This window comes from Gloeothece verrucosa PCC 7822 (assembly GCF_000147335.1).
Taxonomy (GTDB): Bacteria; Cyanobacteriota; Cyanobacteriia; order Cyanobacteriales; family Microcystaceae; genus Gloeothece; species Gloeothece verrucosa.
Window position 1 is genome coordinate 57,672 of record NC_014533.1, and the last position, 461,373, is coordinate 519,044.

General features: G+C 38.1%; 311 protein-coding genes, 7 pseudogenes and 1 CRISPR repeat array (2 of these 319 running past the window's edge). Of the genes and pseudogenes, 157 read left to right on the plus strand and 161 right to left on the minus strand.

Annotated elements, in window-relative coordinates:
* Window positions 1-239, plus strand: partial view of a helix-turn-helix transcriptional regulator gene (locus CYAN7822_RS27540; RefSeq protein WP_013334251.1) — the 3' end only. 709 nt of this gene lie to the left of the window's left edge; the window shows 239 of its 948 coding nt (coding positions 710-948); its start codon lies beyond the left edge, outside the window; the stop codon is at window positions 237-239.
* Window positions 240-600: 361 nt separating this feature from the next.
* Here the strand turns inward: CYAN7822_RS27540 and CYAN7822_RS27545 are convergent, their stop codons facing one another.
* Both CYAN7822_RS27545 and CYAN7822_RS27550 read right to left on the minus strand, forming a co-directional pair.
* Entirely contained in the window at window positions 601-1,698 is a 1,098-nt protein-coding gene (locus CYAN7822_RS27545) for a M24 family metallopeptidase (protein WP_013334252.1), read from the minus strand.
* Between the two features lie 229 nt (window positions 1,699-1,927).
* The gene (locus CYAN7822_RS27550; protein ID WP_013334253.1) at window positions 1,928-2,812 is read right to left on the minus strand and encodes an HMA2 domain-containing protein; all 885 of its coding nucleotides are present in this window, start codon (window positions 2,810-2,812) and stop codon (window positions 1,928-1,930) included.
* A gap of 478 nt (window positions 2,813-3,290) precedes the next feature.
* Here CYAN7822_RS27550 and CYAN7822_RS27555 point away from each other — a divergent pair, with 478 nt between their 5' ends.
* The gene (locus tag CYAN7822_RS27555; protein ID WP_013334254.1) at window positions 3,291-3,473 is read left to right on the plus strand and encodes a DUF4349 domain-containing protein; all 183 of its coding nucleotides are present in this window, start codon (window positions 3,291-3,293) and stop codon (window positions 3,471-3,473) included.
* Between the two features lie 231 nt (window positions 3,474-3,704).
* Here CYAN7822_RS27555 and CYAN7822_RS27560 read toward each other — a convergent pair whose 3' ends face one another.
* The 17 genes from CYAN7822_RS27560 to CYAN7822_RS27640 form a co-directional block, all read right to left on the minus strand.
* A complete protein-coding gene (locus CYAN7822_RS27560) occupies window positions 3,705-6,176 on the minus strand; it encodes a glucan 1,4-alpha-glucosidase (RefSeq protein WP_013334255.1) in 2,472 nt (823 codons plus the stop codon).
* A 61-nt stretch (window positions 6,177-6,237) separates the two neighbouring features.
* On the minus strand, window positions 6,238-6,909 hold the full coding sequence (locus CYAN7822_RS27565; RefSeq protein ID WP_013334256.1) for a pentapeptide repeat-containing protein: 672 nt from the start codon (window positions 6,907-6,909) through the stop codon (window positions 6,238-6,240).
* A gap of 498 nt (window positions 6,910-7,407) precedes the next feature.
* Window positions 7,408-7,890 carry a hypothetical protein gene (locus CYAN7822_RS27570; protein ID WP_013334257.1) on the minus strand — a complete coding sequence of 161 codons (483 nt, stop codon included), beginning with the start codon at window positions 7,888-7,890 and terminating at the stop codon, window positions 7,408-7,410.
* A 47-nt stretch (window positions 7,891-7,937) separates the two neighbouring features.
* Window positions 7,938-9,053 (minus strand): ferritin-like domain-containing protein, encoded by a 1,116-nt coding sequence (locus tag CYAN7822_RS27575; protein ID WP_041934125.1) that lies wholly within the window; start codon window positions 9,051-9,053, stop codon window positions 7,938-7,940.
* 151 nt (window positions 9,054-9,204) lie between these two features.
* Window positions 9,205-11,064: a GMC family oxidoreductase gene (locus tag CYAN7822_RS27580; protein ID WP_013334259.1), complete on the minus strand. Its 1,860-nt coding sequence runs from the start codon at window positions 11,062-11,064 to the stop codon at window positions 9,205-9,207.
* A 724-nt stretch (window positions 11,065-11,788) separates the two neighbouring features.
* Window positions 11,789-13,204: a Dyp-type peroxidase gene (locus tag CYAN7822_RS27585; RefSeq protein ID WP_013334260.1), complete on the minus strand. Its 1,416-nt coding sequence runs from the start codon at window positions 13,202-13,204 to the stop codon at window positions 11,789-11,791.
* Window positions 13,205-13,397: 193 nt separating this feature from the next.
* A complete protein-coding gene (locus CYAN7822_RS27590) occupies window positions 13,398-14,225 on the minus strand; it encodes a VOC family protein (RefSeq protein ID WP_013334261.1) in 828 nt (275 codons plus the stop codon).
* Between the two features lie 24 nt (window positions 14,226-14,249).
* A complete protein-coding gene (locus tag CYAN7822_RS34900) occupies window positions 14,250-14,963 on the minus strand; it encodes a DJ-1/PfpI family protein (RefSeq protein WP_013334262.1) in 714 nt (237 codons plus the stop codon).
* Between the two features lie 78 nt (window positions 14,964-15,041).
* Window positions 15,042-17,000, minus strand: a complete 1,959-nt coding sequence (locus CYAN7822_RS27600; RefSeq protein ID WP_013334263.1) for a galactose oxidase early set domain-containing protein — start codon at window positions 16,998-17,000, stop codon at window positions 15,042-15,044.
* A 241-nt stretch (window positions 17,001-17,241) separates the two neighbouring features.
* On the minus strand, window positions 17,242-18,249 hold the full coding sequence (locus CYAN7822_RS27605) for a sugar phosphate isomerase/epimerase family protein (RefSeq protein WP_041934063.1): 1,008 nt from the start codon (window positions 18,247-18,249) through the stop codon (window positions 17,242-17,244).
* A 20-nt stretch (window positions 18,250-18,269) separates the two neighbouring features.
* Window positions 18,270-18,671 carry a YybH family protein gene (locus CYAN7822_RS27610; protein ID WP_013334265.1) on the minus strand — a complete coding sequence of 134 codons (402 nt, stop codon included), beginning with the start codon at window positions 18,669-18,671 and terminating at the stop codon, window positions 18,270-18,272.
* Between the two features lie 79 nt (window positions 18,672-18,750).
* Window positions 18,751-19,848: a myo-inosose-2 dehydratase gene (iolE, locus tag CYAN7822_RS27615; RefSeq protein ID WP_013334266.1), complete on the minus strand. Its 1,098-nt coding sequence runs from the start codon at window positions 19,846-19,848 to the stop codon at window positions 18,751-18,753.
* Window positions 19,849-20,641: 793 nt separating this feature from the next.
* Window positions 20,642-21,469, minus strand: coding sequence for an MOSC domain-containing protein (locus tag CYAN7822_RS27620; protein WP_013334267.1), 828 nt, complete (start codon window positions 21,467-21,469; stop codon window positions 20,642-20,644).
* A 287-nt stretch (window positions 21,470-21,756) separates the two neighbouring features.
* A complete protein-coding gene (locus CYAN7822_RS27625) occupies window positions 21,757-22,986 on the minus strand; it encodes an ATP-grasp domain-containing protein (RefSeq protein ID WP_013334268.1) in 1,230 nt (409 codons plus the stop codon).
* A 15-nt stretch (window positions 22,987-23,001) separates the two neighbouring features.
* Complete coding sequence (locus CYAN7822_RS27630; RefSeq protein ID WP_245602807.1) at window positions 23,002-24,216, minus strand: MFS transporter; 1,215 nt, start codon at window positions 24,214-24,216, stop codon at window positions 23,002-23,004.
* A complete protein-coding gene (locus CYAN7822_RS27635) occupies window positions 24,183-24,518 on the minus strand; it encodes a Rieske 2Fe-2S domain-containing protein (RefSeq protein WP_013334270.1) in 336 nt (111 codons plus the stop codon). The genes CYAN7822_RS27630 and CYAN7822_RS27635 overlap by 34 nt, the downstream gene beginning before the upstream one ends.
* Entirely contained in the window at window positions 24,515-25,906 is a 1,392-nt protein-coding gene (locus CYAN7822_RS27640; protein WP_013334271.1) for an iron-containing redox enzyme family protein, read from the minus strand. The genes CYAN7822_RS27635 and CYAN7822_RS27640 overlap by 4 nt, the downstream gene beginning before the upstream one ends.
* Before the next feature lie 979 nt (window positions 25,907-26,885).
* On the opposite strand from CYAN7822_RS27640, the gene CYAN7822_RS27645 reads away from it, so the two are divergent.
* Window positions 26,886-27,248, plus strand: a complete 363-nt coding sequence (locus CYAN7822_RS27645) for a hypothetical protein (protein WP_013334272.1) — start codon at window positions 26,886-26,888, stop codon at window positions 27,246-27,248.
* A gap of 603 nt (window positions 27,249-27,851) precedes the next feature.
* Here the strand turns inward: CYAN7822_RS27645 and CYAN7822_RS27650 are convergent.
* From CYAN7822_RS27650 to CYAN7822_RS27710, 13 genes and pseudogenes are all read right to left on the minus strand, one after another.
* Entirely contained in the window at window positions 27,852-28,343 is a 492-nt protein-coding gene (locus tag CYAN7822_RS27650; protein ID WP_013334273.1) for a DUF1269 domain-containing protein, read from the minus strand.
* An 89-nt stretch (window positions 28,344-28,432) separates the two neighbouring features.
* On the minus strand, window positions 28,433-28,912 hold the full coding sequence (locus CYAN7822_RS27655; protein ID WP_013334274.1) for a hypothetical protein: 480 nt from the start codon (window positions 28,910-28,912) through the stop codon (window positions 28,433-28,435).
* Between the two features lie 426 nt (window positions 28,913-29,338).
* On the minus strand, window positions 29,339-30,841 hold the full coding sequence (locus tag CYAN7822_RS27660) for a YegS/Rv2252/BmrU family lipid kinase (RefSeq protein ID WP_013334275.1): 1,503 nt from the start codon (window positions 30,839-30,841) through the stop codon (window positions 29,339-29,341).
* 37 nt (window positions 30,842-30,878) lie between these two features.
* Window positions 30,879-31,481: a hypothetical protein gene (locus tag CYAN7822_RS27665; protein WP_013334276.1), complete on the minus strand. Its 603-nt coding sequence runs from the start codon at window positions 31,479-31,481 to the stop codon at window positions 30,879-30,881.
* A 45-nt stretch (window positions 31,482-31,526) separates the two neighbouring features.
* Window positions 31,527-32,294 (minus strand): 7-alpha-hydroxysteroid dehydrogenase, encoded by a 768-nt coding sequence (gene hdhA / locus CYAN7822_RS27670; RefSeq protein WP_013334277.1) that lies wholly within the window; start codon window positions 32,292-32,294, stop codon window positions 31,527-31,529.
* A gap of 103 nt (window positions 32,295-32,397) precedes the next feature.
* Window positions 32,398-33,966, minus strand: a complete 1,569-nt coding sequence (locus tag CYAN7822_RS27675; protein ID WP_013334278.1) for an HMA2 domain-containing protein — start codon at window positions 33,964-33,966, stop codon at window positions 32,398-32,400.
* A gap of 23 nt (window positions 33,967-33,989) precedes the next feature.
* Complete coding sequence (locus CYAN7822_RS40255) at window positions 33,990-34,112, minus strand: hypothetical protein (RefSeq protein ID WP_013334279.1); 123 nt, start codon at window positions 34,110-34,112, stop codon at window positions 33,990-33,992.
* Between the two features lie 79 nt (window positions 34,113-34,191).
* Window positions 34,192-34,485, minus strand: coding sequence for a DUF5132 domain-containing protein (locus CYAN7822_RS27680; protein WP_013334280.1), 294 nt, complete (start codon window positions 34,483-34,485; stop codon window positions 34,192-34,194).
* 209 nt (window positions 34,486-34,694) lie between these two features.
* Window positions 34,695-35,366 carry a DUF1345 domain-containing protein gene (locus tag CYAN7822_RS27685; RefSeq protein WP_013334281.1) on the minus strand — a complete coding sequence of 224 codons (672 nt, stop codon included), beginning with the start codon at window positions 35,364-35,366 and terminating at the stop codon, window positions 34,695-34,697.
* Window positions 35,367-35,663: 297 nt separating this feature from the next.
* Window positions 35,664-37,880: a heavy metal translocating P-type ATPase gene (locus tag CYAN7822_RS27695; RefSeq protein ID WP_013334282.1), complete on the minus strand. Its 2,217-nt coding sequence runs from the start codon at window positions 37,878-37,880 to the stop codon at window positions 35,664-35,666.
* 595 nt (window positions 37,881-38,475) lie between these two features.
* Window positions 38,476-38,789 (minus strand): annotated as a pseudogene (locus CYAN7822_RS27700) (DUF5132 domain-containing protein).
* A 384-nt stretch (window positions 38,790-39,173) separates the two neighbouring features.
* A complete protein-coding gene (locus CYAN7822_RS27705) occupies window positions 39,174-39,647 on the minus strand; it encodes an FUSC family protein (RefSeq protein ID WP_049802738.1) in 474 nt (157 codons plus the stop codon).
* The gene (locus CYAN7822_RS27710; protein ID WP_041934065.1) at window positions 39,628-39,873 is read right to left on the minus strand and encodes a hypothetical protein; all 246 of its coding nucleotides are present in this window, start codon (window positions 39,871-39,873) and stop codon (window positions 39,628-39,630) included. Before CYAN7822_RS27710 ends, CYAN7822_RS27705 begins: the two co-directional genes overlap by 20 nt.
* 301 nt (window positions 39,874-40,174) lie before the next feature.
* Here CYAN7822_RS27710 and CYAN7822_RS27715 point away from each other — a divergent pair, with 301 nt between their 5' ends.
* From CYAN7822_RS27715 to CYAN7822_RS27735, 5 genes are all read left to right on the plus strand, one after another.
* Window positions 40,175-41,707, plus strand: coding sequence for a phosphomannomutase/phosphoglucomutase (locus tag CYAN7822_RS27715; protein WP_013334283.1), 1,533 nt, complete (start codon window positions 40,175-40,177; stop codon window positions 41,705-41,707).
* A gap of 1,588 nt (window positions 41,708-43,295) precedes the next feature.
* Complete coding sequence (locus CYAN7822_RS27720; RefSeq protein WP_013334284.1) at window positions 43,296-52,436, plus strand: hemolysin-type calcium-binding region; 9,141 nt, start codon at window positions 43,296-43,298, stop codon at window positions 52,434-52,436.
* The gene (locus CYAN7822_RS27725) at window positions 52,402-55,227 is read left to right on the plus strand and encodes a calcium-binding protein (protein ID WP_157871969.1); all 2,826 of its coding nucleotides are present in this window, start codon (window positions 52,402-52,404) and stop codon (window positions 55,225-55,227) included. Before CYAN7822_RS27720 ends, CYAN7822_RS27725 begins: the two co-directional genes overlap by 35 nt.
* 52 nt (window positions 55,228-55,279) lie before the next feature.
* On the plus strand, window positions 55,280-56,122 hold the full coding sequence (locus CYAN7822_RS27730) for a PEP-CTERM sorting domain-containing protein (RefSeq protein WP_013334286.1): 843 nt from the start codon (window positions 55,280-55,282) through the stop codon (window positions 56,120-56,122).
* Between the two features lie 83 nt (window positions 56,123-56,205).
* On the plus strand, window positions 56,206-56,493 hold the full coding sequence (locus tag CYAN7822_RS27735) for a hypothetical protein (RefSeq protein WP_013334287.1): 288 nt from the start codon (window positions 56,206-56,208) through the stop codon (window positions 56,491-56,493).
* A gap of 287 nt (window positions 56,494-56,780) precedes the next feature.
* On the opposite strand, the gene CYAN7822_RS27740 is transcribed toward CYAN7822_RS27735, so the two are convergent.
* Window positions 56,781-57,260, minus strand: coding sequence for a hypothetical protein (locus tag CYAN7822_RS27740; RefSeq protein ID WP_013334288.1), 480 nt, complete (start codon window positions 57,258-57,260; stop codon window positions 56,781-56,783).
* A gap of 444 nt (window positions 57,261-57,704) precedes the next feature.
* On the opposite strand from CYAN7822_RS27740, the gene CYAN7822_RS27745 reads away from it, so the two are divergent.
* Entirely contained in the window at window positions 57,705-58,124 is a 420-nt protein-coding gene (locus CYAN7822_RS27745; RefSeq protein WP_013334289.1) for an MgtC/SapB family protein, read from the plus strand.
* A gap of 16 nt (window positions 58,125-58,140) precedes the next feature.
* On the opposite strand, the gene CYAN7822_RS27750 is transcribed toward CYAN7822_RS27745, so the two are convergent.
* The gene (locus CYAN7822_RS27750; RefSeq protein WP_157871970.1) at window positions 58,141-60,129 is read right to left on the minus strand and encodes a serine protease; all 1,989 of its coding nucleotides are present in this window, start codon (window positions 60,127-60,129) and stop codon (window positions 58,141-58,143) included.
* A 307-nt stretch (window positions 60,130-60,436) separates the two neighbouring features.
* Here CYAN7822_RS27750 and modA (CYAN7822_RS27755) point away from each other — a divergent pair, with 307 nt between their 5' ends.
* From modA (CYAN7822_RS27755) to modA (CYAN7822_RS27765), 3 genes are all read left to right on the plus strand, one after another.
* The gene (modA, locus tag CYAN7822_RS27755; protein ID WP_013334291.1) at window positions 60,437-61,228 is read left to right on the plus strand and encodes a molybdate ABC transporter substrate-binding protein; all 792 of its coding nucleotides are present in this window, start codon (window positions 60,437-60,439) and stop codon (window positions 61,226-61,228) included.
* 81 nt (window positions 61,229-61,309) lie between these two features.
* Window positions 61,310-63,160 carry a molybdate ABC transporter permease subunit gene (gene modB, locus CYAN7822_RS27760; protein WP_013334292.1) on the plus strand — a complete coding sequence of 617 codons (1,851 nt, stop codon included), beginning with the start codon at window positions 61,310-61,312 and terminating at the stop codon, window positions 63,158-63,160.
* Between the two features lie 11 nt (window positions 63,161-63,171).
* On the plus strand, window positions 63,172-63,981 hold the full coding sequence (gene modA / locus CYAN7822_RS27765; protein ID WP_013334293.1) for a molybdate ABC transporter substrate-binding protein: 810 nt from the start codon (window positions 63,172-63,174) through the stop codon (window positions 63,979-63,981).
* A 21-nt stretch (window positions 63,982-64,002) separates the two neighbouring features.
* Here modA (CYAN7822_RS27765) and CYAN7822_RS27770 read toward each other — a convergent pair whose 3' ends face one another.
* The 6 genes from CYAN7822_RS27770 to CYAN7822_RS27800 all read right to left on the minus strand — a co-directional run bounded on the left by CYAN7822_RS27770 (window position 64,003) and on the right by CYAN7822_RS27800 (window position 71,662).
* Window positions 64,003-64,716 carry a dienelactone hydrolase family protein gene (locus tag CYAN7822_RS27770; protein ID WP_013334294.1) on the minus strand — a complete coding sequence of 238 codons (714 nt, stop codon included), beginning with the start codon at window positions 64,714-64,716 and terminating at the stop codon, window positions 64,003-64,005.
* A 359-nt stretch (window positions 64,717-65,075) separates the two neighbouring features.
* The gene (locus CYAN7822_RS27780) at window positions 65,076-66,119 is read right to left on the minus strand and encodes an SDR family NAD(P)-dependent oxidoreductase (RefSeq protein ID WP_041934132.1); all 1,044 of its coding nucleotides are present in this window, start codon (window positions 66,117-66,119) and stop codon (window positions 65,076-65,078) included.
* Between the two features lie 238 nt (window positions 66,120-66,357).
* Window positions 66,358-67,464, minus strand: a complete 1,107-nt coding sequence (locus CYAN7822_RS27785) for an alpha/beta fold hydrolase (RefSeq protein ID WP_013334296.1) — start codon at window positions 67,462-67,464, stop codon at window positions 66,358-66,360.
* A 259-nt stretch (window positions 67,465-67,723) separates the two neighbouring features.
* On the minus strand, window positions 67,724-68,158 hold the full coding sequence (locus CYAN7822_RS27790; RefSeq protein WP_013334297.1) for a fasciclin domain-containing protein: 435 nt from the start codon (window positions 68,156-68,158) through the stop codon (window positions 67,724-67,726).
* Between the two features lie 44 nt (window positions 68,159-68,202).
* Window positions 68,203-69,342 carry a Gfo/Idh/MocA family protein gene (locus CYAN7822_RS27795; RefSeq protein WP_013334298.1) on the minus strand — a complete coding sequence of 380 codons (1,140 nt, stop codon included), beginning with the start codon at window positions 69,340-69,342 and terminating at the stop codon, window positions 68,203-68,205.
* A gap of 430 nt (window positions 69,343-69,772) precedes the next feature.
* Window positions 69,773-71,662 (minus strand): glycoside hydrolase family 15 protein, encoded by a 1,890-nt coding sequence (locus tag CYAN7822_RS27800; protein WP_013334299.1) that lies wholly within the window; start codon window positions 71,660-71,662, stop codon window positions 69,773-69,775.
* A 529-nt stretch (window positions 71,663-72,191) separates the two neighbouring features.
* Between CYAN7822_RS27800 and CYAN7822_RS27805 the strand changes: the two genes are divergently transcribed.
* From CYAN7822_RS27805 to CYAN7822_RS36250, 6 genes are all read left to right on the plus strand, one after another.
* A complete protein-coding gene (locus CYAN7822_RS27805; RefSeq protein ID WP_013334300.1) occupies window positions 72,192-73,004 on the plus strand; it encodes an SDR family oxidoreductase in 813 nt (270 codons plus the stop codon).
* A 4-nt stretch (window positions 73,005-73,008) separates the two neighbouring features.
* The gene (locus CYAN7822_RS27810) at window positions 73,009-73,980 is read left to right on the plus strand and encodes a VOC family protein (protein ID WP_013334301.1); all 972 of its coding nucleotides are present in this window, start codon (window positions 73,009-73,011) and stop codon (window positions 73,978-73,980) included.
* Between the two features lies 1 nt (window position 73,981).
* Window positions 73,982-74,476 carry a DUF2231 domain-containing protein gene (locus CYAN7822_RS27815; protein ID WP_013334302.1) on the plus strand — a complete coding sequence of 165 codons (495 nt, stop codon included), beginning with the start codon at window positions 73,982-73,984 and terminating at the stop codon, window positions 74,474-74,476.
* The gene (locus CYAN7822_RS27820; protein WP_013334303.1) at window positions 74,473-75,093 is read left to right on the plus strand and encodes a DUF2231 domain-containing protein; all 621 of its coding nucleotides are present in this window, start codon (window positions 74,473-74,475) and stop codon (window positions 75,091-75,093) included. The genes CYAN7822_RS27815 and CYAN7822_RS27820 overlap by 4 nt, the downstream gene beginning before the upstream one ends.
* Before the next feature lie 327 nt (window positions 75,094-75,420).
* Window positions 75,421-75,906, plus strand: a complete 486-nt coding sequence (locus CYAN7822_RS27825) for a cupin domain-containing protein (RefSeq protein WP_013334304.1) — start codon at window positions 75,421-75,423, stop codon at window positions 75,904-75,906.
* 47 nt (window positions 75,907-75,953) lie between these two features.
* Window positions 75,954-76,322 carry a four-helix bundle copper-binding protein gene (locus CYAN7822_RS36250; RefSeq protein ID WP_071881454.1) on the plus strand — a complete coding sequence of 123 codons (369 nt, stop codon included), beginning with the start codon at window positions 75,954-75,956 and terminating at the stop codon, window positions 76,320-76,322.
* A 60-nt stretch (window positions 76,323-76,382) separates the two neighbouring features.
* On the opposite strand, the gene CYAN7822_RS27830 is transcribed toward CYAN7822_RS36250, so the two are convergent.
* Window positions 76,383-76,868, minus strand: coding sequence for a pentapeptide repeat-containing protein (locus tag CYAN7822_RS27830; RefSeq protein WP_013334306.1), 486 nt, complete (start codon window positions 76,866-76,868; stop codon window positions 76,383-76,385).
* 328 nt (window positions 76,869-77,196) lie between these two features.
* Entirely contained in the window at window positions 77,197-78,012 is an 816-nt protein-coding gene (locus CYAN7822_RS27835; protein ID WP_013334307.1) for an SDR family oxidoreductase, read from the minus strand.
* Window positions 78,013-78,154: 142 nt separating this feature from the next.
* On the opposite strand from CYAN7822_RS27835, the gene CYAN7822_RS27840 reads away from it, so the two are divergent.
* Entirely contained in the window at window positions 78,155-79,927 is a 1,773-nt protein-coding gene (locus CYAN7822_RS27840) for a Rieske (2Fe-2S) protein (RefSeq protein ID WP_013334308.1), read from the plus strand.
* A 210-nt stretch (window positions 79,928-80,137) separates the two neighbouring features.
* Here the strand turns inward: CYAN7822_RS27840 and CYAN7822_RS27845 are convergent, their stop codons facing one another.
* From CYAN7822_RS27845 to CYAN7822_RS27860, 4 genes are all read right to left on the minus strand, one after another.
* Complete coding sequence (locus CYAN7822_RS27845; protein WP_013334309.1) at window positions 80,138-81,040, minus strand: choice-of-anchor L domain-containing protein; 903 nt, start codon at window positions 81,038-81,040, stop codon at window positions 80,138-80,140.
* A gap of 143 nt (window positions 81,041-81,183) precedes the next feature.
* On the minus strand, window positions 81,184-86,418 hold the full coding sequence (locus CYAN7822_RS27850) for a calcium-binding protein (protein WP_013334310.1): 5,235 nt from the start codon (window positions 86,416-86,418) through the stop codon (window positions 81,184-81,186).
* Between the two features lie 565 nt (window positions 86,419-86,983).
* Entirely contained in the window at window positions 86,984-87,685 is a 702-nt protein-coding gene (locus tag CYAN7822_RS27855; protein ID WP_013334311.1) for a VIT1/CCC1 transporter family protein, read from the minus strand.
* Window positions 87,686-87,996: 311 nt separating this feature from the next.
* Window positions 87,997-88,848 (minus strand): CheR family methyltransferase, encoded by an 852-nt coding sequence (locus tag CYAN7822_RS27860; RefSeq protein ID WP_013334312.1) that lies wholly within the window; start codon window positions 88,846-88,848, stop codon window positions 87,997-87,999.
* 720 nt (window positions 88,849-89,568) lie between these two features.
* Here CYAN7822_RS27860 and CYAN7822_RS27865 point away from each other — a divergent pair.
* Together CYAN7822_RS27865 and CYAN7822_RS27870 are read left to right on the plus strand one after the other, a co-directional pair.
* Window positions 89,569-89,889: a hypothetical protein gene (locus CYAN7822_RS27865; RefSeq protein WP_245602808.1), complete on the plus strand. Its 321-nt coding sequence runs from the start codon at window positions 89,569-89,571 to the stop codon at window positions 89,887-89,889.
* Window positions 89,890-90,462: 573 nt separating this feature from the next.
* Window positions 90,463-90,819: a hypothetical protein gene (locus tag CYAN7822_RS27870; protein ID WP_245602809.1), complete on the plus strand. Its 357-nt coding sequence runs from the start codon at window positions 90,463-90,465 to the stop codon at window positions 90,817-90,819.
* Window positions 90,820-91,305: 486 nt separating this feature from the next.
* Here the strand turns inward: CYAN7822_RS27870 and CYAN7822_RS27875 are convergent, their stop codons facing one another.
* The 11 genes from CYAN7822_RS27875 to CYAN7822_RS27925 form a co-directional block, all read right to left on the minus strand.
* Window positions 91,306-94,050: a hypothetical protein gene (locus CYAN7822_RS27875; RefSeq protein ID WP_013334315.1), complete on the minus strand. Its 2,745-nt coding sequence runs from the start codon at window positions 94,048-94,050 to the stop codon at window positions 91,306-91,308.
* Complete coding sequence (locus CYAN7822_RS27880; protein ID WP_013334316.1) at window positions 94,019-94,375, minus strand: hypothetical protein; 357 nt, start codon at window positions 94,373-94,375, stop codon at window positions 94,019-94,021. The genes CYAN7822_RS27875 and CYAN7822_RS27880 overlap by 32 nt, the downstream gene beginning before the upstream one ends.
* A 36-nt stretch (window positions 94,376-94,411) precedes the next feature.
* Window positions 94,412-94,819: a hypothetical protein gene (locus CYAN7822_RS27885; protein ID WP_013334317.1), complete on the minus strand. Its 408-nt coding sequence runs from the start codon at window positions 94,817-94,819 to the stop codon at window positions 94,412-94,414.
* Window positions 94,820-94,854: 35 nt separating this feature from the next.
* Window positions 94,855-96,414: a TrbI/VirB10 family protein gene (locus tag CYAN7822_RS27890; RefSeq protein ID WP_245602810.1), complete on the minus strand. Its 1,560-nt coding sequence runs from the start codon at window positions 96,412-96,414 to the stop codon at window positions 94,855-94,857.
* 72 nt (window positions 96,415-96,486) lie between these two features.
* Window positions 96,487-97,182, minus strand: a complete 696-nt coding sequence (locus tag CYAN7822_RS27895) for a hypothetical protein (protein WP_013334319.1) — start codon at window positions 97,180-97,182, stop codon at window positions 96,487-96,489.
* 9 nt (window positions 97,183-97,191) lie between these two features.
* Window positions 97,192-97,974: a hypothetical protein gene (locus CYAN7822_RS27900; protein ID WP_013334320.1), complete on the minus strand. Its 783-nt coding sequence runs from the start codon at window positions 97,972-97,974 to the stop codon at window positions 97,192-97,194.
* A 5-nt stretch (window positions 97,975-97,979) separates the two neighbouring features.
* Window positions 97,980-99,029, minus strand: a complete 1,050-nt coding sequence (locus tag CYAN7822_RS27905) for a hypothetical protein (RefSeq protein ID WP_013334321.1) — start codon at window positions 99,027-99,029, stop codon at window positions 97,980-97,982.
* A gap of 54 nt (window positions 99,030-99,083) precedes the next feature.
* Entirely contained in the window at window positions 99,084-99,890 is an 807-nt protein-coding gene (locus tag CYAN7822_RS27910; RefSeq protein ID WP_013334322.1) for a hypothetical protein, read from the minus strand.
* A 36-nt stretch (window positions 99,891-99,926) separates the two neighbouring features.
* On the minus strand, window positions 99,927-101,294 hold the full coding sequence (locus CYAN7822_RS27915; RefSeq protein WP_013334323.1) for a hypothetical protein: 1,368 nt from the start codon (window positions 101,292-101,294) through the stop codon (window positions 99,927-99,929).
* A gap of 66 nt (window positions 101,295-101,360) precedes the next feature.
* The gene (locus CYAN7822_RS27920) at window positions 101,361-102,314 is read right to left on the minus strand and encodes a hypothetical protein (protein ID WP_013334324.1); all 954 of its coding nucleotides are present in this window, start codon (window positions 102,312-102,314) and stop codon (window positions 101,361-101,363) included.
* A 68-nt stretch (window positions 102,315-102,382) separates the two neighbouring features.
* On the minus strand, window positions 102,383-105,406 hold the full coding sequence (locus CYAN7822_RS27925) for a N,N-dimethylformamidase beta subunit family domain-containing protein (RefSeq protein WP_013334325.1): 3,024 nt from the start codon (window positions 105,404-105,406) through the stop codon (window positions 102,383-102,385).
* A gap of 823 nt (window positions 105,407-106,229) precedes the next feature.
* Between CYAN7822_RS27925 and CYAN7822_RS27930 the strand changes: the two genes are divergently transcribed.
* The 26 genes from CYAN7822_RS27930 to CYAN7822_RS28055 all read left to right on the plus strand — a co-directional run bounded on the left by CYAN7822_RS27930 (window position 106,230) and on the right by CYAN7822_RS28055 (window position 137,515).
* On the plus strand, window positions 106,230-106,670 hold the full coding sequence (locus tag CYAN7822_RS27930) for a hypothetical protein (RefSeq protein ID WP_013334326.1): 441 nt from the start codon (window positions 106,230-106,232) through the stop codon (window positions 106,668-106,670).
* A 714-nt stretch (window positions 106,671-107,384) separates the two neighbouring features.
* A complete protein-coding gene (locus tag CYAN7822_RS27935) occupies window positions 107,385-107,723 on the plus strand; it encodes a hypothetical protein (protein WP_013334327.1) in 339 nt (112 codons plus the stop codon).
* Window positions 107,724-109,286: 1,563 nt separating this feature from the next.
* Entirely contained in the window at window positions 109,287-110,576 is a 1,290-nt protein-coding gene (locus CYAN7822_RS27940; protein ID WP_013334328.1) for a glycosyltransferase family 4 protein, read from the plus strand.
* Window positions 110,577-110,822: 246 nt separating this feature from the next.
* Complete coding sequence (locus tag CYAN7822_RS27945; RefSeq protein ID WP_013334329.1) at window positions 110,823-113,078, plus strand: polysaccharide biosynthesis tyrosine autokinase; 2,256 nt, start codon at window positions 110,823-110,825, stop codon at window positions 113,076-113,078.
* A gap of 41 nt (window positions 113,079-113,119) precedes the next feature.
* On the plus strand, window positions 113,120-113,953 hold the full coding sequence (locus CYAN7822_RS27950; protein ID WP_013334330.1) for an ABC transporter permease: 834 nt from the start codon (window positions 113,120-113,122) through the stop codon (window positions 113,951-113,953).
* A gap of 26 nt (window positions 113,954-113,979) precedes the next feature.
* Entirely contained in the window at window positions 113,980-115,263 is a 1,284-nt protein-coding gene (locus CYAN7822_RS27955; RefSeq protein ID WP_013334331.1) for an ABC transporter ATP-binding protein, read from the plus strand.
* 24 nt (window positions 115,264-115,287) lie between these two features.
* Window positions 115,288-115,797, plus strand: a complete 510-nt coding sequence (locus CYAN7822_RS27960) for an acyltransferase (protein ID WP_013334332.1) — start codon at window positions 115,288-115,290, stop codon at window positions 115,795-115,797.
* 35 nt (window positions 115,798-115,832) lie between these two features.
* Window positions 115,833-116,870, plus strand: coding sequence for a Gfo/Idh/MocA family protein (locus CYAN7822_RS27965; protein WP_013334333.1), 1,038 nt, complete (start codon window positions 115,833-115,835; stop codon window positions 116,868-116,870).
* Window positions 116,867-117,970, plus strand: coding sequence for a DegT/DnrJ/EryC1/StrS family aminotransferase (locus tag CYAN7822_RS27970; protein ID WP_013334334.1), 1,104 nt, complete (start codon window positions 116,867-116,869; stop codon window positions 117,968-117,970). The genes CYAN7822_RS27965 and CYAN7822_RS27970 overlap by 4 nt, the downstream gene beginning before the upstream one ends.
* 143 nt (window positions 117,971-118,113) lie before the next feature.
* Window positions 118,114-118,821: an acyltransferase gene (locus CYAN7822_RS27975; protein WP_013334335.1), complete on the plus strand. Its 708-nt coding sequence runs from the start codon at window positions 118,114-118,116 to the stop codon at window positions 118,819-118,821.
* Window positions 118,811-119,770: an NAD-dependent epimerase/dehydratase family protein gene (locus CYAN7822_RS27980; RefSeq protein WP_013334336.1), complete on the plus strand. Its 960-nt coding sequence runs from the start codon at window positions 118,811-118,813 to the stop codon at window positions 119,768-119,770. The genes CYAN7822_RS27975 and CYAN7822_RS27980 overlap by 11 nt, the downstream gene beginning before the upstream one ends.
* Window positions 119,767-121,050 carry a nucleotide sugar dehydrogenase gene (locus CYAN7822_RS27985; RefSeq protein WP_013334337.1) on the plus strand — a complete coding sequence of 428 codons (1,284 nt, stop codon included), beginning with the start codon at window positions 119,767-119,769 and terminating at the stop codon, window positions 121,048-121,050. The genes CYAN7822_RS27980 and CYAN7822_RS27985 overlap by 4 nt, the downstream gene beginning before the upstream one ends.
* Window positions 121,047-122,264 (plus strand): DegT/DnrJ/EryC1/StrS family aminotransferase, encoded by a 1,218-nt coding sequence (locus CYAN7822_RS27990; RefSeq protein ID WP_013334338.1) that lies wholly within the window; start codon window positions 121,047-121,049, stop codon window positions 122,262-122,264. Before CYAN7822_RS27985 ends, CYAN7822_RS27990 begins: the two co-directional genes overlap by 4 nt.
* A 42-nt stretch (window positions 122,265-122,306) precedes the next feature.
* A complete protein-coding gene (locus tag CYAN7822_RS27995; RefSeq protein WP_013334339.1) occupies window positions 122,307-123,968 on the plus strand; it encodes a glycosyltransferase in 1,662 nt (553 codons plus the stop codon).
* A gap of 13 nt (window positions 123,969-123,981) precedes the next feature.
* Complete coding sequence (locus tag CYAN7822_RS28000) at window positions 123,982-124,932, plus strand: glycosyltransferase family 2 protein (RefSeq protein ID WP_013334340.1); 951 nt, start codon at window positions 123,982-123,984, stop codon at window positions 124,930-124,932.
* Window positions 124,933-125,026: 94 nt separating this feature from the next.
* A complete protein-coding gene (locus CYAN7822_RS28005) occupies window positions 125,027-126,169 on the plus strand; it encodes a glycosyltransferase family protein (protein WP_013334341.1) in 1,143 nt (380 codons plus the stop codon).
* A 30-nt stretch (window positions 126,170-126,199) separates the two neighbouring features.
* Window positions 126,200-127,387 carry a glycosyltransferase family 4 protein gene (locus CYAN7822_RS28010; RefSeq protein WP_013334342.1) on the plus strand — a complete coding sequence of 396 codons (1,188 nt, stop codon included), beginning with the start codon at window positions 126,200-126,202 and terminating at the stop codon, window positions 127,385-127,387.
* Between the two features lie 47 nt (window positions 127,388-127,434).
* The gene (locus tag CYAN7822_RS28015; RefSeq protein ID WP_013334343.1) at window positions 127,435-128,475 is read left to right on the plus strand and encodes a glycosyltransferase family 4 protein; all 1,041 of its coding nucleotides are present in this window, start codon (window positions 127,435-127,437) and stop codon (window positions 128,473-128,475) included.
* Between the two features lie 61 nt (window positions 128,476-128,536).
* Window positions 128,537-129,658: a glycosyltransferase gene (locus CYAN7822_RS28020; RefSeq protein WP_013334344.1), complete on the plus strand. Its 1,122-nt coding sequence runs from the start codon at window positions 128,537-128,539 to the stop codon at window positions 129,656-129,658.
* 59 nt (window positions 129,659-129,717) lie between these two features.
* Entirely contained in the window at window positions 129,718-130,581 is an 864-nt protein-coding gene (locus CYAN7822_RS28025) for a hypothetical protein (protein WP_013334345.1), read from the plus strand.
* Window positions 130,582-130,751: 170 nt separating this feature from the next.
* Complete coding sequence (locus CYAN7822_RS28030) at window positions 130,752-132,002, plus strand: glycosyltransferase family 4 protein (RefSeq protein ID WP_013334346.1); 1,251 nt, start codon at window positions 130,752-130,754, stop codon at window positions 132,000-132,002.
* 28 nt (window positions 132,003-132,030) lie between these two features.
* Complete coding sequence (locus tag CYAN7822_RS28035; protein ID WP_013334347.1) at window positions 132,031-133,287, plus strand: hypothetical protein; 1,257 nt, start codon at window positions 132,031-132,033, stop codon at window positions 133,285-133,287.
* A gap of 59 nt (window positions 133,288-133,346) precedes the next feature.
* Window positions 133,347-134,501 carry a glycosyltransferase family 4 protein gene (locus tag CYAN7822_RS28040; protein WP_013334348.1) on the plus strand — a complete coding sequence of 385 codons (1,155 nt, stop codon included), beginning with the start codon at window positions 133,347-133,349 and terminating at the stop codon, window positions 134,499-134,501.
* Window positions 134,502-134,511: 10 nt separating this feature from the next.
* The gene (locus CYAN7822_RS28045; protein ID WP_013334349.1) at window positions 134,512-135,675 is read left to right on the plus strand and encodes a glycosyltransferase family 4 protein; all 1,164 of its coding nucleotides are present in this window, start codon (window positions 134,512-134,514) and stop codon (window positions 135,673-135,675) included.
* 33 nt (window positions 135,676-135,708) lie between these two features.
* On the plus strand, window positions 135,709-136,911 hold the full coding sequence (locus CYAN7822_RS28050) for a glycosyltransferase (RefSeq protein WP_013334350.1): 1,203 nt from the start codon (window positions 135,709-135,711) through the stop codon (window positions 136,909-136,911).
* Window positions 136,898-137,515, plus strand: a complete 618-nt coding sequence (locus tag CYAN7822_RS28055) for a YdcF family protein (RefSeq protein ID WP_013334351.1) — start codon at window positions 136,898-136,900, stop codon at window positions 137,513-137,515. The genes CYAN7822_RS28050 and CYAN7822_RS28055 overlap by 14 nt, the downstream gene beginning before the upstream one ends.
* Before the next feature lie 19 nt (window positions 137,516-137,534).
* Here CYAN7822_RS28055 and CYAN7822_RS28060 read toward each other — a convergent pair whose 3' ends face one another.
* Window positions 137,535-140,954, minus strand: a complete 3,420-nt coding sequence (locus tag CYAN7822_RS28060) for an Ig-like domain-containing protein (protein ID WP_013334352.1) — start codon at window positions 140,952-140,954, stop codon at window positions 137,535-137,537.
* 707 nt (window positions 140,955-141,661) lie between these two features.
* Between CYAN7822_RS28060 and CYAN7822_RS28065 the strand changes: the two genes are divergently transcribed.
* Together CYAN7822_RS28065 and CYAN7822_RS34905 are read left to right on the plus strand one after the other, a co-directional pair.
* A complete protein-coding gene (locus tag CYAN7822_RS28065) occupies window positions 141,662-142,306 on the plus strand; it encodes an HD domain-containing protein (protein WP_013334353.1) in 645 nt (214 codons plus the stop codon).
* 275 nt (window positions 142,307-142,581) lie between these two features.
* A complete protein-coding gene (locus CYAN7822_RS34905) occupies window positions 142,582-143,544 on the plus strand; it encodes an RICIN domain-containing protein (protein WP_013334354.1) in 963 nt (320 codons plus the stop codon).
* Between the two features lie 355 nt (window positions 143,545-143,899).
* On the opposite strand, the gene CYAN7822_RS28075 is transcribed toward CYAN7822_RS34905, so the two are convergent.
* Window positions 143,900-144,847: a glycosyltransferase gene (locus CYAN7822_RS28075; RefSeq protein WP_013334355.1), complete on the minus strand. Its 948-nt coding sequence runs from the start codon at window positions 144,845-144,847 to the stop codon at window positions 143,900-143,902.
* A gap of 62 nt (window positions 144,848-144,909) precedes the next feature.
* On the opposite strand from CYAN7822_RS28075, the gene CYAN7822_RS28080 reads away from it, so the two are divergent.
* Window positions 144,910-148,386 carry a trifunctional glycosyltransferase/class I SAM-dependent methyltransferase/polysaccharide deacetylase gene (locus tag CYAN7822_RS28080; RefSeq protein ID WP_013334356.1) on the plus strand — a complete coding sequence of 1,159 codons (3,477 nt, stop codon included), beginning with the start codon at window positions 144,910-144,912 and terminating at the stop codon, window positions 148,384-148,386.
* Window positions 148,387-148,672: 286 nt separating this feature from the next.
* Here the strand turns inward: CYAN7822_RS28080 and CYAN7822_RS28085 are convergent, their stop codons facing one another.
* Entirely contained in the window at window positions 148,673-149,686 is a 1,014-nt protein-coding gene (locus CYAN7822_RS28085; protein WP_013334357.1) for a helix-turn-helix domain-containing protein, read from the minus strand.
* Window positions 149,687-149,920: 234 nt separating this feature from the next.
* Between CYAN7822_RS28085 and CYAN7822_RS28090 the strand changes: the two genes are divergently transcribed.
* Entirely contained in the window at window positions 149,921-150,259 is a 339-nt protein-coding gene (locus CYAN7822_RS28090) for a hypothetical protein (protein WP_013334358.1), read from the plus strand.
* A 290-nt stretch (window positions 150,260-150,549) separates the two neighbouring features.
* Window positions 150,550-152,712, plus strand: a complete 2,163-nt coding sequence (locus tag CYAN7822_RS34910) for a bluetail domain-containing putative surface protein (RefSeq protein WP_013334359.1) — start codon at window positions 150,550-150,552, stop codon at window positions 152,710-152,712.
* Between the two features lie 243 nt (window positions 152,713-152,955).
* Here the strand turns inward: CYAN7822_RS34910 and CYAN7822_RS28100 are convergent, their stop codons facing one another.
* Window positions 152,956-154,854: an ABC transporter ATP-binding protein gene (locus CYAN7822_RS28100; RefSeq protein WP_013334360.1), complete on the minus strand. Its 1,899-nt coding sequence runs from the start codon at window positions 154,852-154,854 to the stop codon at window positions 152,956-152,958.
* A 23-nt stretch (window positions 154,855-154,877) separates the two neighbouring features.
* Window positions 154,878-156,140 (minus strand): glycosyltransferase family 4 protein, encoded by a 1,263-nt coding sequence (locus tag CYAN7822_RS28105; protein ID WP_013334361.1) that lies wholly within the window; start codon window positions 156,138-156,140, stop codon window positions 154,878-154,880.
* A 121-nt stretch (window positions 156,141-156,261) separates the two neighbouring features.
* Here CYAN7822_RS28105 and CYAN7822_RS28110 point away from each other — a divergent pair, with 121 nt between their 5' ends.
* The 4 genes from CYAN7822_RS28110 to CYAN7822_RS28125 all read left to right on the plus strand — a co-directional run bounded on the left by CYAN7822_RS28110 (window position 156,262) and on the right by CYAN7822_RS28125 (window position 157,953).
* Window positions 156,262-156,675: a hypothetical protein gene (locus tag CYAN7822_RS28110; protein WP_013334362.1), complete on the plus strand. Its 414-nt coding sequence runs from the start codon at window positions 156,262-156,264 to the stop codon at window positions 156,673-156,675.
* A gap of 85 nt (window positions 156,676-156,760) precedes the next feature.
* The gene (locus tag CYAN7822_RS28115; RefSeq protein ID WP_013334363.1) at window positions 156,761-157,129 is read left to right on the plus strand and encodes a hypothetical protein; all 369 of its coding nucleotides are present in this window, start codon (window positions 156,761-156,763) and stop codon (window positions 157,127-157,129) included.
* Window positions 157,130-157,132: 3 nt separating this feature from the next.
* Window positions 157,133-157,558 carry a hypothetical protein gene (locus CYAN7822_RS28120; RefSeq protein ID WP_013334364.1) on the plus strand — a complete coding sequence of 142 codons (426 nt, stop codon included), beginning with the start codon at window positions 157,133-157,135 and terminating at the stop codon, window positions 157,556-157,558.
* 14 nt (window positions 157,559-157,572) lie between these two features.
* Complete coding sequence (locus CYAN7822_RS28125) at window positions 157,573-157,953, plus strand: hypothetical protein (RefSeq protein WP_013334365.1); 381 nt, start codon at window positions 157,573-157,575, stop codon at window positions 157,951-157,953.
* 356 nt (window positions 157,954-158,309) lie between these two features.
* Here the strand turns inward: CYAN7822_RS28125 and CYAN7822_RS28130 are convergent, their stop codons facing one another.
* From CYAN7822_RS28130 to CYAN7822_RS28140, 3 genes are all read right to left on the minus strand, one after another.
* Window positions 158,310-159,095 carry an SDR family oxidoreductase gene (locus CYAN7822_RS28130; RefSeq protein WP_013334366.1) on the minus strand — a complete coding sequence of 262 codons (786 nt, stop codon included), beginning with the start codon at window positions 159,093-159,095 and terminating at the stop codon, window positions 158,310-158,312.
* A 10-nt stretch (window positions 159,096-159,105) separates the two neighbouring features.
* The gene (locus tag CYAN7822_RS28135; protein WP_013334367.1) at window positions 159,106-159,765 is read right to left on the minus strand and encodes a class I SAM-dependent methyltransferase; all 660 of its coding nucleotides are present in this window, start codon (window positions 159,763-159,765) and stop codon (window positions 159,106-159,108) included.
* Between the two features lie 74 nt (window positions 159,766-159,839).
* Window positions 159,840-161,048 carry an acyl-CoA dehydrogenase family protein gene (locus tag CYAN7822_RS28140; RefSeq protein WP_013334368.1) on the minus strand — a complete coding sequence of 403 codons (1,209 nt, stop codon included), beginning with the start codon at window positions 161,046-161,048 and terminating at the stop codon, window positions 159,840-159,842.
* A 122-nt stretch (window positions 161,049-161,170) separates the two neighbouring features.
* Here CYAN7822_RS28140 and CYAN7822_RS28145 point away from each other — a divergent pair, with 122 nt between their 5' ends.
* Together CYAN7822_RS28145 and CYAN7822_RS28150 are read left to right on the plus strand one after the other, a co-directional pair.
* Window positions 161,171-161,728, plus strand: a complete 558-nt coding sequence (locus tag CYAN7822_RS28145) for an NADPH-dependent FMN reductase (RefSeq protein ID WP_013334369.1) — start codon at window positions 161,171-161,173, stop codon at window positions 161,726-161,728.
* Window positions 161,729-162,321: 593 nt separating this feature from the next.
* Window positions 162,322-164,070, plus strand: coding sequence for a multicopper oxidase family protein (locus CYAN7822_RS28150; RefSeq protein ID WP_013334370.1), 1,749 nt, complete (start codon window positions 162,322-162,324; stop codon window positions 164,068-164,070).
* Window positions 164,071-164,537: 467 nt separating this feature from the next.
* On the opposite strand, the gene CYAN7822_RS28155 is transcribed toward CYAN7822_RS28150, so the two are convergent.
* Window positions 164,538-165,626, minus strand: a complete 1,089-nt coding sequence (locus CYAN7822_RS28155; protein ID WP_013334371.1) for an LLM class flavin-dependent oxidoreductase — start codon at window positions 165,624-165,626, stop codon at window positions 164,538-164,540.
* Window positions 165,627-165,781: 155 nt separating this feature from the next.
* On the opposite strand from CYAN7822_RS28155, the gene CYAN7822_RS28160 reads away from it, so the two are divergent.
* The 7 genes from CYAN7822_RS28160 to CYAN7822_RS28190 all read left to right on the plus strand — a co-directional run bounded on the left by CYAN7822_RS28160 (window position 165,782) and on the right by CYAN7822_RS28190 (window position 172,253).
* Complete coding sequence (locus CYAN7822_RS28160) at window positions 165,782-166,624, plus strand: phosphate ABC transporter substrate-binding protein (protein WP_013334372.1); 843 nt, start codon at window positions 165,782-165,784, stop codon at window positions 166,622-166,624.
* Between the two features lie 10 nt (window positions 166,625-166,634).
* Window positions 166,635-167,447, plus strand: a complete 813-nt coding sequence (gene pstC / locus CYAN7822_RS28165; protein WP_013334373.1) for a phosphate ABC transporter permease subunit PstC — start codon at window positions 166,635-166,637, stop codon at window positions 167,445-167,447.
* Between the two features lie 39 nt (window positions 167,448-167,486).
* Window positions 167,487-168,422 (plus strand): phosphate ABC transporter permease PstA, encoded by a 936-nt coding sequence (gene pstA, locus CYAN7822_RS28170; RefSeq protein WP_013334374.1) that lies wholly within the window; start codon window positions 167,487-167,489, stop codon window positions 168,420-168,422.
* Between the two features lie 54 nt (window positions 168,423-168,476).
* Window positions 168,477-169,295, plus strand: a complete 819-nt coding sequence (locus CYAN7822_RS28175) for a phosphate ABC transporter ATP-binding protein (protein ID WP_013334375.1) — start codon at window positions 168,477-168,479, stop codon at window positions 169,293-169,295.
* A 106-nt stretch (window positions 169,296-169,401) separates the two neighbouring features.
* Window positions 169,402-169,770 carry a hypothetical protein gene (locus tag CYAN7822_RS28180; protein WP_013334376.1) on the plus strand — a complete coding sequence of 123 codons (369 nt, stop codon included), beginning with the start codon at window positions 169,402-169,404 and terminating at the stop codon, window positions 169,768-169,770.
* A 1,133-nt stretch (window positions 169,771-170,903) separates the two neighbouring features.
* Window positions 170,904-171,266, plus strand: coding sequence for a hypothetical protein (locus CYAN7822_RS28185; RefSeq protein ID WP_013334377.1), 363 nt, complete (start codon window positions 170,904-170,906; stop codon window positions 171,264-171,266).
* Between the two features lie 285 nt (window positions 171,267-171,551).
* Complete coding sequence (locus CYAN7822_RS28190) at window positions 171,552-172,253, plus strand: 2,3-bisphosphoglycerate-dependent phosphoglycerate mutase (RefSeq protein ID WP_013334378.1); 702 nt, start codon at window positions 171,552-171,554, stop codon at window positions 172,251-172,253.
* 1,310 nt (window positions 172,254-173,563) lie between these two features.
* Here the strand turns inward: CYAN7822_RS28190 and CYAN7822_RS28200 are convergent.
* The 6 genes from CYAN7822_RS28200 to CYAN7822_RS28225 all read right to left on the minus strand — a co-directional run bounded on the left by CYAN7822_RS28200 (window position 173,564) and on the right by CYAN7822_RS28225 (window position 181,556).
* The gene (locus CYAN7822_RS28200; protein WP_013334380.1) at window positions 173,564-176,014 is read right to left on the minus strand and encodes a response regulator; all 2,451 of its coding nucleotides are present in this window, start codon (window positions 176,012-176,014) and stop codon (window positions 173,564-173,566) included.
* Between the two features lie 259 nt (window positions 176,015-176,273).
* Window positions 176,274-176,729, minus strand: a complete 456-nt coding sequence (locus CYAN7822_RS28205; protein WP_013334381.1) for a response regulator — start codon at window positions 176,727-176,729, stop codon at window positions 176,274-176,276.
* A gap of 6 nt (window positions 176,730-176,735) precedes the next feature.
* Window positions 176,736-178,241 (minus strand): sensor histidine kinase, encoded by a 1,506-nt coding sequence (locus CYAN7822_RS28210; RefSeq protein WP_013334382.1) that lies wholly within the window; start codon window positions 178,239-178,241, stop codon window positions 176,736-176,738.
* A 14-nt stretch (window positions 178,242-178,255) separates the two neighbouring features.
* Window positions 178,256-180,169, minus strand: a complete 1,914-nt coding sequence (locus CYAN7822_RS28215) for a sensor histidine kinase (RefSeq protein WP_013334383.1) — start codon at window positions 180,167-180,169, stop codon at window positions 178,256-178,258.
* Between the two features lie 41 nt (window positions 180,170-180,210).
* Window positions 180,211-180,486: a hypothetical protein gene (locus tag CYAN7822_RS28220; RefSeq protein ID WP_013334384.1), complete on the minus strand. Its 276-nt coding sequence runs from the start codon at window positions 180,484-180,486 to the stop codon at window positions 180,211-180,213.
* A gap of 614 nt (window positions 180,487-181,100) precedes the next feature.
* Window positions 181,101-181,556 carry a cupin domain-containing protein gene (locus tag CYAN7822_RS28225; RefSeq protein ID WP_013334385.1) on the minus strand — a complete coding sequence of 152 codons (456 nt, stop codon included), beginning with the start codon at window positions 181,554-181,556 and terminating at the stop codon, window positions 181,101-181,103.
* 256 nt (window positions 181,557-181,812) lie between these two features.
* Here CYAN7822_RS28225 and CYAN7822_RS28230 point away from each other — a divergent pair, with 256 nt between their 5' ends.
* The 3 genes from CYAN7822_RS28230 to CYAN7822_RS28245 all read left to right on the plus strand — a co-directional run bounded on the left by CYAN7822_RS28230 (window position 181,813) and on the right by CYAN7822_RS28245 (window position 187,501).
* On the plus strand, window positions 181,813-182,721 hold the full coding sequence (locus CYAN7822_RS28230; protein WP_013334386.1) for an exosortase-dependent surface protein XDP2: 909 nt from the start codon (window positions 181,813-181,815) through the stop codon (window positions 182,719-182,721).
* 533 nt (window positions 182,722-183,254) lie between these two features.
* Complete coding sequence (locus CYAN7822_RS28235) at window positions 183,255-184,559, plus strand: PEP-CTERM sorting domain-containing protein (protein ID WP_013334387.1); 1,305 nt, start codon at window positions 183,255-183,257, stop codon at window positions 184,557-184,559.
* Window positions 184,560-185,335: 776 nt separating this feature from the next.
* Window positions 185,336-187,501 (plus strand): multicopper oxidase family protein, encoded by a 2,166-nt coding sequence (locus tag CYAN7822_RS28245; protein WP_157871972.1) that lies wholly within the window; start codon window positions 185,336-185,338, stop codon window positions 187,499-187,501.
* Window positions 187,502-187,700: 199 nt separating this feature from the next.
* Here the strand turns inward: CYAN7822_RS28245 and CYAN7822_RS28250 are convergent, their stop codons facing one another.
* From CYAN7822_RS28250 to CYAN7822_RS28265, 5 genes and pseudogenes are all read right to left on the minus strand, one after another.
* Window positions 187,701-189,476, minus strand: a complete 1,776-nt coding sequence (locus tag CYAN7822_RS28250; protein ID WP_013334389.1) for a DUF8201 family protein — start codon at window positions 189,474-189,476, stop codon at window positions 187,701-187,703.
* A gap of 410 nt (window positions 189,477-189,886) precedes the next feature.
* Window positions 189,887-190,975, minus strand: coding sequence for a glycosyltransferase family 2 protein (locus CYAN7822_RS39715; protein WP_245602830.1), 1,089 nt, complete (start codon window positions 190,973-190,975; stop codon window positions 189,887-189,889).
* 63 nt (window positions 190,976-191,038) lie between these two features.
* A pseudogene (gene galE / locus CYAN7822_RS39720) lies at window positions 191,039-192,031 on the minus strand (UDP-glucose 4-epimerase GalE); the annotation flags it as partial.
* 10 nt (window positions 192,032-192,041) lie between these two features.
* On the minus strand, window positions 192,042-193,532 hold the full coding sequence (locus CYAN7822_RS28260) for an NAD(P)/FAD-dependent oxidoreductase (protein WP_013334391.1): 1,491 nt from the start codon (window positions 193,530-193,532) through the stop codon (window positions 192,042-192,044).
* Window positions 193,533-193,608: 76 nt separating this feature from the next.
* On the minus strand, window positions 193,609-194,637 hold the full coding sequence (locus tag CYAN7822_RS28265; RefSeq protein ID WP_013334392.1) for a glycosyltransferase family 2 protein: 1,029 nt from the start codon (window positions 194,635-194,637) through the stop codon (window positions 193,609-193,611).
* 522 nt (window positions 194,638-195,159) lie between these two features.
* On the opposite strand from CYAN7822_RS28265, the gene CYAN7822_RS28275 reads away from it, so the two are divergent.
* The 9 genes from CYAN7822_RS28275 to CYAN7822_RS28315 all read left to right on the plus strand — a co-directional run bounded on the left by CYAN7822_RS28275 (window position 195,160) and on the right by CYAN7822_RS28315 (window position 207,557).
* A complete protein-coding gene (locus CYAN7822_RS28275; RefSeq protein ID WP_013334393.1) occupies window positions 195,160-197,058 on the plus strand; it encodes an Ig-like domain-containing protein in 1,899 nt (632 codons plus the stop codon).
* 548 nt (window positions 197,059-197,606) lie between these two features.
* Entirely contained in the window at window positions 197,607-198,791 is a 1,185-nt protein-coding gene (locus CYAN7822_RS28280; RefSeq protein WP_013334394.1) for a glycosyltransferase family 2 protein, read from the plus strand.
* A 39-nt stretch (window positions 198,792-198,830) separates the two neighbouring features.
* Window positions 198,831-200,105 carry a glycosyltransferase family 2 protein gene (locus CYAN7822_RS28285; protein ID WP_013334395.1) on the plus strand — a complete coding sequence of 425 codons (1,275 nt, stop codon included), beginning with the start codon at window positions 198,831-198,833 and terminating at the stop codon, window positions 200,103-200,105.
* Window positions 200,106-200,127: 22 nt separating this feature from the next.
* The gene (locus tag CYAN7822_RS28290) at window positions 200,128-201,333 is read left to right on the plus strand and encodes a glycosyltransferase family 2 protein (protein WP_013334396.1); all 1,206 of its coding nucleotides are present in this window, start codon (window positions 200,128-200,130) and stop codon (window positions 201,331-201,333) included.
* Between the two features lie 7 nt (window positions 201,334-201,340).
* On the plus strand, window positions 201,341-202,129 hold the full coding sequence (locus CYAN7822_RS28295) for an ABC transporter permease (RefSeq protein WP_013334397.1): 789 nt from the start codon (window positions 201,341-201,343) through the stop codon (window positions 202,127-202,129).
* 1 nt (window position 202,130) lies between these two features.
* The gene (locus CYAN7822_RS28300) at window positions 202,131-203,405 is read left to right on the plus strand and encodes an ABC transporter ATP-binding protein (RefSeq protein ID WP_013334398.1); all 1,275 of its coding nucleotides are present in this window, start codon (window positions 202,131-202,133) and stop codon (window positions 203,403-203,405) included.
* Between the two features lie 357 nt (window positions 203,406-203,762).
* A complete protein-coding gene (locus CYAN7822_RS28305; RefSeq protein ID WP_013334399.1) occupies window positions 203,763-204,188 on the plus strand; it encodes a GtrA family protein in 426 nt (141 codons plus the stop codon).
* A gap of 443 nt (window positions 204,189-204,631) precedes the next feature.
* Complete coding sequence (locus CYAN7822_RS28310) at window positions 204,632-206,173, plus strand: glycosyltransferase (RefSeq protein WP_013334400.1); 1,542 nt, start codon at window positions 204,632-204,634, stop codon at window positions 206,171-206,173.
* A 16-nt stretch (window positions 206,174-206,189) separates the two neighbouring features.
* Window positions 206,190-207,557: a hypothetical protein gene (locus CYAN7822_RS28315; RefSeq protein ID WP_013334401.1), complete on the plus strand. Its 1,368-nt coding sequence runs from the start codon at window positions 206,190-206,192 to the stop codon at window positions 207,555-207,557.
* 161 nt (window positions 207,558-207,718) lie between these two features.
* On the opposite strand, the gene CYAN7822_RS28320 is transcribed toward CYAN7822_RS28315, so the two are convergent.
* Window positions 207,719-208,642 carry a class I SAM-dependent methyltransferase gene (locus CYAN7822_RS28320; RefSeq protein WP_013334402.1) on the minus strand — a complete coding sequence of 308 codons (924 nt, stop codon included), beginning with the start codon at window positions 208,640-208,642 and terminating at the stop codon, window positions 207,719-207,721.
* 348 nt (window positions 208,643-208,990) lie between these two features.
* Between CYAN7822_RS28320 and CYAN7822_RS28325 the strand changes: the two genes are divergently transcribed.
* Window positions 208,991-209,800, plus strand: a complete 810-nt coding sequence (locus tag CYAN7822_RS28325; protein WP_013334403.1) for a class I SAM-dependent methyltransferase — start codon at window positions 208,991-208,993, stop codon at window positions 209,798-209,800.
* A gap of 183 nt (window positions 209,801-209,983) precedes the next feature.
* Here the strand turns inward: CYAN7822_RS28325 and CYAN7822_RS28330 are convergent, their stop codons facing one another.
* The 6 genes and pseudogenes from CYAN7822_RS28330 to CYAN7822_RS28350 form a co-directional block, all read right to left on the minus strand.
* A complete protein-coding gene (locus CYAN7822_RS28330; protein ID WP_013334404.1) occupies window positions 209,984-211,663 on the minus strand; it encodes a choice-of-anchor Q domain-containing protein in 1,680 nt (559 codons plus the stop codon).
* A gap of 290 nt (window positions 211,664-211,953) precedes the next feature.
* A complete protein-coding gene (locus tag CYAN7822_RS28335; protein WP_013334405.1) occupies window positions 211,954-213,753 on the minus strand; it encodes an Ig-like domain-containing protein in 1,800 nt (599 codons plus the stop codon).
* A 247-nt stretch (window positions 213,754-214,000) separates the two neighbouring features.
* A complete protein-coding gene (locus tag CYAN7822_RS28340) occupies window positions 214,001-214,294 on the minus strand; it encodes a WD40 repeat domain-containing protein (protein WP_041934072.1) in 294 nt (97 codons plus the stop codon).
* Window positions 214,295-214,306: 12 nt separating this feature from the next.
* Window positions 214,307-214,363: pseudogene (locus tag CYAN7822_RS40560) on the minus strand (hypothetical protein); the annotation flags it as partial.
* Between the two features lie 17 nt (window positions 214,364-214,380).
* Window positions 214,381-215,596, minus strand: a pseudogene (locus CYAN7822_RS28345) (ISL3 family transposase).
* A 69-nt stretch (window positions 215,597-215,665) separates the two neighbouring features.
* Window positions 215,666-216,790, minus strand: a pseudogene (locus CYAN7822_RS28350) (transposase); the annotation flags it as partial.
* A gap of 79 nt (window positions 216,791-216,869) precedes the next feature.
* On the opposite strand from CYAN7822_RS28350, the pseudogene CYAN7822_RS40380 reads away from it, so the two are divergent.
* From CYAN7822_RS40380 to CYAN7822_RS28360, 3 genes and pseudogenes are all read left to right on the plus strand, one after another.
* Window positions 216,870-217,305, plus strand: a pseudogene (locus tag CYAN7822_RS40380) (hypothetical protein).
* 117 nt (window positions 217,306-217,422) lie between these two features.
* Window positions 217,423-217,572 (plus strand): hypothetical protein, encoded by a 150-nt coding sequence (locus tag CYAN7822_RS38090; RefSeq protein WP_157871975.1) that lies wholly within the window; start codon window positions 217,423-217,425, stop codon window positions 217,570-217,572.
* A gap of 40 nt (window positions 217,573-217,612) precedes the next feature.
* A complete protein-coding gene (locus tag CYAN7822_RS28360; protein WP_013334406.1) occupies window positions 217,613-218,242 on the plus strand; it encodes a response regulator in 630 nt (209 codons plus the stop codon).
* 362 nt (window positions 218,243-218,604) lie between these two features.
* On the opposite strand, the gene CYAN7822_RS28365 is transcribed toward CYAN7822_RS28360, so the two are convergent.
* Window positions 218,605-218,892 (minus strand): hypothetical protein, encoded by a 288-nt coding sequence (locus CYAN7822_RS28365; RefSeq protein ID WP_013334407.1) that lies wholly within the window; start codon window positions 218,890-218,892, stop codon window positions 218,605-218,607.
* A gap of 739 nt (window positions 218,893-219,631) precedes the next feature.
* Here CYAN7822_RS28365 and CYAN7822_RS28370 point away from each other — a divergent pair.
* On the plus strand, window positions 219,632-220,018 hold the full coding sequence (locus CYAN7822_RS28370; RefSeq protein ID WP_013334408.1) for a hypothetical protein: 387 nt from the start codon (window positions 219,632-219,634) through the stop codon (window positions 220,016-220,018).
* A gap of 231 nt (window positions 220,019-220,249) precedes the next feature.
* Here CYAN7822_RS28370 and CYAN7822_RS28375 read toward each other — a convergent pair whose 3' ends face one another.
* Both CYAN7822_RS28375 and CYAN7822_RS28380 read right to left on the minus strand, forming a co-directional pair.
* Window positions 220,250-220,777 carry a hypothetical protein gene (locus tag CYAN7822_RS28375; RefSeq protein ID WP_157871976.1) on the minus strand — a complete coding sequence of 176 codons (528 nt, stop codon included), beginning with the start codon at window positions 220,775-220,777 and terminating at the stop codon, window positions 220,250-220,252.
* 347 nt (window positions 220,778-221,124) lie between these two features.
* Complete coding sequence (locus tag CYAN7822_RS28380; protein WP_013334410.1) at window positions 221,125-221,457, minus strand: hypothetical protein; 333 nt, start codon at window positions 221,455-221,457, stop codon at window positions 221,125-221,127.
* Between the two features lie 735 nt (window positions 221,458-222,192).
* On the opposite strand from CYAN7822_RS28380, the gene CYAN7822_RS28385 reads away from it, so the two are divergent.
* Complete coding sequence (locus CYAN7822_RS28385) at window positions 222,193-225,933, plus strand: WD40 domain-containing protein (protein ID WP_013334411.1); 3,741 nt, start codon at window positions 222,193-222,195, stop codon at window positions 225,931-225,933.
* Window positions 225,934-226,140: 207 nt separating this feature from the next.
* Here the strand turns inward: CYAN7822_RS28385 and CYAN7822_RS28390 are convergent, their stop codons facing one another.
* Complete coding sequence (locus CYAN7822_RS28390) at window positions 226,141-228,381, minus strand: Ig-like domain-containing protein (protein ID WP_013334412.1); 2,241 nt, start codon at window positions 228,379-228,381, stop codon at window positions 226,141-226,143.
* 446 nt (window positions 228,382-228,827) lie between these two features.
* On the opposite strand from CYAN7822_RS28390, the gene CYAN7822_RS28395 reads away from it, so the two are divergent.
* Window positions 228,828-229,217, plus strand: coding sequence for a pentapeptide repeat-containing protein (locus CYAN7822_RS28395; protein WP_013334413.1), 390 nt, complete (start codon window positions 228,828-228,830; stop codon window positions 229,215-229,217).
* 117 nt (window positions 229,218-229,334) lie between these two features.
* Entirely contained in the window at window positions 229,335-229,781 is a 447-nt protein-coding gene (locus tag CYAN7822_RS28400) for a GNAT family N-acetyltransferase (protein ID WP_013334414.1), read from the plus strand.
* 184 nt (window positions 229,782-229,965) lie between these two features.
* On the opposite strand, the gene CYAN7822_RS28405 is transcribed toward CYAN7822_RS28400, so the two are convergent.
* Window positions 229,966-230,841, minus strand: a complete 876-nt coding sequence (locus CYAN7822_RS28405; RefSeq protein WP_013334415.1) for a hypothetical protein — start codon at window positions 230,839-230,841, stop codon at window positions 229,966-229,968.
* 211 nt (window positions 230,842-231,052) lie between these two features.
* Here CYAN7822_RS28405 and CYAN7822_RS28410 point away from each other — a divergent pair, with 211 nt between their 5' ends.
* From CYAN7822_RS28410 to CYAN7822_RS28465, 14 genes and pseudogenes are all read left to right on the plus strand, one after another.
* Window positions 231,053-231,568: a hypothetical protein gene (locus CYAN7822_RS28410; RefSeq protein ID WP_041934074.1), complete on the plus strand. Its 516-nt coding sequence runs from the start codon at window positions 231,053-231,055 to the stop codon at window positions 231,566-231,568.
* Between the two features lie 810 nt (window positions 231,569-232,378).
* On the plus strand, window positions 232,379-233,368 hold the full coding sequence (locus tag CYAN7822_RS28415) for a polysaccharide deacetylase family protein (protein WP_162052187.1): 990 nt from the start codon (window positions 232,379-232,381) through the stop codon (window positions 233,366-233,368).
* Between the two features lie 42 nt (window positions 233,369-233,410).
* Window positions 233,411-233,794, plus strand: coding sequence for a glycosyltransferase (locus CYAN7822_RS28420; protein WP_049802743.1), 384 nt, complete (start codon window positions 233,411-233,413; stop codon window positions 233,792-233,794).
* Window positions 233,795-234,587: 793 nt separating this feature from the next.
* Complete coding sequence (locus CYAN7822_RS28425) at window positions 234,588-238,730, plus strand: non-ribosomal peptide synthetase (RefSeq protein WP_013334418.1); 4,143 nt, start codon at window positions 234,588-234,590, stop codon at window positions 238,728-238,730.
* A complete protein-coding gene (locus CYAN7822_RS28430; RefSeq protein WP_013334419.1) occupies window positions 238,723-239,700 on the plus strand; it encodes a glycosyltransferase family 2 protein in 978 nt (325 codons plus the stop codon). The genes CYAN7822_RS28425 and CYAN7822_RS28430 overlap by 8 nt, the downstream gene beginning before the upstream one ends.
* Window positions 239,701-239,993: 293 nt before the next feature.
* Complete coding sequence (locus CYAN7822_RS28435; protein ID WP_013334420.1) at window positions 239,994-240,848, plus strand: PEP-CTERM sorting domain-containing protein; 855 nt, start codon at window positions 239,994-239,996, stop codon at window positions 240,846-240,848.
* 145 nt (window positions 240,849-240,993) lie between these two features.
* On the plus strand, window positions 240,994-241,116 hold the full coding sequence (locus CYAN7822_RS40260) for a hypothetical protein (RefSeq protein ID WP_013334421.1): 123 nt from the start codon (window positions 240,994-240,996) through the stop codon (window positions 241,114-241,116).
* A 347-nt stretch (window positions 241,117-241,463) separates the two neighbouring features.
* Window positions 241,464-242,393: an aspartyl/asparaginyl beta-hydroxylase domain-containing protein gene (locus CYAN7822_RS28440; protein ID WP_013334422.1), complete on the plus strand. Its 930-nt coding sequence runs from the start codon at window positions 241,464-241,466 to the stop codon at window positions 242,391-242,393.
* Between the two features lie 56 nt (window positions 242,394-242,449).
* A pseudogene (locus CYAN7822_RS36265) lies at window positions 242,450-242,617 on the plus strand (transposase); the annotation flags it as partial.
* 157 nt (window positions 242,618-242,774) lie between these two features.
* Window positions 242,775-243,620: a PEP-CTERM sorting domain-containing protein gene (locus tag CYAN7822_RS28445; protein ID WP_013334423.1), complete on the plus strand. Its 846-nt coding sequence runs from the start codon at window positions 242,775-242,777 to the stop codon at window positions 243,618-243,620.
* Between the two features lie 360 nt (window positions 243,621-243,980).
* Complete coding sequence (locus tag CYAN7822_RS28450; protein ID WP_013334424.1) at window positions 243,981-244,832, plus strand: PEP-CTERM sorting domain-containing protein; 852 nt, start codon at window positions 243,981-243,983, stop codon at window positions 244,830-244,832.
* 358 nt (window positions 244,833-245,190) lie between these two features.
* On the plus strand, window positions 245,191-246,015 hold the full coding sequence (locus CYAN7822_RS28455; protein ID WP_013334425.1) for a PEP-CTERM sorting domain-containing protein: 825 nt from the start codon (window positions 245,191-245,193) through the stop codon (window positions 246,013-246,015).
* A gap of 226 nt (window positions 246,016-246,241) precedes the next feature.
* Window positions 246,242-246,613, plus strand: a complete 372-nt coding sequence (locus CYAN7822_RS39735; RefSeq protein ID WP_013334426.1) for a PEP-CTERM sorting domain-containing protein — start codon at window positions 246,242-246,244, stop codon at window positions 246,611-246,613.
* Between the two features lie 273 nt (window positions 246,614-246,886).
* Window positions 246,887-247,723, plus strand: a complete 837-nt coding sequence (locus CYAN7822_RS28465) for a PEP-CTERM sorting domain-containing protein (RefSeq protein WP_013334427.1) — start codon at window positions 246,887-246,889, stop codon at window positions 247,721-247,723.
* Between the two features lie 21 nt (window positions 247,724-247,744).
* Here the strand turns inward: CYAN7822_RS28465 and CYAN7822_RS28470 are convergent, their stop codons facing one another.
* Together CYAN7822_RS28470 and CYAN7822_RS28475 are read right to left on the minus strand one after the other, a co-directional pair.
* Window positions 247,745-248,314, minus strand: coding sequence for a M23 family metallopeptidase (locus tag CYAN7822_RS28470; protein ID WP_013334428.1), 570 nt, complete (start codon window positions 248,312-248,314; stop codon window positions 247,745-247,747).
* Between the two features lie 150 nt (window positions 248,315-248,464).
* A complete protein-coding gene (locus CYAN7822_RS28475; protein ID WP_013334429.1) occupies window positions 248,465-249,127 on the minus strand; it encodes a 2OG-Fe(II) oxygenase in 663 nt (220 codons plus the stop codon).
* A 340-nt stretch (window positions 249,128-249,467) separates the two neighbouring features.
* Between CYAN7822_RS28475 and CYAN7822_RS28480 the strand changes: the two genes are divergently transcribed.
* Both CYAN7822_RS28480 and CYAN7822_RS35340 read left to right on the plus strand, forming a co-directional pair.
* Window positions 249,468-250,055 carry a hypothetical protein gene (locus tag CYAN7822_RS28480; protein WP_157871977.1) on the plus strand — a complete coding sequence of 196 codons (588 nt, stop codon included), beginning with the start codon at window positions 249,468-249,470 and terminating at the stop codon, window positions 250,053-250,055.
* Window positions 250,056-250,368: 313 nt separating this feature from the next.
* Window positions 250,369-251,352 carry a hypothetical protein gene (locus CYAN7822_RS35340; RefSeq protein WP_013334431.1) on the plus strand — a complete coding sequence of 328 codons (984 nt, stop codon included), beginning with the start codon at window positions 250,369-250,371 and terminating at the stop codon, window positions 251,350-251,352.
* A 33-nt stretch (window positions 251,353-251,385) separates the two neighbouring features.
* On the opposite strand, the gene CYAN7822_RS28490 is transcribed toward CYAN7822_RS35340, so the two are convergent.
* The 14 genes from CYAN7822_RS28490 to CYAN7822_RS28555 all read right to left on the minus strand — a co-directional run bounded on the left by CYAN7822_RS28490 (window position 251,386) and on the right by CYAN7822_RS28555 (window position 274,841).
* Window positions 251,386-252,072, minus strand: a complete 687-nt coding sequence (locus CYAN7822_RS28490) for a DevA family ABC transporter ATP-binding protein (protein WP_013334432.1) — start codon at window positions 252,070-252,072, stop codon at window positions 251,386-251,388.
* Between the two features lie 70 nt (window positions 252,073-252,142).
* On the minus strand, window positions 252,143-253,324 hold the full coding sequence (devC, locus tag CYAN7822_RS28495) for an ABC transporter permease DevC (protein ID WP_013334433.1): 1,182 nt from the start codon (window positions 253,322-253,324) through the stop codon (window positions 252,143-252,145).
* Between the two features lie 2 nt (window positions 253,325-253,326).
* Window positions 253,327-254,640: an ABC exporter membrane fusion protein gene (locus tag CYAN7822_RS28500; RefSeq protein WP_013334434.1), complete on the minus strand. Its 1,314-nt coding sequence runs from the start codon at window positions 254,638-254,640 to the stop codon at window positions 253,327-253,329.
* A 441-nt stretch (window positions 254,641-255,081) separates the two neighbouring features.
* Complete coding sequence (locus CYAN7822_RS28505; RefSeq protein WP_041934163.1) at window positions 255,082-256,086, minus strand: alpha/beta fold hydrolase; 1,005 nt, start codon at window positions 256,084-256,086, stop codon at window positions 255,082-255,084.
* A 130-nt stretch (window positions 256,087-256,216) separates the two neighbouring features.
* Window positions 256,217-256,762 (minus strand): hypothetical protein, encoded by a 546-nt coding sequence (locus CYAN7822_RS28510; RefSeq protein ID WP_013334436.1) that lies wholly within the window; start codon window positions 256,760-256,762, stop codon window positions 256,217-256,219.
* Window positions 256,763-256,935: 173 nt separating this feature from the next.
* A complete protein-coding gene (locus CYAN7822_RS28515; protein ID WP_013334437.1) occupies window positions 256,936-257,802 on the minus strand; it encodes a hypothetical protein in 867 nt (288 codons plus the stop codon).
* 456 nt (window positions 257,803-258,258) lie between these two features.
* A complete protein-coding gene (locus tag CYAN7822_RS28520; protein ID WP_013334438.1) occupies window positions 258,259-258,651 on the minus strand; it encodes a hypothetical protein in 393 nt (130 codons plus the stop codon).
* A gap of 133 nt (window positions 258,652-258,784) precedes the next feature.
* Complete coding sequence (locus CYAN7822_RS28525; RefSeq protein WP_013334439.1) at window positions 258,785-260,203, minus strand: carotenoid oxygenase family protein; 1,419 nt, start codon at window positions 260,201-260,203, stop codon at window positions 258,785-258,787.
* A 196-nt stretch (window positions 260,204-260,399) separates the two neighbouring features.
* Window positions 260,400-262,214, minus strand: a complete 1,815-nt coding sequence (locus CYAN7822_RS28530) for an NAD(P)/FAD-dependent oxidoreductase (protein WP_013334440.1) — start codon at window positions 262,212-262,214, stop codon at window positions 260,400-260,402.
* A 228-nt stretch (window positions 262,215-262,442) separates the two neighbouring features.
* Window positions 262,443-264,266 (minus strand): NAD(P)/FAD-dependent oxidoreductase, encoded by a 1,824-nt coding sequence (locus CYAN7822_RS28535; RefSeq protein WP_013334441.1) that lies wholly within the window; start codon window positions 264,264-264,266, stop codon window positions 262,443-262,445.
* 57 nt (window positions 264,267-264,323) lie between these two features.
* A complete protein-coding gene (locus tag CYAN7822_RS28540) occupies window positions 264,324-266,075 on the minus strand; it encodes an NAD(P)/FAD-dependent oxidoreductase (RefSeq protein WP_013334442.1) in 1,752 nt (583 codons plus the stop codon).
* 330 nt (window positions 266,076-266,405) lie between these two features.
* Complete coding sequence (locus CYAN7822_RS36270; RefSeq protein WP_013334443.1) at window positions 266,406-266,642, minus strand: hypothetical protein; 237 nt, start codon at window positions 266,640-266,642, stop codon at window positions 266,406-266,408.
* Between the two features lie 92 nt (window positions 266,643-266,734).
* The gene (locus CYAN7822_RS28550) at window positions 266,735-271,756 is read right to left on the minus strand and encodes an SDR family NAD(P)-dependent oxidoreductase (protein WP_013334444.1); all 5,022 of its coding nucleotides are present in this window, start codon (window positions 271,754-271,756) and stop codon (window positions 266,735-266,737) included.
* Window positions 271,757-271,772: 16 nt separating this feature from the next.
* Window positions 271,773-274,841 carry a type I polyketide synthase gene (locus tag CYAN7822_RS28555; protein ID WP_013334445.1) on the minus strand — a complete coding sequence of 1,023 codons (3,069 nt, stop codon included), beginning with the start codon at window positions 274,839-274,841 and terminating at the stop codon, window positions 271,773-271,775.
* A gap of 572 nt (window positions 274,842-275,413) precedes the next feature.
* On the opposite strand from CYAN7822_RS28555, the gene CYAN7822_RS28560 reads away from it, so the two are divergent.
* On the plus strand, window positions 275,414-275,878 hold the full coding sequence (locus CYAN7822_RS28560; protein WP_013334446.1) for a hypothetical protein: 465 nt from the start codon (window positions 275,414-275,416) through the stop codon (window positions 275,876-275,878).
* Between the two features lie 67 nt (window positions 275,879-275,945).
* Here CYAN7822_RS28560 and CYAN7822_RS28565 read toward each other — a convergent pair whose 3' ends face one another.
* The 4 genes from CYAN7822_RS28565 to CYAN7822_RS28580 form a co-directional block, all read right to left on the minus strand.
* Complete coding sequence (locus CYAN7822_RS28565) at window positions 275,946-276,845, minus strand: hypothetical protein (RefSeq protein ID WP_013334447.1); 900 nt, start codon at window positions 276,843-276,845, stop codon at window positions 275,946-275,948.
* Window positions 276,838-277,857, minus strand: coding sequence for a ParA family protein (locus tag CYAN7822_RS28570; RefSeq protein WP_245602813.1), 1,020 nt, complete (start codon window positions 277,855-277,857; stop codon window positions 276,838-276,840). The genes CYAN7822_RS28565 and CYAN7822_RS28570 overlap by 8 nt, the downstream gene beginning before the upstream one ends.
* A gap of 423 nt (window positions 277,858-278,280) precedes the next feature.
* The gene (locus tag CYAN7822_RS28575) at window positions 278,281-278,784 is read right to left on the minus strand and encodes a hypothetical protein (RefSeq protein ID WP_013334449.1); all 504 of its coding nucleotides are present in this window, start codon (window positions 278,782-278,784) and stop codon (window positions 278,281-278,283) included.
* Between the two features lie 154 nt (window positions 278,785-278,938).
* Complete coding sequence (locus tag CYAN7822_RS28580; protein WP_013334450.1) at window positions 278,939-279,415, minus strand: hypothetical protein; 477 nt, start codon at window positions 279,413-279,415, stop codon at window positions 278,939-278,941.
* 536 nt (window positions 279,416-279,951) lie between these two features.
* Between CYAN7822_RS28580 and CYAN7822_RS28585 the strand changes: the two genes are divergently transcribed.
* The 5 genes from CYAN7822_RS28585 (at window position 279,952) to CYAN7822_RS28605 (ending at window position 286,824) form a co-directional block, all read left to right on the plus strand.
* Window positions 279,952-280,725, plus strand: a complete 774-nt coding sequence (locus CYAN7822_RS28585) for a hypothetical protein (protein ID WP_013334451.1) — start codon at window positions 279,952-279,954, stop codon at window positions 280,723-280,725.
* 23 nt (window positions 280,726-280,748) lie between these two features.
* On the plus strand, window positions 280,749-281,612 hold the full coding sequence (locus CYAN7822_RS28590) for an alpha/beta fold hydrolase (protein WP_013334452.1): 864 nt from the start codon (window positions 280,749-280,751) through the stop codon (window positions 281,610-281,612).
* The gene (locus tag CYAN7822_RS28595; protein WP_013334453.1) at window positions 281,612-282,562 is read left to right on the plus strand and encodes an o-succinylbenzoate synthase; all 951 of its coding nucleotides are present in this window, start codon (window positions 281,612-281,614) and stop codon (window positions 282,560-282,562) included. The genes CYAN7822_RS28590 and CYAN7822_RS28595 overlap by 1 nt, the downstream gene beginning before the upstream one ends.
* A gap of 391 nt (window positions 282,563-282,953) precedes the next feature.
* The gene (locus tag CYAN7822_RS28600) at window positions 282,954-285,458 is read left to right on the plus strand and encodes an SBBP repeat-containing protein (protein ID WP_013334454.1); all 2,505 of its coding nucleotides are present in this window, start codon (window positions 282,954-282,956) and stop codon (window positions 285,456-285,458) included.
* Between the two features lie 109 nt (window positions 285,459-285,567).
* Complete coding sequence (locus CYAN7822_RS28605; protein WP_013334455.1) at window positions 285,568-286,824, plus strand: MFS transporter; 1,257 nt, start codon at window positions 285,568-285,570, stop codon at window positions 286,822-286,824.
* A 2-nt stretch (window positions 286,825-286,826) separates the two neighbouring features.
* Here the strand turns inward: CYAN7822_RS28605 and CYAN7822_RS28610 are convergent, their stop codons facing one another.
* The 9 genes from CYAN7822_RS28610 to CYAN7822_RS28650 all read right to left on the minus strand — a co-directional run bounded on the left by CYAN7822_RS28610 (window position 286,827) and on the right by CYAN7822_RS28650 (window position 304,680).
* Window positions 286,827-288,251 carry a hypothetical protein gene (locus CYAN7822_RS28610; protein WP_013334456.1) on the minus strand — a complete coding sequence of 475 codons (1,425 nt, stop codon included), beginning with the start codon at window positions 288,249-288,251 and terminating at the stop codon, window positions 286,827-286,829.
* 57 nt (window positions 288,252-288,308) lie between these two features.
* Entirely contained in the window at window positions 288,309-289,442 is a 1,134-nt protein-coding gene (locus CYAN7822_RS28615) for a sulfotransferase family protein (RefSeq protein ID WP_013334457.1), read from the minus strand.
* Between the two features lie 27 nt (window positions 289,443-289,469).
* Window positions 289,470-290,462 carry an NAD-dependent epimerase/dehydratase family protein gene (locus CYAN7822_RS28620; RefSeq protein WP_013334458.1) on the minus strand — a complete coding sequence of 331 codons (993 nt, stop codon included), beginning with the start codon at window positions 290,460-290,462 and terminating at the stop codon, window positions 289,470-289,472.
* On the minus strand, window positions 290,463-292,361 hold the full coding sequence (locus CYAN7822_RS28625; protein WP_013334459.1) for a TubC N-terminal docking domain-related protein: 1,899 nt from the start codon (window positions 292,359-292,361) through the stop codon (window positions 290,463-290,465).
* Window positions 292,362-292,402: 41 nt separating this feature from the next.
* The gene (locus CYAN7822_RS28630) at window positions 292,403-295,417 is read right to left on the minus strand and encodes a type I polyketide synthase (RefSeq protein ID WP_013334460.1); all 3,015 of its coding nucleotides are present in this window, start codon (window positions 295,415-295,417) and stop codon (window positions 292,403-292,405) included.
* 91 nt (window positions 295,418-295,508) lie between these two features.
* Window positions 295,509-302,078: a type I polyketide synthase gene (locus CYAN7822_RS28635; protein ID WP_162052188.1), complete on the minus strand. Its 6,570-nt coding sequence runs from the start codon at window positions 302,076-302,078 to the stop codon at window positions 295,509-295,511.
* A gap of 298 nt (window positions 302,079-302,376) precedes the next feature.
* The gene (locus tag CYAN7822_RS28640) at window positions 302,377-303,741 is read right to left on the minus strand and encodes a hypothetical protein (protein ID WP_013334462.1); all 1,365 of its coding nucleotides are present in this window, start codon (window positions 303,739-303,741) and stop codon (window positions 302,377-302,379) included.
* 196 nt (window positions 303,742-303,937) lie between these two features.
* The gene (locus CYAN7822_RS28645) at window positions 303,938-304,216 is read right to left on the minus strand and encodes an acyl carrier protein (RefSeq protein ID WP_013334463.1); all 279 of its coding nucleotides are present in this window, start codon (window positions 304,214-304,216) and stop codon (window positions 303,938-303,940) included.
* Window positions 304,217-304,413: 197 nt separating this feature from the next.
* Window positions 304,414-304,680 carry a hypothetical protein gene (locus tag CYAN7822_RS28650; protein WP_013334464.1) on the minus strand — a complete coding sequence of 89 codons (267 nt, stop codon included), beginning with the start codon at window positions 304,678-304,680 and terminating at the stop codon, window positions 304,414-304,416.
* Between the two features lie 903 nt (window positions 304,681-305,583).
* Here CYAN7822_RS28650 and CYAN7822_RS28655 point away from each other — a divergent pair.
* The 10 genes from CYAN7822_RS28655 to CYAN7822_RS28700 all read left to right on the plus strand — a co-directional run bounded on the left by CYAN7822_RS28655 (window position 305,584) and on the right by CYAN7822_RS28700 (window position 320,022).
* Window positions 305,584-307,425, plus strand: coding sequence for a fatty acyl-AMP ligase (locus CYAN7822_RS28655; protein WP_013334465.1), 1,842 nt, complete (start codon window positions 305,584-305,586; stop codon window positions 307,423-307,425).
* A 166-nt stretch (window positions 307,426-307,591) separates the two neighbouring features.
* Entirely contained in the window at window positions 307,592-307,891 is a 300-nt protein-coding gene (locus CYAN7822_RS28660) for a hypothetical protein (RefSeq protein ID WP_013334466.1), read from the plus strand.
* A 161-nt stretch (window positions 307,892-308,052) separates the two neighbouring features.
* Window positions 308,053-311,499, plus strand: coding sequence for a calcium-binding protein (locus tag CYAN7822_RS28665; RefSeq protein WP_013334467.1), 3,447 nt, complete (start codon window positions 308,053-308,055; stop codon window positions 311,497-311,499).
* A 156-nt stretch (window positions 311,500-311,655) separates the two neighbouring features.
* Window positions 311,656-312,990, plus strand: a complete 1,335-nt coding sequence (locus CYAN7822_RS28670; RefSeq protein WP_013334468.1) for an ABC exporter membrane fusion protein — start codon at window positions 311,656-311,658, stop codon at window positions 312,988-312,990.
* Window positions 312,991-313,064: 74 nt separating this feature from the next.
* Window positions 313,065-314,219, plus strand: a complete 1,155-nt coding sequence (gene devC, locus CYAN7822_RS28675; RefSeq protein WP_013334469.1) for an ABC transporter permease DevC — start codon at window positions 313,065-313,067, stop codon at window positions 314,217-314,219.
* 15 nt (window positions 314,220-314,234) lie between these two features.
* Entirely contained in the window at window positions 314,235-314,939 is a 705-nt protein-coding gene (locus CYAN7822_RS28680; RefSeq protein WP_013334470.1) for a DevA family ABC transporter ATP-binding protein, read from the plus strand.
* A gap of 330 nt (window positions 314,940-315,269) precedes the next feature.
* Window positions 315,270-316,220: a cytochrome c oxidase subunit II gene (locus tag CYAN7822_RS28685; RefSeq protein WP_013334471.1), complete on the plus strand. Its 951-nt coding sequence runs from the start codon at window positions 315,270-315,272 to the stop codon at window positions 316,218-316,220.
* A 14-nt stretch (window positions 316,221-316,234) separates the two neighbouring features.
* Complete coding sequence (locus CYAN7822_RS28690) at window positions 316,235-317,890, plus strand: cytochrome c oxidase subunit I (protein WP_013334472.1); 1,656 nt, start codon at window positions 316,235-316,237, stop codon at window positions 317,888-317,890.
* A gap of 101 nt (window positions 317,891-317,991) precedes the next feature.
* Window positions 317,992-318,648 (plus strand): cytochrome c oxidase subunit 3, encoded by a 657-nt coding sequence (locus CYAN7822_RS28695; RefSeq protein WP_013334473.1) that lies wholly within the window; start codon window positions 317,992-317,994, stop codon window positions 318,646-318,648.
* A 9-nt stretch (window positions 318,649-318,657) separates the two neighbouring features.
* Window positions 318,658-320,022 carry an NAD(P)/FAD-dependent oxidoreductase gene (locus tag CYAN7822_RS28700; RefSeq protein ID WP_013334474.1) on the plus strand — a complete coding sequence of 455 codons (1,365 nt, stop codon included), beginning with the start codon at window positions 318,658-318,660 and terminating at the stop codon, window positions 320,020-320,022.
* Window positions 320,023-320,228: 206 nt separating this feature from the next.
* On the opposite strand, the gene CYAN7822_RS28705 is transcribed toward CYAN7822_RS28700, so the two are convergent.
* Window positions 320,229-320,603 (minus strand): hypothetical protein, encoded by a 375-nt coding sequence (locus CYAN7822_RS28705; RefSeq protein WP_013334475.1) that lies wholly within the window; start codon window positions 320,601-320,603, stop codon window positions 320,229-320,231.
* Between the two features lie 474 nt (window positions 320,604-321,077).
* On the opposite strand from CYAN7822_RS28705, the gene CYAN7822_RS28710 reads away from it, so the two are divergent.
* Window positions 321,078-321,653, plus strand: coding sequence for a hypothetical protein (locus tag CYAN7822_RS28710; RefSeq protein ID WP_013334476.1), 576 nt, complete (start codon window positions 321,078-321,080; stop codon window positions 321,651-321,653).
* Between the two features lie 104 nt (window positions 321,654-321,757).
* Here the strand turns inward: CYAN7822_RS28710 and CYAN7822_RS34920 are convergent, their stop codons facing one another.
* Both CYAN7822_RS34920 and CYAN7822_RS28720 read right to left on the minus strand, forming a co-directional pair.
* A complete protein-coding gene (locus CYAN7822_RS34920) occupies window positions 321,758-324,811 on the minus strand; it encodes a DUF3987 domain-containing protein (RefSeq protein WP_013334477.1) in 3,054 nt (1,017 codons plus the stop codon).
* Between the two features lie 950 nt (window positions 324,812-325,761).
* Window positions 325,762-327,213 (minus strand): FAD-dependent oxidoreductase, encoded by a 1,452-nt coding sequence (locus CYAN7822_RS28720; RefSeq protein ID WP_013334478.1) that lies wholly within the window; start codon window positions 327,211-327,213, stop codon window positions 325,762-325,764.
* Window positions 327,214-327,870: 657 nt separating this feature from the next.
* Here CYAN7822_RS28720 and CYAN7822_RS28725 point away from each other — a divergent pair.
* The 5 genes from CYAN7822_RS28725 to CYAN7822_RS39745 all read left to right on the plus strand — a co-directional run bounded on the left by CYAN7822_RS28725 (window position 327,871) and on the right by CYAN7822_RS39745 (window position 336,106).
* Window positions 327,871-329,802 carry a glycoside hydrolase family 2 protein gene (locus tag CYAN7822_RS28725; protein WP_013334479.1) on the plus strand — a complete coding sequence of 644 codons (1,932 nt, stop codon included), beginning with the start codon at window positions 327,871-327,873 and terminating at the stop codon, window positions 329,800-329,802.
* Window positions 329,714-330,814 carry a galactose-1-phosphate uridylyltransferase gene (galT, locus tag CYAN7822_RS28730; protein ID WP_013334480.1) on the plus strand — a complete coding sequence of 367 codons (1,101 nt, stop codon included), beginning with the start codon at window positions 329,714-329,716 and terminating at the stop codon, window positions 330,812-330,814. The genes CYAN7822_RS28725 and galT overlap by 89 nt, the downstream gene beginning before the upstream one ends.
* Before the next feature lie 361 nt (window positions 330,815-331,175).
* Complete coding sequence (locus CYAN7822_RS28735; protein ID WP_013334481.1) at window positions 331,176-331,799, plus strand: DUF4142 domain-containing protein; 624 nt, start codon at window positions 331,176-331,178, stop codon at window positions 331,797-331,799.
* Window positions 331,800-331,875: 76 nt separating this feature from the next.
* The gene (galK, locus tag CYAN7822_RS28740) at window positions 331,876-332,940 is read left to right on the plus strand and encodes a galactokinase (protein ID WP_013334482.1); all 1,065 of its coding nucleotides are present in this window, start codon (window positions 331,876-331,878) and stop codon (window positions 332,938-332,940) included.
* Window positions 332,941-333,214: 274 nt separating this feature from the next.
* Window positions 333,215-336,106, plus strand: a complete 2,892-nt coding sequence (locus CYAN7822_RS39745) for a DUF4347 domain-containing protein (RefSeq protein ID WP_013334483.1) — start codon at window positions 333,215-333,217, stop codon at window positions 336,104-336,106.
* A gap of 423 nt (window positions 336,107-336,529) precedes the next feature.
* Here CYAN7822_RS39745 and CYAN7822_RS28760 read toward each other — a convergent pair whose 3' ends face one another.
* Entirely contained in the window at window positions 336,530-338,689 is a 2,160-nt protein-coding gene (locus tag CYAN7822_RS28760) for a family 1 glycosylhydrolase (protein WP_013334485.1), read from the minus strand.
* A 77-nt stretch (window positions 338,690-338,766) separates the two neighbouring features.
* A complete protein-coding gene (gene glf / locus CYAN7822_RS28765) occupies window positions 338,767-341,193 on the minus strand; it encodes a UDP-galactopyranose mutase (RefSeq protein ID WP_013334486.1) in 2,427 nt (808 codons plus the stop codon).
* Window positions 341,194-341,624: 431 nt separating this feature from the next.
* On the opposite strand from glf, the gene CYAN7822_RS28770 reads away from it, so the two are divergent.
* Window positions 341,625-343,055, plus strand: coding sequence for an MFS transporter (locus tag CYAN7822_RS28770; RefSeq protein ID WP_013334487.1), 1,431 nt, complete (start codon window positions 341,625-341,627; stop codon window positions 343,053-343,055).
* A gap of 222 nt (window positions 343,056-343,277) precedes the next feature.
* Entirely contained in the window at window positions 343,278-343,427 is a 150-nt protein-coding gene (locus CYAN7822_RS38130; RefSeq protein WP_013334488.1) for a hypothetical protein, read from the plus strand.
* 295 nt (window positions 343,428-343,722) lie between these two features.
* On the opposite strand, the gene CYAN7822_RS38450 is transcribed toward CYAN7822_RS38130, so the two are convergent.
* The 12 genes from CYAN7822_RS38450 to CYAN7822_RS28825 form a co-directional block, all read right to left on the minus strand.
* Window positions 343,723-343,863, minus strand: coding sequence for a hypothetical protein (locus tag CYAN7822_RS38450; RefSeq protein ID WP_013334489.1), 141 nt, complete (start codon window positions 343,861-343,863; stop codon window positions 343,723-343,725).
* Between the two features lie 266 nt (window positions 343,864-344,129).
* The gene (locus tag CYAN7822_RS28775) at window positions 344,130-345,749 is read right to left on the minus strand and encodes an acyl-CoA dehydrogenase family protein (protein ID WP_013334490.1); all 1,620 of its coding nucleotides are present in this window, start codon (window positions 345,747-345,749) and stop codon (window positions 344,130-344,132) included.
* A 292-nt stretch (window positions 345,750-346,041) separates the two neighbouring features.
* Entirely contained in the window at window positions 346,042-348,600 is a 2,559-nt protein-coding gene (locus CYAN7822_RS28780; RefSeq protein WP_013334491.1) for a condensation domain-containing protein, read from the minus strand.
* A 261-nt stretch (window positions 348,601-348,861) separates the two neighbouring features.
* Entirely contained in the window at window positions 348,862-349,248 is a 387-nt protein-coding gene (locus tag CYAN7822_RS28785) for an acyl carrier protein (RefSeq protein WP_013334492.1), read from the minus strand.
* 81 nt (window positions 349,249-349,329) lie between these two features.
* On the minus strand, window positions 349,330-352,965 hold the full coding sequence (locus tag CYAN7822_RS37000; protein WP_013334493.1) for an AMP-binding protein: 3,636 nt from the start codon (window positions 352,963-352,965) through the stop codon (window positions 349,330-349,332).
* 7 nt (window positions 352,966-352,972) lie between these two features.
* A complete protein-coding gene (locus CYAN7822_RS28795; RefSeq protein WP_013334494.1) occupies window positions 352,973-354,253 on the minus strand; it encodes a cytochrome P450 in 1,281 nt (426 codons plus the stop codon).
* Window positions 354,254-354,864: 611 nt separating this feature from the next.
* On the minus strand, window positions 354,865-388,893 hold the full coding sequence (locus tag CYAN7822_RS39750; RefSeq protein WP_013334495.1) for a CARDB domain-containing protein: 34,029 nt from the start codon (window positions 388,891-388,893) through the stop codon (window positions 354,865-354,867).
* Between the two features lie 316 nt (window positions 388,894-389,209).
* Complete coding sequence (locus CYAN7822_RS28805) at window positions 389,210-389,932, minus strand: hypothetical protein (protein ID WP_013334496.1); 723 nt, start codon at window positions 389,930-389,932, stop codon at window positions 389,210-389,212.
* Between the two features lie 1,369 nt (window positions 389,933-391,301).
* Window positions 391,302-391,778, minus strand: coding sequence for a DUF6908 domain-containing protein (locus CYAN7822_RS28810; protein WP_013334498.1), 477 nt, complete (start codon window positions 391,776-391,778; stop codon window positions 391,302-391,304).
* A gap of 783 nt (window positions 391,779-392,561) precedes the next feature.
* A complete protein-coding gene (locus CYAN7822_RS28815; protein WP_013334499.1) occupies window positions 392,562-394,415 on the minus strand; it encodes a hypothetical protein in 1,854 nt (617 codons plus the stop codon).
* A gap of 182 nt (window positions 394,416-394,597) precedes the next feature.
* Window positions 394,598-395,437 carry a response regulator gene (locus CYAN7822_RS28820; protein WP_013334500.1) on the minus strand — a complete coding sequence of 280 codons (840 nt, stop codon included), beginning with the start codon at window positions 395,435-395,437 and terminating at the stop codon, window positions 394,598-394,600.
* 167 nt (window positions 395,438-395,604) lie between these two features.
* Window positions 395,605-397,743 carry a CHASE2 domain-containing protein gene (locus CYAN7822_RS28825; RefSeq protein WP_013334501.1) on the minus strand — a complete coding sequence of 713 codons (2,139 nt, stop codon included), beginning with the start codon at window positions 397,741-397,743 and terminating at the stop codon, window positions 395,605-395,607.
* Between the two features lie 340 nt (window positions 397,744-398,083).
* Between CYAN7822_RS28825 and CYAN7822_RS28830 the strand changes: the two genes are divergently transcribed.
* Complete coding sequence (locus tag CYAN7822_RS28830) at window positions 398,084-398,323, plus strand: helix-turn-helix domain-containing protein (protein WP_013334502.1); 240 nt, start codon at window positions 398,084-398,086, stop codon at window positions 398,321-398,323.
* A 334-nt stretch (window positions 398,324-398,657) separates the two neighbouring features.
* A complete protein-coding gene (locus tag CYAN7822_RS28835; protein WP_013334503.1) occupies window positions 398,658-399,431 on the plus strand; it encodes a hypothetical protein in 774 nt (257 codons plus the stop codon).
* Window positions 399,432-399,489: 58 nt separating this feature from the next.
* Here the strand turns inward: CYAN7822_RS28835 and CYAN7822_RS28840 are convergent, their stop codons facing one another.
* On the minus strand, window positions 399,490-400,974 hold the full coding sequence (locus tag CYAN7822_RS28840; protein ID WP_157871978.1) for a hypothetical protein: 1,485 nt from the start codon (window positions 400,972-400,974) through the stop codon (window positions 399,490-399,492).
* A gap of 125 nt (window positions 400,975-401,099) precedes the next feature.
* Between CYAN7822_RS28840 and CYAN7822_RS28845 the strand changes: the two genes are divergently transcribed.
* The 3 genes from CYAN7822_RS28845 to CYAN7822_RS28855 are packed head-to-tail and all read left to right on the plus strand — an operon-like array spanning window position 401,100 to window position 403,019.
* Window positions 401,100-401,708 (plus strand): hypothetical protein, encoded by a 609-nt coding sequence (locus CYAN7822_RS28845; protein ID WP_013334505.1) that lies wholly within the window; start codon window positions 401,100-401,102, stop codon window positions 401,706-401,708.
* Window positions 401,686-402,279: a prepilin-type N-terminal cleavage/methylation domain-containing protein gene (locus CYAN7822_RS28850; RefSeq protein ID WP_013334506.1), complete on the plus strand. Its 594-nt coding sequence runs from the start codon at window positions 401,686-401,688 to the stop codon at window positions 402,277-402,279. Before CYAN7822_RS28845 ends, CYAN7822_RS28850 begins: the two co-directional genes overlap by 23 nt.
* On the plus strand, window positions 402,276-403,019 hold the full coding sequence (locus CYAN7822_RS28855; protein WP_013334507.1) for a PilW family protein: 744 nt from the start codon (window positions 402,276-402,278) through the stop codon (window positions 403,017-403,019). Before CYAN7822_RS28850 ends, CYAN7822_RS28855 begins: the two co-directional genes overlap by 4 nt.
* Window positions 403,020-403,068: 49 nt before the next feature.
* Here the strand turns inward: CYAN7822_RS28855 and CYAN7822_RS28860 are convergent, their stop codons facing one another.
* The 3 genes from CYAN7822_RS28860 to CYAN7822_RS28870 form a co-directional block, all read right to left on the minus strand.
* Window positions 403,069-403,410, minus strand: a complete 342-nt coding sequence (locus CYAN7822_RS28860; protein WP_013334508.1) for an MBL fold metallo-hydrolase — start codon at window positions 403,408-403,410, stop codon at window positions 403,069-403,071.
* A 344-nt stretch (window positions 403,411-403,754) separates the two neighbouring features.
* Entirely contained in the window at window positions 403,755-404,450 is a 696-nt protein-coding gene (locus tag CYAN7822_RS28865; protein ID WP_013334509.1) for a DUF305 domain-containing protein, read from the minus strand.
* Window positions 404,451-404,515: 65 nt separating this feature from the next.
* Window positions 404,516-405,100 carry an HD domain-containing protein gene (locus CYAN7822_RS28870; RefSeq protein WP_013334510.1) on the minus strand — a complete coding sequence of 195 codons (585 nt, stop codon included), beginning with the start codon at window positions 405,098-405,100 and terminating at the stop codon, window positions 404,516-404,518.
* Between the two features lie 137 nt (window positions 405,101-405,237).
* Between CYAN7822_RS28870 and CYAN7822_RS28875 the strand changes: the two genes are divergently transcribed.
* Entirely contained in the window at window positions 405,238-405,543 is a 306-nt protein-coding gene (locus tag CYAN7822_RS28875) for a hypothetical protein (RefSeq protein WP_013334511.1), read from the plus strand.
* Between the two features lie 136 nt (window positions 405,544-405,679).
* Here CYAN7822_RS28875 and CYAN7822_RS28880 read toward each other — a convergent pair whose 3' ends face one another.
* Window positions 405,680-406,633: a DMT family transporter gene (locus CYAN7822_RS28880; RefSeq protein WP_013334512.1), complete on the minus strand. Its 954-nt coding sequence runs from the start codon at window positions 406,631-406,633 to the stop codon at window positions 405,680-405,682.
* A gap of 270 nt (window positions 406,634-406,903) precedes the next feature.
* Between CYAN7822_RS28880 and CYAN7822_RS28885 the strand changes: the two genes are divergently transcribed.
* From CYAN7822_RS28885 to CYAN7822_RS28900, 4 genes are all read left to right on the plus strand, one after another.
* Complete coding sequence (locus CYAN7822_RS28885) at window positions 406,904-410,569, plus strand: hypothetical protein (RefSeq protein WP_013334513.1); 3,666 nt, start codon at window positions 406,904-406,906, stop codon at window positions 410,567-410,569.
* Window positions 410,569-410,979, plus strand: coding sequence for a CDI toxin immunity protein (locus tag CYAN7822_RS28890; RefSeq protein WP_013334514.1), 411 nt, complete (start codon window positions 410,569-410,571; stop codon window positions 410,977-410,979). The genes CYAN7822_RS28885 and CYAN7822_RS28890 overlap by 1 nt, the downstream gene beginning before the upstream one ends.
* A 75-nt stretch (window positions 410,980-411,054) precedes the next feature.
* On the plus strand, window positions 411,055-411,276 hold the full coding sequence (locus CYAN7822_RS28895; protein WP_013334515.1) for a hypothetical protein: 222 nt from the start codon (window positions 411,055-411,057) through the stop codon (window positions 411,274-411,276).
* Window positions 411,277-411,378: 102 nt separating this feature from the next.
* On the plus strand, window positions 411,379-411,582 hold the full coding sequence (locus tag CYAN7822_RS28900; protein ID WP_013334516.1) for a hypothetical protein: 204 nt from the start codon (window positions 411,379-411,381) through the stop codon (window positions 411,580-411,582).
* 64 nt (window positions 411,583-411,646) lie between these two features.
* Here CYAN7822_RS28900 and CYAN7822_RS28905 read toward each other — a convergent pair whose 3' ends face one another.
* The gene (locus CYAN7822_RS28905) at window positions 411,647-412,768 is read right to left on the minus strand and encodes a patatin-like phospholipase family protein (protein ID WP_013334517.1); all 1,122 of its coding nucleotides are present in this window, start codon (window positions 412,766-412,768) and stop codon (window positions 411,647-411,649) included.
* A gap of 214 nt (window positions 412,769-412,982) precedes the next feature.
* On the opposite strand from CYAN7822_RS28905, the gene CYAN7822_RS28910 reads away from it, so the two are divergent.
* Window positions 412,983-413,948 (plus strand): DNA/RNA non-specific endonuclease, encoded by a 966-nt coding sequence (locus CYAN7822_RS28910; protein ID WP_013334518.1) that lies wholly within the window; start codon window positions 412,983-412,985, stop codon window positions 413,946-413,948.
* Here the strand turns inward: CYAN7822_RS28910 and CYAN7822_RS28915 are convergent.
* A complete protein-coding gene (locus CYAN7822_RS28915) occupies window positions 413,922-414,368 on the minus strand; it encodes a nuclease A inhibitor family protein (protein WP_013334519.1) in 447 nt (148 codons plus the stop codon). The two genes, CYAN7822_RS28910 and CYAN7822_RS28915, sit on opposite strands and share 27 nt — an antisense overlap.
* Window positions 414,365-414,880 (minus strand): methylmalonic aciduria and homocystinuria type D protein, encoded by a 516-nt coding sequence (locus CYAN7822_RS28920; protein ID WP_013334520.1) that lies wholly within the window; start codon window positions 414,878-414,880, stop codon window positions 414,365-414,367. The genes CYAN7822_RS28915 and CYAN7822_RS28920 overlap by 4 nt, the downstream gene beginning before the upstream one ends.
* 178 nt (window positions 414,881-415,058) lie before the next feature.
* Between CYAN7822_RS28920 and CYAN7822_RS28925 the strand changes: the two genes are divergently transcribed.
* Both CYAN7822_RS28925 and CYAN7822_RS28930 read left to right on the plus strand, forming a co-directional pair.
* The gene (locus tag CYAN7822_RS28925) at window positions 415,059-415,958 is read left to right on the plus strand and encodes a transglutaminase family protein (RefSeq protein ID WP_013334521.1); all 900 of its coding nucleotides are present in this window, start codon (window positions 415,059-415,061) and stop codon (window positions 415,956-415,958) included.
* Between the two features lie 160 nt (window positions 415,959-416,118).
* Window positions 416,119-418,473 (plus strand): arylsulfatase, encoded by a 2,355-nt coding sequence (locus CYAN7822_RS28930; RefSeq protein WP_013334522.1) that lies wholly within the window; start codon window positions 416,119-416,121, stop codon window positions 418,471-418,473.
* A gap of 353 nt (window positions 418,474-418,826) precedes the next feature.
* Here CYAN7822_RS28930 and CYAN7822_RS40565 read toward each other — a convergent pair whose 3' ends face one another.
* The 4 genes from CYAN7822_RS40565 to CYAN7822_RS28945 form a co-directional block, all read right to left on the minus strand.
* Window positions 418,827-418,961 carry a ribbon-helix-helix protein, CopG family gene (locus CYAN7822_RS40565; RefSeq protein ID WP_083786945.1) on the minus strand — a complete coding sequence of 45 codons (135 nt, stop codon included), beginning with the start codon at window positions 418,959-418,961 and terminating at the stop codon, window positions 418,827-418,829.
* A 209-nt stretch (window positions 418,962-419,170) separates the two neighbouring features.
* Complete coding sequence (locus CYAN7822_RS28935; RefSeq protein WP_013334523.1) at window positions 419,171-420,238, minus strand: DUF6515 family protein; 1,068 nt, start codon at window positions 420,236-420,238, stop codon at window positions 419,171-419,173.
* Window positions 420,239-420,280: 42 nt separating this feature from the next.
* Entirely contained in the window at window positions 420,281-421,048 is a 768-nt protein-coding gene (locus CYAN7822_RS28940) for a DUF2092 domain-containing protein (RefSeq protein WP_013334524.1), read from the minus strand.
* A 22-nt stretch (window positions 421,049-421,070) separates the two neighbouring features.
* Entirely contained in the window at window positions 421,071-421,619 is a 549-nt protein-coding gene (locus CYAN7822_RS28945; protein ID WP_013334525.1) for a DUF2808 domain-containing protein, read from the minus strand.
* 386 nt (window positions 421,620-422,005) lie between these two features.
* Here CYAN7822_RS28945 and CYAN7822_RS28950 point away from each other — a divergent pair, with 386 nt between their 5' ends.
* From CYAN7822_RS28950 to CYAN7822_RS28980, 7 genes are all read left to right on the plus strand, one after another.
* Entirely contained in the window at window positions 422,006-422,377 is a 372-nt protein-coding gene (locus CYAN7822_RS28950; RefSeq protein ID WP_013334526.1) for a hypothetical protein, read from the plus strand.
* A 60-nt stretch (window positions 422,378-422,437) separates the two neighbouring features.
* Entirely contained in the window at window positions 422,438-422,920 is a 483-nt protein-coding gene (locus CYAN7822_RS28955; protein WP_013334527.1) for a glycine zipper domain-containing protein, read from the plus strand.
* A 125-nt stretch (window positions 422,921-423,045) separates the two neighbouring features.
* The gene (locus tag CYAN7822_RS28960; protein ID WP_013334528.1) at window positions 423,046-423,807 is read left to right on the plus strand and encodes a Coq4 family protein; all 762 of its coding nucleotides are present in this window, start codon (window positions 423,046-423,048) and stop codon (window positions 423,805-423,807) included.
* Window positions 423,808-423,880: 73 nt separating this feature from the next.
* Entirely contained in the window at window positions 423,881-424,369 is a 489-nt protein-coding gene (locus CYAN7822_RS28965; RefSeq protein ID WP_013334529.1) for a hypothetical protein, read from the plus strand.
* A 25-nt stretch (window positions 424,370-424,394) separates the two neighbouring features.
* On the plus strand, window positions 424,395-424,880 hold the full coding sequence (locus CYAN7822_RS28970; RefSeq protein WP_013334530.1) for a hypothetical protein: 486 nt from the start codon (window positions 424,395-424,397) through the stop codon (window positions 424,878-424,880).
* Window positions 424,881-425,495: 615 nt separating this feature from the next.
* Window positions 425,496-427,739, plus strand: a complete 2,244-nt coding sequence (locus tag CYAN7822_RS28975; protein WP_013334531.1) for a SulP family inorganic anion transporter — start codon at window positions 425,496-425,498, stop codon at window positions 427,737-427,739.
* 106 nt (window positions 427,740-427,845) lie between these two features.
* Window positions 427,846-428,184, plus strand: a complete 339-nt coding sequence (locus tag CYAN7822_RS28980; protein WP_013334532.1) for an SdpI family protein — start codon at window positions 427,846-427,848, stop codon at window positions 428,182-428,184.
* Window positions 428,185-428,678: 494 nt separating this feature from the next.
* Here the strand turns inward: CYAN7822_RS28980 and CYAN7822_RS28985 are convergent, their stop codons facing one another.
* The 4 genes from CYAN7822_RS28985 to csx18 form a co-directional block, all read right to left on the minus strand.
* Window positions 428,679-429,887, minus strand: a complete 1,209-nt coding sequence (locus CYAN7822_RS28985) for a glutathione S-transferase family protein (protein ID WP_013334533.1) — start codon at window positions 429,885-429,887, stop codon at window positions 428,679-428,681.
* Window positions 429,888-430,007: 120 nt separating this feature from the next.
* Window positions 430,008-431,322: direct repeats of the CRISPR family, unit length 36 nt; unit sequence GTTTCCAACTATTCCTATTTAACCCAATAGGTAGGG.
* Between the two features lie 197 nt (window positions 431,323-431,519).
* Window positions 431,520-431,798, minus strand: coding sequence for a CRISPR-associated endonuclease Cas2 (gene cas2, locus CYAN7822_RS28990; RefSeq protein ID WP_013334534.1), 279 nt, complete (start codon window positions 431,796-431,798; stop codon window positions 431,520-431,522).
* 125 nt (window positions 431,799-431,923) lie between these two features.
* The gene (cas1, locus tag CYAN7822_RS28995; RefSeq protein ID WP_013334535.1) at window positions 431,924-432,913 is read right to left on the minus strand and encodes a CRISPR-associated endonuclease Cas1; all 990 of its coding nucleotides are present in this window, start codon (window positions 432,911-432,913) and stop codon (window positions 431,924-431,926) included.
* A 240-nt stretch (window positions 432,914-433,153) separates the two neighbouring features.
* Window positions 433,154-433,441: a CRISPR-associated protein Csx18 gene (csx18, locus tag CYAN7822_RS29000; protein ID WP_013334536.1), complete on the minus strand. Its 288-nt coding sequence runs from the start codon at window positions 433,439-433,441 to the stop codon at window positions 433,154-433,156.
* A gap of 681 nt (window positions 433,442-434,122) precedes the next feature.
* Here csx18 and CYAN7822_RS29005 point away from each other — a divergent pair.
* Window positions 434,123-435,322, plus strand: a complete 1,200-nt coding sequence (locus CYAN7822_RS29005; protein WP_013334537.1) for a GAF domain-containing protein — start codon at window positions 434,123-434,125, stop codon at window positions 435,320-435,322.
* 224 nt (window positions 435,323-435,546) lie between these two features.
* On the opposite strand, the gene CYAN7822_RS29010 is transcribed toward CYAN7822_RS29005, so the two are convergent.
* The 3 genes from CYAN7822_RS29010 to CYAN7822_RS29020 all read right to left on the minus strand — a co-directional run bounded on the left by CYAN7822_RS29010 (window position 435,547) and on the right by CYAN7822_RS29020 (window position 437,811).
* The gene (locus CYAN7822_RS29010; RefSeq protein ID WP_013334538.1) at window positions 435,547-436,632 is read right to left on the minus strand and encodes a spore photoproduct lyase family protein; all 1,086 of its coding nucleotides are present in this window, start codon (window positions 436,630-436,632) and stop codon (window positions 435,547-435,549) included.
* Between the two features lie 150 nt (window positions 436,633-436,782).
* Window positions 436,783-437,358, minus strand: coding sequence for a DUF922 domain-containing Zn-dependent protease (locus CYAN7822_RS34930; protein WP_013334539.1), 576 nt, complete (start codon window positions 437,356-437,358; stop codon window positions 436,783-436,785).
* Window positions 437,359-437,427: 69 nt separating this feature from the next.
* Entirely contained in the window at window positions 437,428-437,811 is a 384-nt protein-coding gene (locus CYAN7822_RS29020) for a hypothetical protein (RefSeq protein WP_013334540.1), read from the minus strand.
* Window positions 437,812-438,233: 422 nt separating this feature from the next.
* Here CYAN7822_RS29020 and CYAN7822_RS29025 point away from each other — a divergent pair, with 422 nt between their 5' ends.
* The 6 genes from CYAN7822_RS29025 (at window position 438,234) to CYAN7822_RS29050 (ending at window position 444,800) form a co-directional block, all read left to right on the plus strand.
* The gene (locus CYAN7822_RS29025; RefSeq protein WP_013334542.1) at window positions 438,234-439,250 is read left to right on the plus strand and encodes a tyrosine-type recombinase/integrase; all 1,017 of its coding nucleotides are present in this window, start codon (window positions 438,234-438,236) and stop codon (window positions 439,248-439,250) included.
* Window positions 439,251-439,685: 435 nt separating this feature from the next.
* On the plus strand, window positions 439,686-441,089 hold the full coding sequence (locus CYAN7822_RS29030; RefSeq protein WP_013334543.1) for a sugar porter family MFS transporter: 1,404 nt from the start codon (window positions 439,686-439,688) through the stop codon (window positions 441,087-441,089).
* 235 nt (window positions 441,090-441,324) lie between these two features.
* Window positions 441,325-443,064 (plus strand): iron uptake porin, encoded by a 1,740-nt coding sequence (locus CYAN7822_RS29035; protein WP_013334544.1) that lies wholly within the window; start codon window positions 441,325-441,327, stop codon window positions 443,062-443,064.
* Window positions 443,065-443,167: 103 nt separating this feature from the next.
* On the plus strand, window positions 443,168-444,019 hold the full coding sequence (locus tag CYAN7822_RS36295) for a TauD/TfdA dioxygenase family protein (protein WP_013334545.1): 852 nt from the start codon (window positions 443,168-443,170) through the stop codon (window positions 444,017-444,019).
* A gap of 146 nt (window positions 444,020-444,165) precedes the next feature.
* Window positions 444,166-444,552 (plus strand): hypothetical protein, encoded by a 387-nt coding sequence (locus tag CYAN7822_RS29045; protein ID WP_041934082.1) that lies wholly within the window; start codon window positions 444,166-444,168, stop codon window positions 444,550-444,552.
* A 44-nt stretch (window positions 444,553-444,596) separates the two neighbouring features.
* Entirely contained in the window at window positions 444,597-444,800 is a 204-nt protein-coding gene (locus CYAN7822_RS29050; protein ID WP_013334546.1) for a PEP-CTERM sorting domain-containing protein, read from the plus strand.
* Here the strand turns inward: CYAN7822_RS29050 and CYAN7822_RS29055 are convergent.
* Window positions 444,797-445,054, minus strand: a complete 258-nt coding sequence (locus CYAN7822_RS29055) for a hypothetical protein (protein WP_157871979.1) — start codon at window positions 445,052-445,054, stop codon at window positions 444,797-444,799. The two genes, CYAN7822_RS29050 and CYAN7822_RS29055, sit on opposite strands and share 4 nt — an antisense overlap.
* 397 nt (window positions 445,055-445,451) lie before the next feature.
* Between CYAN7822_RS29055 and CYAN7822_RS29060 the strand changes: the two genes are divergently transcribed.
* Window positions 445,452-445,787: a hypothetical protein gene (locus tag CYAN7822_RS29060; RefSeq protein WP_013334548.1), complete on the plus strand. Its 336-nt coding sequence runs from the start codon at window positions 445,452-445,454 to the stop codon at window positions 445,785-445,787.
* Window positions 445,788-446,018: 231 nt separating this feature from the next.
* Here the strand turns inward: CYAN7822_RS29060 and CYAN7822_RS29065 are convergent, their stop codons facing one another.
* The 5 genes from CYAN7822_RS29065 to CYAN7822_RS35350 form a co-directional block, all read right to left on the minus strand.
* Entirely contained in the window at window positions 446,019-447,257 is a 1,239-nt protein-coding gene (locus tag CYAN7822_RS29065; protein ID WP_013334549.1) for a cysteine desulfurase-like protein, read from the minus strand.
* Between the two features lie 2 nt (window positions 447,258-447,259).
* Window positions 447,260-447,955 carry a 2OG-Fe dioxygenase family protein gene (locus CYAN7822_RS29070; RefSeq protein WP_013334550.1) on the minus strand — a complete coding sequence of 232 codons (696 nt, stop codon included), beginning with the start codon at window positions 447,953-447,955 and terminating at the stop codon, window positions 447,260-447,262.
* Window positions 447,956-448,011: 56 nt separating this feature from the next.
* Window positions 448,012-448,914 carry a hypothetical protein gene (locus CYAN7822_RS29075; RefSeq protein ID WP_013334551.1) on the minus strand — a complete coding sequence of 301 codons (903 nt, stop codon included), beginning with the start codon at window positions 448,912-448,914 and terminating at the stop codon, window positions 448,012-448,014.
* Window positions 448,915-449,645: 731 nt separating this feature from the next.
* Window positions 449,646-450,548, minus strand: coding sequence for a M10 family metallopeptidase C-terminal domain-containing protein (locus CYAN7822_RS29080; RefSeq protein WP_245602815.1), 903 nt, complete (start codon window positions 450,546-450,548; stop codon window positions 449,646-449,648).
* Window positions 450,545-451,348 (minus strand): DUF4347 domain-containing protein, encoded by an 804-nt coding sequence (locus CYAN7822_RS35350; protein ID WP_013334553.1) that lies wholly within the window; start codon window positions 451,346-451,348, stop codon window positions 450,545-450,547. Before CYAN7822_RS35350 ends, CYAN7822_RS29080 begins: the two co-directional genes overlap by 4 nt.
* 1,199 nt (window positions 451,349-452,547) lie before the next feature.
* Here CYAN7822_RS35350 and CYAN7822_RS29090 point away from each other — a divergent pair.
* The 4 genes from CYAN7822_RS29090 (at window position 452,548) to CYAN7822_RS29105 (ending at window position 459,925) form a co-directional block, all read left to right on the plus strand.
* Entirely contained in the window at window positions 452,548-453,888 is a 1,341-nt protein-coding gene (locus CYAN7822_RS29090; protein ID WP_013334554.1) for an endonuclease/exonuclease/phosphatase family protein, read from the plus strand.
* A 28-nt stretch (window positions 453,889-453,916) separates the two neighbouring features.
* Window positions 453,917-455,890, plus strand: a complete 1,974-nt coding sequence (locus tag CYAN7822_RS29095; protein WP_013334555.1) for an alkaline phosphatase — start codon at window positions 453,917-453,919, stop codon at window positions 455,888-455,890.
* A gap of 116 nt (window positions 455,891-456,006) precedes the next feature.
* Window positions 456,007-457,416 (plus strand): PEP-CTERM sorting domain-containing protein, encoded by a 1,410-nt coding sequence (locus tag CYAN7822_RS29100; RefSeq protein WP_013334556.1) that lies wholly within the window; start codon window positions 456,007-456,009, stop codon window positions 457,414-457,416.
* Window positions 457,417-457,528: 112 nt separating this feature from the next.
* On the plus strand, window positions 457,529-459,925 hold the full coding sequence (locus CYAN7822_RS29105; protein ID WP_013334557.1) for an ExeM/NucH family extracellular endonuclease: 2,397 nt from the start codon (window positions 457,529-457,531) through the stop codon (window positions 459,923-459,925).
* 39 nt (window positions 459,926-459,964) lie between these two features.
* Here the strand turns inward: CYAN7822_RS29105 and CYAN7822_RS40265 are convergent, their stop codons facing one another.
* On the minus strand, window positions 459,965-461,373 hold the 3' end of the coding sequence (locus tag CYAN7822_RS40265; protein WP_013334558.1) for a bifunctional diguanylate cyclase/phosphodiesterase. The gene runs 2,050 nt beyond the window's last position; the window shows 1,409 of its 3,459 coding nt (coding positions 2,051-3,459); its start codon lies off the right edge, out of view; its stop codon occupies window positions 459,965-459,967.

The following is a 461,373-nucleotide window of genomic DNA, read 5'->3' on the forward strand; positions in this document are numbered from 1 at the left end:
ACTGCATGACAGGCCCTTTAAAAACCTATCAACCCCGTCGGCAAAATGAGCGTGTTATTGAGCGCAATATCGAGAAAGAATATGTAGTAATAGAAACAACAGAAGAGTTTATCTTTTGGTTTAGTCAAAGAATTCTACAATATGGCTCAAATGTTCAAATATTAGAACCAGAATGGTTAGTTCAAGAAATCAAACAAGAACTCATAAAAGCTTATCAAAATTATGAAAATAATTCTTAATACCAATCCTCTATAACGCTGCATTTAATCGATCCACCCAACCCCCTGTGAACTCGGGGGCTTTAAAGAAAAATAAATTGTATTATTAAGGAGAATTGGTATAATTAGCTCAAATCATTTAAATCTCCATTTTCTAGTAGCTAGATTTGACTTAAAAACTCTTTACTTGCAAAGGCAGTAGCTTATTACTATGGCTCTCCCGTACTTGCGGTGATAAGAAAAGGTTATCAATTGTAGGGTGGGTTAGACGCGGCGATGATTTTGATAAGAAAGTGATAACTTTTGATCCGTGCCGTAACCCACCATAGACTATTTTGTATTTATCTGAACATTTTTCCCCACGATGCCGAAAGAGCCATTTTTAACGGGTTAAAGGCACTGGCCGTAATCTTCCTGCTACTTCAACGTTAGGAAAATTGGAATCAAAAGTTAAATTTTCTAATTCTCCGTTCTCCAAAACAATAAAAGTATCTTCTATTTTTGCTCCTGCTAAACTCGGATTCCAAGCTATGGCCATATTTTCGCTTAAAATATCGTCAGTTGTGGGATTTGCCACAATTTCCCTGGCTAGATATCCGGTTGTTCCTCCCTGATGATGTTCGCGGATAGCATTGGAAAAGCCATATTGTTCGTAAGCTTGAGCAAGTTTTTGATAAATAGCGTTGAGTGAGATTCCAGGTTGGCAGGAATTTAAAGCTTGTGCTTCAATTTCTTGGACATAGTGATGTAATTTAGCTTTTTCATCACTTAGCCTCCCAAATGTGATAAAACGAGTCAAATTGGCATATAGACCCGCTCCTCTAGCACAAAATACGAGCATTGCTTCTCGCCCAATCTTTTCACCTGTTGGGGTAGGATGGCGATAAAGAGGTAAGCGCCGCTCTCCGGCTGCCAAAGTTAAAGCCGGATGAAGTCCTCTATTCCACAAAGCTTTTGCTCCCGCCCCTGCTAATTGGTATTCTGTCCAAGTCGGTTGGGCGGCATTTAAAACTTCTGTCATTGCTTCGCTGGCTAAGCGTCCGATCTGACGGTATCGTTCTAATTCACTTGACAAAATTTTTCTTTTATGTATCAAAAAAGATGAAGATAAAGGCTTTTCTAAAGATGAGTTAGGGCGATCACTCTCTAATAATCCTCCTTCAGTCTGCTCAAGCACAAATGTTTCCCGTTTTGGCATATCTGCCCAAGGATTTATCCATAACTTAAAATTACTTGGCAATTCTTCATCTATTAAACGTTGTGCTTCAATCTCATCGGTTAATACCCAAGCATCTTGAGCGGTAATTAGCACTTCGGCAACTCCGGTTTCTGCTGTGAGTAATACGGTATTAGATGCGCCCCCCGTTACCCAAGCAAACCAATCACTACCGCGTAGTCTCACCCCTCGCGCTTCAGTTTTTGCTAGGGTTTGGCGGATTAATTCAAGTTTGGCAGAAACCTCTTCGTGGTACTGATTCATATAAAAAAATAGGTAATAAAAACGGCTCTTGTAGCCGCGCTCATCTGTTGTTTAAACTACTGTTTTAGAAAAAATTTGTTGTTGAATTCAGTCTAACGTCAGAGTTCTTTGCTCCACCTCTTTCTAAAGTAGCATTAGCAATAGCTTAGGAGTTACGCACTCTCGATTAAAAATAAGGATTTTATGTCATCCGCCGTCAGCCCTGAGCCTTTAGCCTTATTCTCAAAAATCAATGACAAAAATTTGCTTGTTTTTTCAGCCAAAAATTTTCTCTAATTTGACCGCCAATTATCCCGCAAATGACGCTCAAGACTATAGAACCTACTTGACCAAATATTAGACTACCTAATATTAATCCGACCATAGCACCTAAAGTTTCTGCTATTAATTCCATACCCGAATGTTCTAAAAAAATTTGTATGCTTAAAGCAGGATGAAGTTTATTTTCTGAAATAGGAGTTATTTCTCCTAACCAGTAACGAATGGTATTTTCTCCTATTTGGCTCCCCATTAATCGTCCAATAACACTAGCCAAAGCGCTACCAAAATGTCCCACTGTAATAAATCCTAAATGACTCAAAAGCAGACTCCCAATAGTAGCACCTATCATCTTACCTCCAAATTCTTGTATTTTGATGGTCAAAATATTTGTTTTCTGAGAGCTAACATCTAATTCATCTAGTTTTTTTTCGGGTAAAGTTACCATTTTATCAAATCCAGAACAAGGTTTATATTCTAGTTCATATATTTGTAAGATATCATCGGTTAAATATTTTAAATTTTCGTTGTTTTGATATTTATTTAAGTTAATTTTTGAATTAAGAATTTCAAGGGTTTTCAAAATTTCATTTTTTATTTGTGTTTCTGAATTTTGGCTGACTTCATAATATATAGTTGCAGAATTGTTAATGTGGCTTAAATAGACTTTTTTGACAGATCCTAAGCTAATAATCAGTTTTTTAAAAGCTTCTCCTAAATAAGGAGACTGTTTTAACCAAGGAACATAAATTCTCATTCTCCCTGGAATTGAATGAATTATTTTCCATTGACCTAAAATATTTTTATCAAAAGACTCTGCATTTAGATAATTGTTTATTTCTTCAGCTATATACATTATTTATGATTTATTTTAGATTTTAAAAACATTTTAAATGTTATTTTAATAGCATAATTTTTTTAGGTTATCTACTTTAGGTATTATTTTTTCTTTTTTTATACAGAAAATGTTTATAAGTTAGATTAATAAAAATAATTATTTGTCGAACTAACAAAAGCACTCAATAATTAAATCTATCTTTTGAAATAAAAATTAACCTAATTTTAGAAAATAAATAAAATATTTTTATATTAATTAAAAGTTTAAGTTAAGAGTTACGCACCATAAGCGAATTATAAGGGTTTGAAATGGTTCGTGATCCTTCGCAAGGCTCGCTTGGGGCATAAAATCGTTGTTTTTAATCAGGAGTGCCTAAACCCTAAAATTAACATTTTTTTAGGTGCGGATATCCGTATCTACATTGGGTAGCGGTTTTTAGATTTTCAACGCCACAATAAGTATATATGAACTCAACTCACCAATAAGGACTAAGCTCATGTTTCCTTTTTGCGGTAATTCCTATCAGTATCAAGATACAACCTCATTAAAGACATCGAGAGAACGTAAACTTCAATTTCTTAAATGGATGCGCGATTCACTTGAAGCTCGATTAGCCGGCTTAAATGCCATGATTGAAACAATAGAAAGGCAGCTTAATACATCTGAAGAGCGGGTTTAGTAAGCTAATTTAATTTCTCCTTGTTAAAAATTTAATTTAACGAGGAGATCTCTGATACTTTTCCTACTTAGATGTCACTGAGAAAAAAAACAAAAAGCTAATGAGGGCTTCTTTCTTGTTATGCTTATACTTGTACTTGCTAAGGCTATTACCTTCATATAAGTATAAGTATAAAATAACGAGACAAGCCACTCATTGCTTATAAGTTCTGGAAAGATGATGAATGTTAGTTTAATATCTTTCCCGAACAATAGAATAAGAATCCCAGATATTCTTATCAGTTAAAGATTTAACTAATTTGATATATTCGGCATGACTCCAAGCTAGAGGCGTTGCACTGTTTGTTCCTTCTCCAACGATATAATGATAGGTGTCATTACTGCCCACTCCATCCCAAACTTGCTCAGGAATCATAAAGCTATCATTAGCAAAATACTCTATTGCTCGAACATAAATATCGCGCAGTTGAGCCACTTGTTGATCGCTAATGCTTCCGCCATTTGTCGCCTTAGCTAATTCTAATTCATAATGTCCTCGTTCACCTGTGAAAATCGGCCAAACTCGTCCTCGTTGATTAGGTAAAACGCCAAGATAGTTAGAACCATCAGTAGTAATTTCTCCATAACCATCATGGCCATAGCGTCTGAAACCTGGATATTCTTTACCATCAAAAGTAAAATTGTACTTAATATTTAAATCCTGCTCTGGCGAATTGTCGCTTATGCCATCAAATTGGCAAATAGTAGAGCTAATATGAGAATCATTAGCCGGTTTAACGCCAAAACGAACTAATTCTAAAAAGCCGCCATCTAAAACCTTTACTTCGCCAATAGGCGTTTTTCCATTGCTGGCATCAATTTGGCCATTGTTATTAGGATTTCCATCTTGGTCAATTCTTAAGAAATATTGACCGGGGTTGTTACAGGGTGTGGTTAGTCCATTGGTAGTAAACATAGACTTATCCACATTGTTTTGAAATTCATCCGCTTTCTGTAAATAATAATTGGCTGCACCTGGATCATTAGCGGCATTTTGGGCAATATCAGCCGCCACGACTAACCCAGTAATAACAGCAGCAGTTGTTGAAGGAGAATAACCATATTGTTCTTCCCATCGTTCTTGGTGAGTAATAGGAGGAGTGATTTGACGAATGTTTTGCTGATTAGGAGTACGAATATTAATTGGCCCTCCATTACTTAAAAACTCGGCGGCTGGTTTCAATGTAGCATGATAGGCATCGCTGATTTGACGATCAGAGAGAATACCCGCTTTCCACAATTTCCAACCCAACATGATCGGCATAGCGGTTTGATCTAGCTGTACGCCAAGCCATTCTAAAGTTCCATCAACGTGAGTTTTTTGCAAAAACCAACCTGTAGTCCCAGAATTTCCCAAAGTTCCGGGCTGTCCATTGGCGGCGGGCTTAACTTGAACTTTAGGTAAATACCGAAAAGCGACAAGAGGAGTTTGTTTATCTCCTAATGCTAATAAAGCCATAGCCACTTGATAAAAATCTCTTGGCCAAACTGCCCGATATCCAGTGGCAAAAATATCTGCGTTCACTGTATTACCCCAAGGCACTGATAAAGAAGCAATTAATGCCCCTGCATTGGCTTTATCTTCCATCGTTTTTAAGGTGAAGGCACTAGCATAAAGCTCTTTACCATTATCCCCGGTATTGGGCACCATAGCCGCTAAATTGCTCAAACTAGAGATATAATCTTCCCATCCAACGGCATTTCCTGTCCCGTTGTATTTGGCCAACACACTCGCGTAACCTTCTTGTAAAGAACCGTCTGCTTCTGCTGTAGCGGTGTTATAACTATTGCCAAATCCCACCACTATATCAAAAGTTCGGGTTTCTCCTGCCTTAAAAGTAGGTAATTGAGCCATCATCGCCACATTACCTGGAGCATTTTGGTCTGTATAATCATAAGTCCAGTCCATCACTCCATTTTGTTGAAGGTCTTGATAGCCATCAGTTCTGCCTACATATCCGGCTGATGTTTTGACAAAAGGCTCGCTGCTTTTTAAGCTTAAATAGACCTTTTCTTGTTCACGAGCATTAAGACTATCTGCGCGAACAAAAGCCACATCATTACTACCCGTATTATTCATGTGAGGATTGATCAAAATGTAGGGCGTGATGTTATCCTCATTGGCCGTAAAAATGACTCGGGTAAATAAAGTTTGACGGTTTGGATCGGTAAAAATATGTTTTTCGATAGTATATTTACCATTTTTACCAGTGTTAACGACTCGATAAGCAGGAGACAATGGCCGACCACTGCTATCTTTATCGAGATAATCTACTTTGCTATTGGTATCTACTTTTTCTTGATCAAAAAATCCATTACCGGTTACTAAAAACTGTAAATCGTTGATCTGAGCAAGGTCAATTTCTCCATAAGCGGTTTCTGTAATAATTCCTTGTGCTAAAGTAAACCAAACTTTGGAAACCACTCCTGTAGCGACATTATCCTGATAAATGTTATTAACATAGTTCTCATAGGATGTGCCAATACCTTGTTTGCCGGCATAAGACCAAACAGAGGGAACTCCGGGGGCCCCAGGTGCTTGACCGCCACCTACTGCCCAAGCAACATTTGTTCCTAGCGATAAAACACAACAAAGGGTAATTAAGTTAACCCATAGCCAACGTTTAACATTCATAAAATTATCTTGATTGTGAAAAATTGACATTGACTTAAAATCCCTTGTAGATTTGTCATTTCTACCCCTCCTCCCCATACGGCAGAATTTTTTAAGACCCTATAGCGCCAAATTGTTCTACTTTTCCGTTATAAACCGTTCCGTCAGGCATAAGCGCATTGAACAGATCGGCTTGAGTTAACTTGGTTTCTGAAAGAGTCGCGCCTCTTAACTTGGTATTTCTCATGTAGCTGTTAGAGAAATTTGCCGAGGATAAATTAGCACCAGTAAGAACGGCTGATCTTAGCTTTGTATTTTCTGCTGAAACATTAGACAAAGTTGCTGTCGAAAGAACAGCTTCTGTTAGGTCTGCTTCGGTTAAATTCGCATTCGACAAGATTGCACCGGAAAACAAAGCATTATACAAATCTGCTTTAGAGAGATCGGCCCCTGTTAAATCTGCATTTGTGAAGTTTGTCCCCATGCCTATTATTCCTGATAAATTAGCATTGGTTAGAATCGCATTGGATAGATTTGCATCATTGAGTAATGTGCCAGAAAGGTTTGCACCTGTCAGGTTAGCTCCATTAAGGGCACTGCCATATAAATCCTTATTCGATAAATCTATTTGTGTGAGATCGCAATCAACACAGGCATTTGTTACAAGCAACTTTGTATAATCTGTGGCCACAAATGCGTTAGCTGGCAAATTAAAAAGCGTTAAGCTAGAGAAAATTAAGAGGGTAATAATTGAAAGTCTATGGAACCAAGATTTGATACTCATATTTGTCCTTAAAAATTAGAAAATGTGTGCGATTAGAAATTAATGAACTTTTTAGACAAAAATTTTGGCAAAAGTCACAATTTTAGGAGTTACGCACCATAACGAAATTATAAGGGTTTGAGATTCTTCGCGATCCTTAGCAAGGCTCAGGACTCGCTTGGGAGATAAACTCGTTAGTGCGCGTTTCTGAGTGCGTAACTCCTAACAATTTCTAGCCAAAAAAGGCCAATGTAAATAGAATCGACAAAAAATTTAATTAGAGAACATCCCATTTTTGTAAACTCATGGTTTAAAGTCAGCACAGGGGATCGGTTTTAGTCCTTTAGGACTTACGCACCATAACCCAATCATAAGGGTTTCAGATTCTTCGCTATCCTTCGCAAGACTCAGGACTCGCTTGGGACATAAAATCGTTGGTGCGCGTTTCTGAGTGCGTACTCCTATGCTTTTGAAAACCGCTAACCTGTTTTTTTTGGGATGTTCCCTTTGGCCCACTGATTAACCTTGATGAAGGCTAACTAAGGGGGGTTCACTCCAAGTCGCATATCCCTGGCCTTTTGCACCGGGTGGGTTAACCCCAAGAGTAGGCCAAATCAAACCTTCAGGATAGGCTTGAGGATCGATAATAAAGGTGTGGTCTTTGGGTTTGGTTCCATAATTATCTCGCCAAGATGTAGGCAAAGCATACCAAGTGGCCATATACCAAACCTTGATAATATTGCGGGCAATGGGGCCTAATTTTTCAGAGGCTAAAATTTCTGCACGAAACTTGTCATTAAAAAATGATTCGCTGATTTTTTCAAGTTCTAGGTGATGAAAAGTATTTAAGAGTTCTCCAAAAATTTCTTCACCAATAATGTCTTGAATGGTTTTAAAGTAAGATTCAGCAAAGCCTGTTCCGAGTAAATGAAACCGAGAGTAACCCGTAAGAACTACTGACAAATTCAAGAAATAATCATATTCAGGTGAATTAATATCCATCGCTTATTGATCTCCACAAAATGTTAGGGTATGCAAGTCAAGGTTAACTAGGTTTGATCTGCACGAAAGACAGGAGCGGCATTAAACCCTGGTTTGCCTGGAATGGGATTACGCATTAAAGCATTAGCCTGTTCTTTGAGACGGAACATACCCCCAACTGCTGGAATTAAGTCTTCAGGATGACCATTAAATGAGTGTTCAATCTTGGCTAAAAAGTGACTATAACCCTGTTGAAACTTTACAGCTTCCTGATAAACTTCTGAGTCTTTAGGATAGTCTTCGAGTGAAGCATTTTCCTTAATGGGATAAACTGCATCCCACTTTACCTCAAAAGTTTGACCTGTAGGATGATTAGGCTGATCGGATTTTGTGGGGTCTTCCTTGTCAATTTTATAATATTGTCCTAAAAGGATTTGCTGAAAACGGTAATCATGAGCGAGTTCTCGTTCTGCATCGTAAATGGTATTTACTCTTGACCCTTCACCCTGTTCTTGAATAATTTTTAGGGCGCGGATGGCTGAACGTAGGTCAGTCACTTTGATGATGTCTCCACCACCGTTATAATAATATTCTGGGCCAATTTGACGAGCGGGATCGCCAGAAAAGAGATTTTGACCTTTTTGTTTATATTCTCGATCAAGGGCATTTAAACCGCGAATGATTTCTGCATAAAATAAGCCAATGCTGAAAAAACTTTTGGTAGGGTCCCAGCCGATAAAGTCAAACAAGAATTGTTCTAACGCCCGAGATTGAACCACCGGCTGACCTTCTTTAACTTCTTCTGAGCGTTCAATCTGACGAAAGGTTTCAATCGTCTCTTGTGAAAATTTGCCTAAACCGACTTTAAAATCTGTAGAACCTGTGGGTAAATAACTAGGATAGATGGGAATAAAATCCGGTGCCGTTAGGACTGGTTCATCAAAGGTTCCGCCTACCGCATTGTAAACGTTAGCCGCTAGACATAGGTGTAGCATTTCTTCTACCGCCACCGCCCGAATAATATGGAACGCTTCTAAATTGGTTCCTGGGTGAATTGAGTAAAGGGCTGTCATGTACGGCGGAATAGTTGCGTGTTCTATCTTCATCGCTTGTTTGAGAAAGTACCGCAATCGTTCAACCGTTGTAATTAATTTCAAACTATCGGGTGTCGGTGTTGTCGTCATAGTTAAATTTTCCGGAATGTTAGTGGTTGATAGTTTTTCAGAGAATGGATTTAGCTCCGATTCATCCGTAATAGTTGATTTTTTCGGAGTTATTGCTGGTTTGAAAGGCCAAATCTGCTTAAAAAAAGCACAAATTTGACAGGGATTTGACCTAGACATTAGCGGTTTGCACCTTAGAGGCATTTAATCTGTTAAGAACCTGCTCGGCTGTTCTGAAACTCAGTGCCGCAAGGGTTAAAGTGGTATTAGAACTGCCGATACTCGGCATACTTCCTGCCCCTACTATGTAGAGATTTTTGTGGTCCCAAGAACACTGATAACTATCCACTACTGAATCTTGCGGTGTCAATCCCATAATATGAGTACCTGAAAAATGGTTGCCTCCTTTATAGGCGTAACCTTCACCCTCAAATTCAAAATAGGCGGGGTCTTGTGGGTCATAATGGGTATAATCTTCGGCTCCTAGACGCTGGAATATGAGGCGAGACACTTTTCGGGTATAAGCCAAAGTTCTGCGGCTATAGTCGGGTAAATTGTAGTTGATCACCGGACGATAATTACCCAGTTTATCGGTGTAGTTCGGATCGATGCTCACTCGGTTGTCATATTCGGGCAGTAATTCGCACATGAAAGCGAGGAGCAATTGTCGGGAAATGCGGCTTATCAAGGTCTGTTGCAATTCTTGACCATATTTGTTTTTATTGTCCACTGCATCCTTGAGTTCTGGCGTGGCCCCCCCGGTGGCCCATCCCCAACCATCGTTATGAATATCTACTGCGAAAGAGGATTGCAAGCGGCGAAATTCGCCACTACGGAAAGTTCCAATTCCTGATGTAACCAGTGGTCCGCGCATGGTGCCGGTTACTTCAGGCATTAAGGCCCAAGCTAGGGTGAATGGATGATCCATTAAATGCCGCCCAATCATTCCACTGGTGTTAGGTAGATCTGAAGATAGCAACAGCCGCGCATTTTCTACTGCATTAGTGGCTAGGACATATAATTCTCCTTTGGCGGTTCCTGTGGTGTAGTCGCTGAGGCTTTGGTCTTTGTAGTGCTTAAACTCAATGCCAGTGATATTACCGTTTTGGCGGTCATACTCTACCCGAGAAGCGACGGCTTGGTAAAGTATATGAACCCGACCGGTGTCGAAGGCTTTTTTAAGAGTTCGACGGGCATCATATTTGGCTTGAACCGGACAGATAGGAACACAATTAGCGTTTCCTTGACAACGTTCTCCATACTGTACGGGATTAATGCTGGTCAGTCCGTCGGGAACAAAGCCATTACCCTCAATATGTTGAGTGCCAGGGTATTTATAATTCGGGTTCGGTACTCCGTTACGCGCTTGAGGGAAAGTCGAAAAGTTTATATGGTAAGTCTTACCATAGAGTTGAACGGGAGTCCCCTCAACTTTTTCGATGACTTTTTGATCCAAGTAAGAGGGGGGTAGTTTGTACATGGGGAAAACATACCCATCTTGAAATTTAACCCCGAGTTTTTTTTGCTCCTCTACGTCTCCACAAATCCCTAATTCGGCCTCGGCTTTACAATAGTAGGGTTCAATATCATCATAGCTAATGGGCCAATTAAGTCCTTGTCCGTACTTTGTATATAATTCGAAGTCTTCTGGTAACATTCGGGGGGTTTTGGCTTCCCAGTGCATGGTTGTCCCTCCCTGAATCCGGGTATAAGAACCCGAAAGACGCATAGGACCTTTTTCGACAAAATATATATCATCGTCAGTGGGACTTAAAACATTGGGATTAACTGGATAGGGTGAGTTAGCGTTTTTTTCTATTGCACCGTAGAAAGTATTCACATATTTTTGAAAACTCTCTATGGTTAAACCCTTTGCTAGGGAAGCTTCAAGGATTAAAACGTTTTTGCCCTGTTCACTCAATTGTTTAGCAATAATTGAACCTGCTATCCCTGTTCCTACGATGACAACATCATAAAAGGTGTTTGAGACTGTTTCAGGATCGACAATGATAGTTGTCCCATTTAAGCTCATCAGTTACTCCTTAAATTTTATTGAAGAGAGGAAGCGACAATTCAAATTTCCTTTAGGAAAAACAAAATTTTGCTCTTGATAATTTTGCTTTTTGAATTGTTCAGTTGAGGTAATCAAAAGTAGTTTTTATCCAATTTATGACTTACGCACTATCCAGGGAATCATTAGGGTTTGAGATTGTCCGCGATCCTTGGCTAGACCCTTCCTTTCGTCAGGGCTAGGCTACGCCTCGCTACGCGCACGGCTCAGGATGACATAAAATCGTTGTTTTTAATCGAGAGTGCGTAACTCCTACAATTTTATCATCATTTTGTTTAATAATCGCTTTTTTGAGCCTACCCATAAAACTAAATATATAATTCTAAAATTTTATATTTAATTTACCTTGCCTAAGTATTTTTTATCATTTTTAATACTTAAACAATGTTGACTACAGTTCGACAGCATTAAAGCAATTTAAATCAATTGATGAGGATATTTTTATTACTACTTTGTTGTTTTTGGTGTTAGGGTCTGCTTTAAGTTCTAGTCCTCATAATAGTCTAAGAAGGTAACCTTAAAAACGATTTGTTTACAAAACTTAGCGTTTTGTTATTGCCCTAATAGAATGTAACAAGAGAGTCTTTAGTTTTATAATTTAAACCAGACTTATCTACAAAAATATAGAAGGCTAGTTACAAAGTAAATTAGGGTATATTTCGGCTGAAGTATTGTTGAGTTTTTCTCAAGTTTCACTAGCTATATGGGTTAAAAAACTGATACTAGGAGCAAAGAAATATTCACCCCCTTTCATAAAAGCCCACAGTTTAAAAGTGTAATCGACTTTTTCAGGTTTTCCCCATTCTTTTGGCCACTTTTGGTTTCCTTCGGGTTGACCAATGATAGGGTCAGGGCCGGTATTAACTTCAATAAAATTCTTAGGATTAGCCCATCTTATTTGCATAAAGTTAAACTGATTTTCAATATCAGCTTGAAAACAAAGAAATAATAAGCCTGCGCCAGTTTCGGGTTCTTGAGTTGGGTCATTTTCTCCATAACTAACAGCCCGTCTCGCAATTCGATGAATTCTTTCGACTGCTACTGCTTCCTCAAAACCCGGTGAGGATACTACTCGTCCGGTATCGCCACGCGGGTTAGTCTTACGAATATGAGCATGGAAAGGACATTTTAACCCCTGAGTATCTTGCTCATAATTAAAATTATTAGAAGGAGTCACGGCATAAGTGGGAATATTAGATTTTGTAACAGGTGTTCCGTCATAAAAACGACCGACTGCTAATGCACCGGCTAATTCCTCTCCAATATTTAAAGTTTCGGCTAATTTTCGTTTATCCCGTCGAAATGCGGCAACATTTTGTTCAAGTTTTCGATAAACTAAATAACTGCCATAACTATCCTCAGTTTTTCCATTGGGGTCTTTAACTAAGAGAATACCTAAATTAGCTCGAGAATCCCATTGACTAAAATTACAATCATTAGTGCGAGCCTTGACAATATCTCTTTTAGTAAATAAAGGTTGACTTACCCCATCAACAAACCCAAAATGCTCGATAATTTGTCCGGCTTTATTTCTAAGGATAAAACCATCTTCTCGATGCACAATATCTGCTACTAAACGCAGGTCTTGGTTAATGCGGTTAACAAATTGTAATAAATCAACTAAATCATCTTCGGCGATCAAAATTAAGGCATGAATTTCTTGTTGATAACCTTTTTCCCAATCTTTTACTTCTGGATCGTTTAAAAGACCCCGAATTTCCGGATCTTTCATGCCCATTCTAAAAGGCTGATCGCCGGGAATTTGATAGGGTTCATAGCCAAGAACTTCATAACCTTTACGAGTTAAGTAAACATTGGTAAATATCCCGCCTGGAATATTTTCCCGTCGATAGCGAAGGGCTTGTTCTGACTGTTGTTGGGCAGAGGTGACATAATTTTTAGAAAACTCTTGTAACCATTGTTTAGCCGCGTTAATATCATCGGGTTTCCATTGTAGGAATAAAAATACACTGTAGTCTCGCCCATGCCCTTTTAAAATATTGCCTTGTAAGTCTTCGAGCAAGACTTGATATATTCCGGGATTTTCTGTATCAATCCCGTCTTCTAATACCTCATTTAAATTGTCTTCTGTCAGTGCCATTAAATACTCCTATGTTTAACTAAGGTTGAATTGAAAGCAGGTCAATTTTGTCAGAACATTTGAATTAGATTGATTAGGAATAGTAGAAAATACAAAACCTATGGTTAGGCTAGTACAAAAGGTCTGCCAATTTGACCTGCATTCTGTTAAATTCAGCGATGAATTACAAGCAGCATTTTGAGCATCTGTCAAACTATCCACCTGTAACATCAGCCGGATTAATTGAATTGGTTTCTACCCAATGTTCAATGGTATTACGCACACTTTGGTCAACGTATTCTATACGAATACCCAAAGGGCCTTGAGGGCTGGTAATAACCGTGAACGGTATGCTACCCTCTTGGTTACGGAACCAAGCATCAATAGCAATTCCCTCTTTTTCTAAAGCCTCGATGCGGGCTTTCATGTCTTTTTCCCATACGCCTAGGTAAAGAATTTTACCTTCATGCTTGGCCGAAAAAATGCCATCTCCGCTTGCCTCAATTAATTCGTAGTAAGGCGGGCCTTGTCTGGAAAAGGCCACATAGGGATCATGGCGATGAGGTTCGGGGTCTTCTAGGCGAGGAATGTGAAAATATTGTGGGTCAGTGAAGGTAATTCCCAAAACCTCGGAAAAGTTTTTTATGGCTTCTTTAAGGTCGGGAACGATGACACCTATATGAAAATAGGTACTTACTTCACCTTGACACAAGTGAGGATAACCGTGACCATTGGGTTGTTGAGACCCTTCTGGAACAACCGGGCCAAAGGTAAGAATTTCCGGAGGCTGCTCTAGGTAATTCATCATTTCTTGCACTATTTTTGGCAAATATTCCGTGTTTTGATGAAATGTTAAAGCGGCTTGATCGGCATACTGTTCAAAAAAGAGATACTTTCCAGGCTGATCCACCGAACGCACGAATTGAAACAGCTTAGTATCTGGCTCAGAGCTTTGTACTTTGTCTACCAGTACAAGCATGAGTTTTTCTAAATTTGCTTCTTGTCCGTGTTTGGCTTTTAAGGTTGTAGTACAGGTAATCATAATTTCTGCTCTCTTTATGTGGTTTTACTTTTTCAATGGAGGTAGGAGATTATCTGCTGTGTCGTCCTGAATTTTCTTTTCGGCTTCAGGATATAAGAAATACTCAGGCCCTTCATTGGTGAACAATACATAACCGACAGCGCAGCGACTATCGAACCACATTGACAATTCTTTGCCGATTTCTTCGCCCCAGAGAAAATTAACTAATGCCATCGTGCCAGCATTAATAGAACTGCCGCCAGCCATCGTCCACAATTTATGTTCTGGGGCACCAAGCCACATTGTACGGGGGTTGATAACGTTAATTCCCTCCTCTTTCAATCTTCTTAAAACTGGTGGACTGCAAGTTACTTGGGCATCTCCTATTACCCCTGCGCGGTGAATAATTCCTACACCTACACAGTTAGCGGCAATAAATTTCCCCTGTTGTTTATGTCTTCGGATACAGTTTAGGACTCGCTCATCGGCAATAGCTTTTCCCGATCCTTGACCTCCAGGCACATAAAGTACATCAAATAAATCATCGTCTTTTAAGACTGCGTGAGGTTCAACTCTTGACCCCATTTGTAACTCAATGGGTCCGTCATCTAAAGCGACAAGTTTAACTTCTGGTGCTTCATCTTTTCTACCGAGTAGTTCGAGAAGTACCGGCACTCCTCTAAGCACTTCAAAAGCGACAATAGTATCAGATTCACTACAACGGTGATAGGCAAGGATGCCGACGGTTTTGATGCTCATTATGTCCTTCCGTTTAAAATTTACAGGTGTCTTTAGTTTTAATCAACAGGGGTTAAGACAATTCCTGATTTTTTAATTTCAAGTTTGTTTTGTTTCAAGCTTGATAAATTTGGCATGAGAAGGTTTACCTATATCATTGAGGTAGAACATCATATAATATCCTGGCGGATATAAATTCGAGTTAACAGCAACATTAAAGTCAATCGTGGACTCATCACCTAGCGTTATACTATTAATGGTTAATTCCGCTAAGCGTTGACCAAAATCAAAGGAATGAGTTACAGCACCTAATTTAATTAAAACAAGAGAACCTTTTTCTGTGGCATCTTTAACCGATATGGTTGCTGTTTGATCATAACTAAGAGTCTCTGGGGCATTTGTAATTTCAGGCCGAGAACCTGGCTCAAATAAATAAGGGGGACTAAAAATTTCCGCTTGCCAAATTTCTGCCGGGACAAAGGGTTCAGGGTCACCGGGAACAAAATAGCTTTGAGGATTATTATAATACTCTTCGATGTCAAACTGTTTTAGCTGTCCTGATTGATCAGTTAATGTGGGGATTTGATAGAATCCTTTAGAATCAGGTAATGTATCTACTCGAACTGTTCCGTCTGCCTCTCTTGCCGCACGGTTAGCGTTACCTCCTATTACCAAGACGCGAGCATCAGGTAATAATAATGCTCCATTATGATAGAGTCTCGGTAATGTCGCAGGAGCTAAAGATTTTTTCTCGTAGCCGCCAGGTGCTGACGCATTTGGGGTCATTAATAAAGGTTGATAAACGGGCTTATATTCTGGATATTCTCCTCCATTGATCACTAAAATTTCTTTTGTGGGTAAAATGACGGCTTGCAAGTTAGCTCGTGGTTTATCGAGGAAATCCGGTAAAATTTCCCATTTGCCTATTTTTTCGCTGCTTTCTTGTGACGGTATCCAATGCTGTAAGCTAGTGGATATTTTAGCACCTGGAAATCCACTGGTATTTCCTCCTTTTCCAAAAGCAATACTATTTGTGCCAATAATACCGCCGAGAAGTAATACATTTTCAGAGTTGGGAACTTGTATGGCAGTTCCGTAAGCTTTAGAGGTTTCTCCTCGATCTGGCCCGACTTCAAAGCTAACTGAGAGTTTACCTGTTACAGCATCCTGATTAATAGTCATGAAATAGCTTTTTTTGCTAGAGTGCGGCACTAAAACGGCGGCAATTCCGGCTTCATCTCCGGTTAAAAATAATCGGCCATCTTTAAGAGGGAAAACGCGAGGATAGAGATCTATACTATCATAAGTATCTGTGCCGGTAATTTTGGTATTAAAGGGGCTATTTTTAATGGTTCTTAGGTCAATATAGGTAAGTTTTTGGGTTTGGGGATCGTAAATTTCTAAACTAGGACTAATTTGGTTAGGTGCATCTATTTTTAAACCCGAAAAGATGACTATTTTTCCATCAGCTAGGGAGACTAAAGTGGGATACCAACGACCTTGATTCATTTGTCCAGCTTTAGTCCACTCGCCTGTCTGCCAGTTATAAATATTAATTTGTTTTGAACCTGTAAAGCCGCCGCCAGGGTAATAACGCCCTGTTCCTCCCACAAATAAAATATTTCCGTCAGCTAATTGCAAATGACCCGAACAAAATAAATCATTAGTCTGATTATATTGAATTGCATCAGGAGAATTTATGGGTTCAAAAGTTTTAGTTTCTGGGTCTAAAAGGCTAGTATTATTAATGACATCATAATTAGTAACATCCACTCCCTCGATAATTTTATTGACTCCATCTTCTTGAGTCAGGGTACTCCTAAAACTACTGCCGTTAACGATTAAAACTTTCCCATTAGGAAGCATAATAGTATGAACAGACTGCATTCTCTTTTCTTTGGGCAGGGGAAGGATTTCCCATGCTCCTAGGGTTTCTTGGCTTTCTGATAGGGGAGCGGCTATAGCCTCTTGCCAACCGAAAAATATAATTCCTAATGCTAAGATAAAACTCAAAAAAATGGATACAATTATAGTTCTTTGACGAGATGAAACAAGCATATTTAAGTACCTAGACCAAATTAAAGTTAATAGTAAGACTAAAAGAAAAGTTTTAATCTCTGCTTATTAGAGACTGGAGTGTGCGACTAGATTTTATTTTTAAGGCTACTCCCCTTGTAGAGTAAGCATTTTAACGTTTAAAATACTAGCCGCACTTTTTAGTTTAAACTTCAGTAGAAACTAGGCTTGCATAAATGGCTAAAATTTTTCGCCTCTTATCTTCTGTTTTTGGCAAAAGAACCTACGACTGGTTTAAAAGCTTTTCTATTTCTTGCTGCGTTTTTTCAATGGCTTTTTGAGCAATCTCATAGGCACTAGGATGTAAATTTGGTTCGTCTTCTCCAGGTATCCAAAATTTACGCCTTGATAACCGCAATGAGCTTAGAAAAGCAGGAATAGCGTTAAAAATTTCTACAGCAATTGGCCCTTTATACCGAGGTAAAATAGGTTCTAAAAATGATTGCCAAGGTAGCCAACTGGTATGAACAGCCCCCCTGTCTGGAGGAGAAACTTGAATATAATGAAGCCTTTCTGCATTAGCTAAAGTTTCTACTTGCTGTTTAAAAATGTCTGGGCCTTCTCCGTCAAGGGTTTCATGAGCGCTATCAATAACTACTCCCACTTGTTTACTTTGAACGCCACTCAAAAACTCTATTACTTGAGATAATTTATTAGGTCCTGGAGTTTCCCAATGAGTGATCGGTTCAATAGCTAATTTGACGTTTTTAGCGGCTGCATATAAACCTAATTCATTTAAAACAGGTTGAGCAGTAGTATAACGAACTTTTAAGAAGTCTTGTAGCTGATCACTCCAGATGGGTTCATTAAAGTCTGTAGTAGGAAAAACGCCATAAGGAATAACAATTGGTCCCATCATAATTTCTCCGCCTAAAGCCTCCGTAATATCTACTCTTGACTTAAGATATTTTAAGGCTTGTTCTCGTTGTTCAGGATAAGGAGAACTGGGATCTAAGGTTCTTGTTGCGCCAACATTGGTAGCTATTTTTACATCAGCTAATCCTTGACGGTCTAGATAATCTCGTAGGTTTTTATAATTTTCCACATCTTGAGTGTAATCTTTGCCAAAAGTAGGGGCAATCGGAAACTCAAACCCACTATAACCAAACTCTTTTAATTTTTTAATGTGTTTTACCACAATTTCAGAATACTCGGCGTTATCCGGTTGTAAATTGGTGGTAAACATGAAAAAGCTTAGGTAAATATCTGGTAATGATGATGAGTCGCTCATGTTATTTCTTATTAATGGTATTAGGGCTTAACATTCCAAATCTGGCGGTGAATTTTCCAAGTATCTTGTTCTTTTTTCATTAACCATAAAGCCCGATAGAGTACCTTTGATATTGATGAAGTTCCATCAGGGTTGGTGGTGGTTATAGTGGCATTAGAGATGCCAAGAACATAGCCTAAATCCCCGATAACATGGATTTCTTCAGCAGTAAAGGTAGGATCAATCTGTTTGTTTTCAACACCAATAGCCGCATCATACCCGATAAGAATATCCGGAATACCGCAACGATCTGGGGCATTAGGTGGCATCCAAAGGGCGTTTTCAGTGTACATCGTGCCGTAATTTTCACGGTCTTTGTTTCTTACATAAGTAGGATAATCTACTTCAAATACTTTTTGAATTGCCTGTTTATCACTATCCATATTTAGCCTCTTTTTTCTCTTGAGAAATGCTGGAAAAAAATTTAAGAAATGAGAATTAATCCTCATTTCCTAACGTTTATTAGAAACCTGTCAGGTCTTTTAGATAGCTTCTTGCCATTAAAGCATATTTTAAAGGATTAGCTTTATTGGGGTCTTGTTCAGCTTCCACCATTAACCATCCTTCATAGTTTACATTGGCTAGTTCTTGTAAGATTGGTCGAAATGCAATTGCTCCCTTATAATCACCAGGAACGGTAAATACTCCTTCTCGAATAGCACTTAAAAAGCTACGTCCTTGCAGCTTAGATTCGTCTAATATATTCTGACGAATGTTTTTTAGGTGAACGTGTTTAATACGAGTGGCATATTTTTTGGCTACCGTTAGGGGATCAGTACCGACATAATAAAGATGGCCTGTATCTAGCAATAATTTGACATAATCTGGATTAGTATTACTCATTAAGCGATCAATATCTTCACCGGTTTCTACACCTGTTCCTACGTGAGGATGGTAGCATAACTGCATTCCTTGTTCATGGGCTTGTCTTCCTATCTCATTTAATCCTTCAGTTAAATCTTGCCATTGTTCGTCTGTAAAAATAGGCCGGTTAGTTAAAGGATCTATGGGTTGCTGATGCACTGCACCGCCAAGTTCTGCTACGACGATGGTATTACCCCCCATCTCTTTCATAAATTCCATCTGTTCTCTAAAAATTCTTTTACTTTCTTCTTTTCCATTGCCGCCAATGGTGAAGTAAGTTCCTACCCAAGGTTCAGAAATTTTTAGACCACGCAGTTCTAATTCTTGTTTCAAAACATTTATGTCTTTGGGAAATTTGGGGGCACCTTGAGAACCTTTGAAACCGGCTAGTGCCATTTCACTAAGAATTTGTTGGTAAGGAATAGGAGGAACTAAATCAATTGTAAGGTCATCGCTATTGCTCCAGCCAGTAGGGGTAATACCAAAACGAACAAGTGTAGGATCAAAAGTCGGACTGAGTAAAGCTCTGAATTTAGAAATTTTCGCCTTTTCCACATTTGTGGCAGAAGAATTAGGTGCTAAGACTTCTCTTTTACCAGCATTGATTTGTTGAGCATTTGCCGGCGGGATAAAGGCAATCCCCATTAGGAAGACTATAAAAGCAGAAACTAACAAACGCTGAATTGATTTAGACATAATTTTGTATTGATTGATAGCCAATTTCAAAGAACCAAGTTGAATGCTCAATTGTTTTCGGTAACAATGCTTAATAAAAATTTTCCTCTCAAAGTAAGAAAATTATTTTTTTCACATTGATTAAATCATGTAACAGTTGCTAGATTTTTGTTGAGCTTAATCTAATCGATTTTCTCGTTATGTAACAGAGTTTAAATCCATTATATATCGATAAAACCGCTAGATAAACAGCCAAAAATATAATTATTTTCGCAACTAACCTATAGATTAATCCAAATACTTAGATAATTGACAATTATTACCTAGGCTCATGTGTTGTATACAACAACTTTTTCAAGCAAAATTATATTAGGGAAACATATTACTAGGTAACTAGGAAACATCTACTTTCTGGAATATATTTTATAGCATAAACTATGTTGAGAACAATTATCACTATATTTGTAACAAAATTTTATAAAAATACTCTGGCTTAATTGCATATTATTTAACAAAATGCAATACTTAATTAATAAAGATTTTAAATAAATTGGATTATCGCTAAAGGTAAAGCTAGTTCAGCAGCAGGGAGATAGAACTTATGAACTGTAACGCAATAAATAGGGTTTGAGATTGTTCGTGGTATTCCGCAAGGCTCAGGACTCTTTTTGGACATAAAATCTTTAGTTTTAATCAAGAGTGCGTAACTTTTAAAGATTGTTTTTATCACTACAGGTACAGGAGAGCGAGAAAAATGACTCAGCTACTTACATTAACTGTCAATAATTTTTATTTAAAACCTGTAAAAATTAAATCAGCCTATTTTATAAGAACTACTCACAGAAACAAATCCCTGGTTTCTGGGAATCATGTTTACCCCAAAAATCATACTCTCTTTAGCAAATTGAAATTTACTCAAAGTTCTTAAAGGCTCTTGCAAATGGTTTTTTTTTCCAGTCAATTGATCAGTAGTAGTAATGATACATCTACTACATGGCTTCACAATATCAAATATTATTTCATCAAATTGTATAAATTTCCAATTATTCTCAATAAAAGGTTCAGTGGTTTTAACAACGATATTTGGTCTAAATCTATTCATTGGTACTTCTTCAAAATTTTGGGGTTCGAAGTCTAGAATTTTTCGATTTAATTCTGCCAATGAGGCAGTAGCTGTTAGCAAGAATGGATAACCGTCGGCCCAACTAACTTGGTCATTTTCTTTGACAGCATATTTTTGATCAACGAGTCTGATGTATTTGGGAGATTGCCTTACTAAGCGGCAGTTTTCTTCTAAGTCTAGCGCGGTTTTAAACCACTCTGCCACTTGTTGGCCCTGATCAATGGCTATTGTGCGAGTTCCCCAAATATCAACTTCTATCTCTAATCCTGTAAAACTAGGTTTGAAAATGAATGGTTTTAAGCTAGTTTTTTTAACAGATAAAGATATCAAATTTCCCAAAAAAAGCACTTTAATTGTAGCTAATTGAGGATGTTGTCTTTGAGTAAGAAACACTCCATTACTATCTACTAACATAAATTCTCGATCCCAAATAAATCCTTTGGGCGTTACTTGAGCTTGGTCAACTCTAATTCCTTGGCAAGATTTGATAGGATAGATAAAAATTTCAGAAATTACCATAGTTTGTTAAATTTTCTCTTTAATGTTAGGCTCTTAGGAATTGTAACGAAATAATTAGGGTTTGAGATTGTTCGCTGTCCCTCACAATGACATAAGTTCGCAAGCCTCGCTTGGGACATAAAAGGGTTTGAGATTGTTCGCTGTCCCTTACAATGACATAAGTTCGCTGTCGCTCACAATGACATAAATTCGCTGTCGCTCACAATGACATAAATTCGCAAGCCTCAAAATTCCTCCACACCCTACACCCTAACCTCAGAGTTAACTTTACTCTTAATCAGGAGTTGTTAAACTGACAGTAAATTGCGACATACTCTAGCATTGTTTTCCAATTCTACAGGAGCATGGTGGCACAACCAAAATAAACCTGGACAGGTGGCAAAATCTATTGTCACAGGCGTTAACATACCCGGTTTGATAAAATATTTGTGACCACGATATGCTGGATTTTTCTGAAGAAAGCTCTCTTGCTCTGTGGTGAGCGGCATAAAAGGTTTTTGATTATCTGAATAAAGAAACCCTATTTTTCCTAAACAAACCAATTCAACTTTTTCATCTTTTACATTGGGCACCTCATTTAAGTAGCTCTGAACAGCCAATGTAATCAAGTCGGGTGCATAAGTTTCTGCAAATAATTTCGGGGCAATGCCACCGTGAAGCCGGGAACCTGCTTCAATCATGACAGGCCCTGTGGGTGACCACATAATTTCCATGTGAATGGGCCCAACCTGGATGTCTAAAGCATTGGCGGCTTTTATCGCATAATCGAGTAACGGTTGCAAATCTTTTTGGGACGGATTTAATACATCTAAACTATCATAGACGAAACTCCCCCCATTTCTGGCAATTTTTTTGTATTGGCAAACTGAGGCTACAATGTAGTTGCCATTAAAAGCGACCAGGTCTACAACGTATTCTGTTCCTGAAATAAAGGGTTGAACAATAAATCCGAGATTTTTTTCGCCCAAATCATTGTTTTTATTCCAAGCGGCATTCCGTAGGGCACGTTCAACACCGATACGACCATGAGTCAGTACGACTCCATCGGTAGCGGCTGAGTTAATAGGTTTTACAACATAGTCAATTTCATCAAGTAAATTAATTAGCTCGTCTATTTGCTCGGTGTTAGTAATAAATTTTGAAGGAATGTGAGGTAAACCTTTGCTCTCAAGCGCTTTTTGCATTATGTGTTTGTGTCGTCGTACATCTGTTGTCGCAAGAGGATTTCCTCTAATTGCAAGTCTATCGGTTAAATAATCGGTCAGAAAAACACCTGTTTCGCATCCGGCAACAACGGCGACAATATTAACTTCTTTGAAGACATTCAACAGAGTTTCGTTCCAAATAAAAATATCGGAAAAATCTTGCTTCTGTAAATCCCCTATTAAATGTTCGGGAATGTTAGGACTAGAAATTACGGCAAGGCATTGGTAACCTCGGGCAGCAAACAAGGGTGCATAAAAACGTCCTGTTGAGAACGGGTCGACTATAATAATAGCAGGCTGAGTATTTAACATTTTCTGACAATCTCCTTAATTAAAACGATAAGTCTTACGGGACATAACTAAACGGGCAATGACCACCAATCCTAGAACCAAGGATGTTAGAATCATTAAGGGTCTTGATGCCTCTAATCCAAATAGAGCGTCTGTGGTGAACAAGGTCAAAATCATTGGGGCACTGCCGCTCAACAGCAGATAATAAAAAGAGCTTCTCGTGGCTAGTAGGTCTGCTACCCTGGGATTATGAGACTGTTCAATTAGGTACTTACGAAAGCTAATACGCAACTGATTAAGACAAAATCCAATCAAAAAAGCGGCAGAGCAAGCCAGGAGCGCCGAAGGCGAGTAAACTAGGGCAATATCCATAACAGTCACTCCTGTAACCAACCATAAAAGATTAATTGATAAACCAGGAATCATTGCTCCTATAAAAGCCCCAACCCCTGCCAAGCCGCTCGCTATACCCAAGCTTGTAGCACTCCAGGTATTCAATTTTTGAAAAATGATCGGCACTAGGCTATTGAATGCACCAATGTGGAAACCTATCATGCCCAGTGCTAGAATGACTAAGAATATTTCTTTAGCAGAGCCATAGGAGTGCTTAATGGCTTCCTCTGACTCTTTTTGCTCTTGCTGTGGTAATAATGTGGTTGTGCGAATCTGCGGTATAAAAAGCAGTCCAAGAAACATTATCGCCATTGCTGAAATGGTGGTTAAAGTGGTAGTGACAGAAAAGGAGTCTATGGCAACCCCACCCAAAAAGTCACCGCCAAAAGCGCCAAGTTGAATAGCTGTTTCTATAAACCGGGCAGACTTATGGCTGTCAAGCACTCCGGCAAGAACCAGTTTAGTGTTCTGCGCTTCGAGGGTGCTAATGGTGAAATAGTCAATCATTCCAACCACAAAAGCAATCATCAAAAACCCTATCACAAAATTGGTTAAATGCATTAATGTAAATACCAATATAGTAGTAAAAGCAATTAAGCGAATTACTATCAATCGATTAATGCTGAGTTGTGTAGAGTGCTTTTTGTTTAACCATTTCTCCAAGATAAAAGGTATTACAGTTGAAATGCAAAGGATTATTCCTACTAAGAAAGTTGATTTAGTCATACTAAGTGTGTACCACACCATAGCAATAACCATTGCCATATCTGAGGCGGCGAATAATGTTACCATTATGTAAAATAGAGTAACCGTTAGTTTTTTATTCACGCCTTTTCTCCTTGCTGTAATTGATGACAAGGGCGTTCTTTCCAAGTAGTTACCTGCACTTCTTCAGGAATGACAAACTTAAGTTCATTCTTCACTCTTACGATGCACAATGATTGCTTCGCGAGATTACAAACTTTTAATTTGTTTTCATGCCAAGGGCAAATAATTGAATCGCCATTATCAACTTGTTCACCATATTGAAGCGGTCCACCACGATGAGGACATTCGGCAGGAAGTAAGATCGTTCGGCAATTAGTGTGTTTTAGAAAATAAGTTTTTTCACCAATTCGTATTTGATTTGTTTCGTTTAAGTTGGATACAAATACTTTCATTTTCTTAACTCCAAGCTAGTAACTGTATATTGGCAATGTTCGCTGACAACAAGAGAACCATGAAGCATACCTTGAGGAATAACTATGCCTTCACCGGCTTTTAAAAGGATAGATTTATCTGGCGATACAATAAATTCTATTTCACCTTCCTCAACCCAAAATAGTTCATCGACGGGATGAATGTGAGTTACTGATAGCTCTCCTTTTTTTTCAGTAAAAGACATATCAGATCCATAATTAGGACGTAAAAAATTCGCTTTTTGTTTATATTCATTTAATTGATCGTGCCATTTTATATGAGCAAATAGATCTTTATCTGCAACGTCTTGTAGTAGTTGAAATTCTTCGAATCCTCTTAAAATTTCAGGCAATATTTTATTGCCATATTCTTTAACCAGTGGTAAGATCAATTTATTTAATGCCATTCTGCCATGATGTATATCAATATGACTATGCTCGTCAAAATATTGAGTGCATACATTGCCAGAAAATATCTCTTTTATGGCTTTAGATTGGGCACGGGTTACGTATGCTAGGGTTGCCTCTGTAAAGTACATTGCACCTAAATAACGGAAAAAGGAACCATGATTAGCAGATACATAATGAAAATAGTTAATTAGAGCTATAGATTTTGGTGTGTAAAACTGCCAGTAATGGTGAATATGATGGCTCAGTCCCGCTTGTTTTAGTAATTCTTCAAAAATTGAACTGTGTTTCTTTTGGTGTACACCATAGCCATATTCGTCAATTAATATTTTAAATAATTCACTTGTATGGCTACCAAAATTACCTAATACATTTTTACCCATTGCAGATGCTTCTGATAGGAAATCACCAGCGCATTGAATAAGATAAAAACGAGCAGCACTTTGCGGGTCTTGACTAGCTGTTAGCTCTTTGTACAACTGAGATTCAGACTGTGCAATTTTTTTTAAAATACTATCTGTATAAGCAATAAAAGTCTCTAAATTCCAAGGGCCTTCTATGTGAATTGATTTTTCCAGCCAGTCAAAAAGGAAATGTTCAAGCTCAGGCCGAATGGTATGTCCACAAGCCATTAATTCTGCATCGTAGAAACTTTGAAACTTTTTAAAATTCAAGACTCTGGGTGCCTGCGGTAGAAAAATAGAATCTTGCTCATATATATTTAACAGCAGACGTTGCGCCAAAAGATGATTAGGATTGTCTAAAGTTTCTTGACTCAATGAAGTAAATAAAATGTTTTCGTCTAAGTCCTGCGGTCTACAAGGTCTAACGTAAGGAGAATCGCAGTAAATATTATCAGGATGACCAAATAAAGGTGAAGATATATAAGTTGTAAGACACCTTTTTTTGTAATCAGAATGTTCCTTTAATGAATTAACCAATTCTTTTTCTTTTAAATTCATTTTAATGTTTTGTCCTAAAATACTCTAAATTAAACAACAACACTTATATAGGGTTTTCCGCATGAAATTAAAAATTTTTCAGTCAGTTCAATGGCCTCATCCACGAGAGTGCTTTTTTTCGGAGGAGACGAAATACCTAGGAGTTACGCACTCCTGATTAAAAACAACGATTTTATGTCATCCACCAGCCTTGCGAAGGATCACGAAGAATCTCAAACCCTTATAATTTGGTTACGGTGCGTAAGTCCTAAGTACCTGGACACAATTAAAGTTAACTGTGTGATCACCAGATCTGGGAACAGGGAACACTTCGACAAGCTCAGTGCAAGCAGGGAACAGGTAAGACTTTCAATGTTTTTACATTTCTTAACATCAAGTGCTTTATTTATGTCCAGGTACTTAATACCGTAAACTACAGCAATGACTGAGCTTGGCTCTTTCGGCATCGTGGGGAAAAATGTTTAGGTTGATACAAAATACACAGTGGTGGGTTACGGAGCGGATCAAAACTGATCCGCTTCTTATAAAAATTATCCCCGCACCTAACCCACCCTACACTACAATAATGACATTAATTCGTTGGTGCCGGTTTCTGAATACGTAACTCCTAATTACTTAAAATATTAGTCACAAAGCGAGTTTTAAGTCCGTTTGGCGTTAGGTTCTGTTTAAGCCCAAAAACTAAAATTAATTAACCGAAAGATTTTAGTTGAGCAATTATTATTATCGTGGCTTTTGTAAGCACGAATAGCCTTACTTTCTAAAATTATTCTTAAATTAAACAGAGTTGTCGCTCTTGTATTTTACAGCTTTGATTAACTTTTTATACTTCTTTGGAAATACTTGGAGTTCGCTCTTTCGACGGAAGTCTTCTTATCAAAATACTCTTTCAATAAATGCATAATTAACCTAATTAAACATTGACCAACTGAAATGAAATTAATCCTTTAATTAAAATAAAAGAAGCTGATCGACAAAAATGAATGAACAAACTCAAATAGGTAAGGACATTGCGACAGACCCAAGCTTTGAAGACCAGTGGTGGGAAATTTTAAAAGTTGCACGAGGAACAATGGTTGTATTAGTCTTGGCACCATTAACTGGGATATTTGGTCGTGGCCCCCTTAGTAAGGCGACGGTTGACTCGTTCATTGTCCCCTTGCACGTCCAATATGAACGATTTCCTCGCTTTAGAACGCCCGCATCCATTGAAGTCACTTTCTCTAAACAAACCCCCACTCAGAACCAGGCTCATTTAAGATTAAGTGGTGAAATAGCAGCCGCATCCCTAATCCAATTAATGACCAAACGGACAGAGCGCAAAAAAGTTGTAAAATCATAATTTTTCAAAAAGATCAAGCAGTTTGAGTCTTGCAACTGAGGGCTAACCTCAACAAAAATTTTTCATGGCCAAATTGTTCAACAATATTAAAAGTTACGCACCATAACCCAATTTTATGGGTTTGAGATTCCTCACGATCCTTCGCAAGGCTCAGGACTCAGAATGACATAAACTCGTTACGTTAGTGTGCGTTTCTGAATGCGTAACTCCTAAATATTACTTAATTGAAAAACCTCATTTTTAGTTTAAAAGAATATTTATTGTTCACGAATGAGTCTGAAGAATGAGTTATTTAATTTCGAAATTTTTTATTCTTTCTTAAGACAGATAAACAGAAAGCTTTAAAAGGGTTTATTAGCAACTTCGACAAAATCGTTTTTATAAAGTTTAGAAGTTACGCACTCCCGATTAAAAACAACAATTTTATGTCATCTTGAGCTTTGCGAAGGATCTTAAACCTTTATGATTTGGTTATGGTGCGTAACTCCTAAAGCCTTTGAATTATCGCGAAAATTAATATTATATTTATAAAAATAAGGGCAAATTTATATCATATAAATCACCCCAAATTTAAAAAATTTAGTTAACGCTTAAATTTTTTAATTATTCTTCGCCAAAATCTGCCCGAAGTTTAGCCTCTTGCTCGGTTGTTAAATTTGACTGAATTAATTCTCCTCTTTCGTCTGGCGAAAAAGCCTCTTCTACTTTATCTAAGGTAACTTGACCGGTCATTAAGAAAAGTGCAGAGGTTCCTTGAGAAATTTTATCGCGGATATCTTTAATAAAGTCATCATTAATGCCGTAGTCATTAAAATGAGCAGACAGCGCCCCTGCTAATGTTCCCACTGCTGCGCCAATAAAAGGCATAAAAAATAAGAAGCCAAAAAGCATTCCCCAAAATGCTCCACTCACTATTCCCGCTCCGACTAAATCAAAGGCTTGAGTCGTTTGAGGCTTTTTACGATCTTCAGGCCAAGATACAATCGCAGCATCTTGAATTTCTATTAAATGTTGCTTTTGAAGCTCAGCTAATTTAGCTAGTGCATTACTTGCTCCGTCGGGGGTATTAAATTTCCAAACTGTTAAGGTTGTCATAAGTTGAAATTCCTGTGTATTGTTGACTGACAAAATAATAGGATTACGATGATCAAGAACGTTAATTTTTTAAAGTTTCAAAGAGTGTTTTAATGACAAACTCCTGTAAACTTTTGGTCTCCATGTTGAATTTGAATCGTTCTATAACTATTTTGGAGACTAAAACTAACCGGGGTTCCTGCTTGAGTTTTTCCGCTAAAGGTGTTGTTACCTTGATAGGTGGTTAAAGCTAAACCCACTGGCTGCATTTCTGGAGGAGTGGCAGAAACAGCATCACCTATTAATAAGCTATTGGTTTTTTTATCTAATACAACCAACTCAGAATCACTGATTGTGCTAACAGGTTCAACAATCGTAACAGAAACAGGCTGTTTTCTATCTATGGTTGATGAATCAATCAAAGAAGTATATAAGTAGATTTTTCCATCTTTTGTTTTTCCCTTAGCTACACACATAACCCCATCTCCTAAGCTGGGAGTTTGTGCTGAAACTGTATTGATTAATAAGCTAGGGCTAAATAGCGCAATCCCGCTCACCATTAGAGCTACTCGGTGAAATTGTTTTAACATAAATTGCTAGAAAATTTATTTGTTACAACTAACCGAGAAACAATATACCACATCAAGGGGGAAAATTTTACCAATTCTTTATGAAAACGATAATAAAGCAACATTTCTAGCATTACTAAGCACTCTTAATGGTTAAGTTAATAAAAAATTAATTTTTTAGTTACCCAAAAGTTTTTTGTACTAATGTGTGTACTCAGATGCTTAAATTTTTTTCACTACCTAAAATCTCTCAAACCTTTTTAAGAAAAGTTTTTAACCTGCTTGTCGCCGCGTCAAGTTCTGGGGGAATTTACCTCACTTATAAAAGGATTTAAGCTTTGGTTTTCCCCTCGCTGCGGACACTTTTAGCACTTTTATAGGCGCGTCAGTTTATTAGTAGCTAATAGGCAAAAAGCCTAAGCATTTTACAAGGAAAGATTTTTGACCTTAAGCCGCTTGTTCAATCATTTCTATTAATTGATGCTGAAATTGGATACTTGATAAGGTAGGAGTATAATTTACTCTAATTGAAGAAGCCGCCCAATTAATATAAACTTTTTCTACTCCATTCACAGATTCAATAAGGGATTGTAAACGATGCCCATATTTTTCATCGTTTCGTAATCGAGGAATTCGTAATCGAATACGCCCCAAAATGTGATGACTGATTTGATAACTAACTGTTAAGTTAGTAGTTTTTATATTTTTATTAACATTGGTTGTTTGAGGGATATTTACAGACTCATTAATTTTTTTACTTATATTCCATAATAAATAGATCATTGCTTCTATTAAACTTTGATTCAGAAGTTTAGCCGCTTTAGTCAAAGTGTGCCATAAAGATAAAAGTTGTTCGCCAATTTCTTGAACAATTTGCGCCATAATGCGGCTTAAATCTACAGGCAGCGCAAAATTTAAGACAAGGTCTTGAATGTCTTGGTTATTATTTTCAACAACAGTTAAACTCGGCAAGCCCATTAATTTTCTTTGGGAACCAATAACTTGCTGATAAGAAGAAATTACTTGTAAACTAGCGGGAACAATTTCAAAAAAGGCTGTGTCTGATTTGAGCATTTCCCCATCAACGGTTATGGCTTGAGATGGGTTAGTGACAATATTAATTTTTTGCACTCGTAAGTAACCAATGTGGTGATTATTACTATTAGAATGTATTAAACCACTTTCAAACAGTTCTATCGCTTGGGTTAAAGCTTCTAAGGCATTAGCAGGAGAGATAATAGTTACATCTAATAAGCCATCATTACCAGAACTGGAACCGATCCCTTGAGCCAAAATTGATGTAGGTGGGGCAAAATTAGCTACTGTTATGGCTGCGGCATTAACCGTAATAATTTGGTTTTCTGTTTCTAAACGTGCTTCAAAACTTTCTAGGCGTTGCAATTGATCCAGTCCAGCAAAAATATAAGCAAAAATACCAAATCGATCTTTTAATTGACGATCAGCTTCTTTGACTGTATTAGCCTCGAAGCCAATACCGGCTAATAATAACATCGGCTGATCATTACAGCGAGCAGTGTCTACACTCATAATTGCTCCCTGTAAAATGGCAATACAAGATTCTTCTAAAGTAATAGGTAATCCTAATCCATTAGCAAAAGCGTTTGCTGTACCACCAGGAATAATGGCTAAAGGTATATTTGTTCCGATTACGGCATTAGCGGCGGCTGAGACGGTTCCATCTCCTCCAGAGGCAATAATTAATTCTACTCCTCGTTCAACGGCTTCTTTAGCTAATTGATCTGCTCCTATTTCTGGAGTTGTTAGGTGAATATCAAGTTTTATATGAGGTTCTAAAAAGAATTTTATTTTTTCTAAATCTTGTTTGGCATTTCTTCCTCCTGATACGGGATTAAAAATCAAGCAGGCTGAGTCAAAAACTTTAGCTCGTTTGAGGGTAATTTGAGGTTGAGAAAAAATTTGAGTAAACATAATTTTTTGAGCAATTAAATATTCAGTAGACTATTTTTTAGGATTGAGGGTTAGTTTCTTCGGAGGGAAGATTTTGTTCGGTTTGATTTGTATTTTCATGGTGATGATGGTGGTGATGATGTTTTGAATGACCAAAAATCCATTTACTAGCCACCTTACCCATTTCTCCTCCTACAGTTTTTCCTATTTGTCCACCCATATCTCCAAATAAAGCATTCCCAATGGCTTTACCAGCAGATTCTCCGGCTGTATTTCCTACTTTTTCACTGCCTTTTTGCTCTAAAGATTCAGCAAAACTTGGGTCTTCTGAAGCCTTTTCTCCTTCTTTGTGGTGAAGGTTATCAATTATTTTGTTTCCCTGTTGAGAGCCAATAATTTGACCGACTAACCCCCCGGCTTCTGCTCCCACAACAACTCCTAAAGGACCTAAAACGGCTCCCACAGTGCCGCCCACTATTTCACCGGCCGTTTGACCAGCCATACCTCCTGCCATTGCTGCTCCCATACCTGCGGCTTGGCTAGGATCGTGAGCTAAATCGTTAACTTTGGCAATAGCATCATTAGTGGTTTTATGTATTAAATCTGATGCTTTCTGAATAATGTCTTTGTCGGGGTTAGTATTATCTTGTTTAGTATTCATAATCATTACCTTTTTAGTTTAATCAAGATGGAAAATAAGAGAATATTAATCTAATTCCTGTACTCCACCTCCACTGACTGTTAACACCTGACCACTAACCCAAGCGGCGGCAGGAGAACACAAAAATAACGCGCTATAAGCTATGTCATGAGGTTCTCCTAAACGTCCTAAAGGTGTATGTTTTAGCATGGCTTTTTCGATTTCTGGAGTGAGTACGGTTGCCAAAGCATCTGTTTTAATTGCCCCTGGTGCGATGGCATTAACGCGGATTTTGTTTGCTCCTAAATCATAAGCCATATTTCGAGTTAAATGGTTTACTGCGGCTTTGGATGAACCATAAGAAGTCATACGAATATTTTTGTTTTCACCTGCCATTGAAGAAATGTTTAAGATAGCGCCTCCCCCGGCTGCGGCAATATGAGGGGCAGATAATTGACATAAATGAAATATTGAAAAAACATTCAGTTTATAAGCCCATATAAATGTATCCATAGGCATATCAAAAGGTTTAGGTCCACCCCCGCCGGCATTATTCACTAAAATTGTGATTTTGCCGAAAGCCGCCAGCGCTTGCTTGACTAAGTTTTCTAAATCGTTATTATTGGTGACATCACAAGCTACAGAGATTGCTTGACCTCCTGTTACTTTTATGTCTTGGGCTACCTGAGCGGCTGTTTCTTGTTTTAAATCACTGACAACAACTGCCGCACCCGCTTGGGCAAATAGTTTAGCAATGGCTCGACCAATGCCGGCCCCGGCTCCGGTTATAATAGCAACTTGATTATCAAGCTTAAAGATATCTAATACTGACATAGTTGTTCTGTTTTTAGCATAGATCAATAAAAAATCAATACAACTTTTGCTACATCAGCTTTACAGGATTTTACTATTCAAGTCTCTACCATAGCATAAATAGTTACTTAGTTGAGTTTAAGCTATTAAGTTCGGCTAAAATGGCTGAACCTCCATTAATCATCACTGCAATAATTGGGTTAAGTCCAAAGGCAACGCCAAGACTCACTGCTACTAAGTTAGGAAGAATGGCAATAGCTAAACTAGAGTAAACAGTTATTAAAGTATGTTTAGCTAGATCTAACGTGTATATTAACGAGTACAAATCATGATTATGAAGAATTACATCTGCTTGTGATTGATACAATTCATTAGCTAGAGAAATAGTAACTTCTGCCTGCAAAGTTGTTAAATCGTCTCCTGTAGTATTATCAATCCAAGCAATTGTTCTGCTTTCGTGACGCAATTGTTCTATAAATTTATCTAGTTGTTTCCCATCCTCCACAAAACAAAGATTATTTTTTAAATCTTTTAATTGCTCTGTCCATTTTAAGGCTTCTTCCTCATCATTTATTACTACATAAAAAGAAAAAGATCTTCGATCTAACTCTTCTATAATTTTGTCAAGAGTGTTAACGGCTTTTTCAGTAGTTATTAAAGCGAAAAAGCTTTTAGCCGCAAAAACTAGGGTATCAATTTGGGCTAATTTTTCTAAAGTTCTACCATTACGAATATATACGCCTGTACGGGCTGCCGTAATTAAAGCCGAAACGACAGCCAAAGGAGTTACGCCTCGTAAGGATACTCCCACATCAAGCGGCAGAAGGGCACTGGCTCGCCCTAAATCATTGGTTAATAATCCTATTCCTCCACTGATTAATAAGGTGGGTACAATCGCACCTTGAGCAATGGGCTTTACTTGCTGCATTAATTCTGTTTCTTCTAGTGAGTGTAGCCAATTGTCTTTATCTTCTGGGCGAATGGGAACAAACTTTTGTTGCTCAGATAACCAGTGAATTTTATGGTCTTCTTGTTCAAATAAAACATATAATTCGTTTTCTAATTGTTGTAGTTTGTCTTGGTGTAAATTTTCTGCTGTTGTTCCTAAATAGAGAGCTAAAGAAGCGGCTAAATAATTTCCTCCTACCAGTTGAGCAGAAAGCCAAAGCAGATCTAAAAAATCTACGGTGATTTGTCTTTGATGAATGAGGGTTTGGCTAAAGCGCTGCCATAAGGGTACAGAAGCGGCTAAAATTAAGCCCCCTGTTAACAGAAAGGGCCATTCTAAGGGGCTTCCCACTAGGGCTACTGCCATAGCTAAGGCTGATAACCCTATGTTCTGCGAGGCTTGTTGTTCTTCTATTTCATTAGCGACCTGATCTTTTTCGGGTTCTTGAGCGGCTAATTGAATAACCTGCTCAAGATAATCTAAAATTACTTTTTCTGGTACTACGTCTTCTTTATAGGAAACAATCAAACAACCTGCGGCTCCATTGATCCGACTTTCAGTAATAGTATGAGTTTTTAATAACCATCGCTGCAATCGATTTTTATATTGCCCATCCCATATTAGTTGAGAAATACGAATCCGCAGACGACCCGGTATTTGATGTATAATTTCCCAATTAATTTTTACTACAGAAACGCTATTTTGCAATATTGTAGTTTGAGGAATGGATAGCTTGGTTGTCATGATTGTTTCTTTTTTCAGTCAGTTTAGATCACGACAATGACCAAAGGTTGTAGTAATAAATTGGCGATGACAGTGGCAACCACTATGACGCTGGCTACATAGATTACATCCTTGACAAATTTAATTACGGGTTGAATGATGTTCATTTTTTTTCCTTGTAATTATTGATGTTTTTTGCATTATTTAACTTTAATTTCTCTGCTGTTCAATTTTTTTAGCAAAGCATTAAGAATTAGTGGGGGAAATATCAATAACTTGGGGATTATGATTAGAATTTTTATCCATTTCTTTTTCTAATTTAGCTTCTGCGACTAAATCTTCCCACGATTGTCCGGCTTCTACCACAGAACCCTGTAATTTTTCGTAAGCATCAAGTCCAAATTTTATACCAGTTTTGGCTAAATTTCGTCCTGAATCTGACATAGCTTTACCGACTTCTGGATTGAGATAACCAACAATAGGAGCTAAAACCACAAGCGCGGCTACTCCTATTCCTCCGATAATTAATACTTCTTCCATTACTCCCTCTTAGTTAAAACGATAAATTTCTATAATTTAAATTAACACATTTTTGGTTTAATTTCAATTATTTAATAATATTTTTATACAACAAAGTGAAATTTTATATTTAAGAATAATTTAAATTTATTTAACTAAATTTTTCATGATGTATTATCGCTCTTTAAAAAATCAAATTTTCTGAAATTTTTGTTAGTTTTTGCCTTTTTTTAGACTAAATTAGATATAGCATTAACCACTAAACCAACAATCACAGCTACAAACAAAAAAGATAAGATAGAATGAATCAGAGTCCAACGGCGGATAATAGTATCACTGACCGATATATCCGAAGTTTGATAACACATAGCAATGGTAAATGAATAGTACATAAAATCCCAATAATCTTCTAATCCTTTATTAGGAAATACTAATCCTTTACGATAGTCAAAATTATTATTTTTTGATAAACTTTGGTAATAAATGCTCGCATAGTGAAGCGCAAAGAAAATATGCACTAAAACCCAAGATAAGACAATAGCAATTAAAGAAAGTCCGATTTTTAAGTTAATCATCAATCGACTCCAATTCGGGTCATTTTCTAGCATAACTCCTACAGCAATATAGCTGGTAAAAGAGATAAAAATAATAAAAACTATTATAGAAACGTGATTAGATTCTTCTCGTTGAGAAAAATATAAAGTATCTTCAGCCGTCGCATAAGTCATTCTTAAAATTAAAGCAAAAAGATAGATTAAAAGAGCCGAATCATAAACTAAAGTCAATCGAATTGGTAAATAAAGCTTTTCTGAAATAAACCAAATAATAATTGCTACAATCGTAGATGCAATTAAACGATAAATAGGTTTAGTTAATTTAAAGATAACGGATTTAGTTAACATTTTTATCAAGATAAATTTCGTCAATTAAAGTTATAGCCAAAAACAAGAAAAAATCTTATTAAAACTAAGTACCTGGACATAAATAAAGTTCATTATGTTAAGAAATGTAAAAGCCTTGAAAGCCTTTCCTGTTCCCTGTTCCCAGATCCGGTGTTCCCTTACCAAACAGTTAACTTTAATTTTGTCCAGGTACTTATCAAATCTGCCTTGCGCGGTTGCCATATAACATTAAAAAAATCCAATTAATTGAATAAAAAGGCAGGAAACAAATTTCTGCCTTAAATAACGAAAGTTCAACTAGAGAGAGACTTCTTGACGATAGGTTTTTTTGTCTGCGCCTAAAGTGGGGCGTAATCCATTTAGTCCGGCTAAAATAGCTGAACCATTATTAATAATAATCGCCAAAATAGGATCAAGAGCAAAAAGAACCCCAATGACTAAAGCACCAAAGTTAGGAATTCCGACAATAAAGGCGTTTTGATAAACAATGTCCATGACTTGTTTAGAAATAGCGATAGCATGAGTTAAGCCACTAAGGTCGTCATCCATCAACACCACATCCGCCGTTTCTCTTGCTATATCGCTACCAGCCGCAAAAGAAATAGATACATCTGCATAAGCCAAAGCCGCAGAATCATTAATTCCATCTCCAATAAAGGCTACGGTTTTACCTTTTGCTTTTAATTGCTGAACTACTTCTACTTTTCGTTCTGGAAAAGCTTGGGCGTGAACTTCATCCGGGTGCATCCCTAATTCAGAAGCCACTGCATCGGCAACTCGTTGTACATCTCCAGTTAACATATGAGTGCTAATGCCTTGACTGTGGAGTTCACTGATAACACCAGGGCTTTCTGTACGAATGGGATCAGCATACATGATGACACCGATTAAAATACCATCTCTAGCTATATAAGCTAATGATACGCCTCCGGTCTTGAATTGTTCACTAACAGAGATATCGATATTTTCATTTTTCATGAAGCGGCTACTACCGACTAATATTTGCCGCCCTTCAATCTTAGCCACAACTCCTAAACCGACACAATAATTCCATTCTTCGCAGGTTTTGTTTTCTAGGTTGAGTTGTTGGGCCTGTTGTACAATGGCATGAGCAACAGGGTGGGTTAATCCTTGTTCAGCAGAAGCGGCAAGCGTGAGAATTTCTTGGGGGGTAACGCCTTCTACTGTGGCTTGAATATTGACTACGGAGGCGTTACCTTGGGTTAAGGTGCCGGTTTTATCAAATACGACTGAGTCTACTTTAGCCAACATTTCGATTGCTCGACCACTACGGATATAAACACCTGTTCTGGCGGCATAAGTTAATCCGGCTAAAACGGCTGTGGGTACGGAAACTCGGATACCCGTCCCAAAATCTAGAGTAATAATACCCGTTGCTCTGGCTAAATCACCCGTAAAAGCAAAAATTGCTGCACCAATTAATAAAGTGGGTAGTACAGCGATATTAGCAAATTTAGCGGCATAATTTTCGATTCGGGTATCATGGACGGGAGCGGCTTTCATCAGTTCTACTACGACACCAGCGCGAGTGTTATTACCCGTTCGTTCTACTAAAATAGCTAATTGCCCTTCCACCAATAAAGTCGAGGCAAAAACTTCATCATCAACGCTGCGATGAACTGGTACAGATTCCCCAGTTAATTTACATTGATCAATGAGGGCTTGTCCTCGAATAATCTTACCATCAATAGGAATTAGATCGCCGGGATAGACAATTACTATACTGCCTTCTTGAACGTCTTTAAGAGGAATTTGTACTTCTACGCCATCTTGTTCAACCCAAGCATATTGCCCTAAACTATCAAGTAAATCTAAGGTTTGACGTTCACTAGAACGCGCTGTCACATCTCGAATAACTTCCCCGGACTCAATTAAACTGATCATAAAAGCAGGGGGAATAAAATGACCTTGTGCCGCACTCAAAGTAATCGCTAAAGAGTCAAGAAAATCTACAGTTAATTGTTTTTCTTGAGTTATGCCTTCCCAGGCTCGTCCATAAGCTGGTAAACAAGCCGCCATGATCAATCCACCCACTAAAAGCGGCGGCAATTCGAGCGGCAAGGCAATTATTGCTAATACTAAACTGGCAATAGGAATTCCTAATCTTTCCCAATAATTAATTTTATGAGATGATTCTGAGTTAGTTTTAATGGGTAAAGCTTCGCCACGATTGGCTTCTTCAATAGAAACTGCTAAATATTCCTGAAGTCTTTGAGAGGTAACTTGGTCGGGATCGTATTTAATGGTTAAAGATTTTGCCGCACTATTAATATATACAGTTTTGACATAACTACTTGATTCTAATATTCGTTGCAGGTTATTCGCATATTCAAAATCATCGTAGATGCGTTCAATTTTTATTCGTAAACGTCCTTTTATGTGATGAATTAAACGATAATTAATTGGCAATGCTCGATAAGCAATAGATTGTTGATTTTCTTTTTTTTCAATATTGGGAGCGGCAACCAATTTAAATCTATTTGCAAGGGTCATAGGTTTATATAAATTAGTCAATTTTTGCTAGGGGTTGAACAATGGGCGGTTAATCCAAAATTTAGTATTTTGTTTATTTTGGGTTTTTAATCCACGCACTATTAAGTTTTCAGAATATATTAAAACATTTTGCCTTATTTGTCTATATTCTACTTTAAAATTAATTCTATACTGAATTTTTATTAATGTTAGGACTTACGCACTCTCCAGGAAATCATTGGGGTTTGAGATTGTCGGCGATCCTTCGCTTCGCTGGTGGATGATATAAAATCGTTGTTTTTAATTGGGAGTGCGTAACTCCTAAATGCGTTATTTGTAACCTATAAGCTAAGACGCATTTAATTTTTATAACTTTATTTTTGGTACAAAGATTCAATCCTTTCTCCTTTCCCCTTTCCCCTTTAACCCTTCTTTATCTGGACTAATAATTTAGATGCGTAACAGCTTAGCAGTGCAAGCCAAGACTTCTCCCTTTGACAGGCTCAGGGTGGACTCTAAGAATTTTTTATAATTTTTTTTTATAAAATTTATAATTTTTTATAAACTACTAGCCAAGAAAAAATCCTGTAATTAAACAGGATAGAAACTCTACTAATTATTCAGAGATGCTGATATTTTGAGGTTCAGCAGAGTTTTGTGAATTTCTCTCAACTTTTCTTTCTTGTTGAGCTTCAGCGACCATATCATTCCAAGATTCGCCAACTTCTGCGACGGTTTCTTGAATTTTCTCAAAAGTTTCCATACCGCTTTTAATACCGTGTTTAGCTAATGAACGCCCTGATTCAGAAAGACTTTTCCCTATTCAGTATTACCCAAAGCACCAACGACAGGAGCAACGGCTAAAGCGGCAAGTCCAACTCCTAAAGCTACAGCCGGCTCTAATCCTAACAGAAGGGCTTCTAAATCCATAATGACCTCACAGTTTAGTTTATTTATAAGTTACTGATGGACGATTCTCTAGGCAATTATAACAATTTTTGGTTTAAACCAAACTTTTTAACCAAATTTTAATGTTATTAATTTAACAGGCCACAGGCAAATGCTTTCAGAGTTTTACTTTTCTTAACTTTAGTGGACGATTCTAGTTCTAAGTTCTGAGTTCTGACTTGTGACTATAGCTTGATATATTCCCGTAACTTTATCGGCCAGATGATGCAGTTCTCCAACGATAAAAGCCACTCCCTGTGATTCTTTGAGTTGATTTTTCTGAAGCCTTTCTAAATAATCATCAGCTTTATCTAAACTATGGTCAAAATTAGGTAAGGGTGTGAGTTTGGCCTCGGTTTGCTGGAGTTACTGCAAATTTTTTAATGTGTCTGTAACCTGTTGAATAAATAGATCTAATCCAGGAAGGGTACCAGATGGTTGAAACTGCTTATAATGTTGTCTGAGGGTAGTGATTCCATTGACAAAACTATTGACATTAATTATCAAAGTCATCATGGCTTCTACATTGTTTTGAAATTGTTTGGGTTCTTGACTTATGTGGGTGGCAGTGATTAAAGCACTGGAACCCGCTAATTCAGCTTGGCGACGAATTATATCTAAAGTTTTTGGATTTTGAGCTTGTCCTTGATAGGCGGCTCCAACGGTTTGAAAATAGCTTAAGCTGGTTTGTAGCACAATGACAAGTTGTTGGGGAAGATATCGTCGCTGCCAAAGCGGCCAAAGATAATAGCTGATAACGGCTAAAATTCCCCCTTCTAGAGGATGAAAAACTCGTATTTCAGCCAAAAACCAATCTTTTCTATCGGTCAAGGTGAGCATAACCACAATCATCTGTTAAAGGAATCACTTCCCGATACATTTCAGTTATTTTTTGAATCAGTAGAAGCAGCCGCTCACTTTTAGGCTGAACGCCGAATTGAGTGCGTTGAACCTGTTGCCACAATGTGCGAGCTTGAGCAATGGCCGTTCCGGTTTGATACTGGGCATCAGAGGTAGTGACCAATAAGTAAGGGCAAGGCAAAGGCAAGCGCCGATTGAAAGCCATGAATTAGGGATAGGTGATTTAATTCAAAGCGAAAGATAGATAAGCTATTATGCATTAATTTTTTAGTTAGTTTAAAAGTAAGTATGCGGACACCATTAAAGTTAACTGTGCCAAAAAGGAACAGAGAAAAGAAATTAATTTGGAGGCGTAGCTCTTTAAAGTGAGAAAGGCGATAAATACAAAAGACTATGTTAAGAAAAGTAAAAACGCTCTCTGCCTTACTTTATTATAATGGGTAAGGTAAACTAAGCTAGGGTTGACCGGCATCATTATCTACAAAAATTCAGACGATCATCAAAAAATGGCAAATTTTGACTGGAAAAAACTACAAAACGGCTCTGACATTCGGGGTATAGCCCTTGAAGGAGTTGCCGATGAACCAGTAAATCTTACAGAAGAAGTGGCTAACATTCTGGGGAAAGCTTTTGTAACTTGGTTGAAAAAACAATTAGGTCAACCCGCCTCAAACTTAACTATTTCAGTTGGACGCGACAGCCGCTTATCCGGTCCGAAATTAATGACGGCAGTAATGGAAGGAATTAGCACAACAGGTTGTCGGGTTTATGATTTTGACATGGCCTCTACTCCTGCCATGTTTATGAGTACCATTAGCCAAAAATTTGCTTGTGATGCGGCAATTATGTTAACGGCCAGTCATTTACCATTTAATCGCAATGGCTTTAAGTTTTTTACTGCCAAAGGTGGTTTAGATAAACAAGATATTTCAGAAATTTTAAAGCTGGCATCCGAGAATGTGTTTGAAACTGTAGCGACTCCTGGGGAAATAGAAAAACTGGATTTTATTTCAGTTTATGCGGATAGTTTAGTTAATAAAGTTCGTGAACCCGTCAATGATAGCCAAAATTATGAGCAACCCCTTTTAGGCTTAAAAATTATTGTGGATGCTGGCAATGGAGCCGGAGGTTTTTATGCTGACAAGGTGTTAAAAACATTAGGAGCAGATACGAAAGGTAGTCAATTTATTGATCCAGATGGTAGGTTTCCTAACCATATTCCTAACCCTGAAAATGAAGAAGCAATGGCTTCAATTCGTCAAGCAGTTTTAGAGCATAAAGCGGATTTGGGAATTATTTTTGATACGGATGTAGATCGCGCGGCAGTGGTTACCAATTCTGGTAAAGAACTTAATAGAAATCGCTTGATTGCCCTAATTTCGGCTATAGTTTTACAAGAGCATCCCGGCTCTACAATTGTTACTGATTCAATTACATCTGATGGTTTGACAGAGTTTATTGAACAGGATTTAAAAGGAATACATCATCGTTTTAAACGAGGGTATAAGAATGTTATTAATGAGTCTATGCGGCTTAATCAAGAAGGACAAGAGTCTTGGTTAGCTATTGAAACATCGGGCCATGCGGCTTTGAAAGAAAATTATTTTTTAGATGATGGGGCTTATTTAGTCACCAAACTCATTATTAATTTAGCCTTACTGAGACTAGAAGGGAAAGGGTTAAATGATTTAATAACTACTTTGAAAGAGCCTCAAGAGAGTCAAGAATATCGCCTTAAAATTAATCGCCAAAATTTTAAAGAATGCGGAGAACAAGTTATTGAAAAACTTCAAGAATTTGCCTCTAAGCAGACTGATTGGCAAGTGGTTCCAAATAATTATGAAGGAATGCGAATATCCTGTAAGTCTCCCCAAGAAAAGGGCTGGCTATTGTTACGTTTATCATTACACGATCCGGTAATGCCTCTGAACATTGAGTCTAATGTTGAGGGGGGTGTTTCTCAAATAGTTAATCGAATTTTCGATTTTTTCAAACCTTTTGAATTTTTAGATTTATCAGCTTTTAAAAAGGATATTTAAGGGCAATGTACTAAAGGCTACTGTAAAGTGTATTAGCATAGTGTAACGCACCTAGACCTGTATTGAGCGAGTAGGTTAGGATTTACGCGCCATAACCAAATCATTAGGGTTTGAGATTGTTCGCGCTCCTTCGCAAGGCTCAGGATGAGATAAACAGGATGAGATAAAATCGTTGTTTTTGAGAGTGCGTAACTCCTATAGGTTACGGAATGGTAGCCCCTCGTTTAAGTAGGTGGACTCCCCATAAAGTTAAGAAATTGGGGTTCATGGGGGAAAGGCCGATGGGTAAGAGTTGGTAGAGTTTTACATTTTTTAATAGAGAGAGCTTTATTTATATCCAGGTAAGTAGGTGGGCATAAATAAAGCCTAGCTCCGCGCCACTCCGTGTACATTATGTTAAGAAATGTAAAAATCTTAAAAGCCTTTCCTGTTCCCTGTTCACACAATTAACTTTAAGTAGTCGGACATAAATAAAGTCCACTGTGTCAAGAATTGTAAAACGCCTACAACCCTTCTCCATTGCCCATTCCCCATTGCCCATTCCCCAAACTCGCAGTTAACTTTAATTTTGTCCAGGTACTTAGTTATGTTCGACTACTTACTTATGATCCAATAATTAAGAATTTGCAAGAGCGCACCCTACTTAATATTTTATTTATAAACTATCTTTAAACTCACAAAGCCTTTTATACTACCTCGACAAAGTTTATCAGTAAATCTATCTTAAGGAATAAATTGCTGTAGTCAATATATAATGTAATAGTTGACAACTTAATCTAACGGCTTTTTATTTTTGGTTTTAAGGTAAATTTACGAAGAAAGTGTTTCCGTATAAAGTTTTTACAAGCTTAAGCTTAAACTCAAGAGCTTTATCCAGAATTAGTATAAGCGTTGATTTTTTAAAGTTTATATAAAGTTTTCTTAACCTCTTGACAGATGACGAAATATAAGCGACCATAGTTGTTAAGAAAAACCTTAAGCAAATTTAGGTATAGTAATCAAGAATTAAGCTTAAGAAAATAGTAGCTAAACTATTGGTTATAGTTAATTCTTATTGGTCATTCCTGATTACTATAGTTGTAGAGTCTAGTAGCCTAATCAAAATGCTTTAATAATTATTTAAGTATTGGTGGTAAGGCAGGAGTGAATTTTGATTTGAATATTGGCATTAAATTAACAAAAACTTCTAAAACTATAACTACTCCATACGTTATCCTTTTACCAGTGAAAGGAATATTTAAGCGAACTACAAAAATTTTTAAAGTATTACATATCATCAATACTTTAATGAGTAGTTTGACTGCAACTAAAAATTATCACTCACACTTAACATAGATACACTCGTACTGACTAAAGTTCAATAGAAAAGTAGCAACTAAAAATGTAAAGTTTACATTTCAGTCAGACAACTATAGCAGGAGTCAGCAAATAAAAGTAGTAATTAAAATGCTGGTGACAGCACATTTGATTGACACGGCTATTTTTACAGAAATATCTATTGTTTATACTTGCTGTTGAGCAATTAATCAAACAATCATTTTTCACTAAAATACCCTGAAAACTTTTCGAAAATAAAAAAATTAAATCGATGGACAGTTTTAGCATAGATATCCAAAACTTTAACCAAATTATTTCAGAGCCAGTAGACATTATTAATCCAGTTTCGTCTATATTGACCAATAATTTAATCCTTCCTGGGTTTATTCAGCTAACAACGCCTCAAATTGAGGGTATTTCTCAAATTACAAGTATAAATCCATCAAATACTATTATTAGTCAATCTACTTACGTTAACTCTAATGACAAGAATAATTTATTACCCAATGGGAATGATAGTTTACTCGGCATTAACAACAATGTTAATACTTTTAATCGATCAATTACAGAACTAGAGCAAACTACCATTTTAGATGGATTAAATAGTTTTACCGAATGGGTTGATAACTTAGAAAAAGTTCAAAAAATTAATGATCTCCTCTCTCCTAACCCTAGCCTATCAATTTTAACACTTGAAAAAAGTATTAATAAAACTTTTGACTTTAGCAATGCTTTTCAAAATGGACTGGTTAACCCTATAAAAAATTATTTTCTAGGAGTTTCACCAACGGTAGAAGGCTTGCTAAGTTTATTTAAAACATTAAGTACAAAAATTGGTGATATTAATATTACGGTTGATCCCACATTAGTGTCAGGAGAAGAAACAGAAAATAATTTGGAGTTTCATCTAAAATGGATAGTTGATGCAACTCAAACAAGCCAATTTAAATTACAATCCAACTCAGAAAAAATACGTTTAAATACCAATGAAAATACGCTTTTAGACTTAATGGGACAGTTCGCGTTAGATTTTTCTTTTGGGGTTGAAAATAATCTTTCCAATCCAACTTTTTATCTTAATTTTAATGATCTGTCAATTACAGGAGCGGCTAAAACTGACACCTTAAATACAAGTTTAAATTTAGGTTTTTTACAAGCCAACGTCAAAAATCTTCATCTAGATTTGAGCGGTGAGGCAAATGTTAATTTTATAGATCCTAATAATAATAATAAGATCACTTTATCTGAACTGCAAAGCACTCCCATTTCTCAGCTTATTAACATCACTCCTAGCGGCAGTTTAAATGTTGAGTTGCCGATTGAATTAGGTGCTTCAAAAAGTATTTCTAGTATTACTATTAAAGATGATAATTTATTAGATGAAACTCAAGCTAATGTAGTTTACAGTAGTCCTCAAATTGAAAATTTTGTCAACTTTGATATTAACAAAGTACAAAATATTTTAGGAACAGTTGAGCAAGGTGCCGAAAAATTAATTTCTCAGATAAATCTAGAAAATAATATTCCTTACTTAAAACAAAACTTTGAGAATATTATTAGTTTTTCAGAAAATATATCGAAGCTCAAACGCTCTATCATAGAAAATAGCGTTACAGGAACTGCTGATATTTCTAATGGTAAAATTACTGAAGATGCTGTTTTTTATCTGGCAATAAATAATGACATACAGCATCCTGTAGGTATTAAAGTCTTTAAAGATGATAGTAACCAGACTATTGATGATTTAGTTGATGATATTAATACAGCTTTTGAGCAAGCTAGATTAAAAAATGTTGTAGAAGCCTTTTCTAGAGAAGGAAAAATAGGAATAAGAACTTTTGATTTAAATGACCAGTTTACTCTAATTAATTCTAAGCCAACTACCGTTAATGAGTTAGGGTTACAAGATCAATTATTTTCTGAGCAAAAATTATTTCCTTTTGCGACACTTTGGAATTTATATGATATTGATGTTAGCCAAAATGGGATTTTAGTTAATTTTAATTTGAGCCATACCCTTAAAAATAATATTTCTTTTGATTTTACACAAGCAATAGATACTAACATTGGTCAATTAAATTTAACCAGTGACAGTCAAGGAGAAATTGAAGCAACAGCAAATCTTAATTTAATAATGAAAATTGATCTTAATGCTGTTGGAGACAACTTTGATCTCAATGAAAATACTCCTTTATCAAGTTTAAATGACGGTCGAGGTATTGCTATAGATCCTCAGAATAGTAATACTCTAAATGATATTACAATTTCTTTAAGAGATGGTACAGTAGCAGAGGTTGACTTAAATAAGGCTGAAACAGTAGGCGACATTATTAAGTTAATTGAAACTAACTCTTTATTACTTAATAAAATTGATGTAGAAATTGTCAACGATAGTACAGAAATTAATTTAAATAAATCATTAAAGTTCAAAGATTTAACTAGCGGCAATAACCAATTTAGCATTATTGCTGTGCCTGGGCATTTAGCCGGCTTTAGTTTAGGAATATTAGGAACAGATTCTCTACCGGTTATTACAGGAGAAAATATTGGCTCTGACTTATCTCCAGAAACTCTCTTATCTAATTTAAATAATAAGACGGGAGTGAGGGTAATAGAAAGTTTACCAGATATACAGATTAATCTTAAAGATGGGAGTCATTTTACAGTCGATTTTAACTTGAATCCAAATAGCACATTAAACGATATTATTGATGCTATTAATAAGACAACCGATAATAAGGTGATCGCTAAGTTTGTAAGCAAGTTAAATCCTACTACTAATCAGTATATGGGAATGATTCAACTTGAAGATAAATCATCTGGGAATAAGCTTTTTAGTATCACGGAAATTAATAATTCTTTAAAAGGAAAAGATTTAGGAATTATTGGTTCAACCAGTAGTAATATTTTTACAGGAACTCCTTTATCTAACTATGCAGAAACAACGCCGGTTGCTTTAACTTACGAAACTTATTTATCAACGCTTAACCGGGGTAGAGGAGTTCGCAGTCTTGAGAATAAAGATGATTTGCAATTCAATCTCAAAAATGGTGATCAAATTTCTTTAAAGTTAGTCATTAATGATCAGACTAAAATTGGGGATATAATTAATAGTATTAATACGGTCTCAAAAGGGGCAGTTATTGCTAGTCTCAATTCTGATTTAAGCGGACTCCAGTTAGTAGATAATACATCTGGTAAAAATATTTTTACTATAGCGGCTTTAAACGATTCTTTAGCCGCTTTAGATTTAGGAATTTTGGGACCTAGTTCAACGGGAATAATAAAAGGAAAGCAGATTAATAAGCCTTTTGGACTGGATACTAATATTACAGAATTTAATAACGGTAATGGCATTAGAAATAATGAGGCTGAACTTGAAATAACCTTGAGAGACGGCAGTAAATTTTTTGTTGATTTTAATACAGAAACAACTTTAGCAGAGATTATTACTACAATCGAAGAAGCATCTCAAGACCCTGAAAATAATTCTAATAGAATTGCTGTTAGTATTGATCAAAATGGTCAGAGGTTGTTTTTATTAGATCAAACTTCTGGTACAGGAATTTTTAGCATTCAAGCACTTAATAATTCTTTAGCAGGGAAAGATTTAGGAATTATAGGTTCTAGCGTTGATGGAGTTATTCAAGGACAAACTCTTGATAATGATACTTTCTTCAATCATATATACATTGATCCAGACAGTAAAATAGATATTACCACTAAGGTAACAGCGAATAATCTTAATTTCAGTGGAAGTTTTGCTTCATTTAAACTTGGTGTTAACAATGGTACTGCTGATTTTAATTTTACAGCCACAAGTAATATAATAGATCCAACCCCTAATGATTTAGGCATTTCCTATAGTGATATATCAAATACTTCTTTATTAGTCAATCCAAGTTATACTGGGAAAGGAAATATTACTCTGCCGCTTGAATTTAAAGGATTAAATCAATTTGGGTTGGAAACTCCAAGGACAGATTTAATAGTTAATTTCATAGCTGAAAACAATAAAATAATAAAAACCGTTAAACCCTTCAAATTTAATAGTCCTATAAGTGACCTAGAAGAAAAAATTAAATCTTTACAAAATTTTTCTCTTGATGATGTATCAAATTTAGCCGAACAAGTTATTACATTTTTAGATAATAAAAATTTAAGCTTATTCAATGAAAAAGTTCCTCTAGTTGATCAGTCTATTAATGAACTACTTGGTTTTTTAAATCCCATTAAAGAACGTTACAATAAGTATAAAGAAAGCCTCGACAGTCTTCAAAATGTTCTAGCTGAAAAAACAGAAAAATTTGAAAATTTAATTTTTGAACCGTCTCTTTTATCTCAACTTCCCGCGTCTGTTTCACAACAGTTACAGAATACTTTAGCTACGTTAAACAAGGCTATTGACAATTTACCTTCTGGCTTAGATATACTTAAGAAAGGTATTCAACCTGAATTAATTAGTGCCATTAATCAGATCCAAGAATTAATTAAGAGTTTACCTCAGCAATCAATTAATACAATAAAAGATGAAATTGACAATGCTATTAACTCTTTACCGTTCTCTGATAAACTTAACACAGCTAAGAATAATCTTTTTGCCGTTCTAGACTCAGCAGATTTAAATTTAGAATCATTTAATCAAGCTTTTGATCAACTCAAAATAGCAGGTATTGACTTACTAGAACATTCTGTTTCTGAAGCCATAATCACGCTTCAACCTATTTTGGTAAACCTAAAAACGGCTTCTGTTCAAGAAATTTATACAATTGTTGAAACCTTAAACACAACACTTGATCATCTTCCTGCACAAATCGACAAAACTAAGTTACTGGCGGCTAAAAATAAGATCACTTTAGCGGTTGATCAAGTCGACTACATTTTATTAGATCAAGGCATAGCCGATTTGGAAACAGCAATTGTTCAGTTGCCTGGAACAGATGTAGCAGAATTTTATGAAAAAATAGAAGCCGCTTCTGGAGAACTAATTGGTAACTTAGCCAATAAGGCTTTTAATTTATTAGTTAAAGAGATTCCAGCTTTTGGCAGTATTGAAGAATTTTTGAAAAATTTAATAGGATTTGGCGATTTTCATGTATCTCTAGGATTCAACCCTGACAAGACTTTAGTTTTCAATTTAGATTGGGATATTAATGCTAGTAAACAAGTTCCTCTAAATTTTTCTCTTAATAATCCCGTCAGAAATTTTGTGAGTACAGAAGCTAATCTTACAGTGAAAACTGGTGCTAATATCAGTCTTGACTTTGGCCTAGATTTATTAAATACCACCCCAAATATTTATTTGCTTCCTACAACCGAATTAAATTTAAGTGCTGGCTTTAACTCACAGATCAACGCAAAAGCTGGAATTAACGACTTTATAGAAGCAAAATTAGGTGGCTATGTTAATTTATTCAATCCTAACTCATCTGATCCTAGCGATCCTGCCGCAAGTTTTTCAATTAATTTAAAAGATGTAGATCAAGATGGGAAAATTATCCTCAATTCTAACTCGGCTGATTCTATCGAAGTTTCTAACTCTCTAGGTGTAATTAAAGGAGAAATTCCTGTATTAGTAACAATTTCAGGCAAAGAGACTCGTATCGGGACAATTTCTATATCCTCAGAATCATGGACTAAAGGAATCAATATTGACCCTAATTTAAATTTCAGCCAAATTAAATTAACAGATTTTAGTGATGCTCTTTTACAAGCAGGAATCGATAAGTTTTTAAGTGTCATTAAAAATACTTTAGAAAATAACATTTTAAGTAAAATTCCTTTAATTGGTGATCAAATAAGTGGAAAAACTCAAGGCTTTATCGATAATTTAAAAACCAAAATTAATCAAGCAATTTCTACCTTAAGCGCAGATTTTATTGGGAATGAAATTGTATTTAATGACCTGAATTTACAAGGTAACTTTACTTTCTTTACTGATTTTGATTTAGGCTTAGATTTTTTAAATCTACTTAAATTTAATAGCAGTGGAGGAGTAGAAGTAAACCTAGGCTATAATTTAAATTTTGGCATCGGACTAAATAAAATACAGGGCTTCTTTTTCAAACTATCACCTGACAAGCCAGAATTTGATTTTGATCTTACTATTGGGCTAACAGACGATACAAAAATTAAATCTAAATTTCTATTTTTAAACGCTACAGCCACTAATTTAAATGAAGCTAAGGCCCATATAGATTATAATGGCGATGGTGATTTTAATGATACAACAGGATTCACAGGACAATTAAGCATAGATATTATCGCTCCAAGTCCGACAGATGGAATTTTGACAATACAAGACCTAAGTAAAGTTAATTTTACTTACGAACTGAATCCAAAAAAATCTTCTATTGAAACAGAACAACCTCCTTTTGACTTTAATGTTTTACTGGGATTAGAACTGAGTTTAGGCACAAATGACCTACCAAGTTTAGACGCTAATTTAATTATTAAATGGGATAAATTAGACAGCGATAATAATCAACCTTTGATTAAACTCACAAATATTAAACTAGATTTAGGAAATTTTCTCAGAGATACTGTAGGTTCATACGTTAAAAATGTTGATAGCTATATCGAACCAGTACGCCCAATTATTGAGTTTCTGCAATCAGAAGTGCCTATTGTTTCCCAAGTTTCTCAGTTAGTTGGCCTGGGTAAAACTACCGTTTTGGATATCATAGGTTTATTTGCTGACTCAGACGATTTTGAGGATGCTAAACGCTTAATAGAAGTGGTAGCAGGAATTAGTAAATATACAAAAATTTTGAAGGAGTTCTTAGACAATACAAATTTCTATGATTTTGATGATCTAATTTTTAATAATCAAACAGGTAATTTCGAAACAGGTAATTTGGAAGCAAAAACAAAATCATCTCTAAAAAACCAAGTCTTACCGAATATTTTTAGTGAACTTGGCAGTGAGTTAAAAATTACCTTCCCAATTTTTGATAAGCCTATGGATAATTTGATTAAACTCCTTTCAGGTAAGACAAATTTTGAGATACTTAAATGGGGCTTACCAAAACTTGATATAAACTTCCCCTATCGTTATCGGTACGGACCTATCTATCCTCCTTATCCGATTTATGCTACCTTCGGCGGCAGACTAGGATTTTTAGTAGATTTATCGGTGGTATTAGATGGATCAGGCATAAAAAGTGGCAATGTTTTAAATGGGTTATATTTCAATGATTTAGATGAAAACAATAACGATATACCCGAATTAGGATTAAGTGTTGCCTTCACGGCGGGGGCTGAAGTTTATCTTCCTTCTATTCCCTATTTGCAAAGACTTGAATTGTCCATAGGCATAGAAGGAGGAATAGAAGCAAATATCTTTGGTAATTGGAATGATCCTAATCATGATGGCAAAGTTTACTATCAAGAAATTCTCAAAAATGCGCGTCGTAACTGGCTACGAGTGTTAGATTTTGAGGGAGAATTAGCCGCTTTCTTAGACTCCTATGCCAAAATTGTTTTGAATCTTGATTTTGGGAAAAAAGTTACTCTTTTAGATAAAACAATTACTTTGGCCAAAGTATCTTTATATAAATTCAAGTTAGCTGGCGACGAAAATAGTTCCCCTTCTCCATCAGAACAACCAGAAACAAACCCTACCCTCGGTCACTATAGTACAGGAGAAGGAGAAGATGCCGGTATTGAAAAAGGAAGCCTCATTGTTCACGTTGGCCGCTTTGCCAATTTGCGGCAACCCGGAGTAAGCGTAGATACGGCAGAACAAGTCTACATTACTCGCTTAAAATCAGGGGCCTTAGAAGTTCATACGGGTTTCCGTTCTGACTACCGCCAGCAGTCTAGCGATCCTCATACCACCGGTTCAGTACAAGTGTTTGGTGATGACCCCAATGAAGCGATCCCCACTAAGATTTATATTGATTTGGCAGAGGGCGATGATTTAATTGAAATTGATCAGTTAGTTACGGCTGAGACAATTATCTTGGGGGGTAATGGCGATGATACGATACTAATCAGAACCACTACAGACCCCTTAAGCGGCAAAACTTTAAATCATTATGTTGAAGGAGGCGCGGGTAATGACCGGATTACCTCTAGTATTGGCAATGATACGATTATTGGTGGCGTTTCCTCGATTAATCCTATAGCGGCTGATGGTAATGACATCATTGTCGGTGGTGGAGGAAATGACCTTATCTTTGGCGATAATGGCCGAATTCTTCAAAATGGTCAAACCGTGATCATCCTGCAAACCGGAGAGGCAATTAATACTCGCCTTGAAACTATCGCTACCAGTGATGGCGGCAACGATGTGATCTTTGTGGGTGGAGGAAATGATACCGTTATGGGAGGTATCGGGAATGATCATATTAGCGGCGCAGACAATAATGCAGGTGAAGATATCATTTTTGGCGATAACGGACAAATTGATTACCTGGGTCAGAATTTACAAGAAATTAAAAGCATCGATGCAATAAATAGCGGCAATGATCGCATCTATGCAAAATTGGGTAATGACATCGTCATCGGCGGTGGAGGAGATGACTATATAGAAGCCGGTAAAAAAGATGAGTCTATAGAAGGCATTGACGGAGAGGATATCATCTTTGGCGATCATGGGCGCATTGAATTTGACGATCATGGACCCATTAAATATGGTCAAAAACAAATTACTCATTTAATTAGCACTGACTTTGATCATGGCGGCAATGATACCATCGATGTAGGTTTTAATAAAGACTTTGCGGCTGGTGGTGGTGGAAATGATCAAATTCTCAATCAAGGTGATGATGATGAAATCTTCTTTGGCGATCAAGGAGAGGTGAAAGCAGATTTAATTGTTTCTCTCTCGGCCACTACTGACGGCGATGATTTAATACAGGGTGCCGGTGGAAATGACTCCCTTCTTGCTGGTGGAGGTAATGATAATGTCGAAGGAGTCGAAGGAGAAGATATTATCTTTGGCGATCATGGACGCATAGAATCTGTTAACAACATTGTTACTCGTTTAATTAGTACCGACTTTGCTAATGGAGGAAACGATCAAATCGCAGCCGGTACAGAAAAAGATATCGTTTTTGGTGGCGCGAAGAACGATATTATTACTAATAACGACGATAATAGTCCAGATATTATCTATGGCGATCAAGGCTATTGGGAGGCTAATCTTATTAGTAATGTCAGCGATAAAAATGATGGAAATGATCGCATTTTTAGCGAAGGAGGAGACGATATTATCCTAGCCGGTGGTGCTAAAGATTATGTGGAAAGCGGCAACAATTTAGATATTATCTTCGGCGATCATGGAATCGTTACTCGTCAAAATAATGTCATTATCCGCATCGAAACGTCCGAGTCTAAGAGTGGAGATAATGATACATTATTAGCGGGGAACGATGATGATACCGTTTTGGGTGGGCCCCAACAGTGATTATATTAGCGGTGATACAGATCAGGATGGAGATGATATTGTCATCGGTGACCAAGGATACTGGACTCCTGAAGTAATCATCTCTCAATCTGATGCTAACAGTAACCCTGACGGTAACGATACGATTTTTACTAATGGAGGAAATGATATTATATTAGGCAGCGATGGAAGAGATTATATCGAGGCAGACAGAGGTTTAGATGTCATTACTGGAGATTACGCTATCATTAACCATAATGGAAAAACCGTTCTCAGAATTAATACAATTGAAGTAGAAAAAGGGAATGATGACTTTATCCATAGCGGCGATAATAATGACACTGTTTTAGGCGGGACAAACAATGATACTATTTTCGGCGGGAATGATAGCGGCAACGATATTTTATTAGGAGATAATGGAACCGTCGTTAATAATGATAAAAGTGGACAAAGTAATGATATCTTTAGCCATTCTCCGTTATTTGGGGGTTTAGATAGAATTGCTGGCGGCCAGGGAAATGATATCATTATTGGCGGTTCTGGAGGGAAAGATACCACTGATAAAACCGCTACCACTATGACAGGTAAAAGCGGCGATGGACTCACAGGAAATGAAGGAAATGATATAGTGATCGGAGATAATGCCTATATCACCCGCAACTCTAGCAACCAAATTGAAAAAATTGAAACAACTTACACAAACTATGGCGGCGATGATTACATTTTAGGAGAAAAAGGAACAGATTATCTCATAGGAGGATTTGGAAAAGATAGTCTAGGCGGTGGTGAAAATACAGATATACTTTTAGGCGACAATGCTTACTTTGATTACACCCTTGATAAAAATCTGAGTACCCTAGATTTTGTCACCACTACAGAAATTACCCTAGGAGATAATGACACATTAAATGGCGATCAACAGAATGATATTCTTATCGGTGGAAAGCTGAATGATATGATTGACGGTGGAACAGGTAATGACACCATCGCCGGTGATAACGCCTCAATTCGGCGGCGCAATAATACCCTCAATCCTCGAATACGGGTTTTGAGTGGTGAAATAATTTATGATGCTAATGGCAATCCTCAAATTACTTCTGAAAGCCAACCTGATCTGCTATCTCCTTCTCAATATGAAATTGAACTCCTGGATGCTTCAACTATTCCCAATTCTATTTCTTACGGAAATGATTATATTGCAGGAGGAGCCAATGATGATATGATTTTTGGGCAACAAGGAAATGATACGATCCAAGGCGATAGTACCACCACGCAAAAAGTTAGCCCAACTCAAGCTTCTATTGAAAGTAAAAATGATGGAGATGACTATATAGAAGGGGGAAGTGGTAAAGACTTAATTTTTGGTAATCTTGGACAAGATGATATTATTGGCGGAAATTCCAACCTATTTAATAAAAATACCACCAGCCGCCTTGATGGTGAAGATACTATTTTTGGCGGCGCAGGAACACAAATCAGCCGTAATCATCAAGGAAATTCCTCTCCTGAAGGACATACTAGGGATGCAGATGTAATAGTAGGAGACAATGGCAATATTTTCCGTCTAGTGGGAATCAATGGCGTAAATGGAGGAAAATATCTCACCTTTAATTATGACAACTATAGTAGCCAATTAAAATTGATTCCTCGGGCTGTTGAAAAACTCGATTATAATCATGAGAGTGATAGCCCAAACCTAGGAGGTAACGACCTTATTTATGGTGAATCAGGAGATGATGAAATTTATGGCATGACTGGCGATGATATCATTTTTGGCAATGGACAAGATGATAATCTTATCGGTGGAATAGGCAATGATCGAATCTACGGAGGAACGGGAGAAGACGGAATTCTTGGCGACGAGGGGCAAATTTCCACCAGTCGTAATGGGCAAATTGAACCTCTTTATGGAATTCTCACGCCTAATGTACAACAAACTTTAAGTATTGCTAATACCCTTATCGGTACAGTCATTAATCCCGTAAATCGTCTCAGAAAAGATGTAAATTTATTAGCCTACAATTTTGGAGGAAATGATGTCATTTATGGCGGCTTAGGCGATGATTCTTTACATGGAGGCGCGGGAGATGACGCTATCTCTGGTGCTGAAGCTTTACCTGAGTTTTATAATAGTAATCCCATCACGAACTTTAATCCTCTTGGCTACAATCCGCAAACTCGAAAACTGGCGGCTTATAATGCAAGTAATCCTCGTCAAAAAATTCCTAACTTTTTGCTAAACTTTGAAGCTTTTGTCATCAATCCTACTACTCTAGCAATAGAAAAAGTTAATGATGGTAATGATAGAATCTTTGGAGATATAGGAAATGATTGGTTAGTAGGAGGAACCCAAAACGATAACCTCTTTGGCGGCTTAGGAGATGATGTTCTTAATGCTGATGATAATCATGAGACTAATAATAAACTCAATAACCAACCTGATAATTTAGAATATGCTGATGCTGACTTTGCCTTTGGAGGAGGAGGATTAGATGTTTTAATTGCTAATACTGGTAAAGATAGATTATTTGACTGGGTTAATAATTTTAACACTTACATTGTCCCCTTTGAATTCTATGAATCTCCTGTAGTTAACCGTTTTATTTCTCCGGAAATCGTTCAATTTTTACAAGGATTAGGATATGCTAGTGGGGCAGATAAAAACAAACCTGAACCGCAAGGAGAACTAGGATTAGTGACTGAAACAGACCCTGAATGGCTTGCTCAACAGGGCGACCCCCGCGACCCTATGGGAAATTTAATCAATGTTCCTATTGATACTTTAGGAGAAATCGAAACGAATAAGAAATAAATATTGTTGAGAATTTAACGGGTTTTTATCTAACAAAAAAGGTAAGAAAAAAATGAAAAAATATTTATCGTATTTATCGGTTATTTCCCTTAGCTTGTTGGGTTCTTTGGGTGGGATCAGTCTAACTCCTTTAGCGGCTAATGCACAACTGAGTATTAAATTAGAGGCTACGGTAAGCGCAGATAATCATTATGGACTATTTGTAGGTAATCAAGATGCCAGCGATCTTTTACTAATTGGAAGAAATGAAAAAGGTCCTTTTCATATTCCTGATACCATTCCGCCGGTTCCTAATGAAATTCCTGACCATCCTTTATTTTTTAATTGGGAAGGGGCAGAAAGCTGGTTAAAAATTTTATACAAAAAATATAAATATATTTACATGGTTGTTTGGGGAGATGAAGCTGTACACGAGGGATGGTTAGGAAAAGTTGCTTTAACTTTTACTTGTAAAACACGTGACTGTTTTGGCACAACTATTGTTGAAAAAAAGGAATTTTTTTCTTCAGATGAAAGTTGGGAATATTTAATTAGTTATCACCTTTATCCAGGCGATTTTGGCGAAGTGCCTAGTAATTCCGAAATTCATGAAGAAGTTTCTTCTGCTAACAATAATAGCTTATGGATGCCAGCTATTGCTTTAGGCAGTAACGATGGTACAACCTTGCCTTGGAAACATATTACAGGGATTGATAACAATATTTTAATCTTAGATGCTTTTACACCCGATAATTATTATAGAATTTTTAGACAGGAAATGTCTTGCATCGAATGTAACTCTGAACCAATTGAATGTGTACCAGAACCGTCGATGATTTTGGGAATATTGATGGCATCAAGTTTAGGTGTTTTTTTTAAGCTGTATGGAATTTCAAACAAATTAACACAACAATAAACCTCCTGGACAGAAATCAAGCTCTCTGTATTAAGAAATGTAAAACTCTCCTAGCTCTTACTCATTGCTTTTTCCCGATTCCTATGACCCGAAAAACTTTTTTAGTATTATCTTATGTACAGACTATTTTTTTTATCTTAGTTTTCCTTTATGGAGCTATCAAAATAGTTTGGCTAGATAAAGGAGGAGCTTATGGCATAAGCGGCTTTATCTTCTTAATTTTTTATCTTCCTTCTTTACTGCTGCTAATTCCAGACATTTTACTGATTGTAAAAAGCTCAGTTCTTTCACACAGGCAAAGAATAGGAGGCTATTTTTTTCACGTGGCTGCTATTGCTTGGAGCATATTTTTGATTCATCTTGCTTTTTAAAAGAGAGCCTGTAAGGTGGGCATAAATAAATTAAGTACCTGGACACAATTAAAGTTAACTGTGTGATTAGGGAACACCGGATCTGGGAACAGGGAACAGGTAAGACTTTCAAGGTTTTTACATTTTTTAACATAAAGTGCTTTATTTATGTCCAGGTACTTAACACTTTTATTAAGTCTTAAAAATAGCTCAATTCCTTACCTATTAGCTGCTTGCACCTCGCATAGCCGAACTGTTCGCTCTCTCTGTTTTAGCCTTAATGAAAACCCACCTATTTAATATCTAATTCAACGGCATCCCGACGCAGAAAGCACATAAGTTTTTCCCACAGCATTTAATTCGCCGACATAGACATTAACTTGATAGGGAGTTTGATTAGCTCTCGGAGTAGCTGTTATATGCAAAGGCTTTCCTGCCGCTAAAGAAACTGTATTATCATAAACTTTATCTGCTGTATCATCGCTATATTTTAAATTCACTTTAATCGTATATTTGCCTCCGTCAGAAGGAACGATAGTTGAAATATAACGGTTAAAAGAAACACCGTTGTCTACAGCAAAATCTGTATTCCAGTTAGTTCTAAAAGCAATGGATGCTCCTGGCGGCGTAACGGTTTTTTTAACAGTAGTACCTTGTGTTCCGTCGTCTCCCACTACCGCCAGAGGAGTACAGGTATTAGCGGCTTTTATGCCTAAACTAGAACCTAGTAATGTACCAGATATAGCTAATAGTCCTAAACCCAAGAAAATTATCAGTGAATGCATCATTTTATCCTCTAAAAACTCAACTGTTTGGTTAAAAAACTTTTTTAGTCCCAATTGAAAAGGGTAGATATTACTCTTTTAATATTTTTGTTCTATCCTTTCATCATTTTTTAGATAGAACTATGAATAATAATTTTTAAGACTTTAGATAGATATTTAAAATTTATAGCTTACTAAAAAATATTTCAAAATAAATAAAAATTTTCCTTCTTTGGGAACAGTTTATTATATAAGTTTATTTACTATACTGAGTTATTCTGAAAAATTAGAGTAAACAATTATTTTAATATAAATGGGACTTACGCACTCTCCACGAAATCATTAGGGTTTGAGATTGTCCGCGATCCTTCGCAAGGCTGGCTTGGGACATAAAATCGTTGTTTTTAATTAGAGTGCGTAAGTCCTAATAAAAACTCAGGCAAAGTTAAGTAGAATTTTAAATGATTAATGAATGACTGGACACAAATAACTATTAAACTTTTTACGGCGACCTTGTTAGGAGGGCTTCTTGGATTAAATAGAGAACTTACAGGAAAATATGGCGGCTTTAAAACTAATGCAATAGTAGCTTTAGCCTCTAGTTCTTTTGTGATTTTAACTTCTATTTTTGAGCCATCTGAAGTGCCGCGAGTTATTACCGGAGTGATACAAGGAGTAGGCTTTATTGGTGGCGGCTTGATTTTTAAGGAAAATCGTACAACACGCGGCTTAACAGGTGCAGCCGAAATTTGGTTATCTTCTGCTCTTGGATTAGCTTGTGGTGTGGGATTGTGGCCATTAGCTGTTTTAAGTTTAATCTTCGCCCTAATAGTTTTAATTGGGGGTAAATTCTTATTCAATAAACTAAAAAATCGAGAAAACAGATAACTTTATTTTTGTTTACTTATTCAGATAATTGTTGCAAAATTTGCCTAATATTTTGATAATCTGTGACATTTCCTTGTTGACGGAATAAGTCGGCAGCAATTTGTAAATCAGAGATAGCTTGTTTTTTATTCCCCGTCTGGGCGTAGAGAATCCCTCGGTTAGCGTAGGCGAATGCTAACTGTGGGTTAATTTCAATCGCTTTACTATAATCAGACAGTGCTAATTCATATTCTTCTAATTCTTTGTAGAGAATGCCCCGATTGTAGTAGGTTCTTGCATCATCGGGGTTAATTTCAATCGCTTTATTATAATCAGACAATGCTTTTTTATACTCTTTTAATTCTTTATAAACAACGGCTCGGTTGTTGTAAGCTTGTGCATCCTCGGAATTAAATTCAATGGCTTTGTTATAATCAAAAAGTGCTTTATCGTACTCTTTTAAAGTTTTATAGAGATTGCCTCGATTGTAATAAACTTGAGTATCTTCGGGATTAAGTTGAATAGCTTTATCATAATCTGACAGGGCTAATTCATATTTTTTTAATTGAGAATAGAGAACACCTCGGTTATAATAGGCTTGTTCTAACAAGGGGTTAAGAGCAATTGCTTTATTATAATCAGATAAAGCTAATTTATACTTTTGTAAATCCGAATAAAGCAAACCTCGATTATTGTAAGTCCAAGGATGTTGTTTAATCTTTAAGGCTTCTTTGTAAGCTTCCAGTGCCAGAGCATAGTTTTTAAGCCGCTTCAAAACACCTGCCTGTTCAATATAATAAACAAACTCTCCAGGAGCATATTTAATGGCTTGCTGATAAGCGGTGCTTGCATCCGGATATTGTTCTAACATCAAAAAACAAAAACCTTGTTGTCGCCAAGCTTGATGGAATTTTGGGTCAAATTGAGTAGCTTTTTTAAAGTTAATAATCGCTTCAGGATATTGAAACTGATATAAAAATAATAAGCCTTTTAGATAATAAGCATTAGCACTTTTTGGTTGTTTTTCAATGGCTTTATCACAAGCTTTTATCGCTTCATTATATTGGGAAGATCGCCAAAGAGCATTACAATAATTCAGCCAATCATCAGCATTTGCCTCAGCCAGAGGAGCTTGTAAAGTAAATAATTGATGGCGGATTTGCTCAACTTGATCATTCGTTAACTCAGGCGGGTTTGAGCTTTCTACTGTTAACCAACTTGGCTGTATTTGCGTTTTAGATACTACTCCCATTAAAGTTGTAATAGAAACGCCTAAGCTTTGACCAAGATTTCCTTCTATGCCTGTATTAATTCCTATTACTCTTCCTTCGGAATCTAACACGGCTCCTCCGCTCATTCCTGGATAAGAAATGGCTGTATAAACTAAATCATTTCCCATTTCAGAAGAATATTGATCATTAGTAGTAAAAGAGGCTACATCTTTATGCCAAATTCTGCCGCTACTTAAATAATATTTTCCTTTAACGGTGGGAGGATTAGTATTTCCGGGAAACCCACTCACGAAAATCCATCCTTTTTTAAGTTGCTTTAAATCATTAATTTTTTCTAACCCTAAGTCATAGTTTCCTAATTTGGCGACTGTATAAGTTTTGGGGCTGGTAAATGCTAATACGGCCATATCTATGCCTTCTAAAATTTTAATCGTTTGATTATTAACGGGATATTTTTCGCCATCTGGAGTAAGTATTTGATAAGTTTCTTGGGAGTTTTGTACTACATGAGAGGCAGTTAATATATAATAAGTCTGTCCGTTTCGGGCAATAATTACTCCTGAACCGTTATCGTTATTACTTAGCTCGATTTTAACCGTTATTTGTTGAGCTTTTTGGTTAATATCAGCAAGAAATCCTGTATAATTGGAAACCGATACTGACGTTTCTTGATTACTAGCAATAAAATTATTGAATCTACCATTGATTTGCCAAATTTTTATACCCTGAGTTTGAGAATTTAACACCGGGATGAGTAAGAGCCAAGTAAACATAGGTAACGAAAGCTTAAACATTATTTTTCTATTTAAATGCTAATTATTAGACTATTTTATCTAAAATAAGGCACGATATCTTGCAATTCGTTCAGAATTTTCCGCTCTTATAAAAGATTAAAACTTACGCACTGTAACGAAATAATTAAGGTTTGAGATTGGGCCGCGATCCTTGGCAAGGCTCAGGATGACATTTGTAATTCAACACATTTACCAACATTGTTGGTAATTTTGTTTATTATATCTTATAATTCTTATAGCCTTGAGCATTGATAAGCAAAACTTAACGCTATAAACAAGAACAAAATCTGTCAAAGAGGAGTGTTTCATGAAAAAACGTCAAATTATACTTTTTTTATCGGGTTTGATTTTATCTTTGGCTTTTGCTTTAGGATTTGGGGGCAATGTGCTTAACCCTCCTGCGGTAGCTCAGTCAAATAACTTAACCGTTTCAGCCGCCATTAGTCTTAAGGATGCCCTAGAAGAAATAAAAACGCAGTATCAAAAGAGTCAGCCAAAAGTTAAGCTAACCTATAATTTTGGTTCATCAGGCTCTTTACAACAACAAATTGAACAGGGTGCGCCGGTAGATATTTTTATTTCAGCCGCCGCTAAACAGATGGATGCTCTAGAACAAAAACAATTACTACTATCAGGAACACGCAAAAATTTAGTCAGTAACAGCCTAGTATTAATTACCCCAAAAAACCAACAAATCGTCAAAAAAATCTCCGATTTAAAGGACAATCAAGTGAAAAAAATTGCCCTAGGAGACCCTAGCAGCGTACCAGCCGGACAATATGGAGAACAAGCTCTTAAATTCTATAACGTTTATGATGCTGTTAAATCTAAATTAGTTTATGCCAAAGATGTGCGGCAAGTGCTAACTTATGTGGGGACTGGTAATGTAGATGCTGGCATGGTATATGCAACTGATGCCATGACTTCTCCTCAAGTAAGAGTTGCCGCGACAGCTTCCCCTCAGTCTCATCAGCCGATTAATTATCCTATTGCTGTGCTAAAAGATAGTAAAAATCAAGCCGCCGCAAAAGAATTTGCTCAATATCTTTCTGGGATTCAAGCTCAAAAAGTCTTTAAAAAATACGGATTCACGATTTAATTTAAGTTTGAGGCAGTAGAGCCAAGATACAGCAATTGGAGGAAAAAATTTTGCAGCTAATTCAAATTAAAGGTTTAAATTATGTTCGATTTGTCACCCCTCTGGATTTCTCTAAGAGCGGCAGGAGTAGCTACTATCGTCACTTTTTTTGTGGGCATTGCCGCCGCGCGTTGGATGTTAACTTATCGAGGTAAAGGTAAAGGCATAATTGATGCTATTTTTATTGCTCCTTTAGTTTTGCCGCCGACAGTGGTCGGATTCTTATTACTATTATTATTAGGGCGCAATAGTCCCATCGGACAACTATTAGCCCAAGCTTTCGACTATAACATTATCTTTAGTTGGGAAGCTACCGTTATTACAGCAAGCGTTGTTGCTTTTCCCCTCATGTATCGCACGACTTTAGGCGCTTTTGAACAAATTGACGCTTCAGTTTATTTAGTCGCTCGCACTTTAGGCGCTTCTGAATGGCGGATTTTTTGGCAAGTTATGCTGCCTCTTTCCTATAAAGGTTTAGTTGCCGCTACCATTTTATCCTTTGCTCGTGCTTTAGGAGAATTTGGTGCAACTTTAATGTTAGCTGGTAATATCCCTGGACAAACTCAAACTATGCCGGTGGCTATCTTTTTTGCGGCGGAATCTGGAGATATGACCACTGCCCTAATTTGGGTATTAATATTGATGAGTATTTCCATGTTCGTCATTATTGTAGTCAATTTTTGGTCACAATCTAAGCAAGTAACAGCCCCAGTAAAAGCCGATAAAAAAACTCAAAAACGCCCCAGTAATATTGACTCGAGAATTCTTGAATCTGAGAACCATTTAATTCCTCAAGCTTATGCGGCTGAGAGTCATAATCCTTCACAAGAACTAATGGTCGATATTGAAAAAAACCTAGCCGGTTTTAGTTTAGAAGTAAATTTTAAAGCCACTCAAGAAACATTAGGATTGCTAGGTGCTTCGGGTTCAGGGAAAAGTATGACGTTAAAATGTATTGCCGGTTTAGTCACACCAGACCAGGGGAAAATTGTGCTTAATGGGCGTACTTTATTTGATTCTGAACGCAAAATAAATGTACCTCCCAATGAGCGGCAAATTGGATTTGTATTTCAAAATTATGCCTTATTTCCTCATCTTAATGTTTTTGAAAACATTGCATTTGGCATTAAAGATTTACCCATTATCCAACAACAGCAACGCATCCAAAAATATATTCAGTTATTAGAATTAGAAGGATTAGAAAAACGTTTTCCGAGCCAATTATCAGGAGGACAACAACAAAGAGTCGCTTTAGCGAGAGCTTTAGCCATTGAACCAGAAATTTTAATCTTTGATGAAGCCTTATCCGCTTTAGATACTTATCTTCGGGGTCGCGTTGAACAGTTATTAATTCGAGTTTTATCCGCTTATGACGGAGTGAGTTTATTTGTTACTCATAAACTTGAAGAAGCCTATCGAGTGTGTAAAGATTTATTGGTATTAGACGGAGGTCAAATTATTGAGGCAGGAAGTAAACAGGAAATCTTTGAAAGGCCTCGCACTTTTAAAACAGCACAATTAACTGAATGTAAAAATTTTTCTAGTGCCCAGAGGCTTGACGATCAAACAGTAAAAGCGATAGAGTGGAATTGTATTTTACAAGTAGTGGAATTTATTCCAGATCACCTTAGTTATGTGGGTTATCGCGCCCATCAATTTAATTTTACGCAAGACCCAGAACAAGCTAATACCTTTCCTTGTTGGTTAGTGACTATTAGTGAAACTCAACATCGAATCACCCTATATCTAAAACTTCATGAAGACCCGGGGACTAATAAAACCTATGATTTGTTAGTGGAAGTGTTTAAAGACAAATGGTTTGAGTTAAAAAAACAGCCTTGTCCTTGGTACATTACCTTAAATCCTTGGAAAGTGATTTTATTAGAAAATTGACTGAGGAAAAAATGAAGAGAAAAAATTTTATAGGATTACTCCTGTGTTTGATGTTGACTTTTATAGGAACTGTTAGCTGTAGTCAGTCCTCAGATAATACAACTTCTAATTCCCCATCTGAACCGGTAAAGTTGACCATATCAGCCGCTATCAGTCTTAAAGATGCTCTAACGGAAATAAAAAAAATTTATCAACCAGAAAATTTTAATCCTAAACTAACTTATAATTTTGGGAGTTCAGGAACGTTACAGCAGCAAATTGAACAAGGCGCACCAATTGATGTTTTTATTTCGGCGGCTCCCAAACAAATAAATGCTTTAGAAGCTAAGAAGCTTTTATTAGAAGGAACTCGCCAAAACTTGTTAAAAAATAATGTGGTTTTAGTGGTGGCTAAAAATACTGATGAGGCGAATATTTCCGATTTTAAAGATTTAACAAATAGCAAAATTAAACGTTTGTCTATTGGCGACCCGGGGAGTGTTCCTGCTGGACAATATGGTAAAGAAGTTTTAACTTTTTTCAATATTTATGAGCAAATTAAACCTAAAATCGTTTTTGCTAAAGATGTTCGCCAAGTTTTAGCTTATTTGGGTACAGGTAATCTTGATGCAGGGATTGTTTATGGAACAGATGCCTTAACCTCAGATAAAGTTAGAGTAGTAGCTACAGCCTCAGAAAATACGCATCAACCGATTATTTATCCTATATCTGTGCTGAAAAATAGTAAAAATGTCGAGGCTGCCCAGCAATTTATTCAATTTCTTTCAAGTCCTCCTGCTCAAACAATATTTGAAAAGTATGGCTTTAAGATGGCACAGTAACTAAAGTTTAGTAACCTAACTTTAAAGACGTAGATATTGCTCAAAGAAATTTGTCAATTCCTGCTCTGCATCAACCGCAGCCTCAAAATTGTAAGAAGAACGCTCATCACAGAAAAACCCGTGATCGGCATCGTCATAAACCTTTAAAAAATATTCTTTATCGAGTTCACGAAAGCGAGATTCGATTTGTTCAATTCGTTTCCTTGCAATAAATGGATCTGCACCACCGAAAAATAAATATACGGGAATGGTAATGTTTTTAACGGCCTCGATCCACTCATCAAAAACCATACCGTAAAAGGGAGCAGCTGCTTTAATTTCATTAGAAAATTTACAAGCACTCATAAAAGTCAGTCCCCCGCCTAAACAGAATCCCGTCATTCCAATGCGATCTTCTTTCACATTTGAGCAGGATTTCAAATAAGCTAATGCCGCCCTAATGTCATTTTCCGTAGCCAACAGATCGAGACGATACATCATAGCCATCGCTTGTTCTACTTCGTCATAGGAGAACGTGTTGAGAGGTAACTCTCGGTAATATAAATCAGGGGCAAGAACCACATAACCCCATGCAGCAATTCGGCGGGCCACGTCTTTTATATGGGATGTTAAACCAAAAGCTTCCATTAGGAGAATAATAGCAGGTTCCGGACTCTCTGAAAGTGGCCGACACAAAAAGGCAGGCATTTGTCCGTCGTCGGTAGGAATTATGACATCTATCTGTTCAAGTTTCATCAACATTTAGCCTATCTAATTAACTTTTATTTATTTAACTATTAATTATAGATAAGATTCTGGGTATCCTCCTTTAGGATAAAAATTTAGGCTCTTTCGGCATCGTGGGCGAAAATGTTTATATTGCTACAAAATACACAGTGGTGGGTTACGGAGCGGATCAAAATTTATCCGTTTCTTATAAAAATTATCCCCACACCTAACCCACCCTACAATAAGGAAGCTTTTCTTATCACCAGAAGTACGGGAGAGCCAAAAATTAGACCTCTTGCAGAAATTATCATTTTTGAAAAAAAAGAATAAGTATCAAATATTTTTCCTTCTCCCGACTTCTGCAAAAAGTCTAATGTTTGATGGTGTTATAATTCATCCGTTTCAAGCTCGTTATTTTGCCGCATAGCCTGATTATTCAACCGAGTTAAAGCTGAGGGAGATAATGAGGAATGACTCGCTTTTCCGGGTCGTTGTTCATCATTAATTCCTCCTGCGGCTGGAAGTAACCAGTTAACCCATTTTAAAAGATCACTGGTAAACCCTGGAAAGAGACCATGAAAGCGAGTAGCAATAAATGCAGGAATTGATAAAGTTACTTCAGAAGCACCTCGCCGAATAGCGGCTAAAATTTGTCGCGCGGCGGCATCTGCACTCATGGATATTATAGGGAGAGAATCGCTGAGACTAAACCAGGTATATTCAGCCCGATAATGACCTTTAAAAAAAGCATTTTCGGTACTTCCTGTTCGCATTAATCCAGGGCAAACAGTAGTAACAATAATTCCATCACGTGCTAATTCCGAACGCATTCCCTCAGAGAGTCCAACTAAAGCAAACTTGCTGGCACTATAAGGTAATAAATGAGGAACACTAATTTTTCCGCCTATAGAGGAAATATTAACAATTCGACCGGTTTTTCGTTTTCTCATACTAGGAACAACCGCAAGGGTGGTATAAAGAGGACTCCAAAAATGAACATTCATGGCGGCTTCGTAATCAGATAGGGTCATGGTTTGATATGGGCCGACTTGAATCATACCTGCATTATTAATCAGCACATCAATACTGCCTAAAGAGTTATTAACTGTTTCAATTAACTCCTGGACTTGAGATAAATTGGTGACATCACAGGGAATTGTCAAGACTTTTGCTCCTGTTTCTTCTAACTCAGATTTAGCGGCTTCGAGTTCTGCCGTATTTCTGGCACAGATAGCTAATATAGCACCCTGTTTTATTAGCTGGCGTGCCATGACTAAACCAAGGCCACGAGAGCCGCCAGTAATTAATACGGTCTTATCTTTAAAATTATATTGGCTTTCTTGCCACCAGCGTAAAATAGTAAGCAAAACCCAAAATGTGCCTATAGCGGCTAGAATAAAACCTATAGGATGGTCTTGAATAGTGTTCATAAAAAGCCCCCACCATTGTAACTTCACGGCCATACTAAAGACAGAAAGACTGTTAATACATCTATCTTTTGAAAAAAAATTTGTTAAACTTTTGCAGGAATAATATTGTAAGCCAAAGCCGCAATAAATGTCCCAGCCCACTCAATACTTATGTCCGACTACTTAATTTTTCAATTTTCAATTTTTAGAGAAAAAATCTTATTTAAAAAAAAATTAGTCGTTCACCTCTTGCTTATTGTTAATTTTTTTGCGGTAATGCTCCGAAGGTTTTTAGTATTTGGGAAAATTGAGTATTTCGTTCCATTAAAGCCATATGTCCGCCAGGTTTTAAAACAACCAACTCGGCATTAGGGATATCGATACTAATGCGACGATTAGCGCTCTTAAGCGTAGAAATATCCGATTCACCAGCAATAACTAAGACGGGAAGTTCGATAGTTGACAGGGTTTCGGTTTCATCAAAATTGAACATTGCTAATACTCCTCTTGCGAGTACCCCAGGAGATGCCAGTAATCCCAAGCGCGTTGAAAAATCAAGTTGTCCTCGAGTTTCATGTCCTGTAAATCCAGATAATTCCGTAGTTAAATACATCATACCGTTGAGGTAGCTTAAAAGACTCATCAGCCAAAACAGAGGTGATAGGGCAATAACTGTATACAATAATGGCTCAATTAACGGTTTTTGCAACCGCTTGATAATTCGATTAAAAATAGTCGTTTTCAGTGGATTTGTGTAGGTCGTATCCACTAAAATTATGCCTGCGACTTGTCGTCTCTGATATTCGGGAAACAAGCGGCAAAAGGTTAGCAGAATCATCCCACCCATACTATGACCTAGTAAAATAGCCGGACGATTTCCGGCTAAAGCTAACACAGCTTCAAGATCACGAGCGTATTTTTCGAGTGAGTAATCACGATTTTTAGGATGACTCGATTTACCTAGACCCGGTAAATCCCAAAGGATCAAACGGTAGTGATGGGCAAGTTGTTTTTTGAGATAGTACCAGACTGTACTATTTGGCCCCCAACCATGAGTCAAAATTAAAGGAGGGGCATCAGGTGAACCATAGAATTCAATATGAATTTCACTGCCATCAGGACGTAAAATTTGTTCAGTTACACTACTGCGGTACATTCTCGGTTCATCAACTCCCCTCCGCCGTAAGAAAAGAGTAATCGGCAAAAATCCTAAAAATGACCAAATTATAATAGTCCAACCTAAAATCAACCAGAAACGGTTAATTAATTCTCCTTCGTACCACTCGTGAAGTATATAAATACTACCACCCAGTAGAACAAACGAGAGCAATCCTGTAAGCGTTCGCAACAAAAAATCAAGGGGCATAAACATTTTGCCTCTTCCCTTCCTAAATAATAAAATTTATAGGAGTTACGGACTTCTGATTAAAAACAACGATATTATGATCTTAGGAAACAAACCCTAAAACTCTTCCCCCACACCCTACACCCTACAACGGCACTCAACATAGCGAGGAAACCTCGCCATCCGTGCCTCCCCTACACCCCGCCACAAAGAACAAATTAAATGCGTGACAGCTTATTGTAGAGACGTTGTCGGCAACGCCTCTAAGAAATCGATACTTTTAATTCAAAGCTAAAAGTTTTCCCATTGATTGAGGAATAATAACGCTGTCAATGACATGAATAACTCCATTATCTGCTTTAACATCTGTGTTAATAACTTTAGCCTCATTGATGTGAATACTATCATCTGAGACTTGGATTTTTACTGATGAACCTTCTGAAGTTTCCAGAGATTGATTTTGAGGGATATCTGCTGCCAGGATTATTTGATCAGGAATGATATGATATCTCAAAATGGCGATTAAATCAGGAATATTTTCTAGCAAGGTTTCTACTGTTCCTGATGGTAACTTAGAAAAGGCTTCATCGGTTGGAGCAAAAACAGTAAAGGGGCCTTCGGTTTTTAATGCTTGTGCCATACTAGCCGCATTAATGGCATCGACTAAAGTGGTAAAACAACCGGCATTGATAGCAGTATCTAACAAATCAGGCATAAATACTTTCCTCTTTTTTGGTTAAGTTTTTGAAATTTTAAGATTTATTGACTAGCTGGAGTCGCATCAACAAGGTCCGGGCCTTTTTGATGTGGGGGAAGTTGAATAGATTGTTCAACTGTAGGCCGTTGGTGATAATCTAAATGACCTAATTGAACAACATTACCAGTTTCTAAAGAACGGTGAAGGGCATTAATAATACGAACGTCATTTAATCCTTCTATTCCCGAGGGTTCTGGGTCTTTATTTTGCAAAATACAGTCAGAAAAATAAAGCAATTCAGCCGCTAGTTGATCTCGTGATTCAAAAGAACGTTCTTGCTTTTTGTCTTCAATAGTTAAATAATGCTTAATTTCTCCCTTCCAAGGATAAGCAGGATCTACTCGTAAATCTCCGATTGTACCAACAAGATGATAACTAGAAACACTAGCGGCTCCAAAACTACAGGTAAATGTCGCCAGTCGTTCCTCTGGAAAGCGTAAAATAGCACTGGTCATCTCTGAAACTTCGCTAAAGCGCTCATCATTTTTTTTAGTAGCACTGGTTACAAATACTTCTATCGGTTCAGAGCGAAATAAATAACGCGCTGCGTTAATACAGTAGATACCGATATCATAAAGTGTGCCTCCTCCTTTGGCTTTTTGTAATCGGATATTACCCGGTGTTACTTGTTGGGTAAATACCGAGTTGAAAATACGCACTTCGCCAATTTCTCCTGACTGTGCTGTTTTAATGGCTTGTAAATTCCCTTCTTCAAAATGTAAACGATAAGCAATCATTAGCTTAACATTATTATTTTTACAAGCCTCGATCATTTGTTGACATTCATCTTCATTTAATGCCATCGGTTTTTCACATAAGATGTGAATTCCTTGATTAGCCGCTCTGACTGTATATTCACAGTGTAAATGGTTGGGCAAAGCAATATAAACGGCATCAATTTCACCGCTACTTAAACATTTTTCATATTCGTCATAAGAATAAGTAAGCTTAACCCCATAATGTTGGGCAAGTTCGTCTTTTTTAGCAGGATCATCAGAAACAAAAGCAACAACTTCAGAATTTTCTGCATGAACAAAAGACGGTAAAGTGGCGGCTTGAGCAAACCACCCTACCCCCACAATAGCATAACGGATTTTTCGTTTGTTATTTGCATTAGAATCAGAAATATTAGATAAGGGCATTATTTTAACTCCATGAATGAATTTTTACAATGGTTTTTAACCCGAAATTTTAGTAAGCTCTAGATTCTAAATATTAAAAATTAGCCATTTTAAAATTTATCCTATAAAAAAATTACAATGGCATAATAAATAATTATCATGCGACTTTTTACAGCAACAGCAAAAACTTGGAAAAAAAGACAATAAATTATTTATGTCTAAGCTTTATTTATTATTATAAGATACACAAAAAAGCTCAAATCTATCTAAAGAAAGATTAAAATTTTAGCTGAGTTTATTGTTGTTGATTGTTTTAAGAAAAATGTTAATGATGATGGCTCCATATAATAATGTTTTTATTACTCAAATTTCTATCTTAAGAAAGATGTTTTTTTATATAACCAATATTTAACCTATCAAACTGGCTATTTTTTAGACTGTAAGACTTTACTTATTTACATTGAAAGCCGCCGCCACCTCTACCAGCCGCATTAGCGGCATTAGCATGATGGCATTCAACTGTACCTGTTTGTTTAGCATGAGCGAGAGAAACGGCAACATTAATCACACCAATATGAGAAAAAGCTTGAGGAAAATTGCCGAGGTGTGCCCCTGTTTCGGCATCGATTTCTTCAGCAAATAATCCTAAAGGAGTGCTTTTAGCTAGTAGGGTTTCAAACCATTGCTGTGCTTCTTCTAAACGTCCTGCTAAAATGAGGGCATTAATTAACCAAAAAGTACATAAAACAAAAGTGGACTCTTGTCCTTTTATTCCTTCTGGTGCATTAAGATAACGATAACATAAACCATTTTTTACGAGATATTTAAGGGTTTGATTAATCGTAGATTCCATTCGAGGATCACGCCCATCGATAAAGCCAAAAACTGGTAACAATAAATTCGCGGCATCGAGGTTTTCCTCTTCATAAGATTGTTTAAAAGCTTTTAATTTGTCGCTCCATCCTTTTTCTAATACTTCGGCTCGAATGTTATCTCTTTCTTGACACCATCGCTCAATATCTCCTTTTAAATGCAAGGTTTGAGCAATATCAATGCCGCTATCCAGTGCCAACCATGACATTACTTTACCATAAACAAAATGTCTCACCCCTCCGCGAACTTCCCAAATGCCGCTATCGGGTTCACGCCAATGATCAGCAACCCAGTCTAACATAGAATAAACTTCATCCCAAATGGGCGACGGATCATATTTTCCGGCTTTCCAAGCAAAATGAAGGGCACTCATTACCTCGCCATAAACATCCATTTGAATCTGTTCTACCGCTTGATTGCCAATGCGTACTGGGCGAGAGTTACGATATCCTTGTAAATAATCTAAAGTTTGCTCAATAATTTGACCTTCAGCAGTAATAGGGTAAAGAATTTTGATCCCGGTTTTTTCCACTTTAGCAGTGCGAACTATCCAGTTAAAAAACGGCTGTTGATAGTCAAAATATCCAGCTAAAAGTAGTGCATAAAGAGTAAAAGAAGCATCCCTAATCCAAGTAAAACGATAGTCCCAATTTCTCTCTCCTCCTATAGTCTCAGGTAATGAAGTGGTCGGTGCTGCTACAATGGCTCCTGAAGGTTCATAAGTCATTAATTTTAACGTAAGAGTGCTGCGAATTACTTGATCTCGATAAGGACCTTGATAAGTACATTGATTAGCCCAATTTTGCCAAAATGTAATAGTTGAACTTAAAGCGGTTGCCGGCTCCAGTGATGGTAAATCTGAATCGTTTTCTGTCATTAAAGTAAAAGCTAGTTGTTCTCCAGCATTGAGGATGAAAGAACAAATTAAGCTATTATTTTGCTCGTCTATTTGCAACTCTTTCGGTGCTGTTAAGATAAATTTACCAAATTTTACTTCAGTTCCCAAATGGGTAAAATTAGGAATTGTTTGTCCATAATTTGGACGAGGAGTACAAATACTAATTATCTCAACTGCGCCCTCTATCCCTTCAACAATTCTAATTAATCGCCCGGGTGCGGCTAAATCTTGCTCTATTTCTGGATTAGTGATATCCATGAAATCCATTAAAGAAAAACATCCAGTGGAACAAGTAAACCTTGTCTTTAATACGTTAGTGTGATCAAAATATTTATGTTCACTTTCAAAAGGTTCTATCGGTTGAATACTCCAAAATCCCCCCTTTTCTAAATCTAAAATTCTGGCAAAAATTGAAGGCGAGTCAAAGCGAGGTAAACAAAGCCAATCTATAGATCCCTGGCTATTAATTAATGCAGCCGTATGGCAATTTCCAATAATTCCGTAATCTTCAATGGGAGAAAAAAATAATTTTGATTTTTGGTTGGTGTTGTTTATTAGTTTAATATCCATTTTCCTAAGAAATTAAACGGGCATTTTAAAATGCTAAATACCTGAAAAAAAAGTTAAGTGTATGACAATAGAACATTGCTATATTAAAAATTAAAATATTTAAATTATACATAGCCAAAAATTACACTAATTACATTTATATATAACCTTTTTTAGATTTTTTATCTAGCTTTCGTTTGAATCTGTCAAAATCTTATCATATTCATTTTTTCTTCTAACTATTCCTATTTATATATTTATTTGGGCTAAAAATTAAACTGTCCCTTCTGTAAATTAGGACATCTATCCAAATATAGATATTTTAAAAAATGAGAAAAAACTTATATTTAATTGGCAAGTTTGTGCTTGATACATATAATAAAATAATTTACATCGATTAAAAATTATTAATGTTATTGATGCCAACTTCAACCCGATAACTATAACTTAAAGTAGATGAGCCGGGTTGCATATATTTTTAAAATTAACCTGTTGATATTTCTCTGGCTTCTTTAACTGATTAGTGTAAAACGAAGTTAAGCAAAAAAATATGAGTTATTCTCCCTATTTACTTAAAAATCAAAAAGCCTTAGTGACAGGTGCTAGTTCAGGCATTGGTGAAGCAGTAGCCCGTCATTTAGCGAGAGCCGGTGCTTCAGTAGTAATCAACTATCATTCGGATGCTGAAAGCGCCCGTAAAATTGTTGCTGATATCTGTAATGAAGGCGGACAAGCCATCGCTATAGGTGCAAATGTAGCTTCTGAAGATGAAGTGCAAGCTATGTTCCAAGAAATGTATTTACAGTTTGGCGGCATTGATATTTTAGTTAATAATGCAGGAATTCAAAAAGATGCGGCTTTTATTGATATGAGTCTTCATGATTGGAATTTGGTCATAGGAGTTAACTTGACGGGACAATTTTTGTGCGCTCGCGAAGCCGCCAAAGAATTTTTAAAACGAGGAGTCAAGCCGGATATATCAAGTGCAGCCGGTAAAATTATTTGTATTAGTTCTGTTCATGAGGTTATTCCTTGGGCCGGTCATGTGAATTATGCTTCTAGTAAAGGGGGAATTGAGATGATGATGAAAAGTATCGCTCAAGAACTTGCTCCCCATAAAATACGAGTTAATAGTATTGCTCCAGGCGCTATTAAAACACCCATTAATAAAAATGCTTGGGATACTCCACAAGCTGAAGCTCAATTATTAAAATTAATTCCTCAAGGAAGAGTAGGAGAACCGGACGATATCGGTAGGGCGGCTGTATGGTTAGCTAGTGATGATTCTGACTATGTTAATGGTGCTACTCTTGATGTAGATGGTGGCATGACCTTATATCCAGGTTTTGCTGATGGAGGTTAAATCAATGAGTGTTCTTGAGGGGGATAATATAGAAGTCAAAAAAATTGCTGCCATTACCTTAACGGTATCTAATGCCGATTATATAAAGGATTTTTATGAGCAAGCCTTGGGATTTAAATGTATTGACGATATCTTTATTGAAGGGCAAAAATACAGCCTTATTGAATGTATTTCTAAAGCTAAAATTAGGGTTTTAACTTTACAACTAGGAGAGGAAAAAATTAAATTAATGCACTATCTTAATGACCAAGATTTGCCGATTCCAAAAGATTCTCGAAGTAACGATATTTGGTTTCAACATCTGGCGATTGTGGTTAAAGATATAGACCTTGCTTATACTCATTTAAAATCGTTTTCAGTTGAGCATATTTCTATTGAACCTCAAACGATTCCCCAAAGCAATGAAGCTTCGGGAGGAGTACGCGCCTTTAAATTTAAAGACCCTGATGGTCACAATTTAGAATTAATTTGGTTTCCTGCTGATAAGGGTAAGAAGAAATGGCATGAGCATCATGAACAGTTATTTTTAGGAATAGATCACAGTGCTATTGCGGTTTCTAATACGGAACAAAGTCTTGAATTTTACCAAAATTTACTAGGTTTAAAAACTCAAGAAAGTAGCTTAAATACAGGAAAAACTCAAGCTCGACTTGACGGTTTATTTGATGCCCAAGTACGAGTTACCAGTTTGGGGACAATTGAAAAAGGTATAGGAATTGAATTACTTGATTATATTGTTCCATCTGATGGTCGTCCTCGCCCGGAAAATTGGACAAGTACCGCTCTCGGTTATCTGCAATTAGAATTGGTGGTTAATAATCTTAAAACCACTGTAGAGCAATTAGAAAAAAAAGGAGTAAAGTTCATTTCTCCTCATCTTATACAGTTAAAAAAACAATCAAATTCTTATGAACAAGCTTGTTTGATCCAAGACCCTGACGGACACGCTTTATTACTTTTAGAGGAAAAAAAATAATATGTTAAATTTACGTCTTAATGAGGTTAATTTACCTTATCCAGACCCCATCCATCCGATTATTATTCACTTTGTTATAGCGATGGTATTATTTGCTTTTGTCTGTGATATTATTGGGTATTTTTGGAAACAGAATTACCTTTTTGAGGTGGGCTTTTGGAATATGATTGTGGCTTCAATTACGATATTTTTAGCAGTGATTTTTGGCCAATTTGAGGCCGGACTCGCTCAACCTTATCAAGCCGCTCAACAAACGTTAAATATACATACTCTGACGGGTTGGATATTATCAGCAATTGTGGTGGGAATTACCGCTTGGCGTTTAGGAATTCGTCACCATAATTTTTTAAAAATACCTCCTATTTATTTAGGGGTAGCTACATTTCTAGTTATTTTAATTTGTTTTCAAACTTATTTAGGAACAAAATTGGTTTGGGTGTATGGATTGCACGTGGAACCGGTTGTAGAAGCAATGAAAGAAGGAGTGATCCAGTGAATGTATTACTGATTGAACAGTTAGGTTTAAAGTTAGGAGAAAATCGATTACCCTACCCGATTCCTATTCATCCTAATTTAGTTCATTTAACATTAGGATTGTTTATTATTGGAATTGCTTTTGATTTTGCAGGAACTTTATTTCCTTTAGAAAAACCGATTCTTAAATTGTTTTCAATTGAAGCTAATCCTTCAGGTTTATTTGATGCAGGTTGGTTTAATACTTTAGCGGCTGCGTTCATAACATTTTTTACCGTAGCCGCCGGTTTTTTTGAATTGGTTTTAGCTAACCCTGCTGTTACGACAAAAAGTGATTGGGGCTTACCCGTTGAAACTACTATGCTTTTGCATGGTTTAGGGGGAATATTACTGTTAATGGCTATTGTGCTTATAACAGTTTGGAGAGGCTTGCAACGGTATCGGTGGCGCAAAAATTCTTCTAAGCAAGTTCATTGGAGTTATTTAATGGTTGGTATTATCATGTATATATTATTGTTTATTCATGGGACTTTGGGGGCACAATTGGGAGATGATTTTGGCCTTCATAACACAGCTACCCATTTAGTACAAACCGGAAAAAATCCCAATGAATTTTTAAAAAGCGGACTCGTAAATTAGTTAATTTTAAGTACCAAGACATTCATAAAACACTCTATGTTTAAATATGTTTAAAAAACTAGCCCCCTATTCCTTAATATTCTTTCTTTAGTTAGAGGTAGCATTTGTCGTTTTTTTTAGAATGGATTTATAGTTGATTGAATTTTATAACCATTTTCTCAACATCTGTACTATCTTCGCTAAAGTTAAATCCTTGATATATTGCTAAGAATCAGTGCTAATTTTCAGAAAATTAACTGACACTGATATTACAGATTATTGGCAGTATTTTTGTACTAAAATGCTTACATAGAGGATTCAAATCACATAAATTGAGGTAACTATTTTATGAGCGATCAGGTATTACAACAGCCTTCATCGGATCAAGCTAGTTCCACGCATGACTTATCAACACCTCCAATTATTGATTATTGGTACGTTTGGACGGATGAACAGGGAGTAAGTCATCAATCTCGCCGCCAAATTCAGGACTTTAAACTAAAAAGTATTGCCGCCTCTACCTCTCCACAATGGATGGGAGAACTCAAACAACAGGGGGCTACTGTGGTTTTTAGCGTGCTGCCTGTAGGCTGGACTGGTATTTGGCATGAAAATCCAAAACCTCAATGGATTATTCCTCTAGCAGGGCGCTGGTTTGTGGAGACGATGGATGGAGAACGAGTGGAAATGGGGGCCGGTGAGATTTCCTTTGGAGCAGATCAGAATACCAAAGAAGATTCTCAAGGGCGTAAAGGACATTTGTCCGGAACTGTTGGCAATGAACCCGCCGTTTTAGTGATGTTACAGTTTGATGAAACGCCGCCGATGGAATAGCTTTGTTTGATGTTTTTAAAAAACTAAATCCTATAAAAGGAGGCAAAATGATGATTTCTCAACTTACATTAAATCAAGTTAATCCAGAAATGCGGCAGTGCATTGAAAACTGCTTGGACTGCCACAGTGTCTGTTTGAATACGGTTTTTTACTGTTTAGAAAAAGGAGGAAAACATTCAGATACGGCTCATATTAGGTTAATGCTAGACTGTGCAGAAATCTGTCAGATTAGTGCTAACTTTATGCTTCGTGGATCTGACCTTCATTCCCGAACTTGTGGCATTTGCGCTGACATCTGCTCTCGCTGTGCGGCTGACTGCCAGAGTATGGGTGATGATTCTCAAATGACAGCTTGTGCTGATATGTGTCGTCGTTGCGCCGAAACCTGTGAGCAGATGTCAATGGCAATGAGATAAAAAAATTGTGTACGGTGGGCCTTGCCCACCACAAACTTTCAAAAAATTTTACTGAACAGGTTAATCGAATATAGCACCCTTAGTTTTAGCGCCTTCTAGGTTTGCTCCTTTAAGTTTAGCCCCTTTAAGATTAGCACCATAGAGAACAGCGTCGCTTAAATCAGCACCATACAGAGCAGCACCCTCTAAATTAGCCTTCTGTAAATAAGCACCTTTGAGATTAGCTTTTTGAAGATAAGACCCTGATAAATTAGCGCCTGATAAACTAGCCCCTGATAAATTAGCTCCTGATAAACTAGCCCCTGATAAATTAGCTCCATATAGTTTAGCTTTAGACAGGTCTGCACCGTATAACTTAACCCCTGCTAAATCTTTTTCATGCAAGTCAGCTTCCACTAAATCGCAGTTATGACAATCTTTGGTACTCAGTAGAGTATCTATATTAGATTGCACAAAGGCATAAGCCGGTAAGTTAACCGCAGAAATAAATAAACAAAAAACAAGAGCAGTCAAGATTACTAGCTTACTCCATAAGGTTTTCATCATTTTTAGTTAACCTCTATAGTTAAAGTGATAGGTCTGTTTAATTTAGATTATCCTTATTAAATGCTATTTGTCAAAGATTATTTATTTTTATATAAAATCGACATAAATATGCTGTAAATGAAAAAAAAATTAATTTACTTGCTAACTACCTGGACATAAATAAAGCTCTCTGTATTAAGAATTGTAAAATGCTCACAATTCCCCCACACCCGACACCCTAGATCCTGTCGCCAAGAACAATTTAAATGCGTGACAGCTTATCATGTCATTGATGGAAGTACATAGAACAAAAGTATTAGTATTTTCCCAGGAAAATATCGACTTAATTTTAAGTTAATTGTAAAAAAAGGTTTTTCCAGTCAATTTTCGATGGGCGTTTTCCAGTATTAATTAACGCAAAAGTTTTATTAAGAGTAGAGGGAGAATGAAGACTTTCTACAATAGCCGTTGCTAAATCAATACGACTGGTTTGACCATTTAAATTATCTCCTTGTTCGATATTTATCCCCCATTTTCCGTTACTGGTTGCTTTTAATAAAGTATTGAGGTCGGCGGAAGTATAGGGACCATCAATCAATCTGCCGGGGCGAATAATTGTGTAAGGAAGTCCAGATGCTATCAAGCTATCTTCTCCTTGTTTTTTAGCATCAAGAACCCCAAAGGCATTCAAAATTTTAAAGGGAAATTGATGACGACGTTCAATGCCTATAGAAGAAACTAGAACAAAACGTTTTAAATTAGATGGTGCAGTATTAACCAGATTTGTAATGCCCATAGCATCAGCTTTCTCGGGGCTGTTAGCCGCAACTAATTTAGCATAATTAGGATTAAAATAACGTTTTAACTTTTCTAAAACGCTGTTTTCATGGCTCGAAAACTCCCATCTAGCAGAAGGAAAAGCCGTTGTTCCTGTGCAGCCAATAATATGAGTTACATTAGACATAGCCTCGGGCAGCGAATCGGCTTTTCTGATGTCTCCTAGGCTTATATCCACACGCCCATTAAACATAGCCTTAGCTTTATCGAGGTTTCGAGTTAGAATGCGAACTGAAAAGCCTTCGGCAAGTAATTTACTCACCGTTAACTGTCCCACTCCGCCAGTGGCTCCAGCAACTAAAATCAGGTTAGATTGATTGTCTGTCATATCGTTGAAAATATTTAGAAAAAACTGTATAATATAATAGTTATTATTATAGCAAAACAAATAAGTAAACTCGACAATAATTATCAAGTTCTTTAATCATTTTATTCGCTCAATAATAACTTGCTCACTAATTCCTGTTAATATGAACTACTCAAATTCTACAGATTTTCTCGTCCGTGCGGCTCTATATGAAGAAGTAAAAAGTGCTGGTAGCTTACTCGTCCGTCTCCAAAATTTAACCATCTCTCTTTGGATAGAAAATGGCAAAATATATGCCCTCGATAACCGTTGTCCTCACATGGGTTTTCCTCTTCACGGTAGTCCCTGTAAAGATGGAATTGTGACTTGTCCCTGGCATTATGCCCGCTTCGATGCCGCTAGTGGCGGAACGTTTGATTCTTGGGCTGACGATGTTCGAGCTTTTCCAGTTAAAGTTATTGATGGTGAAGTCTGGGTTAATTTAGCCGCCTCCTTCGAGCCAATCGAACACCAACGTCAACGACTGACTGATGGACTACAACAAGGCATTTCTTTGGTCATTGCTAAATCTACCCTCGCTTTACTTCAGTTAAATATTAGCCCAGTAGAACCGTTTCAAAAAGGATTAAGGTTTGGGACTCGATATAATCAAGCTGGTTGGGGAAGCGGTTTATCAATTCTGACTTGTTTAATGAATTTGTTGCCCTATTTAGATGAGATAGATAAACCTCTCGCTCTTTATCAAGGACTTTCTGCCGTAGCCAATGATAGCACAGATACACCGCCACGTTGGGGAGTACATCCTTTACCCCATCAGCCGGCTTTAGGGGAAGAATCAAATTTAGTAGAGCGTTTTAAACGCTGGTTTCGCTCGTTTATAGAAGTTAGAAATGCCGAAGCCGCCGAACGGACTTTAGTCTCTGCTATCACTGCTGGAATTAACCCTCTAGAAATTGCAGATATTCTTTTTAGTGCCGCTACTGACCATCGTTATTTAGATGTGGGTCATACAGTAGATTTTATTAATAAAGCCTTAGAAGCGCTTGATATTAATGGTTGGCAGGACGCAGAATTAGTTTTAGGAAGTTTAGTGTCTGGTTTAGCCAATGCTTCCCGAATGGAAGAGTCTAATGCTTGGCGTTATCCCGTAGATTTAGCGGCTATGCTCCCTGTGGCTTTTGATTCATTACCAAGCGTGTTAGAAAAAGGCCAATCAAAAAGGGGCCAATGGTCAGGTCAAGAAAAATTAGTGTCTATTCTTCTAGAAGATGACCCCCAAAAAATTATTGATGCTCTTTTGAATGCACTTTCGTGCGGCTGTACAGAGGAACAATTAGCGGGAGTTGTTGCTTATGCCGCTTCATTAAGAATTGCTCAATTTAACCTCAATAATGAATTTAGCGACTGGGATAGTGCCCATCATAGTTTTACCTTTGCTCATGCTGTCCATCAAGGTTTAAGACGAGTAAATTCTATAGAATTGTTACGGGCTGTTTTTGATGCGGCGATGAGTATATATCTCAATCGGTTTTTAAATATTCCACCTGCTAGGTTACCTTCTGTTAAAGAATCAGACCTCAAGCCGGATGAATTACTTAAACAATTACCAGAGTTATTTGACCGCCAACAACAAGTTAGTCAAGCGGCGCATTTAGTCGCTTCTTATCTTTATCAAAAAGGTGATGCTAAAAAATTAATGGCTATGTTAGGCAAGTTAATGTTAAGAGAAAATCGAGATTTTCATGTTATTCAAGAAATGGAAGCGGCTTTTAAACAATATTCTTTTTTAAATGGTTCAGAAGCGGGGATTCACATTTTGGTGGCGGCTACTCGCTATTTAGCGGCTCATGCACCTACCCGGCGGACTTCCTACCAAACTTATCAGATTGCTGAGCGCTTGTCTAAAGGTGATCGTTTATTTGAAGCAGAGAATTAACGCTCTCTGTGAGATTGTTGTGATCCTTCGCCAAGCTCAGGATGACATAAAATTTTTGTTTTTAATCGGAGTAAGTACCTGGACAAAATTAAAGTTAACTGTTTGGTAAGGGAACACCGGATCTGGGAACAGGGAACAGGAAAGGCTTTCAAGGCTTTTACATTTCTTAACATAATCAACTTTATTTATGTCCAGGTACTTACGTAACTCCTATAAAGTTTTTTTGGCTATTATTAATCCTATAAAACTTAACATCGAAATTAGATAAGAAACAGGAGATAAACTCGGTTCTGGTACTGATACTCCTGTATCCGGACAATTGGCAATGGGGCACACAGTTCCTAAAGTCCCTGCTTTAAGGAATAAACCAGAATCATATTGGCCATCTGTGGCATCTTGAATATTAATAATTAGGTAATTTCTTGCATCTTGAATGAGAGGAGCTTGATACAATAAAGGTTTCGTGTAGCCATCTAATTTTGTCTCAGAACTTGCAGGCCCAGTTCCTACGGGATTGTAGATTAAATCAGGACTATAAGGGCCTAAAGGACTCACAGCAAGGTTATTAATAGTCACAGCATCACCATTACTTAATTTAGCATAGTTAATGCCATTTAAAACCAGGCTAAAAGAATCATTATATTGACCAGCATATTCGAGTAATTCTTCTGAACCAAAAACATATTGAAAATATAATTGATCTACTGTTTTATCCACATCAAAACTGACAATCATACTAATAGAATCACCAGTTACACCCGGTAATCCTAAATCCGTGCTGAGATCAGCCCCACTGGGGGGGAAAAAACCGCCATCTACCGTGTTAGGACCTTTTAAATCGGTAACACGCCCTGTACTAAGCGCTACGGCAGACCCTAAACCGAATGGATCGTCGCTAAAGGTTCCAAATGCTCTGGCATCACCAATGAGATTAATATTAAAATTACTTAACCCTTTGTAATTATTAGGATCGTTGCTTAAGAAAGCATTAAGAAGGCTATTAGGATTATTATTTTGGACAATATCAAATGCTAATACCGGTAAATTAACCAAGGCTAAACTTCCAGTTAAAGAAAGAATTAAAGAAGAAATTACTTGATAATTTTTTTTCATTTTTTGCTCCAATAAATATCTTAAGTTAGTAAACAAAAATTTAGGGGCGCAAGGCTTACGCCCCACTTAATAAAAGGCAAAGATTTCAGGCATTTTAAAATTTTAAAAACAGAGAGTTTTATTGATGTCCAGTTACTTAAAAATTATTTGGGAGGTTCAGGACAAGGATCGCCGACATATTCGAAGTAAGGAGCGTTAAGGTCAAGACCATGTGCCCCTTGAAGAAAAGCGATCAACTCGTTTCCTCGTTCTGAATAAAGACCACTACCATTGCCAAAAGAGCCGAAATCAATTAAAGTATAACCCCGATCAAAAGATAGGCCACTCACTCCACAGTTAGGTAATTGAATTTTGTCTCCTTCAGCCACGTTAAAATCAGTAATTAAAGCGTAGTCATTTGTACCAGCTTTATCATAAAAATGCGGATCTAAGTTAGTTCCTGCAACAAAAGATTCTCCTAAAAGGAAGAGGTCGGCTCCGGCTCCACCCTCTAAGGTATCAATATCCGCACTGGTTTGATTTGATCCAATTAAAACATCATTTCCCTCACCGGCATTAATATAATCATTACCTCCATTACTTCTCAAATAATCATTGCCGGCATTAGCTATAATTGAATCATTTCCGTTGCCCAAAACGATTGTATCCTCTTTGCTTGTACCTGTTACTTGATAGTTCTCAAAATTGCTGAAGTCAATTGAGTCTAATAGAGAGGCTTCAATATTATTAGGATCGATACTTCTGTAAGCGTAACCCGTTTTATCCTCGGGTGTGACAAACATAATCATGCCGCTACCTGTATCTCCTACTGAGTAGTCCACCACAAGAGTATCAATAACCGGTAATTCTATTTCGCCTAAATCGGGTAAAAATACCGTATCTTTGCCACCATCAACGCTATCAAACCCTAAACCGCCATTAACCGTGTCTGCACCTGCACCGGTAGAAAAGTTATTGTTAATTCGGTCTAGTTGGGTAAGCCGGTCATTGCCGCTACCGGTTTTGATATCCTTAAAAATTTCAAAATTGCTAATGTTTGTGCCGTCAATATAATAGCTTTTTGAGGATTCTTGGGTAATATCAAAACTTTCTAAACTAATGTTTTGAGTTTTATTAGACAGATCATCAGATAGCGTATCAATACCGCGATCACCATCTAGCAGATCATTTCCACCTCCTCCATCCACAAAATCATTTCCGTCGCTCATCCGAAGCACATCATTACCTGAGCCGCCAATAATCGAATCATTTCGGATAGTCCCTGCAACGGACAAGCTTTCAATATTGGTAAAACCCACCTGATCTAATACGCTAGTTTTACTACTGTCGGCATAGTGTTTGATATCACCGGTATTAAATCCGCCTTCTATTCCCTCACCATAATCATCAATGGAGTAGTCTACCAAAAGCGTATCTGTACCCCCTCGTCCATCGACTATATCCAGTTGACTACCACTCAGGCTAGGATCAATTTTATTGTTACCATTGTCGCCATTAAGATTATCTCCGTAGTTAGAGCCGGTCAAATCTTCGACATTAGAGAAGGTATCGCCTTGAGCATCAGCAAAGAAACCTTGATTAAATAAAAGATCGGCGTATACTGCACCTGTTGACTCTAGGTAAGTGACTGTATCTTCTCCTGTGCCGCCATCCAGATGATCTGCACCAGCACCACCATTTAATAAATCGTTTCCTCCTTCGCCATAAATGTTATCATCGCCGCTCAAACCTCTAATAAGATTATTGTTGTCATCTCCTCGCAATTCTCCATCGCTATAAAGCGACCCTTCTAAATTTTCAAAAGAATTTCCCTCTTGTGGTGTTCCTTTACCACTGCTGGAGTCGTAGACAATGGTTTGCAGTTTGTCTCCCTCAGCATAGCCGCCAGAAAACGCATTGTCTTTGAGATTAACGTTTACTCCGGCATTAGAAAGCTTATAAGATAGCCAGTCAGAACCATCACCCCCAATAAGAGTATCATGACCTGAACCCGCATAAATTATGTCATTTCCCAACCAACCATCGATAATCCCGTCACCATCCCTAGCAATCAGAATATCATCGTAAGCTGAGCCGGAAACATTTTCGATGCCATCAATAAAATCCCCATCAGCAGAGCCGCCTTGACCTCGATGAGCGGTTATATATAAAGGCGAGACACCATCAGGAAGCGTAACATTACCCAAGAAAGTTTGATTAGAGAGGTTAACAAGAATGCCCGATTTTGAATCAAAATAAGTGGTAACATCGAAGCCATTACCGCCTCTAATCGTATCGGCTCCCTCACCGCCCAAAATGACATCATCATCACCGTCAAGCCCTTCTAAATCATCATTTCCGGCACCGCCATTAAGATAGTTTTTAGTATTACTACCGATGATCACGTCATTTTTAGCCGAACCTTCGACATTTTGAATATTCGAGAGGTTATCCTGAGTGCCATAGCCATCATTACTGGCAAATCCACTATTTAGATTGACTCTAACGCCATTAGGCGAATTACTGTAATCAGCAGTATTATTGCCCTCGCCACCGTTGAGGGTATCGTTACCCTGTCCACCATCAATAAAGTCATTGCCTTTGCCGGTGGTGATATTGTCATTGCCATCCCCGCCTCTGACTTGCCCTGGTGCCTCTACTCCATTAATAAATTGAATCGTATCATTGCCGGCTAAACCTTTGATGACAATAAGGGTCACTTTATCATAAGGATCGGGATGGGGGTCCGGATTGAGATCACTTCCGTTTACTTTGACGTTAACTTTTATTTCTTCAGTAGAATCATCTCGTTTTGCACTCCAAGTGCCGCCAAGATGGTCAACCGTAATTGTATTATTATCATCGGTTCCCCGCCGGTCTATAATTCCTGCATCGTCTAAGGATTTTTGCTGTTCTGGGGTGGGTTCTGGGTCTTCATGGTTGAAGTAGTCGGCAGTATGACAATCGGGTTTTGAGTCAAAATCAATCAGCTTAATATCCGCTAGATCGAGACGTTCGGTAACACTAAAAAAGCCTAGATCGAGTTCTAATTCTCCGAAGATAATTACCGACAAGCCGCCGCCTACATCAAAAGCACAAAAAGGTAAATTAGGAAAAAGGGTAGTTCCGCGAACTTTGCCATCTAATCCATCGCTGGCATCCAAACTTTGAGCAAAATTCATTCCTAAACCAACATTAATTCCTCCCCCAACGGTTAAAGAGGCAACTCCAACACTGACTCCTGCTGATGCGTCAACTTCTGCCTCTCCGTAAACATTAGAATTTTTGCGAGATATTGGATCTTTTGGGTCAGCATTGGGCCTGACCACATAAAATCCATCCTCAAGATGGCCTGTCGCTAAACCCGTTGAATCATAGCCAAACTGTATCTGTGCCCCAGCTTCTGCGTGCCCTTCAATTTTAATCACGATTGGCCCAACAACCGGAATGGTGATGTCAGGAATACTGTAATTAAAAGCAAATTTAGGGAATTCTTCATTGGTTTTAAAAAGATCTATGCCGGGTTTTCCGAGTAATAAATCAACCGTATTCTCTGGTTTATCTAAAATGGGAAAATCAAAACCAATGTCTTTCAAGTCTTGGATAAAAGCCGGTTCTAAACTACTGGCCAAAGGAGCGACTACAGCAGGTTTAGGTGTAGCTGTTGTGCTACTTAAATCGGTGGTTCGGATGTCTCCGCCTGTAAGGTTAAAACTTCCTAAGTTAATTTTGCCACTGTCGCTAGGTGCTTTTAAGCTGGCAAGAGTATTGAGAACTTGAATAAATTTTCGGGTTTCTTCAGGGATATTTGGTGATAATTCTAAAAAAGATTTGTCAATAACTGGAAGAGGAGTAATAAAAGGGTTTAAAACTGATTGAATGGGTTTTAAAATATCCTGAATGGGTTTGAGAATTCCGCCGGCGAAGTCTTCGACTAAAGAACCTGTATCTAGAGTAACGTTATCAAAAGAAACACTCGGCGCAGGCGTGGCAGGATTGCTACTGTCATATTGCCAACCGAGTAAATTTAATTCGCTTTCAATGGAGGGTAAAATGTCATTTTTAGCCGCACCGAGACCGGTATTTAATTTAAATTTGAGGTCAGCATTAGCCGTTAACTTTGGATCAGGCGCAACCGTTAGACTACTCAGGTCACTAACTTTGACTCTTCCTTTAGCGTCTGCACTGGTACTTGTTAAATCTGCACTAAATTTTCCGGTAAGTTGACTGCCATTATCGGTTGCTTGAAGATTTAAAAATCCTAGGGTTGCTTTCGCTTGTAAAGGATTGTTACTGGCATCAAGTAAGTTAGCTTTTAAGTCTGTTTGTAATTCTCCACTGGTTTTAGTATCTAAAAAGACATTGGCATTTTTATCAACGCCAAAACCAACGGTTAGTCCTAAATCTAATTGAGGCGTAATGCCGCCGTTTAAATCCAGCCCTAAAGTTGGCAAACCTAATTGATCGGCTAAAGATAAGTTAGGCTTAAAAGTCTTTCCTAGTTTAAATTGAAAATCGATAGCATTAGCATCATTTTGAGGAAGTAAAATGTCATTAATAGTGACAGCAGAATCGCCATTAGAATCTAATAATATATTTAACCCTGATGTCCCCAAGGCATCAAACAAGCTTTTTCTAACTGCATTAACAGTAGCGGTTCCGTTGCTATTAATTTCACTGATGATTTTGTTATCAACATTATTTAATAGCTGATCAACAAAGTTTTTAATTTTAATTTCTCCCACAAGCGGGACATTTTTTAAATCTTCGACTTCTAATTGGGATTTAATGCTATCTAGTAACGGTTTGATTTGAGACGAAATTAAATTTAAATGATCTTGAGCATTACTCGCTGTCTCTACTGTAATAGTTTTTCCATCAATATTAATTGTTTGAAAATCATCTCTTATTTTTAGCTTATTTAATTGAGAGTTAGTGAGATGACCCCCTGTGGCTAAAGCTGAAAAAATAGCACCTTCATCACCAGCCGCATCAACTGTGTTAATTTGCGTATCTATCCAATGTCCGACTTCTTCTAAAAAAACTTTAGTAATTTTATCAGGGTTACCAGCATTTAAATTGATAAATTCCTGTGATAAATAAATAGTATTAGTTTCTTGAGAAAAGGCTCCTCTAGCTCCTTTTAATGCTTGGTCTGATACAATTCCAATTTGAGGTAAACGACTAAAATTTTGCTGACTCCAATCTTGCCGCAGAGAATCTAAGGCACTCTCATTAAAATTATTGCCATAGGCTTCTGTTATTTTATTTAAAAAATCGCTATCTCCTGAAAGCTTATTTAATAGGCTTAGGCTATTTGTAACAGGATCTTTTAAGCCTATTAAATTCGAATTTTTCAGTAGGCTTTCAACAGAATAAGGAATTAAATTGCTTTCCATACTCTTGCTTATTTTACTTAGTTGGTGGTGCGTTTGGTTGGATTACTGCTGCCATTATATACATGGTAACTAATATTGGGTATTTTTTTTATATTTATTAAAATTTAAAATGGTAAGTATTAATGCTTGATTAATGATTTGATAAGTTCAGTTTTCAAAAATGAAAATTAAGTTTTTTCTAATAAAGTTATTTTTTCAAAAAATTGTTATAAAAATTTAGGCTATTCCTTAAAAATAGCCAATATTTTATTGCTGAGTTTATGAATCAATGTAATTTTTATTTCATAGAGTTTGGCTCATACTAATTTTTTCAATGATTTATCGTCATCCGCCAAAAGGAAGAATTAAGAGTTACGCACTCCTGATTAAAAACAACGATTTTATCTCCCAAGCGAGCGAGAGCGAAGAATCTCAAACCCTTATTTTTTCGTCACAGTGCGTAACTCCTAATTTAATTATTTGAGCCGCTATCCGGTATGTACTAAGATTCGTACTTAGCCGCAGGAAATTTTAAAAGACCAAAAATCCCTCAAACTTTCGAGCAACCGAGCTTTTAGGTTGTTTGTTACCCGATCAAGTTGATCGATTGGCCGATAGCTATTCCGGCGAGTGCGGCTAGTCCAGCAATACTCACCGTTTGCACTACGGTAGTAAAAATGTCGCGTTGTCCAATCCGGGCGCGACCGTATCCTAATAGGATTAACAGCACTAGAGTCATGGCAAAAGATACCCACTGCGCCTCTTTTAGAGGCAAAACCGCGAAAGCCAGAACAGGAGTCAGCCCAGCGAAAAGATCGGCAACAAACATCCAGAGCGCATGGGCTAAAGGTTTGGCCTGACTAGCTGAGGTCGGCCCATTAAAGGCGGATTCTAGGGTTAACAGAATGGGTGGGGCCTCTTGTAAATCCGCTCGAATCGCGTTTAGAGTCGCCGGACCTAAGCCAGTTTTCTGCAATTTTTTCATCTGTTCCTCAATTGCCCGTCCGGGATTGGCTTGTATTTGTGCCTGGCGTTGTTTGGCCTCGACTTTATTGCGGTCGCGCTCTGATTGTAGATCCAAAAACACCCCTGCCATCATAGAAACCGATGCGGCAATGGCTCCGGCCGCCCCTGCTAATAAGACTTGTTTTTCGCTCTGCGCGTTCAAAGCAACCCCTGCGACTAATCCGAAGATCGAAACCGTCCCGTCTTCCATTCCGAAAACGATATCACCAACGGAAGCTATAAAGGAGGTTTTCAACCTGTGTAAAAAAGATGTCGTCACCATATTCTGTAGATAATTTTTGGTCTATTTTCCAAGATTATGCCTCAATTGCATATATTTTAACAATAATATAGTGTTTTTCAGTCTAAGTACCTGGACATCATGAGTCCTGAGCCTTGCGAAGGATCGCGAACAATCTCAAACCCTAATTATTTCGTGGAGAGTGCGTAACTCCTAACGACTTAAGCTGTTACGCATCTAAATTATTAGTCCAGATAAAGAAGGGGGAAAGGGGAAAGGATTGAACCTTTGTACCAAAAATAAAGTTATAAAAATTAAATGCGTCTTAGCTTATGAGCAGCCAATTAAAGATGTTATAAAATTAGCAAATTTTCAATTTCTAAGTTTTCTTCTTTTACATACATTCGGTGTTTTAAATTAATAGGCGTAAATATTTGTCTTTCATGTATTAATAAGTCTATATTACCGAGGAAAAGAAAGCCTGTATTTTTGAGTGCAAAGTGAAAGCGAGTCAATATAGCTTCTTGAGTCTGTTTTTCAAAATACATCAGGACATTGCGGCAGAGCAATAAATCAATTTTTGAGATGGGAGCATCTTTAGCTAAGTCATGACACCCAAAAATTATACTTTGACGGAGTTTTCGCTCAAAAATATAATTTTTTTCAATCTTTGTAAAATATTTTTTGAGTAAATTAGGAGGGATACCTGCAATCTCTTTTTTGCTATAAGTTCTTTGCCGTGCTTGTGAAATAGCAGCTTCATCCACATCGGTTGCGAAGGCTTTAACTCGTTTTAAACAAAATTCAATTCCTACTATTTCTGCAAATAAAATTAGAAGGCTATAAATTTCTTGACCGGCTGCACAACCTGCACTCCAAATCCGAATCGGTTCATCAGCTTGCTTGTTAGAAACTATTTGAGGAATAATATTTTGAGCTAGATAATCCCAAGCTTCTTTATCTCGAAAAAAATAGGTAAAATTAACAAAAATTTCGTTTAACAGAGCGATATACTCTTGTGCATTAGATTCCAAATACTTGAAGTAGCTTTGATAATTATTAATATTAACAGCTTCCATCCGTACCCGAAACCGTCGCTTTAAAGTCGAGCGTTTATAATTTGTCAAATCACACCCTCGACTGCTTTTGAGGAATTCTAACAAGGCTTCAAATTCTGGGTCTAGTTGCGGCGGCGAAGGTTGCATAAAAAATTTCTTCTTTCTTTTTTTTTATTTAACGAAAAACCTGATCATAGAAATTCTTAAAAGCGTCGCTTATGGCTAGATTATGTTGTCTTGAAGTTTTAATTAATTGTTGAAAACAACGGGGTAGATGTACCAAGCATTTTTGTTGGGTTATCATTAGGTAACTGTTGTAAACAATCAAATTATTTTTTAAGGGTCTAGTTAATCGTTTAGTCATTTACAATTTTTTAAAAAGCACAGATATCTTAAGTAAAAAAGTCATCATTATATTGTATTATCCTTATGTTTTAAAATCTATAAGCTCACTCTATAGCGTCTAGTTTATAGGATTCTTAGTAGCTTAAACCTTTTGGCTATTGCTTATTAATATTTAATTATCTATTTTTTATTTTTATAGAAAAAACGCTATCACAGAGCAAAAAAAAAGTCAAGAGTTCGTCGTTAAAAACCCGAAAATCTGCGAATTTTAAAGCTTTTGTAAAGCTTATCGGCTTGATTGTAAAGTTTTTATTAATTTTTTTTAAATGAGGTTATTTACTTTTAAATATGTTAATATATAGTTTTACTTGACGTTGTATTTTTTCAAGACTCAAAAGACCAATGCACCAAAAAAGAACCACCAAAAAAAATCCCAAAAAATTTTATTGTCCCTATTGCGATAAAAGACTTTGGAGGGTTGGTAGCCCTAAATACTACCTTTTTCATCAAGGAAAAGAAAATATGCCAAAAAATCCGAATCTGACTCATAAAAAAGCTAGTTTTTTAGCTTCACAGCAATCTGTTGTAGTCAACCATAATATTTGGTTAGAAGAGTTTTTTTGTGAAAAGGATGGCAAAATTTGGTTTTATGTAGAGCGCTCCGAGAAGGGGAGCTTAACAGTTAAGTTAGCCACCCACGAACATTGGAAAAATACCACTAGAACAATTGATCCTGAACGTCCTAGTGATACTGCTAGTGAACTTAGTTGTAAAATGAGCCGCCAAGCTGATCCAGATTTAATTAACAAATCTAAACAGTCTACATTAGGCGTTACCCATTGACAGAAAAATCTAGTTGTGCGATTAAACTATTTCTCTCTCTAAACGCTTAATAATAAGTTCCCTAACCACTTTAAGATAAAGTTCTTGTGTTCATTTCGTACCAAAACTGATTATTTTTTTAAATTCTCATGTGTTCTAGTAGACAAAAAGTTCTCAAAAAACCCAAAATATTAGTAACTATAGGCTGGAAAGTTTTGATTAAAAATTTATTCCGTCTGCTTAATTGTTTTAAGGTCATAAGGATTGACCTCAATTCCCTATCTATTGTACATAAAGGCTAAATTTGAGCGCGGCTTAAGTTCTAATTTCGAATCTTCTGTTGGGTAAGTTATTAGGGTTTCTCTCCAGCAATTGCTACGAGAAATTTACATTGCCCATAACTTCGCCGTTGTGTCAATAGGCAACTCTCATTCACATAATATTTAATCTATAGTTAACCTTTACTTAACTGAATACGCTCTGTCTTTAGATAGATTTATAGTAAAGTTAAAATGTAATATTTTTATACAAAATAAGTTAAACTTAAGTAGGCTAGTTTAACGGCTTGCATATTGAAGCCAGTTAAAATTGATAATGTCAACCAAAAAAAAAATGAAGCAAGCTAAATCAATTTCTCAATCTAATAGAAATTTAATCCGAAAATTCGTTTTAGAAGCAAAGCAAAGACAAAAAACCGGAGAAGTGCCTTTTACTTATTATTATAAAAAATCCGATAATTTTGTTGGTTCTTTTTTTTGTGGTGATGAAACAGATGAGTTTGTACTTTTTTTTTGTATCGATTATTATGAACAGGATTTAATTTTAGAGTTAATAGCAGAACATTGTTATGCTTTAAATGAAGAAGTTTTAGTATATCCTTTAACTACAAAAGCCATTGAGCTTTATGAAACAGTGACACCCGAAAATTTTTTAATTGTAGAAATATCTTAAGATAACCATCAGGAATTAGATATGAGTTGACGGGGTGACAACAAGTTTAAAGTGGAGACTGGGGGTAGGGTGCAGGGTGTCGGGGGTAGGGAAAAATATCCCTTCTGAGCCGTTCTTTCTAACTCAATATTCAAAAAAAACCGCGCATTTCTCCCGACAATCCCTAATGATCTATAAATTTAGCGAGCGATCATTGAAATTTTTTCCCCACACCCTACCCCCCACACCCTGCCTTAATTACAAGTTTCTTGTCACCCCGTCAAGGGAGTGTGTAAGTCCTAAAATCATCATTATTGAAGAAAACGAATAAAGGTCAAGCCCTTACCCTTTTGCCCACTTCTGCAAGCAGTCTAATTTAGAGGTGGCGACTTCTCCGAGGCCGGTTCTAAGGGATTTGGTGAATGGGGATTATTGCAGCGATTACTTTCTAAAACATTTGTATTTGATTTATCCTACAATTCCTTGATAGTTTTTGCAACAAAACCATTAACTTTGCAATTTATTGACTAATTGCCGCGCAAAGACAGAAATAGCTTCGTATTTATCAGCATAATGATTTATAGCTTGCAGACGGGCAAATTGCTCATCAGGATTATTAGCAACGACAGCTAATTGTTCATAACCTGGATAGTAACGACAAAAAGTATAAGTGTAATTATCATCTAATAACCACTGGCTATAAATTTTTTGTTTTCGAGGAAAAAAACTGTCCCCCGCATTTTGGCTGATAATTTCTTTGGGATACTTTAAAATTTCTATAAAACTATCCACGGCCGCGGGTTGAATACGTCCTATTAATCGAGTGGTTAGATTTTGCAAAATTTTAGAGGCGGCTTTGGATTTAGCGATAGTATCTAAATCTTGAGCCGATAAGATTACTCGAATTCCTGACTTAGCTCCATTAGCACAAATTCTTCCTACTAAATTAGCAATTTGCTCAAATTCAAAAAGAATAGGTGCTTCATCAATAAAAAAGATCGATGCTGGACTGTTGAGAGCGCGTCTTAAAGCGGCAGAATAAGCACTTAAAGAAAGTATAGCCGCATCTTCACTATCTGATAAGTTTCTTAAAGCAAATACTAACAATTTAGCATTAGTAGGAAAGCTAGAAGGAGTAGAAATAGCTTTTCCCACTCGACTATATACCCAAAACCGCAAACGCAGTTGAATTTGATTAAGTGCCTCTTCTAATTGTCCGCCTATTGCATCAAGTTCTAAATGCTCTGGTGTGCAAAAATCTAGAAAATCTTTTAAAGTAGGGGTTTGTTGCCATGCAGCACTACCAAAGCCGGCATCTATTGCTTTTCGATATCGCTCATTAATACTTTCATCGGCAAAAAATGCTCTTAAAGTAAGGTTAAGCAGCGAACGCACGGTTTGAGTTAATAAAGAATTATTTCCTGATGACCCCAAAACCATAGTCATTAATGCCGATTCTAAAAAGGCAGTGTAATCCAAAAAGCGCTCGTGTTGTTGTTCTAAACTCAAAGACCTTAAATCGGGTTGTTCAAATAGATTATTAGATTGTTTGGAAATATCAAAATAAGCTCCATTTTTCCCCATAAACTCAGCATAATCGGTAAAAGTAGAGGTTCCATCGGGTTTAGGAAAGTCTAAAGCCACAATGGGAATATTATGAGCTAATGCTTGAGTCAAAATTCCCGAAACTAATACAGATTTACCGGCTCGGGTTGTTGCAAACAGAGCAAGATTTTTATGTTTATTAAATAAATCAATATAAATTGGTGTACCTCCTTCTTCAGCGATTAGTTCAAATCCTTTAGAATCCCCTTTTTTTGTCAACATTAAAGGCATTAACCCTGGTACTTCACTGGTCAAATATAACTGTCGTCGATTAAAGGGTTTAGCTAATAAGTTTTCCCAAACAATGGGAAGAGTTTGAAGCCAAATTTTCCAAGCATATTCTATCTCTCGAATTACTCTTGCTGGTCGTTGAAAGCAATTTTCAATATATTTTGTGGCTTCGTCTAAAGTATCTAGAGTCGGGCGATGGACTAAAATAGCGATTCCTGTATAAATAGGGATAGCTCCTTCATAAAGTTCTTCTTGAGCAGCTAAAGATTTTTTGAGTTTTAGTTGAGCATTAACATCGATAGTTTTGCTTTTTTGCTGGGCTTGAATTGCTGTCATATTAGATTGCTTTAATACCCGTTGTAAAGTGGTTTTGACTAAAGCAGGGTTAGCTGGCGTTAATTGGCAAAAAATTTCTGTGTCTGCTACAAGATCTCTAGCTAAAAGTTCCCATAAGTAACGAAGTTGGGCAGTTTTATTAGACCAGCCTCCCGGTTTTTCTAAAAAGGTTAATACTCCTAAATAATTATTATTAATTTTTACCCAACTGCGATCAGCTTGAGGAACTGTTGAATCGAGCAATAAGCTTGTACTATGCAGGCTATCAAGTAATAATTTAGTGCTAGATAAATTTGAATAAGTTTCTTCACGTAGTCCATTTTTATCTATTGTAATTAATTGAGGAATTTGGCTAGGTTGGCTGTCATTAAACCTTTTCCATAAAATTTTCCACAAGTCTTCTGCGCTTAAGGGTTTAATATCTAATCCCATTTGATTAGATAAAAGCTGCTCCCATCTAAAAAAGCCTCTTTTATAAGCATTAAAAAAAATTGTTTCAATCTGTTGATTTTCTAAATCTGTTATGTTACCTTTAAATTTTAACCACCATGATTCCGCTTTTGCCAAGAGCTTTTCAATCCAATCTTCTGTTTTAGCAGTTCCAATTTCTACTGTATAAGTTACATAAATTCTTAAAAATTTTATTTTTCGAATACCAGCATTAGCTAGTTCTTTTGTTCTCGATCTTTCGGACATTAATAAATATTTAATCTCTAAATTTGCTGATTCTTTCACTAAACTTTTTAGGTCATTTTGACGTTGTACATCAGACTTAAAAGACCCTAAATGAAGAGTCATTTTTTCATTAGTAGGAAGATCCTTTAAGCTAGTTTCTATTTGATGGAAAACTGCCTCTATTTGTTCTCGTCCTAATGTAGGATGAATTCCTTGGCATTCAAACCCGAAAACAAAACAAAATTGATTTTTTTGAGTTCCTTTAGTTAGTATATATGCACCTATATCCCGTCCGTTTAAGCAAATACGTAACATAGAAGCGAGATGTAAAGCATCTTCAAAAGGAGTTAAACGAATTTCCTGGCCTGCAAGATTAAGAGTTTGTTTGCCGATTTTTTGTTTCATAATTTATATCTAACAAACTTTGATAACGAGGAAACCCCCTTGTCCAATTAGGGACTCCAATAAATTTGCTTAAAAATCGCCAACTTTTATTACCTGTTAAAATCCACCATGTTGCGATTCCCCATGCCGCCATTAAAGTTATCCATAGCCATTTTTGGAATTCTCCTAAAAAAAATCCACCAAAAATCCCATTGATAATAAAATAGGATGTTAAAAAAATTATTACCCAAGGTATAATTTGATTGGCAGGAATAGGCCCTAATGATGGCTGAGTTCCTAAAATTTGATTAACAGTCCTGAATTCAGAAGTATTTTCTTGCTTCATAAAGTTTTATGCTAGTTTAAACCATTGTAAAAAAATCTATGTGCCTCCTATAATAAAGTTAGTAAGAACATCTGCAAGGGTAACAGCAATAATAACTAAAAGAGGAATTCTAGCGACACTTTGCCAATCTTCGTCTTTACGAATAGCATTAATAATATTAATTAGAGAAATAGCAATATACATTAAATATACGGCTCGCAAAGCATTAAAAATTAAACTAATAGCTAGATAGCTATTTTCTCCAACAGATGACCCTTGAGTTAATGTTGTCTTAAAAAAATCTTCTGCTTTTTTAAAAAATTGGGCTGATGCTGAAGTAGCTAAAAAGTTTAACCAAAGTCCTATCCCTAAAGATAATAACAACCAGTTACTAAATTTTAACCATCGTTTTTTAAAATTAATTCTAATTTTTCTTTTGATTAATTTATTCTTGAATTTTAACATTAAAATAAACCCTTTTTTAAATTATAGTAAAATAATTAAAACTGCATAGGTTGATTAACATAAACTTCTACTTCTGTTCCTGCGGCAAGAAACCAAATATTAGTGCGTTGAAGCATTTCTGCAAGTTGCTGTTGATTGCGCTGAGTAATTTGAGGAATAACTGCATTTAGCCCTCCTTCCAACACACCTGCTGCCAAATTAGGACTATTGTTATTATTAGTAATAATCGTTCCTGCTACATTAGTTGTTACAACTTCCGAGCGAGTACGATTAAATAATTGGGAAACTTTACCTAATCCTCCTAATACAAATAAACCCAAGTCCATAGTAGCAATAGAACCTCCGTGTTTAGGAAATTTTTCGGCAAACAAAGGTTTACCTTTAGGAGCGCGAATTACCAGACTACCTTTAGCTAGAGTTTTTTCAATTGTATTGTTATTATTATCCCAAATCACTTTATTAACAGTTAAGTATAACAATCCTTGATCAGTTAAAGAACTAATTTTAGTCAACAATTGAGCATTAGCTGGAAAAGCTATTTCTTCGTCAGGAGTTTTTAACGGTTCTTGTAAAGTTATTACAAAAACGTTAGCCTCTTGTTCAGAATTATTTGATTTAGAAGTTTCGCCAAAAACGGCAGTAGTTAAAATAGCTTTAGCAGAGGTTCCTACTGGAATGGTTTTTGGAACTTGTGATGTAGCTTGGCTAACAGTAGAAGAGTTAACTATTTGTGGTGTGGGTGTTGGAGTGTAAGGAGTTTGAGTAGAAGGCGGCGTTTGTTGGATAGGATTAGGTACAGGGTAGTTAACTGGCTGGGGAACTGAATTTTGAGGAGGGGGTGAGTAAGTAGTTCGAGTATTAATTGGCTGATTAACATTGTTTTGGGAAGAGTTTTGAGCAGAAACCATAGGCAAAATATGAGGTTTTGGTGAAGGTTTAGAAGAAGGTTTATAAACAGGTTGAGCAACTTTAACAATTTTTTCAACCGTTACAATTCGAGGAACATAAATAGTTTTAACTTGGTTAATATTTTTAGTTTTAGGAAAAGAAACAGGAGAAGGTGAGAAAGTAGCTGAGCTTTGAGTTGTTTTTTTGGATCTTAGAGTTTGTTGGGCTAATTTAATGGCTTCTTCTTGTTCAGAAAAGGCTAACTTAGTTTTTAGGTTTTCTACTTCTGTTTCTAAATTTTGTAAGTAAGATTTTGTTTCTTGTTTAGGTTGAGAAATTATTACATTTTTATTTTTTGGGCTTTGTTGATTAATATTCATAATTTGCCATAAAAATCCACCAGCTAAAACAAATATAATTAATGTTGTTACTCCTACTAACCCTAATTTCATGAACGGATTAGACGAGAAAGTTTGTTGAGTTTGCTCTTTTTGAGCTTCAGAACATGAAATTTCAGGTAAAAAAGAATTTTCTTCAATTTTTTCATCTTTAGATATAATTTCGTTTTCCAAGCCGACTAATTTTGCCATCCGTGATTCCCAGTCTGAGGTTTCATTGGCTAGATGGGAATAATCAGCAACAGCATTTCTTAAATCTTCAAAAATAGTTTTAGATGAATTGTTATTTTCCATTATAGTCATACTCATCAATTTAATTGTTTTTTCTATTTTCTTTGTAAACACTCTATAAAAAATAAAATAAATTTTTAGGCTTTTATTTTATTTAACATTTTTTCGCCCACAGTTTTGCTCTTTTAAGTCGCAAATGTTAAAAATTTGTAAGCGGGCTTCGGCTAATTGATAAACGACTAGATTTAAAGGAAGTGAATTATCAGATAGTATTATAGCAGGTTGATCAATGGTTTTAATTAATATTTGTTTATTAAACTCAATTGATTTCCCTAATTTATCAAGATTACTAAAAATTAATTGGTTAGCAAATATATTGACTTTCCATTTGCCTTCTGCGATTTTTTCAGGTTCAGAAATTTTTTGTATAATTAATAATTTTTCTAAACTATCATCATTATTTAGTGAAGATGAATCTAAAGTTTTTGTAAAAAAATCTTGGCGAAATTTGTTTTGATATTCACTAGCTATTAATCCAGAACTAACTTTAAGAATTGTTGCAGAAGGTTGTTGAGGCGAAGTAGTGAATAAAAAAGTCATCGTTTCTCCTATAAAACGGCGAATTGTGATGTTTTGCCTTTCTTGATTTGCTTCTGGTTGACCAGTAATAGCACGTCCATTGATCAATTCTATTAGAACTTTTGGCATCAATTGCTGACTTAACTGCTGTAACATAAAATTATTAAATAACATTAACAATAAGGCTAAGGAATTTAAGCCAATTGTTCCTAATCCAAGCAAAAGTAAAGTATTTTTTATCTGATTTTTTAATTGATGCCAGTGCATTTTATAAATTTAACATTTTTGATCTGGGTAGTTTTTTAATTTATTAGGTTTATCTAATAAACATAAGTTCCGAATCTCGTAAATTTCTAATTGTTCGGCTCGAACACTATAGATGGCTGTTTGTAAAGTAGTTAACTGTTCAAGTAGAGGATAAGGAAAATAATCTGTTGTTCGCACCAGTATATCTTTATTATAAGGAATGACAATTCTTTTTCCTTGTTTTTGTTGAACTAAATCAGCAACAATTCCAACCCTCCAATTTTCAGAAGTAATTTTTTCTGGTGGTAAAATGCGTTTAATTTTTAGCTGCGTCGATATAATTTGATCGAAGTTTTGAGAAAAGACTTCGGGCGGTGTCATTTCTGAAATTTTACTGAGGAAACCTTTACGAAAATCTTCTGATAAACTAAAACTAGCTATCCAACTACTGGTCGTTACTTTGGTGATACGGCCTTTAAGTGTAGTAATCTGTATTCCTAAATCAGGTTTAGGTTTAGTGAGTTCTTCAAGAGTTTGAGGTGGTAAAAAACCAGTCCAATTAAACATAAGTTCTAAGGTTTTTATGACAAACTGACGAATAGTTTGAGGATCTTGTGTAATTTCTTCATATTTGACGAGTTTTTGACCGTTTACTAATTCGACAAAGTTATAGGGTTTTCTTAAACTTAATTGACGAATAGTAATTCCTTGAATGATTAAAAATATAACGACTAATAAGTTTAAGACAATAGCAAATATAGCGAAATTTACTAAATTATTATTTTTTTTTGGCTTCTTTTGTAATAAACTCATTTAATTTAAATTTTCTCTCTAACCCATGATGTGGTATTGCTAATCGCGTAAAATAAAACAAAATTTGCAGTCGCGGCGATAATTAAAGCTAAAATTGGTGCTAAAATTCCCAAAAAAATCATAAACCATAATAAATCTGGCTCTGCTATTGGATCTTGTCCTGGCCCATTAACAATTACAGCAGAGGTAATAATAGCAAGAATATTAAAAGAAATTTTAGCAATACCACTGGCTAAAAATCCTGATAACCAAGCAAATATGGGCTTACCGGCTACTGGGAGTAAAGAAGCACCTACCGCTAATGGACCTAAAGCCGCTATCAGTAGCATAATTGCTTCTATCAAATTTTGAAAGGCAGTTTGCCATGAAATTAAAACATTCTTAATTATAGTTTGCCCTGTAGAACCCAACAAGGCATTAAAGGTTGTTTCTGATAGGGTTCCATTATCATATTTAACCTGATTGATCTTATTTTCTAATTTAGTAATCCAAACTTTATCTCCATATAAATTTCTATATTGTAATAAAAATATATCTAGCTTTTCTGTAGCTTTTACTAAACACTGTGATTGCTGTTCTCCTGTTAAAGCTTGACAAGGGCGAAGTAAAGATCCAGCAATATCTTCTGCCACACTCATGTTTAAAGCTTGTTGATAGACTTGCTCACTATTTGCTGTTGTTACGATCTGTTGATTAATAGTATTGATAAAATTTCGCAATCCTAAAGTTAAGTTAGATAAAAAGTTTGCCTGACCTGGGTTAGCGAGAAGAAATACAACGATAAATGGCCAAATTAAAGATGAAATAGGGCGAGAATATTCATGATAAATTACATCTTTTAGCCACTGTACCATAAAAAAGAGTAAAGTTCCGACGGCCAAAAATGTCCCTAATTGGCTTAATGAAGAATAAATGTTTTTATTAGTGGTATTTTGTAATAAAATTAACCATTGTTCATTCCAGTTTTCTGCAATTGTTCTGGCGGTTACTTCTCCATTATTCAAAAGTTCGTTAAGCTCAAGTTGAGCAAGATTTTTAAAAATCATTATTTGCATTTTGATACAGTGTTTTAATTATAAATTTTAATTAATTTTTCAAAAAAATGATAATTAGTTTGTTGTTTTTACTTCAATTGGCTTACCATATAAATCAGTTTGAAATGTAACTTTTAAAAGGCGGGCTGTTTCGGCAGACGCATTTACTCTACTATCACGATTTATCTGTTCGATTTGACTGGCTATATTATTTAAGTTTAAGTTAGAATATAGTAAAAATTGGTTAGTTTTTATATTTTGGCCTACGTTTTCGGATAAAAATTTTGCGGTTTCTGTTTGAATTTTAATTGTCTGCAACTGTAATTTAAATGTATTAGTATTGAGAGAAGCCGTAATTCCTTCTATTCCTGTTAGTTGAGCGGCATTACTCAAAAACTTGTTAAGGGCATTTGTATAAATATCTTCGGCATCTTGAGAATATTTATCAATTTTATTTAAAGTAGTTTCTGCATTTTGTAATTTTGTTTTTAAGCGCACTTGTCCACTTTCTCCCCAATCACTAGCAACGGCTCCTAACGTTATTACCCGATCAATTTCATTTTCAGTTAATTGCGCTCGCAGTTCTGAATTATTTTCAAATTTATCAGAAAGAGAATCAAAATAAATTTCATTTGCTACTCTTTCTCCTGCTAAAATCGGGTTGGGCAGATTTAATTCTCCTGTTGACTCCTGAATAGCCCCTTGAACTCTCTGTTCCAAAGGTTTTAAAGTTTTACTGGCATTATCTGTTACATAGTTTTGTAAATCTATGGTATAAGAATAAAAATCTCCCCATATTTTACCCAGTTGTGCTTTAACGGGATTTTTAACAACAAAAATTAACAAAAATGATAAAATGGCTATTTTTAATCTTTTATTCATTGATGATATTTTGTAAAATTATTTTTTAAACAACATTTATGATAGTTGTTGTCGCGCTTTAAACAAAACTACAAATATTATTGCTGTAGCTATTCCGCCTTGGGTGGATGGTTCAACAACACCCTCTGCTTGAAAACTAGCTTTATAAATACCTTGAGAGCCATCAGTAAAAGCCGCCAAAAATACTAAAGAATTTTTACTTAACCCCCGATTGGAAGTATTAAAAAAGTTTGAAGCAAAATCTAAAGAAGATAAAGTTTTTCCGTCAAGAGACTGGTTAAGGTCAATTATTTTATAAAGTAATCCATTAAAACCAACATAAATACCTTGTTGCGCTTGATTCCCTTTTCCCCAAAAAGCGACAATATTTTCATCAAAAGCAGGATTTCCAAAATTGATAAAATTTCCAATCCCATTAGGAATAAAAGTATTAGTATCAGCCACAACGCTCAAAAAATTAGAATTAGTGCCCAGATAAATACCTTCTTGAGCATTAATGCCTCTACCTCTAAAAGCTACAGTTTGCTCATCCAACGCAGGAGCGCCGAACTCTGTAAAATTCTCTACCCCTTTAGGGATAAAAGTATTAGTATCTACTACAACACTAAGAGATGTGGGACTTGTGCCTATATAAATACCTCCTTTTTCCTCCTCACTCTCTAAAAAACCATTAAAAGCAACGGTTTCTCCTTCTAAAGATGGATTAAACAGCCCCGCAAAAGTTTTGCTATTATTAGAAGGAACGAGAGTTTTATTATCTGCAATTAAGCTTAGAGAATTAGAGTCAGTTCTTCGGTATAAACCTCTGTTGACCGTTGCATCCTCACCCCAAAATGCTACTGTTTCCTGGTCTATATCTGGATTACTAAAAGAAAAAGTGGTAAAATTTGATAAATTAGTGGGATTTTGGGTTGTTTTATTGGCTATTAATGTTACAACTCCAGAAGCTGTGCCAGTATAGATTCCGTTTCCAGTTTGTCCATAGCCGTTAAACACTACCTTATTACCACTTAAACCTAAAGCCCCAACATTATAACCTTGAGACAAAAAGCCTAAACCAAAGCCTGTAAATTTATTAGTTTGATAGGGAATAACAGTATTAGTATCCACTACAGGCTCGAGCAATTGCGAACTGGTACTGATGTATATACCGTGACTGTTGTTTCCAGAGCCAATAAAAGCGACGGTGTTATCGTCCAAAACGGCTGACCCCGCTCCAAAACTGCTAAAATTTTCATTGGTACCGGGGATAGAAGTATTGGTGTCAGCTATTTTAGTGAAGCTGACTGTAAACCCTTGAGCGGCTGGAATTATGAAAAAACTTAGCGGTAGACTTAGAGCTAAAGTTTTCATCAGCCTGTTGTTAGTTAATTTTGGCAATAATTTGTCAACAGATTGAGTCATTTTGATCACTTTTTAGCTTGTTTATTTTATTTAATTTGAAAAAATCAAAATTTTCTCAAAACGGGTTTAATAAAGCGTCAATTTTTCAACTGATATTTTTTTAATAGATTTTAATTTGCCCGTTTTTAAATTGACTTCAAACACAGCATTACTTTTTTGGATAGGGTCGGTAGCAAGGGCATACAATAAACCCGATTTAGAAAAAGATAAACTTTTTAGGTCATTAAGAAGAGGTTGATTGTCGAATCCTAATGGAATTAACTGCCGAATTATCACTTTACCAGTAATTGGAGATATATCTTTAAAATTAAAATAAATTATCACAGGAATTCCTTCTGGGCCTGTTTCGGTTGCAAAAATATCTCCATTGGGGGATTGACATAGATTAGCATATCGATGGTTAAGCCGCAAAGGGGGAAGAAATAATGTATCTTCAGAAATAAATTTTTGTTGGATCGGATCAAATAATTTAAAAGAAAAAGGCGGAGTACCGCGATTTCCTACTAAAAACACAAGTTGATTATTAGGGACACTAACTAAACTTTCAACAGTCTGATTAGGATTGTCTAAGCCGTCGATTTTTATGGCTTCGATTTTAAGTTTATCAATTTTCCCCGTTCCAAAAATAATTTGATTGACATGGCCGGTTTTGGATTGAGAAACTGCCGCAATGGCAATAGAGCCATCGGCAAGAGTATTGATGGTTGAAATTCGGTAATTATCAGGGAGAAAAAAGGCTTGATTTTTTTTCTTTACAGGTTTGGTATTTTTGACTTTAACAGAATTCACTTTAATCTTAACAGGAACTTGTTGGGCCGTTAGGTCAGTTTGTACTAACTCTAATGGCGGAGTATTGTTTTCCAGGTCTTGTAACTGAGAGGTATCAAGAAGGTTGACACCATAAACTAATTCTTGTGCAGTTGCGCTCAATACTTTAGCAGAAAATTGGCTTAAAAGAGTGGTAGTAAAACTACCCGCCGCTATTTGTCCGAATTGTCGACGTTTTATTTTTTTAGCCATGATTATATCCCTTTTTTGTCACTCTCCGAATTCAAAAAGTCATAAATTAGTTAGTTTAGTCAAATTTGTTAAGGAACAATAATGTTCGGGGCAGGAGCTAAAGGTCTAACTCCCATATCCGCCAGAATATTAACGGTCATTTGTTTAATGCGAACGTCTTCCCGCACGGGGTTAACATCATCACTATCTAGTCCCCATGCCCACTGAATCGTTCCACTCGCAAAAACTTTAGCTCCACTAGAAGCCGTGTAGCGAACTGAGTTGGCTAGATTAAAATTTTGATTAGCGGGAAGGGCTTGTTCTCCTGGGGGTTCGTCGTAAGTGGGTAAAAGATTAGAGGGCACAACATTAGATTGAGAGAGAATAACAAGGCCTGGAGGGCTAGACCCATTATTGACGACAAAATCCCATTCATAACCCACCAACAAAGTAAGCTGATCCCCATTGGATAAACCTGTGTTGGCATAATAAGGATCTGTACTATTGGTGATTATCATATTGTATCCACCGTAGATACTGGTGGTATCGCTACCATACATAACCCCTAAAAGAGCGTTTTCGGGTCGGTTGTTTTGGAAACTACGGAATTTATTTGTTGCTGCTGTTGCACCTTGTTGCTGGATGATGGGATCTAATGACCAATCTGATTTATAACAAGCCATCACTCGATTAGGTCGAATTGGCCCAGCCGCCACAGTGGAATTTTCAAATCTTACTCGCCAATAGCAGGTATTAGCTGAGAAAAAGCCTAAATTAATCCCTGCATTTCGTGCCGCTTCAATATTATCTCTCATTTGAGATGACCAGTATTCATCATGTCCAACTGATAGAAATACTTTATGATTGAGCAATAGTTGGGGATTATTATGAACATCCATGCTACTGACGTAGGTCACATCATAGCCTTGAGATTCCAGCCAGCGCACCATATTATATTCCCATCGCAGCATTGTATCAGCCTCGTAGGATTGTTGATAGGTCGCTTGGGAAAAAGGACGGTCATAAGAAACTTTAAAAGCTCGCTGACCGTTAATGCTGTTAAATGAGTACAAGCTATATCCGCCTGTGGTGCTATAAGCCAAAATAGTAGAAACACTACTTTGAAATAAAATATCGGCTGTGCTGCTATCATTACGAACGGTAAACCAGATGTGAGCAACTTTTCCACTGGTTTGGTCCGTCAATTTAGCTACATAAAGCCCGCTTGTCCAATTATTACCGATTTGTAAAACATAAGAAGTTGTCCAGTTACATTCGATTAAACGAGTATTAGGGTCTAGAGTACAGGCGGGTTGCGTTGTGCCATTGAGTAATCCGCTTGTGGCCATCAGCCGACCTCCTGTGCCTCCATAGTAACCCAATCGATATACATCAATGACAAACTGTCCAGATTGGGCTAGAGAAACTTTAATATCAAGAGATTCCCCGCGATTAACACTGGTTGCTGAAGCATAACCGGCTATCTCATCAGTGCCTCGATTGACCAGTTTCCAACCTGTGGAGCCGGGGTTTTGATTTTCTAAATAAATTGCATTAGGATTTGCCGGAATTGCTGTAGCGAAAAAGTAAGTAGAGCCAATACCTTCTACTGTGGCTTTAACGACGACTCCTCCAGGTGCAGTGGGGACTGCTCCCAAGGTTAACATTGTGCTTGCTTGACCGAACCCATCTGTTACCATACTCGTAGCAGAAAGCACTCCTCCTCCATTGGTAATTTCAAAATTCACGGTCAGCCCGGGCTGTGGATTGTTTTGAGGATTTAATACTTGCACAACGAGAGGATTGGGCAGAGTTGCACCTGTTGAACCATTTTGATTGTCTCCAGAAGTTTTGATTAGTCGATTGCTGACAGCAAAGACAATATCACGGTAATAGTTAGTATTTTGATAAGAACTGGTGGGAAAAGAATTAGGATTAATATTATATACGCCGTTATTATTATCTGCCACTGAGCTAAGATCGGCGTTGATTATGGGATTAGCCAGTTCATTGTTAGTAGCCACATAATAGGCATTTCCATTGACAGAAACAACGTAATTGGTATTCGATTGAATGTTTAAAGGTGTTTCTAAGGCTTGATATTGCCAGCCTGATGCTGTCTCATTGGTAAAAGTCACGCTTGCCAAAAGTGTGCCCGTTGCTGTCCAAATCTTGCCTATATGAGTACCAGTTTCGCTGGCGGCTTTCCAATAACGAATAGCAATAAGCTGCCCGGCGCTTGCGCTACGAAATTTCATTCCTAATTCATAGGGAACACCATCAGTAAAATTTTGGAGGTTAGGGACTTGAGTAGTTAAGATGGTTAGATTGTTTGTCGAGTGGGTAGCCGTAGCCGAAAAAGTAACGCTTCCAATTCCGTCAGCACTCGCTTCTACTGTATTGGTCACATTTCCTATTGCCCCTGGGACTACTCCCAAGGTTAAAATAATACCGGCCAATCCATTAATATCAGTAACTGCGCTAGTTGGCGAAACTGAACCCCCGCCACTTGTAACCGCAAAATTCACTGTAACTCCAGATAGGGGAGTACCAGCACCATCTTTAATTTGAACTACTAAAGGAGCCGATAAAACACTTCCGGCTGCACCAGTTTGATTATTACCACTATTGTTAGTAATCGTCGGCAGAGCAGCAGTAACAAAATTAATATCACGAAAATAGTTGCTATTGCGATAAGAGTTTGTAGGAAAAGCACCAGCACTTCCAAACACCCCATTATTGCCATCTGCTACTGAGCTAAGATTTCCATTAGTAATGGGGTTAGCTAGTTGGTCATAAGCATAGACATAATAAGCATTACAGTTGACTGAAACTGTATAAATTGTGTTAGCTTGAATGTTGATGGGTGTGCTTAGAACCTGCTCCTGCCAGCCTGAACCCGTTTCGTTAGCGAAGGTGACACTGCCTAAAAGTTGTCCTGTCTCTGACCAGATTTTACCAGTATGAGATCCCGTTTCACTATTGGCTTTCCAATAGCGGATAGCGTTGATTTGTCCAGTCTGACTACTGATAAATTTCATTCCTAATTCGTAAGAAATATTGTCAGTAAATTCGGGATTAGAAGGAGTTTGGTTTATAAAAATGTTAGTCATACTTTTTTGATTAGAAAAATATGAGAAAAATTCAAATTTGTTTTTATAGCAATTCGCATTTGAGTGAGATACAGAGTGGCTAGTTTTAGGGAACAAGAAACAGGGAACAAATTTTGTCTGTCCCTTATGAGCTTGGAAATTGTTATATTTTATTCAAAAAAATTTTGTTGACTCTTTATTAAAAATTTGCACAATTTTAGGAGTTACGCACTGTAACGAAGGTTTTTAATCGTTTAGCCATTTACCATTATTTAAAAAGTACAGATAACTTAACTACAAAAGTCATATTTATGATGCGTTTTTAACACATTATTCTTAAAACTTACGCACCATAACCCAATTTTATGGGTTTGAGATTCTTCGCGATCCTCCGCAAGGCTCGCTTGGGACATAAAATCGTTGTTTTTAATCGAGAGTGCGTAACTCCTAACATCGTAAATAAAACAATATTTAGGCACCACTATTGATGGATTACTATAGTATTTACAAATACTATTATCCTTCTGTCTTAGAACCTATAATTTCACTCAATGGCGTCTATCTCATAGGAGTCTCAGTAGCTTAAATTTTACGGCTACTGCTTATTAATATTTAATTATGTATTTTTACATTTTTGTTTAAAATACAATATCAGAAAAAAAAATAAAAGTCAAGAGTTTATCGTAAGAAACCCAAAAATTGAAAATTTTTAAAGTTTTTGTAAAGCTTGCCTGCTTGATTGTAAAGATTTTATGAAACTGCTTGACAATGAGGCTATTTACTTCTAGTTATGTTACTGTATATCTTTAATTAATGTTGTATTCTTTAGAGACTAAAAAGACCAATGCCCCACAAAAGAAGCCGAAAAAAAAATAGCCAAAAATTTTATTGTCCCTATTGCGATAAAAGACTTTGGAGGGTTGGTAGCCCTAAATACCATCTTTTTCATCAAGGAAAAGAAAATATACAAAAAAATTTGAAGCTGACTCATAAAAAAGCTAGTTTTTTAGCTTCACAGCAATCTGTTGTAGTTAACGATAATATTTGGTTAGAAGAGTTTTTTTGTGAAAAGGATGGCAAAATTTGGTTTTATGTAGAGCGAACCGAGAAAGGGAGCTTAACAGTTAAGTTAGCCACCCGCGAACATTGGAAAAATACCACTAGAACAATTGATACTGAACGTCCTAGTAATACCGCTAGTGAATATAGTTATAAAATGAGCCGCCAAGCTGATCCGGCTTTAATTAACAAATATAAAAAACCTACATTAGGAGTTACCCATTAACAGAAAAATTTACTTAAGCGACTAATACTAAGTCTGGCTGTCACAGGCTACTTATCCTCGTTGCTCAAAAAGCTTATAAATTCTAGCTTGCGCGGGCATAATACTTTATAAGTGGGTTTTGGCAATCGGATTTAGTATAAATTCTTCGCCAATCTATTGAAGATAAACGCCGAAATGCAGAGCGGCTTAAAGGTTCTAATTTTGATCAAATAAAACTTTGGGTTGATATTTTTCTCGTCAAAAAAAGCGATTGGCACTGCCGTAAAAATTTCCCATGATTTGATCTAAAAATCACGAGGAATCTCAAACCCTTGTGATTTGGTTATAGTGCGTAAGCTCTAAATTGGTCTAAGCATCGAGGTGATATTGGGTTATACTTGGCTAAGTTTGTTGACTTATAGAATTTGTTTCCAGCAATCGCTACGAAAAAGTCATATTATACATAGCTGCGCCGTTGTGTCAATGAGTAAGTCCTATGTACATAGGATTGATCCCTGCAAACCTTTTATTCTAAAAAATGTCATCTATCTTTAGATAGATTTATAATAACATTAAAAAGTAATATTTTTATATAAAATAAGTTAAACTTAAATAACTTAGTTTAACTGTTGATTTCTTTAAGCCAGTTAAAACTAAAAAACATTTTTAGGAATGGTTCCAACTGATTAACTGAGCATTTTTAATTAATTTATTAATAATTTAGACCAAAATCAAATGAAGCAAGCTAAATCTATTTCTAAATCTAGCAAAAATTTAATCAGGGAAGTTGTTAGAGAAGCCAAGCAAAGACAACAAACCGGACAAGTTCCTTTTACTTATTATTATAAAAAATGCGAAAAGTTTATTGCTTCCTTTTTTTGTGCTGATGAAACAAATGAGTTTGTCCTTTTTTTTTGTGTAGATTTTCATGAACCAGCTTTGATATTAGAATTAATAGCAGAACATTGTTATGCTTCAAATGAAGAATTTTTAGTATATCCTTTAACGACAAAAGCCTTTGAGCTTTATGAAACAGTGACACCCGAAAATTTTTTAATTGTAGAAATATCTTAATATAAGTATTAAGCACAATTAAACTAACAATCAAAAAAGATTGGCTCTTTCGGCATCGTGGGGAAAAATGTTCACAGAAATACAAAATAGTCTATGGAGGGTTATGGCACGGATCAAAAATTATCACTTTCTTATCAAAATCATCGCCGCGCCTAACCCACTCTACAATTGATAACCTTTTCTTATCACCGCAAGTAAGGGAGAGCCTGACTCTTGAGCTTTGTTATATTTTATTGTTAGTATTGATAAAAATATTTTTCCGCCAAATATAATTTCATAAAATAGCCGTGTTTTACAACTATCTTAAGATAGAGTTTATTTGTAAACAAAAACACAATCCTATAAATATTTAAAAAAAAAATCAATGTTATAAAAATAATAATAAATGCTTATAATAAAACTATTTCTTTTGTAGGATTTGTATGTTAGCTTAATTGGAGATAACGACAAGAAAAAATTCTAGTAATCATAACTCACCATGCTCAACTCAAAGACTAAAAACACTTTGAAAAGTTTCTAATTCATCCACCATTGCTTCTGTGAAGAAAAAAGTGATTGAATCAACCATCAATCACAACAGGAAAAAACCTTTTGCATTTTTCTGTGATGATTTTATAATTTGTTCACTCTTGGTAGATCAGTAATAGATAAAAACAAATATACTTGTTCAAAAACTTTTGTTTTTGGGAATTGTGTAAGTATATTTCATAAATTTTGACCTAGCATTAATTTGCTATGAATCTTAAAGAAACGACGCCTAAGAGTGCATTTTCAAGATTCTGGATAAAAGGGATTATAGTCACTAAATTAGTAAAAGAGAAAAACGTTAGAAAAGTAAGCTGTTGTACATTTAAGGAAGAGTCGAGGAGGGTGTTAGCATCCTTTTCCTCTCCTCCAAAACGAGTGTACAACTTTTATCGCATTCTCATTTGAGCTATCATTATCCCACTTCTATTCAGATTTATTCTACTCTTAAAACAATCACCAAAGCGATAGGGCTTGGTGTTTTAGGACTTGGTTATCATCTCGGCATAGCCTTTCATCTTTCTCTTTGTCCCCTAGTTGCCTCTGCTATCGCTCAACTAGGTTTTCTCACTTACATGGATTGTAACAAAAAACTCTAATTCTTCAATTAATTTGAACGTAAGTAGTCGGACATAAATAAAGTCCACTGTGTCAAGAATTGTAAAACGCCTACAACCCTTCTCCATTGCCCATTCCCCATTGCCCATTCCCTAAACTCGCAGTTAACTTTAATTTTGTCCAGGTACTTATCACCAATATACTGAATTTTTTGAACAGCCAATAAATTCAGTTATCTTAGCTTGAGTTTTTCCATGTTATAAAAGTTAGAGGACTCAGTATTCTTCCTCTTATCTCTCCATTTTCTTCTTTTTTAGCGCAGAACTTATGGTAAATTTTCCTTCTGCTCTAATGTTAAATCATTTTTGGCTGAGATCGTTTTTATGTGTTTTTGAGTTTGAGTTTTTGACTATACCAAATTAAATGCACAACAGCTTCACTTAAATTACATCTTGGGAAAAAGCCATTTTAAAATGTAAAATGAAAAAGAACCTACAACAAACCCAAACTCTATTCGTAGTTAATCAATTCTATCCTCCTGATTATGCTCCAACAGGACAATTGATTCAAGAATTAGTCTCTACTTTAGTATCTGAGAATATATTAATAAGGGTGTTCACTGGACAACCTAGCTACGCTTTTAAACATCAATCTGCTCCTTGTTTGGAAAAGACTAAAGGGATAGTTGTTCAGCGAACTCGCACTACTCAACTTTGGAAAAATCGCATAAGAGGAAAAACCATTAGCGGCTTGTTATTTTTTATCCGAGCAGGATTTCATCTTTTAAAAAATCTCAAAAAGCAAGATCTTGTTGTTTTAACTACTGCTCCCCCATTTCTCACTTTTTTAGGTTATTTACTTCATAAAATTATCGGAGTTTCTTATACTTGTCTAATTTATGATTTATATCCTGACGTAGCTGAAAGTTTAAAAGTCATTTCACCGAAACACTGGATCGTAAAATTTTGGAATAAGCTCAATTTAATAACATGGAATAGAGCAAAACAAATTATCGTTCTGAGCCGTAATATGGAAGAACGAATTTTAGTCAAATATCCTCATTTAGCTCATAAAATTACTATTATTCCCAACTGGGCTGATCCCAATAGAATTACTCCCATTAAAAAGAGTGAAAATTGGTTTGCTTACAAACATCACCTAACAAAAAAATTTACAATTCTCTACTCAGGTAATATGGGACGATGCCATGATATGGATACAATTTTACAAGCCGCTTGGGAATTAAAAGAAGACCCATTTCAATTTGTTTTTATTGGTGGAGGAGCTAAATATCAATCTTTAATAAATACGGCCAAAAAATGGGGATTAAACAATTGTTTATTCTTACCCTACCAAGAACGAGAAGACCTTCCTTATTCCCTAACGGCTTGCGATTTATCATTAGTAAGTGTAGCAGAAGGAATGAGCGGAATAGTAGCTCCTAGCAAACTTTATAGTGCCCTAGCAAGCGGACATCCTATAGCGGTGATTTGCGATGCTCAATCCTATTTACGGGAAATTATTGAACAAGCAAAATGTGGCATGACTTTTGCCAATGGAGATAGCATCGGTTTGGCTGAGTTCATTCGTCAACTAGCTTCAAATTCTCAGTTAGCTGAATCTATGGGAAAAGCAGGTCGTTCCTATCTGATTTCTCATTTTTCGCTCAAAAAGATTGCTGAAAAATATAGAAAGACATTAGGGCTAACTATTCCATACGAAGAGTTAAAAACTGGTGGTTTGATTAAAGCAAAATCTGGTAAAGTTTAAGCCGCTTTCTTTTGCTTTAGTCCTTTGACTTCTGCTCCACAAAAATGTATTAATATCTTGACGATTTTTCCTCGGCGACAGCTTTCTAAAAAATTTCATTAGTCGAAAACAACAAATTTGGCAATTTTTGGGGCAAGAATAAAAATATTTAGATTTTTGTCCAACTAGGAGGATTAATACTGGTTTTTTCATCCTAAATTTTAAAACAGTAAGATAAAATAAATAGGAAATTAACTGGTATATTTAATGAAAACTTCTAGTTGGAAAATCTCAAATACTGTATTACCAGAAGTGGACTTATGGGTGGCTGTACAAAGGCATTGGATGATTTCTGCCATAACAGCTAGTTTAGTTTTTGGGATGCTCGCCTATAAAACTTTTAAAGAACCAAAAATTTATAAATCAGAAGCCCTAATAGTCGTCGGTAATCAGGTAGGAATCCCCATTGTTCAAGATGCTCAAAATAATACGACTAAAGATGTTGTTGAAAATTTAGCCACCGAAATAGAAATTCTTCAAAGTCCAACTTTATTGAACAGAGCCATCAAAAAAATTGAATCGCCTTATAATGACATTCCTTTATGGCAAATCCAAAGTAATTTGTCACTGCATCAGCCGGAAAACACTAATGTGCTATCTCTTTCTTATCAAGATACTGATAGAAGCCGTGCTAAAGCTATCCTTGATAAAATAGTAGCTATCTATATAGAATATAGCGAAGAAAGCCGACGCTCACCCGTTACCAACGCTATTAATTTTATCGAACAAAAACTGCCAGATGCTCAAAAAGCTTTAGAAAAATATTCTTCAGCTTTAACTAATTTTCGCACTCAAAACAATCTTGATAATCCCGACAATAATGTCAGCTTGGCTTATTCGGCAAAAGAAGAACTTGAAAAAGAAATTGATATGGCAGAAGCAGAACTCAGCCAACTAAAAAAACGGGAGCAAGAATTAAAACGTCAGATGGAACAAATAGGACAAAACCCTATGACTGCTATACCTGATGCTGTTTTGAGTCAAGATCCAACTTATCAAACTTTATTGCAGCAGCTAAATAATTTAGAGATTCAATATAAGCTTGAACAGTCTCGTTATAATTCTCAAAACCCCATTTTACAAGAGTTAAAAGAAAATCGAGACAAGCTGGAGCAGTTGTTACAACAAAAAAGTAAAGAGGTTTTATTGTCTCAAAGCTTTGCAAATAATTTAAAAAAAGTAAAAAGTGGAGCTATTCAAGAAAATTTAGCAACTCTATTGCTACAAACACAAATTGATAGCTCAGTTCAAGAAAAACGATTGTCTATTTTACGCCAACAAGCAGTTGAAGCTAATCTTAAATTACAAAAGATGCTTCGACTACAGCAAGACTATCAAGAACTACAGCGCCAATACCAATTTCAGGCTAAAATGGTGAACGAATTTTTGGGCAAACTACAAGAATTGCGCGTCCAAAAAGCACAAGACACTTTTACTTGGAAAGTGATAGAACCTCCAAATTTACCTAATTCCCCGATTGCGCGTAGCCGTTTAAGGGGATTAATTTTAGGAGGTATCGCAGGAATTTTAGCCGGCGTAGGAGTAGCTTTTGTTCTTGAAAAATTTAATTTTAGACTTAAAGATATTAAATCAATTCAGGAAGTTACCCAATTAGAAATTCTGGGGGTTATTCCTCAATACCAAACAGCTATGTCTCTCGGATTAGGGTCTGATTCTTTTACAGAAGCTATTCGTTCTTTAGCCCTTACTTTATCTTTTCAAAACCCTCAAATAACTGGTAAAATTATTGCGGTTACTTCTGCAACAACAGAAGAAGGTAAAACAACTATTACTTATAATTTGGGGTTAGCATTAACAGAAATAGGGAAAAAAGTATTAATTGTAGATGGAAATTTTTCTAATCCAATGCTTCATGAAGTTTTTTCTTTGCCTAATACACAAGGATTAACCACAACTATTGCTACTGAGCTATCCTGGTCTAAAATTGTGCAATCTTTTGAAGAAGAAACAGCAACTAACGGAATTAACCCTCAACAAGAGTTAACTTTTTTATCTAGTGTTAATGGGATGAAAACGAACAAAATTAAAAATAGTAATCATAAAATTACTAATAATTTAAACTCTATTTTTGCTAAAGTTTCACTAAAAGCAAACTTAATGCCAAATAGTTCTTTATCAGAGTCCTTAATTGAAAAATATCCTGATGTTCTTACATCAGGACCGGTGGGAAAAAATTCCTTTTCTTGGCTGGTTGCACCAAAAATGAATGAACTACTGAATAGCTGGCGACAAGCCTATGATTATGTTCTTTTTGATACATCTAGTCTTACTGGATTAGCAGATGCCCAAACTATTACTTCTAAAGTAGATGAAGTTATTTTAGTGATTAGTCAAAATCGAGTAGAAATATCTTTAGTTACAGAAGCTTTAAAAATCCTTCAAAGAAATAACAGCCGAGTTTTAGGTGTTGTTGTCAACAATTTAGGACGAGTAAAAAGTTAAAAAAAATTAATTTTTAATCGCTTTACATTATTAGGTAAAATATGAAAAATACTTCTCAAACAGAATTAATTATTGAAGCAGGCCGTACAGAAGAGCAATATTGGAAAGATTTATGGAAATACCGAGAGCTATTCTACTTTCTTTCTTGGCGTGATCTTCTAGTACGTTATAAACAGACAGCTATTGGTATTGCTTGGGCACTAATTCGTCCTTTTTTAACAATGGTTGTTTTTACAATTGTCTTTGGAAAATTAGCAAATTTGCCCTCTCAGGGAGTTCCTTATCCCATTCTTGTATTTGCCGCTATGCTGCCTTGGCAATTTTTTGCTAATGCTCTTTCTGAATGTAGTAATAGCCTACTCAGCAATGCTAACTTAATCTCAAAAGTTTATTTTCCTCGTTTAATTGTTCCTGCTAGTGCCGTAATTGTAAGTTTTGTAGATTTTATGATTTCTGGCATAATTTTATTAGGACTAATGGCTTGGTATAACTTTGTTCCAGACTGGCGAATTTTAACGCTTCCTTTATTTATTTTCATTGCTTTTATGGCAGCATTCGGCGCTGGATTATGGTTAGCAGCTTTGAATGTAGAGTATAGAGATTTTCGTTATATTGTGCCGTTTTTAGTGCAGTTTGGACTCTATATTTCACCAGTGGGGTTTAGTAGTAGCATTATTCCTGAAAAATGGAGATTACTATACTCTTTAAACCCAATGGTAGGTGTAATTGATGGTTTTCGTTGGGCGATTTTGGGTAAAGAATTCGTGATTTATTGGCCAAGCTTTATTATTTCTGTTGGGTTAGTCATTTTAGTGCTAATTAGTGGAATTGGGTACTTTAGAAAAGTTGAGCGAACTTTTGCCGATGTAATTTAGAGTTAATTTAACCAAATTTAAAAATTATGTATTCAACAATTATTCAAGTCAACAATTTGAGTAAAAAATACATTTTAAAGCATCAGTATTCAGGGCGTAGTCGCTACAAATCTTTACGAGAAATTATTACTAACCGTGCCACAAATTTAGGAAAAAAGCTTTTAAACTCATCTAGAAAAACAATTGATAATCCTACCCGTGAAGAGTTTTGGGCCTTAAATGATATTTCTTTTGAAATTAAACAAGGAGAATGCGTTGGTATTATTGGCCGTAATGGTGCTGGAAAATCCACTTTGTTAAAAATTTTAAGTAGAATTACAGAACCTACAAAAGGAAGGGTTTTAATTAAAGGTCGAGTTGCTAGTTTATTAGAAGTAGGAACAGGCTTTCATCCAGAATTGACAGGAAGAGAAAATATTTTTCTCAATGGGGCAGTTTTAGGCATGAATAAAGCCGAAATTAAACGTAAGTTTGATGAAATTGTAGACTTTGCAGAAGTTGAAAAGTTTTTGGATACTCCTGTAAAGCATTATTCATCTGGAATGTATGTAAGATTGGCTTTTGCTGTGGCTGCTCATTTAGAGCCTGAGATTTTAATTGTTGATGAAGTTTTAGCAGTAGGAGATTCCGCCTTTCAAAAAAAATGTTTAGGAAAAATGGGAGATGTCGCCTCTAAAGAAGGAAGAACCGTTTTGTTTGTCAGCCACAGTATGACAGCTATTTCTCAGTTAACTCAGCGTTGTATTCTTCTTTCTAAAGGTAGCATTTTGTTTGATGGAAATACTCATCAAGCAGTGCATTTATATACTGCTGGAGTAAGAGATCAAGCTGAATCGACTTATTACCAAGCTCCCGTGACTAAAAAAGGGAATTATCTGGCTTGGGCGCAGGTTCATACCTCAGAAGACTACGGAATTCATAGTTGGGGAGAACCTATAAATTTCGAGTTTGCTTTTCATATATCTCAACCGAAAGACAGTTTATGCTTTTCTTTTCAAATTCTCAATGAAATAGAACAAGCAGTCTGTATTTTTTGGTTTTTTGATTCTCAAGCACCCTTTAGACAAGAGCCAGGATTACATATTTTGCGCTGTAAAATCCCCAAATTTAGACTCTATATGGGTTCCTATTCTTTAAGAACATGGTTTTCTGAACGTTCTTCTAATAATTTATTAGAAAAGCTTAATCATATTTGTCCCTTTGAAGTCACTATGTATGGTGTAAAACGGGAAGAATATGAATGGCAAAGAGATGAATGTGCTTATTTAGAAGATTCTGTTTGGGAAGTAGGCGGAAAATTTCAACTTTAAATCAAATAACAAGGAAGGTGAACAATGCCAATTAACGATGATGTAACGCTAGGAAAAGATGTAAAAATTTTTCATGCTAATTTGGTTAATATTTACAGTTGTTATATTGGAAATGAAACCAAAATAGGCACTTTTGTAGAAATTCAAAAAACTGTCATTATTGGCTGTCGATGTAAAATATCTTCTCATAGTTTTATCTGTGAAGGAGTTACTCTAGAAGATGAAGTATTTATTGGTCATGGTGTCATGTTTACTAATGATATTTATCCTCGTTCAACCAATGAAAATGGAAGCTTAAAAACTGAAAAAGACTGGTTAGTTGTAAAAACTATTGTCAAACAAGGAGCGGCTATTGGTAGTAATGCTACTATTTTACCAGGGGTAACTATTGGAAAAAAAGCCATAGTTGGTGCTGGAGCAGTAGTGGTCAATGATGTACCTGATTATGCTATTGTCGCCGGTGTACCGGCTAAAGTAATTGGGGATGTGCGGGAGCACTGTCAACCTTTAGAAATGACAGTTCAGAATAATTAAAAAAGCCTTTTTTGAATTCTTAAAAAATAAAAATCATGAGAAATTTAATCAATATTGGCGTTATTGGCTATGGTTATTGGGGGCCTAATTTAGTCAGAAATTTTTCTGAAATACCAGAGGTTCAAGTAAAAACTATCTGTGATTTAAATCCAAAATTATTAGTTAAAGCACAGTCTCGATATCCCACCGTAAAAGTGACTACAGATTGTCGAGAAATTTTTACTGACCCTAAAATTGATGTAGTAGCGATTGCCACTCCAGTTTCAAGTCATTTTGACTTAGCTTTCAAAGCCTTGCAAGCCGGAAAGCACGTTTTAGTAGAAAAACCCCTAACCACTTCATCACAACAAGCTTTAAGATTAATTGAAGAAGCCGAAAAACGTAATCTAGTTTTGATGGTAGATCACACCTTTATTTATACTGGTGCTGTCCGTAAAATGCGAGAAATAATCGCTAATAATGGATTAGGTGAGATTTATTATTATGACTCTGTACGAGTTAATTTAGGACTGTTTCAGCATGATGTTAACGTCATTTGGGATTTAGCTGTACATGATCTTTCTATTATGAATTATGTGCTTCCTTCTGAGCCTGTTGCTGTTTCTGCTACAGGAATTAATCATGTTTTTGGAGAGCCAGAAAATATAGCCTACTTAACTCTATTTTTTGAAAGTAATTTGATCGCTCACATTCATGTTAACTGGTTAGCACCAGTGAAATTACGTCGAACTTTGATTGGTGGTAATCAAAAAATGATTGTCTATGATGATTTAGAACCGAGTGAAAAAATTAAAGTCTACGATAAAGGAATTGTCGTTAATGGCAGTTCTGAAAGCGTTTACCAAATGCTAATTGGTTATCGAACAGGAGATATGTGGTCTCCTAAATTGGAAACAACCGAAGCTTTATTAACAGAAGCTTTAGATTTTATTAACTGTATTAAACAAGGCAAGCGCCCCGTTACAGATGGCGAAGCAGGATTAAGAGTTGTCAGACTTCTTGAAGCCGCTACACAGTCTATGAAAAAACAAGGTCAATTAGTAGAAATTAATTTAGTAGAGGTAGCCGCGTGATTCCTTTTATAAACTTAAAAGCCCAATATGTAAGCATTAAAGAGGAAATTAATGCTGTTGTTGCTAAAGTCTTAGAAAGTAGCCAATTTATATTAGGAGAAGAAGTATCAACTTTTGAGAAAGAATTTGCGGGTTACTGCGATGCAGATTACGGGATAGCTGTTAATAGTGGAACCAGTGCCCTCCATCTAGCTTTACTGGCGGCTGGTGTTGGTGCTGGTGACGAAGTGATCACAGTTCCCTTTACTTTTGTGGCTACAGTAGCAGCAATTTGTTATACAGGCGCTAGACCGGTTTTTGTCGATATTGATCCTGATTCTTACAACATAGATGTCACTCAAATTGAAAAAGCGATTACTGAACGGACAAAAGCTATTTTACCAGTGCATCTGTATGGCCAACCGGCAGATATGGAGCCAATTTTAAAGATAGCTCAACGACATAATTTAATTGTGATTGAAGATGCCGCTCAAGCTCATGGAGCAGAGTATAAAGGGCGAAGAGTTGGCAGTATGGGTGATTTAGGTTGTTTTAGTTTTTATCCGGGTAAAAATTTAGGCGCTTATGGCGAGGGAGGTATAGTTGTCACCAATAATCCCGAACTTGCTCATAAAATTTTTATGCTGAGAGACTGGGGACAAGAATATAAATATCACCACGTTCTCAAAGGTTACAATTATCGCATGGATGCGATACAGGGGGCTATTTTGCAGGTAAAATTATCCTACTTAGCTCAGTGGACTGAAGCAAGGAAAATACACGCGGCTTTCTATGAGCATCTTTTAGCAAATTCTGATTTAATAACTCCCAAAGTTAAAGATTTTAACAGTCATGTATATCATCTTTATGTAGTACGATCACCTCAAAGAGATCAACTCAAGCAAAGATTACAAGAACAAGAGATTTACACAGGCATTCATTACCCTATGCCGATTCACCGACTACCAGCTTATTTAGATTTAGGATATCAGTTAGGGGATTTTCCTCATTCCGAACAAGCAGCCAGAGAAGTTTTATCACTGCCTATGTATCCAGAATTGACTCCTACACAGATTACTCAAGTAGCTGAAAGCATACAGAAAGTCACGTTTAATAAGTAGGTGGACATAAATAAATATCTCTGTGTTAAAAAGTGTAAAATGCTTGAAATCCTTCACGGTTCTCTGTTCCCTGTTCCAAATCCGGTGTTCCCTTGTCACCCAGTTAACTTTATTTTTGTCTAGGTACTTAGTGAGGATTTTTAATGTCTAAATCAGCTAAAGGTAGAATAGCTAAAGCTGTACATGGTTTGCAAGACCTGAAGCTAGATCCAGAGCATGAACTAGGATTAGCTGAACATTTAAGTCATCAGTATAGCAATAATGCATTAATTGAATTATATGCTCGTTTTGCTATAGGGGATGGAGATTTTGATAAGTTGATGCGAAGAGTCATTTGGCGTGCGGTGGCGCGTAAATTCGGCCATAGCGTTCATATTGGGAGTGGTGTAGGGTTTCAACATTTAGAAACTTTTGAGATTGGAAATCAAGTGTTTATTGGTTCTCAAAGCTATATTCAGGGGAGATTTGATGGCAAATGTATCATTGGCAATCATGTTTGGATTGGACCTCAAAGTTATTTTGATGCTCGTGATCTGATTATTGAAGATTTTGTCGGTTGGGGACCAGGAGCAAAAGTGTTAGGGTCAACTCATACTGGATTACCGATTAATGTTCCTATTATTAAAACAGATTTAGAGATAAAACCCGTGAAAATAGAAACCGGAGCCGATATCGGAATGAATAGCGTTATTTTTCCTGGTATAACCATCGGTAAGGGTAGTATTGTCGGGGCTGGCTCTGTAGTTACAAAAGATGTGCCGCCTTTTGTGATCGTTGCCGGTGTGCCGGCTCGGTTTTTACGTTGGCGCGAAGGATACGAACCATTGGAGCATAAAAAAAATGCCAAATAGTCGAGTATTAATTACGGGGGGTGCAGGATTTATCGGCACACATTTAGCCGAACGCCTGAGCCAATATACTGAAGTTGTTCTATTTGATAGTTTTCGGCGCAATTCACTCTCGCTTATTCCTTCATTGAAAGAACATCCAAAGATCAAAGTTATATCAGGTGATGTACTCGATCCTTCTTCAATTCGTTTAGCACTAGATGGGGTAGATACCGTTATTCATCTTGCGGCTATCGCTGGTGTATCAAGTTATTATCAGGAATCACTGCAAACATTGCGGGTCAATATTCTTGGTACCTCTAACCTGCTCGAAGCGGCAGCCAAACAAAAGATCAAAATGTTTGTTCACTTTTCTACCAGTGAAATATATGGGTCTAATGCACTATGGGTTGATGAAGAATCACCCTACATAATTGGGTCTGTATCAGATAGACGGTGGGTTTATGCCACCAGTAAACTCGCTGGCGAGAATTTTAGTTTGCGATATGCCGAGGCCTTTGATTTCGCCTGTACAACGGTTAGACCATTTAACATCTACGGGCCAAGACAAGTAGGAGAAGGTGCCATCAGCAATTTTTGCCGCGCAATCTCGAGTGGCCAACCGATGAAAATTTATGGAGACGGCTCTGCGATACGCGCATGGTGCTATATATCTGATCTAGTTGATGCAGTAGAAATGATTCTAAAAATCCCCGATGCTGCTGGGCAAGCATTTAATATTGGCAATCCATCAGCAGTAGCAACCACCTTAGAATTAGCCCAACAAATGGCGAAAATTATACCAGAAGCAACGTTTAAATATGAACAGGTGAAACGCTCTGAAATTAAAGCACGTATTCCTTCGATCAACAAAGCTCAACAGTTATTAGGATACGAACCTAAAATCGGTCTTGAAACAGGATTACGTCGAACATTTGAATGGTTCAAGCAACAACAAGAGAAACGATTATGAAAATTACCGTTATTGGAGCAGGCAAGATGGGTTTACCATTAGCCTGTCAATTTGCTAACCAAGGAGCATCAGTAATTGTCTGCGATATTAGAACAGATATTGTTGAGACAATTAATAAAGGCATTTGTCCCATTGATGAACCCGGTATCCCAGATCTGTTAAGCTACGCTGTAGCCAATGGAACTTTACGAGCATCCACTGATACCACAGCCGCCGTCGCTGAGAGTCAAGTCATTGTTGTTATCGTCCCGGTTCTGCTAACACCTGATCGCGATGCTGATTTATCCATTATTGAGTCCGTCTCTTGGCAAATCGCTAAAGGACTCAAGCCGGGTGCAATGGTGTCTTATGAAACGACCTTACCGATTGGTGGTACTCGTCGCTTACTGCCTATACTGGAAAGCACTGGTCTAAAAGCCGGTGAAGATTTTCATTTAGTGTTTTCGCCAGAAAGAGTCAAGAGTCAGTTAGTTTTAAAACACTTAACACAAACCCCCAAGATTGTTGGAGGTATTAACCCCAAGGCGGCTGCATCGGCAGAAGCTTTTTATCAGCAATATCTTGACGCACCTGTTATTAATGTTGGGACTCTCGAAGCGGCTGAAATGGTTAAGCTGGCAGGAATGATTTATCGTGATGTTAATATTGCTCTTGCTAATGAACTTGAACATTATGCAAACGAAGTCGGTATAAATTTTCATGAGGTTATCCGCGCCGCTAATACAGATGGAGAAGCTTTGTTGCTATTTCCGGGTATTGGAGTTGGTGGACATTGCACACCTGTCTATCCTTATTTTTTATTGCGTGATAGTCAACGTCGAGGTCTTTCTGGTACGCTGGCCGAACAAGCACGTCAGATTAACGAATCTCAACCTGCTGTGATTCTGACTCGCTTGGAATGCCGGTGGGAATCGTTACAGGGTCACACAACTTTAATTTTAGGATTAGGATTTCGACCCCAGGTAAAAGAGCATATTTTTTCTCCTGCCTTTCAATTACGGGATGAACTGACCAAACGAGGCGCAAAAAAAGTCTATATTCATGATCCCCTGTACACCGATGATGAGATACGGGAGCAGGGTTTTGTCCCTTGTCAACTAACCGACCTCGAATTGCCAGAAGTTCTAATTTTAAACACCTCTCACTCGGTCTACTATGAACTAAACTTTCAAGAGCTTGCTAAAAAAGGTGTTAAAGTAATCGTGGATGGCCGGGCTTTGTGGGATGCTAACAAGATTCGCAGCGCAGGGTTAGTTTATATTGGGATAGGTAGGCCATGAGTCATAAGCAATTAACTAATCAACCCAAGACCATACCGCTTGCTAAACCCTGGTTAGGAGAACCCGAAGCGGAGGCGGCTAAACGAGTTATTCTATCCGGTTGGGTTACTCAGGGGCCAGAAGTGGCCGCTTTTGAGCAAGAATTTGCCGCTTATGTAGGAGCTAAATATACTTGTGCTGTCTCCAATTGTACTATTGCACTTCATTTAGCTTTATTAGCTGTTGGAGTAAAGTCGGGAGATGAGGTAATTACTGTCAGCCATTCCTACATTGCTACGGCTAATAGTATTCGCTATTGTGATGCGATTCCCGTATTTGTGGATATTGAACCCCAAAGCTACAATATAAACCCGATTTTAATTGAAAATGTTATCAGCGAACGCACTCGCGCTATTCTGGTTGTTCATCAGATGGGAATGCCGTGCGACCTCAAAGCGATTTTAGATATTGCTCATCGTTACCAGTTGCCTGTTATTGAAGATGCCGCTTGTGCCATTGGGAGTGAAATTCTCTGGGATGGAGAGTGGCAAAAAATTGGTAAACCTCATGGAGATATTGCCTGTTTTTCCTTTCATCCTCGCAAAGTCATTACGACAGGAGACGGGGGAATGATAACAACCAATAATCCCCAATGGGATAAACAGTTTCGTCTCTGGCGACAACACAGTATGAGCGTTCCTGATACGCTGCGTCATGGCGCAAAACAGGTCATTTTTGAGTCTTACCCGATGTTAGGTTATAACTACCGTATGACCGATATTCAAGCGGCAGTGGGACGCGAACAACTTAAGCGTCTGCCAGAAATTGTCGAACGTCGCCGTTTTTTGGCACAACGTTATCAGGTATTGCTGACCGATGTACCCGGATTAAAATTACCCTGTGAGTCAACTTGGGCAAAAAGTAATTGGCAAAGTTTTTGTGTGCGGCTTCCTTCCCAATGTGACCAAAAACAGATTATGCAAGCAATGTTAGATGTTGGAGTAGCTACCCGCCGGGGCATTATGTGCGTTCATCGAGAACCCGCTTACGACCTTGAAACTTGGTTTTGTGGAATGAGTGACAAGGATTGCCATTGTAAACCCGGATGTTGTGAGCGGCTGTTTGAAAGTGAACAAGCTCAGGATCATGCTATCATTCTGCCTCTGTTCTATCAAATGAGAGAGCAAGAACAAGATCGGATTGTTGAGGTTTTGAAGATAGTTTGTCAGGGTTAAGTCTTGTGTTTCGCAAAACTAGAAAGAATAAGCAGGATAGATATGGTTAATCAAGATTTTCTTGACCTTTGGCGAGAAGAAGGATTGCGTCAAATTCCACAAAATTTTGAGGTGTTCCGCAGTTTGGTAGCACAGACAAGAGACTTTACAGAGCAGGGTAAGTATGATGTAGCGGCTGTTTATGCAAAAATAGCAGCTTCCTATGCAGACTTCAAACATTGTGGTTTTTTTGTTAGTCCAGAACTAGAACATTTATTAATTGAAATTGGACAAAAAACTATTACTAAAAAATCCTATTTTAACCCAAGCAAATTTGGCTCTAAAACACCAGAGAATATCCTCCATGTTGCCACCTGTATGCAGTATCTTGGTGGACATTCTAGAATGCTTTTACGTTGGATTAAGCAAGATACAGAACGCTCTCATTCTTTGGTAGTAACAGATGAACCAAGAGAAGCAATCCCTAAAAGTTTAAAAGAAGCTGTCAGTAATAGTGGTGGTCATATATATGTATTGAGAGAAACTATTGGCAGTCTAATCTCTTGGGCAAAACGGCTAAGGCAAATTGCCGCTTCCGTAGATTTAGTAGTCTTACATATATTTGAATACGATGTTGTTCCAATCATAGCTTTTGCAAATAAAAAAGCATCCCCACCCATTATCTTTTCAAATTTCAATGACCATAACTTTTGGTTAGGAGTGGGCATCAGTGATGTTGTAGCAAATCTTCGTGAATCTGGCAAAAGACATTCAGAAAAGCATAGAGGTGTTGAAACAAAGCGTAATGCGCTGCTTCCTACCATTTTGGAACCTACCCAGCGAATACTATCCCGTGCAGAGGCAAAACAACAGCTTGGCCTGCCTAAAAACAGTATTCTGCTGCTTTCCATCGCTAGGGCCCCTAAATATAAAACTATAGATGGAATCAGTTATGCTGATGCCCATGTTTCATTGCTCGAAAAATATGAGCAAGCCTTCTTAATTGTCGTTGGTTCAGGTTATCGAAAAGATTGGTCAAATGCCATTGAGCAAACTCAAGGAAGAATTATTCCATATGAACAGAACCCAGACACCGCACTATTCTTACAAGCGGCTGATATTTATGTTGACTCGTTCCCTTTTGTCTCAAATACATCTTTACTAGAAGCCGGCAGTTACGGTCTGCCTTTGGTGAGTCGATACCCGTACTCTTCACAAGCATGCGAACTTTTAGGTGCCGATATGCTGGGTCTGACGGGTAATTTAATTCGTGTTAGTAATCTCGAAGAGTATGTATTAGTATTGTCACGCCTAATTGAAGATGAAGAATTTCGGCTAAATCTTGGGGAGGCAACTAGACAAAAAATTATAGAAACACACATCGGGATTAATTGGCAACGTTATTTAAATGATCTATATCAACTGGCCACTGTTTTACCGAGATTAACAGAACCCTTATTAACAATAGATCAGATGTGTCTTGGTGAGCCAAATGTTTTTCTACCAAGCATTTATGGCTTAGATTTAAATTTGGAGCATTTAATTAGAAATAATTTAAAACTAATGCCTTTCGATCAGCGCCTTTATCATTGGTTTAGGTTGGCGAAAAAAACTAAATTATCTAATAGTACTGAGCGATTATTGTGGCTTAAAGATTTGATGCCAGAATGGTTCATTCAACGCCTTAAAAAATTTTTAGGTTACTATCAAAACCCTGAATTTTAACGCAGAAAATAAAATGTCTCTTTGTGAAATTAGAATTACAACTTATAAGCGTCCTCAACTCCTTAAACGTTCTCTTGATAGTGTAATAGCACAAACTCATGATAACTGGTCGGCTTTGGTGTTTGATGACTCTCCTGAACAAGAAGCAAAAGCAGTTGTAGAAACTTATCAAGATAGTAGAATTATTTATAAACCCCATTCAAAAAATATTGGTTGCTCCAAAAATCTTGATTATGCGTTTCAATCAAAAGCTTATGTAGGTGGGGAATATGCTTTTGTTTTAGAAGATGATAATTATTTATTTCCTAATTTTATTAGTGAAAATATTAAAATCATTGAAGAGACTGGCATAAATATAGTTCTAAGAAACCAAGAATGGAGATTGGAGGAAAATGGGTCTTCAGTTGCCACCAATAGAACCACTAGAGGCCAATGGTTTTATCAAGGATCTTACAGCCCAATAGAATTAAGAAGTCGTTTATTTTTTTGCGAAGGGATTTCTAATGGAGGATTATTTTGGCAAACTAATAAAATTAAGTCAAATTTGCAAGTAGGTACTCAAGTAAAGCATCCTTGGCATCAGGAACTATTTAGAACTTTGCGTATTGAAGAGTCTATTTGGTTTGGCGAAGAACCTTTATGTGCTTTTACAGAATTCGCTCGTAATGATACTACTTCAATTAAACTAGCTCCTGAGCTACCAGCAAAACTAACTCGTGGTTCTCAGTCTATTTGGATTTTTTTACTAAAAAAATATGGAGATTTAATTCTCAGTAACGCGGAAAATATTGCTGATAAACAAGGAGCGAAAATAAATTTAGAGCGTCATTTAGTTAATGCTTTTTATTTCAAATACAAATTTACAGAATTGACTAAACTAGAAATTTATAAAATTTTAACTAAAGCTTCTTTAAGATATGTATTGTTTGAAGATCCATTTAAAAATGCTTGGTCAACTTTGTAATTTTTGTCTATAAAAATTTTAATTTTTGTAATTCAACCTATTTTCGGTGTTCCTTTGTCAAACAGTTAACTTTAATGAATGTCCAACTACTTAAATGCAAAATTTCAGTTTTCTATTTTTAGGAGCGAATAGCCCTTGGGCTTATGGTTTGGCTGAAGCTCTGGCTCAATACCATCCTACCCACGCTGTACAATTTTATGATTGGCGAACTTATTATAATCTCAAGCCGACTTGGCCCGGACGAATTCCACCGTCATTGCTAAACCGATCAATTCATGTTTTGCCTCCTGGCTATGCGGGAAGTTTAGAAAATTTATTCCGATTTTATTTACAAGGACTAATTGAGGATTGGTGTAGACAACTAGAACAGATATCCGGCCAAAACCCCTGGGTGATAGTTCCCGATCCCTATTTTCTTCCTTGGGTAAGCAAAGTTCCAAACGAAAGATTAATCTACTACAATTTTGATGACTACGTTTTCTATCGACCCAATCGTAAACAGAAAGTTTTAAAGCAAGAAAAAGAATTAATAGAACGACGAGTAACTATTACTCTTTGTGCTTCTCGATCCCAACAAATTACCTTTCAAAAGCGTCATCCCCATAAAGCTTCCCAGATTTATCATTATCCTCATGGAGTTGTAGATACCTACCTCAATCATCAACCAGAAAACCCTCCAGAACCTATGACTGTTGGTTATGTTGGCACTTTAGGTAATCGTTTGGATTGGGCATTAATTTATCAAGTTATTAAAGCTTCTCCAGAAATAACTTTTGTGTTTGTCGGTGGTTTAGACGAACAAGAAACATTTGCTCAAGATGGTTGGCAAGCAACTCGTCATGCGGTGCTACAATTGCCTAATGTGCGGCATATTGGTCAAGTTCCCTCAGACCAAGTAGCAAAGTATTACTGGTCTTGTGCTGTCAATTGGATTCCTTACTTAATTGATCATCCTTTTAACAAAGCTTCTTGTCCTACTAAAATTATGGACGGCATCGCCAGTGGTCGCCCCCTCCTGAGTACCAAAATACCTGAGTGTTGTTTATATCCTCAATGGATTAATTTATTCTTTTCTCCAGAGGATGCGCTCGCTTTAATCCACCAAGAGTTAGCGGCTTCAGAAAAACCGAAAGCTTATGAAAAAAGCCTAGAACAATTAGCGTTTGCTCGTCAGCAGACTTGGCAAAGCCGCACTCAAACCCTTGAAAACTGGCTCTGGCAATTGGATTCTAATTAATTTCCCTAAAAATTAGGTTTAATACTTTATATGAAACTTTGTTGGTTAATTCCAGGTGATCGCGCTGGTGGTATTACCTCTGTGGCTTTGTCTTGCTGCCGTCAAGCGGCTAAAGCTGGACACGAGACAACAATGCTCTTACTCACCCCCCCCACCTCCATTACTACTGAAAATTTTCGAGTATCGTCTTTAGGATTGTATGGCGGCGCACCAGAAACACCCGAAAAACTCCTACAATGGTTAGAACAAAACCCACAAAATATGCTGTTTTTTAATGGCTGTGGAGAATTAGAAGCGGCTATTCCCTACTTATCTCCTAACATTAAATCTGTTTATGTGGTCCATGACACAATCCCTGGGTATTGGAAAAAAGCTTTAGAAGAGGAAGATAATTTAGAAGCCATTGTAGCTGTATCTGAAATTATGACCGGTAAGTTTCGACATCGTTTAAAGCAACCAAAAAAACTATCTGTCATTCACAATGGCTGTGCTTTTCCTGAACAACCTCAATTAAATCTGGTACGGCAAGACGACCTAATTTTTTTGGGGGGTGATAATCCAACAAAGGGAGCTTTTGATGTTCTTAGATTATGGAAACAACTCATTAAATTAAAATTTGCCGGCAAACTACACTGGTTTGGTCAAATTTCACCAAAATTTAGAGCCAAAATTGCTCAATTACCCAGTTCTGAGCGTATTCAGGTTTATGGGTATGTTCAACGTGAGTTAATTTTCTCCACTGCTGCATCCGCCAAAGTTTTGTTAATGCTAAGTCGAGCAGAGTCATTTGGGATGGCTACTATTGAAGCGATGAGTATGGGGTGTGTACCTGTGGCCTGGGAGATTGACATTGGCACAAAAGAAATTGTCACAGCCAATAAAACAGGGCTGTTTGCACCTTTAGGCAATACGCAAGCTTTAGCCCGACAAGTGCTGTATGCCTGTCAAAATTACCAAGCTTTTTGTAGAGCCGTAATTGAACGGGCACGGTCTGACTTTGACGAAGCGCTAATGTGGAAAAACTACGAATCTCTCATTAATCGTATTTCCACAGAGCAACCCATTGAAAGAAGTAAAAAAGGTCATCCCCCCAAATCTCTTCAACCTCAAGTCTACCGTTTTCAGCTTTTACCCAGTCCCTTGCGTTCAGCAATTAGAGAATTGATTGGGCGATCGCCGGCTCTAGGTTATTTGCTGCGGGACCTGCGCGGCTGGTAAATATTGAATTTACAGTTAACGTTAGTTTTGTCCACCTACTTAACACAATGCAGATTTGTCTACATTCGAGTCAATTTTTCCCGATCATTGGTGGAGTCACACAAGTTACCTACACTTTAGCTAATTATTGGGTTCAACAAAAACATCAAGTAACTGTTGTTACCGATACCCCTGCTGTTGAGGCTCAAAATATGAGCTTTAATTTTCCACTTATCCGTTGTCCAAATTTTGCCATCTGGAATTCGCTACTGCGTAATACTGATGTGATTGTTTCTAAAGGTTATAGCCTTCGACATTTACCCTCATGGCTATTATCTCGTAAGCCCATAATTTGGATACATCCAATATACATTCCTGAACTGATTCAATCAAATCAAATTAACTGGCGAAGTCTAGTTAGAACTCTTTTAGGGAGGGCAATACTGCCTTTAGCCGCTAGTCATGTTTATGTTAGTCATACTATTGAGAAACAAATCGGAAGCCCAAAAGGACTTGTCATTTATAATCCTGTACAAAGCTGTTTTCGACCCTTGCCCAATATAGCGATTAATAATGATTTTGCTTTTTTTGGCAGAATGGACCCCGAAAAAGGAGTTGATAGCTTGCTGAAAGCTTTGGCAATTTGTAAACAAAGGAAAAAAATTTACACACTTAATTTATACGGGCAAGGACCTTATTTATCTGAGTGGCAAAATTTAGCAGAAACGCTAGGAATTTCATCACAATTACGCTGGTATCCCTTCTTACGAGATGAAGAATTAGTCAAGGCAATGAATGAGGCTGGCGTTGTAGTGATGCCGTCGCAATGGGCAGAGCCGATGGGTCTGGTAGCAGTGGAAGCGATGGCCTGCGGAAAAGCTGTTATCGGTTCGCGGCAAGGGGGTTTAGGGGAGGTTTTAGAAGGCTACGGTTTAACTTTTGAAAATGGTAATGCCCAAGAGTTAGCAGAATGTATGATTCAGATTAAAGAAACACCTGATTTACGGCTGACTCTAGAAAAGAAAGCTTATGAGCGTTCCAAATACTTTGCGCTGGCTACAATTGGTGACAAATATCTTCAACTCTTTGAAAATGTCTTGAAAAAATAGGCAAGGGGAAAAGCACACCGAATATAAACACATTATTTTACACAATTATTTTTTAAAAATTATGAAAATAGTTTTTTATATGGGCGGATTTGCTCCCATTGGAGGAATTGAAACTTTTAGCAAAAATCTTCTTTGTTATCTTCAATCTAAAAACTATGACTGCCGATTAGTTTGCTGGGGTCAAATGTCACCTTTATTACACTCTATTGAACAGGCACAAGTAAAAATTTTTCGGACTGCTTGGCGTTGGGGCTGCCGATGGAATGTACCAGATTGGATCTTATTGCCGCTAGGAATTCAACAAGTTAAACAGGCTGAGATAATTTTGTTCAACAAGATTTTTCCTAGCAAAATAATGCAACAGCTTCGAGCGAAAAAAAGTCAAAAAGCTGTTTTTATTTACATTACTCCTTACAGACCCTCGCTACCAAAAACTACCCTCGAGAAAAAGGAAGTTTTAGAAATAATTAAATTCTTTGATATTATTCTGGTTCAATCATCTTCATTTATAAATGTTTTACACGAGCTTGGCTATCAGGGACGAATAGAAGTCATTCCTCTTATTCCTCATCAACCAGGCAAACTACAACCTTTCCCAACCAACAAAATTTTTAAAATAGGTTTTTTAGGTAGGTTGGTTGAAGATAAAAACATTCCTTTACTTTTAAAATCGTTTCAGTGTTTTCAGGAAATATTTTTAACTAAATTTTATGGTGAAAACAAAGAAAATTATAAGCCAACTCTTGAGATCTTTGGGGATGGTCATCTGCGCCAAGAATTAGAAAAACTTAGTCATGATTTAGGAATAAAATCTTCAGTGATTTTTCATGGTAACGTTTCTAACGATAAAATCGAGGCGGCGATCGCTTCATGCCATTTATTTGCTTTTACTTCTCGTAATGAAGGACAATGTTTAGCCGCGTTAGAAATTTTAGGTTGTGGCAGACCCATTATAGCTACTGACGCAGGCGCATTACCCGATATTTTATCTGATAGTCGTTTAGGTAGAGTAGTACACTCGGCTAATCCCACTACATTGGCTAATATTTTTATAGAAACCATGATTTTAATAGAAAAAAACTTTATAACGCCAGAAGTCATCCGTGCAGCTTATCTGGAAAGATTTGCTCCTGAAAAAGTCGGCAATTGCTATAAAGAATTACTAGATAGTTTATGTAAGTAACGAATTGAGTTTTATTCGATATTAATTGTCTAAATTTTAGTAAACAAAAAAGAGATAAAATGTCAGCCAAACTAAATATACATAGCTTATTATGTCACCAACATTTAGAAATGGGGCTTTTATGCCTAGGATCTCTACTTAAGTTTTCTTCACTGCCTTTACAGTTGATTATACATGATGATGGCTCATTAACATCTGAAGATATAGAAAAATTAAAAAAAGGACTAAAAGATGTAAAAATTGTTCTTCGAGCAGAAGCGGACGAATTAACCAACCAGCTTTTAAAAAGACATCCAAATTGCTACAAATTTCGTTACGAAAATGTATTAGGATTAAAACTATTAGATATTCCACTTTTTAGTCAAGGTGATATTGCTTACTGCGATAGTGATGTGCTATTTTTTAGGCCTTTTGATGGAATGTTCTGCTGGCCTAATAGTGAAACTTCTGCACTTTTTATGATGGATTATCAGCAAGCATACTCTATTCGTCCTTGGCATCTTTTAGGTATAAATAATCTTAGAATTCCAAGTAAAGTTAATACAGGTATTATGTTTATTCGAAACAAAGCTTATGATTTAGATTTCATTGAATGGATTTTAGGTAACGATAGATTAAAACAAATATTTAGAAAAATTCCAGGCTGGGCGGAACAAACTTGTTGGGCGGCTCTGGGGTTTAAAGTTGGTTGTCGACTATGGCATCCTCAACAAATTGCTATGATTCACCCTGGAATAAATCTTACTGACCACTTAGTTGCTGGACATTTTATATCAACCTATAGATTTTTATTAAAAAATTTTAGTTCAAATGCCTCAATTCAAGCTAATTCGAATGCGGTAAAAGTAAATACAATTCAAACAGAAAAATGCAGTATTTTAAAACTAGGATTGTCTCAACTTAATCGAAAAATAAATCGTTAAAGAAAAATTTTTAAAAATTTATAGCAATTCCCAAGCTCACAAGGTACAGACAAAATTTCTTCGCTGTTCCCTAAAACTAGCCACTCTGTATCTCACTCAAACGGTAATTTCTATAAACTTTGTAGTTAACACTAATAACAATTTTAGAGTAAAAAATCTCCTTAATAAAAATGATTAGTTCAAAAGTTTTAATCGCACAACTAGGCGCTAGAAAACACTATCAAGAACCTCTTTTATTTCATCGTTGGGGGATTTTGGATAGACTCTACACAGATTTTTACTCAGGTCATGGTAATGTTGCTAAATTATTACAGCATCCTAAAATTTATAACCGTTTGCCCAACTTAATCAAAAAACCACTAGACCGCTATGAACCCGAGCTTGAAAATGCAACAATTATTCACTTTCCTAAATTTGGTTATCAATATGTACAGGCTTTGAAAAAAGCTTCATCTGACCAAGCCTCACAAATTTTTATTTTAGGAGGACAAAAATTTTGTCAGCAAATTATTAAACGTGGTTTAGGACAAGCTAACATTATTTATGGATTTAATAGTGCTTGTTTAGAACTATTTGAATATGCTAAACCTAAAGGAATTTATTGTATCTTAGACCAAACCATAGCAGATTACTCGCTTGTTTATCAACTTTTACTAGAAGAGGAAAAGAGATGGCCAGAATGGTCATTAACTCCTTTTAGAGTAAATCAAGCTGACTTAGAGTTAATGGAACGAGAGCATCGAGAACAAGACTTAGCCGCTCATATTATTTGTGGTTCTAGTTTTGTTAAAGATTCTTTAATAATTGGGGGAGTTGATACCGAGAAAATATCAGTAGTACCATTAGGTCGTTTAAAAGATAATATAACCTACTCAGATCCTTCTATAATCCAAACTCCACAAGAACGAGGAGATGGGTTAAGAATATTATTTGTGGGTTCTGTTAATTTACGAAAAGGAATTCCTTATTTATTAGAAGCTTTACGTCAAATTAAAGGCCAAATTCCTTTTACTTGTAAAGTTGTAGGTTCTCTTGAAATTAAACCTGAGCGTATCGCTGAGTACAGCGACTTATGTGATTTTACAGGAAGAATTCCCCGTTCTCAAATAAAAAATTTATATACTTGGGCTGATGTTTTAGTGTTACCTTCTCTTGGTGAAGGCTCGGCAATGGTTACTTATGAAGCATTAAGTTTAGGAGTACCTATTATTACAACTTATAATTCGGGATCTATTGTTAGAGATGGGCTGGATGGTTTTATTGTACCAATCGGTAATGCGAAAGTAATCACAGAAAAATTATTGAAAATTTATATCATCGGCAAGAACTTTAGTCAAGTAGATAACACTGAAAACTATTTACAACGTACATTTAAAGAGTCAGAACATAAACTATGGGAAATTATTACAAAACATTATTAAAATTACTAAAATATAATATTTAATCCTCATGGCAGAAGCATACCGAGATATTTTGTTTCTTATCTGCATAGGTTTGTTAGGTTGGGGACTGATTCGCATAGAACGAATTTATCAATATCCCTTCTTTATGGGCACTATATTTACTTCTTTTCTTTTGCCTCAAGCATTTTCTTTAGTTGATAATCCTGGAGGAGTTAACTCGAAAGCTCTTGAGAGGGTACTATTAGTGTCTTGTCTTTGTGCGGCGGCTTGTTGGATAGGCTATGAAAGAAAACCTAATCCAAGATGGTTGGCAAAGCTAAATATTATTGTTAACGAACAGAAGTTATTCAGAGCAGGTATTGTCCTAATGATCATAGGACAGTTGTTTCGTTTTTTACTTTTTAGGACAACTGTTCAAATTGCTGGAAATGGAAATTGGACTGGTCCAGCTACTATTTATCTTTTTTTCTCTCAGGTTGTAAATATTGCTTTCGCAATTTTTTTGTTGCAAACCTTAAAGAATCCTAAAATAATTAATTTGATTTTGACAATAATTGCTGGCTGGCCTCTTCTAACAGAAATTTTTGGAGGAAGGCGGCAACCAACAATGACTTTTATTGTTATAGTAGGTTTGTCGTTTTGGCTAGTGCATCGGTTTTTACCGCCTCGATGGTTAATTATCTTAGCGATAGTTGGACTAATTTTTATTATTCCTGTAATAGGAAATTTACGTGATGGTTTTTGGGATTTAGTGTTCAGTGGTCAATGGCAAGAATTAATATTAGAGACACAGACAACATTTAAAGTACAACAAGAGGGAGAAATTTTAGAATTAAGAAACGCAGCATTATTTATGGATGCTATAGAAAATACAGGACTTTATGGATGTGGTACCGGTTTTTGGGATAGTCTTATATTTCAATATGTTCCTGGACAATTTGTAGGCTTTGACTTAAAACAATCTCTACAATTTAACTGGATAACAGATGATCTACTAAAAAAATTATACAACTACTCTATACCCAGTGGGACTACATTGACTGGTATAGGGGATTCTTTTATTCAGTTTGGTTACTTAGGATGGCTTCTTTTTGCTATGATTGGATTTTTATTTAAAAATCTTTGGATATCTGCTGTTTACCAAAGAAGCCAGGTAAGCCAACTTATCTATATAGGATTAATTAGCCCAGCAATGGTAGGTTTAACTCATGGGATAGCAAGATTTATACAAGAGTTTTTCTTTCAAGTAGGGGTAATTCTTATAGTTACCTACTATTCTAGAGTAAAACCTAGACAATATTAGCTCCGCAAAATTTAGCTTTCATTTTTATTAAATTAACTTTAATTAGATAACATAATCAAATGAGTAAACGTTTACTGCTTATCAGTTCTAATTCCAGTGATCGCGGTGGCGGCGAACGCTATTTAATCTATCTGACTCAAGGTTTACACCAAATAGGTTGGGATGTATATGTTTTATTATCAAACCTAAGTTATATGGATAATTGGGCAAAGGAATTAATAGCACAGGGAGCGACAGTCTATCGTCAAAATTTATTAGGATTAAAACATCGACCTTTAAGATTTCTGCAATCTATAACTGACACCAAACAACAGAGAGAAGTTGCTAAAATTTGTCAAGATATTGCTCCAGATGCTATTTTAGTTAATCAGCAATATGATGAAGATGGATTGGATTATTTAGCTGGAGCTTTAATGGCAAATGTTGCTCCTGTAGGTGGTGTTATACATCTTCCAATGACAGCTAATAAAGCTCAACGTCCTTTAGGAAATCTTCGAGGTAGATTGCTTAAATGGTGGTATAAAAAACATTCCTATTCTTTAATTCTCGTTTCAAAAGGCTGTCAAAAAGAGTGGGAAAATTATTATAATTATCCATGTTCTATTCAAGTTGTCCATCATGGCTGTTCTTTTCCCAATTTAGAATCATTTTATCCCACAACTCTTAATGATTGGAAAGATTCTTTACCCATTATTGGCTTTTCTGGCCAATTTGTTTTTCAGAAAAACCTTCAATTATTAATTGATGCTTGGCTGTGGACTATAAAAAAAGGAATAAAAAGCAAATTGTTATTAATAGGCGACGGGCCAGAAAGAAATAATATAGAAAACCAGTTGCGTCAATATGCTCCAGAAAACACATGGTACATTACAGGGTGGCTGGAACATCCAGAAGCTTATTTATCGATGTTAGATATTTATGTTATGACCAGTCATTTTGAAGGACTACCACTAGCATTAATAGAAGTAGTAGGGCGAGCAATTCCTGCTGTTGTTACTAATTTTAATGGTGCGTCTGATGTTCTTGATCATGCTTCGTGGGTAAAAATAGCACCATCCCCTAGTCCTGAATCTGTTGGCCAAACATTAATTGAATCCATTAATCAACTGTCTTATTTAAAGCAGCAAGCTAACAATGGGTACCAAAATTTTCAAAAATATTTTTCTTTAGACAGAATGGCTAATGAAACTTTAAAGGCTTTAGGTTTAGCTTAGGTAATAATTCATGCTTATTGTTATAATTTTCATAAATATTGGAAGCTATCATGCTGCCCGACTACGTGCTATTTACTCAGTATGTCAGGAAAAAGGTTGGAACTTTACCGCCATTCAAGCAACAGATAATACTCTAGAACATCCTTGGGGAAATTTAGAGCGAGAAATTACATTCCCTCTCAAAACTTTATTACCTAGCTCTACTACCGCTAACTATAAACAAGAAAAAGCTGCCGCATTAATATCATCTTGTCTAGATAATCTTAAACCAGATATTGTTGCTATTCCTGGGTGGGGATTTTCTCTATCTCGCGCCGCACTATTCTGGTGTAAACGTCATCAAGTGCCAGCTATTTTGATGAGCGAAACGAAATGGGATGATGAAAAGCGGCAGTGGTGGCAAGAAAGACTAAAATTTTGGCTATATATAAAAAAATATGATGCCGCCCTTGTAGGAGGTAAACTGCACCGTGACTATCTTGTTAAGTTAGGGTTTCCATCTGATCGCATTTTTTTGGGCTATGATGCAGTTGACAACGATTATTTTACTAAATCTGCTGAAGCGGCAAGACTTGACCCGGCTGCGGCAAGACAACGACAGCCAAAAATTCCTAATAAACCTTATTTTATAGCTCTTACTCGCTTACTCAAACGTAAAAATGTCCACCGTTTGGTAGAAGCTTTTGCAGTTTATCGTCAACAAGTTGGAAATAATCAAGCTTGGAATTTAGTCATTTGCGGCAGTGGAGAAGAAGAAGATACTATCCGTAATTTCATCCAAGAAAAACAATTACAAAATAGCATTCATTTGCCGGGTTTTATATCTTATCAAGCATTAGGTGATTGGTATGGATTAGCTAGTGCTTTTGTTCATCCGGCTTTACAAGAACAATGGGGTTTAGTAGTTAATGAAGCTTGTGCAGCCGGACTGCCAATTCTGTGTAGCCGCACGGTAGGAGCTAGTTATGAACTTGTTATTGAGGGCGAAAATGGTTTTTTATTTGATCCAGAAAACACACAAGATATTGCTCGGAGTTTATTAACAATCCATCAAATAGATCCTACTCTAAAAAATCAAATGGGAAAAGCCAGCCAAAAAATAGTGACTAATTATAGTCCGACTCAATTTTCTGAAGGGATTTTAAAAGCTATTGCCGCTTTATCAAAAGTTTAATCTTAATATTTAAATTATTTCCAATAGGATACCATGAAAATTTTGATTATTACGCCTTATGTCGGTGCTAATTATGGAGGCATTGCTAAGGTAGTTCAAGATATAGCTATAGCCCTTGGATCTCAAGGATTTAATATAGATTTAATAACGACTAATGCGAACGACGCACAAAAATTGGATGTAGTTTTTAATCATTGGTTAGACCAAGGAAAGTATAGAATCAGATATTTTGATAGCTGGAATAAACACGATTTTATTTTAAGTTTATCTTTAATTACTTGGCTATTTAAAAATATTAATAATTATGATATAATCCATACTCATACAATTTTTTCTCCCTTAATTTTAATAACTCAATGGCTTTGCCAAAGAAAAAAAATTCCTTATCTTGTCACTCCTCACGGAATGCTAGAACCTTGGGCTTTAAGCTATAAAAGCTGGAAAAAAAATTTTTACTATAATATTTTTGAAAAAAAGGCTCTACAAAAAGCTAGTCTCATTCAAGTAATTGCCAATCTTGAAGCTGATCATGTTCAATCATTAGGATTTAAACATTATGTTATTATTCCCAATGGAATTGATCATAATGAATTTGCTTTTTTATCAGATCCCGAAAGTTTTTATCAGCAATTTCCTCAAACTCGTCACAAAACTTTAATTCTTTTTCTAGGTCGTATTGATCCTAAAAAAGGGCTAGATTTACTTGCCCCTGCTTTTGCACGGGTGCATTCTCAATTTCCTGAAACTCATTTAGTTGTAGCAGGCCCTGATAACATCGGATTTTTATCAACAGTAGAACGTTTTTTTGCCGAAGCTAAATGTTTAAATGCAGTCACTTTTACAGGGATGTTAACTGGTAAATTAAAATATGCTGCGCTGGCTGCCGCTAGTCTATATATAGCTCCTTCTTACTCAGAAGGTTTTAGTATGTCGGTTTTGGAAGGTATGGCATCAGGATTATCCTGTATAATTACAACAGGTTGCAATTTTCCTGAAGCGGCAACAGCTAAAGCTGCATTGATTGTAGAACCTATGGCTGATGCGATAGCAGATGCTTTAAATTATTGTTTGAGTCATCCTCAAGAGGCAAAAGCTATGGGAAATCGCGCTCGTGAGTTTATTTTAAATAATTATACTTGGGAGAAGTCTGCCAAAAAACTAATAGATGTTTATAAGTTTTTATTAATAAAAAACTCTTGCCAAAATCCTTCAGTAAACTTTAGTGAAAAAGCATAAAATCCATAAAATTCGTCGCTTTATCTATTTAACTAGCTTAAGTTTTATTGTACTGTGGATTAGTCTTTTCCCCATCCGACTAATGACCGCCTTCAAGCAAGCCCCTCAACCACAAGCTTTCTTTATTTTAGGTGGAGATTTTAGACGAGAAGAGGTTGTAGCTGAACTGGCTAAGTGGTATCCATCTTTAGAAATTTGGGTTTCATCAGGCCCAAATACTCAGAAAACAAAAGAACTTTTTCAGATGGCCGGTGTGCCCCCAAGGCTATTACATATTGATGCTCGAGCCATTGATACTGTTACTAATTTTACTTCTTTAGTCGCTGACTTTAAAAAAAAGCACATTCAACATCTTTACCTAGTGACTTCTGATTATCATATGCCGAGAGCAATAGCCATTGGTATCATAGTGTTAGGTAGCCAAGGCATTGTTTTTACTCCTCTTTCGGTACACTCAGAGCAACCTTCTGAATCTTGGCTTCGCATTTTGCGCGATATTGGTCGTGCTTTTCTTTGGCTTTTTACGGGTGATACAGGATATGGTTTACTTAATTTTATGAGCCAATTAAAAAATCTCAGTCTTGGTTTAATTTATTCTAATTAACATTTGTACTTAGGTATTTTTAAAGAAAAGTATTTTGCAAAACTATTGTATTGCCAATGTGGTCAGTTTGATTAATATCCATGAACTGTTTTACTTGTTCTAGTGTGTTTTTTTCAAACACATTCATGTTAGCATTTAAAGATGAGCTATAAAGATCAGGGTTCATCATAGACATCCCAAAAGCAACATCAACATTGTTTAAATAATTGCCCCGAGCAACATTTCCTAAAATATTTGTTCCTGCTGTTCCTGAAATTCCAGGAAAATTTACTCCTACAAGATTTTGGTTAAAATTATTATTAGTGACTTGAGCAAAATTGACAGGGTTGGTATCTTGCTCACTGTTCCCAGACGACCATCCAGACCACAATGATACACCATTACGAAGTTCATGAAAACTATTGTGATCAATTATCATGTCGACTCCTCCGTGAAAGGTTTGTACTCCGGTTGAAGCGACATGAGAGGGAGAATTATAGGCTTCTGTAGTCCCATCTAATTTGTTGTCATAAACTACTATGTTACTCGGTAATTTACTAACTACAACGACACTAGATTGGTTAGGGACTACGTTCCAGCTACCCTCTATTTCATAAGTATTGGTTGCCTGATTAAAATTTTTAATTCTCCGACTTTGACCAATTCCTTTTCCTTGCGTTATTGTCATATTCCAGTTTCCATTCACTCCAGAAACAGAAGGAAAATTAACTGTAACTTGATTAGCAGTTGCAGCAGTAACTAACCCAAAATGGTCTTTAGCACCGCCTTGTTCCCACATAATTTGCTCACCAGAATTGCGATCTATATCTATTTCTCCATCTCCATTAAAATCGGCTGGTGGTGGAGCTAGATCAATAGTTTCATTACTGCCAATATATTGATATTGAGAACTTGCCCAATGAGGCTGCTCTACAAAAAAACGTCCTTTTAGCCATTTTCCATTGTTGGGATCAGAAGTATCTAAATTTTGAGCCGTTGAATTAGTAATGGACAGCATTTGTGTACCAAAACCAATCAGTAGCATATCGGTATAATTAGTTCCGTAAAAGTTTGTCTTATCAATAAAAACCTGTTTGGCGGTTCCTAAAAAGTTGGCTTGGCCAATTACGTCGGAATCTTTCATTAACACACGGTTATTATTATGCCAATCAAAAGGCTGTGTTCCTTCAGCTTTTATCCTGACATTAATATACTGGAGGTCTTCACTATATCTGATGTGAGTCACAGTATTAAGATTGGGTGCATTTTTTTTGTTAGCATCCAATGTTAAATCTTGAAAAGTAATCCGATTGCTCTCACCATTAACTTGAAACAAATAAGGTTGATTAGAGCCATCAGCAACCTTGATAGTGGTTAAATCTTTGCCAGCACCAAGCAAGCGCACATCTGAACTCCCAGGATACAAAGCCCAACCATTAACAGCATTTATGGCATAGCTTCCGGCTGGAAAATAAACTGTTGCCATCGAATCAGATTGATCGGCTTCATCAATCGCCTTTTGAATAGCTGCGGCATCATTGGTAATTCCGTCACCCTTTGCCCCAAAATCTTTAACATTAAACACAGAGCCTGTATAATTTAGCCCATCATTAACAGTCATTGTTAAGGGTTTTGACCAACCATATTGTCCTCCATCTCCGTTGTGAACGAAAACCTTATAATCCCCATTAGCCAAGCTTTGCGGCACTTTAAAATCAACCTTGTAGGGATTAACGGCTATGATGTCAGCCCAATAGCCTTTTCCGGCAGCATCCTCAAGATAAATATGAGAATTTTGGGTCCCTTCATCTTGAGATAAATTTCGTCCAAATATAGAAGCAACTTGCCCTCTGGTAGCTGTTTGCTGCATCCACCAAGTTTCTGTTTGATTGATCATTACAGGTGTGCTGTAGCCTGAACTATTTTGCACCCAAACTAAAAACGATGACCCTTGGGGTAAACTATCAGGTAAGGTAATAGCTGCTATATCTCCGTCTAACTTTTGAACGGTGGCTTGTAGAAGAACACCATTATTATTATTAGTTTGTCCGTATACCCAAAACTTAGTATCTTTGCCAACTTCTGTTCCTGTCAAATTAGAAAACTGCCACCCTGTTAAAACTAGCGTGTCTCCTCTTTGTCCCATTCTCGTCCATTCAGCAATCTGAGGACTCATAGTATTAGTAGAATTTCCTACAACTGTAGGAGTAAATACATCAATGCCTGTAGGTAAAGCAGGAACGCTGGCGGGACTATATTTAGTCACTAAGTCGGGTAAAGCCAAGGCTGAATTAACAATAACTTTGACGGTTGCTGTTGCGGTTCCTCCACGATTATCACTAACAACGTAGTCAAAACTAGCATCCCCAGTAAAATTAGTATTCGGTGTAAAAACTGCATTCCTCTGAGCATCAAGAATTACACTCCCGTTCTTTGCATTGCTGATAGATATTATCTTTAATATATCATTATCCGGGTCGCTATCATTACTAAGAAGCGTTGATTCTGAAATTGTCAAGCTTTTGCTTTTTGAGGTAGAAAAAAAATCATTCTCAGGGATTGGAAGACTATTTCCTAAAACTCTTAAAGCAGCTATTTCCTGAGATGTTAAAGCTCGATTATAAATTCTGATATCATCAATATTTCCTTTAAATGCTCCTGTTGTAGGAGCAGAAGCGTCATGAAAATAAGTGTCTTGGTTAATATTACCAATTCCCACATTTCCTGAATGACTCCAAACTTGAGAACCGTTACCTTCTCCAAACTTTTGACCGTCTAAATAAGCAGAAAAAACTCCTGATTGAACCGATTTTAAGTCTGGTTGAGCATTTAAAACCAATGACACATGATGCCAATTATTAGAAAAGATTTTATCAGTAGACAAAAAAGTCCCTTTCCAGCCACTTTCGATAGTATTCCAGCCGCCTACATACAAACGTCCTTGAAAAATATAAATATTTAATCCTCTACTTTTTCCCCCTTCTTCATAAATTACTTGTTTGTGGTCAGCAATATCTTTATTGTCTACTTTAAACCATAGAGCAATAGTGCGTTTGGCAATTTTGTTTAAATTAATATCTACCGAACTATTAACATGAATATAATCATCGATACCATCAAATTTTGCTACAGTATTAAATGGACTATTGGTAATATTTGTACTAGCTCCTTTTTTTAGATAACCATTATTAATAACTCCATCAGGAGATATATCAGTAATAATATTATTTGTAACTTTTTCAAAATCTAAGTGCATTACTAAATTATTATCACTAACATCGACTGTTTCTAATAATGGCTCTCCCGATTTTGGGATTTGATTCAATTGCAATTTCTGCCATGTAAATAATAAATTTTGAGTAACATTACTCAACATATCAGTTTGAAGAGACGCACTAGCTATTTCTCCTTGCTTTTCCTCATTTATTGATGAAAATCCGGGCTTACTTAGATTAGACATGGTGAATACTCCTCCCAGCTAAAATTACAACTTTTGCCACTAATAGGCGAAAACAAGGTCTTGTGTTTTTAGTATAAAAAGCTACAAAATATTAGGATTTTACAAGGTGAAATGTAGCGTTTGAAAAAGAGAACATGGAAAAACGAGATATAAACTGATATTAATCAGCTAAAACTTACGCTCTTTGGCTCTCCCGTACTTGTGGTGATCAGAAAAGCTTCCTTATTGTAGGGTGGTTAGGTGCGGGGATAATTTTTATAAGAAACGGATAAGTTTTGATCCGCTCCGTAACCCACCACTGTGTATTTTGTATCAAAGTAAACATTTTTCCCCACGATGCCGAAAGAGGCGGATTGCCTAACTCCTATAAGCTCCTGCGCTTACAAGTAACCAGTTCTTAGGTAAAAAGTACCATACTAAAAAGTTAAAAACGAACGTTATTTCTCTGTTTCTAGTTTAGTTAATTTTTTTCATTTATTGCTCATTTATTAAATAAATTTACATTATTTTTAAAATTTACCTCCAAATTCACCACTTTATACCCTAGGGAGGATATAAAATAAATTATAAGACTAAAGGCATACCTTTAAACATAAAATTATGTTAACAGAAAACTTCCAATTTCAACCCAGTTAAATTAACTATAATTTAGGTATTATAATCATAATTAAGCAAATTTGTGCCTAACCTCACAGTTAACTTTACTTATGTCCGACTACTTACATATTTCAAATAGAGAGCGTTGGCAAGAAATCTGGCAGAAGTTAAAGGCTCCATCAATCCCTTTTGACGTTTTTGCTCAATTAATCCGTGCCTATTCTTTACCGAGCCGTTTTTATCATAATTTAGAGCATATTAACGACTGTATTTGTTTATTTACTCAAACTCAATTTTTAGCCAACCATCCCGAAGAAATTGAGTTAGCAATCTGGTTTCATGACGCTGTTTATAATACCAAAAGAAATGATAATGAAAACAAAAGCTCGCAATGGGCACAGAGGGTTATTCTTCGTTCTGGCCTTGACCGGGCTATTGCTCAAAGAATATCGGCTTTAATTAAAGCTACAGGGCATCAAATGGCAGTTACTGATAGAGATGCCCAACTGTTAGTCGATGTTGATTTGTCGATTTTGGGCAGAGAAGATGCTGTTTTTTGGCAGTATGAAGAAAATATCAGAAAGGAGTATTCTTGGGTGCCCCTAGAAATTTTTCAGCGCAAAAGGGTAGAAATATTAGGTCAATTTTTGACGCGGCAGCATATTTATTATTTGTCAGAATATAGAGAAATGTTTGAGGAAAAAGCTCGTACCAATTTAAGGCAAGCTATAGCCAGATTAAGTAGTCAGATATAAATAAAGCACTCTATATAAAGAATTGTAAAATGCCTACAATTACCCCACACCCGACACCCAACACACGACACCCTAAAATATTAACTGTCTTAACTGTCTTAACTGTCTTAACTGTCTTAACTGTCCTAACTGTCCTAAAAACTTTTTTCTTAACTGTCTTAACTGTCCTTGTATTTTTTTAAAAAAGATGAAAATATAGTCTTGAGCAATTCATTACAGCAATTAAAAAAAGCTGTACTTATATTCAATATCCTGTAATTTAAGGAGTTTAAACTATGGCTTCAGTGCTGCCCACCGCAGGAAAATATTACTACCTCTTGGCGAAACACAGTGGCAAAGTTTTAGATGTTAATGAGGGTGGTACTGCTGATGGAGCTAAAGTACACCAGTGGACAAAAGGAAGCGGTGATAATCAAAAATGGCTCTTACAAGATGCAGGTGATGGCTCTTTTTACCTTATTGCCAAACATAGCGGCAAAGTTTTAGATGTTAACGGTGGTGCTACTACTGACGGGGCAACCATAACCCAGTGGACAAAAAAAGACGGTGATAATCAAAAATGGCTCTTACAAGATGCAGGTGATGGCTATTTCTTCCTTGTTGCCAAACACAGCAGCAAAGCTTTAGATGTTGGCGGTAGTGCTACTACTGACGGGGCAACTATAAGTCAGTGGACAAAACATGGCGGTGATAATCAGAAATGGAAATTCGAGACTGTAGCACCACCTTCTTTACCACCTATCTCAGAGAATGGAACAATAAAAACTGAAGCCGGTAAAAATTACCAAGTTTCAATCACTGTCAAAATTCCTGCCAACATTGGTTATAAAAATACTTTTGGTATCTTTGCTATCAATGAAGATGGTAGCACAGGCGGAGTCAAACCCGGAGACGCCAATTACGCGCAAACCGTTGTTAAAAATCGTATTTCCATACCCGGTGTAGATGAAGGCTCCTATCAAAGCGGCAAAACCTTTCAACATACTTTACCTGGTGGACCTGAATACAGTGTCTTTTTAATTGCTAACGGCACTCCTACTTCTTTCCTAGAGAAAAACCCAGAAAATAAGGGTTCTACTCCGCCTCTAGTTTATTTCTTCAATACTGCCGCTAACCCTGATGGCAAAACTCACATTAAAACGATTTCTTCTAATGAATACGGTTTTGAAGATATGTACGGTGGCGGCGATCAAGATTTTGATGATTTGATTGTCAAAATAGAAACTGTCTCAGTTTAGAAAACAAGCTAATTTAATAACACTGAACTAAATTCTGAAAGCGTGTTTTAAACAGCCTTAAAAATTTAGTCAAATCAATAACAATGGTTTGGTTCAAAGCAGGGCTATTTCATTCTTTTGAAACGCTCACAGGCTGAAGCCTGGAGCTATACGAACCAAGCCTGCCTACGCAGGCTAAAAGGCTTATAATTCTTCGAATAGCCCGCGCAGGTGGGCTTTGTTCGTGTAGCCCAACCCTTCAGGGTTAGGGCGTTTGAGAGAATGAAATAGCCCTGGGTTCAAAGCCAAACCATTTATCTATTTTAAAACCTAAAACCTACTTAAAAAAAATTTCTACTTTGAATTATTGCCCTAATTATGATTGATAAAAATTAATTTCTTTTAAATATTCTTGAACAAAACCTTCAGCCATTTTTAAATAATGAAAATTGCTCATTGCCTTTTCTCGACAAACAGCCGGCGAAATTTTTTCCAGGTTTTCTATAGCAGTAATATAATCTTGATATCGTTCACAAACAAAACCCACATCAGGCGATATTAATTCTGGACAAGCTCCTCGATTACTACAAATTACAGGCGTACCCGAAATTAAAGCCTCTGCCGCTACCAAACCAAAAGGCTCATTAATCATGGTAGGAAACAAGAGAGCTTTAGCACCAGCGATTAATTCAGCCTTTCTTTGACCGTTTATTTCACCCACCCATTCTATCCCTTGTTCTTGACACATCGCCGCAAATTGTTTTTCATAAAACTTATTTTGGCTAGACCCTGCTACCACTAACTTAATTCCGAGTTCTTGAACTAAATATAAAGCTATTCCTAACCCTTTAAAAATTGCTCTTTCTAAGCCTAAAATAATAAAAATAAAATAATCCTCTTTAGTTTCTGAATAAATAAACTCTTTAGGGTCTAATCCATTATAAACATATCGCTCACAACCAAAGCTCTCTGCATGAGATTTAGAGACAAAAATCCAGTTTCTCTTATTAATTTGTGAAACTTCGTGATTGCCAAAAGGCGCATGAAAACTTTTTACCCAAGGAATTCTCTGAGCCGCTAACTCTCCATTATCTCCCGTTAGAGGAATATCTTGAAGCTGTAAAATATCTACATCCAACATTCGTTTAGACACTAACTTTACACAGTCTGGCGGGGGTTCTAAAATTTCATCTTTGAGATGATAAAAAACATCATGTCCCAGTTCTCCTAACCCTTGTGCTAATAAATCTGTCAGCCTTTTAGAGGTACGCTCGCCAACTCTTTTAGCTGGATATTTATGCTCATCAGAAATATAAATACGCATAATATAGTAATCTAGAAGAATGTTTAAATCTTTAAGTTAGCTTTAATCTAAAATTGGATTATATGAATGTATCCATTATTATACCAGCTTACAACGCCGCAGAAACCCTCGGAGCAACTCTGACCTCTATTCAAGCCCAAACTTTTCCTCATTGGGAAGCGATTATCATTGATGATGGTTCCAGCGATCAAACAGTGGCAATTGCTCAAGAATTTGCCGCTAAAGACCATCGAATTTCTTTAGTGGCTCAATCTAATCAAGGGGTAAGTGCCGCTAGAAATAGGGGGATAGAACTAGCAAAATTTGATTGGCTATTGTTTTTAGATGCGGATGACTGGATCAAAGCCGAATATTTAGAACGCATGACAAAAGCCTTAGAGGAAGATTCGAGTTTAGATGCTGTTCAATGTGGAACCAGCCGCATTGCTCCCGACGGTAGCACGATGCTTGAACAATACCCTCTTTCATTGAAAGATTTATTTCCTGTGTTGGCGCTTCGCTGTCCTCTACTCATTCATAGCTGTGTTTTTCGCAAGGCACTAGCTCAGTCTATTGGCGGCTTTGATACTTCTTTGCGAACCTCTGAAGATTGGGATTTTTGGCAGCGCCTTGCACGTATAGGAGCGAAATTTGGCTCCGTTCAAGAGATCATGGCATTTTATAGAATGCGTCCCAATTCTCTTTCGAGAGATGTTAATTATATCTTCGCTGACGCGCTAAAAGTAATAACACAAGGCCATTCCCCAGATCCTCGCGTGGACAACCCTCATCCTAATTATGCTCAAGGACAGCCAAAAGATACCCTTTCAAAATATAAACTTCTTTTATCGGCTTGGTTCGCTGGCTTTTGCTTGAGTCAGGGTAAAGATGCCCGGCCTTTGCTCGAATTACTGGTTAATGACCAAGACCCCAACTTATCCTCACAACCTCTAGCTCACAGACTTTTTCAATCGGTATTGGTGGCTACCTGTCAACAGCCGCCAGCGTGGACCACCTTATGGCCCACTCTAGAAGAATCTATTAGAGACTTTTTGCAAGCACTAGAAAATCAATCCCAAACCATCGGATTAACTCATAGCACAATGGCAATTTTAGAGCGTAAAGTTTTACAACAAACTCAAATTACGGCTCCTCAACAGGTGGGTAAAACCTTTGCAATTTCTTTAGAAGTGACTGAGCCATTTTATGATCTTGACTGTCCTGATGCGGCTGAACGTCTTTATGCTGTTGTCACAATGGAAGGAACCGAGTTAGGCACGATAGAATTACCGATATGGGATAAACAGGTTAGTGCTTGGCTGATTAAAGATGCAGTGGCGGCGAGTTTTGCTTGGCCGATTTTAAAACGATTTTTTGAGCATCAAGGTCATTTCCAAACGACACAAATCCCCAAAGCAGAACCCCAAAATCATTCCCCTCTGCCCAAATTACCGAATAAACAAGAATGGGAGTTATTTTTGCAGGAAATTTGCTTAGTACCCGAAACAGCAACTAACCCACCTAAACGCAGCGAAGACGGCAGCATAACTCTAGAAATTAGTGAAGAACTTGCCGATATTCAAGTTTCCGTTCCTGAGCTTGATGTAGTATTAACAGTAGGGGGTGTAGCACTGAGTTGCGTCAGTATCCCCGTTGAAAATAATTTTATCTCTGCGGCTGATTTGCGAGCGGCTTTGAGTTTGAGCAATGGCTTTGAGTTGTGTCGTGCTTGTGTCAGAGAAGGGTTGCTAGGTAAACCTTTGCATACATCATCCTCACTACGAGCTAGACTCGCCGAATCTGCCCAAAAAATTCAATCTACTCAATGGTTGGGCTTTAGCGGCTCAGGTGCCATCGAGCAATTATTAACAGCAAATACTATAGTTTTGGGCCGTCGCGGCGGACTAGAGGGAGGATATCGGCGAGCGATTTTACCGGCATCTGTGGCGCAGGAATTACTAGAAATGTCGCAAGTAAGCAGAGAACCGGTAATTCAACTTCCAGGCCCAAATCAACAGCCCGAGCGCGTTATCTATGCTCCAGAATTAATGATACGTCCTTATAAAGGTGAGAACTTATTAAAATCTTTCTCATCTCCTGGAGTTCAAACCGCTTTTTATGGTCGAGCTTTTTTTGAAACGCTATTTTCTACTCAACCCGATCCTTGGAAATACACCACTCCCTACGAACAGACGAAATATGAGCAAACGCTCTCTCTACTTCCCTCAACAGAGATTAATCAAGCACTAGAAATTGCTTGTGCCGAAGGACATTTTACCCTTCAATTAGCTCCTCGCGTCCATCATTTAATCGCGGCTGATATTTCCCAAGTAGCTCTAAATCGAACGGCTGAACGTTGTAGTGATTTAAATAATATTAGCTTTGTGCAGTTGGATATTATTAAAGACCCTTTGCCGGGACTGTTTGATCTGATTGTTTGTAGCGAAGTGCTTTACCTTCTTGACAATTTAGAACAACTCCAAACCGCTACCAGTAAGATCGCTCTGGCACTTAAACCAGGCGGCTATATTCTTACAGCTAATGCTCATTTGATCGTAGATGAACCGGAGCAACCCGGTTTTAAGTGGGGAAACCCCTTTGGCGGCAAAGTCATCAGCGAAACCTTTGCTAAAATTCCCACATTATCTCTAGTTAAAGAAATTTGGACACCCCTCTATCGAGTACAATTGTTCCAGCGTCAGCCAGAGGGAATGTTAGCAGAACATCAAACCCCAGAATTAATTAAACTCACTGAACAGCCTACAGCCTTATCACCCGAACAAGAAGCTTATGTTTGCTGGAATGGGGGTCAATTAAAAGGTAACCCCACTTCACAGTCTGTCATTACTCGAAAATTACCCATTCTAATGTATCATCGGGTAGCCCCCACAGGGTCACCGCAGATGAGTCAATATCGAGTGACCCCAGAAGCATTTGAGGAACAGTTACGCTATTTAAAAGATGGGGGTTTTTATAGTGTGGCCTGGGAAGATTGGCAATTAGCAATGATTTCACAGACTCCTCTACCCGGACGAGCGCTCGCACTGACATTTGATGATGGTTATTTAGACTTTTTTGAGTATGCTTGGCCGCTTTTGAAAAAATACGGGTTTACAGCAACGGTGTTTTTAGTGAGTGAACGTATCGGCTACGACAATAGTTGGGATGCGACTTATGGGGAAAAAATTGCTTTGATGGGATGGCGTGAAATTCAACAACTAGCTGATCAAGGAGTGGTATTTGGTTCTCATTCAGCAACTCATCCATCATTGATTCGCTTGTCCTATTCATCGGTAATTGCACAAGCAAGCCGCTCAAGAATGCTCCTAGAACGTCAGCTAGGAATACCGATTAAAACTTTTGCTTATCCTTATGGAGATTATAATCCCATCGTTCAACATTTGATCGAAGCTTGTGGTTATAGCATCGGTTTATCTTGCGATTCTAGATTAAGCCAATTTGAAGATAATCTTCTGGCATTGCCGCGCCTTGAAGTGATGGGTTCAGATAGTTTACAAGATTTCGTCGTTAAGCTGAGTTTTACAGCGAAAAAAAACTAGAACGGTAAAATTAGCTAGAGCAGCAGATTTTCCAGAGAAAGCAAATAATCTTGAGGATTGCGACGAAAGCGAAGTTGTTCAATGCGTTTCATCTGCTGTGGGAATATCCAAAATTTGGCTGACTTCTAACAACAATACAGCTAAATCTTCATTTCTTGATGATAGCAAGGACTCTACTTAGTACCTGGACATAAATAAAGCACACTGTGTTAAGAAATGTTTTACTCTCCTAACTCTTACCCATTGCCCTTTCCCCCTTTCCCTTTCCCCAATCTCACTGTTAACTTTAATTTTGTCCAGGTACTTTAACCGTGTCGGAAGGAAGTTCTCCAAATAATTTTTGATAATCAGCCGCTAAGTGTCCTCGATGAAAAAAACCTAAATTTTCAGCGATTTCCGAAATGTTAGATTGAGGATAGTTTTCTCGCAGACATTGGCGCAGATAATTTAGACGTAATCGCTTAAAATAAGCTTTAGGGGTGATATTATAATACTCTTTAAATATATATTCTAGAGTCCGTTTACTCACTCCGACCGTTTGACAGATATCATTACAGCTAATCTCTGCTGTGAGGTTATTCATCATGAAATCTTCTACTTGTTTTAGGACACAAGAACGTTTGATGATCACTTTTTTTAGTTTAATATTCTGGGATGTAGCGACAGTAAGAAGTAAGTTTTCCGCGATTTCTTCTTCTAATTTCTCTTTAAGGTAATTGATTAATAATGTATCTTTTTGTAGATGACACTTGCAATTGAAAGTCCAAAATATTTGATAAAGTTGCTCAAAAGACTGACGTAACTGGGACATCTGAGTTGGAGAGCAAGCTACCACACGAGGGAAACTATTAGCACATCCGAGAAATTTTTCCGGTTCAGGTAAGTGTAGAGTTTCACAGAGATATTGCAAGCGTTCGAGGGAAAAAGCGAAAATATACGTCCCGTGAAAGTGTTTTTCCACTCCCATAAATCCCACTTGCGGGGGACAAATGAGAATGTAATTGTCTTCTAGCTCATATTTATGCTCAAACATGATTAATTGTCGCTTAACCGGCAGGCCAAATTGCCAAGTACGCAGAGAAACTCCCTTATATCTCATTAAAGAATTGTACTGATGGAGATCCATTTGCACCCCATCACCGATAATTTGCGAGACAGTCCCCTCAAATTGTCCCAAACTGAGTTGCCAAGACTCTACTTCTATGGGTTTCATCCTCTGGCATAGCTCATCACCATCTAGCTTGTAATAGTGTCTCAGAGAAAGATTAGAAAACTCAAAGATACGATCACGGTTTTTCATTCTTTCGAATAGATAGATAAAATTTAGATCAAACTAGCTTGAATACTTTTTAACTAACAGTATATTACTACATTTCTAGCACATTTAAAAAACTTGCATTTTGTCGATCATCTTGGCAAGGGTCATTAGTTTATATTTAAAGCCAGTAAGTACCTGGACATAAATAAAGCTTTCTGTATTAAGAAATGTTTTACTCTCCTAACTCTTACCCATTGCCCTTTCCCCGCAACCCCATTGCCCAATCTCACAGTTAACTTTAATTTTGTTGACCTACTTAATCCCTCGACGACTACCTTTACCCTAGCCAATTTAACCAAATGGGCATTTGCTACCAAAGCAACGGGAACAATTACCGACAGTAACTTCCTGAGTTCAACCAATGCAGATAGTTTTGACTTAGTACCAAGCTCTAGGTTGTTCGCTAATCTCAATGGCAATAATCAATCTTCGGGCTACATCATCACGCCGGGCATTCCTACGCCACTACAATCGGTACCTAAACCAGGTAGCGTGGTGGCTTTATTGGGGTTAGGATTAGGTTTAGTGGCTTCTAGAGGGAAGAAACAAGCTTAATTAAGCCATTATTTGCAATTAATTGCTGTGCTTAAACTTTCTATATAAAAATATAAAATTTATATAAAAATAGCTTAAATAGCCTTGAACTTAAGGTATATTCCTGAATTTCTGGAAAATTTGAAAAACTTGCGTTTTTTCGATCATCTTGGCAAGGGTCAATGGTTTATATTGAAAATAAGCAATCTTTCGTAGTTGGAATTACGGAATAAATATCGGGGGCTAATCTTATTTCTAGAGGATTTCCCCCGCGACAAAATCTATAAACATGTAGCAAGAAAGATACTACCATGCCTAACAATTCAGCCACCAACGGATCAGGTTTCGTTAGCTATAGCACTGGCTCGACTACAACGCTTAATGTTAACTCTAGCAATAGCTATAGCTATAACTCTAATGGATTATTAACCACTCAGAATGTAGACAGTAATGGAGATGGAGTCGTTGACAATACCATTACCTACACCTATGGACTATTGACAAACATGGATTTATATAGCGATAGCCTCATCGATCTATATCAATATCAAACCTTTTACAATAATGGGGTAATAAAATCCCTAGATGCAACGCAATTTTTTGGGGATTTTGACGGAGATGGAATTCTTGATGGGATTCTTATTTCAGTTAAGAATGATCAGTTTGGTAATACAGTGAGTGGCAGCGAGAGCTTGATATTATCTTCAGCCGGAGTCATCAATCTAAGCCAAGGAACCATCGCTTATACTTATGATGCTAACCACAACATAACCTCTCAAGCTACTGACTCCAATGGAGATGGAATAACTGATTCCATCGAAACCTACAGCTATAATGCTCAGGGCAAACTAACCTCTCATACTTTTGACTACGATGCCAATGGAATAATTGATGAGATCAGGACCTACAGCTATGATGCCAATAGCCACCTAACCTCTATCAGTTCTGACTCCAATGGAGATGGGCAGCCTGATTACATCGAAACCTACAACTATGATGCTAACGGCAATCAAATCTCTGACACTACTGACTCCAATGGAGATGGGCTGGCCGATTACATCGAAACCTACACCTATGATGCTAACAACAATCAAATCTCTGACACTATTGACTCCAATGCAGATGGGCTGGCTGATTTCATCTACACCTACACCTACGATGCCAACGGCCATGTAACTTCTAAAAGTATTGACTACGGTGCAGATGGGCTTGATAACATCATAACCTACACATACGATGCTAATGGCAACATGACCTCTCTCAGCCAAGACAGCGATGCAAATGGGGTGGTTGACTCCACCGAAATCTTCACCTACAATGCCAACGGCTATGTAACTTCTGATGAGAATGACAATAATAATGATGGCGTGGTAGATACGCGACATACATGGACTTATTCCTATTTGACAGATACTGCCAGCTATGATTTTGGCGCAAATGGAAGTATTGATAAAGTTGTTAGCTACAACTACGATATTGTCAAGGGAACTTTAGTGAGTGAAAGTATTGATAGTAATGGGGATGGAGGTGCTGATAGTTCTGTTGCCTATACCTACGATACCAACCATAATTTAATTACCGAAAGTGTCGATAGTAATAATGATACTATCGTTGATTCTGTCACTAACTACAGTTACGAGGCGAACAATCACTTAGTTAGCCAAACTATTGACAGTAATAATGATGGCTTGGCGGAAGAGTCCTATAGCTATACCTATGATGCTAATGGAAATCGCACTAGCGCCACCACTGATTACGGGAATAATGGTACTGCTGACGTTATTATCACCTATAGCTATGATGCTAATAAACGATTAACCAGCGAAAATATTGATAGTCAAGGGGATGGTACAGTTGATAGTACCACAACCTATACTTACGATGCCAATGGAAATCTAACACTCGCCGTTAATAGTAGCCAAACCACTATACAAAACTTCGCTTATATCGGGGGTGGCGGTTCTGATCTCATCAATGCGGGTGCAGGAAATGATGTACTCTCTGGCGGTAACGGGATTGACCAATTATTCGGTAATGGCGGTAATGATACTATCGATGGTGGTAGTGGCGATGATAGCCTCGCGGGGGGTGCTGGTGCAGATGTATTAACTGGAGGACTAGGGGCTGATACCTTTGTTTATAATAACCTCACGGATTCTTTATTAGCTAATTATGACCGCATTACTGACCTCAAGATAAATTCTGATCAAATTGATGGTCCGAATGCCGTTTCAGCCAGTAATTTAGCTAAATTAGGGGCAGTTAGCGCACTCACACAAGCAGGTATTCAAGCTGTCTTAACCGGGAGTGTTTTCTTAGCCAATGGTGCAGCGACCTTTAGTTTTGGCACTGGTGCAGCTGCACAAACTTTCTTAGCTCTCAATGATAGTGTAGCAGGTTTCTCCGCTTCTACTGATTCGATTATCGAAATTACGGGTTATACTGGTAGTCTGAATCAATTAGCAGTGATTTAATAATTTTTGCTCATTAATCCTCTGTAACTATGATCTGATTATAATCTAGTCAGATCTCATTATATATAAGAGCGATCGCCAATGATATTTATTATCTTTTTAATATAGATCATTGGAATAAATTGGCCAAACAAAGATTACACTTTTCATGCTTTTTTTTATGGTTTTTCTCAGCTTTTTATCCCTAGCTGAGTTAATTTTGCTTATAAACTTAGTCTAAACGGAAGCAATAAGCAACAAAATTTAATAACTCATTTGATATTGTTCAGCCTGCATATTCCAAAGCGTTGCATACTCTCCATTTTTTTGTAAAAGTTCCTCATGCGTTCCCACTTCTACTAACTTACCCGCCTTTAAAACCAAAATTCGGTCTGCCAACCGTACAGAAGCCAATCTATGAGTTACTAAAATAGCCGTTTTACCCCGAACTAATTGAGCAAAACTATTAAAAATTTCATACTCACTACGAGGATCTAAGGCTGCCGTTGGTTCATCTAAAATCATAATTTGAGCGTCATCTTCTCGAATAAATGCCCTAGCAATGGCTAACTTTTGCCACTCGCCGCCAGAAAGTTCTGTTCCGTCAAACTGTTTACCTAACGGTGTTGAATAGCCTTGAGAAAGCTTTTCTATTTTATAGGCAATTTCGGATTTTTCACTGGCCAGTTTTAATCTCTCTAAATCATCCATCGCTGAAGTATCACCCAGTGCTATATTTTCCCCAATGGTCAGAGCATAGCGGCAAAAATCTTGAAACACTACAGCAATTTGTTTTCGCCATTCTTTGAGGTCTAATTCTTTAAGATTTTCTCCATCTATATAAATATTGCCGCTAGTTGGGTCATAAAATCGCGCTAATAATTTGACTAAGGTACTTTTACCTGCACCATTTTCCCCTACTAATGCCACTGTTTCACCCGGATGTAAAGTAAAGGAAATGCCGCTTAAAGCCTTTCTTCCATCTGGATAAGCAAACTCTAAATTGTCAAAAACAATACCTGATTGTAGCGGCTTGGGTACATTTTTACTAGGAAGACTCACAGTCATCGAGGGTTGAGTCTCCATAAATCTAAAAAACATCTCCATAAATAAGGTACTTCTTTGTAAAATTAAAGAAGACTGAAGCAATCTATTAATGTTTTCTTGTATATAAGCAAGAGATTGAATTAATAAAAGAATACTCCCTGCCGTTAATTTTCCTGCTAAAGCTTGTAACACTACCCAACAAAAACTAAAAGCATTCCCAGAAGCGCTTAAGATGCCTAAAATGGTAGTAATAAAAGCTTGTTTTCCTCTTAATTGGCTGATCATTTGATATTTATCTTCAAAAGCCGCTACATAACGCTGACGAAAAAATGCACTAAGGTCAAACAGCCGCACTTCTTTAACAAAAGTATCTGTCAACAATACATTAGAATAGTAGCGCATTCGGCGAGATTGAGGACTTTTATAAAAAATCTTATTCCAAATTTCAGACTCAAGTTTAAATGAAAGATAAGTTTGTGGCAAACAGGCTACTAAAATTAATGCAGGAATCCACCAAGCCGTCGTAGAAAGTAAAATTAACATTGAGACTAGGGTAATCAATATAGCCAATATTTCTAGAATACCTTGTAATAAACTTAGAGGCTCGGCACTGGCTCGATTTTGCAGCAGTTCTAATTCATCATAAAATTTAGAATTCTCAAAATTAGTAATATCAATAAAAGTATCAGCTTTCTCCATTAGTTTTATATTGATATTAGCCGTCAATTTATCGGCTAAATTAATAAAAGCAGAATTATACCAGGGGGTAGAAATATTTTCAATAAAAATAGCAGTTACCCAAAAAACAACTAGACTAATAATTGTTCTAAAATTAGCTGATTCTGGTGATTTTAAAGCCAGGCTAATACCATCTACAATTTGTTTATTAATGGCTATACTAATAGCTGGAATACAACTTCTTAACAAAACTAATATTATAATAATAGACGTTTCTTTGGGAGCCGTTTCCCATAATAAAGGTAAAGAACGGGCTAATACTATACTATAGTTTTTAATATTTTTTACAAATTCAGTAATCAGATTTTGTTGATTGTGATTATTTTGAACATTATTAATTTCTAAATTGGCTGTGGTCTGCTCAATAGATTGACTCATTAATTCTCCTTTTCGTTTAATTTTTAACTAAACAATTCGCTAATAGCTGAGGAAACTCTTTTTTCTACTGCCTCCCAAGAATATTCTGCTTTAATCAATTCATAAGCAGAATCAGCAAGCTTTTGTCCAAAATCAGGTTCAGACCAAATCTGTTTAATTCCTTCGATAATTTCGTCTATTTCCTCCCGAATTAGCAAATGTTCGCCATCTTTTACTTCTAATCCTTCAGCACCTTTAGCCGTACTAATGACAGGACAGCCGCCAGCAAAAGCTTCGAGAATCTTTAAGCGAGTTCCTCCCGCTTGCTGCAAGGGAACTACCATAACACTACTAGCGGCTAAATAAGGTCTTATATCTGAAACTTTCCCAGTAACAATAATACCACTATCTCGCCCTGCCGCTTCTAGCATCCGTTGATTAGGTTCTCTTCCCACTAATAATAAACGGCAGTCTGGGTAAATCTGTCGTAGTCGAGGATAAATTTTATCTATCAATAATTCAACAGCGACAGCATTAGGAGAGTAAGACATTTTTCCTAAAAACAGGATATTTCGCTGTTTATTTTTTAGCTCATCTGGCAAGTCACATTTCCCCAAGCGTACATTATCATAATAACTAACATCTATGCCATTGGGAATCACCCAAGAGTTAGAATTTCTTCCATATAAATCTTGTAAGCTTTGATTATCTATTTTGCTGCAAGTCCAAACTTGATCAGCTTGAGCGATTAATTCTTGTTCAATAATTTTAGTCCGAGAAAGCTCAAGAGCAAGCAATATTTTTTGCCAAATACTTAATTTTTGTTTTTGGGTTGTTTGGCGTGCTTTATAGTATTGTTCTAACCAAATTCCATTAATGTTATGCTCGTCTAAAATTAAGGAACATCCGTAATCCTTAAGAGTGGGAATATACCGATGTACTATCATTTCAATGATAACTAAATCTGGCTGAAATTTGGCAAGGACTTCTTTTAACTGTTGATCAGCCGCTTCTGCATAGCGTTGAGCAGAACTCGGATAACCTTGGGGAAACACCCACCATAATTGTCGTTGTAAATTGTCCCAAAAAGAACGTTTTACTTTAGCTGTATTGCAGTGATATCTTAACTCCACACCGGGAATAGTTTGATTGTTAGAATCTAAGGGAAAAATTGAAAAAATTCCCACCGAACCGAACTTTTTCATAATATTGATCAGTTGCCAGTACCGTAAATGGGCCCCGCTTAATGGCGGATAAGGGTCACCCGGCGTGACGATAAATAAGGTACGGACTTGAGGAAAGCTCACTAATGTATCTCCTTATCGATATAGATCATCATTAACATTAATTGTAAGAACAGCTTTAAGGGTAAAATAAAAAAAGCCAACAAAATCAAAAATTCAATCAATTTCAGCGATAATCTATATTATGACGCAAAAGCCCGTTTATGAACATTATATGAAAGCCGATGAGCGACCGCCCATAAGCAAAGAACTTTTGCTGACTAAATTAGTGGGAACTTGGTTAAATACTAACCCAAACAGTAATTATTTAGCACGTTTGCTGCTTTCAGAACGGGATAAGCGTTTAATACTTCGAGCATACGGAGCTAATGAACCACACCCCATAGATTGGGGAGAAGTTGAAGCCATTGCTTATGCGGGAAGTAACTTGTCTGTTGCGGCAGGGTTTCATGCTTTTTATCCGTTAAATGGCAATAAAATAAATTTGTGGGCTTATTCGGCTTTGGGAGTTTTGGTGATTCAGATTTATGTATCTTACCAAGATGATAGTCATCGAAGTAGTCATTTTAGCCGCGAATTTTTTCGCCTTACATCATAAACAAAAAACTAATTAACAGTTTTTTTGTCAATCAGATATTTTTCAGCGTTAAAAATCCCTAAACAAACCATAATAGGTGATGAGCATGGAACAAAATTCAGCTTTAGCGGCTAATACTAATGATGTTGATTCTGTACTAGGAACTTGGGTCAATTCTAATGAAAAAACTCAGTGGATAGAAAAATTTACTTTATTGCAAAAAAATGATAAATTACTGTTACATATTTATAGCAGTCAATCCCCTCAAGATTGGGGCGAAACTGAAGTCAATTTATTTATCAATCGTAACTCGGGAGATAAGGCTTTTTGGGCAAAATATAATCTTGGCTCAGTAGAAGCTTTGTTGGCGGCTAATACGAATCAAGGATTGTGGATCATTGCCGCATTTCTTCAATTTAAAGATACGAAACAACCCAATTTTCTTTGCCGAGAATTTTATTATCGAGTAGGATAAAAAATGTCTGAGATTAATCAAGATATATATTATATGAAGGCAGATCAGCGCCCTAGTGTGCAAGAACCTATTGATCTTTTTCCTTTAGTGGGAGACTGGATTAATGCACTGCCAAATACAAGTTATCTTAGCCGCGTAGTGTTGACACAGCGAGATAATCGCCTGTTTTTTCGCGGTTATGGTGCTAATAAACCTGATGCCATAGATTGGGGAGAGGTAGAAGCTATCCCTTTTGTAGCAGGTACGTCTTTATTAGCAGGAGGATTTCAAGCTTTTTACAATTCCGGCGAGATTGAAAGGCATCTAATTGCTAATCAAAAATTTGGAATTTTAGTAATTCAATGTTTTGTCCGTTATTTAGATGGTAGTCAGAGAAGTAGTCATTTTTCTCGAGAGTTTTTTCACCATCCCCCAAAATTAGAAAGTTAAAAAGAGTGTTTGCAATGGAAAGAAATGAGATTTATGGCAACCAACCTGATCAAAAAACAGTGATTAATTTTACTCGTTTTTTGGGAACTTGGGTCAATTTTTATGACCAAACTACGCGCCTTAAAAAGTTTATTTTAAGTGAACGTGAACAGCGTTTTTTTATTCATGTTTATGGGGCAGAAAACCCTGAAGATTGGGGAGAAGTTGAGATTGCTCCTTTTATTGATAATCTTGGTGAGTTGGCTTTTTCGGCTTTTTATGAGAGTGAATCGAGTCAGTCTTTGTTAGCCGCGAATCATGCTAAAGGGTTATGGGCTATTGTTGAGTTTCATCAGTTAAAAAATAGTGATGAGTCGCGTCATTTTTATCGGGAATTTTATTACAAATTAGTTTAATTAGAGGTTAAGGTGCGTTAAGGTGCTAGGAGTTACGCACTCCTGATTAAAAACAACGATTTTATGTCATCCTGAGCCTGGCGAAGGACCTCGGACAATCTCAAACCCCAATGATTTGGTTATACCAATTCTCCTTAATAATACAATTTATTTTTCTTTAAAGCCCCCCTTAACAAGGGGAGCCACTGCGGTCTTGGAGTCCCCCCAAGTAGAGCAAGTGGCGTGGGTTGGGGGGAGATCGATTAAATGCAGCGTTATAGAGAATTTGTATTACAGTCCTAATTTTTTCATCACAGTGCGTAAGTCCTAGGTGCGTTAAGGTGCGTTACGCTGCGCTAACACACCCTACTATTGTTTTAAAATAAGCTTTTTACAAAGCCGCCATCTACTTGTATACAGGTTCCAGTAATATAACTTGCTTTTTCAGAAGCGAGAAAGACGGCTAAATTGGCCACTTCTTCGGCACTGGCTGGACGTTTTAAAGGTACACTTTGCCGCCATTCTTCAAGAACTTCTGCTTGGGATATTTGTCTTTTTTTAGCCACCTCATCAGCAATTTTATAATATTGATCTGTGATAGCAAAAGATGGACAAATTGTATTAACTAAAATGTTATATTCCCCTAATTCTGAGGAGAGCGTTTTGGCATAAACGGCAACACTTGCTCTCTGAGCATTAGCAATTAATATTCCTGGTTGCTTGATGGCTACCGAAGTGACAAAAATAATTCTACCCCAATGATTTTTTTTCATTAAAGGAATAAAAGCTTCACAAATGATGACTTGGCTTAAAAAAGTTAATTCAAAAGATTCTTGCCAATCTTTATCCGTTAATTCATAATGGCGATTAAAAGGCGGACCGGCTACATTGTTTACTAAAATATCTATTTTTTCAGTTTTTTCAGTAATAGTCGTGACCAATCTTTCAATGCTTTCCTTATTGCTGAGATCAGCTTGAATAGGAATTACGGATTGATGGGTTTTTTCTTGGATTTCTTTAGCTGTTTTAGCTAAATTTTCGGGATGGCGGCTACAGATGAATACTTGACATCCTTCTGCCGCTAATCCAAGAGCAATTGCTTTGCCAATGCCTCGACTCGATGATGTTACTAAGGCTATTTTTCCCTTCAATCCTAAATCCATATTTTTTAGCCTAAATTTTGCCGGTAACGATTAATCGCTTTCTAGGTCCTGATATAGGTCGATTATAAACAAAATACTCAGATTCAACGGTTCTAAATCCAGCTTTTACTAATTCTGAACAAATATAATCAGCCGAAAACCAGTAAAAACTTTCTAGCTGAGGATGAGGGTGTAATAATTCACCGTTAGTAGCTGGATCATTAGAAATTAAAAGGGTTCCTCCTTGTTCAGATAGCAAAAATTTTAAGCGCCTAAAAATGGTTCTCAATCCGCCAATTGTATCATAGAGGTGGCCGGCCACTCCATCACCATAAATTAAAGTAAAGGTTTTTCCTATTGGCTCCCAATCTTTAATATCTGCCCAAATGGCGGGTAATCCTTTTTTTCTGGCGAGTTCTACGGCTTCTTTGTTGACATCATTAGCTGTCACATCATAGCCTTTTTGATGTAAATCGCTTTCGACAAAAGCATTACCTGAACCAATACTTAAAATGGGTTTTGTTTTTTGTTCCCCAACAAGTGACTCTATTTTTTGACACATAAAAGTTCGGTATTGAGGATCATAAGTGGCAGGGGTAACAGAGTCTTTATAGTTTTTTCCCTGTTCCCAGATTTCATAAATGTTTTGTCCGGATTCTCGGGATTTTAGATAGTAGTTTTCGTTGTCCACTGGTTTTATTCCTCTTGATTTAAAGCTAGTTTTAAAGTTAAAAGCTAATAGGCAAAAGGCAATAATGCCATACCTTAAGGGGATGCGCTTGGCTTATTTTGAAAAAATGAGCGATCATAGCTTTCTCCTAAGATCTCTTGACCGATGGAAGCTAGGACCCGATCACAATTATCATGAAGAGTATAAAAGGATAAATCTCGAAAAATTCGTTCTAGTGGACTAGGTTTGATTAAAGAACGCGCCCCACAAGTACGAACGCAGAGATCTAAGGTTTCTAGTGCTAACTGTTCAGCCAAATACCGAACACGGTTTCCGGCGGGTTTGGCTTCTTGTTCTTGTCCGCTTTCCCACAATTTAGCGACCTTTTGCAACCAAAGATACATGGTTTCTATATTGATAGCCGCTTTGGCAATGCGGTGTTGTACATAGGGGTCTTGTTGTCTCTCCTGTTGGTTAATATATTTGAGGGCATAATCATAGGCTCCTTCAGCCGCACCTAAAAAAGCCGCTCCATACTGGGGAGTAAATCGAGTTTGCCATTCTTCTAGCAAATATTGTCCAGGATAACCTATTAAATTTTCTTGGGGAATAAAAGTTTGCTCAAAACGGACTAGGTAACTAATGGTTGCACGCATACCGATGGGTTCCCACCAGGTAGCATCAAAGCTTACGCTCGGGTCCGATAAGTCACAAGCTAACATTAGCACTGCGCTAGAAGCTCCGTTATGATGTCGGACTCCACCTACCCCGGCGGTGTTTACTAGCAGTATAGACCATTGTGCGGCGTTGGCACTGGTAGCAAAAACTTTTGTGCCATCTATAATATAGCCTCCTTTAACTTCTTGAACACGGGTACCGATTTTATCGGTTTGTCCGGGAATTTTTGATAGAGGTTCACCACTCCAACCGGCCCATTTTTCCCCCCGTTTGACAATGCCTTCAAACCATCGCTTTTTCTGACTTTCATTTCCCATAGCGGCGAGTAATATTTGGGAGTTGGTGTGTCCTTCCCAACAGCGTGCTAGGGATAAATCTACTTTGGCGAGTTCTTTTGTCATCATCCAAAGGGTATAAATATCGGTACTGTGTCCTAACCCTAAGCCGCCATATTCTACAGGAACGGCTGGAGCCTGTAAACCGGCGTTGAAAAGGTCTTGAAAATCCTCTACAGGAAAGCTTGCGGTTTGGTCATAATGAGCCGCTCGCCGAGCGAATTTCTCTTGCGCGAGTGCTGTCATTTGAGCCAACACCTGTTGTTTGTTAACGGTTAAATTTGTGGGCACAGTCGAGTTTTATGAATTTTTTTAAGTTAAAGATTTTTGCTTCTCATTAATGTAACCTAAATATTGATAATTGTATCCTTTCATTAAAAAATTTAACACAACTCAGAGCAAGGAGTTTAAAATTGTACGTACCAATTGTTTTAGGAAGTTCTCGAGTAGGACGGCGCAGCCTGAAAGTAGCGCAGTGGATTTTGCAAGAATTGCAAGGCCTGGATAGGGTGGCCACCGAACTGATTGACTTAGGAGAGTATCAGCTTCCTATTTTAGAGGAAAGGTTAAATCAAATGGCGATTCCTATCCCGGGGGTAGTAAAGTTTTGCGCTAAATTAGGCGAAGCTGACGGTATTGTGATCGTGACTCCGGAATATAAAGGCGGCTATCCGGCTGTTTTAAAAAATGCACTTGACTATCTTGAGCCTCAAGCATTACGTTATAAACCTATAGGGATTTGTACTGTATCTGCTGGCGGTTTTGGCGGCTTAGATTGTTTATCTGGACTACGCCTTGTCTGTTTAGCTTTGGGCGGTTTACCTATCCCCGATAAATTTCCTATTTCTCGAGTTGGGGAAATGTTTGATGAGCAAGGAAATCTGCTTTTTTTAGACTTAAAGCCTAAATTACAGGCATTTTTCCGAGAATTGCTTTGGTATACTGAAGCCATGAAAAACCATAAATCGTGATAGAATTTTAAATTGTAGCTTTTTTATGCCTCGGGTGATTAATAACTATATTTGATAATTTGTAGCCGCCTTAGAGGCATTTTAAAAATTGGGCAAACTTTACTGTAATAAAGGTTTGGGAGATTGATTAAGAGAAACGTGATTAAAATAAGTCAATCGGTTAAATTAATTTGATTGCTCAATATAATCAGATAAATTTATAGGATGTTTAAAAATTGATAAAAATTGAGTCTGTTTCTCTCCAATCCTTATTTAGTAAAGAGAAGACACCAGTCGCGTTAGCCACTGCAACTCAAAGCAACATTACCCAAGCTTAACTTTTTATGTATACCATTTTTTTTTGATCATGCAATTGAGGTTCCTGAAAGTCTGTCCTTCTGTTATTAACCGAGATTAGGGGGCAGCAAATAGGTAGAATTTCCCAATAAAAAATATTACTTTGAGCATCGATTATTATTAAGTTATTTAACTCTTACAAACTAATCTTTAAGTTTTATTGTTATTTTTTCAATCTAGTTGCTTTGAACTATGACATATTGTAAAACTACAAGTATGACAGATTGTCAAATTTAAAAATTTTGGAGTTAAGTTATATGAATATCTCAAGACGAGATGCTTTCAAGTGGGGATTGGGAGCTAGTGGTATGCTCATGTTACCTTGGACATTTCCTGAAAAAGCATTAGCTCAGACTGCGCCACCAGACGACAACGACACCACTACAACTTTTACACCTTTTCAAGTTGCCTTGCCGATTTCTCCTGTTTTGTCCCCTGTCCAAAGAACCAGCACAACAGATTATTACTATATCGTCTTGCAAAAAACTCAAATGCCGATTCAAGGTTTGGCGGCAACAGGGGTACCAACTAATGTTTGGAGTTATACAGGAATAACTAACAGAGGACTTTTACCTGCTGTTATCCCTGGCCCAACCATTCGACAACAAATTGGCAGACAATCAGTAGTCCGATTTGTTAATTGCTTGGGGAATCTGGCAGAAAATGATATTCCCACTACTGACAAGCAAAAATGGCCTATAGGAGAACCTATTAATGCCGTCATTCATTTGCATGGTATGGCTTCATTGCCGCAATATGATGGTTATACAGTGGACTATATTCAGCCTTATTATTACAAAGATTATCACTATCCCAATGATCGCCCGGCAACCTTTTGGTATCATGACCATGCCTTAGATAGAACCCGCCGCAATGTAGCAATGGGGATGGCGGGGATATATGTTGTCTACGATCAGTTTGAACTGGACAATTTACCCAGTGGGAATTACGATATCCCCTTAGTATTTCAGAGTTACCCAGATCCGGCGGGGGCCACTGCCTATAATGGATATACTCTGGTTAATGGTGTTTACCAAGCTCGACTACAAGTCAAACCGAGAAAGTATCGCTTCCGTCTTTTAAACGCGACAGCAACTCAAACTCTGTATTTAAGTCTTTTACAGACTGATGCTACGAGTCGTGCCTATCCAGGGCCTGTTATAACCGTGATTGGAACCGATGGCGGACTGGTGGAAAAACCTGTCACTACTACAGAGCTACGCATCGGCATGGGAGAGCGCTATGAAATTCTTATCGATTTTTCGCAATACTACTTAGCAGATGCGACCAATAATTTTGTCTTTTTAATAACCAATAATCAAGATGCCAGTAATGGTGATGGAGGTTCAACAACACCGCTTTTACTTTTTGAAATCACCACGCCTGATAATGAAGATCAGCTTGTTATCCCTAATACCCTGCGACCTTTTAAAGCGCTTCCCACATCGGGAGTTAGACGAGTCAGACAATTTGTCTTTGATTTTACTCCCAAGGCGGATGTTCCCCCGGTGAGCGACCCTAATGCTTCTACTGAGCAATGTATTCCTAACCAGACACAAATAGCCACTATTAATGGTAAACGTTGGGATACTCAGCGAGTGGATGCCGATCCGGGTTTAGGAGATATTGAAATCTGGTCTTTGGTCAATAAAACAGCATTGATTCACCCAATACATATTCATTTACTCGATTTTCAAATGCTTTCACGCAATGGACAGCCGCCGCTTCCTTATGAGCAAAATTGGAAAGATATTTTTCTCTTAGGGCCCTATGATGAAATAGAAATTATTGGTCAATTAGGGCCTAATCGCGGCAAATACATGATGCACTGCCATAATTTGCTACATGAAGATTGCGCGATGATGACTCAGTTTGAGGTGGGACAAGGCGGGCCAGATCCCTGTAGTGCCCCCGCGCAGCCATTAACGCCTGAAGATTGCCGAAATTTGGGAATTGAAGACTTATGTCCAAAATCAGTTCATACCGAAATTTTAGAAGGCAGTTGATCGAATTAACTCAGTAGCTGGACATCGATCAAACGCGCCACGCCACTGAGTGATCACGCTCCTAAAACAAGGTTTGGCGGCTAAAATCTTTTACTGTTCCCGGCTTGCACTAAGCTTGCCAAAGTGTTCCCTATCCCTTTTTTATACAGATACAAAAGTTACGCACTCCTGATGAAAAATAACAATTTTATGTCATCCTGAGCCTTTTTATGCCATCTTTATGTCATCCTAAGCCTTTTTATGCCATCTTTATGTCATCCTGAGCCTTTTTATGCCATCTTTATGTCATCCTGAGCCTTGCGAAGGATCTCGAACCATCTCAAACCCGTGTGATTTGGTTATGGTGCGTAAGTCCTAAGATCTAGCAACCGCCAAGGTGTTAGGACAGCTTTAAAGGATTAAACCAACAGAATGCAAAGTTTTCTCTGTTCCCTGTTGCCTACTCCTTATTGCCTTTTGCTATAACTTTACTGTTGTTCAGCTACTTTTTTTTCCATTTCTCTAACTAAAGGTAAAATCTCTTGACCAAAATAAGTCATCGCATCAATTTTCGGCCATCCTGAAAAAATAAATTGAGAGCAACCTATCTGTTTATAGTGTAAAAGTGCCGAGGCAATTTCTACAGGCGTTCCCACTAACGCCACCGCAGAAGCTCCAAAATAAGGAACGGCTCCTCTCCATAACCAAGGTGTAATCCAATCAGAATCAACAGCTTTTGCTTGTTCTAAAGTAGTTTTTATTGATTGAGAATCTACACTTTGATTATAAAGTTTTTCTACCCATTCTTTATTAGATTCATAACTAGGATTGATTAATGAATAAGCCGCTTCAAGCGCTTCTTTTCGAGTGGGTCTAGCAATAATAGCAGTCCGCAGACAAACTTCGCCGCCGCCAGTTAATATGGGTTGAATTTCCGTCTCTATTTTTTCAGGAGCATCAATAAAACGAAGCCAGCACACCCGATGACGCATAGCTAATTCTTGCGCTTGTAATGAACCGCCGCCGATATAAATTTCCGGAGATGAACTATGCTCAGAAATAAAAGGAGTAACCACTTTTGCGCCTTTTACCTGATAATATTGTCCTTGAAAATTTACGCCGTCTTGGTTACGCCAAAGCTCTTGACAAATTCCTACAAATTCACTAGCTCGATCATATCTTTGGTCATGAGAAAGAAAATCGCCATAATAGCCCTGTTCTTCCTGAGAATAACCAGCGATAATATTTAAACTAACCCGACCATTAGTTAAACTAGCCAGCGTATTAATTTGTTGTACAAACAAAGTTGGTGAAATCAGTCCTGGTCGATAGGCAATAATAAACTTAGTTTTTTGGGTAACCATGCCCAGTGCTGTGGCTAAGACAATGGGGTCTGGTCTATAATAACCAAATGCTGTTAAAAGGGAATCAATGCCCATCTCATCAGCACGACGACAGAACTCTAGCTTCGTTTCAAGGTCCGGCAAGCTTTGCATTTCGGGGGTTCCAATTAATATATTGGACTCTCCTGCTCTTTCACCTCCTAGAGGTAACATCCAATGAAATCTTAATATCATTGTACGTTGACAGATTTTTTATACAAAGATTATCTTAATTAAAAAGCTTTTCGGCTCAATTCTCAAAAAATTTTAGTTTTATTAATATTTCTTTATCGAGAAATGTGACATTATAGCCGATAATCGAAAACAACTATTTTAAGCAAAAAGAGGTTATGGTACTTAGGGGTTCTTTGTGGATCACCATCAGCCTAGTTACAGGCTTATATTTGTCTAGTTGCAGTAAACCTGCTCAAGAGGAGACGCAACAGCAAAAATTAACCATTACAGGAGCTAGTACCATCGCTCCTTTAGTATCAGTGTTAGGGAAAAAATTTGAAGAAAAGCACCCCGGAACTCGCATTGATGTTCATACTGGCGGCTCGGCTAGAGGACTAGCGGATGCTAATCAAGGATTAGCCGATATAGGCATGGTTTCGGAAGCTTTAACAGAGGAAGAAAAAAAAGGATTAAAAGTCTTTTTAATAGGATTAGATGGCGTTAGCATCATTGTTAATAAAGCTAATCCCATTAAAAGTATGACAAGCGAACAAGTTAAATCGATTTATACCGGAAAAATTAATAATTGGAAAGAATTAGGCGGACCCGAAGCCCCTATTACCAAAATTCATAAAGCTGAAGGACGCTCTACCTTAAAATTATTTCTTAACTATTTTAAACTTGACAATAAATTTATTAAAGCAGATACAGTCATTGGAGATGATCAACAAGGAATCAAAGTGGTAGCGGGAAACCCTAACGCCATTGGTTATGTTTCTATCGGTTCGGCAGAATACGAAATGAGTCAAGGTGTACCCGTTAAACTCTTAGCCTTAGATGGTGTGGAAGCCACCACTGCCAATGTTGCTAATGGCAAATTTCCTTTGATGCGGGAACTTAACTTAGTGGTTAAAAATTCCCCGGGAAAATTAACGCAGCAATTTGTCGATTTTGCCCAAAATAAGGATAATTATGAGATCATCACTCAAGAACACTTTGTTCCCCCAACAAAACATTGATTTGCTAGTCATGTACCTCCTACGTATCATAGCCGCTTTTGTGGGCGTGATCGTGGTTTTCATCCTGGTTTTTTTGATGATGGAATCAATGCCAGTATTAAATCAAGTGGGTTTATTGGCTTTTTTAACTAATGATTCTTGGAATCCAGGAGATAAGCTTTATAATCTTACTCCTATGCTAGTCAGTACCGTTTTTGTGGTGGCGGGTGCTGTTGTTGTGGCAACGCCGCTAGGAATTCTCTCAGCCTTATTTTGTCATTATTATGCACCTGAAAAAATTGCCCATTTCTATCGACGGCTCATGGAATTATTAGCGGGAGTGCCCGGCGTTGTTTATGGTTTTTGGGGGTTAATGGTGCTAATTCCTCTCATTAACCGTTGGCATCCACCCGGCAGTAGTTTATTAGCCGGCATTTTAATGTTAACTCTTTTGATTATGCCAACCATTGCCCTCATTGCCGATGCAAGTTTTGCCGGCATTGCTGATGAGTATCTACATGGGGCTATATCTTTGGGGCTAACACGCTCAGGAACAATTTTCAGTTTAATTTTACCCATTGCCCGCTCAGAACTGTTAATGGGTATTATATTAGCAACAGGACGGGCTTTAGGAGAAACAATGATTGTTTTAATGGTGTGCGGCAATATTGTTCAAATTCCTGACAGCCTCTTTGCACCAATTAGAACTTTACCTGCTAATATTGCTTTAGAAATGGATTTTGCTCTAGGAAATCACCGTTCTGCTTTGTTTGTCAGTGGGTTATTATTAATGGCTATTAGTTTGGTTTTAGTGTTACTGGCAGAAGCCATTAAAGATAATTAACCTACCTATATATATTTAAAATTTAAAAATTTTTAACCAATGTCTAAAAAAACTGCCAATTCATCAGAAAATTTAGCTTTAAAAAATCCCTTTGAACTGGGGTATACTTTTTTTCTCAAAAACCCTGTCAATCAAAAAATTGTCTATGGAGATATCTTACTAGCTATCGTTGTTTGGACAGTAGCCATTTCTGTGACGGCTATTTTTTTGTGTATCTGTGCAGACCTGGTTATACATGGACTGAGCAAATTATCTTGGCAATTCTTGCTGAGTGAACCAGAAAATGCCGGACGAGAAGGCGGTATTGCTTCAATTTTAGTCTCAACGCTCATGCTTTTAATAATTTGCTTGGCGGTGGCAGTGCCTTTGAGTTTAGGTACAGCGATCTTACTAGCCGAATATACAAGCAAAAATCATTGGTTTGGACGATGGTTAAGAATTAGTTTAGATATGTTAGCCAGCGTTCCCTCCATTGTTTTTGGCTTATTTGGCAATGCAGTTTTTTGTATTATTTTGGGAATGGGTTTTTCTATTCTTTCAGGTGGGTTAACCTTGGCTTGTATGATTTTACCGATGTTAATTCGTTCTATGGAAGAAGGGTTAAGGATGGTTCCCGATGAGTATCGTTTAGGGGCTGCCTCTCTGGGAATTTCTCGAATTAGCACTCTGATTAATTTATTATTGCCGGCTGCCGTTCCCAGTTTAATTGCTGGCTTAATATTAGGCATTGGCCGAGCAAGTGCCGAAACAGCCGCACTCATTTACACCAGTGGGTATGTAGACCGAATGCCCCAATCTTGGTTAGATTCTGGTCGCGCTTTGTCATTACATATCTATGACTTATCTATGAATGTGTCCGGTGGAGACAGTAATGCTTATGCTTCAGCCTTAGTGTTAATGATGCTGTTAATTGTTATTGATAGTTTAGCCAGTTGGATAGGCAGACAATGGCTTAATAGAAGGTTACAATATTGATATTATTAACTTAATTAATCACTTTTTTAATTGTTTCGATAGTTTACAAATTAAATGTTGCCATCAAAAACAAAATTCAAAACTTCTGCGGCTAACGCTCAATTATCCCAGTATTATCTTTTGACTGATCAGTTAAGTTTGCACTATGGCTCAAAGCCAGCTTTTAAAAATGTCACTCTAACTATTCCTCGCGGCTGTATTACTGCGCTCATTGGTCCGTCTGGTTGTGGAAAAACCAGTTTCCTTTGCTGTCTCAATCGTTTAACTGATTTAATTCCCAATTGCAGCATATCTGGGCAAATTTTTCTAGAAAACTTAAATATTCTTCACCCTCAAACTGATACAACTGCTCTCCGTCGCCGAGTGGGAATGCTTTTTCAAAAACCTAATCCTTTTCCTTTATCAATTTGGAAAAATATTGTTTTTCCTCTGCGAGAGCATGGTTATCATGACCGTGAGGAAATTGAACAAATTGTTGAAGAAGTTTTGAAAGATGTAGGCCTATGGAACGAAGTTAAAGATCGCCTAAAATCTTCAGCCCTTCGTCTTTCAGGCGGACAAAAACAGAGGCTTTGTTTGGCTAGGACTTTAGCTTTAAAACCCGAGATTCTGCTCATGGATGAACCTTGTAGCGCTCTAGACCCCATTTCTAGTGCCATTGTAGAGGATTTAATCGCCAGTTTGCGCGGAAAATACACTATTTTAATTGTTACTCACAATCTCGCCCAAGCACGACGTATAGCTGATTATGTAGCTTTATTTTGGTGTGAAGAGGGCACGGGGAAATTGATCGAGGCGGGTTCTGTCGAAGAAATTTTTGAGAATCCTCAACAACCGATTACAGCCGCTTATATAAGTGGAAATCGAGGATAAATAATTTAAATTTCTTGAAAAACTAATTCTATTGCTTATGGCAAAAAATGTGTCCAGCTACTTAATAATGAGTTAAAATTTTTCTAGTAGAGTTGTGATAAATATCATGCTACAATTTCCTTGGAAAAAAGTTATTTGGATGACCTTTGGTGTACTCCTAGTGCAATTAATTTTTGCTAGTGTTAGTTATGCTTTACCTAGTGATTTATACTCTATTCCTCCAGAAGCACTCCCTCCTGAGTATAGACAAGAATTAGCCGCTCCAAAAGCCCCTGCTATTCAATTAGCTAAACCTCAATTAGCCAGAAATCTTCCGGCTCCAGCAGAACAATTAGATAGGTCACAAATAAAGTCAAAAAGTTTAATAAGATCTTTCCTTGAAGATCATAATAATACCGATAATGCTGATCAAAAATATGATATGAAGGCTATAAACCGATTCAATGATCAGCTATACGGTACCGTTAATAATTAGCTTAATAATTAAAGATTCTATCTTTTCCTACCCTAAAAATCCCTAACAACTTTAAGGAAAAGAATTGTTTTTTTAATTCCTGGCTAAATAACGGCTTAAAATAGAGTTTTAACCGTCATAAGTACCTGGACATAAATAAAGAAAGCTATGTGTTTTAAAAAATTAAAACTCTCTGTACCTTTCCTGTTCGCTGTTCCCTACTCACACAGTTGACTTTAAAGGTGTTTAGGTACTTATCAAATGGGTATAAACTTTAATGATTTATTTTGATCAGCCTGCAACCATTTTAAAGATCGGCTTTCCTCTTGACTATTATTAAGAAATATAACAATTTTCCGAGTATACACCTACTCCCTAGGGGCTAAAATCTTTCAGACAATGCAGTGTCTTGCCTCACCTGTAGTTTTTCTAGTTCGTTTGAAGTCTTGGTCTTTTGAAACTAACAACATATAATAGAGATACTTACGCTTACTATCGATGTAGCATAAGTAATTAGCTTGTTTTCTTTTTGCTCCCCGCTTTGGCGGGGATAGTTTTTAATTTATGCCGAAAGGTCAGGCAGCTACAGCTATCGATAACAGGTTACTAAGGTGTTATAAGCCAAGAAACTAAGCATTTGAGTGAATGTACGAGCCTAGAAGAACTTACCTCAATAGCAGGAGAGTAAATTATTACAGTTGATGTTTGGGGTACAAAAAAACCAGCATTTTTGACAATCGCTGCCTAGGGAGACAAATTTATCATTCAAACGCTTAGGTTTCAAAAGAGGATGATAGCTAAATTTAAGAGATTATGAAACCTTAAAACTTTTTACAATTTATCTTTAGCCTTATTATTGATCAATTTTATTGAAAAACCGTTAAAAAATCAAATTTTCTTAATTTTTATAAAAAAAATTTTATAATTTGTTTCAAAACTCTAAGTATCTGGACAAAAGTTAGGCTTTATTTATGTCCAGGCACTTAGCCATAAAACTTTACAATTTTTTCACTTTATGTCGTCGCTTGCCTTTTTGGTGCAGACAAAGCGAAAAGCCACACTTTTGACTCAAAAAATAAGTTTTTTGACAATAAATTTGAAAAAGATATATAATTATGTAGCCTAACCTTATAATACTTAGCTTATCTAAATTAATGAAAATAATTCGTTGTTTTTCTCAAGCTACGGCCATGTTCGTTTTTTTAACACTCACAATGATTTTAGGTTTAAACGCCAATTTAAAAGTAGAGGCTCATAGTGTTTGCGGCCTAAAGAAAGAAACAGCCGCTTTTAAAACTAAAAGTTATCTCGTGACAATTTGCCCCGGTGAAGCAAGCTTTCAATTAATTTTGACCTATCATGACGGAACAGGGTACAAACGTATTCCAGTCCAGCAAGAAGGTAGAAGATTTCGAGGTTCTGATGGAAAAAATAATTATATTATTGATAGGCAAGTATTTGTTATCGGTACAGATGGGAAACAACCCATAAGAGAAGTAGTCCTTGAATCAAGGTAAGGAACAAAAACCGGCAAGGAACTACAGTAAATAAGTTAAAAAGGCTTTTGCTTCCTTGCTGCAATAAAAAAAGCTGATAAATTAGACCTATTGCATAAATCGAATGTCAGTATCTCCGGCTTGTGGTGATAAAAAAAGCTTATGATTCGTAGGGTTGGTTAGGTGCGGGAATGATATGCTATATAATATTTAAAAGTAACTTTTAAAATAAAAATATTATTTTCCCTAGCCATAAAAAATCTACACAAATTTTAATTAATATGTTAATCTTTGAGGTTTGATAAAATGGCTAAACTAATTTTATTAAGACATGGGCAAAGCCTTTGGAACGCTGCCAACAAGTTTACCGGTTGGGTAGACATTCCTTTAAGCGAACAAGGACGGGCCGAGGCAATGATCGCTTCTTGCAAACTTAGGGCACATAACTATCGTATTGATATGTGCTTCACGAGTATGCTATTTAGAGCGATGGAAACTGCGGTTATTTGTTTAACTGAGTGTGATGAAATTTGTGGCAATAAAATTCCTATATTTAAACATGATGCAACGGACCCTAATTGGCACGGTTGGGACAAGTATGAAGGCAATGGTGAAGACGAATTACCTATTTTTCCAACTGTGGCTTTAGATGAACGTTATTATGGAGACTTACAAGGATTAAACAAACAAGAAACAGCCGAAAAATATGGTAAATATCAAGTGCAAGAATGGCGGCGTTCCTTTAATGTACGTCCACCTGGCGGCGAAAGTTTAGAGGATACCCTTAAGCGTACCTTACCCTTTTTTCAAGAACATATTCTTAAACAGGTTACACAAGGAAACAATGTTTTAATTGCCGCTCATGGTAACTCTTTGCGTTCCATCATTATGAGTTTAGAAAATATTCCTGAGCAAGAAATTCCTCATCTTGAGTTAGCTACTGGTGTTCCCATCGTTTATGATATTGATGTCACCGGCAAAATGACCCGTAAACTCATTTTAAACTAACTATACAACCCCACTAACTACCTGGACATCAATAAATTTCTCTGTATTAAGAAATGTAAAATGCCAACTCTTACCCATAGGAGTTACGCACTCCCAATTAAAAACAATGATTTTATGTCATCCGCCGTCAGCCCTGAACCTTTAGCCCTGAGAGATAGCGAAGGGGACAGCGAAGGGGGTAGCGAAGGATCGCGGACAATCTCAAACCCTAATGATTTCGTGGAGAGTGCGTAAGTCTTATCTAAGCGCTTAAGCTTCCATAGCAACGTCTCTTAAAAGGCGGGATCTGCTTAATGTTAAAAAAAATCTTAGTTTTTCAAATTTGCCCTAGATTTAAGCCGCATAATTTATAATTGTTAAAAAAAATAGGAAACTAAAAATAATGGAGAATACCATAATTCTAGATAGAATATTAGGGAGTTTAGCAATAATAATTTTAATAGGAGGACTGGTAATGCTATTAAATGGCGTTTTAAAAATGGGCGGTAAATAATTAAGCTTCTGCCGTACTTTTCTAATTTGAGCTAAATTATTCGGTTTCAAGAGTTGACTTATGCGGTAAATAAAACCCGAAAAAAAATTATTCTGCCGCAAAAAAAATGATTGAACCGATAATTATTTTTTCTCATTTACATTTTTAATTTGAGCTAAATTACTCGGTATTACTCGGTTTCAAGAGTTGACTCACGCAGCAAATAAAACCAAAAAAAAATTATTCTGTCGCAAAAAAAAATGATTGAACCGATAATTCATTTTTATTATTAAAAACTAGCTAATCTTTGTAATTTGAGCTAAATTATTCGGTTTTAAGAGTTGACTCACGCGACAAATAAACTCCCAAAAAAAATTATTCTGCCGCAAAAAAAATGATTGAACCGATAATTGGTTTTTCTCATCTACAAGCGGCTTATCTTTTTAATTCAAACTAAATTACTCGGCTTCAAGAGTTGACTCACGCAGCAAATAAAAGCTGAAAAAAAATTATTCTGTCGAAAAAAAAATGATTGAGCCAATAATTTATTTTTAGAATTTAAACGCGTCTTATCTTTTTAATTCAAGCTAAATTACTCGGCTTCAAGAGTTGACTCACGCAGCAAATAAACTCCAAAAAAAAATTATTCTGCCGCAAAAAAAATGATTGAACCGATAATTGGTTTTTCTCATCTAAGTACCTGGACATAAATAAAGCTTTCTGTATTAAGAAATGTAAAACTCTCCTAACTCTTACCCATTGCCCTTTCCCCGCAACCCCATTGCCCAATCTCACAGTTAACTTTAATTTTGTCCACCTACTTAATATCAATTCACTTTTAAGAAAGCAGATTGTGAAAGAAATTTGATTTACTGCTAAGATTCACAACCACTTCAATCAAATAATTGGGATCAATAGGTTTTGCAATATAACATTGAAACCCTGCTTCAGTTGCTATTTTTTGGTCTTCTTCTTTAGCAAAGGCAGTCAGAGCGATGGCAGGTATATAACACTTAGGTGCAGGTTGAAAAGATCGAATTCGGCGGATCAAAGAATAACCATCCTCGTCCGGCATACCAATATCACTAATTAAAATATTTATATCTAATTGAGAAATAATATTAAAAGCTTCTGTAGCCGATGCCGCTAAAGTTACCTGAGCCTGCTGTTGCTCTAAAATAAAAGCAATCAACTCTCGGTTATCAAAATCATCATCCACGACTAAAATTTTTAGCCCAACCAATTGGGGAAATCCTTCAAAATTGATGGCTGAATTCTCCCCAGAGGTTACACAACAGGAGTCTTGAGTGGGCAATTGTACAATAAAAGTAGCACCTTTACCAACACCTGGACTAGCCGCATAAACACTACCCCCATGCAATTCTACCAAGTGACGGACAATTGCCAAACCCAATCCCAAGCCGCTTTGTGAACGGGTTTTTGAGGGATCAGCTTGACGAAATCGCTCGAAAATAAACGGCAAAAACTCAGGGGAAATGCCTTGTCCGGTATCAGCCACCGTAATTTTAGCTAGAGAACCCTCTTGAGAAAGTTGAACATTAATTTTCCCTCCTGTAGAAGTAAACTTAATCGCATTAGAGAGCAAATTACCAACAATTTGTTCTAAACGATAAGCATCTCCGAACACCGGTTTTGTAGAGGTATCAAGATTTGATGAAATTTCAATAGCTTTAGCTTTAATGTTCGGTCTTAGTGTGTCTATTACCGTATCAATTAGGGGAATTAAATAAACCGGTTCCCGCGAAATATGTAATCGGTTTTGAATAATACGAGAAATGTCCAACAAGTCTTCAATTAATTTTTTTTGAAGTAAAGCATTGCGCTCAATAATAGTAATCGCTTGATTAACCATTGTGTCTTCAAACTCTCGCTTATGTAATAGTTGTGACCATCCCAACATTGCATTAAGAGGATTCCTAAGTTCATGAGAAACAATGGCTAAAAATTCGTCTTTAATTTGATTAGCTTGTTGAGCTTGTTGGTATAAGTAAGCATTATCTAAAGCAATGGCGGCGCGTCGTGCCAATTCTTGAGCGAGAGCAAGATCTGTATGATCGTAAGTGCGACTGGTCTTAGTGGAAATTAACGTAATTGTCCCAAAATTGCGGTCATGAACTATCATTGGTACTGCCATCGAGGCTTGAATCCCAAGCTTTTGAAGGATAGTAAGATGGCGTGCATCCTGAGCTATTTCTTGCCAAACTGAACTAGAAACATAATGTTTTAACTCGGATTGATTAATGTTTAATAGCTTTACCGCACCGTAATCAGCAGACAAAGGGTAATTTTGTCTAAGTTCAAGCATCAAAGCACTAAGAGATGGATCTGTTGCCGCCACAATTGGCTCATCAAATACCAGTTTAGTCGGTTCAACTAGATCAATTACACAAATATCGGCTAGTGTTGGTACTACCAAATTCACTAAATTTTTTAACGTCAAATGATAGTCTAGTGAAGAAGCGAACAAGCGGCTGGCATTAGCTAAAAACTGAAACCTTTGCTTTTCGGTTTCGGCTCGTGCTTGTGCTTGTTTGCGTTCAGTAATATCCTCCATTAATCCCTCAATAATAATGTCGCTACTTTCTTGAGTAAAAGTTGTGCTAATTTTTACCCAACGTGTGCCACCATCTGCACATCTCAGTTGAATTTCTCGCTCTTGCGCTTCTCCATTTTGGGTTAACTGAGCCAACAGTTCTGTATAATGGTCGGGTTCAAAGTAAGCTTGTAGTGAGTGGGTAGAAGGAATTTCTGTGATGGACTGAAGACCCAATAATCGTAAAAAGGCCGGGTTAGCTTCCAGCAATAAACCCTTAGCCGTGAGGCGGTAGATTCCTACATTTAGGTGGTTGAGCAACGTTTGAATACGTGTCTGTAAATTTGCCGCTTTTACTTGTGCTGCTACTCGTTCTAAAGCCGCTTGAACGGCTGCCGGTAACCGAACATAATGACTCGGAGATTTAACCACATAATCATTTAGCCCGCATTTCATAGCCTCAAGTGCAGTTTCTTGTGTGGCGGTATTGGTAAACATGATCACTGGGCAAGTGGGATGATGAGCCTTAATAATTTTTAGTACATTTATTCCATTACTCCAGTGAAGTTGATAATCTGTAATAACGACATCAAATAAATAATTGCTTAAAACTTGACTAAACTGAGCCTCTGTGCCTACTTCAGTGATCTCTATTTCTGAAAAAGACTTTTTCAACTGATGAATGGCTAGGGCACGATCATCGCGGTTGTCATCAATAATGAGGACTCGCAGCATGAAGTAATGTAGGAGCTTAATAAGATAATTTAATCTATTATAAATAGTACATAAATATTTTAGATCTAACTAAAGGTAGATATGTAATATTTGTAACAGAACTTAAACTAAGTTTTGAATAGCAAATTTTTTCAGCTAAAACTCTGCTAAAAATGCCATTGTGAGGGGATAACAAAAGCTTAAATCTTTTTATGAAAAAAAATCAAAGCTTAAATCCTTTTAAAAATGGGAGAAAACCCCCGAAAAATCTCAAAACGTTTTAAATCCAACTATTTAACTCAGGCTTTTCATTATAAATTATCCAGTGAAGATTAAGGGTTTGAATAATATTAACTAACTGATCAAAATTTGGGGGTTTAACAATATAAGCATTAGCTCCCAAATCGTAAATCCGGTTTATATCAGTATACTCTCGGGATGAAGTTAAAACCACTACCGGCAGCCGCCTAATGCCAGGTTGTTGGCGAAGCCACATTAAAACTTCTGCTCCAGAACGTCGAGGCAGCTTAAGGTCTAACAAAATAAATACAGGCAACGGATAAACAGTGCGGTCTAAATAAGGAGCTTGTCCTGCAAGATATTGCACTGCCGCATCACCATCGTGAACCACTTGTATAGGAGTGGTAATATTCGCTTTACGAATAGCTCGCTGAATCAGAAAAACATCTTTAGGATTATCCTCAACCAGCAAAATCGTGCTTAAATCAGTAGTCATAGTTGCTCATATTGATAAAGCCAATTGTATCCAAAAGCGACTTCCTTGTCCAGGTTGAGATTCAACGCCAACCGCTCCTCCCATACGTTCTACACCTTTTCGCACGATGGCTAATCCAATTCCCGTCCCCGGATATTCTTCCTCACTGTGAAGCCGAGTAAAAGGTCTAAAGATTTGTTGCTGTTGCGCTAAAGGAATACCAATACCATTATCTTCTATCCACAAACGACATTGCTCTCCCTCTAGTTGTGCCCAAATTCTTACCTGGGGATGTACATTTGAGGTTGAGGATTCCTCTAGTGGCACAAATTTTACAGCATTAGCCAATAAATTTGTCAAAACTTGAATAAGAATAATAAGATTTGCTTGCACCATTGGCAGAGGCTCCTCAATGCTCACCTCGGCCTGTCGCTGTCTCATTTCAAAATCCATTTCAGTCAAGACATGGGTTAACAGCAAAGATAGGTTAACCGGTTCAAGCTCAATCTCTGTCTGCTTTAAGCGGCTATAACTTAAAAGCTCAGTAATTAAAACATCTAATTTTTGAGCATTAGCCGCAATACGTTGAATATATTCTAATTTAGTCAAATCAAAAGATTCTTTATCCTCTAACAATAATTGAGTAAACCCTTGAATAGTTCTTAAGGGAGCGCGTAAGTCATGAGAAACCGAATAAGCAAATTCCTCTAAATCTTGATTCGCTTCTTCGAGTTGGGCAGTACGTTCTATCACTCGGGCTTCTAAAGTATTATTCAGTTGCTCAAGTGCGGCCTCAGCTTGCTTACGTTGTGTGATATCTTCGAGCAGCCCATCTACAACCCTAATTCCTTCAACAGAATTGAGAGTAGTGGTTAGAAGTGCCCAAAAGAAAGTATTATCACCCCGTTGTATTTGCACTTCTCGCTCTTGTCGTTGTGGCGGCTCTAAATTGACTAATAAACGATAACATTCACGAGTATCAATTAAATACATTTCATTTGCCTGAGCTAGAGAACTTACTCCCAATAGCTCTAAAAAAGCTCGGTTAGCTTCAATCAATATACCATTTGAAATAGAGCGGAAAATGCCCACCTTCAATTGATTAAGCAACCCTTGCAAACGAATTTGTAAGAGAATAGCCCGTTGTCTTGTTTCAATTCGCTCTAAAGCCAAACTAATAGCCGTAGGAACCCGAATATAACGGCCAGGTTCTTTAATAATGTAATCATCAAGCCCAGACTTTAAGGCTTCGACGGCAATTTCTTCAGTTCCGGTATTAGTAAACATCACCACCGGACAACGGGGGTAATGCGCCTTAACCGTTCGTAGCACTTCTAACCCGTTACTCCAACCTAACTCATAGTCAGTCACAACCACATCAAAAGTATCAACATTAATAGCCTGCTCAAATGCTTGGGCATCAATCACTTCTTGCACTTGTAATCCTAAAAATACCCGTTGCAATTCACGGATAATTAAAGTGCGATCACTACGGTTATCATCAATCAAAAGAACTCGGAGAGGTTGACTCATCACTTAACTGGGTATTACAAGAGAACGGCCTTTGGCAGCGCAATCCAAAAATGGCTTCCTTGTCCCAATAGCGATTGTACACCAACTCGCCCACCCATTCGTTCTAGCCCTTTACGAACGATGGCTAAACCAATGCCCGTACCGGGGTAGCTTTCAGCACCATGCAGACGTTCAAACACTTGGAATACTCGCTCTTGATGTTCGGGTGCAATGCCTATACCGTTGTCTACAATTGATAATTTTATCCAATCCTGATTATCTTGCCGCTCTGTGGTTACAAAAATATCTATCTGCGGTTGAATATCTGGTTTAATAAATTTAAGGGCATTACTGAGCAGATTAACAATAACTTGAATAAGAGTTGAACGATGAGCCATCACTTGAGGCAGTGGCAAAGCAATCTGAATTTGAGCGTGTTTTTCCTCAATCTGAGTAGTTAATTGCTTTAGTGCTTGGTCTAGGACTTGATCTAATGCAGTGGGCTGTAAAATGATTTCAGTACGAGTCAAGCGGCTATAGGCCAGCAAATCGCTGATTAATTGATTCATTTGAGCCGCATCATCAATAATAGAGTCAATATAACTTTTACAAAAATCTTCTATTTGACTACCACAGTCTTCTAACAATGCTACAGCAAAACCTTGTATCGTTCGTAAAGGGGCCCGCAGGTCATGAGAAACTGAATAAGTAAAGGTTTCTAACTCCTGATTAATTTCTTGTAATTGGGCAGTGCGTTCAATAACTCGTTGCTCCAACTCTAAATTCAATTGCCGCAACTCTTGTTGTATTTGTTGACGTTCAGCTTCGATTTGCTTACGTTGACTGATATCTTCTACAACAGAAATAAAATATTTTGGCTCTCCATTGGCTTTTCGCACCAGTGATACAGTTAAATTAACCCAAATTAGGAAATTATTCTGATGAATATAACGCTTTTCTATAGAATAAGTTTGAATTTGATTGTTGAGCATTCGAGCCACATAATTAAGATCAATAGTTAAGTCATCAGGATAAGTAATCTCTTGAAAAGTTCGAGCAAGTAACTGTTCATTGGTATAACCTAAAATTTCACAGAGTTTCTGATTAACCCGCAGCCATTGACCCGTTAAACTGACATGAGCAATTCCAACGGCGGCTTGATTAAAAGTAGAACGAAATTGTTGTTCTTGTTCTCGGAGTTTTATTTCTGCTTGTTGATGTTCGATTAATTCTTGTTGTAAAGCGCCTGCTGATTGCTGGGCTTCTTGCGTTTTAACTTGGGCTATACGTAGGGCATTTTCATAAATTTTAGACACTTGAATAATTTGGCGACTAATAAAATAAGCCAGCACAGCCCCCACAATAAGAGCTAAACAGACGGTACTTAGAGTAATAAAATGAGTCGTTTTTTCAGCTTTTTGAGTGCGTTGATCACGTAATTTTTCTTCAGCTATGATGAACAGAGTAAGTTGTTGCCGCATCTGGTCCATCACTTGTTTTCGGCGTTGGAGATCACTTAAAGATTCAGGTTGACCTTGTTGGCGGTGAGTGATCGCTGGTAAAAGTTGTTGCTTCCATTGTTGATATAAAGCAATTAACTTAGTGACTCTTTGGACTTGATTAGGATTATCTGAAACAAAACGTTTTAAATCTTTTAATTCTGGCTCAATCAAACTCTGGGCTTGTTCATAAGGTTGTAAAAACTCTTGATTTCCTGTCAATAAATAGCCGCGAAATCCCGTTTCCATATCTAAAAGTAGCTTTTGGGAATAATTACCTTGGGATATCACTTGAGCCGAGTGAGTCACCCAACGCAGAGCCGATAATAACTCAGTAATTTGCCAAATAGAAACACCAGAAATAAAAGCTAACAAGATAATAGGTAAAATGATGGCACGAGTTAGCCTTTTCCGAAATAAGGTTTGAGAAAATTCAAGAATCAGACTCATCAGGGAACAGGGAACAGGCTAGAGGCAATTAGGCTATAAGCTTACCACTGAAGTCTTGAGGCAACAACAAAAAGCAGCACAGCCAACCCTAGAGTTTTTCGGAAATAGTTAACACCATTAAACAGTTCCAGCCACGCCCATGTAAACCAAGCCCCAAAAGCCACTGCATCTAGAGCGAGATAAATATTGCCGCTAGGAACTAAAAATTTAGCTAAAGTCGTTACTAATGCCACCAAAAAAGGTAAATTCGGTTTTTGAGCTATAACGATGTTACCTTCGTCATCTCGAAAATAAGAATCAAAAAAAGTATTTTCCATGTCCTGATCCAAAATTTATAATTATGCTAATCCTCCTCCAAAGCAGTAGACCTGCATCTTAAGAGAGAGATTCAAGATAAAGCCTTAGTATAAGTAGTCGGACACTCATTAAAGTTAACTGTGAGGTTAGGGTGACCTCCTAAGCTAAGACGCATTTAATTTTTATAACTTTATTTTTGGTACAAAGGTTCAATCCTTTCCCCTTTCCCCTTTCCCCCTTCTTTATCTGGACTAATAATTTAGATGCGTAACAGCTTAGCACAAGCGACTGTGCGTAGCGCGGAGCATCGTAGGGTGAGGGGAATGGGTGTGGGGGAATTGTAAAATGCCTGAAATCCTTACCGCTTGTTGCTTACCTCTCCATAAAAGTTTCCTCAGTTCCGGCAATTGGGACTGAGGAAGAGAATAGGGATTGATTAGTATAAACCAGCAGAATAATATTTGTTGATGCTGGGGTCTTTACGTATAAACTCTTATATTAATGTAAATAAGTTTTCAACTTTTCGCAGTGATTTAGATCATTAGTAGGTTAAGATTTTCCTCACTGACGAAAAAGAAAATAGGGAATAATTAACTGGACATCAATCAACAGAATTAACTTAATATAATCCTCTTTATTGAGGAACTGGATACTGATCAAAGCGGTGCATCAAGTCCAGTAGTTCATCAGAACTAGGTTGTCGTCCGTTTTTAGTGAGTTCAGCCAGTCCCTCAAAATACTGTTCTCGTGAATCAGCAGGGCAAAACATGATTAATAAAGTAGCTCTTGTGGTACCAGGGTTACTAAATCCATGTGGCGTATTTTCGGGGACTAACATAAGTGCCCCAGGAGCCGCCGATATTCGTTCTTGGTTGAGAATGAGTTCTACTTGCCCTTCTACAACATAAAAAATTTCTGTTAACTGTTTGTGAATGTGGGGACTTGCTCCATCGGTTCCAGGTTCCATCACAAACTCAAACAAGCCAAAATGATTTTTTGTATCTTTGCCTGTCACTTTAAAAGTACAAGTGCTGGTGCGTATCTGAACAGATGGCCCTTCGCCTGGCTGTAAAATCAGAGGGAGACACATACTAACTCCTAAAATTAAAAAGTCTTGAGAATTACTTTTATAGTATCAATTTACATCTTGCCTTTTGCTATATCGTGGATTTTTGCCGAAAGTGTAATTCAAACTACTACCGTTCAAAAAAGTGCTGTGGTAATCTCTTGTCTGTAATTACGGTATTTCGATAAATATACTGTAATTTATACCCTAGCTCACTTGATTAAAACATTTAATCTATTAAACGTTAACAACCTTGACTTTTTGTGAGGAGCATTATCTAATGAACAACCTGTTACTCAAAACCATTGCAGTCTTTACCACTGTTACCTCCACTTCTATCACAATGCTTGCACTGATACGTCCGGCAAGTGCAGCAATATTTACGCCATTTTCTTTTAATACCCATGTCACCGCAACTCCTGCATCCGATCCCAATAGTGGCCTACTCAATGACCCAACTCGTGATGTGCGGCTTGACTCAGTAGAATTTCAAGGCACAACTGTCACTAACTTTGAACTGGTTAACAAAGCCACCATTCTACAAAATGATACTTACACGCTTGCCGATGGTACAGTAGCAGGGGTACTTCATGTAGGACGCGGGCCCAATACAGCCAACGATCCATTAATTACTGAAGGCCCATCAAAAATTAACCCTACAGCCACAGATATTGTTGAAACCTTGGGCAATTTAAACCTTAATAGTATTTTGGTCACTCGTGAAAATGCAGACCGAGCCAGTATAGAAGTCTCTTTTGCCAACCCAGTTAATACATTTTTCTTTTGGGAACGAGGCGGCACAGCAGGAGGGCCTATCGCTGGAGATAGTGACCTGCTAGTGGAAGCATTAAGTGATGATTACAGTACCGTGTTGGCAAGTTATAAAATCTTGAGGAGTAATTATACCAAAGCTAACTACAATATCAGCACTCAAGTGTTTCCAGTGCTGAATAATGGACCGTTTAATATTGGTTCAATAGGAATCCGTTTAGGTGGAATTACGACAAAAACATTGCGGCTCACAAGCGCCAATAATAATGGACTTAGACTAGACATACCAAGGGACAATGGGCCTGATTTTAAAGTTCTAGCGGCTAATGTTCCTGTACCTGAACCTATGACTTTATTAGGAGTAGCCACAGCTTCCATATTCGGAACTTACTTTAAACTTAAACGGACAAACCATTAATCTACCTAGCTTTAAAATACTTGAGCCTGCTTATTGCCTCTGCTCCCTTTTTAATCTAATATAATAAAAGTTACACACTAAAAACTTAAAATAATGATTTCATATCCTCAGTGATTCCTGAGCGTTGCGAAAAATCACGAACAATCTCAAATCCTTATTTTTTCATCACAGTGCGTAACTCCTATTTAATAAGATATTAATTGATTTTCAAAAAACCTTTGGAAAAAATTAATATAAGCTTTAAAGCTAAAAAACGAGGAAAATAGCTTAATAATGAGATTTTTTTAATTATATTGCTACAAAATTATATCAATGATTTAGCGTAATTATTGAAGATATCAAAATTGACTACATATAATTTTAATAATTTATTCATATTTATCAATAGCGGCTATAGATTGACTTTAAGAATTTTCTTATCATTTTTTAGGGTATTTTAAAACCCCCTCAAGAATAATAGTTTTCTAAGAATAGCTCGCTTATGATTTATTTAAAGTTTTTTTAAGCATAAAGAGCAAACAATCGGGACAAATATGTTATCTAGGGCAGCTAAAACTCTTGGTGTAGCTAGTGCTACTTCTTTAACCTTTTTTTCTTTGTTAGTTGGGTCTGCTAGTGCGGCATCGACAAATCTTGGCTCGCTTTCAGGAATTAAATTTAATGACCTCAATAAAAATGGAGTCAGAGATTTACTCGAAGTCGGCTTGCCAGGATGGGAAATTCAATTACTTAACTTTGAAGGTCACGTCATCAAAACTACCACAACTAATCTGTCAGGCTATTACCAATTTACCAATTTATCTCCCGGCCCTTATGTGGTTCGGGAAGTGATGAAACCTGGTTGGAAACAGACGTTGCCAACTTTTCAGAAAAATCTTCAATTAGGTCAAGTTTTAGGACCTTGGGACTATGATGATCCGGATACTGAATGGCCTTCAATCGCACCGGATGCCTCGGGCAACTTTCAATCGCCAGTAAACATCACCCAGACTCCCTCTATCAATTTAGGTCAATATCTCTCAATCAACTATTCTGGCCAACAAGCTGATTTCATCAAAAACACCGGACTTAACTTTGATCTTGAATACCATCCAGGAAACGCAAACTTCATCAACGTGAGTGGGGAAAGATTTGATCTACAGCAGTTTCATTTTCACTATGAAAGTGAACACGCTATTAATAATGTCCTCTCAGATATGGAATTACACTTCGTCAACCGCCATGCCAACGGAGGACTATCTGTTCTTGGCTTGCTGATTGAAGAAGGAAATACTAATACTGCCTTAGCACCTCTTTTTGATGCTATTGCAAATCAACTGACAGCCAATAATGGACAAATACCAGCTAATGTGCCATTTACACAACAACTAAATCTAGCGAGTCTTTTCCCTAGTAATCTTAAGGGCTGGTTTTACAATGGTTCTTTGACGACTCCCCCAGCAACTGAGGGGGTTAATTGGTTTGTGTTTGAAACTCCCATTCAAATGTCGGCAGCACAAATAGACATTTTTCAGGATTATCTAGCAAGTATTAATCTGACCCATAACAACCGTCCTTTGCAAGACCTGAATGGCAGACAGTTCAACGAACATAATCATGAAGAAACCATTAATGGCGGTTCGATTTCTGGCCTCAACTTTGGCAATGCTCTAGATTTAGGACTCTTAGGATTAAAGCAGTTTAATTATAATGTCGCTGTTAATGACAATGAGATTTCTGATCTCGACTTTGGCAACACTGCGGTCGCCACTCCTGAACCTTTAACAATTTTAGGTACTGCCGTTGCCATCGGTTTTGGCGCAAGGTTCAAACAACGCTTAGGTAAAAAGAAAGCTTAAGCTCATTCTTGCACTAACAAATTTCCGGGTACATCCTCCCCACCCAAATTAAAGATTATGGGTGGGACTTCCGAACACAACGTCAATTGCTTGAAATGCTTGCCTTTTGCCGCTTTGGCTCAGGGTAAGCTTTTGCCTGTTAAGTACCTGGACATAAATAAAGCCTAGCTCCGCGCCACTCCGTGTACATGATGTTAAGAAATGTAAAAATCTTGAAAGCCTTTCCTGTTCCCTGCTTGCACTGAGCTTGTCGAAGTGTTCGCTGTTCCCTGCTTGCACTGAGCTTGTCGAAGTGTTCGCTGTTCCCTGCTTGCACTGAGCTTGTCGAAGTGTTCGCTGTTCCCTTGCCAAACAGTTAACTTTACTTATGTCCGACTACTTACAATTTATTGTTAACAAAATTTACAATGAGTTTGCGTTTTTTAATTAAAAATCATAATATAAAACAAGGAGATGAGTCAATTATACCAAAGATAGATAATTAAGTACCTGGACATCAATAAAGTCACTGCTGTTAAAAAATGTAAAAGCCCCCAAAGCTTTTATTGTTTAGTGTGCCATGTTCCCTAATCTACTGTTGTTTTATTTAACTTGAGTTTTGTCCAGGTACTGAGCGGCTCAAAAGATTTCGTGAGGAGTTTTACACTCTAAGTATTTTTGTATACTTTAAGGATAAAGAAATGCTCAAAAAATTTGAGAAACGAGAGCAGGCTCTTGGTTTCTATGTATCTACTAGCACAAAGCTGATAGTGGCGGCTTTGATCATGGTGCAGATCATGATTTTTTCAGCGCAACCCGCCCAAGCTCAGGAAGTTCCAACATCACCCAATGGACAAAATTCTCCGGGTTCAACAGTGGAACAGAAATCAAACCAATTTCGCATAATTCGAAAGATAAAAAATCCTCCAATTGCCCAAACCCGGCGGGCAAAAAATTACGAAAAAGTATATGACCTAAACATTGAATATACTCAGAGCCAACTTTTTAATCCAAGAACTGGAAAGTATGATCAAGTCAAATTACGCAGCTATACCGATGCTAATGCTAAACCCTCTCTAGCAGAATCATCTGATCAAAAAAAAGGCATTTATGTGGCACCACAAGTCATCGTTAGTCCGGGCGATACTGTGCGTATGAACTTAAATAACTTGTTGTCACAAGATTATACATGCCAAGACAGTATTGCTAAAGAGAAAGATGTTAACAATCCGCATTGCTTCAATGGCACAAATTTGCATACTCATGGTTTGTGGATAAGCCCTGTTGGTAATAGCGATAATGTCTTGGTATCGATCAATCCGGGTGTTAAATTCCAATACGAATTCAACATTCCTTTAGACCATCCGGCGGGGACTTTTTGGTATCATCCTCATCGTCATGGTGCTACAGCACTTCAAGTATCGAGCGGGATGGTAGGTGCTTTAATTGTCAAGGGTGACCGACTGCCTAGCAAAAACGTTAACGGAAAATATACAAAGGGCGATATCGACGTTTTGCTCCAAGAAAAACAATCAGATGAACTAGGGGCACCAATCGGGCCGATGAAAGAGAATGTTCTAGTTCTACAGCAAATTCAGTATGCCTGTCTCGACGAAAACGGTAATATTAAGGTTATAAAAGACTCAGGCGGAAAGATCCTTGCATGGGATTGTAAAAGTGATGACTCAGATCCAAAAAATAATGACACAGGAGTAATTGAGTTTTACAAAGATCCAACAGGGAACGGGTTATCTAAAGCCGCTAGTTGGCAAGAGTCGAAACGTTTCACTAGCATTAATGGGCTAATTTGGCCGACCTTCGAGACAGAAGCCGGGAAAATAGAACGGTGGCGGCTAATTCATGGCGGTATACGGAATACTATTCGTTTAAAGTTCTTTCCGGCAAAATCTACTCTCATTTCTGAGGAGCCAATCAACAATAATACAACCAATAGTCCATCTATCAACCAATACATCCAGGAAAATTGTGAATTAGACAAGCCGCCGATTCCATTCCATGTAATTGCCAATGATGGTTTGACGAGATCGAAGGCTAGGGAAACAAATGAAAGCATCTTACAGGGTGGCTACCGCATTGATGCGTTAGTTGTTTTCCCCAAAGCGGGTTCTTATTGTGTGGTAGATGATCAAACACAAGCATCAGGAAGCATTAGCCAAAATCCTGAGCAAGTTCAATTGCTTGCTAAAGTAAAGGTGGATCAACCTACCACAACGAGCCATGACATACTGAGTAATTTAGCGAAGCCAACAAACAGCCAAGAATCCATTATTCATCGATATCTAAAAAAACGGCTGATTGAGTCGGCTAAACTTGCCTTTCGGGGTGAGGTTAAGGAAGTTGTCATCAAAAACCTAAAAGATGAGCTAAGTTTATCGCCCTTTATTTGGTATCCGGATATTGAAGAAAACGAAGTCACCGGCCATCAGGAACTCGCTTTTTACATTGATACCAATAATGCCAACAAAGTATTATTCGAAGTCAGCAACGGCATACGCACGAGGTTCAACCCCCAACCTTATGATCCCAAACGCATCGATCGACAGTTGGAGTTAGATGGTGTTGATGAATGGACTTTACAGTCGTACTTTGGCAGCCATCCCTTTCATATCCATGTAAATCCTTTCCAAATTGTCAAAATCCTCGACCCCACAGGTAAGGATGTCACGGCTGAAGGAAAACTTGATAATCTTGAGAGAGGAAAAAATAATCAGCAAATCATAGACCCCGAATATGCGGGATTTAAAGGCGTGTGGAAAGATACTCTCTGGATAAAAAGTCTGAATTCGCCAACGTCGCCTCGCGGTGGAGCTTATACCATTGTCGTCCGCACCCGTTATAAACGTTATATCGGCGAATTTGTTTTGCACTGCCATATTCTTGATCATGAAGATCAAGGCATGATGGAAAACGTCAACATTGTTATGCCTAATCAAGTATTTTAGGTGAGTTACGGCGCGGTTTAAAACTTATCTTTATTTCATTACAAATCACCGCGCCTACTTCTCTCAGAGCTTGCTATTTCTCAGATTTAGGAGTTACGCACTCCCAATTAAAAACAACAATTTTATGTCATCCACCAGCGTTAGCGAAGGATCGCGGACAATCTCAAAGCCTAATGATTTCGTGGAGAGTGCGTAAGTCCTAAGATTCTTTTTTAACATAAACAAAACCTGCGCTAATACCTTTAGAAGGATCACGAAGTTGAATATTTATGGGAATAGGCCCAAGCGTACAAGGTAACTGACTTCCCCAACAGAGCGCACTTAGAGGAGACGGATAAACATACTCTATATCATTAATTTGTGCTTTTGCAAGTTCAACAGTTGGTAAAGCCGGTGGAAGAAAAAGTCGAGACTGAGCTATGCCTTGAATACAGAATACAGTAGCCAAGCCGACGAAAAACATCGGTTTATTGAAATATTTTTTTACCAAAAAATTAGACGGAGCTAGTAAAAATTTTTGCCAGTTAACTTGAGCTTTAATATTCAGAAAAATTTTATCAAAGAAAATTGCAGCAATTAAAGTAGGAATTAAGATAAAATAACCTATACCATACCTCAACTCAGGAGCTTGTTTAAAAATAATAATCATACCTACTATTCCTATTAATAAAACCCAAATTGCTCCTAATAAGGACTTTTTATTAATAAAAAATAGTCCCAAAAATACTCCTATAACCGCTATAAAGTTTAGTAAAATAATAATTAAATTTAATATTGAAGATTTTGACCACTTCCAGAGTATCCACAACCAAAAATTATCCCCATCAGAAGGACGGCCAAGCAATGCCCAATCAACACCTATTTTCTGGGTAGAGAGAGCGGTTGTATTTAAAGAAAGTGGTGACCAAGGAAGATTGACGCACATAAAAGTTGAAGGAGACAACGGACATCCAGATGTCATCACTCCAAAAATCAGCATGGGCGAAAGTAACAGAAAAATAATCAGAATTAAAATCAAAAATCGCTGAATGCTTAAGGGTTTTTTAAAAAGATAAAAAAAGCTTGTTACCAATAAAATAGGAATAGCGGTCAGCTTCATGCTCACTGCCCCTATGGATAAAAATAAAGGAATAACGCGCTCATCCATCAGATAAGTTTTATTTTCACTGGCCCCTGTTCTTAAATAAGACTGATCTGAAATTATTAAAATTGTCCAAGCTATAACGCCGGTTAATAATAAAATTAATATATCAGGAGAAGGCGAAATAAGAATTTGTGCCATTATGCTTTTTCCTTTAATAAAAGGCAAAGTTCTAAAAATTAATAAAGGAAAAGCGATAAAATTAAAAATAGTAATAAAAATATCAGCAAATCGTATTTTATTAGTAAAAATATGAGTCAAACTAATAATAAAATGCAAAAGAAAAATCAAAAATGCCAAACCATTTGTCACGGCAACTGTTTGGTAATTAAATATATTCCAATTTAAAGGCGCGGCTAAAGCAAACCAAGAGGAAGTCCAACCGAACCTAAAATGAATTAAAGCTAGACCCGGTACCATTCCATATTCAGCTAACCAGCGAATAGCTCCCAAGTGATAAAGGCCTGTATCAATCCAAGTGATGGGTTGAGTCATGAAAGCCGCCACAGCTAACTCTAAAGTCAGAAATCGGCAAATTAAGCTCCAAGAAAGCCTTGAACGCAAAGCAATTAATTCAGTTCGTGTACCAGATGACTGTAGGGAGAAAAAAATTAAACTAATAGCGAGTAGAAGGCCAACCAAAGGCGATAGAGGAAAAACCAAAGAAACTGCGAGAAGCGAAATTGACAGAGCGACTAATCCTAGCCAAACAGCAGCTATAAAGCGATCTCCCGTGCGTTTAAAACTACTAGCTTGCAAGATATTAAGTAGGGCTGTTCCTATTAATAAACAGACAAAAATAAGTAATATCCAAATACCTATAAAATAAAGCATTTTGCTATCGGCTCCTAGACAAATTATTTATAAAATTAAATTTTTAAGCGGCTCATAAGTACCTGGACATAAATAAAATTTATGATGTTAAGAAATGTAAAAGCCTTGAAAACCTTTTTTGTTACCTGTTCATACCAAATCCTGGTTAGTTACCCCTTTTATAATTTAGCCCGCGTAGGATTGCTCTGTTCGTTGAGCCAGCCCCTTCAGGGTGAGGAAATTAAAGGGGGGTAAGTAAGCCGGATTCAGTATCACACAGTTTTTAAACCCAAAATTCTCGGTAATATTTAACAAACAATATAATATAGTGAGAGGCAATGGTTTTAGGCATTTTACATTTATTAACACCGTAAACCTTTGCCGCTTGCTTTTTAACCTAGAGAGCAAAATTAGAATGCTCCCTTTTGTTTTTACTTTGTTAATGCAGTATAGGCGTTTTTAATCACAAAATGAAACATATCATTAACCGCTACTACCCCTGCTTGAGAAATTTTATTATTTTGTATTTCTTCAAAGCTTAAGGGTTTCGTTTTGCTCATTAACTTAGAAACTTTTGGCTGGCTCTCAGAGGTTTTTAAGCGTAAAAATTCCCAGGAAGAAACAGCCAAATTTTGCATTAATAATTTATATAATTCAGGACGTATCAAAAAAGTCATCAATTCTGCTTTAACCGCTTTTTTAAGCCAAAACTTTGCTATTTTTTGATTCCCCGCCTTACTACTTTGAGCGGCAAAATAGATATATAAATTGCTTTTTGATAAGCGATAAAAAAGCTGAGGAATTTGGGGCTTATTTTCTTGAACCTTTTTTAAAATCAACTCATGAGACCTAGCCATCGTGTGGTAATTTCGAGACATACTTTCTGAAAGCTTACGATAACCGACTAAAAATTCTTGAACAACTTTAAATTCATAAAATTCGGCAATCCGTAAATAAAGGTCCCAATCTTCACAGCCTTGAGCATTCTGCTTTCTAAATTCATCACTATACCATCCTACCTTGTCTAGGGAACTGCGCCGAATCATGGTACAACTGGCATTTCCTAAAAAATTATGACAAAGTAAAGTAGAATATACATTTCCCACTATCTTAGCCGCACGAAAAGAGCCTATAGGTTGGTCATTTTCATTAATATCTACTGACCATGAATAAACGACACCTACAGACGCTCCCCCTTCAAGCATACACTGTACTTGTTTTTCTATATTTTCGGGATACCAAATATCGTCAGCATCCACCGGCGCAATAAACTCTCCTTTAGAATGTTGAATGCCCAAATTCCGCGCGGCAGCTACCCCAGAATTCGCTTGTTGTAATAATCTAACTCGCTTATCTTGACGAGCAAAAGCTTGAACAATTTCTTGAGTCTTATCTTGAGAACCATCATCAATCACCAAAACCTCTATATTTTTGTAGGTTTGAGATAAAACAGACCTCAGAGTTCCTTTAATAAATTTTTCTGCATTATAAGCAGGAATAATAACAGAAACTAGCGGCACACTAGCGGGAACAAGATCAGCACTAATTTTTAGCTGTATATTTTTAGCTCTCTCTACACTTATTTGATGCCAATTCCAAGCATGAGTAATAATATCTTTTAAGTCTGAATATTGAGGTCGCCAGCCTAATATTTTTTGAGCTTTTTCACTACTTCCCACTAAAACCGGTGGGTCTCCTAAGCGGCGCTTTTCTTCAATGACTTTAATAGGCTTTCCTGTGACGACTTTAGCGGTTTCGATTACTTCTCTAACAGAAAAACCCTTGCTATTTCCTAAATTAAAAACGTTGCTCTCTTCTCCTTTGAGCAAGTATTCTAATCCCAAAATATGAGCATTCGCCAAATCAACTACATGAATATAATCCCTAATACAAGTTCCGTCAGGGAGAGGATAATCTGTACCCAAAATAGAGATAGAGTCTCTTAAACCTAAAGCTGTCTGTAAAACCAAAGGAATTAAATGAGTTTCAGGTTCATGCTTTTCTCCGAGTAGTCCTTGAGGATCTGCACCTGCCGCATTAAAATAGCGAAAACAAACTGATTTTAGTCCATAAGCCCGATCAAAATCTGCTAAGATTTTTTCTGCCATTAATTTACTACGGCCATAGGGATTAATAGGATTTTGCGGCTGGTCTTCTGTCACAGGAATAGACTCAGGAACTCCATAAGTAGCACAGGTAGAAGAAAAAACTATCCGTTTAACATTAGCCGCTACCATTGCTTCTAATAAAGTTAAAGTGCCTACAACATTATTGCGGTAATACTTAGCCGGGTCCATCATAGATTCTCCTACATAAGCATAAGCCGCAAAGTGCATGACAGCATCAATCGAGTAGCGAGAAAATATCTCATCTAGCAAAGGGCGGTTATTAATATCTCCGATAATTAATTCCGCTTGTAAAACTTCTTCGACTATCTCACGATGACCATAGACTAAGTTGTCTAAAACGATCACTCCATAGCCAGCTTTTTGTAAAGCTTTTACAGCATGGCAACCAATATAGCCGGCTCCGCCAGTGACTAGAATAACAGGTTTAGATGGGTTTAAATTATTCATAATTTTTCTTCTATTTTGTACTCGCCAAAGTTAAAGTTTTAGTTTTTGATTGTTTTACAACAAATTCTTCTTGATAAGAGCGTTCTGTATTCACTTTCCATAAATCATGTTTCGCTCCCATGATGTTTTCTGCCGCTAAAAGACCGGCTAACATCGAGTGATCTTGATTATTGTAACGGTGCATTCCATTACGGCCAATGGTTTGTAAATTTTCAAAGCTATCAAGATAGTCTTGAAGCACGGCTAAATGCTGAGTATATTCAGCATCATAAACGGGATAAGCTTTTAATTGACGAATAACTGTACCATCTTTAACTTTATCAATGCTATCTACTAACCCTAAATTAACCACTTCACGACTGGCTAAAGCAATTAACTCTTTCTCTGATAACTCCCAAAGTTGATCTCCTTTACTACAAAAATATTCCATTCCGAGACAGGTTTTATTGGCATCCGGAACCATCGCCGGACTCCAATTTTTAAAATTTTGAATTCGTCCGACTTTAAATTCTGGACTGTGAATATAAATCCAGTTATCCGGAAATAGATGTTTTTGGTCAATAATGAGAGCAACAATTAAAAAATCTCGATATTTAAGGCTTCTGGCTGCTCTAAGAACTGCTTCAGGCGGCAAAGGATCAAGTCGATGAATCAAAGCAGAAATCGGCATACTTGAAATAAAATTGTCTCCTTCAATAGAGAAATTTTTTCCTTCTTGTTGAACAAGAATACGCTTAATTCTTTTGTCTTCTCTTTCAATCTTAATAACTTCTGTATTTAAGTAAACTGGTGAGCCTTTTTGATTTAATTTCTCTTCAAAGCGCTCCCACATCATGCCTGGCCCTAAAATAGGATAGTCAAATTCTTTGATGAGAGTTTTTGTATCATTACTGCCAAAAAAAGCATTAATGATGGCTTTTTTTAATGAAAGTCCTTTAATCCGTTGTGCCGCCCAGTCTGCTTGGATTTGAGTACAAGGAATTCCCCAAACTTTTTCCGTATAACTTTTAAAAAATGTTTGATAAAGACGTTCACCGAAACGGTTAGTTACCCATTGTTCAAAATTTTTCTCTTCGGGAAGAGGACGTAATTTAATTTTTAAATAACTAGACATGATCCGCAAACTCCCAATCATTCCTAAGTTATTAAGCGCGTTGAGGGGTTCTAGGGGATAACTAAAAAACTTTTTGTTGTAATAAATGCGGGATAAACGAGGCACCTTAATAAAATCATTTCCTAACACTTCCTGCCATAAATGTTGAACCTCTGGCACTTTGGTAAAAAAGCGATGACCGCCAATATCAAATCGATAGCCCTTGTAGGTTTCTGTACGGGCAATGCCTCCCACTTTATCGGCTTTTTCTAAAACGACAGATTTTAAACCATGTTTAGCTAATTGGTAAGCGGCAGTTAAACCTGCTGGGCCTCCTCCGATCACTACGGTAGAATGGACGCTGTTTTTGGGGTTATTTTTAATTAAGTTCAATTTTGTACAAGTCATAGAAGTTTACGCAGGATAGAGAATTATTAAAACCAATTAATTAACAGATTTTTGATGATTAATATTAAAATTTAATTTAACTTAAAGCTAAATTATATAGATTTTTTTTATATTTATTTTTAATCATATAATTTGCTGTTCCCACTGCAAAACCGAAACCACTGTAAAAATAATAAAGCCAGTGCCAAGGAAGAACTTTTAGAGTAAAAGTCCAGCCACGTTTTTCTTTAAAGAAGCGATAAACAGAGAGATTAAGGCCCACTAAAGTTAAACCTAAAACAAATACAACAACGAAAAATTTAGGCAACCAGAGCGCAGCCAGAAACGCCGCTAATAAGCTATAAGTTAAAACAATACTGAATCGACTCGACCATTGTAGATTGAGATCGTTGATTAAACATTGATCACGATGAATTAACTCTGTCCAAGGAATGGCGCGGTAAAAAATGTCAGCTTTTAGTAAAGACAGAGGAGTCCAGCGTTTTAAATGCTTAACTTGTATATACTTGCAAAGTCGAATCGAATAGCCGGCGGCTTTAAGTCGATACCCTAATTCAATGTCTTCAATACTAGCACGACGATAACTTTCGTCAAATCCTCCTATTTCTAAAAAGACATCACGCCGAATTGCTCCACAAGCACCCCAAAATGTTGAGGCTTCTTCAGAGGCTTGTTGATGGGTATAGTGATGAAAAAGGTTTTTATATTGAGATAAAAAGTTAGCTTCTCCAGGATTTTCGTCATAAGAACCTATTAAAGCCTCTAAATTAGGGTTATTTTGCCAAACTTGACTTATTTTTGCTAAAATGTCCGAATAAACCGCTACATCTGCGTCAAGAAAAAGTAGAATATCGCCTTTAGCTATTTTTGCGCCTATATTTCTTGCTGTGGCTGGACCGCAGTTAACGGGTTGTCTAATCACGGTAGCTCCGAAATCTTCTGCAACTTTACCAGACTCATCCGTGCCACCATCAACGACAACAATAATTTCTAGGGGACAAGGATCAAGAGTTGCTAAACTTTCTAAACATCTATGAAAGCCCTCTCCGCCGTTGTAAACTGGAATTATGACAGATATAAAGCTATTAGAGAGCAAATTTTCCATAAATCTATCTTAAATGGCTTTTACGTTGGATCTAATAACATTCTATATAAGTGAGTTGAGAAATAGTGTATTACTTCTTGTTAGTGATGTATAACTTGTTGTTATTCTTTTGCATTTGGGCCAATCGATTATAGTTTTGCTGACATTGGCCAAAAAAAAATTTTCTAAGAAAAATCTTATATAGAACAGATAGGTTTAAAGCCGCTCCGTAACCCACCCCGAGATTTTGTATCATTATGAACATTTTTTTGCACGAGGCCGAAAAAGCTATGCATGGCAGCTTAGCCGCTTTGCGTAATAGATAGTTATTAATTTGTTCTAATTTCTGATACCGAAACAACCTTAGTTTTAACTATAGTTTTGTCTTTATAGGAAAATTATATCGGTAAAAGAAAATACTTATTTTTAAGTTGATCTTTATGAAAAATCGTTATTTGTACGGGAGCTTTTTAATTATATAAAGATCAATAATGTATTATCCAAGCAAAATTATTTTCTTAAAAAATCGAGGAGAATAAGGTTATGGCAGACATTACTAACAGTTCTATATTGTCTCTTAGTGCATTAGATAGCATTCCTATGGCTCAAAACGATAGTGCGACGAGCTATAAAAATTTTAGTATTACTCTCTTATCTAGCGACTTACTCAAAAACGATAGTGACCCCAATGGTGCTTCTTTAAAACTTACGGGAGTGAGTAATGCTGTCAATGGAACTGTTGGCTTAAATAGTACGGGAAATATTATTTTCACTCCTAATTATGAATTTACTGGCAATGCGGGTTTTACTTATACTGTCAGTAATAGTTATGGAGCAACTACCACAGCAAGCGTCAATGTTTCAGTCTTAAACTATACGGCTGGAACTACATACTATGTCAGTCCAACAGGAAATGATAAAAGTGCTGGCACTTCACCTACTCAAGCCTGGAAAACTATTACTAAGCTTAATAATATAAATTTCAAAGCGGGTGATCGTATTCTCTTTCAAGGAGGAGCAACTTTTAGCGGCAACCTTTCTTTTAATAATAGAGATGTAGGTACAAGCGCGGCCCCCATTATTATTAGCTCCTATGGGACAGGAAAAGCCATCATTAATGCCGGCACCGGTACAGGCATTACAGCTTATAACACTGGAGGTTATCAGATTTCTAATCTTGCCATCGTTGGTTCTGGCACGGGTACTAACACCGGTAACGGGATGAATTTTTACAATGATTTAGCGAATAATACCAAGCTGGACTATATCAATATTAGTAATGTAGATGTCGGTGGTTTTAAAGACAGTGGTATAAAAATTGGTAGCTGGAATCAAAATAGCGGCTATCGCAATGTGACCGTTAGTAATACTATTGTTCATGACAATGGTATTAGTGGATTGATGACCTATGCTGAACTCCCCAACAGTCATGAAAACGTCAATGTTGATTATGTACAAGCTTACAACAACTTTGGCACACCCGGAACCTGGAACGGTAGTGGTAGCGGCATAGTTTTAGGAGCCGTCAACACCGGCAAAATTGAACATTCCATTGCTCATGATAATGGAAAATTGGATGATACAGGTGCCGGGCCAGTGGGAATATGGACTTATGATTCTAACAATATGCTCATTCAATACAATGAGTCTTATAATAACCGCACAGGTGGAACAAAGGATGGAGGGGGATTTGACTTTGACCAAAATGTCTCTAATTCCATCATGCAATATAACTACTCTCATGGGAATGATGGGGCTGGCTATTTACTCTGTCAAGGAGTCGATAATTATAGCTTTACAGGCAATACCGTCCGCTACAATATCAGCGAAAATGATGGACGTAAAAATAGTTATGGAGGCATCTACGTTTATGGCAGAATCGTTAATACAGAAGTTTACAATAATACAGTTTTTATCAGTCCTGCCACCACAGGAAACCCTAAAGCCCTAAAAATTGAAAACACTGCTGCTGCTACTTTGGATGTTAGTAGTTTGCATCTGCGTAATAATATTTTTCAGACCACTAATGGAGTACAATTAGTTGAAGTTACGGCTGGTCAACTTAATGGTTCAAAAGATTTGTTATTTCAAGGAAATGACTATTATTCCACAGGAGGAGCCTTTAAAATTACCTGGGGAAGTACCACTTATGATAGTTTAACGAACTGGCAAGCCGCCACCAATCAAGAAAAAGTATCCTCTCAAAATGTAGGATTAAGTGTTGCTCCAGGATTACTTAATGCTGGTGGAGGTACTACCATTAATAATACTTACAACTTGGCTTCATTAGATGCCTATAAATTAGGATCTACCTCTCCATTAATTAATGCTGGGTTAAATTTGAATAGTAATTTCGGTATTAATACTGGGCTTAATGATTTTTATAGCTCTGCATTACCTCAAGGTACAGGATACGATATTGGGGCGAATGAATGGAAATAAGCCATTAAAGCTCAAATTTTTGAGTAATTGTCCCTAATGCTCCATCTATTTTTACTGCTGGCTCCTTGTGAGCAATAGCCAAGAACCAAGCACTTCCTCACCTCATAATGTTTATAATACTACTTACATCACTTTCAAAACCTCGTCGTTAGGTTAAGGCATGGGAAAACCCAACCAAGAAAATTTCCCAAGCATCCTAGTCAAACCTCAAAACAAGTAAAATGCTCTCAAACATATAAATATTAAGCATTTGACTATTTTTGAGGTTAAAACCCTATCTAAAAATATTTTTAGGTACTAGGTTGCAAAAGTCTTGTTTTTTGGTATAATTTAGCGATAATTTGCTACTATAAAGTATTGCTACTCTAATAAGGTATATCCTTATCTCTTTTTTATTTACCGAATTTGCTGTTCTCCGTTCCTAAAACTAGACAACCCTGTACCTCAGCAGCATAAGAATTAATATATAGCCTTTCTCACATTAATGAGGTACACCTTGAATTTAATTTCCTGTTACCTGTTCCCTATCAAAAAGAGCGAATTATTTTATGGCAACGGCTGTTCTCGATCTGGATCTAACCAATCTCCCAGAAAAAATTACACAACTAGATAATTACAGTAGAGCTTTTATTTTGATTCGGTTCAGACAAAAACCCGTCGGCAAAATTACTGTTCCTATTTATCAAGGTTCTTTAAACATAGCAGAAATTAGAAATCAACTGCTAGAAGCCGCCGGTTGGCCAGTATGGGATCAATGGCTTAAAGATTATTTAAATTGGCATGAAACCCCCCATTTCACCCCACCTTTAGCCACAGTAGCCGTTTGTACCCGTGATCGGCCCGAAGATATTAAACGCTGTCTAGAAGCTTTAATGAATCTGCCTGATGATGGACAAGAAACCATCGTGATTGATAATTGCCCATCTACAGATATAACCCAAAAAATTGTCCTTGAAAATTACCCTAAAGTAAAATACATTAGAGAAGATCGCCCCGGCTCAAGTGCGGCTCGCAATCGTGCCCTAAAAGAAGCTAAACACGACATTGTCGCTTTTACAGATGATGATGCCACCCCCGATCCCAATTGGTTGCGCTCACTGGTGCGTAACTTTGACGATCCTAGAGTGCTTTGTGTCACCGGGCAAGTCATGCCGCTAGAACTAGAAAATGAAGCTCAAGAATGGTTTGAAAGTTATAGCCCCTTGGGACGCGGCTTTAAACGTCTTGTTTTTGACGGCATTGAGGCTCATCGCTATCACGTGGCCCGCATAGGCGTTTCGGCCAATATGGCCTTACACAAAAAACTATTAGAAACAGTAGGAAACTTTGACGAAATATTAGGCGTAGGAACCCCTACTCGTTGTGGGGAAGATCATGATTTATTCTCTCGCATTCTAGCCCAAGGCTATAAAATTGTTTATGACCCAACAGCATTAAGCTGGCATCGTCATCGTCGAACTTGGCCAGAAATGAGTAAAACCCTTTATGGATACGGGACCGGAGTCTATGCCTTTTGGACTCGTAGCTTATTAGTAGAAGGAGAATTAGGCGTTTTACTTCTGCCTATGGGTTGGTTTCTTAATCAGCAACTCCCCAATATTATTAAATCAATTTTTAAAGCTCCCAATAGTACCCCTTTAGAGCTTCTTTTAGCAGAAGTTAAAGGGTGTTTAGTCGGGCCTTGGTCTTATTTTGTCTCCCGAAGACAATACAAAATGAAATATCAAAAGTAAACAGCCAAGAATCAACGCACAAAAATTAATTTATTTACCATGATCAGTTTAATTATCCCCACTCATAACCGGTGTTTATCTTTACAGCGTCTTTTAGATGCACTGCAAAAACAAACTTACCCCCTAGATGACTTAGAAGTGGTGGTCGTTGCCGATGGATGTCAGGATAATACAATTGAAATGCTAGAAAAATATGAAGCACCTTTTAAATTGGTTTTTCTAGAACAACCCGGTTCAGGAGCCGCAGTTGCCCGTAATAAAGGAGCCGAAAAAGCAAGCGGTTCTCTCTTAATTTTTTTAGATGATGATATTAAGCCATCAGAATACTTTGTCGAAGCTCATGTCCGCGCTCATAGCCAAAAACCCGATCAAGTTGTCATTGGATATCTGCCCCCAAAACTAGCAAATCAATCGAGTTTTTTTCAGATTAGACTATGGGCATGGTGGGAAGAAAAATTTTATATCATGGGCAAAGCGGGCCACCGTTATACTTATGAAGATTTACTAAGTGGAAACTTTTCTTTACCCGCTAGTTTATTTCAACAAGTAGGAGGCTTTGACAGCCGCTTTCGTTGTCGAGAAGATTATGAATTAGGAGCCAGATTACTTAAAGCCGGAGCGGATTTGATTTTCGTTAAAGCCGCTATGGGCGATCACTGCGATGAAGTCACTGATTTAGACCGTTCCCTCAGACGAAAACGACAAGAAGGAAAAGCCGATATATTATTTGGTCGTTGTCACCCAGATTTAATGTATAAACTGCGAGTGGCTTCATTTGGGGAATCCTCACCTTGGTTAGAAAAGATTGTACAAAAGTTCATCTTTCAATTTTCTCAATGGACTGATCTATTAGCTTTTGTATTAAGAGCTTTATTAAATCTCCTAGAAATGCTGAAAATGCGGCAGACTTGGGAAAAACTCAATAATCGATTACATGGTTATTGGTATTTACGAGGAATGATCGACGAATTAAAAACCTATAAAGGCTTAATTAGTTATCTACAAGGCGGAGAAATTCGACCCAACTCAGAAGGATTAGAAATTGAAATTGACCTAAAACAAGGATTAGAAAAAGCCGAGCAACTAATAGATGAACAACGTCCCGTTAGTTTGCGAATTCGCTATGGAGAGCATCCCATCGGCCGGATTGCTCCTTGCTCTGGAGCAGAAAGACTAAGAAGCGTTCATCTTCGCCCTCTGTTGATGACTGACTTTGCTTGGCAATTACTACAAGCTGTCAATTTAGAAACATCAAGCCAAGACATTCTTCTGCCTTTTAATACTCAAAAACAGTTAGACTTAGTTAACCTTTAAAAAAATTTAATACTCAATCAATATGGCGACGAAAGTATTTGATATAGACTTATCGAAAAAACTAGAACCGGTTTGGTGCGGGGAAGGATTTGACAGCTTTTGGATTTTGGTTCGTTATCTTCATCAACCTTTAGGTTGGGTTTGGTATTCTCTGCCCGATGTTAATATCCCGATGGTTTCTGCCCAACAATTAGAAGAAGCCATTATAAAAAATTTAGGGCAACAATTACTTAATAGAATGATGGGACAAGAAATTAGTCCCCTGGCCTCCCAAAATCCCCCTCTAGAACCCATCAGTATAGTAGTTTGTACCCGTGATCGAACAGAGCTACTCAAACAATGTCTAAAAGCCCTTTTAAATCTAGATTATCCTAAGTATGAAATCATTATTGTAGATAATGCACCCAGTAATGATGCTACCGCCAAACTGGCTCAAACCTTGCCGGTTCGATATGTCTGTGAACCTAGACCCGGACTTGACTGGGCCCGTAACCGAGGCATTCAAGAAGCTCATTATGACATAGTCGCCTTCACTGATGATGATGCTAAAGTAGATGGATACTGGTTAAGAGCGATCGCTCAGGGATTTCAGCAGCCAGAAGTCATGTGCGTAACCGGTTTAGTAGCACCCGCAGAATTAGAAACCGATGCTCAATATTTGTTTGAGTTTGATTATGGGGGCATGGGTCATGGCTTTAATCGTCGTATCATTAACAAAGAGAGAATCACCGAAACGAATTTACTCTGGGCCAGTAGTTTTGGTGTTGGAGTGAATATGGCTTTTCGCCGAGAAATTTTCGATAAAATAGGCCCTTTCGATCCCGCATTGGATGTGGGAACCCCTAGCCGGGGCTGTGGCGATGTAGAAATGTTTCACCGTTTAGTGGCTAAAGGATATACGATAGCATACGAACCCTCGATGCTAGTGTGGCACACCCACAGGCGCAGCCGCTCAGCCCTATGGCGACAACTTAGCGATAATGGCTGTAGTTTCGGCGTTTATTTGCTCACTTGCCTAAACAATAAAACAGTTAATTCGTCTAGTATTTTGCGCTTCTTTGTTTATGATTGGTTAGGAGGTTGGATCATCAGCCGCCTAGTACGTGGTTATCGGAAACTACCCAGATATTTAATTATTCCCGAAATCTTAGGGATGTTACAAAGTCCTCAAGCTTATCGAGCCAGTCAAATAACAGCAAAAAACAGAGCCGCAAGCTATGCGAATTAACTAAGCTATGAAAATTACTCAAACAAGTCTTTTTCGCCGACGCTTAATTCAGCAATGGGATTTATTGCGTGAATTAGTTAGTCGTGATATGAAATTACTCTACAAGCGTTCTTTTTTAGGAATTGCTTGGACTTTGATCAATCCCTTATTGCAATTAGCCGTTTTTGCCTTTGTTTTTCAGGCCGTTATTCCCATCAATATCCCTCGCTATGCCTCTTTTGTCTTTACGGGATTATTAAGTTGGAATTGGTTTCAAACCTCGCTTTATCAGGCCACAGGGGTCATTATTGCCAATCGTCCCCTGGTTCGTCAGCCCGGTTTTCCGATGGCAATTTTACCCGTCGTGATTACTACCACAGGTTTGATTCATTTTATCTTAGCCTTACCTGTATTAATTATGTTTTTGCTCTGGGATGGGGTACAGTTAACACCAGTAGCATTTTACTTGCCTATTTTACAATTAATTCAATTTGCGCTGACAGTGACTTTGTCTTATTTATTAGCCGCCCTCAATGTCACTTTTCGGGATACTCAGCATACTTTAGGGGTTTTGTTACAATTATTGTTTTATCTGGTTCCCATTTTTTATGATGATACCAGCGTGAAAAATATCCCCCTAATCTACTACTTCAATCCAATGGTTCAGATGGTGAAAGCTTATCGAGATATTTTGATGCAAGGAACACAGCCAGACTGGACCGCTTTGTTAATCATGAGTTTGGTGATCGTGGTATGTTTACCATTGGGTTTAGCCTATTTTCGCCGACAGAGCTTAAGCTTCGTCGAGGAGATTTAAGATGTCAGACATTATTATTGTAGATCAAGTCGGAAAACGTTATCGCCGCTACCATGAGTCAAAACCCCGCACCATTATGGAGGCGGCTTTAGCAGGGTTTCGTAAACTCAAAGCCATTGAGGAATTTTGGGCTTTACGACACATTAGCTTTACCGTAGCACCCGGGGAAATGGTGGGAATTATCGGCCAAAATGGGGCCGGTAAATCAACATTATTACAACTCATCGGCGGCGTTGGCCGTGTTGATGAAGGACGGATCAAAATTAAGGGAAAAATCGGTGCTTTACTCGACCTAGGGGCCGGGTTTTCCTCAGATTTAACCGGACGAGAAAATGTCTTTGTCAGTGGCGTGGTTGCCGGCTTAACGCGTGGGGAAGTGGCTAGACGACTAGATGACATTGTCGCTTTTGCTGAATTAGAAGAATCCATTGATAATCCTGTCAGAACCTATAGCACTGGGATGATGATGCGCTTAGCTTTTGCAACGGCCATTCATACTGAACCAGATATTTTGTTAATTGATGAATTCTTGTCAGTAGGCGATTTAGCTTTTCAAGGAAAATGTCTAGAACGAATCGCTCACTTAAAAGCTCAAGGCTGTGCTATTGTTTTAGTCTCTCATAGCACTGACCAAGTTCAAGAATTATGCGATCAGGTTCTTTGGCTACGTCATGGCGTAGCTGTCGCTTATGGAACCCCCGAAGTGATTATTGGGCAATATGTCAGTGAAATGCGTACAGAAACTATTTCTAGAACGCCTGAACGACCTCCCCAATTAACTAAATCGGGTTTAGAACTTCGCGTTAATGAGAATCGTTTTGGCTCTTTAGAAGTAGAAATTACTGATGTACGTCTATTGCCATCGGCTAAAATTGAAAGCGGCGAACCTCTATTTATTGAAATTGACTATTTATGTTCACAAGCGCTCAATAATCCTATTTTTGGGGTAACGATTAGCCGAGAAGATCATCAAGTTTGTTTTGAAACCAGCACCGCCAGCCAACAGAAGTTATTAACAACTATTCAAGGTCAAGGCACAATCAAATTAGCCATTGATCGTTTAGATTTAATCGTAGGTCAATATTATATTGATGTCGGGATCTATGAGTCTAATTGGTCTTACGCTTATGATTATCACTGGCACGTTTATTATTTAACCATTGAAGGAATGACTAGCACCCAGGGCTTTCTTAATCCCCCTCATGTCTGGAAGGTGGAAACCCATGAGCCGCCTGAGTTCAATAAACTTGTCAGAGAAAAACGCTACCAGTCATGATTAGACCTCTTGCATTAATCAAATTTTCTTAGGGTTCTGTTTCCGGATTAGATGTTATCTATTCCCTTTATTGACCAGTTTTTGTGAATATGGCAAGAAATCTATTTTGTTATGATAAAACCCACTTAAAAAAAATTTTTGACTTAACTGATGAGTTATAGTAAAATTAGAGATGAATTTTCACAAAAAAATAAAATTTATTTAAAGATTATTTTTTAGTTTAAGGAATTGTAACTATGATTACATTCATTGGCTCCGCCTTGGTTTGGTGTCCTAATATTGTCCTGCAAATATGTATGTAGGATAAAAATACAGAAGGTATACCAATTATAAAAATAAATTTTCAAAGGATAAATAATGGTGAAATCTAAACAGCAGATCTTAAGATATATAGTATGTGGAGTTATTACCGCTATTTTTAATGTTGTATTCATTTATATTCTTATTGAAACCTTTAAAATAAATACTCCCGTATTTCGCAATATCGCTAATCTTGTTGCTATTGAAATCTCTTTGCTTTTTAGTTTTTTTGTATATAAAACTTGGGTTTGGAGCAGCTATAAATCAAGCAGGAAAGAAATTTTATGGAAACAGATCCCCCGTTATCATATTTCTTGTGGCGTAGTTGTGGTTAGCCGAATTTTTTTAATCTTTCCAATTTTAGACTGGCTCAAGGTTAATTATCAAATTAATACTTTAATAGGAATCGCCTTGGGGTCTGTTATTAACTATATCATTAGTGATAAATGGGTTTTTAACAACAAAACAAATACAAATTTTTAATAAACTTAACCAAGATTTTTAATTTTAAAAATAAGTATTTCGGCATCAATAAACCTTCTGTGTAAAAAAATGTAAAAACCTCTGTTAAGTACCTGGACATAAATAAAGCTTTCTGTATTAAGAAATGTAAAACTCTCCTAATTCTTACCCATTGTCCTTTCCCCCTTCCCCTTTGCCCAATCTCACAGTTAACTTTAATTTTGTCCACCTACTTAGCTTGCCACACAGTTAACTTTGCTTTTGTCCAGCTACTTATAAAAAAAAATCTTAACACATTACACATATATAAGTTATTCCTTTACACAAAAAATATAGATAAAATGTGAATTTTTAATTATAATTATCCTATCTAGCAAATTTTATCAACAAGAGTTGTTAATTTTTTCAGGAAGGTTTATCAATTTTTATTTAATCTAAATCAACCTATTAAAGGAGACTATTAAATGCTAAAATCAAATTCTATTACAGCGCAATCTCTGCAAGATGAAGCCGATATTCGCCTCTGTAAAATTTTAGGAGATCGAGAGCAATACCGAGATAGATACTGGAAAAAAAGCGATCCTATTTATCAAGATAGACTTCTTTGGAGGGCACAAAGCTTCCGTCAAATGGTTCATTTAATTCCCGGTCAAACCATTTTAGAAATTGGCTGTGGAGAAGGTCTTTTTACAGAACAGCTTCTTAAAGTATCTCGTGGAGAAAATCCCATCACAGCAGTTACTTTTGCCGGACTCCCTAAACCTGATAATTTCCCTTCTAATGTTGAGTTTTTGAATAAAATTTCTATTCCAGGAGAGCTTGAAGGACGAGGTTTTGATTTAATCGTTGCTATGGATTTATTAGATAAGCGAAATAGTGCTTGGTTTTTGCAAAAAGTTGATGAATTGCTTAATCCAGGTGGACAAGTGATCTTTTATGAAAGTAATCCTTGGAATATCTTTTTAAGAATGCGCCGCTTTATTGCTCAATTTTTTGGGCGAAAAGACCCTCGAAAACTTCTCAACCGTCCAGAATTATATGAACTGATCTCCGAAATTGGTTTTATCAGAGTTTTCGCCATTTTCAACGATTTTGTCTATGCTCCTCTTACTAAAGAATTAATCTGGTTATTAAGAAATCTTTCTATTATTTTAGAAAATACTCCAGGGATAAAAACACTAGCCGGTTCAATTCTCATCCATGCTCAAAAACCGCCAAGGATAGTAGAGCGCCCGCAAATATCTTTATGTGAACATGAACAATTACGGGGAGCAATTTCTGTGGTGATTCCCTGTCATAATGAAGAGATGAATATTGAACCTTTAGTTAAGCGGCTAAAAGGCTTTTTTGGAGATTATCTTCATGAAATTATTCCTGTAGATGATAATAGTCGAGATAGAACTCGAGAAGTAATTCAACGTTTAGCCGATGAAGATCCCTTAATTAAACCTGTTTTCCGAGTCCCTCCCAATGGGGTAGGAAGAGCATTACAAGATGGCTATCGAGCGGCAACAGGGCGTTATATTTTATCAATGGATTGTGATTTTCAGCATCTTCTACCAGAAATACGCGATTTATTAGATATGGCGGCACTTGGATATGATGTAGTAGTGGGCAGCCGTTTTTCTCGTCATAGCGTACTACTTAATTATCCTTTACCAAAAATCATTGTTAATCGAGGATTTCATCTTTTAGCACAAATTTTATTACTTCGTCCGTTTCGAGACTTGACAAATAACCTGAAACTGATGCGTCGAGAAGTGGTTGAAAACCTCAATTTGACTCAACCTGGATTTGCAATTAATGCAGAGACAGGTCTTCAACCTTTATTGATGAATTATTCAATTATTGAAGTTCCGATTTCTTGGATTAATCGAACGCCAGATATGGGAGTTTCTTCATTTCGATTAGTAAAAGTAGGAGGAGGATATTGGGAAGTTTTGTTACACCTTTTTCTGAAAAAATATTTTAATATAGGTCGCTACTCTACTCAAAAAAAACCCTAATAAAATATTATAAATAATGAAAAATAAATCTGATAGAAACGCCATCATTTTTGTTGTGAGTATCTGGTTAATCATGTTGTTCATGGCTATCACCTGTCTTGTCAGTTATGGTAGAAATATTCCACTATCTGAAGATTGGTTGATGGTTGGTCCATTGACCGGAAATGAACCTAATTTATTAACTTGGCTTTGGTCGCAAAACGGTGAACATCGTATTCCTTTACCCCGCTTAATTTTGCTCACTTTGCTGAAAATTACTCATGGCAATTTTCGGGTAGGAATGTTCCTAAATGTGTTTACTTTAGCCGCCATGTCTTTAGCTTCGATTTTAGTAGCTCGAAAGCTACGTCAGAACAAAACTGACTATATAGATGCTTTTTTCCCAATTATTATGCTTAATTTGGGAAACTGGGCTGATATGTTTTGGAGTTGGCAGTTTACTCAAATCTTACCCACAGCTTTAGGGCAAGTTATCTTACTTAGTCTGCTCTGCCAACCGACTCTATCAACACCAAGCTCAGCCATTATAGCCGGAATTTGTTTGGTTTCATTACCCTTATGTGGAGGTAATGGATTAGTTTTTACCCCTTTGCTCATCGGTTGGACACTGTATTGTAGTATTCTGCAAATCAAAAAATTAAAAATTAGTGGAATATCTAAATGGATTCCGTTTTTTTTATTAGGTTCTGTGGTGTTGACATTATGTTTATTACTCTTTTATTTTGTGAACTATGTAAAGCCAGATGCTTACCCTGCTAGTAAAGGACTAGGAATGACTCTCAAGACGGCGGCACAATTTCTCGCCATACAATTTGGTCCCGTTGCTATCCGTTCATGGGACCTGTTTATTTTTCTAAATTTTGCCTTTTTGCTTCCTACTATATTTGTAGTAATTTCAGCCGATATATATCTTAAAGAAACTGAAAGAAATCGTGCTTTAGTTATCTTGTTATTCCTGGCTATTTCAATTTTGTATTCTCTAGCCATAGGCAATGCTAGATCTGGCATTATTGCCGAATGGGTTTTTTTCCCTATGTGGTACATGATTTTTCCTATTCCTTTTTTTAGTGCGATGTTTTTCGGGTGGGAATTATTTGCAAAATCCCAATGGCAAATAATTTTTCAGAAAAGCTTATTTTGGTTAGTTTGTCTTTTGCTTCCATTAAATATAATGACAGGTTTCACCTTGTTTGGAAATTGGTATGATCACGAAATGGATTCTTTAGAATGGGATATTGAGGCGAAGATGTCAATTTCTCAAATTGCTCAACGTCATAATGATTTACTGATTCATTGGTGGGATGAAAAAGAACTTGCAGATCACATACAAATGCTCTGTAAAGATAGAATGACTAGCTTTACTTTGTTGAGTCAGTGTCAATAAAAACCTGTAAATAAAGACTCTGTTAAACGCGCTGCAAAGGATCTATATCTCCACTAGGAAATAATAGATTCTTCACTTCGCTATTGAGCGGTTCAGAATGACAAAGATAAAATACTCCCAATAACCTAGACTCAAAACCAAAAGTTATGGTGTTACAATTTTTAAACTTTTTTTAGCCAAATACTAATCCCAGGATTTTTAGCACATAAAGGCAAATACTGCTGTAATAAGTCTAGGCAAAAGTAACCTAAAAATGAATTAAAAATTACAATTTCAAAAGAGGTATTGTATTGCAAAAAAGCTCTCAGTATATAAGCTTCATTCCAAGCTCTGCCTTGATATACCCATTGTTTTGGATATTCAAATGGATAACAAATATCATGGAAGTGAACATAAACACCAGGATTCAAAGAGGGTAATATATCGAATAGAATATGATTAACATCACTATCGACTTTAGAAACATGAGTAGAATCAATTAAAAGAATATCTCCTGCTGTCAGTGAAGAAAAAAATTGAGGATCAATATCTTGAAGATTTTTATCAACAATTTCAATGCGCTCTTGATCACCCTCTTTTAAAAGTGAATATAATAAGTTGGGATAGGGTTCAATAAACACACAGGATATTGAATTATTAAAAAAAAGTTCATTAGTATCAAGAATGACACCCGAAGAATAGCCTGAGCCAATTTCAATAATTTTTTTTGGCTGGATATGTCTGATTAAACTATAGAGGATGATTGATTCCCCATAAGAATAATTAGGGTTATCAAAAAAATATCTTAAATGCTTTTGTTTTTGGTCTTGAAAGGGTTGCTCGCTATAGTAAGCACTTAATTGCTTTAGCAAATTGATCTGCTCGTCTTCATTAAGATTAATTCCAGCAATTTGTCTGGGTATGTTGTTAAAAATTTTTTCTTCTCTAGCTTTGATCTCTTCTAAATTTGGAATCGGAGAGTAAAAATGTCCCGGCGGCCATCCAAGCTGATATTGCTCTAGAACATTTTGTAGGTGGGCAATTTTAGCGTAAAGCTCTTTTATATAGGGAATCCGTTGCAAAAGACGCGAGATAATCTTGTTCATATTTTTTATATGATTAATCAGGGAACGTTAGAGTAAATGAACTTCAAGAAGATAATTAGCTTAGGTTAAATATTACACTAAACTCTAAAAAAAGTATAGTTTTTTTTACAAGATTTAATGTAAAAAGAATATGTTAAGAAAAGTTAAAATACTTAATTCGAGCTTACTCTTGCCTGCTTTCTCTCGCTATGTTATATTTTGTATAATAATGTTATTTTTTGTAATTTATTTAATTTTTTATGTTCAATAATCATGTATAATAATCATAATAAATCCTCAAAAAAACAGGATTTAAAATCGTTCTTCTCATTGAAAAATTAACAATTTATCAAACCAGGAAATACTGTTATGACTCAATCTGTTGAATATCCCAATTGGACTGCTTATGAACCTCAATTATTACCGCCCTTGGAATTAATATACTCTGAAGGGGTAACCTGCTTGGAAGAGTGGTATAGATGGGCCGAAGAATGGAGTATGCTTTTACGAGTTTACGGAGGAATAACCCGAACCAGTCAGGTCTTAGAAATTGGATGTGGACTAGGCAGGATTCCCTTTGCTTTAAAAGCTATCCTAACACCAGATGGTTCTTATGATGGGTTTGAAATTTGCCGTTACAAAATCACTTTTTTAGAAAAAAAATTTCATCAAGTTTACCCAAATTTTAAGTTTATTTGGGCTAATATTTTTAACAGCTATTATAATCCCGAAGGAGAAATTCAAGGAAAAAATTATAAATTTCCCTATGTTGATCAATCCTTTGATATTGTCTTTGCCGCCTCTGTATTTACCCACATGTTGCCTGATACGGCTGAACATTATTTTAAAGAAACCTATCGAGTTTTAAAGCCAGGAGGAAAGGCAGTATTTAGCTTTTTTTTATTAGATAATTACCGTCCTGGCCAACCTCGTCCCTTTACCTTTGCATTACCTATCTTTAATTTTGATCATTCTTACGGCGAATATGGCGATCAGTTTGCGATTGTTTCGCCAAATAATCCAGAAGAAATGACAGCTTACCGACTCAGTTTAATTAAGCATTTTGCTACCCAGGCAGGTCTTGAATTAGCTCATGAACCTGTGCCCGGAATTTGGTCAGGAACTCATGTAAATTGGATTGGAGCGCAGGATTTAATAATCTTGCAAAAAACAGCCTAAATAAGGCTACACAATCAACTAAATATCTAAAAATTTTTGAGCATTTTTAAAACTTAACATTATATTTATTTTTGCTAGTCAGGTACGTTAATAAAATGTAACGTGCCTTATTTGTTTTTTTAGCTCACTAAATCATAAGCTCCCAGAGAGTTTTATTGATATCCAGGTACTTAACTCACCTTATTAATTTTTTGGGTTCACTGACTCATAAGCGCCTAGATCATAACCTGAACCTTGGGGTAGAGTAGAGCCATAAAAATCTCTAGTTCCCACATTAATTTTAAACAACAGATTTAAATTTAGCCCTCTATTAATTAGAGGAGAATTCGGTTTTAAAGTATAGGCATTCAACGAGGCTAAATTATCGGTATTACCCATGATACCACCGCCACCAGGATTAAGCAATTTGGGATCAACATTTAACCCTACATTTTCAGATGATAATATCTCTTGATTCGTAGCCGCTTGCCAATTAGTTAAACTATTATAGGTCACATTCCCCCAAGTAATGTTAAAAGCTTCTCCTGTAGAATAATAATTATTTCCCTGAAATAACAAATCTTTAGCACCATTGAGTTGATCCGAAGAAACCTCAACTAATTTTACTCCATTAGTGGTTTGAAAAATATTATTACGCAGGTGCAGGCCCTGGACATCCCAAGTGGGCGCACTAATGTTTTCAATTCTCACAGCTTTAGGATTTCCTGTAGTGGAGGGACTGACAAAAATCGTATTATTATAAACTTCTGCATTCATTATTCTACCATAAACTTCAATGGCCCCATAATCATTTTTTCGTCCATCATTTTCGCTAATATTGTAGCGGACAGTATTGTTTTTATGCTCATAATTATCGAGTCCTTGACAGAGTAAATAGCCAGCCCCATCATTGTCATGAGAATAGTTATACTGCATGATAGAATCAGAAACATTTTGGTCTAAATCAAATCCGTCTCCATCAAGAAGTCCACCTGTACCGTTATGGTAAGACTCGTTATATTGAATAAGTATATTATTAGAATCATAAGTCCATATTCCTACTGGGCCCGGACCAGTATTATCAAATTTACCATTATCATAAGCAATAGAACGTTCGATAATGCCTGTATTAACGCCTCCTAAAACAATGCCACTACCACTACCAATCCAAACTCCGCGTAAGCCAAAATTCTTGTAAGCTTGTACATAACCAACATAAACATTTTCATGGCTATTAGGGAGTTCGGCATAGGTCATCAACCCACTAATACCATTATCATGAGTAATCGTATTAGTAATGGTCACATTACGATAGCCGCTATTTTTATTCCAGCTACCAATTTTTATCCCACTATCTTTAAAACCACTGACATCTACATTACTAATATTGATGTAGTCCAGCTTAGTATTATTCGCTAAATCATTGTAAAAATTAATCCCATTTCCGTTATTAGAGCTAGTCCCAGAACCAACAATAATAAGATTAGAAATTTGATAACCGGCGGCGTTATAAACTGTAATTCCCGTGCCGGTTCCAGCATTAATAACAGCTTTTCCTGAGCCATAAGAACTAATAATAATCGGTGCAGTTGTGGTTCCAGCATCTTCTTGAGTAAATTTGAGATTGGCATCATAACTATAACCTCCTTCTAAAAGAATTTGATCTCCTGGATTGAGGTCTAAACTATTAATTTTAGAGAGGGATTTCCAAGGACTGTTGCTCGAAGTTCCAGTATTTTTATCATCCCCAATCTGACTGATATAATAAATTTTTGGCTCTGTGGAGGTGGGAGCAGTTGGAAGACTAGAAGAATTGGCTACAAACTGAACTTGTACACTCTTGATATGGAAAGTGGGAGGTTGATAACTGCTAAGAGCCAACATATAGCCTTTTTCATATTATTGACATACATTTATTTTACTTAGGAGTTACGCACTCAGAAACGCGGACTAACGAGTTTATGTCCCAAGCGAGCGCGAGCGAAGAATCTCAAACCCATAAAATTGGGTTATGGTGCGTAAGTCCTATTACTGTCTATAGCCGCTTGCCAGAGAGTTATTCCATACTTATAAATACCTAAAGCACTTTATTTTAAACAATGTAAGTAGATGGACAAAAGTAAAGTTAACTGTATTGCCTTGCCACACAGTTAACTATAGTTCTGTCAATCTACTTACCTAGAATGTTGGCTGATAAAATTCATCAAGCTATCATATTTAGGAGAACTAGATTGATTAATATTTTCTAGCGCTCCCCAACTGCCCCACTTGGTTTGTCTGCCAACATCAGCAAACTGCATATATAGATCTCCTCCGAGTTGTTGATACCATTGAGTCATAATCTTATTATAGAGTTGGCCCATACGAGGGTCCTTATTGGCTTTCATAAAGAGATTGGTAATGGCTGTATTATTGACTACTGAACCAACGCCGACTAAATGTTGTCCTCCTTCGTAGGCAACCAGTGGCAGATTATATTTTTTACTAATATCTTGCCATTTAGAAAGACTCGTCCAACCATTGGGTAAATTCTGCCCGACAGAAGTTCCTTTTAAAACGCCTCCGTACATAAGTTCATCAAATAATTTCTTTAATCCACCGTCGGCATCTTTTGTCCAGCTTTCTACTTGTTGTTCATATTGAGGAGTACCGATATAACCGCCCACATAAGGGGCAATGGCAATCACATCAATGGACTTATTAACGTATTGCAAGGCTTGTTCGGCTGTCCAGGGATTGACCGCTTGTGCCCCCATTACGCCAATGACTCGGTCTTTCTGCGTTCCGAACACATTATCCCAAATACTAGCTATCTCGGCGGTTCGTTTTCCATAGCTTTGAGGAGTATTTAGTGTGGCAGAAAGTCCGGCAACGTATTGATTTTGGTCAAAAGAGTCATTCCAAACTTCGTTAGAATATTCTACATAAACTTTTAATCCAGATTTGAGGTTATTTTTGACATAGGTAGCAAATTGGGTGACATATTGGTTGGTTGCTTGATGGGGCATGGTAAACCAAGCATTAGAATTGGTAGTATTAGCCAGTGCCACCATCGCTTCTACAGGGGCCCCTTTTGTTGCCCAAGATGCTGTATTTAAAGTAGGGCGATCACTCCATTCTTTTTGGGTAGAATTATTGGTTTTCATCCAATCCATAAAGCGAAGTGTGCTAAAAGAATCAATTTTCTTGAGAAATTCTGGGTTAAATATATTTTTGCTGTAAGTAAATTCAGAGGCTTCAGGAATGACGCGAATATTCCTTAAATAATTACCCGTCTTATTGGGATCAGTTTGAGTAAGTTTGAGTAAGATTCCGGCATTAGTTGGCGTTACATCAATAACATCTCTACCCGGTTTTGAGAGAGAAGTCACTTTTTTGGCATCAAAATTATACTCAAGGTTCCCTTGCCCATCATAAAGGACAAGGTATCTACCCCCTTTATAATTGCCATCTATAGCATTGGCTAATAGAGTGGACACTGAAGTAAATTGTTGAGTTTTTCCTGTTCCTTTTAAAGAGGTAACCCAACCATTTTTATCAAGGGCTAATAAGCTTTGTTCTTGTGTATTCCAGGTACTAGATGTTTGAGTAATCCACTTCGAGCCGCTTTTATATAAATCTATAAAAGGTTGTTGTGTAGAATAGTAATAGATTCCCGTTAAATTAATACCAATATTAGCTGACTTTACAGTCACTTTTACTTGGCCAGTATCCGTATTTCCCGCTTTATCAGTAACTACATAATCAAAGGTTGCTTGTCCACTAAAGTTTTTAGTGGGAGTAAAAACCGCATTGCCCTTAGTATCTAGAACTGCTGTACCTCCTGAAATAGACTTAAGTGATTTGATTTTAAGTGAATTTTTATCACCAGCGTAGATATCATTGGCTAGGAGATCAGCCATTTTAAAAGTAAGTGGCTTATTAATTACAGTAGTTCCTGTATCATCAATAGCTTGTGGGATACTAATAGCCATTAAGTTTTCTCCAGAATATTACTTAAAGTTTATGGTTTTTTTAATATTTAAGCAGCAATCACAACTAGAACTTATGCAAATATGCTGATCTTGCTACTTATATTATTATAATAGCATTAAAAAATCTTAAGTCATTTATTATTCTAAAATTTTTCTGAGTTTACCTTGTTTTTTGCTATAGTGTTTTTATTTTTTTGCATCTTGTTTTTGATTTTTTGCTATAGTCTCCTTTATCTTTTGGCTTTAACTAGCTCACTCCTTGAGTACGTAAATTGGTGAGCGTGGCTGATGTTAAACCCGTAACTCCTGTTAATCTCATATTTTCATAAAGACGAACATTTCTAAAAGTTAGTAAAGTTTCTCCGCTTAAAAAATCAAAAACAATAATTTTATCTCCCTGATTAATAGCCGCTAAAATAATTTCATCTTTACTACTATAATAAAACGCCCAAATTAGCTCCGTTTTGCTGACAAAAGTCCTCTCTACACTTAGGGTATCAATATTCCAAATTTTTGCCGTATTATCAGCACTTCCACTCAATAATTTCTCACCATTTGGACTAAATAAAATTGACCAAATTAATTTATTATGACCAGCTAAAGTAGCGATATTCGGTTCTTCCGTACTTACTGTGCTAAACTATTAGGATAATGCCCCCGTAAAGCTCGTATTTCAAAGTTTTTAAAATTTCTAAATCCAAATCCACAACGCTTTAATAATTTTAATTTATTATTAATCCCTTCTACTATAGCCGAAGTTGTTCTTTTTTCAAAATATCCAACAACTTCTCCAAACCAACGTTTTATGGTTTTGACGCTCTTTCTATAGTAATGTTCGGCTTTTTTTAACCAATCTATTAATTTTAATGTCCCTTCTCCTAAATTTTTGCTTTTCTCAAATATTAAATGAAATTCTTCTTTTAACTCGTGCATAATAGCTATCTGTGGAGAGGCTTCTTTGATTTGTTCCAGCTTTTCTTTTTGTTTATTAGATAAGTCTTTTTCTCCTTTTAATAATATATATTTACTTACTTTTAAACTGTTAAACAAAGAAGCTCTCTTTTTAATATTTAAGGATTCAGCTATTTTTTTTTGGCCAATCCTGGCTTGGTTAAGTTCTTCTTGAACGATTTTCATTACATGAAATCTATCTATAGTTATATCAGCATTTGGACATAGCTTTTTAATTAATGATTTATAGTTACCGGTCATGTCCATACTTACTTCTTTAATTTGAGCTAAAACTTTTTCTCCAAATTCTAGCATCACTTTTTTGATCTCTGATTGGGTTCGTTTTGAAACTAAACCTAATAATTTATGTGTATCTAAATCCACTAAAACTACTATAAATTTGCCTTGCCCTTTAACTAAACTTATTTCATCTATTCCTAATCGCTGCAAGGAGTCAAGATTAATTGGAATAATATTTAAAGCAATACTCATAACCATTGTTTCAACTTCTTCGGGAGTTAATTTGTTGTTTTTGGCAACATTCTTAATATCACTATGAATAACTTGCTTTGTAATATTTTCGGCATATCTATAAGTGAAATTTTTCTTAGTTCCTACAAAGTCTAAAATTTCACTAAAGGGTTTTTTACAGTTATCACATTTAAATCTACGACGATTTACTCTTAAAATTACTTCTTTATTCCCTATTGGTAAATCTTTAACGCGCATATTTGTTATTTTGATGAAGACGATGGCTCTTGTGACCACAACGAGGGCATTTTGCCGTTTTTGAAGCTTTTCTTACTGATAAAATTAAAGTATTTTCTGCATCAGTGATATCTTCCACTATAACCCCTGGTAAATTTAATAGTTGGGTCATTAATCTCTTCATCTTTAAGTTTTTAAACAAAAAACTAGAATTTATTTCTAATAGTTTAGCACAGTAAGTACGGAAGAACCCAACATCAGGAGTAGAGTAGGCGGTCATTAATAATTTTTGTTTTCCAAAACGAAAAAAGTGTTCCATATCATAACGTTGACGATAAGATTTATAACAATCTATTAGACTTAATTTATAACGGTTTTTTCCAATAACCATAAGCCACATAGATTGCCAAATAAGATTATCTGATTCATCTTTTACAAGAACTTGTAATAAAGTAAAAGGATATTGGTTCATTTTATAAATTTTAGTTCCTTTCATTAACATCTGCTTCCAAGCAGAAATTATTACGGTTAATTGACGACCTTTTTTAGTCGTAAAAAAGACTTGGCTAACCGAGTCAGACTCATGCCAAGTTTTGCTATCTTTGAGGTCAAATTTCTCCCCATACCAACGGGGATGTCCTGAAGTTTGCGTTCTTATTGGTTCAGGAATAAACTGACGATAAAAGACTCGATTACTTCTAACTCTTGAAATAGTTACTACGTTTTGATGCTTAACCTGTTCTCCAATAAAATCCCTTTGGCTATAATCAGAATCAGCGACTAAAACTGATAATTTTTGAGAAAATCAAGGAGTTTTAAAGATTTTTTCAACTTGTTGAGTTCCCCGATTTACTCCTTTCTCACAAGAGGAAACTCTTTCTGCTGATAAGGGAATTACCCAAGGAACATTCTCTGTGTCTATTGGGTCTGGTAAAGCGCAGACAACCGAATAATAATGTCCAATATTAATAGGCTTATTTCCCTTAACGGGATTAGGGTAATGAATAAATGTTTTGTCAGCTAAAGTGTGCGAATAGGGTCGTGGGCAAGGAGTTGTGTCAATTCCGAATAAGTTAAACTCTCTTGAAGAAGTGGGAATTGTTTGAGAGACTGCCGAAAATAAAATCTGAATTTTTTGGGCATAATTTTCATCAGTTTGATGGGGCAAAAATTCTTGAATTCCTCTATACAAACTGTTATAGTCTCGTCTAAATAAAGGATTAAGAGACAATTCTACTACCGATGTGGCTTGTTGATTTGATGAGAGAGCATCGATTAACTCTATAAGAGTTTCTTTTCTGGCATTAAGTCCATTATAAAGATTTTCTCTCCACCGGGAAAACTCACTAATTATCTTTTCAATTTCTGGATTTTTCATGGTCATTCCTAATACCGATATTAATTAGCGTAAATTTTACGCTAATATAATCTTAAGCTAGTCTTATACCCAATACAAAATGGATCGGCAAAAATCTTTGAAAACCAGTCAAGGAACGACTCTGAGAGCCAAGCAAATAAAGGGTCTAATCCGCTCTCTTAAGCAGAAAATTCAGAAAATTCAAAAAGAAGGAGAAGTAGCTCCTCCTAATTGTCATATTATTCGTTACCAAGTTACCCAAAATCAGAAAATTTATTGGTATTATAAATTACAAGCAGCCGAACCCATTTTCACACAAGCCACTGATAGTGCAAAAAAAACGCTCATATGTGTATTTAGGTAAAGCGGGAAGTGAAGCTCATATTGATGCGGTAGAAAAACTAACTCGAAGAGATCTTATTGATGAGTTGGAAAGGGTTATCAATTCCCTAACTGAAAGCTACTTGGATATTTATGTTGGGGGAGAAGTAGAAACAGACTCCTCCTATTATACAGAAGGATTAAAAGATGATTGATTTTTTTGAAGCTTCTCAAAAAATAAAATTTTAATTAGCGTAATTATTACGCTAATTAGGTTTCTCGTTTGTCCAAAGTCCAATTTTGAATGGATACAACAATTACAAGAAGCGGCTATGCAAGCCGATGAAGAAACTATTTTAAAACTTATAGCTCATATTTCTTCTTCTGAAGCTAGTTTATCAACTGTTTTAACTGCTTTGGTTAATGAACTGCAATTTGAAGAAATTATTTTAAAAACACAAGAAATTGTCTGCAAATGCTAAAATTTTTCTAAAAATTAAAACTAAATTCATTTCTAGTCCGATGAAACAGTCTGATTTTAATATTAATAGTGCTAGGGCTAAAATTTTGGTGGTTGATGATACAATTGATAGCCTTCGTCTTATGGCTAATATGCTCACAGACCAAGGTTATAATGTTCGTAAAGTTTTAAATGGTCAAATGGCTTTAACGGCTGCTCAATCAGCCCCTCCAGATTTAATTCTGCTTGATATTAATATGCCTCAACTCAATGGTTATGAAGTCTGTCAACAACTGAAAAATAATCCCATTACAGCAGAAATTCCGGTGATTTTTATTAGTGCTTTAGATGAAGTTTTAGATAAAGTCAAAGCTTTTTCAGTTGGGGCAGTAGATTATATTACTAAACCTTTTTATTTTGAAGAGTTAGTAACCCGAGTTGAAACTCAGCTTAAACTTCGTTTTTTACAAAAAGAAATTTCCAATAAAAACCAAGAAACCAGTAAAATACAAGACCAGTATCATCGTTTATTAAAGCATATTAAAGAAGGTTTTTTTCAAGTTTCTCTAGAAGGAAAATTTAAAAAAATTAATTTTTCTTTAGCTCAATTATGTGGTTATGAATCTATAGATTTTTTTTTAAATGCTTTTGATAATTCTATTTATAATTTATATAGTGACTTAGATTACTGAAGTGAAATTATATTATTATTGGATTCTCAGGAAGAAACTCCTTTATTAAATACAGAAATTTATGCTAAAGATAAAATACTTTTAAAAGTGTCACAAAAAATTTGGGTGGTTAACAATTTTGCTACAAATCAAATGTACTATGAAGGAATTATTTGGAGTTCGTTTATCAGCAATGAAGAATCATTAAATGTTTAAAATAAACCCCTATGCTGTTTTATTTTTAGAGACATTTATTTACTACAATTTGGGCGCAAGGTTTGCGCCCTCTTCTAGATTAGAATTAATCTGTGAGTAAATTAGCCATCTGGCTAGAGCAAGAGTGCCTGTTACTTCTTACCTTTTGCCATATTCAAGCAATATTATTAGGTGCCACTATCGGGATTTTGTTGACGGTTATTTTGGCGTTCTGTACGGTCATTTTGCCGGTCCTGTTGGCGATTATTTCGGCGTTCTGTACGGTCATTGTGCCGGTTTTGTTGACGGTTATTTCGGCGTTCTGTACGGTCATTTTGTTTTTCTAACGGATTGTTTTGGAATTGTGAATAGTCTGTTTGGGCTTTGACAGGCTTGGGACTTAATGAAAAAGTAAGAATCGGTAAAAGCACTAAGACTACTAGAGATTTTATTTTGGTATTTAAGATATTTTTCATAATTTTTAAGTGCTTAGTTTTTGTGCTTATTTAAGCATAAACATTTTTTATAAAACTTCTATCTGCCAATATACAGATTTTTTGATTTCCTTTTTTTAAGAGGACTTGCTTATATTTACCTATTCAAATAGTAGATTATAGCTACACAAAAGGTAGAGGCACAAAGAAAAATTTAGATAAAATTTATAGCTTTTCTCTTTGTAAGTGAATATGAGACAACAAATATAACAATCAGCACTCTTGCATGAGGAAAATCATTGTTCTCACTAAATTTCAGCTTTTAAGGCTGTCCAATCCGCCAAAGGCGGTTCTTATAAAGATAAGTTAAAACCTCAAACCTAATAATAATCAACTTTTTGCCTCCTGCCTTCTGCTATGGAGTTAACTTTGAGATTGGGTAAGAACGGCTCTTAAAAGGCTTTCAGGCCGTTTATACTTTGACTCTCCCGTACTTTTAATATAAGGAAAGCTTATAAATTGTAGGGTGGGTTAGGCACACAGATCAATTTGAGAAGCAAGGGATCAGTTCTGAGCCGCACCGTAACTGGGCACTAAGTACAGTTATTCTGTGAGTAAACTACAATTCCTACTATCCGAGACGGACGACCAAAGGGAAGAGTACCGCCCTGTTTGGGTATCCCTTTTTACCGAGCCGCAAAAATTTTGCTTGTCTTTGCGGAAAAGTTTAAATAGAGATTGTTGTAATCTTTAGTAAAATTAATTAATTCTTGATTTCACTATGACTCAAAAAAGTTTGGCTTTTTATCAAAAGTTTTTTCCCATAGCTTTACTTTCTGGAGCTACCTTTTTGTTTTTTGGAAATCGTGCAACAGCAGAAACATTAAGAACAAATAATTTTATTGTGACGACGACCAGTCGTTGTGAGGAAGGATACGTCACTTGTAATAATGTTATTTATAACGGAACAGATGTAAGAACGGGTGCGTCTATTCAATTAAGAGGTAAAACAATGCACACATCAGGAGTTCATGGAACACCCGGCAGATTCCTTGGTTATGAGTTCCGTAATGGAAATTATCGTTATGTAGTTTTAGAAGAAGGCTTATTACAGGTTTATAAAAACGGTAGATTATTAATACAAGAACCCGGAAAATGGATCAATTAATTTTTTGTTGGCGAATTTACCCACATAAAGAGGCTGTCGGTTTGCCTAAAAACGAAAAGTGTAGCTCTTTATCAATTCTGACAACTTGACTAAAATATAGATTCTCGAAAACAAGATTCTAGATTTCTACTTTATTAAAAGATTCCTTATTAAGAAGAAGCCGCTTGGGGTGTAGATGCTTGACGTGAGTACCTTCCCGAAGCGGTTCGCTTTTTGGAAACAATATTGGCTTTAAACAGCCCAGTCTCGAGTCGGTGGAATCCATTGATTATTATCAATGCTCCATTTAGCTAATTTAATGCCATGTTCTAAAAAAATTTTCGGGATAACTGTACAGTCTTCGGTTTTCCCAGAAGATTGATTTAGGGAAATTAAATGGAGAGTAACAGCATTTTCAAGACATTTATTGGGAAAATTTTGCCACATCTCTACTTCTGTTTCAGTTTTAGCCATTTTTACTTGTGAGATAGTAAAAGATACAAGTGCCTCATACAAAAATTCTCCATCAGGAGTTAAAGAGTAAGTCTGTGAAGGCATTTTATTGAGAGCTTTTACAGATTTGTGTATGTCAGGAATATTTAGCAATTGTTCGAGCATCTTCAGATCAGTGAAATCTCTAACCACTGGGTTAGATATCATTTTTCGGAGCATTTTTTTCTTAGCCGCTTTACCCATACCCATCCGACAATAAATGTTTACTGTTCTTCTATTTACTACCCTATCACTCACCCCGCATAAATGTTTTTTCTCTGCGGACATTCTTAGATGAAACAGCGAATAAGGTATATTAGCACTTTGACAAGTATAATGGTAGCTTATAACTACCAGATTTTTAGCAACAAACTAACTATTTAATTAGAAATGATGCAAAAAAATCAAAAATCGTTTTATTGATCATTATAGCACTGACTTATTATTAATTGTGTTTATATACTTACACTACTATATATATAGGGTACAGGCTTTGAAAAAATTTTTTGAGTTGACAAAATTTTACATTTCTTAATATTGTAAGCTTCTTTGATGTCTTGGCTTTGCCGTCCTTGTGGTGATAAGAAAAGCTTATAAGTTGTAGTTGCAGTAGGATCACAGATAAATTTTATTTTTTAAACAAGCAGCCATCGATATAGGCCGAAGCAATCAACACAAACAAAAACTGAAGCCGCATAAATAATCATCGTAATATCTTTATTTAAAATACTGGCAACAAGCAACTGACTAGAACTCATAGCTAAAAAAACAAAGCCATAACCGCTAAATGTGATTTTAGCCGCTAATAAAATTCCTCCAATTACGGCGCATACACTGCTTGAAACTCGTAAAAAAATTGATATTTTGTAAAGCGTTTTTATTTTTTTAGTTAAAAAACGATTGACAGTCGCGAGTTTGATTATATTTAAAAATTTCACTTTTTTAGCACGATTTGTCCAGGTATTCATTTTAATTACTTTTATTTATATCGTATTTTTATCTAAGTAATTATAGGCTATTTCAAGTAATTTTACTAGGATTAATATCACTAAAAACCTGTGATTTTTATCATTACAAAAACTCTTATTTTGTGTTAATAAAAGCGAGGTTTAATTTAAATATTCACCTATTTATATATGTCAAACAAGTTTTCCGCCCTCATAATATTCAAAAAAGTTTATAAATCGTCTTAGAATGGACGGGCCTAGGAGTTACGCACTAAAAACTTAAAATAATGATTTCATGTCCGAAGTGAGTCCCGAGCGAAGCGAAGGACCGCGAATCATCTCAAACCCTGATTTTTTCATCACAGTGCGTAAGTCCTAGGGCAGATAATTTTAATGATTAGAAAGTAAATTTTTAGCCGCGCCGGAACCGGGCAGGGTGTATTTTGTATATATGTGAACATTTTTTTCCACAATGGCGAAAGAGCCGAACTGAAAACCTTTCTTTCTGCTTACTCCCGACTCTCTAACCTTAGAGTTAACTGTAATGATGTCCAAATATTTAATGGCTTTGAGCTATGCCCACGTACTTATTCAAGGAAAAGTTCACAAACACTTCATATAAGCTTCATATAAGCTTGAGAATTTTAGATTTTATTACAAATTATATAGTTTTAGTATTAAATTATATAAACAAACTATATTATAAAATTAATCATAAATTTATCTCTTTATTTTTGGGTTTTAAATAAACTTAAAATGCCACGCAAAAACTTTGGCCCTACCGTAAAAAAACGAGCAAAGTACCTAGTCAAACTTTTATTAAATTACGCAGTTGACTATCCCTTTAACAAAAAGGGAATTTCTAATTTAGAATTAAGATGGGAAGAAGAGTTAGATAACAATAACTCAGTCAAATTAGTTGTTAAAACTAAAGTAATAGCCCTCGAACACCTGACAAAAACCGGGGGTGAACCATTAAATAAAACTTATATTATAGAAGTTCTTAAAACTTTGAAAAGCTTAAATTTTTTAATTGATAACCGAGTCAAGCGGCAGGGAAAAGAAGATTGGTTATTTACTTTAAACCTGTGGAGTCGGGACCAAGAAAAAAATTTAGAACTATTAGATACAGAGTGGGAAAAACAAAAATTAAATCAAGGAAAAATTCAAGTCTATCAAGATTGGGCAGATGCACCTTTTCATCCAAATTTTTACGGACGAGAAATTGAACTTTCCCTTCTTAAGCAATGGGTTATTGAAGATCAGTGTTGCTTAGTAGGAATTTTAGGCATAAGTGGTGTAGGTAAAACTACTTTATCAATTAAATTGGGAAAAGGAGGAATAGGAAAAACTGACCTCAGTTTAAAACTAGCGCAAGAAATCCAAGATGAGTTTGAATATATTGTATGGCGTTCACTTCGTAATGCACCGTTACTGACAACTCTCATAGCAGACTTATTAAAATTTTTATCCAATCAACAAGAAATTAATCTAGAAAACAGTTTAGAAGAGCAATTTTCAAAACTCGTCGAGCATTTGCGCTCTCATCGCTGCCTACTTATTTTAGATAATGTCGAAACTATTTTACAAACTGGGCCAGAGGGTCAAGAATACCGTCCTGGATATGGTGAATACAGCGAATTATTCCAATTAATAGCTCTATCATCTCATCAAAGTTGTTTAATATTAACAAGTCGGGAAAAACCTGAAAATTTGGCTAGACTAGCAGGGCAAAATAAACCAGTACGTTTTCTCGAATTAAAAGGATTAGACTATTTAAATGGAAAAAAGATTTTTACAGATATTGAAAATTTTACAGGTACCGATGCTGAATGGCAAAAAATAATCGAATTTTATGATGGTAACCCTCTAGCTTTAGAACTTGCTGCCCATCATATTAAAGACTGTTATGGAAATAATATTTCAGTTTTTTTACAGCAAGGAAAACCCATCTTCGAGCATCTTAATCATTTATTAAACTGGCATTTTGAGCGCCTGAAAGAAAATGAAAAAGAGGTTTTATACTGGTTAGCAATTAATCGTAAACCCGTCTCTATAATAGACTTAAAAGAAGACTTGATTACGGTAGAAACGCAAAATAATTTAGCTTCGATTATTCAATCTATACAAAATAAATTTTCTCTAGAAAGAAACCAAAATAAACAGGAGCTAAAGTTTACTCTTCAACCAGTTTTGATGGAATTTATTACTGAAAATTTTATTAATAATTTTTGTCAAAATCTCACGTCAACCGAAGTTAATTTTGAGTTTTGCAATAAATATATTTTAGTCAAGTCTCAAGCTAAAGATTATATCAAATTTACGCAAAATTGTTTAATTCTTAAACCAATAGTTGAGTCTTTAATTATCAAATTTCAAGGACAAAAAAATCTAGAAAATTTTTTAAAACATATTAAAGAGCAAATTCAAGCGCGAATGCCTTTACAAATAGGCTATATGGCCAGTAACATCCTCAATTTATTTAACGAATTAAAAACCGATTTGCGGGGTTACGACTTTTCTAACTTAACAATTTGGCAAGCCGATTTACAACAAATGCACTTAGTAGGCGTAAATTTCACTAACTCGGATTTAAGTAAATCAACATTTCCTCAAATTTTTAGTAATATTATTACTGTAGCAGTTAGCCCAGACGGAAAATTTTTAGCAACCGGAGATGCTAAAGGAGAAATACTTCTTTGGGATTTAGTAAATAGACAACAAATATTTACTTTTAAAGGACATACAAATTATGTTAATAAAATCCAATTTAATACAAATAGTAATAAAATGGCTAGTTGTAGTAGTGACTATACAATAAAATTGTGGGATGTGACCACAGGGCGATGTCTTAAAACATTACGGGGACACAAAAATCGCGTTTCAGATTTAGCTTTTAGCCGCGATGAGCAAATTTTAGTGAGTGGTAGTGGCGATGGAACGATTAAATTATGGGATATGAATCAAAACACTATAATACAAACACTGCCAATGAAAAGCGGCATCAGAAAAGTAATTTTTCATCCCAGCGAAGAAAACATTTTAATAATCGCTCATGAAAATGGAACTATTCAACAATGGGACTTAGCAGAAAATAAATGTATAATGCATATTTTAGCTCATTCAGGGCCAATTTTTTCCTTAGTTCTAAGCCACGATTATCAAACTTTAGTTAGTGGAAGCGGAGATTTTACTATTAAATTTTGGAATATTAATAGCGGTAAATCTTTAAAAGTTTTATCAGGACATACCGGAGCAATACTAGACCTAGCTTTTAGCGATGAATCTAAAATTTTAGCCAGTGCAAGCGATGATAAAACAATTAGATTATGGCATTTTGATACTTGGGAAAACTTCCAAACTTTAATGGGACATACAGGTAAAGTTCAATCAATTGTTTTTAGTCAAGATAATCAAATACTTATTAGTGGGAGTAATGACAGAACCGTTAAGCTATGGGAAATTCAAAATGGAAATTGTGCCCTCACTTTATCAGGTTATACAAACTCCCATACATCTATTGCTTTTAATCCTAATGCCCAAATTTTAGCCAGTGGAGCTAATGATGGGCGGCTCAGATTATGGTGGGTTACTTCTGGGCAATGCTTTAAAACACTCAAGGGGCATGATAGTCAAATAGAAGCACTAGCTTTTAGCCCCAATGGCCAAATTTTAGCCTCTGGAGATGCAAATGGAATGATTAAAATTTGGGATATTAAAACTTACGAATGTTTGCAAAATTTATCAGGTTATCCTGATGAGCATACTAATACAGTCTGGATGATCACATTCAGTGATGATAATCTCATTTTAGCCAGTGCAAGTGCTGACTGTACGGTAAAAATTTGGGAAGTATTGAGTGGGGAATGCCTTAATACTTTTAAACATTCAAGTGGTGTCTGGTCTGTGGCTATTTCACCTGATAGAGAAACATTAATTAGTAGTTGCCATGATGGAACAGTCAGTTTATGGAATCTCAACTCAGGAAAAAAAATTAAAACTTTAAAAGTTCATAAAGGACAAGTATTCACCTTAGTTTTTAGCCAAGATAAAAAAACCTTAATTAGTGCTGGCAATGATTCTACTGTTAAATTATTGGATGCTAAAACGGGAAAATGTATTAAGTCAATTAAAGGGTTCGATGATGAAGTTTTAGCCGTTGCCGAAAAAAATGCTCAAATTTTGGTCAGTGATAGTAGCCTTAATCGTCCTGAAATTAAAATTCGGGATTTAATGACAGGAAAATGGCTTTCTCCCTTAATTGGACATACTAAAGGGATTTGGTCAATTATTTTTAGTATTGATGGGGAAAAGGCAGCGAGTACCAGCCACGATGAAACTATTAGAATTTGGGATATTGAAACAGGAAATTGTTTACAAGTATTAAAAGTTGAAAAACTTTATGAAAACATGAATATCACTAATATTAAAGGTTTAACTGAAGCTCAAAAAGTTAATTTAAAAGCGATGGGTGCTGTAGAAAATTTTTGCCGATAAATTTGCTCAAAGAGAAAATTAAAAACCGATCACCTTGACTATTTTCTATATGTCATCCTGAGCCTTGCGAAGGATCGCGGACAATCTCAAACCCTAATGATTTCGTGGAGAGTGTGTAAGTCCTAATATTGTAGGTTGGATAACAAAACTTAGCTGTTATTTTGGGCTTCGCTGTAGCTCAAACCAACCTACTGTACTAACTTCTGCCTAACCTGAATACTCGTTGATAAAATTCACCAAAGCATCATATTTAGGCGAACCCGTCTGTTCAAGATTTTCTAAAGCTCCCCAACTGCCAAACTTGCCCGGTATAGCTACATCAGCAAACTGCATAAACAAGTCCCCACCTAAAACTTGATACCATTGAGTCAATAGTTCATTATATAAAGCTCCCATACGAGGATCTCGGTTAGCATTAACAAAAAGGTTAGTAATTGCCTGATTATTTTCAATTCCTTTAGTACCGACTAAACTCTGCCCACCTTCATAGGCTACCAGTGGAAGATTAGAGTTTTGAGAAATTTTGCGCCATTGGGGAGCAACTGACGAAAGTGCAGGTAAACGTTGATTTAAGCTTGGACTGGTTAAAACATTGGCCTGTGTTAATTCTTGAAATAGTTTATTGTATCCACCGTCTGCTTCATTGTTGATCCAATTAAGTACCTGTGTTGAATTCGCTGGTGAGCCTATGTCTCTTCCTAAATAAGGATTCAAGCCAATCACATCAAGAGAGTCTCCTGCATAGGGTAGTGCTTGTGTTGCTGAAGAAGGATTGACATATTGAGCCTCGAGTACGCCAATTAAGCGATCTTTATCAGCGCCAAAAACATTATCCCAAAGATCAGCAATATGGGTGGCCACTTGTGCATAGGTTTGATAAACATTTAGCGTGGGCGAAAGACTCTCAACATAATGATAGGGAGCAAAGCCCGCATTCCAGACTTCATTAGCGTATTGAATATAAACCTTTAATCCAGGCTCAAGATGATCTCTAACATATTCGGCAAATTGAGTCACATAATCATCACTAGCCAAATATGGTATGGTAAACCAAGGATTAGCATCCAAACGATTAGCTAATTCCACCATCACTTCTACTGGCGCGCCAGATGTCCATCGCGCATCGTCTAGGGTAGGGCGATCACTCCATTGGCTATCCTTAACGTCGTTGGGCTTCATCCAATCCATAAAGCGAAGAGTGCTAAATGGGTCGATTTTTTCGAGAAATTTGGGATTAAATACGTTTTGAGAGTAGGTGAACTCCTCCTCTATGGGCACTATATGGATATTTCTGAGATAATTACCAGTATTGTTGGGATCAGTGGCAGTTATTTTTAAAGAAATACCTCCTCCCGTTGGCGTGACGTTAATCACATCCCTACCAAGAGTAGAAGCGGCTACATTTTTTTTGGCATCCCCTCCGTAAACGAGAGTACCCTCTCCTTCATAGAGAACCACATATTGGCCTCCAGTATATTTACCATTTATGGATGTGTTGATAAGAGTCCCAACGCTATCGAATTTTTGAGAAGTTCCAGTGCCTTTTAGAGACTTCACCCATCCATGTTCATCTAAATTTAATAAGTTTTGTTCCTCTGTATTAAATACAGTTGATGTTTGGGTTATCCAATTTGAAGAAGAACGAAATAAATCGAGAAAAGGCACTTGAGATGAATAATAACGAATACTTGAAAGATTCGTACCAATGGAAGCGGTTTTAACATTCACAGAAACTGTGCCCGTATCAGTACCACCTTTGCCATCACTGATGGTATAATCAAAACTCGCTTGTCCTTTAAAATCGGTGTCGGGTGTAAAAATTACATTTCCCAGTCCATCTAAGACAGCACTACCGCCAAGCACACTCTTAACTGAAGTTAAACTAAGGCTGTCGCCATCAACATCAGTATCATTAGATAAAAGACTGGAAATCTTGAAAGTTAGAGGCTTGTTGATTAATGTTGTACCTTGATCGTCCACAGCTAGTGGTTTACTATTTTCATAAATTCGCACATTCGAGAATATACTCTCTGCCGTTGGAGTAGGACGGTCATCATCATTAATAAACAGTAACTTAGACCAATTTCCTGTGTAAAACTGCCCTACCGGAATTTGATAAACTTTTTTACTGCCTGCACTGCTAGAATAGTTATTAAAATCATTTCGTCCCCAATCCTGCGTGCCATAAAGACGAAAGGATTGATCAGGGGTTTCTTGAGCATCATTCTCAAAAGCAATACCGTGAATTTCTCCTTGCGCTGTACTCTGAAACTCGAATTTTAAAATAGTATTAGAAGTAATAGTATAAGGAAGATTGATAGATTTCCAGCCATTTCCTACAATTTTTAGGCTTTTTCCATCTGACGATACAGTGACTGTAGATTTGATGTCTTGAGAGGAGTTAAAAGGTGAGATCTGATAATTCTTGAAGTTGATGTCGATTGCCATAATGATAATTTGCTTTTAGACATTAATTTTTAGACAGGATAGGAGTTTGAAGTTATGTCCTGCAAGTCCATAAAACTTTTGTTAAAAATTCTTTTCGCTTTTTTCAAATTGAAGACAGAAATTTTAACTAAGTGATGGGCTTTATTAACATAAGCTATAGTGTTTAAATAGTCAAGACCCCTGAGAGAGATTTTTAAAAGTGACAATATTTTAAGGAATAAAATCTAAAAGTGATTATAATAACGTTTAATCAATTATTTGTATTAATTACCATGTTTTAACAAAATAATCAATGAATTTGCTTAATTTTTGACAATTATAAATTTTTCGCTTGACTCGTCCGCTTGTCAAGAACAATCATCTATAAAAAGATAGATGGCAGGTACTTTTCTATACTTAAAATATTGAAGAATAGTCCTATTATCTAAGCAGACACAGCAAAAATCATGAAACAACAACATTTAGAAATTCTTAAGCAAGGAAGCCAAAGCTGGAATCATTGGAGAAAAAATTATTTCATTAAAGAAATTGATTTAAGTGAAGCTCCTTTAAAAGGAATAGATTTTACTGAGTTGGATTTGAGCAAATTACAAAAAATTAATCTTAGTAAAGCAGATTTAAGCTATGCCAACTTAAGCGGAGTCTGCTTTATGAATGTAAACCTCAGTGGGGCTAATTTAAATGGAGCCAATTTAAGTGGAGCCAATTTAAGCGGGGCTGATTTAAGAAATGCGTCTCTCAAGGATGCTAATTTAAATAAAACAATTTTAATTGGTGCTGATTTGACCGGTGCCGACTTAAATCATGTCGCTATAAATACAGCTATTTTTCAGTAATTTGAACGAGGTCATAAAACCGATTAACAATAAATCAATAAAATTGTTGTTTGGTTTTATTGTTTTCAATTAATTTCTTGTCATCCTCAGTCAGTTCTTTAATTTATTATTTTTTATATGGACCAACTCCAGATAGAACAAGTAAACTATGCCAAAGAAAAAATAAATATTAATAACATTCGAACTCTTGTTTTTCAGATTGAACAAGGGGTAACACCAGAATTAGAATTTGATGGACAAGATGAAACAGCCATTCATTTATTAGCTTATTGCGCTCAAAAACCGGTTGGAACGCTTCGTATCAGGCACATAGACCCTAAAACTGTTAAGATCGAAAGATTAGCCGTTTTACAGTCAGCTAGACACCAAGGAATCGGTAAAAAATTGCTACAAAAAGCTCTAGATATTGCCCAAAACGAACTTAAAATCGAGAAAGTTATTGTTAATGCTCAAGAATACATAAAAAAACTTTATGATCATTTTGGTTTTCAACAATTTGGGGATAGCTTTTTTGAAGCTGGTATTCTTCATATAAAAATGATTAAACAGTTTCCTCCTTTTTAAGTTATATCTTACAGAAGAAAATTTTTTCTTTTAGCTTTTACCTTTTAAGTACCTAGACATAAATAAAGCCTAGCTCCGCGCCACTCCGTGTACATGATGTTAAGAAATGTAAAAGCCTTTCCTGTTCCCTGTTCCCTTGCCAAACAGTTAACTTTAATGAGTGTCCAGGTACTTAGCCAGTTACTTAACATTTAGAATTTAATAAAGTAGTTAGCAAATCAGCTTCTATATCAGACAACAAAAAGCGCTTACCTAACACCCTAAGTAAAGCGATAACAATTTCTTCTTTTTTGATATTGGAAGGGATTTTATCTACTAAAGTCCAAATTTTTTGGATTTGTGCTTGCTGTTCTTCAGTATAAGCTGAGTGCAGTAAATAAGAAGAAGAAATTTGGCGAATTAGCCCTAAACTCGTTTTAATATCACAATAAAATTCATTTTTAGCCGCAATAATTGCCCAACATCCCTGTAAACCTCGTAAAGCAGGATTATCTCCCGGCGCAATCAGGCAAATATCTCCTACTTCAAAAGGATTTTGTTCTATAGTAATGTTTTGTAACTGTTTAACCACTTCACCCACAATTTTAGCAGTGGGAGTTTCCCCAGAAGCCAGCATAACGGATTTATACCAAGCTTTTTTCCAAATATCCGGCTGATTTCCCAGCTTGAGTAATTGTCTACAATGAAATTCTCTTTCAGGGATTTGTCCGTTAATTAAAGCTATATATTGTTTATCATTGCTGAAAACATCGATAACTTCTACAGCATTTATTAAATAGTGTTGATAACGCTTAGAAATTTTAAACCGTTCTTTCGCATATTCGTCAAAACGTAGATGAGAGTTTCGATGCAGTTTTAAGGCTTTTAATTGGCGCAATGCAGACCCAATGAGATAAAATCCTTGCATTGACAAGCGTAATCCTTCTTGAATCTGAAGCTCTAATACTTCTTTTAATTCAAGTTCCTCTACACTTAAAGTATGAACATATTGCTCCGAGTAGGGAGAAGCAATAGAATTGATGCCTTGGCGGCTGATAGGGAGTCCTGGAATATCTTTCACGCTTTTAAAACAATTAACGACTCTTCTATAATTATTTTATGTCATTACTCAACCCAATTTAGACAGTGAGCGTCATTAAACGTAAAATAGATTTAGATATTCTGGAAAAACTAGCAAAATTCTTTATATTTTTTTAATGAGAGTCAACATGAGTACCCATAAATCTAGAAAAAAGTCACTTAAAGTAAAATCTGTGATCAATAGTACAATTATGGATGAAAAATCTAAACAAATTATCACAGAAGCCGTCATCGTATCTTTATCAATTGGAGGGACAACCAGTTTAATCCAAACTTTGCCGGTCGCTAATTTTATCACTATAGTTTATATATATTGGGGTGGGATATCAGCAAACTGGATTACTTTGCTGGTAAGATTATTTAAAAAATACGATTATTCTATAAATCAAGTTGTAATTGCTAAATTAGTTAATGCAATAGTACAAAGCTATGCAACTTTTTTGGTAGGACAAGGAATTTTTACTTTAATTAGTTCATTTTTTCCAGGGTTAGGCACTTTAGGAGCCACAGGAGCCAACTGTTTTATAGCCGCTTATATAACCTATCTTTTTGGGGAAACTTCTGATGGACTTCTAGCAAAAAAAGAATTTGATATAGAAGATATAGGCCAATTAGCTAAAACCATAGTCAGAGACATCGCCACTAAAATTACTCCTAATTCTTTAAAAACATTTAGCCATATTTTTGACGAAATATTAGATGAATAAGCTAATATCCATTTAAATTTTATTTCATTAAGGAGCAAAAATAAAGCTGAACTCCTTATCTGTTGCCTGCTTGCACCTCGCAGAGCCGAAGTGTTCCCTTTTAAATTAATCTTTAACCCTTGACAAAAAATTTTATATATGCTTTGGAGAAAATCCTCCGAGTGTTATTTTTTAAACCATCCCTTAGATAGAAGTTTTATTAAAATTAGCATCCTATACTCATAGGCAATTGCCAACGCTACAAGCTGAGTCTCCCAGAAGACCAGCACTTGATTAGATCAAATAACGTTAGACTATCAGTTCTCAACAACGAGGACAAACAACTCTTGTTGCGATTTTACCGTCAAAAAACTTCGGGCATCCCTGAAGTAAATTGAGCGTGAATTGCTTGTAAGTATTGTCACGCTTACTTGTCAAGCTATTTTGTTTATAGCTTGCTTCGGGAAAAGTATTTCTTGTATGATTTGTCTTATAACATTTGCTACGATACATATAAGTATCTGTACTTATTGTATTGATCAACACCAAATAAACAAACTGCCACCAATTGGTGACAGCCTCATTAAACGCGAAAAATTTTAATGTCTATGATAGCAGATAACAATATCCTACTGGTAGTCAATAGCAACAAGAGTTGCTCGTGTGACTTAAGCCTCTCCTTAAAAATCGCTTTTAAATTAATTTTAGCGAAATAAAGGAGAAATTAAATTGATAAATGCCATTTTTTTGCAAAAACTAGCTAAAATATCCTCATTTAACTCTCCTGATTCCCTTTCATTTAAAAGGCGTATCCTTCTAAACTTAGAAAAAATGATGTACTGGACAGGTACAGCCTTTACCTATGTAAAAGTTCAACAACTTAAAGGGGCAACTATACTGATGTATCATAGCGTTGCCTCCTCAAAACTAGCTGATTGGATAGAACCAGCAGTACATATTGAGCCATCGGCATTTGAAAACCAAATGTGCTTTTTAGCTAACTATAGAAAGGTTATTTCTCTGGGTGAGCTAGTAGCACAACTTAAACAAGGTGAAAATCCACCCCCTGGTACTGTTGTGTTGACTTTTGACGATGGCTATTTAGATAATATGACAGTGGCTGCCCCAATTTTAGCCCGTTATTCCCTACCTGCCACCTGGTACTTACCCACCGGATTGATTTCTCGGAGTGAGAATCCTTGGATTGATCGTATATATAACGCTTTCAAAAGCAGAACTCAAACAAAGCTATCCATCCAATCTATAGGAAGCTGGGATTTATTGGATCTTCCACAACAAATTTTAGCTTACCAAAAACTCAAAGAAACACTGATTGAGAGCGGCTGGCCTGAAAGAGAAAACATTATTGCTGATGTAATTCAACAACTCCAACCCTCACAAACACCTCCTCGATTGCTCCTTACTTGGGATGAAATCAGAAAAGTGAGGCAGGAGTTTCCTAAGATCGAGATAGGAGTTCACAGTACGAATCATATTGATTTTACCAACCATCCTCAAGAGATCGTACGTGCAGAAATACAACAATCGATCATTGACTTTGAACGAGAACTAGGACATAAACCTGAACATTTTGCTTTTCCTTATAATCGGCATCATGCTATGAGCCGGCAATTGGTTCAAGAACTAGGGCTATCTTCTGCTGTAGTATACGGCGACGGTAGAGAAGTTCTCGTTAATAATACAAGCGTTTTATTTGCGTTACCGCGCATCGAACCCCCCCATTCATCAACACTTTTTCGTTTATACACGGGCGGCGCTTTTCCAGGGTTACCAAAAGCTCTGCTAAAACGAGCCGCTTAAATCAAAACTTATTCAGCATTTTTAAAAAAAGAGGAAAATAACATGAAATCTGGAGTCGTGGTTATTGGCCGTAATGAAGGGCGGCATTTGAATCAATGCTTAGAATCCATAATCAAAGAAACTAACTGTATTGTTTATGTGGATTCTGGCTCTACAGACAACAGTCTAGACATTGCTTATGCTCTTAAAGTTCCAGTGGTTGAATTAGACCCAAAAGTTCCTTTTACAGCCGCTCGTGCCCATAATGCTGGATTGGCTTTTTTGTTAGAAACCTATCCACAACTTGAATTTGTTCAATTTATTGATGGCGACTGCGAAATAGTTCCAGGATGGTTGGCACTTGCCCAACAAGAACTCAAAAATCAACCTCATCTTGCAGTGGTATGTGGAAGGCTCAGTGAGCGATTTCCTCAGGCCACAGCTTAGAAGGGCTAATACTGCTTTATCTGCTGTTAATCTATAAAATTTACCGCAATGCCCGACAGAAAAACTTTAAACAAAAAGAATCAAGGCTTTATGCCGTGTTTTGTGTATTAGGTAAATTGCCTGCTATGTTAGGGCAGAGTTGGTTTTTTGTTCATTATTGCTTAGGCAAACGTTCGGATTTAATTGAATACAAATAAATTAAATTAATTTTAGAAGTATTACTGATTATTTATTTTTCATAAAAAAGAATAAATTGATTTTTACCGGTAATACTTCTAAAGCATTTAAAGATTTGGACACAATTAAAGTTTAGTGGGTGAGCAGGAAATACTAGACTTGTAAAAAGCGAAGACTTTAAGCGTTTTTACTTTTCTTAACATAGTCATCTTTATTTATGTGTAAATACTTAACACAAAATAAATAAGTGGATATAAACAAAAGTTTTTTTAATGAAAAATCATGTTTCAATCATTTTTTTTTATAAAAGTTAAATCTTGACCAAAGTTATACAAAAAATGACAAGAAAAATAACACTAATAATTTATGATGGTATAAGGATTAAAGTATTACTAAATGTATCTTTTTTCCGAATCCCTGAAAAAAACATTTAGCTTCAATGCCCAAAAAAACGGGAAATAGGTTACCTAATTCCTAGACAATTAGGCTGAAGCTTACGGCAATCATCTATCCTGCTCATGTCGCTTTACTAGCATTAGCAATAGTTTATGCGATGGCTAACTATTATTTATCTAATTATTTCACGTCAAAAATCAGACTTTTACCTAATAGAAAAATGGTACAAAAATATTCAGAAATCAAGGAAAATACAATTTTAAATAACGAAGAATTCTCTACAAATAATTATTCTTCTTTGTCTTTTGCACAAGAAAGAATTTGGTTTTTAGAAGAATTAGAGCCTCACAGTACAAGTCACAATCTTTTACAACCTTTTGAATTAAAAGGTAAAATAAACCAAACAGCTTTAGAAAAAAGTTTAGAAGAAATAATCCAACGGCATGAAATTCTCCGAACAATTTTTATTTTAAAAGATGAAAAACCCGTACAAGTAGTCATTCCAGCTTTTAGTGTAGAAATTCCTTTAATAGATATAAGTCATTTATCTAAACCAGAACAAGAACATCAGACTCAAGAAATTATCGCTCAAGAACTAGCCGAAAAATTTGATTTAACTAGCGCTCCTTTGTTGCGGCTGAAACTAATACGTTTATCGGCATCTGAACATTTATTATTTCTAACAATTCATCATATTATTTTTGACGGTTGGTCTTATAATCTCTTTCTCAAAGAATTAGAAGAATTATACAAGGCGTTTGTTAGCCAAAAAAGTCCTAATCTGCCGCAACTAGGAATTCAATACCGAGACTATGCCATCAAACAAAAAGATGAATCAGAACTCAAAAAACTCAAACCTAAGATGGACTATTGGAAAGACCATCTAAAAGGCAACCTTCCCATTCTTCAACTCCCCACAAATTATACCCGCCTTGCAGAAAGACGTTACCCCAGTAGTAGACAACCCCTACAATTGTCTAGCAGCTTGACTCAAAAACTGAAAAAGATCAGTTTTGAAGAAAAAGTCACTCCTTTTATGACTTTATTAGCGGCTTTAAAGAGTTTACTCTACCGTTATACAAATCAAGAAGACATAATAATTGGAACTCCCACAGCCGGCCGCCATCGCAAAGATAGCAGAGATTTACTCGGCTGCTTTATCAATACTTTAGCACTCCGGACAGACCTGTCTGGAAATCCCTCCTTTCAAGAAATATTAAGACGAGTTCGCAAAGTATCTTTAGGAGCTTTCAGCAACGCGGAAATGCCCTTTGAAAAACTCGTAGAAGAACTGAAACCCGAAAGAGAATTAACCATAACCCCCGTATTTCAGGTGTTATTCCTCTTTCATAATACTCCCATGCTACGGCTAGAATTGCCAGAATTAACAGTAACACCATTAGATATCCAAAGAGGAACCGCCTCGTTCGATTTAATGGTAGAAATAAAAGAAAACTCGGAAGGATTAACGGTTTGGTTTGAATATGACCCAGACTTGTTTGCGCCAGATACAATGGAACGGATGGCAAATCACTTCGAAACCCTCTTAACAGGAATCGTTGATAATCCAAGCCAGCCCATCATAGACTTACCTTTATTAACCCAAACCGAACAAGATCAGCTACTTACTGAATGGAATAATACCCACAAAGATTATCTTTTAGATCAGGCCATTCACCAAATTGTTGAAGCACAAGTAGCAAAAACACCCCAGGCAACAGCAGTAACCTTTAATCAACAGTCTCTCACTTATCAAGAATTAAATACTCGAGCCAATCAAATTGCTCATTACTTACAATCGTTGGGGATCGGTTCAGGGTCTTTAGTAGGATTGTGTCTTGAACGTTCGCCAGAAATGATTATAGGGCTATTAGGTATCCTCAAAGCCGGCGCGGCTTACGTACCACTAGATCCGGCCTATCCTCAAGACCGTCTCAAATATATGCTCTCTAATTCCCAAGCCGAGGTACTATTAACCCAAAGCAAATTCGTCAGCCAATTGGGTGAGATCGATACCAAAATTGTTTGTTTAGATAAAAACTCAGCATTAATTTCTGTAGCCGCTAAAACTAACCCCATTAGCCAAGTTACCCCAGAAAATCTCACTTATGTCATTTATACTTCAGGTTCCACAGGCCAACCTAAAGGAGTAGCCATGACACAGATTGCTTTAAGCAATTTAATTAAATGGCAACTAGAAAATACAAAAGTGACTTCAGGAGGAAAAACCCTACAATTTGCTCCCATCAGTTTTGATGTCTCTTTTCAAGAAATTTTTTCAACATTAGGTTCAGGAGGAACGCTAGTTTTAATTACCGATGAAATTCGGCGAGATTCAAGAGCTTTATGGAGCTTTTTGAAGAAAGAAAACATTAACAGATTATTCCTCCCCTTCGTCGCTTTGCAACAATTGGCAGAAATCGCCCAAGAATCCGATCAAGTTCCTCAACATTTACAAGAAATTATTACATCCGGGGAACAACTGCAAATTAACCCTGCCATTACTCATTTGTTCCAAAAGTTAAACAATTGTAGTTTATACAACCAGTACGGACCCTCAGAAAGTCATGTAGTTACCTCCTATAAACTCCCTGATTCAGTAGAACAATGGTCACCCCTTCCTGCTATTGGTCGTCCTATCGCCAATAGTCAAATCTATCTATTAGATCAAAAATACCAACCTGTGCCCATTGGCATTCCTGGAGAACTGTATATCGGCGGTGTATGTCTAGCTCAGGGCTATATTAACCGTCCAGATTTAACCCAGCAAAAGTTTATTGAGCATACCTTTAGTGACGGTTTTAAAACTCGTCTTTATAAAACTGGAGATTTAGCCCGTTATTTGCCAGATGGAAACATAGAATATTTAGGAAGAATCGATAATCAAGTCAAAATTCGAGGTTTCCGCATCGAATTAGGAGAAATAGAGGCACTGATTGCTCAATATTCAGACATCAAAGAAGCGGTTGTCTTAGCACGAGAAGACCTGGCCGGCAATAAGCGGCTAGTAGCTTATATTATTCCTCATCAACAAAAAGAGAATCTAATCGCTGAACTGCGTCGATTTTTGAAAGAAACACTACCGGAATATATGCTTCCGTCTAGTTTTGTTATTTTAGACGCATTCCCTTTAACCCCCAGTGGAAAACTCGATCGGCGCTCTTTACCCGATCCTGAACCAATCAAGAACCAAGTTCAAGAATCTTTTGTCTCTCCCCGCAATGATTTAGAAAAACAATTAGCGGCTATGTGGGAACAAGTATTAGGCCTGCCATCGGTGAGCATAAAAGATAACTTTTTCGACATAGGAGGACATTCTTTAATTGCGGTTCGTTTATTTGCCCAAATCGAGAAAATCTTCCAGATTAAGTTACCTTTATCCACTTTATTTAAAGCCCCAACCATTGAAGAACTAGCCGCCATTATTGAAGAATCAGGAGAAGTAGACCCTTGGGATTCTCTGGTGTTACTCAAGTCCGGTAATCCTAAAAAGCCAGCGTTGTTTTTAATACACGAAGCTGATGGAAAAGTTGTCTTATATCTGAACTTGGCCAATCGTTTAAAAACGGATCAAGCCGTGTATGGGTTACGCCCTCATAGCCAAAAAGAGTTTCCTTGTTTAGAAACCCGCTTCAAAGATATGGCGGCTCATTACATAGAAAAAATTCGCACGGTTCAACCAAAAGGACCTTACTTCCTCGGGGGTTTATGTGCAGGCGGCATTCTCGCTTATGAAGTAGCCGTACAACTTCAAACACTAGGAGAAACCGTGTCTCTAGTGGCTCTTATTGATGCACCTGATATTCAAGCGGCGCTCAATCGCAAAATTAACAGCAAGAGGTTGAATCGCCTTTCAAACATTGTAAGTGAAAGCCAATCTCTGACAATTCCCAATCGCGTAGCTTTTCTCTTTAAAGAAATTACCAAAAAAGTGAAAAACGTCATCGGTTATGAAATTAGCAACCGTACTAAAAAGCTCAATAACCAGTTAAAAATTCGCTTATATCGCTTTTATTTGGAGAATCAGCTTTCAGTTCCATCTTGGTTACGTAATATTGGTGTGCGTAAAATTTTAGAATTTGACGCTGAATACTATATTCCCTCAACATTTGAAGGTAAAGTAACCTTGTTCCGAGCAACACAAACCATTACAATCGATGATCCCACCATTGACGATACTCCTTATGTAGAAATTAGTGACGAACCCGTATTTGGCTGGGATAAACGAGCAAAACAAGGAGTTATTGTTTATGACATAGCGGGAGGCCATTCCAGTTGTCTTCAAGAGCCTTATGTAAAAGATCTAGCACAAAAGCTACAAAATTGTCTTAATGCCACAGGAGCAAACAGTAATCATGTCTAGTCATTCTAACCTTGTGCAGGTAGCAATTGTTAACTATCGCACCCCTGAGTTAACAATTGATTGTTTACAGTCATTGGTAAGCGAAATTGGCTCTTTGCCAGGAACTAAAGTTGTTGTAGTTGACAACAATTCCGGCGATAATTCAGTAGAAAAAATTGAAGAGGCTATCACAGCCAATGGATGGCAAAATTGGGCTTCTGTTCTTGCTTCTGATTACAATGGAGGCTACGCTTACGGTAATAACTTAGTTATCAGATCAGCGCTAACATCGGCTAATCCTCCTGATTATTTTATGATTCTTAATCCAGATACTCAGGTGCGGGCTGGTGCTTTAAAAATGTTAGTGGACTTTCTTGAAGAACATCCTCACGCCGGAATTGCCGGAGCTTGCGTAGAAGGTGAAAATGGTTACGCTTACCAAATAGCTTTTCGATTTCCCAGTATATTAGGAGAATTCGAACGCGGATTACGTCTTGGAATCGTCAGTAAATTATTATCTAAGTGGGTAGTTGCTCAAGAAATGAGGGATGATGAACCCACTGAAGTTGACTGGGTCTCCGGTGGCACCATGATGATTCGTCGTCAAGTATTTGAATCAGCAGGGTTAATGGATGAAGACTATTTTCTTTATTATGAAGAGACGGATTTTTGCTTACAAGCAAAACGGGCGGGTTGGTCTTCTTGGCATATTCCCTATAGTCGGATCATGCACATCGGCGGCCAAAGTTCAGGCATAACCGCCCCCGGAACCCCTAAACGCCTCCCTCAATACTGGTTTAACTCCAGGCGCAGATATTTTCTCAAAAATTATGGATTACTCTACAGTATCCTAGCAGATGCCGCTTGGCTTTCAGGTTATACTTTGTGGCGATTAAGGCGGCTTATTCAGTCGAAACCAGATTCAGATCCACCCTATTTATTAATAGATAGTTTTAGCAATAGTGTTTTTCTAAAAGGAGGAACTTTATAAGAACTTAGCAATTTTTTTACAGGTTATAGACCCTTCTTGCCCCCTCAAAGCTTCGGCTCAGTCCTAAGGATAAAAGTCCTCAAGCTCAAGAACAGGCAGAAGGGTAAATAGCCTATCAAATTTAAATGTGTCTCAACATAGTATCCTAAGTTTATTTGATAAAAGGTAGTTTAAAAATTAGAAATTATTATTTCTGTGAAAATAGACTTTTTTTCAAAAATTTAAGCAATTTTTAGCGATTTTATGTTATTTTTAAACAGACTATAAATTGCTTGTTTCAAATAAAATTGAACATGAAAAAACCTAGCTATCAATTAACCTCTTTTTCTGTATTTGTGGGAAGTATGCTTTCAGTTTTCGGAAGCGTTTCTGGGGCATCTGCCTATACGATTTACAATAAATATACCGATTGGCAACAAGCCGTTTCAGGTAGTCCCATTACTTTTGAAGACTTTTTTAACCCAAAATTCAGGGGAAGAAAAACCGTCTTACCTTTTTCTACAGGCATTGTATCAACCGGTTATGATGGCACTAAAGATAATGTAATTTATGGTGGCCAATCTTGGATAGAAAAAGTAGCGGGAGATTTTGGCGTTGATGGATATATTTATGGGGGTTGGGTTGAAATTCCTAACGCTGACAGAACTAAATATCCTAATAATTATTACAATTCCATTACCTGGACATTTCCCACAGCAATACAAGGTTTTTTTGGGAGTTTTATAGATACTTCACCTAGCATTGCTGGATTATTCCTGAGTCTCAATTATGATGATAAGACCAGCGAGACTATTAATTTCTTAAATGTTGTTAATCTGGTTAATAAAGATTCTACAAGACCAAGATCCATGCCAAGCAAAAACACGGCCGGTGATGTAATTTTTGGGATTACAGCCGGTAAAAGCTTTACCTCTATGACTTTTACCACTAATCCTAATGCTACATATTATGAAAATGGCTTTTTTGTTGACAACTTCTCATTTGCGGCGGCTCCACTACCAGTATTAAAAGCCTCCAATACTGCCAAGGCTTCTGTACCTGAACCTTTAACAGTTTTGGGAACAGCAACCGCTATGGTCTTTGGAGCTTTATTTAAGCAAACTAACTTGAAAAAAATCTCAAGTAATCTGGTAGAAGATGATGCTTAACTTTTTAAGCATAGCTGAATTTTTTTGAAAACTTAGTTTTTTTTTTGTAAAAAGCTTTTGCTTCAAAATTTAAATAATTTAATAAAACTTTAATCAATTCTCAACATTTTTGGTTAAAAAATTGTAGAATCAAATAAAATCGAACATGAAAAAACCTAGCTATCAATTAGCCTCTTTTTCTTTATTTGTGGAAAGCATTGTTTCAGTTTTCAGAAGCGTTTCTGCGGCATCTGCCTATACGATTTACAATAAATATACCGATTGGTAACAAGCCGTTTCAGGTAGTCCCATTACTTTTGAAGACCGGAAAAAACTTTACTTCGAAGATGATAATTAACTTTTTGAGCATAGCTGAGTTGTTGTAAAAACTTAGTTTGTTTTTTGTAAAAAGGTTTTACTTCAAAATTCAAATAATTTTAGAAAATTTTAACCAATTTTTTACAATTCTTTGTTAATTTTATACAAGAAGTTTTTTCACTCAAATAAAGTAGTCAATAAAGATTGGTTGCAAATCTTCTGATTTGAGCAATCTTTGAGCAATCATCAAAGCTGAACCTGTTCAAAAAAAATTTAACTTGTTTTTTTTGAATTTATTAACTTAATTCCGAGGATTATATGCAGCAAAATTATTCTGTCAATCAATTTAAAAATTTCTCCGAACTGCTTTCTATCGTTTCTCAAGTTAAAAAGCTGCCTCCGACGATAATTAACCAGATGAGGCAAGAGATAGAAGAAGCCGATTTAGATTGGCAAAATTCTTCTTATTCAGAATATATTTCCGGGGATTTTCTTTCAATTTCTCTGTTGAGCCATGATGGTGATAGTGCTAATACAATTATTAGAGACTGTACCCCAAAGCCAACTGCTGCGCTAAACCAGTTACCAGAAACGAAAAGATTTTTAGAACAATGTGGCCTAGATTTGATGTGGGTACGATTAAATCTTTTAAAGTCTGATGCTTTTTTTGTGGAACACAAAGATTATTCAGAGCTAGATGATAAACCTCGTCTCCGTCTCCACATACCCATTAAAACGAATCCAGAGTCTTATATTGTTCTGTCTGGATATCGTATCCATTTACACGAAAATGCTATCTGGAAACTTAATCCTGCTGATGCTGTTCATGGTGCTATTAACAATGGAAGTTATAGAATTCATCTGCTTCTTGATTGTTATATAAACGATAATTTAAAAGCTCTGTTAACCTCAGAAAGCCTAAACAAACACTCTCTTAAAGAACTTCAAAGTCCATCTGGCAAGGAATATGAAAAAATAATGGAGGGCGCATTAAAAGTTTATCAACAAGGTTTTAAAAAAGAAGCAGAAGCACTTTTGCTGAAAACTTTTTATAACTTTAAGCAGCCAGAAGGTACTTCGTTGGATTTAGTGATGTGTATGTATCAACGATTGGGTTTACATAAAGAAGCCGATATCTGGCGGAAGCGCAAGGAGCGATTTCTTTATCAAGAATCACTTAAAAATGTTTTAACTGAACTTAACCAGTATAAAAATACTAAGCTGAAAGCTTTACAGAAATTGAATTAAAGCACTACAATACTAATGCTCTACTGGGAACAAATCCTTGAAATACTTACGCAGATAGTTCTCGAACAATTGTTGGATGGTTTTCAGAAATCATGGGATACTTTGAAAGTCGTATCACACAAGGTGTTGTAGAGGGAATTAATAATAAGCTTAAATTAATTAAACTTTCTGGTTATGGGTTTGAATTTTTTGAAAATTTCAAATTAAGAAGTTTATTAAATTAAGCTATTAATTCTTAATTTAGCATAAGTAAATTTTAAGAATCAAAAAATCCTTAGAGCATTTGTTAGCTATAAAACAAAATTAATCATTCTTAGGGAAGATGTAGAAATCCTTTCAATGTGATATTATTGGGACGCAAATTTCTCAATCTTTTCTAAAATGAAAAAATATACCAACGCATTAGTCCCTCTATTTGTGGGGAGCATTGTTTCAGTTTTCGGAAGCGTTTCGGCAGCATCTGCCTATACGATTTACAATAAATATACCGATTGGCAACAAGCCGTTTCAGGTAGTCCCATTACTTTCGAAGACTTTTCTAACCGAAAATTTTGGGGAAGAAAAACTGTATTACCTTTTTCTACAGGCATTGTATCAACCGGCTATGATGGAACTCTAGATAATGTAATTTTTGGGGGCCAAGCTTGGGCAGTAAAAGTAGCAGGAGATTTAGGAATTGATGGATATATTTATCAAGGTTGGATTGAAATTCCTAACGCTGACAGAACCAAATACCCAACCAACTTTTACAATTCCATTACCTGGACATTTCCTACAGCAGTACAAGGATTTTTTGGGACTTTTCTAGATACAACCAACGGTGCTGGATTATTACTGACTTTCAATTATGACGATAAGACCAGCGAGTCTATTAATTTCTTAGATGTTGTTAACCTGGTTAATAAAGATTCTACAAGAACAAGATCTAAACCAGGCCCCTACACGGCAGGGGATGTAATTTTTGGTATTACCACCGGTAAAAGATTTACCTCTATGACTTTTACCAATTCGCCTACTCCTAAATATTATGAAAATGGCTTTTTTGTTGACAACTTCTCATTTGCAGCCGCTCCACTACCAGTATTAAGAGCCGCTAATACTGCCAAGGCTTCTGTCCCTGAACCTTTAACAGTTTTGGGAACAGCAACCGCTATGGTCTTTGGGGCTTGGTTTAAGGAAACTAACTCGAAAAAAATCTCAAGTAATCTGGTAGAAGATGATGATTAACTTTTTGAGAATAGTTGAATTGTTGTAAAAACTTAGTTCCTTTTTTGTGAAGAGTTTTTACATTCAAAATTCAAATAACTTTATAAAACTTTAACCAATTCTCTAGATTTAAATAACTTTATAAAACTTTAACCAATTCTTTACATTTTTTTGTTAATTTTACACAAAAAATTTTTTTCATTCCAATAAAGATTGGCAGTCAATCTTCATCTTTGAGCAATCATCAAATCTGAGCCTGTTCAGCAAAAAATTATTAGAAAATTTGTGAGCTATAAAATAAAATTAATCATTCTTAGGGAAGATGTAAAAATCCTTTGGCTAGGGTATTATTGAAACGCAAATTTGTCAATCTTTTTTAGGATGAAAAAATATACCAAAGTATTAGTCCCTATATTTGTGGGGAGCATTGTTTCAGTTTTCGGAAGCGTTTCGGCAGCATCTGCCTATACGATTTACAGTAAATACAGCGATTGGCAACAAGCCGTTTCAGGTAGTCCCATTAGTTTTGAAGATTTTTCTAACCCAAAATTCAGGGGAAGAAAAACCGTATTACCTTTTTCTACAGGCATTGTATCAACCGGCTATGATGGGACTCAAGATAATGTAATTTTTGGGGGGAATTCTTGGGCAGTAAAAGTCGCAGGAGATATAGGAGTTGATGGAAATCTTTATCAAGGTTGGACTGAAATTCCTAACGCTGACAGAACTAAATATCCTAACGATTATTACAATTCCATTACCTGGAAGTTTCCTACAGCAGTACAAGGATTTTTTGGAACTTTTCTAGATACAACCGACGGTGGTGGAGTATCGGTGACTCTAAATTATGACGATAAGACCAGCGAGTCTATTAATTTCTTAGATGTTGTTAACTTGGTTAATAAAGATTCTACAAGACCAAGATCCATGCCAGGCAAATATGCTACCGGGGATGTAATTTTTGGCATTACCACTGGTAAAAGCTTTACCTCTATGACTTTTACCACTGCTCCTTATGCTAATGCTAAAAATTATGAAAATGGCTATTTAATTGACAACTTCTCGTTTGCGGCGGCTCCACCACCAGTATTAAAAGCCACCAATACTGCCCAAGCTTCTGTACCTGAACCTTTAACAGTTTTGGGAACAGCAACCGCTATGATCTTTGGGGCTTGGTTTAAGCAAACTAACTCGAAAAAAATCTCAAGTAATCTGGTAGAAGATGATGCTTAACTTTTTGAGCATAGCTGAGTTATTGTGAAAACTTAGTTTCTTTTTTGTGGAGAGTTTTTACATTCAAAATCCAAATAACTTTATAAAACTTTAACCAATTCTCTAGATTTAAATAACTTTATAAAGCTTTAACCAATTCTTTAGATTTTTTTGCTGATTTTATAAAAAAATTTTTTCATTCAAATAAAAATTGGCAGTCTATCTTCATCTTTGAGTAATGATCAAATCTGAGCCTGTTCAGCAAAAAAATATTAGATAATTTGTTAAATATAAAACCAAATTAATCATTCTTAAGGAAGATGGAAAAGCCCTTTGGCTGAGATATTATTGAAAAGCAAATTTCTCAATCTTTTTTAAGATGAAAAAATATACCAACGCATTAGTCCCTATATTTGTGGGGAGCATTGTTTCAGTTTTCGGAAGCGTTTCGGCAGCATCTGCCTATACAATTTATAATAAATATACCAATTGGCAACAAGCCGTTTCAGGTAGTCCCATTACTTTTGAAGACTTTTCTAACCCAAAATTCAGAACAAGAAAAACTGTATTACCTTTTTCTACGGGTATTGTATCAACCGGCTATGATGGAACTCAAGACAATGTAATTTTTGGGAACCTATCTTGGGCAGTAAACGTAGCAGGAGATTTAGGTGTTGATGGAAATCTTTATCAAGGTTGGATTGAAATTCCTAACGCTGACAGAACTAAATACCCGACCAATTTTTACAATTCCATTACCTGGACATTTCCTACAGCAGTACAAGGGTTTTTTGGGACTTTTCTAGATACAGCCAACGGTGCTGGATTATTGCTGACTTTCAATTATGACGATAAAACTAGCGAGTCTATTAATTTCTTAGATGTTGTTAACCTGGTTAATAAAGATTCTACAAGAACAAGATCTAAACCCGGTCCCTACACGGCCGGAGATGTAATTTTTGGTATTACCACCGGTAAAAGATTTACTTCTATGACTTTTACCAGTTCGCCTAATCCTAAATATTATGAAAATGGCTTTTTAGTTGACAACTTCTACTTTGCGGCGGCTCCACCACCACCACCGAGTAATGTTCCAGCAGCCCCTGTACCTGAACCTTTAACAGTTTTGGGAACAGGAATAGCTATTGCATTTGGAAAGCAGTTTAAACAAACTTACTCCAAAAAAAAGTCTAAAAGATTATAACGACTACCGCTAAAATTTTTTATTACAAGTACCTCGACATCAATAAAATTTCCTGTGAAATTTATGTCTAACAACTAATTTTTTGCTGACTCTTGGCTTCTAATTTTTTTTCAAACATGACCTATAATTTTATCCATTTTACTAAAACTTTGCCAACAGTACCAGACCCAGAGATAAATCGCCCGGAGATGTGATTTTTGGCATTACTGGCAAAGCTTTTAAATCTATGACTTTTACCACTCGTCCAGTTAGTAAGTACCTGGACACAATTAAAGTTAACTGTGTGATTAGGGAACAGGGAACACTTCGACAAGCTCAGTGCAAGCAGGGAACAGGAAAGGCTTTCAAGGTTTTTACATTTCTTAACATAAAGTGCTTTATTTATGTCCAGGTACTTAATAGTCTGCGTTATGAGGAAGGATGGATGGTTGACAATTTCTCTTTTGCTGCTGCTAGTGGGACGACCTCATTATTAAGCCGCGCCACAACCACCATAGCTGTACCCGAATCTTTCACAATTTTGGGCACAGGAACAGCTATAATTTTTGGCACTCTGTTTAAACGAACCAACTCGCCAAAAAAATCTAAAACATCCTAAAATTTAACACCGGTCAACTTTTAAATAATTAATCAAAAAAAATTATCAAATTTCTAGTTTTAATTAAAAATCAAACAGTATACCTCTTGCAGAAAATCAACTTTCCTCAATTATATTTTCTGTCTCTTTTTTTTTGTTTCCTTTCTTTACTCTTTCTTGTGAAATATGCAATAAGTCTAATTATCAAGCCATCATTCAATCATTCTAGCGGAAGATGTAGCTAAAATTTGGCTGGAATATTATTAAAGCTGAAATGCATATATCTTTTTTAAAATGAAAAAATATAACAGCTATTTAGCTGCCTTGCTGGCGGGAAGTACGTTATCAGTTTTTGGCAGCATTTCTTCGGCTTCTGCCTATACTGTTTACACAAAATATAGCGATTGGAAACAAGCCGTTTCAGGTAGCCCTATTACTTTTGAAGACTTTTCTAACACCCAGTTTGCCAGTAGAAAACAAGTCCTACCTTTTTCTACAGGGATTGTATCAACCGGCTATAATGGCACTAGAGATAATGTAATTTTTGCGGGGAATTCTTGGGCAGTAAACGTAGCATCAGATATAGGAGTTGATGGATACGTTTATCAAGGTTGGCTAGAAAAACCTAATCTTGATAGAGTCACCTATCCCACTAAATATCCTATAGATTATTACAATTCTATTACCTGGGTATTCCCCACAGCAGTCAAAGGTTTTTTTGGAACTTTTTTAGATACAGCCAATGGACCGGGATTAGTTCTTACTCTTAAGTATAACGACAATACTAGCGAAGTAATCGATTTTTATAATCTTATTAAAGTGGTCAATGCTAATAGTACCAGACCCAGAGATAAATCTCCCGGGGATGTGATTTTTGGCATTACTGGCAAAGCTTTTAAATCTATGACTTTTACCACTCGTCCAGTTAGTAGTAATCCTAATTATGAGGAAGGATGGATGGTTGACAATTTCTCTTTTGCTGCCGTTAGTGGGACGACCTCATTATTAAGCCGCGCCGCAACCACCATAGCTGTACCCGAACCTTTCACAATTTTGGGCACAGGAACAGCTATAATTTTTGGCACTCTATTTAAGCGAACCAACAGACAAAAAAAGTCTAAAACATCCTAACAGATGCCGCTTTAAAGCAAATTAATGAATATTAGAAGAACTAATAGGCGGCTGAAAAGTTGGTAAAAAAGCCCTTGGATTAGCCGCCTCTTTACCTTGAGGACGAATTTCAAAATGTAAATGAGGTCCACTACTATTTCCTGTGTTACCCATTGCAGAAATTTGTTGTCCCTGTTGAACTGGCTGCCCAACGTTGACTAAAATATGTTCATTGTGACCATATAAAGTTAAACTCCCATCTGGATGTTTTAGTGTCACTAAATTACCATAACCTTCTGTACTCCAGCCGGCAAATACCACCACTCCCGAAGCGGCAGCAAAAATAGGCGTTCCTATGGGCCCTGCAATATCAATTCCTGTATGAATTTTTCCCGATAAACGTTGACCAAAACCCGAGGTAACAATTCCATAAGTTGGCCAAATATAGCCAACTCCTAAGTTAGAAGGTTGAGATAAATAATTCTGCGACGGTTGATTTAATGATTTGACTTGAACTTCAGTTTCACCCGACACAGGCATTGTATACTGACAGAAGAGTGTAAGTAGTATTCCTGCACTACTTAAGGTAAATTTATTAAAATAGGTAACCATAATACAATAGATCTCAATAAAAAAATTAATCTTTAATAATTTCTTAAAAAATTAAAGCTTTGTGAACTACTGTACCGCATAAATTGCTTTTTTATCTAAGTACCTGGACATAAATAAAGAAGCACTCCGCGCCACTCCGTGTACATGATGTTAAGAAATGTAAAAGCCTTCCCTGTTCCCTGTTCCCTTTTTAGAGAGTTTATTACTCTTTTTAGTTTTATTAGCTTTAATAGCTCTCGATTCAAGTTTAAACTCGGGAATTTCCCTTAATTGCTCATCATCTAAGTTGTATTGTTCGCAAACAAGACTTAAGCGAATACCAGGACTCATAACAGCGTTCACCGAATGGCTTAAATCCCCCTGAAAAAATAGTAGTGTGTTAGTTTGAGGGCGAATTTGCCCTACTTGGCGTTTATTTGAACGTAACATTAATTCTCCTCCCACTAAATCGGAAGGAACTTTTACATAAAGAACACTCACAACCGCAGGCGGCGCTATAATTTCACAGTAGGAACGTAAAGAACGATCAATGTGAAAATCTACTCTCGAACCTTGTTCGAGTAACAAAGGGTTAAGATAAAAAGCATTACATTCAGGTTGTAATACTCGGTCTAAATACAGCTTGAAATAAGGAAAGCGCTGCTTAACTTCGTCTAAATGTGATCTTTGAAAAACCACAGAAAAGCCTTTTGTCCCGACAAAGTCACGATTGAGATTATTAACGCTAAAGTAAGGACAAGCAAAAATTTGTCCCGACAACTCGGTGAGGTAGGTAGGTGAAAAAGCGTCAGCGTACTTATGATAATAAGACAAGGAAACAAATTTTACTAAGACTTGAGCCTTAATATTTTACCTGAAAACGTTGTTCTTATAGTTAAAAATACGCAGATAGTTAGCCAACTCCTTTAAATAAATCCGTAAATTTACTCTAGAAAATTAGAGGATTAAGCAGATATTAAATAAATATAGCAGTTTTGCTGATGGCTGCTCCAAAAATTGGCTTAGAGATTCAAAAAAATTCGTTTCTATCCCAAAAGCTAAAATCTCTATAATCATGGTGATACAAGGCTTACAGAAATTATCACCCTTGGAATCGGTAGCTCATCAGTCCCTACAAGATTATTCTTTATTGTCAAAAAGGAAAACAATAGTCATGACCAGAGAACTACAGAGCAAAAATATAACCACACTCACAAAAAAATTACAAGCACGTTACCATATTGGGCAGTCTCAAGTGTATAAAAGACAGAAGCACTTAAACATCACACCGATAAAAGAGAAAAATCAAGGAGCTTGGCTTACTACAGAACAACTACAACAATTAGACCAACTTCATGAATATTTACTATCCGGCCAGCCCATCGACAATTATCAAATTCCGGTAGTGAGCATCATAGCTCAACCCGTAGTGGCAAGCGTTGAAGAGACTTTAGTGCAGGATGTGCCGCCACAACTCGAAGAAATTCCTACCCTTCTGGAGTCTTCGCCCCATCTGATTGAAACTGAACAAGTCATGAAAAATGATCAAGTGCTAGACTCTATTCACAAAGCCGCACAATCTAAAGCCGCAGGAAATTTAATTTTGACGAATTTATTAGCGGCTGAATATCAAAAACATCCAGAACTATTAGAACAACATTTATTAGAGGCCATCAGTAAGTCTCAAGAGGTAGCCGCCCCAAAGTCGATAAATCCAATGGCTTATGCAGAAGAAATGCTCAGGCGATTACCCATTGGCTAGTGACTATCATCATCGCAGCTACCACCAGTTTGATTACCACCCAATTAAGCCAATTATACAACACGAGACTGGAATTACCTTCAAAAGGGGTTACGGGCCCATCAAAATAAACGCTTTTTTATATACAGCGTTTATATGTATAATACAAGTAGAGGCGTTGCTTGCAAGTCTTTAAAATGCTAACAAGATTTATAAGCAGAATTATAGGGCAAATAATATGAAATTGCTGTAAAATTTTTATTAAGCGCCCTACCAAGCCACAAATTAGGTATAATTAGCCTAAAATAAAATATGGTTTATTTTTAAATTGGTCATGACAGAAGTTATTTCAAAACCGCAAGCGGAAGAGACTTCATCAATAGAATATTCGGCATTTGGGTATTTATGGGGATTGTTAAAGTTAGATGATGAAATCCCCAACCAAGGAGAACTGCATTTGGCTGATGGGACCGTTCTTTCTACATCATTGAGAAGTAATATCATAAGAGCTTCACAACAAGACCAAATTGAATCAGATAAACCGTACCTTTGGAAAATTTATTTTCGTACTGATAGTGAATGTAATTTATTTCAGCTTCAAGTCATAGAATGCAGAGTCTTAAAAAATGTAACGTCTTTAAGCGATGAAACTCCGTCTTCTGCCAGTGCCAGAATAGATCGATTTCGGATACGTGGACAAATACACAATATTTGGAGAAACCGTATAACCTTACGTTTAGAGCGCAATAATATACCACCTTACAGAGAAAACCATCCTCTATGGAGACCTTTCTTTATTACTGTCTTAGGATACTTAGAGCCGAGAGTCAACAAAGGAGATTACTGGCAAGTTATCGCCGCTCGGGAAGGGAAACAGCTTCACTTATTAGAAGCTTCTCCAATGTCTCAAATCATGGTGGAAGAACTTCATCAGAAAAAAACTCAAAAAAGAAAACAATCTCAAAATAAGTCAGGAACATCACTGATTATGCTCGACGGAAAAATCCCAGAAATTAGCGTTAAATTTACCACTCGTCCCGATATTCCTGCCACTGGAAAAAAAGTAACCTTACAAATCACCGGAGAAAACGGAGTAGTCGTTAAAGCAGACCTCAACCGAAAAACTGTTCAAAAACAAGTGGAAAAAATGGACTCTTACTCATCATGGGTAGCCGCCCTCTCAGGAAAAATTGCCCAAGTTAATGCTGATGGAGTAATAGAACTTGATAAAGCAGGTTTAACTGTATTTGAGAAAAAATCTAAAGATAAGCCGCCTTCTGAAGATGAAGATGAAACAGAACAAAATCCAGAAACTTAAATACTTAACTATTTCTCGGTTTCCTGGTGACAGCTACTTACTGAGTGAAGTAGACAACATCACCCCGTCTTCCATATGAACAATACGGTCAGCAATATCTAGAATACGATTATCATGAGTCACTAACAAAATTGTACATTTTTGCTCTTTAGCTAAAGTTTGCATCAAATTGACTACATCCCGTCCAGTTTTACTATCTAACGCCGCCGTCGGTTCATCAGCTAAAACTAATTTAGGATGAGTGACTAAAGCACGAGCAATAGCTACCCTTTGCTTTTGTCCCCCTGAAAGACTTTCGGGATAGTAGTCAATTCGGTTGCCTAAACCCACTTCTTGTAATATGAATTTCGCTCTTTCCTGTATTTCTTTATTACTTAAATGTTGATGAAGTTGAATAGACATTTCTACATTTTGCCGCGCCGTTAAAAAAGGTAATAAATTATGAGCTTGAAATATATAGCCAATCTGACGACGAACTCTCACTAATTCTGTTTCTGTAGCGCCGTTAAGTTCTTTACCCAAATGTTTTAAACTCCCTTCTTGTACAGAGCGTAATCCTCCAATTAATGAAAGTAAAGTCGTTTTTCCTGAGCCAGAGGGGCCCGTTAAAATAACAATTTCACCAGCATATATATCCAAGTTTATATTAAATAAAACTTGTTTTTTCAAATTGCTTTTACCAAAATAATGATTGAGATTAGAAATTTCAATGGTTTTCATAAGTAAGTACCTGGAAATAAATAAAGTTTATTATGTTAAGAAATGTAAAAGCCTTCCCTGTTCCCTATTATTAAAAAATATCAGCCGGGTCAGCTTGTTTCAGTTTTCTAACGGCGGTTGCACCTGAAATGAGACACATTCCTAATGTTACAGTAAACACAAACATAGCTCTATCAAACGTCATTTGTATAGGAAGTAAAGTAGATTGTTTAGCAAAATAATATTGAAACTCTGATATAATAAATCCAGGAATAAATCCTAAAATCGCAATGATAAAAGCCTGCTGCACCACCATTAATAAAAGATATCGATGATGATAACCGATTGCTTTTAGGGTTGCATATTCCGAAAGATGCTCAGATACATTAGTATAAAGAATTTGATAAACAACAACCACACCCACAATAATACCTAAACTAACGCCTAAATTAAAGATAAACCCAATAGCTGTACTGGTTTGCCAGTAATTTTTTTCAAAATTGATAAATTCCTGCTTAGAAAAAATTTTTACATCATTCGGCAAATATTTTTTAAGCTTATTGATAAAAATTTCTCGGTCAACATTAGGGTTTAATTTAATTAAACCAATATCAATTAAACCTCGACTCCGATTATTAAAAATTCTTAAAAAATTCGTATAGCTAGTAATAAGATTTCCATCAGAACCAAAAGAAGTCCCTAATTCAAACAAGCCAACCACCTCTATTTTTCGATTCGAGCCGCGATTACTTAATTCAGTAGTAACGGTATGATTCTTTAAAAAATCTTGAGCCACAGTTCCAAACTCAGTGCGAGAATTTTTATCAAATAAAACCGTATCATCAAGTTGTAATTGATTAACCTTATCCTCCACACCCGGAAAATCAAAAACTTTATTTCTCAAGTCATAGCCAATCACAAAAATATTCCGCCAATAATTTTTCGTGTTCGGATTTTTCCACTGAGCAAAATCCAGATAAATAGGACTCACAAAGTCCACCTCATCAAAGCCTAAAACTTGTAAAAGCCGTCGTTCTGGAAACTTTTCCATAGCAATTAAAGCCGTTGAACGAGGACTAATTAAAAAACAATCGCCCTGTAAACCCTCATGAAGACGAACAGCACTATTAAAAAGAGCATCTCGAATTCCTAGCTGCATAAATATAATCACCACAGCAAAAACCACACCAGCTAAAGCAACCACTAAGCGGATTTTTTGATACTTTAACTGTAACCAAGCGGCAGGAAGCCTAAAAAACGTAAATAACATCATTTTTAAACCCCTTTTTTGACATCTGAAGCATTGATAATCACATTAACTTGTAAATTAGTTAAACCAGCAACCTTTTGGCTAGACTCAGGAGAAAGACGAATTTTTACCTCAACCACTCTAGCATCAGCATCTTCAACCGGGTCAGTACCAAACACATTTTTTTTGCCAATTTGTAAACCAATCTCATCCACAACCCCATTTAAAATACCCACCACACCATTACTTTTGATCGTGGCTTTTTGTCCGAGATGAACCCGATAAATATCAGTTTCATAAACCTCTGCTCTTACATACATTTGGCTCGTTTGCCCTAATTCGACAATGCCCTCATTACTCACTAATTCACCAGGCCAAATATGAATTTTTAAAATTTGTCCATCGCGAGAAGCCCGTACATAAGCTAAATCTAAATCCGCTTTCGCTTTTTTAACATTAGCCTGAGCAGAAATTAATTCAGATTGAGCCACTTTAACATCCACAGGGCGCACTTCTTCGACAGCACTTAAAGTAGCTTGATTTTCTTTGATCTTCTTATTTAAAGTTAAAACAGTTCTTTGTAAATTCGCCTTAGCTTCCGTAATTTTTTCTTCCAAAGTAGTCGTAATACGTTCAAGATTAGCTTGAGCTTCAGTATAGGTTGCTAAAGCGGTATCCGCTTGCAGACAAAATCGATCTCGTTCTTGTTCAGACACAGCACCATCCTCAAACAGCATTTTATAGCGTTTACAGTCGGTATCAGCATTAATTAATTGTGCTTTAGTACGTTCGATAGTTGCCTCCTGGGCAGATTTTTCTCCCTTCAGTTGCGCTTCTAAACTCGCAATAGTCGCTTTTTGAATGGCAATTTGCCCTTGTAACTCAGCGCTCGAACCCTCAAAACGTGCATCTTGAGCCGCAATTTCTCCTTTTTTAGCACCCGCTTTAGTTTGAGCCAAACGAGATTGAGCAATTTCTACCTGGGCTTGAGCTTGAGTCAGAGCCGCTTGAAGACGAGCATAGTTATCTAAAATAGCAATAACTTGACCCTTTTTCACTAAATCACCCCGTTTGACAAGCAATTGGTCTACTCTTGTGCCTTCCATAAGGGCAGGGGCAGAAAGTTTAATCACTTCTCCTCGAGGTTCTAAATATCCCAAAGCCGCTATTTTAGGGATAGGAGTTGAAGTAACAGAAGGAGCCGCCACCACCGTTTTACGGGGCGCTTTATACTGTAGCAAGGTATAAGTCGTGACTGCGCCAGTACAGAGAGTAGCAGTTAATAAAGCAACAGTTGTGATCCAGCCAGTAGGCTTAACAAAAAATTGGGATTTAACCATGATTATTGAAGTTTCAACAAAATTCAGCAGTTATAAGGGAATTAACCCATTGATAAAATGCAGAGATTAAACCTCTTGCATAATTGAAGAAAATGCAAATAAGCTTATGATTTTAATTGGCTAGTTTGATTAAAAAAACCAAAAGCACAGAATTTCAAAAACTTTAGACTTTTAATCAAGCTTTCAGTCTTTCTTTATTTCGTCTACACAGTGGAAAAAGAAAATTCCCGAAGAAAAAACTAAACTCCCGTAACTCCTAACTCCCGTAACTCTCGTAACTCCCGTAGGGTGTGTTAGCGGAGCGTAACGCACCTAAACTCAACTCCTGCTCAAACCAACTGTTATGTATAAAGAATTGTAAAACGCCCACAATTCCCCTACACCCTAACCTCACAGTAACTCCAGTAACTCCAGTAACTCCCGTAACTCCCGTAGGGTGTGTTAGCGGAGCGTAACGCACCTAAACTGAATATCCGACTTAGTCAAAACTTCTTTAATTGCTTCCACCACTAACTCAGGTTGATCAATATGAATATTATGCCCACTGGTTTTAGCAATTCTCAGACACCCTTGAGTAGACAATTGAGCCATTTCTGCCTGTAACTCTTGCCAAATTAACCCAGCTTTTTTATCTGTAGAATCAGAAAACATATTAATACCTTGAGATAAAACCACTAAAGGCAGATCTCTAGGAAACTGAATTTGATTAACCGTTTCCGCGCTTTGTTCGAGCAATTGACTTTCAGCAATAGCCGTTTGAAAAGTTCGAGGAACAAACTGAGAAATTACCCGATTTTGCAACAGAGGCGGAAGTTTCCTCACAAAATCCGGCATAGCCGCAGACCCTAACCATTGAACAGAAAGCCGCAATAAACCCAAACGAGAAACCCAAACTAAACGCCCAAATAAACTGCGAATTTGCCCCATATTTTTCGCAAAAACCGGAGATAAACGCGAATAAACATTAGCTGGCACAGCATCCACCAAAACCAGTCCAGCCACTTGTTCAGGATATAAACTAGCAAAAAGCCGCATATTTAGCCCACCGAGAGAATGCCCGACTAAAATATAGGGAGGATTAATCTCAGCTTGCGTTAATAAACGATGCAATTCTTCGACCATTTGTTCACTGGTACGAGGAAACTGACTCGGATCACTCCACCCATAACCCGCCCGATCATAAGTACAGACTTGAGTCCATTGAGCAACTTGCGGCTCAATTAAACCCCATAAAGGAGATAAACCCCCGAGTCCATAGTCCATAATCACTGTAGGACTACCTTGACCAACACAATTGAGATGAAGTTTATAACCACCCACATCAACTAACCTTCCCGGAGGCGGATCATGTCGAGTCTCTCTATCAAGACTAATTCGTTGATAAATAATTCCTGTTAATAGCAACAGAACGATAATAATTAACACGGCCACTGCGTAGATTTCCATTTTGCACAATCTTAAAAAAGAGTAATTGGTGAGGAGCATTCCAACTTAACTAAATCTGTAAATAGACTATACAATTTTTAATTTTAGCCAGAATTTGAGACATTTCTCCCCACAATACCCACACTCGTCTTTATGAATTATTAGTTTTATTCTTTTTGGCTTTTAGCAGAGTAGACACCACAAGAAAAGAGCCAAAAGCGATCGATCCTAAAATAGTTTTCGGTTCAGGAACGGCTGTAAAACTAATTTCTAAAGCCACTACCTTACCATCATTGGGAACCGTCAAAGCCTTCCATGCCTCACCGAACCCAATTGTCGCACCACTAAAACGAAGTTCTTTTTTATCTGAAGAGATATTAATATTTGGGAAAATATCCGAAGTAACAGTTCTCCATTCAGTATCGGGTGTTAAAATTTTGACTAAAAAGCCATTAATTATATAGGGAGAATCATTGACAACAGTAAACTCAGGTAAATCAGTAGTACCGATGGCCGAACCCGAAGGTGTACAATTACTAAAAAAATTAGCACAAAGCCCCAAGCCGCCTACAGGCGAAGCTTGATTAAATGTATTATCCACAAAAGTAACAGCTTGCGCCGTGTTAGCTTTTGCTAAAACTAAAGAAGCTCCTAATAAAATAGTTGCCATTCCTGTTTGATAAACTTTTTTGAGCATGACTCTTTCCCTTAAAATGTAATATCTAGACGACAAAAAGCAGATTTTTGATTCAACTTATCCAAGGTGGATAATAATTCAAATTCACAGCTACAGCAAGGGGATAGCAACAGACGGACGCTTTAAAAGAATCTAAGTTCTTTAAAGAGTGAAATTTTATTGATGAGCAAGTTTTAGCCTTTTTTCATCATTTTAGACTTGGCTAAAAATCCTAAAGCTAAACCAAACCCGACTACACTCACCACATTTGAAGGTTCAGGAACCGCCCTTAAATTGAGGACAGCCGATGCTCCCTGAGCATTAGGAGTCAAATTAGCTACTGCAATCTCATCCCCAGTCCAAAATTGACCATCAGGACCAGCACTATAGAGAGTAGTAATATCCGTGCTGATAAAATCAATGGAATTGATAAAAGGAAATTGGGTTAAAGGAGTAGAAGAACGCAAAATTAGCGGCGTTTTGTTTCGCAGAACCCCTTCATTAGTTCCCTGTGCTTCAATAAAAAGCTCAAAAACTTGATCGGCTAAAGTCGGATCATCTGTTCTTTGTTTAATATATTCGGATGCCGATAGGGATACATAAGGAGGTGTGCTACCCGCAGGAGTAGGGGTTAAATCCGGAACGCCATCCCCAGTAACAACAGTAACAGTTTTACCCATTAAAAAAACTGGTTGTCCTTTCGCAACACTCACATAAGTTTCCGTTCTAACCACATCTAATTTTCCATCCACTGTTCCCACATTCCCCAATACAGGATCGTTTTGGATAGCATCAACAGGTGTTCCGATAGCAATACTTCTGGGTCCTTTAATATGAGTAGGAAAGACCGTTGTAGGCAAGCCAGGAGGTAAAAATTCAGGCTTAATATCCAAATTCAAAAGAATATTGCTTTCAAATTGAAAAGAACCACTCGTACAATTACTAACCCAATTAACACCCGGTGGACAAGCCAGAGCAGCCGCCTGAGCCGCTTTAGGGAAATTAAATACAGTTAAAACGGTTAAACTGCTAATTCCTATTCCGACAAGTTGTTTAATCATTTTTCATGCCTCAAAAAATAAAGGGATTAACTTGAGAATCTGTTTATTAAATGATGATTACCCGAAATTATCTATTAAATATTCATTTTTGCTCGATTTTTCGGATACCATCAAGAAAATGTTTAACTTATGGTTTTAGACGAATTATGAGTAAAATTAGAGTAGATACTAAATCTTGTTTACTTAGCTTTTTTATCATAAATTTAGAAAAGATCATCCCTCTAAAGGAATATTAAAAAAAAACACAAGAAAAACTGATTGAGTATGCTCCTGATTTTTAACTCCTAACGCCTAAAAACCCATCCCGCCCACCCGCCCCTCAAACAACCAGTATCATCAAAAGTCAATTGTTTATTTAAAATCAATTGCTCAAAAAATTTGCTAAATTTCATAACATCACCCAAATTTCTCTAACAGACCGCTAAATCTTATTTTGTAGGCGGCTAAAATTTAGACTTAAATAGACTTTGGACAAACTCTATGGCAAGCACGGATGGCCGGTTTACCATCTATTAAAGTAAAATAAAGGCAAGACTTTTGATGTTCAGTTCGGAACCAACAATAAATAGGAACTCCAGAACAATCTGCACATTCTTGAACTGATTTTGGTAAATCTTTAAAAGTAATTTGTTGTTTACTACGACCTGAATGAACCGCAGAAACAGCCGATACAAGAATAAAAATTGAGCCAATTTGACTTAACTCCAGATGTTCTAAAGACACTGATTCTCCTGAATATAATTGATTCAAATGAAGTTCAGAAAGATTAACTCCGATTCGATTTAGTCCTTTTTTCAATTCTGATATATCAGAAATAAAGTTAGATGGAATAGTAACATTAGCTTGCATAATTCAAAATCTCCTTGTTTCAAGTTGAGTAGTAAGTACCTAAACATCAATAAAGCCTAGCTCCGCGCCACTCCGTGTACATTATGTTAAGAAAGGTAAAAGCCTTTCTGTTCCCTGTTCCCTATTAAAATTTTTAAGCCGCTTTCCAAGTACCATGAAAACCAAAGGGAACAACTTTCGGTAAAGCCAATCGGCAAACCGGACCTTTTTCTAATGCCAAAGCATCAAAAATCCAAACTTCACTCTTAACCTGCTCTCCATCAAAAACCTCTGTCAAAATCCATCCTTTTTCCCGATCATTTTTATCAGGTGCATAAATGGGACTAACCGGATAACAATTCATCCCTAAATCAGCTTTAGTTAATATTCCTGTTTGCTGATCAAAACATCCAATCGTTTTAGGGAACTTTTCCTCAATTAAAGATAAATAAGTATAGCGGCAAGGTTTACCGAGTAAATGAGGAGCAAAGGTAGGATATTCACAAGACTCAGAAACTAATTTTTGTTGAGCTAATAATTTAGCCGTTTTGGGATCAAGCCGCATCTGCCACAGACTTCCTATAGGAGGCGTTTGGGGATTCCCATGACAAACTTCTTGAAGAAACTGATTAATTCTAAAATCATCATAGCGAAGAATATCAATTACCACTGTTCCATCTTGGTCTTCATAAGCATTACCAAAACGCCACTGAAACCAAGGTTCAGTTATTCCTTGACTCACCACAGTAAATTTTTGACGATCAATCACCAAAATTTGCATCCCTTTTTTCGGTTGCCAAGCTAAACAATCACTAAAACTTTTTTGTTTAGCCAGAAAAGGGAATAAATTTAAACGCACTGGAGGAATGAAAAAAATTAGATAGTTTTTAGTCAATACAAAATCATGAATCAAAGGTAAACCATCTAGAGAAACTTGTCCTTTTTGTTGAATTTTTCCGGTGGCATCACTCCGGTAAAGCATCAAACTTCCTTTCGGACCAAAACGAACCCCAAAATTATAAATATCACCGCTTTCTGGGTCTTGTTTTGGATGAGTGGAATAGGGGTCATCTTCTTTTAAACCCAGCCGCTTATCTAAACCTAAAGTTTCTAACGTTTTCGGATTTAAAGCATAAGGCGCGCCCGCTTCCCAAAGTGCCAAAAGACAATCATCAAGCGCCAATACTCCCGAATTAGCATTATTTTTAACCGGCAGAGTTAACTGATTCCAGATAGAACCTTTAGGAGTGCGCCCATAACTACCAAAAAAGAACTTAGCCGCTTTTTCTTCTGCTTGATAAGCTTGGGTTTGTACATAACGATAAATTCCTGTAGCCCCCTCATCAGTAAAATGTACCGCTAAAATTGCCCCATCCCCATCAAACCAATGATAAATTCTTTCTTGTCCGCGTTCTAAACATCCAGGTCCGTTACGATAAAAAGAACCGCGTAATCCTTGAGGAATTTCACCTGTAATAATGGGTAACACAGAAGGCCCAAATTCAGTAGCAGAATGACTAAAGGCTTTTGCCCAAGCATAATTAGAAGGTGTAAATTGAGAAGCGGCTATCATTTTCTAACAGTCCTATCTAAGTTTTGCATCAATATTACCAAACAAAAGAGAAGAAAAAGAAAAGAGAAAGGAGGAAATAAATTTTATAATTTTTTTATGGTAGAGAGGTTAGACTTGTGTAATGATTAACAAATTACTTAATTTTCTAACCATCTCTCTGTTAATTATTGCCTTTTCTCCCTTCCTTTGTACCTTTTTAGCGATGAACTAATTCTTTTTCTACCTCCATCAATTCATCAGTTTTTACGGTAGATACTTGAGTTTTCCAAGGTTGTAACTCCGGTTGATAGCGATAACTCTTAAACTCTTCGCGCATCTGTTCAATTTCAGTGTTATTAGGCACTCCTTTGATTTTGGACTTATAAACTCGTTCAGCAATAGCGGCTTTAGCAGACAACCACAATAAACGACAGAATTGATAAATATGACGCGGGTTTAACACTCCAGAAAGTCCGAAACCTTTCCACTGAAATAATACATACCAGATAGCAACAAAAAAGTAAGTATGTTTCATGTCAGCAAAAACATTACAGCGCCGGGGTTCAAACTTAGTATTTTCTAAGAAATGATCGAAATGTTTAAGCGTGTGATAACCGAAAATTAATTGATCTGCCCGATAACAATCCATCAGCCCAATATTAGCATTACGATCCACTAACTCATTCAACTGATTATAAATATCTGCAAAAAGAGTATTGAGATTACCAGGAACTCGTTGAACAAACTGTTCGACAAAAGTGGGGTCTAAATGCCATTTTCCAACATACATAGGTACATGAAGCCCAAACCACCACATATATTCAAAATAAATCCGCCAACTCATGACACTAGCATGACCTAATTGCTTTTTATGATCACGCATAATGTAGTTAACATTATCCGCATAAGTTAAATTAAACTTGTTATATAGTTCCTGTTTTTTAGCCGCATCAGGTTCACCAGCCAACTTAGCACGAATAATTTCTGTCACAGATTCAATGGCTAAGGCGATAGTGCTAGTTCCATAAGAGTAAAAAGCATCGAATATATAAGCCGCATCTCCCATCACATACCAGTTATCAGGAGAAAACATCGTTTTACTCTTATAAGCGACTTTAGGACGGTAATGAAAATCCACATTTTCTCCACTTTGAATTAAATCATATAAAAGGGTGTGATTAGCTTTGAGAAACTCATAGAATTTTTCTTCCGTGTTGACTGAATTAGCGGGAATAACATCATGATGATGAATAACACCAATCGATAATTCCATCGTTTCGCTATCACTAGGAATCATCCACAGCCAATGACCATGACCAAAGAAATGATTAGTGGCATAATAGGTACTGCTAGAAGCCCTTAAAGGATGATAACCACTATCAAATACATTGCGGTCTATATTTCTGACTCGTATCCAAGCGGTACCGGTATTAACACCAAATAAATTATCGACATCATTGATAATGTTATCAGTTTTACGACCGATGATAAAATTCCGTCCGCCTGCATCAATCAGATGTTTAGCTTTTAACTGGAATTTTTCTTCTCCCAGTTTTACGGTAACTAAGTGAGGGTTATCACCGGGGGTTAAGTCAACATCAACTACCCGACCATTATAGAAAGTAACCCCCATTTCTTTAACCATTTTTAGGACATCCCGTTCAAATTTTGCCCGGTTCATGTGAAAGGTAGGAATAGCAGTAGAGCGGTTAGACCAGGCATGATAATAGTCATCTAAAGTTTGAGTGTTAGTGATGTTTTTTGGCCAGTGAAAATGTAAGCCATGTTTGGGAGTATGATGCTCAATCATGTATTCATGTAATCCCAAATCTTTCGAGATGAAAAGCGCGGCTATTTCTACGGTAGATTCCCCAATTTTCATGTCTTTATCTTGACGATCTTCGGGACGAGGATCAATGAGTGCAATCTTGAGATTGGGGATGGTTAACATGAGATGACGTGCTTGGCAAATACCAGCGAAACCTGCACCCATAATGACGACATCGAATTCTTGAAGTTGTGTGTTTTGCATTGTTTTGTACCTAAAATGTGAATGTGTTTTTGTTTTGTTTTTGGCTAAGATGTAAAGAACGAAAAGAGATAATAAAATGGTTTTTTTTAGATGAGGGGGGAGGACGAATTAATCCTTTTAAAAGATGGCTGAATAAGGGTTGCATTTTTGTTTATTGCTGTTGAGAAAAACTTTGTTTGTTGAGGCGAGTTAAAGAATGTTGCTTAGGCTGTTTTATGCTTTAAACGTCTAGTTTTGAGATAGTGCAGGTATTTTAGCTGAGTTTTCCTGGCTTACTTCTAGAGTTTCTTTTGACTTAACTGTCCAAGGTTGCAGTTGAGGTTGATAGCGATAGGTTTTGAAATCTTGCCGCATTTGTTCTATTTCGCTGTTGCTAGGAAGTCCGCGAATTTTTGATTTATAGATTAATTCACCGATAGCACCTTGAAGTGATAAGGCTAATAGTTTAACAACGTGCTTTAAGTTTTTGAGTGTGAATAATTTTTTAAGTCCAAAGGCTTTTACTTGGAAGGTGATATACCAAATAGCGGCATAAAAACAGGTGGATTTTAAACCAGCAAAAACGTTACAGCGACGAGGTTCATACTTAGCATTTTCGACAAAATCATCGTAGTGTTTAAGCGGATAATATTGCCAGATAAATTGCTCGGTTCGGTAGAAATCCATTAACCCTATATTAGCTTTTTCTTCGGCTAATTGATTAAATTGTTTACATAAATCTAACATCAAACTGTCAATACTGCCATTTAAAGCTTTTAAAAAGATCGGAATGTAAGTGAGGTCTAAGTGCCATTTTCCAATATACATAGGAACTTGTAAGCCAAACCACCACATATATTCAAAGTACACTCGCCAACTCATCACACTAGCATTACCTAATTGATTATCGTGTCCTCTGTAAAGCGTATTGACGCTATGAGCAAAGGATAAATTAAAGTCATTATAAGCGGCTCGTTTTTGTTCGGCATCGGGTTCTTGTGCCAGTTTAGCGCGAATAATTTCGGTAACACTTTCTACCGCGATAGCAATGGTACTAGAACCATAGGAATAAAACGCATCTAAAATATATGCCGCATCGCCAATGACATACCAGTTATCAGGAGAAAACATCATTTTGCTACGATGAGCAATTCTTGGCCAATAGTTAAAATCTTCCTGTTCTCCACTCTGAATAAAGTTATATAAAACCGTTTGGTTAGCTTTCAGAAATTCGAGAAATTTCTCAGGATTTTTTATCAGTTCACCAGGCAATTTATGATGATGATGAACAATACCAATTGAAACTTCCATAGGGTCTTTATCGATAGGTATCATCCAGATCCAATAACCCTCCCCAAAAAAGTGGTTGGTTCCGTAATAATGGCTGGCTGAACTGTTTAAGGGATCATAGCCGCTATGAAATATCGTCCGATCTACATTTTTAATCCGCATCCAGGCGGAACCATTATTAAGTCCTAATAAATTTTCTGGACCGAACAGTAAGTTATCCGTCTTTTGTCCGATAATGAATTTACGTCCAGCCGCATCTACAAGATGTTTAGCACTTAATTCTTGATAAGTTTCGCCAATTTTGACTTTGACAATATTTAACGCTTCACCAGCCGTTAACTCTACATCTATCACGCGACCTTGAATAAAGGTTATGCCCATTTCTTTATTCATTTTTAGCAAATCACGCTCTAATTTAGAACGGTTAATTTGAAATGAAGGGAGGGGTAAATTGCGGTTTGTCCAAATGTGGAAATAGTCGTTAATGGTGTCAGTCTTTTGAGGATTTTTTGGCCAGTGAAAGTTTAATCCATGTTTGGGGAGATGATTTTCGATTAAGTATTCATGTAGTCCTAAATCTTTGGAGAGAAATAATGCCGCGATTTCTACTGTTGATTCACCAATTTTTAAATCTTTAACAGGGTCCCTATCTTCGGGACGAAAATCAATCAGAGCAATTTTAATGTTGGGAATATTTAATTTGAGGTGTCTCGCTTGACATAAACCAGCTAAACCGGCTCCCATGATAATAACATCGTAATTTGAGAATTGATTGGGTTCCATTGTTAACTCCTAAACACTTGGGATAAATCATTTAAAATTGTAAGGTTGAAATTCAATTTACCAGGGTTGCAACTCGGGTTGATATTGATACTCTTTGAACTCTTCACGCATTTTCTCAACCTCTGTATTGCTGGGTAAATCGCGAGTTTGAATTTTATATTTGAGTTCCCCTAAAGCGGATAAAGCACTCAATGATAATAGATACACAACGTGACCGATGTTTTTCGGATTTATTACGCCGCTAATTCCAAATCCTTTCCACTGAAATTTGATGTACCAAATAGCCACGTAAAACAAGGTGTATTTCATACTCCCAGAAATGTTGCAGCGTTGCGGTTCGAGTTTGGCATTTTCCAGAAAATCATCAAAATGTTTAAACGTGTAATAATTACCTACTAATTGATCGGCTCGTATTGCATCCATTAAACCTAGATTGACTTTTTTCTCTACCAGTTGATTCAACTGCTGATAAACATCTGGAATTAATCCATTGAGGAAGTTTCGGAAAGGACCTAAAAACTCTCGGATAAAGTTAATGTCTAAATGCCATTTACCAAGATACATGGGGACTAATATCCCAAACCACCACATATACTCAAAATAAATTCGCCAACTCATGATGCTTGCATTACCGAGTTGTTTTGTGTGCTGGCTAACAAAGGTATTGACTGCATTGATGAAGGTTAGGTTAAATTCATTGTATGCTGACCGTTTTTGTTCTGCATTGGCTTCTCCTGCTAGTTTAGCGCGAATAATTTCTGTGACACTCTCAATGGCCACAGCAATCATACTCGTACCGAGAGAGTAAAAAGCATCAAAAATACAAGCTGAATCCCCAATTACATACCAGTTATCTTGAGAGAATAAAGTTTTACTGGTATGAGCGATGCGCGGCCAGTAGTGAAAGTCTACTAATTCTCCACTTTTGATTAAATCATACAAGACTTTATGATTAGATTTTAAAAAGGCTTCAAATTTTTCTCGAGAATTAATTTGCTTTCCATCAATTACATCATGATGGTGAATAATTCCTAAAGAAACTTCTTGATTTTCTTGGCTAATAGGAATCATCCACAGCCAATGACCATGACCAAAAAAGTGATTGGTAGCATAATAATGACTCACCACACTATTTTCGGGGTCATAACCGTTATGAAAAATGCTTCTGTCTATATTTTTGATTCTCACCCATGCTGATCCGGTTTTTATTCCTTTTAGGGCTTCTGGTTCAAAAATGACGTTATCGGTTTTGCGTCCTAGGATAAATTGACGGCCTGCTGCATCGATTAAATGTTTTGCTGTTAAGTTTATGTAGTCTCCGTTATTCAGTTTTACTTTAACGACGTGCGGTTGATTGTTGGAATTTATTTCTACATCCTGCACTCGTCCATTGTAAAATTCTATGCCCATTTCTTTATTCATTCTGAGCAAATCTCGCTCAAATTTAGGGCGGTGCATTTGAAAGGTGGGAATGGGCGGCTGGCGATTGATCCAAATGTGATAATAGTCTTCTAGATTTTCGGTGGATTTGGGTTGTTTTGGCCAGTGAAAGTTTAATCCCATTTTCGGCGGATGATTGTCAATCATGTAGTCATATAAGCCGAGTTCTTTTCCGATTAAAAGTGCCGCCATTTCTACGGTAGATTCTCCGATTTTTTGATCGGCTTCTGTGCGGTCTTCTGGACGCGGATCAATTAAAGCTATTTTAATGTGGGGAATTTTGAGCATTAAGTGTCGGGCTTGGCATAATCCGGCGAATCCTGCACCCATTATGATGATATCGTATTCTGATGCTTGATTAATGTTCATTGGTCGTTGTGTTGTTTTCGATTAGTTTAAATTACAAAATGAGTTGGGGCTTTTTCGGAAATTTTTGAAAATTTTTTTCGCGCAAAGGTGCAAAGTGTTTTTCAGGGACTTGCAGCTTATGTCATTGTGAGCCTTGCGAACAATCTCAAACCCATAAATTTTGGTTACGGTGCCTAAGTTTTAACAGAGATCCTTCGTTTCACTCAGGATGACAGGGAAGTGTTAAGAAATGTAAAAGCCTTGAAAGCCTTTCCTGTTCCCTGTTCCCTGCTTGCACTGAGCTTGTCGAAGTGTTCCCTGTTCCCTTCACTCAGGATGACATACAATCATTTAGGAGTTATTCACAGCAGAAGGGGTTTTTTGGGGTTTTAGCCACTTAGTAATTTTATGTCCTTGCCACATCCATAACCCCGTTAAAGTCAAAATAGGCAGGATAGCAAAGGTCATAGCGAGTCTGAGAGTATGGCTGGTATGCCAAGGGGAATATAAATAGATACCTAAAATCGCTGATGCGAGAATGTGTATTAAACGTAATTGCTGCCGCAAGCTTTTGTGTGTTGAGTTCATGGTTGTTAGTGGGGATAGTTTTTATTGAAGTGAAAAAATTTTTGAGGATAGGTTGGGCTTTTAGAAGGATACCCAACCTTAATAACGCTACATTAATTAGCGAAAGCATAGATAGCAGGGTTAGAAATACCCGCTTGATTTAATAACGCCGCTAATACAGGTTGAGGCCAAGGTGTCACTACAGGTGTTCCATCTGGGTTACGTTTCGCCCAAACTACTTCTTGTTGTCCTACTTGTAGTTTTTCTTGACGACCGTCGGGCATTTCACGATAAAATTCAAAGGTGAAACGCGCGCCGCATTCTGAGACAGATTGAACGTAAAGATAGACTCGTACTTTGTCAAAAGGCATTGCTTCCCGTAAATAGTCCATGCGGCTATATAGAGGAATCATCTCACCTTGGGCGTTAGACACTCGTAAATACTCAGGCGCAACGGAATACAGGAATAAATCTAGCATTCGTCCTTGCCATATAAAGTAGTTACCGTAGTAGACATTACCAACAAAATTGGATTCTTCTAATGTGGTTTGAAAGACTTCAGATTTGAGTAAGTGTCCATAACGATGTTCTTGAGGAGAGACTTGATAAATGACTTTTCCAGGTTCAAAGCTGTCTAAAGATGCAGGTAATGAGGGTAAGGAAACCGTCGGAGCATTTTTTAGGTCAATAGTAGCAGGTTTCTTAGCCGCAAAGTGATCTAAGTATTTTTGCAAGTAATCGGGGAAAGGTTCTGGCGTGGGAATTCCATAGCTGACTAAGCGGACCCATGTAGCTTTGACTTCTGCTAGGGCAACTCGTTCTAAACTTTGATCCGGTAAGATTTTGCAAAATTCGATATAGGTGTCAAAGGAAGAGTTAACCACATTTCCTAACCAACAACGGGCCTGGACGGTATCATAAGAACTGACTTCGCCTATAATCCGTAAGCTAACAGCATTGGTTACCATTCCCCATTCGCCACTGGTGAAGTCTGAGACAATATGAGAGGCCATACTTCTCATGGGTAATTCTCGTATTTTTCCGACCCAACCAATGTATTGAGAAACGCTGACTTTGCGGCTGATGCTGCAACTTTGTTTGAATGATACCTGAAAGCGATGCTCATAAACCGGTTGTCCTTGGGGACCGTCTTCGGTAATCTGTACTCGATGACTATGGGGTAAGATGATCGATTGAACATCATCTACTACTGCCGGGGTGACGGTGGGTTTTTGTAAGGGACTCACCACGATGGCGATCATGCGTTCAGGATAACGGGTTAATTGTACAGGGAAAGTCACTACCCAGTAAGCTTCTTTTTCCATTTGGGCTTTGAGTAAGACGACTTCCTCTTGGCGTTTGACGATTTCTAGTTTAGGACGACCGCTATTAGCCGCTTTATGTAAGGCTTCTAAGGCTGACCAGATGCGGGTTCCTGCCTGATTGATGTTATCTCCGCCTTGTACGAATGCCGCTAAGAGGTTTTGACGTGATGATCCCAGTAAGGCGATCCAATCTTCTTGGCTACGGTCCGTAATGGATTCTATATCACAACCTTGGGAGGTTTCACCGACAACACAAACACAGTAATGTGAATCATGAGATAAGGATAATTCTAGGGCTTCCACTTGGGGACCGCTTAATTGAGGTTTGCCAGAGGGAAGGCTTTTGAGTTTAAAGCTGACTTTGTCGGTGTTGAGTTGTTTTTGCAGTGCCCGGTTAATTAGTGGCTGTTCTAATATTTTCCGTTGTTGCTTGACTTTTTTACCGAGTTGTGGTATATATTCTAAGACTAACGTGGGTTGAACAAGGTCTAATTGTTGACAAGCTTGCTCAAGTTTGGCGGTTAGTTTCTGTTCGTCTCGTTGTTGAGGAGCGGCTAATTCAACAGCCGAGGGGTTTTCGGGATGTTCTTCTAAAATCCGCAGGCGATAACCTTTGAGATGTTCTACGATGACTCCGTCGCGAGTGGTGGCGATGACTTCACAAATATACTCCCGTCCTTGTTTTTCATTGAGGATGGCGGTAATAATACGCTCTCCTTGAGCTAGGGAAGGGTTTTCTAACAGGTGTATTTCGGCAATTTCTACTGGTAAGCAGATGTCTTGGGGAATGTTTAACTGCATAGACTGCAAGAGAACATCCCGGAAATAGGGGTCACCCAGTAATAAATCTGTTCCTTGTCCTTGAGGGAAGCCGCTTTCTTTTAAATCTCTCGAAGGAAAAACTTGAGATTTGAGTAAGCTTTCTTCGCGGCTTAGGGTAAATACGCCTTCAAGACGTTGGAATAATTGCCCTTGAAATAGGAGGCTACCGTATAGGTCGGTTTTGGGTTCAATGGCTAACAGTTCGCCGGTGAGTGGCTGAATTTTTGCTCCTTTTTGACGTTTTCCTAAAACTAAAGTGGCAGAAAAATGATCGCTATTAAAGCCGCTTTGTTCGGTGCGAATACCTACTTTAACTTTTTGCTCCCCATTAGCGTCAATTTCTAAGACTTCGGCTTGGATTTCAATATCTACCCCAAGGGTAGGGTCAACAACCACCGGACGACGTAAAGAAATATTTTCGATGCGGATGATTTCTGGTTGGGGTTGTCCAGTAACATAAGCCGCCGCTTGAGACATGGCTTCTAGGCCAAATACTGTAGGGAATAAGTAAGAACCGCGCCAGATATGGTCTTTTACATATAAGTCCCGTTCTACACTCAGATGAGTCCTTACAGTTAGGGCAACTTGCGGCTCTACATAGAGAACCTTTTCGATAAAGCGCAATGAAGAAGCCGAAGGTAAGCTAACCGGTGTCCAGGTATCTAAGCCGCCTAAACGCGCACTAATAATGACTTGAGACATTTTCGGGTCACATTCAAACAGATGCAGGAAACGGTTAACGCCTTCTACCAGAGGAATTGCACCAATACCCATCCGTTCTAAATGTTTGACACTCCCTAAACGCACTCCCATCCCCACTTCATCCCACACGCTATAAGCAATAGCAAGGGTTTGGGTTTGAGGATGTTGCTGTTCATAATGCCGCAACAGTTGAGCCATCGCTTCATTAGCAAAAGCATACCAAGCGTTACCAGGCATTCCAGTGACACCGATAATAGAACTAATGGCGATGAAAAGTTTGGGGGGGGTGTTGACTAAAGCTTGTAATAAGTTATTCGCACCCTTGAGTTTAGGAGAAACTTCGCGGATGGCCTCGGCTAAGGGCACTTGTTCTACCCGGCGCGGTTGATTTAATCCGGCTCCATGAATAACCCCTGTAATGCTTCCCAGTTCTTGGTTAATGATTTGTACTAATTGGCTGACAGACTCGGGGTTGGCGATATCACAGGCGTAATAACGGCAAGTTAAACCCTGTTTTGTAAAGCGCTGTAGGGTTTGGTTGATTTCGTTTTGCTCATCAGCCGCCCCGGGAACCGCAGAACGACCCACTAAAGCCATTTTAACGCCGGTTTTTTGGGCAACAGCTAGGGCACATTCTGCCGTAATTCCTTTTGCGCCGCCAGTCACGAGAATGACATCTTCTTTTGACCACTCTAGAGAACGGGGTTGATAGTTGACGGGTTGAGTTAGGCGAGATTGGGGTAATAAACGGGTTTGATTTTTATCGTATCCTACTGTCACGATAGCCTCTTGTCCGCCCATTTCTTTGAGAATTAACGCGCTTGCGGTTTCTGGGGAAAGAGTGGCGGCTAAATCAATTACCCGTACTTTTGAGGTGGGACGTTCTAAATGCACACTCCGCGCAAAGGCAGAAGCCGCACACACTTGGGGATGCACAGGTTCATCAGTCCCAAACTTGCCCCCGCCAAATTGCACATAAGTAATACAAGCATCCTGATTATTTTTGCTATGAGCGGCGAGGCTATATAGCCGCAAAGCCATAGACTCAAGAGGTAATTCTGACTGGGCAACTGTTTGGGGCAATAGTGCAATATAGTGTGAGAAATTTTTGCCTAAATGAACAACCTCTTGATAGGTGACAGTTTGCACAGAGGCATGAACAGTTTGTAATTGTTCGGCCAAGGCTTTAACTAAAACTTGGTCTATTTCATCAACCACTAATAATACTTCAGCCTTAGCCCATGAGGTTTCTCTCTCTAAAAGCGGTTCACTGGGGATATATTCTAGAGCAAAGTTCCGCACCCAACTGACAGATTGCTCGCTAGAAGGTTGAGCCGCTACCGGAGCCGGTTTAGCAATAACGGATGTAGGATTTGGATTTAATTCTTGCCAGGCTCCCTCCAGTGTGGCAATTACTTCTTTTAACGTCGCATTGGCTAAACTAGCAGCATCTAATTTGCCGGCAATCCCCATTTGTTTAGCGGCTAATGCAATTAATTCGGCGGCTTTAATGGAGTCTAAATTTAAGTCATCAAGTAGCCGCATTTCTAAAGAGAGTGTTTCACGGGGAAAGCCAGTCTGTTGTTCAAGTAATTGAAATAATAACTCACCGAAATTCGGTACAGTTGTTTTAGCTGTTGAAACGGCTGGCTCAGAAGAAACCGGGGCTTTTGAGTCTCCCATTGCTTCTCGAATTGCGGTGGCAACATCTTTGAGGGTTGCATTGGCTAAAGATGTCGGTTCAATTGCTCCTGCAACGCCACATTTTTTAGCTGCGCTGGCAATGAGTTCACCGGCTTTGATAGAGTCCAAATTTAAATCGTCTAAGAGTTTGGCCTCAGAGCTAAAACTTCCCACCGGATAGCCAGTTTGCTCTACTATCAAGTCAATCAGCAATTTTTCTATTTCTAGATTGACCGGTCTTTGTTGCTCGGTTACGGGAGCATTATGTGAAGGGTTTTTTAAGTTTACTATTGCAGTTGCTCCATTTTTCCCGTTAACCGTTATAGTAGAGTTATAATTATTATCTTCTTTACGAGCAGTACCGTTGTGGTAAGGATTATGCTGGCTGTTTACAGTGGCTTGGTTTTCATCATGATGGTGCTTTTTTAATTGTCCATTAGACTTGATTTTTGCCGGTGTAGGGCTTTTTAGCAGGGAGAGAGATTGAAGATCAGCGCGAATGACTTGGGCTAGAAAAGAACCTCTTTGACTGAAATAGTAGGATAAAAAATTGACAATTTCTTCTTGAGGTAAAGGTTGATTAGAGGATGGGATAGGATTCATAGGCTTATACTCTCTATTAGTGATGATTCATCAAGGGAAAGTTTTGTAAGTCGGCTTGAATTAATTCGGCTAAGAATGAACTTCTTTGAGCAAAATAATTACCTAAAACTTGTGTAACTTCATCTTCTGATAATTGAGCCACTTTTCTTTCAATTTCCTCTAGGTTTTCCGAAGGAGCAGGCGTGACAGAAAGGGCTTCTAATTCTTCAGGATGTACAGCAAAAGGTCTTTCACAAGGATTGTCAATAAACATTAGTTCATCAGCCGGAGTAAAAGAACGAATGAGACGGTTTTCATAAAAGTTTTGCCAATTAATTTGTCCTCCTTGTATAAATAAAGCAGCCATAGCTATGTTGAAATCACGCGAGGATTCAGGCTTGGATTCTAGCGGTAAACATAGCGGATATTCGCTAATTTGAGCGGCTAAATTAGATAAAACTTGGCCGGGTCCCACTTCTAACATCAAGTCGCATTGGGTTGCGAGTGATTGGACTAAAGAAATGAAATCGACTTGAGCAACGGCTTGATCAGCAAAGTGTTCTTTAAGGTTGATGCCTGGTAAAACCTGCTGCCCTGTTTTGCTTGTATATAACAACACTCGGACGTTACTCAATTCCGCAGGAATTGGAGCAGATTTTTTTAAAATATTAGCGGCTTCTGAGACTAATAAAGAGTGAAAGCCATTGCTGACGGGTAATTGACGCGCTTGAATGTCTTGAGCGACGGCTCGTTGAATAACCGCTTGTACGCTTTCGATTTCGCCTGAAATGACGGTTTGCTGAGGACTATTGAGATTAGCAATGACAACATAGCCACTAATTCCTCTGATCAATTCCTCGGCTTTGAGGCGAGAACAACTTAAACTCGCCATCGTTCCCACTTTGCCGGAGGGTTGGTTCATTACTCGTCCCCGTAAGGCGGCAAACAGCAGTAAGGTTTTTTCATCATAAGCCCCAGAGGCGGCAAAAGCGGTTAGTTCTCCTAAACTATGTCCGGCGACGGCTACCGGTTGGATACCTAAACGGTTTAAATATTTTTGCCACAGTAAAGAGATAAAACAAATAGTAGTCGGGGCGTGACTGGTTAAGCGATTAAACCACTGTTTAACTTGTTGTTGATCGATGGCCCGATCTAGAGGACGATAAATGATCGGGCTAATGGGTTCAAATCCTTCCTCTTGTAACCATTGATCCGCTTGCCGCAAAAAGTCTTGTGCCCAAGTATAACGCTCCACTATTCGCCGTGCCATGTTTAAGCGTTGAGATCCTTGCCCCGGAAAGAGAAAGGCTACTCGAGTACGCTGTACTTGATGAGCAACCCAAATATGTTTTTGTGCCGATAGTTGGACTTGGCTAGGTGCTGGAGGATTATCTCGCAGCATTTGTTCTAATTCTTGCAGACTTTCTTTGAGGTTTAGCGGCGTACCGGCAACAATAGCGGCTCTTAAAGGATAGTGTGTCTGGATTTGTTGGCTTAGTTGAGCGGCTAAATCGGGTAATTCGGCTAAACTCATCCCCTGCACTTTTTTAATTAAAGTGGGTATCTGTTGCAACAAGTGGGAAATAGAAGAAGCCGTCAGGATAAATAGTTCTGTATCTTGATTAGACACTAATAAGGCTCGTTCGGGGATAGCGGGTTTTAGAGCAGTAGCCGGTGCATCGCCCGATGATAAGGTAACATGACAATTAATGCCACCAAAGCCCATAGCAGATACGCCGGCTCTTAGCGTTTCTGTGGGAGGATAAATTTGTCCTTGTACAATGGGATATAAAGCTTGCGCGGTTTGCTCAAAAACGGCATGAGGTTCACTACAGCCCACTGTGGGAGGCACTACTCGTTGATTCACGGCCATCACGGCTTTAATAAAACCCCCAACACCGGCGGCGGCTTTTGTATGTCCTACAAGAGACTTAAAGGAAGTCATGCCACAAGTTCGAGGGGGAGTATCCCCGTAATGATTCATGGCTAAGGCAATACCTTCTATTTCGGTACGGTCCCCTACCGGTGTACCGGTGCCATGTCCTTCGATAAAATGTAGGGTTTGAGGGCTATAAGCGGCTTTTTTATAAGCTTGCAATAGAGCTTTAGATTGCCCAATTTTAGAGGGGGCTGTAATGCCGCCTTTTCCATCGGATGAAATTCCCCAACCATTGATGACTGCATAAATATAATTACCGTCCCTGCGGGCATCTTCTAAGCGTTTGAGAACCACAAAGCCGCAGCCTTCACCCGGAATAAAGCCGCTTGCACGACGGTCATAGACTGTCATATCTTTGCTGGTTAATGCCCCTGTTTTGGCAAACCCAATCAATTCAAAGGTATCTAAACTAATATCTACACCACCGGCTAAGGCAAGGTCTAAATCACCCTGATGGAGAGCGTTAGCCGCCGTTGCGATCGCAATCAGAGAAGAGGAACAAGCCCCATCCACTGTGTAGCCGCCACCATCGAAGTTAAAAAAGTTACAAATCCTGCCAGCGATCGTATTAGAAAGCCCTCCCGCTAAAGAGTCCTCAGTGATGGGCGGAAATACGGATTTATAAAATTTTTCCATAATTTCCACTAATTCTTCGGTTAAATGAGGCGACATTCCTTTAACTTTGGCGGCTTCCCGCAAGGCTTTTCGCACAAATGGCCAGCGTAAACGCATGACATGAGAGCGAGTATGTTCACCGGTTAAGGTATTGCCGAGGATGACTCCGGAACGACTATTACTGACGGTTTCCCGTTGATAACCGGCATTTTCGACCGCTTTAATCGCAACTTCTAGGGCTAACCAATGAACAATATCGGTACTATCGAGAGCGCTTTTAGGAATGCGGCGTTTTACCGGGTCAAATTGAAAGCCATCAATAAATGCACCCCGATTTCCATAGGTTTTATCGGCGGTGGTAGGGTTTGGGTCATAATATTCTGACAAAGGTAAACGCTCGTCAGGAAATTCTCTAAATTGACATCTTCTAGAGATAATGTTTTCCCATAGTTGCAAGAGTTCGCTTGCTCCAGGATAATGACAGCCCAGACCGATGACGGCAATGGGTTGGGCTTTTGAGGAATTTTGCTCAGAAAGGGGATTAATAGCCATTAAATTTCCTTGTTTTTCCTACTTATGCAAGATTGTTTCAGTTTTCCCTAGATAGGAGAACTTATTAAATAGGATTCAACAAAGCTTTTCGGGTTTTAGGATTGTCTTAACAATTTGTTACAATTCGTTAAACTGCTAAACCTGACGGGGGAACAAGGGGTCTAAAAGTTAGGCAGGGTGACCTCCTAAGCTAAGACGCATTTAATTTTTATAACTTTATTTTTGGTACAAAGGTTCAATCCTTTCCCCTTTCCCCTTTCCCCCTTCTTTATCTGGACTAATAATTTAGATGCGTAACAGCTTAGCACAAGCGACTGTGCGTAGCGCGGAGCATCGTAGGGGGCGGGAAACAAGCAACAGGTAAGACTTTCAAGGCTTTTACATTTCTTAATACAGAGAGCTTTATTTATGTCCAGCTACTTAGTGGACGAATGATTAAGAAAAAGAAGATTTTATCAGTGCCTATGGTAAAATATAATAATATTAGTTAAAGTGATGGTTTTTGCTAAATTTAGTTTATATTACCATCGTTACCATCAGAGTCAATTTTATCTCATCCCACTAAAAAGCTCATGAGATCACTCTCCGAAAAAGCCAAAGAATCTTTAATTTTGATAGAAAAGGTCTCTCAACAATATCATACATCAAAACTGACGACAAAAGATAATGAAACTGAAAAAACCTTGTCGGAAGGTTCTTGGCTTAAAAGTCGTTTTATTCGCAATTTTTTGAGTCATCTTGCTTTGTCTACTTTGTTTATTTTGATCGGGCTTTTAGTGGGTCTTTTGGGCTATCATTGGACGAATCATTTATCTTGGGTGGATGCTTTAGTGGAAGCTTCTATGATTTTAAGCGGTATGGGACCGATTAATTCTTTATCCACCACCAGCGCTAAAGTTTTTGCTTCTGTTTATGCTCTTTTTAGCGGCTTAATTTTTGTCATGGCTATGGGGATTGTATTATCTCCGTTGGTATCTAGTTTATTGAAGCAGTTGTCCAATTTTACCGATAGCGAAAGTGAAGAAGAAAAAAATTAGGAGCGCGTGGCGTAGCGCACCCTAGTTCATGTTTTCTTTATCAATAGTCTCCTCCTGCTCTAAAAACTTAATTACCCCCTAAGCGTTTTCTCATAGTTTGGAGAGTTTTTTCTTGTCCTGCTAGTAGTCGGCGGCTCCTTAACTGTTGAGCTTGTTTTAAATAAGTATTTTGTATCCGCACTGGGAGAGTTTCCCAATTACGAATCATCACATCAACTAAAATTTCATAAGGAATGCCAGTTGCTACTCTCAACTGTTGTAACTGTTCGGCGGCAACCACTGATAAACGCATTGCTACTTTTTTGTATTCTATTAAACTCGATTCGTCTAGTAAAACATCAGGGTTAGGGGTTTCAGGCAAAAAGGAATCTTGTTTTGTTGATTCTAGTAAATAGTCTTCTTGTTTTCTGATTTCTGCGCTAACAGAATCGGTATTAGTAGTTTCAGGCAAACTAGAATCTTGTTTGGCTAATTCTGATAAATTAATATCTAGTTTAGCAGGTTCTGGTTTAAAAGATGCTTGACTAGCTATTTCTAGTACAATTGAATTTAGTTTTGTTGATTCTAGCATTGTTTCATCAAGCTTACTACCTTCTGGGCTAATTGATTCTAGACTAAGAGTTTCTGGCAAACCAGAATCTTGTTTTATTGATTCTGGTAAATTTACATCTAGTTTATTAGGCTCTGGTTTAAAAGATGCTTGACTAGCTGACTCTAGTACAACTGAATTTTGTTGTATTAGTTCTACTGGCTTAGTAGTTTCTGGCAAACTAGAATCTTGTTTTGTTGATTCTAGTAAAGTTTTATCAAGTATACTATCTTCAGGTTTAGATAAGTCTTGTTGAGTTCCTTCTGGTAGAGAAGAATCTTGTTGACTTGAATCTAACAAAGAAGAATCTGATTGAAATTGTGTAGGAACATTGATAACAATAGGTTTAGTTGAAAGTTTTTTCTTAGAATTAACCATTGATTTTCGCTATTACAGTATTAATCACTTCTACATAAGGTTTAGACAGTTTAGTTTCCCCGGCTTCGGCCAATGACCAACCCGCCATATTAGTCTGCTGAACAATGGTACTTTGACGCAGAGAACTAAAAAGACGGATTGAAGGAAGAGATTCTTCTAAAGCTTTCATAGCCGCCTTACTCATACGAGTTTGATTAGCCCCCGCCCATTGGTCTCGAGTAGGAACAATACCTAAAATATGGGGAACAACAAAATCAATTTCCGCTAATTCCCTCACCAACTGAACAGTATTAATAGCACCCATAACTCCTTTATTCGTGCATTCTGTGGGGATGACCAAAAAATCTGCGGCTAAAATCGCATTATAAGTAAGAATGCCTTTAGAAGGAGGAGAGTCAATAACGATAAACTGATACTCATCAGTAATACTTTTCAGTGCCCTTGATAAAAACCTTTCTCGCCCTGGATTAGGCGCAATGATATCAGCAGCATGAGCTAGACTAAAATCCGATGGGGCTAAAAATAGAGTATTGCTTCTATTCTCATTTTTGGGTGTTTTGATAATTTCAGTAATGGGAACACGATCATTACTCGGTAGAATAGCTTCTGCAATAGTAGGTTCATTGCTTAAATCTGTCCAACCTAACCATTGAGAGAGGTTGCCTTGGGGATCAAAATCAACAGCTAGGGTTTTTCCTTTTCCACTGAGCATAGTGGCTAAGTTTAGGACAGTCGTTGATTTACCTGAGCCTCCCGAGAGGCAACTGACAGTAATTACAGTTGCTTGTTTAGATGCTTCTGGCATAGCTAAAAACCAGATTCTTGTTTTCTTTAAAAGAGAATAGCATAATTCTAGATACAAGCAAACAAGATAATGATCGCGGACAATCTCAAACCCCAATGATTTCGTGGAGAGTGCGTAAGTCCTAGAAACGTAGCGGGATGTCGTGTACCCTATAGCAGAATTGTAGGGTGGGTTAGGTGCGGGGATAATTTTTAAGCTGTCACGCATTTAATTTGTTCTTTGTGGCGGGGTGTAGGGTGTAGGGTGACCGACGCGCACAAGCGACTGTGCGTAGCGCGGAGCATCGTAGGGTGTGGGGGAAGAGTTTTAGGGTTTGTTTCCTAAGATCATAATATTTGGATATAAATAAAGCCTAGCTCCGCGCCACTCCGTGTACATTATCTTAAAAAATGTAAAAGCCTTAAAAGCCTTTCCCGTTACCAGATCCGGTGTTCTCTTGCCAAACAGTTAACTTTAATGAGTGTCCAGGTACTTATATAGCCTTTCTCACATTAATGAGGTACACCTTTAATTTAATTCATTGTTCCCTGTTCCCTGTTCCCTGTTCCCTGTTCCCTGTTCCCAGATCCGGTGTTCCCTGTTCCCTAAAACCAAGAACTTTGTACCTCACTAGACTGAAAAACGCTATACTTACAAAAAACAACCTCTAGGAGAATAGTGCCAAACATTAAGGAAATATCGAGAGGTGGCAGTAACACCAAAAGCCGGTTTTGTATTAATCAACCATTGTTGTTGTTCAATAGCACTACCCCAATCTAACAACAGCCTAGAAACTTCTTCTGTTCCTTCGCTATCAACATCAATAATTAACCCATCTTTATTGATCCAGGCAACTTCACGATATTCAAACTCTTGAGCAATTCTTAAAGGAGTCCAATATTCTTGTATACCTTGCTCATTTTCCATGACTTCTATTAAAAAAACAATTTCTGGATTAGGTATAATTTCATAATCTTTTATATTATAAGAAGCTACTTTAATAATATCTTGCTGTAATTTTTCTATAGTAAGGTTATGAAAATCTCGACTTAAGCGTAAATAGGTACGAGGAGCATCCCAATTAAAATGGTAGGCTAAAGCAATTGCCCGTATCAGTTCCACAAAGTTAGTTGGGGCAGTTTCAAAAATAAACATGAAAATTCTCTCTGCTATTTAATTTTATTTGATAATACTTAACAATAAGGTTAGGAAAAATACGCTATGTATATATATATGTTAATATATTAACAAAAATTGGAAATAAAAAACATAAATTTTTTTGTCATTGAATAAGCCGCCTTTTCGGGCATCAATAAATAAAGGGAGAGTCTTTCAAACTTGAGCGCAATTGCTGAACCTCCTTATTTAATTTTTCAAACCATTGCATCAACTGAGCAATTTGTAGTTGCAACTGTTCGACAGGAAGAAAATCCACATTAGTTAATGTAGGTTTTTTAGGGATTTTTCGTTTAGGGGCCTTTTTGGGAAATTCCAACGTTTCAAGACGTTTCAACTGACGTTCTAAGGCTTGAATTTGATTACGACGAGCAATCGCTTTACGCATCTCTTGATATTTTCGGTTCGTTTTAGAACCAAGATATTGAAGCATTTTTCCTTGAACTTTCCCTGTTTTGCTACGTTTGTGACTAGCCTCCATCAACCGATAGTAGGTATAGCGTTTCCCGTTCTTAATAATCACCGAAGCTGACAACCAAGTGTTAGGCGGCGCAACCTCTCCTGATGCTTTAATTTCGGCTATTTTAGCGATTAGTGTCAAAGAGTTCATGGATTTTTCAGAGTTAGTATAGGTTATATTATAATTATATACCTTAACTAACTACTTTGCCTAGCTCTTTTGGCCGTTAACTCATTTATTGTCAATTTTTCCTGACAAACAAAAAACTTTACATTTCTTAACATGGTTAGGACTTACGCACCGTAATAAAATCGTTGTTTTTAATCAGGAGTGCGTAACGGCTAATGGTGTTTACGGATAAGGAGTGAAGCGAAGCCTAGTGGTATGGAGTGCTTTTTTATCGATATCGAGGTACTTACTAAGTAGTCGGACACTCTTTAAAGTTAACTGTGAGGTTAGGGTGTAGGATGTAAGGTGTAGGATGTAGGGTGTAGGGTGTAGGGTGTAGGGTGTAGGGTGTGGTAAAAAAGTTCTAGAGTTTGTTCACTGAGATCATAATACCCAGTTTAAATGAACAACAGCTTAATTCCACTTTTTTCTTATTTGTGTAACTATACTCTGGGATTGACATAGAAACTTTGGGCAGGCTAAATTATCAATGCTTTTGAAAAGAGGTTAACAATAATATGAGTTGTATTTTCCAGCTACTAAAAACATGGTCTTTACCATCAATTAACATAATTTTCCTGCTAGGACTAATCAGTGCTTGTTATTCTCCCTCAATATCAATTATTCCTATAAGTTCATCTGTTATTTTTATCAAACCTTTGCCAGAAATCAACTCTACCGAAACCCCAAATACTGAAATAATTTCCGAAGCGGAAGGAATTTATAGAAGTGATCGCTTTGGCTTTGAGTTTAATTACTCTCCTGATGAGGTCGTTATTGAAGAAACCAACCAATTTAATAATAAATTGCTTCAGTCCATCAGAATAAAACCCATTGCAGAAAATCCTAAAAATTCTAAGGAAGATTCTGATAAAAATCTAAAATATTCTTTTAATATTTGTATAAACGTTTATAATAATTTTAAAAATTTATCCCTCAATGATTGGCTTATTTCTAACAAACAATTTGTCCAACCTCATCATTTTAAATTTTTAACCCTAGCAGGACAAGAAGCTTTATATAGCGTCTTTCAATCAGTAATGAAACCTAGCCCTGCCTTTCTTGAGAGTTCAAGTGAGATTTTCGAGGAAAGCACTCTAGCTTCCACGAATCATTTAGAAAAATTATATATTGACTCAAGCGGCTTATATGAATATCAGAGTATAGCTATTAAAAGTCCCAACCAAAAAAATATCATTCTTATATCTTGGGATAATTCTAACTTTCCTAATGGCAATCAACTCTATTACAATAGCTTACAAAAAATTATTAACTCATTTAGTTTTAACTAAAAAAAATAGCCTTTCTTAGACTCATGAGGGACAAAGCTTCTGTTTTCACTCATAATTATTTCCAACAGTGTTACTACAAAAATAACTTAGGTCAGCTTTCTTACCTAGATTCTTATCAGCAGAAAAAAGAAACAATTATATTTTTACATGGCTTCACTAATAACAGTCATAGCTTTTTAGGCTTGCCAGAAACCATTATTAATCAATACCGATGTTTAATCCCGGACTTACCTGGGCACGGAAAAACCCATCTTTTACAAGGGGCAAATACTTTTAATACTGATGCACAGGTTGCATTATTAAAAGAATGGCTATGTTCTTTAAAAGTAAATAAATTTCATTTATTGGGTTATTCAATGGGTGGACGACTAGCCCTACAATTCGCTCTAAAAAATTTGGCTCAAATTCAGTCTTTAATATTAGTATCTACAACGGCCGGAATTCAAGATGAAATATTCCGTTTAGAACGAAGACAAGCCGATGATAAATTAGCCACAAAAATTCTCAGTTCCGAGCCGATTGACTTTTTAAAATTTTGGTTATCCCAGCCCCTCTTTCAAGGAATATCCGAACAAGGTGAAGATTTTATCGCTGAAGAAATAAAAAAACGTTTACCTCTTCAAAAATCCGGATTAGTTTGCAGTTTAAAATATTTTAGTTCTGGAATCATGCCTTCAGTTTGGGATCAATTAGCCAAACTGAAAATGCCTTGTTTAATCATAGCAGGTTCTAGAGATACAAAATACTCAAAAATAGCCTGGGAGCTAGTAAACTCTATCCCCAACACTAAAATAAATTTGTTACAAACAACTCATACGCCCCTGATAGAATCACCATTATTATTTTGGAAATCCGTGATTAAATTTTTACAAGAAGAGTTTGAATAATGAAATACCGGTTTGAGTTTCACCCTTATCAACGTCAATTTAAGCAGCCGCTAGTCACCAGTCATGGACTATGGAAAGTCAGAAAAGGAATTATTGTGCGGCTAACAGACACAAAAGGAAGAAAAGGTTTAGGCGAAATTGCACCTTTAGAATGGTTTGGTTCAGAAAGCTTTGAGCAAGCCCTAGAATTTTGTACTCAACTCCCCTCAGAAATTACCCGAGATGATATATTAGCAATTTCTCCTAAACTCAGTGCTTGTCAATTCGGTTTTGAATCAGCCTTAGAAAATATAACATTACCTTTTGATCAAATATCATCACCCATCAGCAAGCCTACTAATTTTAGTGCCTTGCTACCCTCTGGACAAGCCGCGCTTGAAAGTTGGAAAAAGTTTTGGAATCAAGGTTACCGTACTTTTAAATGGAAAATAGGCATAATTTCATTGACCGATGAACTCAAAATTCTTAGTCAATTAGCTCAAGTGTTACCTGCGGATGTCAAATTACGTTTAGATGCAAATGGTGGGCTTAAATTTTTCGAAGCAGTTGAGTTATTAAAAATTTGTGATCGTATAGGAATAGAATTTCTTGAACAACCTTTACCCCCTACTGAATTAGAGGCAATGCTTAAGTTGAGTACAGAATTTTCCACATTGCTTGCTTTAGATGAATCAGTAGCCACTCTCCATCAATTAAAAAGCTGTTATGAATACGGATGGCAAGATATTTTTGTAATTAAACCGGCTATAGCTGGCTCTCCCTCACTTTTACGCTGTTTTTGCCAAACTTATCAAATTGACACCGTTTTTTCCAGTGTTTTTGAAACCCTAATCGGTCAAAAATTTGCTCTAAAACTTAGTAAAGAACTGAGCAAAAATAAACGAGCAGATGGTTTTGGGGTAAATCATTGGTTTGCTAATAATGATATTTTTTCTGAATTTAAAATTTAAGTCAAGTAGGGTGTGTTAGCGTAGCGTAACGCACCAGTAGGGTATGTTAGCGTAGCGTAACGCACCAGTAGGGTATGTTAGCGTAGCGTAACGCACCAGTAGTAGGGTGTAGCGCTCAACCTCTGCGTTTTATCCTAAGAGATTAACGATCATTGCTTTTTCCGTCAATTTTATTGTCTCTTACCCAAATTTACCTCTTAAGAAAGAAGTAGTTTGCTTGTCATCTATAAAAAGTAGAATAATTCAACAGACAAACAGAGAAATCCATGTTTTAATAGTTACCAAGTCCAACGCAAGTGAAGTCTAAGTTTTATAGATTAAGTAAATTTTAATCTAATAAAACATTAATTAGTTTTGAATGTCTAAATAACAAACAAGCTGGAGACAAAAGATGGTAAGTCCAAACTTGAGTACAGTTAACTCGTCATTATTGGAAACTGATTTAACAAAGCTTATTGAAGCTGCCAGTAGCAGTACAGATAACCGTTTGAGGGTACTAACCCCGGCTTCAGATTATGCTTATGGCTGGGGAGATGATGCACAAACAGTTTGGGCTAGAGCCGGTAATGATTTTTTATCACCTTTCAACCCAACAACTGCTGGACAAAAAGTTAAACGAATAGATAGGCTTTATGGGGATCGAGAAGAAGACGTTTCTTCCGTTACTCGAGAATTTAGTGATGTTTTTATACTTGGGGATTATAACATTCCTTACTATGTTAATCCAGGAAATAGTACATTGCAATATGCTATTATTGCTGACTTTAATCCCAATATTGACTTTATTAGACTGCATGGAAATGCAACCAATTATCAACTCAAAAACACAGCTACAGGGACAAATATATTTTGGCAAGACCCTAACACAGGCGAGTTAGATTTAATTGGCAAAGTCAGCAATATTTCAAATTTAGACCTTAACGCCAGTTACTTTAAATTTATAGGAAATACTCCTCCCGCTCCCTCTCCCTCGCTATCAAAAGTCTATCAATTTGGTACCACTTCTCGGGAAATTCCCAATGGTATTGCCACTGATTTATCAGGCAATGTTTATGTAACAGGCTCTACAGGGGGCGATTTAGATGGCAACGGGCCAGATACCTATAAAGGTAACTTAGATGTCTGGGTTGCCAAATATAACAATCAAGGAGAACTGCTATGGCGTCATCAGTATGGCTCTAGTGAGTATGATAGCGGCTCCAATATCCATGTTGACGAAAATGGCAATGTCTATCTCACAGGTCAAACAACAGGCTATCTAGGAGATGATCCTTCAGGACAAAATTTAGGGCAACGGGATTATTGGGTTCGCAAATATGATACCAATGGCAATTTAATATGGGCAAAACAACCCTACCAGACTTCTGATATTGCCACAGATATTTTTAATCCCATAACAGGAGAAAAAGTACCAGTCCAAGGAATGGTTCAGAGTCAACTCTTTGATGTAGCTTTTGGCATAGATACAGACAGTGCGGGAAATGTTTATCAAGGAGGACTAATTAATCGCGGAGCATCTTCTACTACTCGTAGAATTTCTCGAGAAGTTTTAGGGACAGGTTTAGCCACAGAAGATGATTTTTTCCTCAATAAATATGACAGCAATGGCAATCTAATCTGGCGGCGAGAATATGGGACTCTTGGTTTATTTGATGAACAATATGATATTGCCGTTGATTCTAAAGCCAATGCTGTTTATGCCGCAGGCTGGACATACGGAAACCTAGGAGCCATCGACGGAGACCCCGAACCAGTTCATGAATTATATGATGCTTGGATTGGTAAATTTGATAGCAATAATGGAGAATTGCTGTGGGTTAAACAATTTGGTTCCGATGAATTTGATTTTACTTGGGCTGTAGAACTTGATAGTAAAGGTAATGCTTATGCAGCCGGTTGGACCTATGGAAATATTGTTGATAATAGTAAGACTGTTGTTGGCAATACTAACGCCGATGTTTGGATCGCCAAATACAATAGTGATGGTGAGCAACAATGGATACGTCAGTTTGGGACTCCTGGTGATGATGTAGTAGAAGTCGGTGCCTTTAATATCGATCCTAAAGATAACTTATTTCTCACCGGATATACTAATAGTAATTTTGGCGGAGAAAATGCTGGTTCCTACGATATTTGGCTAAGCAAATACAATAGCGACGGCGAGCAACTATGGGTTCAACAGTTTGGAACTCCCCAGGCTGATTTTGCTTATGACATTGTTTCTGATGGCAATTTTGTTTACATTACAGGATTTACTGAAGGTTCAACCAGTATTGCTAATGTTGGTGCTACCGATACCATAATTGCCAAATTCGATGCTAATACTGGAGAATTATTAAATTTCAATTCATCAGTAGCGGCGGCAAATAGCTTACCCAGTAATTCATTTAATGAAATTTTAGGAACAGCCAATGCCGATAATTTAATCGGGACTGATAATGCCGATAAAATCACCGGTTTAGACGGCAATGATACCTTAAAAGGTCAAGACGGTGATGATATTCTTAATGGCGGCAACGGCAATGATACTTTAACAGGAGGTAATGGCTTAGATCAATTTATTTTTGCTTCCGGTAAAACTTTTAAAGCGCAAGAAATGGGCAACGATAAAATTACCGATTTTACGGGAATTGATCAAATAATTCTAAGTAAACAGACATTTACTGCACTAAGTAGTTCCGTTGGAAAAGGCTTTAGTAATGCTGATGAATTTGCCGTTGTCAGCAAAGACTTTCAAGCCGCAACCAGTAAAGCCAAAATTATTTATAGTGCTGGTAGTGGCAAACTCTTCTACAACACCAATGGGGCTGCTTCAGGACTAGGAGATGGTGGTGTATTTGCTCAACTAACAGGCGCTCCTAATCTTAGTGGAGACAGCATTATTATTACCACTTAATAATCATTTATTTAATGGGTGCTACAAAATCACTAACCCTCCTAAATAAAAGGGTAAAATGAAACAGGTAGCCCCTTAAAAACAATTTTAAAATTACAGGAGTAAAAACATGAAATGGATTATATATATTTCAGGATTTTTTGGTTTATTTTTATTCAACAATGTCCTCTTAACCATGCTATTTTACCGCTACGATCCTGGAATAAGTAATTCAAACAATTTTCCTTTAATTGTTCCCTCACTTTTGGTAGGAATAGCCTTATTTATAAGCCGCTCTAGTGCAGCTATTCTTCAGCCCTTTATAGGATATAGCTCAGACCGATTTAAAAGCCGGTGGGGTTGTCGTCGTCCCTTTTTAGCGATCAGTATTTTTCCTTTAACTTTTTCCTTCATTTTACTTTTTCTACCCCCTAAATTTTCAGAAATTGGCAACTTTTTTTATTTATTAATTTTACTGTTTTTATTTTTTTGCTCACTAGCTCTTTATCAAATTCCCTATTTAGCTTGGTTACCCACGATTGCGCCTACCGATAAACAAAGAATCTTTGTAGCCACTTTATTAGGAGTATCTAGCTTACTGGGTACAGCCGTCGCAGGAATAGGATCACCTTGGTTAACTTATCATTATAATTTTGAAGTAATGGCGTTTTGCCTAGGTAGTCTAGGATTAATAACTCTACTCATACCCTTAATTAATCTTGAAAACGAAACCGAGCCTATAGAAAAGCGTTACTCATTTCGGCAATCTTTTCAATTAGGATGGAAAAATCTCCCTTTTAGGATTTATTTAGGCGGCATTGGTTCAGCATGGATTACTGCCAGCATTTTATCCGTTTGTCCTACCTATATAGCCGTAGCTCTTTTACAGAAACAAATAGATTTTGGAGGAATTATTAATGGAATTTTTTTACTCAGTGCCTTACTCGGTACAGCTTTAATAACCCTTATAGTTCGACGTTGGGGAAAAGCGAAAACGTTTCAAATATCAATGTTTTGGTCTGCTGGTATATTATTAATTTTAGGACTGTTTTCTTTATGGTTTAAGGTTCCTCAGTTAATTTGGTTAATGCTGTTAATGCTCAATGGTTTGGGATTAGCCAGTATTTTTATTTTGCCTAATGCCATGCTACCAGATATTATAGATAATAATAAAAAATTCAAAAAAAATTTACAGGCTGTTTATTTTGGTATTAGAGGTTTATTAATTGAAATAAGTGTCGGTTTTGGTCTTTTCTTAGCCGGAATATTGTTAATGCTTGGCAATACTAAAGCACAACCACAAGGAATTTTATTTTCTTTAATTATAGCCGCTTGTTTTGCTTTTGTTTCAGCCGGCTTTTTTTCTTTTTATCGAATTCAAAAATAAATTCAATTTTCTGGACGAACTTGAAAAACGCCAAGAGGCGACATGGTAATTATTTGGCGATTAGGCCCTATTTGAATACCTGAACCAATATTATTAAACACTCTATTAGAACCAAATCCTAAAGTTTTATAAAAACTACTCTTGCCAGTTGTCCAAGAAAAAGCTTCAAGCGTCCAAAAATTTCTTAATCGTTCTCTTCTCAATCCGACTGCATAAATTAAATTACTACTTTGGCTTAAGCCCATCATACTATTAGGAATATAAATATTTTTATTCACCCAACGCACAACTAATTTTTGTTCTTTTGGTAGCCATTCAAACTTTTCTACTCCAGGTTTCATCATTTTTAAAGCAGGAAAGAAGCCGCTCCACTTAGAGACAGCAAGACCATAGCCAAAGGCCAATAAAGAATTTTCTGTAGGGACAATATCTTCAGTATTCTGTTGTCCAAAAGTAATAGGTTCTGCGGCTGCGATGCGCTTATCTAAATTAGCAAGCCCTCGCCAGTTACTAGGAATTTCATCTCTCCAAATTAATACTAAATTCATCGGGCTAGACTTGTCAGTGATAGCAATCAGACGGTCTCCATTATCAGACCCAATTAATGTAGGTGTGCTACCTGAGCCATTGATAGGAACCTGCCATCTCTCCTCAATAGATGAACCCGTCCAGTGAAATTTATATAAAGTTGATTTTGAGGTAACATAAAAATTCATTTTCTCATCAACAGCAAAAGAGTTACTAATCTGCTCATTTAATTTTTTATAAGTAAATTTTTTAAAATCTCTACTCAAAACCCCTATAGAACCTTGTCGAGTAGCAAAAACTAAGTTACCGTCATAAAGTAATTTCATCCCCAAAAAAACATTAGGCCATCTTCCCCAAAAAAGCGCAGGAACTTTAAACTTTCTCAGCAGAATTATTGGCGATTCAGGAACATCAGGAGCGGCACTACTAAGAGCAATTATCTCTCTAGCCTTTGTATCCATAAAGTAGGCTACATTATCCTTATCCATCACCCAATAACCTGTAGCACGATTATAATTCAGTGTTTGCTTATTGGCGATGACTACATTTAGGCTATTTTTTGAGGTAATACCTTTATAAATAACTAAGCCATTTGTTCCCCAAAACACTGACTTTCCGTCTTTAAAAGGGGCAGATAATATTGTTCCCGTAGGAGTGAAACCCGGTTGTTCAAACTTAACTAAATCCACAACAAGTTTATCAGTTGCTACTGGGCCAGGAGCTTCAGTATTTTGTTGACAATAAATGCCATGACCTTCAGGCCAAAATGATTTTGGCGCATAAGGATTGGGGGGCGGAACGAGTTCCGCACTGCTTGGCACAGAAGAAACAGCCGATGAAGAATTTACTACATTAAGGCAAACAACCATAAAAGTGAGCAAATTTAAACCTTTAGCCATTTTACAATCCATAATCTTAAAAGCTTTTTAGCCCCTGACCTAAAAAATAAATTTCTTTCACAACTGATTTAGCAAGGCTATATCATATCCCCATTGCTCAATAAAAAATCCCCACCGTTGATCGATTTTTTTGACCAAATCTCTATCCAAAGAATGTTGATTTTTTATATATTTACTTTTGCTATGAACATATTGTAAAAAAACCTGACTTTTTTCCTCAAAATCGGGCAAATTAAACTGCGTATAAATTTTATTCAAGTACATCATTTCATTGCCTAAAAAATCCTCATACTTAATCTCAATAATATTTCCCAGGGGAATATTTTGTTTTGACTCTAAATACTGGTTTATTAATTGCTCATAAAAATCAAAAATACAGTCTTCTATATATTCCTCAGAAATTTGCTGAAGCGCATAAGTAGGCATCAACTTCTCATAAAAAAGTTTAGTTGAGGAATAAACATCATAAGGATTTCTATAAATATAAATAAACTTACTTTGTGGGAAAAGTTTAAGTAATGTATCAATCCTAGCAGTATTAGCAGGGTTTTTAATGAGTAATCTTTTTCCTTGAGAAAAAAAAGTCGTTTTTTTTAAAATTTTTATATAAACCTTTTCCCACTCGGCTTTTAGAGAACGTGACAGTCCTTGAAAAAGAACAGAACGTTCAAAATTTTGTCGTAAATACTTAGGAAACATCCAGCCGTTATAAAAAGACAGAGGCATCATATTTCCAATAGCATATTCTTCTTCTTCAGGCACATGAATAGAATAAGCAACATTATCCATTGGTCGCTGATTGGGAAGAAGCGCCTCCAGCAAAGGAGCCATAAACTTTTTAGAGTTTAGACTTAAAAACATTTCAGGACTATAAGAATATATACTCGGAACAAAAGCAAAATTGCTATCCTGAATCATTAAATTATGCAAATAAGTCGTTCCACTTCTCCAATGTCCCAGAATAAAAACAGGAGGATAATCAATAGTAGTCGAAGCAATTTTATGATCAAAAATTACTCTTTCAAAAATTCTTACAGGAATGCCAGATAAACATAAGAAAAAAGCATATAAAAATTTAATAAAATATTGAGTATCAACGCCTCTATTGGCAATAATCACTCTGAAAAAATTTCTCAAAGAACCATAACCTAAAGGTTGTAGTAAATAATTTTGATATTGTGCAGAAGTCATAAGAAAAAATCCTTAATTAATTGAAAATTAAATTAAATTCTCTCGGTACAGCCATTCTTTGGTATAACTCATTCCTTCTTTTAAAGAAACTTTAGGAGCAAACCCTAGTTCCTTGCTAGCTTTTTCAATTGAATAAGGGTAAGGGCGTGTCATAAAATCCACCGCAGAAGGAAGAAAATCCGGTTTTTTACCGGCTATTATTTGTGCAAAATTACGAAAACTAATTATAATCTTAAGAAGATTACTAGGTAAAGAAAATAAATGATAATTGCCTTTTATCTCAGCTAAATAAGAAAAATATTCTTGCCAAGAAGTGCTTTTACCATCAGTGATATTAAAAATTTGCCCGCTACATTCTTTATCGATGGTTAAAAATATACCATCCAGCAAATTATCAATGTAAACATGGTTCATGGTTCCCCGGCCTTGATCAGCCAAAACAAACAAGCGTTTGTGCATTAACTGTAGCGGTTGCAGAACCCAAGCTCCTCCTCTGGGCCCATAAACATCTCCTGCTCTAATGATAACAACGTCAAATTTTCCAGGAGAATTTAATTCCATTAATGCTTGTTCAGCCTCAATTTTAGTCTGACAGTAAGGATTATTTTCGCCGCATAATGGGCCCTCTTCCGTCACCCATTTAGGATAGTTAAATCCATAAACCATCACACTTGAAAGGTGAATAAATTGTTTGACTCCGCTATTTAATGCCGCCTGGGCCATCACCACTGTTCCATTAACATTAACTTCGCGGAAGTCTTCTAAAGAACCACCCTCTTTAACTTTAGCGGCTGTATGTAAAACAATATCCACACCTTGACAAGCTTTTTCAGCAGCAATAGGGTCATTAACACTACCAATAACCACATCTACGCCTAATTTTTCAGCAATTTCAGCTTTAGTTTTAGAAGACTGCAAGCCTCGAACTTTCATCCCTCTGGCTAAAGCAAATTGAGCCGCACGTAAACCGATAAACCCCGCTACCCCGGTGATCAGAATAGTTTTATTTGTAGAGTTCATTTAACGACTCCTAGAAGACGAAACAACACAAGAATTTTTAACCTGATCTTGATTAATTTGAAGAGAAGGAAAGAATTTTCCGCCCAGTTCAATTTGATGATTAGAACAGCCGGCTTTTAACCTTTCTAGTAAATAATTCAAATCACGAGCAATCACATTAGTTCCATGATCCGGTTCAACTAAAGCCGCTAAATTGATATTCCCATCAGTAGATTTTCCGATTTCTTGAATTCCCAGAAAATTAAAAACACCAGATTCGTAAGTTCCACAAGGAACCGACGGATTATAAACGCCTGCACAGTATTCATTAGCCGCAAACCAATCAATAGATGGATAGCCATGAAAATGAACCATTGGCGCTCCATTTTCTATAAGTTTTGGTGTGTACAATGCAGAGGCAAGAACAATAGAAACCATCACATAAAGATCATAAGACGGCTTAATATCCACTTGGCTTAAATCTACATTTTGAGGAAATTGCAGTAACAAACGGTCTTGTAATCCTATGCGAACAATATCAGTCGTTAAACTAAGATTAGTTTTATTGGCTCCAGAACGAGAACTAACCAACCAAATATCAGGAATTTGATGATATTTATCTTGAATTTTTAGATATCTTCGACCTTGACTATTTTGGCGAACTTCATCAAAATTGAGGCCTTTAATGGGGTCAAGCTTATCCCATTCTTGTGCCGTAATTTCTATTGCGCCAACATAACGAGGGGGTTCAGCATAGGCAATAAACCCGTAAGAAACACCGGTTCTTCCATTAGCAATCCAGTCAATAATATCTCGGTGAGAACGTTTACGAATGACATTATCAAGCTTGAATCCCGCCGGTAGCAAACCTGTAGACTCTATTTCCTTTCCTAATTGAGTCAGCATAACCGCATAATTCGATTGAGTAGGGTCAAATTCTCCAATTTCAAATCGACTTAAAGGTAGCGGCAAAACTGGCACGTAAATTTTAGGGATAAGAGACTGACGAATAAAATGATCCAAAGCTTCTCTAGGATAAGTGGAATCTGAGAGATTCATGTTGAGAATTGACAATTTTTTCTCAGAAACGCCAATTAAAATTTCGGAAAAAGTTCTGACCAGTGAGTTAACTCCAATGGGAATTTTTTCTGAATAAGGTAAGGAAGAATTAGTAAATTGTTCATCTAAATCAGTGATCACAATCACTTGAGTATTAGTTCGGTCTTCAATAGCTTGAATACTGCTTTCAGCCCAACTGATCATTTGAGCAATTTTAGACACAGAAAGCTTTTGACCTTTAAGGACTATTTTTGAGTAAAATGTATAAAAACTCTCAGCAATTAAACTTTTAACTTTATCGACAACGGTGGAATGTTTCTCTACATCAATAACTGCACTTATTTCAGATTTAATGACTCGAGTTTTTATCGTTTTTTTCCAACCGATATAAGGCATTTTAAGCTCATACTGAAAATCTCGGGTTGCCTCTTCCCAAGGAATAATATTAACGCCTTGTTCTTGAAGCTTTTCTTGAAGCTGGCTTCTAAAAGTAAGGATATTTTCTTTTGAGTAGTTGGGGGGAAGAGGGCGAAAAGTGACTTTTAATTGTTGAGCCATAGCTCGAGCATCAATAATGGGCGGCTTATAACTAGCACTCACTGAGCTATTATTACAAAATCCTCCAATTAATTTTCCTAGAGTTTGTAAGCTTAATCCCTCTCCCTCTGTCTCCTTAACTTCTGTTTTAGGCGAGTTATTTTGTTGTAAGTAGGTTAAAATTTCGGGTTTATGTTTACTCAGTTTTGCATAAATTTGCTCAGTTAACGCGCCTTTAGGCGATTGTATTTTGAGCTTATCTTCATCCACCCATAACTTGATACCCTGGTGATTTAAATCTTTAATTAATTCTGCGATACTCATAATCAAAAAACTCCTAAAAACTTAGTATTTTTTAAACTTATTTAAATCTCAAAAACTTCTAAATCAGAAGCTTCTAACTGCTCACTAACATACTTAGAGAGCGTTTCAATGGTGGGAAAATGTACTAACAACATGGGGGTTACTTCAATATTAAAATATTGTTTAGCCGCACTAGCAATACCAATAGCTAATACAGAATCAAGCCCATAGCTATCAAAAGGCACTCTAACATCGATTTCACTGGCATTAACGCCTAACTCTTTAGCAATACGCTCCGCCAACCAAGATTGTATATCCTCGGCTTTCCTAGAAATAGCTTTTAGGGTAATATTTTCACCCGAATATGCTTGCTCATCTGGCGTTTGTTTTTGACTTTCTCGCTTTAAGAGTTCAGCTAATTTCGGTAAAAATGCCACTTCATCGGCATTAAGTTCAGGAGAAGAAGCTAAATTTTTAATCAAATCTTCAAAATGGGAGATATTTTTACTTAAAGATATTTCATCTTCAGTATTATCATCCTCTAAAGCGACCCAATATCGCTGTTTTTCCCAAGCATAATTCGGTAGAGATATTCTTTGACGGAAATAACTTTTATCAATTTCTTTCCAATTGATCTGCGTTCCACAAACATACAGTTTAGCAAGGTAATCAAAAATTATTTTCCAATTATTACTAGAATAATTTAAGCTGATCAGATGCTTCAATTGAGGAATTTTATGCAAATTCAGTTCAGATAAAAAAGATTCTATCCCAATTTCAAAAAGAACATTACAACCTTGTTGTTCCAGTTTAGACCCAACAATCTCTCGAGTCATAAATTGAGTGTTTTCTTTTTTAGATAAATGTTTAAACCAATCCTCAAGAGTTGTAAATTGATCAGTTACGACTGTTCCCGTTGAACCAGAAATTAAAGGCATAACCGGCAGAGAAAATTTAAGGTCTTTAATCATTAACTTAAACTCCTCAATCATTTCCTGCCGCAGTGCTAAACCGCTACTTTCAACAATTAATTTCAGTCCGTCTTGCCAAGATAGCACACCTGCCGCACAAGCCGCCGCATATTCTCCTACGCTTTGCCCCATAACGGCCGCTATTTCTATGCCCCAAGCTTTCCACTGTTCAAACAAAGCATATTGTAAGACAAATAAAAGTATTGGACGATAAGCTGACTGATGAATAAGAGAGTTTTGATCTTGCTTCCCATCAAGCTCATCTAATAAAGAAAAGGCTAAATATTTGTTAAGAAAATCTTCACATTGGCTAATGATCTCTTTAAATACTGGTTGACTTTTATAGAGTTCATAGTTCAAGGTTAATGCTGAAGAAATATCTCCCGAGAAAAACGCCCCGATTCGAGGTAAACTTGCCGCTTGGCCAGTAAATACTCCCTCTGCTTGTCGTTGTTCAACAAAAGCGATTAATTTTTCTTTTAAGGTTTTTAAATCACTCGCCACAATTGCTAATCGATGAACAAAATGAGAGCGCCCTGAATTGGCATTAAAACAAAGATCAGCCAAAGCTATATCAGGATTTTGAGTAATATAGTCTATATATTTTTTCGCTAAATGTTCCAGAGACCAAGGCGTTTTCGCAGATAACTCTAATAAATGATGCGTCCGTTCAGTTATTTCAAAATTATCTAACTGGGCTGACTGAAAATTGAGCGTAGGGGCTTCTTCTAACACCAGATGAGCGTTAGTGCCGCTAAAACCAAAAGCACTCACCCCGGCAAATTTTTGGGTATTTTGATTCGGCCAAGCGAGAGAAACTCTCGGAATAGTAATGGGTAAATTTTGCCAATCAATGTAAGGATTAAGCTCTTTTAAATTTAAATGAGCCGGAATAGTATTACTTTGCATCGCCAAAACGACTTTGATTAAACTCGCAATACCGGCAGCCCCTTCAAGATGACCAATATTAGTTTTTACTGAACCAATGGCTAAGGGATTATCTGAAGAACGATTGCGACAATAAACTGCTTCAAGCGCACCTATTTCGATTGGCTCTCCGAAAGAAGTTCCTGTTCCTTGAACCTCTACATAACTCACTTGAGAAGGGCTAACTTTTCCATTATTAAGCGCATTATGAATAACCGCTTGTTGAGCCGGACCATTAGGAGAAATTAAACTACTACTACGACCATTATGATTAACAGCAGAACCGCGAATTAAGGCTAGAATTCTATCTCCATTAGCTTGAGCATCCGATAAACGCTTAAGAACAATTACGCCACAACCTTCGCCCCTAGCATAACCATTGGCAGAGGCATCAAAAGTTTTACATCGCCCTTCAGGATCAAGCATCCGTGTTTTAGAAAAAACAATACTACTTTCTGGAGAAAGAATTAAATTAACGCCACCCGCCAAGGCCACATCACTTTCTTTTTGCCGCAAACTTTGACAAGCCAAATGCACAGCAACTAAAGAAGAAGAACAAGCCGTATCTATTGATAAACTCGGCCCTTTTAATCCGAGAAGATAAGACAATCGCCCTGCGGCAATACTCGTGGCGTTGCCAGTGCCAAAATAAGCATCTATTTGCTTTCTACCGCGTTCATCGATAATAACTTTTGCATAATCATTATTACAAATACCAATAAATACTCCTGTTAAACCCTTAGAAAGGTCTTCAGGACGACAATAGGCATTTTCTAAAGCTTCCCAACTCACTTCTAATAATAATCGTTGCTGAGGATCAAGACTGACACACTCCCGCGCCGAAATGCCAAAAAATTGCCGGTCAAACTCATCAACTTGAGGCAAAAATCCACCTAGACGAGTATAAACTTTCCCCGGTACATCGGGATTAGGGTCATAAACTTCGTCAATATTCCAGCGATTTTTAGGAACTTCAGTGATAGCATCAATTCCATCATTTAATAAGTTCCAAAAACGCTCCGGACTGTCAGCATTCCCCGGAAAACGACAGCCAATGCCAATAATAGCAATAGGTTCGTGTTTAGCGGCTTCTACTGCTTCTAGTTTGGCCTGCATATCTTCCAAGGCGAGCAGCGCCCGCTTAATGGGAGAGGGTTGAGTAGTTTCTGATGTCATCATATTTTCTAATAGATGAATAAAGTTTTTTCAAATTATAAAAAAGGAAAAAGGTTATTACATTTCGCGAACAGCCTGCGCTATGTCCAGGTACTTAATACCTCAAATTATTTAACTTACTTAACAGTAAAGCTTCAGCTTCACTATCAGATAATGCCTCGACTGCTAATTTAGCACTTAGAGAAGTATGACCGTTTGAAGATAATATCTCTTCTGAATTACTCAAGTTTTCTTGAGAATTATCGGGTAGAGTTTCCTCAGCACTCTTAAACATTTCTAGTAGCAAATAATCAGTCAAAGCCGCCACAGTGGGATAATCAAAAGCCAAGCTAGGGGAAATAGCCAAACCTAAATTATTTTGCAGACGATTTTTTAATTCCACTGCCATTAAAGAATCCATCCCTAATTCCACAAAACCCTGCTGTACATCAATAGATTCAGCCGAAGAAAAGCCTAAAACTTGAGCCACTTGCAGACGAATAAAACTTTTTAGCAAAGACTGACGCTCTTTTGGCGCAACCGACTGTAATTGTTTGAGAAATTCTCCTTCGCTTTGCGCTTGCTTAGGTTGAGATGATTGAACAAAAGTTTCATAAAATGAGGGAATTTGATTATAAGGAAACTGAGCTAAAAATTTAGTCCAGTTTATAGGCATAACAGCCATCTGAGCCGCATCTTGTTTCAGCAATTTTTCTAAAAATTTCAGTCCTTGTTCAGGAGAAATTAAATTAAGCCCTTGAGCCGCCCAACGCTCCTGATCTCGGGCTGATAACCCGGTGGTCATTCCTCCTTCGCTCCAGGGCCCCCAATTAATGCTTAATGCAGGTAATCCCATTGAGCGGCGATAGTGAGCCAACATATCCATAAAACTATTAGCCGCAGCATAATTACTTTGTCCAGGGCTACCCAACACAGACGCAATCGAGGAAAAACAGACAAAGAAATCTAGGGGAATATCACGGGTGGACTGATGAAGAATCCAACTACCCATGACCTTTGGCTTCATAACCTCGATAAATTGCTCCCAGGTTTGCCCAGTGACTAACCCATCTTTGAGTACCCCGGCGGCATGGATAATTCCCCGTAATGGCGGCATAGAGGCGTTGATAGTTGTTATCAGGTGATCCACCGCTTGAGCATTAGATATATCTGCTTGCATAGTCACCACTTTTGCGCCGCTTGCTTCGAGTTGAGCAATTTTTGCTTGAGCGATGTCTGAAGGATGTTGACGACCCACTAAAATTACAGATTTAGCCCCCACTTCGATTAACCATTCAGCAACTTTTAACCCTAATGCGCCCAATCCGCCAGTAATTAAATAGCTGCTTTCTGAGTTGATCAGATTTTCCCTTTTTTGCTTGTTCGCTGTGGGCAGAGAAATTACCACTTTGCCAATATGTTTGGCCTGCGCCATGTAACGAAAAGCATTAACGGATTCTTCTATGGGAAAAACTTTGTGAGGAAGCGGTTTAAGACTACCCTCCTCAAACGCTTTCATCAGTTCCCCTAACAGGGATGTAATTAAAGTAGGATTTTCTGAAGAAATATCCAGTAAGTCAAAGGGTAAATAAGTAATATCAGGGCGTTGTTCTTTGACCTGAAGCTCATCCCAAATGCCAATCTTACCAATCTCAACAAAGCGCCCACCTTTAGCCAAAATATTCAAGGTTTTAGGAATAAACTCTCCATTTAAACTATTGAGCGCCACATTCACGCCTTGATCTTCCGTGGCCTGCATCACCGCTTCAGAAAAGTCTAAGGTGCGAGAATTCATCACTTTTTCTACACCCAAAGACTCGAGAAAAGCCCACTTTTTCGGGCTGGCCGTCGCATAAACTTTCGCTCCTCTCCACTGCGCCAATTGAACCGCCGCCTGTCCCACGCCTCCGGCTGCCGCATGAATTAAGACTCGTTCTCCTTTTTGCAGTTGGGCTTTTTGGCATAATCCATAATAAGCGGTTAAGAAAGCAGTGGGAATGGTAGCCGCTTCTTCAAAACTCACATTTTTGGGCTTAGGAACCACAAAATCGGCGGAAACGGTGACAAAACTCCCTAAACAACCGATCGCTTGAGCCGCCATTACTTCATCCCCCACCTGTAGATGAGAAACCTTTTCGCCCACAGCCACAATAATTCCAGAACATTCGCCGCCAAAGGGTAACTCACTGGCTGATGTAATACCCATCTGTTCGGTATATTCTTTTAACATTCCCAGTGCATTCAGCACATCTCGGAAATTCAGCCCCACCGCACGCACTTCTATTTCTACTTCTTCGGCGGCAGGAGAACGACGAGTCGCAGGAGACAAGGTTAAATTTTCTAAAATCCCGTAGTTAGATATTTTCAGTTGAAAAGGTTGTTCACTGCTAATTTTTGGGGATTTATCCTGCTCATCCATGCGATAGCGTTCTAAGCGAAGGACAAAGCGACTATTCTGGCGATAGGCAATTTGAGTTTCTGGACTCGACGCGGCAAACTCCTTGAGTAGGTTTTGCACTTCTTCGGTTTCTGGTGTTGGAGCCAAATCCAGACGAGTACAATGTAAGGCGGGATGTTCCATAGCAATCACTCCCCCTAATCCCCACAGTGATGCTTGCTCTACATTTAATCGGCCAGAATCTACTGCCTGACTTCCCCGCGTGACTAACCACAGACGAGAGGCTTGGCTCATGTTAGCTTTAGCGAGTGCTTGCACTAAGTATAAAACACTGGCACAGGCTTTCACTTGAGCCGCTTGTAACAGGGCTAAATCAATTTCTGGTGGGTTTTCTGAACAATTTTCTGCATTCCAAAGGTGAATGATACCCCCATAAGCGGCTTGATTGTCCAAACTTTCTGCCAGTAAGCGTTGGAAATCTTCGGGATTAGAGGGGTTGACTTGATAAAGGTTTTGTGCTAATAGCTGATAAGTTGAACCGGCGGTAGCGATAACACAATCATGACCTTGCTGTTGTAACTGTGCAATTAATTGTTGTCCTAAATGGCTTTGATCACTGAAAATTAACCATCGATTAGCGGTTTCGCTGAGTGACTCGTCAGATACAGGCGGCTGAGGTTGCCATGTGTTTTGATAGAGCCAATCGCCGATTTTAGGTTGCAGAATACGCTGTAAAGCTCGGCGGCTGACACGTTTTAGGTATAATCCCTCTATTTTAGCGATATTTGCTCCTGTATCGTCAAATAAGACCAGATCAGCCACTAAATTTTGACGAGAACCATTAGGAGAACGCATCTGTACGTAACTCCAGAGGTGAGTCTGTGGCGGCTGATAAAGGGAGAATTGTTCTATCGCCACCGGTAAACAAGCTTTCTGTTCTTCATCAGTTAAAGCCGCGCCTAATATCTGCAAACAAGCATCTAATAAAACTGGATGAAACTGATACTCTTGAGCTTGTAAAATTAATTTTTCGGGTAACTGAATTCGCCCCAAAGCACTTCCTTGACCCTGATAAAGGCGTTCAATAGCTTGGAAACAGGGGCCGTAGTCCATGCCGCGCTCATGTAGGGTGCGATAGTAATCCTCAATAGAAATGGCTGTGGGATGTTGAGCGAGTAATGTTTCTAAGTTTTGTCTTGCCGGGAGAGGTTGGGGGTTTTCCAGCAGCATGAGATTCCCGGTTGAGTGACGTGTCCACACCGGCTCTGAGTTATGCTCATCATCAGCCGCTAGACTAAAAATTTGAAAGCTATATTGAGAATTTTCAGGAGTTAAAACAAGCTGTACGGTTTTAGCTTCCTCACCTGACAAAATGAGGGGATGTTCCACAGCGATATCGGTCAATTTTAACAGTGAAGATTTAAACAGATTTTTAGCGGCGGCTAAAGCGATTTCTAAATAGCCAGTGGCAGGAAATATGGGGGATTGATAAATACAATGGTCGCTCAGATAATCCGGAAAATGTTCAGCAATCTGAGATTGAAAGTGAATTTTTTTCGATTCAGCTAAATACAGTTTTTGACCTAAAAGGGGATGAGTTAAAGAGTTAAATTTCGGTTGAGGCAGACTTTTTTTCTCAACAGATTTTAACCAATAAGATTGGCGTTGCCAAGGATAGGTCGGTAATTGAAGACGTTGGCGGCAATAATCTTGATCAAAACCTTCCCAATTGATCTCTATTCCTTGAGTATAAACTGTGCTTAAAGTTTCTAGCAGTTGTTGCCAATCTTCTCGATTAGGTCTTAAACTCGGTAACCAAAATAAGGCTTCTTTGGGGTTGGAATCTGGCAGACAGCGACGACCCATTCCCAATAAAACCGGTTTAGGCCCTATTTCAATAAAGATTTTACATTTTTCTTTCTGTAGAGTGAGCATTCCGTCGGAAAATTTAACCGCTTTTCGGAGATGATCACACCAATAAGCCGGAGTCATTATCTCTTCTTGTGCTACTTCACCCGTTAAATTAGAAATAACTTTAATTTGGGGGGGATGGTAGGTAATCTGTTGAGCCACTTCGGCAAACTCAGCCAAAATTGGTTCCATTAAAGTGGAGTGAAAAGCATGAGAAACATTGAGCCGTTTAACTTCTATATTATTGGCTTGGAACAGCTTAATCACTGCTTCTATGGCGTGTTCTTTACCAGAAATAACGATACTATTAGGCCCGTTAAAAGCGGCTATTTCCACTTCTTCAGTATAGGGGGTAATTACTGTGCTGACTTGTTCATAGGTCGCAAAAACCGAGGCCATCGCCCCATTTTTGGGTAGAGACTGCATTAAGCGGCTTCGGTGAGCAATAAATTTCAACCCATCTTCTAAACTAAACACCCCTGCCACACAAGCGGCGACATATTCTCCAACACTATGACCCATAACTACACTAGGCGTAATTCCCCAAGATTGCCAGAGTTGATAAAGGGCATATTCAAGGGCAAATAAGGCGGGTTGTGTATATTTTGTTTCGTCTAAGAGTGAGGAATTATCTTTAGCATAAATAACCTCAAGTAAAGGTTTTTCTAAATAATTCTTTAGAATCTCATGGCATTGATTGAGGGCTTGACGAAATGTCGGCTGAGTTTCATATAATTGTTGTCCCATGCCTAGGTATTGAGAACCTTGTCCCGTAAATAAAAAGGCTATATTAGGCGCTTTTCGTCGTCTCGGTTCATCAGTTGATTTTGGAGAATCAATTTGAGTTTTGATAAAATTTTTCAGTTGTTGACTCAATGACTCATGAGTATCAGCAAAAACTGCTAGACGATGTTGAAAATGAGAACGCCCACTATTAGCCGTAAAACAAATATCCGCTAAGGAAAGTTCTGAATGAATGGATAAAAAGTCTAGATATTTTTCAGCTAAATCCAGCAAGGCGGCTTCTTTTTTAGCCGAAAGTGTCAGAAGATGATAGGGACGTTCTATTTCATTAGTTTTTTCTGGTAACGTCGGTGCTTCTTCTAGGATGATATGGGCGTTAGTTCCTCCAAAACCAAAAGAATTAATGCCCGCGCGGCGTAGTTCACCTTCTCGCAGTTCCCAAGGTTGAGATTGAGTAGGAATAGAGAAAGCTGTATTATTTAAAGAAATTAAAGGATTGAGTTGTTTTAAATGTAAGCTGGCAGGAATTTGTTTATTTTGTAGAGATAAAATAACTTTAATTAATCCTGCAATTCCGGCGGCATTTTCTAAATGACCAATATTCGTTTTTACAGAACCAATCCAGCAAGGTTGATCGGGTTGCCGCTCTTTTTTTAAGACAGTTTGTATCGATTTCATTTCGATGGGATCACCTAAAGATGTCCCAGTACCATGAGCTTCAATATAACTGATTTGAGCCGGTGCAAGATTGGCTTTTTCGAGCGCTTGCCGCATAATGTTTTGTTGAGAGGGTCCATTGGGGGCGGTTAAACCGTTGGTTAAACCATCTTGATTAACGGCAGAAGCACGGATCACGGCTAAAATGTTATCTTCGTCTCGAATCGCATCCTTAAGACGTTTTAAAACGATAATGCCACAGCCTTCTCCTCGAACAAAACCATTAGCACTAGCATCAAATGTTTTACAGCGTCCATCAGGTGATAGCATTCTCGCATGAGAATAGGCAATGCTCGGCTCTGGTGTTAACATTAAGCTAACGCCGCCAGCTAAGCATAGATCAGTTTCTTTACTGCTTAAACTTTGACAAGCAATATGCACTGCCACTAAAGAAGAGGAACAGGCTGTTTCTATTGCCATACTCGGACCTTGTAAATTGAAAAGATAAGAAAAGCGGCAACTTGAAATACTCAAAGTACCACCAGTTCCATCATGGGGTGTAATGGTTTCTAAATCCTTCGCTAAAAGCCGCGCATAGTCGTTATTCCCACAACCAATAAAAAATCCGGTTCGAGTACCAGATAGTTTATTGACGGCAATTCCGGCATTTTCTAAACTTTCCCAAGCCACTTCTAGAGTTATCCTCTGTTGAGGGTCCATTCGTTCCGACTCACGAGGAGAAATGCCAAAAAAGTCAGCATCAAATTGATCCACTTGTTGCAAGAAACCGCCCCAACGAGTAATCATTTTACCGGGTGTTAATGGCTCAGAACTATAGAGATTATCTATATCCCATCGATCAGAAGGCACTTGGGTTACTGCATCTATTCCATGACTCAAAAGCCGCCAGAAAGAGTCTAAATCATTAGCACCCGGAAAGCGACAGCTAGTTCCAATAATAGCAATAGGTTCCATATTAAACATCCTATATAATTTTTTTTAGTTTTAAATTAATTTAAGTAAGAAAAGTTTATGATTCGTAGGGTGGATTAGGCGCGGTGATGATTTTTATGAAAAAGAGATAAGTTTTGAGCCACGCCGTAACCCACTAAATACAATATTGTATCTCCATGAACATTTTTCCCCACGATGCCGAAAGAGCCGATTTTCTCAATTAGGTGAGGTACATTTGCAGTTTTATTTTCTATTTGTAATTCCCTGCTGTCTAAAACCTAGAACTGTGTACCTCACTAATATGAGAAGCTAGATCAACCTAGTTAAAAGTTTGAACGAATTCTTTAAAGGATTTTTTGTTGGTTTTGATCGCCTTCTCAATTGAACCACCGGCGGACATAATTTTCATTTCATGATTAACCGGCCACAAATACTGCATAGGGTCAAAAAAGCGGCGGAATTCTGTCACCAAGCGACGATGATATTTCTGATTCTGATAGAAGCCGTCATGCTCATGGCACAAGCATTTTTCCATCCAATACAAGGCTTCTTCATTAGACATAGAAAATATCGGCGATTTGAGAATTCTCAGTAGCATTAGTTGAAAATAAGCATCGCTACGGAATACAGTAGGCATCACACCAGAAAGCCCGCCCACAACGCCTAATTGTGCCATTAAAACGGTGAGGTTGGCCACAGTTTTTTCATAGTTAGTCGCTGCCGGAAAATCTTTATAAAGATTTTGAGAAATAACCTGGGAAAAGGTCGTATGGAAGGATTCATCTAAAAGATGATAATGAGAAACAGCCGTCGGTGTAGGAATAAATTCTTCTCGCTTTTGTAAAGTCTTGAAATATTTGAAATAGTTGTATTCATAACATTTCAAAGACATATTGCCAATCATGCGAATAGCATAATATTGGGTTGCTAAAAAAGGAGAACTGCCCCAGTTAATCGTAAAAAATTTCTGCAATGAACCTTGAGAAACTAATCCCCCTAACCCGCCACTTGTACCGGGGATTTCTTTTGTGCGTTCTTCTTGATTTTTTAAGAAAGTTGAGTAATGTTCCTCGTAATCTTTTTGCATTAATTTGGTAATTAAGCGAAAAGCCGAGTCTCGATATTGAGCCGCATAAGCGGACAAACCGTTAGTTTTTGCGGGAGCATTCAATAAAACTCTTTTTTTAGAATTTTTGCTGCTACTGTTTTCTCGGGGATCTTTTAATCCTTGCTTACCCAACAAAGCAAGTTTGATTTTATAACCTATCTTCTGAAAAGTGTAGATATGGGTGTGTTCTTGATTAGTTTCTAGGTCTAATTCTTTACAAAGCGTCTCATAGCTATTTAATCTCGAGAACACTCCTGATGTCACTTGATTATATAAAACGGTATTCGCTTCTGTAGCCGCAGTATGATTATACTGTCCTACCCAAAACAAATGATTAAGTGCTAATTTTTGTGAAGAAGATGCTTGTTCATACAAGGGAGTCCCATAAAATATAGATAATTCAGGAGGTCCCCAATAATATTCTTTATCGGCGTTATAATCGAAATTCCGCGCCAACTCCTCCATTTTTTCTGTATAGTCAGAATTAGTGTTGTTGAGGTAAGTGTTTTCGAATATTTTCTGATGATTTTTCTTCTTGAAGTCAGAAGAAACCGTCGATGATGCAATCATAGTCATAGGATTTTTCTAGCTAATCAGTCAAATGTTCAGAAAAAAAACTAAACTAAACGCATTTAAATTTCCTATCATTAAGGGCCAGAAATAGCACTGAAATCGTTAAGTGTTTTAAGTGTTACTTGCTTACACCTCGCAGAGACGAAGTGTTACCTTGCCTTAAGACAACTTAAAAGCGTGCCAGTTGCTCACAAAAAAACTAATTATTTTCTGGATTTTGAGTTAAGTATTGACTCAGCCGCTCAATGTTAGGATAATCATAAAGAACGGTTGGTTCAATTTCACGTCCTAGCCACAGTTCTAAATCTCCAGTCATACCAATGGCGGCTGAGGAGTCTAACCCAAAACCATCAAAAGGAGTGCTAGGATCGATTTCATCGGGATCAACTTCTAGCAAGTCGGCTATATAATTAATCATCCATTTTTGGATATCTGAATAGCTTTTAGTGGTTTTTTGTAACTGAAATGTGTTAGTCATGATTTGATGTATTATGTACTAAATGATTGCTGTGGATAGTTTCTTGGGATAATTTGAACTTTTACAGCCGCTTTTAAATAAACAAGGTACAAATTCCTGTTGAAGACTAGAGAAGTCAATTAAGTTGTACCTCACTTATTTAAAAAGGGCTATACCTCAATAGATAGAGACAAAGAAAGAGAAATTAGTATGCAAGGTTAACGCTTAACTTGATTAGCGCTTTCAACATCTGGGATTTTGTAATTAACAATATAGTCAATCACTTCTTCAGTGTTTCGTCCGCTATCAAACAAGCTTTTTATAAATTTGATACAATGGACTTGATACTCATTCCAATGAGTTTGACGAGAAACATACCTAAATCTTTCTCTCCAGTGATGCTTTAAGATTGAGACGTATTTGTGAAAAGTAGCTTCACTAATTTGAAGTTTTTGTTTCACCTGTGTTCGAGTTAGAAATTCCACTTTTTTTCATTAGCTTACTTCTCGGGTAAAATAATTTTTTGAACAAAATTTTACAAATGATTAGAATCAAGTAAAACTTGGATTTATATTGTTACTTACTCAAGGTTGACTTAATTAAAGCAGATTTATTAATGTTTGTCAGTAGAAAAAACCTACACTTTGCATTAATATAAAATAGTAGAAAAAATCTACACTGTTTATTTTTAACCTTGTTTAAAATACATAAATTCGATAAATTTACTGTACTATTTAAATAAGGCTATAAGTGGCCATAGCCGTTAAAAAGGCGACAGCAAAATTCTTGAAATAAATTTCTAAAAGCTTACTGGCATCTCATGTACAAATCCTCAATTCTGAATGAGAATTCACTTATTTATTAGCTGTAGGGACACGGCAGCTAACTTTTCTAGTTCTTATAACCTAGATAAGATTGCTATTGACAATTGACTTGAAAACAACTGTTGACAAGTTCAACTCAAGCGGGTATGATTACTACTTGAATGTATCCATTCATAAAACTTAAAATAACTTAGTCAAACGGAGATCTACCAATTTTGCAGATGTTTAACTAAAAACTTTCTAAATAACCTTTCAACATAGCTTGTGAAACGGTTACTATTTGGGCTACCTGTATTTACAAACCTCATCACCTTGAGCAGAGGTTGATGCAAGCAATTACTCTTGGCTTAATGAACAGGCTGTTTAAATAACTCATGCTTCTTTGACAATAAATGTCTAAGCTATTCCGTGACTTATTTAAGTCAATGCCTATCCCATATTTAATTACTCAGCTTAAAAAGTCAATTTCAATTGTCTTCAGTATGTTTCCTAATGAAGATTTATCCAATTCTCTTAATTTTTTCCGCTCCTATCCAATTCTTTGAATTTTAGAGACTAAACAAAATGATTAAGCCAGAAATAGAATTTTTTCAGGAGATTAAATCCGAAAGTTTTACATTGCTCAATCTTTTAGCTCATCGTGCTAACAAAGAACCTAACAAAATTGGTTATAAGTTTCTTCAGCGAGGTGAAACTGTATCTAAAATAACATACTTAGAATTAGAATTGCAAGCACAAGTAATTGCTTATTCTTTACAATCTTTAAAACTTGAGGGAGAGCGAGTTTTACTGCTATATCCATCGGGATTAGATTTTATCAAAGCCTTTTTCGGATGTTTGTATGCAGGTTTAATCGCTGTACCAGCCTATCCGCCTCGTGCGAGTCAGCATATATCCCGTTTACTCTCCATTACCAATGATGCTAAAGCAACAATCGCTTTAACAACCTCCTCAATTTTAAAATCTTTAGAATCAGAAATAAATAAACATCCTGAATTAAAATCTTTGCAATGGTTAGCAACAGATACTTTAGATAATGAATTAGCCAAAGAATGGACTAAACCCAACATAACCCCAAAAACCTTAGCATTTCTTCAATATACATCTGGCTCTACAGGTAAGCCGAAAGGGGTAATGGTAAGCCATGAAAATCTGTTGCACAATTTATCCTTAATTTATTCATGTTTTGCCCATTCTGAGCAGAGTCAGGGAGTGATTTGGTTACCCCCCTATCATGATATGGGATTAATCGGAGGAATATTACAGCCGCTTTACGGAGGATTTCCGGTGTGTTTGATGGCACCGATGGACTTTTTACAAAGGCCCCTGCGTTGGTTACAAGCCATTTCGCAGCACCAAGCCACCACCAGTGGCGGGCCGAATTTTGCTTATGATTTGTGCCTACAAAAAATCTCTCCAGAAGAACGAGATCAACTAGACTTAAGTAGCTGGAAAGTAGCCTTTACTGGCGCAGAAACCATCAGAGCAAAAACCTTAGAACAATTTGCCGAATATTTTGCGCCTTGTGGTTTTCGCAAAGAAGCTTTCTACCCTTGTTATGGGATGGCTGAAACAACCCTAATTGTTACAGGTGGAAAAGTAACAGATCCGCCAGTTATTTGTGAAATTGATGGCAATAGTCTTGAGCAAAATAAAGTCTTACCTGTACAAAACCCCGAACATAGTAAACAATTGGTAGGCTGTGGACAAAACCTACCCAATCAAAAAACCCTAATTGTCAATCCCGAAACTTTAATCGAATGTTTACCCGAAGAAGTAGGAGAAATTTGGGTCAGCAGTTCAAGCGTAGCTCAAGGTTACTGGGAGCAACCTGAAGAAACCAAAAAAGTATTTAAAGCTTATTTAGCAGACAAGGTTCAAGGACCATTTTTACGCACAGGAGACTTAGGCTTTATCAGAGATGGAGAGTTATTTGTCACCGGCAGAATAAAAGATTTAATTATTATTCGCGGACAAAATTACTATCCTCAAGATATAGAACTGGCAGTAGAAAAAAGCCATCCAGCCTTACGTTCTAATAGCGGCGCGGCTTTTTCAGTAGAAATGAAAGGACAAGAAAAATTAATTATTGTCCAAGAAGTAGAACGAACTTACTTACGAAATTTAAATATTAATGAAATTGTAAGTAGTATTCGTCAAGTAGTAACGAAAGAATTTGAACTTCAAGTTTATGCTACGGTTTTAGTTAAACCCGCCAGTATTCCCAAAACATCAAGTGGAAAAATTCAACGCCATCGCTGCCGGGAGCAATTTCTTCAAGGAACTTTGAGTATAGTTGAAGATTGGTGTGAAACCCCTCATGGAAAAGTAAAATTTTTGCATTTACAAAATGAAGTAGATAATTTATTTAAACAATTATCTAACTTGAACCCAACTCAGAAATAGGTAGCCAAAAATCAAGTTAACAGTAGCATGAAGCAAAAAAAGGCTGAGAGTGTGTTTACTTCTCAGACAGTCAGTAAACTTTATTGATAAGCTGTCACTCCTTGAGTTTCTTCTGAAGATCATCATTTTTTTCAATAACTATCTTGTAATTATTGCAGCAGCAAAAATGTCTAATCAATTAATGAATTTGACTGAAGCAAATCTTCTTCAAAAAATTAAGTTATCTATTAATCAACTTGAAGAATTACATCCTTTAGTTTTTCGGGGTGCTTTTGGTTTAACTCACGAACAAGCCGCGTATGAATTATGTGTAGAACCGCAAACCATGAGAGCATACACCAAAAAACAGCCTTCTAAGCGAGTAAAAAAATTAGCCGCTACTACGGCTCGACAGTGGGTTATTAATGGGCATAATATAGTAGAACCAGAATTACTATGGAAAGCTATTTTTGAAAATGCTCATTAAAATAATAATTAGGTTGGACATTAATTAGCAACAGTGAGGTTAAAAAAGGTTTAATTTTTAAAAAATTATTTAGAAACTGTTAATGAGTTCAACCTATTCCCTAAAATTGCAAGAAAAGCGGAAATAATCTTTTTGACTGTCAAATTTTGGAGACGAAAACTATGACATTGTTCGGATTGTTTAAAAGCAATATCAATGGAGAAGTTGACACCGGATTTCCTTTTGGATTTGAAGACTTTTCCACAAATTTTAGAATAGAATTTTTGCCAGATATTTTCGCCGGCACTACGGGAAATGATAATATTACAGGCGATTTAGGCGGGCCAAACGTCATTTTTAACCTTGATATTTCTGTAGATTCAATACCCGATCCAGACAATAGAAACATCAGCCTTCCCAACACCGCCCGAGATTTTATCGTAGGTTTTGGCGGGAACGATAATTTAGTAGGAGACAACTCCTTCAGTGGAGGCGGTAACGATATTATTTTAGGAGATGCTTTTGCCCCCAATGATCAGGGATTGGATGGAGATGACACCCTTGATGGATTAGGAGGAAATGACGTTCTTATAGGTGGAGGCGGCGGCGATTTACTCCTAGGTTTTGATGGCGATGATATCATGCTAGGAGACTATTTTCTCCGCCAGATACAAGTCAACTTTTTTATTGATACAGAAGATTTCCTTCCCAACGATAAAGAAGATGATGTAAACATATATAATCCAGATCCCATTCAGTTTTTTATTGGCAATTTTTTCAATGAATCAGAAGGGAATGATACCCTTTTTGGAGAAAATGGCGACGATCTCTTGATTGGAGACCGAGGTGATGACAGTTTAAATGGTGGTAACGATCAAGATACCTTATTAGGGTTCGGCGGCTTTGATAATTTAAACGGCGGTGAAGGAAGCGATATTATACTCGGGGATGGCGTATCTTTTAACGGGCAAGGAGGAGGTTTTAACAATGATACCCTAGACGGAGCAGGCGGCGATGACATTGTTATCGGTGGTGGTGCCTCAGATGTCCTAAGCGGTGGCGACGGGAACGACATACTGTTGGGGGATTTGTTTTTAGGATTAATTAATCAGACCATTATTCGTAATTTAGGCAGCATTACCATTGCTCAAGCCGATAATACAGTAATTTCTTTAGGAAGCATCAGTTTAGCCGTTGGTGGCATTGGTGGAGAAGGAAATGACCTGATCAATGCTGGCAATGGTAATGACATAGTAGTGGGTGATAATGGCAACGATACTCTAAACGGTGAGAACGATAATGATACGATTCTCGGCTTTGGCGCTAATGATTTAATCACCGGCAGTAGCGGTAGTGACCTAATTTTAGGCGATGGGATCTCAGTCGATAATGTAGGGGGTAGTGCAGGCAGTGATATCTTACAGGGAGGGAGTGAAAACGATACCCTGATAGGAGGTGGAGGCGGCGATCTCATTAGTGGAGACGATGGTAATGACGTAATATTGGGAGACTTATTTCTCGGCTTGATCGATACCACCCTATCAGCTAACGGAATTGTCCTCAGAGTTGGCGGCAGTGGCGGGGAAGGCTCAGATATCCTCAACGGAAATAATGGAGATGATGTCATCATTGGAGACGAGGGCAACGATTCAATATCTGGAGACGCGGGTAGTGATAAGGTTTTAGGCTTTGGTGGCAGTGATTTTGTCAGTGGCGGCTCAGAGGATGACATACTTTTAGGAGATGGGTTCTCTGCGGACCCCGTCGGCGGTGCGGCAGGGCGAGATGTTCTAGATGCAGGCGAAGGAGACGATATTCTTGTGGGTGGAGGTAGCGGCGACACCTTAAATGGTGGTGATGGCAATGACATCATGCTCGGCGATCTTTTCCTCGGTTTAATAGATGAAACCTTCACAGTAGGTGAGGGCGATACTTTAATCAATCTCAGAATTGGCGGCAGTGGCGGCGAAGGCAGCGACTTCCTCGAAGGTGAAAGCGGGAATGATATTCTTGCCGGTGATGCAGGCAGTGATTTTATTGATGGAGCAGGAGACAGAGATATTGACGATCTGGGGACAGATACCGCTATCTATATCAATTCGCCGCTAGGAGCGCTGATCAACATTGATGAAGAAAATACTTATTTCAACATCGCCGATGTGAATACTTTAATACCAGATTTAGAGGGTACATTTGAAGTCGCTGAGGGTACAGCCTTTGACGGATTCGACGGCGTAGATACTTTACGTAATCTAGAAAATATCATTGCCTCAAATTTTGCAGATACCATTATCGGAAATGCAGAAAATAATGTCCTCGATGGTGGTGGCGGCGATGATGTTTTTATAGGCAATGCCGGCGATGACGTTATTATTGGTAACGCTTCAGGGCTTTTACTTAACATCGAGCCTAGTGTAACAACGGTAGGTTTAGACCTTAATTTACCCAGTTTTCTTGACAGTCCGATCCCGCTTCGTTTACCCACTTTTTCTCTGGAAAAAGGCAGCGATACTAGCCTCATCAGTAACACTACCACTAGCGATATTGATACAGCTAGTTACCGTCGAGACCCAGGTGCTGTTAAGGTAGAGTTAGGAGTCGTTACCACTGACAATCTAGGAGCATTATTAGCTAACTTTAATATTGATTTGCCTCCCCAAGTAGATGAATTATTAGCCCAACTTGGTACAGCAATTGATGTAGGTTTTGCTCAAGATGGTTTTGGATTTACAGATGTATTAATTAATGTTGAAAATGTGATTGGTTCTGCTTTTGATGATCAACTCAGTGGTAGCAGTAAAAACAATCAACTTTTTGGCGGTGAAGGTAACGACAAACTCGCCGGCAGTGGAGGCGACGATCTCCTCTTCGGTGAAAACGGAAAAGACAATCTTGAAGGAGGTACAGGAAATGATTTTCTAGCAGGAGGTAAAGACCAAGATACCCTAAACGGAAATTCAGGTAATGATACTGCTTCTTATGCCGCATCTGACGCAGGCGTAAAAGTGAAATTAAGCACAGGAAATGGTCAACTCGGAGATGCTGAAGGCGATCAACTCATCAGCATCGAAAATGTAGAAGGTTCTCAGTTTAATGATGACCTTGAAGGGGATGATCAAGGGAACTTTTTAAAAGGATTAGACGGTGATGATAACCTTTCCGGTAAAGGGGGGAAAGATACTATTTTTGGTGAAAGCGGCAATGATAAAATTGATGGGGGTAAAGGAGGAGATGAAATCAACGGTGGCGATGGTCAAGACATACTCATAGGGGGTGAAGGAAGCGATACTATCTTGGGTGGTCAAGGAGATGATTTAATCGACCCAGGTAACGGAATTAACCTCATTAATAGTGGTACTGGATTCGATATTACTACTTTGGGTAATGAAGGAATCAACAACATTATTCTAGAAGTCGGAGAGGGCTTTAATACCATTGAAAACTTCCGTCTTAAAACAACCAATTTAGGAGTTAGTAATGTTAATACCTTAAGATTTCAAGATGTTTCTGGAGGGGTAGAAATCTTCCTCGGTTTGAGTGAAGACAGCGAAGATCAAATTGCTTTCTTAGAAAATATTACAGCCGCGACTCTTGTAGCCCAAGCTGATGCGATTTTCTTTACCGCCTAATTCAGAAATAAAAATTTAATAAATGGACAATCTAAGCTTTAGCTCTCATTAAAAAATTAACTTAAAAATTTTAGTCAAGAACTGAGCTTAGATTTTAATTTTTCTAAAAAAAAGTTTAATAAGGAAAAACGAATATGCTGTATCATTGGTAAAAATATGGAAAATAAATTAATTACTAATCAAAAAACCGGTAAAAAAAGTAAACTCCTATCCCTTACGGGAAACAAGAAAATATTAGGACTAATTATAGCGGCTTTACTCTTGAGCGGCTTCAGTCTTTATTACTTTCTACGTTTTCGCAGTCTTAGTCCGGCCAGTTCTTCGATTGCCGCTTCAAACACTTCCAAGACTAAAGCCGTCTCAGCCTTGGGTTATATAAAACCAGAAAAAGAAGTTATTTATTTATCCGGCCCCACCTTTTTAAATACCATAGGAGGAAACCGAATAGAAAAACTTTTAGTAAAAGAAGGTGACTATGTAAAATCTGGACAACTAATCGCCATTTTAGACAACGTTTCTACATTAACAGCCGAGTTATCTTATGCTGAAGAACAAATTACCATTGCCCAAGCACGTTTAGAACAAGTGAAAGCAGGAGCCAAAAAAGGAGAAATAGAAGCACAGCAAGCTAGATTTGAGGGCAAGAAAGCCGAATTAGAAGGACAAATTAAAACTCAGCGCGAAACAATTGCCACATTACAAGCTCAGTTATTGGGAGAAGAAAATTCTCAAAATGCTCAAATCGGATCAATACAAGCCGAATTAGAAAATGCTCAAGCAGAATGTAAACGTTATCAATTACTTTATGACAATTCTGTTGTATCTGCCTCCGATCAAGAAGCTATCTGTTTAAAAGAAAAAACTAACCAAAAAAAATTAGAAGAGGCCCAAGCTTCTTTATTTCGTATCCAATTATCTAGAAAAGCTCAAATAGAGGAAGCCAAAGCAAATTTAAATAGAACCATTAGCACTTTAGAAAAACAAATTCAAGAAAATGAATCTGTCTTACAGCAAATTGCCGAAGTTCGTCCCACCGATGTAAAATTAGCTGAAGCCGAAGTTAAAAGCGCCATTGCTAATGCAAAAAAAGCCAAAGAAACGGTAGAATTAGCTTATGTGCGGGCCCCTCATTCAGGACAAATTTTAAAAATTTATACCCACGATGGAGAACGAATTAGTAATCAAGGAATTGTATCCATAGGACAAACGGCTCAGATGGCAGTTACAGCAGAAGTTTATGAATTAGATATTAGTCGAGTGCGTCTGGGACAAACAGCAAAAATTACCAGTTCTGCTTTTTCCGGAGAATTATTCGGTAAAGTCATACAAGTAGGATTAGAAATTGGAGAACAAGGTGTTATTTCCCCGGATCCTACTGTAGATGTAGATCGCCGAGTTGTTGACGTTAAAATCCGTTTAAATCCCGAGGATAGTAAAAAAGTTTCTGAACTCACCAATTTACAAGTAAATGTAGTTATTAATACTTTATAGGTCTGATTTTCTAGCTTTTTAATCCTCAAAAAAAACTGTTTACAAATAAAATAAAAAACTCGGAGTTTATAGTAATGTTTTTTGATATTCCTTTAGCTTGGCGGCAACTAATTAGAGAAAAATCACGAATGATGGTAGTTTTAACAGGGATTACCTTTGCTGATATTTTAATGTTTATGCAACTGGGGTTTCAATCGGCTTTATATGATAGTGCCGCCAGAATCCATCATAGTGTAAACGCTGATTTAGTAATGATTAGTTCGCGTTCAAAATCTCTTAGCTACATGAGAGCATTCCCGAGACGAAGATTATATCAAGCTTTAAGTTTTGATGGAGTTCAATCAGTAACGCCCATTTATGTAGGCTATCGAGATTGGAAAAACCCTAAAACCTCTGATTTCAGAACAATTTTTATTTATGGTTTTGAGCCGGTTAAACCCTTTGCCGATGTACCGGGATTAGCGGAAAATATCGACAAAATTAGAATTAAAGATAAAATTTTATTTGATCAAGCTTCTCGCTTAGAATACGGTGATATTGTCAATCAATTTCAAACAAATCAGATAGTCACTACTGAATTAGGCAATAAAAAAATTGATGTAGTAGGTTTATTTACTTTAGGGCCTACTTTTTCGGCTGATGGGAATATCATTACCAGTGATTCAACTTTTTTACACCTATTTCCTGATCGGCAGGCTGAACAAATTAACATAGGCCTTATTCAAATAAAACCCAATGCTGATATTAAACAAGTCGCTGAAAACCTTAAACAACAACTGCCTAATGATATAATTATTTATAATAAACAAGAATTTGTAGAATTTGAAAAAAGATATTGGCAAACCAGTACAGCCATTGGCTTTATTTTTGCTTTAAGTATGTCGATGGGTTTTATTGTTGGTACAGTAATCGTTTATCAAATTCTTTATACAGATGTTTCAGAACATTTATCAGAATATGCCACTTTAATTGCTATGGGCTACAAATATTCTTATTTATTAATAGTCATTTTTCAAGAATCCATCATTCTTTCAGTTTTAGGATATATGCCGAGTTTACTGATCGCGATCAATCTTTATAGTTTAACCAAATCAGCAACTTTTTTACCCATGCTGATGACCTCAGATAAAATTATATTAGTTTTTATTTTAACAGTGATAATGTGTTCTATTTCAGGACTATTAGCCATGCGGAAACTATTACAAGCCGATCCCGCCGATATATTTTAGTAAATTGTAAATCTTATGAATAATCCTGTAGTTGAAATTTCAAGGCTTAATTACTATTATGGTCATGGAACCTTACGCAAGCAAATACTATTCAACATCATTCTCGATATTTTCCAAGGAGAGATCGTCATTTTATCAGGTCCTTCAGGTTCTGGGAAAACCACATTATTAACCTTGATTGGAGCTTTAAGAAAAATCACAGAAGGCAGTATAAAAGTTTTAAATCAAGAACTTCTTAAAAGTAGTGATACAGAATTAATAGAAGTGCGGCGAAAAATTGGTTATATTTTCCAAGCACATAATTTACTGAGGTCTTTAACGGCTCGCGAAAATGTACAGATGACGATACAACTCCATAAAGATATTTCTCAAGAAGAAGCCCGAATTAAATCAGAAGCCATTCTTAGAACTGTAGGCCTAGGAAAATGGATTAATTATTATCCTGATGATTTATCTGGAGGACAAAAACAGCGAGTTGCCATTGCGCGGGCTTTAGTTTGTTCTCCTAAATTAGTTTTAGCAGATGAACCGACGGCTTCCTTAGATAGTAAATCTGGTCGAGCGGTAGTAGAAATTTTACAATCTTTAGTCAAAGAAAAAGGAAGTACAGTGCTTATGGTCACTCATGATAACCGTATTTTAGATATTGCTGATCGAATTATTTATATGGAAGATGGTTGTTTAGTGACAGGACATAATTTTTATCCATCTAAGCAATAGACAATATATCGCAGAATAGGAGTTAGGCACTCTCCAGGAAATATAGCAATCAAGAATGATTGATGAGAAATAATCCCAAGGTAGAGAATAGGAGTTACGCACTCCCAATTAAAAACAACGATCCTATTCTCTAAAAAATCTACATTTTGATAGATGCAAACGAATAAAAGTATTTTCTTAGACATTTTTAGCAGAGAAATATATAAATAGGCATATCTAAGCGAAAAATAATTATGATAATATTGATACACATTTTCAGGAAAGGAGATATAAAAAAGCCTTTAAATTAAAACAATCAAACATTCAAACAATTAACTTCTTTAATTAGAAATGTTAACGATTCTCGAATACCTATTATTGGCTGCTTTGATAGCACTAGATTTAATCATCAGCCGTTGGATAGGACAGCAATCCTATAGCTGGATGCCACCTGAAGCGACGGCAGAAGCACGACGGGTTGACGAATTATTTAGTTTTTTAGTCACAGCCGGAGCCTTTATATACATAGGAGTAATCAGCGTAATACTTTATTCAATTCTTTTTTTCAGAGCAAAAGAAGATGATTATAGTGAAGGACATCCTGGCCGGGGAAATTGGAAAATAGAAGTTCTTTGGACAGTTATACCAATTATTTTAGTAATGTGGTTAGCTATTCAAAGCTATAGTATTTACGGAGAATTAGATATATCAGGGTTATCTAAGTTAGTACAACTGGTTAATCCTTTAGAAAAAGCCGCTTATGCCAAAAGCTTTGATCATCAAAGCAACAGCCGCCAAGAGGTTAGCAACCAAAAAGTTGATGAAGACATTCAAGTTTTTGTCAAGCAGTGGCAATGGTATTTTCGCTATAAAAACGGCTTAGAAACTCATGAACTTCACTTACCGTTAAACGAAACAGTACGTTTAGTGATGAATTCACTAGATGTAATTCATGGCTTCTATGTTCCGGAATTTAGGCTCAAACAAGATATTTTTCCTAATCGCACTATTACTTTTGTTTTTAGTCCAACCCGAGCCGGAAAATATCGCTTACAAGATTCTCAATTCAGTGGAACTTATTTTTCTTTAATGCAGGCCAATGTTTATGTTGAATCTCCTCAAGAGTACAATCAATGGCTTAATAAAGCGGCTAATGCTCAAATAAAAACTCAAGAAAATGAGCGGATTGCCAGCGAACAAGAGTGGGGTGCGGAACCGGTTCCGCACCAATCCTTAAAAGCAGAAAATTTGCGCCCTGAACCCAGCAAAAAACCACTTTTTAATAGTGGTTGGCAAAGTTAATTAACGAATAACTAATGACCAATCAAAGCCTTACCGAAACCAATAAAAACCGTCGCTCTGACAACCGATCAGAAAATAATTGGCGACGTTATTTAAGTTTTAGTACAGATCACAAAGTAATCGGAGTTCAATATTTATTAACAACCTTCTTTTTCTTTTTAATTGGTGGACTTCTAGCCATGATTATCAGAGGGGAATTGCTCACGCCTGAATCTGATCTCGTGGATCGCGCCCTTTATAATGGCTTGTTTACCATGCACGGCACCATCATGATCTTTTTATGGATTATTCCCTGTATGGCAGGTTTAGCTAATTATTTAGTGCCGCTAATGATCGGAGCTAAAGATATGGCTTTTCCCTTATTAAACGCCATTGCTTTTTGGATTATTCCCCCAAGCGGCTTATTAATGCTATCGAGTTTTTTGTTACCAGATGGTACAGCACAATCCGGTTGGTGGTCTTACCCTCCCATTAGCCTTGAAATTCCAGGTGGACAGCCAATCAACGGTCAATTTATTTGGATTTTAAGCTTAATTTTTATCGGTATCTCATCAATTATGGGAGCCGTCAACTTCATCACTACCATTATATGGATGCGTGCCCCAGGTATGACATTTTTTAGAATGCCTGTGTTTGTTTGGACAGTTTTAAGCGCCCAATTACTACAATTAATTAGCTTACCTTCTCTAACAGGAGCAATAATTATGCTCTTGTTTGATTTGTTAGGAACACACTTTTTTACCCCTTTACATAATGGAGAACCCGTTATTTATCAACATTTATTTTGGTTTTATTCTCATCCGGCTGTTTATGTAATGGCTTTACCAGCATTTGGTATTTTCTCAGAAATTATTCCCGCTTTTAGTCGTAATCCTTTATTTGGTTATAGAAGCGTTGCTTTAGCCTCTTTCGGTATTGCTTTAGTAAGCCTTTTTGTCTGGGCACATCATATGTTTGCTAGTGCAACACCCAGTTGGTTAAGAATTACTTTTATGATTACTTCTATGATAGTAGCTGTGCCTACCGGCATTAAAGTATTTGCTTGGACAGCCACCGTTTGGAAATCTAAATTACATTTACAAACTCCCATGCTTTTTGCTTTAGCAGGAGTCATTATGTTTATTTTTGCTGGTATTACAGGAGTCATGCTTAGTGCTGTTCCTTTCGATTTACACGTCAATAATACACATTTCGTAGTAGGTCATTTTCATTATGTTGTTTATAACACGATCACGATGGCTATTTTTGGAGCATTTTATTTTTGGTTCCCCAAAATTACCGGACGAATGTACTCAGAAGGTTGGGGAAAATTACATTTTTGGCTAACATTTATCGGTGCTAATTTGACCTTTTTTCCTATGCACCCAGTAGGATTGCAAGGAATGGTTCGCCGCGTCTCTTCTTATCCTCCCGAATATCAGGGATGGAACATTATTGCTAGTCTTGGCTCATTTTTACTCGGCGTTTCGATTTTACCTTTTATTGCTAATATGATTTATTCTTGCCTTGAAGGAGAAAAAGCAAGTAATAATCCTTGGTATGCAACAGGATTAGAATGGGCAACTTCTTCTCCTCCTCCTCAAGAAAATTTTGCCGAAGTTCCTACAGTTACAAGACCTCCTTATGATTATGGTGACCCCAAAATTGCTGTTATAGAACCTTCGGATTAATCATTAATCATTAGTCGTTAGTCATTAGTCGTTAGTCATTAGTTATTAGTTATTAGTCTTTAGTTAAAAGTCAACTATTATAATTATTAAATTCTAACGTTATGCCTAGACATATTCATATTGATGATAGTCCAATTCGTTTTGAACGTCTTTTAGAACGATTTCCCCACTGGTTACAACGCTTTTTACCTACTGGCGGCGGTGATGCTGAAAACTCTCAACATAAATCCCTATTTGGAGTTACTGTATTTTTACTATCAGAAAGCTTAATCTTCCTAAGTTTCATCTTGACCTATCTTGCTCTAAAATATAATTCTTCTAATTGGTTACCACCAGGCGTTAAAGGCCCAGAATTAACAGTTTTAGTCGCCATTAATACTGTGGTACTTCTTTCTAGTAGCCTGATTATTCAATGGGCAGAAAATGCGCTTAAAAAACGGAAAATAAACAAGTTTCGCGCTCTTTGGCTGACAACATCTCTCATGGGAATTTATTTTTTAGTCGGTCAGAAAAATGAGTGGAATGGCCTTGATTTTGGATTAAAAACAGCAGTAGCAGGAGGGGCTTTTTATGTGCTGACAGGGTTTCATGGATTGCACGTTCTAACAGGCGTTTTATTACAGTTAACTATGTTCGTGCGCTCATGGCTTCCTAACATATATAAAAAAGGTCATTTTGGCGTAAGTGCTGTAACCCTTTTTTGGCATTTTGTAGATGTAATTTGGATATTTTTATTTTTAATCATTTATATTTTATAGGAAAACAACATGAACAATCCAGTTTATCAAACAATAATTATCGGCGGTGGATTTACAGGACTATTTGCCGCTCTGCATTTAACTCACAACCATTATCCTCGTTCTGTTATTTTGATTGACCCCAATGAACGCTTTTGTTTTAAACCCTTACTTTATGAATATTTTAGTGGGCAAATGGAACCTATGCAGGTGGTTCCTCGTTATGAAGAATTGCTACAAGGTAGCGGCGTTATTTTTGTCCAAGATGCTGTTCAAGCCATTAATTTACAAGAACAAGAAATTCAATTAATTTCTGGCACAATATATAATTATAGTAATTTAGTCTTAGCGGTAGGAAGTATTACCAATTATTTTGGCATCACAGGAGCAAAAGAATTTGCATTTCCTTTGTGGTCTCAACAAGATGCCATCGCGCTTGATCGTCACTTACGCTATTGTCTTCAACAAGCCATACAAACCGAAGATAAAGAATCTCGAAAACATTTATTAACTGTCGTTGTAGTAGGGGGAGGCCCTTCGGGAGTAGAAATGGCGGCTACTTTAGCGGATTTGCTGCCTTATTGGTATGCGGCTTTAGGAGGCGATCAAAATGAAATTCGGATTATACTTCTCAATCATGGAAAGGAAATTCTTGAAGGAGATATTAACTCGCATTTACGTCAAACAGCTATGGATCAACTGCAAGAACGTGCGACAAAAGTCGAATTATTATTAGGTTGTAAAGCTAAAGGAATTACTCCCAGTACAGTAGAATATGAGCAAGAAAATCAAACTAAAACTATCCAGAGTGCTACAACCATTTGGGCAACTGGCAGTTCTACCCATCCTTTAATTAAAAACTTAGCAATTCCTCAAGAAAACAGAGATTCTCATGGTCGTCTTTTAGTTACTCCTACCTTACAACTGTTAGATTTTCCAGAAGTATTTGCCGGCGGAGACTGTGCCGCCATTGAAAATAGCTCTCTACCACCCACAGCCCAAGTTGCTTATCAACAAGGAGCCGAAATCGCTCATAATTTAACAGCACTTGCTTTAGGGCAACAACCCCGTCCTGCTAAAATTAACTTGCGAGGAACATTATTAAAATTAGGCTTAGAAAATGCTGCCGCTAACATTTATGATAAGTTTGAAGTGGATGGTGAACTAGGGCATCTTATCCGTCAGGGCACATATTTAGAGCTATTACCAACGCCAATTCATAATTTTAAAGCCACTGCTGAATGGCTCAAAGACGAAATTTTTCAGCAACATTTAGGCATTACCGAATCTGGTAAAGTCATAGTACGAGCCGCACAAATTGCCGGAGGAGTTGCCATTGGAGTTTTAGCCGCTCGAAAATTAATGGAAATTTTAGGAGAAGATAATTCCAAGTGATCAATTATAGGACTTACGCACCATAACCCAATTTTATGGGTTTGAGATTGTCCGCGATCCTTCGCACAGCGAGGAATGACATAAACTCGTTAGTGCGCGTTTCTGAGTGCGTAACTCCTAAATTAAACTCTTTCAACATCGTAGAAAAAAATATTCAATTGGATACAAAAAACTCGCTGCTCGGTTACGGCGCGGCTAAGGATTCATCAAAAGTCTGGTGAATGGTTTTGAGTTGGAAGAAGTTTATTTTCACAATTAATGGCTAGTTGGAGTTGGCCGAATGATTGGTTATTGCAAATAAAAAAATGAGTCAGTCCATCTTCTGTAAATATTTTTAGCTCATCTGGATGATTAAATTCTCCTATCACTCTAAAACAGATTAGAAAAAGAAAAGTAATGAGGCTAACCATAGAAAACAGTCTCCAACTTTTTACACACTTGCCGCCAGCTAAAGCAATAGCTAATTTGAGAGCTTGTGTGTCTGTTTGATATAAAATCACCAGCTTTTTTATGCTTATAGCACGTAATTGCCAAGCAACTTCCCGAGCAACGAGTTCTGATTTAAATAAAAGAAATAGCATTAATTTTTCTCCAATTTAACTTTTTTAAAGTTGTTGACCATAATGCTTATTTATAATTTTAATACGCCTGTGATTCATTATACATCACTTTCTTGATAAGTTTACTGTACTTTATAACCGACAGTATTTTAACATAAGTACCTAGATATCAATAAAGTTTTCTATGTTAATAAATGTAAAATGCCTAAAATCTTGGGCACTCGCCGCTCCTTCGTCGGTTGTCTGCGCTGAGTCTAGGACTTAACTAGACTTTTGCCCACCTACTGAATGAGATTTATAAGTCACCATAGCGGAATTGCTCTGTCTGGTGTTGAAGATAATAAAAGGAGGACTTAATCCAAGAACTCTAGCCAGCAAATAACAATTTTAAAGATGAGATTATAGCTTAATTTTTAAAAACTTGAGCAACAAAATCTCAATAGGTTTTTTGCAATCCCCAACCCACTCAACAATTTAAATTAAAGGAGTTTTCTTATGAAACCAATCATTAATTATAATTCGTCAAAACTATTTAAATATTTTTTCAATATAACATTGGGTTTTTCTTTATTAGTATTTGGCTTAATACCTCCTTTAAATACCTATGCTTTTCCTAGCGGATCTAGTGATAATAATTACCATTCTAAACAATCAAAAATGATACCTTATAATCGCTTGAAAGTAGGCGGTATAGGTCTTTCCATGACAGAAGAACAAGTGAAAAAACTATTAGGTCAACCTCTCAGCACAAAAAATGATTATATAGCAGTTGCCGGTTTTACACGCATTCTACAATATCCAGGATTAACCGTAAAAATGTTGGAAGATGTTAAACCAAGCGGTAAATTTTTTGTGTACGAGATCGAGGCAAATAGTCCTAAATATGCCACCATTGATGGAGTAAAAGTGGGAGATAATATATTAAAAGTTAGGACTATTTATGGCAATCCTAAAACAAGCGATAACAATACTTTACATTATGAGGTTGAGTACAGTAGCCCAACCTATTTTTATTTTTCCATTAAAAATGGCCAAGTAACAAAAATTACTTGTGGCGACTTTTTAGGATAATAGGAGTTACGCATTCAGAAACGCGCACCAACACTTTTATGTCCCAAGCGAGTCCTGAACGATAGCGAAGGGCCACGAGGAATCTCAAACCCCTAGGAGGTTTGTTATGTTTCCTTTGAAGGACCTTCCAAGCGTAAATGGGCTTTTAATACAGCAATTAAAGCCGCTTCTGTGAACCCTATCGGTTTAACCCATACATAACCGGCTTGTTCCATCCAGCCGCTTAACGGTGCTTCATCTAAAACAATCACTCTTGAGCCGGGTTGAATGCTAATAATTTTTCGCCAAAAAGCCGCCAATGGGGTTTCCATTGATCCAATGGCTAAATAGGTTCCTTCATAAATATAAACAGGTGTATTACTGCTCTCCATTGCTGGTACAGGTGTTGAAATGGCATTAATAGACGGGTTATTCAAGTCATTATTTTCTAATTCAGAAAAATATTCCTCTTTATCAGGGTTTTCTGGGCTTGGTGATTGCTCAAGCTCAAGGTTGGGAGAATTGTTCGCAGTTGAGACTAAAGAAATATCAAAATCATTCTCTTGTTGAGATGAGTCACTCTCAGAAAAAGTGACATCAACGTCATCCTTTAAAGAGTAGTCAAAAGCCTGGATTTTATTGGGTTCTATAATTTCTAAGCCAAATATGTCATTTACTGGCATCGACTGATCGACAGACTCTATCCCTTGCTGTAATTGGGTTTCTGCTATTTTGCTGTCAACATTTTTGTCTTTTAGAGACAATGGAGATGAGTCAATATTGTCTACTAATGTGGTTTCAAAATTAACTGATGGGTTCTCTTGTGTGACACCAAGATTACTCTGATCTTCTCCTGAACTAGGATTTAGCGATTTAATTAGCGTTGACATTTGCTGATCATCTTTGACAGTTAAACTTGCCAAAGGGTTGATAAAATCTACAGGAGCAACCCTGTCTGAAAGGTTGACATTTGTGTCAGTTGGCACCAGAGAGCGTATTTTGAGAGTTTTAGCCGGCACATAGTTGGCTAAACCTGCCTCTACCAAGGCGCGGAAAATTGACTTCAGTTGACTATCATTTAATTCTTTTAACCGACGACTTCCACGTCTTGCATCGCGCATGGTTAATTCGGTTTTTTTGGCTAAAAGTTCTTTAACAATTAAAGCATTGCCTTCGCAAGCTAAAGCCGGCGAATTTTTCGCTAAAACGTAACGTAACTGCTGAATATACCAATTAATCACATAAATTGCTCGTTTCATGGTTTCGCCGCTCACAGAAGGCTCTACAGATCCATTACTCCAAGCCCAAACTAAATGCAAAACTAACGCAATTCTAACGCAGTAAGACTCAAATTTCGGATAAGCCACTTCTAAAGCCGTAATACTTTCAGCTTTCATCTTTTTGACTAACTGATGCTGCCATTTTTGAAAAATAACTTTAGCTTCTGGCGAGAGGATATAATCTTGTTCAGGCAGCAAGTGCAACCATTCGATTAAATTTCGATTAATTTTATTTAAACCAAAATCTTCGCAATCATGAAGCAAATCTAAATAAGGGGCTGGTAGTTCGGTAGCACACACAAGCCATCGCGCTAAAGCTCCCGTATAATCACTATCAGAAAATTTAGCTTGAAGTTCTGCTAATGATAACCATTGAATGGTTCCAGTGGCACTAATCGCTGTCCGTCTTAAATAAGTCGATTCACCCTTGCGGTCTTTAGAGTAGGTCTTGCCGCCAAATAAGGTTAAATCAAGAGTATCATCATCGCCATGACCATTGCGGAATTTATTCATCCGTTTAAAATATCCGGCTAATTCATCCACTTTGTTTAAGAGTCCTCGTGGGTTTTGTTCATGGAGTCGGATAGAACCTTCGTAGTTAACATCTCGTGTCACAAAGCGTTTACAGATAGGCTCTTTGGGTTTAGGTCCCCGCTCATCTTTTTTAGAGGAATACCATTCTTCCACTTCTTCAACATAGCGGCTTAATTGTTGTTGATACTGGGTGTAGGCTTCATCTTCTATCTGTTCTAGAGCTTCGGTGGCATTGTCTAAAGCCGGCGACTTACGATCACCACTATTAGCCACTACCATCGTGCGAAGAATACAAGGCTGAATGTATCTAGAACTTACTTTAACGATAATTCGGGCTGCCGTTCCTATAGAAGCCGCCCACACCGGTAAAAGATGGGTAAAAATCGCTTCTACTGCTGTAGGCATAGCATTGGCTGTATTAATAATGGTAGCGGCTAATTGAGGCGGCAAAATTTTGCGAATGTCTAGCCCTTTTTTATGTAGCGCAATTAATTGCGGCAGAGAGGTGGCTAATTCGAGTTCATCAAAATTTAAATCATGCTCATAGCACCGTTGCTGGTAAAGTTTTCTCAGGTCATAAAGTTGATAGTTGCTCAATTGAGCTAAAGCGCGTAGTTCAATTTCTAACTCGGATTCACTCAGATTGCGGTCTTTAATTCTATCAAGTAACTCCAGAATATCTAGAGAAGATTTGCTTGTCAGTGAAATTAAGTTATTGACTGCTAATTCCTGTTTTGCTGGCATTAAACATTCATTTTTCCACAAATTAGGCTGAATCTTTAAACTTTCTCTTAATTCTTCTAACTTGATTTTTTGCTCGAGTTCTGTTAGGTCTTTTCGTTGTAGAATTTGTTGAATGCCGGCGATCGCTCTTTGAAGGGTTGATTTATTCCCTGATGCCGTATTTAAGGCTTGGGCTTGATTAATAATTAATTCTTGAATTTGGTTAGGAGAATAATTAGGATCATTTATCCATTCACAAATATGATGAGACAGAGATTGAAGCTCTCGTTTTTCCCAGTGCTTTCTCACAATATTTCGGGCATAAACATCAATGTTAGCCGCGCTGACGGTTCGCTCAATCAATTGCGCCAATTGAGAAATGCCGCCTACTTGTTCACAGATCCCTTTTTCTTCTAAGCGGTGTTGCACCGTCATTAAGTCTGTCGGCAGTCCGGACTGGTAAAGTTCTAAGGCGGTTTCGTAAATGGCGGCATAGCGCCGGACATAGAAATGCTCAGGAGATAAAAGGTCAGCGACTTTAGCCATCGCACGAGGATCAAAAAGGATGCCGCCAAGAATTAATTCTTCGGCTTCAGGATTGGCTAAATAAGCAGATTTTTGGGTTTCTTGTAAAGTTACCATAATGATTCTTTTTCTTAGTCACTAATGTTTAATATTTTGGGTGGGTTTGCTTAAAAACTTAATCAACTTCACCTGTAAGGCCGTTTGGGGGTTGCCCTCGTAGCTAGGCTGGGGTCGGGAACTCGTTCCCGACGAACCGACCCTGTTTTAGCTCAATCTGGAATTTTCCTTAATTAAAACCTGTCAGTCACTTGAAAAACGATCAAGTAGCTGCTAGAATTAAATTAATTGATTTTATTCTTAGTGGATGTTTTCCATAAAGAACCCCCTTTTCTTGTTATTGCTAGAACACAAGAGAAACCAAACAAAACAATCTATTAAATAATGCGATCGCCGTGCAGTTAGCTAGACAGACGGCGTTCACTATTTTTAAGGGACTTTTTGCTAGTTCTCGTAAATTCATCGTAAATCTTGGATTTAAAACCCCGTCCCAGAAAGACGGCTTGACATTCCCTGACGGGAAACTGGTTTTTACTCGCGCTCAGACGACAACCAGCCAACTCGCTTAAGTTCTCTTACCGCGATACAACTTAGATGGCTTGTCTTAAGCCAACGCCCTAAGCAATCAGGCTTACAGAAAATCCGAACTAGGGAAGCATTCGAAGGTCTGTATTAAGTAGTATCTCGATGCGGTATCACCTCTTGCCTCGTCTAGATTGACCTAGACAAACTCCTTCCCTTGAGCGGCAGGGTGGGTGAAAATAAACGAGATATGGATATTGCAATAATACACTGAAATTGAAGAAACCGGGAAGAAATTTTGCTTCTGCTTGAGAAGGTACTGAAAAACTTTACTATTGTTCACATAATCATAACCGACTGATAACCTTATACCAAAGGCAATTAGCAATCAAGAATAGACAAAAATAAATAGTTAACTGTTTGGCAAGGGAACAGGGAACAGCAAAGGATTTCAAGGCTTTTACATTTTTTAAGATAGATTGATTTATTTATGTCCAGGTACTTAACACAAGACAACTGAGTAAAACTAAACCGCCTAAAATCCCTAAAGCTAAAGTAGTTCTATTACTTTTAGCTAAAATTTCTGAATAAGATAACTCATGATTTTGAATCAGCAAAAAAGAATGGGGACTAAACAGAAAAGGAAATAGGCGGCTTAAAACCAAACGTAATAAAAAATTAATATTCCATAGCCGCTTCTGGAAAAGATTTTGATTATATTGCCAAGGATAGCTCACTTGTACCAAGCGAATCAAAGCTTTAACATCAGGTAGTCGTAACTCTTGATAACGAGGAAGTGCTTGAGAGAGATCATCTTTAGTTTCATTTAAAAGATCTTTCAAAAGATAGATATCTTCTAAAGCTGAATTCACTCCCTGTCCTAAATCGGGAGGAAAACTATGAATAGCATCTCCTAATAACAGAATAGCCGTTTTTGAAGGGGAATTTAAGCCTGATTCTTCTAAAATTTTCCAGAACTGGGGGCAATATTGAGGGATAGGAAATTTGCCCCCTTTACTAGCCATAAATCTAGCAAATTCTTCTGGAGGAACAATTTTATCTAAAGGTAATTGAGGAAAAGACTCTTTTAAAAACTGTTCAAATTCTTTAGGAGTTTTTAATTGCCAAATATAGTGATCCCGATAAGTAATAATATTGGCAGTTCTGGGCTGTAAAGAATTTTTAAAAGGTAATAAACCTAAAGAAAGCTTCTTGTGGCGGTCTTGAAAAACTGAGCGAATAACATAAGCCATGCTAGATTGTGATAGATCACCAGCTTGTTCAGAAAGCGGAAATTGAGGCTTAAGAGAAAGAATTTTATATAGTAATTCTGAACTCGGCGAAGGAAATTTCAAGACCTGAAAACAAGTTTTGTCCTCTTCTATTTCCTGTAAAAAAGACCGGACAATAGAATTGATGCCATCACAACCGATTAGGAAATTGGGATAAAAGCTAAATTCCCCTTGTTGATTTGATTGGCAAATGACTTCTAAATAATCACTTTTTTTTTCAATACTTAAACATTCAGTATTAAATAAAACTTGAATATTATTTGGATATTTCTCAATAATTTCCTCGTAAAGGACTTGTAAAAACTCTGCTCTAGGTAACCAATAAGCAGTTTTTCGTTGAGCATCCACTATAGGAAGCTGAGTAGTTTTACGCTTACCATTTTTATCAATTACAGTAAAGTAAAATTCTGTACTAGGAACACTTTTAGCCGCCAATTTTTCAGTAAAGCCTAAAAAATCTGTTAATTTTTGCCCTCGTCCATCAATTTGATAACTAAAAGCCTTATCAGATTCATAATAATTCGCCGAGGGTCTTTTTTCCAGAACAGTAATATTACTCCATCCTCTTTTAGCTAACATTAAAGCCACGCTCAAGCCTGCGGGACCGCCACCGATAATTAATACTGAATTCTCTGATAACTTACTCATATTAATGACTGGTTTGTTTTCGTAACAGGATTTTAACGAGCTAGGAGTTACGCACTCTCGATTAAAAACAACGATTTTATGTCATCCACCAGTGGTAGCGAAGGAGCGCGGACAATCTCAAACCCTAATGATTTCGTGGAGAGTGCGTAAGTCATACGAGCGTGGACTGTACTTATTATATCTCTAGTAAGTAGTAGTGCTTTCATCAAGTTGATACCCGAACAGGGAATAGAACTGGATATATAGTTAATTTTGCTTGGGTACTTATCCCGTTAGCGGCTTGGCACTGAGTGTGAATTTATAGCCTTTTTCAAGTAAAGCCGCTTAAATTTTAGTTTTTATTGCATATTTACTTTTATCTGTTGCCTTTTATTTCTCCCTCTTGCCCCTTATTTATTACCCCTTATTGAGTGGCTCTTGCCTTTATTAAGATTATTTGTATCCAACTGCGTGAAACTACTTAAAACAATCTTAAAAACAGTGCAAAGTATCAAAAATAACGACATTCACTCAGCTTACATTTGTATAGTAATATGCCATAATATCACCGATGGGAAATAAAAAATGCCAAGCAAACTCAACAGTATTAGTCAAATTAGACCAGGCTGATCAAGGGTTTCTAAACCGAAAAAAATTGTTATCAGGAGTTAACGAGTGATGGTCTTTCTAGAACTACAAAAAAATGCTCTAACAGATAGAGCGTATCCACGCCCCCAATTACAACGCTCTCATTGGCAAAATCTAAATGGGTTATGGAAATTTGCCTTTGACGATCAAGGACAATGGACACAGCCAGACGATGTTGATGTATGGACTCATAATATAGAGGTCCCGTTCGCTCCCGAATCTACCCAAAGTGGTATATCTGATACAGGATTTCATGCGAATTGTTGGTATGAGCGAGAATTTCCTACCCCGAGCTATGAAGGAAGATTGCGGCTACATTTCGGAGCAGTAGACTACCACGCAAGAGTTTGGGTAAATGGGCACTATATGGGAGAACATGAAGGAGGCCATACCCCCTTTAGTTTCGATATTACCTCAGCCCTCAATGATAGCGGCATAACAAAAATTACCGTCTGGGCGCACGATGACCCCTGTGATCTAGCCAAACCGCGCGGTAAACAAGACTGGCAACTCGAACCCCATAGTATTTGGTACCCTCGCACCAGTGGAATTTGGCAAACCGTTTGGTTAGAGTGTGTAGGAGAGACTTACATAGAGAAAATTCGTTGGACACCAGAACTAGACCGATGGGAAATCGGTTTTGAAGCTTGTGTAAGCGGCAAACAGCAAAAAGACTTACAAATTAAACTCAAACTCACCCTAGGTGACACCGTATTAGCGAACGACACTTATGCAGTCTATGGCGGAGAACTAAACCGCCGCATCGCACTTTCGGACCCTGGAATAGATGACTACCGCAACCAATTACTCTGGAGTCCAGAAAAACCCACTCTCATTAATGCTGAAATAGAGCTAATTTTAGGCAATAAAAGCTTAGACAAAGTAAAATCCTACACCGCCATGCGGACAGTGGGAATACAGCGCGACCGTTTTATGCTCAATGGCCGTCCCTACTATTTACGCTTAGTGCTAGACCAAGGTTACTGGCCAGAATCATTGATGAGTGCCCCCAATGATGACGCGCTACGGCGAGATGTACAATTAGTAAAAGCAATGGGCTTTAATGGCGTTCGTAAACACCAAAAAATAGAAGATCCCCGCTTTTTATACTGGGCTGATGTTTTAGGATTATTAGTTTGGGAAGAAATGCCTAGTGCCTATCGTTTCACCTCTAAAGCCATCGGGCGTATGACTCGAGAATGGACAGAAGTCATTGAACGAGACATCAGTCACCCTTGTATTGTCGCTTGGGTTCCTTTCAATGAATCTTGGGGAGTGCCCAACCTCACAGAAACGGCGGCTCACAGAAATTATGTACTAGCCATGTATCATTTAACAAAAACCCTTGACCCCACTCGCCCGGTCATTGGTAATGACGGATGGGAAAGTACCGATACTGATATTCTCGCTATTCATGACTATGATAATGAACCCAGTCATTTAGTGCGGCGTTATGGCTTAGAAGTTAAATTAACAGACCTCTTTGAAAAAGAACGTCCCGGAGGACGAGTTCTCACCCTAGATGGTTATCCTCACAACGGCCAACCCGTCATGTTAACCGAATTTGGCGGCATCGCCTACGCCCCAGAACATGACCCAGAAGCGAACAAAATTTGGGGATATGCCCGCAGTTGGCAGACCAGCGAATTACAAAAACGCTATGGAGAGTTATTAAAAGCGGTTAATTCCATTGAATTATTTAGCGGCTTTTGCTATACCCAATTAACCGATACTTATCAAGAGGCCAACGGCTTATTATATGCTGACCGTACACCTAAATTTAATATTGAAGCTATTGCTAATGCCACTTTAGGAAGAGGTAGTCAACAAAAAGACGACGTTACACTAAACTCAACTTGGTCATCAGAGGAAAATGTACGTCCGAAAACTACTGAAGCCGGATGGCCGCCAGCTAACTTTGTACAGCAGGCTACCCATTGCGGAGGAAATAACGGCACCTAGTCCCAGTGTTGAACCAGTACAGGCCAACCCTCATTTAAGGTGGCATCCGTTACGGGGCGAATGGGTCATTTATGCGAGTCATCGTCAGGGGCGGACCTTTATGCCTCCCCCTGAATACAACCCCTTAGCCCCCACTACTAATGCACAATTTCCCACAGAACTTCCTCAAGGTGCTTATGATATAGCGGTATTTGATAACCGTTTCCCATCTATGACCTTGGCGGCACATGATCCCCCGGATAGCTTTATACAAACCTTACCCGCTAATGGTGCTTGTGAGGTAGTAGTGTTTACTCAAGACCCCCAAGCCTCTCTAAGTTCTTTAAGATTAGACCATCTAGAATTATTACTAGCAGTTTGGGGCGAACGAACCCGTATACTCGGGTCAAAACCTGAGATTCAATATGTTTTACCCTTTGAAAATAAAGGCATAGAGGTGGGTGTTACTTTGCATCATCCTCATGGACAAATTTATGCCTATCCGGTCATTCCCCCTGTACCTGCCCAAATGTTGAAAATGCAAGCGGATTTTTATCAAGAATTTGGCGTAGGTTTACTAGAATATTTAATTCAAGAAGAAATTACTGATAATCAACGGATTATTTATCAAGACAAACACGCCATTGCTTTTGTTCCCGTTTGCGCTCGTTATCCTTATGAGGTGTGGGTGGCTCCTATTAAACCCGTAGCAACTTTTAATGAGCTTACCCCAGAACAACGCCAAGCACTAGCGAAAGCTTTAAAAACAGTTACCCTTAAATATGATGGCTTATGGAATCGTTTATTTCCCTATTTAATGGCTTGGTTTCAAGCTCCTACCGATGGAAAAGACTATCCAGAAGCGCATTTACACGCTCAATTTTATCCCCCTTATCGGACTAAGGATAAATTGAAATATTTAGCCGGAACCGAATTAGCCGGCGGAATGTTTGCTAATGATTCTTTACCTGAAGAAAAGGCTAAGGAATTACAGTCTGTTAAGGTCACTATTGAAGAAGCATTAAAGTTATAAAATTTACTGAAAAAATAGTGCTTTTCAAGCTAGTAATTGACCAAATAATCTGTATTGATCTCTGTAGGAGTTAAGCACTCCTGATGAAAAACAACAATTTTATGTAATCCTGAGCGAAGCGAATTTATGTCATCCCTCGCTGTGCGAAGGATATCGAACTATCTCAAACCCTTGTGATTTGGTTATGGTGCGTAAGCCCTACTCTGTAAGTTTCGCCCCTAGAAAAAAGGGTGGCTGTAGATAATTTCTTCGTCATTTACCTCACCAAATTAGAAAAGATTATAATAATTATTTACAAGACAAACGCCTTTAATTTTGCTTACTATAAATGCTGTTAATTAAGTAGATTCAAGAAAAAAATATGAAACAAAGATTAAGTATTATTGGTCTTTTTGTCGTAGGATTAATAGCCACTTTAGGAATTTATCTAGGGGTTCCTCATTCTAATCAAGTTGTGGCTCAAACCCCCAACCCTACTACGACCCAAACCACTCAATTAAATGAAATAGATCGTCAATTTATTATGGAGGCAAATCAAGCCGCCATCGGGAATATTATGCTGGGACAACTGGCACTGAAAAAGTCCAATAATTCTCAGGTTCAAGCCTTTGCTAATGCCGAAATTCAAGAACAAACCCAAAACCAAAATAATTTAAACAAAATTACCCCTCAATTAGGTGTAGATTTATCTAGAACACCTACGGCTAAATTTCAAGCCGCTATGGCAAGACTTTCTCAACTCAATGAGGAACAATTTAATTCAGCTTATATGGATGAAGGAGGCGTTAACGCTCATTTAGAAAACGCGGCTCTTTTTCAACGAGAAGCGGCATTTGGCCAAAATCCTCAAATCGTCGCTCTGGCTAATAGTAGTTTACCCATTATTAAGCAGCATTTTACCACTGCTAGTAATGCTACTAACTATCAATTTGCCGAAGTTTTGCGGCAATATAGTAATATAAGCAGTAATTCAGTCACTAAGTAGTTTAATAAGTAGGGGCGTTTTGACTAGCGTCCCTTACTTTTTTTTGACCTATCGCCTTTTCCCTTGATAATTACTGATGACTTTTCAAAAAATTTTTAATCAAGAACCTAAAATAGAAACCAGTGCCCCAGGACGAGTAAATTTACTCGGAGAACATACTGACTATAACGACGGTTTTGTACTACCTACCGCCATTCCTCAACGAACAACAGTACAGTTAGCTTTAAGTTCTGATGGCTATCACCATTTTTACTCAGAAAACTTAGACGAACTGATCAATCTTGTAGAAGTTAATCATAGCCCGTCTGGGTTTGCGAGTTATATTTTTGGCTGTATGGAAGTTTTGCGAAAACAAGATTCTCGTATACCAGCATTAAATATTTATATTAAATCATCTGTTCCCATAGGGTCAGGATTATCCAGCAGTGCGGCGCTAGAAGTCGCCTTTTTACGAGCATTACGTCAGTTACTTGAGCTACAACTGGATGATGTGATGATAGCCCAATTAGCACAGCAAGCAGAAATTCTTTATGCTGGTGTACAGTGCGGCATTATGGACCAAATGGCCTCCAGTCTTGCCGATACAGAGCATTTATTATTTTTAGATACTCGTACTCTAGAACGTCAGGTACTTCCTTTACCCGCCAATACAGAAATTGTCGTGATTGATAGCGGCATACCTCGTAGCCTGGCCAGTAGCTATTATAATCAACGCCGCTCTGAATGTGAGCAAGCCGCACATTTATTAAATGTCAAAGCATTACGGGATATTACAAACCCTGAAGCGGTAGAAATATTACCCGAACCCTTACGAAAACGAGCGCGGCACGTCATCACTGAAAATAACCGCGTTTTAAAAGTGTTAGATTCAGTTTCGCCTCAAGAATTTGGTCAATTAATGAATGCTTCTCATGCGAGTTTACGGGATGACTATGAAGTTTCTGTGCCGCCTTTGGATACTTTGGTAGATTTATTACAAAATACGGCAGGCGTTTATGGTGCAAGGTTAACCGGTGCCGGTTTTGGGGGGGCTTGTGTGGCTTTGACTGCTGCCGGCAAAGGGTTTGAAGTGGCGGCTAGTGTACTTGAACAATATAACCATCTGGGTTATCAAGGGCGTGTTCTAGTGCCTGTTAAATAGGCTCAGATCTTGCACCTGTGTCTAATGCTATCTGGTAAAAGGTAAGGCTTGTAGAGACTGTTTGTCTATTTCTTATTACCTATTTCTTATTACTGATTGCCTAAAACTCATTCATCTGCATCTATCAACTTAATAACAGCAATATTTACTTTTATTAAGTTTTTTGTATTTTATTATATTTGTCGGTATTATTTTATTTAGCATGATTTTTAATGATTATTATAAAAAGGCATTAAAAACTCAAGATTAAATCCTGTAATTTAGACGCAATAGTATGAAGAATAACTGTCAACAAAATCGCAAAAAAATTGAGCATCAAAAAAAATATATCAATTTAAGCTTAGAAAGCCTGAGAAAAAAAAGATTATCTAAAAATCTCACTGATGAGCTTTCTTCTTTAGTGATCATAGATTCTGGTGTCAAAGACTATCAACAGTTATTAAAAGGCGTTAAACAAGGAATAACCGCCCTAACTTTATCATCTTATCTTGATCCCATTGCCCAAATTACAAGCATCTTGGTACAAAATCCAGAGATTACAACGTTACATTTAGTGTCTCATGGTTCTCCAGGATGTTTATATTTAGGCAATAAAAAACTGAACTTAAACACCCTTACTAATTATCAACAGCAACTAAAACAATGGAAAATTCAACAAATTTTACTATATGGCTGTAATGTAGCCGCACAAGACGGAAAAGAATTTTTAACTAAGCTTCATCAACTAACAGGCGCAACCATTCAAGCCTCAGAATCTCTCACAGGAAATGCCACTTTAGGAGGAAATTGGCAATTAGAGTTTACGGTACAAGATACAGCTACTTCAGAATTACTTCAAATTCCCGAAATAGTTTTTCGCTCAGAAATTTTAAAACAATACCAATCCATATTAGCTGCTCCTGCTTTAGTCGGGGTATGGGAACGTATCAGTAATATTAGCGATGTGGCGCTAGTGGGAAACTACGCTTATGCTGTAGGTGATGGATTAGAAGTCATCGATATTAGCGATCTCAGTGATCCGATGTTTAGGACGTTTACTAACAAGATTTCTGGGAGTGTAATAAAGGTAACTGGAAATAGAGCTTATGTTGCTGCTGGAAATACAGGATTACAAATCATCGATACTAGCAATCCAACACAGCCAACTCTTTTAGGAACCTATGATACTGTTGGCTCAGCTAATGATGTCACAGTAGTGGATAATATTGCTTATGTTGCTGATGGCAGTGCGGGGCTACAAATTATCGATATCAGCAATCCGGCCCAACCAGTGCTTTTAGGAACTTACGATACGCCTAATGAGGCTACTGATGTGGAAGTGGCAGGCAATACTGCATATCTTGTTGGTGGACTTAATTCACAACTCCAAATTATCAATATTACCAATCCCTCACAACCCTTGCTTTTAGGAACTTACGGGAATTTTAGTTATGCGCGAGATGTAGAAGTGGCGGGTAATATTGCTTACGTTCTCGATTACAATTCAGGACTACAAATCATCGATGTCAGCAATCCAACACAACCCGCGAGTCTGGGAAGTTATGGTCCTTTTAACGCTGCCAGGGACCTAGAAGTGGCGGGCAATACAGCTTACATTACCAGTTATTATGGAATAAACACCATTGATATCAGCAATCCGGCACAACCGGTGTCTGTGGGCTATTATGGTAGTCCTGGCACTAATGGTAATTTGACATTGGTGGATAATACAGCTTACTGGGCAACTAGAGGAATAGAAATTCTCAACATCAGTAATCCAGCGCAACCCGAGCGTCTGGGAGGTTATGGAACTGCTGCCAATCTTAATAGTGTGGCAGTAGTAGGCAATACGGCTTACCTTGCTGGAAACGGAGAAATAGAAATTCTCAACATCAGTAATCCAGCGCAACCCGAGCTTCTCGATATTTACGATACTCCTGGGAACGCTACTGATCTGACAGTAATCGGCAATACTGCCTATGTTGCTGATGGCAATGCAGGACTACAAATTCTTGATATTAGCAATCGGTCACAACCAAGTCTATTGCGAACTTATGATACTCCTGGCTATGCTCAGGATGTAACAGTAGTGGGCAATACTGCCTATGTTGCTGATGGAGATGCAGGACTACAAATCGTTAATATCGCTGGGATTACCGACACAGACGAGCCAGCAGAACCCGCCCTTCTCGGGACTTATGATCCTTCTAACTCTGTTCAGGATGTAACAGTAGTAGGAAATACTGCCTATATTACTGATATAGCAGGAATACTACAAATCCTTGATATCAGCAATCCGGCACAACCAACACTTCTAGGGAGTTATGATAGTCCTGCGGCGGCTAATGAGGTGACAGTAGTTGGCAATATTGCCTACCTTGCTAATGGAGAGGCCGGACTACAAATTCTTGATATCAGCAATCGGTCACAACCAACGCTTTTAGGAAGTTATGATACTCCCGGCTCAGCTAGTAATGTGACAGTAGTCGGCTTTACTGCCTACGTTGCTGATGGAGAGGCCGGACTACAAATTCTTGATATCAGCAATCCGGCACAACCCACTCTTAAGGGCACTTATGATAATGCTGGCAGTCCTTTTGATACAAATAGTTTTGGCTATCCTTTAGATCTCACAGTAGCAAACAACTATGCTTATCTGGTTTCCACTGGCGGACTGGAAATTATTGATGTCAATAATGTTGCTCCTAACCCAGTTAACCCCAATAACCCAGATTCACTGCTTAACACTCCTGTCTATCGGTTTTATAACCCCAACTCCCAAGAACATTTCTTTACCATTAATTCTACAGAAAGAGATTCAGTCATAGCTAATCCTGCATGGGGTTATCAATATGAAGGAATCGGTTTTTATGCCTCTACTATACCGGGTGATAATTTATTGCCGATTTTCCGCTTTTATAGTCCCAATTCAGCAGAACATTTGTTGACTGCCACTGTAGAAGAACGGGATAATTTGCTTGCTCATCCTGAATGGGGATATAACTATGAAGGCATTGGTATGTACGCTTACGGAGCCGATGCCAATCGAGCAAACGATATTTTCCGTTTTTATAATGCCAGTTCAGCAAAACATTTCTTGACTGCCACTGTAGAAGAACGGGATAATCTGCTTGCTCATCCTGAATGGGGATATACCTATGAAGGGGTTGCCTTTGAAGCCGGTTAATTTTAGAGAACGGAGAAAGACTCTTTCCCCACGATGTCGAAAGAGCCAGAATATTTTCTAAGAAATAAATCTAGGATTGTAGGGTGGGTTAGGCGCGGGGATAATTTTTATAAGAAACGAATAAGTTTTGGGCAGTGCCGTAACCCACCAGAGAGGATTTCGTATCTCGATGAACATTTTCTTCACGATATCGAAAGAGCCAGAATATTTTCTAAGGAATAAATCTAGTTGTTTTTAGAACTATTACAATATTCCCAAATGTTACTAATATTACTATTCCTATTGAGATTAAAATTAACCCTATTCTTTTTAAAGCTTGAGTTTCATTACTCGCCTTGAGTACAAAAAAAATCTCAACCGCAAAAACTATTAACATTATGTAAATAAATTCTAACATTTAAATCATTTTTTCAAAAACTATCATTAACTCCGATACTCATCAAAATAGCGAGACATAGCACCATCAAGAGAGGGCAATAACTCCGCCTTATGACTTCCCAATACACTATAACTAGGACGCGCCGCAATCAAACCCAACTCTTTCAAGGGTAAACTAATTAAATTATCAGTATTAACCCCAGCCGCCTGCGCCGCATAACGCGCCAAATCAGCCCAAGAAATAGCCCCTTTATTAGCCAGATGCCACAAACCACACTCATCATCCACCAACAAATCAAGACTCGCCTGAACCAAATCCGGTACATAAGTCGGAGAAATCACCACATCTGAGGCAGCGACAAAAGATTCTCCCGCCTCTAACTGACGCAAAGCGATAGTAACAAAATTATATTCATCCCAAGGACCAAAAAAAGCGCTAGTACGAATCACTAACGCCGTTTCATCTGCCGCTAATACTTGTTTCTCCGCTAAAGCTTTACTACGTCCATAAACATTAAGCGGCGCAATATCATCATCTTCCAAATAAGGATTACTCCCTGTGCCATCAAAAACTAAATCCGAAGAAAACGTTAAATATTTCGCTCCATAACGACGACAAACCTCTGCTAAAATAGCCGCTCCCTCAGCATTCACTTTTAAACAAACCTCTGGTTCCTTTTCCGCATCATCCACCCGCACATAACCCGCCGCATTAATCACTGCCCAAGGTTTCAACTCGGCTAATACCCGCTCAATAGACACCGCATCAGTAATATCCATCTCTTGACGTGACAACAAACGATAGGCCACTCCTCGTATTTCGCACAGCCGCCCAAAAGCTTTTCCTAACGTTCCACTTGCCCCCACAATAACCAGGGGACGCGCAGAGCTTAGGCTGTCAGTGCTTGGGCTTGATGGGCATAATAAACGAATAGAACGATGCCACCACCCCGGTGTTTCTAGTAGAGGATGGTCTATATCGCATCCATGCGTTAAAGAGCGGATCAGATGGGCGATAGCTGTGGGTCTAGGTTGGGCAGAACGTAAATCAAACACACCTGGCTCATAAAACCCTGAGTGGCGAGTAACTAAACTATTCCAATCATAGCTACCCAATAAGGCCCAAGCGGTAATGGCCCGAATATCCACTCCTTCGGTTTGTAGTTGCAGGGCAGCATTCCACGCCTCATAAAACCAGCGTATTTGCTCCTCACGAGTACACCCTAAATGAACTTCAGTAACAGCAAGCGGCAATTGATAACGTTCCCAAACTTCTCGTAATAAACCATAATGTCCGGCTATCCCTGACTCAAGCACTCGCACCGCCTCCACATCTACATACTGATGCCGCCCATTGCCGCCATGAAGCTCTGAGGGATATAGCTCTAATCGTTCATCCAAAAAGCGATCACTCGTTAAATAATGATTAATTCCTAGAATATCCGGCGGACAAGGATTCTCTAAAAACCATTCTAACTCCGCTTGTGTAATGCCACAGTTTGTTAATAAAAATTGCCCTATGGGATGAGCGGCATTCACCCGGCCACAAAGTAAGTCAAAACTCAGCCAACGGCGCTCATTTTCAAATTCCGTTTGATAGGCTAGGGTGGGTGTACTGTAAGTTTTTCCTAAATCCTCAGTTTGCACCAGTTGAGCATCGGGGTTAACTTCACGGATAGCCGCCATCGCTAAAATTATCCCACGACATTGATTAAATAAGGCGCGGGCAAAGGTTGCATTGTCTCGTCCATGAGGATACCAATGGCCATACAAGCCGCTAAATCTAGCAGTAGTTAAAGGTTCATTGATAGGGGTATAAAGATTGACCCAAGGATAACGTTGTGCGGCAGCACGGGCATAAACGGCGAGTTTTTCCGGAAATTCGGGATCGATTAAACTCGTATAACGCGGGCCACTCCCGTGATGAACTAATCCCACAATGGGACGGAGATTAAGTTCTTGTAATCGTTTTAATCGTTCATCAGGCCAAGACCAATCAGCAGATTTTATCCCATTGGGGGCGACTTTCTCCCAGAGTACCGGATAACGAAGGGCAGTTATGCCAAGTGCGGCAAAGCGTTCTAAGTCTTCTATTCTGCGGTTATGACCATTATATTCTAATTGATCTAAATATTCCTCGCCAACTCGATTGACGGTACATTCTATGCCGCCCCAAATGTCTAAGCGTTGTTTTAAATTATTCATACTAGGTCAATTCTTATTATGCTTATGCTAATGTAAGGTGCGTTACGCTCTGCTAACACACCCTACTCAATGTTTTATTAACTGTTAGCAGTTGCTTTAACAGCAATTTGTTTATAAGTTGCTAAAGCTTGGGCCACACAATGATCCATATTTAAATACTTGTAAGTAGCCAAACGACCAACAAAATAAACACCAAACGTTGATTCAGCTAAGTCACGGTAATGTTTATAAATTTCCTGGTTTTCTGGGCGAGGAATCGGATAATAAGGGTCACCCTCGGCAGTGGGAAACTCATAAACAATACTGGTTTTGTTATGTTCTTGTCCTGTTAGATACTTAAACTCAGTGACACGAGTGTATAAATGTTCATTAGGATAATTCACCACTGGGGCAGGTTGAAATACCGGGACATGATGAGTTTCATGTTTGAAATTGAGAGAGCGATAAGGCAGTTTACCAAAACGATAATCAAAAAACTCATCAACAGGCCCAGTATAAACCATTTCACGGCAAGGAATCGCTTTTTGAATTTCTCGATAGTCGGTATTAAGCATCACTTTAATATTAGGATGGCTTAACATCTTTTCAAACATTCGAGTAAAACCATGTAGCGGCATCGCTTGATAACTATCAGTAAAATAGCGATTATCCCGATTAGTACGAGTGGGAATACGAGCAATAACCGATTTATCTAATTCTGAAGGATCTAAACCCCATTGCTTGCGGGTATAATTACGAAAGAATTTTTCATAGAGTTCTTGACCCACTTTACTGATAACCACATCTTCACTGGTACGAATGATATCTCGAGGTTCGGCCACAGATTTAAAAAAGTCTGCCACTTCAAAAGAATTAAGATTCATTCCGTAAAGTTTATTAATAGTATCAAGATTGATGGGAATCGGTACTAACTGTCCATCAACGCTGGCAAGTACCCGGTGTTCATATTGCCGCCACTGAGTAAATAGAGATAAATATTCAAACACATGGTGAGAATTAGTATGAAAAATATGGGGACCATATTTGTGAACTAAAACCCCATGATCGTCATAATGATCATAAGCATTTCCGCCAATGTGGTTACGCTTATCTACCACTAAAACTTTTTTGCCAGATTGACTCGCTAAACGTTCAGCAATGACACTACCAGAAAACCCTGCACCGACTACTAAATAATCAAAAAGAAATTCCCTGGTAATAATATTAGGAACTTGGGGAATATCGGTAGTGCGGCTATCATAACGAGCGGCAATCGCTGAATCAATCAATTGCAACATCGAATCCCAGGTTTTATCCCAAGAAATAGTTTCTAAAAAAGCATCTACTTGATTGAGCCATTCTAAGCCGGATATCTCTTCAAGTAAAATATTATCCACCGCCGCCACAAATTCTTCTACCGTGTCAGCAATTTGCACTAACCCTAAATCCCTATAAGGACTCACCACATCGCGAATAGAAGTAGAGACAACCGGTTTTCCAGCCGCTAAATATTCAGGGGTTTTGGTAGGACTAATAAAACGGGTAGATTCATTGCGAGCGAACGGCAGCATCGCTACATCCCACCCGGCTAAATAATTGGGTAATTCTTGATATTTTTTACCCCCTAAATAATGAATATTTTCTCGTTGGGGTAACGTAGCTGGATCAATTTTGACAACCGGTCCAACGATGACTAAATGCCAATCAGGACGAGCATCCGCCACCCCGGTTAACAGTTCAATATCCATCCGTTCATCAATTACGCCAAAAAATCCTAAGCGCGGATGAGGAATAGCGGCTTGGTCTTCGGGGTCTTCTTGAATATCTCTGCCTTGGGCAAAGTGTGCTACATCAACGCTACTGGGGAATGGGTAAATATTTGGGTGCTGATTGGCTTTACTTTCATAAAGACTTTGGCCCCCTGTAAATACGATATCTGCACAGCGAAGGAGTTCGGTTTCGCAGGCTTTGAGTTTTGGGGAAGCACCTTTAAAAGCCGATAATTCATCCATGCAGTCATAGACGATAGCGGCGGGTTCTAAATGGCGTGTAAATTCAAGCGCCATTGGTGTGTAATACCAACTGATATGCTTGTAGATTTTTTGTTTGATCAACAAGCTATCGATGAGTTGTTGTAAAAGTGTATTGATAGCTGTTTCATTTAAACCTTGGGGTAGATGAGGAACGGCAACAAATACGCCGCTTTCATCTTGATTAATTTCCCATTTTGCCACTGATTCTGAATCAAAAATTGGCTCCTCTACAAAAAATACTCTCCTTCCTACTGCACAACGACTAAGTAAATGTTGTGGTCTTTGATAGACAAAGTTCCAACGTAAATGAGATAAACAAATTACATCTAAATTACCTAATTTCTCTCGCGGAAAATTTGCATTAATTAAAGCTAATTCTTTTTGTAGAGAGCTAATTGAAGGGCTGTTTTCATCTAAAAAACTTGGGATCTTAATCTCCATTTGGCTATTTCCATTCACCTGATTTTTGGGCGACTCGTTTTTATTGATCATAAATAAACCCTTTTTTCATGTTATAATTTTTTATCAGCAATCTAAAAAACAAAAAATGACTAATATTCCTGTGTTTTAGTGCATTAAGTTAGGGATTTTCACTTGACTGCTTACTATTATAAAAATAATGCTTATTTGTGCAAATTTCTTCTATCAAAAGGAAGAAATGAAACAAGAATAAAAAAAAGATGAAGTTATCAAGTATTTTTTGATACAAAGACGGTTGCTTTTAAATATGTCTTGAGTATAATAGACGTAATTAAGTTTATGAATTAAGGCAGGCTTTACACCGACAATGTAAAAATAGAGAACAGCTTACACCAGTCTGTCAAAAGAGGCTAAATTCATAAATATAATTTTTGAGTCGGAAATAAATATATAGCCTTTCCTAGTCTACTTACCTTTTGCCTTTATACTCCAACTCTCTGCTTATGACAACCACAACCACTGAATCTAAATCCTTTGAACAACGACTCGATGAGTCTAAAATTACCCGCATCATGTGGTTACTTTGGGCTTTATCGGCGGGCTTAATTGCCCTAGATGGTTTTGACTTTTTTATTATTGGTGTCGCACTTCCTTTTTTAAAGCAAGATTTTAGTTTAAATGCTTTAGAAATAGCGGCAGTGGCCGTAGCGGCGGTAGCTGGTTCATTGGTAGGCTCTTTAACATTAGGTCCGCTTACCGACAAAATCGGACGACAAACAATGCTTTTAGTAGATGTGGCAATTTTTGTCATAGCCACCACAGGAACCGTTTTAGCCTGGAATGCGACCTCTTTAATGATCTTTCGTTTTCTGGTGGGTGTGGGTATAGGGGCTGATTATCCCATTAGCGTTTCTTATATTACTGAAAATGTCCCTTCTCGCTTGCGAGGCCGGATGGTGATAGGTGCTTTTACCTTTCAAGCTATCGGTGCTTTTTTGGGCGCTATAACTGGATTGATCGTTATTTATTTATTTCAAACATTTTACCCGGATTCTTCTATACCCGCCATTCACTATGCCTGGCGTTGGATGTTAGGAGTAGGATTAGTGTTGGCTATAGCAGTAGCCTTTCTGCGGCTGAGTTTTTTATTGGAAAGCCCCCTTTATCATATAGCTAGAAAGGAATATCAAGAAGCATCCCAAGCCGCTTCTATATTACTCGCTCAACCAATTATTATTACTTCAGAAACCGACCCACCCTCCAATGAGCCTGTATTGCCTTACGGTGCTTTATTTGCCTCTAAATACCGTAAAAGAACCCTATTAGCCGCAGTTCCCTGGTTTTTTCAAGATATAGCTACTTATGGCATAGGGATTTTTACGCCAGCTATTATTGGTGTTCTGGCCTTTGCCGGTGAAGATAATTTTATGGCTCGGGAAATGGCTTCTGCTCAAGGAGCGGCTTTAGTCGATTTGTTTTTGATTGCCGGGTTTTTGATAGCGGTGTGGTTAGTTGACAGCGTAGGACGAATTAAACTACAAATTGTCGGGTTTTTAGGGATGGCGGTAGGATTGATGATTTTAGCTTGGTCTAATAGTGGTTCTTCCCCTAATCAATCCCATATTACCTTAATTTTTCTGGGATTTTTCATTTTTAACGTGATGATGAATGCTGGGCCTAATTCCACAACCTTTTTATTGTCAGGAGAAATTTTTCCCACTTCTATTCGCGCCAGTGGGGCAGGGTTTGCAGCAGCTTTTGCTAAAGCCGGAGCGGTATTAGGAACGTTTGCCTTACCTATTCTCCAACAATTTTTGGGAACTCCCACTCTGTTGCTATTGCTGGCTTTGTTTTGTGTTCTAGCCGCTCTGATTACTTATATTTATCGTATAGAAACTACTGGCAAATCTCTTGAGACGGTGAGCGAAAACTAAAAGGAGTTACGCATTCCTGATTAAAACCAACCATTTTATGTCCGAAGCGAGCGATAACGAACAATCTCAAACCCTAATCATTTCCTTAGAGTGCGTAAGTTTTAAAGTTGACTGTGTAAGTTAGCACTTACTTGCGCCTTGTCCAATTAATTAAAATTTTAGATTGTGTTAATTTTTTCGAGGCAAATGGGAATAATAAAAATAGAATACAAGGAGGTCGTTATGTCAAACTATTATTATGACAACCAAGGCAAACTTTGTTACAACCGTTGGGTAGAAGTTGTTCCTAACCGTAAAGTCTGTTTAGTTTATCGAGAAAACAATCAAGGCACCTTTGAATTAGATAATACTGAACCTAATCATCAGTCCTAGCTTAACTAACTAAGTCACTGGCCACTTTTTTAACTTAACTGTGCAATCAGATACGAGGTATCGTTACCACTTATGCATAGAGTGCTTTATGTATGTTCAGCTAGTGAATATAATAAAATTGTTGGTTTTGGGATTTAGCCAAGCCGCTTTTTAACTGTTGACAGTTATCCCTACTTAAATCAGACATGATTAATTTGCTATTTATCCGCTTTTTTTATAAATCTAACTTTTACACCCCACACCCTACCTTAATTATAAGTTTCGTGTCACCCCGTCAAGGGTTAAAGGGGAAAGGTTAAATGTTTTGGTTTAAACAAATCTTGTGAAATTCTAGTTCAAAATTATTTTTTTGATTATCTAAAAACTTTTTATCAACTTTTGTACTTCTAAAAAATAATTGAGGAATTTTTTCTTTAACTTTTTGTTTAATTTCCATATATTTAAAAAATTGTAATTAAATCTAATTTTAAACTCAAGCAATAAAAATCTATCAACGAAAACTTAAACTAACAGGGTAAATTGGGCAATCGAGAAGGGGGAATGGGGAAAGAATAAAATAGCCTGGGGTGCAACACTCGTGTTCCGCACTTTGTCCCTTCGCCTTTAACCTTTCCCCGATATGAGAAAGTTTTAAATAAATTGGTGCAAGCTCTGAGTTTTAGGGTGTCAGCGTTTCTTCTATTTTTAATGATGCCCACCTACTTATTGTTTAAGTAAATAGTCAAGAGCATAATCTTCACCGGGAAGAGTTTGTTCAAGTTCTCCAATGGATTCAGTATAACTAGAGATTAACGCTTGATTTTCATCAGCATTTTGGTAAGCCGAGGTAACCGGTGAACCCTTCAGAGCTTTAGAAAAAGTAAAATCAAATTGAGCTTGAGTCCAAGTAATAGCACGAGCTAATTCAGGGGATGGACTGACGTTGTATTTTCCTTGTAGCATCGCTAATAAAAATCCATAAGTGCCTAATTCACCCATGAGGGTGAAAGCCCAGCTTCGAGCAGAGCTTTTATTAGCAAAAGGTTCAACAGAAACGGACCATCTTTCATAGATCTCTTGAAGTTTATTAGTTAAATCATTCCAAAGATCCACAGCCGCTAACTGCTCACAGAAAAACCTTTCTAATTCTTTTCTGGGCCGAACTAAAGATGAACCAAAAAACATATTAAGGGTTTCAGTAGGGCCTTCAAAAATGCGGAATATTCTAGCATCACGTAGAATTTGAGGAGCAATATTGGTTTCAATATAGCCGCGTCCCCCCAAAAGTTGAATCAGATCATCTGCCGCCTGTCCCAGAAATTCAGGACCCGAAGTTTTGCAAGCAATATAAGCCTCAGTGGGAACAGAAACTCCCCGGTCAAGGAGTTCCGCAAGTCCATACACTAAAGTTTCTACGGCTGTGATGGCGGCGGTAAGATTACTCATACGTACCAGCGTTACTGGATTATCCATCAATTTTCCTGTGCCAATATCGCGACCGGTGGCATACTTTAACATAAGCTGGGCACAACGCTTCATCGCACCAACACTTTTAGCCGCAATAGCCAGACGGGTATACAACATAACATCTTGAGCCACTGTCATTCCCGAACCAATTTGACCTAAAAGATTGGTTTCATTGACTAATACGTCCTCAAGATGTACAGCATTCTGGACTATACCCCGCATACCCATCGTTAAAGCTTCTAGTCCGTGATTTAATCCTGGAGTCAGTTGTCGCACAGCAAAGCCGGTGATGCCAGCCGGCTTATTTTGCTCATCATAAAGTTGAACAAAAACATTAACAACACCCGCCCATGACCCTAAACCAATCCAACTTTTTTGTCCTTGTAACAGCCATTGGCCTTGTTGTTGCATGATTCCTGTGGCAGATATCGCTCTCGGATTGGAACCCGCACCCGGTTCTGTTAAAGCAAAAGCGGCTAATTCACGGCCTGTCGCTAGATTAGATAATATCTCTTCACGAAAAGTATCTGTGGCATATCGTTCTATCGTACGAATTCCTAAAAAACTATTGATTACGACAAATGTCGCTAGTGCAATATCAATGCCGGCCAGTTGTTCCACTACCCGAAGCGAATCAACATTTGTCAGCGCTAAACCCCCATACTTTTTCTGGACTTGCATCCCCAATAATCCTTGATTGCCAAAATCGAGAATAATATAAGGAGGAATACAACGACGCTCATCAATTAAACGAGAGTTAATACGCTTATTCGCATAAGTCCGTACCCAACTAATGAGATCATTAGCTTTTTGTTGACTCATCTGGGAGTTAATAGAGGTATCATCAGATGCAGGGCTAGATTGTAAAGTAACCATAATTATTGAGAAATTAACTAGGTGAACAAAAGCTTAGGCAAGAGGCAATAAGTACCTGGACAAAAATCAAGTTAACTGTGAGGTTAGGGTGTCGGGTGTCGGGTAATTGTAGCCATTTTACAATTCTTTATATAGAGTGCTTGATTTATGTCCGACTACTTAGGCACGAGATGAGAATTTTTATATTTCGTAACACAATGTCTTTTATTGATGTCCAGGTACTTAACAATAATAAAATATAAGAGTGAGGTTTATTTACGATTTTTTATCAAACCTTTTTTAACCGAATATTTTATCTAAATAATTTTTCTGATTTTTTTTCCCGAAAAGCTGTTAATTCTGTCAGAGGTTTATTCTCGTGAGCTTCTTGCAAACAAGCTTTTAATTGCTTGCCAACGAGTTGTACATAAGGTTCTTTTAAAAGAGTTAGGTGTTCTGCCGCAAACTGGTACATTTTAACCCCTTCAGTAGCAATAGAACCCCAGCCTAAAAAAGGATCGATATATCCTAAAGCGGGATCAAAGAGAGAGTCACTCAAGGCAGACCTCTCACTTAAGCTAAAAAGAGTTATTGAACCTGGATAAACTTTATGTTTATATTTTCTTGAAATGGTATAAACGTTTTTTCTAAATAATTGATTCATCGCTATTGCAGAGGAAAATGTAGAATTTTTAAAAACATTAGATTGAGATTTTTGAATAATTTTTTGAGTTTTATTTTTTAAATAGGGCAATGAATATTTGAATAGGTTATTGGCATGACCTAAAATTCGTAAATGAATAGGTTTAGGGATATAAGCGCCGGGCCCTGGTGTATCAAATAAAACCAATAAAGCCACTTGTTCCCCTTTGGCATATAGTTGTTGTGCTATCTCAAAAGCCACAAGACCGCCAAAAGATAGACCCCCTAAATAATACGGTCCTTGCGGTTGCACGGTGTAGATTTCTTTTAAATATCGCTCGGCTATCTCTTCTACTGTTTTGCTGTCGTGAACAGAAATTTCCCTCATTAATCCATAAATGGGTTGCTCCAACCCTAAATAAGGAATTAAAGAAGCATAAATTCCTACTCCTTCGCACAAAAATAAAGGAGGTTTGTTTCCATGAGGTTGAATAGGAGCTAAAGAGGAAGTCGCTAGAGAAGAGTCACTGCTAAAGAGTAATTTAGTGATTTGTGCAACTGTGGGTGCTTGGAAAATCTTTGCTAAAGATAATTGACTATTAAAAGTTTGTTGAATGCGCTCACAAATACGAGCGGCTGATAAAGAAGAAGCTCCCAAAGCCAAGAGATTATCATGAACCCCAATAGGATTAATCCCTAAAACTTCTTGCCAAATTTGAGTAACTTGAAGTTCTAATACAGACCTTGGAGGTTCATATTCTGTTTGCACTATTTCGGCTATAGAATTAACAGATAATGTTTCAACAAACTGACTGTAAGATGGGACAGATGAAAGCCTTTTTTGAGGATTATTAACCAAAAATTCCAGTAAATTTTGATAATCAGTAAGAATTTGACTAATGCGGCTGTCATCAAATAAATCAGTTTTGTATTCCAACATTCCCTGAAGTTGTTCTGACTCCTCCCAGATAGAAAGATAAATATCAAAATTTACTCTACCTGGATGAATAAACTGACTTTCAGAATGAATTTTATCGAGACCTAGATCCGGAAACCACTTAAAGTCTACCGTTAGTAATACTTTTGTGAGTGAGGTTTGAATAAGATTAGGTAAATTTATAATATTTTGAAAGGGTATATCTTGATTTTTATAAGCATTTAGGGCAACCAGCCGCACGCGGCTAATTAACTCAAGAAAATTCGGATCACCCGATAAGTCTGTCCTAAGAGGTATAATATTATTAAAATAACCAATTAAGCCCTTCAATTGGGAACGATGACGGCCGGCAATCGGTGAACAAATAATGATATCTTCCTGTCCACTGTATTTATGTAATAACACCTGTAAGCTGGCCATTAACGTCATGAACAAAGTAACATTTTGTTCTTTACTCAAGGCTTTTAGTGCTTGAGTTAGGCTTGGAGAAAGTTGAAAAGACTGGTAATTTGCTAAGTCTCTAGTAAATCTATTAGTTTGAAAGCGGTTAACGGGTAATTTAAGGGTAGATATAGTTCCTTGTAAATGCTTTTGCCAGTAAGCCATCTGTTTTTCAGACTGCTGACTCGATAGTGCGGAACTCGTTTCGCACCCCAGCCAATCTCGCTGTTTTTGAGCAAAGTCAACATACTGAATGGGTAAGTCAGGTAAAGGTGAAGTTTTCTCTTCACAGAAAGCTTTATAAAGTTGATTTAATTCCTCAGCCAAAACATAAAAAGACCAACCATCAGAAATGATATGGTGCATAATGAGCAATAAAATATGTTCTTCTTCTGCACAACGAATCAGTTGGATAGACCATAACAAACTCATGGTTAAATTAAAGGGTTTTCTAGCCGCTTCTATCAATAAATTCTGCGCTTGCTTCTTGCGTAGGTCTTCAGGAAGATTTTGCAGATCAATAACTGATAAAGTATAAGAAAAATTGGATAAAATAGATTGAAAAGGTTTTTGTCCGTTGTAGAGAAATATTGTCCGTAAAATTTGATGCCGATTAATTATAGCTTGTAAGCTTTGCTCTAGTGCGATTAAATTGAGCGGTCCTTTTAAATTATAAGTTACTGCCAGGTTATAAACAGGACTATCAGGGTTAAGTTGAGCATGAAACCAAACACGTTCCTGACCTAAAGAAAGTGGAAATAAAGCAGATTGTTTTTTTTCAAGCATTTCCCTGAGCAAAAAATTTTTTTCTGTCTGAGAAAGCTTATCTATTTCGTTTCCAGTGTATTTCATAATTAACTTTAAGGTTAGGTTATAGTAACCGCTAAAGGCAGGCTTAAAGACTAAAACCTAAGAAGACCAAGATTTTGTCTTTTGCCTCTTGCCTTTTGATATAACTTAATACACCTGCTCTAGGATTTTTGATGAGTAAATGGACAAAAGTCAATCGAACTCTGTAGATTAAGAATACTTAATTTCAAAAATAATTAACACAGAAGTTGAAATTTTGTCCAGGTACTATGAATCGTAAATGAGGCTAGTCTTGGGAAAAAATTATTTTAATAATTGACCCAATAAAGCATTCATTTGCTCTTCAGATAGTTGGTCAATATTTACAGAAACCTTTTGAGAATCAGCTTCAGAAGACAAGTTATTTGTTTCGATTTCAGCACTATTACCGGTTTGTTCTGATAAATATTCAGTTAAAGCATCAATTGAAGGATAATCCCATACAAGGGTAGGAACAATTTCAATTTTCAGCCAGTCTTCTAGATCGCCCACCAACATCATCGCGGTCATCGAGTTTAAGCTATATTCTAGTAAAGATTTGCTCGTATTAATTTCATTTTCTGATAAGTCTAGTTCTTTAGCTATCCAAGATACTAACCAGTTTTGAATCGAACTTTTTGTTTCCCCTCTAGTTTCCAGTTGTGTACTCATTGGCGAAAATCCTCCGGTGGTAAAGTTAATTGTTTAAATTATACTACATTTCGCTAATTTCAGCGTTGTTTTATGTTAGACTTACTGTTTGTTTTGCAGTAATTTTTCTAACAGGTTTCGTTTTTCTTCTGAAGACATTTCCGGTAGTTTAGTTTCAGAGCCATTTTTAACAAGAAGCTTTTGAATTAATGCTCGCTTTTGTTCCAAGGATAAATCTTCTAATTTTGGCGTGGCTTCGGCTGGTGTTTCAGAGACAAGTTTTTCTAAGTTGACATTTCCGGGTAGATGAGAAAAGTCCGGAAAACCGCTATTAGAAATATCTCTTCGGAGTAAAGGATCTAACTTATCTTCGATGCCTGGGGGTCTTTGTTCAAGGTCCCCAATGCTTTCAGCATAATGATCAATTAAATCCTGTGTTTGTTGAGTATTTAACATCAAAGATTCTATAGCAAATCCTTTAAGCGCCTGACTTAAAGTGCTTTCAAATTGATAAGATGCCCATTCTACCGCTAAATTTAAGGATTCTGAAGGAAAACGTCTCGCACTGCTTTGAGCCGCCGCTAAAACCACGCCCAAAATACTCACTTTCCCAATCAAGTTATAAGCCCAAGATAAAGCACTAGAACGATTAGAGAAACGTCCATTAGCCGACAAACAACGAGCTTGTATTTGTTGAGCGGCTTCTTTTAATCGCTCAGACATGGCGGCATTTCCAAGGCGATTAATTAAAAACTGGTGTAATTCTTCTGAATGAAAGACTCGGCGGCCCACCGTAATCGTCATGATCTCGTTAGCGCCTTCTCCAATCCGAAGCATACGACAATCGCGCATAATTTGCGGCGCAATGTTATTTTCCATATAACCCCGTCCGCCTAACGTTTCTACGAGATCATCAGAAGCTTGCCATAAATAATCAGTGGAGAGAATTTTAAGCATCATGCCAATTTCTTTGGGCGGGTAATCCTCTTCATCTAATACAGTGACTAACTGATTGAGCAAGTTTTGGATCAGGGTGATCTTGATGGTTAATTCGCTTAAAACGGCTAAGATCGTCGGATTATCCAATAAGCGTCCTGTAGAAACCTGACGACGGTTAGCATAGCGCAGCATCAGTTGAGCGCAGCGTTTCATCCCCCCCCCTACACTCAAAGAAGCCATACACAGATGAGCCAAAAGCATTGCTTCTTCAGCTACATCCATCCCTTTGTTGACTTCACCGAGTAACTGAGTCGGGCTGACCAAAACATCATCAAAGTAAATGATATTTTGCATAATGCCTCGTACTCCCATTGTCAGGGATTCAGGTCCGACCTGTAACCCAGGTGTTCTTTGACGCACCACAAAGGCCGAGGGATGACCCACTTTTCCGTTTTCGTCTAGGGTTTTGGCGAACACATGAATTATTCCCGCCCAGCCGCTCGCATTCCATCTTTTCGCCCCGCGCAAACGCCATCCCCCTTTAGCATCCGGAATCGCAATAGTTCCGATGTTGGGAAGATTGGAACCGGCTGTCGGTTCGGTGAGGGCAAAAGCCGCTAGTTCACGTCCTTGCGCTAATATCGGTAGCAGTTCTTCTTGAATAGTCGGAGTCGCATAACCCACCAGAGGACGAACGCCATTTGTATTATGTATAAACAATAGTGATGCAATACTCAAGTCAATGGCGGCTAATTGTTCAAATACTCTGAGTAAGTCACGATTTTTGAGCGCAAGGCCACCGTACTTTTCGGGAACTTGTAATCCCATCAATCCCTGATTGCCGAAATCTAGGACAATATAAGGTGGCAGACAACGACGTTCATCGATCAGACGAGAGTCAATACGTTCTTCTGAGTAGTCGCGTAACCAGGCAATCAGATCATCGGCTCGCTTTTTACTGACATCATCCGGTGCCGTGACTAAAGGAGTTTTCGGCTGGATAGAGGAAACTTTGCCGGCTGGGGGTTTAGTGGGGCTTTGAGCCGCTTTTGGGGCAGAACCATCAGCGATCCAACTGGCAATAACTTCTAAGCTTCCCTCTTGGAAGAGTTTCCAACAGATACTGCGCTGAATTTTGCCACTCGCGGTTTTTGGTAAACTGCCTCGAGATAAAAGCAACACCGCATAAACAGCTACTTCATGTTCAGTGGTGATGACTTTGCGAATAACGTTAAAAATTTCTTCGATATCTTCAGGTTTATAGCCGCGTTCGAGTTCTTGCGCTACGACTAATTTTTCCTCGCCATCGACTTGAATGGAAAAGGCCGCGCTGCTATTGGGACGTAAATATGGGTGACTCTTCTCGACATTCCATTCAATATCTTGGGGATAGTGATTGGTTCCGGCAATGATAATTAAATCTTTGATACGGCTGGTAATATACAGTTGCCCATCTTTAATAAAACCTAAATCGCCTGTTCTCAGGAAAGGCCCTTCTTGAGTATCGGCTACATAAGCCAAGAAGGTTTCTTGGGTGGCATCCGGACGTTGCCAATAACCTTTAGCCACGCCTGAAGAAGCTACCCATATTTCTCCGACTTCGTCAGCATTGCATTGCTTGAGGGTGTCAGGATTCACTATTAGAACTTTTGTATCTGCCAGCAGGGGACCACAACTGGTTATGGCCCGTGCTTGGGTTTTATCAGAAGCTTCAACAATTTTGTTACTGGTGAGGGCTTCGGGTTCGAAGTAGCTGATAGTTGGTTTGAGTGAAGGAGAGCAACAAGACACCATTAGGGTTGCTTCTGCCAGTCCATAAGCAGGACAGGAGGCATTCCACGTCAGGCCATTGGGGGCATAGGTTTGATAAAATTTCTCTAAAACTTTGGGGTTAATTGGCTCTGCACCATTCCCCGCCGAACGCCAACTTTTAAGATTTAAGCTGGCCCGATCTTCGGGTTTTATGCGTCTGACACATTGATCATAGGCAAAATTCGGTGCTTGAGTATGGGTTCCTTGATAATCAGAAATCGCTTTGAGCCAATTTAAGGGGCGCTTCATGAAGGCAAACGGCGACATGATATAACCGGGTGTGCCATTGTATAAAGGCTCTAAAATCCCTTCTACTAGCCCGTAATCATGAAAATAAGGCAACCAAGTGACGCTAACGCTATTTTCGTCGTATTCACAAACTTGCTGGATATAATGACAATGAGAAACGACGTTGCCATGAGTTAGCATTACCCCTTTCGGTGTTGAAGTCGAACCCGACGTATATTGAAGGTAGGCTAAATCATCTACCTGAGTGGGGTATTCTTCCCACGACTCCGCTAGTTGAGGGTCAATACTATTAATATCTATGTATTTAATGCCTTGAAGCTCGGCAACCTCTTGGCGATATTCCTCTAGTTGGGAAATAATATTCGCATTTCCTAGCACTAAACTCACTTGAGCATCTTTGGCAATAGCTTGTAGTCTTGGCAGGGTGCGTTTTAGTCTACTGGCTTCTGGAAAAGGCGCGGGAATAGCAACGATCCCTGCATAGAGACAACCGAAAAAGGCTTTGATAATTTCTAATCCTGCTGGATAGAGTAGCAGTGCCCTATCTCCTTTTGTATCAAGGGACTGCAAGTGTGCAGCAATGGCTCGTGCTTGTTGGTCTAACTCTGCATAAGTCAGCCGCTCGGCTTCTCGATTATTATCAATTAAAAAAGTATAGGCATGATGATCCGGCTCATTAATTGCTCTCCAACGTAAGAGGTCAACTAAAGTAGCATTTTTAAAACTAATTTTTTCCATAAATAACTCACTTAATAACGATCATTTGGAAGGTTTCAGAAGGCGCAACTAAAGTCCCATAACGAACCATAGATAAGGGTTCTTGATCCATCAGGGATAAATCATGAGAAGACAATATAGTAGCAAGCACTATTTTGATTTCTAAGGGGGCTAAAGCCGCACCGAGACATAAGCGGTTCCCCCCTCCAAAGGGAAAATATTCATAAGCACTATATTGATTTTGCAAAAATCGTTCAGGCTTAAAGGAACGGGGTTCAGGATACAGTTCTTCTCGTCGATGCACTAAATATGCACAGGGTGCTACTGTTGTTCCTTCTGGGAAATGATACCCCATCACTTCTATGGGTGTGGTTAAGCGTCGTCCTGAAACCGTAGGCAATATAGGATGAAGTCGTAAAGTTTCTTGACATACGGCTGTCAGATAGGGCAGTTGGTTAATGGCCAGTGGATCTAATTTGCCCTCTAATGTTTTGAGTTCTTCGCTTAAGGTGGCTTTTACCTTGGGTAACTTATGAATCCAATATAAAGCCCAGGTCAGAGACATGGCTATCGGATCTACTGCCGTGATCATTAAGGTTAGAAGTTGATCTTGTAGTTCCTCTTCGCTTAAAAAATTCCCTTCTTCATCTTGAGCCAGTTGTAACCAATTTAATAGATCAACACTCTCAAATTTAGCTTCTTTTCTAAACTCAATTTCTTCCCTAATTAATTGTCGGATTTGAGGTTGTAAGCGGCTATAATTAAACCAAGGTTTCCAGCTTTTTGTTTCTGTAAAAACTTTAGTTTCAAACCAATATCTAATTTTTTCAATGGGCAATGTTCGTTCACTAAAAAAAATTCTTAACGTTACCTCAAGTGCTAAACGGTGCATTAATGAACGAATTTTAAGAACTTTTCCTCTTGTCCAATCTTTTACACTCTCTTGAGCAATTTCTTGAATGTAGTCAGCATACTTTTGCACTCTTTCTCGGTGGAAAGGCGGCATCATAATACGACGTAAGCGTTTATGAGCCTCTCCGTCTTGTAAGAAAAGAGCATTTTTTCCCATCAAGGGAGCATAACTAACATTAAATTGATGACATTCAAATAAATGACCATGTAATTTAAAAATTGTCTCTACGGCTTGGGGATTACCTAAAAAAATCGTTGCTCCCAATGCCCCTAATTCAAGGGTAAATATATCCCCGTAATCCTGAAAACAATGATCCAAAAATTCTAATGGTTGATCAATCCATTTTTGCGCTTGCTGTGCAGGCGATAACGGGGGACTACAGGGTAAGTTAGTCATATATACTACAGAATTATCAAGTTAAAATTATTGAGCCTATTGGCTATTACCAAATTGTTACCAATTTTAGCTTATATGAGTTTTTTGTTTTTATTTATTTTGAGCCACTTGTCAAATTAGGCTAGATAAATTAGCTTCATTTCACAAAAAATAAATAAAATCTTTTAAACTTTCAATTATCAAAAACTCAGGCTATAAGATTTTAGTTGAAAGCTTCTCCATAAGAAAACCGGTATAAAATTAAGCATTTACTTATTTAAAGCTACCGTAAAGAATCAATAATACTTTTGTCAAATCTTTAAATTAGCTATTATAGTTCAAAAAGTCGTCCTCCTTTAGAGTTTTCTCTAACTTAGCCCTAGCTGTATAAGAATATTGTTACTTTTTAGATTCTAATGTATTTAAGAAGCATTGACAAGAGTAAAATCTCTCTTAAGACATAACTTGTTTGATAAACCCACAGCAAAAGGCAAATAGCCTCATGCTCAAAGGTTGTTATACTTTCATAACACAGTGCCCGTTAAATGGCAAGAGACAACAGCCTAATTAACTGTGTCAGTCGACTCGGGGGCAATTTTCTCGGGTTTTTTGTCTCTTGTCTATCTAATTATTTATCCAATAGCTACAACATTAGCACCAGCATTAAAAAGGATATTACCTTTGACTTCAATAGAACCAAACAGGGTTGAGTTCCCATTATAAGTAAAATCTTTGCTGGCTAAAAACTGTCCTGTGGTATTGGTAGCACCATTGTAAACAATTGAACCTTGAGAAATAACGCGCAATTGACTGTTACTATCGGTAGTAGTGGTAGCCCCATTAAACGTAATACTACCGCTATTACTGCTATTTGCTAGTAAAGTCGAACCCGAAAAACGCGCTCCACCATTCATATTAATCGAGCCAGAGGCAAATACCGATAAATTATTCGCTTGAACATTAGCAAGATTAATATTTCCGTTATTAGCAATCAATACCACATTGTTGAGGTTATGGCCCTGACCGTTAAAATTAATACTTCCTTGCTCAACGATAATCACATAATTACTGAGATTAACTTGATTAGGAATCGTTAAGCCGCCATTAATCACACGAACCACTGTAGGATTGTTAGAAGTTCCCGCCGGTGGGAATTTTTGCGCCCAATCTGAGGCATTATTCAGGGTATTTTGTTGAGCATTAAAGATCACCGTCGGCGTTCCGGTGGGAATTTTAGCGACTAACTCCTGATTTAAAAGATCGCTATAAAGCGGAACCGTTACAGTTTGCTGTTCAATCACTTGAGGCGGCAGCAGATTACTGTATTTACCCGTAGTCGCATTGCTAACCGTATAATTAGGCCCAACCGTAACCGCCCTGTCTACCAGAATCTGCTTACCTGCTTGATCCACAATAGCATTACCCTGAGCATCTCTGAGAACCGGTAAAATAATATTTCCATTAAAGGTAAAGCCTTTACCCGCATAAATCAAGGCATCATCATCTAAATTAAGCGGATTTCCATCAAAATCACCACCTCCATTGATGGTTACAGTTCCCTCGGCTTTAATCGTAAACGGACGCGGTTGATCATTATTGAGAATCGTACCAATGGCTTGCGACTGACTCACAATCGCATTAGTCGGACTACTCAAGTTCAGCACAAAGATTTCATCCGCTTCTACGAGACGGTCCCCTTTAACCTCCACAGAAATCGTCTTAAGCGTTTCTCCCGGTGCAAAAGTCAGCGTGCCGCTTGTGGCTGTATAGTCAAGCCCGGCCGTAGCTGTACCATTAGCTGTACTATAATTGACGCTCACTGTCTTACCACTAGGGGCACTCAGACTAACCGTAAAAGTCGCTGTTGTGCTGCCACTATCTCCCTCAGTAACGCTCACATTACCAACAGTGAGCGCGGGTAGGGGATCGTTATCAACAATAGTAGCAACAGCCACAGCATCACTAAGCGTCGCATGAGTCGGTTGTGTCAAATTGAGTAAGAAGCGTTCATCAAACTCATCGAGTTGATCATTAAGAATTTCCACCGAAACGGTTTGTGTGGTTTGTCCGGGTGCAAAAGTAAGGGTTCCGCTTGTGGCCCTGTAGTCAACCCCGGCAGTGGCTGTATCATTAGCCGTCGCATAATTAACCTGGATCGGTTTTTCACTTGCCGCAGAAAGATTCACTTTAAAGACCGCAAGACTCGTCCCATTGTCGCCTTCAGTAATAGAAACATCATCCACTGATAAGCTAGGCGCAGCATCATTATCCTCAATAGTGGCCTGTGCTTGGTTATCCCCTAAAGCAGCGAAAGTCGCGTTACTTAAAACAATCGAGAATTGCTCATCAAATTCATCCACCAGATCGCCAAGAATCGCCACAGAAATGGTTTGAGTCGTTTGTCCAGGGGCAAAAGTGAGGGTTCCTTGAGCCGCCACATAATCTAACGAGGATTTAGCCGTCGCGTCTTGTGTGGCAAAATTGACCGTAACCGTTTGGGTACTGGCCTCAGATAAGCTAACCGTAAAGATAGCTGTACTCGTATTGTTATCTCCTTCCACTACAGTAACGTCATTAATGGTTAAGCTAGGAAGCGGCTTAACATTAACCAGGAATTGATCCACACTGCTGGCACCCTCATCATCAGTCACCGTCAAACTCACCGTATAAGTTCCACTATTGCTATAAACATAGGTAGGTGTTAACGAATTAGTATTACTCGTTCCATCGCCAAAATTCCAGACAAAAGTATGAGTATCGAGAATACCCGGGTCTGTGTAAGTTCCATTAAAGCTAACCGCTTGACCCTGATAAACAGTTTGATCTATTCCCGCCTTCACAGTGGGCGCAACATTAGAAACATTGACCTCTAAGCTTTGAGTGGTGACAGCGTTGTCTGAATCTTTAACCGAGAGAGTCACGATATAAACCCCATTTTCCACAAAAACGTGACTCACCGTTTGCCCGATAACTGCTTCGTTTCCATCGCCAAAATTCCAACTGTAAGTCAGAGAATCATTACCCGCATCAGTCGCACTCGCATTAAAGACCACCGTTGAACCTTCACTAGGAGTCAGATTACCCGTCATACTCGTTATAGTAGGCGCAACATTATTAACGGTCACTAACAGACTTTGACTTGTCGCCGCGCCATCCGCATCCACAACCGTTACCGTGACCGTATAGTTTCCATTATTGGCCCAAGTATAATTGACATTCTGACCAGGAATCACCGCACTGCTATCGCCAAAATTCCAACTATAACTGAGGGTATCATTACCCGGATCAGTTGCTGTGGCACTGAAGCTACCGCTACTCCCTTCATTTAGGGCCGTTGGTGCATTCACACTGATTAAAGTGGGGGCAAGATTAAAGACGGAAACCGTAAGAGTATCTTGACCCATATCCCCGTTATTATCGATCACCGTGAGAGTAACGGTATAAGTTCCGTTATTAGCATAGGTATGAGTTGGGGTTAAGCTGCCGGTGTTGGTATTTCCGTCTCCAAAGTTCCAGATAATGCTATGACTGTCTAAAACTCCGGGGTCAGTATAACTACCGTTAAAGCTCACACTTTGCCCTTCAAAAGAGGTGAGATCATTACCCGCATTCACCAGAGGAGCCAAGTTATTCACCGTCACCGTCAAGCTTTGCTGTGTGGCGTTTCCATTATCATCACTGACTGTCAGCGTCACCGTGTAAGTTCCGTTATCCGCAAAGGTATGACTAACCAGTTGACCTAAAATTGGCTCACTGTTATCACCAAAGTTCCAGCTATAGGTTAAGGGATCATTATTAATGTCTGTCGCTGTGGCATTAAAGCTTGCCGGCGTTCCTTCATTAAGAATAGAAGGACTCGAAATACTGGTAATAGTGGGCAGTGCATTGTTAACATTAACCGTTAAACTTTGGCTGGTGCTGCCTCCATTCGTATCCGTAACCGTTAAAGTGGTGGTGTAAGTCCCACTGTTAACAAAGGTATGACTGACCGCGTTACCCGTCATTGGATCACTACCATCGCCAAAATTCCAGGTATAAGTTAGCGCATCGTTGCCCGCATCTGTAGCCGTCGCACTAAAGTTAATTACAGTTCCCTCTTGCGGGTTGGGAGAGGTTTCTAAACTGGTAATAACCGGGGGCGCATTATTCACCGTAACCGTTACAGTGGTTTCATTAGAGCGATTACCGCTATCATCTGCAATGGTGTAGGTAAAGCTGTCAGTACCCACAAAACTCGCATTCGGGGTATAAGTAAGGGTTCCGTTCGCGTTAAAGGAAAGGGTTCCGTTGCTCGCAGACTGACCAATTTGTACCGATGACAGGTCTAGTGTTCCATCTGCATCCGTGTCATTAGCCGCCACATCGATAACCACCGGCGCGGCTTGAGAGGTGGTGCTAGTATCGGGGTTCGCCTCTGGGGCTAACGGCTGATTTCCTTCACTGAAAATGACCACATTGTCAATGGTGACAGAACCCTCTTTGCTACCAAAACCGAGTAAATCAAAGTAGAGTTTAGCCACTGTACCCGCGCTAATACCCGTTAAATCCACTTGAACAATGCGAGAAGAGGTCAGGCCGATCAGATCGCCAGAAGTTGTTGCCCCATTTATCTTGACTTTTGGACTAAAGTATGCTGCCCCCGTATATTGTAGATTGAGGAAAGCGTCAGTTTGAGTAAGTCCGGCGGCTGTGCCTACTAGGGGCGCAAGGGTATTCGCATCCAGTAAAGCCGCTTCAAAAGCATCACCCGGTGCTGAGGGACTACTGTCAAGGTCACTGTTAATGAGGGTAAACTGTAGCGTCTTAGCCCCTTGAGGAATGACAAAGCTTTGAGAGAAATTAGTCAACAGGGGCGAGGTTTCTTGTAAGACCGCTTGACCATTAATGATCGCTGTCGCGCCGCGTGTAGACCAACCGAAATTCGGATCGGTGCGGTTACTAATATTAAAGTTTCCATTGAGGATAGCGATCAGTGGGCTTGAGGTCAACGGTGCTTGGAGCGTTCCTTTTCCGTTAGCGAGATTACTATTGCGGGCCTGATGGAGAATTTGTAAGTCCAGACTCGAGGGAAGCTTACGTACCCCCGGAGCCAACATAGTATTCATCAGGTCATAAGCATAAGTGGTTGCATCCAAGTGAGAGCGATCGCTGGTTAATTTTGCACTGAAATTATTCCCAACAAAGAACGAAGAACCGCTAAGCGTTTTAACATTGCTATCAAATCCGTTCCAACCACTGATAAAGCCAGCAATATGACCCATTTCATGTAACATCGTGGTCAGCAAATCATAACTTCCATAAGCGGCTGAATTGGATGTAGCTTGGAAAGCACTGTCATTGAGAGATTGACTAAATTCGCTGTGATCAAGCGGCGTAGGATCAATAAACCAACCCAACCCATTACCGTCAATATCGATCACAATTTGGCCCCCGATGGGTCGTCCTTGAGCATCAAATTGAGCCACTTTCGCTTCTGCGAGTTGACCGACGGGTAAGTCTTCGAGGATCACATCAAAGCTAAACGGATTTTCTGGGTTTAATTGACTATTCCAGAGACTCAGCGCCGCCGCTTTAACACTTCCCAGTAATTCCGGCGAGTTGAGAAGATTACCCGTGAACCCAGTGCTGTTAGTGACAGGAGCGGCTTTCAGTTGATTATTTTGTAAGTCAGGGTCAGCACCCGAATAGCTATTACCATCTTTGGGTTCAACAGTGTTATCAGTCCCGTTAGTTAGTTCTTCAGAAATATACTGAGGCAATTCATTGATTAATTGAGAAGCCGTTTTTCTGGCCTCATCTCGTTTAGTGAGCAATTCATCTCGCACATCATTAGACAGATTAGTGAACAACTTCAAACCACTGAGGGTTTCAATATCCGCAACAGTTGTCACATACTCTTCATTTCTCCAATCTAACCAACGGGGATCAGTAACCGATTCAAACCCTTTAGCCGCCGCCGAGGTATTTTTAAATTTAACAGCAATCACACGGGTATCAGCCGTAATATCTGACAAGCTCATTCCCGGGCGGTCCATCACCAGGATCACCTTCCAAATGAATTCTGGTACCACAGGAACCACCGATCCTTCTTTCCCGAAAAGGTCTTCACTCGTCTTGTAAGCATCTCTGAGAGTGGGGGCCGGAGCTTCGGGTAAAGTTGTTAGTGTGGCTTGAGAACCGCCAGCAATAATATAAAGTTCTTTTCCTTGAGCCACCAAAGATTGAGCGTAAAGGTCCAGAGAACGCCAAGGTCCAACCGCCACGTCAATTTGCTGTGGTAGCGTGTTGCTCAAGATATAGGTTCCGGCCATATCTTTTTCCGTGCGGTTAAAATCAGCCGAGGTGGCCATCTGACCGGGTATATAACCACTCTTCTTGTAAGAATTAATATCAGGATTACTTAAGCCGCCAGGCGCATTACTGAGGGTGGGATCGGTGGTAAAGCGAGGATCTACCGGCGTAGTTGGACCCAGAGTCGCAATGGTTGAAGCATTCACCACTGAGCTAACCCAATTGGGGGTATAGATAAAACTATTAGTGGAACTATCGATGGAACTATTGTAAGATGCCGCGTATTGAGGCTTTTCAATCAGATAATTATTTTTTTGATTAAAGGAATCAGTAACAGCCTGTTGTTCCTGGTCTTTAACCTGTATTCCTAAGCCCAAAGACGCACTCTTGAAGAAAACATCATCAATGAGAACTTCTGTATTACCATTGAGTTTAAACTTGAGCGTTGTGGGTCGTCCACGCAAGTCAATGCCCCACGCTTCAGGAATTTCTAGGGTAAAGGTTTCAAACCCGCGTTTACCGTAGCTAATTTCATCCGCATTTTGGCCCAGTTTTAGCTTAATGGTGCCGATGAGAACAGAACTATCATCAAGGAATACTTGCAGGGTATCGGTACTATCAGCCGTCGCATCTTTAACATAGAGGTTAAAGCGTAATGCCCCCGTATCAGGGATAATAAAGCGATTGTGGCTAATTTCAGTCAAGTCTGAATTGAGTTTAATGGCATAATTCGCTTGAGAACGATCCACGCCTAGACGATTCAATTCACGCCATAAAGTCGGATCGCTAGACTGAGAAATATCATTGATATTGACTAAATGAGAATAAAGATCGACGCTTCCTGAGCTATCTCCATTATGGAATGACCAGCCCGGCAGCGATTTAGAAATTAACGTGCGTAGGAGTGTTTGCGCGGGGTTAATCTGAGTAATTGCATCAAAATTGCCATTAAAGATCGTGGGAACCGCATAGTCTCCCCGCATTCTGCGGCTATAAGTATTATCAAAGTTTAACGGCGTTTTCTCGCTTACAGACGTGTTCGGGCGTAAATTTTTACCACCTCCTAAAACCGAGAAGAACCAACCGGTGCCGATGCCCTCCCAAGGAGCCGTCGTCGCGTTATTCGCCCAGTTTGTATTGCTTTGAATATGATTAGGAACATACCAAGGATTTAATTGATTGTTAACGCCCAGAAAATCCGTATCGTAGAACTGGGTATTATAGCCGTCAGCTAAACGACGATAGAGGGCATCTGGTGCTTCTGTTAATCCGAGATTAGCGGTGCCACTGTACCAGCTTAATACTCGTCCATGTACGCCGCCTTGTCCAGCAAATATGGGAATAGGACCAATATTGAGGGGGTCTGTTTCTCGGGTAAAGCCGGCTCGACTATTGAGATAATTAGTGGTTCCTTGCCGCGTTCCTAACTGAAGGTTAATGTTGGGGGTATTGGCATAGAAATTAACCGCACTTTCAGTAAAACTGGTGTCAGTAATTTGAACCGGGGTAAATTGGAATATTTCGCCGCCTCTTCCGTGTCCCCGCATGATATTAGTCTTCATAGCCGCAAAGGTATTCTTGTTGTATCCCCAAGTCGGTGACATATGAGGACCATGTTCAATATCCAGACTATTAACTTGCATCAACTGTCTGACTACCTCATCCTGCCAGCTTCCGTAAGTGGGGTTAAACACAATGGGTAAATTGTCGGGGCGGGTGAGATTATTACCGTTATTTAAATCAGCATCCTTAGTTTTAAAGGGATTTAAAGACCTTCCACTTTCGACTCCAATGAGATCAAATAGATCCATATCTCCGGTAAAAGGTTTATTTTTGTTTGCCGCGTTAGATGTCCACTCGTTACCCGTGTTATCGATGCCGCGATCCCTTGTTAAATTATTGAGGAAATTCGGATCGTAGAGAATTGATTCTTTAGTGTAGTTTGGCGTGATGTTAACATCAATCGGCTCAGGATGATTGAGGAAATCCGGATACTTTAAGACATCGTTACGATTATCGTAAATAACACCGCCTTTAACGTAGGCGCGACTATGAGTATATTCAGTGGTTTCCCCAGGAATCGTATAGCGGAATAAAGTTAGCCCATCGGTGGGATGATAATCAGTCGGAGTACCATTATTCCATTGATTTTCCCAAGCAGTCCAGTAATTTTCCCAATAGTTTTTCCAGTAATCATCATATTGTTTGTCTGGTGCCAAACTGTTGAGGGTAGTAGCGTTAAAGCCGGGGATATATTGATTGAGTTCATCTGAAGAATATTCCTTCCAATGTCCTTCCCAATGGGTTTCCCAATCATATCGACGTTGGGCATGAAGTCCTGTACCTCCGTCGAGTTTTCGGAAAACAGCATCGGGTACATTAACCAGTTTACTGAGGGGTTTGGGTTTGTACAAGCCCACTAAACCAACCGGTCCGTCTTGACTACTGGCAAAGGTATTAGCATCAACGTTAGGTATCAAATAATTCATTAAATAGTAATCTTCTTTCTTAATGGTCTTGGGTTTCAAGAACATTGCTTTAGGAGAACTATTTAACTGACGGAAAATCGGGGCCTGTTTGTTAGTAAAGCGCACTTGGGTGATGACGTTTTGCTGTTGAGAAACATCCCAGAAACCAAAGATAGCACCCGGTGAGAGGCCGCCTTCTTCGGCCATTTTCCACCAATAATCCGCCTCTTGTTGACTAATACCTCGGCGTTGCGCTTCTGCATCAAAGTTAGTGCGATCAAATTTCCAATTGTTCGGAGAACCAATCAATCCGTTAAAGGTTTGATTGTAAATATAGTCAGTGGGTTGGGTATATTGACTATCTTGGTTTTGTGCGCGGGTACCTGTCCGGTCACTGCGAATACCTGGATTACCCGGATCGATAGTGGGAAGCTGGCTGAGGTTACGTCCTCCAGGGGTTAAGGTTCCCGATTCGAGGTTAGGAACCGTCTGATAATAATTATCTGCATAGGTGGTATTATTCCAAACCTGAACCAGAGGTTCATAGAAGTTTCCATAACCTAACTGTAATCGTCGATTGAACGGCCAAGGAATATTGACATCAATGGCGTTGAGACTCTTTTGATAGAAGTCATGAGGATCTAAAGTGGTTACCTGGAAGTCGCGTTCAGCTTGTCCTTGACTATTGGTAACCGGACTTCCATCTGAGTTGATGCGACCGCCGGCATAGGGGAAGAATGTCCCCAACCGTTGCACGATTTCGCTATTAACGACTGTGCCGCGACTAAACCCAATAAAGTGAAGCGGCGAGTTAAAGATATCCCCTTGCTGACGTACTAGATTACCTTTTGTATCATACAGAGATACCAGTTGATCGCCGTTGTATCGACCCACCTTGCCGCCCAGAAGTTGGTCTAATTGAACAATAGAGGTAAAGAACGCATCAGCCGCCGCTTCTGTATAACCGGAATCTGCAATTGCTGACTCATTTGCGCCTAGCCAATCGGGTAACAGCACTAGGGGTAGTGCATCATATTTGGGTTTATTGAGGAAAGAGGTTAATTTTGTTAAATAATTCGGGTCACTGGTGGGATTATCTGGGTTAGTAAAGCCGCTTTCTTCTTTAAACTCTGTCAAGAGTTGTCGGTTTTTATCAATGGGTACCCAGAAACCTGTAGGGCGATCATACTTCATGACCACACCGCCATCCGTAGAGTCAATAATACTGTTGGCGAGTTTGTAAATTTCCGAAGGAATTTCTAGGGCAGAAACAATAGGCGGGTTAAAGCCGTGAGTAATCACGCTTACACTAGCAAAAGGAGTGGTGGCGACGGGATTTTTCGCTTTAAATTCGCCTAACTTCAGATTCCGTTTGCCGTCAACCGTAAAGGCTTCTACTGCCCAATAGTATTTCTGTCCTGCGGTTAAGGTGAGTTCATCCGGAAGGGTAAAGGAGGTGTTATCAAAGGCAAGTATTCTTTGATTACTCCAACTCCAGCGATCAGACTCCCATGTAGCTGTCAAAATTCGGTTGGGGTTGAAATCCTTGTAACCGTTCCAATCTCGCGTCAAAAAGTCAAGTTTTTGCTGTTCGCTTAAGCCCGGTAGAACAGTAGGATCAGAAACATCCACCACTTTATCCCAAGGTAATAAGCCTTTACCCTCTGAGAAGGTACTGATAAATAAATTAACTTTATTGACACCCGCCTCTATTCCGTCGTCAAAGTCCCAACTAAACTTCGGAGTCAGAGGTTTCTCTTGAGTTTGGGTGTTATCAATGGGACCGAGTAAACTCAACCAAGGAGGTGTAGAAGTGGCTAAACCGCGAGGACCGGTGCCAATGGGTCCATAAGGACTGGTTTGTAAATTCCCTTGAGCATCAGGTTTTTGCAGAATTCCATAAGTAAATTGGTTTCTGGGGCGATCTTCTTTAATAATTCCATAATCTGCCGCCACACTAATGCGAGGATTAATATCATCAATGGGAACACGAATTAAATCATTAGCAAAAGTAGCACGTTGAGTAGCGGGATTAAAGAAGGGCGATTCAGGATTGCGGTCTAGTCCGTCTAAGATAAATTCATCCGGATTATTGAGGGTATAAATAATTTGCTCAACATCGAAGACGAAAAGCCCCGGCGTGTTGGGATAAGAGGCATAGAGATAGCGATTATCGGCAGATAGCACCAAACTCTCCGCTAATCCTCCCGGTATGGGGCGAGTAGCCGCCGCTAGGGTGGGATTTGGCCCTAGGGGATTAATAATGATCCCGATATTGCTACCTGCTTGCACCCCATCTACATCTTCCTTCTTATAGCCGTACGGGCCCCCATTCCAACCGACGACGAACCCATAACGCCCATCATTCGTAATAGCCACCGATTTAGCATTATTTACATCAAAATAATCATCTGGTGCGCCAAGGGCTAGTTCAGTGTAGCTAACACTAGCCGCAAATTGATCAGGATTACTATTGGTGATGCTAATTAAGCCGTATCCCGTGCGATCGCTCTGACGGTTTGTAAAGACCATTTTATCGGGATTGGGTGTCGCCGCAATGCCTTCTGCGAGTTGTTCTCCTTGTATTTGTCCAATGACTTCACGCCACCTGTGGCTATTCAAGCGCCCGTTTTGCGGTTGGTCTGCCGGATCGATGTTAATGACAAAAATTTGGCTCTTAGTCGCCGCATTGGCCTTGACAAATGGGATATTTGGTGATGTGACAAATAATTTCCGCCCATCACTGCTAATGGCCATCTTGCGAATTCCATAAGGCGCAGGTCGTACCTGAATGGTTTGAACTACTTGGTGATAGGTGGAGGAAGAAGGATTAATATCTAAAACATAAATTGCCCCGATTTGTCCGTCGCCAATATAAGCGTATTGATCGCGTGAATCAATCACAATAGACCGAGGGGCGGTTCCTTCCCCAACCTTAATGGGATTAATTCCCTCAGTTTCAAGATTGGTATCCACCTGTTGAAGGGTCATAGTATCCACTAAGGCCACTTTGCCGGATTGTTCTAGCGGCACATAAGCGCGAACCCCATCAGTCGTTAAGGCCAGTTCTTGGGGTCTATCGGGTCCATCTTCTCCTACAGGAATGCGAGCTAATAAGAGATTACTACTGGTTTTGCTCGGGTCTTCAAAAATAACGCGCGGATCTCGGCCATCGACGACGGAAATCGAATCACTGGTCTTAAGCGCCCCAAAGACATAATTACCGGCTGAAGAGAGCTTAATTTCATTACTACCGAGTTTGATAATGTCATAGATCGGATCAGTTCCTTCTCGGCCTCTGAGTTGTTTTTGTTTGCGTTTGATACTAATACTAGAAATGCCCAGAGCAAGCGACGTAGGAACTTCGATAGCAACCTTGAATAAGTTATTGCCTAAGTTTTGGCTCAAACTCGACAGAACAGTGCCTTGATAGGTTTGGTTCCCGACGCGGAAATCCACTTCTAAGTCTTCAAATTGAGTACCCAAGGGATCGGGTAAACTATTGGGTTCAATCAGGACATTGCTACCAGTTACATACAAAATGGGTTCGCCACTGCTAAAGGTTAACTCGGCTTTTTGTAGTGCAGGCGGCGCGGTGGGACCTTGTTCCGTAGAGGCCACAGGGCCTAAAGAGATTTCAAATGAGGGAATGCCTTGAGGATCAAGTTGAACATTGGCCCGCGTCACACTCGGTAAACCGGTGGCCGGAACTTTGAGAATATTGACTGAGGAGATGTCATAAGTAATGGACAGGAAAGGACGAGTGTCAAACAATTGCATGAAGGTGTCTGCTTGGGCCACCGCACGATTAACATTGCTGAGTACCTTAGCCGCACTGCCGAGAAGCTTATTAGACACTCGTAACGCTTTAACTAGATTATTGCGTAGCGGTTCTAAGCGTCTGACTTTATCAGAAACCGCGTTGTAAATTTTTCTTAAAGTGGTGACCAGTTCTTCATCAGCTTCAGAGCGAATTAACAGATCAATTTGTTCTAGCGTAAAGCTTTCGATTTTCTTGAGCCAACGAGGCAGCACTCGCACGTAAGCTTGTATTTCTTGATTCTTCTCTTTAATTTCTTTGGTGGTATCTTCTAATTCTTTTAATTTGTCTTTAAAACCATCCCATTGTACAAGCGGTGAGGCGATGGCCCCCTCTGTCGCGTAAGCCGCCGTTAAGTTTTCATCTAAATCCCCGATGGTAATCGAATAAGAATCATTTTCCGAAGAAATCGCGCTAGTTCCCGTTAAGAATCCGAGGGCGGCCGAGAAGTTATCTACAAAATAAGTGGGCATTTTGTAGGTAACATTGAGTTTACCTTTGACTACCGAGGCACTACCAGCGAAATTATCCGGCACAGCTACTAAATATTCACCCGGACGCGCCGCACCTTGCCAAGGCGGTGATTGAGTGCGAATCATTCCGTCAGTTCCCACAACCGCCGATTCAACGGCTAACCATTTGGTTTGCCATACGCCGGTGATGTCCGGAACGGCGGCTTTTTCTAGGAGATAAACTTCGGTTCCGGGGGCGATATTTTGGCTGTTGGGTAAGGCAAATTGAAGCGGTAGGGCTAATGCACCACCATCTAACTCGAGTTTAAAGGCTCCGGCAAAGTTAAAGCCTTGAGGAATGGCTAAGTTTGAGGAAATCTCCGCCGCCGTTAAAGGAGTCAGATTCACGGTTGTGTCATAGATCAGTGCCTCGGGAGCCACTAATACTTGTGAACCATCACTCGCTTGAATCACGCCGCCTTCTGTGCCTAAAACTGTCGCGCCTAGATGAGGGGTCGTCACTTGAACCGGAATAACCGCTTCTGCCGCACCGTAAATGACAGTAACATCAGCAACCCCTTCCTTGAGAGCGGTAATTAAACCGTTTGCATCCACTTGCAGAACGGTGGGGTCACTGACAAAGTAACGAGTTCCCACAGAAGCTAATCTTAAATCAGGAGAATCGGGAATATCGGCTATTCCTACTAATAATTTGCGGGTAGCGTTTTTCGTGAGTGTAACCGCTAAAGGATAAATATCTAGCCCGTTTTCCTCGGCCACTGAGATATAAAACTCGTTTGTCGTGGTGGGTGTCGCTTGGCTGCCGATTCTTGTCGCTGTAACCGCTTGAATTCCATTACGTGCGGCTTTGAGAACTGTTACGCCTTCGGCGAGTCCGCTAACATAGCCGGTGCTGGTGATGCTGGCGATGCTGGCATTTTCTGAGCTAAAGCTGAGATAAGAACTCGGTAAGAGAACATTTTTCTGGTCGGCAAAATCGCCCATAACCATTAAGGTTGTTCCTTTACCCACTTCAAGGCGTGGATTTCCTACCACAAAGTCTAGGTCTACTAAGGGGGCGTTGCTGACAGTAATATTAATCGTCTGGGGTGCAGAAGCACTATAACCGTCATCTGCTAGAAGAGTAAAGCTTGCCGTTCCACTGTAACCGGTTTGCGGTGAGAAGGTAACAGAGGTTCCATCAGGGCTAAATTTGATGCTGCCCTTAGTGGGGTCAATAATGCGATAGAAAATTGGGTCGCCTTCTGGATCAATGGCTAATGAAGCGATATCAATGGTCGTCTCTAAATCGACGTGTGTCAGCACTGATTTAGTATTGACTAACGGGGCGCGATTGGCAATAAATCCGTAATTACCGCCTAGAATTTGCACATCTGTGGCATTAATTACCCCATCTCGGTTTAAATCTAGGGCTTTGCTGTAACCTGTTTGTCCGGCTGCTTTGCCTAATGCCGAGGAAATTAGTTGTCCGTCTAACCCATCCACTAACCCATCTCGGTTAAGATCGCCCGCGACAGACACCTGTAACGAGTAATTGCCTCCGGTTAAACTACTAAATTCCACCAGATTTAATCCGGACTGAGAAAGGGCAAATAACGCATAGGTACTATCATTCGCCTGTTGGGTGACTAAGGGGGTCAATCCTTGCAGCAGAGGAATAGAGGGAACTAACGTATTATTACCCTGTACCTCGACCCCAATCACCACCACACCATTGCTAGTGGTCTGGATTTCTGAGTCACGCAAACTGAAGGTATAACGGGCGGTTTGATTGGGGTTTAATGTGCCTGATGTCGGTGTGGGATTGAATTGAGCCGCACTGCCTAAGTCCCCTAAAATGCTGCCAATTTGAGGCGTGGTACCATAAGTAATCACCTCTCCACCCGTTCCCGGTGAGCCTGTGGCCAAGGTTAAGCGATCATCAGAGACAGAATAAGCATAGCGGCTCGATTGTCCTAACGCTAAATTGCGAGCAGAAATTAAATGGCCCTGATCGTCATAACGATAGATAATTTGGGTGCCGTCTGGGGCAGTAATTTGAGTTAAACGCCCTGCCGCATCTTTAACGAAACTCACTGTCTCGCCTGTAGAACTGGTAATGCCGCTATCACTGTAAATCAAGCGCGTTCCGTTAGCGGCTTTAATTTCTTCTACACCTCGTTCTGTAGAGAGGTAGTAAACGGTACCATCGGGAGCGCTTAAGGTATATTCAGCCCCGTTAAAGAGTTCACTCGCGGGATTATAGGGATTGCCGGTATTTAACTCATATAAACGATTACCGGCTAAGGTTAACTGTGCATTTGCGCTGGTGAGGGTATAGTTAACGCCCGCATCTGCCACCCATGCCGGTGTGTAATAGGTTAATCCAGGAATTTGATGACGTTGTGGAGCAAAGGTAAAACCGACTCGCTCGCCGCTAGGAAGGGTTAAGTATAAACGAGTTCCGATACGGAAAGGATTGTAAACCCCGCGAATTTCTTGTCCGGTGGCGGGGACATTGGTTTCTATATTGGTTTCTAGGGTTGCTAACCGCCAACCACTACCGAAAATACCGCTTTCATCACTGTTGAGAGAATCATAAACCCGAACCAACGAGAGCGGCACACCGCCTAATGTGAAGCTTAAATCGGTTTCTGTGCGTTTATATTGATTTTGTTTCGTTAAACTATTGACTTCTAATGCAACTTGTGCAGTGCTGGTTCGTCCACTCACATCAGTGGCTTTTAATCGCAGTTGATAGAAACCATTGCTAAGAGTAGAAGGATCAAATTGTGTTAAAGCCGCGTTATTAATGATGTTATTTCCACTCGCTAAAGTGACATAATTATTACTTCCTAGGTCAGCAATTTCTAATAACCATTGGTCTAAATTAATGTCATCAACCGTAGCAAGAATTGGGGTCTTAGCACTAATAAGGGTTCCTTCTAATCCGGCGGCAAAAGCGACAGAGGGGGCCGTTAAATCGAGTGGGTTACGAACTTTGAGAATTTGCGTAGTGGTTCCGGTGCGTCCGTCTGCATCAGTAGCAGAAGCTTCTATGGTGTACCGTCCGGAAGCGGTGGGCGTAAATTCAAAGCGACCTTGACTGTCTAAAGTGAGTGTTTGACCGTTAAGTTTAGCACTAATATTAGTAATATCAGCCAGCGAGGAAGCCACTGTTTGAATTAAAACTTTTTGTCCAGGAACAGCCGGAAAACTTGGGGTTAAATCAATGGTTACCGCCGGCGGAATTGGATTGGTTGTCACTCGCAGTAAAACCGCTTTCGATACCGTTAATTCCCCATCAGAAACCGTAAAGTTAACTGCATAATCTCCGGTTTGTCCTGGGTTGGGTATCCAGCTAAACTTGCCGGTGGAGGGGTCTAAGGTCGCGCCTGAAGGTAGCTTATCTACTGCATAGGTTAAACTGGTGTTGCTATCTGGGTCAGTGCCTAAGATATTAAATTCGAGTTTTTCACCCAAAGCGACTGCATGAGAAGAAACAGAAATGGCCGGACTACGGTTAACATTGGCTATCTTCAGGGTCACATTTTGAGTGGCGGTGGCACCAGCCGGATCACTCACCGCAAAGGAGACTACATAATCTCCGGCTTGTTCAAATCCAGGTTTCCAGGTAAATTTGCCAGTGCGTGGATCAAAGGATGCACCCGTAGGTAAAGCAGAAGTCACTGAGTAGACTAACAGGTCATTATCCACATCCCCGGCGGCAAGGGTAAACTGTAATTGAGTGTTTTCTTGTCCAGGTTGTAGCGGCAAAGGTGCAATAACCGGCGCTTGGTTGACATTATTAACCGTAATCGCAATAGTTTCGCTACTGCTGCGATTTCCGTCAGTGGTTCTTAGAGTAATGCCGCTATAAGTGCCGGCTTGAGAGAAATTAGGCTTAAAGGTCAAGATTCCCGATTGAGCATCTAAAACCGCACCAGTGGGTAAATTAGTAGCGCTGTAACTTAGTTTGTCGCCATCTGCATCAAATCCCGACAAGTTTAAGGTTAAGGTTTGCCCTTCATTAACCGTTTGATTGCCCACCGGTGTCAAAATCGGGGTTTGATTGCTGGTGCGGGCCACCAAATTGAAACTGATTTGATCACTCTTAACTTGACTAACATCACCGTTTCCACTGTCAGTGACTCGTAGGGTGATGGGGTAAGTCCCGATGGTTGCATTTGTAGGAGTCCAAGAGAACCGCGCTTGTCCATAAACACCGGTTGGCGTTAAAGTTGCGCCACTGGGTAATCCTACAGAACTAAAGCTGAGGGTTTCTTGATTGCGGTCACTCGCTTGAACCAAAAATTCCAGTAATTGGCCCACTACCGCCACTTGATCCCCGATATAATTGAGGCGAGGCGGCGCATTAGGCGCGTTAACCGAAATCACGAACGAGTAAGTATTAGAAGCGGCAACCGGGCCCCCATTTCCGTTATCCGTAGCGGTTAGGTTAATAGTATAATTTCCGCCGTCATTCGCAGTGGGCGTTAAACGCAATAATCCGGTGCCGTTTCCATTATCGGTAAAGGTGGCAAAATTGGGAATATCAAAGCCCGGTAATCCTTTTGCGGTTAGCGAAATGGGATCACTATCTGCATCGGTTGCTTGAACTTGGATTTCTATGACCTGACCGGCATTAATCGTTTGATTGGTGAGAGCAAGGATTTGAGGGGGTCGGTTAGTATTGAGGACTGTAATAGGAACCGTCACCGTGGCCGAACGATTCACACCGGTATTATCGCCGTTATCTGTAGCTGTAAAGGTGATGTTATAAGTGCCGGCACTGGTGAAACCGGGTGTCCAGCTAAAGATCGCCGTTTCTGGGTCAAAGGTTGCCCCGGTGGGTAAATTAGCCGCCACATAAGTCACCGTCGGGTCACTACCTTCGAGGGTGCTTAACTGGCCTTGACTATTGCGGTCCTGCGGCACAAAACCCAGATTATCAGGATCGAAAGCAAAGGCGCGGAATAGCACTTGTTGACCTTCCTGAACTTGCCAAGCACCTAAATTATCAAAAACCGGAGCCGCATTAACATTCAGTACCGTAATTTTCATGGTTTCGGTACTGCTAGATTCTCCATCACTAACCGTAAAGGGAATAGTATAAACACCCGCTTGGAAGAACGTCGGAGTCCATTCAAATACACCTGTATTGGGATTTAAGGTAGCTCCTCCAGGCAAGAGGCGGCTACTGTAAGTTAGGGTAGAATTCTCTGGGTCACGCCCTTGTAATTGAATACGAACATTATCGCCTTCTTGAACCGTTCGGTCTGCCGGACGAATTAACGTCGGGTCTTGATTGGTGGGTGCTATTAAGAAAGTAGTGGTTTGAACGACTTGAGTGTATCCATCACTGACCACAAATTCCACATCTTCATAAGTCCCCGCCGCCTCATAACCCGGTGTCCAACTTAAAACGCGAGTTTGAGGATTAAAGCTGGCACCTGGCGGCAAATTATTCACCCAGAAATTGAGCGGGTTATTATCCGCATCAGTGGCGTTTAGGGTGAGGGTGAGGGGTTTTCCTTCAGCGCCGCGAATCTGTTCAGCAATAGGAGTAAAGACCGGTTGACGGTTGCCGCCGCTTACTTGAATCGTAAACGATTGACTGCTAGAAGCCCCACGCCCATCATAAACCTGTAAATCTACATTACTGCTGACAAAACTAGCCGCAGTGGGCGACCAAGTAATTAACCCCGTGCTTGCATCGATGCTCATTCCCGCCGGCGCATTATTGAGGAGATAGCTTAAAACGCTTCCATCAGGGTCATTAGCTGTTACTTGATAAGTATAAGCGGTTCCTGCGGTAGCCGTCGTGACGGGAAGAGAAGTAATAATCGGCGCTTGATTGGGATAAGGGAGAGCATATAAACTGGTGGCAAATTCTACTCTTAGCGCGTCAGGGTCATAAACTGTAATAGTGCGATTGGTAATCGATTGACCCGGGCGTAAACGACCATCTGGAAGACTACTACTTAAATCAATCAGATAAGCACCTTCTGGTGTGCGGCCAATGCTGTCTAACGGTCTGCCGGTGAACGAGGAAGAAGGTTCTAATAACAGTCTTAAGGGTAAGAGTAAGTCAGCATCCGCGCGGCTGGTAATACTAATATCATACGACAGGGTTTGATTTTGACGATTTAGGCGCGGGTTCGTGAATTGTAAGTCAATATATGGTAAGAAGTCAGAAATAGCGGTGAAATCTTCTCGATAATCTTGAGCCAGAGGAATTCGAGCCGCACTTTGCAGGTTATCATCGACCTTAAGTTCATAAGCCCCCGGAATCAGCGTATTAAATGAGAGGACAACTGAACGAGTAGCGGCATTATATTGTACTGAACGCGGCGTTAAAGTCCCGTTATCACTAATCAATTGATAATTATTCGGATTCAGCACAGAAGCAGTATCACTGGCCGTCCCGACAAACATTTCTTGGTCAAAAGTAATGCTAATCTGACCTTGAGGTAAGGGTACTACCGCATCCGGAGCCGGATTGGTAGAGACCACTAGCGGCGCAGAAAGAGGATTGAAAACATCAATTTGATTCGACTGACTTAACAGAACTCGCCCATCGCTGGTAGTTTTAATATTTTCGCCGCGACTGCCGCCTCTGGCCACTGTGACTGACTCCAGAGAGGCCAAGTCAACCATTTTTAGTTCCCCGTTGTTATTGGAAACAAACAGTAAGCCGGCGAGCCGCGTTCCGTCTTTTCCAAAGGCCAGAGAATCCACAGGCGAATCAAACTCGAGCATTCTTTGAGCTTTGCCGGCGCTATCAAAACGAACAATAGTACCGCGTTCTGGCCAAGTAGTAGCCCAGAGTTTCCCATCCGGTGCAAAAGCCAGAGAATCTACTCGTAAATCACTGTAATGGGTGAATGTCTCGGTAACTGGGTTAAAGATTTCAATTCCATCCCCAGAAGACACATAAATTAATCCGGTTGTCGTTTCAATCGCCAGGGTTTGAGTTAATCCATCCCCGTATTGTTGTAAAATCTGCCCACTTTGAGCATCCAGTTTAACGAGAGGACCGCCGCCGGTAGTACCCCATAGATAACCTGTGGAGTCTAAGGCCAGGTCAAAAATGGGTTGATTGAGCGTAGCCAGGGCTGTTCCCGCTTGTCCGCCGGTAGCAGAAAAACGATATAAAGAGCCTCGATTTGCACCACCACTAGCGATTACGGAGCCATCCGAAAGCGTAACGATAGCCAGGGGAGCGATGCCTGCATGACTGGTGGGAATGCCTGTGGCAAAGGCCGAGGCCGTAAAAGGTCTGATGACTACATCGAATTCAGAGGGACGAGTCGAAGGTGTCGCCGCCGGAATATTTTCTTTTGCAGTGATAAACAGAGGATTCGTAGAAGGTGTGGGCGATGGAGGCGGTAACGTGCCTAAATCAGTTTGTGTACTTTCCTCTACCGTCGGTAAGCTGCCTAAATTAACGGCAGAACCATCATCTGGGGCGCTAATTCCTAAGCCAGGTTTTTCGGTATTACCCGCGTTATCTGTGGCTAAAACCAGGAATTCATAGGTGTGTCCCGCTTCGCCGCTATAAACGCCTGATGTATCACTGGTTTGTTGCTTCCATATCTTGAAGTCTCCGCCGTCTTTGGAGACATAAACCGTAGACCATTTAACGCCGCTTCCTTCGGAATCATCCACCGAGGACCATTTAACTAGATAATCAGAACTGCCGGCCCGTAGCGGGGTAACGGTTAACGATGAGGTGGGTGCTACTGCATCAATAATACTGGTCACTTCTTGGGTATCCATAGGAGCCGCCGTATTATAAATAATGCGTGCTTGGCTGCTAATTTCTGTACCGGTAGCCAGGTCTGCCTTGGGTAAAATCGTATAGGTGACAAAGCCGGTGCCTGCCGCATTAGCTGTATTGGGGGGTAATAGTCCTAAATTGGGATTGTTGAGAACTTCGCCGGTGTTGGGGTCTATGGCCTGTAATAACCAGGTCGCTGTATTGGATAGGGGGTCTAATCCGGCGCTTACCCTGAGAATAAATCCTTTGCTACGTACAAAGTCGAAATCGCCTTGGAAAGTTCCCCGACCTTGAGGGATATGTAATTGTATGTCACCGATGCGTAGGTCGCCTAATTGGAAGTTGCGAGGGTCTAAATCGCTATCAAGTTGGGTAACAATGCGAATTTCACTAACATTTGTCGAAGCCGTAGCCGCATTTTCAAAGCGAATAGTATAGGGGAGTTTTGTCTGTGCGGGGATAAAGTTCTCATTACCAAATCCTAACGGACCAGTAAGACTCGCTAAGTTGCTAATGCTGCCTGTAGCATTAAAGAAACTGGCAAAACTGGCCGGCGGGATAGGAACAGACCGAGGTAAATCGACTGCTGCCTCTCCATAGGGCACATAAACATTAAAGGCTTGATAATGAGTCGGTTTAGAGAGTCCTAAATTATATTGTGATGCAGGCGGCGGTGATTGCTGTCCGGTTTGGCCGGGTTTGTCGCCGTACCATTGACGAATTTTCTCAAAGAAACTGACGAGATTTCCATTAGAGATAATTTCTTTACCCACCGGTCCGAGCAAGATTCCTGACGCAAGTGTGGTAACTAGGCTGACGACTAAGGGATTTTGACGGATAGGGGGGGCTTGATTTTCAGGACGCAGGAAACCGGCTTGCTCTAAGGCGGCTAAATAGGCGTTTGTCCAAGTATTAATATCGGCGGCCAGTACGGTTAACGCTTGAGAGGCTGTACGGTCCGCTAGGATAGCATTTCTTAATTTAGCGGCTTCGGCTTTTTGCTGGGCGATAAATTCACTGCGGGTTAAGGCGGTCGCACTGGCTAAAATGTGGAATTGGAAGGCGATGTCTTCATCTAGGACATCATCTAAGGCTTTCGGGTCTTGTTTGAGTTTTTCTAACAGGCCGGGATAGGTTTGAACGTTGAAGGTTTGTCCGGCAAATCCGGCGGTCGGTAAATCAAAGATATAACCGGGGGCCAGTATTTCGCCGTTTTGATTGGTATCTGAAACTAAACTTGCCCAAGGTACGTCTGTGGCGGCTCCTTCTGGTGCGCCTCGTAAATTAGAAGTAAAGACTACATAAGGTAAGCCAAATACTTCTGAGTTCGTGCCTAATTCCGGTATTCCAAATTGGAAATGAACATAAGGCGTATCTAGGTTAGTTAAACTCTTGACCGAAACGCCGTAAGTGCCGGTATCTCCCGGAGCTAGGATTCTTGGACCGCCTAGCCCTACGGTTACATCTGGCTCAATGGCTCTTTCGACGAGATAACGATAGGGAACGATAGCTTCAAGTCCGCCGGGATTAATTACCTTGACATCATACAAACCATGTGGTATGTCGGTAAAGTCGAAAATGGCGGTAATTTTGGTACTATCGACCACTTGATAACGCACAGGGGCCACTTCGGCAATACCCGGACGCACTAATTTAACAATAGAGTTTTGATTAAATTGTGCCCCCAGTATGTTAGTGGTGACGTAGCGGCTATCTCCGCCTCGGTCTGTGGTGACATCGGTAATGCCGAAGGGTAAAACATCCGCTAATAAGGTAATGGGGGTATTATTCGCTGGTTGAGAATAACCTCTGACTAAAATGTAGTAGGTTCCCGGTTGAGTCGAAGGAATAGTCGCTGATTGGTTGGGGCCTAACAGTCCGGTGTAAGCCGCATCATAGACAATACCCGTCGGTGCATTGTTGTAGCGTACAAACACTTCATTAGCGGCGGCTGTAGCGGCTGAATTAACATTAACTTTTAAGGTTTGTCCTAATCCCAAATTGACTTGATATAACCGTTCTTGTCCGCTACTGAGGGTAGTTTGTAAGGGGACACCTAATTGCAGTTGTTCTACCGTCACAGAAAGGCTATCGGCCGAGGCGGTGCGGTTATTGGCCTCATTTTCCGCTTCATAAACTTGATTGAAAATGTCAGGACGTACAATTAAGCGGTATTGGCCCGGGGTCGCAGGCGGCAAGGTAGCAGTTAAACTCGAGGTGTAAGATGCCCCTGTGGCTAAAGTTCCGTTGTGGGTGATGCGCCCTATGGGACGGTCATTGATATCCCAAATTGCATCTGTAGACAGGTAAACCGCATCTGTCCAGGTTCCCTCAGCCGGGTTATCGCCATAATTGGTGACAGTCCAGCTAAATTGAACGCTTTCACCAGATTTTGCACTAGCTGGTAGATTAATCGTGGTCACTTGTAAATCTGCCGGGGGCGGTAATTCTAGCAGTAGGGGTTGAGTGCTAGGTGTGGCGTTATTGCCGTCATTCGCGCCTTCAAAGACTTTATATTGGGCATCCGTGAGAACAAAAACGTAGAAGGGCCCCGTTAAATCACTGGGTAAGGCGAGGGTTTTATTAACCGTGTAACTGCTGCCGGCGAGTAATTGTCCGGTGTGTTCTTGATAGCCTAAATAACGGTCAGTTTGTAAATCTAAGAATTGATCTCGTGATAAATAGATTAAATCCTGCCAGCTATTTTGACGAGTGGGTGTATTTCCTACGCCGGTATTGGTAACGGTATAAGATAGATTGAAAGATTGACCAACGGTAGCCCGTTCGGGAATCGTCAGAGTGGTAACTTTTAAGTCCGGGGCGGGTTGTAAGTTGACCGTTAATGCCGCCGAGGTAATGTTATTGCCTTCATCTCTAAATTCCGGCACTCGGGCCAAAATTCGGTCAGCATCAAAGTCAAGATTGGTATTTCCGCGTTTATATTCGTCGATATTGGAATCAGAGAAGACTAAAACGTAGAAATCGCCGGAAATTCCATCGGGTAAAGTGACTTGAGCATTTTGTGTATAACTTGTACCACTGGCCAGAATGCCGCGACGAGTAAATTCGCCTAAAAATACATCAGTTAAATCTAAAGACGGGTCACGAGAGAGGTAAACTCGGTCTATCCAGGTATTTTGACGAGTATCGCGGGTTCCTAAGTTGCTGACGGTCCAACTTACGTCAATGGTTTGACCGGACAGGGGCGGGTTTTGCGGGATGGTTAAGTTGGTGACTTGTAAGTCCGGTTCTCGATAGGTGACGTTTAAGGCGGCACTGCCTAAGTTGTTGTTGGGGTTTTCAAAGCCGCGATATTCAAAGCTTTCTCGGGAACTGGTGTTATCGCCGCCGTTGCTGGGAATTTCGCCCCTAAATTCGCTGGTGTAGTAATCATAGCTGTAATCGGTACTCACATAGACGTAGTATTTACCATTAATGCCGGCAGGTAAAGTAATGTCTTGTGTCTGGGTATAGCTTTCACCGGTTCCCAAGGGTTGAGTCTGACTGTGAACAAAGAAACCGACTTTTTGCGCCCGAGAAGGAATGAAGGTGGGGTCAGGAGATAACCAAACTTCGTCATACCAGTAGCGTGTTCCTTCCCAAGTGGGGGCCCCAATATTGGTGACGGTCCACTGTACGGTCGTGCGTTCTCCTGAGAAATTATTGGGGGTGGTGACAACGGAACTAACAATTAAATCTGCGGGGGTGTTAGTAACGTTAGTAGCGGCGTTGCGTTCATTGTTATTGTTATAAGGACCTTCCCAAGTTTGATCAAAGAATCCCGCATTGGTTTTAACGATCACATATTGACCGAATGCGCCGGGGTTTAATTGCGTGGTGAGTTGCGCGTTGTAGGTTTGTCCTACCCCGAGTTTTCCGTTCCGTTGAACCGTTCCCAGTTGCCAATATTTGCCGCCAGGTGTATTTAAAGTGGGACTGTCAGATAAATAAACGGTATCAGACCAAATTGCGCTAGTCGTTTCGTTTGCACCCTGATTTTGTACCGTCCAACTGACGTTAAAGGTTCCTCCTCCCACAGCAGAGGCGGTTGGGGTAACTGAGGTGACCACTAAATCTGGTGGGGGTGTCAATAATACCGTAATAGGTCGAGATTTGTAATTATTGCTGTCGAGTTCGTTGGGGTCGTCTGGGTTGGTGTTGATGTCTAGGGTGTCTTCGGTGATGATATTGTAAGCATCTGACCAAGGGGTAATATACCACTGACCGGTAATTTGACTGGGTAAGGTAACGGTGACTATTTGTTCGTAACTTTCCCCGACTTTTAGAGAACCGTTATGTCCGATAGTGGTTAATAAAATATCATCGGGTTGAGGGGGAACGCCTTGAGAAACCGGAGAGGGTCGGTTTTTATCGCGGGTTAACCATATCGTATCAGACCAACTATCGCGGTCGGTTTCGCCTATTCCTTTATTGGTGACGGTGTAACGCACTTGAATTTGTGACCCTTCAAATGCTTGGTCCGGTGCGCTGACATTACTGGTGACTAAGTCTGCCGGCGGCAGAGGATTGACATATAATGCTTTAACCAGGGTGTTATTGTCTTCTTGAGGATATTCGTTGACTTGTCCGCCGCCATCGGTTTGTACTATCAGATAAACTTGTCCTCGGTAGCGTCTGGGAATGACTAATGTATTGGCGGTGGTGCGGTAACTTTCCCCTGCTTCAAGGGCAGATTCATTATTAAAGTTCCCTAAAGAAAGGTCATCGCCGCTAATTTGATTATCTAAAGAGAGATATACTCGGTCTTGCCAGTTGGGGGTACTGGTGGCGACGGTACCGTAATTTTTGACGATAAATTCTAAGGAAACAGTGCCGCCGGCCGATACGCTATCGGGGGCAATAATAGAATCTACTCTCAGGTCAGGACGCGGGGGTAAACTCAGTAACAGGGTAGCGTCATCTACGGTAGTGTTGTTCGCTTTAGCGGCTGTTCCGTGTTCATAGAGGGTATTAGTGGCATTGGTAGTAATGACGACTTCATAGAGTCCTTGTAGCGTGGCAGGAAGGGTTAATTGTTCTGAACGGGTGTAGAACTTACCGGCTTGTAGTCCACTAGCATAAGCATAGGACCCTAAAGAAATCAGTGAGGCGTTAGCATTACCGGCCGGTCTTAAATAGATTTGGTCTACCCAAGTTCCTGCCGCATCTCCGATGCCTTCATTATTGACAGTCCAAGTAATGTCTACTTTGTCGCCGGCAAGCATAGAAGCAGGGGCGGTAATATTGGTCACTCTTAAGTCCGGAGAATCACTTAAGGTTACGCCGGTTGCGTTAGAGACTTTCTTGTTATTGTTGTCGTAAATAAATTCAAAGGGTCCTTGAGTGCTAACGACAAAATAATATTGTCCACTCAACCCATTGGGAAGGGCCACATCTACCGTGCGTTGGTAACTTCCCCCTACTGCAAGGGCACCAATATGTTCAAAACTGCCCAAATTACTAATAATGTTTTGTCCTGCCGCATCACTGGCCAATAACAGGGTGTCATACCAAGAACTCGTATTAGTTATACCTATACCTTGATTTTTCACCGTCCAAGATACGGCTAAAGGTTGTCCACTCTTGCCGCTTATGGGGGCGTTAATACTGTCAATGATTAAGTCTGCATAAGGAATGGCCATTACCCCAAATGGATTGGGGGCCGCCGCGCTATTATTGCTTTCTAAACCATTCTCAAAGACTTGATTGGTTGCATCGGTTTGTACGAATAACTGATATTGTCCTTTAAAATTGGGTGATAAGCTAATGGTTTCTGAGCGAGTATAACTTGCCCCAACTTCCAAGGCTCCCGTATGGGTAAACTCTTTTAGTACAATGCTATTCGTTAGGGTTCCGTCTCTCGAAGCGATGATGCGGTCTATCCAGCTATTGGTTCGCCCGGCCCCCACTCCATTATTGCTCACTTTCCAACTAATGGTTACTGAAGCCGGATCACCAATGGTTATTTCTGGGGCGGTGACGTTAGAAACCACTAAGTCTGCGTAGGGAGCAAGGGTAATGTCTAGCGCGGATTGAGCTAAATTGTTATTCTCGTAACCGGCTTCGTTGACGGTTCCTTCTGCATCAGTGACCACCAGTAAGTAGCGATTTCCGCTCACATCAATGGGTAGGTCTAAATTAATTTGAGAAGTATAGCTATCTGATGCGGCTAAAGCACTGGTGCGGCTGATTTCTTTTAATAATAAATCGCTACTATCTAAACGGTTATCCGCAGAGAGATAAACTTTATCTTTCCAATTGGTTAAAGTTGCCGCAGAACCGATGTTTTGCACGCTCCAAGCGAGAGAAATGCTGGTTCCAGAGGTCGCATTGACCGGAGCCGAGGTGATAGTGGGGGTTAAATCTGGATGACCTATTTGTAGGGAATTAGCCGCCACTGTTAAGTTATTGGTATCGCCTGCACCTTCAAATAGAGTATTATTTGCATCTGTAACCGCGACAATTTTATAGGTTCCATCGGGCACTAGCGGCAATACCACAGATTGAGAAACCGTGTAACTTTGCCCCACCCCTAAGTCTGCGTTGCGAGTGACGCTACTCAGTAAGGTTGCATTGTTTAAGGTTCCATCCGGAGATAGATAGATGCGATCAATCCAGCCGCCCACAGCATTGCCGATCCCTGCATTACTCACTGTCCAAGATATGGTCTGAGTTTGTCCAGGTTGTCCGGTGATTTCGTTGCTTAAAGCCGTTACTTGTAAGTCTGGGTCGGGTTTGCGGGTCACTACAAGCGGGCTAACGGTGCGTCCGGTGTTGTTGTTATCGTAGAGATACTCAAAGACGCGGTTATCAATATCGGTGACGACAAACAGGTGATAGTTACCGCTAATCCCGTTAGGTAAGGTAATGGTCGCAGATTGAGTATAGCTATCTCCAATGGCTAAGGTTCCGTTTCGATTGATGCGTCCTACTTCGAGGTCATTGTTATCGAGTTGATCATCGCTCGACAAGATTATACGGTCTGTCCAATAATTACTATTAGTAATGGCGTTACCTTGGTTGCGAACGCGCCATAAGACTTGTATGGGGTCACCACTCAGAGCAGTAGCCGGACTGGTTACCGCTTCTACCGTTAGGTCAGCATGAGGCGGTGCCGTAATTTCTAAAGCGGCTACTGCTAGGTTATTGTTTTCATTGCTTTCAGGTTGCTGACGGTTATGGTCACTTGATAAGAGAAGATAATAATTGCCTGGGGTGAGATTGGGTATAGTTATCGATGAACTGAGGGTATAACTGCCGCCGGCGATGAGTGGTGTTTGGGCAGCCGCAGAAACCGCATTTAAGTAAATATCATTATTATCCAGTGTGGTATCTGTGGATAAGTATAAGCGGTCTTCCCAATCAGCTACCGCATTTCCTTGTCCAATATTTGTCACTGTCCAGCTAATGGTGGGAGTATTTCCCCAAGTGACTGACGTGGGAGCGTTCGTAATACTAGCGGTAAGGTCGGCTGGCGGCTGTACGGCAAAGGAAACGGCTCTAATGTTATTATTTTCGTTGGTTTCTGCTTGATAGTTGTAGCGATCTCCGATAAATAATAGATAATAGTTCCCCGCCGCTAGAGTGGGAACCGTCACGGTTTTTGTGAGGGTATAACTTGCTCCGGCGGCCAGAGGTGTTTGGTCTCCGGTCCAAAAATCCCCTAGATAAGTATCGGTAGAAGCATTAAAGGTGTCGTCAGTGGATAGATAGACGCTATCATACCAGTCCCTCGGTGCTGGAGAAGTTCCTATATTTTCTAGGGTCCAGCTTACTTGTATGGATTCGGCCCAGTAGCCGCTTGTGGGTGCCGTCACTTGGGAAACCGTTAAATCGGGGGCCCCTAGGGTAATAGCCGCCGCATAAACATTATTGTTTTCGTTGGTTTCTGGTTGATTGTTGTTGCGGTCAGCCGCAAATAAGAGATAATAGTTGCCTGGGGTAACGTTGGGAATCGTGATGGTGCCTGTTCCGTTATAGCTGGCACCGGCGGCTAGAGGGGTGTCATTCCCGGCCCAACGTTCGGTTAAATAAGCGTCATTATTATCTAAAACCGTATCAGTGGATAAATAAACATAATCCCACCAATCACTTAAAGCGGCTCCGGTGCCGGTATTGCTCACTGTCCAAGAAATGTTAATATTTTCCCCTAGAGCCGCACTACTAGGCGCACTGGCTGAAATCGCTAAATTGGGGGCTAATAATTGAATGGGAATTGAATAGACATTATTGCTTTCGTTGGTTTCTCCCTGATTATTTCCTCCATCACTCACCACTAATAAATATTGATTGCCAACGCGGGTAATCTGGTTAGGAATGTTTACCGTTAAAGATTGATTATAGGTTCCACCAGCCGCTAAGGGCGTTTGTGCATCGATGTTAACTGAACCTATCGATAAATCATTCGTATCGAGAACGGTGTCATTAGAGAGATATAAATAATCAAACCAGTTGCCGGGAGCGGTTACCGTTCCGTTATTTTGTACTGTCCAAGTGACATTAATTGCTTCACCCCAAGTAGCACTACTGGGTGCATTACCGGCGGTTACGGTTAAATCTGGGGCTTTTAATTCAATGGGAATGATGCGAATATTGTTATTTTCATTGCCTTCAGGTTGTTGTTTTTCGCTATCGGTGACGATGATTAAATAACGGTTTCCCAGTGGATAGTTAGGAAGAATGACATTAGCATTAACACTATAATTCGCACCGGCGGCTAAAGGCGAGGCTGCTGCTGCTGATTGTGAGTAAATCGCTGTATCATTACTGTCAAAAATATTATCTTCGGATAAATAAACGGTGTCTAACCAATCTGCCGGCGCGTTACTATTTCCTGTGTTGGTTACTGTCCAATTGAGGTTAATTGTCTCTCCTACAATGGCGCTAGAAGGTCCATTGGCGGCTGTAATGCTTAAATCTGGCTGTTGAGGCCCAATCGCAATAGGAACGGAATATGTATTATTATTGTTATTGCTTTCTCCTTGATAGTTATAAACATCGGTAACGAATAAAATATAATAGCTTCCGGGCGTGATATTGGGTAAAGAAAGCAGTTGAGTTATACTGTATTGATTGTTAATTTGTAGTGGCGTTAAATTCCCTGTGTTAATTTCTTTTAATTGTTGATCGTTATTATCAACCGTCGCATCTGTTGAGAGATAAATTCTATCATACCAATCATCTGTAGCTATAGCGTTGCCGGTATTTTTAACAGTCCAACTGACTTGTATTTGTTCAGTGGGTAAAGCACTGATTGGGACAGTTGCTGAAGTGATTTGTAAGTCTGCACCCGTTAAAGTAATAGGAACTGAATAGATATTATTGGTTTCATCTGTTTCACTTTCATAATTATTGCGGTCGGCTACAAATAATAAATAATAATTGCCAATCTCCTGATCATTAGAGAAGTTTAGATTGGTATTAATCTTGTAGCTTTGACCGGGGGCTAAGGCTTGATAGTTATTGAAATAGCCGCTATATTGATTCGTTAAATAAGTATCTGAATCATCATAAATGGTATCTCGAGAAAGATAAACATAGTCATACACACCCGTATTGCTGGTGGTTTGCTGTCCGATATTACTGACATTCCAACTGACTGAAATAGAGTCCCCGACAACGCCAATAGCGGGTGCTGTGACGCTGGTTATTTGTAAATCTGAACCGCTACCTGTAAAGCTGATGGGAACAGCATAAATGTTATTATTTTTGTTGGTTTCGCCTTGATAACCGTCTCGGTTAGTAATAAAGAGTAAATATCGCTGTCCTACTGCATTGGAAGGTAAAGTAATGGTTTGATTTTCGGTGTAACTCGCTCCGCCGGCTAAGTTGTTTCGGTAGTAGCTACCGATATAAGTATCTGTGGAGTTGTAAACGGTATCGCCGGATAAATAAATATAGTCATACCAATAATTATTCGCGTTTACAGTGCTATTGTTGTTTACTGTCCAAGACACTGAAACGGTTCCGCCGGGTGTAATATTGCTAGAGGGATTTACTGCCGCATTAGTAAGGCTTAAATCCGGACCATTAATGGCAATAGGAACAGCATAAACATTGTTATTTTCGTTGATTTCGCCTTGATAATTATCCCGGTCTGCCACAAATAATAAGTATAGGTTGCCGGTGGGGGCGTTATTGGGAAGGGTCAGATTTTTGATTTGAGTATAGCTATCCGAGGCGGCTAGAGGAGTGGATGCACCGGTATAGAAATAAGTAACATAGGTATCTGAGCTATCATAGGTGGGATTAGTGGATAAGTAAATATAATCGTACCAATCGGCGGGGGCGGCGACAGACCCTTGGTTAGTAACAGTCCAGGAAATGCTAATGTTATTTCCTAGGGTTCCTGACACCGGTGCAGAAGCGGTGGTGACGGTTAAATCCGGTGCAGAAATCGTAATGGGAATGGCAGAGACATTATTATTTTCGTTGCTTTCTCCTTGATAGTTACCTCGGTCAGCTACCACTAATAAGTAACGATCTCCTATGGTGGTATTGGGAATTGTGATGGTCTGGGTTTGCGTGTAATTACTATTGGCGGCTATGGCCGTGTTGCCTTTCCAGTACCCACCTATATAGGTATCAGAGTTATCATAAGTTGCATCATCTGACAAATAAACCGCGTCGTACCAATTGATAGCCGGTGTGGCCACATTTCCTTGATTAGCTACTGTCCAGGTGATGGTAGCTGGTCCGTTTACAGTAACATTGTTGGGTGCAGTGATATTGGTGACGGTTAAATCTGGCGCGCTTAGGGTGAGGGGAATGGCATAGACATTATTGCTTTCGTTTAACTCGCTTTGATAGCGGCTACCATCAGCAACTAAAAGTAAATAGCGGCTGTTTAAGGGGGCATTGGTCGGAATAGTCAGATTTCTGCTGATACTATAGTTGCCTCCTGCGGCTAAAGCTTGGTAGTTAATGTTATCTCCGATGTACTCTCCATCAATATAAGTATCTTTATCGTCTAATACATTATCCTCAGATAAATAGAAATAGTCATACCAAGAATAGCCAGATGTGGCTTGACCTTGGTTGAGGACATTCCAGGTGATGGAGATGGTTTGGTTGGGTACTGCACTTTCAGGTCCACTGGCTGAAGTGATGGTTAAATCGGGTCCTGAAGTATTAAAGGAAATGGGTACAGCATAGACGTTATTGGCTTCGTTTGATTCGCCTTGATAATTATCTCGGTCTGCTATAAACAGTAAATATCTTTGCCCAAGGGCGTTGGAACTGGGGAGGGTAATATTTTTGGAGAGGGTGTAGCTACTATTAGCCGCTAGAGGTGTTTTTGACCCTACCCATTCATAAGTGATGTATTGGTCGGTGTTATCGTAAGTGGCATCATTGGATAAATAAATGTAATCATACCAGTCAGCCGTTGCTGTTAAATTGCTCAAATTTTTGACAGTCCAGTCTACTGATACGGTAGCACCTGGGGTTAAATTGCTGGTTTGGCTGACGTTGGCTCCGGTTACGGTTAAGTCTACGCCATTGAGCGTAATGGGCACCGCATAGACATTATTATTTTCATTGGTTTCATGTTGGTAATTATCCCGGTCTGCCACAAATAAAAGGTAACGGTTGCCGGGTTTAGATTGAGCCGGAATCGTGATGTTTCGGGTTTGAGTGTAGCTTGTGCCTTGAATTAATGGGGTTTTGTCTCCTACCCAAAAATAAGTAATCGAGGTGTCGTTATTATCATAGATTGCGTCATCTGACAAGTAAATGTAATCATACCAATCTGCCCCGGCATCGTTACTACTGGGATTGGCAACCGTCCATGATACCGATATACTACTGCCTAGATCGGCGGCAATGGGGGCGACGGCTGATGTAACGGTTAAGTCTGGGGCGTTGAGGGTGATGGGAACAGCATAAACGTTATTGGTTTCATCGCTTTCGCCTTGGTAGTTATCGCGGTCGGCTATAAACAGGAGATATTGTTGACCTGTGGGGGCGTTACCCGGTAGGTTAACCGTTTGAGTTTGGATATAGTTACTGCCGCCGGCTAGGGGCGTTTGTGAGTCTACCCAATAATAGTTGAGTGAGCGATCTGAGCCATCGTAAATTGTATTATCTGATAAGTAAACATAATCATACCAATTGGTATCGGCTGTAAACGGACTTTGATTAGTCACTGTCCAAGATACGGGGATGGTACTGCCGACGGTTCCTGTACTGGGAACAGATGCACTGGTAACGGTTAAGTCTGGGGCATTGAGGGTGATGGGAACGGCGTAAACGTTGTTAGTTTCATTGGTTTCGCCTTGGTAGTTATCGCGGTCCGCCACAAAGAGGAGGTATTGTTGTCCGGTGGGCGCATTGCCGGGTAGGTTAATGGTTTGAGTTTGGCTGTAGCTGTTGCCGGGGGTTAGTGGGGTTTGTGAGTTAATGTAAAAGTAATTGAGTGACCGATCTGAGCCATCATATACCGCATCATTGGATAAATATACATAGTCATACCAATCTGCATTGGCGGTGACTGACCCCTGATTTTTGACTGTCCATGTGGCTTGAAGGGTACTGCCGATGACTCCTGTGCTGGGGGCTGATGCGGCGGTGACGCTTAAGTCGGGGGCGGTTAAGGTTATGGGAACTGCATAGGTGTTATTAGTTTCGTTGCTTTCGCTTAAATAATTGTAGCGGTCTGCCACTAGCAGTAAATAGCGGCTGCCTAGGGGACTATTAGGGATTTTTATAGATTGTGTTTTACTATAAGTTCCTCCTGCGGCTATTGAGGAACTATTGTAGGTCCAGAAATCATTAATATAAGTATCGGCATTATCATAAACGCTGTCATTGGACAAATAAAATGTATCGTACCAATTGCCGGACGCGGCTTCTGTGCCTTGATTGGTAACGGTCCAAGTGACTGATAGGGTTTCTTGTAGGGCGGCTGTGGAGGCTGTATTGAGGCTGTAGACGACTAAATCTGCTTGTCCTGCGTCTTCGATAGAGATGGTTTCTCCATTTAAGCTTAACGTTGTCCAGTCGTTTTCGCTTTTTAAGGCTAATAGTTCTTCTTCGGATAATTCTTTGCCTTGAACTAGGGCGGCAAAAATGGCTCCTTCGTCTCCGGGTGAATCAATTGTATTAACTTGACTGTCTAAATAATGCCCGATTTCTTCTAGGAAAACATCAGTAATTAAGGCGGGTTGTTCGCTGTTGGAAAAGAGAAATTCTTGAGAAAGATAAATGGTTTTTGTTTGGGCACCAAAAGCCCCTTTCGCGTTCAGAATATTGCTCGGTAATATTTCGATTTTTAATTGAGAGTTTCCGTTAATAATCTCGCTGATTAAATTTTGAGCGGCTTCGGGGTTCCACTGGTTACCAAACGCTACCTCAAGTTGCGCCAATTGGGGTAAGTCATTTTTCAATTGGCTAAGAATATCAAGAGATTGTGAAATTCCAGGAGTCTGGGAAAATTCACTGATGTTTGAGGTTATAGTAGTGGTTAAAGGATCATTAGGGGAAAGCCCCACTAATCCGGTTGCGGTTTGAGTGGTGGTTAAAGGATCATTAGTTAAAGGCCCTACTAATCCGGTTAGGGTTTGAGTAGTGGTGAAAGAATCATTAGTTAAAGACTCTACTAATCCTGTGCTTGATAATCCTTCGATTAATGATGGAGTCGGAAGGTTATTTAAGTCTATTTCGCTGGTTTCTGAAGGCGGCATTTGTACAGTTGCCACTTCTTCTAGCGAAGTTGAAAGCCCAATGCTTGAAAGCGTATTGCCTGACACTCCTACATTTAAAAGATTGTCAGGATTCAATTGCTCGGGTAATAAAGGGTTTGAGGTTACTGACTCATTTAGTGATGAATTATTTTCAGATTCGTACATAATCTCTTCACACTAAGCACTACAACTTAACTAAAAAAAATAAGGGACAGCAATTTTCATCTCTATCAGCCATATTAAATCTGTTTAAACTACCTGATTAAACTAGAAAATGCTGTATAAACTCCTTTTTTGTTGGCTATTTCTTGTTCTCTAATTTTAACCAGTTACTTATATGTGCATGATACTTTACTCATCTATAATGAGTAGTTTTCACTAAAAACACCAATGAGCGATGATTAAAATTAAGGATAAGAAATTAAAATTCCTGGTTGATTTAGCATCTTGAAAAACTTGACAGATTTAAAGTCAACTACTTCTATTTTGTAGCAAATAAATTAGTCTCTTGTGAAATATTGACTTCTGAATTTTCTAAAAATCCTTGATTAATCAAGTCTGTGTAAGCGTCTAAATCTTCTCTCCAGTTGCTAATAATTTGTGATATGTCTTCAATCCGCGTTTTTGGCTCAGATTCAGGTAATTCATAGCTGAAATTTCCCGAAAATAGCACAACGGGTAAGGGAGCTTGTTCAGGAAACTGAAGGGTTGCTTCATTCACTGACAAGTTTAGCTGTCTGCGCCCTAGGGTGTAAAAATAATTAATAGAAGCTTTTACGGGTGTTTGTCCAAACCCTTGCCATTTGCCAGATGATAATAAGGTATTACAAATATATTCGTAAGCGGCATCCGCATCATTTTCATAGCCAACATAAGAGCGTAAATTAATTCCCACTGCTTGATATTCAGCATTAGGAAGGGTTTGTATATATTTACGAGCAACGTCGGCTACTTCAATGGTATTTAAGTCTTTAGTTCCTATCGCCTCTAAGAACATGATGCGGTCTGCTTGAGCCGCTATACTAATACCATTTTGAAAGATAATTTGCACAACTTGGTTAGTATAGACAGGAGGGCGAGCTAATTCCCACTCGGTCGGTATTACACCGCTATATTTAAGAAAATCTGGGTTAAGAATAGTTGGGTTATTATTTTTCACAGCCACAACTATCACTAGCTCTTGAGTGACTAAGCTTTTATTCATAAGTTGTACTTAATTTCCTTAGTATATGATTATGTTTAGGGTAGGGGAATGTACGTAAATAATTATATAATCTTAATACGCAAAAAGCAAACTTTTTTGTCTAATATGGAGAAAAAAAGTCGACAAAAACTAAAGGGATATAGCATATGCTATATTCTTATTCGCTGAAAACCCGTTGGGAAGCGGGAAAGGGAAGTTCTAATCATCAATAGTTATCTTGTCTTTATTGCCTGTTAATCGGCTTATTCATAGATTTTTATATTATTATCTATTTATTATAATCTATAGTATTGCTGACGCTACTGAGCCATAAAGTTTTGGGTTTTAAGGAAGGGTTTCCTCAGATCTTGCACCTGTGTCATAAGCTGTTACGCATCTAAATTATTAGTCCAGATAAAGAAGGGGGAAGGGGGAAAGGGGAAAGGATTGAACCTTTGTACCAAAAATAAAGTTATAAAAATTAAATGCGTCTTAGCTTAGGGGTTAGTAAAGTTGGGGTGTGGGGTGTTGTGGTAGATAAAATGAGATAATAATCAATCATAGCAAGTATTAAACTTATAAATTTCAATAATTTTCAATAATTTTTTAATTAACTTACTTTTCGTCTTTTTAACCCCGATTTCCCACACCCTACCCCCTACTATGCTCCGCGCTACGCACAGTCGCTTGTTCTAGGAGGTCACCCGCTCTCAAGAAGGAAATTGGTTGGTGCAAGATCTGAGTATTATACTCAACATTTTTTTCCACGATGCCGAAAGAGCCATTTTTTTGTCAGTTTTGAGTAATTGATTGGGATTTTTAGTGGCTTAATTTTACCCTATTATCCCAATGACCACGACACTCTTAATCACAATCTTTTTCGTCAAACCACTCAACCAACATAGGATAACCCGCCTCTGTAATTACTAAAAACATTAAAGGAAGGCAAATAGCTCTTAATTGACGATAATATTGACTCATTTTACCAATCATAATTGTTCTTTCCTAAAATAAGCATTTATGTGGTTTACTGAGAAACCCAAGTTAGTTGATTAATAACTCTAGATTGTAAATGTAAGGATCTCGGGTAGACAAAATTTTTTTGTCGCGTTCGTAAATACCCACACCTACATAAAGATCTCGATGTTAAAAAATCTAAATATTTTGAAAGCAGGAGTCTGTCCCCAGATCCGGTTAGGACTTACGTACTCCCTATGTTATGTTAAGCTGTTGTGCATTTAAACTGGATCTTATGATCTTAAGAAACAAACCCCGTCAACTCTTCCCCCACACCCCACGATGCTCCGCACTACGCACAGTCGCTTGTGCTAGGAGATCACCCTACCCCCCACACCCCACCACAAAGAACAAATTATGCGTGACAGCTTATCTATAGACTATAACGAAAAGTCGCAATAACACCACGACTAGGTTTTTTGTTATTTAACCACTGATGAGACAGAATTTGCTCAGTCCACTCTTTACAAAAATCGGCGATTTTTTCGGTTCCATCAGCATCAACATTGATAATTTCTCCGTCTCTATCTATCCAAGCAACTTGGCGATGTTCAAATGCTTGAGAAATCCTTAAAGGAGTCCAAAATTCTTTGTTTTTATCGTCTTCTATGGGTCTTAATTGTCTCAAAAATTCAATTTCAGGGTCGCAAATTGTTTCACGATTCAATTGACGAGTTTGAGAAATACGAACAATATTTTTCTCAAGTTTTTCGATAGTTAGATTGTAACATTTTTTTTCTAATCGTAAATAAGCAAGCTCGTTTTCAAGCTCAAAATGATAAACCGATGAAATTTCCTGAATGAGTTGAACAAATTGGTTGGGGGCGGTATGAAAACTTTGAATACTCATGGATGAAGTGATCCTAATGGTGATTTAAGTGAATTTGAGATTAGGGAACAGAACATCTAAAACTTAATTAAATCTAGGTACTTATAACAATTTGGTCGCCTTTTCCAAAAATCAGCGATGTTATAGCATTTCTCATGTTAGTGAGGTACATAGTTTTTCAATTTTAGGGAACAGGTAATAAAAAATAAAATTGAGGTGTACCTCATTGATTTGAGAAAAGCTATAGAAACGCTATAGAAACGCTATAGAAACGCTATAGAAACGCTATAGAAACGCTATAGAAACGCTATAGAAACGCTATAGAAACGCTATAGAAACGCTATAGAAACGCTATAGAAACGCTATAGAAACGCTATATAACATGAAGAACAAGCTTAAAAGTTTACAGCCATTAAATTTGAAGCTTAAAAAATGTCCTAATAACAATTCCCTCTATTTAAACTACAGATCAATTTTCCCCTTCTCGCACATTCTCCTGTCTGCCTAGTATCATCTGTAGTCTAATTTTTCAGAATTGGTATAACCTATCCTTCCACTGCTATCAAAATCAGTACCTGGACATAAATAAAGCACTCTATCTTAAGAAATGTAAAAGTGATGAAATCCTTTCCTGTTCCCTTGCCAAACAGTTAACTTTAGACCTCTTGCACAAATCATCATTTTTGAAGAAAACGAATAAAGGATCAAGCCTTTTCCCTTTCCCCTTTCCCCTTTTCCCGACTTCTGCAAGAAGTCTTTTAATGAGTGTCCAGGTACTTAAAAGAATTTTGACTTTAAAAAAGCTTAAGATTCATCAAGGGTAAGCGACGATTGATGAGCTTTATTGTTGGCTTGCTGCTGTGCCATAAACTGATTAAACATATTCTCTATTCTTTGCTCAAATTCTATTTGCATATTCTTGATTTGTTCTTTTAAACAATTAATTTCATTTTCTAATTTTTCTCGATAGAGTTTATCTTCAGTTAAACGTTCTTGTAAAGCCTTGGTTTTTTCAGCCAAGATTTTCTCTAACTCTTCTTGAGAATATTTAACGATAGTTTTTTTGAGTAATTTAGCCGCATCTCGCCGGAAAAGTGTAATCGCCGTATAGAGATCATCCTTCCAAGGCCGAACAAGGTTACTGACTGGATCTACAGGACGTTGATTAGAAAGAGCAATCTCAAAGGTTTTGCGCTTAAGATTTTCAATAGTATTACAGTCCAGTTTATATTTAGATGCCACCAGAAGCCAATCGTACTCATCCACAAAAACTCCCAAATCGTAATATAAAGGTGCTAAAGCATTAGCTTCTACTCCTAATTCTTCTAGCACTTCTAATACATCACTGGCCCAAGGGATAGGAACATACTGAGAATTTATTTTTCCCACAGGACGGCCAAACCCTTCTTCAGAAAACAAAAATTCATTGTGTTTTTTCTGGGCCAGTTCCCAAACGGCGGCTCGAGTTTTTTCTAATTCAGATAAACTGAGGTTTAATCGTTGTTGTACTTGATGCCAATGCTTGGCTTCATCTAGTCGAATCGGCAAATATTCACCCTTAAGTCTTTCTCCTTCAACGACTTTAATTTTCCGTAAACGTGAGTTCCATTTTTCCATGCTTAAAGCTCCTGTTTTATTGATAACGATTCGCATATCGGTCACCCCTGATGTAAATTTTTTGATTAGCGTCATCAGAGATAACGGCCAATACAGAGGGGATTTTAATTTCGCTTGTAATGCCTCTACAGAGGTTGTTGCCGAGGGAAGTTCAGCTTCACTAACAGAATCAATCAAGGTTTCCAGTTCGAGTAATTCAGACAGAGATAAACTTTTAAGTTCAATATCTCCAGGTTTTAATTGGTAAGAAAAAATTTCAACAATATGCTGCGGATAATACCTACCTACAACTTCTAAAACATCACTCACCCAAACTTCCTGGGCATTTGAGATAAGCTGTGATTCACTCTTAGTAGTAGCGGCTAAGTAGCATTCTTTTTTAAACTGCTCAAAAGGAAGTGCGGCTTTAATCAATTCTTGAGCCAACAACCGTTCAAAACACTTCTTAATCTTAATCCAATCAAAAGAGAATATCTGTTGATCGCTAAGGACTAACACCTTAATATAAATAGGATGTTTTTCATTACCACCGATCAGCCGTTGACTCACCCGATAATGACCTGTGCGGAACTCGTTCGGTCCCCCAATCTGTTGTCCTAATTCCAGCAAGTCCAATTTAGCTTGAACGGTTTCGGCGGCAGCATAGCTAAGGGATGTGAGTGACCAAGCATTAGCGTTAAATCCTGAAGATAGCAACCTTTCTACATTGGCGGCAGCCGTACCCGGGAAATAAGTTTGCAGGAGTGATTTATATAGAGTGGTGTCCCTTGAGTCTTCTAATTCGTCAAAAGATTCTCCATCAAAAGCGGCTCGGCATTTTTCTTGTAGAATAGAGCTTATTCGGCCTAATTCAATTAAACCCTCTAAAAATAAAGCTATTTTATCAGTATTAGCAGTAATAGAAGCCAATAGCCCTTGTATATCTGGGTCGGATATTAATTGCGCCGTTTTTTCGGCAATCAGTTTTTTAAGGTTAAGGTTAGAATCGTTAGCTGTACGATCACTGGGGTGGGGTTGTAATAAGGTTTTTTGTGTTACCATAGTACAAGTGATATTTTTTTTGGTCTTTGAGGTATATTATACCTCAATCTCTGTAAAAAAAATGCGATATCGATAAAAATATCTCAAGTTTTTCTGAAACCAGATGTTTCTAAGCATAGATAAGTAGTTATGCACAATGCAGTAAATCTCTATTGTCTCTTGCCTAACCTCCTTGTCTAAAGCTAAGGCGAACGAAATTCTGGAGGGAGAGAAGCCGCTATTGTTTGGGGAATATATTTACTCCTATCTTTTTTAGTATTTTTATCAAACCATTTGAGATAATAATATTTTCCTTTTTCAGTAGAACCTCGAATACTTTCCTCAATCCGATAAATGACACACTCATCAGTAGGAATTTCTGAAGGGAGAAGTTTTTCTTCAAGTTTTTCAAGTACCCATTTTCGTAAAATTTTTTGATTTTGTTGTTGTACTGAATCGATTAAAGCTTTGGCCATAGAGGGCACTTCTCGATAAAACTCCTTCATATAAGGATAACTCAAGTCGGCGACTAATTCTTTAATTAATTTTAATTTTTTGCGGTCAGAAAAATGTTTAACGACTTCTTTTACTTGAGGGTAATCTAGTAACTCTTTATTTGCCTCAGTTACAACCGATTGAAAAACCGTTTCAGAAAGTAAAAAGACCATTAAATCTCTTAACACTTTAAACTGATATTGATTCTGGCCTTTTGGTAACACACAAACAACTCGACTTAAATCTTCTGAACTAAGATTCTCGATTTTTTCCGGATAGGCCGTGTAGCAGATAATGGGGCGATTAATGTTGCTGTGGGATACTTCAGTTAAAAATTGTAGCCCATTGATTTGAGCCAAGTCCATTTTTAAATCAAGAATAATTAATACTATTTCTTTTTCTGTATCCTTTTTAAGGGCTTCAAGACCTTGTTCACCCGACGGGGTAAACTCAAATTCGAATAGCCCTTGTTCAAGTTCTTGGCGGCATCCTCTTCGGTAATTTCGTTGAAATCGCAAATCATCTTCCACCACGAGAATTTTTTTCATAAATCTCTACCTTGCTATTTTATTATTGTATCTATATTAAGTGTAAAATGGTAACGGAAAAGAAGCAACAGTCACTCGGTTAACAGATAAGAATTTCAGACATTTTTAAGAGTTAGTGTATTATTCGTTGATTTCTGCCCACTGATTGACTTGTCAAAAGGGAGTAGTTAGAGTGGAAAAACAATAATAAATCGGGTTCCCTCCTCAAGATTTAAATAAATATTGGCCTCATAACGAGTAATTAAAATATCTTTAGCAATACTGAGTCCTAAGCCGCTACTACGAGTTTTCGTGCTATAAAAAGGCTTAAAAATTTCGTTGGCTTTTTCTGGTTCAATCCCTATACCATTATCTTCAATAATAACTTCAACTCCTTGGGTAGTTTGAAGGGTAGCTAGTTTTAAAATCGGTTCATAATTGTCACTTGCCTTAAGAAACTGTTGAATTAAAGCTTCATAAGCATTATCGATTAAATTAATAAACACATAACGCAAATCTTCTTCATTTCCATAAATATTTCCCTGATAGTCATATTGCTTAATCACCGAGAGATAAAAATTAGTGGGGGTATTGACTCTAAACTTATAAGAGCTTTTTTTCCAACAATCCTCTAAAAAGCTTGCCAGATTAATCGCTTTTTTAGCCGTATAAGATAACTCATCAAGGGGAACGTCATCATTAAAAGACTGGAGAAAAATAGGGGGAAGATACTTAGTTAAAATTTCTCCACTTTCCCTGGTCGTTTCTGCAATAATAGTCAATGTCTCCCTTAAGTCTTCTAAAAACTCGAGAACTTCATCAGGAAATCCCTGATAAATTTTTGATTCCGCCATCTCTAGAGTAATGGTAATTTCTTGTAAAATGACTTCAAAGTTATTTAAAATTTCATGGCGAATAGCCGGGCTTAATTGCCCGAAAAAAGCTAATCGTTCTTGAGAGAGCATTCGTTCTTGAATTTCTTGAACACGTTTTTCTAACTGGCGAGTATATTCCTGCTGCGCTAATTGTCGTTTTCTTTCTTCAGCAAGCCGCTTTTTCTGTTCTTCAATAGCTTTATGACGTTGAATTTCCAGTAAACAAGCCAGAGAATTAATGATCATTCCCAATGCCGCTAATCCAGAGGGAATAAACCCATTCGGAAAAGCCGCATAACAAACGCTCCCTAAAACTAAAATTAACAGCCCATTAATCAAACAAACGCTCCCAAGCCACCATCGAGTCGGGAATCTTGTAATAAAATAAACGCCTCCCCCAGATAAACAGACCCAAAAGGCTATCCATAAATAATTAATCAAGCCGGAAGGAATAAGCGTTGGCTTTTGCACTTCTAGAGATAAAAGGTTTAAGGTAGCGATAGCCATTAATTCTAGCCCGTATCTTGTCGCTCTGAAACGATCTCCATTAATTTTATAGGGCGTAGAATAAATATCGGCAACTCGATTAGATGCCCCACCGATCAAAATAATTTTATTGTGAAAAAAATCCGGAGGAACGCGATAGGAAAGAACATCATGAAAGCTGACTAAAGGAAACTCAAAATTTTGAGAGGGCCAGTGAATTAGCTGCTGAAATCCTCGATTTCCCCACTGACTATAACTCATTTTTCCTAGCCAATCTTGTAGCGGCTGAAGTTTGATCATTTTGCCATTGGGGTATTCTAGCAATAGAGGAGAGCTTTTCGTGGGTTCAATGATTTTCACCCCTTGTGCTAACAAAAAGCGACGGGCCAATTCCCAAGGAAGACTGCGAATATAATTGTATTGAGCCGTTTTATTAAATTCCTTTTCATCAGGAAAATTTTCTGAGGGTGAATAGAGTGTAAATCGTCGAATCACTTGATCTCGGTCATATAAAACCGTCACATCGCCAGTGCGACCAGGTATTGTTAAAGGTTCTGGCGGCTCTATTATAGATAGAGCTTCTTTCCACTGAGAGCCAACAATGTTAGTATATTGTGCTAGAATCTGCAATAATTCCTCGTGGCCCTCTCCATGTTTGCGAGTTCGCCAAAAATTCAAGCCAATAAAAGCTGGCTGATATCTCTCAATGATTTTCAAGGTATTGGCTATAACCTGGTCTTCTACTGGATTACCATACTCAAGCCAATCAGTAGCAGTTAAACCCACTAAAGTGATCGCACGAGAGTGAAGCATTTCTCCTTTGTTAGCGGCTAACCAATCATAAAGGGTGAGTTCGATCGATGGAAACGAAAAAATGGGCATGAAGTTAGCTAACAGTAGCCACATCGAGATGAAAAAGAGGACTATTATTGTTATTCGAGTAATAATCATTTTTTTCTTTCGCATGACCTTATTTCCTCGTTTTTGTTAATCGAATCGACCCGAAGCTAACTTAAGTTTGTCTTGTTGCGAGAGATTTGCTTGTGACAGGGATCACGGGTGCTAGAAAATCAGTGATCATAGCAAAAGGCAAAAGGAAAATCCTTGCTCTCACAGGTTTTCAGCTTTTAAGGCTGTTCTAACCTTGTTGGCGGCTCAAATTAAATCCCTCGAACACCTGAGTGTTCACTGCTTGCACCTCGCAGAGCCGAAGTGTTCCCGCTTAAGAGTCTCTAACTGTCTCCCTAACTTTAAGATATTTCATCCTCTCAAATAATATTTCAGCCTGAGAAATTTTCCGCGTGCAATGGAAAAAGATAAAAAACTTTACTCAACCCTTCCTGAGTTAATGGCTCGTACAGATCCCAAAATGACTCAGCGTTATCTTGCTGAACAATTGGGTGTATCGGCGAGCGTGATCAACCGGCTTTATAACGGTCAACCGGTTACCTTTAAGCTCAATCCAGAAGTTCTCGAAAAAATTTGTAATTATTTTGATTGTCCCCTAGCGGATTTATTAACGATGAAAAGCCCCAATGATATTTGAAAGTCGGCTCTCCCGTCCTTGTGGTGATAAGAAAAGCTGATGAATTGTAGGGTGGGTTAGGTGCGGGGATAATTTTTATAAAAAGCGGATAAGTTTTGATCCGCTCCGTAACCCACCACTGTGTATTTTGTATCAAGATAAACATTTTTACCCATGATGCCGAAAGAGCCTGCCTAAAGTTGATTCACCCCAATGAATTCTAGGCGGCGTTGCCGTAGCTTATAGAAATTTTGTCAGGCGCTTAATTTTTCTTTTACTCATTAGCCAAGGTTGACCAAACGAGCCGCAGAAGATAGAATTTTAAATAAAACTCAAGAAAATTAGAAAAATTCCGATGAAAAAATTATTATTGTTGTCCGTAATTTCCCTAGGGATAGGATTAGGGAGTAATACGCCGGTTCAAGCCGCAACCATTGCCCTATTTAATAATCCTCAATACATTACCCAAGATGGTAGTCAAAAATTGATAAATATTCTTAAATCCTTTGGACATCAAGTTAATATATTTACAAGTTTTGAGCAGAGTGCATGGCAAAATGCAACAAAAAATCAGTTAATTTTTATTCCTAATCAAGGAAAATCTATTTTACCAAATTTATCTCTAGAAACACAAAATATCATCAAAAATTATGTCGCTACTGGAGGCGGGCTGATAGCTTCGGGTATAGAAAATACAGCTTTTCCCTTTCTTAATACGCTTTTTGCTTGGAATATAGAAGGAAATTTTACCAATAAAACTTTTTATTTAAATACAAATAATGCTGCTGGAACAATATTTGAAACCGAAACAGCACCGTCTTCTGTTAAGCCTGCTTTTCCCACTACGCCAGCATCTATTGCTTCCCTTCCTTCTGGGGCAAAAAGTATTTATGACAATGGGGGAAATTCAACGGCTTTATTCGTTGCCTCTTTTGGAGAAGGGAAAATAGCAGACATTACTTTTGGCTATGGAGAGGTTACTCCAGAACCTGGATGGGGAAAAATAACAGATATAAGCGTAAAATATGTAGCGAGTCAATCTACTCCAACGCCGATTCCCGAACCTTCTTTATTAATAGGGTTAACCGCTTTCATTTTAGGAGGGGTAAGCAGCAAAAAAACTCAATAAATGGTTTAATTAAAAATTTAAAAATTGATAAACTTTTAATAAATTAGTCAAGAAAAATTTACGGTGATAACTCAAAGTTTTCTTCAGACTCAGGTGGTACGGGTTTAGATTCCAGCCCGATGAGGCCTGATTCAATTTCAGATTTTTTCAAAGAAAAGTCCGAGGAGGTAGAGGAATAAGATAGAACTTTAGTGATTTGAGGATAGAAATTTTGTAATTTAAAATCTTCAGGTAATTTGTTTATTTCAACCGGTTTGGTAAATAAAACACTTGCATCATTGTCTCCACAAAATCCGCTAGTTACTAAATTGCCTACAAAAACCGACCCAAAAAATATAAAATATTTATCTGTAATATTTTTTCTCTTCAGTCCCAATTGATAACCAGGCGCTACAATTAGGGCTTCAATATTATCACTCCCAGTAAGACAAATTTGAGGATTAATGAGGTCCCATTCTCCTAATGTATCCTTCCCATCTCCCCCGTAGCCAACAATTACCAAGTCTTCAGGATTACACTCAGGATTAGTGCCGCAAAGATGTTGAATTTCCGTACCGGATTCTATGGAACCGAGTAAATAAAGCACAATTTTAACGTGTTTTCCGTTGTACATAGTATTAATCTTTAAAGATTTATTTTTTAGGGCCATAGAACTAACCACATATTCATAGACAGGAAGAGTTTCTATAGCATTAGAAGCCTCTAAACTTGGCTTATCTTTAACTCTTGGCAAACTTAACAGACTATTAGCACTGCTATCTTTTAGAATCAATTTTTGCTGAGAAGTGGGAATGCGACTAACGATCTCCTCAAGGTTAGGTAAAGGAGGAGGTTCTAGGGCGACATACTTAGCTTGATAAGTATCATCTTTAAGTCGAACTTTATCAATAGGAAAAGAACAATTACTTGCCCATACATTGCCCTCAAAAGTTAAATATCCTGTTCCCTCCCATCCTTTCTGTACCCATAGCACAGGTATTTTAAGCGGCGGCGTATTTACCTGAAACTGGAGATTTAATTGAGATACAGCCGAACCATCAGAATTTTGAGCCAGTAATACTACCTTTAAGATATTTTTGTCGGCATTGAAATCAAACTCAGGAACGGCAAAACTGTATGGCTCCTTATTGGAAGACTCTAACATTTGGAATCCACCCGATGCAAATAAATCAATCAATTCTTTTTGATGATTCCATTCTTGATCCGTTTTACAAATTCTCAGCAATTTTTGCAGCTTCAAGTCTGATGGGGTGTCGCTGTTAATATGAGATGTCCAACTTTCACGATTGATGTCGAGTAAAGGGCCATTTTTAGCCATAAAACTGCCAAAATGTGCTAAGCCAGAATCTAAAGCATCTTCTATTTTTTTTGTTTGAATTTCCGAGTTTACGATTTTTTGATGAGTCTCTGAAGCGATTAAAGCGGCTAAAGCAATGAACAGAATGGCCACTCCCAAACCGAGGGCGATAACCATAGCAAACCCTTGCTCGCCTTTTTTCTTAGCGATTTTGTGCTTGAAAAGTGCCCTAATATGCTTAGACAAGAGTAACCAACTCGTTTTTTTCTAGATTGCCCTATTTTCTTTTCTGTCACTGTGATCTAAATCACAGACTCGCGCAATTAGCTAAATAACAATAGTAATAGAAAAGTAGGCAAGATGCAAGAGTTATGAATTACTTTATACGATTTTTCCTTAATTATGCGCTTAATTTTTCTTTTACTCCTATCAGAAGAGGGATTAAGGGGGAGCTATTAAACCTAGTTTCAGGGAAAATTGCTACTAATAATTATAAGCCTAAATCAGTAGAAGGTTTCATGATGATGGAGTTATTAGTTGCCATCTTATTATTTACAGGGTTTTTGGCAACGGCTCTAGAATTAATGATGTTTAATATCACTTATAATATTAATATTAAAGTCCAAAAAGAAGGATTGAATTGGATTGAAGAACAAAAACAACAAGCTTTTCTTGTAGCTGATAATTTATCCAAGACTAAATGTACAGATTTTGCGATAGAGCTATGGAAACAATTAGAGTCGAAATCAACTTTTAAAACCACAAGCCGCTTGATACTTGATGAGACATCTGCTCCTGTAGAGAAAACTTTTGCTGATGTAAATAATAAAAAATATCAGCTAGTCAAAGTTTATAAAATCCAAAAAGAGGAGCCAGAAGTTTTAATTTTTGATTATGGAATAGTGGATTCTACGAATCAAAAAAAAATTTTGCAAAGACAATTTGAGGTAAGACCAAATGCGTCCAATATTTGCTATTAAATTCAACAATGCTAAAGGAATGACTTTGCTAGAAATTATTATTACTATACTAATATTAGGAATATTGTCATCTATAAGTATTCCTCATTTTGCTTCTTGGTTAGCTCAAAATGAGGAGGATGCCAGCTTGGAGCAAATCAAGTTGATTATTGAACAAACTAAACAGCAAGCGAAACTGATTAGTAAATCCTGTCAATTACAATTAGTAGATAATTTGATTAATGACTTGACCGTTTATAAAAATAGTACAGATAAAAAATGTTTGAGCGGCTCAACAGAAACTGCAACCATAGGAACAAAAATAGTACCACAAGTCAAATTGTCTTCAGGGATAAAAATACACAGTAATTTAGCGAATAATATTTTAAGCATTTCTTTCCGAGGAATTCGTCCTGTAACTTTAAACAAAAGTCAGGAGCAACCAGCAATAATTGTCCTAGAAAAAAATGGAAAAATAAGTCAAAAATGTTTATTAATTTCGCCGAGGGTAGGATTAATTAGAAGCGGCATATACAAGGATAAAAATTGGAATGAATATAATGCAGAAAATTTTTGCCAAATTATTTTATGAAGAAAAAATTTAACTCAAAGACAACAACGGGTTTTACTCTAGTAGAATTATTAATTGGCTCAGTGTTAACTTTTGGGTTGATTAGCTTAATGGGAATGACACTTGGCCAAATAACAAAAGATAGCATTAAATCCGAGCTACAAGTTCAGATTGAACAGGATTCTGATTTCCTTGTAGAATTTATTGCTAATGAAATTAAAACATCTTTAGTTAGCACACAACCGGCGACAGATTCTGAGCTTAGTAAAATACCCTCTTTTATTTTTAGTTCTATCCCGAGCGATGCTAAGTATATCTTATTGTTAAAAAATCAAGAATTAGCCGCACCTATTATCTATTTTACTGTACCAAGAAATAGCCCTTATGTGACTCAAACTTGGTTAGCTAAAGTTTCCTCATCTAATATAGTTTTGTATAGGTGGGGTCCTAGCCTTGATAGTAGCGGCGATAAATATTCATCTCCTAATAATCCTGCGGCTTGGGGAAATCCAGTTCCTATCGCTGATTGGCTTTCGGCTGATAGTAATACAACAACTTGTCTAGACAACAGTTGGAAGTTAATTCCTAATACTGGCGCGGCAGAGGGTTTTTATGTTTGCGTTAAACTCACAACCCAAGACGCAAAAGAGGCAAATTTACTAAGATTGTATCTTACGGGAAAAGTGAGGTCTGAGCGTTTATCTCGAGATCTGATTTATAAAAAGAATACTCAAGTTTATTCCCGTATTTCTAACAATTAAAGCTCTTAGGAGTTTTTTTATCACCACAACGACGGGAGAGTCTAGTTTTTTAAATGTACATACCACAATAGACGAGCGGATCAATAGTTTCAGTTTCAGGAATTAAAGCTTTAGGGATTACATTTAAAACTATTATCTGGCATTGTGTAAGGTTTTGCAGATAATAAATACCACTTTGATGATTTTCATTACTATTCGTTTCTAGACAACAGTTTAAAGTTAGTCCAAGTTCTTTAATGATTTGAAGATAGCACTCAACTTGTTCCAGGACAGGATTAATCAACATTGCTAATTTAGAACAATTTTCAGCAATTAAGTAGGTGTAAGTACAGGATTCTTTATGAAAAAATTGTCGTAAAATTAGAGAATTTTCAGAAATATTACTATTCATGAAATTTAAACACTCCAATGGTAAGTTTTTTTGGCTTGACTCATTGAATTAAGAGTTACGCACTCCTGATTAAAAATAACGATTTTATGTCATCCTGAGCAATAGCGAAGGATCGCGAACCATCTCAAACCCTTATGATTTGGTTATGGTGCGTAACTTCTATGAATAACTTCGAGTCTCTATTTACTACCTTAGCCAGGAGTTATGAAAATAGGATGAAATATATAGAGCCAACTCAAGTTATTTTAGCAACAAAACAGCAATACAGCCGAGCCGGCTGTACCCAAAAGTAAATTATCTTCTTGCGGTGAAAGCTTAAAAAAGATGTGAATTGTCCAAAAAAACTATTGATTATACCAAGCTTTTTTCCATTGTTTCATCTGGTCAATTTCTTTTTTCTGAGAAATAATAATATTTTCAGAGAGTTGTTTAATTTCGGGATGTTTTGACTTATTTTTAGCATCAGATGCCATTGAAATAGCTCCCTCATGATGAGAAATCATGGCATTGATAAAACGTAGATCAAATTCTTTATCGGCGGCTCCCAAGTCTATATTCATCATCATACCGTTCATTTGTTCGGTGGACATGGGCATCATGTGACCGGCTTGTGAATGATAAGCCATCGGTGTATTACTAGCATTGGGATACCAAGCTTTTTTCCACTGTTTCATCTCGTTAATTTCTTGATTTTGAGCCTTAATAATCTCTGATGCTAAATTTTTAATTTCTGGACGCTTAGATTTAGAAAGAGCTTCTTTTGCCATTGTTACTGCTCCTTGATGATGTAATTTCATTGCATCAATAAAACGCAAATCATAATTACTATCAGCAGGTCCTAAATTCATAGAACTATGTTCAGATATATCCATATCAGACATACCTCTCTGTTCACTCATACCACTGTTTTGAGCGGCTAGAGAAGGTTTTGTCGTGTTTTGTTCGGTTTGATTTATATTAGAAGAACAAGCCACTACCACAGCCGAACTGGTTATTAAGGTTAATCCAATGGCAATGTTTAGGAATGATCTTTTAGGCATAATTTTTTACCTTAGCAAGCTACGATTCAATTATGTTGCCATTGAATTATGAAATTAGGATGAAATTAAGGACAATTTTCTAAATAGTCAATAACAGTTGCTAGTTCTTGGAGTAAAAAACTGCATTCGCCGGCTTCTCTAGCCGCTTCAATAATAGAACGATAATACCATAACGTGCCTTCTCGTCCCCCCTTAAACTTATTCCAGGTTGCTTGTTTTTGGCTGTAATAGTCGGTGGCTATACAACGAGCGTTATGTAGCTTATCGGCTAAAGAAACTCTGCGTACAGAGGAACCCGCATAACGAAACCGCTCAATATATGCCTGTTTACGTTCGCGCCAAGGGGGTTTTGGTATGGTGTCGCTATCAGTGCAACCTTCTACGATGGCGGCTACCCGCTCACCAAATTGACGAGAAATTTCTTGCCTTGTGGCTTCTCCTCCTTGATCTTCAACGGCATCATGAAGTAAACCGGCGATCGCTTCGTCTTCATCTCCTCCATCTTCTAAGACTAAAGCCGCTACACTCAACAGATGGCTGATATAAGGAACCTGTGAGCCTTTTCTGAGTTGTTGAGCATGGAGTTGAGCGGCGTAGACTAAAGCTTTTTCAAAACGAGCGCTTAATAAGGGTATTTGCTGGTTATTCATGGTCAGTAATTATATGACAAAAGGTAAAAATTTCAGGTATTTTTAATTGGCTTCTGACATTAAAATAGAATTAGCTCCCAAGGAACAGTCATCACATAAGGACTCAAAAACCTTATTCTAACTTTGAGGATAACATCATGAGCCAATCACCAGTAACAGTTAATTACACAATAGAACAGATTTTAACCAAGCTAGATCAACGATTAGATAAAATAGAAAATAAACTTGACACGCTCCAAAAAGACGTTACAGACATCAAAATTGGTCAACTCAAGATGGAAGCCGAATTAAAAGGAGATATCAAGGCATTAGATGAAAAGGTTAACGGGTTGAGTAAACGGCTGGAATTTCAAGAATTTGTCAATAAGGGTATTTTAGTTGCTTTAGTAGTGGCCATTTTAGGCAGCGCGGCTAAATTATTAGGTTGGGTAGGCAACCCATAAGTGGATAGGCAAAATTAGAGGACTTACGCACCGTAACCAAATTATAAGGGTTTGAGATTCTTCGTGATCCTTCGCTTCGCTGGTGGATGACATAAAATCGTCGTTTTTAATCAGGAGTGCGTAACTCCTAAATTAGTTACACATTTTGATAAGCAAAAGGACTAGATTTAGCCCAATAGATTCCGGCTAACACTAAACCAAAAGCAATACTATTACTTAAATTCATCGGTTCAGCTAAAAATAGCCAAGCCATAATCGCCGCAAACAAGGGATCTAACAATAAAAATAAAGCCAGAAAAGCCGAAGAAAAATATTTCACGCTAGAACTAAAAAGTCCTAATCCCAAAACTTGAGAAACAATGCCTAAACCTAATGCACTTACCCAACCCGTCGCAGTGGTAGGAATAATACTGTCTCCCCTGAGCCAAACTAAAGGCAATAATAATAAAATGCCGCTTAAACCATTACTAACCATCAGGGTACTATTGCTAAATTTCTTCTCTAAAGGTTCTAGCATCAAAATATAAACACTCAGACACAAAGCACTTAACAAAGCCAAAACATCGCCCCAAAAATGCTCACTCCCTAGCTGAAAATCTCCTACTCCGATAGCAATGACTCCTCCGAATGCTAACAGGCTACCCAGTAAAAAACGGCGATCAAAACGTTGACCAAACAAAAGCCACACCCCTAAACTGGTAAAAGGAGTGGTAAAACAACCCAGCACAGTTGCATTAGCTACGCTGATTAATTCTAAAGACCAAGCCCACAAAAGCAGGTTAAGCACAAAAGCACAGCCGGAGAAAACAAGTAAAAAATAATCCCAAAAACTAACCTGATCTTGGCTTTCAAAACTTGGCTCATCACTTTTAAGCTTAATCATTTTGATCAGTTCCCACAGTAGCCAACAGGGTGTAGCAAAAAAGAAGCGATTAAAAATAGTGACACTAGCACTTAATTCTGTTTCCCCCAAGCGAATGAAAATAGCACCACTGGCTAAACAGATAGTCCCTAATAATAGACCCAACAAAGGAATTGCTGAGGATTTAAAAAAAGATGAAGCTTGAGAAAGTTTTATTGGGCGCAGCATAATTTGATGTTGAGTTGAATTTTCCAATAGAGGTAAATTTTTGTAAAGATTATAGAAGATGCAGCTAAGATACACTAAAGATTATTATAGAATAATAGCCATTCAATTTGACGAAACACAAAATTTTAGTATAATAGAAAATTAGTATAATAGAAAAATTAGGCTTCCTACTTATTAAAAAAACTCTTGCCCAAATTAAAAAATAATAAAAATAAGCAAGTTTGACAACAGGAAGTCGGCATTCCCTAATTAAAAACTCGAGGCGGGAATATGTCATCAAACCAGGTTCATCAATCAAAATCTCAGCATCTCCAGACCTCATCGAGTCAGTCACAGGTTGCATCTCGTTCCGCTTCATCCGTTGAACCGCAACATTCCCCCACACAAGAAGAAATTGAAAATAACGCTTTTACTCAAGATAAATTTGAAGCCGCAGGACTACAACTAAAAGAAAAGTCCGGTACCATTACTGATGTAGAAAAAGAAAGACTGAATATACTGCAAGCCAAAATGGATAGCTTGTGGAAGCGGCGCATGGATAGTGCTTCATCACAGCCAAACCTATTAAAAATCCTCATCAGCCATTCTTCAACAACTCCCGCCACCGAAGTAGCCGCCCCTGTAACCCCCAAGTTAAACACTCAGCAACCGAAAGCTCCAGACGAACCAGAAGCCGAAGAAGTGCCCCAACGCATGATGAGTATGCCGCCTGCCACGCCTCCTAATATTAGACGGCAAACAGAGCATAACCCATTAAAAAACATTCCCCAAAGCCGCCTTCAACTAAGAACAGAAGCTACCCTCGCGCGACAAATTCAGACAAAAGCCGATCCCAGTCAAATTATAGAGCAGCTTAAAAACACGCCACCGAGCAACATTTTCTCGGCTTATGATCAAGCAGTCGCCGCCTCTCCTAACGCCCTACAAGGGCAAAAACAAGCGCTTCAACAAACCCTACCCCAAATTCCCGCCCCTACAGGCTTGCCAGCCCAACCCACTAGCCCTAAACTGAACAAAGCTCAAGCCGTCATCACCGGAAATCCCCTCGCCGCTTCCTCTCGAACTCATACCACAGCCGACAAAGAACCCTCCGCCAAATCGACAAAAACTCAATCAATGGAAATACAGGCGGCTTCACCTCCTCCTCCCTTCATTCCCACTCGGTTAGTAGGTGGAGAAAGTAACCAAACAGGAGAGTCGCAAAAAGCCGAGTCTAGCGATGCCCAACTAGCTCAAAGTGCCCAAAATGCTCTCTTAAGTGTTCAACTCAATACTCAACCCATCAACACAAAAGCCAGTCAGCCGCCAGCAGTGGAATTAACAGGAGAGGCTAACCCCTCTCAACTCGAAAATACTCAAAAAAATTCACAACAAGAAGTCACTCAAGGAAAACTCAAAGCCGCCAAAGAAATCAATCAAGACTTTGGTGAAAACAAAATTTTTCCGGCTCCTAATAAAGACCTGCTCAAATCTAACAAAGAATTATCTGCCCAGTTACCCACCATCGCCAAAGGAGGTAAAGCCCCGACAATTCCCGGCGAAATAGTTGGGCAATTAAATCAATCATTGGGGCCAACACTGGGGGAAAAAATCGGTGAGCAACAACAGCAATATATAACCGGTAAACAAAAATTTGCTCAAGACACCGCTAAAGCTAAATCTGATAGTGATAAAGAGATAAAAAATTTAACATTAACCACAGCCCAAACGCAAACCAAAGAACAACAGAAAGCCAAAGCCGAAGTCGCTCAACATAAAAAAGAATGGCAAACCGAGTTAAATAAAGTTGATCAGCAATATCAATCAGAAGCTAAAAAAGCCAGCCAAGAGCAAAAGAAAAAAATTGCTGAAGCTAAACAAAAGGGTGAAAAAGAAGCCGAAAAACATTTAACAGAGTCCGAGAAAAAAGCCGAGCAAGAAAAACAAAATGCCGAAAAAGAAGCGGCTCAGAAAAAACAAACAACCCAAAAGAAATCCGGCGGTTTTTGGGGATGGGTGAAATCCAAAGCCAGCGCGGCCATAGATGGCTTAAAAAAAGCGATGAATTTTATTTACGACAATCTCCGTAAAGCCGTAAAATTTATTTTTGAACAGGCCAAAAAACTCGCCTTAGCCGCTATAGAATTAGCCCGAAAAGCCATTGTCACCCTAATTAAAGGATTCGGCGAAGTATTAAAAGGATTAGTAAAAATTGCTTTTGCCGCTTTTCCAGAGATTGCCAAAAAAATCAATGCCAAAATTGACAAAGCTGTTAATACTGCCGTTAAAGCCGTTAATACAGCCGCCGATTTACTCAAAAAAGGTGTAGCCGCTATTTTAGACTTTCTCGCAAAAACCATTGATTCGCTCTTAGGCTTAATTCAATCTCTTTACAATGGGATTTTGACGGTGATAGGTATGATAGTTAGGGGTGAGTTTGGTGAATTGTTAAAACGACTGGGTTACCTAGTAGAAGGAGCTAAAGCCGCCCCCCCTCAATTTGAAACAGCCGCTTATGAAGAATTGCTTGGCGGTAATTTCGATGAACCTTTGTCGCCAGTGGAGTTAGCTCAAGCCGGGGTGGCTCCAGGAGGGGCAAAAATTGAAGGTAACGCACAGGGCGCTGTAGCCGAGCAAATGCCCCAAGCTCCTTGGAGTGAAGCCAATATAGGCGTAGATGGGGTTGAACAGAATATGGAGCTTTCAACAGAAATGTCGGCCGAATTACTAGACAAGACAAAAGGAGAAGGAGAACTCGAGCTTGCTCAAGCCAATGATAGTGAGCGAACAATGGATGCGGTAATGGCTGAGGCAACCGGAGAAAAAGAAACTGAGGTGAAAACCGGACAAACCAGTGAGCCGAAAAATTTTGATGATGGGTTATCGCCTAGAAAACGGGCTGAAATCCGATGGCAGTTAATGAAACAGGGCATTTCTAAATGGTGGTCCGATAACTGGCCAAAAGTGCTTATCGGGGCGACAGCCGCTATCGCTGGATTTATTGCCTTAAATATTGTCACTGGTGGAGCCATTACCGCCGCCTTACCGCCGATTATGAGCGTTTTGGGTCCGTTGTTTGTCGGAGTCACTATTGCTCAGATTGCTGGATATGTGCAAAACTATCTCAATCAATCTTGGGAGGGCAACATTCAGGGCGGCGGTAAAAACTTAGCCAAGGGATTAGCCGCAGGGGCAATTGAATTAGTCTCCTATCTAACGTTCAAAGCGGGTGGAGCCGCTCTTAAGGGAGCAAAAGCTCTAGCTAAAGGTGCAGCGAAAGGGGCGCAGGTAATCGCTAAGGGGGCTGTTAGACTGGCAAAAGCTGCCGCTAATCTCGTTGTCAAAGGCGCAAAATTCCTGATTGAAAAAGGTAAAGTTCTCTTTAAAGGTATTGCCGGAACAGGGCTTGGTAAAGGATTTCAACGTTTAAAACAATTAGGCGCGAAACTTCTCGAAAAAATGCGCTTTAAAAAGTTCCGCATACGGCTCAGTAATGGGATATTCCGCCTCGAGGGCTATATAAATCCTTGGATAGTGATTGCTGAGGGACGAATTAAAGAAGTTCCAAAAGGGACTAAAGATGCTGTTGAGGTAACGCCAGAAGAACTTAAAGCGCTGGGAGCTTCTGGCGAAAAAACCTTACCTACATTAAAATCTTATGAACGAGCGAAAAAGAAAGCGCTTCAACTTTTAGGGGATTTGGGTCCTGATGCTGAACCTCTAATTGGAAGATTAAAGACTAGCGCTGGATATGGAAAAACCATTGGTTTCCAATCTCCTGATGGTTTAACCAGAATCCGACTAGATTTTGATCCTATTAAAGGGCCGCATTTTAATATTGAAAATTTCAAATTTGGCAAAGGGGAAAATGCACTGAAAATTGCTATACCATTTGAAGGTAATGAAAAAGCGGTTAAATCCTATCTCAAACTGATTAATAAATGGGGAGTTTTATAATGTCTTTATTCGATGAATGTATTCAAGCTTTGGGTGAAAATTTTAAAATTTTCTCAGAAGTTGAAACCGAAGAAATTTTTGCTAAATTTGAGAACACTTTTCCTATAAGTGCTTGGGGCAGGATTAAATGGGAAAAAATTCAACAAAAAATAGAGGTAAAATCAGTAAGCGAAATTATTCCTGACCTAAATCAGTATTTTTCGGCTGAAAAGCTTGATAAAATTTATATCCTTTGGGATAACGGCTCATTGCCTGCCATTGAAGCTCCTCTCATTCAAGTCCTTAATGTAATAGATGATGTAACAGCAGTCAGTTTTGATACATGGCTATTTTCACCTATACTTGAGTATGTTGTAGAATTTTATCATGAAGGTGACATCACCATAGGAATCAAAAAAGTCCCTCAATAAAAATTAAACTGAAGTAGTCAGTAGCCTCTTGCCTTTAAACTTAATTATGCTCACTTACTTAAACCTTTTGAAATAATGTCTATTTCTCAATCAGAAGCTAAAGATTTACTAGAGCGGCTAATTTTTGAATCTCAATCACCCCAGGAATGGGTTGAGGATGTGTGGGGTTTAAGTCCTCTGCATGGGGATAGTGCGGCTAAACTCCTTGAGGTTTTTCAGGCGTTGATTGACTGTTGTCCGCCTGAGCAATTAGAAAATCTGTTACAATCCCTTTATCAGCAGCAAATGGAAACTTAAAGTTTGCCATGCTTAATCTTTTTGCCGGCGTACTGCCATCAAAAAGTCATTTGCACGAGTTAGATTGAATATTAGTTAGGTTTGGTTTGATAAAGAGCAATTATGACCACTGAACGCGAATTACAAGAGTGGAAAAATAAACGTCAAAAGCCTCGTTATAAAAGCCCCTCCTCTAATCCCATATTTTTCTGGTTGTTAGGATTATTGGCGGTGTCAGCTTTATTAACTGTAAAAGCTAGAGAACCTATTCATAATTTACCGACTTCTTCTCCTTCATCAACTTCTATTACAAGAGAACAGATTTAAGCAGGTTAGCTCTTACTTGTGAATTATGCAAGAAGTCGGCTGAAGCGGCAGGTTGATCAAATTATTATAAAAAGCCTTCAAATCGGTCAATATCAAACTGTTCTTTAGCTACTTCTGCGCCAATTTGTTGCAAAAAATTGATTTGATCAACACAATCCATCTTTTTAAGAGCTTTTAACTGCTGTGGGCTAGGTGATAAGCCTAAAGCTTTTAATCGTGATTCCTCAAAGGAAGCATTAAAGCGATAATAAGTTAAAAATTTGTCTTTAAGTTTCTCAGCATCGACATGAGGAAAGGTTTGTTCTTTAACAACTTTGTTTGTCTTTCGAGCGAATCTATTAGGTTGGTAACTAATCAGTTGAAGAATTTGATTTTGGCCTACATTAGCATCGTCCATTAAGCGTGTCACTAAATAGGGGGCCCAATCAAGAGCGGTATAATTTGCAGCCTTTCCTACAGGAATGTTCTCATAAGCAAATCCTGTACCAATAGAAACCAGCAAAAGTTTATCGGCTCCTACTTCCCATCCTAATTTATCTTTTTCATAAGCTTGAAGAAAAAGTTGAAAAGAAGGATTGTTATATAAACTTACTCCCCCATCTATAAATTCATAGGCGCGTTGTCCAATCGTAAAACGATGGGGCGGAAAAAAAGTTGGAGCCGCCGAACTGGCACGAACAATATCTCGCAGTTTCACTTGAGAATTTTCTGAGTAAAGATAACTTTCCTGATTATTATCAAAAAACCGTGTCTGTCCTGTGGTAGCATTTTTAGTAGTGATGCTTAAATAACATTTTAATGTTGAATCGCCTAAAGTGGTTTCCTGAAAAACTTCAAGGAGTTTTTTTTCTAAATTGGTAGGATCGTACTGATTATAAAGCTTTCTGAGTCCAGGTATTTGAGCCAGCCAATGTTTTTGAAAAATGTTAACGCCATCAAGTTCATATAAAGATAACAAATCGGTGGTAGAAAGCCCTTTGGCAATACCGGCTGCTAAAATTGAGCCGGTTGAAGTGCCTCCAACCAAATCAAAAAAATCTCCTAATCGGTATAATGGATCTTGATAATGAGTCTGCAAAGCTTTTTCAATTTCTACTAAAATTTTAGCAGACAGAGTGCCGCGAATGCCTCCTCCGTCCAGGGATAAAATTCTTTTTACTCGAGAATTTTTAGAATGAGTTGACATATTGGTTGTTTGTTTCTATTTAATCTTTTTATAGCTTATAAATCTTGAAAAAAAGCACATTTTTTTTTAAAATTAAAAAAATTTACAAAAATTTAAAAAAGTTTTTTAAGTTGTTTATCGAAAATCTTAAAAAAAGTTAGGATTTTTATTCGTTTTAGCTGAAAAAAATTTATGATTGAGATACTAGCTTTATCGTTACTCAACGATATTTAATATGCTCAAAAAAACTTTTGTGAAAATTTATATTAAGTTAGGGCTTGGTTTGCTGATTAGTGTATTGTTCTGGGTTTTAATGATGCCCATTGTTTTTTCAGTCAGGGCACAAGAAATACCTATCAATGTTGGCAACTTGGGCAGTGTACATCTGCTTTTAGGTAATCCTTCTGATGCCTCCCTTGATGGTAGCGACCCAAATAATTTACTAATGATTAAGCGGCAGTACGCCTTGTCTTATAACGGTAGCAAATCTATTGCTAATTGGGTTAGTTGGCAGTTAGGCTCAGAATGGCTCGGAGAGGAAACGCGCTGTCAAAACCCCCCAGGCAGGGATTATTTTCGGCCAGATACAGCCCTTCCTAGCGGTTATAACCCTGTTTTTTCTGAGGATTATACAGGAACTGGATTTGATAGAGGACATATAATTCCCTCTTCAGACCGCACAAACAATCACACTGATAATTGTGCTACTTTTCTAATGACTAATATCATGCCTCAGTCCCCTGATGTCAATCAAGGTCCTTGGAAAACTCTAGAAGAACAAGGACGATATCTTGTCAATGAAGAAAACAAAAAACTTTACATTATTGCTGGAGGAACTGGTAAGGGCGGAGAGGGACGTGAAGGGTTTAAATATTCTTTTACAGGTAAAAGGTCCCTAAATACTATTGCCGTGCCTGCTAGTTCTTGGAAGGTGATGGTGGTGTTAGAGCAGCCACAAATGGGATTGGCAGAAATTACCGAAAATACCCGCATTATAGCCGTTAATATGCCGCATAAGCAGGGAGTGAGAGGGGACTGTTGGAATGTCAAAGAAAACGGTTCTTTTAAGTACATAACCTCTGTAGATGAAATTGAAAAACTGACCGGCTACGATCTTTTAAGTAATCTACCAAAAGAAATCCAAGATGTAATTGAGGCTAAAGCTGATGAGGGTTTAGGTTTCAATAGCTGTAGTCTTTAGCCCAATAATTTCGCCATTAGCCGCTTTACCGACAATGTAAATAGCGATTTCCACCTCTCCAAATCGATAAACTTTTAGGTCTGTGAGGTGGTCTTTCATTATTTTCATGAGGTTTCTTTGTTTAGCGGCTTCTTGTTTTTCCTCTTCTCCATACCAGTCAGGGTCAGGCGCATCAAGATTAAAAAAATCATCAAAGGCCACTTCAGAGCAAGGAGTCCCCTCGGAAATGTTGGCTTTTTGGGCGATTAAATCTTTTGTGAGGGGAACGTTAGGATTATCCCAATGAATAACTTCATAAGGGTAGTCTGACTCGCTTATATAGACTAATCCTTCTGAAGCCTTTGATAATTTGGTTACCAGAGGGTTTGAGGTTGTAAGATTCATACCTAAAGCATCTAATTTAACTACTTTTAATATCATGCCTGATTCGGGCGAAATTGTAATCCATCGATATAATTACCTTTTTGCGCTCCCGTATTATCGACGATAAGCGGCTGAATTTTTGATGCAGGAGCTAAACTCATCAGTACCCCAGGATAAACCGCAGTTCCCCAACTGGGATGGTCAAGAGACTTGCAGAGATTCTGTTTAATAATAGGAATCTGCCGCAACTGATGGATGACTTGACAATCATCATGAGACTGACTCCCTTGTCTAGAAAAAAGCGCATAGCCAGAACGAGGATCGATGATATCTGTTAAAAACCTTTGTTCATCTAAGCTACGACACAAAGCATAGCTAAAATCCAGAAATTTTTGGCGTAAAAAGTCTTTTTCTGCTTCTATATCAGCGCCTTGGTTAATGAGTGCAACCTGTGAGCGTTGCAGAACAATAATAACTGACACAGGCGGCGATTCCCAATCCGGTAAAAAACTTTTGAAATTATTTTTAACATAGTCAGTAGGAGAATGAACAAAAATTTCAGCTTCCATATTAAGTAAATCTTAAGATAATAATAGTGGACTGACACAGCTAAAATGAGGTAATCGGTTTTGAGATTGTTCGGCGGCAAAAATTAAAAACAATGATTTTATGTCAAGGAAAGCATAATTAAGGGTAAAATGGCAACAGGCAACAGCCAATAATTTCACTGAATTAGCGAGAAAAGCAATGAGTGTTATTTACGATCTTGAACATATTACTACCTATCGCTATCGCAATCCTGTGACATTCGGTGAACACCGGGCAATTTTTTTACCCAGTGCAAATTATGGGGGTCGTATCTTAAATTACTCACTTTCTACCAATGTGCCCTCTAAAATTCGTTGGATGATGGACACTCTTTCTAACAATGTGGCGCTGATAGAATTTAGCGAAGCCTCTAAAGAACTGATCGTTACTTCTCGCTTAAGAGGTGAGCATTTTGGCATCAAAGCGATTACTGAGTTTCCCTTAGATGAGCGAGCTAAAGAAATTCCGGTGCAATATACTCCTGATGAGTGGGTAGATTTGGCCATGTTTATGCGTCCCCATGCTGAAGATCCTGATGGTAGCCTAGCGGCTTGGACGAAACACTTTGTGGCAGGGGATCAAGATGACACCCTCGATGTATTGCAACGGATGATGGATACTATTTGGAACACCATGACTTATCAGATGCGCGATACAGAAGGAACTCAGTCCCCGGGTGAAACCTTGCGCTTACAGTCAGGGTCTTGTCGAGACTATGCCTGGTTGATGATAGAGGCATTGCGGCGCTTAGGACTTGCCTGTCGTTTTGTCAGTGGCTATCTCTACGATGCGGCACTCGATGGGGGCGAAATTGGAATGGCTGGTTCTGGAGCAACCCATGCTTGGTTGCAAGTATATCTGCCGGGTGCCGGCTGGCGTGCCTATGACCCTACCAACCGAATTACAGCAGGTTTTGATCTCATCCGAGTGGCTATCGCTCGTCATCCGGCCCAGGTTATTCCTTTGGCGGGTTCTTGGTTTGGTGAAGCACAAGATTATTTAGGCATGGATGTAAAAGTGTCTATTCGTAAGCTTGCTAGTCTTCCTGAATTTGAATGAGCAGTATAGCCAACAGGCAAGCGGCACTTATGCAAAAAAATTGAGGCAAAAGTTAATTATAGTTAATCAGTAAATTTAATTTAAGCTATTGAACAAAAGTTTTTAGCTGGATTTATGCTTAAAAATGTTTAAATCAAAACTTTCCACAAGAGGTTAATTTATGTCGTTGCGTGAATACAAACCAGGAAACACTTTTCCGGGTATTATAGGACGTACAGTGGATAAGTCTAGCCCTGCTTGGCCAGAGCCTTTGCGAGCTAAAGAAGGTACCCCCAATGTGCTATTTATCGTACTGGATGATACTGGGTTTGGTCAATTTGGTTGTTATGGAAGTCCGATCCAAACGCCTAATTTAGATGCACTCGCCGCTAACGGTTTGCGGTACAATAATGTACATACCACAGCACTCTGTTCTCCCACCCGCTCTTGTCTTCTCACTGGACGCAACCATCATTCTAACGCTATGGCCTGTATTACCGAAGGCTCCACCGGTTATCCTGGTAGTAATGGGAATATTCCCTTTGAAAATGGGTTTCTTTCCGAAATTTTACTACAGAAAGGTTATAACACCTATGCGATTGGAAAATGGCATTTAACCCCCGCAGAGCAAATCTCGGCAGCCGGACCTTATGATCGTTGGCCGCTTGGTCGTGGTTTTGAGCGTTTTTATGGCTTTTTGGGGGGCGAAACTCACCAATATTATCCAGAATTAGTTTATGATAACCACACCGTCAATCCCGAAACAACGCCAGAAGAAGGCTACCATTTCAACGAAGATATAGTAGACAAAGCCATTAGTTTTATCGCTGATGCCAAGCAAATTGCTCCTAATAAACCGTTTTTTATGTATTTTTGTCCGGGTGCAATGCACGCGCCTCATCATGTCCCTAAACAATGGGCCGATCGCTACGCCGGACAGTTTGACGATGGTTGGGAAGCCTACCGCGAAAAGGTTTTTGCTCGTCAAAAGGAATTAGACATCATTCCTAGTAATACAGAACTGTCCCGGCATGATCCCGATGTCCCTCGCTGGGGTTCCCTTGCCGCAGACGAAAAGCGGCTTTATGCCCGGATGATGGAAGTATTTGCTGGCTTTTTCACCCATACGGATTACCATATTGGCCGTTTACTGGACTTCCTCAAAACCATCGGCGAGTTCGAGAATACGATTATTATGGTTATTTCGGATAATGGAGCCAGTGCTGAAGGGGGTCCTAAAGGTTCAGTCAATGAACACCTCTTTTTTAACAATATACCCGAATCTTTAGCAGAAAATCTTAAAGCACTCGATAAGCTAGGCACGCCAGAAAGCTTTAATCATTATGCTTGGGGTTGGACTTGGGCGGGTAATACCCCTTTCCGTCGTTGGAAACGAGAAACTTACCGGGGAGGAATTAGCGATCCTTTGATCATTCATTGGCCTAAAGGAATTCAAGCTAAAGGAGAAATCCGTACTCAGTACGCGCACGCCATAGATTTAGTCCCAACCGTGCTAGAGTTACTCAACATTGAACCCCCCCCTACCATCAGGGGTGTCACTCAATCTCCCATTGAAGGAGTCAGTTTTGCTCATACTTTTGATCATGCTGATGCACCCTCTAAGCATCTGACTCAGTATTTTGAAATGATGGGACATCGTTCTCTGTATCATGAGGGTTGGCGGGCGGTTTGTCCTTGGCCGGGTCCGTCACTGGCTGAAGCCGGAAAACCTTTTGGTACGCCAATTTTAGCCGAAACCCTCACTGAACTAGATACCCATCACTGGGAACTGTATCACGTGGACGAAGATTTTGCGGAAAATTATAATATTGCGGCTGATCATTCTCCTAAGCTGATTGAAATGGTGGCCACTTGGTATGTAGAGGCGGGTAAATATAAGGTGTTGCCTGTGGATGGAAGGCTTATACAACGAATAGCCGAAGAACGCCCCCAAATTGCGCCTAATCGGACTTCTTATACTTATTATCCCAATACTCAAGGAATTCCGGCTAATTGTGCCGTCAAAGTGCTAAATCGTTCCCATAGTATTACGGCTGAGGTGGAAATCCCTCAAGGTGGCGCACAAGGAATATTATTGGCTCATGGAGGTAATGATACCGGCTACTCTTTTTATGTCCAAGGAGGTAAACTGCACTGGGTGCATAACTATGTGGGACGAGCGCACTATCATGTAGAATCTCTGGAGTTAATTCCAGAAGGCCGCCATCAGTTACGCTTTGAGTTTGAAGTGACGGGACCGCCAGATTTGGCGAAGGGCAAAGGCACCCCGGGGCGTGCCCAACTTTATATTGATAGAAAGCTTGTGGGACAAATAGAAGTCCCTGTGACCACTCCTTTAGCACTCGGTGTGGTGAGTAGTTTAACTTGTGGAATAGCTCCGGGTTCCCCTGTCACACCAGATTATCAACCTCCCTTTAAGTTTACAGGTAAACTTGATCAGGTCACGGTGGATGTAAGCGGAGATTTGATTCAAGATAGCGAAGCCGAAATGCGTATGATTATGGCGCGACAGTAGGTTTTTAAAGGCAAGAGGCAATAAATCATCAGTAATCAAAAAATTTCTGCTGTTACGCTTGGCGTTTTTTAATCGTTAAAATTGTTTTTAAGTACCTGGACAAAATTAAAGTTAACTGTTTGGTAAGGGAACAGGGAACAGGAAAGGCTTTCAAGGCTTTTACATTTCTTAACATCATGTACACGGAGTGGCGCGGAGCTAGGCTTGATTTATGTCCAGGTACTTGTCTTTTCTCGGATGCCTGTACTATAGTCAATCTATGAGTAAATTACAAATTCTACAAAAATAATACGGGAGGGTGAGAGCCTCCGATTTATGCTCCTTCGCACCGCGAGGGACCCGATGAAACCCGACTATTCTGTCGTATCCTGAACAAACCGCCTAATAGCCTCTCTAATAAGCTCATTGATTGACCTTTCTGTCTTGACTGATAAATCTTTTAATTCCTTGTACTCTTTGTCTGAGAGCCTCAGATTATATCTTTGCATAATGCCATAAATATGTTAATATGGGATTATTTTAACACTGTAGGATGAAAAACTCCAGAACAAAAAACGCAGAGTTAATAATCTGAACCATAACAACTAACAAATTATTAGGGTTTGAGATTGTCCGCGATCCTTCGCAAGGCTCGCTTGGGACATAAAATCGTTGTTTTTAATTGAGAGTGCGTAACTCCTAATATTTTTGTTGACCACTAAGGATTGACAATTTGATAAACTACTTCTCCTCCACTATAAAAAGGTCGATAGGTAACGCCCGCATATTGATAGTAAGTAATTCCGTTGATCGTGGTTGTGGTGTATCCTGGAGGAAGAATAGGAACGGTTGCACCCACAGGGGCATTAACCACAACATACCCATTATTACTCTGACTATAAAAACTCCCATTGGCGTAGTAATAGGGCGTATTATTAGCATAAATAGTGGTATAGCCTGGCGGTAAAGTAGCCGCAGAAGCTCCCACCGCTAACCCAGTAGCAAAACCCGCACCTATGCCACTAGGATAATAGCCGCTATGGCCGGGATAATAATATCCATCATTCCAACCATTATTTTTCCAATAGTTCTGGCTGTTTTCTTGAAGATTATTAGCGGCATTAATACGATTCTGTTGATATTCATTGCCGGCATTAATACGATTTTGTTGATATTGATCAGCCGCATTAATACGGTTTTGTTGAAGATTGTCTACATTTTGATTATAGGTATTAAAATCATTCTGACGATTTTGTTCGGCAGTATTGTAGTCACTCTGACGATTTTGTTCGGCAGTATTGTAGTCACTCTGACGATTTTGTTCGGTAGTATTGTAATCACTTTGGCGATTTTGTTCATAATCAGAACGATTTTGCTGGACACTATTGAAGTCATTTTGCCGATTTTGTTCTGTGGAGTTGATTTCATTTTGGCGGCTTTGCTGATATTGACTGCGGTTTTGATTAAAGTTGTTATCAAAATTTTGAAAACTCCCAGAGAAGCGATCACTTGAGAGACTTTGACCGGAATTTAAATCAAAACCAGAACGGTTAAAATCTCCATCTGAACCTGAAATTGAACCTTGTCCCCGAAAATCGCCACCAAATCCCCCGCGATTAAAGTCGCCAAATCCTCCTCCATGAAAACCGCCAAAGCCGCTAAATCCTCCACCAAAACCACCACCAAATCGGTCTGCATAAGCGGCATCAACTGATAGGGTAAAACTAAAACTGGCAACTAGAAGGACTAAGCCTGAAAAAGCCATTTTTGGATTTAATAAACTCATTTTTTTCCTCCTATAAAATTACTTAGACAATTAATTAAACTGTTAACGATTCGAGCTTTTAGCCGGTATAAATTCAATTTTAACGGCATTTTCTGGCGGCTTAAACGAGAAAATTTGAGGATTAAGTTGTTTTTGGTTAAAGTTCCAATTGCTAAATTCTACAATATATTGAGGAGCCGCCGTTAAATTTTTGTAGGTAATAACTAGCTTATGAACTAGGGGTTTTTTGCCATCTTCTATCCAAATTTGCCAATCAATATTTTGTTCGGTAAAGGCTAGATGGTGAGTCGGTATTCCCTTGAGAGAGACTAAACCGAGATAAAACCCTTTTTGAATATTCCGACTAAAGGCGGCTGTAGGATCACTATAGGCGAAATCGGCCAAAGGCACCAGAAAACCATAGTCTTTAAGGGTTTTATTGAGAGTGTCATCAATAGTCGGGGGAGCCGCAAAACTACCATAGAGGTTTTGCCCTTTATCAAACAGAGTAAAGTTTTTGCCATTGTAATAAAAGCTTACATTCCGTCGATCACCTGTATAATCAATTCGTAAATGATTCGGCCGTTCAACCCATAGGTTAGCTGTGGCATGATATTGCAATTTTAGGTCTGGCGGCATGACATCATCAAAAGTTATTTGAGCTTGAAAATTATAATTTTGAGAAACTTTTAAATAATGACTTGCTTGGCTCAAAATTTCTTGGGCACGAGGATCGATTTGTTGCTGAGTTTGGGCCTGGGTAATTAAGGGAATTCCCGAAGCAATTAAACCAGTAATCAAAAAAGGACTTAATTTTTTTAATGCTATCATAATTTAAAGATTAAATAATAAATTATAGTAATTGATGAAAAGATAAACTGCCTACGCCAAGATCTAAACCTACAGGATTTTCTCCGGCTGGAAAAGCTTGAACTCTAAAAAGATAAGTACCCGGAATTCCAGGATTACGATAAGCTTGTAACGTAACCGTCAATGTTGTTCCTGGGGAAATAGGCGGATTAAAAGTCATAGTGATTAGGCCGCTTTTAGGGTCTTGAGTTATGCTTTCTAATGCAACAGTCGCTTCTTTCGTGTTAGCTGTGCTTTGAGAGGCTACTGTTTTTAACAAATCAAAACCGATAGTTTCCTGATTAGCTTCAGGGGCAATGGTAATTTTTGCTAGTGATTCTGGAGAGGAAGCGGGTAAATTAAATGTAAAGTAATAGTGCGGATGAGGCCAAGCAATCAAAGGATCAGGTGTATTAGCACTGACTAAAGAAGGCGGAGTGCCTGTAAAAAAAGTGGAATTTGCTGGATAGGGCAATTGTTGAGCCGGGGTAGGGGTAGCCAATGTCAAGCTAGATATACTTAGGGTTAAAGTTAATAGGTTAAGAAAACGCATAAGTCGATAAAAATTCAAAAATATAAGAATTAAACCGATAAATTTAGTTATTTTTCGAGAGTTTCCCCTCTTAAAAACCAATTGAATTCCGTCTATTTGAGCAATATCAACTTCTTAACTATAAATCTATCTTAAGATGGTGGTTAAATGCTTTAAATTAATTTACATAATCTTTCACAAAGTTGCCGTTTTTTGATAGAGTTAAGACTTACGCACTGTAAGCCAATCATTAGGCTTTGAGATTGTCCGCGATCCTTCGCTACCTCTGGTGGATGACATAAAATCGTTTTTTTTAATTGGGAGTGCGTAACTCCTAAGAGTCATCCAAAGATAACCTGTAATTTGACAAAGACTCACCAAGCACTTAATTATTAGTAACGTTTATTATGCAGTTATCACTTTCACTTAAAAAACCAATTGTCGGCGGCCTAGCCACTTTAGCCGTCATGGGATGGCGATTTATTCCTGTTGCCCAAGCCCAGAATCAAGAACCTTTGCCCGAAGAAGTGGTCAATGCGATTGCGGCTAAAACCATACAGAAATTTAACAATGCTTCTTGTCAAGAATTGTCGGCTTCGATGGCGGCCAAAAAATCTAATCAAGGTAATTCAGGGCAAGAAAACCTAAAAGATCAATTAACAGACCGATTTATTCAGCTATTGCGACAAAATCCTTCTTTAACTGAGCAATTTTTTGGTCAAATTTCTACTCCTGTTCTGACAAAATTATTTGAGTGCGGCTTAATTCCTCCTCAATAAAGGAACTCTGTGAGCTAATAATAGTTCAAATAAGGGTAAATTCGCTCAAGTAAAAGTTTTATGAAAAAAATTGTCAAAGGGATCAGTTTAGGAATATCAGTCTTAGGGGTTTTTCAGGCTGAATTGTGTTTAGCTCAATTAGCAGAACCTTTTGCCTATCCTAGTCAGGGACAAAGTGCCCAACAACAACAACAAGACCATTTCGCCTGTTATTCCTGGGCCAAACAACAAACCGGCTTTGATCCGGCTCAACCCCAACCTCAAACCACAGCCCAATCTCCGCAGCAGGGAGGACTCGTGCGGGGCGCTCTTAAAGGTTCTTTATTAGGCCTAGTGGGTGGAGCCATTGGTGGTAATGTCGGTGAAGGAGCCGCCATTGGTGCCGGTGTGGGTGCTTTAGGCGGACTGATGCGGAGACAAGAACAACAACAACAAGCCAATCAACTTTCTGCTCAGGCCCAAGCTAAAGAACAACAAAACTTGCAACGGTATTTTCAAGCTTGGACAGCTTGTATGACAGGGCGCGGTTATACCGTTAAATAGTTGGGCATAGCTAAATTTCTCTGATTATTGTAAAGAATTGTAAAATACCGACAATTCTTTGTTCTTGCTTTTTGTGCATTGTGTAATTTATTGCCTTTTGTCTAATTTTGAGGAGATAGTGTTAAATGGCTTACAGATATATTAATCAATTAGCAACGCCAGAAAATATCAATCGATTTCTGGAATTTGTAGATTTAGCGGCAGGTTCAGGACAAGATACAACCAATGTTTGGGAAATCGAGCGTAGACTTGTTGATAGTCGTCCGATGCAATTGTGTGTCAAAGCCGTGCTTGCAGAATCTAGCTCTGCTCAATTAGTTAAGGAACGCTACATTGGGCCAGCTTATGATTTAGAGGCTATGGGAAAAATGCCCAAAGATTCACTCGGTTGGACTTATAGCAAAATCATGACCGCTTTGGGATATGATCCTCAATTTTATCCTCAGCGCACTGATTTTGAATCAGATGCCGATTACATTGGTTTTCGAGTCAATAAAACCCACGATATTCATCATATTTTGACAGGATTTAGTTTGGATGGCTTAGGAGAATTAGGAGTCATTTCGATCACGGTGGCACAAACTCGCTACCCGACTTTTTTGTTAATAGATCTCCTGGCCCTATTGATGACTTTTTTTACCAGCGATACTTTGCTTAGTGAAGTAGAAAATGATGGCGATTTAGGCAAAACTTTGGGCTATAAATTTGACTTGATTTCCCAAGGAATTACTATTGGTAGAAATGCTAAACCTTTATTTCCTATTAAGTGGGAAGAAGGGTTTGAACGCTCCCTAGAAGAATGGCGCGAAGAACTAAATATTAAACCCGTTTTAGAGGGCCCTTGGAGTTGGTACAGCAGACCTGAATTACGTGCCGCCATTGCTTAAAAGTCTATTTGGGCGAGCATTTATCACTCTGAATCAAAATTTTTTGCTGTTTTCTATTTTTTGTCAGAGAATTATGAAAAAAATTAACAATAAATCACCAATTTTTTTAGTAATTTCGTCTCTTATCTTCGGTTTTAATCTACCAGCAAAAGCCGAAACTTGTGTCCCTATCTCCGTAGTTAATGGTCAGGGAAACAGCATTACTAAAACGGTTTCTCCTCCCACCATTCCTGCTGGTCCCTTGGGAATGGTAGGAGTTGATATTACTCGTAATAATTGGAATACAGATTGGGCGGTTCCCAGTGAGCAAAAATTTAAGCGTTTTATCGCTACTATTTCTTCAGATGGGGGGGCATTTGATATTAAAATGTATCTCAAATATAGTGACCAAACAACCGGCGAATTTTACAATTCAGATGGGGTACAAATAAATTCTAATCAGCCTTTACAAATTGAAGCTGCACCACGACCTGACGATGAACCTTATCAAGTTAATCTATTGGTGGGTGGTTTGAACCATATTGGCAGTAATTATACAGCTTCGGTTGTGGCTTGCTATTAATCATTAAACAAGGGGAGATGAACTCATGGATGGACTCAAGCGTGAAATCAAAAAACTCGGGTTTCTGACTCTGTTTTTTTTCATTTGCTTTGGTTATATTTTACTGTTGATGAAATTGTTTTTAGAAGATTATGAGATTAACACTTATGTGTTATCAAAAGCCATTATAGGGGCATTGGTAGCGGCTAAAGCTGTTGCTATTATGGATTCTACTCCTTTGTTCAAGCGGTTTTTACAATCGCCGCGTTATATCAGCATACTCTATAAAACTTTTTTCTATAGCTTGACTGTAATAGTAATAGGAGTAATTGAAAACCTTTTTCATGCCTATAAAGAAACTAAAAACATGGGTGCGGCTATTGTAAAATTCGTTGAAACTCGAAATATTCATCATTTTTTTGCGGTAATTTTATGTATCGGTGTAGTGTTTTTAATTTACAATATTTATGATGAAGTAAATATTTATTTTGGGAAAGGAAAAGTAAAAAACTTTTTTTTAGAGCGTCCCTAAATGGTGTTTCCTGTTAAATAAAAAGTCAGCTTTTCTTTTTTAATTATTTTATTAAGTACCTAGACACAATTAAAGTTAACTGTGTGATTAGGGAACAGGGAACACTTCGACAAGCTCAGTGCAAGCAGGGAACAGGGAACAGGTAAGACTTTCAAACCTTTTACATTTCTTAACATAAAGTCTCCAATTAGCTTATCAAATATTGAAGCCTGCGGAGACAACCTTTGTCGGATTGGCCCAAAAGCTTGAGTCTGTTAAGCTAAGACGCATTTAATTTTTATAACTTTATTTTTGGTACAAAGGTTCAATCCTTTCCCCTTTCCCCTTTCCCCCTTCTTTATCTGGACTAATAATTTAGATGCGTAACAGCTTAGGACTTACCACAAGAAAGGGAGAGTCAAGTGTATTGATAAGTTATGCCTATATATCAATTCACGAGCTTAGAGTTGATGGTTATAGTTTTTAGCAATCGTAGCCTCAAAAATACCTATTAAAAAATTTAATAAAATTTTAACAGTCGGGGTAGAAAATCAGTCCTTATCCTTGGGAATACTGAAACTGTAGAGCGAGAACTCATTATTTTTTATCAAGCCTTGTATTTCTACTCAATGACTAATGACATTATCTTCTATGATTAACGAATTAAGATATATAACGAATTTTCCGACTCATCTCAGCTTAAATTTCCGACAAATCTTTTTAAGCTTAATTATGACTTTAATTGTAGGTGTTTCAGAGATTAGTATTTGTTTATCTCTGGCTATTCTTCTTTTTGGAGAAAAGTTGCCTAATTATGTTCCTAATGGGTTTAGTTTATTGCTGTTAAGCGGAGTCATTGCTAATATTATAGTCGCTTTTTGGAGTTCTTCAACCAATATTGTTGTTGTGCCGCAAGATGTCCCTATTGCTATTTTTACTGTAATTAGTTCTAATCTAATGACTCATTTACCAAGCGGAACTACAGACCAAAATTTATGGCTGACAGTGGTGACGACTATGGTTTTAACTACTTTTTTAACAGCTATTTTTAGCGGCACATTAGGACTGCTAAAATTTGGAAATTTAATTCGATTTATTCCTTATCCCGTTATGGGAGGCTTTTTAGCTGGTTCTGGGTGGCTGTTATTAAAAGGTTCTCTAGGAATGATGGCAGGGATTAATTTTCAAGGCAATGATTTTTTTAGGTTGTTTGAACCCAATATTTTGTCTCACTGGGGTGCTGGTGCTATTTTAAGTATTATGCTTTTCTGGTTGACTCGCCGTTTTAAACATTGGTTAGTTATTCCCGGGTTTTTAATGGCGGCTATTGTAGGATTTTATTTAGTGTTTTTAATTAGTCATAGTTCTTTAGAAATAGCTAGAGAGCAAGGCTGGTTATTAGAAAGTTTATCTCAAAAAGTTACGTTAAATTTATTTAATCCTTTAAGTATTACCCAAGCCAATTGGTCTTTAATTTTGGGAGAATCGGGTAATATATGTTCTATTATTCTTCTTAGCACTGTGGGGTTATTACTTAATGCTAGTGCCATAGAATTAGCGACTAAGCGTGATATTAATTTACATCAAGAATTACGGGCTGTGGGTTTGGCTAATTTACTAACCAGTTTTGCTGGTGGATTTATCTGCTATCATCAATTGAACTATTCTATGTTAGCTCAAAAGTTAACTATTAATAGCCGCTTAGTGGGTCTTTTTACAGCAGGTGCTTATGGAATGGCTTTAGTATTTGGTGAATCTATTATTTATTTATTTCCTAAACCTGTGCTAGGTGGATTATTACTATTTTTAGGGTTTGAACTGTTGAGTCAATGGTTGTATGATACTTGGTTTAAACTGCCTTTTACTGACTATATTACTATAGTGATTATTTTAATGGTGATTGCTATGGTCGGGTTTTTACCTGGAGTTGCTGTGGGTTTATTGGTAACACTGATGCTTTTTGTGGTTAATTACAGCCGCATTAATATTGTTAAGCATCAATTTTCCGGAGTAACTCATCAAAGTAATGTAGCTTATGCACCTGATAAAGTTAAAATTCTTAAAGAAAAAGGAGAAGAAATTTTAATTCTAGAATTAGAAGGATTTATTTTTTTTGGAACAGCTAATAATTTAGTTGAAGTTATTCAAGCTCGTATAGAAGATATTTCTAAAAATCCTCTTCGCTTCTTGGTATTAGATTTTAGAGAGGTTAGAGGGATAGATTCTTCAGCCAATATAAGTTTTTTAAAAATTCAACAAATTGCTCAAAAAAATGGCTCAATTCTTGTTTTTACTCATTTAAGTGAGTTTTTAAAAAGTTTTTTAGAAAAAGGAGATTTTATTTTCGATAATAGTTGTCAAATTTTCTCGGACTTAGATCGAGGGTTGGAATGGTGTGAGGAAAAAACTTTAGAAGTTAATGAATATCAAGAAAAAGTTAATTATGACTTAAAACAACAGCTAAAAGATTTAGGTTTAAACCTTGAAGAAATATCTAAGTTTATCAACTATTTAAAATTTTTAAAAGTAGAGCGAGAAGAGGTTATTTTTCAAAAGGGAGATGTTTCTGATGGCCTTTATTTTCTTGAGTCAGGTCAAATTAGTGTAGTAGTGAGTATGGCTAATGGTCAAACTAAACGTTTAAGGACTTATAAAAGCGGCACAATTATTGGTGAAATGGGGCTTTATCAACAAGCTAATCGCTCGGCGACAGTTATTTGTAATTCATCCAGTAATCTTTATTATTTATCTACTCAAAATTTTCAAAAAATGGAACAAGAAAATTCGGTATTAGCTTCTAAATTTCATCGCTTTATTGTAATTTTATTGGCAGAGCGTCTTCGCCATCGAGATGTTCAATTAGAAAATTTATTATCATGAAATTGTTCTATTAAATAGCTGGGTTGAATTAAGAGTTAAAAGCTAACTTTTTGCTATAATATTTTTTAATTAAACCCTAAAAGCTTTTTTTTATGATTGGTATCTTATGCTCACCGTTTTTATCCATCAACCATTTTTTATCCCAGAAATAATTATTAACTTGCTGAGTCTCCCACTAATTTTTAAACTCATTCCCCGTCAGGGGTGGTATGGTATCCGTACAGCCAAAACCCTTTCAAATGATAGATACTGGTATTCTGCAAATACTTTTGGAGGAAGGGTGTTATTTACTTCAACGATGATTTATTTAGTGGTGGCCTGGACAATTCCTTGTACAAGCAGTGAATGTCCTGATTTAAAAGTATTTTTAATTCATTTAACAGCAATGGCCTTGCCGCTTTTTACTGGCATGATATTAATTCATTCTTACTTAAAAAAATTATAAAAAGATAGACAAAAGTCCACTGATAGCAAGAAGCAATAAGTAGTCGGATATCTGTAAAGTTAACTGTGAGTTTGGGGTTCATAGTACGGGTGAAAGGGCAATGGTAGGACTTACGCATTCTCCACTAAATCATTGGGGTTTGAGATTTGCGCGATCCTTCGCTAGGCTCGCTTGGGACATAAAATCGTTGTTTTTAATTGGGAGTGCGTAATACCAATTCTCTATAACGCTGCATTTAATCGATCCCCCCAACCCCCCGTGAACTCGGGGGGCTTTAAAAAAAAAATAAATTGTATTATTAAGGAGAATTGGTATAACTCCTAAATGGGTAAGAGTTGGGAGAGTTTTACATTTCGCGGGTACAAAGAAGCTCTATAGAGTGTCCAGATACTTAGAGGTTTACTTGATTGTAAAATTAAGTACCTAGAAATAGATAAAGGATTTGCTCTTAAAAAATGTAAAAATCCCTAAAACTTTTAAAGAGTGCCTCTAGCCTAACAAAAAGCTTCTCTAAAGTTGGCAGGGTCTTGATCACGTCGATGGTCTAGAGGTATTGGAGGCCCTTGTCGATCACCTGCCAAAGCCGCAGTAGTTTCAAGTGCTTCCCTTAACCGTTTAGCGGCGTAAATCGACATATCTCTAGGTACATTTATTCTATCTCGTAAATATCTTAGAGCGATATCTGAATCTGGGGGTGGAGTACAGACTTCCTTTGTGATCATATAAGTCAAGGCACAACGAAGGGCTTCATCAAACAAAGTATCATCGCAAGGATTAACTTTAATCAAATTGTTGCGGTGTTTGAGTACCCGTTGTAGTGCTTCTTGTTGAGAAGTTTCCGGTTCAGGGTAAGTTACATCAGGTAGTCCGAACCAAGGGCCATTGTCTACCCGTGCTTTGTTAATTAGCATTTGAGGTTCGCCGTTTTCATAGCAACCGCCCATTTGAGGCGGCAAATCATGAGCATGGGTGTGAAAGTCGCTTTGAGTTCCTCGATAAGTGGGACGACTTTCCATCGCTTCAAACCATGCGGCTAAATGAGGGTTTTCTTCCCGTAGAGAGTAGCCTTTGTAATAGTAAAGGCTGGCATTCATCCGTTCTACATAAGGGGTAAAAATTACATCTACTGTACCGAATTGTTCTAAAAAGTAAGGTCCTTCGGTGCGGCTTAAGGCATCTTCTACCATTTGTACAACGTTGATGAATTTTTGACGGTTTTGTTGGTCGAAAGAAGAAGAACGAGCCGGATAACAAAGCCAATTACACCAAGCTCGAAATAAAAGTCGTTCTAGTTGTCGTAAAGGAATGACTTCTTTTGCTTTCATACTTTGAGTTAAGGGGCCAAAAACACGCTCTAAAGCGATTAAAATATCATCACTTTCAGTAATCAGTTTTCCGTCTAACTCGAGAGCCGGAAGCATTCCCGATGGCACAAGCCGCTTATACCAAGTCTCTTTTTGTCCATAACAGAACATGGTAATTTTTTTGATGCGGTAAGGGATTTGTTTTTCTTCTAACCATAACCAAACTTTTTGACAATAAGGACACCAGGCATGATTATCGCGGTATAGGGTGACACGAACTTCAGATTCGTCATGATTAAAAAGCCGCAAAGTGGCTTGCGCGTTGGTGGAACCGTTAATTGGATCTGTTTCAAAATTGGTGAGTGCTTCTAGTTGTGTCCAACTGAGAGGAAAAGTCATAGTTTTTGGCCTTTTGAGCAGTTCAGTGTTTTATTTTAACTCGATTGTCGTTACATAATTTAACAAAATTGCCGCTATCTATTTATTTTGATAACTGTGTATAAGAGCCATAAAATCTTTGTTTCCAACTATTCCTATTTAACCCAATAGGTAGGGGCTATTTGGGGGGCTGAATCTCAAGCTCCTCAATGATAGGTTTCCAACTATTCCTATTTAACCCAATAGGTAGGGGTTTTGCCATAACAGATAAACTCTTTGAAAGGAATCAAGGGGGTTTCCAACTATTCCTATTTAACCCAATAGGTAGGGTTCAGAACAAATTTAATGGTTTAAAAAATTCAATCATCAAAGTTTCCAACTATTCCTATTTAACCCAATAGGTAGGGAATATATGTTAAGCGAGCTTGCAACGCTTATGAACTGTTTCCAACTATTCCTATTTAACCCAATAGGTAGGGGTAATTTTCAGGAGGGCTTACACAGAGTTTACTAACCCTGTTTCCAACTATTCCTATTTAACCCAATAGGTAGGGCTCTAACAGCGTCGCCGATTTCTTGTTGCTGTTCTTGTTTCCAACTATTCCTATTTAACCCAATAGGTAGGGATTATGATGTAGCCAAATGCGGAGCTACTTTAACTTGGAGTTTCCAACTATTCCTATTTAACCCAATAGGTAGGGTAGAGCCAAATCAGCAATGATAAAGCATCCATCACCAGTTTCCAACTATTCCTATTTAACCCAATAGGTAGGGACCACTCCTAGAGGAAAGTATAAACAAGACGACGATCCCTGTTTCCAACTATTCCTATTTAACCCAATAGGTAGGGTTTTAAAAAAAAGTGCAGTAAACTAAAGCTATTGGTGTTTCCAACTATTCCTATTTAACCCAATAGGTAGGGCTGCATATTCCTCCCACCCACAACGAAGCAGACCAGAGTGGTTTCCAACTATTCCTATTTAACCCAATAGGTAGGGAATCTATTAGCTAATCCTCATGTAACTGTTGTTATGATTCTCGTTTCCAACTATTCCTATTTAACCCAATAGGTAGGGTGGTGACATCATCTACAACAAGACGAAGATTGATATCCTTCTGTTTCCAACTATTCCTATTTAACCCAATAGGTAGGGATTGATGGGCCATACTCAATCCATCCCCCCTGAATTGTTTCCAACTATTCCTATTTAACCCAATAGGTAGGGAGTCCTAATAATCGCAGAGACAACAAAATCAATGTTAGTCGCGGAGGTTTCCAACTATTCCTATTTAACCCAATAGGTAGGGTAGAAGATTTAGATCCGCTTGAGAATTTGGAAGCCGTTTTGTTTCCAACTATTCCTATTTAACCCAATAGGTAGGGGGACAGGTGGCTCTCGTCTTTAAGCTCAATGGTCGTGTTTCCAACTATTCCTATTTAACCCAATAGGTAGGGGGCTGCCCACAGAACCTTTATAGCATTTGGCTTCTAGACCCCGTTTGCGAACCACACCCTAAATTGTACCACAGATCCCGAATAACTGCCCGCTCAAGAAGGCTCAAACCCTTACCAGGCTTATAGTCGACCGAGAAAATGAAACAATAGGTATTTCAGGGATTTTTGGAGTCAGTCGCCAACCGATGATACAAAACTCAGACAATAGTAGAACCAGCCGCCTTAGTAATAGGAGGCCCACCCCATACCTCAACTTGTTGAAACGTATGTTCCGAAACCGGATAAAATCGTACTTTATCCTCATCTTCCTTAATTCTCTTGCGGAGTCTTTGGCGTAACTTTTCATACTTAGCTTTATTAAGAACACACTCAAAAACCGAATACTGAACCCGTTCACCATATCCCTCTAATAAATCAGAGACTTTTTTTCGTCTGCGATCGCAAGGAATATCATAAGTAATAACATAAAATCGCATAAGTACCCAAATAAAGAATAGCTCTGCGCCTGAACAATGTCTTAAAAAAAGTCAACAGCCTGAAAGCAGCCTCTTCTCTAAGACGCAACTAAAAACACACTTAACTTTAATAACTGTCCACCTACTTAGCGAATTAGATAAGGTTGATATCCATAAGCCGGTGAATAAATAAACTGCTTAAAGTGTTTTACCTGCTGCATTAGCAAATCCCAACGCGGCTGTTTATCTTTTTCATCAGTAGAAATTTTTTCCTCCATACGCCCAACAAAAGCATTTAAAAATTTCTTTCGTCCAGAATTATTTAAAAAACACCCTCCATCTCGATATTCAAAATCGCCAAGATTAATCATTCCTCGATTAATTAATGATAAAACTAAAGAGTCAACAATAGGAGCGCGAAACTCCTCTATTAAATCGGATGCTAAAGCCGCATGACGTTCACTTCCCTGATGAAGACAAGCCGCATAAGGATCAAGCCCAACCAATTCAATTAAAGTTAAGAGATGATTCCATAATATTTGATAACCAAAACTGAGCATCGCATTAACTTCATTCCCCGGAGGTTGCTTAGAACGTGCCATAAAAACAAAATCTGGATTTGATAAAAGTTGTCCAAAAGCCGAAAAATAACTAGCGGCTCCTGCCCCCTCATAACCCATTAATTGCTCTAACTTATTGCTTTTGTTGCTTTGTTCAATCAAATAATCTAGCGTTTTAATCGTTAAACTCAGTATTTCTAAATCTTTACGTCGTTGCTGGCGTAAAAGAAGGACTCTACTATTTTTTAACTTAGCTTGAACGATAGAACGAGCTACTATAAAGCGTTCAGCAAAAGCCAGTTCTTGTTGATAACGTGCCAATTGCCGATAACCCTTTTCTATAGACTTAATTCGTCCATAGCAATATCCCATGCGTGATAGATAAGCTATAGGAATATTTTGCCATAAGCAGGCACGAATGGCTTGTGTTGTGATTTGAGATTTACCAAAAATAAGAATCTGTTCTAATAAAGGTAATTGAACTTCTGCGATTAGTTTTTCTTTAAACTTAACCAATAAAAGCTCTTGTTTTAGACAAACATAACAACCTTGTTGAGAAACATAAAGTGTTTTCATACACAAGTATAGCTCAATATTTTTTAAACAATTTTACTTTTTTGATGTTGATTGACTGGGGTGCTGAACGAGTTCCCCACTAATATACTTAACTCTGAGTAAGTTACAAAATACTCTCTGATGCATTAAGGTGCGGAGCAAAACTTATATTTTTATTATTAAAATTATTCCCGCACCTTTAGGTTAGACTTCTCCAAAAACTCAACTAAACCTGTGTCTGGTGTTGGGTTCGTTCTTCAATTAATAATCTTTGTATTCTTCTATTTCGCGTTGCCGGCGAGAGTGAATTAAATACTCTTGTCTGTTACCAGAAGACAAATGTTGATGATGGGAAGGAGCTAATAACCAACTCACTACCCAATCCCCAACTAAACCAACGGCAAAAGAAGAAACTGTCACTAGAACCGTATTAATAATAACCGCAGCAAGACCTAAAGGCGCAATCAGAAGAATGGCCAAAGTTATTGCTCCAGTGGCGCTTGATACTGCTATATTTCTTACACAAGCGGCTCGCTTTGTTAGATACATAATTTATCCCTTTTTTAATTTAACAAATTTATGAGTCTCATTGAAAGAGCTAGGTCTACATTAACGATTTATCATAATATTGATTGGCTATGGATCACTACAAAGCCAACTGAACATTTTCCTAAAAAATTTTTTTATTTAATATTAAGAAAAATAAATTTTATTTGACAATTTAAAATTTATAGATAATGTCTTGGTAAATGACACATCCAACTTTTGCTTTATCCTGAGCAAGACTCAAGCATTTCTTACCTAGAACCCAGGTAAGAGCGTCCCTACAAAGTTAACTTGAGTTTTGTCTACTTATAGTTAATTGCTTTGATAATGATAATTGTCGTGCGGCTTAGGCATTCAGGCATTCATGTATTTGCCGTTGATTAAATGTTCCGTCTCCTAAATTTTCACTCTTTTCAAAAATTATCTGTTCATAAAATTGTTGAAAAAACTCTTATTAACCATGTTTATTGAATATAGGAGAAAGTCAAAAAGCGGCTGAGGGCATTTTAAAAGCCTATCATCTTTCCCCGAAAGATAAACAAATTGATCAGGCATTATGCAAAATTTTCTTGACTGCGGCGAAATGATCAAAGCTGACTTAATAATTAGCGGCACAATTAACTTAGAGCCGAAACAAAAAATAGGTTACAATTGTATTAACCAGAACCACCCAGTACATTAGCGATGCCTTTATTAACCCGTGAAATATTGGAAGCAGGCCGACTATATAGATCCACTGGTGCTATCTCAACAAAATTATTACGTCAAGAAGTATATCGCGCTTGGGAAAGGTCCCATTTGCTAGGTGCTAACCCTCGTGCTATGCAGGCAGAAAAGTTATCCTCTTTGGACCTTGACCGTTTATTAAACAAAGAAAGCCCATTAATTCAAGCTGTTCGTCCTTATGCACAAATTTTAGCCCAAGCTGCCGGCAAGGAACCCCACGCAGTTTTATTGAGCGATTGCCATGCGGTTTTATTAGATTTATGGGGAGATAAGGACATGGTACAATCAAAATCATTTCCTCAGCCGGGGTCGTTATTGTCCGAAGAGGTAGCGGGAGCTAATGGTATTGGTACTCCTTTAGCCGAAGGAACTTATAGCCAAATTGTCACAGCCGAGCATTTTATTGATGGGTTTTATCCCTTTACTTGTTTGGGAATGCCTGTGCGAAACTTAAAACAAGAAATTGTCGGTGTCTTGAATATTTCGCTACAATCTCCTGAGCATAGTCAAAAATTTAAAGAACTCTTACTCTGTGCTTCAGCCGGTGTTGAAGCAGAACTAATTTTAGGCAATTTAGAAGCGGCTCTTAGCCAAGTTAAAGCCGCCCGTCCTGATGATTATGAAGTCTTAGAAAAACTGCGCCAAGACCTTGTTCAAACTCATCACGCAGCACGTTTACGGATGGATTTTAGCTCTCGATTGATAGCCACTAATCGAATAGATTATGCTCAACAATTATTACAACAGGCAGAGCAATCAATTGCCATATTTCGTCATCGTTCTTATTTTTGGTACTCCTTAGCTTCATCAGAAAGAGATAGTATTAAATCTATATTCCTGATGGATACCATTCTGACTTTAGTTAAGCTATTATCCACTGAGGCTACCATTCGTCAAGTGGAAGTCATTACCCCTTCTTTTAACGAAGAAATTAAGATAACAGTATTTGAAAAAAAATTTTTACGAAAACTTCTGCGTTATTTTCTTGCAGCCTTTGAAAAAGCCGGAGCCAAAGGCATATTAATGTTAGAAATTAGAAAAAAATTTGCGACAAAATTTGTTCAGATAAATTTTATAGTTATGCCAGGTAATAACAATTTTTCTTCAAATCCTATTGTCTCTAGCCTAACCGTACCTATCAATAAATCAAATCAATAATATATTTAATAGTCAGATAGGGTTAGCTCAGATCGGCTCTCTCGTACTTGTGGTGATAAAAAAAGCTTCTTTATTGTAGGGTGGGTTAGGTGCGGGGAGAATTTTTATAAGAAACGAATAAGTTTTCAGTCGCGCCGTAACCCTCCAGAGAGAATTTTGTATTATAATGAATATTTTTCCCCACGATGTCGAAAGAGCCAATCTAAAAAACTTATCAGAGACTCTTATGTCCAATAAAGGAGTTGAGATGAAGGAAAACGTTGAGCAATTTCTTCAGTAAAAAATTGTTTCATCATTTTCATCTGTTCCGCTAAATAAACATATTTTGTTCCCCCAAATTTATTGTATTTAACACTTCGTCCTTTTTCATCGAGGTCTAATTTTGTCTTCGGATACCATTGTAGAATCACTTCTTTAGATTTAGCTGTAAAACGATGAGTAATTAACTCAAATGTTAAATCACACTCAAAATCTAAAGCTTTCTCTATTTGTTCAAACAAACGCCTGTAATGTAATTGCCAATTATCGATCAACATGATTGGCGCAATCACTACACCTACTCGATAACCTCCTCCTCCCTCACTCTGGGGTAAAGCTAATTTTCGTAACGCTTTTAATCTTGCTTCGACGCTTGCTGTTCCCGCTTCAAAACTCCTCGATACTGGTGCGGCATTAATAGAAACTCGAATGCGGGTTTGTCCATTATGCGGCAACGATATTAATGGAGAGATCTCATCAAATTTTGTCACTACTCTTAGGTTAGCTGCCGGCATAGTCCCAAAATAGCGAATACATTCCGATAAGCTCCCTGTTAAATGCTCAAGGGCTAAGGGATCTGTATAACAACTGACTTCAAAACTGGTGTCTGAATTAGGTTGACAATAAGAACTCAAATTATTGAGAATTTCTGGTAAATTAGCATAAACACGAATTAACGGCGCTCCTGTGAGACTACCAGCTAAATAGCAGTATTGACAGTGAGCAGGACATCCTTGAGCAATGTGAAATTGCCAATCAGCAGAGGGGGGAACAGGATTTAATTTTAGCGAGCTTGATGGTGCTGTAACGACGGCTAAGGTGGTTTTTGCCTGACGATAAATTTCCCGCTCGTCGAGTCCTTTAAATATATTGATACGATTAGAGGACAATTCTTCTATGGGTAAATTGAGGGCCACCATTCTTTGATGAATTTGTTGACCTGTTGGGGTATTTAATGCACTGGGTGTAAATAAGACTCGCTTTGGATACCATAAGCGGGGAGAATCAAAAGAAGGACTAGCTGTACTAGAATCGCCGATGATTGCTGACACGGGTAAAATGTTTCTTGTCGATTGCTGTAATCATTTTAACGTCAGCTTTGTGGCGTTAGTCTCCAAAAAGAGAGCCTGTTTTCTTCCTATTTTTACCGTAATTACCGCCTGATGGTTTTAGGTTAATATAATCTCACGTTACCTTAACAGTTAAAAAATTGCTCCTTCGGTTTTGCCATGTTGTGTTTGTTGATCATAATTTATATCTGCTTGATTGTATTTTTTTATAATGTTGTGGGCCGTTTGATTGGCGTTTGCCTCTAGTTGACGGCAAGTAGAACTAGGAGGTAAATTTTTTAAAGTTTTCAGTATGGACTGTCCTGCTAGTACACCATGTCGTTGATGATTTTCTTCATGTTGCCGTAACGCTTGACTAAATTGATTCCATTTTATCCGCAGCGAATTGGGCGTATTTGAGGGCATCTGCCAAGCTGGTAAGGTAATGGTGACAGTGGTTTTAATAACCACTTGTGTGATTTTACATTGCTGCTGTTCTTCTTGATAATTATAATTCCACTGTACATACCAATGAGTGAAAGCCGCATAGCGTTTTCCTTCTTTTTCAGACACAATCCCTCTTGTTCTCAATGACTCTCGAATTTCCTGAACCCCTTTTCCATAAATGGGATAATAATTAACTTTAACTGTCACGTTTAAATTATTAGGGTTTAACTGTTTAGTGGCTTGGATCTCCCCCATCTCAGTAATTCCTAATAAACTGACCATGAATAGGCTGAAACATTTCATGTGTTTTAAAAAAAATTATAGTTATTTTAAATCATTGATTTTTTAATTTTACTTCCCATCCGGCTCGGTATCAAAAGTGTGTTTTTCTAAAATCCACTGAGCATAGCGACGAACGTGATCACGGCAGTCTTTACTACTTGATAATGCTGCCTCAAAAGAGCGTTTCTTATTCAAAAATAAAGCTAACCGCAATTCATCCTTGAATTGTTGAGCAAAGTTACCGCTCTTAAGGCGTTCGAGTATATGTTTAACAAGTCTATCCCTCTGAGCTTGACTTAAGGTACAATGTTTAAGACGACGACACATCAAAGCACGAACACGACCATAACCAGCCTGCTTGCTATCAGCTTCGATGAATTTAATACTAAATTCTATTGTTTCAGGATCATTTACTAAAAGTTTGTTAGTAAGGTCTATAAAATATTGATTCATCAATTTTCTCTTATTTAATTAATTTTACCTAAGTCCCTGGACATATATAAACCTTTCTGTATTAAAAAATGTAAAACTTTTATTTAAGTAATCAAGCCGCTCAACACATCAGTCCGAACAATCTAAGACTCAGCTACAGCCAAACCCAAAAATCTCTATGTGGCTCAATCTGATCTTCGGTCGACTAAGTATTTTTCCTGGTCAGATTTAGCCGCTTGTGTTGTGTATTTGTTTTCTTTTCTGGCCAATTGTGAACAAATGAGCTTTAATAACATTTCCCTCTTCCTGGCGGAGTAGTTACTTAATTAAATACTAAAGACCGTAAACTCAAAAGTAGAAATGACCTATAATAACACTTATTAGACATTCGCCTTAATTGATTATCCTGATTTCTTTCTACCCCATTAACCCTCTTGAAAAAAATGCTCTCCTTTTTTCCTACTCCCCCAGATGAAACCGGTTCCCTTTTTGATCCTATAGAACACCTGAATATTGCTAATGGGAACCCTGCTGATGACACGCTGAAAACCTACTCGGCTGCCCTCAAGCAGTTTTTGACTTGGTGCAAAATTAAGGCCATTTCTCCTATGTGTGCTACAGAGGGCACAATTTGTTCATATAGGCAGTATTTGCTCAAAACTAAAAAGTATAAACCCGCTTCCGTGGCCTTAAAATTAACGGTGGTGCGCCGCTTCTATACCATGGCCACCAAACAAGGATTCATCGCGGCTAATCCGGCTACCGATGTTAAACCCCCCACACAATCTTATGATCCAGCTACCCACAACAATTACCTGGACCTGACTGAGGCAAAACAACTCATAGAAAGTTTGCCAAATGATGATTCTTTGCCTTCGCTGCGCGATCGCGCTCTGATCGAAATCATGGTATGGCAGGGATGTAGAACAGTTGAACTGTATCGATTAAATGTCGGCGATATCATCAAAAGAAATGAGGATTTAGGATTAAATGTACAGGGGAAGCGTTCACGTCGGATTGTGCCTTTAACTCCAGATTTGGCTCAATTGCTGCAAAAATATCTCAAAGCTCGCAAAAAAGCCGGTGAAATTCTTAAAGCAGACACTCCTCTTTTTACATCTTTGACAAGAAACAAGGGTAGCCGCTTAACTCGTCGTTCAATAGCCAGAATTGTCGATAAGTATCTGAAAATTAACGGCTGGAAGAACAATAACCTAGACGAACATCAAGTTGATCATGATGATTTTGATGATCTCTTTATTTGTTCACCGCGCAAATTGAGCGCTCATTCGTTACGTCATACCTGCGGGACACTGGCCTTGTGGGCTGGTGTATCTTTAAGGCAGGTACAGGATTTACTTGGACATCGTGATCCGGAAACCACAGCTTTATATGCTCATGCAGGAGATCGCTGGCGATATAATCCGGCTTTAGCGATACGTAATGCTATGGGGGTTTGAGCCGCTCCTATTTTATTGCTTTCATGGGAAAAACCTGACTAAATTTAGTTTAGTTGCTTAGCTAAAAAAGTTAACTGTGTGAACCGAGAACTGTTAATTTTTATTACAATTTTCGGCGGCTCATTCCACTTAATATGTTGTTAAGTATTGAAGTAAAGAAGTAAAAAAGACAAAGGAAAAATTACTTCTTAAGTAAGATGCTCTAAAGCCAGTAGAAGTCCTTAAATAGAAATTATCATACACTCGATAATAAAAAAATGCATTAAGCATTAATTTAAAGTAATCCTATACTTTAAAAAAAATAATTGTCAAAATATAATTTTTTTAAAAATTTAGTCGCCAAAAAATACTGACAATTAGAGCGTAGTGAATGAATTGTCTTAATTTTTATAGTCGGCAAAATTGTTTTGGGTTTGCAGTGAGGAAACTTAAATTATGATTGAGAATCAAGCTAAAGTTTATCCGAAAGCCAATCAATCTTTTACCCTTTTGATTGCCTGTACCGCCGCGCTCGGTGGTTTTTTATTCGGATTTGATACAGCCATTATCAACGGTGCGATTAAAGCATTGTATCAAGCTTTCAATGCGACCTCTTGGACCATTGGTTTAGCCGTATCCTTGGCATTACTCGGCTCCGCAGTAGGAGCTTTTTATGCAGGACCGATTGCTGACCGCTTTGGGCGTATTAAAACAATGATCGTTGCTTCGGTTTTGTTTACCATTAGTGCTATCGGTGCAGGTGCGGCTTTTGGCATCTGGGATTTTATCTTGTGGCGAGTTGTGGGAGGAATTGGAGTAGGAGCGGCTAGTGTCATTGCTCCTGCCTATATTGCCGAAGTTTCTCCGGCTCATTTGCGGGGTAGATTAGGGTCGCTTCAGCAACTAGCGATCGTCATTGGTATTTTTATCGCCTTGTTGTGTGACTATGCGATTGCCTTAGCCGCCGGCTCGGCTGGAAATCCCTGGTTATTTGGTGTCAGTGCTTGGCGATGGATGTTTTGGAGTGAAATCCCACCTGCACTGCTATACGGTATTGGAGGCTTAATAATTCCTGAGTCCCCTCGATATTTAGTAGCTCAGAAAAAAGAAGAGGAAGCGGCAACAGTTTTAGCGAAGGTGATTGGCGGAGATGTACAAACGAAAATCAGCGAAATTAGGGAGACGGTACTGAGAGAACGTAAGCCTAAGCTATCAGATTTGTTGAGTAGAAACGGAGGACTTTTACCGATTGTTTGGGTGGGGATAGGACTTTCATTACTTCAGCAGTTTGTCGGGATTAATGTAATTTTTTATTACAGTAGCATTTTATGGCAAGCGGTTGGTTTTAGCGAACAAGATTCGCTTTGGATTACGGTAATTACCGGTGCGACGAATATTGTCACCACCTTGATAGCCATCGCTGTTGTTGATAAATTCGGCCGCAGACCGTTACTTCTGCTAGGTTCATTAGGTATGACAATTACCTTGGGGATAATGGCGATCACTTTTAATAATGCTCCCATTATTAACGGCCAACCTACCCTCTCAGGAACGACGGGAACGCTCGCTCTAGTAGCGGCTAATCTTTATGTCTTTTGTTTTGGCTTTTCATGGGGTCCGGTCGTTTGGGTATTATTAGGAGAAATTTTTAATAATAAAATTCGCGCGAGTGCTTTGGCCGTTGCCGCTTCAATTCAGTGGGTAGCTAACTTTATTGTTTCTACGACTTTTCCCCCGTTACTAACAACGGTTGGATTAGGCTCCGCCTATGCTTTATATGGAATAGCTGCGGCAATTTCCTTCTTCTTTGTCTGGTTTTTTATTCAAGAAACAAAAGGTAAAGAACTTGAAGAAATGTAATATATAGCCTTTAAAAATCCCATATAACTACCTGGACAAAATTAAAGTTAACTGTGTGATCACCGGATCTGGGAACAGGGAACACTTCGACAAGCTCAGTGCAAGCAGGGAACAGGGAACAGGTAAGACTTTCAAGGTTTTTACATTTCTTAACATAAAGTGCTTTATTTATGTCCAGGTACTTAGTGCTTAGCAATCAGCCATCAGTTTTTAATAATCTTGTGTGAGGAAAAAAATGAGCCAAAATCCCCCTCTGCTTAACAATAAATGGCGAAAAAGTTGGATTAATAGCCTAGTTTGGCTGAATTGCTTTCTGGGAATTGCTACACCAAGTTTTGCTCAAATACAGGGCAATTCAATGACAAATATCAACAATGCCAATTCATTACCTCCTATGAGTTGGCAACCTGATCCAACTGTTAGCTCCATGTCTAAAGTTCCTTCAGTGTCTCAATTACGGGACGTTGAACCGACACAATGGGCATATCAAGCTTTACGCTCTCTTGTTGAACGTTATGGCTGTCTCGTAGGCTGGGGTGCGGAACTCGTTCCGCATTATCCGAATAATCTTTATCGAGGAGATATGGCCTTGACACGCTGGGAATTTGCCGCCGCCTTGAATAACTGTCTCAATAGTCTTGAAACACAGCTACAAAATAACTTGACGGTATCACGAGAAGATCTCGAAACATTCAAGCGATTAAGCGAAGAGTTTAAACAAGAACTAGCAATATTAGACACAAAACTAGATAATCTAGAAAATCGCGTCGCCTTTCTCGAAGACCATCAATTTTCAACCACAACCAAACTTTTTACCCAAATCATTTGGTCTGTGGATGATACCTTTGGCAATAAAGTAGGCACTGATGAAGACCAATCACAAACACGCTTTGGTTATCGGATTCGTCTGAATTTGGAAACGAGTTTTAACGGACAAGACTTACTGAGAACCCGTCTACAAGTGGGTGATTTAATTCCCACAAGCGAAGTAACTGGCACAAACATGACTCGATTTAATTATGACGATGACTCCAACAATCAAGTTTTTGCCACTCACCTTCTCTACCGCAGACTTCTGACGAATAATCTTCAGTTAACCGTTGGACCGGTAGGTGTCGGTTATACAGATATTACCGATACCTTAACTCCCCCTTCAATTCCTGATGATAGTCGAGGGATTCCCTCACGCTTTGGAGAATATAATCCTCTCTATCGCCGAGGTGGTGGCGGAGGCGCTTTAAATTGGAATATACTTGGTTTAATTGAGGGGGCCAGTATTGGTCCAAGCGATCCTAATGCCCATGATCTGATCCTGACAATAGGATATCTATCCACGAATATTAACAATACTATAGCGGGCAATGGCTTTTTCAACGAAGGTTACCATGTTTTAGCTCAATTAGCTTATTATGTACCTGGGGCGGGGGTCGGGTTGGCTTATTCTCATACTTATGGCCCAGCAGGACAAGTGGACCTCACAGGAGATAATGGCACTCTGAACGCGATTCAACCTTTTGGTAATAACATTGCTACGAGCAGTGACTCTTATAATCTTCAAGGTTATGTGCGCTTAGGGGATAATTTTTTTATTCATGGGTGGATTGGTTACTATCAAGCTAATGCTAATAGCAAAGGCATCAGCAATATTAGTGATGGTGTCGGCGGTACTATTCCTTTAACGGTCAGTAAAGGCGATGAGGCGGATTTTTGGAATGCCGCGATTTCATTCACTTTCCCCGATATTGGAGGAGAAGGGAATTTACCTGGCATTCTCTTAGGAATTCCGCCGACAGTAAGCCATAGCGACCTGAAGCGTGACTGTAATACTCCTTACCATATTGAAGTTTTCTATCGTTGGCAACTCAATGATCATATTGCTATTACTCCGGGTTTTTGGGCCATTCTTAACCCAGAAGGTGACAACCGTAACGATACTCAATGGGTTGGACACATTCGCACTGGTTTTAACTTTTAAATCTATGAAGCTAGGAACTTAATTACAGAGTTTTTTATTTATGTTTACGTCCTTATAATCATTTTAACTATAATTTAGGAGAAATGATTCTAGGATAAATCAATTGTTAACCGTACAGCAGCATTCAAGACTAGGCAAAGAAATTCTACAAGATTGTGATCTTGCACATTTAACTATGCCACAAGTCCAATCATTAAAACAATCTCTCTGGGAACAGGGAGTTATTGTGGTCAGAAAGCAAAAACTAACAGCCTCCCAGTTAAAGGACTTTGCGATTAAAACCTTTGGTGACACTAACCTTGGTCGTCGCCCTAAGCCTTTCGACCCAGAAATTGATCCAGCTTTACAAAGTCCAGGTGTTTCCATTTTAGGTAATCCTAAAGGACTGACTCAGGAAGTTGTGGGCAAATTTGCTTGGGTGTGGCATCATGACAAAGACCATCTCCCCAAAACGGAGGGATTGGACATGAATGCTCTCTATGTAGTGATGCTTTATGGCGTAGAAATTCCTGCCGAAGGAATCGATGGAGAACCTCATACTACTAACTTTCTGGATATGATGGAAGCTTACCAAAATCTTGAGCGTCAACATCGGCAGCAATTAGAAAAACAGTCGATGTATCACCTCTCACCGATTACTCCACCACCCGGGGAGGACATCCCCCGAAAATTACATCCAATAGTTTCTACTCACAAAATAACAGGGCGCAAAGGATTATATTTAGGTTCAAGCACTTCGATTCTTCAGGGGCTAGAAGACAAACCTCAAGAAGCACAACTGTATTGGAACGATTTGTTCGCAACTATATTGGATTGTACGCCAGTCTATGCTCATATTTGGCAACCTGGAGATATTGTATTTTGGGATAATTCCCAAGTTATGCATACAGGAATGCCCTACAATGCCAACAAATATAAGCGGATTGCTCTGCGGCTTGGGGTAGTTAATCACTAGGCTTGGTAAGTCTAGAACTTACCAATTTAGTAAATAGGGCAAGCTTTCAGGTTTTAAACATTTCTTAACTTCCTCGGTTCTTTTATAGACAAATCTCTATCGTTAATAAATTTTAATATTTATTAAATAAAATTACGTAAAACTGATTGACAAACATTGGTGGCGAAGGAGTCGATCAAATTTTGTTTGGAAGCGGGACAGTTTTTGCCGTAAATAGTTTTGGGATAGATACCATAGCAGATTTTACAAAGGGCAGTGATAAGATTGTCTTAAGTAAGCTTTCTTTTGCCGCTTTATCTAGTGCTGTTGGCAGTAATTTACAAGCTTCGGAATTCGCCATTATTAATGTTAATGCTGCTGAGGAAGCCGCTATAAGTTCAACTGAATCGGCTTTAATTATTTACAACTTATCTACTGGTAATGTATTGTATAATCAAAATGGTAATGCCAGTGGATCGGGAACAGTAGGTCTGTTTGCCACCTTAACCGAAACCCTCGAATTAGACAGTAGTGACTTTATCATTGCTATCTAAAAGTTTAGTGTTTTAAGTTAATTTTTTAAGGAGCTATAAAACTCATGTTTAAATGGACTTGTTTAACTTTAACTTCAGGATTTGGAGTAGTAGATGTAGATAAAACTAGCGGAGGAGATACAGCCGTCAATTCCGCCTTATTAATAGATAATATAACCGTTACCTCTGTGCCTGAACCCTTAACTTTATTAGGAATAGCATCAGCAGCTTTATTTGGAGCGGCTTTTAAAGTAGTTAAAGCCAATTAATTTTTAAAATCAGGATTAATACCAAAGAGTTCTAACAAACTGATTGTTCCTGTAAAAAAAATATAAATCCCCAATTTAACGGAATTTTTTCGGTAAAATAATCCATAAAAAAATGCTAAAATTGCTTCTATTAAATGGATCAATAAACCTAGTCCAGCAACCCAAAAAATTACTATCATAAAAAAAGGAAGTTTTTGATGATTTAAAATAGCATAAACATTAATGAATTGTACAATTAAAGCAGCAATCATCATTAATGTCGAGATAGTTTTAATTATTAGTTTCATCTTTGTTATTCAGCCAGACGTAATTTTCAGGTTGTTTCTCTATATAAATACCTAGACAAAATAATAGTTAACTGTTTGGCAAGGGAACAAGGAATAGGGAACAGGGAACAAATTTTAATTTTCTAGTTTTTTGATAAGGCTAATAATCATTAATGTTAACTCAATCCAATCAATTATGTTGACAAATTTTTCAAGACCTGCTCAAAAAATCGCTAATATTTTAACGGAATCTCTTCTAGATGACCCACATTTTAATTTTATCTTCGAAGGTAATTCTGCTGAAAGAAAGGTTTGAAATGTTAATTTTAATGAATATCTCCCAACTTACCCTGTATATTTTAGGTATTATACCCCAGGTAATTCTATGAAAATTCTATTTTATTTATTGCTATTTTACACCTTGCTGAGTAGCAATCTAGCCAATGCTAATACGATTAAATGCTCGAGCAATGCCATTAGTCAAGCTGGTAAACTTCTTAACTTTCATGTAGGTGGCGATAATCGAATCCAAATTGATCCTAAAGTTAAAGAACTTCCTTCTTTAAAAAATCCCGCTAATCAACAACAAACATTTCAAGTGCTTGAAGTTTGGGGTTATATTTATAAAGCTCAATATCGTATGAGGTTAATTTATTACAATTCTCCTAATACTAGCTGTCTATTAATGGGGCAAGAGATTTTAGAAAATTCGAGTCCTTGATTGAAATTTTATATTTTTAGGAGTTACGCACTCCGAGCGCGGTTTATGTCATTCCGAACGCGGTTTATGTCCCAAGCGAGCGAGGAATCTCAAACCTTTATGATTTGGTTATGGTGCGTAAGTCCTAATTTTTTAATTATTGGCTCATAAATAACGGTTTTTATCATGTCGTAATGCAGCCGCTCAATATAGATTTAGGTGCGTTACGCTTCGCTAACACACCCTACTTTATCAACACTCTCTTAAAGTTTTCAATAGTTGTTGAATTTCATCAGAATTATTGTAATGAACTAGCCCGATTCGTAACAAGCCTCCTGTATTTTCTAAACCTAATTTTTCTGTAACACCGAGTGCATAAAAATTGCCATGCCAGGTAAAAATATTAAACTCTCCTAACCTTTGTGCTATGTGATGAGGCTTTTGTCCTGAAATTGTTATACCGACAGTCGGTGTTCGCCAAGCCAACTGGGCAAGGTTTGTAATTCCATAAACTTTTACATTCGGAATTTGGTGTAACCCATCAATTAACAGTTCACTCAATTGCTGTTCGTATTGCTGGCAAGCCGTCATCGCAGCCACTAAAGCCGCACGACGATGGGGAACGGAGGCATCCACAAAATTTCCCAATTTAGTTAAATAATCGATGGTTGCTACCACTCCAGCAAGTCCTTCATAATTAAGAGTCCCAGTTTCCCAACGTTCAGGAATGCTATTCGGTGCAGGTTGTACCTTAAAAGGAGTTAGACGAGCAAGATGTTCTCGTTTACCGTATAGTATCCCAACATGAGGTCCAAAAAACTTATAGCTTGAGCAAACTAAAAAGTCACAATCTAAAACTCCCACATCAATTGGTCCATGTGGTGCATAGTGAACTGCATCTACAAAAACCATCGCCCCAACCCGATGAGCAAGCCGCACAATGGTAGCTATATCATTAATCGTACCAACCGCATTGGAAGCATATCCCACCGCCACTAAGCGGGTACGTTCATTAATCTGCTGTTCCATCTCAGTGAGATCTAACGTACAATCATCAGGATTAAAATCCACTTGGCGAATTACAATACCCTGATCTTCTAACGCTACCCAGGGCGAAACATTAGCATAATGATCGAGCCTTGTTACCACAATTTCGTCCCCCGGTTGCAATTGACGGGCAAATGCTCGACTAAAAGCCAAGGTAAGCGAGGTCATGTTTGCGCCAAAAATTACCTCATCCGGACTACATCCCAAAAAATCAGCCATCGCCTCACGAGCCGCACTAATGAGCCTATCAGTCCGCCGACTGGTGGCAAAAGCCCCATGAGCATTAGCATTTGATTCAATTAAGTATTGACTCATGGCTTCTATGACGCTGTATGGGACTTGAGTGCCGCCTGGCCCGTCAAAAAAAATTCGAAGTTGACCGTTAATTTCGTGGGTTATGGAGGGAAATTGTGACCTTATCCATTCTAAATTGAGAGATTTCATTGTCAATTCCTAGAAACAGTAGAATATGAGCTATCAGGAGCGAATGATCCAGGGCAAGTAAACACAAATACATCCCGAAGACCTGAGTTTAAAGCCGTAATAGCTGAAGTATAATGGAAAAATTGATGATCATTAAAAATTAAAAATTCGCCAGGCTGCAAAATTCTGCTGAAAATTGGTTGTTCATCTTTTGCTTTATATAAATTAGTAATACCCCCTTCAATGTCTTTTCTTTTAACACAAAATATCCCCACTAAATCAACACCATCTCGATGAATTCCTTCCGGTGCCGGTGCGCCAATTTGCTGATTTGATGTGGTTATTCTAATTTGGTGAATGCCTATTTCATTGATATTAGTACACAGTTGACAAAACTCGAAAAACAGTTGAGTAATTTTCTGAAAATCTGGTATAGTAATTAAGCGATCATCTAGTTCAGGATAAATTCTGGCCACATTGCCTAATAGAGGATTATCATCTTTTGATTGATAAAACGGAAGTGAATTTAACTTAATAAGTTGATTTTTAACGATTTTCAGATGAGATAATCGGCGAAAGCGGTAATTTCCGGATAAGTAAGGGTCAGCCGGAAGCTGACTAAAATATTTTTCCAATCGCTCTAAATTGATGCCCTTGATTTTTTCTAGAAAATAGTCAGCCGTACAATTAAAACTTTTACTTAAATTGATGAGATTCATAATTATCTCCTAAGTAGGTATTTATTAAAGTTATCTGTGTGAACAGGGAACAAGATTTATAAATAAACCGAGTTAAGACGGTCATCATTCAACCCATCCCAAAAAACGGCGATGGCATCATTAATCTCTTTGCCTCCTCGTAAAAATTTCACTCGGTCAAAATTAGGTTGAAAATAAGCCGCTTCGAGTTCTTCTAAAGTATGACCTGCGTGTTGTCCTTCTACGCGATTATGCCAAGTAAAAAAAGCCAAGCGTAACTGAGGATGTCTTTTGTGTTTAATCAAAGTCAAACCATCTTCTAATTGCTGCCAAAAACCCGCAGCGGCCCAATTTTCTACGGCAAAGCTTGCCCCTTGTGCAATATTGGCATCGTCACTACCATACAATCGAATCAATTCATCACAAAAGTGTAGAGTGGTTGGTCGTCCGTGCTGACGTTTACCAATCTCATCAAATGTTAACCCTAAACTCTGAGCCGCTTCAAACAACCATTCAAAATGGGCGGCTTTAAAGCGATAAATTCCGCCATCTACGGTTCCTTCCGTGCTAAATAAAGCGGCTTCGCTTTCAAAATCGTTTTCTGTTGTTGTCTCTAGCGGGTTTGACTTACGATAAATCACACCTAACTCATTCATTAAAATCTCACGACTAGCGCGGGACTGCATTAAGGTAGGGGCATTAATCACTTTTAAAAGAGCGGCAATCAGAAATTGATTCGAAAAAACCGAAAATTGTTGAATAAAATGGCGTAATTCTCTATCAGTCGCCGCTCCTTGGCTAAACCAGGCTGTATATAGATTGTCAGTAATAATACGATGGTGCAAAAGTTCTGTATCAACTTCTTGCAAAAAATCTTGAAACTCTTTGCTCTGAGTTAAAGACAATTCCCCTTGCTCGAGACGTTCTTTAATGCGTGAAGAAATGTTAAAAGTATTTTGTTGTAAGAGAAAATGAGTCATAATATAGTTTCTCCTTAAGCATCGCTTTTTCTAACTTTAAAAATTTAATGATTGATTTAAAAAGGCTCCCCACTCCACACTGAACTATCAAGCTAACTGTAAAGAGATAGAATGAAAACAAATAGCTTGCAAAGAATTTAAAATTATTTAAACAAAAAAAGACGCTCAAACTTGTTAAAACTAAACTTTTTGAAAAACGAGATTTTAGACACTAGATAAAAAATCGTGTCTTGAAAATTTTGTTTTGCCGGCTGTCATCTTTTAGGCTCTCCCGTCCTTGCGGTGATAAGAAAAGGTTATCAATTGTAGGGTGGGTTAGGCGCGACGATGATTTTGATAAGAAAGTGATAACTTTTGATCCGTGCAGTAACCCACCATAGACTATTTTGTATCTATGTGAACATTTTTCCCCACGATGCCGAAAAAGCCATAAGGCAAACCAGCTTTTTTATGGTTTTTTGAAAATGTTAGTAGCGTTTTTGGCACTTCTAACCGATTTTAGCAACTTGGTAAGTTTTGATTGTTAACTAAATTAATTTGATTTAACGTATAAATTTACTATAACATTTTTTTTTAAAATCGTAGTTAGATGGTGCCTGTCGAACCCTCTCTAGAATTCATAAGCGTTGATTCCCATGAAAAGTAAAAAAGAGCCAAAAAATAGCTTATTAGGACTTACGCAGCATAACTAAATCACAAGCTAACTTTTATAGCCGGTAAGCTTTTTCTATCTAAGCTATAATAGCGAAATCTGCCACAGTTAAATTTTTTCCATCAGCCGCTAAAGAAGGCAAATCGATAAACTCTGCTCCTGTGCCTAAACCAGATGCCGAACCATTTTGATTGTAGTAAAGGCTTCCTGTGCTACTACAATAAACTATCAAAGCATTCGAAGAGGCAGCATTGGCATCATCCACCACTACAGCAAAATCACTGGCACTAATATTATTTCCCACAATACTGCTAAGTGCTGTAAAAGTTGCTTTGCTCAGGACAATTTTATCAGAACCACTGGTAAAGTCGCTGACCACATCAATACCCACATCACCAGTCTCAAAAGCTCGTCGAGTTTGGTAGATAAATTTATCATTACCTGTACCTCCAGTCAAAATATCATTGCCAGCACCTTCAATCAAACTATCATTACCACCGCCACCCAAAAGAGTATCATTGCCAGCACCCCCAGTTATAGTGTTATTAAGGCTATTCCCAATCAGGCAATCTTCGCTACTCCCACCAAGGAGATTTTCAAGAACATTACCAGCAGAAAGCGTTAATTGAAGTTGATTGGGGTGCGGAACGAGTTCCGCACTGCTTACAACGGTTTGAGTGCTGCTAATTCCTAAATTAATATTAACATTGCCAGTGGTGCCGGTAAAATCGAGGGTATCGATACCGCCTGTGGTGGTTTCAATAATGGTATCGCTTCCTAATGAGCTTGAAGCATTAAAAAAATAAATATCATTGCCATTGCCACCCGATAAAATATTATTACCACTATTGCCCGTCAATCCATTATTGCCGTTGTTACCTGTACCGTTAATATTTGCCGTGCCCGTCAATAAAAGCTTTGTACCAACATCAAATATTTGTAGTCCTGCATTGTAATCAGCAACATAAACCCAATTATTCACCACTTGCACATCCACAGCCGCATTAGAAGTATTATAAGTTCCTTAACATAAGCTAAATTTCCTACTACTTGTACATTCCAAGCATTGCCCGAGTAAGTTCCTTTTAAAACTGGCGAGGCGGGGTTGGTGATGTCAATAATTTGTAATCCTGAACGATAATCAGCAACGTAAGCTAAATTGTTTACTACTTGTACATTCCTGGCATAGCCCGGAGTATCATAAGTACCCACTAAGACAGGAGTTAATAAAACTGAAGAATAGTCTTTTAAACTTTCAAGATTAAAGGCAAGAGACGAAAGGCAATTTGCCCCAACTGTCACCTCTAACTCCCAATTTCCTCCTAATTTTGCATTTCCCGTAGGAGTTGCTGAAGCCCTGATATTTGCCTCTGTTAATTGATGCAGTTTCTTGACGAATTCCTTTCCGACATTACCTGCGGCTACATTACAGCCATACAAAAGTAAATTAGGATTAGTTACCGAAAACCATTGTTTTAAGGAATTCCCATATTTATTTAAAGTCTCCAAATTCAGTTGAGTATTACCGAGATATAAACAGCCGGGTGAACCATGAGAAACTAGATGAACCGTATCTATATCTTGACGATGCCGCAAAACTTCTGTAATTTGTTCTATGCCATCTCTATTTGTAGGGATTAAAATTACTTCTATATCTGGCAAACTTTGCGTCATTAAACTTTGGTAATTTTCTACACCTGCATCGATAAATACGATTTTAGAAGATAATTTTATTTGAGACAGACTTTCAATGAATTGAGCTTGCATTGCTGATTGTAACATAAATGATATGATGGTTAAATTAAAAAATAAAGTAAATAAAATTAATAATAATTAACTTTTGACATAAAAATTAAACCAACAAAAATAGAAATGATTTGAGGATAGATAATAGTTGCCCATTTCCAAAATCATAATTTTTTACTCCTAATTATGGTCAAGCTTGAGTTAGTTCATTAATAGGAGTTAGGCACTCCTGATGAAAAACAACAATTTTATGTCATCCTGAGCCTTGCGAAGGATCTCGAACCATCTCAAACTCTTGTGATTTGGTTATGGTGCGTAAGTCCTAATTAATAAATGTAGAGTGCAAATGTAAGGATTTCGGGTGGACAAAATTTTTTTGGAGTAGTTAATCAATCAAAATTAGGAGTTACGCACTGCGATTAAAAACAACGCCTAAGTCCTAAAAATTAGGTGACCGTTTTTTGGTACAAAAGTATTAAATATGCTCTACTGTACGGCTCTTACGTACTTTGAATTATAAGAAAAGCTTATATATTTTAGTGGGAGTAGAGGCACAGATAAATTTGAGGATAAATCGGATATCGGCTTATCATAAGTATTTTAAAATACATACTTGTGAAAATTATCAAGAGTTTATGAAAAAAACCTTAAGTGTTAACTTAGATTTAATATTAAGAATTTAAAATCTTTTTGAAACACTCAGTAAATTTGCTGAAAGTTTCTTTTTTTACTTTTAGATAATCTAAATTTAACCAATGTTTATAAATATGTTTAGAGACTAATCAATGACTTTTCCCAATAACTAACTCAATGCTAAAACTATTATTAAACCCTGAAAACTTGACCATGCTTAATAAAAAACTATGAACTGATAAACTACTGGTACTTTAAAAATGTCAATTTGTCTCTAGCTATACTTTGTAGTTTTGAGGCAATGTTAGGACTTACGCACCATAACCCAATTTTATGGGTTTGAGATTCCTCGCTCGCGCTTGGAATGACATAAACGGCGCTTGGAATGACATAAACTCGTTAGTGCGCCTTTCTGAGTGCGTAACTCCTAAATGTTTAATTTAGAACTCGCATTTACCAAGCAAAAGAGCTTTATCTTATTCCGTTAAAAACAGATTAAAAAATAATTATTCAAAAATACTATGGTGCAAGCTATGGTGTTAAATTTCTGTGACAAGAATAAGAATTTGTTTTCTTGAATTAATTCAAAAAAGGTTAAGGTCATGAAAATAAACAAATTATTCCGTTCTTTAACCGCTAGTATTGGTATTTTAGCCAGTATAGCCCTCTCTTCTTCCATGGCCCAAGCCGCCTCTAACTTTCGGATTGCCACTTTTAATACGTCTCTGAGTCCTAATCAGCAAAACGGACTGATAGACGCTTTATCCATCGGACCTAATGATCCTGCCTACAATACACCAGGGACTCTAACTTATCAAGCTCGTCAAATAGCCGAAGTTATCCAACGAATTAACCCTGATATTATCCTGCTTAATGAATTTAACTATAATCCTGCCAATCCCGTAGGCGCGGCAACCCTTTTTCAGCAAAATTTCCTTTCTGTCGGGCAAAATGTATCAGGTGACCCCAATGGCCCTGCCAGTCCGATTACTTTTAACGAATTTTATGTTAGGCCAGATGCTACCACTAACCCTTTTAATACCGGGATTTTTTCGGGTTATGCCTTAAATGTCCAGCAAGGAGGCGCAATTCCTCAACCGTCTGTAGAAACATCTCAATATGCTAATACTTCTTGGGGCTTTGGCTTTTACCCCGGACAGTATGGTATGGTAGTTTACTCCAAATATCCAATTTTAGAAGAACAAGCTAGAACCTTTCAAAATTTTCTTTGGCAGGATATGCCGAACAATTTACTGCCTACTGACTGGTATTCTCCCACAGTAGCGGCTCAATTTCCGCTTTCTTCAAAAAGTCATTGGGACTTACCCATTGATGTTAATGGAGAAATCATTCATGTTCTGGCCAGTCATCCCACTCCCCCTGTTTTTGATGGACCAGAAGACCGTAATGGCAGACGCAACCATGATGAGATCCGTTTATGGTCGGATTATATTACTCCCGGACAAGGTAACTATATTTACGATGACAAAGGAGTTTTTGGAGGGTTAACCCTTGGTTCTCGTTTTGTGATTATGGGTGACCAAAATGCTGATCCCTACGATGGAGATAGCAGTTTTGGCGCGATCAATCAACTCGTCGATAATCCTCTCATAAATACCAGCTTTACGCCAGGAAGTTTAGGCGGTGTTCAGTACACTGATCGTAATCCTAATCAGATCGGTAATCCTTTTTATGATACCGCCGCTTTTACAGGAGGATTACGGGTTGATTATGTTCTTCCCTCTACTAACTTACAAATTCTCGATGGTCTAGTTTTTTGGCCCACCGATGACAATCCTCTTTCCTCTCTAAATAATGCGTCTGACCATCACGCAGTTGCTTTAACGCTGACTGCTGCTGTTCCTGAACCGAATACTATTTTAGGGGTTTTCACTGTAGGAATTTTTGGCTTTCTTTACCGAAAACATCGCAACTCTAATTAAAATATTGTCAAATTCAAGGAGAAATATCATGAAATTTCTATCTTTCCCTCTCAACTTAAATTCCTCTTTTGCAAAAGTTATCGCACTGGGTGTAATGGGATTCACAGGAAGCCTTTCCTTAACCCCTGAAATTGCTCATGCCGCTACTGTAACCAATACCAAAAATGTCATCATCATGATTGGGGATGGTATGGGCTGGGAAATGGCCCGCGCGGCAGCTATTCAAAAGCAAATTAATGCTGGAAATACGGGAAATCGTTTAAGTGATTTTTATACATCTGGTAAAGGATCTGGATTAGCTTTTCAACAACTGTCTAACTATGCCCTCGCAACCACTTACGGAACTACCATTGCTCCCCCTAATGGCAAATTTAGTACAGGTAACTCGGCTCTAAATAATACAAATCCGGCCACAGGACAAAGTCCGGTTTTACCGGGTTTTGTCTTCAATCCTGTTTTTAACCCAGGTACCACCACCACAGGAGGTGCTTCCAATCCCAATAATTACGCGGTGGGAAATCTTGTGGGCTACGATCCAGTAAGTGGGGGGGCGGCTCCTTGGGACCCGGCTTATTACGGCGGGCCGATCCCTTCAGGATTTAACAAAGAATATATCAAATATAGCTATCCTGACTCAGCCAATACGGCAACCACACTCTATACAGGAGTCAAGAGCTATAACAACGCTATTGGTGTAGATATTTATGAGCAAGCACTAGATTCTGCCTTAAAAATCGCGTCACTAGAGGGAAAATCTACAGGTTTGGTTACTTCTGTTCCTGTAGACCATGCCACTCCTGGAGCCGCCGCCGCTAACGTTAACCGTCGCAATAAATACGATGAACCCTATCCTTTACTGGATAACATTCTGCAACAAGAATTGCGGGTTTTCCAGCCCACAGTTATTTTAGGCGGCGGAAATCCTATCAGTACCCCAGGTTCTCCGCTTCCGGAGGGTGTTGAACCGAACCAAAGTTTTGAGTTTATCACCAAAGATACTTATGATTATTTAGTGGCTAATCCTATCAACAACCGCTATGATTACCGATTTTTAGAGAATGGCTCCAATGCCGCCAACACGTTATTATCAGTAGCCGCCACACTTGATCCTAACAATGGTGATCGTCTTTTAGGACTCTATGGTGCAGAAGGACAAAACGGTAACTTACCCATCAACTCAGCCAATGGCACTTACCAAAACACAGGACTCGATAATTTTTCTCTCTATAGCTCCGCTCAGGCCGGCAATCCCCGCAATATTATCCCAGGGATTCCCAACCCTGATACAGACCGTCCCTTACGCCCCGGAGAAACCGATGCCGAGTTTATCGCTAGACAATTAGATGAAAATCCTCGTCTTAAAGACCTGACTCAAGCGGCTTTAACTGTTTTAGGGAAAGACCCGGATGGTTTCTGGCTGATGGTAGAAGGAGGAGACATTGACTGGGCCGCCCATGACGATAATATCGATAATCTCATCGGAGCTATTTCTGACTTTAACGATTCCGTCGAATATGTGATGAATTGGATTGCCGATAATGGCGGCTGGGAGAAAAACTTATTGCTCGTAACAGCCGACCATGACCATTATTTAACCCTCAGAGATGATTTTCCTGAACTATTACGAACTGTTGGCGCTCATGACTTAGCTTATTCAAGACATACGCCGGCTGATGCGGGTCATTTCTGGGGATCTGAAGGTTCTGATCCGGCTCTGGTTAACAGTTTGGTTAAGTATAAATGGGGTAGTCATAGCAACCGTCCGGTTCCTGTTTATTTTCAAGGAAATGGCTCAGAAGTCTTGCTCAATTCTGTCGGAACTGGCTATACCATTTATGGTGAGCAGGTTCCGGGAATTCCTGGGTTAGTGGATCAAGTCCATATTGCTAAGACTCAGCTTGATGCTTTACAGGCGGTTCCTGAACCTACAACCGTTGGCGGAGGAATTTTAGCTCTAGTTATGGGGGGTTTCTTCCGATCCAAAAAACGCCATGTTAAGTAAGTCTTAAGACAATTGATTCGGTGATTGCTATAGCTCCCCCCAACCTTAACAAGGGGGGAGTTAAAAAAAAATTCGTGCAAAAACTCTACTGTAAAAATATCCCTGAATAATTGATCATGCTATCTTCAAAAAAATTCCTGCTATCAAGTTTATTTTTAACTCCATCTCTGCTTGTTTTGAGTGCTTTTTCTTCTTCAGCTTCTGCCGTTGAATTAGTCGGACGTGCCGTTTTAAATGCAGATACTTTTGCGCCAGGGCCAACTTCTGGTCAATTAATTACTGCCTCAAATGGTCGCATTCCTCCCTTTATCAATCAGCAACCCATTCAGGGATTTTCGGCTGTTTTACCCGGCCCCAAGGAGGGAACTTATTTAGTCATGGTAGATAATGGATTTGGCTCAAAACCCACTTCACCAGACAGTTTATTAAGATTTTATGCGGTTGAACCCGATTTTACTACCGGTCAAGTTTTTCCCGTAAATTTACAAACTGGAGAGAGATTAAATAGTTTTAGTCAAGAAAGTTGGTTTCAACTAAACGACCAAAATCATCAAGCGGGTTTTCCTATTGTAGCAGACCAAACGAATTATCCTGGAAGCAATATTCCTGTAGATTCTAATCTTAAATCTAATCGTTGGCTAACTGGCGCAGACTTTGATATAGAATCCTTCCGTAAAGTCAGTGATGGAACTTATTGGTTCGGGGATGAATTCGGCCCTTTTTTACTTCATGTATCCGCCAATGGAACCTTATTAGAAAAGCCAATTTCTCTGCCGAATTTTTTAGGGTTAGGGAATAATTCGTTAGTTCAGTCCCCCAGTAATCCCAATACCACAACCCCTAATTTACCTAATTCTAAAGGGTTTGAAGGCATGGCATTAAACACCAATGGGACTAAACTTTATGCTATGTTGGAAGGTCCTTTAAATAATGATCAAAATAGAAATCGCTTGTTGATTAATGAGTTCGATTTAGCCACTAAGCAATATACCGGCAATGTCTTTGCTTATCGTATGGAAAATACAGTTGAAAGTGGTCAAGCGATTGGAGATTTAACGGCTATTAACGATCATGAATTTTTGGTTATAGAAAGGGATAGTAAACAAGGAGACCCCAATAATCCAGCTTTTACCACTCCGGCTCAGTTTAAACGGATTTATAAAATTGACATTAGTCAAGTGGATAGTCAAGGATTTGTCAAAAAAAATTTATTAGTAGACTTGCTAAATATTCCTGACCCTAATAATCTTGGCGGCAATGGAACAACTAACGGAGTCTTTACTTTTCCTTTTGTGACTATAGAGGATGTTTTAATTGTTGATCATCAAACTTTGTTAGTGATTAATGATAATAATTATCCTTTTAGTGTCGGCCGCACACCGGGTCAACCCGATAATAACGAGTTTATCCTAGTTAAATTGGATCAACCTTTAACATCTGTTCCTGAACCTTCAACTGTTGGAGGCGGCATTTTAGCACTCGTTATGGGTGGTTTCTTCCGAAGAAAAAAGCAGCAATCTAATTAAAAAAAATGCGGGAATAAGCTGAAAAATTTTGACAGTATTCCCGTTTTTTGAAAGGCTAAAGCAAGCAAACTTTCATAAAAATTTAACAAAAATTAAAACTCACAAGGAAAAAATGTTACGTATTTCTACTTATGCACCTTTAACAGCTTTGCTCGGATTGGGATTTTTTGCTCCCGCTAGTTATGCTGCTTTACTAGGACAATATACGTTTAATAGTGACAGTTTAGCCGCTAGTAACGTAGCTAATAATGTAAGCTTTAGTAATTTTGGTACAGGTTCAGGTGTAACTAATCCGAGTACAAATCCTACAGGTTTTGCTACAGGTAATCCCACGCCTGCTATTATTCGTAGTAGTTGGAGCAGTGGTTTTACTGCCAATGATTACTTTAACTTTACTGTAACTCTTACTAATAATAACATCCTTAATTTATCCAACTTAACCTTTAATAATCAACGCTCTAATACAGGGCCCAATCAAATAGAAATCCGCTCAAGCTTAGATAATTATGCGACAGTAATCGCTAGTTCCAGTTCAGTTTCCACAAATATTAATTCTGCTTCTCTAAGCTTCAACTTAGCCGCATTGAGCAATATTTCTCAACCTTTAGATTTAAGAATATATGCTTATGGTGCAAGCAGTTCAGCCGGAACATTACGCTTAGATAACGTTCAACTCAATGGCGATGTTTCTGGAGCAGCAATTCCAACCCTGCCCATTTACGAAATTCAAGGAACCGGTAATAGCAGTTCTTATGTAGGCCAAACGATAAAAACTCAAGGGGTAGTGGTTGGTAGCTTTCTCGGGGCCAATCAACTCAATGGTTTCTTTATTCAAGATAATAGCGGTAATAATAATCCCAGCACAAGCGGCGCTTCCAATGGGATTTTTGTTTCTGCACCAACGCTTACGAATCTAGATCTAGGAACTTTAGTAGAGGTGGTGGGTTCCGTTTCTGAAAATTTTAACAGAACACAGCTTACTCTTACTAATCCTCTTAATATTTTAGGGACAGGAGTTTCAGTCGCTCCTACTCAAGTGACTTTGCCGGTTGCGAGTTCCGATTATTTAGAACGTTATGAAGGAATGTCTGTAACCTTACCTCAAACCTTAACGGTAACTAATAATTTTACCCTAGGACGTTATGGGGAACTAGGCTTATCTTCCGGACGACTGTACCAACCCACACAAATTGCTACTCCCGGTGCGGCAGCTAATGCTGTTCAAGCGGCAAACAATCTTAACTTGCTGGTTTTAGATGATGGTAGCAACCGACAAAATCCTGATCCCATTGCTTATCCGTCTCCTGTGCCTCCGGGATTAACCGCTAATAATACTTTAAGAACGGGGGAAACCACCACAGGCGTTACAGGTATTCTAGATTATGGTTTTAGCACTTATCGTATTCAACCAACGCTAACCCCCAGTTTTAATCAAGCTGCAAACCCTCGTCCTCAAACCCCGGCAGAAGTTGGGGGAGATATTAAGATAGGCGATTTTAACCTAGAAAATTATTTTACGACTTTAGGGTCAAGAGGGGCGCAAACTGAATTTGAATTTCAACGCCAGCAAGATAAATTAGTAAGTGCGATTTTAGGTCTTAACGCAGATGTTTTAGGCCTCGAAGAGGTTCAAAATAATGGTTATGGGCCAAACAGTGCTATTGCTAGTCTTGTGGACGCGCTCAACACGGTGGCCGGAGCCGGAACATACGCTTATATTAATCCAGGTGTTGCTCAATTAGGAACTGATCAAATCGCTGTAGGACTTCTTTATAAACCTAGTCGAGTCAACCCTGTGGGTAATGCGGCTATTCTCGATACTGGTATTTTCAATCCAACTATTAACCGTCCTGCTTTAGCGCAAACCTTTAAAGGTTTATTGGACAGCGAGCAATTTACCATTGCTGTTAGCCACTTTAAGTCTAAAGGAGGTACGGCGAGTGCGGCAGGTTCTTGTACGGCGGCTCAAAATGCTGATCAAGGAGACGGACAAGGCGCTTTTAATTGTACTCGTACTCTTCAAGCTATTCAATTAAGCCAATGGTTAGCTACTAACCCTACTAATAGCAAGACTAATTATCAAATAATTTTGGGAGATTTGAATTCCTACGCTAAGGAAGACCCCATTACTACCATCGAGTCCGCAGGTTATATCAACCTAGATAAACAATTTGGTGGCAACAATACTTATTCTTATCAATTTCAAGGGCAGTTTGGTACATTAGATTACGGCTTTAGTAGTGCTAGTCTATTGCCTTTCGTGACGGGTGCAACACCTTGGCATATTAACTCAGATGAACCTGATGTTTTAGGATACAGCACCGCCTTTAAATCTCCCAGTCAAATTGATAGCATTTATTCTCCCGACGCTTTCGCTTCTTCGGACCATGATCCTTTATTAATTGGCTTGAATTTTAGAGCCGTTCCTGAACCTTTGACTTTATTGGGAGCGGCAACCGCTTCTTTATTTGGTGTTTGGTTTAAACGTAGTACAAAATCGAAGCAGTAATGGCGTTTTTTTTCTTAGGACTTACGCACCATTTTCTGACTAAATTTTAAAAGTTTCTAGCGGCTGAGGTTTGCCATATAAATAACCTTGGTAAAAATGACAGCCGCGCTTTTTCAAAAAATTCGCTTGTTCAATGGTTTCTACTCCTTCAGCTACCACCGTTAAATTAAAATGACGAGCCACCGCTAGAATTGCTTCTATTAAAGGGGCATGATTAGAATAGTTCCCGATATCCTGTACAAAATTTTTATCAATTTTAATTTCATTTAGGGGCAAACGCTTGAGGTAAGCTAAAGATGAATAGCCTGTCCCAAAATCATCTAAAGATAAATTAATTCCTAGATCTTGTAATTTAGACATGACCGAGCTAACATAATCTACATCTTGAATAATTAATCTTTCTGTTATTTCTAAGGTTAAACTGTTAGCTTGTACTGCTGTAATATTTATAATTTGTTTGAGATTAGAGACAAACTCTGCTTGAGATAACTGACGTGGGCTAATGTTAACCGATAAGTGGAAATCGGGATTTTTTGCCTGAAAATCTGCCAGAAAAAAACAGGCTTGTTGTAAAACCCATTCTCCAATACTAATAATTAAGCCTGTATCTTCCGCTAAAGGAATAAAAGCACAAGGAGGCACTAAACCTAAGCTTGGATGTTGCCAACGTAACAGCACTTCAGCGCCCACTATTCGCTCATTGATGTCTACCTGTGGCTGCAAATAAAGCCGAAATTCTTGACGTTCTAGAGCGCGGCGTAACTCTTTTTCGAGAGTAAAACGAGATTCAACCTGAACTAACATGGTTGTATCAAAAAAGCAGACACCATTTCTTCCCTTCTCCTTGACTTGATACATGGCGGTATCAGCTTCTTTTAACAGATCACTGACGGTTTCATTAGCTTTAGGAAAAATGGTAATTCCAATACTTGCACTAATGATGAATTCTTCATGTTGGAAAACAAAGGGTGTAGATAATTTTTGGCGTACTTTTTCCGCTACTTCGCGGCTTAAATGAGCGGCTGTTGTTGGCTCATGGTGTAGTTGTGGTAATAATACTACAAACTCATCACCACCAAGACGCGCTACTGTATCTGACTTGCGAACAGACTGCTTTAAACGTTTAGCGACTTCTATGAGCAAATGATCACCGGCATCATGTCCACGAGCATCATTTAAAGTTTTAAACTGATCTAAATCAATAAATAGAATTGCACCATATTCTCCCTTACTTCGTGCTACAGATAAAGCACTCTCAAGATGTTCTAAAAATAAACGACGATTGGCTAAACTGGTTAGTGGATCGTAATAAGCAAGATGTTTAATTTTTGCCTCGCTTTGCTTATGCCCCGTAATATCAGTATGAGTTCCTAATAAACGTATGGGCTGGTGTTGGGCATCCCATTGTACAATTTTGCCCACAGACATTATCCATTTCCAGTTTCCTG

Bases quoted from the DNA above. Each gene is read 5' to 3' on its own strand.
- CYAN7822_RS28040 (WP_013334348.1), top strand. From the start codon at position 133,347: ATGAGTAAACGTTTACTGCTTATCAGTTCTAATTCCAGTGATCGCGGT.
- CYAN7822_RS29025 (WP_013334542.1), top strand. From the start codon at position 438,234: ATGCTCTCCTTTTTTCCTACTCCCCCAGATGAAACCGGTTCCCTTTTT.
- CYAN7822_RS28450 (WP_013334424.1), top strand. From the start codon at position 243,981: ATGAAAAAATATACCAAAGTATTAGTCCCTATATTTGTGGGGAGCATT.
- CYAN7822_RS28580 (WP_013334450.1), bottom strand. From the start codon at position 279,415: ATGAACTCTTTGACACTAATCGCTAAAATAGCCGAAATTAAAGCATCA.
- CYAN7822_RS28365 (WP_013334407.1), bottom strand. From the start codon at position 218,892: ATGAAAAATATCTTAAATACCAAAATAAAATCTCTAGTAGTCTTAGTG.
- CYAN7822_RS27990 (WP_013334338.1), top strand. From the start codon at position 121,047: ATGAGTCATAAGCAATTAACTAATCAACCCAAGACCATACCGCTTGCT.
- CYAN7822_RS28680 (WP_013334470.1), top strand. From the start codon at position 314,235: ATGAATAATCCTGTAGTTGAAATTTCAAGGCTTAATTACTATTATGGT.
- CYAN7822_RS27930 (WP_013334326.1), top strand. From the start codon at position 106,230: ATGCCCCACAAAAGAAGCCGAAAAAAAAATAGCCAAAAATTTTATTGT.
- CYAN7822_RS27810 (WP_013334301.1), top strand. From the start codon at position 73,009: ATGAGTGTTCTTGAGGGGGATAATATAGAAGTCAAAAAAATTGCTGCC.
- CYAN7822_RS28860 (WP_013334508.1), bottom strand. From the start codon at position 403,410: ATGAATAGTAATATTTCTGAAAATTCTCTAATTTTACGACAATTTTTT.
- galK (WP_013334482.1), top strand. From the start codon at position 331,876: ATGACTTTTCAAAAAATTTTTAATCAAGAACCTAAAATAGAAACCAGT.
- CYAN7822_RS28520 (WP_013334438.1), bottom strand. From the start codon at position 258,651: ATGCAAGCTAATGTTACTATTCCATCTAACTTTATTTCTGATATATCA.
- CYAN7822_RS27720 (WP_013334284.1), top strand. From the start codon at position 43,296: ATGGACAGTTTTAGCATAGATATCCAAAACTTTAACCAAATTATTTCA.
- CYAN7822_RS28640 (WP_013334462.1), bottom strand. From the start codon at position 303,741: ATGACTATGATTGCATCATCGACGGTTTCTTCTGACTTCAAGAAGAAA.
- CYAN7822_RS27790 (WP_013334297.1), bottom strand. From the start codon at position 68,158: ATGCCTGATTTGTTAGATACTGCTATCAATGCCGGTTGTTTTACCACT.
- CYAN7822_RS28510 (WP_013334436.1), bottom strand. From the start codon at position 256,762: ATGCTCAAAAAAGTTTATCAAACAGGAATGGCAACTATTTTATTAGGA.
- CYAN7822_RS28705 (WP_013334475.1), bottom strand. From the start codon at position 320,603: ATGCTATTTCTTTTATTTAAATCAGAACTCGTTGCTCGGGAAGTTGCT.
- CYAN7822_RS27725 (WP_157871969.1), top strand. From the start codon at position 52,402: ATGATGATACCGTTTTGGGTGGGCCCCAACAGTGATTATATTAGCGGT.
- CYAN7822_RS28185 (WP_013334377.1), top strand. From the start codon at position 170,904: ATGAAAATAATTCGTTGTTTTTCTCAAGCTACGGCCATGTTCGTTTTT.
- CYAN7822_RS28325 (WP_013334403.1), top strand. From the start codon at position 208,991: ATGACTCAATCTGTTGAATATCCCAATTGGACTGCTTATGAACCTCAA.
- CYAN7822_RS28620 (WP_013334458.1), bottom strand. From the start codon at position 290,462: ATGAACTCTACAAATAAAACTATTCTGATCACCGGGGTAGCGGGGTTT.
- CYAN7822_RS28820 (WP_013334500.1), bottom strand. From the start codon at position 395,437: ATGAAAAAAATTCTCGTGGTGGAAGATGATTTGCGATTTCAACGAAAT.
- CYAN7822_RS28630 (WP_013334460.1), bottom strand. From the start codon at position 295,417: ATGATGACATCAGAAACTACTCAACCCTCTCCCATTAAGCGGGCGCTG.
- CYAN7822_RS28250 (WP_013334389.1), bottom strand. From the start codon at position 189,476: ATGCTTTATTTTATAGGTATTTGGATATTACTTATTTTTGTCTGTTTA.
- CYAN7822_RS28180 (WP_013334376.1), top strand. From the start codon at position 169,402: ATGCTACAATTTCCTTGGAAAAAAGTTATTTGGATGACCTTTGGTGTA.
- CYAN7822_RS28220 (WP_013334384.1), bottom strand. From the start codon at position 180,486: ATGGAAAATACTTTTTTTGATTCTTATTTTCGAGATGACGAAGGTAAC.
- CYAN7822_RS28025 (WP_013334345.1), top strand. From the start codon at position 129,718: ATGTCAGCCAAACTAAATATACATAGCTTATTATGTCACCAACATTTA.
- CYAN7822_RS28920 (WP_013334520.1), bottom strand. From the start codon at position 414,880: ATGGAAGCTGAAATTTTTGTTCATTCTCCTACTGACTATGTTAAAAAT.
- CYAN7822_RS28155 (WP_013334371.1), bottom strand. From the start codon at position 165,626: ATGATATTAAGATTTCATTGGATGTTACCTCTAGGAGGTGAAAGAGCA.
- CYAN7822_RS28710 (WP_013334476.1), top strand. From the start codon at position 321,078: ATGAAACCAATCATTAATTATAATTCGTCAAAACTATTTAAATATTTT.
- CYAN7822_RS28200 (WP_013334380.1), bottom strand. From the start codon at position 176,014: ATGCTGCGAGTCCTCATTATTGATGACAACCGCGATGATCGTGCCCTA.
- CYAN7822_RS28230 (WP_013334386.1), top strand. From the start codon at position 181,813: ATGAACAACCTGTTACTCAAAACCATTGCAGTCTTTACCACTGTTACC.
- CYAN7822_RS35340 (WP_013334431.1), top strand. From the start codon at position 250,369: ATGACAGAAGTTATTTCAAAACCGCAAGCGGAAGAGACTTCATCAATA.
- CYAN7822_RS28295 (WP_013334397.1), top strand. From the start codon at position 201,341: ATGAAAATTACTCAAACAAGTCTTTTTCGCCGACGCTTAATTCAGCAA.
- CYAN7822_RS28830 (WP_013334502.1), top strand. From the start codon at position 398,084: ATGGAAAAAGATAAAAAACTTTACTCAACCCTTCCTGAGTTAATGGCT.
- CYAN7822_RS28020 (WP_013334344.1), top strand. From the start codon at position 128,537: ATGAAAATAGTTTTTTATATGGGCGGATTTGCTCCCATTGGAGGAATT.
- CYAN7822_RS28445 (WP_013334423.1), top strand. From the start codon at position 242,775: ATGAAAAAATATACCAACGCATTAGTCCCTCTATTTGTGGGGAGCATT.
- CYAN7822_RS27955 (WP_013334331.1), top strand. From the start codon at position 113,980: ATGTATTCAACAATTATTCAAGTCAACAATTTGAGTAAAAAATACATT.
- CYAN7822_RS27920 (WP_013334324.1), bottom strand. From the start codon at position 102,314: ATGGCTAAAAAAATAAAACGTCGACAATTCGGACAAATAGCGGCGGGT.
- CYAN7822_RS28505 (WP_041934163.1), bottom strand. From the start codon at position 256,086: ATGGAAATCTACGCAGTGGCCGTGTTAATTATTATCGTTCTGTTGCTA.
- CYAN7822_RS27750 (WP_157871970.1), bottom strand. From the start codon at position 60,129: ATGTTTAAGCTTTCGTTACCTATGTTTACTTGGCTCTTACTCATCCCG.
- CYAN7822_RS28030 (WP_013334346.1), top strand. From the start codon at position 130,752: ATGATTAGTTCAAAAGTTTTAATCGCACAACTAGGCGCTAGAAAACAC.
- CYAN7822_RS27890 (WP_245602810.1), bottom strand. From the start codon at position 96,414: ATGAGTATGACTATAATGGAAAATAACAATTCATCTAAAACTATTTTT.
- CYAN7822_RS27655 (WP_013334274.1), bottom strand. From the start codon at position 28,912: ATGTTAAAACAATTTCACCGAGTAGCTCTAATGGTGAGCGGGATTGCG.
- CYAN7822_RS27880 (WP_013334316.1), bottom strand. From the start codon at position 94,375: ATGAAGCAAGAAAATACTTCTGAATTCAGGACTGTTAATCAAATTTTA.
- CYAN7822_RS28935 (WP_013334523.1), bottom strand. From the start codon at position 420,238: ATGAGTTTATTAAATCCAAAAATGGCTTTTTCAGGCTTAGTCCTTCTA.
- devC (WP_013334433.1), bottom strand. From the start codon at position 253,324: ATGATGTTATTTACGTTTTTTAGGCTTCCTGCCGCTTGGTTACAGTTA.
- CYAN7822_RS27650 (WP_013334273.1), bottom strand. From the start codon at position 28,343: ATGACAACCTTAACAGTTTGGAAATTTAATACCCCCGACGGAGCAAGT.
- CYAN7822_RS27940 (WP_013334328.1), top strand. From the start codon at position 109,287: ATGAAAAAGAACCTACAACAAACCCAAACTCTATTCGTAGTTAATCAA.
- CYAN7822_RS28205 (WP_013334381.1), bottom strand. From the start codon at position 176,729: ATGACTACTGATTTAAGCACGATTTTGCTGGTTGAGGATAATCCTAAA.
- CYAN7822_RS27570 (WP_013334257.1), bottom strand. From the start codon at position 7,890: ATGGATATTAATTCACCTGAATATGATTATTTCTTGAATTTGTCAGTA.
- CYAN7822_RS27870 (WP_245602809.1), top strand. From the start codon at position 90,463: ATGTCAACCAAAAAAAAAATGAAGCAAGCTAAATCAATTTCTCAATCT.
- CYAN7822_RS34900 (WP_013334262.1), bottom strand. From the start codon at position 14,963: ATGAGCATCAAAACCGTCGGCATCCTTGCCTATCACCGTTGTAGTGAA.
- CYAN7822_RS27550 (WP_013334253.1), bottom strand. From the start codon at position 2,812: ATGTATATAGCTGAAGAAATAAACAATTATCTAAATGCAGAGTCTTTT.
- CYAN7822_RS27635 (WP_013334270.1), bottom strand. From the start codon at position 24,518: ATGAAAGTATTTGTATCCAACTTAAACGAAACAAATCAAATACGAATT.
- CYAN7822_RS27575 (WP_041934125.1), bottom strand. From the start codon at position 9,053: ATGACGACAACACCGACACCCGATAGTTTGAAATTAATTACAACGGTT.
- CYAN7822_RS39750 (WP_013334495.1), bottom strand. From the start codon at position 388,893: ATGTACGAATCTGAAAATAATTCATCACTAAATGAGTCAGTAACCTCA.
- CYAN7822_RS28700 (WP_013334474.1), top strand. From the start codon at position 318,658: ATGAACAATCCAGTTTATCAAACAATAATTATCGGCGGTGGATTTACA.
- CYAN7822_RS28130 (WP_013334366.1), bottom strand. From the start codon at position 159,095: ATGGATTTAGGATTGAAGGGAAAAATAGCCTTAGTAACATCATCGAGT.
- CYAN7822_RS28035 (WP_013334347.1), top strand. From the start codon at position 132,031: ATGGCAGAAGCATACCGAGATATTTTGTTTCTTATCTGCATAGGTTTG.
- CYAN7822_RS27800 (WP_013334299.1), bottom strand. From the start codon at position 71,662: ATGGATATTAAACTAATAAACAACACCAACCAAAAATCAAAATTATTT.
- CYAN7822_RS27865 (WP_245602808.1), top strand. From the start codon at position 89,569: ATGCCAAAAAATCCGAATCTGACTCATAAAAAAGCTAGTTTTTTAGCT.
- CYAN7822_RS27975 (WP_013334335.1), top strand. From the start codon at position 118,114: ATGTCTAAATCAGCTAAAGGTAGAATAGCTAAAGCTGTACATGGTTTG.
- CYAN7822_RS36250 (WP_071881454.1), top strand. From the start codon at position 75,954: ATGATGATTTCTCAACTTACATTAAATCAAGTTAATCCAGAAATGCGG.
- CYAN7822_RS28215 (WP_013334383.1), bottom strand. From the start codon at position 180,169: ATGAGTCTGATTCTTGAATTTTCTCAAACCTTATTTCGGAAAAGGCTA.
- CYAN7822_RS28045 (WP_013334349.1), top strand. From the start codon at position 134,512: ATGCTTATTGTTATAATTTTCATAAATATTGGAAGCTATCATGCTGCC.
- CYAN7822_RS28085 (WP_013334357.1), bottom strand. From the start codon at position 149,686: ATGAAAAACCGTGATCGTATCTTTGAGTTTTCTAATCTTTCTCTGAGA.
- CYAN7822_RS28855 (WP_013334507.1), top strand. From the start codon at position 402,276: ATGAAGAAAAAATTTAACTCAAAGACAACAACGGGTTTTACTCTAGTA.
- CYAN7822_RS38450 (WP_013334489.1), bottom strand. From the start codon at position 343,863: ATGGAAATTAAACAAAAAGTTAAAGAAAAAATTCCTCAATTATTTTTT.
- CYAN7822_RS27555 (WP_013334254.1), top strand. From the start codon at position 3,291: ATGTTTCCTTTTTGCGGTAATTCCTATCAGTATCAAGATACAACCTCA.
- CYAN7822_RS28480 (WP_157871977.1), top strand. From the start codon at position 249,468: ATGACCAGAGAACTACAGAGCAAAAATATAACCACACTCACAAAAAAA.
- CYAN7822_RS28525 (WP_013334439.1), bottom strand. From the start codon at position 260,203: ATGATAGCCGCTTCTCAATTTACACCTTCTAATTATGCTTGGGCAAAA.
- CYAN7822_RS29065 (WP_013334549.1), bottom strand. From the start codon at position 447,257: ATGAAATCTCTCAATTTAGAATGGATAAGGTCACAATTTCCCTCCATA.
- CYAN7822_RS28585 (WP_013334451.1), top strand. From the start codon at position 279,952: ATGAGTTGTATTTTCCAGCTACTAAAAACATGGTCTTTACCATCAATT.
- CYAN7822_RS28600 (WP_013334454.1), top strand. From the start codon at position 282,954: ATGGTAAGTCCAAACTTGAGTACAGTTAACTCGTCATTATTGGAAACT.
- CYAN7822_RS28575 (WP_013334449.1), bottom strand. From the start codon at position 278,784: ATGTTTATTTTTGAAACTGCCCCAACTAACTTTGTGGAACTGATACGG.
- CYAN7822_RS27610 (WP_013334265.1), bottom strand. From the start codon at position 18,671: ATGGATAGTGATAAACAGGCAATTCAAAAAGTATTTGAAGTAGATTAT.
- CYAN7822_RS27875 (WP_013334315.1), bottom strand. From the start codon at position 94,050: ATGAAACAAAAAATCGGCAAACAAACTCTTAATCTTGCAGGCCAGGAA.
- CYAN7822_RS29055 (WP_157871979.1), bottom strand. From the start codon at position 445,054: ATGATGATTGCTGCTTTAATTGTACAATTCATTAATGTTTATGCTATT.
- CYAN7822_RS27935 (WP_013334327.1), top strand. From the start codon at position 107,385: ATGAAGCAAGCTAAATCTATTTCTAAATCTAGCAAAAATTTAATCAGG.
- CYAN7822_RS28665 (WP_013334467.1), top strand. From the start codon at position 308,053: ATGACATTGTTCGGATTGTTTAAAAGCAATATCAATGGAGAAGTTGAC.
- CYAN7822_RS28310 (WP_013334400.1), top strand. From the start codon at position 204,632: ATGCTAAAATCAAATTCTATTACAGCGCAATCTCTGCAAGATGAAGCC.
- CYAN7822_RS28825 (WP_013334501.1), bottom strand. From the start codon at position 397,743: ATGCGAAAGAAAAAAATGATTATTACTCGAATAACAATAATAGTCCTC.
- CYAN7822_RS27980 (WP_013334336.1), top strand. From the start codon at position 118,811: ATGCCAAATAGTCGAGTATTAATTACGGGGGGTGCAGGATTTATCGGC.
- CYAN7822_RS38130 (WP_013334488.1), top strand. From the start codon at position 343,278: ATGTCAAACTATTATTATGACAACCAAGGCAAACTTTGTTACAACCGT.
- CYAN7822_RS28815 (WP_013334499.1), bottom strand. From the start codon at position 394,415: ATGGTAACACAAAAAACCTTATTACAACCCCACCCCAGTGATCGTACA.
- CYAN7822_RS27855 (WP_013334311.1), bottom strand. From the start codon at position 87,685: ATGGTGACGACATCTTTTTTACACAGGTTGAAAACCTCCTTTATAGCT.
- CYAN7822_RS28285 (WP_013334395.1), top strand. From the start codon at position 198,831: ATGATCAGTTTAATTATCCCCACTCATAACCGGTGTTTATCTTTACAG.
- CYAN7822_RS34910 (WP_013334359.1), top strand. From the start codon at position 150,550: ATGCCTAACAATTCAGCCACCAACGGATCAGGTTTCGTTAGCTATAGC.
- CYAN7822_RS28980 (WP_013334532.1), top strand. From the start codon at position 427,846: ATGCTCACCGTTTTTATCCATCAACCATTTTTTATCCCAGAAATAATT.
- CYAN7822_RS28440 (WP_013334422.1), top strand. From the start codon at position 241,464: ATGCAGCAAAATTATTCTGTCAATCAATTTAAAAATTTCTCCGAACTG.
- CYAN7822_RS27805 (WP_013334300.1), top strand. From the start codon at position 72,192: ATGAGTTATTCTCCCTATTTACTTAAAAATCAAAAAGCCTTAGTGACA.
- CYAN7822_RS28015 (WP_013334343.1), top strand. From the start codon at position 127,435: ATGCAGATTTGTCTACATTCGAGTCAATTTTTCCCGATCATTGGTGGA.
- CYAN7822_RS28590 (WP_013334452.1), top strand. From the start codon at position 280,749: ATGAGGGACAAAGCTTCTGTTTTCACTCATAATTATTTCCAACAGTGT.
- CYAN7822_RS34905 (WP_013334354.1), top strand. From the start codon at position 142,582: ATGGCTTCAGTGCTGCCCACCGCAGGAAAATATTACTACCTCTTGGCG.
- CYAN7822_RS29020 (WP_013334540.1), bottom strand. From the start codon at position 437,811: ATGAATCAATATTTTATAGACCTTACTAACAAACTTTTAGTAAATGAT.
- CYAN7822_RS27585 (WP_013334260.1), bottom strand. From the start codon at position 13,204: ATGGCACTGACAGAAGACAATTTAAATGAGGTATTAGAAGACGGGATT.
- CYAN7822_RS27895 (WP_013334319.1), bottom strand. From the start codon at position 97,182: ATGCACTGGCATCAATTAAAAAATCAGATAAAAAATACTTTACTTTTG.
- CYAN7822_RS28425 (WP_013334418.1), top strand. From the start codon at position 234,588: ATGGTACAAAAATATTCAGAAATCAAGGAAAATACAATTTTAAATAAC.
- CYAN7822_RS28870 (WP_013334510.1), bottom strand. From the start codon at position 405,100: ATGAATAACCAGCAAATACCCTTATTAAGCGCTCGTTTTGAAAAAGCT.
- CYAN7822_RS27945 (WP_013334329.1), top strand. From the start codon at position 110,823: ATGAAAACTTCTAGTTGGAAAATCTCAAATACTGTATTACCAGAAGTG.
- CYAN7822_RS28315 (WP_013334401.1), top strand. From the start codon at position 206,190: ATGAAAAATAAATCTGATAGAAACGCCATCATTTTTGTTGTGAGTATC.
- CYAN7822_RS28810 (WP_013334498.1), bottom strand. From the start codon at position 391,778: ATGAGTATTCAAAGTTTTCATACCGCCCCCAACCAATTTGTTCAACTC.
- CYAN7822_RS35350 (WP_013334553.1), bottom strand. From the start codon at position 451,348: ATGTTACAATCAGCAATGCAAGCTCAATTCATTGAAAGTCTGTCTCAA.
- CYAN7822_RS28890 (WP_013334514.1), top strand. From the start codon at position 410,569: ATGTCTTTATTCGATGAATGTATTCAAGCTTTGGGTGAAAATTTTAAA.
- CYAN7822_RS34930 (WP_013334539.1), bottom strand. From the start codon at position 437,358: ATGGTCAGTTTATTAGGAATTACTGAGATGGGGGAGATCCAAGCCACT.
- CYAN7822_RS27665 (WP_013334276.1), bottom strand. From the start codon at position 31,481: ATGAATACTAAACAAGATAATACTAACCCCGACAAAGACATTATTCAG.
- CYAN7822_RS27910 (WP_013334322.1), bottom strand. From the start codon at position 99,890: ATGAATAAAAGATTAAAAATAGCCATTTTATCATTTTTGTTAATTTTT.
- CYAN7822_RS28005 (WP_013334341.1), top strand. From the start codon at position 125,027: ATGCAAAATTTCAGTTTTCTATTTTTAGGAGCGAATAGCCCTTGGGCT.
- CYAN7822_RS27960 (WP_013334332.1), top strand. From the start codon at position 115,288: ATGCCAATTAACGATGATGTAACGCTAGGAAAAGATGTAAAAATTTTT.
- CYAN7822_RS28735 (WP_013334481.1), top strand. From the start codon at position 331,176: ATGAAACAAAGATTAAGTATTATTGGTCTTTTTGTCGTAGGATTAATA.
- CYAN7822_RS29035 (WP_013334544.1), top strand. From the start codon at position 441,325: ATGAGCCAAAATCCCCCTCTGCTTAACAATAAATGGCGAAAAAGTTGG.
- CYAN7822_RS28000 (WP_013334340.1), top strand. From the start codon at position 123,982: ATGTCTCTTTGTGAAATTAGAATTACAACTTATAAGCGTCCTCAACTC.
- CYAN7822_RS28865 (WP_013334509.1), bottom strand. From the start codon at position 404,450: ATGCCTAAAAGATCATTCCTAAACATTGCCATTGGATTAACCTTAATA.
- CYAN7822_RS28470 (WP_013334428.1), bottom strand. From the start codon at position 248,314: ATGGTTACCTATTTTAATAAATTTACCTTAAGTAGTGCAGGAATACTA.
- CYAN7822_RS28770 (WP_013334487.1), top strand. From the start codon at position 341,625: ATGACAACCACAACCACTGAATCTAAATCCTTTGAACAACGACTCGAT.
- CYAN7822_RS28010 (WP_013334342.1), top strand. From the start codon at position 126,200: ATGAAACTTTGTTGGTTAATTCCAGGTGATCGCGCTGGTGGTATTACC.
- CYAN7822_RS28290 (WP_013334396.1), top strand. From the start codon at position 200,128: ATGGCGACGAAAGTATTTGATATAGACTTATCGAAAAAACTAGAACCG.
- CYAN7822_RS28900 (WP_013334516.1), top strand. From the start codon at position 411,379: ATGACCACTGAACGCGAATTACAAGAGTGGAAAAATAAACGTCAAAAG.
- CYAN7822_RS27950 (WP_013334330.1), top strand. From the start codon at position 113,120: ATGAAAAATACTTCTCAAACAGAATTAATTATTGAAGCAGGCCGTACA.
- CYAN7822_RS27545 (WP_013334252.1), bottom strand. From the start codon at position 1,698: ATGAATCAGTACCACGAAGAGGTTTCTGCCAAACTTGAATTAATCCGC.
- CYAN7822_RS27590 (WP_013334261.1), bottom strand. From the start codon at position 14,225: ATGATTACCTGTACTACAACCTTAAAAGCCAAACACGGACAAGAAGCA.
- CYAN7822_RS28760 (WP_013334485.1), bottom strand. From the start codon at position 338,689: ATGAATAATTTAAAACAACGCTTAGACATTTGGGGCGGCATAGAATGT.
- CYAN7822_RS28300 (WP_013334398.1), top strand. From the start codon at position 202,131: ATGTCAGACATTATTATTGTAGATCAAGTCGGAAAACGTTATCGCCGC.
- CYAN7822_RS28785 (WP_013334492.1), bottom strand. From the start codon at position 349,248: ATGAGTACACAACTGGAAACTAGAGGGGAAACAAAAAGTTCGATTCAA.
- CYAN7822_RS28895 (WP_013334515.1), top strand. From the start codon at position 411,055: ATGTCTATTTCTCAATCAGAAGCTAAAGATTTACTAGAGCGGCTAATT.
- CYAN7822_RS27625 (WP_013334268.1), bottom strand. From the start codon at position 22,986: ATGTTAAATACTCAGCCTGCTATTATTATAGTCGACCCGTTCTCAACA.
- CYAN7822_RS28225 (WP_013334385.1), bottom strand. From the start codon at position 181,556: ATGTGTCTCCCTCTGATTTTACAGCCAGGCGAAGGGCCATCTGTTCAG.
- CYAN7822_RS28570 (WP_245602813.1), bottom strand. From the start codon at position 277,857: ATGCGTGACAGCTTAAAAATTATCCCCGCACCTAACCCACCCTACAAT.
- CYAN7822_RS28985 (WP_013334533.1), bottom strand. From the start codon at position 429,887: ATGACTTTTCCTCTCAGTTGGACACAACTAGAAGCACTCACCAATTTT.
- CYAN7822_RS29105 (WP_013334557.1), top strand. From the start codon at position 457,529: ATGTTACGTATTTCTACTTATGCACCTTTAACAGCTTTGCTCGGATTG.
- CYAN7822_RS28455 (WP_013334425.1), top strand. From the start codon at position 245,191: ATGAAAAAATATACCAACGCATTAGTCCCTATATTTGTGGGGAGCATT.
- CYAN7822_RS28430 (WP_013334419.1), top strand. From the start codon at position 238,723: ATGTCTAGTCATTCTAACCTTGTGCAGGTAGCAATTGTTAACTATCGC.
- CYAN7822_RS40255 (WP_013334279.1), bottom strand. From the start codon at position 34,112: ATGAACATCATTCAACCCGTAATTAAATTTGTCAAGGATGTAATCTAT.
- CYAN7822_RS27645 (WP_013334272.1), top strand. From the start codon at position 26,886: ATGAATGAACAAACTCAAATAGGTAAGGACATTGCGACAGACCCAAGC.
- CYAN7822_RS28685 (WP_013334471.1), top strand. From the start codon at position 315,270: ATGTTAACGATTCTCGAATACCTATTATTGGCTGCTTTGATAGCACTA.
- iolE (WP_013334266.1), bottom strand. From the start codon at position 19,848: ATGTCTAAATCAATTCAGCGTTTGTTAGTTTCTGCTTTTATAGTCTTC.
- CYAN7822_RS28160 (WP_013334372.1), top strand. From the start codon at position 165,782: ATGGTACTTAGGGGTTCTTTGTGGATCACCATCAGCCTAGTTACAGGC.
- CYAN7822_RS28905 (WP_013334517.1), bottom strand. From the start codon at position 412,768: ATGTCAACTCATTCTAAAAATTCTCGAGTAAAAAGAATTTTATCCCTG.
- CYAN7822_RS40260 (WP_013334421.1), top strand. From the start codon at position 240,994: ATGAAAAAACCTAGCTATCAATTAGCCTCTTTTTCTTTATTTGTGGAA.
- CYAN7822_RS27565 (WP_013334256.1), bottom strand. From the start codon at position 6,909: ATGAGTATCAAATCTTGGTTCCATAGACTTTCAATTATTACCCTCTTA.
- CYAN7822_RS29100 (WP_013334556.1), top strand. From the start codon at position 456,007: ATGCTATCTTCAAAAAAATTCCTGCTATCAAGTTTATTTTTAACTCCA.
- CYAN7822_RS28390 (WP_013334412.1), bottom strand. From the start codon at position 228,381: ATGGCAATCGACATCAACTTCAAGAATTATCAGATCTCACCTTTTAAC.
- CYAN7822_RS28615 (WP_013334457.1), bottom strand. From the start codon at position 289,442: ATGACTTCTGCACAATATCAAAATTATTTACTACAACCTTTAGGTTAT.
- CYAN7822_RS28795 (WP_013334494.1), bottom strand. From the start codon at position 354,253: ATGACTAACTTACCCTGTAGTCCCCCGTTATCGCCTGCACAGCAAGCG.
- CYAN7822_RS36270 (WP_013334443.1), bottom strand. From the start codon at position 266,642: ATGAACTCAACACACAAAAGCTTGCGGCAGCAATTACGTTTAATACAC.
- CYAN7822_RS28375 (WP_157871976.1), bottom strand. From the start codon at position 220,777: ATGTCCGCAGAGAAAAAACATTTATGCGGGGTGAGTGATAGGGTAGTA.
- CYAN7822_RS28625 (WP_013334459.1), bottom strand. From the start codon at position 292,361: ATGAGTATCGCAGAATTAATTAAAGATTTAAATCACCAGGGTATCAAG.
- CYAN7822_RS28370 (WP_013334408.1), top strand. From the start codon at position 219,632: ATGACTCAAAAAAGTTTGGCTTTTTATCAAAAGTTTTTTCCCATAGCT.
- CYAN7822_RS29095 (WP_013334555.1), top strand. From the start codon at position 453,917: ATGAAATTTCTATCTTTCCCTCTCAACTTAAATTCCTCTTTTGCAAAA.
- CYAN7822_RS27715 (WP_013334283.1), top strand. From the start codon at position 40,175: ATGGCAAATTTTGACTGGAAAAAACTACAAAACGGCTCTGACATTCGG.
- CYAN7822_RS28360 (WP_013334406.1), top strand. From the start codon at position 217,613: ATGAAACAGTCTGATTTTAATATTAATAGTGCTAGGGCTAAAATTTTG.
- CYAN7822_RS28605 (WP_013334455.1), top strand. From the start codon at position 285,568: ATGAAATGGATTATATATATTTCAGGATTTTTTGGTTTATTTTTATTC.
- CYAN7822_RS28880 (WP_013334512.1), bottom strand. From the start codon at position 406,633: ATGCTGCGCCCAATAAAACTTTCTCAAGCTTCATCTTTTTTTAAATCC.
- CYAN7822_RS27860 (WP_013334312.1), bottom strand. From the start codon at position 88,848: ATGCAACCTTCGCCGCCGCAACTAGACCCAGAATTTGAAGCCTTGTTA.
- CYAN7822_RS34920 (WP_013334477.1), bottom strand. From the start codon at position 324,811: ATGGTAACTTTACAAGAAACCCAAAAATCTGCTTATTTAGCCAATCCT.
- CYAN7822_RS28950 (WP_013334526.1), top strand. From the start codon at position 422,006: ATGCAGTTATCACTTTCACTTAAAAAACCAATTGTCGGCGGCCTAGCC.
- CYAN7822_RS27680 (WP_013334280.1), bottom strand. From the start codon at position 34,485: ATGGAAGAAGTATTAATTATCGGAGGAATAGGAGTAGCCGCGCTTGTG.
- CYAN7822_RS27620 (WP_013334267.1), bottom strand. From the start codon at position 21,469: ATGGTAATTTCTGAAATTTTTATCTATCCTATCAAATCTTGCCAAGGA.
- hdhA (WP_013334277.1), bottom strand. From the start codon at position 32,294: ATGTCAGTATTAGATATCTTTAAGCTTGATAATCAAGTTGCTATTATA.
- CYAN7822_RS29070 (WP_013334550.1), bottom strand. From the start codon at position 447,955: ATGAATCTCATCAATTTAAGTAAAAGTTTTAATTGTACGGCTGACTAT.
- CYAN7822_RS29005 (WP_013334537.1), top strand. From the start codon at position 434,123: ATGCCTTTATTAACCCGTGAAATATTGGAAGCAGGCCGACTATATAGA.
- galT (WP_013334480.1), top strand. From the start codon at position 329,714: ATGTACGTCCGAAAACTACTGAAGCCGGATGGCCGCCAGCTAACTTTG.
- cas1 (WP_013334535.1), bottom strand. From the start codon at position 432,913: ATGAAAACACTTTATGTTTCTCAACAAGGTTGTTATGTTTGTCTAAAA.
- CYAN7822_RS28235 (WP_013334387.1), top strand. From the start codon at position 183,255: ATGTTATCTAGGGCAGCTAAAACTCTTGGTGTAGCTAGTGCTACTTCT.
- CYAN7822_RS28280 (WP_013334394.1), top strand. From the start codon at position 197,607: ATGGCAACGGCTGTTCTCGATCTGGATCTAACCAATCTCCCAGAAAAA.
- CYAN7822_RS28500 (WP_013334434.1), bottom strand. From the start codon at position 254,640: ATGGTTAAATCCCAATTTTTTGTTAAGCCTACTGGCTGGATCACAACT.
- CYAN7822_RS28125 (WP_013334365.1), top strand. From the start codon at position 157,573: ATGGAAAGAAATGAGATTTATGGCAACCAACCTGATCAAAAAACAGTG.
- CYAN7822_RS29090 (WP_013334554.1), top strand. From the start codon at position 452,548: ATGAAAATAAACAAATTATTCCGTTCTTTAACCGCTAGTATTGGTATT.
- CYAN7822_RS28940 (WP_013334524.1), bottom strand. From the start codon at position 421,048: ATGATAGCATTAAAAAAATTAAGTCCTTTTTTGATTACTGGTTTAATT.
- csx18 (WP_013334536.1), bottom strand. From the start codon at position 433,441: ATGTATCTAACAAAGCGAGCCGCTTGTGTAAGAAATATAGCAGTATCA.
- modA (WP_013334291.1), top strand. From the start codon at position 60,437: ATGAAAAAACGTCAAATTATACTTTTTTTATCGGGTTTGATTTTATCT.
- CYAN7822_RS28720 (WP_013334478.1), bottom strand. From the start codon at position 327,213: ATGAGTAAGTTATCAGAGAATTCAGTATTAATTATCGGTGGCGGTCCC.
- CYAN7822_RS27740 (WP_013334288.1), bottom strand. From the start codon at position 57,260: ATGATGCATTCACTGATAATTTTCTTGGGTTTAGGACTATTAGCTATA.
- CYAN7822_RS28245 (WP_157871972.1), top strand. From the start codon at position 185,336: ATGATTTTTTCAGCGCAACCCGCCCAAGCTCAGGAAGTTCCAACATCA.
- CYAN7822_RS28320 (WP_013334402.1), bottom strand. From the start codon at position 208,642: ATGAACAAGATTATCTCGCGTCTTTTGCAACGGATTCCCTATATAAAA.
- CYAN7822_RS27695 (WP_013334282.1), bottom strand. From the start codon at position 37,880: ATGACCCTTGCAAATAGATTTAAATTGGTTGCCGCTCCCAATATTGAA.
- CYAN7822_RS28655 (WP_013334465.1), top strand. From the start codon at position 305,584: ATGATTAAGCCAGAAATAGAATTTTTTCAGGAGATTAAATCCGAAAGT.
- CYAN7822_RS28690 (WP_013334472.1), top strand. From the start codon at position 316,235: ATGACCAATCAAAGCCTTACCGAAACCAATAAAAACCGTCGCTCTGAC.
- CYAN7822_RS27915 (WP_013334323.1), bottom strand. From the start codon at position 101,294: ATGACTCAATCTGTTGACAAATTATTGCCAAAATTAACTAACAACAGG.
- CYAN7822_RS39735 (WP_013334426.1), top strand. From the start codon at position 246,242: ATGACTTTTACCACTCGTCCAGTTAGTAAGTACCTGGACACAATTAAA.
- CYAN7822_RS28115 (WP_013334363.1), top strand. From the start codon at position 156,761: ATGGAACAAAATTCAGCTTTAGCGGCTAATACTAATGATGTTGATTCT.
- CYAN7822_RS28595 (WP_013334453.1), top strand. From the start codon at position 281,612: ATGAAATACCGGTTTGAGTTTCACCCTTATCAACGTCAATTTAAGCAG.
- CYAN7822_RS28725 (WP_013334479.1), top strand. From the start codon at position 327,871: ATGGTCTTTCTAGAACTACAAAAAAATGCTCTAACAGATAGAGCGTAT.
- CYAN7822_RS27770 (WP_013334294.1), bottom strand. From the start codon at position 64,716: ATGAAACTTGAACAGATAGATGTCATAATTCCTACCGACGACGGACAA.
- CYAN7822_RS27580 (WP_013334259.1), bottom strand. From the start codon at position 11,064: ATGAGCTTAAATGGGACAACTATCATTGTCGATCCTGAAACAGTCTCA.
- CYAN7822_RS28410 (WP_041934074.1), top strand. From the start codon at position 231,053: ATGGATGAAAAATCTAAACAAATTATCACAGAAGCCGTCATCGTATCT.
- CYAN7822_RS28945 (WP_013334525.1), bottom strand. From the start codon at position 421,619: ATGCGTTTTCTTAACCTATTAACTTTAACCCTAAGTATATCTAGCTTG.
- CYAN7822_RS28540 (WP_013334442.1), bottom strand. From the start codon at position 266,075: ATGAACATTAATCAAGCATCAGAATACGATATCATCATAATGGGTGCA.
- CYAN7822_RS28330 (WP_013334404.1), bottom strand. From the start codon at position 211,663: ATGTTGGCTCTTAGCAGTTATCAACCTCCCACTTTCCATATCAAGAGT.
- CYAN7822_RS28120 (WP_013334364.1), top strand. From the start codon at position 157,133: ATGTCTGAGATTAATCAAGATATATATTATATGAAGGCAGATCAGCGC.
- CYAN7822_RS28915 (WP_013334519.1), bottom strand. From the start codon at position 414,368: ATGATATTAAAAGTAGTTAAATTAGATGCTTTAGGTATGAATCTTACA.
- CYAN7822_RS29060 (WP_013334548.1), top strand. From the start codon at position 445,452: ATGAAAATTCTATTTTATTTATTGCTATTTTACACCTTGCTGAGTAGC.
- CYAN7822_RS28670 (WP_013334468.1), top strand. From the start codon at position 311,656: ATGGAAAATAAATTAATTACTAATCAAAAAACCGGTAAAAAAAGTAAA.
- CYAN7822_RS28275 (WP_013334393.1), top strand. From the start codon at position 195,160: ATGGCAGACATTACTAACAGTTCTATATTGTCTCTTAGTGCATTAGAT.
- CYAN7822_RS28380 (WP_013334410.1), bottom strand. From the start codon at position 221,457: ATGAATACCTGGACAAATCGTGCTAAAAAAGTGAAATTTTTAAATATA.
- CYAN7822_RS28885 (WP_013334513.1), top strand. From the start codon at position 406,904: ATGTCATCAAACCAGGTTCATCAATCAAAATCTCAGCATCTCCAGACC.
- CYAN7822_RS28415 (WP_162052187.1), top strand. From the start codon at position 232,379: ATGATGTACTGGACAGGTACAGCCTTTACCTATGTAAAAGTTCAACAA.
- CYAN7822_RS29050 (WP_013334546.1), top strand. From the start codon at position 444,597: ATGTTTAAATGGACTTGTTTAACTTTAACTTCAGGATTTGGAGTAGTA.
- CYAN7822_RS29075 (WP_013334551.1), bottom strand. From the start codon at position 448,914: ATGACTCATTTTCTCTTACAACAAAATACTTTTAACATTTCTTCACGC.
- CYAN7822_RS27995 (WP_013334339.1), top strand. From the start codon at position 122,307: ATGGTTAATCAAGATTTTCTTGACCTTTGGCGAGAAGAAGGATTGCGT.
- CYAN7822_RS27900 (WP_013334320.1), bottom strand. From the start codon at position 97,974: ATGAGTTTATTACAAAAGAAGCCAAAAAAAAATAATAATTTAGTAAAT.
- CYAN7822_RS28960 (WP_013334528.1), top strand. From the start codon at position 423,046: ATGGCTTACAGATATATTAATCAATTAGCAACGCCAGAAAATATCAAT.
- CYAN7822_RS28970 (WP_013334530.1), top strand. From the start codon at position 424,395: ATGGATGGACTCAAGCGTGAAATCAAAAAACTCGGGTTTCTGACTCTG.
- CYAN7822_RS28050 (WP_013334350.1), top strand. From the start codon at position 135,709: ATGAAAATTTTGATTATTACGCCTTATGTCGGTGCTAATTATGGAGGC.
- CYAN7822_RS28335 (WP_013334405.1), bottom strand. From the start codon at position 213,753: ATGGCTATTAGTATCCCACAAGCTATTGATGATACAGGAACTACTGTA.
- CYAN7822_RS28645 (WP_013334463.1), bottom strand. From the start codon at position 304,216: ATGACTAACACATTTCAGTTACAAAAAACCACTAAAAGCTATTCAGAT.
- CYAN7822_RS28420 (WP_049802743.1), top strand. From the start codon at position 233,411: ATGAAATCTGGAGTCGTGGTTATTGGCCGTAATGAAGGGCGGCATTTG.
- CYAN7822_RS27850 (WP_013334310.1), bottom strand. From the start codon at position 86,418: ATGGAAAGCAATTTAATTCCTTATTCTGTTGAAAGCCTACTGAAAAAT.
- pstA (WP_013334374.1), top strand. From the start codon at position 167,487: ATGTCTAAAAAAACTGCCAATTCATCAGAAAATTTAGCTTTAAAAAAT.
- CYAN7822_RS28930 (WP_013334522.1), top strand. From the start codon at position 416,119: ATGTCGTTGCGTGAATACAAACCAGGAAACACTTTTCCGGGTATTATA.
- CYAN7822_RS28530 (WP_013334440.1), bottom strand. From the start codon at position 262,214: ATGCAAAACACACAACTTCAAGAATTCGATGTCGTCATTATGGGTGCA.
- CYAN7822_RS28925 (WP_013334521.1), top strand. From the start codon at position 415,059: ATGAGTGTTATTTACGATCTTGAACATATTACTACCTATCGCTATCGC.
- CYAN7822_RS27795 (WP_013334298.1), bottom strand. From the start codon at position 69,342: ATGCCCTTATCTAATATTTCTGATTCTAATGCAAATAACAAACGAAAA.
- CYAN7822_RS27825 (WP_013334304.1), top strand. From the start codon at position 75,421: ATGAGCGATCAGGTATTACAACAGCCTTCATCGGATCAAGCTAGTTCC.
- CYAN7822_RS27985 (WP_013334337.1), top strand. From the start codon at position 119,767: ATGAAAATTACCGTTATTGGAGCAGGCAAGATGGGTTTACCATTAGCC.
- CYAN7822_RS28465 (WP_013334427.1), top strand. From the start codon at position 246,887: ATGAAAAAATATAACAGCTATTTAGCTGCCTTGCTGGCGGGAAGTACG.
- CYAN7822_RS28955 (WP_013334527.1), top strand. From the start codon at position 422,438: ATGAAAAAAATTGTCAAAGGGATCAGTTTAGGAATATCAGTCTTAGGG.
- CYAN7822_RS27845 (WP_013334309.1), bottom strand. From the start codon at position 81,040: ATGAAAAAAAATTATCAAGTAATTTCTTCTTTAATTCTTTCTTTAACT.
- CYAN7822_RS27965 (WP_013334333.1), top strand. From the start codon at position 115,833: ATGAGAAATTTAATCAATATTGGCGTTATTGGCTATGGTTATTGGGGG.
- CYAN7822_RS28210 (WP_013334382.1), bottom strand. From the start codon at position 178,241: ATGAGTCAACCTCTCCGAGTTCTTTTGATTGATGATAACCGTAGTGAT.
- CYAN7822_RS28080 (WP_013334356.1), top strand. From the start codon at position 144,910: ATGAATGTATCCATTATTATACCAGCTTACAACGCCGCAGAAACCCTC.
- CYAN7822_RS28265 (WP_013334392.1), bottom strand. From the start codon at position 194,637: ATGGAAAATTTGCTCTCTAATAGCTTTATATCTGTCATAATTCCAGTT.
- CYAN7822_RS28975 (WP_013334531.1), top strand. From the start codon at position 425,496: ATGACATTATCTTCTATGATTAACGAATTAAGATATATAACGAATTTT.
- CYAN7822_RS28075 (WP_013334355.1), bottom strand. From the start codon at position 144,847: ATGCGTATTTATATTTCTGATGAGCATAAATATCCAGCTAAAAGAGTT.
- CYAN7822_RS39745 (WP_013334483.1), top strand. From the start codon at position 333,215: ATGAAGAATAACTGTCAACAAAATCGCAAAAAAATTGAGCATCAAAAA.
- CYAN7822_RS28610 (WP_013334456.1), bottom strand. From the start codon at position 288,251: ATGGCTAAAGGTTTAAATTTGCTCACTTTTATGGTTGTTTGCCTTAAT.
- CYAN7822_RS28965 (WP_013334529.1), top strand. From the start codon at position 423,881: ATGAAAAAAATTAACAATAAATCACCAATTTTTTTAGTAATTTCGTCT.
- CYAN7822_RS27815 (WP_013334302.1), top strand. From the start codon at position 73,982: ATGTTAAATTTACGTCTTAATGAGGTTAATTTACCTTATCCAGACCCC.
- CYAN7822_RS28260 (WP_013334391.1), bottom strand. From the start codon at position 193,532: ATGACTTGTACAAAATTGAACTTAATTAAAAATAACCCCAAAAACAGC.
- CYAN7822_RS27675 (WP_013334278.1), bottom strand. From the start codon at position 33,966: ATGACAACCAAGCTATCCATTCCTCAAACTACAATATTGCAAAATAGC.
- CYAN7822_RS27560 (WP_013334255.1), bottom strand. From the start codon at position 6,176: ATGTCAATTTTTCACAATCAAGATAATTTTATGAATGTTAAACGTTGG.
- CYAN7822_RS27710 (WP_041934065.1), bottom strand. From the start codon at position 39,873: ATGGCTTTCAATCGGCGCTTGCCTTTGCCTTGCCCTTACTTATTGGTC.
- CYAN7822_RS27660 (WP_013334275.1), bottom strand. From the start codon at position 30,841: ATGTTTACTCAAATTTTTTCTCAACCTCAAATTACCCTCAAACGAGCT.
- CYAN7822_RS28695 (WP_013334473.1), top strand. From the start codon at position 317,992: ATGCCTAGACATATTCATATTGATGATAGTCCAATTCGTTTTGAACGT.
- CYAN7822_RS28845 (WP_013334505.1), top strand. From the start codon at position 401,100: ATGAATTACTTTATACGATTTTTCCTTAATTATGCGCTTAATTTTTCT.
- CYAN7822_RS27735 (WP_013334287.1), top strand. From the start codon at position 56,206: ATGACCCGAAAAACTTTTTTAGTATTATCTTATGTACAGACTATTTTT.
- CYAN7822_RS28060 (WP_013334352.1), bottom strand. From the start codon at position 140,954: ATGTCTAATCTAAGTAAGCCCGGATTTTCATCAATAAATGAGGAAAAG.
- CYAN7822_RS27885 (WP_013334317.1), bottom strand. From the start codon at position 94,819: ATGTTAAAATTCAAGAATAAATTAATCAAAAGAAAAATTAGAATTAAT.
- CYAN7822_RS28565 (WP_013334447.1), bottom strand. From the start codon at position 276,845: ATGGTTAATTCTAAGAAAAAACTTTCAACTAAACCTATTGTTATCAAT.
- devC (WP_013334469.1), top strand. From the start codon at position 313,065: ATGTTTTTTGATATTCCTTTAGCTTGGCGGCAACTAATTAGAGAAAAA.
- CYAN7822_RS27840 (WP_013334308.1), top strand. From the start codon at position 78,155: ATGAACTACTCAAATTCTACAGATTTTCTCGTCCGTGCGGCTCTATAT.
- CYAN7822_RS28550 (WP_013334444.1), bottom strand. From the start codon at position 271,756: ATGAATCCTATCCCATCCTCTAATCAACCTTTACCTCAAGAAGAAATT.
- CYAN7822_RS27600 (WP_013334263.1), bottom strand. From the start codon at position 17,000: ATGCTTGTTTCATCTCGTCAAAGAACTATAATTGTATCCATTTTTTTG.
- CYAN7822_RS28435 (WP_013334420.1), top strand. From the start codon at position 239,994: ATGAAAAAACCTAGCTATCAATTAACCTCTTTTTCTGTATTTGTGGGA.
- CYAN7822_RS28110 (WP_013334362.1), top strand. From the start codon at position 156,262: ATGACGCAAAAGCCCGTTTATGAACATTATATGAAAGCCGATGAGCGA.
- CYAN7822_RS28780 (WP_013334491.1), bottom strand. From the start codon at position 348,600: ATGAAATACACTGGAAACGAAATAGATAAGCTTTCTCAGACAGAAAAA.
- CYAN7822_RS27925 (WP_013334325.1), bottom strand. From the start codon at position 105,406: ATGACTAACATTTTTATAAACCAAACTCCTTCTAATCCCGAATTTACT.
- CYAN7822_RS28175 (WP_013334375.1), top strand. From the start codon at position 168,477: ATGTTGCCATCAAAAACAAAATTCAAAACTTCTGCGGCTAACGCTCAA.
- CYAN7822_RS27785 (WP_013334296.1), bottom strand. From the start codon at position 67,464: ATGCCCCTTGATTTTTTGTTGCGAACGCTTACAGGATTGCTCTCGTTT.
- CYAN7822_RS28875 (WP_013334511.1), top strand. From the start codon at position 405,238: ATGAGCCAATCACCAGTAACAGTTAATTACACAATAGAACAGATTTTA.
- CYAN7822_RS28100 (WP_013334360.1), bottom strand. From the start codon at position 154,854: ATGAGTCAATCTATTGAGCAGACCACAGCCAATTTAGAAATTAATAAT.
- CYAN7822_RS27685 (WP_013334281.1), bottom strand. From the start codon at position 35,366: ATGTTAACTAAATCCGTTATCTTTAAATTAACTAAACCTATTTATCGT.
- CYAN7822_RS28515 (WP_013334437.1), bottom strand. From the start codon at position 257,802: ATGATTAAACAACTTGTCGGAATAGGAATTAGCAGTTTAACCGTTTTA.
- CYAN7822_RS27835 (WP_013334307.1), bottom strand. From the start codon at position 78,012: ATGACAGACAATCAATCTAACCTGATTTTAGTTGCTGGAGCCACTGGC.
- CYAN7822_RS28190 (WP_013334378.1), top strand. From the start codon at position 171,552: ATGGCTAAACTAATTTTATTAAGACATGGGCAAAGCCTTTGGAACGCT.
- CYAN7822_RS28150 (WP_013334370.1), top strand. From the start codon at position 162,322: ATGAATATCTCAAGACGAGATGCTTTCAAGTGGGGATTGGGAGCTAGT.
- CYAN7822_RS40565 (WP_083786945.1), bottom strand. From the start codon at position 418,961: ATGCAAAGATATAATCTGAGGCTCTCAGACAAAGAGTACAAGGAATTA.
- modB (WP_013334292.1), top strand. From the start codon at position 61,310: ATGTTCGATTTGTCACCCCTCTGGATTTCTCTAAGAGCGGCAGGAGTA.
- CYAN7822_RS27640 (WP_013334271.1), bottom strand. From the start codon at position 25,906: ATGAATTTAAAAGAAAAAGAATTGGTTAATTCATTAAAGGAACATTCT.
- CYAN7822_RS28535 (WP_013334441.1), bottom strand. From the start codon at position 264,266: ATGGAACCCAATCAATTCTCAAATTACGATGTTATTATCATGGGAGCC.
- CYAN7822_RS28555 (WP_013334445.1), bottom strand. From the start codon at position 274,841: ATGGCTATTAATCCCCTTTCTGAGCAAAATTCCTCAAAAGCCCAACCC.
- CYAN7822_RS27745 (WP_013334289.1), top strand. From the start codon at position 57,705: ATGAATGACTGGACACAAATAACTATTAAACTTTTTACGGCGACCTTG.
- CYAN7822_RS27905 (WP_013334321.1), bottom strand. From the start codon at position 99,029: ATGCAAATAATGATTTTTAAAAATCTTGCTCAACTTGAGCTTAACGAA.
- glf (WP_013334486.1), bottom strand. From the start codon at position 341,193: ATGATCAATAAAAACGAGTCGCCCAAAAATCAGGTGAATGGAAATAGC.
- CYAN7822_RS28065 (WP_013334353.1), top strand. From the start codon at position 141,662: ATGTCCGACTACTTACATATTTCAAATAGAGAGCGTTGGCAAGAAATC.
- CYAN7822_RS28490 (WP_013334432.1), bottom strand. From the start codon at position 252,072: ATGAAAACCATTGAAATTTCTAATCTCAATCATTATTTTGGTAAAAGC.
- CYAN7822_RS28560 (WP_013334446.1), top strand. From the start codon at position 275,414: ATGAGATCACTCTCCGAAAAAGCCAAAGAATCTTTAATTTTGATAGAA.
- modA (WP_013334293.1), top strand. From the start codon at position 63,172: ATGAAGAGAAAAAATTTTATAGGATTACTCCTGTGTTTGATGTTGACT.
- CYAN7822_RS28305 (WP_013334399.1), top strand. From the start codon at position 203,763: ATGGTGAAATCTAAACAGCAGATCTTAAGATATATAGTATGTGGAGTT.
- CYAN7822_RS27705 (WP_049802738.1), bottom strand. From the start codon at position 39,647: ATGCTCACCTTGACCGATAGAAAAGATTGGTTTTTGGCTGAAATACGA.
- CYAN7822_RS28400 (WP_013334414.1), top strand. From the start codon at position 229,335: ATGGACCAACTCCAGATAGAACAAGTAAACTATGCCAAAGAAAAAATA.
- CYAN7822_RS28835 (WP_013334503.1), top strand. From the start codon at position 398,658: ATGAAAAAATTATTATTGTTGTCCGTAATTTCCCTAGGGATAGGATTA.
- cas2 (WP_013334534.1), bottom strand. From the start codon at position 431,798: ATGCGATTTTATGTTATTACTTATGATATTCCTTGCGATCGCAGACGA.
- CYAN7822_RS28910 (WP_013334518.1), top strand. From the start codon at position 412,983: ATGCTCAAAAAAACTTTTGTGAAAATTTATATTAAGTTAGGGCTTGGT.
- CYAN7822_RS28805 (WP_013334496.1), bottom strand. From the start codon at position 389,932: ATGAATAAAAGCTTAGTCACTCAAGAGCTAGTGATAGTTGTGGCTGTG.
- CYAN7822_RS27730 (WP_013334286.1), top strand. From the start codon at position 55,280: ATGAAAAAATATTTATCGTATTTATCGGTTATTTCCCTTAGCTTGTTG.
- pstC (WP_013334373.1), top strand. From the start codon at position 166,635: ATGTACCTCCTACGTATCATAGCCGCTTTTGTGGGCGTGATCGTGGTT.
- CYAN7822_RS28660 (WP_013334466.1), top strand. From the start codon at position 307,592: ATGTCTAATCAATTAATGAATTTGACTGAAGCAAATCTTCTTCAAAAA.
- CYAN7822_RS38090 (WP_157871975.1), top strand. From the start codon at position 217,423: ATGCAAGCCGATGAAGAAACTATTTTAAAACTTATAGCTCATATTTCT.
- CYAN7822_RS28775 (WP_013334490.1), bottom strand. From the start codon at position 345,749: ATGGTTACTTTACAATCTAGCCCTGCATCTGATGATACCTCTATTAAC.
- CYAN7822_RS28395 (WP_013334413.1), top strand. From the start codon at position 228,828: ATGAAACAACAACATTTAGAAATTCTTAAGCAAGGAAGCCAAAGCTGG.
- CYAN7822_RS27605 (WP_041934063.1), bottom strand. From the start codon at position 18,249: ATGAGCGACTCATCATCATTACCAGATATTTACCTAAGCTTTTTCATG.
- CYAN7822_RS28850 (WP_013334506.1), top strand. From the start codon at position 401,686: ATGCGTCCAATATTTGCTATTAAATTCAACAATGCTAAAGGAATGACT.
- CYAN7822_RS28385 (WP_013334411.1), top strand. From the start codon at position 222,193: ATGCCACGCAAAAACTTTGGCCCTACCGTAAAAAAACGAGCAAAGTAC.
- CYAN7822_RS37000 (WP_013334493.1), bottom strand. From the start codon at position 352,965: ATGGAAAAAATTAGTTTTAAAAATGCTACTTTAGTTGACCTCTTACGT.
- CYAN7822_RS29030 (WP_013334543.1), top strand. From the start codon at position 439,686: ATGATTGAGAATCAAGCTAAAGTTTATCCGAAAGCCAATCAATCTTTT.
- CYAN7822_RS27830 (WP_013334306.1), bottom strand. From the start codon at position 76,868: ATGATGAAAACCTTATGGAGTAAGCTAGTAATCTTGACTGCTCTTGTT.
- CYAN7822_RS28635 (WP_162052188.1), bottom strand. From the start codon at position 302,078: ATGGAACCTATTGCTATTATTGGAACTAGCTGTCGCTTTCCGGGTGCT.
- CYAN7822_RS27780 (WP_041934132.1), bottom strand. From the start codon at position 66,119: ATGAACACTATTCAAGACCATCCTATAGGTTTTATTCTAGCCGCTATA.